The sequence below is a fragment of the Leisingera sp. CC-HEC093 genome, from assembly GCF_059429195.1.
This window is the reverse complement of sequence record NZ_JCAIJR010000001.1, coordinates 1130001-1576693: the sequence shown is the minus strand read 5'-3', so window position 1 is coordinate 1576693 and position 446693 is coordinate 1130001. Positions and strand designations below refer to the sequence as shown.

Sequence of the window (446693 nt, the reverse complement as noted above, 5' to 3'; positions counted from 1 at the left end):
TCCCGATCGCCAGGTTAAGAATGCAAGCACTGCAAGCGCAACTGCAACGACCAGTATATGAAGCCGCGGGAAGTCCCACATCCGGATCCACCATTGATGCGTGTTAAAGAGCGGCAGAACCGTGACTGCGAGGACAAGGAGACTCAGCAGCCAGATCACGGTCTTCATTAATACAAGAAGCACATCCACGCCCTCCATCATGTTGCTTTTCGTTGGCGGCTCTCCAGCGCGCGCCGAAAAATTGTGACGGTTCGGTTCTTGGACTTGAAGAACTTGTCAAAAACGTCCCCCACCACCGGAGCCGCGCCGGCATTAGCGTCCAGACCGATGCTCATGGCCATGCGGGCCATTGCCCGCTTGCCCGCGCTCAACCGATATCCTTTATAGAGCAGATAGCTTGCCGGCAACAAAGTCACCGCATCGCCAATTCTTGGGATCAGCCCCGCAACTGTGTCCCGACCAAACGGGAGCTGTGTGCCCGGCAGAGGGAACTTGCTGTCCAGAAGTGTGGAGGTCCGGTCAAGATGGTCGGGTTCATACAGCATATCCCGGCTGTTTCCCGGCGATGATGTACACGTCATGAACGGTGCCCGGGATGAAGCCGAGGAGGGTGAGAAGGATAATCAGCCAAAATGACCTCCCAGACCCACATTGAAGAACACACCGAGTGGCGGTTTAATCACCGTCAGGATGATGCGAGCAAGGTCCATTGGCCTCTATCTCACTCCTCTGGACTGGAAGAAGCCGCCGCGCGGCATGTGCACTGGTTAGGATTGACTTGCCTCGCCCAGCTTGTCCGCCTTAACGGCATCACGTTGCCCCATGGGCTGGTCTTCGCCGACAGTCGTGTCATGGCGGGTTTGCGCCTCGATCTCGGCATTCAACTCCGCCCCCATCAAAATGATGAAGGCCGAAATCCAGAACCACATCAGCAGCACGACAACACCCGCGAGCGCACCGAAGCTTTCGTTGTAGGAGCCGAAGTGGCCCACATAGAACGCAAACCCGGCAGAGCCGATGATCCAGAGCAGGCAGGCAGCAACCGCGCCTGGCGATACCCACTGGAACTCGGGCGCATCACGGGACGGCCCGTAGCGGTAGAGAACGGCCAGTCCAAACAGCGTGAACAACAGAAGTATTGCCCAGACGACAATTGTGCCAAGCATTTCGGCAATCACCCCGGCCTGGAGATAGGCGACCACGGAGGGGACAACCAGCGTTGCACCAAGACCGATCAGAAGGCCCGCGATGAGGAAGACGGTCAGCAGCAGCGTCGTCGCGGTCTTGGCAAAAAATCCACGGCTTTCCTTCTCGTCATAGGCCACATTCATTCCCTCAATCAGGCTCTTCATGCCTTTGGAGGCCGAATAGATCGCGATCAGGATACCCGCTGCTGCGGCCAGGCCCAGTCCGCCTTCGCGTGATCCGGCAACCTCAGTGGCTTGTTTGGTGACGATGGTCATGACCTCGTCGGGCACGATGCCGGCAAAGGCCGATAGCTGATCGATAATCTGGCTGGGCTCCACCAACAGCCCGCCGATTGCCAGAACCGCGGTGATCGCGGGGAACAGGGCGAGCAGTCCATAGAATGCCACACCAGCCGCGATCAGGCCGACATGATCCTCCGCGATCTCGTCTTTCAGGCGCAGGGCGATGTCTTTCCAGCCGGTCTTTGGAATTTCATGGGGTGCTGAAGCGTTGCGGCCGCGTGTCATGTCTGTCTCCGCTGGAATGGACAGTGCGAGAGGCCGGCATTAACGCCGCCCCCAGTTGGCTCAGGGCTTGGACTTACCCGGATCATTTTCATTGGCTTTCGCCGTACCGGCCCCAGCGTCACTGTTGCCGGTTGCCTTGTCTCCACCGGCAACGGTTCCGGCGGCTGTTTTTTGGCCGAAACGCCCCGGTTGGACCCGACGCGCTTTTCCTCCGGAATAACTTTACTTTGTCTTTGGCGGCTGCAGCGTCTGCCCTTATGCGCTCTTCCCGGAGCCCCCGCCCGGGCTGCCGCATCAGATCACCGCTTCTCGGCAGCCACCTGCTACCGTCGGCTTGGGCGTCTCCGCAGGTGCCCCAACACCGGATTTCTTTGCCTTTCGGAGCCATCAAGGTTCTCCTCCAACACAAATCAAAAAACTCTGAACGGCCGGGACTGCAATTCGAAACCTATCAGGTGGAAATGCTATGCATTGAGCACCCTTCGGATCGGCTGGCTCTTTCATGAGTACCTAACTCCCGGCTGCCTGTTTTGGTTCCTGAGAGTTTTCGCAGAGGCCGGCACAACCGCCGCTCCGCCTAATGAGATGAGCACGGAGCAGAGGTAAGCGTTGCATCTGACCCCCAATTTGAGGTCTGTCCTCTACTCTGCCTTCTCTCTATATTGGCGCGTAGCGCCAATATAGAGTTCAAAATCCACAACTTCACGGCGCGCACCAGTCCTTCCTGCTTATTGTAGTGAAAGTCCGGCTTGGTGGCGTCCGAGAAACCTGTACCGCAGCGGGCATTGCTTTTTGACACGTCAGGCGGTTTCCGGAAGGTCGCCGCTTGCGCGAATGATCAGCCCCACCTGAGTGGTCCAGTTTGATTGTTAGTGCATGACCGGCCTTTGGTCCATTGGGACGACAGTTTCCGGCGCAGGTGGGCGATAGCCCAGAGCACTATGCGGTCGTTTGGCGTTGTAGTGTTTCCTCCATTGTTGGATCAGGATTTGTGCCTCACGCAGGCTGTAGAAGACCTCTCCGTTTAGAAACTCATCCCGGAACCTTGCCTTGAAGCTTTCACAGTATCCGTTTTCCCAGGGGCTTCCTGGCTGGATGTAAGCCGTCTTGGCCCCGACAGCCGCGATCCAATCCCGAACAGCCTGAGCAATAAACTCCGGGCCATTGTCAGACCGGATGTATGCAGGCACGCCGCGTAGGATGTCCGCTTGGGGCTGCCTGGCGTCGTCTGGCAGAAGCGTCTTGGTGAAGTTTTGCTGCAACCCTGCCGCTGCATCGCCGCAAGTCGGCAGTGAGCCCATTCCGGAAATAGCAAACTCTTGCTGCACGCGCTCGCAGCATACCGATCCGCTGCACCGCCGAATGTCACCCGCTACATGGCAGAGTAGAATGCTGCCATTCCTGCGCGTCGCAGAAAATCTAAAACCCCGAGTTCAAACACCCGGGACACCGCTGTCCCCTCCACAGAGGACCCGGAGATGCTGGCCAGGCTTCCTCCGGTGCCGGAGGATCGATGATCGGCTTCCAAGCCGCGGGAGGCGCTCACAACCTGTGAACGCTATGCGCTTTTCAAGAAGCTGGTTTTGCGGGACTATGACGTGCGGTGCCTTGACTCAGCCAGAACCAAAAGCCCTCCGGCAATCGCCCAGTTCTTGACGAAAATGGAAATCTGCCAGTCGTTATCCGGCTGCAGGTGGAACACGCTTGTGACCATGCAATACACCGCAAGTGAGATGGCCACCCATCTGATCGCGAAACCGGCCAGCAGAGCCAGCCCGGCAAGCGCGTTGTACAGCATCGCCGGCCAGACCAGCCACTGCGGCCAACCAAGTTTTGCCAGCAGTCCCATTGCCGTCTCAGGGCTGATCCATTTCTGCCCCGCGCCTGCCAGAAACAGCAGTGCCAGCAAGACCCGCCCTGCAATCAGCAGCAAGGAACCGCCCGGTTTGCAGTCGAACCTATGCTGGCCGGAAGACAAGGCTGATCCCGTTCAGGCAGTGGCGCTTGCCGGTCGGCTGCGGCCCGTCGTCAAAGATATGGCCCAAATGACTGCCGCAGCGGTGGCAATGCACCTCGGTCCGGGTGACAAACAGTTTGCGGTCCGGCTTGGTGCCGATGGCGTCCGGCAGGCTTTCCCAGAAGCTTGGCCAGCCGGTACCGCTGTCGTATTTCGCTGCGGAGGCATAAAGCGGCAGGTCGCAGCCCTTGCAGTGGTACAGACCTTCGCGGGTTTCCTTGTCGAGCGGACTGGATCCGGCCCGTTCGGTCGCCTCTTCGCGCAGAACCTGAAACTCGGCATCGCTCAGCATCGCCCGCCATTCCGCCTCCGTGCGGGTGACTTCAAAGCCGCCGTCTCCGGCATGACCCCGTGCTGCCAGCAAAGTGGCCGCGGAACCCAGAATGAACGTCCTTCGCTGCATTGCCTTTCCTCCCGTATCACGACGCGCCCGCTCCCGGCCTGTTCCCATTGCAAGGGAATGCTGCCCCAGCCGTCAAGGGCCGGGGCAGCACCGCCCGTTTATGGCGCCGCGGTTACGACTTCGGCAGCATCACGGTGTCGATCACATGGATCACGCCGTTGGACTGTTTCACATCGGCGATGGTAACGGTGGCCACATTGCCGTTTTCATCCACCAGCATCATCTTGCCGTCCGTATAGGTCGCCTGCAGGGTGCAGCCGCCCAGGGTCGGCACCGGGTGTTCGCCGCCATCGTCCTCGATCATGCCTTTCAGCGCCTCGGCCATCACTTCCTTGCCAACGGCGTGGCAGGTCAGGACCTCGGTCAGCGCCTCCTTGTTTTCCGGCTTCAGGAGCGTGTCCACGGTGCCGTCCGGCAGCGCTTCAAACGCGCTGTTGGTGGGGGCAAAGATGGTGAACGGGCCTTCGCCCTGCAGGGTTTCATCCAGGCCCGCGGCCTTGACCGCGGCGACCAGCGTGGTGTGGTCTGCGGAATTGGCAGCATTTTCGACGATATTCTTGTCCGCAAACATTGCCGCGCCGCCCACCTCAGGGTTGCCGGCAAACGCCATGGTCGAGGCCGCAGCAAAGCTCAGGGCGGTCAGCGTGGTTTTGGTAAAGGTCATAGTTTTTAACTCCTGTCAGCAGGGCCGGCTGTTTTGCCCGGCGCTGACAGGAGTCACGTAATGGCGGCCCGGGAAGTTTCACCGCCTGCGGAATTTTTTCAGATTTTTTGCACCGCGCCTGCAGCCAGCACCGCGCCGGTCGGCAGCCCGGTTGGAGAGCCGCCTGCCGGTTCGTCGCTGATGGCAAAGGTGCTGCCGGCAATCTGCGCGGCCAGTTCCGGGGGCACCGCGATGCTGGCCGCGGGTTCCGCCGGCAGCACGCCCAGCGACACCGGCCCCGGCGCGCCTTCGGCTATCAGCCACAGCTCCAGCGCCCGGCCCGGCGCCGCGGCGCCCGCGTGGCGCTCGATCTGCAGCGTTGCGGTTTCCGGCACAAACTGCGCGACAACCACCAGCGAGCGGTCCTCGGCCGCCATTTCCGCCACATAGGACGGCTCGACCGCCGGCGGGGCGGTCACGCGCGGCAGGATGACAATGGCGGCAACCGCCACTGCGGCAGCCAGACCCGCACCCGCGAACCAGCGCCAGACGCCATGGCGGCGGCCGTTGCTGGACGGGAACAGCCGTTCCTCGATACGGGACTTCAGCAGCCGCGGCGGCACTACCGGCTCCACCTCCTCTGCCAAGAGTGCAAGATGTTCTTCCCACTCCCGCAGCAACTGGCGCAAATGCGGCTCCCGCTCCAGCCGCTGTTCGAAGGCCCGCTGCGCCTCTGCTTCCAGAAGATGCAGCGCGTATTCGCCGGCCAGGGCGGCATCTTCGCTATGATCTTCCGGTGCTGTCATCGGCTCAGGCACTCTTTCAGTTTCAGCAGGCTGCGCCGCAGCCAGGTCCGCATCGTGTTCAGCGGCACTGCGTGCTGCGCCGCCAGCTCCTTATAACTGTAGCCCTCCAGGTAGGCGCCCTTCACCGCCTCTGCCCGGCCACCGTCCAATTCATCCAGACAAGCGTTAAGCTGGCGCTGCTCCGAGGCGGCCACCGCCGCCGCTTCAGGGGTCGGGCGGCTGTCCGGGACGCTGCCTGGGTCATCTGTTTCCGCAGGCGCGGATTTCCTCGCTCGAAGCCTGTCAATCGCCAGGTTCCGCGTCAGGGTAATCAGCCATGTCATCGGACTGTAGCCGTTGGCGGCATAGCCGCCGGACTTCTGCCAGATCCTAACATAGACGTCCTGCAAGGCATCCTCCGCTTCGCTTCTGTTCTTCAAGACACGAAGGCAGATCCCGAAAAGTTTCGCGGAGGTTGCATCGTAGAGGCGGGAGAACGCCTCACGGTCACCGAGGCTGGTGCGGGCGATCAACTCCTCAATGTCGCTCCGAGTGGTCATGAAAGCGCGTGTCCCCGGCCAAAGCAATCCTGTCAGTGATCCGGCTCAGCGGCGCACCCACGGCACGGTAGATCGTGACACGCCGCGGCACAAGCCTACCGCGATGACTGCGGCCGGTGTAGCGGCGGCCCGCTCCGAGATCCGAGCCGTGATGTCCCTTTCTCATTCATAGCTTGATTTTTCCGGCGCTACGGAGCTTGGATAAGGACTATGGTCCAGCGGTACCTTGTCTTTATCGTCATTTGCCTGCACGCCGTTCACGCGGCGGCGGCGCACGAGTTCTGGATCGAGCCTCAAAACCACGTTCTCCCGGAAGACGCGCCGATCCGTGCCGACCTCAAGGTCGGCCAGAATTTCTCCGGAGCCGTTTTCCCCTACCTGCCAGACCGGTTCCAGAATTTCACACTGACCGGAGCGCGGAGCACCAGGCCGATTGACAGTGTGATCGGCGATATCCCAGCAGTTAACACGGAGCCTCTTGGGTCCGGGTTGCAGATCATTGCCTACCACTCGGCGGCAGACAGGCTGAAGTTCGATAACATGGACGAATTTTCCGATTACGTGGCTTACGAAGGCAACAGCTGGGCGGTTGCGAAGCATCGCGAGCTCGGATTGCCGGAGAGCGGTTTCACGGAGGCCTACACACGCTGCGCCAAGGCTTTGGTGCAGGCCGGCGCCGGTGCTGGTGGCAGCGACCGCGCAGTCGGAATGCCGCTGGAAATCGTGGCTTTGAACTCGCCCTACGGCGCCACGCCTGCTCAGGCCGTTACGGTAGTGCTGCTCCGGGAGGGAGCGCCAATGGCCGGGCAGCAGATCAACGTCTTTCTCAAAGACGGCCTCAAGAACACTGCAGGAAACCCGCAAAGTTATGTTACCGATGCCGAAGGCCGCGCGCTGATCGACGTGTCGCGGCCGGGGCGGTATCTGCTCAATGCGGTCTGGATGAGGCCGGCCGGTCCCGGCGTCGGCGTTGCATGGGAGAGCTACTGGGCCTCCCTGACTTTCGAGGTCCTCAGCAAGGACTGACTTGATGCCTGGGGCTCCCCGGGCTGCACCGGGGAGGCCCCGATCGCTCAGCGGCGGTCAGCGCCTTGGCCGGCGCTGCCGTTTCCGCCGCGGTTGCCCTGACCATCCGCAGACGCCTGGCCTCCGCGCTGGCCGCCCTGGACACCGCCGGAAACGGCGTTGCCGCCCTGACCTGCGGTCTGCCCGCCTACACTGGGATTTCCGCTGGGCGAACCGTCGCCAACTCCGTTATCGTGCGCCTTGGCCAGCGCCCCGGAACCAGCGCAAATCCCGGCAACGAGTCCGGCCGCAACGATTGTCTTGATTGAACAAGTCATGCTTCCCTCCTTTGTTGAGTCGCAAAGTAGACACGTACAGAAGCAGAAAAAGTTTCAAATGGAGCTGGGAAATAAATGAATGGCGCTCTTCCCATCGCGCTGCGCCTCATGGACTGGTCAACATGAAGAACTCAATCGGCTGGCCGGTTGGGTCGCTGATCTTGAGGAGGTGGATACCCGGCTCTTCGATGATCTCAGGGACTGCACCTCCTGCCTGGGCGATACGGGCTTGCAGCGTCACGAGGTTCCCGGATTGAAGGTAGGGGACCGCACCAGTTCCGGGGACGGCATCGGGAGCGTAGCGCTCTCGTGACACTATGGCGAACCATCCCTCTGCAATATCGAAAGCGATGAAGTCATCGAGCTGAATGACTGGTTTGCGATCGAATAGCGTCCGGTAGAATTTTTCCGATGACGGCATGTCGTCGGTTGGTGGGTGGCCTGATCTGACTGGTCCAGTTTGATTGTTGACCTGCCCCCCGCAAAATCCCTCACCATGAAGTAGAGTCTGCCCAACCTATGTAGGAGCAGACGAATGCGTAAGAGCCGTTTCACTGAGGCGCAAATCATCGGGATGATCAAAGAGCAGGAAGCCGGGATGCCGACAGCGGAGGTGTGCCGTCGGCACGGCCTGAGCCCGGCGACCTTTTACAAACTGAAGTCCAAATATGGCGGCATGGAGGTGTCGGAGGCCGCGCGGCTGAAGGCCCTGGAAGATGAGAACGCCAAGCTGAAGCGGCTGCTGGCGGACACGATGCTCGACAACGTGGTTTTGAAAGACCTGCTGGGAAAAAGCTGACGACACCGAAAGAGCGGCGAGAGGCAGCGCTCAATGCAATGCGGGATCATGACATCTCGCAGCGCAGGGCCTGTCGGCTTGTCGGTGTCGACCCCAAGACGGTCCGGCGCGAACGCCCGCTCGACCATCCCGAGATCCGCCAGGAGATGAAGGAGATCGCTGGCAAACGCCGCCGGTTCGGCTACCGGCGGATCGGCGTGCTGCTTGAGCGAAAAGGCATGATCATGAACCACAAAAAACTCTACCGCCTCTACCGGGAAGAAGGCCTTGCGGTGAAACGGCGGCGGGGCCGCAAGCGTGCCCGGGGCTCGCGAACGCCGATGCCCGAAGCCACACAGCCCAACCAGCGCTGGTCCCTGGATTTCCTGGCAGACAGCTTCGGCGCGTCGCGGAAGTTCCGCATCCTGGCCGTAAACGATGACTGCTGCCGGGAAAACCTGTGCCTGGCCGCGGACACCAGCATTTCGGGTGAGCGCGTTGCCCGGGAGCTGGACGCGCTCGTCCGGATCTACGGAAAACCTGTTTGCGTTGTCAGTGATAACGGCACGGAATTCACCAGCCGGGCAATCCTGAGATGGGCCGACAGGAACGGCGTGGATTGGCATTACATCGATCCCGGAAAACCGCAGCAGAATGCCTTCATCGAGTCATTCAACGGAAGCCTGCGGGACGAGCTTCTCAATGAAGAGCTGTTCGATACCCTGGACGATGCCCGCCGCAAGCTGGCGCTGTGGCGCTACGATTACAACAACGTCAGGCCGCACTCTTCGTTGGGGAACAGAACGCCAAAGCAAGCGCGGCAGGCGCTTGAGCAATTTGAGGGCTCCGCGCCTGCCGCGCTTGCCAAGCCCGAAACCGACGACTACCAAAATCAAACCCGCAGACTCTCGTCATGAGCGAGGGACCCGCGGGGGGCAGGTCATTGTTAGTGCATCATTGGCCTCGGTTCCATCGGGATGATGGCTTCTGGAGCCGGGGGCCTGTAGCCCAATGCACTGTGGGGTCTCTTTGTGTTGTAGTGTTTCCTCCAGCCTTCGATGATGATTTGAGCCTCCTTCACCGAATAGAATATCTCACGGTTGAGCAGTTCGTCCCGCATCCGGGCGTTGAAGCTCTCGACGTAGCCGTTCTCCCAGGGGCTTCCGGGTTCGATGAAAGCGGTCTTAGCCCCGACAGCCTCAATCCAGGCCCGCACGTCATTGGCAACAAACTCCGGCCCGTTGTCGCTTCGAACGTAAGCTGGCGGCCCCCGCAGGATGAACAAGTCCGTCAGGGCATCAATCACGTCGGTCGAGTTGAGTTTCCGCTTCACTCGGATCGCCAGGCATTCACGGCTGACCGAGCTAAGTTTCGCCAGGCGTCCAGAGTAGGCACATCGCCCACTCGGTCCTCTAGCTTCTTCTCTTTTCCAACAGTAGAGGTTGTAAGGTGACGCAGTATGACCTTCAAACTCGGGTTGCTTTCCTACAAATCGACAAAGCTATCAATGCTGGTAACAATATCATCCGAGTTTATCGTGACCCGACCAGAAGTTTCCTTAACTTGTACAGCTTGCAGCGCATTTTTGGCCGCAACAGCGTAGTCCTCAGCCACTTCCAGAAAAAGGAACTCATCCTCTTTCAATTCGGTCCAGGCAAGGGCCGATTGATACACTTGATACACATAACCTCGAAGGGAATCGATGGCTTCTCTAGCTGTATCCCCAACGGGAGTTGTTTCTGGAGGCACTATCTGCTCGACTCGATCATTTTTCTCCCTCAGATTGCGCAACCATTGACTTGGGCGCAAGCACTTGTCGGCGATTGAAGCCCTAGCGCAGTTGACAACGAAAGCCCGCCGGTTCATCGCCGCAAAGGACGTTCTACGGCAAAGCGAACTACAAGCTCTCGCCCGACCTGGAAGCAACCCCGTCGCGGCTATTCGTCAGGCAAGAGGTCCGCTTTGGGTTGACCACCGGTCAAATGCCCCTGCAGAATCCAAACTAGGCGGCGACGGCTGCTATGGGCTCCGCAGCAGACTTGCGGCACTGCAGAACAGAAATCTCATGAGACGTTGCCTGAAGGTCGGCTTCCGACGTCTCGCCATGTCCGGCCCGCGCCAGCAGCGAATGACCGGAGTCCGCTCTGCACGTCGAGGACCGGCCGCAGTGCTGCGCCCTGGGCGGAGGTCCGCACCGGGCTGGCTCCCATCATACCGGGGAGCACCCGAGATCCACTCTGTCATCCAAGGTGGTGGTCTGGTCACCGCGACGCCGCAAGGCGGCAGTGAGCCCAAAGTGCCGGATGCTGCGTGGCGCTACAACGTCTCCTGATGCGGCGGAACGCAGGCGAGCCGACATGGTGCCCTTTTCAATTTAAGTCTCCAGGCGCAACTCCACGTGTCTTCGAATACGTTTCGTTGCCATCCCGGTTTATCAACTCGTAATGATACACGTGTGATGAGATTCCCTTTTCCTTATCTTGGACCAAGTGGTGAGAGAATCTCCTCAAGAAGTAGAAAACTGTCTTCATTTAACTTCATTATGTCGCACTTATCAAAGCCCCCGCCAGCAACGATATCTGTAGGATGAATTTCAGAATCGCACTCGACTGTTTTTGGAACAACCACTTCGTCAATCGTTTGAGCCAATCTGTGGGTCAGTTTCCAGCCTAGAGGCAATTCCAATTGGCGAGGACTAATTAAGCTTTCCACCAGACGGTGATCCGGGTGTGGGATGCAAGAGCCCGGAAGATCGCATATGTGCCCATACACTCGCATCACTGACAGATCACCGCGTGATTCCCGTGTCTTCAGCATCGTTGTAACTGGGTCGGAGAAGAACGCTTGCGAAAAATTGGTGCCAGGCAAATCAACAGATCGTACGAAAATGTACGTTATAGAAAATGGGATTGAACAACCCCAGTCGGCATGACCCATAGGGTCTTCGAGGTACCTGTACTCATCGCATTCGCCAAGACCGCCAAGCGTCTCAAGCATCATTGCGATATCCAAACCCGTGGATGCGCTAATATTTTCGAAGTAACCCCCATCTGCCAGCACGACATTTCCAAACCTCACCGTTGGTGTGATCCAGGGAAAGCTTGCGCTTGCCACGGTCGCGTCGCCGATATCAAAGTCACGGAAATCACCCTCACCTTCTAGCTCAATTGAAAACAACGAAGCATCGGCTGTTGACTCGAAGTTAAACGGCGAGAACACGAGGCGATTGCCTGTTTCGATATTTGTCGCCACAGGCATCAAAGCGGGTCCTAGTGTGGGTGGGTTGGGGGCTTCCATAACGTCATTAGTTGGATCATCTTGCCACTGTGTTGTCTGCATTACTTCGCCGAAGTAGGCACCCATAAAGCTCTTTAAGAATCCCTCGCTTCCTTCAATTAAGGGATCATTTGAAAGCGAGAACTTTAGTGCAGTGCTTCGGTTGAAAGTCCAATAATTTGTCCAAGAGATCCGGCGAGTGATGTCCAAGAACAGGAACGCTCCAACAACTGGGGACAGGTGATCTTGAAGCATTTTTTCGGTTGCGCGGCTTGTTGACTCAGAACACCCACCGGTCAGCACTTCATCCTTTTTAGACATTTCTTCATTGTAGAACATGCCATTACCCACGGCTCCTCCAGAAACTCCAATAAGCGCGAAAATATGCTCCGAGAAAGCGCCGCACCTCTCCTGGGCTTTATGAAGAAAGGAATATGCGTGAGCGGCCGCATAGATGCCACCTCCTTCTGTTGCCACAATGAAAACCGGATAGGGCCTTTGCTTTTCACGGTAAAAGTCCAGATCACGCCTACTTAAAAGCCAATCTCTGAACGCCGCAGAAATGTGAAGAAGTGGGTATTCCCCATCATCCAGGACTTCTAGTTCTGCCTCATTTCGGATTTCGTTAAAAACAGCACCGCTCAAAAACAAGGCTGCTACGAGTGCAAACGGTAGTTTTCCGACCAGCCAAAGACCAGCTAGAAAGATCGTCGTCAAAAAGATAAATAAGTACAAAGTAAAAGAGTCCCCACCGTTCGGCTAAAGTCGACCGGATTTTCGAGCAGCTGAGCAATCACGAACGAATGCACGAGCACTGAGAAAGAAAGAAGAATCAGACCTGATTCCCGTCGGCGCAACTGAAAATACCGAACCACTTTGGCGACGGCTACCGAAATACACAAAAGGGCCCCAAACAACAGAAGCAACTGTGGATAGATTGGGTTGGCGGAAATAACCAGTAGAGCTGGCATCTGAAGCATGACCAGGGCTATCCATTGCCACCAATTCCTAAGCGAAGGCCCAAGCGCTATAAAGAAGAGGGTGCCAGACATTGAACCAATTGCCATGAGGCAACCCAACTCCAAGGAAGAGGATGAAAGAAAAAGAGCTTCAAGTTGCAGGTTTTTCTGTATTGGCAGCAGAGCTAAAAGAAACCAGCCCAGAACACCGATAAACAGTAACATCAGATCGCGCGACTTGACGCGTTCAATAAATTGAGCGGCCAAGGAAGACTGGTGAGTACGCTCCGTCATGCCTTCCATGCTAGGCTAGCTGCAAAACAGTGACAAACAATATTAGGCCAGCTGGCTACCTTGTCAGTTGACATTGGAGCGAACGCAGCGAAAGCTAACTAAGTCCCGTTCTGCAACCGTTAGGTAGACGGGCCCCGAACGCTCGTGTTGCTACTCTGATCCCCTGGTAGGCTTGCTAAGGTTTGCTTGGCGACCGACGACCACCGTCAGGTGCTCTGAGAAGGCACCAAACAGTCCTGGAGGGCGGGAAGCTCCATCTCAGCCATATAGGGCGCCCTGAGCGCCCTACCGGGCCTGCATTGCGCCTGAAACCTCTAACCCACCGACAGTCCACAGTTCGCCCCGCTCATGGCGAGTACAGCAGCCAGAACAGAAATTACGAATAGCCAGTAGAGCAAGAAACCCAACCATCAACTCAAGCGGGAGATTTTCGCAGCCTTCGGCTTCCACCTCTCTCCTAGCGTGTGCCAGAACCAAAACTATGGGCAATTTGCGCAAAAGTATGGGTCAAAAACACGCTTTTGGGCGATCCTACAATGAGCCTAGAAGTCCAGGTTCTCGACGCTGAGGGCGTTCTTCTGGATGAATTCGCGGCGCGGTTCTACAACGTCACCCATCAGTTTGGTGAACAGATCATCCGCCTCGACCATATCATCGATGCGCACCTGCAAGAGGGTGCGGGCGTCCGGGTCCAGAGTGGTTTCCCAAAGCTGATCGGGATTCATTTCGCCCAGGCCTTTGTAGCGCTGCAGGGAGAGGCCCTTTTCGCCTTCCTCCAAAATCGCTTTTAAGAGGCCCAGCGGGCCGTGAATTATCTGACTGCGGTCGCGGCGGACCAGCTGAGCCGTGGTGCCGTAGACTTCCTGCAGGCTCTGCGTGAAGCTGCCGGTCTTGCGGGCCTCGCCGGAGCGCAGCATCGGGCCGTCCAGGGTACGCACTTCCTCGACACCGCGCAGGATGCGGGCCAAGCGGATGCCGTGGTCCTGTGTGATCCGGCCTTGCCAGCCGCGCTCATACTCCAGCGCAATGGCGTCCAGCCGCGCGGCGACCTTGTCGGCAACGCCCTGCAGGTCGGAATCCACCGCACCGGGCACAAAGGCGCCGGCCACTGCGGCTTGCTCCAGGATGTGGCGCGGGTAATGTGTCGGGAAGGCATCCAGAACACGCTTGAGCTGGCGCGCCTCATCCACAACGCGGGTGAGGTCGGCGCCGGCCATTTCAGACCCGTCGCCCAGCTTCAGAACCGCCCCGTCGACGCCCTGACTGATCAGGTAGTCGTCCAGTGCCGCCTGGTCCTTGAGGTACACCTCGGACTTGCCGCGCGCGACCTTATAGAGCGGCGGCTGCGCGATATAGAGATAGCCGCCCTCAATCAGCTCCGGCATCTGCCGGTAGAAGAAGGTGAGCAGCAGGGTGCGGATGTGGGCACCATCGACGTCCGCGTCGGTCATAATGACGATTTTGTGGTATCGCAGCTTTTCGATGTTGAACTCATCGCGGCCGATTCCGGTACCCAGGGCCATCACCAGGTTGCCGATCTCCTGGCTCGACAGCATCCTGTCGAAGCGCGCGCGCTCCACGTTCAGGATCTTGCCGCGCAGGGGCAGGATCGCCTGGGTCATCCGGTCCCGCCCGGTTTGGGCGGAGCCGCCGGCCGAGTCACCCTCGACCAGGAAGACTTCGGTCTTGGAGGGATCTTTCTCGGAACAGTCCTTGAGCTTGCCTGCCAGATAGTTCACGTCCATCGCGGTCTTGCGGCGGGTCAGCTCGCGCGCCTTGCGGGCGGCTTCGCGCGCCAGCGCTGCCTCAACGATCTTTCCAACGATCTGCTTGGCCTGGTTGGGGTTTTCCTCAAACCATTCGGCCAGCTTTTCACCCATCAGGCTTTCGACTACCGGGCGCACCTCGGAGGAGACCAGCTTGTCCTTGGTCTGGCTGGAGAATTTCGGGTCCGGCACCTTGACTGACAGCACGCAGGTCAGGCCTTCGCGGGCGTCGTCGCCGGTGAAGGACACCTTCTCCTTCTTGGCGATGCCGGAAGACTGGGCGTAATTGTTGATGGTCCGGGTCAGCGCGCCACGGAAACCGGCCACATGGGTGCCGCCATCGCGCTGCGGGATGTTATTGGTGAAAGGCAGAACCGTCTCGTGATAACTGTCATTCCACCACATGGCGATCTCAACGCCGATCTCGTCCTTTTCACCGATAATGTAGACCGGAGCCTCCATTACCGGGGTCTTGTGGCGGTCGAGGTATTTGACGAATTCCTTGACGCCGCCCTCATAGAACAGCTCAGTTGTCAACTTCTCAGCCGGGCGTTCATCTTCCAGGATAATCCGCACACCAGAGTTCAGGAATGCTAGCTCGCGCAGGCGTTTTTCCAGCGTTTCAAAGGAGTATTCCAGGTTCGAGAAGGTATCCGTCGACGCCATAAAGCGGACTTCGGTACCGGTCTGATCTCCGCAATCGCCAACCACCTCCAGATGCTTGACCGTGTCACCGCGCTCAAACCGCGCAACGTGCTCCTTGCCATCACGCCAGATGCGCAATTCGAGCCAGTCAGACAATGCGTTCACCACGGAAACGCCCACGCCGTGCAGACCGCCCGACACCTTGTAGGAGTTCGAGTCGAATTTCCCGCCCGCGTGCAGCTGCGTCATGATGACCTCGGCCGCCGAGACGCCTTCTTCCTCGTGGATGCCCACCGGAATCCCGCGGCCGTTGTCGCTGACCGAGACGCTGGAATCGGCGTGGATCTTGACGGTTACGTGGTCGGCGTGGCCCGCCAGAGCCTCGTCAATGCCGTTGTCCACAACCTCATACACCATATGATGCAGGCCCGAGCCGTCATCCGTGTCCCCGATGTACATGCCGGGGCGTTTTCGCACCGCCTCCAAGCCTTTGAGAACCTTGATGGAATCCGCGCCATATTCTGCGGGGGCCTGCTCGTTTCCGGACATTCACATCTTCCTGTCTTAGCTTCGGGATTTTATACGAAACCTGACCGGGATTGTCACGCGCAAGCCCCCTTTTTTCTTGGCAGAATCAGGCCGCTTTGGCCCCCAGTCCGCCCGCTGCCGCCAGCCAGGTTTTGACCTTGGCCTCCGGCGCATCCGTGGCCGGCGCAAATGTGGTGAAGCGCGTGGGTTTGATGCCGACAAAACCAAGGATCTGGCGGCTGATGAACTTCTTTACCGCATTGCCGTAGAACAGCCGCAAGAGCAGCGCAGGAGTGTCCGACGTAAGCAGCACCCGGGCTGTCTTGCCGGACAGCATCGGGGCAGGCAACCCCGCGAAATTGACATTACGGGTATCAAAGGCCCGCCCTGGCAGCAACGCCCGGTCAAACACCGCCTTCAGCTTGGCTGGCACTGCGCCCCACCACAGCGGAGAGGCCATCACCACATGCTCGGCCCACTCCAAGTCCTCCAGGAACGTCGCCAGGTCCGGCTCCAAGGGTTTCGGGTTCTGATACCCGCCCTGCCCGTAATCCATATCGAATTGCATCTGCGAAATGTCATGGCAGCGCACTTGATGACCGTTTTCCACAGCCGCAGCCTGATAAGCAGCGCACAGGGATTTCGACAGGGAGGTTTGGCCGGGATGGCCGTTCAGAATCAAGATTTTCCGGGCAGACATTTCACGCTCCATTAGCTAAGTTGACCGCGGTCACTTTATTGAATTAAAAATGACCGCGGTCAATTATAAAAATGACCGCGGTCAATAACGAGATCGTGAGGCTGAGACATGACACGTGCACCGCAGAAACGGCGGCTGGAAACCCGGGCGAAACTGCTGGAAGTGGCAGCCGACATCGTACAGGAGCAGGGCTACAGCGGATTGCGGGTGGAGGATGTGGTCGCCCGCGCCGGTGTCGCCAAGGGCACTTTGTTTTCGCATTTCCAGGACAAGGACGGGCTGTTGGCCGTGCTGATCGGGGGGGAGGTTATGCGCCTGCTGGACGGGATGGAAGCGGGTGGCCCCCCCCAGGATGCGGCTGAACTGACCACCCGGCTGGCACCGCATCTGGACTACGTCGGCCAGGATCGGGTGATCTTCGATTTGCTGCTGCGCTACTCTGGCACCACGGCGGCAGAACCGGACGAAGTGGTTACCGCAGGCTTCCTCCGCCAGGTCGCCCTGCTGACCCGCTGGCTGCAGGTTCTGCAGGCAGCAGGCCGGATCCGCTGCGATCAGCCGCCTGAACTTCTGGCCGAAGGCATTCAGGCTTTCCTGAACCACGTCCTGGGCGTTTGGTTCTGCATGGAGCACGATGATGAAACGCCGCCTGCCAGGGGGCTTGAACCCTACCTGCAGGCCTGGCTGCAGCCCGCCCCTTAGGTGAACGGGATCACCAGACCGACGCAGATCAGCAGCCCGCCGGAGACCAGGTTGATCCGCCGGCGGATCCGGGTGGAAGTTACCGCGCGGCGCACGCGGTGCACCATCCCTGCCAGTGCGAGGTTGCCCAGAAGCGGCACCAGAAAGGAAAGGGTGACGATCGCCGCAACGTCGCTCCAGGAGATGCCTGACAGGTCAAAGAACCCGGGCAGCACGCCCATGTAGAACAGGATCGCCTTGGGGTTTCCGAGGATCACCGCGATACCGGCCATGAAACCCGCCCAGATGCCGGGACGGGTCAGGGCGCGGTTTTCCTCCACAGCGTCGCCGGCGTGGCGGATCAGCAGATACCCCATCCCTATGAACATCCCGCAGGCGACCCAGCGCAGCACGGTCATGATGCCCTCGATTTCCGAGACCACCCAAGACATACCCGCCACCGCAATCAGCGGCCAGAAGATGTCGCCGCAGGCGACGCCAACTGCCAGCGGCCAGGCCGCCGGAAACCCGCCAGAAACCGAGCGCGCCATCAATGCCAGCCACACCGGACCGGGAGTCAGGAACAGGATCAGCAAGGCACCGGCGTAAAGCGCCAGGTCCCACGGCGTGACGGTCATTTCTGGGAAACCTCCGATACACCTTCGTTTTCCGACACTTCCAGCACCTGCGCCCGGCCGCCCAATTCGGCAAACAGCTCCGGGCCGGTGCCCGTCATCCAGGCCTGGGTTCTTATGGCGCAGATCTCGTCATAAAGCGCGGCACGGCGGCCCGCATCCAGATGGGCCGCAACCTCATCCAGCAGCAGGATCGGCGGCGCGCCCTCGCGCTGCGCCAGTGCCCGGGCGTTGGCCAGGATCAGCGACACCAGCAGCGCCTTCTGCTCGCCGGTGGAACAATCCCTGGCCGGGATGCCCTTGGCCTGAAATGTACCGATCATGTCGGTGCGGTGCGGCCCCACTAGGGTGCGGCCTGCAGCCAGGTCGCGAAACCGGCTTTCCTCCAGCGCCTCCTTAAAATCGCCTTCGGTGGAAGGCATGCTGCCCTCCGACTGCATCAGTTCCAGTTCCGCAGCGGGGAAGGCGGTTTCCGCTTCCGTCTGCGCCAATTGCAGCAGCTCCACTGCTTGCGCCCGTGCAGTATGGATCCGGTGGCCAGCGGATGCCATCCGGTCTTCCAGAACCCGGTACCACGCGGCGTCACGGATCTGCTCCTTCAACAGCCGGTTGCGTTCGCGCATCGCCTTTTCATACGCCAGAGAGGCCTCAGCATGGGCCGGCTCGAAACTCAGTGCGATCCGGTCCAGAAACCGCCTCCGCCCCTCGGCAGCTTCGATCCACAGCCTGTCCATTGCGGGGACCAGCCAAACCACCCGGGCCACCTGCCCCAAAGCGATCTGACTCGCGGATTTATTGTCGATCTTCACCTGCCGGGCATTGCCGCCCTCGGACCAGGTTTCCACTTCATAGGTCTGAGAGGGCGCCTGCAACTCGCCTTTCAGCTTCCAGCCAAGGGCCTCCGGCTGGCGCGCCATCTCCGCAGCGCTGGCCCGGCGCAGGCCGCGGCCGGGGGACAACAAAGATACTGCTTCCAGGATGTTGGTCTTGCCCGCGCCGTTGTTACCGTAGATCGCCACCGGGCGCCCATCCAAACGCATTTCCGCCCGCAAATGCGAGCGGAAATGGGACAAGACGAGTGAAGTCAGAGCCAGCACGCGGGAGCTCCCCTGTTCTTCTGGCCAAAAATATTCCCGCCGGAGGCAGCGCCGTCAGGAGCTTCAGACCCGCATCGGCATTACGACAAAAACGGCGCTTTCGTCGTTGCCTTCGCGCATCAGCGTCGGATCGCCGGAGGAGTTGAACATAAATACGGCATTCTCGCGGTCCACCTGGTTGGCGATTTCCAGCAGGTACTTGGCGTTGAAGCCGATTTCCAGCCGCTCGTCATTGTAGGCGACCGCCAGCTCTTCCTCGGCGGCGCCGCTGTCAGGTGCGTTCACCGACAGGATCAGGCGGTCCTCCTCCAGCTGCAGCTTCACTGCGCGGGATCGTTCGGAGGAGACGGTGGCAACCCGGTCAACAGCCTGTGCGAACTCAGCCGCGTCCACTTCCAGGCGGCGGGTATTGCCGGCCGGGATCACACGGGTGTAGTCGGGGAAGGTGCCGTCGATCACCTTGGAGGTCAGAGTGATGTTCGGAGTAGCGAAACGCACCTTGGTTTCCGAGACAGAGACCGCGATGTCCATGTCATCATCATCAAGAAGCTTGCGCAGCTCACCCACGGTCTTACGCGGCACGATGACGCCGGGCATATCCTCTGCACCCAGCGGCAGTTCTGCGTCGATACGGGCCAGGCGGTGGCCATCGGTGGCAACGGCGCGCAGCGCCTTGCCGCCTCCAGCACCAGCGGAGACATGCAGGTAGACACCGTTCAGGTAATACCGGGTCTCCTCAGTAGAGATTGCAAATTTCGACTTGTCGAACAGGCGGCGCAGCACAGCGGCCTTGGCAGCAAAGTTGGAGTGATACTCCGACGACGCCATCACCGGGAAATCCTCGCGCGGCAGGGTCGCCAGCGAGAAGTTGGAGCGCCCGGCCTCGACCGCCAGGCGGCCGGTTGCGGCATCAGCGGTCAGGGTAACCAGCGCGCCGTCGGGCAGCTTGCGGACAATCTCGTGCAGGGTGGTGGCGGCCACGGTGGTGGCGCCGGCGCGCTCCACCTGGGCGGGGGCCTTGTCGACGACCTCAATATCCAGATCGGTGGCACGGAACTGGACGCTGTCGCCCTCGACTTCGATCAGCACATTCGCCAGGATCGGAATGGTATTGCGGCGCTCGACCACAGACTGCGCCTGGGCCACGGCCTTGAGAAGCGTGCCGCGTTCGATGCTGATCTTCATGTCCCAAATCCTCTTCGTCAGGCCCCTGTCAGTGGCCGGGACAAGCAACCTACCTGTTTGCCCCTGCCGTACAAGGCTTTTTATGGATTTCTCCAAGGGATTTCGGGCGGGGTCAAGAGGCCGCGGGCAGCTTGGCTGCCAAAGCAGAAGAAACGTTGCAGCATAACCCAAAGCTGTCCCCGCAGGGCCACAAGCAGAATACGCCCCGGCGGAGCCGCCGGGGCGTGGTACGGACAGTATACGCTTTGGAGAGGTGCTTAGGCCTTCACCCGCTCCGATTTCGGATCGTACATTGGCTTCAGGGAGGCTTCTGCCTTTACCTTCACGCCGCAGACGTCGATTTCATAGGTAGAGCCCAGCACATCCGCCGCGCTTTCGCCCTCGCACGGCACATAGCCCATGCCGATAGCGGCGCCCAGCGTGTGGCCGTAGTTGCCGGAGCTGAGGTAGCCCACATATTTGCCGTCGCGGATGATCGGCTCATTATGGAACAGCAGCGGCTCAGCATCGGTCAGCTTGAACTGAAGCATGCGGTTTTTGGGGCCGGTTTCCTTGCGCTCCAGCACCGCGGCCTTGCCGATAAAGTCACCCTTGCCGGTGGCAACCGCAAAGCCGAGGCCCGCATCGATCACGTTATCCTCGCAGGTGATGTCGTGGCCGAAGTGGCGGAAGCCCTTTTCGATCCGGCAGCTGTCCATCATGTGCATGCCGCAGAGCTTGAGCCCCATGTCCTGGCCAGCTTCCCAAAGGGTTTCGAACGCGTGGCCTGCCATGTCGGCGCCGACATAGATTTCCCAGCCAAGTTCGCCCACATAGGTTACGCGGTGCACACGGGCCAGCCCCATGCCCAGCTCGATCTCCTGCGCAGTACCGAAAGGATTCACCTCGTTCGAAAAGTCGTTCGGCGAGACCTTCTGAAGCAACTTGCGCGCATTCGGGCCCATCACCGCCAGCACACCCTCGCCTGCGGTCACATCGGTGATCACCACGCGGTGGTCGCCCACGTTGCGCATCATCCAGGTCTGGTCGGACAGTCGTGTCACTGCCGGGGTCACCACCAGATAGGCGGTCTCGCTCAGGCGGGTCACGGTCACATCCGCCTCGATCCCGCCGCGCGGGTTCAGGAACTGGGTGTAGACGATCTTGCCTGAGGGAACCGAGACATTGGCACCGCAGATGTAGTTCAGGAACTTCTCCGCATCCGGCCCTTCAACACGGATCTTACCAAAGGAAGACATGTCGTACATGCCGACATTTTCGCGGACGGCCTTGTGTTCTGCCGCGGAATTCTCAAACCAGTTCTGACGCTTCCAGCTGTACTGGTACTCGCGCTCCTGGCCGTCGTTGGCAAACCAGTTGGCTCGTTCCCAACCGCCGATCTCGCCCATCACCGCGCCCTGCTCCAGCAGGTGGTGATGGAACGGGGTGCGGCGCACGCCGCGGGCGGTTGCCTTCTGGCGGTAGGGGAAGTGGTCAGCATACAAGAGACCCAGGGTCTCTTTGGAGCGCTCAAACAGGTAGTGCTTGTTGCCCTGGAACGGGTGCATCCGGGAGATATCCACATCACCGAGGTCAAACGGTTTCTGGCCATCTTCCATCCACTGCGCCAGCGCCATGCCGGCGCCGCCTGCGGACTGGATGCCGATCGAATTAAAGCCCGCAGCCACCCAGAAGTTGTCCATCTCCGGCGCCAGGCCGAGGTGATAGGCATCATCAGGAGTGAAGGATTCGGGGCCGTTGAAGAACGTGTGGATACCGGCCTCAGCCAGCATCGGCATCCGGTTGCAGGCAGCTTCCAGGATCGGCTCGAAGTGATCGAAGTCTTCTGGCAGCTGGTCGAACTCGAAACTGTCGGGGATGCCGTTCATCGCCCAGGGTTTGGCGTTGGGTTCAAAGGCACCCAACAGGATCTTGCCAGCGTCTTCTTTGTAATAGGCACATTCGTCCGGGACACGCAGCACCGGCATCTGGGTTAGGCCGGAAATGCCCTCGGTCACGATGTAGAAATGCTCACAGGCGTGCAGCGGCACGTTGACCCCTGCCATCCGGCCAACCTCATGCCCCCACATGCCGGCGCAGTTCACTACCATATCGGCTTCAATATGGCCCTGAGCCTCGCCATCGTCGCTGGCCCAATCCACGCCGGTTACGCGGCAGCCCTGCTTTGCAATGCCGGTGACTTTGATCCGCTCCTTGACCAGCGCACCGCGCTGGCGGGCGCCCTTGGCCAGGGCGAGGGCGATGTTGGCAGGATCCGCCTGGCCATCAGTCGGCAGCCAGACGCCGCCGGTCACGCCGTCCAGGTTAATGTGCTCGTAGCGTTCCTTGACCTCCTTGGGCGACAGCTCCTCAACCGGCACACCAAAGGCACGGGCCATGGCGGCGTTGCGGTAGAGCTCCTCAAGCCGCTCATTGGTCAGCGCAGCAGACACCGAACCCACCTGGCGCATGCCGGTAGCAACCCCGGTTTCACCCTCAAGCCCCAAGTACAGCTCAGCCGAATAGCGTGCGAGCTTGGTCATGTTGGAGGAGGCGCGCAGCTGGCCGATCAAACCCGCGGCATGCCAAGTGGTGCCGGAGGTCAGCTGCTTGCGTTCCAGCAGCACCACATCCTTCCAGCCGAGCTTTGTCAGGTGATAGGCCACCGAGCAGCCGATCACACCTCCGCCGATAATCACCACACGTGCCTTGTTGGGAAGATCGCTCATGTCATCGCTCCTGAATGAGGGTTTGCGCCTGATTATCACAAGCAGGCGGCGCAAAATGCATCAAAAACGCCAGACTCCTGGGGCTATTCTCCGGCCTTGAGTTTTTTTTCCGAGCCGTCCTCACCCAGTCGGCGGCGTTTGCGCAGGGCGAAAGGCGTGATGCCGAAGAAGCTCTTGTAGAGGCTGGAAAATCCGTTTGGAAACCCGCAGGCGAGGCCGATTTCACGCACGCTCATCGTCGTATTGAGCAACAGGTTGTTAGCTTTGGAGAGCCGCATTTCCCGGTAGAAACCATTGGGAGTTGTGCCCAGAAAGGTCCGGAACTTGCGTTCCAGAGAGCGGGTGGAAATACCCAGTTCATCGACGATGTCACTGATCGGAACCGGATCCTCGATATTGTCCTGCATGATGCGGATGCAGTGGTCCAGGTCGCTGTCGCCGGTGATGGTCGGCTTGGCGCCGGCAAAGGGCTGCAGCGAGGAGAAATCGCGCACCTGTTCGTGCAGCATGATGTTGCCCACGGTCATCTGAGCCGCGGCAGAGGTGAGCCGTCCGACCAGTGACAGAATGATGTCAACGGTGGACCCCATGCCGGCACAGGTCACCACCAGCCCGTCCTCGCTGGCCAGCGCGTGACTGGAGTCGTTCAGTCCCATCCGCTCGCGCAGCAGGGCGGAGTTTTCCCAATGCGTCGTCAGCCGCCCGGCCGCGCCGCCCTGGTCGCGGATGTAGCGCGCCGCAGCCTCGGCCAGCAGGTAGACTTTGATATCTCGGCAGGTGTAACTGGAGATCACCCGACCCAGGCTGAGGCTCGGATGATCCGGGTCCGAGTTGCCAAGAAAGAAGGCGAAATCCGCATCCGGCTTGGGCGCGAAGGGTTCAGTATCCACGCTAAGACCCGCCCGGCAGCCAACCCTGCCGCCCTGCAGCGACCGGACGGTCCATTTGAACGGCGGCTGGGCCAGCACACGGTTGGCGATCCGCAGCACCTCCAGAATCGCCGACATCTCGATCAGGACAAAACCTTCGGTGACGATAATATCGATGTTCCAGACCCGGGCCGGGTCAGCCGCATTGAGTTTTTCCGGAGCTGTCACACTGATGCCCTCCCTGGTCAGACTATCCGATGCCCGGCCGCGCGCAGCTGGCGGGCCAGTTCGGTGATATGGTCCGGGCCGACTTCGCAGCAGCCACCAACGATAGTGGCGCCTTGGGCAACCCAGCCCATGGCAAATTCCGCGTAGGCCTTGGGCCCAAGGTCTTGGCGCTGCTCCAGTGCGTCCACCGTGGGCGCGTCTTTCAGGAAACCTTCAGATATCCGGGTGAAGCCGTTGGCAAAGGCACCGAAGGGCTTGCCGAAACTTTTGACGATTTCCAGGCCTGCGCCGATGACCTCGGGGCGCGAGCAGTTAAGCAGCACCGCCTCCGGCTGGAATTCGTCAACCAGCGGCGCGAGGTTCGCAAGCAGCTCGCCGGAGCGCAGCAGCGTCCCGTCCTCATCCGAGACGGAGGCCGCCAGCCACACTGGTTTGCCCGTGCCTATGCAGCCAAGCAATGCGCCCTTGGCGTGTTCAACGGAGGAGACGGTTTCGATCAGGAACAGATCTGTCTGCGGCTCCAGCAGTTGAACAAGCTCTGCGTAGACAGGTGCGGCCTCCTCGTGGGGCGGGCAGATGTCCGGGCGGTAAGATGCAATCAGCGGGCCAAGCGCTGCGGCAACGCGGCCCCAGCCATGCGCGTCCCGTGCCGCGGTTGCCTGTGCGGTGGCCTTGGCCAGCAATTCCTCGAAATGGTCTTCGATCCCGGCCCGGGCCAACCGATCGCGTAAAACGGCATAGGTGTTCATGGTGGCAATCGTGGCCCCTGCGGAATAGTAGTCGGCGTGAATGCGGCCGACAACATCCGGCTTTTCAATCATCACGGAGGTTGACCACAGCGGCGTTGCCCGGTCTCCGGAGCGTTTGACGACCTCCTGCCCGATCGAGCCGTCAAGAAGAACGATTTCTGTCATGGGGCCTCCTGAGGGGGGATCAGGACCAGTTTGCCCGGAAACGCCTTGCTCATGAAATCCGCCTGTGCCCGGGCAATGTCCTGCAGGGGATAGGTTGCCGAGACCAAGGGGCGGATAGCGCCGGAATTGATCAACTCCACCAGTTCGGCAAAGACAGCTCGCGGGCAGAAGGTACAGCCGTGAATGGTGATGTCGCGCAGGTAGATTTCGCGCAGGTCCGCGGTCACGACCGGACCGGCAATGGCACCGGAAACTGCGTAATGCCCGCCGGGCCGCAGCGCCTGTATCAGGGCGGGCCAGGCCGGGCCGCCGACCACGTCGATGACGGTGTCGAAATAGTTTTGTGCAGGAGTTTCTTCGCGGTCGATGATGCTGCCCGCCCCCATCGCGGTCACTGCATCTGCCTTGGCAGGCGATGTCTGGCCAGTGACATGCGCACCGAGATGGGTTGCCAGTTGCACCGCTGCCAGCCCGACCCCGCCGGATGCGCCGGTCACCAGCACCCGCTGGCCAGCATCGACACCGGCATTGTGCAGCAGGTTCCAGGCGGTTCCATAGGCACAGGGCATCGCCGCAATCTCGGTATCCGACAGGGGGGAGGCGCTGACGTCGAACAGCTCTGCCGCCTCGGTAAGGCAGTACTGCGCGAATGCGCCGTCAAGCTCGGACCCCAGGGCGACGAAAGCAACGGGGTTGTCCGGCTTGGGCCTCGGTATGTTGATTTGGCTGGTGACCCGCTGCCCCACGTGGAAGTCACCGGCATCTGGGCCGGTCTGAACCACCACGCCGCACAGGTCGCCGCCTTGGATGCGGGGAAAGCTCAGGGCGCCGCCCCAGCCGCCGGCCTCGACCTCTGCGTCATCGCCGACCGCATCCGTGGCCCCCGTCACATCCGGCGAATACCAGCCGGTCCGGGTGTTGATGTCCGTGTTGTTGACGCCGGCCGCCAAGACCTTGACCAGCACCTGACCCGGTCCAGGGACCGGAACAGGAATATCTTCACGCCATTCAAGCGCGTCCGGCCCGCCATGCCGGATTAAACAGACGCCTTTCATCATCCAGGCCATCGCTGAAGCCTCCTGAATTAAGCGTGACGGGCCGAACGTAACATATCAAGCGCGCAGGCGCTCGTTGGCCGGATCCCACAGCGGTTCGTCCTTCTGAACCACCGCACGGCACTTCTCACCGTAAATCTCGACCTCCAGCTCCGTACCCGGCACTGCCAGTTCGCTGCGCACCATGCCCAGCGCAATGGAGGCACCCACGCGGTAGCCCCAATCGCCCGAGGTGGTTTCACCCACGATCTCGCCATCCTTCCAGATGCAAGACATGTAGGGCGCATCCGCATCACCGGCCTCGACAATCAGGGTGACGAAAGATTTCTTCACGCCCTGCTGCTTTTCGCTCTGGATCGCGGCCTTGCCGGGGAAGTCCTGCGGCTTGTCCAGTTTGACGAACCGCTCCAGTCCGCCCTCAAGCAGCGAGTAATCGGTGCTGAGATCGCCCTTCCAGGTGCGGTAGCCTTTCTCGATACGCAGGGAGTTCAACGCATACATGCCGAACGGCTTGGCGCCGCCTGCCAGCAGGGCGTCGTAGATTGCCGGCTGATGCTCGTTGGCGCAGTGCACCTCCCAGCCCAGCTCACCAGCATAGGACACCCGCGCCAGGAAGGCGGGTTTGCCCGCGACCGAAGCTTCCTGATGGGTCAGCCAGCCCAGGGACAGATCCGCGTCGGAGATGCCCGCGAACAGCTCCCGCGATTTCGGACCGGTAACGATCATGGTCGCGAATTCGGTGGTGCGGTCGGTCAGGGTCAGGCCTGCGGGCAGCGCCTTCTTCAGGATCTCGAAGTCGTGCCACTGGGCCGAGCCTGCGGTGATCATGGTAAAGTGGTCTTCGCCATGACGGACACACGACATCTCTGTCAGGATGCGGCCGCGATCGTCCGAGAAGTAGACCAGGTTCATCCGGCCCACCTTGGGCAAACCGCCAGTGACCAGGCCGCGCAGGAATTCGGCGGCACCGTCGCCTTCCAGGTTGAAGCGGGAGAAGCCCGGCAGGTCCAGAACGCCGACGCCATCGCGGACCGCTTCGCATTCTTCCTTAATGCGCTGCTGCCAAGGGCCGGAGCGGCCCCAGGTGTGGGTGGCTTCCTCGGAGGTGTCGTCACCTTCCTTGGCAAACCAGTTGGCACGCTCCCAGCCATTGTAAGCGCCCATCACGCCGCCCAGTTCTTTGATCTTGGCATGGACCTGGCTGACCTTCTTGTCGCGGGCGGCAGGCCATTCATGGTGCGGGAAATGCATGGCGTATTCGTTGCCGTAGACTTCCATGCCTTTCTGGTCGCAGTAGTCCTGGTCGGTGTAGTCGGTGTAGCGGCGCGGATCGACCGCCCACATGTCCCACTCGGTCTGGCCGTCGACGATCCATTCTGCCAGCACCTTGCCGGCGCCGCCGCCCTGGGCGATGCCAAAGGTAAACACACAAGCCTCAAACGCGTTGTCGACACCCGGCATCGGTCCGATCAGCGGCAGGCCGTCGGGGGCGTAGGGGATCGGACCATTGATCACGCTGGAAACGCCGGAAGAGGACATCAGCGGCACGCGTTCCATGGCGTCGGTTACGATGTCCTCGATCCGGTCCAGATCGTCCGACCACAGCTGGAACGAAAAGTCGTCCGGCATCTGGTCGTCCTCGGTCATCCAGTGGCCTTTGCAGTTCGGCTCATAAGGGCCAAGGTTGTAGCCATTCTTTTCCTGGCGCAGGTAGTAAGACACATCCACGTCGCGGATCAGCGGCAGCTTCTTGCCATGGTCCTTGCTCCAGGCTTCCACCTCAGGGATCTGCTCAGTCAGCAGGTACTGGTGGCTCATCACCATCATCGGAACTGTGCGGCCGCCGTAGTCCTTGAACCACTCTCCCACACGCTGGGCATAGTAACCGGCGGCGTTCACAACGTAGTCGCATTCGATGTCGCCCTTTTCGGTGTGCACCACCCAGGTCTTGTCTTCCTTTTGGGTCACACCGGTTGCCGGGCAGAAACGGATGATCCTCGCGCCCATGTCGCGCGCGCCCTTGGCCAGTGCCTGCGTCACCTGTGCCGGGTCGATGTCGCCATCCGACGGATCCCACAGCACGCCTTCCAAATCGTGGGTCTCAAGGAACGGATAGTTTTCCTTGGCTTGCTCCGGGGTCCAGATTTCCATCCCGATGCCTTGGTAACGGCCCATGGAGCAGGCACGCTCGAACTCCTGCATCCGTTCCTTGCTGTGCGCCAGGCGGATCGAGCCGGTCTGATGGTAGTTCATCGGATAATCGACCTCCTCGCCAAGGCGGGAATACAGTTCGGTCGAATAGCGCTGCATGTTCATGATCGACCAGGAGGTCGAGAAGGTCGGGACGTTGCCCGCCGCGTGCCAGGTTGAGCCGGCCGTCAGCTCGTTCTTCTCCAATAGTACGCAATCGGTCCAGCCTTTTTTGGCCAGATGATACAGCGACGAGCAGCCGATGACGCCGCCGCCGATAATGACCACACGGGCCTTGGTTGGAAAATCAGACATGTTCGCTCCCTAGTCTCAGTCTTCTTGCGGCACGCCGTCCGCAATCCGGTAGTAGTCGCCCTTGGAGGCGGTAAAGATGTGCTTTTCGACGCTGAGACCGGTGTTCCCGTCGACAGCGCCCAAAGCGAAACTGGTGTTGTCTTCTCCCGCCCCCTTCCAGAACAGGAAAGATCCGCAGCGCGGGCAGCTGCCGCGTTTGGCCTTCGGTGTAGCCTCGAACCAACTCACCGGACCGGTGATCGTGAGGTCCTCGTTGCGCACCTGCGCAGAGGCCCAGGTGCCCCCCGACTGCTTGCGGCACTGATTGCAATGGCACATCGACGCGTTCCGCGGTTTGGCCGCGGTTTCAAACCGGATGTCGCCGCAGAGGCAGGATCCCTTCATCATCGTTGCCCCCCTAATAGACCGGCGGCGCGATCACCCAGACGGCCACTGCGGGTTCGTCGTAGGGGTTCGACCATTGATAGGGCTCATGCTTTATCCGGAAGCTGTCACCGGGACCGACGGTGAAACTGCGGCCACCAATCAGCAGATCCAGCTTGCCAGAGATCAAATAGCCGACCTCCTGTGTCGGCCGGTTGGCCGGCGTCTGCATCCGCGAATGGGGCTGGAAAGTGGAGTGCACCATCTCAAAATCGTCGGTAAGGTCGGGAGAGAGCAACTCTTCGATCAACCCCTCCTCGCCTGACCCCATCGGCCGGCGGGAGCCAGCTCGCACGATGTATCCGTGCTCCTCCGCCGGAGCGCCAGAATGCGCAAACAGCATCGACATCGGCACACCCAGCGCCTCGGCAATCTGCCGCAGGTCGGAGATCGAAGGCTCGGACATGTCGCGTTCAACCTGGCTCAGCCAGCCGACCGAGCGGTTCAGCATCGCGGCAATATCCGACAGGGTCAGCCCGCGCGCCTTGCGCAAGGCCCGGATATCCGCCCCCAGTGTCGCCGTTGCCACCGTCTGATCGTTCACCGGCTCTCTCCCCGCTCCGTGAAAAAATCGTCTCGTTTTTCACGATGGACCGAGTTCGTGAAATTTTCAAGCATTTTTTCACGAGCCGGAAGGATGCCATGAAAAAACCCAGCGCGTTCGGGCGCCGGGCGGCATTTTTTCTGGTCTATAGCCCCTTGGGGTAAGGCCGCGAGGCCGGGGGGCAAAGCCCCGGATATGCGAATCAGCCGCGGCTGAACACCTGCCGCAGGATTGCCTCCAGCTGGTCAGCATCTTCCTGGGTGAAGGCATCGGGCTGGTCGCTGTCGATGTCAAACACCCCGATCAGATCCCCGGCGCCGTTCCAGACCGGCAGCACCAGTTCCGAGCGGGTGGAGGAGGCACAGGCGATATGGCCCGGGAAGGCATCGACATCCGGCACCAGCTGCACCTCTCCGGTGCGCGCGGCGGCGCCGCAAACACCGCGAGAGAACGGGATCTGCAGGCAGCCATGGCCGCCCTGATAAGGCCCGATCTTCAGCAGCTCCGGCGCCACGGCGCGGTAGAAGCCGGTCCAGTTGAAGCGGCCGTCCGCGTGGTGCACCTCGCAGGCCACGGTGGCCATCAGCGCCACCTCATCCGTTTCGCCTTCGGTCAGCGCCGCGATGGTCTTGGCCAAGGTTTCGTATTCAACCTGCATGTGCAGCTCTCCTGAAACGTATTGAGGGGGCTGTCTGCCCCCTCTTGACCTTGCGGTCAATTCACCCCCGCGAGTATTTTGAAAAGGTGAAGATTACACCCGCTCAATCGCAATCGCCGTGCCCTCGCCGCCGCCGATGCAAATCGCAGCCACACCGCGTTTCAGGCCGCGCTTCTCCAGCGCGTTCAGCAGGGTGACAATGATCCGCGCGCCAGAGGCGCCGATCGGGTGGCCCAGCGCGCATGCACCGCCATTCACATTTACCTTGTCACGGGAGAGGCCCATTTCGTGCATGAAGGCCATCGGCACCACGGCAAAAGCCTCGTTCACTTCCCACAGGTCTACGTCTTCAACCGCCCACCCGATGGATTTGAGCAGTTTCCGAGCTGCCGGCACCGGTGCGGTGGTGAACCAGCCTGGCGCCTGGGCGTGGCTGGCGTGCCCAAGAATACGGGCGCGGATTTGCAGGCCCTTCGCCTCTGCAGCTTCGGACGAAGCAAGAACCAGAGCCGCCGCGCCATCCGAGATTGAAGAGGCATTGGCCGCGGTCACGGTGCCGTCCTGGCGGAACGCCGGTTTCAGCGTCGGGATCTTTTCCGGGCGCGCCGATTTGGGCTGCTCATCCGCGGCTGTTACCACGTCACCCTTGCGGGTCTTCACCGTAACGGGCGCGATTTCACCGTCAAAGGCTCCGCTTTCCTGCGCTTCTAGCGCATTGGAAAGGGATTTCAGCGCGTATTCATCCTGGGCTTCGCGGGTGAACTGGTACTTTTCGGCGCAGTCCTCGGCAAAAGTTCCCATCAGGCGGCCCTTGTCATAGGCGTCTTCCAGCCCGTCCAGGAACATGTGGTCGATCACCTGGCCGTGGCCGATGCGGGCACCGCCGCGCATCTTGGGCAGCATGTAGGGCGCGTTCGACATGCTTTCCATGCCGCCTGCAATCATCGTATCCGCGTGGCCCAGGGCAATCTGATCAAAGGCAATCATGGCGGCCTTCATACCGGAACCGCACATCTTGTTGAGCGTGGTGGCAGGCACCTCATCACCCAGACCGGCAGCGAACCCGGCCTGGCGCGCAGGGGCCTGGCCCTGGCCTGCAGGCAGGACGCACCCCATAAGGACTTCGTCTGCCGTAGCGGACCCGGCCTGCTCCAAAGCTGCCCGGATCGCCGCGCCGCCCAGATCTGCAGCCGTCACCCCGTTATACATGCCCTGGAATCCGCCCATCGGCGTCCGGGCTGCTCCGGCGATAACAACGTCTTTCATGCAATTTTCCTCCAATCGTCGAAATATTACCTACAGAATAGTAAGGTTTGCGGTCTAGAGTGCTGCGTAATGACGTTACATCCCGGGGGACCAAAATGAGCCTGACGACCACCATGACGGGCGATGCGCAAATCGTCAAAGTCAATGCCGAGCGCATTGATGCCGCCATGGCCATCCAATTCAAAGAGGACATGCGCACGGAAACGGAAAGCGGACCGGAGCGCGTGATTCTGGACCTGTCCGAGGTGCAGTTTATTGATTCCAGCGGGCTTGGCGCGATTGTCGCCGCAATGAAGCAACTGGGCGGAGGACGACGGCTCGACTTAGCCGGTTTGACCCCGATGGTAGAAAAGGTATTCCGGCTGACCCGGATGGATACGGTCTTTAATCTCTACAGTTCGCTGAGTGAAGCAACCGCGCCGGCTGGTGCCAGTTCCTGAGTACGACAGCGCTGGCGGCGCAATGCGAGAAATTTATGGTAAAAACCATTGCCTGCTCGTTCACGGCCACGAACCAGGATGCCCGTAACGGCATCGCGTCTGTCGTGGATCAATTGCGGTCCCTGGATCTCCCGGCGGCCCGCGTGGACGAGGTGCAAATTGCCTTGACTGAAGCAGTGAACAACGTGGTGGAGCATGCTTACGAAGGCATGCCGCCCGGAGAGGTGCGGATTCGTGCGGAGCTTTTTGCGGAACGCTTGTGGATCAGCATCCAGGACGCAGGCGCCCCGTTTCCGAACGACGAACTGCCGGTAGGCAAGCCTGCCGATGTCAACGTTCCGGCCGGCAGCCTCCCAGAGGGCGGATTTGGCTGGTTTCTGATCCGCGAGCTGGCAAGCCAGGTCCGGTATGAGCGCGCGGAAGGCAGCAACAATCTCTCTCTCTGCTTCGAGATCCAGGTCGCCAGCCCGCCTGCCGAAGTCTGACCCGGCCGCCAGCGCCGCGCCTGCTGTATTTGATTTTGCTGCATTTTAATCTTTGGTCACACTTGCGACGCATTCCCGGCCAACCGCAGCCCAACAGATATGCGAATTCTTACCCGTAGCTGAAACGAGCTTCCCCTGGTGCCGTGTATCTTAGCCCCCACCAGTGCACGGCACCGGGGACATCTGTTTCAGCCCCCCCTCGCATCTAGACATGACACCCGGTTCCAGCCCGGCTGCACGGGAATTGAATTGCCTTCCGCTGGCCCCTGCCTAGTCTAGGCGCGTCAACAAGGGGAGCAATGCGATGCGCGATTTCCATTTGCCCGGACGGTCGGCCGTCTTTGCCGCCACCGGCATGTGCGCCACGTCGCACCCGCTGGCAGCCGGCGTGGCGCTGGATATACTGAAACGCGGCGGCAACGCCATGGACGCAGCATTAGCCGGCGCGGTTCTGCTAGGCATATGCGAACCGCAGATGACCGGGATAGGCGGCGATTGCTTTGTGCTGCATTCACGACCCGGTCAAGATATTCAAGCCCTGAACGGATCGGGTTGCGCTCCTGCCGCAGCCAGCGCCGCGGCCCTCAGGGCGCAGGGCCTGGAAACAGTGCCGCTGTACAGCGCAGATGCAGTCACTGTTCCCTGCGCGATCGATGCCTTTTGCCGGCTGGCGGAAAGCGAAGGCCGGCTTGGGCTTGATGTTTTGCTGCAGCCCGCCATTCACTATGCCGAAGCCGGCGTTCCGGTGGCGCCGCGCACTGCCTTTGACTGGCGAAACAGTGCTGGCACCCTGCAAGGCGCAGCGAGGCGGCTTTACCTGCAAGACGGCCGCCCGCTCCGCCAGGGTGATCTGTTCTGTGCGCCCGGGCAGGCTGAAGTCCTGCGCCGCGTTGCCCGGCACGGGCGCGAGGCTTTCTACACCGGCGAAGTGGCTGAAGACATGATCGCAGCGCTGACAGCACAAGGCGGTGTTCATACGGTAGAGGACTTTGCTGCCGCCAGCAGCTTTGCAACGCAGCCGGTTGCGAGCGGGTACAAGGAGCTGAACCTTGCCGAGCATCCGCCAAACGGCCAGGGGGCTACTGCCTTATTGCTGCTGAACATTCTGCAGCATTTCGATGTCGCCGGGATGGATCCCTCCGGCGCCGAACGCGCGCACATCGAAGCAGAAGCAGCAAAACTGGCCTATGACGCACGCAACCGGTTTCTGGCAGACCCGGATCACACAACGCAGCTGGCACATATGCTGGCACCGGAAACCGCCGCTCGTCTTGCTGCGCTGATCGACCCCAAACGCGCCATGGCCGCCGCAGCACCACTGACCGAGGCGGTGCATAAGGACACGGTCTATATCACGGTGGTGGACAAGGACCGTATGGCAGTGTCGCTGATTTATTCAATCTTCCACGGCTTCGGCTCCGGCATAGCATCAGAGAAGTTCGGCATCCTGCTGCAGAACCGCGGCGCGGGCTTCACGCTGGAAGAAGGCCATCCCAATGAACTTGGCCCCGGCAAAAGACCGATGCACACAATTATTCCGGCAATGCTGCAGAAAGACGGCGAAGTGATCATGCCCTTTGGTGTGATGGGTGGCGGATATCAGCCCACCGGCCACGCACGCCTGGTGTCGAACCTCACGGATTTCGGCATGGACCTGCAATCGGCAATAGACGCGCCGCGCTGCTTTGCAGATGGCGGGGTTTTGAAAACCGAGCGCGGATATAGTATCGCGGTCCGCCAGCAGCTATCGGATCTGGGACACAAGGTGGAAGAGCCTGACACCCCGCTTGGCGGTGCACAGGCGATCCGCATCCATGCCTCAGGTGTGCTGGAAGGCGCCAGCGATCCGCGTAAGGACGGATGCGCGCTGGGGTACTGACACAAGTTCAGCCCGGAAATTCGCCTGCTCAAATTTCAGTTCAGCTGGTAGTGGAGAGAATAGGCGCCGCCATCGAAATTGCCGAACATCTCCGGCACATCCGGGTGGCCAATCGGCTCTCCGGAATAGTCCGCAACCAGGTTCTGTTCGGACACATATGCCACGTAATAGCTTTGGTCGTTCTCGGCCAGCAAATGGTAGAACGGCTGATCCTTGACCGGCCGGCTGTCTTCGGGGATTGCCTCGTACCATTCCTCGGTATTGGAGAACTCCGGATCCACATCGAAAACCACACCACGGAAGGGATGCTTGCGGTGGCGGACAACCTGCCCAAGATTATATTTTGCGCGTGTTCTCATCATAGTCATGCTGCCCCCGACCATTAACAAATAGCGCGGCGGCGAGGCAATTGTCCAACAGTTGACGCAAATTTTCGGGGAAACAGACTGTGAACTTCACTACGACAGTTGTTTGGGCAATCTTTTCAACGCCCCCTCGGCCAACCGCTTGGGGAAGGCGGGGCGAGCCGCAGCGGATGTGCCGAAACAGCGCCGCAAACTTCGGCCTAATCAAAGAATTCCTGCCGCTGCGTTGAGGCCGCTGTCTGGGCGAGCCAAGCGGTGCCAGGTTATTCTCCTTACCTGGCTGCAGCCCCGCCGGGGAAGGTATTTGCCAACCGGGCCCTGCTGCAGGTGCAACGCCCTGAAATTTGATTTCCTCGCGCGCTGCAATCCGTTAGACTTGCCGCAAAACAAACCCAAAACAAAATGGGCAGAGGCAATGAGCAGACTCATCAGCGCCCTCGTTCTCCTCATGGCGGTTGCGTCTTGCGGAGGCGGGCACAAAGCGCCGCCGCGCAACTTGGACAATGCGTGCAGCATCATCGAGCAGCGCCCCGAATACCTGAAAGCCTTCCGCGCAACCCAGCGCCGCTGGGGGGTTCCGGTGCATGTGCAGATGGCAACCATCTACCATGAAAGCCGCTTTCGCGGCGACGCCCGCACACCTCACCAGTACCTGCTGGGGGTAATTCCGGTCGGGCGGCAATCCAGCGCCTATGGCTACAGCCAGGCCCTGGACGGCACCTGGGACGATTACCGGCGGGACACCGGACGGCGCCGGGCCAAGCGCGACAAGATCAGCGATGCCGCGGACTTCATGGGCTGGTACATGCGCCGAAGCCTCGAGAAGAACGGCATTCCGCTCTACGATGCGCGTAACCAGTATCTGGCCTATCACGAAGGGCACTCCGGCTACGCCCGCGGCAGCTACAGGTCCAAGTCCTGGCTGATGCGGGTTGCCGGCCAGGTCGAATCCCGCGCCCTGACCTATCAGGCGCAACTGGCCACCTGCCGCAAATACCGCTAACTGCGGCCGCACTGTGAAGACCACAGGGGCAGTATGCTGGTCGAGGTTACTATCCGCCCATGGCGCTGTCCGTAGCGCCATGGAAGTCAAGGAAAAGATGCACTGACTAAGAGCGGACACCCAGGAGCAAAACCGTTGCCGCTACAGCGCCGGGGTCAATCCGCCTGCGGTGAGGCGAATCCCGGGTGCCTGCGTTGTAGAGCAGACCTGCATTAGCCACGGCTATGATTGGCGGGCACCTGGGATTAGAAGAGTTCTTCGACGAAGCGGTGCAGTTCTTTCGCCCCCCTCCCGAAGGAAGCGGCAGCGACCGGCTCAGCGGGACCGCCCGCTGGTCGTGAACAGGCTGGAGGACAATTTCTTTCCGGTTTCCATCGCCCCCAAAATAACGGTCGTCTGACCGCCGGCGCTGTCATGGATCACCCATTTGCGCAGTTCTACCGGGCTGCCGGTAAACATCATTTCGATACTGCCATAGTCCGGGTTTTTAGGATCTTGCGCCCGCACGATGGTTGAAGTGCCGTCAAAGCTGTGCCCGACCACCATGTTGGCCCGGCCTAAGTCCACCTTGCGGTCCAGTATGATTGACAACGGCGTCCGCTTCAGCGGGTAGGTCTCAGGCGGCTGGTTTGATTTGGGGTCGTGGATCAAAACTGCGCCGCCGCCGGCCACCACAGTACCGCCGCCTTTGCCGTCATACTCAAAACGCATGCGGCCCGGACGGTGCATATACAGCTTGCCCGTGGACAGGCTGCCGTCGTCATTGATCTGGGTGAATGGGGACGTGGCCGTCGTGATTCCGTTCAGGTAACGGGAGATTTCATTCAGGCTCAGCTTCTCTGCTGCCCAGGAAGCCGGGGCAGCAAATGTCAGCACAATGGCAAGTAAAAAGCGTTTCATAGGCACAACATAGGTGCGCTGCTGCAGATGTGAAGATGCCGGATCCGCAAGGATCCGGCATCGGCGGTTTTTTGTTTGCTCACTGTTCGGGAACCAGAATTTCCCTTTTACCGACGTGGTTCGCAGCTGAAACAACCCCTTCGTCCTCCATCTGCTCTACCAGCCGCGCGGCCTTGTTGTAGCCGATCGCCAGCTTGCGCTGAATGTAAGAGGTAGAGCACTTGCGGTCTTTGATGACGATGGCCACTGCCGTGTCATAAAGCGCGTCCTCGGTGTCGGTGTTGCCGCCTGCGTTCAGCCCAAGAACGGCGTCAATGTTGTCGGCCTTGTCTTCGTCCGGGCCATCCAGCACGCTTCCGACGTAATCCGGTGGGCCGAATTGCTTGAGATGGTTGACCACTTCCTCAACCTCTTCGTCCGAACAGAACGGACCGTGGCAGCGGGTGATTTTGGCACCGCCCGCCATATACAGCATGTCGCCCATGCCCAGGAGCTGCTCCGCGCCCATCTCGCCCAGAATAGTGCGGCTGTCGACTTTGGAGGTCACCTGGAAGGAAATCCGGGTCGGGAAGTTTGCCTTGATGGTGCCGGTGATCACGTCGACGGAGGGGCGCTGGGTTGCCATGATAAGGTGGATGCCCGAGGCACGCGCCATCTGCGCCAGGCGCTGGATACAAGCCTCGATCTCCTTGCCCGCGACCATCATCAGGTCGGCCATTTCATCGACAATCACAACGATGTAGGGCAGTGCTTTGGGTTCAAACTCTTCGGTCTCGAACACTGGTTCGCCTGTGTCGTCGTCGAACCCGGTCTGCACCGTCCGCGAGAACATTTCCCCCTTAGACAACGCGTCTTTCACGCGGCCGTTGTAGCCCGCGATGTTACGCACGCCCATCTTGGACATCTTGCGGTAGCGGTCCTCCATCTCACCCACCACCCATTTGAGAGCCACAACGGCCTTCTTCGGATCGGTCACAACAGGCGAGAGCAGATGCGGGATGCCGTCATAGACGGACAGTTCCAGCATTTTGGGGTCGATCATGATCAGCCGGCATTCGTCCGGCGTCAGCTTGTAAAGCAACGACAGGATCATGGTGTTGATCGCCACCGACTTACCGGAACCGGTGGTGCCGGCGATCAGCAGGTGGGGCATTTTGGCGAGGTTTGCGACCATGGCGTCGCCGCCGATGTCCTTGCCCAGTGCCAGAGGCAGCGCGTGGTTGCCGTCGCCGAAATCCCGGGAGGACAAGATTTCGCGCAGAACCACCTTCTCGCGGTTCTCATTCGGCAGTTCGATGCCGATCACGGTGCGGCCAGGCACGGTCGAAACACGCGCGGACAGCGCAGACATGGACCGCGCGATATCATCCGCCAGGCCAATCACCCGAGAGGCCTTGAGACCCGGAGCGGGCTCCAGCTCATACATGGTGACAACGGGGCCGGGGCGAACCGAGACGATCTCGCCTTTCACGCCATAATCGTCCAGGACGGTCTCCAGCATCCGGGCGTTTTCTTCCAGCGCCTCATCGCTCAGATGATGGCGTTCGATGCTGACGGGGTTGGTCAGCAGGTTCAGGGGCGGCAATTCAAAATCACTGTCACTGTCGTCAAACGCCAGGTTGGGCTGGGCTTCGGCCTTGGCCCGCACCGAGGGCTGCACCGGCTTGCGGGCAGGTTTCTCCACCACCGCCTTGCGCGGCTCTGCCACTGGCAGATCAACGGTCAGCTTCGGGCCCGGGGCTTTTGCAGTCTTGAGGGCGTCCGGCAGCACCACTGCCGTGTCCGGAAGCGCTTCGGCTGGCACATGGTCGGGCGTTAGCATCTGGGACGCGTCATCGAAATCACCGCCGCCGTCTTCATCCCGTGCATGGACATCTTGGGCCTGCGAACTAAAAACCTCTTCGACAGGAGCCTGCCAAGACAGCGGCGGCTCTTCCGGGACCAGCGGCACGGCCAGCCCCGCAGCCGTCAGCGGAGGCTCAGCAGGCAAGCCGTCCTGCGCGGCAGCATGATTGAATATCAGCGGCGCAGGGCGTTTGCCGCGCCCCTTGGTCAGTGGGAAATTCGGGTCCAGTTCCGGCGGTGTGTCGGCCGCCCGGCGGATCCGCACCGCGTTTGCGATCTTCTTTGAGATCCGGTCCTCGCCGCCCGCTTCATCGGCCAAAACGTCGTCTTCGCCCTCAGAGTATGTGTCCACCGCATAAACGTCTTCATGCGCCGGCGAAGCAGGTGCAGCCCGGCGGATCAGCCCGGGCACGCGCGACAGCAACCCGCCCTTGACGGGCGGGGCTGGCTCTTCCTGGTATTCGTCAGCCGCGTATGCATCTTCTGCGTAGTCTTCGAACATGTCCGGATCCGCATCCGCGCCAGCATAGGCTTCCTCCTCTGCAGCGCCGGTGCGTTCGGCCCGCTCCCTGCGGTATGTCATTGCGGCCTGCAGCCCGCTGGAGGCGCCACGGCCAAGCAAGGCCGCAACCGCGCCATACCCCAGGACGAGGCCAATCATCACCTTGTTCAGGCCCTTCTTCACCTCAGGCCAGGTAAAGCCCAGCACCACGCTGCCAAGCGCCAGCATGCCCGCGGCGCTGAGCAGAGACATGATCTTGACCATGAAGTGCAGGCCCACCGGCAAAAGCGCCAGCAGCGCACCCAGGAAGGTATAGCCAACCATGCCGCCAAGGCCGAAGTCGTAGTTTTGCTGCCAGCTGGTGCTGGCGTTCAGGGTCTCCATGTGCAGGGCCACCACCAGCAGCCACGGCACCGACATCAAAAGCGGCCAGACCACGCGATCCTCGCCCTTGTGCAGCACAAACCGCAGGCCCCAGACTGCCAGGAAAAGCGGCATCGCCCAGCTGGCCTTACCGAACAAAGTGATCAGGATGAAAGAAACAGAAGCGCCCGGGCGGCCCAGCCAGTTCTGCACTGGCGCGTCGGTTGATACTGTCCAGTTCGGATCCTCCGGCGTGTAAGAGCCGAGCATGGCCGCAACCATCAGCCCTACCAAAATCAGGGCAATCCCGATCAATTCCTTGCCGCGCTTTTCAATGGCTGCCTGCATATTGCTGTCGAGCAGCGGATCGCGGCTGCGGGTTTGAAATGCCATGCCTACCTCAGTTCCGTTTCCTTTGCCCCCGCCCTGCTGTTCACCGCAAAGGTCGAAGGCCAGTCCGTTTTTTGTCTTGGCGGCGCGCCCCTCAGCCAAGGGCCGCGCAGCAGAATTCAGTAAAGACAGCCACGCAGCGTGCGCAGCGCCTCGCGGGTTTCCTCAGCGGGCGCGACCAGTGCCACCCGGATGTAAGTTTCGCCCGGGTTCTGTCCTGGTGCGCCCTGTGCCAGATAGGCGCCGGGCAGTACCCGCACCCCGGTTTCCTTCCACAGCTTCAGCGCGGCCTGCTCGCCATTGTCCACTGGAAGCCAAAGGAAGAAGCCCGCTTCCGGTGCCATGTAGCCCTTGAGGCCATCAAAGACCTCATCGGCAATCTTGTATTTCTGCTGATAGAGCGCACGGTTCTCCGCCACATGCGCTTCGTCCGCCCAAACCCTGGCGGCGGCGGCCTGCAATGGACCCGGCAGCGGAGCACCAGAATAGGCACGCAGCTGCTTGACCCGCTTGATGGTTTCCGGCCCTCCGGCAATCAGTCCTGAACGCAGCCCCGGCAGGTTCGAACGCTTCGAAAGCGAGTTGAACAGCACCACCCGTTCGGGATCCGCGCCCACTTCCTGCGCAACGGTCAGCGCACCCGTAGGTGCCTCATCACGATAGATCTCGGAATAGCATTCATCCGCGAAGATGCGGAAATCGTGTTTTTCGGCCAATTGGATCAGTCTGGTCCAGTACGCGCGAGAGGCCACCGCGCCTTGCGGGTTCGCAGGCGAACATATGTAAACAACCGCCGTGCGGTTCAGCACGTCCTCGGGCAGGCTCTCATAGTCCGGCAAATGGCCGGTGGCCGCCGCCGCGGGAACGAAAACAGGCTCTGCCCCTACGGAAATCGCGGCTACCATATAAACTTGGTAGAAGGGGTTCGGGATCAGCACCACCGGCTTCTGCCCGTGTTTCTGCTCCGGGCACAGAGCCATGGCGGCATTGTACAACCCCTCGCGGGTGCCGTTCAGCGCCATGATCTGGGCCTCGGGGTCCGCGGTCACACCATAGCGTCGGCTGATCCAGTCCGATATCGCACCGCGCAGTTCCGGCGTGCCATCATTGTTCGGGTACTTGTTAAACCCGGCGGCATTTTCCGCAATGACATCGGTGACCCAGCCAGGAAATGCATGTTTTGGCTCGCCAATGGTCATATGCACCACGTCCCCGCCCGGGGTGTGATGGTCCAATAGCGCTCTCAGGCGCGGAAACGCATAGGCTGGCAGGTTCGAAAACCGCTCAGGAAAATCCATATCGTATGCCTCAGTCACAGGATCATTGGCGCCCCGTTTGCGCCTCAGGTTACAGGGGGCGGGCCGACGCGTCCACCCGGTGATACGGCCAGCGGGCCATATGTGGCTTTCAGGCCAAGGCAGCCTCAATCGCGGCGCCGGTGCGCAGCAGGGCCTCCTCGCAATCCGGCTGTCCCAGCACCTGCAGCCCGCAACTGGGTGTGCCAGTGGGCAGCGACAGCCCGCATACCCCCATCAAATTGCCAATCCGGGTGTTGCGCAGCGCCAGAAGATTGGACTGAATGTAATAGTCATGATCGCTCTGCAACCTGTCCAGATTGGGCGGCAGAATTGGCGAAACCGGGCTGAGCACCGCATCAAACCCAGCCACCGCCTGATCCCAGGCCATGCGGCACTGTTCCAGCTTGGTCCAGGCTGCGACATAATCCGCGCCACTGAACTGAGCTCCGGAGCGGAAGCGTTCCAGAATCTCCGCATACATCAACTGCGGCGACGCCTCGATCACGTCCTTCCACAGGCCATAGGCCTCAGTCGTGTAGAGAATCGGGCTGAGGTTCATCGCCTCGTCCAGCGCAGGCACTTCAAGCAGCACAACCTCTGCCCCGGCGCCTTGCAGCCTCTCCAGCGTTTCGCGGTGGGCTGCGGCAACCTTGGGGTCGAGATTTTCCTGCGCCACGTTCTGCAAATCCGCAAACCGGCAGCCTTTAAGGGATCCGGGGTTTCGCAGATCAGGTCCCGCGGTCCCTTCCAGCACACCCAGCAAAAGCCCGGCATCCTCCACCGAGCGGGCCAGCGGACCGACGGTGTCAAACTTCAGGCACAAAGGCACGACGCCCTCCAGTGTGATCCGGCCGGAGGTTGTCTTGAGCCCCACAAGATCGTTCCAGGCAGAGGGAATCCGGACAGAACCGCCCGTATCAGAGCCGATTCCACCCGCTGCCAGCCCATATGCCACCGAGGCAGCCGCCCCGGAGGACGACCCGCCAGGGGCTGCCTCCTGGTCGTTAACGCAGGGTGGTGTTTCCTTGACCGGGTTGAAGCCAAGGCCGGAGAACGCCAGCTCGCTCATGTGGGTTTTGCCGAGGCAGACTGTGCCCATGAGTGTTGCATTGGACAGCACGGCGGCATCCTGATCCGGTACCCGCCCCTTGAGCAAGTCCGAGCCGGATTCGGTTGCGGTGCCTGCGCTGTCGAACAAATCTTTCCAACTGATTGGCACCCCGTCCAGCAGCGAACGGCGCAGGCCCAGATCGGCGCGCTGCTGTGCCGCTTCCGCCTCCGCCAGGGCGCGGTCATGAGACACCTGCGTGTAGACCCGGTCTTTCAGGGGATGCGCATCGATGGCATCCAGATAGCAGCGCGTCAGGGCCACTGGGCTAATTTCACCAGCCGCAATCCCGCGTCCCAGATCGGCGGCAGTCATCGTCAGCCAGTCTTGCATCAGCATATCTCCCCTAGGCAGTTGCTGGTGACGGTAGCGGCAGCAGGACGCAGGCACAATCCTGCGCTTCCTGCATGGACAATCCCGCCAGCAGGCGCATATTGCGGGGCATGAAAAATGCGTCCGATATCCTGATCGTAGGCGGCGGGTTGAACGGTCCCGCGCTGGCCCTGGCCCTGGCACAGACCGGCCACAGCGTCACCGTGGTCGACTCTCTGACTCCTGACAAACTGGCGGATGAGGGGTTTGATGGCCGCGGTTATGCGCTGGCGCTTGCCTCCCAGCGGCTGCTGCAGCAGACCGGCGTCTGGCAGCATGTCGGGGACAATGCGCAACCCATGCTGGAGATCAAGGTGACGGACGGCCACGCGGGCCACGGGCCATCGCCGTTTTTCATCCACTTCGACCACGCGGAGCTGGAAGAAGGCCCGATGGGATACATGGTCGAAGACCGCTTCCTGCGCCGCGCTTTTCTGCAAGCGATGAAGAATGCCCCCGGCATTACCCTGGTGTCCGGGCGCACCGTGGTCGCACAAGCGCCGGATCAGAGCGGCGTGACGGTCACGCTGGATGACGGCGGAGAACTGCGCGGCCAGGTTTTGGTCGGCTCCGACGGGCGCCGCAGCGGTACCGCGCAGCGGGCCGGCATCAAGCGCACCGGCTGGGACTACGGCCAGACCGCGCTGGTTTGCGCTATCGACCATGAAAAGCCGCACCACGGCATCGCCCACCAATTCTTCATGCCGCCCGGGCCGCTGGCGATCCTGCCGCTGCCGGGGAACAGGTCGTCGATTGTGTGGAGCGAACGAACCGAGACTGCCCAGGCGATCCACGCGCTGGATGACACGGACTACATCCAGGCGCTGCGCCCGCGGTTCGGCGATTTCCTAGGGGGGATTTCCCTGGCCGGGAAACGTTTCACCTACCCGTTGAACCTGACCATTGCCAATAGTTTCATCGGCGACCGGATGGCGCTGATCGGCGATGCCGCGCATGGGATGCACCCGATTGCAGGCCAGGGCCTGAACGCCGGCCTGCGCGATGTTGGCGCGCTGGCAGAAGTGATCACCGAGGCCACCCGGCGGGGCGAGGACATCGGCTCATCCCTAGTGATGGAGCGCTACCAGCAATGGCGCCGTTTCGACACTGCTTCGCTGGCGGCGGCAACTGACATGTTCAATCGCTTGTTCTCCAACGACAACCCGCTGCTGCGGTTGGGCCGGGACATCGGCATGGGACTTGCGGGTGCCATGCCTGGGCTGCGCCGCGGCTTCGTGCGCGAGGCGGCCGGCCTGACCGGAGATCTGCCGCGGCTGTTGAAAGGGCAGGCAATTTAAGAAGGACTGGAGCCGCTGGCAGGATTAATCCAGCGCGCGCGCCTCATCCACCAGCATCACCGGAATGCCATTGCGGATCGGGAATGCAAGGTTGGCCGCGCGGGAAACCAATTCCTGCGCCTGGGCGTCGTATTCAAGCACTGCCTGGGTCAGCGGGCAGACCAGTGCTTCCAGCATCCGGCGGTCAAAGGCAGGCGCCTGAGTTTCGGTCATTGCAGGGTTTCCTCCTGAGAGCCGCCGCGCAAGGCAAACTCGATCAAAGTGACAAGCGTTTCCCGCCTTGTGGCAAGGCAAGGCGCCTCAAGCAAGGCCTGTTTGTCCTCGGGATCGAATTCCAGAAGCATCGCCAGAGAGTTGATCAACAGCTCATCATCCGCATCTTTCAGGGCTTCCCAATCCGTAGAAAGGTGGCGGGCGGAGAAGAAGCGTTCCAGCAAGTCCAGAAATGACGGGCGGTCAAGAGACTCATCCGCCTCACAGCGGCCAAGGTCGCGATCAAACCCCGTCCAGGTGACGTCGCAGCGCCGGTACGGCGTGAAGCCTCCCGCTTCGCGGGCGATGCGGAACCGGGACACGCCGGACAGCGTGACAAGGTAGCGCCCGTCCTCTGTTTCGGAAAATTGGGTAACCCGCCCGGCGCAGCCAATACTGTGGAGGTCCTCTCCATTGCCGTGCGGCGCGGGACAAGGCTGCACCATGCCGATCAACCGCTGCCGTGTTTTCAGAGTGTCTTCAAACATTTGCAGATACCGCGGCTCGAATATATGCAACGGCAGACGGGCCCGGGGCAGCAAAAGCGCCCCGGGCAATGGAAACACGGCAATCGTGTCCGGCAGATCGGCAGGCTGGATCATGGGACAGAGTGTAGCGCTGCCCCGGTGTTAGGCAAATATCAGCGAGCTGAGTTTGCGGCGCCCATTCAGGACAACCGGATCATTTGGCTTCAACGCGTCGAAGATGGTGAACAGCTGTGTCTTGGCGGCGCCGTCATTCCATTCCCGGTCGCGGCGGAACAGCTCCAGCAGTTCGGCTACCGCTGCCTCTGCATCACCCGCTGCGTGCAGCGCCTGCGCTAAGTCGAAACGCGCCTGCAAGTCGTCCGGGCTGGCGTCCACCGCCGCCCGCAGCTCTGTCACCGGACCGGCATTCTCCGCCTGCCGTGCCAGGGCAATCTGCGCGTGGGCCGCTTCGATCTCCGGCGCACTGGAAATTTCAGCAGGGGCGCCGTTCAGAACCGCTTCAGCTTGGTCCAGGTCACCCAGCGCTATGTGGGCGCGCGCCAGCCCGCCATATGCGGCAGCATTCTTGTCATCCTCGCCCAGGATTGCGGCGAAGGTCTGGGCTGCATCCGCAACCGCCCCTTCTGCCAGCATTTGCTCAGCTGCTTCCAGCGCTTCCCCCAGACCGCCATCGGCAGTGCCGCCCGCGGCCTCAATCGCTTTCTTCACGAATGCATCGATCTCGGACGCCGGCAGCGCACCCTGGAACATATCAACCGGCCGCCCCTGCACAAAGGCCACGACCGTCGGGATCGACTGCAGCGGCAGACCCTGCTGGGCCAGGGCCTGGGCCAGGCGCTGGTTTTCATCCACGTTGATCTTGGCCATGGTGGCCGCACCCTTGGCGTTAATGACAGCCGCCTCCAGCATCGGGCCCAGGGTCTTGCACGGGCCGCACCAGGGCGCCCAGAAATCCACGATCACCGGCGCCTGCATGGATGCATCCACTACATCCTGCATAAAGGTGGCCTCGGTCACGTCTTTGATCAGATCATCCGCCGGGGCGGCGCTGCCAAGAATTTCGCTCATCAGATTGTTCTCCGCTAGGAACTTGCCCCCTATATGGAATCCTGCGCGCCGGAAACCAAGAGAGGAGTTTGCCAATGTCCCGCCGCCGGTTTGATCTCTTCGCCGAGTCAGAGCGGCTGATGAGGATGGACGACGACGCCTGGGCGCGTCACGCCAACCCGTGGAGCGTTTTCAGCCGGATGTCGGTACTGCCGCTGATGACGCTGGCCATCTGGTCAAGGGTCTGGCTGGGTTGGGGCGCCTTGCTGCCGGTTCTGCTGGTGCTGGCGTGGACCTGGTGGAACCCACGTGCCTTTGCACGGCCTGCCAGCACGGACAACTGGGCCTCGCGCGGCACATTTGGCGAACGGGTGTTTCTGAACCGGGCGCAGATACCTGTCCCGCATCATAACGAGACGTGGGCGAAGGGGCTGGCCTGGATGTCAGGCATCGGCGTGATCCCTTGGGTTCACGGTCTTTGGGCGTTGAATCCGGGAGTTGCGCTGGCCGGGCTCATTCTAGTGATTGGCGGCAAGCTGTGGTTTCTGGACCGGATGGCCTGGCTTTACCAGGACATGCAAGACAAACACCCCGACTATGCCCGCTGGCTGCGCTGAGCCCTGTTGCTCCCGCCTCCGCTGAGGGTTCCGGCTTTGCCGGTTCCCCTGTGGTGTTGGGCCGGGCGCCGCGCTGGCGCGCGGCGCTCCCGCACTGCGCGGCAACGCAGTGCCGTGTCGAACTGAAAAAGTAGATCAGGCGGATATTCGTGATCAGGCGAGAGCGCCCCGCTTTCAGTTAAAGATCGAAGGTCGCGAACACCGGCGCGTGATCGCTGGGTTTCTCCCAGCCGCGGGCGCCGCGGAGGATACGGCTGGAGTGGGCCGCATGCCTGATATCCGGCGTCGCCCAGACATGATCCAGGCGGCGCCCCTTGTCGGCCGCATCCCAATCCTTGGCCCGATAGCTCCACCAGCTGTAGAGGCGGCCTTCCGGGATATCGTTGCGGGTCACATCGGACCAGCTGCCCGCTTCCATCACCTCAGCGAAATGCTCCACTTCAACCGGCGTATGACTGACGACCTTCAGCAGCTTCTTGTGGTCCCAGACGTCATCCTCGCGCGGGGCGATATTGAGATCGCCAACAAGAATCGATTGCTCCGGCTTTTCCGCATGGAACCAATCGCGCATGTCCGTCAGATAATCCAGTTTCTGGCCAAACTTCTCGTTCTGCTCCCGGTCTGGCACATCGCCGCCCGCAGGCACATAGAAGTTGTGGATAACCACCCCGTTCTCCAGCCGGCCCGCGACGTGACGGGCATGGCCGAGGCCGGCAAAATCCTTGTCGCCGATATCCTCGATCGGCAGCCGCGACAGGATCGCGACGCCATTGTAACCCTTCTGGCCGCGGGCAATCATGTGCGTGTAGCCGAGTGCCGCAAATCCTTCCATCGGGATCTTCTCCACCGGGCTCTTGCATTCCTGCAAGCAGAGCACGTCCGGTCCTTCCTCCTGCAACAGCTTCTGCACGATCGGCTCGCGCAGGCGGACTGAGTTGATGTTCCAGGTGGCAAGGGTAAATGGCATCGTGCGCCTCGTCATGTGATCCGGGTTTGGCGGCGATACTGCCTGTGCCCGCCCGGAAGTGCCAGAACCGTTTTTAAAGCCAAGCAGACCTTCAATGTAAAAAAGGCCGAGCGCACGGCCCGGCCAAGTCCAACAGGGAGGTGCACATCGTGACCCGGATGTGCGCGGGTATAGGGGACTTCTAAAGATGAATCCCGGTTTCTTCTTTGATCTGTCTCAACGCCATCTGCATCAGGCAACCAGGCGGTACCCACCCGATTCTGTCACCAACAGGCGCGCATTCGAGGGATCGGGTTCGATTTTCTGACGCAAACGGTAGATATGGGTTTCCAGCGTATGAGTGGTCACACCAGCGTTGTACCCCCAGACCTCATGCAGCAGAACATCGCGCGGCACCACGCCGTCACTGGAGCGGTACAGGAACTTGAGAATGTTGGTTTCTTTCTCGGTCAGCCTGATCTTGCGCTCATCCTCGGTAATCAACAGCTTCATCGATGGCTTGAATGTGTAGGGGCCAAGCGCAAAGACGGCATCCTCAGACTGCTCATGCTGGCGAAGCTGGGCGCGGATGCGGGCCAGCAGCACCGGGAATTTGAAGGGTTTTGAGACATAGTCATTGGCGCCTGCGTCCAGGCCAAGGATGGTGTCGGCATCGGTGTCGTGGCCAGTCAGCATCAGGATCGGCGCCTTCACCCCTTGCTTGCGCATCAGGCGGCACAGCTCGCGCCCGTCGGTGTCCGGCAGGCCGACATCCAGAATAATCAGATCATAAAGGGCCTCCTTGGCGCGCTCCATCGCGGTTTGACCATTCTCCGCTTCGAACACGTCGAAATCTTCGGTCATCACCAGCTGCTCGCTCAAGGCCTCGCGCAGGTCCTCATCGTCATCAACCAGCAGAATTTTCTTCAGTTGCGCCATCGGCTCGCCCTCCTGTTCTCAAGACCACACATGCGCATCCCTTGCGCCCGCGGCAAGATTTGCTGCAAAACTCTCACGCCGACGTGTCCATGGTATGGAAATTGTTTCACATCCGTTGCATTTCGGCGTAAAGACAGCAAGCTTTGTTACAAAATAACATCGGATGCACTGCATGAGCCTGATGCCCACCATGATCGAACTGCTGGCCCGTGCCCGGGTCGATCTGCGCATGGGGCTGCCGGTTGTGCTGACAGACGGTGGCGAGGCTGCGCTGGCAATTGCCGTGGAAGCACTGACTGAGGCGCGCCTGTCGAACATGCGGTCCTTGGGCCCGTTGTCTCTGGCGCTGACAGCCCGCCGGGCGGAAACGCTGAAGGCGCGGGTTTATGACGAGGATACCGCCCGTGTGTGCGTCCCGGTATCCGAGGGGCTGAATTGGATCCAAGCCCTGGCGGATCCGGCGGATGATCTGAACACACCGATGAAAGGCCCGCTGTCCAGCCAGCGCGGCGGCAGCGCGGAGCTGCACCGGCTGGCGATTGCCTTGGCAAAATCTGCGCGGCTGCTGCCCGCTGCCGTGCTTGTACCCGTCAGCGATCCGTCCGACTTTGCCGCATCCCATGGCCTGACAACCGTTTCGCGCAGTGCTGCAACCCCCTTGCTAAGCGAAAGCTCGCCGCTGCACCCGGTTGCAGCGGCCCGGTTGCCGATGACAGCTGCCGAAGCCGGCAGGCTTCACATTTTCCGCCCGGAAGACGGCGCGGAAGAGCACTATGCCGTGGAAGTCGGCCGCCCGGACCGCACCAAACCGGTGCTTGCACGGCTCCATTCGGCCTGTTTCACCGGCGACGTGCTGGGCTCGCTCAAATGCGACTGCGGCCCGCAGCTGCAGGGCGCACTGGCGCAGATGGGGACGGAAGGCGCGGGCGTTCTTCTGTACCTCAACCAGGAGGGCCGCGGCATCGGTCTGGCCAACAAGATGCGGGCATATTCACTGCAGGATCAGGGATTCGACACCGTGGAAGCCAACCATAGGCTAGGGTTTGAAGACGACGAGCGCGACTTCCGTCTGGGCGCGGCCATCCTGCAGAAAATGGGCTTTTCACAGGTGCGGCTTCTGACCAACAACCCCAACAAGATCGCAATGATGGAAAAAACCGGCATTCAGGTGGCTGAACGGGTGCCGCTGAAAGTGGGGGAAAACGCCCACAATCAGCATTACCTGGCCACCAAGGCCCGGAAATCCGGACACATGCTGTAATGATGACGCCCGCGGATCTGGTCCTGACCCCGGCCGGTGTTCGCTTTATGGGCCGGGTGCTGCCCTGCTCGATCGGCAAGGGCGGGCTGTCCGCGGACAAGCGCGAAGGCGATGGCACCACACCGGTCGGCATTCACCGGATCGCAGGCATGCTGTACCGTCCGGACAGGTTGCGCCGCCCTGCGCCCTGGGCTGAACCCATTGGCCCGCGGGACCTCTGGTCAGATGAAGCAAGCCACAGCAGCTACAACCACCGTGTACAGGCCCCCTATGCTTTCAGCCACGAACGGCTGCGCCGGGCAGACCCGTTATATGACCTGGTTCTGATTACAGACTGGAACTGGCCGGATGCCGTTCCCGGCAAAGGGTCCGCGATCTTCATTCACCAATGGCGCCGTCCAGGCTACTCAACTGAAGGCTGTATTGCCTTTTCCCGGGCCAGCCTCCACTGGCTGGCCGCCCGGATTCAGCCCGGCACCCGGGTCATTGTGCCTTCCTTAAGCCGCGCCTGACCCGCCCAGGACTTTTCAGAAAAGTCTTGGCAAAAGTTCTTAGAAAACTATTGCGCTTCAATAGGTCCGGGCACCGAAGATAGCGGAACCGACGCGGACATGGGTCGCGCCAAGCGCAATGGCTGATTCAAAATCACCGCTCATCCCCATCGATAACCCCTGCAGACCATTGCGTTCGGCGATCTTCGCCAACAGCGCAAAATGCAGGCTGGGTTCCTCATCAACCGGCGGGATACACATCACCCCTCTCACGGGCAGATCCAGCTTACGGCATTGTGCAATGAAGGCGTCCGCATCCGCCGGCATTACACCCGCCTTCTGCTCTTCTTCACCCGTATTCACCTGAATGAACAGATCCGGGCATTTACCCAGCTCTTGTGCCAGCCGGGCTATTGTATTTGCAAGTTTGGGCCGATCTACTGAATGGATGCTGTCGAACAACTCCATTGCCTGGCGCGCCTTGTTGGTTTGCAAGGGGCCGATCAGATGCAGGTCAATCCCGTCAAACTGTTCCGCGAAGTCCGGCCATTTTCCCGCAGCTTCCTGCACCTTGTTTTCGCCAAAGCAGCGGTGGCCATCACGCAAAACCGCCTCGACCCGTTCATTCGGCTGCACCTTGGACACCGCAATCAGCTGCACGCTGCCCGGTTCGCGGCCGGCCTTGCTCTCAGCCTTGGCAATTCTGGACTTTATTTCTTCAAGCGGCATGGGTTCGGCCTCATCACTGTTTGGCCGCAAAAAACACTGTTTGCCGGGAAATGTTAAGCCACAAAAGAAAAGGGCGGGCCCCAAAGGAACCCGCCCCGAAAGTCACGCTAGGCGTGCTTCAGCTTAGAAGCTGAAGTGCAGACCTGCCTGAACGGAGTTTTCGTCTTCGTCTGCGTGCGAGCTAACCGCACCAGCAACGAAGGTTACGCCGCCGCCCAGGTCGTACTCGTAGTTGATGCCGAAGGCAGTGCCGTCACGGCCGCCATCTTCCTGTGCATCAGCGGAGTTCACCCATGCAACGATGGTGGACGCGGAGCCCAGCTCAAAGTCGCCAGCCAGAGTAACGGAGTCGCTCGCCATGGTGGTACCATAGGACAGGGTCGCGCCGAACAGGCCAAAGTCACCGCCGACTGCCAGGAAGCCCAGCTCGTCGTTGGCTTCAACGTTCGAGTCCTGGTAAGCACCGGACACGAAGTAGTCGCCGAAGGAGTAACCCAGAGCCACTGCGATACGCTCTTCACCCTCGGTGACGCTGGCGTCAGTTGCTTCAACCAGGGTCACGGTGTCGCCGTCGGAGTCAACGGTGGTCTCCGCTTCAGTTGCGGCAGTCACAGTGTCGTTCTGGTTCGAGTAGGAGATGTGGCCGGTGAAGCCGCCTGCGGAGTAGATCGCTTCAACACCGTTGCGGCCGTTGCCTGCGGAGGTGAAGGTGTCCCAGTTGAAGCCGTTGCCGATGGCCAGGGAGTTGAAGCCCATGCCGTCGATGCCGGTGCCGACCGAGGTGGTGTTCAGGTACAGACCCTGCACGGAGTCGACTGCACCCCAGATGTTGCCGACGTTAACACGCAGGCCGCCGTATGCGACGTGGAACTGCGGAGCGGACCAGTTAGCAACACCGGCAACGCCGTCACGGCTTTCTGCCTGGGCGCGAATCCGGCCACCAACAGTCACGCCACCGTCGGTTTCGGTCGACGCGTCAAAGGTCAGACGGAAACGGCTGGTGATGTTGGTTTCGGAACGGCCGTTGACGTCACGGTCGTTGGCTTCGTTCCAGTCCAGACCAAAACGGCCATAGCCGGAGATCTTAACTTCTGCCGCGGCCATGCCTGCGGTGGCGATCAGCGCGGTAGTCGCGAAGAGAACCTTTTTCATGTTTTTCCCTCGGTTTTCTAATCCTATGCCCAAACCGGGGAATCCGGCGTGGGTATGCCAAGGGGTTTCGCTCTTTCACCCCCGTTTTGGCAAGGCTTGCGAAAGTTGGGCGAAACGATGCGGGTCTGGATGGTGCAGCTTTGCCACAGTCCGCCCGGCTGAGCCCCCGGAACATCCCCGATCAGCCCTGTTATCCTCTGCCAGACCAGGAAATGCCCCGCAGGAGCAGCGTCATACAAGCCAAAGCCCTTGCTCCGCCGTCGCGCCTTGCGTTAGGTGTTCGCGCAGAAAAAGGCTCCGGGAGCGGTTATGAAATACGGAAAGACCCTGCGGGTATCAGTGATCGGCGCGATCTGTTTTGGCCTCGCGGCCTGCGGCGGCGGCAACAGAAGCGGCGAGGCGCCGGCAAGCACGGCACGGACGATCAGCCAAAAGGAAGAGATCCAACGTAACGCGACCAAGTCGTCCATCTTCGATTTCCTGAACGCCAAGCCGGATCAGACCGTTCAGGTGAACCGCTATCTGTGGACCGCCAGCCTGGATGTGCTGAGCTTCCTGCCTGTGCAGTCGGTTGACCCTTTCACTGGCGTTATCGTGACCGGCTACGGCACCCCGCCCGGCGGCGGCCGCTCTTACCGTGCTACGATCCACATTAAAGATCCGGCGCTGGACGCACGCTCCTTGAACGTGGCGCTGCAGTCCAAAGGCGGTGCTGTCAGCGCCAGCACTACCCGCGCTGTCGAGGACGCGATTCTGTCGCGCGCGCGACAGCTGCGGATCGCGGACAAGAAACTCTGACCCTGCGCCCTCTGGAATCACCAGCCAAGCCCCATTATCAGAAGCGCCGGGCCACTTGCCCGGCGTTTTCATGCAAAGGACCGCTCTGATGCCGCGTTACATAGCTCCTGAAATCGAAGCACGATGGCAGAAGGCCTGGGATGAGGCCGGGATTTTCCAGGCCAAGCGTACCGGCGACAAGCCCAAGTACTATGTGCTGGAGATGTTCCCCTACCCGTCAGGTAAGCTGCACATGGGCCATGTGCGCAATTACACGATGGGTGACGTAATCGCGCGCTACAAGCTGTCGACCGGCCATAATGTGCTGCATCCGATGGGTTTTGACGCCTTCGGCATGCCGGCCGAAAACGCCGCGATGGCCTCGGGCGGGCATCCCAAGGACTGGACCTATTCGAACATCGACACCATGGTCGAGCAGATGAAGCCGCTGGGCCTGTCGCTGGACTGGTCCCGCATGTTCGCGACTTGCGACCCGGAATACTACGGCCAGCAGCAGGCTTTGTTCCTCGACTTCCTGGAGAAGGGGCTGGTCTACCGTAAGAACGCGGTGGTGAATTGGGACCCCATCGACATGACCGTGCTCGCCAACGAGCAGGTCGAGAACGGCCGCGGCTGGCGTTCCGGCGCGCTGGTGGAGCGGCGCGAGCTGACCCAGTGGTTCTTCAAGATCTCCGATTTCTCCGAAGAACTGCTGTCGGCGCTGGATGGCTTGGAGAACTGGCCCGCCAAGGTCCGCCTGATGCAGGAAAACTGGATCGGCAAGTCGCGCGGCCTGCAGTTCTCGTTTGAGCGCACCGATGGCGAAGAGCCAATTGAGGTCTACACCACACGTCCCGACACGCTGCTGGGCGCGTCCTTTGTCGGCATCTCGCCCGATCATCCCATTGCCAAGGCGTTGGAAGCCGAATCGGAAGAGGTTGCGGCATTTGTCGCCGAGTGCCGCAAAGGCGGCACCACCGAGGAAGCCATCGAGACGGCAGAAAAGCTGGGTTATGATACCGGCATCCGCGTCAAACACCCGCTGAATCCGGAGTGGGAGCTGCCGGTCTGGATCGCAAACTTCATCCTGATGGACTACGGTACCGGCGCGATTTTTGCCTGCCCGGCGCATGACCAGCGCGACCTGGACTTCTGCCGCAAGTATGATCTGCCGGTCATCGACACGTTCTTTGCGCTGGAAAATGACACTCCGGTAGCAGACGAAGCATTTGTTCCGCCGAAAACCGAAAAGGTCCGCTGGGTCAGCCATTTCGCCGGGCTGACCGAGGCCACCGGCGAGGAAGCCATCGACGCCACAGTGGATTTTGCCGAGAAGGCCGGCTGGGGCCAAGGCGTCACCAAATTCCGCCTGCGTGATTGGGGCCTCTCCCGCCAGCGCTATTGGGGCTGCCCGATTCCCGTGGTCCACTGCGATTACTGCGGCGTGGTGCCGGAGAAGAAAGAGAACCTGCCGATTGCGCTGCCCTATGATGAAGGCGGCAAGCCGATCGACTTCTCTGTCCCGGGCAACCCGCTGGACCGTCACCCGACCTGGCGCAACTGCGACTGCCCGTCCTGCGGCAAGCCGGCCCAGCGCGAAACCGACACCATGGACACCTTCGTCGATTCGTCCTGGTACTTCGCCCGTTTCACCGCCCCGCGCGCCGAAACCCCGACCGACATGGCCGAGGCCGAGTACTGGATGAACGTCGACCAGTACATCGGTGGCATCGAGCACGCGATTCTGCACCTCCTCTATTCGCGCTTCTTTGCCCGCGCTATGCAGATCTGCGGCCACCTGCCGGAAAAATCCATCGAACCGTTCGATGCGCTGTTCACCCAGGGCATGGTGACCCATGCGATCTACAAAACCACCGGCGGCAACCACCGCCCGGTTTACCATTACCCCGAGGAAGTGGAATTCCGCGACGGCAAGGGTTTCCTACAGGACGGCACCGAGGTTGAGATCATCCCTTCCGCCAAAATGTCCAAGTCCAAAAACAACGTGGTGGACCCGCTGCACATCATCTCGTCCTTCGGCGCAGACACTGCCCGCTGGTTCGTACTGTCCGATTCACCGCCCGAGCGTGACGTGGAATGGACCGCCGCCGGCGCCGAAGCCGCCCATAAGCACCTGAACCGGGTGTGGAACCTTTGCGACCGCATTGGCGAAATGGACCTAGACGCGGCTGGTGAAGGTGATGAGGACTTGCTGCGCGAGATGCACAAATGCATCCGCGACGTGACCCTTGGCGTTGATTCCTTCGGCTTCAACGCGGCAATTGCCAAGCTCTACGCCTTCACCAATACGCTTGCTAAATCCAAGGCCAGCGCAAAGGTGCAGAAACAGGCGATCATGACCCTGGCGCAGCTGATGTCCCCGATGACCCCGCACCTGGCGGAGGACATCTGGAACCATCAGGGCGGCGAAGGCTTGTGCGCCACCGCCCCTTGGCCGGTTGCCGACGACGCCATGCTGGTCGAGAACACCGTCACCCTGCCGATCCAGATCAACGGCAAGCGCCGCGGTGAAATCGAGGTCGCAAAGGATCTGGACAAGGCGGAGGTTGAAAAACTCGCCCTGGCACACGAAGCTGTGCAAAAGGCGCTGAATGGCGGCGCCCCGAAGAAGGTGATCGTGGTTCCAGGCCGAATTGTAAATGTCGTTGCTTAAGCACAGAACCCTGCTGATCGCGCTGCCCGTTGTGGCAGCGGCCTGCGGCTTTACCCCGGTCTACGCCCCTGGCGGGACCGGCACAGCGCTGCATGGCCAGATCGAAGTTCAGGCACCGGAAAAAATCAAAGGGGCCGACGGCTCTGACGCCTACTTCCTAGTGCAGAACCTGGAACAGCGCCTAGGCCGCGGCAACGGCACCGCTTATAAGCTGGACCTCACTCTCAGCACTGAGGAAGAACGACAGGCGATTACAGCGGATAATGAAATCACCCGCTATTCGGTGATCGGCACCGCGGGATTTTCGCTGACCCGGCAATCGGATGGCAAGGTGACGTCCAGCGGCACCGTGCGAAATTTCACCGGCTACTCTGCCACTGGGTCAACGGTGGAGACCCTGGCGGGCGAGCGGGACGCACACGAGCGTTTGATGGTGATTCTAGCCGATCAGATCACCACGCAGATTCTGGCAACTGCGGATCTCTCCGCCTCCGCTGAATGAAGCTTTCCCCGCGCGAAGCTGACGGCTACTTCGCCAAGCCCGATCCCAGCAAGACCGGGATCCTGATCTATGGCGCCGACGCAATGCGCGTGTCCCTGAAGCGGCAACAGGTGCTGGCCGCCCTGCTTGGCCCCGGCGCCGAGGAGGAAATGCGCCTAACCCGCTTGCCCGGCGGCGACCTGCGCAAGGACCCGGCACAGCTCTTGGATGCGGTCAAGGCGGTCGGGTTTTTTCCCGGTGTCCGCGCGGTATTTGTCGAAGGCGCGAATGACACCGCCGCCCCAGCCATAACCACTGCATTGGAGGAGTGGCAGCCTGGTGATGCGCAGATCGTTGTGACGGCTGGCCAGTTGAAAGCGTCCTCCAAGCTGCGCAAAGCGTTTGAGGGCCACAACAATGCTTATGCGGTGGGAATCTACGACGACCCGCCATCGCGCGCCGAGATCGAACGCATTCTGGGAGAGGCCGGCATCCGCGACGTGCCTGGCGACAGCATGTCGGCACTGACGGATATCGCCAATGACATCGGCCCCGGCGACTTTTCCCGCATGGTCGAGAAGCTGGCGCTTTACAAGCACGGCGACAGCAGCCCGCTTTCGCTGGGCGACATCGGCGCCGTTGCCCCGCAGTCGACCGAAGCCGCGCTGGATGACGTGCTGAACGTCGTGGCTGAGGGACGCAGCCCGGAAATCGGCCCTCTGATCCGCCGCCTGCAGGCGCAGGGCACCAACGCCGTAACCCTCTGCATCGGCGCCACCCGGCATTTCCGGACGCTTTATACCATTGCATCGGCACCCGGCGGCCCGGCCCAGGGCATCAGCCAGCTGCGTCCGCCGCTCTATGGCAAACGCCGCGACCGGATGCTGCGGCAGGCGCAGAACTGGGGCGCAAACCGGCTGGAGACGGCCCTGACGATCATCACCGACACTGATCTGGCGCTGCGTTCTGCCGGCCAGACAGCTCCGGCGCTGGCCTTGATGGAGCGGGCTTTGATCCGGCTAGCCATGCTCAGCCGCGCCCGCTGAACCCGGAACGTACCGTCCCGCTTGATCCGCCTTACAGCGCCGCCCATCATGGTCAGGTAAGAACAGGAGAAAGATGATGTATACGGTCACCGGGATTCCGCTTACCCGCACCTACCGGGTGCTGTGGGCGCTTGAAGAGCTTGGGCAGCCCTATGAGCTGAACCAGCATGGCCCCCGCAGCCCTGAAGTGCAGGCGCTGAATGTATCAGGTAAGGTGCCAGTGCTGCAGGCAGAAGGTGAGGTCATCACCGACTCGACAGCCATCCTTACTTATCTCGCTGACAAGCACGGCGCTTTGACGGCCCCCGCAGGAACGATTGCCCGCGCCAAGCAGGACGCAATCACCCATCTGCTTCTGGACGAGGTCGATGCCGTCCTGTGGGCCGCTGCCCGGCACAGCTTCATCCTGCCGGAAGAACAGCGGGTGCCAGAGGTGAAAGGCAGCCTGAAATGGGAGTTTTCCCATAACCTGTCACGGCTTGAAAGCAAGATGGCAGGCCCCTTCCTGATGGGAGAGGTATTCACCATTGCTGATATCATATGCACCCATTGCCTGAACTGGGCGCGCAGCGCCAAGTTCCCGGTTGAGGGTGAAAAGCTGCAGGACTACGGCAACCGGATGCGGGAACGGCCGGCGTTTCAGCGTGTGGCCGAACTCGCCAAATAATCCGCAGCCGCCAGACCCGCCCAGCGCCCGGTGGCCAGACAAGCGGTCAGCAAGTAACCGCCCGTCGGCGCTTCCCAGTCCAGCATTTCCCCGGCGCAGAAGGTTCCGGGGATCTGTTTAAGCATCAGGGTACCGTCCAGCGCATGCCGGCAAACACCACCGGCGGTCGAAATCGCCTCATCCATTGGGCGCAGGCCTGCGTGTTGCACCGGCAGCGCCTTGATCAGCTTTGCCAGAGCCTGCGCATCCTGCGGCAGCGGGCGCCCGAATTCCTGCAACAGCGCTACCGCTGCCGGTGACAGCTTCAAGGTCTTGCGCAGGTAATTGGAGAAACTCGCCTTGCCGCGCGGGCGCAACAGGCGGCGTTCAACTTCCGCCTCTTTCAGATCCGGCAGCAGATCCATATGCAGCACCGCGCCGTCGCGTACCTCGGCGCAGACGGAATAAATGCCGCCGCCCTCCAGCCCGCGCTGCGAAATCACCGCCTCGCCGCGCGAAGCCTGACCACCAGCATGCAGCGCAATCCCTTTGAGCGGCTGGCCGAATTGCGGCGCCATATGCTTGGACCACTGCACCAGAAGCCCGGCGTTGGCAGGCTTAAACTGGGCGACTTCTACCGCTCTATCCTGCAACAGCGGCCTCCACGCCCCATCCGAGCCCAGCCGGGCCCAGCTTGCACCGCCTAGTGCCAGAACGGTGGCGCCCGCCTCTATCCGCACCGGACCGCCCGGCGTTTCAAAGACCAGGGCCGCACCGTCCCATCCTGCCCAGCACCAACGGGTTCGGATCTGTGCGCCATACCCGTCCAAACGCCCCAACCAGGACCGCAAAAGCGGCGATGCTTTCATTACCCTTGGGAACACCCGGCCGGTGGAACCGGTAAACAGCTCACTTCCCAACCCCTGCGCCCAGTCCTGTACAGCCTGCGCATCAAAGTCCCGGACCATCGGCGCCAGCCAGTCCGCCGCCTCACCGTAACGCGTGATCAGTTCTTCGAAAGGTTCGTTTTTGGTCAAATTGAGGCCGGACTTGCCCGCCATCAGAAACTTGCGTGCCGCCGACGGTTTGGCCTCAGCCACCAGCACACGGTGTCCGGCGCGGCCCAGTTCCTCGGCAGCCATCAGCCCGGCTGGACCGGCACCCACCACCACTGCATCCCACGCCTCTGTCATACCATCCCCTTGCCAGCCCTCACCGCAGGCGTGTCTAATGCGCGCACAAAACCAGCCGAGGCCTGTGCATGTCCGATCCGGTTTGCCCGCTCTGCGGCCGCCCTATCCCAGAAGGCGCCCCGCAAAGCCTGCACCATCTGATCCCAAAACTGAAAGGAGGCAAGGGCGGACCAACCGTTCTGCTGCATGACATCTGCCACCGCGAAGTTCATGCTACGCTGACCGAAGCGGAACTGGCCCGCGACTTCAACACCCCGGCAGCTCTGCAGGCCCATCCGCGGCTGGCGAAATTCATCGCCTGGGTCCGGAAACGCCCGCCGGAATTCCGGTCACGGGTGCCAGGCAAGCGTCGCAAGCGCTAACTGATTTCAAGCCCCATGAAGGCCGGGCTGTCGCGCACCTGAGCTCCTGGAAGGTGCTGGAATTCCAGCGTCGTGTAGGGCCGTCGCCACAACCATTCCCGGTTCACCATAGACTGCAAGTCCGTATCTGGCGGCGTTTCTTCAGTAAAGGCGAGGAAATGCAGAGCGAACCCGAACTCCGCCACATCCTGCACCGACAGCAGTTTCATGTCAGCGCGCAGGGCAAGCTCAGCCGCGATGTCGCCGGTCCGCAAAGTGATCTGCCCGATATGCGCGCCGCCTCCCAGCGGCAGAGCAGCATCACCCGCGCCGTCCGGCCGTTTGCCAAGAAAATCATGCTGCAGCAGCTCAATGGCAAAGCCTTCGGGATCGTGCAGATGCGCCATATAGCCGATATCGCGGAACTGGTGCGGAGCCGAAACCTCCACCCCTTTCTGCCGCAGATGCTCACAGGCGATGTCCAGGTCGGGAAGGCAGATGCCGATCTTCCAGTAGCGTTCATCACGCGAGTGCGGAGCCCGGGCGCCGCCAGGCAGCAGGATCAAGTCCGCATCCACGCCTGAATAACCGGCGCGCCAAGCCTCACCTTCAGCCCGGGCCTCCATTCCGAACACATCCGCATAGAAATCTGCCAGCCGCTCTGGTTCCTCAACCTGCAACCGCAGCCCGGAAAGCCGCTTCACCGGCACATCCTCAGGATGCCCGCAGCAATTTCCGGTTTGGCCTCCAGCGAATGGGCCAGGAGCTCCCTTGCTGTTTCAAGCAATGCCTCAGGCTCCACAATCCGGTCCACGAGGCCATAGTCATAAGCGTCCCGAGCAGTGATCTTCTGCCCGGCTGCCAGGATCATCTTAGTTCGGGCAGGCCCGATCAGCGCCGTCATCCGGCCCGCGTCCGAAGGCTGCGGCAAGTAGCCAAGCTTCATTACGGGGTAGAAGAATTTGGCCGACGGCACCGCAATACGTATATCGCAGGCCAGAAACATGCCATTGGCACCACCCGCCAGGGTGCCGTTAAGCGCAGCCACCTTGAGGCAGGGAACAGCGGCCATTGCCGCCGACAGCCGCTCCCACACCGGCGAGGTCGCCAGTCCTGCCCGCGCCTCGTCCAGATCGGCACCTGCGCTGAACACCTTGCCGGTTCCGGTCAGGATCAGCCCGCGGGCCTCCTGCGCGCGTTCGGCAATTTCCGCCAGCTCTGTGAGCATTGCCTCTGTCAGCGAATTCGCCTTGTCCGGCCTGTTAATGGTGATGGTCCACAATCCGTTTTCCGCGATTTTCAGCCCGATCATACCAGCCCAACCCGTTTGCGGATGCTGTCCTCGCGCAGGGAAACCTCCCGGCCGGCATAATCATCTGCGTCGCCAGTGCACATCCACATCAGTGTGCGGGCCGGCCATTCGGCCGGAATGTGGTCTTCCCAGTCCAGTTCGCTCACGGGGTTGATGCCGCTGGCCTTGATCTCCCGCTGCATCTGGGTCGCGACGGTCCCCGGCGACAGACCCATGGCGCGGATGCCGTTGCCGCGTTCTTCCAGGTCAAGTGCAGAGGTCAGCATCGCAGCCCCCGCCTTCGACGCACAATATGCGCTCCACCCCTCCAGCGGCCGGTGGGCCGCGCCAGAACTGACGGTGATGATGGTACCGCCGCCTGCCGGTTTCATCAGCGGCAGCGCTGCCCGCATACCATTGAAGACACCTTTCAGGTTGATATCGATCAGCTTTCCCCAGCCATCCGGCGAAGCGGCCTCCAGCCGGGCAATCGGCTCGATCACCCCGGCGTTATTGATCAGGACATCCAGGCTGCCGAAATGCTGATGCGCCTTGGCCAGCGCCGCCTCAACCGAAGCATAGTCAGCCACATCGCAAGCAAAGGTCAGCACGTTTCCGCCGATCTCCTCAGCTAGGGCCTGCAAGGCGTCGCCGCTCCTTGCCAGCAAAGCCAGATTGGCACCTGCGGCGGCAAAGACCCGGGCTGCATCCGCACCAATCCCGCGGCTGGCCCCTGTAATTGCAATTGTTTTCCCGTTGAAATCCATCCGCCGTCCCTCCCAGTGACTGGTAACCCATGTGGTAAAGCCCTTAGGGGGAACGGTCCAGCCCAAGGCCCCCTTGACGGCGCTTCCTGCCGGGCCGACGATGATTTCAATTATCTTACAGAGAAAGGTTCTCTTATGTCCGTAATTTTCGCGCGCGGCGGCGCCGCAGCGGCAGTTTTGGTTGTTTCCGCTCAGGGTGCCCTGGCCGACCTGAGCGCTCAGGAAGTCTGGGCCGACTGGAAGGCGTATTTGACCGGCACCGGCTACACCGTATCCGGCACCGAAGCTGTTTCGGGCAGTACCCTGACTGTTTCCGATGTGTCGATGGCCATGCCGGTCCCCGAAGAGGACGGCACCGGCACCATCAGCTTCCCGGAAATCCAGTTCGTTGAAAACGGTGATGGCACGGTCAACGTTCTGCTGCCTGCAGAATTCCCGATGGGCTTCGAGTTCTCCGGCGACGGCGAGACCTTTGCAGGCAAGCTGATCTATTCCCACGACGGCTCGCCGATGAAGGTGGCCGGCGATGCAGAAAACATGAGCTATGACTACAGCTCCTCCAAGGTGGCCATGACACTGGCTGACCTGTCGGCGGACGGCGAAGCAGTACCCGCGGATGTGGCAAAAGTTCAGGTCGTGATGAACGACGTTGTCACAAAAAGCACTATGAAGGTTGCCGAGGGCCGCAGCTACGATCAGACCATGACCGCCTCCAGCCTCAACTATGACTTGGGTTTCAATGACCCCGAGGGTGAAGGCACTGCCGCCTTCAAGGGCGCGCTGCAAGGCCTGAGCTTCGCCGGTACCGGCACCGTTCCCGAAGGGCTGGAAAGCCCGGACATGGCGGCGCTGCTGGAAGCAGGTTTTGCCGCTGACGGCACATTCACATTCACCGGCGGCAACGGCTCGATCTCCGGTGTCGACGGCAGCGAATCCTTCGCCATGGAAAGCAGCTCCCAGGGCGGCACCTTCACCGTTTCAATGGACAAGCAGCACCTGACTTACGACGTTTCACAGGTTGCAACCAATGTGAACATCTCAGGCTCCGAGATTCCCTTCCCGCTGGCGCTCAGCATGGCGGAGACCGGATTCAAACTGATGATGCCGCTGGCAAAATCAGAGGAAGAGCAGGATTTTGCGCTTGGCGTTACCCTGCGAGATTTTGCGGTTCCGGAAATGCTGTGGGGCATGGTCGACCCGACCGGCCAGCTGCCGCATGACCCGGCGACCGTCATTCTGGATCTGGCCGGCAAGGGCAAGGTGCTGTTTGACCTGTTCGACCCGGAAGCCATGGAAGCCGTGGAAAAGGGTGAAGAGCAGCCGGGTGAGCTGAACGCCCTGACCGTTAAGCAGCTGCAGGTCTCTGCCGCAGGCGCAGAGCTGACCGGCACCGGCGATTTCACCTTCAACAACGAAGACCTGACCAGCTTTGACGGCATGCCCGCCCCCGCAGGCGAAGCCAACCTCAAACTGACCGGCGCAAACACTCTGATCGATAAACTGATCGGCATGGGCCTGATGTCCGACAGCGACGCCATGGGCGCGCGGATGATGATGGGCATGCTGGCGGTTCCGGGCGAAGGCGAGGACACGCTGACCTCGAAAATCGAGGTCACCGAGGATGGCCAGGTTCTCGCTAACGGCCAGCGCATCAAGTAACCGTCAAATCCCGGACAAGACCTGCAAAGGGGCTGCCAGGCGCGGCCCCTTTTTTGCGGCCCGCACTTGCGGCATGGCGCATCACTGGATAGCTCTTTTAAAGAGCAGAACAGAAGGTGCCCATGACCCAGTCTCCCGAAGCGCTTTGCCACGCCCTGATTGACGCCGCCCGTAAGGCCGGCGCGGATGCCGCCGACGCCATGGCAGCAGAGGGCAGCTCTCTCAGCATCGAAGTGCGCGAGGGCAAGCTGGAACATGCAGAGCGCTCGGAAGGCACCGACCTCGGCCTGCGGGTGTTTGTGGGCAAGCGCCAGGCGCTGGTCTCCTCCTCCGACATGCGGCCCGAAACCATCGCAGCGATGGCCGAACGCGCCGTGGCCATGGCAAAGGAAGCACCGGAAGATCCCTATACTGGCCTGGCCGACCCGTCCCAACTGGCCCGGGACTGGGATCTGGCCGTGCTGGAACTGGAAGACCCGAGCAGCGAACCTGAGCCGACAGCCCTGCAAACGGATGCCCTGGCGGCTGAGGCCGCCTGCCAGGAGATAGAGGGCATTACCCAGGTGCAATCCGCCGCGGCGGGCTATGGCCGCCATGCTGTGCATCTGGCCGCGAGCAACGGCTTTTCCGGCGGCTACCAGCGCACAGGCCGGTCGCTCTCCTGCACCGGGATCGCCGGCACGGGCACCGGAATGGAGCGTGACCACGACGGCGATTCCCGCACTTTTCAGGCTGACCTGCGCAGTGCTGAGGAAATTGGCCGCACCGCAGGTGAACGGGCCATAGCCCGGCTGGGCGCCCGCAAGCCCAAGACCGGCAGCTTCCCGGTCCTCTTCGACGAGCGGATTTCCTCTTCGCTGATCGGCCATCTGATGTCGGCCGCCAACGGCGCCGCAATCGCCCGCGGCTCCTCCTGGCTGAAGGATTCGCTGGGCCAGCAGGTGCTGCCTGAAACCCTCTCTGTCGTTGAGGACCCGCACCGCCCGCGCATTTCCGGCTCCCGCCCATTTGACGGCGAGGGGCTGGCGACCCGCCGGCGCACCGTGGTGGACAACGGCGTGCTGACCGGCTGGACGCTGGACCTCGCCTCCGCCCGCAAGCTGGGGCTGGAAAGCACCGGCAACGCCGCCCGCGGCATCGGCGGGGTGCCTTCCCCCTCGACCTGGAACATCGCGCTGGCTCAGGGCGATGCCAGCCGCGAGGATTTGATCGCGCAGATGGGCACCGGCCTCTTGGTCACGTCTATGATCGGCTCCACCATCAACCCGAACACCGGTGACTACTCCCGCGGCGCCTCTGGTTTCTGGGTGGAAAACGGCGAGATTGCCTATCCGGTCAACGAATGCACCATCGCGGGTAACCTGCACGGCATGTTGCGCCGGATCGTTCCGGCCAATGACGCGCGCAGGCACCTTTCCACCGTTGTGCCATCGCTGCTGGTCGAAGGAATGACCCTTGCCGGCAACTGACCTTTCCCTGCTTGTAAAAGCGGCGGAACAGGCCGGAGACATCGCGTGCCGCTACACTGGACCCGACGCCCGGCGCTGGGACAAACCCGGCGGCGCGGGTCCGGTGACTGAGGCTGACCTGGCCGTCAACGCCATGCTTGAGGATATGCTGCAGCAAGCGAGGCCCGGCTACGGCTGGTTGTCAGAGGAAACCGAGGACAGCGCCGCCCGCCTGTCGCGCGAGCGGGTTTTCATCATCGACCCGATCGACGGCACACGCAGCTTTGCCGAAGGCTCCCGCACCTGGGCGCATTCCATCGCCGTTGCAGAAAACGGCGAAGTGACGGCTGCAGTGATCTATCTGCCGCAGCGGGATCTTATGTACACCGCCGCCAAGGGACAGGGTGCGGCCTGCAACGGCAGCCCGATCAGGGCATCCTCCGCGACCGAGCTTGCCAGCACTGAAGTCCTGGCAGCCAAGCCCAATCTGCAGCCGCACCACTGGCTGGGCGGCACCGTGCCTGCGTTCATCCGCAGCTACCGGCCCTCGCTGGCCTACCGGCTGGCCAAGGTGGCCGATGGACGGTTCGGGGCCATGCTGACCCTGCGTCCCAGCTGGGAGTGGGACATTGCCGCAGGCGACTTGCTGCTGCGCGAGGCAGGCGGCGTTATCAGCGATCGCTCCGGCCACTCTTTGCGTTTCAACAACCCGCATCCGCGCCTGAACGGGGTGATCGCCGGCAGCCACTCCCTGCATCAGGCGCTGCTGGAGGCGCTCGATCCGTCCAGCCCCGGCATCGCTGGACATTGAACCAGGCAAGGCGTAAGCGGTCTCAGCAGCCCAGCCATCTCCAGAAGCAAGTTTTTCACAGACAAACCCGCATGTTGCAGATACCTTGGGCCGGAAAAATAAAATCGAACCAGATGCAACTGCGAACCACAGCTTCCAGGCGCTCCGCCGGTCTGCAGCCCCGCCCCAAGGGGGAGCTGCTATGGGTGCACGCGACAACGCAGGAACGCTATCTGGCGCTCTGTGATATCGGCCGCCGGCTCAAGACCCTGCGCCCGGATCTGCTGGTCCTTGCCAGCTGGGAGCCGGAACTGCGCCTGACGGGAACCGTCGGCTGCGACATTCCAGTTGGTCCGCTGGCGGAGGACACGATTGCCGAGGCGCGGGATTTCCTGGACCACTGGCAGCCGGATGCCTGCATCTGGACCGGCATTCCTTCACGACGGGTTATGCTGCGGCAAATGCGCGAGCGCGGCATCGGCGTTCTGCTGGCGGATCTGCTGGACAATGAAATGCCGCACCGCACCAGCCGCTGGCTGCCGGATCAGCGGCGGCGTCTGCTTGAGGGGCTGACCTGCGTCATGACCCCTTCCAAAGCGGTGAAAGACCGGCTGATCCGGGCAGGCGTCCTGGCGGAGCGGGTGGAACTGGCCGGCAAGCTGCGGGTGTCGGCAATTCCGCCCGGCTGCAACGATGACGAGCTGGCCGCCATGCAGGAGACCTTGGGCAGCCGCCCGGTCTGGCTGGCAGCACATGTCAAGCTGTCTGAGCTTGCCCGGGTGCTGGAAACCCACCGGACTGCCTTACGGCTGCTGCACCGGCTGCTGCTGGTGGTTGCGCTGGATGACATCGCCGACCTGGCCGCCGCCCGCCGCCTGCTGCAGGACAACGGGCTGTCCTTTGCCGACTGGGAGGACGGCGGCGAACCCGAAGATTTCAACCAGGTGCTGCTGACCGGCGGCGAGGATCTGGGCCTCTGGTACCGCCTGTCTCCAGTTGCCATGATCGCCAGCAGCCTCGATCCGGCGGCACAGGGCCAGTCGCCCTTGGATGCCGCGGCCTTAGGCTCTGCCCTGCTGCACGGACCCGGCATCCACGCACACCGTGACCTCTATGACCGGCTGGCCAAGTCCGGCGCCGCGCTGCAGGTTCAGACCCCGGCCGAAATGGCTGATGCCGTCGTCGCGGTTTCCGCACCGGACAAGGCCGCTGAAATGGCGCTGGCCGGCTGGCAGAGCGTGACCGAAAGCGCAGCCACAACAGACATGCTGATGAACAAGGTCCAGACCCTTCTGGACCGGCACGAGGATACCAATGCGGGCACCTGATTTCTGGCACAAGCCGCCGAAGGAATTTGATCTGCGGTCAACCTTGCTGGCACCGCTGGGCTGGGCCTATGCGCGTGCTACGGCATCCCGGCTGACCAAGAGCAGCCCAGAGGTTGCCGGGGTTCCGGTGATCTGCGTCGGCAACCTGAACGCCGGCGGCACTGGCAAAACGCCCACGGTGATCTGGCTGCTGGAGACCCTGCGCAGCCAGGGGCACGAGCCGCATGTGGTCACCCGCGGCTACGGCGGCACGTTAGACGGGCCTGTGCAGGTCATCCCCGGCCGCCACAAGGCCGCGCAAACCGGGGACGAGCCGCTGCTTCTGGCCGCCTTTGGAGAAGTCTGGGTTGCCAAGGACCGCGGCGCGGGCGCCCGCGCCGCGGCGGACGCCGGGGCGACGGTCATCGTGCTGGACGACGGCTTTCAGAACCCTGCCGTGGCCAAGGATTTGTCGCTGGTTGTGGTGGATGCGCAGCACGGGTTCGGCAATGGCCGCTGCCTGCCCGCAGGGCCTCTGCGCGAACCTGTTGCCGCCGGGCTGGCACGGGCGGATGCTGTCCTGTCGCTGGGACTGGAACCGGCCCAAGCAGCGTTTACAGCCGCCTGGGGAAGCCATTTGCAGGGGCTGCCGCATTTCACTGGCGCGCTGGAGCCTCTGCAGACCGGTATGCCCTGGAACGGCACCCGCGTGCTGGCCTTTGCCGGCATCGGCCACCCGCAGAAATTCTTCACAACTTTGCGCAGCCTTGGGGCCGAAATTGCCCGGTCCGAAGCCTTGGACGATCATCAGCCGCTGACACCGGCGCTGACGAACCGGTTGGAAAACGAGGCCAAACTGCTGAACGCGCAGCTAGTCACGACCGAGAAAGACGCCGTCCGCCTGCCGGACAGCTTCCGCTCCAAGGTGATCACCCTGCCGGTGCGGTTACAGATTGAGGGCGCAGACGGACTGAAAGCCTTGCTGCAAGACGCAGCACCAGCGCCTTGAAGGCCGCCTGGCTTCTTCTCGCAATAACCGCACCTCCAATAAAAAAGCCCGGGAAACAGCCCGGGCTTGTTCCATTTATTGGCTGATGTACTCAGCCTTCCAGCTCTGCGTCGATCAGCTTTTTAAAATCTTCGTAAGACTGGTTGGAAATTTTCTCACCATTCAGGATGAAGGACGGTGTCGACTCGATCTCGTGCTCCGTCGCGTTCTCCTGATACCAAGTCACCAGAGTTTGTGCTTTTTCGCCATCCTCCAGGCAGGCTTCCAGCTGCTCGTTTTCGATACCTGCCAAACGGCCGATCTTGCGCAGCTCGTCAATGATCTCAGGCGCGCCTCCGGCCCGCGCCCATTCGGACTGGCCCTTGTAGATCAGGTCGGAAATTCCAAAGAACTTATCCGGCCCATTGCAGCGTGCAATCATCGACGCCCACAGCCCGTAGCGGTCGAAATAGACCTCCCGGTAGGTGAACTTTACCTTGCCGGTGTCGATGTAGTCCGCCTTCAGCTGTTTGAAGGTGTTGTTGTGAAAGCTCGCGCAATGCGGGCAGGTGTAGGAGGCATATTCGATCAGCGTGACGGGCGCGTCTTCAGCGCCAAGGGTCATCTCGGTGATGGTTGAGGTGTCGACCTCGGTCTCCTGGGCAACAGCAGCACCGACCAGAGGATTCTGGGGCAGATTGCTCTGACTGTTGAACCCGGACAGGGCATAACCGCCCGCAACCACCGCAACCGCGGCAAAGACACCAGTCATCAAACGGGTCATTTGAACCCCTTTCCTTGCGTTTTCTGTTTTGTCAGCACGTTTTGCCCCAGGCGTTCCAGGGCAGCGCGCAAATCGTCGTTTTCCACCCCGGCGGCTGTCTTGCTGGCCTCAGCCGCATCCTGCGGGTCCGGCTGCAGCGGCGCTTGCACCTTGGGGGCGTATTTGAATTCCACGCGGCCGTCGGAAAATCCCGTCGGTGCCGTTTGCGTGATCCGCACCTTGGAGATGGCATTAAAGCCATAGACCGCATTCACCCGCTCGCGCAGGCGTTCCTTTTGCATTTCCAGCATCGGCGCATTGGCCCCGGTCGTCAGCACCGTCAGCGTGGCGCCAAAAGAGCCCCGCCCATAGCCGACGTTGACGGGGCGGGCCATTGCAGCAATATCCGGGCCGGCGATCTCCTCCCAATGGGTGAGCAGCCGGGACACCGCGAAGCCGCGGCTTTCGCCCGCTTTGCGGATCTGCTCGCTGAGGAGCTTGGAGGTCCGGGAAAACCCGCGTGTGGTGCTGCGCCTGAATGCCATGATCTAGGTTTTGCTCGACTGCCCGCCCTATTGTAAAGAGCGGTTATGCAGGCGCCAGCCAAACCGCCGCCCAAGGAATAACGAATGCGTGACTTAAACAGCGTTTCCGCCGCAATGAGCGAAGACCTGCTTGCGTGGTATGACGTTCATGCCCGCAAGATGCCCTGGCGTGTCAACCCGGCGGACCGCGCCGCAGGCATCCGGCCGGACCCCTACAAGGTCTGGCTCAGCGAGGTGATGCTGCAGCAGACAACCGTGGCCGCCGTCCGCGAGTACTTTCTGCGCTTCACCTCCCGCTGGCCATCGGTTCTGGATCTGGCTGCCGCGGAAGATGCCGACGTTATGAGCGAATGGGCCGGCCTCGGTTATTACGCCCGCGCCCGCAACCTGCTGAAATGCGCCCGCGCGGTGGCGCAGGATCACGGCGGCAGCTTCCCGGATAATTATCAGGGCTTGCTTCAACTCCCCGGAATCGGCCCCTATACCGCCGCGGCCATCGCCTCCATCGCATTTGACCGTTCCGAAGCCGTGCTCGATGGCAATGTGGAGCGTGTGATGGCGCGGCTGCACGACATCCACGACCCGCTCCCCGGTGTTAAGCCTGTGCTGAAAGACCGCGCGGCGGAGCTGACCCCGGCGCAGCGGCCCGGTGATTACGCCCAAGCGGTAATGGATCTTGGCGCCACCATCTGCACGCCCCGCAACCCGGCCTGCGGCATTTGCCCCTGGCGCGGCCCATGTGCAGCCCAGGCTGCGGGAACCGCCGCCGAGCTGCCCAAAAAGACTCCCAAGAAACCAAAGCCCACCCGGCACGGCATTGTCTACCTAGCGGAGTCTATAGAGGGGACCTGGCTGCTGGAACGGCGCCCTGACAAGGGGCTGCTGGGCGGCATGCTGGGCTGGCCCGGCTCAGACTGGAATGATACCCCTGCCGCGAACCCGCCCTTTGAAGCAGATTGGCGAGAACTGGCTGGAGACGTGCGGCACACCTTCACCCATTTTCACCTTATCCTACGTGTCATGACAGCAGAACTCCCCGCGGGGTTCAATCAAAGCCCGGATCAAGAGCTGATCGCACGCCGCGAATTCACCCCTTCCAGCCTGCCTACGGTGATGCGCAAAGCCTACGATCTGTATAAGGGCCGCTAGGTCACCCGGCAGGGCTCTTGGGTTTTTAAAGCATTGGGCCTAGGGTCAGCGCAGACGCGCGCTGACTGATTTGGGAGACCCAGGCATGATTGCCCCCGAAACCCTCGCCCGCTGGCAAAGCGCCCTGCCATTCTGGATGTCTTTTCTGCTGCTCCCGCTGGTCTGGATCGCGGCGTCGCAGGGCGGCTGGACGCTGCTGCTGCCACCGCTGGTGACTTGGCACCTGTTTGCGGTTCTGGACGGGATGTTCGGCCTCAATCTGGAAAACGCCGACCCCGAAACGCCCGACAACGATCTGACCTGGTACAAGGCGCTGACGGCGGCCTGGGTTCCGCTGCAGTTCCTCACCCTGTTCGGACTGATCTGGTACGTCAGCGGCGCGGAACACCTGAATGGCTTCGAAAAATTCGCCGCCTTTTTTGGTGTCGGCGTCGTGACCGGCGCCGTCGGCATCAACTACAGCCACGAGCTGATGCACCAATCCAGCCGTGTCGAGCGCTGGCTCGGGGACATCCTGCTGGCAATGGTGCTTTATTCGCATTTCCGGTCCGAGCATCTCTTGGTGCATCACCGCTATGTCGGCACCCCGCGCGATCCGGTCACGGCGCGTTACAACGAGGGCTTCCACCGCTTCTATCCGCGGGTGCTGCGGCAATGCTGGCACTCTGCCTTCCGTGCCGAGAAGGAAAAACTGGCCAAGAAAAACCGCCCCTGGGCCGACCGCTCCAACCCGTTCTTCCGCTACTGGGCGCTGCAGGCCGCAATGCTGCTGCTGGCCGTGATTCTCGGCGGGCTGACCGGCGCTGTGTTGTTTCTTGTGCAGGCCGGCACCGCAATATGGCAGCTGGAAGTGGTCAATTATGTCGAACACTACGGGCTGACCCGCAAACACCTGGGCGAAGGTAAATACGAACCGGTCCAGCCGCGCCATTCCTGGAATGCGGCGCACAAGGCGTCGAACTGGTTGCTGATCAACCTGCAGCGCCATTCGGATCACCACTACAAGCCGAACCGCCGCTTCCCTCTGTTGCAGAACTATACAGAGGCCGACGCCCCGCAGCTCCCCTACGGCTATCCGGTGATGACCATTGCTGCGATGATCCCGCCCCTGTGGCGGCGGGTTATGAACCCGCGGGTGCGGCGCTGGCGGCAAAGGTACTATCCGGAAATCACTAACTGGCATCCCTACAACAAGGCGCAAAACCCGATGCCGCGCTAGACGTTAACTCCAAGCCCGGACCATCATCGGCTGATCCAGCCCGCGCACTTCCTGATCCGGGTGGCGGGCTGCCCCTTCCAGCAAATCCAGGCCTGCCAGTTCAGCCTTCACCTGCTCTGCCATTGCTTCGCTGATCACCACTCCGGCACGAAGCTTGCGCGTCAGATTCTCCAGCCGCGCAGCGACGTTCACCGTCGTGCCGATAACTGCATATTCCAGCCGGTTTGCGCCGATATCGCCCAGCAGCGCCTCGCCGTAATGGATGCCAATCCCGGCGCGGATCTCAGGCTTGCCCTGTTTTGCACGCTCCCGGTTCCATTTCATCAGTGAGGCCCGCATTTCGTGGGCACAGGCCAGCGCATTGGTGGCGTCCTGCTTCCCGGCGGCCGGCGTGCCAAAGGTCGCCATCAGCCCGTCGCCCAGATACTTGTCCAGCGTGCCGTGGTGGCGGAACACTTCCCGCTCCATCCGGCCATGGAATTCACGCAAAAGATCAATCACTGCATGTGGATTCATACCTGCCGACAGCCGGGTAAAGCCAATAATGTCAATGAACAGAACCGCCACGTTTTCGCTGCGCACCTGCTTCAGCGGCTCATCGTTCTGGGAAAGCTGTTCCACCACGTTGGGTGAGAAGTAGCGCGACAGGTTCGCCCGCTCCCTTTCAAGACTGGCATTGCTGCGCAGCAACCCGTTGAACCGGCGCACCGAAAACCCAAGCGTGACTGCAACCAGGACAAAGACAAGCGCTTCCTGCACCCGCAACTTGACCACAAAGCTGTTCGGATCAAAGAACTCAGCTAGTTCCGGCGCGAACCCAATGGCGGCGTCGACGGCCTCCGACAGGCCGGGAACCGGACTGGTGAACCACCAGACAAGCGCCAGCGCACTGAGCCACATCGCGGCCGTCCAGGTGCCAATTGCGATCACCGTGCGCCAGGAATAGGCCATAGTGCCCGCTGCAAGGATGACAAAGAAATACTGGAAGTTGTCGAACCGGTAAAGCATGGCCGCCGGTATGTCCCGGTCGTCAAAGGGGTTGGGCACGACCAGACCAATAGTCATAATCACGAGGTCAGCAAAAATCAGCAACAGCTCCAGCCGTGACCTGCCCACTTTCCCGGCCCGGCTGATGAACCAGCCGTTGAGGCACAGGATCGCCAGGATGCCGTGGTAATACAGCACGCTCCAGACAGGATTCAGAAATACGATGAAAACCGCAATGACCGGCAGCGCAATCCAGCGTGCCCGCACCGCCAGCTGAAGCCCGCGCCGCTTGTGTGCATCCAAGGCGGCCTCAGCGAACCTGCCTTCGGCAGTGGAAAGCTGCGGGCTGTCTGTGTCCGCCGCTCTGACAGCTCCGCTTCCGGGTGCAAACGCGGTCTCGGTCATCGGCTCTTCCTCTCCCTGCTGGCTGCAGCGGCTTTCCCCTTCAAATAGGTGTCCTGCTGTAAACAGGGAATAGCGCATCAGCCCGTGCAAATACAAAAAACCCCGCCTGATGCAGGCGGGGCAAGGTGTGCGTCTGCGCAATATGCACAGGCGCCTGCAATAGACTGTTGTGTTCCGACGTGCCTCAGGGCCTCAGTTCTGCATTTCCGCCCGGATCTGCTGGCGCAGAACATCAATCGGCACTGTCTTTCCCTCACGCTTAAAGCACCAGTAAGTCCAGCCGTTGCACGAAGGGGCGTTTTCCAAATGCGCCCCCACCTGATGGATCGAGCCCTTGATATTATCGCCGATCAGGGTGCCGTCCGCCCGCACCTTGGCCTTGTGGCGGCGGTTCATGGAGTACAGCTCCTCGCCCGGGCGCAGCATTCCGCGCTCGACCAGCTGGCCGAACGGCACACGCGGTGCCGCGCGCTTGCTAGCGGAGACTTCCAGCGCCTCGCGGTCGAACTTGCGCACCGCCTTGATCCGCTTTTCCGCCACCTTGCGATAGGATTCCTCGCGCTCGATGCCGATGAACTCGCGCCCCAGCATCTTGGCCACCGCGCCGGTGGTGCCGGTGCCAAAGAACGGATCCAGCACAACGTCGCCCGGGTTGGTCGCGCCAACCAGGATCCGGTGCAGCAGCGATTCCGGCTTCTGGGTCGGATGCGCCTTGTCGCCGTTTTCGTCCTTCAGACGCTCATGGCCGGTGCAGATCGGCAATACCCAGTCGCTGCGCATCTGGATACCTTCGTTAAGCGCCTTCAGCGCCTCGTAGTTGAAGGTGTACTTCGCGCCCTCGGACTTCGACGCCCAGATCATCGTCTCATGCGCGTTGGTGAACCGCTTGCCGCGGAAATTCGGCATCGGGTTCGACTTGCGCCAGATGACGTCGTTCAGAACCCAGTAGCCTTCGTCCTGCAACACGGCGCCGACGCGGAAGATGTTGTGATAGGAGCCGATCACCCAGATCGACCCGTTCGGCTTCAGCACCCGGCGCGCCGCCTTCAGCCACTCTCGGGTGAACTGGTCATAGGCCTGGAAGCTGGAAAATTGGTCCCAGTGATCGTCCACAGCATCGACTTTTGAGTTGTCCGGGCGGTGCAGCTGGCCTTTCAGCTGCAGGTTATACGGCGGATCCGCAAAGATCAGATCGACCGAGTTGGCCGGCAGACTGTTCATCGCTTCGACGCAGTCCCCGCCAATAATCGTGTTTAAAGGGAGCGCTGCCGCGCCCTTTGTCATAGTTTTATTCATTGCTCTGCCTCATAACCGCGGCGCATTTTTGCGCTCATTAGGTTGTCCACAGGATGAGTCATCGCGGATTCGAGGTCAATTTGTTTATTACAACAACACCTTACGGTTCACCCTTGATACAAGATATTGTGTACCGGTTTAAAGGAGCGCCGATGATGTGGGGTCACCCCCAACTGAACTAGTGCGTCCCGATGCTGTTTCGAGGGGTAGCCTGCGTTTTTCTCCCAGCCATAACCGGGGAACTGTTGCGCCAAATCCACCATGGTCCGGTCACGCGCAATTTTCGCCAAGATTGAAGCCGCTGCGATGGACACCGACTTGGCATCGCCTTTGACCACCGCCTCCGCCGGCAAGGCCAGCCCCTTCGGGATCAGATTTCCATCAATCAGCAGATAATCCGGTGCCGGATCCAGCGCCGCAACAGCACGCTCCATCGCCAGATGGGACGCGCGCAAAATGTTCAGAAGATCAATCTCTTCCACCGTTGCATGGGCAATGGCCGCTTGGGAGGAAGACAGGATTTTTCCCTCCAGTGCCTCCCGTTTCTTCAGGCTGAGCTTTTTGGAATCATTGAGGCCCTCTGGGATTTTATTGATGTCCAAAATCACCGCGGCAGCCGTAACAGGACCGGCCAGCGGCCCGCGCCCGACCTCGTCCACACCGGCAATTCTGAGGAACCCGTTTTCTCGGGCGGCGGCTTCAAGACTGTAATCAGGCTGTGTCATGCCTCTGACAAAACCGTTTCCGGCAAGTGATGCAAGCCTGCAAAAAAGGGGGGCCGGAGCCCCCCAGTTTGCTGCTGCCCGAAACCGTTGCCCGGATTACCGGTTTACCATCCGGTAGCCATGTTTCTTCAGACATCCGGGTTTGTACCCGGTCCGATTATGTTTGCCATTCCAGAACGTCACTTTGCAGACCCGCGGGAGCTTATGCGTATAGCCATAGTTGCGGTTCAGGCAGCGTTTTGCAGCCAGCGGGTATTTCGTGCTGTAGCGCGGGAAGTAGCGGACGCAATGCCTGGGCAAGTCGTAACGACGCACTGACTGAGGAAGCGGTTTGACGTAACCGTCGTGACGATCACGGCCATAGTGCTTATGGCCGCCATGAGAATGGCCATGCGCCGGAGGTGTGTACTTGCGGCTCACATGCCGGTCGTCGTCATCCCTGGAGTGCTTGATCGCAGCGCCGATGATTCCCAGCAGCGCCAGGCCTCCCAGCACTTTGGCGATGTCCTCGTCTGCGCGTGCAGGCGCTGCGGAAAAGCCGGTAACAGCAATGGCGGCGGCAACAATCCAGGCAATGAATTTCCGGTGCGGCTGAGGGCGGTGAATGCGGGTCATATCAGGACCTTTCTATTGAATAAGCAAAACGCAAAGACAGCGCTTGATGCACACAACCTGTCCCCGCTCCATTCAGACAGGCAATATCGGCATTATGTTATTGAATATCAGCTGCCCCAACCTCCTGCGGTTATTGAATTTCACGCTGCCCGGCCGCAGGATGGCCGCATGAAACAGCACCTTCTGATCCCCGCCTTTACGGCTGCCCTTCTGGCGCTTTCCGCGCCGGCTCATGCGGCTGACTGCTATGCCGACTATAAAGCCAAACAGGACAATCCGCTGCGCCTGCATTATGGCGTGATCCAGCTTTCCGGCGCCTGCAAGAAAAAGGCGGCCCGCCGCGAAATCGAAGCCCGTATCGCCCCTGCGGGCTGGAAACTTTTGAACGTCCTTTCCGTTTTCGGCCCCAAGGGCCTGCAGCAGAGGAAGGCCGATGCCGGATCTTACTATCTCCGTTTCTGAGGCCCGGGCCGCAGGCAGCCGGGTGATCGCGCTTGGCATTGCCGCCATCGTTGCGATGCTGGCCGTGGCCGGCACCGTGCTGCTGCTGACACTGCCCGATGCCAATGCCTTCAACGCCCGCGTTGAGCGGCTGTTTATCGAAAACGACCTCACCACCCAGGCCGAAATCAAGCTGCTGGAAATCCTGGCCCAGTCCGGCACCGCCTTTGCCGATACGCTGACAAGCTACAGGATGGTGATCTTTGTGCTGCTGGTCTTCGCCACCGCGATGCTGGTGGCGGCGCTTGCGGTGCTCGGCATGCTGGTGATGCTGAACCGCCGCATGGCACAGATTGAACGCTCCGGCATCCAGGTGAACGAACTGCTGATCAGCCGCGATGAAAACACCGTCTACCTCAACAACATGGGGTTCAGGCTGACACCCGCAGCGATGGAAACTCTCTCGGTCCTGGCCGAGGCCCGGCTGGACGGCGACGTGCTGTCCGGAGCCGAGATCGAGGCGGTGATTTCCGGCCGCACCTCCACCGATTGCGAGGAAGCCGCCGGCGCCACCCGGATCAAACGCCTGCGGGACACCCTGGGCAATCAGATGGTCAGCGAACTGCTGGTAAAGAACATTGCCAAACGCGGCTATGTGCTGGCGATCAGCAAGGACGTGATCCGCATGGTGTGACCCTTCCGCTCCGTTCTGCTCAATATCCTGTGTCCGGCTCTGGAATTTTGCGGCACAGCCCCCAGATAGTTCAGAACCGGCCCGCGCCGGCCGGTCCTGTTTCCGCCGCCTGAACGGCACATAGGACAAGGATCACTGGGATGGACACGCAGGTGCAGACCCGCAACCGGGGCTACGGCATTGTTGTCGAACCGCTGCAAGGACTGGTCACTGCCCGGCGCGGCGGCACCCTTCTGGCACAAAGCACACGTGCCAAGGTGATGTACGAAACACGGCTCCTTCCAGCGGTCTATTTCCCAGCAGAAGACATTTCCGTGCCCCTGTCAGCCTATACCCCCCTGCAGACTTTCTGCCCCTTCAAGGGCACCGCCAGCTACCGCAATGTCCTGCTGCCCGGCGGCACTGTGCAAAACGGCGTCTGGACCTACGAGGACGCCATGCCGGAGGCCGCTGCCATTTCCGGCCATATCGGTTTTATGCCCGGCGCAGAGGTCGAATTCGATTTCGGCAGCAACACCGTGGATATGCCGGATTACGGCAATATCTCCGGCCCAGTGATCGACTGGCTGCTGCGCGATGCCTCGATGGTGCCAACCCCGGAAGAGCTGACCGCCGCCCTGGCAGAGAAGTTTGTGGAGCAAGGCATTTATCTGTCCCGCCTCTCGGTCATGGCCTGGTCGCTGCATCCGCTGATCGCAGGCAAGAACTATATCTGGCAGAAGAAAACCGGCGAGGTCACCACCTACGCTCCATCCTACGAAATCCACGACCATCCCGCTTACCAGGCCAGCCCGCTGCGCCATGTCTCCAACGGGCTGGGCGGGGTGCGGCACCGGCTGGACAGTTGCTGCACCGACGATGCCTTTCCGATCCTCGAAGATCTGCGCAAGGAAGGCGCCACCGACTATGTCGCGATGCCGCTGCGGTTCTCGGACGGGCGGATCAATGTGCTGACGCTCACCAGCGATCATCCGAGCGGCTTCTCCACCGCCAATCTTGGCCTGATCTTCGAATGCTCCGGGGTTATCGCGCGCTACTATGAAATCTTCATGCAACGCGAGAACGCCCAGTCTCTTCTGGAAACCTATGTCGGCAAGCGCACAGGAGCCCGGGTGCTCGGCGGGGAGATCCGCCGCGGCGACGGCGATGAGATCGACGCCGCCATCATGTTCTGCGACCTGCGCGGCTCCACCCGGCTGGAGGAGCAGCTGGGCCGCCAGGACTATATTGCGCTGCTGAACCAGTTTTTCGAGACGGCCTCGACCATCGTGCATGACCATGGCGGCGAGGTGCTGAAGTTCATCGGCGATGCTGTGCTGGCCGTTTTCCCGGCTGGCAGCGACCCGGACAAGGCGCGCGCCCAGGCCCTTGACAGCGCCCGCGATATCGTTGCCCGGCTGGAGGAGATCGCCCAAGAGGAAGACGGCCACCGCTGCGAGGCCGCCATCGGCATCGCCTATGGCCGCGTGACCTATGGCAACATCGGCTCGCGCGAACGGCTGGATTTCACTGTGATCGGCCAGGCCGCCAATATCGCCGCCAGGCTGGGCGACTACGGCAAGACCGCGAACCACGCGATTGTCGTCAGCCGCGACATCCTGAGCGACACCTCGCAAGGCGTTTCACTGGGCGCCGTCAGCCTGCACAATGTCTCCCGGCCGGTGGTCTGTTTTGCAGTCCAGACCTCTCAACAGCCTCAGGCGGCGGCTGAATAGCGGCTCCCCTGTTCAACCCCGGGCCAGGGGCGGCGCAGCCGCCGCGCGTCCCGCGCGGTTTACCCTTGAGGCGGGAGTGAACTCTCCACACCTCAGACACAGCCTTCTGGGCAGATCTCTTCCGCACTGCGCGCAGGGCAGTGCCGCGTCCAAGGCTGCTTTGCCGGCATCTGCGATGCAGGCAACAGACGCGGGAGCCGCCTCGGCCACTTGATCAGCCCGCTGCCAAAAACCGCTGCGCCGCATCGCCCATCGAAACCAGCAGCGGCGCTTCGGCCTGGCGTGCTTTGAAGGCGTCCTTTCCGGTCATTCCCTGCCAGCCCGCCTGCACCAGCAATTGCGCCACCGCGCCGCCCAGCGTGGTGCCCGGACCGGTCACGATGAACAGATCCGGCGCAAACTCATAGGCCGCATTCTGCACCGCGCGGGTGAAATCATAGGGCTCCACCACCTGATGCCCCAAGGTGTAGTCCCACAAAGCCTGTGTGTCCGTGGCACCCGGCCACCAGATCTGCCCGCGCCCGTCGATCAACGGCACCTCCGGCTGGGTGAACATATCCGCGCTAAGCCGCTTGCGCCCCTCCGCCGCCACCGGCGCCTGCAGGCGGGTGTGAAACGCCGCATGGTTGGCCAGCCGCATCGGGAAACGCTCCTCAATCACCGGCACAACACCCTCAAACGCCGCCAGCCCGGCCTCGTTCCCGGCCAGCACCAGCACGCCGCCCAGATCAATGGACAGCGCCAGGTCGTGGCCTTCGCGTGCATCGATCTCTGCAGCCAGCGCCAGCAGCTCCGCTTTGCGCGCGGGATTGTTTTGCCAATCCGGCCCGGCAAAGGGATAGACCAGCTGGCCGCCGATCAGCTGCTCCTGCATCAGCGTGCCCATAGTGTTCACCACCTCGAACCCGTGCGCCGCGCTCAGCGCCCCACCCGCTGCCAGCGCGATGTACCAGCCCATCGAGTTGCCGGTGACAGCAACCACCTCGATATCCCCTGCCAGCGACCGGGCATCCGCCAGTGCGGACGCATAGATCAGCGGCGAGGCAATGTCCCCGCGTGAATACTTCGACACGGAAAACCGCGTGGCACCGTCCAGCGCAGTGACCTCTTCCTGCCCGGCGCCCCGGCGCTGCGCGTCAAAATCCGCAAACAAAGCCGCCTTGTCCGCGTGATGGCGGTGCAAATAGCCCAGCTCCGACTTGTTATAGGTGCCCCGGCCCGGGCAGATCAAAACAGCAGTGCGGGTCATGTCTTGCCTCCTGCCAGCTTCATCGCGGCCTCAACTATGCTGCACTTCGACGGCAGCGTCGCGCCATAGGCCGGCCCGGTTGCGATGAAGCAATCGCTGGCGGCTATCCGGGCTGCGGGAAGATCACTCTGCTCAGCAAACAACGCCATCAATGCCTCCGACTGGCTGCCGGTAATGCGGCATTCATCGACAATCAGCACATTCTTGCATCCCTCGACAGCTTTCAGCAGCGCCTCAACGGGCAGGGGCGCCAGCCAGCGGAGATCGACAATGCGCGCATTCACACCGTTCTCCGCCAGCTCTGCCTGCGCCTGGGCCGAGAGGTAGCGTCCATTGCCATAGGTCACGATGGCGAGATCGGTGCCATCCCCATGCACGCCAACCTCGCCCAAGGCAATGCGCTGGTTCGGCGAGGGATAGATCCGCATCCAGCCGCCGTCCTTCACCTCATGCAGGTCCCGCATCGGATACAGCGCGATGGGTTCGACAAAGACCACCACCCGCTGCTCCTCGCGCGCCAGCCGCACCGCCTCGCGCATCATCATCGCAGCCTCCGCCCCGTCCGAAGGGCAGGCAATCACCAGCCCCGGAATATCGCGCAGCACCGCCAGCGAGTTATCATTGTGGAAATGCCCGCCAAACCCTTTCTGGTAGCCAAGCCCGGCAATCCGCAGCAGCATCGGGTTGGAAAACTGCCCGCTGGAGAAGAACGGCAGCGTCGCCGCCTCCCCGCGCAGCTGGTCCTCGGCATTGTGCAGATAGGCAAGGAACTGAATCTCCGGGATGGGCAGGAAGCCGTTGTGCCCCATGCCGATCGCCAGCCCCAGGATCGACTGCTCATCCAGCAGCGTGTCGATCACCCGGTCCGGCCCGAACCGCTGCTGCAGCTTTTGGCTGACGCCGTAGACCCCGCCCTTGCGGCCCACATCCTCGCCCATCATGACGATCTCGCCGTGTTCCAGCATCAGATCGGTCAGCGCCCAATTGATCAGGCGCGACATTGGCTGCAGCTCCTCCATCGCCCGCATGTCGCTGCCGAAAGCGCCGAGGCGTGCCTCAGCACTGGGACCGTTGGTGGGCGCGCACTCCCGCTTGGGCGGGATCAGGCTGGCCGCGACATCTTCTGCGGTTTTCAAATGCGGCCGCGTCACCGCTTCCGCCCGGATCCGCTCCACCCGCGCGCAGGTGTCCGTGTAGATTTTCAGCGCCTCGGCCGGCTTCAATGCCCCGGCCTCATCCAGCAGCCGCACCGAATGCAGCAGCGGATCGTTGGCCTCATCCGCCTCCACCTCTGCCTTGGCCATATAGGTGGTCGGCACATCCGCCCCGGCGTGGCCGTACAGGCGCACAGTGCGCAGATGCAGGAACGCGGGCTTCTTGTGCGTCCGCACATACTCCGCCGCCTCCTGCGCCACCGCAAAGGCGTTGTAGATATCCAGCCCGTCCGCCTTGAAATACCTGATGCCGGGCCGCCCCGCCATCGAAGCCTCAATCCACCCTTTCGGCGTCTTCGTCGAAATGCCGATGCCGTTGTCCTCGCAGACAAACAGCAAGGGCAAAGGCACCGACTGAACCGAAGTCCAGCCTGCCGTATTGATCGCACCCTGGGCCGTCGAGTGGTTGGCGGATGCATCGCCGAAGGAACACATGACGATGGCATCCTCCGGCAACAACTGATGCTCCGGCTTGTTGCGCTTGGCTGCACCGATGGAATAGGCGGTACCCACCGCCTTGGGCAAATGACTGGCAATGGTCGAAGTCTGCGGCGGGATCATCAGCGCCTTGGAGCCCAGCACCTTGTGCCGCCCGCCCGAGGTGGGGTCTTCGCTGGAGCAGGCAAAGGACAGCAGCATGTCCCAGGCAATCCGCTGCCCCGGCACCTGATCGGCGCGGGCGATCTGGAATGCGGCATCGCGGTAATGAAGGAACGCCATGTCGGCCGGGCGCAGGGCGCGGGCCACCGCCGCCATCCCCTCATGCCCTGAGGAGCCTATGGTGTAGAACCCCTGCCCCGCTTTCTGCATGTCCCGGCTGGTCAGATCCAGCGCCCGGCTCAGCACCTGCGCGCGGAATGTTGAAACGGCCTCAGCCGCAGCCAGCGGCCCGCTTGGTGCAGCCCCTGCGGGAAGTTGCCCGGCCTTGACCCGGTCCAGGAAATTCTGATGCACGATCTGGGCGCGGTCCATGCGGCCTCCTTGCGCTGAATGACCGTGCCTTTATCCGCGAAAGCGTTACCCAAAGCTAATGAGTTTGCGTTCTGGCATCATTCCAAAACGGAATGCCAACGCTGCAAATCAGTCCAGCTTGTCACAGGAGAGTTCACAGGGCCGCGTTTGCGGCGGCAACCCGTAAACTGGTGAACCCGCGGCCTGCAGCTCTGCCCGCCATTTCCGTTTGACGCTGCCTGCGACTCCGCTTATACGCCGGTTTCACGACACCTGCCCAGGTGGCGGAATTGGTAGACGCGCTAGCTTCAGGTGCTAGTGTCCGTATGGACGTGGAGGTTCGAGTCCTCTCCTGGGCACCATTCCCTTTCAGCAACATACTGTTTCCGTTTGCGAGCCCAAAGCGCAAGCATCTGTTTTCTTTTGCTTCCTGCGCTAATTGCAATCGGTTCACGCAACGTTTTTGCCGCATTTCCGACAGAATAAAAACGACCGCACTTTTCTCAACTCATTAAAAATGATTAAAGCGCACAGATTGCAGGCGGGGACAAGCCGCCACCAATAGTTGATTTAACGGTATTACGGTTTTCACCACGCGAAGAAGGCCAACAGGAATATATTTCATGTGTTTAGATTGCATTGAACGTGCCGCATCCGAAGATCAGGACAATGTTAGCTCCGCCAGGATTGTCGAAATCTCGGACGCAGGCCATGGGACCTGGACCTCATACAGCATGTCCCCCGGCGACACGTTCCAAGGCACACTGTCCAGAGTCGGCGACCGGGATTGGGTTGCAATCACACTGACAGAAGGTGAAACCTACGAAATTGAACTGAGCGGCTCAATCAGCGGCGGCGGCACGTTGAGCGACCCCTACCTGCGGCTGTACAATGGCCAGGGCAGCCTGATCCGCAGCGATGATGACAGCGGGCCAGGTTTTGATTCCGCTATTTCCTTTACTGCGACCGCCACCGGCACTTACTACATTAGCGCGGGCTCATATGCCGACCGTCATTCTGGCAGCTACACAATCTCAACTGATCTGGATGCACCGGCTCCGCATGGGTCTCTGAATGACTTGGCAGGCTATCTGACAGACGGTTACTGGGAGGACAGCACCCGAAGCCGTAGAAGCTTTGACACGTCAGAAAGCCATGTGATTACCGTAAATTTGACCGGGCTGACAGCGGAGGGCCAGCAACTCGCACGCTGGGCCTTGGAGGCCTGGGAGATGGTCGCCGGCATCGAGTTCTCCGAGACCACCAGCGACAGCGCGGATATCACATTCATAGACAGCGAGGCAGGTGCGTACTCGACTTCTGAGGTGACGAACGGCGTGATAACCTCATCGATTGTGAACGTCTCGCGTCCCTGGTTGACCGAATTTGGCACCAGCATCGACAGCTACTCCCTCCAGACCTACATTCACGAGGTTGGCCATGCGCTTGGGCTGGGACACCAGGGCGACTACAACGGCACCGCGACTTACGGGTCCAGCGAGGAATTCGCCAACGACAGCTGGCAGCTGTCAATCATGTCCTATTTCAGTCAGACAGATAACACGAGCGTGGACGCCAGCCATGCCTATCTGCTGACACCGATGATGGCAGACATCATTGCGATACAAGAGCTTTACGGCGCGCCCGGCAGCAGCAGCGCAACAGCAGGCGACACAGTATGGGGTCCGGATTCCAGCCTGCCTGGTGCTCTTGGCGATCTGTTCGGAAACCAAGCCAACTACGAAGGCGAACCTGTAGCCTTCACAATCAACGATCACAGCGGCACAGACACATTGGACCTCAGCGGTTTCGACACGGCAAGCCGTGCCGATTTGCGCCAGGAGCATTTTTCGGACGCTGGCGGCTTGGCTGGCAACATCGGGATTGCGCGCGGCACAGTTGTCGAAAACCTGATCACCGGCGCCGGAAATGACACAGTGACCGGCAACAGCGCCGCCAATGACATCCGCACGCAAGACGGTGACGATTCCGTCCGGGCGATGGGCGGCAGCGACCGTCTGTTTGGCGGAAATGGCAATGACCGGCTGTTTGGAAACACCGGCAACGACCATCTGGGCGGCGGCGGCAACGGCAGGCTGTTCGGCGGCACCCAGATCGACCGGCTGAACGGCGGCAACGCGAATGACCGGCTGTTCGGCGGCGCCGGACGTGACCGGCTGGACGGCGGCAGCGGCCGCGACTTGCTGAATGGCGGAGCAGGGGATGACATCCTGACCGGCGGCACAGGCCGCGATGTCTTTGTGTTTGCCGGCAGCCATGGCCATGACCGGATCCTGGATTTCACCGCCGGCCAAAGCATCGACCGCATCAACCTCTCCCGGCTGTCCGGGTTCGACGGTCTGGACGATGTTCTGGCAGACGCCGTGCAAACCGCTGACGGTGTCCGGATTACAACCGGCGCAAACAGCTCGGTCCTGCTTGAAGATGCGTTGCTGACTAGCCTTTCAGCGGACGACTTCATCTTCTGACCAGTGCCAAAAGCACCGCCCTGCAAAGGACTTGCCCGCAGGGCGGTGTTATTCAGCATTTCTTAGCAGCACTTCCCTTTTTATGGCGCAGTTGAGTTTGCGGAGCAAAGTGCCTATTTCGTCTGCAGCACAGCCCGGCGCGGTGAACATCAAAAGGGAATTTCAGTGGCCAATTACCTGTACAAGAACGACCTGCCCGACGGGCTGGACCTAGGTCCCGTTGTTGCCATCGACTGCGAGACCATGGGGCTGAACCCGCACCGCGACCGGCTCTGCGTGATCCAGATGTCCGGCGGCGACGGCAATGCCCATATCGTGCAGGTGGAAAAGGGACAGGCCGCAGCCCCCAACCTGTGCCGCATGCTGGAAGACGCCAATGTGCTGAAACTCTTTCATTTCGGCCGCTTCGACATTGCCGCGATGCACCACGCTTTCGGCGCCCTGGCAGCACCGGTCTATTGCACCAAGATCGCCAGCCGCCTGGTGCGCACCTATACCGACCGCCACGGCCTCAAGAATCTCACCCAGGAACTTTTGGGCATCGACATCTCCAAGCAGCAGCAGATGAGCGACTGGGGCGCCGAAGAACTGACCGAAGCGCAGCTCGACTATGCCGCTTCGGACGTGTTGCACCTGCATAAGCTGCGCGATGCCCTGGACAAACGCCTGGCCCGTGAGGGCCGCACCGAAATGGCCCAGGCCTGTTTCGACTTCCTTCCAACCCGCGCCAAGCTGGACCTGGCCGGCTGGCCCGAAACCGACATTTTTGCCCACTCATGACCGATACCGAGCAATTCCTTGTCACCGCGCGGCAGGTGATCACCGATGAGGCCAAAGCGCTGGACACCCTGGCCGACAGCCTGGATGAACGTTTTGCCGAAGCTGTTCAGCTGATCCTGCAGGCCAAGGGCCGCATCATCATCAGCGGCATAGGCAAGTCCGGCCATATCGGCCATAAGATCGCGGCGACGCTGGCTTCCACCGGCACGCCGGCCTATTTCGTGCACCCGGCTGAGGCCAGCCACGGCGACCTGGGCATGTTGTCCGAAGGCGACGTGGTGCTGGCGATTTCGAACTCAGGCGAGGCCCCGGAACTGGCCAACCTGCTGACCTTCACCCGCCGTTTCGCAATCCCGCTGATCGGCCTGTCCAGCAAAATGAACAGCACCCTGATGAAACAGGCTGACGTGCATCTGCAAATCCCCTCACTGGGCGAGGCCTGCGGCTTTGGCATGGTGCCCTCGATCTCCACCACGCTGACCCTGGCGATGGGCGACGCACTGGCGATTGCACTGATGAAGCACCGCGATTTCCGGCCGGAAAACTTCCGCGACTTCCACCCGGGCGGCAAGCTCGGCGCGCAGCTCAGCAAGGTGCGCGACCTGATGCACGCGGACGATGCCCTGCCGCTGGTCTCTGAAACCACCCCGATGGCCGATGCACTGATCGAAATCAGCCAGAAAGGGTTTGGCGTCGCAGGCGTTGCTGCCGCCGACGGCTCGCTGGCCGGCATCATCACCGATGGCGACCTGCGCCGCCACATGGACGGCCTGCTGGACAAGACCGCGGCAGAAGTGATGACCATTGCCCCCGCCACCATCGCCCCCGGCGCCATGGCGCAAGAGGCGGTTGCGGTGATGAACAAACGCAAGATCACCTGCCTGTTCGTCGTCGACCCGGATAACGGCCGGAAGGCCGAGGGCCTGCTGCACATCCATGACTGCCTGCGCGCGGGCCTGGGCTGACACGGAGGCCGGGAACAAGCATGGACAGCCATTCCAGAGCCGTCGCCTATCTCAAGGTGCTGCTGCCGCTGGCAGCCCTGGTGCTGCTGTCGACTCTGTTCCTGATCTCGCGCGGGGTGAACACCGATGCCGTGATCCCCTTCGCCGAGAAGGAGGTCGAGGAACGGATGAAGGGCCAGCAAGTCACCGCCCCGTTCTTTTCAGGCACCACCACGCGGGGCGACGAGATCATGGTCACCGCCGCGCTGGCCCTTCCCGGCCGCAGCGGGACAGCACCGGTCGCCAGCGACCTCTCTGCCGAATTCAAACTGGCGGGCGGAGGCCGTATCACCCTTGTTTCCGAAACCGGGGCCATTCAGCCGGACCAGGACCTCGCCCGGTTCACCGGCAATGTGATCATCACCTCGACCGATGGCCTGGTCGTCCAGACAGAGGTCTTGGACACGGCGCTGAGCGGGCTGGAGGCCAGTAGCCCCGGTCCGGTCCGGGCGACAGGAGCGATTGGCGATCTGACCGCTGGCAATATGCAGATCCGGACAAAAACCGCGGGCGGCCCGGTTCATATGGTGTTCAAAAACGGGGTGAAACTGCTATACGAACCCCAGAAACCGGAAAGATAGCCTGTGTCTCATTTGCGTGCATTTATTCTTTGTCTGCCGCTCGCCGTATTTCCCGGCCTCGCAGCGGCGCAAACCGCCTCTGTGGCTTTCGGCACGGCCGAAGCCGACCCCAGCCTGCCGGTTGAGGTGACCGCCGATAACCTGGCGGTCAATCAGGCCGACGGCTCCGCTGAATTCACCGGCAATGTGCTGATTGTGCAAGGTATTATGCGGCTGTCCGCCGACAATGTGCTGGTGATCTACAAAACGGCCAGCGAAAGCGGCGCCAAGGCCGGCATCGAACGGCTGGAGGCCACCGGCAATGTGGTGCTGGTCAGCGGCCCTGACGCCGCCGAGTCCCGCTATGCCGAATACACCATCGACCAGGGCGCGATCGTGATGACCGGCGACGTTCTGGTGACCCAGAAAACCGGCACACTGGCCTCAAACAGGCTGGAGGTGGACCTGACGTCCGGAACTGCCAAAATGGACGGTCGGGTCAAGACCATCCTCAACCCGAACGGCGGAAGCAACTGATGGCGAAACCCAAACTCACCGTCACCGAAGGCTCCTCCGGCCTGCGCATCGAACGGCTGCGAAAATCCTACCGTAAGAAAGTGGTGATCCGGGACGTGTCCATGTCCCTCAACCGCGGCGAGGTGGTGGCGCTGCTGGGCCCCAACGGCTCCGGCAAAACCACCAGCTTCTATGCCATCGCGGGCCTCGTCTTTCCCGAGGCCGGCACCGTCAGCATCGACGGCCAGAACGTCACCGGCCTGCCGATGTACCGCCGGGCACGCTTGGGCATCGGCTACCTGCCGCAGGAAATGTCGATCTTCCGCGGCCTGTCGGTTGAGGACAACATCTCCGCGGTGCTGGATATCTCGCAAAAGCACGAGCACAAACGGCGGGAGCGGCTGGAAGAACTGCTGTCCGATTTCTCGATCGAGCACCTGCGCCGCGCACCCGCGCTTGCGCTGTCAGGCGGTGAACGGCGCCGGGTGGAAATCGCCCGCTGCCTGGCCGCCGACCCCAAGTACCTGCTGCTTGATGAACCCTTTGCCGGGGTCGACCCGATCTCGGTCGGCGACATCCGCCACCTGGTCGCCGACCTCAAGAAACGCGGCATCGGGGTGCTGATCACCGATCACAATGTGCGCGAAACGCTAGAGATCGTCGACCGTGCGTATATCCTGCATGACGGCCAGGTTCTGATGTCCGGAAGCCCCGAAGAAGTGGTCGAGAACGAGAACGTCCGCAGGGTCTACTTAGGGGATAATTTCCGCATTTCCTGACCCTTTCTGCCGCCGCTTTCCGGGCGCGAAAACCCGCCGCAAACCGGGCCTCTTTTTTCGCGTTATCCATTGACTCTCCCGCTGTCTTGCCGTCGAATTGACCCATGGCATACGCGCAGTCCGATGCAGTCCGAACAACAGCCTTGGCGACAAGGCCCGGACGGATGCAACCGGACGGCTGGCCTGCCCCCCGGATCCGGACCTGATGTGACACTGCCAAGGATTGCCTTGGCAGCGGGCCCGGCCGCAATAAATTGTGAAGGAGATCACATGCGTTACAAAATCAGCGGCAAACAGATCGACATCGGCGAAGCTCTGCAGGTTCATGTGCAGAATGAGCTGGGTTCGGCCGTTCAAAAATACGCCGAACGGCCAACCGACGCGACTGTGGTCTTTTCCCGTTCGGCGCATGAGTATGTGTGTGAAGCCACCGTCCACCTGTCGACCGGTTTGAGCGCGCAGGCCAAGGCCCACGAAACCGAAATCTACTCCGCTTTCGACGCCTGCTGCGAAAAAATGGAAAAGCAGCTGCGCCGCTACAAGCGCCGTCTGAAGGATCACCACAAGGACCGCAGCGAACCGGTTGAACATCTGGGCGCCAATTCGTATATCCTCGCCTCTGAAGAAGCGGATTCAGAACCGGACTCGCTGCAGCCGATCATCGTCGCCGAAATGGAGACCCGCATCCCCTCCCTGTCTGTCGGGGAAGCGGTGATGCAGATGGAGCTGGCAGGCGCCCCGGTCCTGGTCTTCCGCAATGAAGGCAAAGACGGATTGAACGTGGTCTACCGCCGTGAAGACGGCAACATCGGCTGGATCGATCCGTAAACACACCCAAGGCATCGGCGCCCCGCAGGGGCGCCGGAACGGAGCAGACACATGCAGATTTCCAGCATCCTCAAGCCAGAGGCCGTCCGGGTTATCGGCGCGGTCTCCAGCAAGAAGCGCCTGTTCCAGGAAATCGCTGATGTTGCTCAAGGCGCGTACGGGCTCGACGCCCAAGGCACTGTCGAGGCTTTGCTGGACCGCGAAAGCCTCGGCCCCACCGGGGTCGGCCATGGCGTCGCCCTGCCGCATGCCCGGCTCGATACCATCAGCGAGGTCTGCGGCACCTTCCTGATCCTGGAAAAACCGCTGGATTTCGGCGCCGTGGACCGCCAACCGGTGGACATTGCCTTTGCCCTGTTTGCACCCGAGGACGCCGGTGTCGAGCATTTGAAAGCGTTGGCATTGGTATCCCGCACCCTGCGCGAGCAGAGCTTCTGCACCAAGCTGCGGGCCAACCACGACCCGGCCACGCTGTACACCATCCTGACCGAAGGCCAGTCTGTCCAGGCCGCCTGAGGCACCGGGCAGCGCCGGCCGGACAGCCTAAGCTCCCTCACAAGCACCTCAGCTCTGTCATTCCGGCAGCTCTCCCGCCCGTCATCGGCCGCCTTCCGGCAGCGCTCTTCCCGTTGGGCCAGGCACGAACCGCGGCCTCCGGCCCCGGTCCGTGCAGGGGGTCCCTATCAAAGGCATTTCTGAAACCCGGCACGCGCACGTCAGGCAGGGGCACGCCAGACCCGCGCCGCACCCCGTGCGGCGCCCGGCCCAAGGCCGATCCGGCTGGTCAGCCTGCTGAACATCCGGCGGGCGCGGGAGCGTCTCCTTTGCGGCGGAGGCAGAGGATTCAGCGCGGCAGCCAGGGCCCGAAGCCGAAGGCCAGGTAATCACGCTGGTAGACTGAGGCGATCAGCGCCTCCAGGTCCGCATCATAAATGTCCGCCAGCGCAAAAGGCTCATCAGGGGCCGCCTCCCGTACAACGCCCGGCTCCATCCGGCCCAGCTTGCGGGCCAGCGCAGGCAGGTCCTCGCCCATTTCGCCCTCGCGGATCAGCAGATCCGGCAAGCCCAATTCGGCAAACCCGGCCAGCGCCTGGCTCTGCGTCGCCCATTCCGCATCGAGCCGGACAGAGGTCTGCCCTGCCAGACTGGCCTTCACAAACTCCAAAAATCCCGCAAAGGCCTCGCGGTGCCTGCCGCATGAATAACCGGGGCCCGGGCCTTCCTCCGGAACGGGCAGCTTGAACTGCCTTCGCAGCGTGTTGCGGATCTGCCTGTAGCTGCCCGGGCCGGCATTCAGGATCCGCCGGCAGAACACGGCATGCGCCCGCGCGGCCGGATGGCGCAGCACGGTAAAGCTGCGAAATCCCTTGTTGCCGCGTTTCCACAGGCGCAATTGCTTCTGGTTCATGCCGTGGATCAGCCCCTCCGGCGCCACATGGTCCAGCCCCGCCATCCACTGAACCACCTCAGCCTCCGGCCCGCCCTTCAACGGCAGATACAGCAGCGGCGTCACAACGCCGGCCACATACCCCGGCACTGCCGGGCCGCGGCGCGGCTCAAAGTTCGGCGTCCGGGTCAGGTTGAACCAGTCCATGCCGGACAGCGCCGCCTGCATTTCATCAGGATTGGCCACCTTGGCCAGCACCGGTTCCGGGTTCTGCCGCTTCAGGCTTTCGTCCAGCGCCTCCAGCTGCTGCCCAACGCCCAGCCAGCGGGCCAGCCCGTTCATCACGTCAAGGCTTTGCAGATCCTCATAGGCCACGTAAAAGGCCGCCTGCCCCAGCGCCTGCAGCCGGTTCAGCAGGGTGACCTGGAAATCCTGCAGCGCCGCCGTATGGGCAGTGAATTCCGCTGCATCGAACTGCGCCTTGGCCTCTTTGCGGCGTTTTACATTGGTCAGTTTCCACTGGCCGGTTTCCTGGGCAATCTTCCAGGACACATAGCTGTCCAGCGGATTGCGCGTCAGGATGATCTTGCCGCAGCGCGGATCTTCAAGCATGAGATCCAGCACCCGCGGGTCGTGGTCATGGAAATACCGGAAGCCTCCCAGCTGACCGGGTTCCGCCTTGATCTGCTGGATCAGCCGCGCCGGGTCCGCTTCGCGCATCGCCTGGGTCACGCCCAGGATTTCGGTGCTGTTCGGGTAGCCGATGAAATGCGGGTTGAACGCCTCCCCATGGCAGGCCAGCCCGTCAAAGGCATTCAGGTTGGTCTCCAGAAAATTGGAGCCGGTACGCATTTCCGCAAGAACAACAAAGTAATCAAAGGAAGCTTCGGGCATCAGGGTTTATCGCACCAGATAGGGTTTTCGCTGCGGCTTGGACGGGTTGACCGGGCTATGCTCAACCGGGAAATCCCCCATCAGATAGGGATGCATGCCCTGGTTCTTGAGATTCTGCAGGAACTGACCGAAGCCTTCAAGACCGGTCATTCTGGGGGCTTCGCTCAGGTGCCGCACGGCCAGCGGGCCGATCTCGTCTATGATGGTCTGCAACGGCTCCATCGGCGCCTCGACAAACTCTGCCATGGTCCAGATCCGCACCCGCGCCTTGGTCCATTGCGACCGCAGGATCTGCAGCTGCTCAGCCTCCCGCTGCTGCAGCCTGGCGGCCTCCTGGCGCAACTCGGCGAAGCTGCCGTCAGACTTGAACAGCGGGATTGCCCAGGCGCCGCTGATGACGGAGATCTGCGCATTGGAATCCCGCGCCATCATCCAATTCACCGCCTGGTTGGCGCGCGGACCGAACTGAAAGCACTGGCGCTCGCCGCGGGTGTTCCAGATCAGACTGGTAAGGAAACTTTCCGGATTATAGTCGCGCACGGCGGCACTGGCGTTAAGACAGCCATTGATCAGGCTTTGCCCCTCGGAAAACCCCGCTCCCTCCGGCGCAAAAAGGTGGCCATGCACCCTGGCCCCTGTCGTCCGGGCCAGCCAGGTCTCAAAATCCTCGAACAGCTCTGCAAAGCCCTGAAACACTGAATAGGGGCTAGAGGTCACACCGTTCTCAGAGCCGCGGCCGGGAAACCGGCTCTGCATATACAGCCCCGCCCGGCCCCGGGTGCGCCGGTCCACCGCCTTGGCAAAGATCCGGTCGATCTTGCCGGGGTTCGGCTCGGTCCGTTTCATCGCCCCGGCGGGGTCGGTCAGGAACGCCTGATACAGCCGCTCCGCATGCGGCCAGATCTTCCGCGCGACAAAACAATCCGACCGGCGCAACAACTGCAGATGGTCGTCATAAAAGATATGCGGCTTGCCCTGGAAATCGAACTTGCTCAGCGTCAGCGAGCGGCTCTCGATATTGCTGGAATACCGCCGCGCCAGGGTCTGGAAATAGCTTTCGTCAGGGATCCAGACTTTGCGGAAATAGGCGTCATAGGCCGGACGCTCCGGGTCCTCCAGGATCGCCGACAGGGTCTTGCGGGTCAGGCACCACCACTGGCTGCCCATATGCGGCACCAGCCCGGGCGGGATCCGCCGCTTGAATCGCAGCTTGCGCTGCAATGCCACGTAGCGGTCAAACAGATACCGGTGCTTTTTCCACGAAAACGGGAACCGCAGCGTGAACCGCTCATGGCTGAGACCGCCGACAATCCAGGGCACATCCGCAGTGGTGGCGCTTTCGATGAAATCGGTCTCCGGACGCGCGGCCAGGTAACCGGCCAGCTCCTGCACCGGCCTGAGCGGCAGGCAGGATCCAGAGGCCAGATAGACATGGCGCACATCGGGGAACTCCGCCAGCATCACTTCAGACGCCGACTGCGAGGCCGCAACAATCCCCCAGGTGCCCCATTCACAGCGGTGCCGGGCGGAAAACCGCACCAGCGGGTTGCCGTCCAGCGACTGGCGGAAGCGGTCAAACGCGCCGTGCCGGACCTTGCGGTCCACATGCAGCACCACCGGGCAGCCGCTGGCGGTCCAGTGGCGCACCACCTGCGCGGCCCGCTCCAGCGCCGTGTGCACCAGCATGACAACCCCGACAGTGCTGCTCATGCCCAGTTCCCCTTGGACATCAGCCCCAGGATCTCCAGCTGGCGCCAGTTGATGTATTTTTCGCTCCACTTGCACCACAGCTCCGGCTGCTCTGCCAGCTTGCCGGCATAGGCCTTGTACTCCACCGAGCCGCGGTAGTGCTGGCCGCGCGCCAGTTCTTCCTCGGCTTTGACGGTAAAGGTATCCAGAAACTTGGTGTGCAACAGCGCGCCGCTCGCCTTTTCGCCGCCATTGGTCTCATAAACCTGGTTGAGCCCGCGCGGCAGCAGCGCATGGGTGGAGCTGGCATAGGCGTACCGCTTGTGCCATTTCACCAGCGGAATCTTGTTCAGCGCCGGCGCCTTCTTGGGTTCATCGGCAAAGAACACCCGCGCCCGCGGCCCGCCCTGAATCCACAGGTTGCCGTATTCCGGGTTGCGGGTGATGGTGTAGTTGCCGCTGTCGAACCAATGCGCGATTTCCAGCGGGTTCTGCCCGGGCTGGTAGGGCACCTCGCCGATCCGCCCCTTGGGGTAGACATCCAGCAGCATCGCCGAGAAGCTGCGGATTGCCGAATTATCCAGCCAATCGGTCAGCGCCCGGATCGGCCGCGTATCGCAGAACGGGTAGATAAAGAACTCATCCGGATCGACCACCAGCACCCAGTGCCCGTGCGCGTACTTGCGTTTCAGGTGGTTCATCCAGTCAATGCCGAAGCCCGCGCGCTTGTAGCTCGCGGTGGTGTGCCACAGCGAGACATCCTCCATCCCGCGCAGGTAGTCCGCGGTGCCATCGGAGGAGCCATTGTCCACGAACAGGAAATGATTGACGCCTAAACTGCGGTAGTACTGCAGGAAATAGGGCAGGCGGATCTGCTCATTGCGCATGGTGCAGACCAGCAGGATGTCATCCGGGCGGATCGATCGGGTATGGTCCTGAACGGGTGTCAGTTCACCGGATTTGCGCACTGCACGGACAAGCCGCCGTTTGCGCCGCAACCGCATCCGGTAAGAATCCCAAAGCCCCACGTCTACTCCAAACCATTTTTCCAAGGAGCGCGCCTGCCTGCCTTAATACCCCGGCCGGCGGCAAGTTTCCGCGCAATATGTCACGCACCCAGTGTATTAACAATGGATTTAGAAACAGTTACGCAGGCGCACGGCGCAGCTGCAACACTGCGCGGCACCTGCCGCACCGGTCACCAATCAAGCCGGGTCATCAGGCCCAGGTCTGCCAGCTGGTCCGGACCGCAGTAGCGGACAGACCCCTCCTGCCACAGTTCCGGCGCGTCTGCGATCCGGTCGTAATAGCTGTCAAACTGCTGCGGCGTATGGAAATGCTGCTGCCGCTGCTTTTCCGTTGCCGACTTGGAAACAATCTCCGGCAGGAACTTCGTATGCAGCAATACCCCGGAGGGCTCCGCACCGCCCGGCCCGCCGTAAAGCGCATTCATATGCGGCGGCAGCATGGAATGGGTGGAATTGATATAGGCGTAGCGCCGGTTCCAGCGCACCAGCGGCAGCTTGTTCAAGGTTGGCGAACGCGCTGGCTGATCCTGAAAGAACACTCTTTCGCGAACGCCGCCCTGAACCCACAGGTTGCCCTGCGGCGCCTGCCGCACCGCCCGGTAGGGGCCGGTATCAAACCATTTCAGCACCTCCGAGGGATCCTGTCCCGGTGCGCAGTCTTGTGCGCCCAGCGGCCCCTTGGGGTAAAGATCCAGCATCAGCGCGCCAAACCCGGCACGCCCCTGCCGCTCCAGCGTACGGGTCAGATCGTCCAGCCCGTGCACCTCCATGCCGGAATAGACCAGCAGTTCATCCGCATCCACCGTCAGGCACCAGCGCCCGTGGCCATGACGGATCAGCAGCCAGCCCAGCCAGTCCAGGCCAAAGCGCGCATCCCGGTAGCTGGCTTCTGTTTGCCACAAGGAGACATCCGGCTGCGCGGCAAGCAGTTCCGCGCTGCCGTCATCGCTGCCATTGTCGATTATCAGGAAGTGGACGGCCCCCAGCTTCCGGTAGTGCTCCAGGAAATAGGGCAGCCGGGTAATCTCGTTGCGAAGCACGCTGAAAACCAGAACGCCGCTGCCGGGGATCTGCCGGGTGCGGTCCGCTGCTGTCTGCATCTGACGGCGGGCGCGCAGGGCGCGCCACAGCATCCGCCGCCGCTTCCACCGCATCCTGTAGGCCCCGGTCAGGCCCGGCGGAGGCAGGTCAGGGGCGGCAGGTCTGGCCATTATCAGGTCTCGTAGTGGCCTGTCTTATGCCATTTCCAGGCATCGGCGATCATCACCTCAAGGGTGGACCGGCGCGGTTCCCAGCCCAGATCAGTGACCGCGCGGGTGGACCCGGACACCAGCTTGGTGCAGTCGCCCGCCCGGCGGGGACCGGTATTGCAGGGCACTTTCTGTCCGGTTACCGCTTCGGCCTTGTCCATCACCTCGCGCACTGAAAACCCGCTGCCGGTGCCCAGGTTGAACACCTGGCTGCCTTTGCCGTCTTCCAGCCACTTCAGGCCCAGAACATGCGCGTCCACCAGGTCGCAGACATGCACATAGTCGCGGATGCAGGTGCCGTCCGGGGTGTCATAGTCGGTGCCAAAGATGGTCAGCGCGTCGCGCTTGCCGTCAATCGCATCCAGCACCAGCGGCACCAGATGGGTTTCGGGCCGGTGGAACTCGCCCACCTCGGCCTCAGGATCAGCACCCGCCACGTTGAAATAGCGGAAAATCACTGACCGCAACCCGTGCGAGGCCCCGAAATCCTTCAGAATATCCTCCACCGCGCGCTTGGAGGCGCCATAGGCGTTCAGCGGCAGCTGCGGCGTGTTTTCATCCAGCACCACATTGTCATGCTCGCCATAGGTGGCACAGGTCGAGGAGAACACGAAGTTCAGGCAGCCCGCCGCCACCGCGGCCTCGATCAGGGTCAGCGACCCGCTGGTGTTATTGGCCCAGTAACGCCCCGGCGCGCTCATCGCTTCGCCGACCTGGCTGAGGGCCGCAAAATGCATCACCGCGGCCGGCTGGTACCGGGCAAACACCTCATCCAGCCGCGCCCGGTCGTTCAGGCCGCCCTTCTCGAACGGGCCAAACTTGACCGCATCCTGCCAGCCGGTCACCAGGTTGTCATAGGTCACCGGAGTATAGCCCGCCGCCTTCAGCGCCTTGCAGGCGTGCGAGCCGATGTATCCGGCACCGCCGGTCACGAGGATATTGGTCACTGTCTCTGCCCCATGCAAACAAAGCCGCCCCAAAGGGCGGCCAGTGCGGTTACTGCGCGGCCTTGCCGACCTGCGCGATCTCGGTGATGTAGTTCATCAGATCGTCCCGCAGCTCATCGCGCGCCAGCGCAAAGGCCACGGTTGCCTGCAGGAAGCCCGCCTTGGAGCCGCAATCGAACCGCTGGCCGCGGAAGCGGTAGCCGTAGACCGGCACGTCCTGGGCGATGTCTTCTGCGATCGCGTCGGTCAGTTGGATTTCGCCGCCTGCGCCCTGCTTCATCTGGTTGAGGTTCTTCAGAACCGACGGCGCCAGGATGTAGCGGCCGATCACCGCCAGGTTCGACGGCGCGTCCTCCATCTTGGGCTTCTCTACCATACCATTGGCAGCCACCACCTGGCCCATGTCCTCTTTCACATCGAGCACACCGTAGGACGACGTCTTCTCCCGCGGAACCTCCATCGCGGCAACCATGTTGCCGCCGGTTTCCTCATAGGCCTCGACCATCTGCTTGAGGCAGGGCGTTTCCGCCGCGATCACGTCATCCGGCAGGATCACCGCAAAGGGTTCATTGGCGATCAGGCGGCGGGCGCACCAAACCGCATGGCCCAGGCCCAGCGCCTTATGCTGGCGGATATAGGCAATCGCACCGGATTCCATATCCGTGCTCTTCAGGATGTCCAGAAGATCGTCCTTGCCCTTCTTGCGCAGCTCCTGTTCCAGAACCGGCGAGTGGTCAAAATAATCTTCCAGCGCGCCCTTCCCGCGGGAGGTGACAAAGATGAACTCCTTGATCCCGGCGGCACGTGCCTCGTCGATGGCATATTGCACCAGCGGCCGGTCGACCAGGGTCATGATTTCCTTGGGAACCGATTTGGTTGCCGGCAGGAACCGGGTCCCCAGACCTGCAACCGGAAAAATCGCTTTGGTTACTTTTTTACGCATGTCGTTCTCTCTGCACTCAATTTCCGGGGGCGGCGGCTGTTGCCCGACTGTGCCGCACGGCAGCACCCTCACGCAACCTAAGCATGCGCATATCTGACCTCATCACCATATTCCAGCTACGCGAGCCCCATTTTCTCCATCATGGCCTCCAGGCGCGGCACGTCTTCCGGGTTGTTCAGCTCCCAGAATTCGCGCCCGCGCGCTTCGACCTCAACACACAGCACCTTGCGCCCGTTCTCCAGAAACCGCAGCTGCTCCAGCCCTTCGAGCCGTTCCAGCGGCCCTGTATCCCAGTCAGAATACGCTGCCAAGGCATCAGGACGGTAGGCATAGACACCAACATGGTGAAAGACCGGCGTGTTTTCGCCATCCCCGTACACCTGGCCGCAATACGGCACCACCTCCTTGGAGAAATAGAGCGCACCATGGTCCGCGGCAAATACTGCAGTGGTGCCGCCGACCCGCCCCGCCTTGCGGTCCGCCAGCAGGCTGTTCAGCGTCTCGCCGTTGCAGCGCAGCACCGGCGTTGCCAGCCCCATGCCAGGGGCCGCCCGCAGCCCCGCCACCAGATCCTCGACAAACCAATGCGGCGTCAGCGGCGCATCGCCCTGCAGGTTCACCACAATCTCATAGCCGCCGCCCAGCGCCGCATGCGCCTCGGCGCAGCGCTCGGTGCCATTGGCGCAAGATTCAGAGGTCATCACCACCTCGGCGCCAAATGCCTCAGCAGCCTCCCTGATGCGATGGTCATCCGTCGCCACCACCACCCGCTCCGCGCCCTGCACCGAACAGGCCGCCCGCCAGGACCGCTCGACCAGCGAGCGTTTCTCGCCGCCGGCCCCGGTCAGCGGCACCAGCGGCTTGCCGGGATAGCGGGTGGAGGCATAGCGGGCGGGGATGACAATCAAAACGGACATCAGGCTTCCTTCAGGTCCACAGCCGGGGCATAGGCGATGAAGAACGGGTTCGCATAGCCCTCTTTACCGTATTTCAGCGGGGAATGATCGTCAAAACGCACCACTTTTCCGCCTGCACCCGCCAGAACCGCATGGCCCGCGGCGGTGTCCCACTCCATGGTGCGGCCGACGCGCGGATAGATATCCGCCTCGCCGGTGGCCACCAGGCAGAACTTCAGCGAAGAGCCCGCGCTCTTGCTGTCCTTCACATTATACTTGCCGATGTAATCGTCTGTCGCCTGATCGCGGTGCGATTTCGACGCCACCACCATCAGCGCAGAGTTGTCGCTGTCGGCCACCCGGATCGCACGGGTCTCGCCGATGGTCTCCGGATCAAAGGCACCGGTCTCCTCGACCGCGCTGCCGTCGGCCTGGGTAAAGAACATCCGCTGCCGCGCCGGCGCATACACGACGCCCCGGGTCGGCACCCCCTGTTCAACCAGCGCAATGTTGACGGTGAAATCGCCGCGGCGGTGGATGAATTCCTTGGTGCCGTCCAGCGGATCGACGATCAGGAACGTCTCACCGCGCTCCTTGTGCGAGGCCGCCTGCTCCTCGGTGACCAGCATCATATCCGGAAACGCCGCCCGCAGCCCTGCCGAAATCAGCGCATCCGCGGCTTCGTCCGCTTCGGTTACCGGGCTGTCGTCGGATTTCACCTTCACGTCGAAATCATCGGAATTGTAGATCTCCATGATCTTCGCACCGGCCTCAATGGCCAGGCGGCGGATCACGGGCACCAGGTCGTCATAGGTCACGCGGATCTCCCCAACACAGGTTTAATTGAAAATTTTCCTCTTGCCTCTTATGATGCCCGCACAGCAGAACGGCAAGCAGCCGCATCACATTCGGGCAGAGAACGCAGGTTCATGTTTCAGCAGCGCACCCAGCCTTCGCATATATCGGGTTTCTTCAACCTGGTTGAGGTGGTGTTTCATTCCGTTGTGCGCAGTGTCCGCTCCAAGCACAACAACGCCTTTATCGCGCTTGGCCTGAACCTGCTGCAGACGGTTTTGTTCGTCCTGGCCTTCTATGTGATGTTCGCGGTGCTGGGCCTGCGCGGATCCGCCATCCGCGGCGACTTCCTGCTTTATGTTATGTCCGGCGTCTTCCTGTTCATGGTGCACACCAAAACCGTCAGCGCGGTTTCCGGCGCCGAAGGCCCCAGCAGCCCGATGATGCAGCACGCGCCGATGAACACGATGGTCGCCATCCTGTCGGCCGCAATCGGCGCGCTGTATATCCAGGTGCTGTCGCTGTTCACCATTCTGTTTGTCTACCACGTCGCCTTTACGCCTCTGCATATCGAACAGCCGATACCCGCCTTCGGCATGGTTCTGCTGTCGTGGGTTTCAGGCGCCGGTGTGGGATTGGTGTTCCTGGTGCTGAAACCCTGGGCGCCCAGTTTGGTCGGCATCCTGACGATGATCTACCAGCGCGCCAATATGATTGCCTCAGGCAAGATGTTCCTGGCCAACACGCTGCCCAGCTACATGCTGGTCATGTTCGACTGGAACCCTCTGTTTCATTGCATCGATCAGTCGCGGGGGTTTGTGTTCATCAACTACAACCCGCATTTCAGTTCCTGGCAGTATGCCGCCTGGGTGGCACTGGTGCTGATCGTTGTCGGCCTGATGGGCGAATTCTACACCCGCCGCCAGGTCTCCCTCAGCTGGAGCGCAAAGCGGTGAGGCTGCGCCTTGCTGCCGTCCTCCTATGGCTGGCATCTGCGGCGCTGCCGGCAGCAGCGCAGGAGTTTCCCGCTCTTTACAGCGTCTCCGGCGTCGCCGCGGACGACGTGCTGAACGTCCGCAGCGCCCCGTCTGCCGGCGCCGGCATCATCGGCAGCCTGGCGCCGGATCAGGCCGGGGTCGAGGTGGTGCTGGCGGACAGCAGCGGCAAATGGGGACTGGTCAACATTGGCGAGCGCTCAGGCTGGGCCGCGCTGCGGTTTCTTGACCGCCGCCAACAGGGCGACTGGCATACGCAGCGGGACCAGGCCCTGGCGTGCTTTGGCACCGAACCCTTCTGGTCCCTGGCCCTGGGTGAAACAGCCCAGTTGGAGATGCCGGGCAATCCGGACCTCCTCTTTACCGTTCTGGCACGGGAACCCGGCTCAAACCACAGCGGCAAATCCGGTTTCCATGCTGCCGGCCGGAACCAAGGCGCAGGCTCTGATGCCGAACCGGCAAGCCTCTCCGGCACCCTCACCGCCCGGCAATGCTCTGACGGCATGTCAGACCGCGCCTACGGCATCGCGGCCGGCCTTCTGCATTACCGCGGCGCTGGCCGGCTGGACGTCCTGTCCGGCTGCTGCTCTCTGGTGCCCTAGCCGCCCGGCCCCACGGCTTTTCAGAAAAGTCTTGGCAAAAGTTTTCCCAAAAACTTTTGCGCCCGCGGCGTTACGTCACCACCCGCAGCGTCAGATTGATCCGCCCGCCCTTGGGCAGCAGCCGCGAGGACTTGAACCGGATCCGGTCCACCCCGTGATAAGTAAGCCGCGCCGCGCCGCCCATCACCACCGCATCGCCGGAACCCAGCCAGACAGACTCGGTTTTTCCGCCACGGCTCTGATTGCCGATCCGGAACAGCCCGTCATCGCCCAGGGACACCGAAACCACAGGATAGGAAAAATCCGCCTCATCCTTGTCCTGGTGCAGCCCCATCCGCGCGCCCTCGCCGTAGTAGTTGAGCAGGCAGCACTCCGGCTGCCGCTCCAGCCCGGTCAGCGCGTCCCAGATCTGCAGAACCTCTGGCGGAATCGCAGGCCACGCGCGCCCCGAAGGATGCGTCTCCGCATACCGGTATCCCTTGGCATCCGAATACCACCCGAACCGCCCGGCCGAGGTCATCCGCACCGACATCTGCCCGCCGCCCGGCACATTCGGAGAGAACAGCGGCGCCGCTTTCAGCACCGGACGCAGGCTGTCGATCAGCACCGCCTGCCTGCCCGGGTCCAGGTAGCCTTTGTGAACATCAAATCCGCGCACCCGCAAAAGGGTCATTGCCGTTCATCCATCCTTAACCGCGGCCCTTGCAAAAAACCGCATTGATTCACGCCCGCAGGCGTGTCTGAGCGCTTGCAGGGCCGTTTTCACGTCCCTATATACGCCGGGACGCGGCAAGGTGCAGACCAAACCGCAAATCAATCGGGGCCAGGATGCCGCAACGGGTTCAGGCCTCGGGTAATCGCCTTGAGTAGTAAAAAGGGATCGCAAATGAGCAAAGTTATCGGAATCGACCTGGGTACCACCAACTCCTGCGTGGCCATTATGGACGGCTCCCAGCCCCGCGTGATTGAAAACGCCGAGGGCGCGCGCACCACCCCGTCGATTGTTGCCTTCACCGACGACGAACGCCTGGTCGGCCAGCCGGCCAAACGCCAGGCCGTGACCAACCCCGACAACACCGTGTTCGGCGTCAAGCGCCTGATCGGCCGCCGGTTCGACGACCCGGCCGTCGCCAAGGACAAGAAAATGGTGCCGTTCGCCATCGTGAACGGCGGCAACGGCGACGCATGGGTCGAAGCCAAGGGTGAGAAATACTCCCCGTCGCAAATCTCCGCCTTCACCCTGGGCAAGATGAAGGAAACCGCGGAATCCTACCTGGGCGAGGAAGTCACCCAGGCGGTGATCACCGTGCCTGCCTACTTCAACGACGCCCAGCGTCAGGCCACCAAAGACGCCGGCAAGATCGCGGGCCTCGAAGTGCTGCGCATCATCAACGAGCCGACCGCGGCTGCGCTGGCCTACGGCCTCGACAAGGAAGACACCCAGACCATCGCCGTCTATGACCTCGGCGGCGGCACCTTCGACGTCACCATCCTGGAAATCGACGACGGCCTGTTCGAAGTGAAGTCGACCAACGGCGACACCTTCCTGGGCGGCGAAGACTTCGACATGCGTATCGTCAATTACCTGGCGGACCAGTTCAAAAAGGAAAACGGCGTCGATCTGTCCAAGGACAAGATGGCCCTGCAGCGCCTGAAAGAAGCCGCTGAAAAAGCCAAGATCGAGCTGTCCTCCACCTCGCAGACCGAGATCAACCAGCCGTTCATCTCGATGGACCCCTCTTCGGGCCAGCCGCTGCACATGGTGATGAAGCTGACCCGCGCCAAGCTGGAAAGCCTGGTCGGCGACCTGATCAAGCGCTCGATGGACCCGTGCAAGGCAGCCCTCAAGGACGCTGGCCTCTCCGCCTCCGACATCGACGAGGTGGTTCTGGTCGGCGGTATGACCCGGATGCCGAAAGTCATCGAAGAGGTGACCAAGTTCTTCGGCAAAGAGCCGCACAAGGGTGTGAACCCGGATGAAGTGGTTGCCATGGGTGCTGCCATCCAGGCCGGCGTTCTGCAGGGCGACGTCAAGGACGTGGTGCTGCTCGACGTGACCCCGCTGTCCCTGGGCATCGAAACCCTGGGCGGTGTCTTCACCCGCCTCATTGACCGCAACACCACCATCCCGACCAAGAAGAGCCAGGTGTTCTCGACCGCGGAAGACAACCAGAACGCCGTGACCATCCGGGTGTTCCAGGGTGAGCGTGAAATGGCTGCCGACAACAAGATGCTCGGCCAGTTCAACCTCGAGGAAATCCCGCCGGCACCGCGCGGCATGCCGCAGATCGAAGTGACCTTTGACATCGACGCCAACGGCATCGTGTCGGTCGGCGCCAAGGACAAGGCGACCGGCAAGGAACAGCAGATCACCATCCAGGCATCCGGCGGCCTGTCGGACGACGACATCGAAAAGATGGTCAAGGACGCCGAGGACAACGCCGAGGCGGACAAGGAACGCCGCGAGCTGATCGAAGCCAAGAACCAGGCCGAATCGCTGATCCACTCGACCGAGAAATCGGTGGAAGAGCATGGCGACAAGGTCGATCCCTCCACCGTAGAGGTGATCGAGCTGGCCGTGGCCGCGCTGAAGGACGATCTGGAAAACGAGAAATCGACCGCCGAGAAGATCAAATCCGGCATCCAGAACGTCACCGAAGCCGCCATGAAACTGGGCGAGGCGATCTACAAGGCGCAGGCCGAAGAAGGCGCGGACGAAGAACCGGCAGCCGCAGATGAGGCCGCAGGCCCGGCCGACGACGACATCGTCGACGCCGAGTTCGAAGACCTGGACAACGACAAGCGCTAACGCCTGAACACTCAGGCCACAGCGGGCCGGTCCGAACCCCGGACCGGCCCATTTTCGTTGAGGCAGATGGGGTAACCGATGTCAAAACGTGACTATTACGACGTTCTGGGCGTGGCCAAAGGCGCCAGCGCAGACGAAATCAAAAAAGGCTTCCGCAAGAAGGCCAAGGAACTGCACCCTGACCGGAACTCCGACAATCCGGACGCCGAGGCGCAGTTCAAGGAGGCCAACGAGGCTTATGACGTCCTCAAGGACGCCGAGAAAAAGGCGGCCTATGACCGCTTCGGGCATGCGGCCTTTGAAAACGGTATGGGCGGCGGCCAGCGCGGCGGCGGCCAGGGCTTTGGCGGCGGTGATTTCTCCTCCGCCTTCTCCGACGTGTTCGACGACCTGTTCGGCGACTTCATGGGCGGCCAGCGCGGCGGCGGCGGCGGACGGCAGCGGGCTTCCCGCGGCGCAGACCTGCGTTACAACTTGCGCGTTTCGCTGGAAGACGCCTTTGCCGGACTGCACAAGACCATCAAGGTTCCCGCCTCGGTCTCCTGCAATTCCTGCGAGGGCACCGGCGCTGAGGGCGGCGTGGAACCCACCACCTGCCCGACCTGCTCCGGCATGGGCAAGGTCCGCGCGCAGCAGGGCTTCTTCACCGTCGAACGCACCTGCCCGACCTGTTCGGGCCTGGGCCAGATCATCAAGAACCCGTGCAAATCCTGCCATGGCCACGGCCGGGTTGAAAAAGACCGCTCGCTGTCGGTGAACATCCCGGCAGGCGTCGAAACCGGCACCCGCATCCGCCTCGCTGGCGAAGGCGAAGCCGGCCTGCGCGGCGGCCCTCCGGGCGATCTCTACATCTTTGTCGAGGTCGGTCCGCACAAACTGTTCGAACGTGACGGCAACAACCTCTATTGCCGGGTGCCGGTCAGCATGGCCAAGGCTTCGCTTGGCGGCTCCATCGAGGTGCCGACCATCGACGGCGGCCGCGGCCGCGTGCAGATCCCCGAAGGCAGCCAGTCCGGCCGCCAGATGCGCCTGCGCGGCAAAGGCATGCCAGCGCTCCGCGGCGGTGCCACCGGCGACATGTTCATCGAACTGGCGGTGGAAACCCCGATGAACCTCACCACCCGCCAGAAGGAGCTTCTGCGCGAGTTCGAGGACATCTCAGAGGAAAACACCAACCCCGAATCCCGCAGCTTCTTCTCTTCGGTGAAAAGTTTCTGGGATGGTATGAAGGGGTGAGCGCCGTCTAGGAAACCGTCCGGGGGACGGTTTCAGGCGCGAACGGGCGGAGCCCCGGCACATTGCCTCAAGCGACTCGACAGAAAGCGCCCCCACCCGGGGCGCTTTTCTTTTGCCCTGTTCCTCTCTGCAGCCCTGCGCTGCACTGCGGCGGTGCACAGGGGGTGTACTAGGGGTGCACGCATGTCACCCCGTTGCTGCCGCGCTGCCGGGGCGCACATTAACACTTCCTCAACCATGATGGCCGCACCATGGCGCCATGGCACAGGACCCCGCATTCGAGGACGTCTCCCTGCCGCTGTTCCCCGGCAGCGCAGAAGCCCCTGCAGCCCCGATTCCCGGCGGCCGCCTGCCCTCCTACATCAAGGACCACCGCGCCCGCCTGCGGGAGCGTTTCATCGCCGGCGGGGCCGCTGCCATGCCGGATTACGAGCTGCTGGAGCTGGTCCTGTTCCGCTCCATTCCCCGCCGCGACGTGAAACCCTTGGCGCGGCAACTGCTTGATACCTTTGGCGATTTCAACCGTGTGGTGACCGCCCCGCCGGACCGGCTGGCGCAGGTCAAGGGCATTGGCGACGCGGTGATCACAGACCTCAAGGTGCTGGAGGCCGCCGCCCACCGCATGGCCCGCGCCCGGGTGATGCAGCGGCAAATAATCTCCAGCTGGGACGCGCTTTTGGATTATTGCCACACCACAATGGCGCATCGTGAGACGGAGCAGTTCCGCATCCTGTTCCTGGACCGCAAGAACGTCCTGATCGGCGACGAGGAACAGGCCCGCGGCACCGTCGACCACGTGCCCGTATACCCCCGAGAGGTCGCCAAACGCGCCCTGGAGCTAAACGCCAGCGCCTTGATTCTGGTACATAATCACCCCTCTGGCGACCCCACGCCATCGGACAGCGACATCGGTATGACAGACCAGATTCAGGCCGCGCTCAGCGCCTTGGGAATCACTCTGCACGACCACCTTATTATCGGAAAATCCGCAGAACTCAGCTTCCGCGCCCAGGGCTACCTGTAGCGGCTTTTTAAAATTCTCATCAGCGGTTTTGGGAGGAAGTGGTGAGCCGTGCAGGATTCGAACCTGCGACCCACTGATTAAAAGTCAGTTGCTCTACCAACTGAGCTAACGGCCCACTTCTTCGTCGCGGTCTAAGTGTTTTTCCCAGAGGGTTCAAGCACTTATTTCGCTTTGGTCCGGCGCGGCAGTGTGTGTCACGCTGTCCCGATAGGCGGCGTATCTAGGGCCAGTGCGGCGGGGGGTCAACCCCTTTTTTCAACTTTTCTCAGCGAAGGCTGGATTCATCTCCGCGCCGGGTCTATATGCCCGCCATGAGCACTTCGGCAGACAGCATAATCCCCTTCATGAAGATGCATGGGCTGGGCAACGACTTTGTCGTTGTCGACGCACGCGCGCAGAACATTGCCATCACCCCGGCAATGGCCAAGGGAATCGCGCACCGCCAGTTCGGCGTCGGCTTCGACCAGCTGACCGTGATCTCAGACGGCAAGGGCGACGCGCATCTGACCTTCTACAATGCCGATGGCTCCACCTCTGGCGCCTGCGGCAACGCCACCCGCTGCATTGCCCGCCACCTGATCCTGGAAACCGGCAAGCCGGAGCTGCACCTCACCACCAACCGCGGGGACCTCTATGCCCGCGACGCCGGCAACGGCCTCACCTCCGTCAACATGGGCAAGCCGCAGCTGGACTGGCGGGACATTCCCCTGGCCGAGGAAGCGGATACGCTGGAGCTGCCGATCGAGGGCGGCCCGACGGCCACCGGCATGGGCAACCCCCACTGTACCTTCTTTGTCGAAGACGCCGAGGTCATTCCGCTGGCGGAATTCGGCCCCCGCTACGAACACCACCCGCTCTACCCCCAGCGCACCAATGTGCAGGTCGCCCAGATCACCGGCCCCGACCGCATCCGCATGCGCGTCTGGGAGCGCGGTGTGGGGGTGACACTGGCCTCCGGCTCCTCCTCCTGCGCAACAGCCGTTGCAGCCGCACGGCGCGGGCTGACGGGCCGCAAGGTGCACATCGATCTGGATGGCGGCACCCTGTGGATCGACTGGGCAGAGGACGGCGTCTGGATGACAGGCCCCACCATGCATGTGTTCGACGGCACCTTCACCCGCGAATTCCTGGAGAGCCTGGCATGAGCGTGCCCAAGTTCACCACCCTTGGCTGCCGCCTGAACGCCTATGAAACCGAGGCGATGAAGGAGCTGAGCCAGCAGGCAGGCCTGAAGGACGCCGTGGTGGTGAACACCTGCGCCGTGACCGCAGAAGCCGTGCGCAAGGCGCGCCAGGAAATCCGCAAGCTGCGCCGCGAAAACCCTGATGCACCAATCATCGTCACCGGCTGCGCCGCCCAAACCGAGCCTGAGACCTTTGCCGCCATGGAAGAGGTCACCCGCGTCATCGGCAATACCGAAAAAATGCAGCCCGACACCTGGCAGCAAATCGCCAAGGGCCCGGATTTCATCGGCACCACCGAAAAGGTACAGGTCGACGACATCATGTCGGTGACAGAGACCGCGGGCCACCTGATCGACGGTTTCGGCACCCGCAGCAGGGCCTATGTGCAGGTCCAGAACGGCTGTGATCACCGCTGCACCTTCTGCATTATTCCCTATGGCCGCGGCAATTCCCGCTCGGTCCCTGCCGGTGTGGTGATCGACCAGATCAAGCGGCTGGTAGACAGGGGCTACAACGAGGTGGTTCTGACCGGGGTGGATCTCACCTCCTGGGGGGCCGATCTGCCCGCACAGCCGCGCCTGGGCGACCTGGTGATGCGGATCCTGAAGCTGGTGCCGGACCTGCCGCGGCTGCGCATCTCCTCCATCGATTCGATTGAGGCGGACGAGAACCTGATGCAGGCCATCGCCACCGAACCGCGGCTGATGCCGCACCTGCACCTGTCACTGCAGCACGGCGACGACCTGATCCTGAAACGCATGGCCCGCCGCCACCTGCGCGACGATGCTATCGCCTTCTGCGAGGAGGCCCGCCGCCTGCGGCCTGAGATGACATTCGGCGCCGACATCATTGCAGGCTTCCCGACTGAGACGGATGCCCATTTCGAGAACTCGCTGAAACTGGTCACCGACTGCGGCCTGACCTGGCTGCACGTCTTCCCCTATTCCAAGCGTGAGGGCACCCCGGCGGCGAAGATCCCAAACCAGGTGAACGGCAACGTGATCAAGGAGCGCGCCGCCCGCCTGCGTGCGGCCGGTGATGCCCAGGTTTCCCGCCATCTGGCGGCACAGATTGGCGAGACCCACCGCATCCTGATGGAAAACCCGCATATGGGCCGCACCGAGCAGTTCACTGAGGTCGCATTTGCGGTCCCTCAAGAAGAAGGCCGGATCGTCACCGCAGCCATCACCGGCATCGAAGGCAGCCAGCTGGTGGCCTGAAAAAACTGTCCTATTTACAAACCGCAGCAGCGAGCAAAGCTGAATCATAGAACTCCTGGCATTCACACACACGCTGCCCCCGGAACCTGCAGACAATCGCGACTGGTGTCTCAAAACGCTTTTGTGTGTCTTTGCAAACCCAAGCCGTGACCCCTAGGCCTACGACTCTGTCGCCTTCCGAAATTGTCTCAGTCATGGTCCAATGCTCCATTTCAAATGCGCTGGTCAGTTCGCTCAGATATGCATGAAGCTGTTCTTTGCCGCACCGGGCCGCGCTGAAGTCCAGACCGTGGCTGCCTTCGGCCATTGACCGCAACTCAATATCCTCGGTGACATAGTCGTCCCACATAGCCAGATCGCGGCCTTTGCAGGCGTTCCACTTTCCATAGGCTTCCCGCAGAATATCTGCCTGCGACTTTCCCATAACAATCTCCTCCGCACTCGTTACAACACAACCTCACAAGGCTGCGCCTTCCCCGCCCCTTTCGTCAAGCGTGTCTGGCTCCGAGCTTGCCCTTGACCGCCAGCCTGGCCGGCGTGGCGCTGGCGCAACCGGCCAGCTTTCCAATGTCCTGAGGATTTGCGCACCTGCCCGAATGGCGCTAAGTATGAATCACAGGTCCCGGATACCTGCCGCTCGCGGCCGCTGGCCATGGTGAAATCCGGACGAGGTTTATCCCGACGCCTGGGTGCACGCCCGGACAGCAACGCGAGCCCTGTCTGCAACGGCAATTGCACCCTTTCGCGAAAGGTACATCCATGCAGACATCCTCTGCCCTTCCACCGGTGCCGCAGCTCAAGGCCGAAGCCCGGCTCTTGCGCAAGCATTCCGAGGCCCAGGGCCAGCCCATCAGCCACAGCACCGCCCTGGAGCGGATCGCCCATTATTATGGCTTCCGCGACTGGAACACGCTCCACGCCCGCGCTTCCAACGCGCCGGAGCTGCAGGTGGGTATGCGGGTCGAGGGGCACTATCTGGGCCAGCCCTTCACCGGCTACGTCCACGGGCTTGCAACATGCGGCAGCAACGGCCACCGCCGGATTACCCTGCAGTTCGACACGCCGGTGGACGTGGTCCAGTTCGATAGCTTCTCGTCCTGGCGCCACCGCGTTTCCACAGTGATCGGCGCAGACGACCGCTCGCCGCAGAAAACCTCCAACGGGCGCCCGCATCTGACCGTCAGCCCGATGGCCTGATCGTTCGGTTTCATTCTGTTCCGAAACGAATGCGCGCCCCGCTCAGTGGGGCAGCGCCCCCGACCCTCTCAGCAAAGAAAAACCCCCGCAAGCATCACTTGCGGGGGTTCCCTGTTTTCAGCGACGTGTCAGCCGACAGGGATCAGTGCTTGCCCTTGTGCGGTGCCCACAGACGCTTGTTGGTCAGGTACAGCATCACCGACAGCAGGGTCAGGAACAGCACGCCGACAAAACCGGCCTGCTTGCGCGCCATCATCTTGGGCTCGGCAGTCCACATCAGGAAGGCCGCGACGTCCTGCGACATGGCTTCCACGTCGTTGGCGTGACCGTCGGCGAACTCCACCTGCTCATCCGACAGCGGCGGCGCCATCGAGATCCAGCCGCCGGGGAAGGCGGTGTTCTCATAAAAGATGGTGCCAGCCTCTTCCTTTTCCTCACCGGTGTATCCGGCCAGCAGCGAGGCGATGTACTCGGCACCGCCCATGCCCTTGAACAGCTGGTTGATGCCCAGGCCGTAGGGGCCGTGGAAGCCCGCACGCGCCTTGGCCATCATGCTGAGGTCCGGGGCGCCTGCGTTGTTGTTTTCCGGGAAGTGGTCGACCGGCTTGGCCGGGCGGTCCTCATCCAGTTCCGGATCGTAGACGCTGAAGTTGTCAGCTGCGTAGGCACGCACCTGGTCCTCCGGCAGCTGCGGGCCGCCTTCGTCTGCCAGGGTGCGCAGCGGCACCAGCTTCAGCCCGTGGCAGGCTGCGCAGACTTCGGTGTAGATCTGCAGGCCGCGCTGCAGCTGGTTGCGGTCGTAGGTGCCGAACGGGCCCTCAAACGAGAAGGCGTAGTCGGTGATATGCTGGTCGCCGCCGCCTGCTGCGTAAGACGCAGCAGGGATCAGGGCCAGAGCGAAGGCGGCACCGGTTGCCAGTTTCTTGAACATTGCTAGGTGTTCCTTCTTCTTACTCGGCAGGAGTGGCTTCAGCAGAAGACTTCTTGCCGTAGTGGGCGTCGAAATCCTCTTCGATAGTTGCGGGCTGCGCCAGCGGCTTCTCGATCACACCCAGCAGCGGCAGGATCACCAGGAAGTAGCCGAACCAGTAGGCCGATGCGATCAGCGAGAACGATGCATAGGGCTCTTCCGCCGGCATCGCGCCCAGCCACATCAGGGCAAAGAAGTCGACGACCAGCAGCGCGAACCACCATTTGAACATCGGGCGGTAACGGCCCGACCGCACGTTGGAGGTATCCAGCCAGGGCACCAGCGCCATTACGGCAATCGCACCGAACATCGCCAGAACACCAAAGAACTTCGCATCCACGATGCCGCCGGTCACAAAGGAGGCAAATTGCACCACCCAGACCTCAGAGGTGAAGGCACGCAGGATCGCGTAGAACGGCAGGAAGTACCATTCCGGAACGATGTGCGCCGGAGTCACCAGCGGGTTGGCTTCGATGTAGTTGTCCGGGTGGCCCAGGTAGTTCGGCATGAAGCCGACGATCGCCCAGAAGATCACCAGCACAACGGCCAGGCCCAGGAAGTCCTTGATCACGAAGTACGGCCAGAACGGCAGGGTGTCTTTTTCAGCTTCAGCTTTCGAACCCTTACGGACATCAACACCGGTGGGGTTGTTGTTGCCGGTGGTGTGGAAGGCCCAGATGTGCACGATCACCAGCGCTGCGATCACGAAGGGCAGCAGGTAGTGCAGCGAGAAGAAGCGGTTCAGGGTGGCGTTGTCCACTGCCGGCCCGCCCAGGAGCCAGGTCTGGATTGCTTCGCCGATGAACGGGATCGCGCCGAACAGGCCGGTGATCACGGTGGCCCCCCAGAAGGACATCTGGCCCCAGGGCAGCACGTAGCCCATGAAGGCGGTGCCCATCATCATCAGGTAGATCAGCATGCCCACAATCCAGGTGACTTCGCGGGGCGCCTTGTAAGAGCCGTAGTACAGGCCGCGGAAGATGTGGATGTAGACAGCAACAAAGAACAGCGAGGCGCCGTTCATGTGCAGATAGCGCAGCATATGGCCGCCGTTCACATCGCGCATGATGTGCTCGATCGAGGCAAAGGCCAGGTCGACATGCGGGGTGTAGTGCATCACCAGGACGATGCCGGTGACGATTTGCAGCGCCAGGCAGAAGGCCAGGACGATGCCCCAGATCCACCACCAGTTCAGGTTCTTGGGGGTGGGGATCATGATGGTGTCATAGATCAGGCCGACGATGGGCAGGCGGCTGTGCAGCCACTTTTCTGCGCCTGTCTTCGGCTCGTAATGGTCGTGCGGAATACCGGACATGAGCGCGTTTCCTTATCCCAGCTTGATGGTGTTGGCGTCGGTGAACTCAGCCACCGGCACGTGCAGATTTTCCGGCGCCGGACCTTTGCGGATGCGGCCTGCGGTGTCGTAGTGCGAGCCGTGGCAAGGGCAGAACCAGCCGTTGAATTCGCCGGCACCGTCGCCCAGCGGCACACAGCCCAGGTGGGTGCAGACACCCATCATCACCAGCCATTCGCCGGCGTCATCCATGGTCCGGTTCACGTCAGCCGCGTCGGTGCCCGGCTTGTTGGCGTTTTCCGACCGCGGGTCGATCAGCTCGGACAGTTCCACGGCACGGGCTGCCTCGATCTCTTCCGGGGTGCGGCGGCGGATGAACACCGGCTTGCCCAGGAACATGACCGAGATCTGCGTGCCAACTTCCACGCCGCTGACATCGACCAGGATCGAAGACAGCGCTTTGACGTCAGCCGAGGGGTTCATCTGGTTGACCAGGGGCCATACGGCGGCACCCGCGGTCACTGCCCCGGCGCCGGCAGTGGCGTAGTAGAGGAAATCTCTCCGGGTTCCTTCGTGGTCTTCTGCGTGGGACACGAGGTTTTCTCCAATTCCAGCGCCCGTTTAGGGCAAACATGCGCATGCACCGCGATTGCTCGCAGTGACTCAGGCGCGTGTCTAGCGGGGAGAAGCCGCTTCGTCCAGCGGTCATAGGCGCGCAGAAAGCCGCAGACGGCGATTCTGTCACGCCTGTGTGACAGTGCCGCACCCATATCGGCGCGGCACTGGTCCGTTTCAAGAGGCAGGGGTCAGGCTGCGGGCGGTTTTGTCGCCTGCATTGCAGGGCGCGATTCGAAATCCGCGAACCAATCCGCCAGAGCCTCGTTGCCCGGGCGCCAGTTTGTTTCCGGATGGCGGAAGTCCACATAGGCCAGCGCACAGGCCACCGCGATCTGGCCAATGTCCAGCGGACCATGCAGGTGGCTCATCCAGCGCGCATTGAGCGCCGCGCAGCCGTCCAGCACCTTGCTGCGCTGTGCATCCAGCCAGCTGTCCCACTGCTTGTCCTCAGGGCGCAGCCGTTTTTCATAGGACATCAGCACCGCCGCATCCATGATGCCGTCGGCGGTGGCCTCCAGCACCCTGCTGTCCCAGCCGCGGCTGTACAGCCTGCCGCCGGCGCGCTCATCCAGAAAGGCGCAGATCACCCGGCTGTCATACAGCGCCGGCCCGTCATTGCGCTCCAGCGCCGGTATCTTGGCCAGCGGGTTGCTGGCTTTCACATCCGGGCTCGGACTGAGCGGCGTGGTTGTGACGTCGTGGATCGCGACGTCCTCCAGCTGCCCGGTTTCATGCAGCAGCACCACAACCTTGCGGGCAAATGGAGATGCTTGGGAATAAGTGAGCCTCATGGGAAATCCTCCGCTGTTTGGCCGCAGCCTACTGCAAGCGGGACTGAGGGGAAGGGGCTAATGCAGCGCTGTGTTAAACTGGGTCTGTGTAACAAGTGACAGGAGCGCCACAATGATTATGCGGATATTCCAGGTTGTCATCCGCCCCGGCAAGGAAGCCGAGTTCAGCAAGTTCTTTCACGAAACTGCAATTCCGCTGATGAAGGGCACCGAAGGCATCGTCTCAGTGCTGCCCGGCGCACCGCGTTCCGAAACCCCGCGGGAATTCAGCTTTGTGATGGTGTGGAAGGATCTGGCGTCGCTCAAGGCTTTCGCGGGCGAGGATTACACCAGTCCTCATATCGACCCGGCGGAGGCCGAACTGGTCGAGTCGCGCAGCATCAAACACTATGACTTGGTCGAGACCTGACCCCAGACCGCAATTCCCGCTTGCGGGAATCTCCGCTGCTTGCCAAAGTCGCGCCGTTCTCAGGGCGGGGCGGAATTCCCCACCGGCGGTGAACGGGCCAGTCCCGTAAGCCCGCGAGCGGCTTCCAAGATTTTGGGAGTGTCAGCAGATCTGGTGCGACTCCAGAGCCGACGGTCACAGTCCGGATGGAAGAGAACGTGCGTCAGGACCGCCCTGGGCCTTTGCAGCCCTGCGCGTGCCTGCCGTTCGTGATCGCCTTGGGTGACGTGTCAAACCTATAGGAGATTACGAGATGACACACACCCGCTATGCCTTCATCAAGGCGCAATGGCACGCAGATATCGTGGACCGGGCGCTGGAGGGCTTTCTGCAGCTGATCCCGGCAGATCAAGTCGACGTGTTCGATGTGCCCGGTGCCTTTGAAATGCCCCTGCTGGCGCAGGAGCTGGCAAAGACCGGGAAATACGCCGCCGTGGCCTGCGCCGCCCTCGTGGTGGATGGCGGCATCTACCGGCATGATTTTGTCGCACAGGCGGTGGTCGACGGGCTGATGCGCGCCGGCATGGACACCGGAGTGCCGGTGCTGTCGGTCTCGCTGACCCCGCACCATTTCCAGGAAACCGATCATCACGTGGCCATCTACCGCGAGCATTTTGTTCAAAAAGGCCGCGAAGCCGCCAGTGCGGCACTGATGATTACAAAAACACGGGAAACGGCACCGGCGGCTTAACCCAAATACGCTTTCAAGGCCGGCGGCGGGTTGTCCAGCAGCTCCGCCGTCGCTTTGGGCGGGTGCGCCCTGCCGTCCGCCACCAGAACCACCTGATCCGCGATCCGGCGCGCATCATTCGGGTCATGACTGACCATCAGCACCGTCGCACCGCTTTCGCGGGCAAGCTCCGCCACCAGATCCAGCATTTCCGCCTTCAACGCCGGGCCAAGCGCGGCAAAGGGCTCATCCAGCAGCAGAATGTCCCGCCCCTGCACCAGCACCCGCGCCAGCGCCACCCGGCTTTGCTGCCCGCCAGACAGCGCCGCGGGCTTGCGCCCGCCCATGCCACCTAGGCCGACCCGCTCCAACGCCGCGCCGGCCCGTTTCCATTCCGCCTCGATCAGCCGCAGGTTTGCGTGCAGCCCCAAGCCTACATTCTGCGCTACGGTCAGATGCGGGAACAGGTTGCCATCCTGAAACAGCATGGCAACGGGCCGCTTGCCCGGCGCTTGACTGGCCAGGTCTGAATCATTCCACCAGATGTGCCCTCTGGTGACCGGCAGAAAGCCGGCAATCGCCTCCACCAGCGTGGATTTCCCGGCACCGGACGGGCCGATCACAGCCACGCAGGCACCGGATGCGATCTCCATATCCGCTTCCACCGCGTAACCGCCATTGATGATCCGGCAATTCTCAAGCCTCAGCATGCCAGCGCCCTCCACGGTCCAATATCCAGAATGCCCCCATCGACAGCAGCAAAAGCAGCAGCGCCGCACCCGCTGCCGCCTCCATCCGGTAAGCCCCCATCAGCCGGTAAATCTGCAGGGGAAGCGTTGCGAAATCCGGATCGGCAAACAGCGCCACCACGCCCAGATCGCCCATCGACAGGGCCGCGGCCAGTCCTGCGGCAAACCCCGTCTGCGCCCGCATCCGCGGCAGGTAGACCCGGCGGACAAAGGCCCAGCCCTGCATGTCCAGCGACAGCGAAAGGCGGCCATACCGCCCCAGAACCTCCCGCGCGCGCGGAACCAGAATGCGCATCGCAAAGGGCAGCGCCATCACCGCATTGACCAACGCCGTCACCGGCAGCGCCAAGGCAAACGGATCAGCCACCGGATAAATCAGGATGAACAGCCCGGTGCCGATCACCAGGGGGGAAGCTGCGAGGCCCAGAATGCCTGACAGCTCTGTCATGCCACTGCGCCCGGCCGCAACCGCAGCCGCCATCGGCAAGGCCAGCGCCAGCAGGATCGCGGTGCTGAGCACCGCTACCAGAATGGAATTTCCAGCGGCCTGCCAGACACTGCCATTCAAGGCTGCAAGCCCGGGCAGCCCCACCAGCACAATGGCCGCCAGCGGCAGCAGCAGAAATGCGGCGGACAGGACGATCCAGAAGCCATCCAACCCCAGTGCCACGGCACCCTGCCCGTCCCAGCGCCGCACCGCCCGGTCAAGGCCGGCACCAAAGCCCTCACCCGCCGACACCCGCAGCGCCACCAGCGCGGCCGCCCCGGTCAGCAGCAGCTGCAGGCCGGACAGCAGCGCCGCGCGGCCCAGGTCAAAGTCAAACCGGAACGCCTGATAGATAGCGAGTTCTATGGTGGTGGCCCGTGGTCCTCCGCCCAATGTCAGCGCCACCGCAAAGCTCGAAAGGCAAATGGCAAACACCACCGCCAACGCGCCGGGAACCACCCGCAGCAGCATCGGGCCTTCCAGCAGCCGCCACATCGCCAGCGGTCCGGCATCCAGCTGCGCCGCCAGACGGAAGCGTTCCGCAGGGATCTCCTGCCAGCCCTGCAGGATCAGCCGGGTCGCCAGAGGCAGGTTGAAGAAAACATGCGCCAGCACCACCCCGTGCAGCCCGTAGATCTGAACCGGCTCTAAACCGAAGGAAATCAGCCCCTGGCTCAGCCAGCCCGCGCGGCCAAAGACCGCCAGCAGGCCTAGAATGGCAACAATCACCGGCAGGATGAACGGCGCACCCAACAGGGCAATCAAAAGGCTGCGCCCCGGAAACCGCCGCCGCGCCAGCGCGCGGGCGACAGGGATAGAGAGCGCAACACTCAGCAAAGCCGACAGACCCGCTTGGGTCAGCGTGAACCGCAGCGCAGCCCAGTCGCTGGCACCAAACCCGCTGCCGGCCTCAGCCCTGAATGCAACAGCCCCAAGGGTTCCCAGGATCAGCGCCGCCACCAAAAGGGCCGCGCTGATACCGGGAGAGGCGCTTACTGGCTGAGCGCGTCGAGCCATTCGCCCAGCGCCGCATCGCGCACTTCCGCTGCCTCAGACTCGCTCAGCAGCAGCGATTTTTCCGGCGCAATCAGGGTTTCAAACCCTTCGGGCAGGCCTGCTGCCGGGGTCACTGCCGGATACATCCAGTTGGTGGTCGGGATGACCGACTGGAACGCATCCGACACCATGAAGGCCAGGAACTGGTCCGCCAGCTCCGGCTGGTCGCTGTTTGCCAGCTTGCCGGCAACTTCCACCTGCATGTAATGGCCCTCGTCAAAGGCCGCCGCCGCCTTGGAGCCGTCTTCCTCTGCAATCAGGTGGTAGGCGGGCGAGGTGGTGTAAGAGAGCACCATGTCGGCCTCGCCCTCCAGGAACATACCGTATGCCTCGGACCAGCCCTTGGTCACGGTCACGACGTTGTCAGAGAGCCCCCTCCAGATGTCCGGCGCCTCATCGCCATAGGCGGCCTTGACCCACAAAAGCAGGCCCAGACCGGGGGTGGAGGAACGCGGGTCCTGAATAACGATCTTCTTTTCACTGGCAGCCAGCGCCTTGAAATCCGCAGGCGCTGCCGCATCAGCGTTGTGGACAAAGGCAAAGTAACCCCAGTCATAAGGCACAAAGGTCGCGTCACTCCATGCGACCGGCAGCGCAAACTCGGCGCTGACCGAATGCTCGGCAAACAGGCCGGTTTCCTTGGCTGCCGCGGTCAGGTTGGTGTCGAGACCCAGCACCACATCCGCGTCGGACCGCTCACCCTCCAGCTTGACCCGCGCCAAGAGCGCCGCGCCATCACCCGCACCAACCAGTTTCAGGTCGCAGCCGCAGACCTCTTCAAACGCTTTTTCCACCGCCGGTCCGGGGCCCCAGTCGGAAACAAAGCTGTCATAGGTATAAACGGTGAGTTCGGGCGTTTCGGCAAAAGCGGCCGAGGCGCCAAGCAGTCCCGCTGCAAATGCAAGATGTTTCATGCCATCCTCCTTTGCGGCTTTGGGCAAGGGTGGAGGCTATCCAGTACCTTCCCTCCGCCGGTGTGATCCGGTTCAGGTTCAACGGGTGTCATCTCAGCGCCGCGGCGCACCCCGAGGTGGCGCGGACCATAGGGTTTGCGGTAGGGAAACACAAGCAACAGGCTTGGCTGGCCTTGCCGGAAGGAGAATCTGGACGGGTTCCCAGGTGCGCACTCAGGTCAGCAATTCTGACCAAATGTTTCGCGCGCGAAACATTTGGAGTGACTCGCTGTCCTTTCTGCTGCGTTAACCCTTTGCAGGATGCGCGGCCGTTTTTTCATAGCCCGCTCGCAGGACACCAAATGCCATACCGCGGTGCTGCGGCAACGGATGCCCCTTGAGGCGTTGCGCCGGGGCGGGTAAGCACGTCCCGCAAAGGAGACCGCGCCTCATGTCGATGAACAGCTTTGGACACCTCTTCCGCGTCACCACCTGGGGCGAAAGCCACGGGCCCGCGCTTGGCGCCACCGTCGACGGCTGTCCGCCGAATGTGCCGCTGGAGCCGGAAATGCTGCAGCAGTGGCTCGACAAGCGCCGCCCCGGCCAGAACAAGAACACCACCCAGCGCAATGAGCCGGATGCGGTGAAGATCCTGTCCGGCGTGTTCGACGGCATGTCCACCGGCACACCGATCCAGCTGATGATCGAAAACACCGACCAGCGGTCCAAGGATTACGGCGAGATTTCCCAGACCTTCCGCCCGGGCCATGCCGACATCACCTATTTCCAGAAATACGGTAACCGCGACTACCGCGGCGGCGGCCGGTCCTCGGCGCGCGAAACCGCGGCCCGGGTTGCGGCAGGCGGTGTTGCACGTGAAGCAATCAAGGCGCTGGCGCCGGGGCTGGAGATCAAGGGCTACATGACCCGGATGGGCGACCTGGAAATCGACCGCAGCCGCTTTGACTGGGACGCGATCGAACAGAATGATTTCTGGATCCCCGATGCAGGCGCGGTGCAGGAATGGGAAGACTATTTGCAAGGCCTGCGCAAGGCGCATGACTCGGTTGGTGCGGTGGTCGAGGTTGTCGCCCGCAATGTCCCGGCCGGCATCGGCGCGCCGGTTTACGGCAAGCTGGACACCGATCTGGCCGCCGCGATGATGTCGATCAACGCCGTGAAGGGCGTGGAAATCGGCGAGGGCATGAATGCCGCGCGGCTGAAGGGTTCGGAAAACGCCGATGAGATCTTCATGGGTGAAAACGGCCCGGAGTATTCCTCCAACCACGCCGGCGGCATTCTGGGCGGTATTTCCACCGGGCAGGATGTTGTGGTGCGTTTCGCGGTCAAGCCGACCTCCTCGATCCTCACCCCGCGCCAGTCGATCCGCAAGGACGGCTCGGCAGTGGAGGTGATCACCAAGGGCCGCCACGACCCCTGCGTCGGCATCCGCGCGGTGCCAGTGGCCGAGGCGATGATGGCCTGCGTGATCCTGGACCATCTGCTGCTGCACCGCGGCCAGATCGGTGAGAATCAAGGCCGGATCGGCTGAACCGCTGACCTCTGACCTCTGACAGGACCGGTTGCGAAGGACCGCAAAACCAAGCAGGTTTTGCACAGTGCTTTTCACATCCGGTCCTTTGAAATGCTGATTACCCTGGCCGTTTCCGGCTACCGCTCGATACGCGACGCAACCCTGCCGCTGGAGCAGCTCACCGTGGTGAGCGGCGCCAATGGTGCAGGCAAATCCTCGCTCTACCGCTCACTGCGGTTGCTGGCAGAGGTGGCGCAGGGACGCGCCATTGCTTCGCTGGCCGCCGAGGGCGGGCTGGAATCGACGCTGTGGGCCGGGCCGGAACACATCAGCGCCCGGATGCGGCGCGGCGAAGTCCCCATCGAAGGCACCCGGCGCAAGGGATCTGTGGCTCTGAAACTGGGGTTTTCGGCTGAGGACTACGGCTATGCAGTGGATCTGGGCCTGCCCGCACCGGTGCCGCGCACGATGTTCGGCAATGACCCTGAGATCAAATCCGAAGCGCTATGGGTCGGTGAGAGCCTGGGCCGCGCCAACAGCCTTGCCGAACGCCGCGGCGCAGTGGTGACAGGCCGGGACGCCAGCGGCCGCCGGGTGGAGCTGTCGCGCGACTTGCGCCCCTTTGACAGCATGATGACCCATGCCGCTGATCCTGTGCAGGCGCCCGAGATGCTATCCCTGCGGGAGCGGATGCGCGGCTGGCGATTCTATGACAGCCTGCGCACCGACCGGGACTCACCGGCCCGGCGCCCGGCCGTTGGCACCCGCACCCCTGCACTGGCGGGCGACGGGGCGGACCTGGCCGCTGCAATTGCCACCCTGCGGGAAATCGGTGACGGACCGGGTTTTGACGCGGCCATCGAGGATGCCTTCCCGGGCGCCAGCGTCGATGTCTCGCTGCAGGGCGGGCTTTTTACGGTGGAGATGCAGCAGCATGGTCTTTTGCGGCCGCTGTCGGCGGCAGAGCTGTCGGACGGCACTTTGCGGTATGTGCTGCTCGCCACTGCTCTGCTGACCCCGCGCCCGCCGGAGCTGATGGTGCTGAACGAACCCGAAACCAGCCTGCACCCCGATCTGATTGCCCCCTTGGCACGGCTGATCAAACGCGCGAGCCGCGACAGCCAGATCATCGTGGTCTCCCACAACAGCCATCTAGCCCGAGAACTGGAGGACGCGGGGGCATTGTCCGTAATCCTGCAGAAGGAATTTGGTGAAACCCGCATTGAAGACCTGGAGCCGCCGCGCTGGAGCTGGCCGAAACGCTGACGCTCAACCGTGGTCGCCCGCGCATTGGCTGTGATCGCCCAGCGCCGTCAGCACCTTGCAGCAGCCGCCGTTGCCGCCGTCGCACAGGGTGCTGATACGCTCCAGCTCGGACGCCAGCTGTTCCAGCTGGCGGATCCGGTCCCGGACATTGGACAGCTGGCTGCGGGCAATCCGGTCCGCCTCGGCGCAATCTTCGCCCAGCTGACCGTCCAGCCCCATCAGCGCCTTGATATCGTCGAGCGGGAACCCAAGGTCGCGCGCGTGTTTAATGAACCCCAAGGCCTCTATCCCGTTCTGCCCGTAGCGGCGCTGGTTGCCGGCGTTGCGGCCCGGCTGCGGCAGCAGGCCGATTTCCTCGTAGTATCGGATGGTGGGAACCTTCACCCCGGTCGCCTTGGACAGCTGGCCGATGGAAAACATTTGTAAAACCTCTTGAAGCTCTAGTGACTAGAGGCCCTACATTGATCTCGAATCAGGAATGAGGACAAGAGAAATGGCAGGCTGCTGCAATCACAACGCCCGGTTTGACGGGGTCTCGGCAGACTATAAACGCAGGCTTTGGCTGGTGATCGCCATCAATGCCGGCATGTTCGCGGTGGAAATGGGCGCAGGGCAAATGTCCGGCAGCCAGGCGCTGAAGGCGGACGCCCTGGATTTTCTGGGCGACGCACTGACCTATGGAATTTCGCTGGCAGTGATCGGCGCCAGCTTACGCACCCGGGCGCTGGCGGCCCTGGGCAAGGGCATCAGCCTGTTGCTGATGGGTCTGTGGGTGTTTGGCTCCACGGTCTATCAGGTGTTCTACGTCGGCGTGCCGCAGGCGCAGATCATGGGCGTGATCGGCTTCATGGCGCTGGCGGCCAACCTGATTTCGGTGATGCTGCTGGCCCGCTACAAGGACGGCGATGCCAATGTGCGCTCTGTCTGGCTGTGTTCGCGCAATGACGCGATTGGCAATGTCGCGGTGATGATTGCGGCGCTTGGCGTCTGGGGCACCGCAACCGGCTGGCCGGACCTGATCGTCGCCGGCATCATGGGCGGGCTGTTCCTGAGCTCTGCCTCCCAGATCCTGGTGCAAGCGATCCGGGAATGGCGCGAGGAAGAGGCGCACGCAGAAGCGCACCAGCACTAAGAACTGAGGGCTGCGACTGTCTGCGCAGACGCAGCCCGGCCTCCCGGCTAAACAAAACTATGAATTCAGGCGAACAGCCCTGCGTATTCCTCGCGCAGGGCTTTCTTCTGCACCTTGCCCATGGTGTTGCGCGGCAGGGCGTTCAGCAGAATGATCTCCTTGGGCTGCTTGAACCTGGCTAGCCGGCCGGACAGCGCCGCCTTGATAACCTCCGCACTTGTGCCGTCTGCCTGCGGGACCACCACAGCCACCACACCCTCGCCGAAATCAGGATGCGGCACGCCGATCACCGCGCTTTCCAGCACGCCGGGCAGGTCATCAATCAGGCTCTCAACCTCCTTGGGATAGACATTGAAGCCGCCGGTGATGATCAGATCCTTCTCACGCCCGACAATGGTCACATAGCCATCCGCGTCGAGCCGGGCCATGTCGCCGGTGATGAACCAGCCATCGGCCTGCAGCTCCTCCGCCGTCTTCTCCGGCATCTGCCAGTAGCCCTGGAACACGTTCGGCCCGCGCACCTCCAGCACACCGGTCTCTCCCGCGGGCACCTCCGCGCCGTCCTGCATCACCCGCGCCTCCACGCCCGGCAGCGGGAACCCGACAGTGCCCGCACGCCGTTCGCCCTCATAGGGGTTCGAGGTGCTCATGTTGGTTTCCGTCATCCCGTAACGTTCCAGGATGCGGTGTCCGGTGCGCGCCTCCCATTGCTCATGGGTATCCACCAGCAAAGGCGCAGAGCCGGAGATGAACAGGCGCATGTTTGCAGCACGCTCGCGCGTCAGCCGCACGTCCGCCAGCAGGCGGGTATAGAAGGTCGGCACCCCCATCAGCGCCGTCGCCGCGGGCATCGCCTCCAGAATGGCATCGGCATCAAAGCCCGGCAGAAACACCACCTGAGCACCTGCGAACAGCGCCACATTGGTCGCCACAAACAGCCCATGCGTGTGGAAGATCGGCAGCGCGTGGATCAGCACATCGTCCTTGGTGAACCGCCAGTACTCCCGCAGGGTCAAAGAGTTGGACGCAAGATTGTCATGGCTCAGCATCGCCCCCTTGGACCGGCCCGTGGTTCCGGAGGTGTAGAGGATCGCCGCCAGATCGCCGGCCTGCCGCGTAACCGCGTCAAACCCGGATTGGCCGTCCGCCAGTTCACGCAAGCTCCCCTGCCCGTTGGCGTCCAGCGTCAGCACCTGAGCTTCGCCTGCGATGGTGCCGATTTCCTCCAGCCGCGCCGGGTCGCAGACCACCACGCGCGGAGAGGCATCGCCAACAAAATAGGCCACCTCCGGCCCGGTGTAGGCGGTGTTCAAGGGCAGGAAGATGCCGCCAGCCATGACGGTGCCAAGGTAAAGCTCAATCGCCTGAATGGTTTTCCGGACCTGCACCGCCACCCGGTCGCCGGGCTGCACGCCTTGGGCGGCCAAAGCTGCTGCCATCCGCTCTGCCCCGGCAAACAGCGCACCGAATGTGACCGTGCCGCCGTCCGGCAGCCGGGCGAAAACCGCGTCCTCGCGCCCCAGCGAGGACGCGCGCAGCTGGCGGATCAGGTGGTTGGCGTCATACATCGGCGGCTCCTTCATCTGGCGGCGCCATTTGCGCGCTCCTGCCGGCTGAAATCAAGCCATTGATCTTTGCGGCGCTTGGGCGCAGGGTCGCGCCATGGCGAAATCCTTAACATCGCATCGGCCTGTACTGGCGATCCTGCTGAAGGTGACCGCCATAGCGCTGTTCACCGCGCTGTCCGGGATTATCAAGGCCACCTCGGAAACCATACCGGCAGGCGAGGCTGTGTTCTTCCGCTCCTTCTTTGCCATTCCAGTCATCGTGGCCTGGCTTGCCGCGCGCGGAGAGCTGCGGCACGGACTGATCACCAAAAAGCCGATGTTTCACGTGTGGCGCGGGCTGGTCGGCACCTCGGCGATGGGCATGACCTTCATGGGGCTGGCTCTGTTGCCGCTGCCGGAGGTCACCGCCATTGGCTATGCCACGCCGATCTTCACCCTGATCCTCGCGGCGCTGTTCCTGGGAGAGACCATCCGCATGGTGCGGATCAGCGCGGTGGCCATCGGCCTTTTGGGCGTTCTCATCATGATCTGGCCGCGCTTGGGCGGCGATCTGGAGGACGGCGCCATGCTGGGGGTGCTGCTGGTGGTGGGAGCCACAGTCGCCCGCGGCTTTGTGCAGATCCACATCCGCCGCATGGTGCAATCCGAGCACACCGCGGCAATCGTGTTCTACTTCTCGCTGACTGCTTCCGGCCTCGCGCTGCTGACCGCGCCCTTCGGCTGGGTGATGCCTGACGGGCAAACCGCCGCGCTGCTGGTCAGCGCCGGGCTGGTCGGCGGGGTGGCTCAGATCCTGGTCACGTCCTCCTACCGTTTTGCCCCGGCATCGATGCTGGCACCCTACGATTACGCCTCGATGCTCTTTGCCATCGTCATCGGCTATGTCTGGTTCGATGAGTGGCCGACGCTGGTGATGCTGGCCGGTGCGGCGCTGGTGATCGCCGGCAATGTACTGGTGATCTGGCGCGAGCACCGGCTGGGGCTGCAGCGCGGCAAGGCCCGTGCCGCAAGCAACCCAAAAGGCGTATGACAGACTCTAACAAAGCTGGCCGCAGGCAAGAGCCCGCAAGGGCGACGCGCCCGCCCGCATCTTCAGGGGCGGTCGCTGCCTCGTCTTTCGTTCAGGCGGGCCGGTTCAGATGGCGCGGGTCAGCCCCCCATCCACGCGGATGTTCTGACCGGTGGTATAGGCGGCATCATCCGAGGCGAGATAGGCAATCAGCGCTGACACTTCGCGCGCGGTGCCATAACGGCCCACCGGGATGCGGGCCTTGCGGTCTTCTGTCTCAGCCAGACTGTCGATGAACCCTGGCAGCACGTTGTTCATCCGCACGCCTTGGCTTGCGAATTTGTCGGCAAACAACTTGGTAAAGCTCGCCAGCCCGGCCCGGAACACGCCGGAAGTCGGGAACAGCGGATCCGGCTCAAACACCGCGAAGGTGGAGATATTGATGATCGACCCCTTGCCCTGGGCCGCCATGACCGGCGCCACCAGCCGGGCGGGGCGGATCACGTTCATCAGGTAATACTCCATTCCCAGATGCCAGTCGTCGTCGCTGATCTCCATGATATCGCCCTTGGGCCCGTGGCCTGCGGAATTGACCAGCACATCAACCCGGCCCCAGCGGTCCATCGCCTTGTCCACCAGCGCCTGCAAATCGCTTTGCGCCATGTTAGAGCCTGTGTGCCCCACCCCGCCCAGCTCCTGCGCCAGCGCCTCGCCCTTGCCGGAGGAGGAGAGGATCGCGACCTCATATCCCTGCGAATGAAGGTGGCGGGCGGCATCCGCGCCCATGCCGCTGCCCGCGGCGGTGAAGAGAGCAACTTTGGTCATTTCCATACTCCTTTGGTTGTCCTCAAGATGACGGTTCAGGGCGCGCTTGACCAATTATGTCTCATCGCGTCAGACTGTAGAAAACCTACTGTCTGAGACCTGATGCGCCTGCCCAACCTCAACACCTTGCGGATGTTCGACGCCGCTGCCCGCCATCTGAATTTCGGCCGCGCGGCAGAGGAGCTGCACCTGACCCAGGGCGCTGTGGCGCAGCAGGTGCGCCGGCTGGAGGCCGACCTGGGCCACAAGCTGTTCCACCGCCATGCCCGCGGGCTGTCGCTGACGGACACAGGGCGCAACTATCACGCGCCGGTGCGGCAGGCGCTGGCCCTGATCCGCGAGGCAACGGACACGCTGGCGCCGGCCGTGCAGCGGGTGACACTGTCAGTGCCGCCGTCCTTTGCCGCGAAGTGGCTGGTGCCGCGGCTGCCGGAGTTTGAGGCGGCGCATCCTGATATCGACCTGCGGGTTGTGGCCGAGGAAAGCCTGACGGATTTCAAGCGGGACGGTATCGACATCGCCATCCGCCAGGGCGGCAAACCGCAGGAAAGCAGTTTGAACTCCACGCTCCTTTCGCTGGTAGACCTGGTGGCAGTGGCACATCAGGACTCGGCTCTAACAAAGGTGGATTCCCCCGAACTGGCGGTTCTGGCGCAGCACACCCTGATCCAGGACGGGCACCGGCACTGGGACCTGCTGCTGCGGCAAGAGGGGATCACGGCCACAGGCCGGGTTCTGCAATTCAACCAGACCGCATTGGCGATGGATGCCGCAATGAACGGCCAAGGCATCGCCCTGGTGCCCCGCATTTTTCTGAGCAGCCAGCCCCTGTCAGTGTTATGGCAGGCACCGCGGCTGGGGGATCAGGGCTTTTACGTGCTCTGGCCCAGCACGCAGGGCCGGGCCAAAACAGTGGTGAACTGGCTGCTGCGCCAATAGCAGTCAGGCAGAGACCCTCTTGGCCTCCTCCGGCGCACTGAGCGATATCACCGCTACAACCGCGGCACCGTTCAGCCAGTAAAAGGCCGCATCCAGCCCGGCGAAACCAAAGGCAAAAGGCGCTGCCAGAAAAGTGAGGCCGGCAATCAGGTCAACCGTCAGATGCAGCTTGTACGGCAGAACCCGGATCAGGCCGAGATGGTGGTCGGTCAGCACTGTCAGCACAAAGGCGGCAATGCCGGTTGCCACCGACAGCCACAGCGCCAGCGGATTGCTTTCGCCGAGGCCCAGCAGGAACGGCAGCCCCATCAGGGCGATGGCCACCGGGTAGTCGAGATAGGCGTGGATGGTGCGGGTCACGAAACGGAGGGGCATGGGTCAGGTCCTTGTTGCTGAGGTGTCTTGGCCGCTGCTGCGGTTATGGCCCCAGCGTGCCCTATGGCACCCGGACGCTGAATTTCAGAACCGCCGGAAGGTTTAGCAGATCGTACAGAAAGCGGAGAGCGAGACGGGTCAGGCAGCCCTGTGCTGCTGCCGGTAGGCCGCCGGGGACATGCCGACCTGCTTGCGGAACACGCGGGAAAACGCCGCCTCAGAGGCATAGCCCGCAATCTCGGCCGCATCCGCAACATTCAGCCCCTGCTCCGTCAGCCCCTGGCAGGCAATTTGCATGCGCCAGCTGGTCAGGTACTGCATCGGCGTCACCGCCATCTTGGCAGTGAACTCCTGGGCAAAAGCGGTGCGCGACATGCCGGCCTCGCGCGCCAGGCCTTCAACACTCCACTCCTGCGCCGGGGCCTGGTGGAACGCGGTCAGCGCGCGGGAAAGACGCCGATCGGCAAACCCCGCCAGCGCCGAGCCGCCGGGGCTTTGATGCTCCAGATAAGCGCGGACCGCCTGGGCAAACAGCACCTCTGACAGCTTCAGCGCAATCAGGTCGCCGCCGATGCGGGCGCCATGCACCTCCGATCCGATCATCCGCAAGGTCGCCTCGATCCAGGCGCCTGCTTCCTCGCCATAATTCCCAATCACGATATAGGGCGGCAGCCGGTCGATCAGCATATGCCCGGTGCCGCGCCGCCCCGGGACCCCGGCAAAGGAGAAATGGCCACAGATCAGCTGGGTGTCCCGGTCCTCCTCCGCACCGCCATAGACCAGCACGCCGCCGCCGTCATAACCAGCCTTTTCCAGCACCTGGTCCAGCGGCAGGGCCTCCAGCGGCTGCACCTCGTTGCACAAGAGCATATGCGCCGCCCCATGCGGGATCAGCACCAGATCCCCCTGCCGCAGCCGCAGCGTTTCGCCGGTTGCAGGCACATGCACCTTCAATTCGCCGCGCTGCACGAAATGGAACCGGGCCACGTTCTCAAACGGCGGCACCTGCACCCCGAACGGCGGCGTGAAAGACGTGCGGAAATACAGCGTCCCCTTAAGGGACAGCCGGGTGAGAATATCGCTCAGCAGATCCAACATGCCCGGCATGTTAGCCGGCAGGCAACCCGCGTCCACCGGGCCGGACGATCTGCAAAGAAATGTGAACGCTCAAGCTGCCGGGCACAGCATCATAGACACGCGGCGGCGGCTCACCTCAATCGCTGATATCCGGCCGGTCCTCGCGGCCCCGGCTGCTCATCAGCCGGCTCATCGCCAGAATCCCCGCAGCCGCCGCGGCCAGCAGCACTGCGTGCACATAATACCCCAGGCCTGATGCCATGCCGACGCCCCCGGCCACCCACAGGCTGGCCGCCGTTGCCATGCCGCCGACCCGCTCGTCGCCCTGAATGATCGCGCCGGCGCCCAGAAAGCCAATTGCCCCGACAAGCCCCTGCATGATGCGGGTCGGGTCGGCCCCCATTTCAAGGCTCAGCGCCTCCATCGACATTTCCATGGTGATCAGGGTAAACCCCGCGGCCCCAAGCGAAACAATCATGTAGGTCCGCATGCCCACTTTGCGGTGCCGCAGTTCCCGATCCAGACCCAAAAGCGCCCCGGCAGCAGCGGCGCAGATCAGCCGCAGACCCAGTTCAAGATGGCTCACATAGGCAAGGCTCAGGTCCATCGGGTTCCGGCTCCTTCTTGGCGGACAGCAGCACGCGGCATGCCCTGGAATGAAATTCAGCAATAGGCCCGACTATGGCACAGAACTGGAAAAAGTGCAGAGATTTCAGACTTTCCGCTGCGCACTGGCGCAATCCCGGCCATCCATGCAGCCGCAAAGCAAAACCCCCGCTTTGCGGCGGGGGTTTCATCAGGCTGCTGAGGGCACTTATGCGCGGACCAGCTTCTCGTAGTCCTCGGCGATCTCACGGGTCAGATCACCCACTTCAAAGGTATAGTCGCCGATCTGACCAACCGGGGTCACCTCTGCGGCGGTGCCGGTCAGCCAGCATTGCTCAAAGCCTTCCATCTCTTCCGGCTTGATGCGGCGCTCATGCACGGTGATGCCCTTGTCCTTCAGCATCTGGATCACGGTCTGGCGGGTAATGCCGTTGAGAAAGCAATCGGCCAGCGGGGTGTGCACCTCGCCGTCCTTCACAAAAAACACATTGGCGCCGGTTGCCTCAGCCACATAGCCGCGCCAGTCCATGAACAGCGCGTCAGAGCAGCCCTTGGCCTCTGCCTTGTGCTTGGAGATAGTGCAGATCATGTACAGACCCGCGGCCTTGGCGTGAACCGGGATCGTTTCCGGGCTCGGGCGTTTCCATTCCGCGATGTCGAGCTTGGCGCCCTTCATCTTGGCGTCGCCGTAATAGGCGCCCCAGCCCCAGACCGCGATCGCCATGCGCACCGGGTTCTTGGCAGAAGCCACGCCCATGTCCTCACCCGAACCGCGCCAGACCAGCGCCCGCACATAGGCGTCCTGCAGGCCGGACGCCTTCAACGCTTCTTCCTTGGCCGCCTCGATCTGATCAACAGTATAGGGCATCGGCATATCCAGCGCCTCGGCGCTTGCGATCAGGCGCTCGGAATGCGCGCGGCTCTTGAAGATCTTGCCGTTGTAGGCGCGCTCCCCCTCGAACACAGAGGAGGCATAGTGCATCGCGTGGGTCAGGATATGCACCTTGGCATCCCGCCAGTCGATCAGCTCCCCATCCATCCAGATCACACCGTCGCGGTCGTCATAACCAGCCATGCCGCATCCTCCTGATTTCAGCGGTGATTTTCATTTATTGCGCAAGATCGGGCCGAAACGGACACAATCTTGCGCCAAAGCTGCGATTCGATACATCTTCACTCTTGGAATGTCAACAACACTGACATAAACTGGCCAGCAAGACAGACGAGGGGGCACCATATGCCTGAGGGCCGGACAGGGCAGGGATTCGGCAGCGAAAGCCTGCTGTTTCTAACAGACGAACAACTTCGCCAGGGGATCGAGGCAATGTTTTTTGCCTACCGCGGCTTTACCGCCGATCCGGACCGGATATTGGCTGAAATGTCCTATGGCCGGGCGCACCACCGCGCCATTCACTTCATCAACCGCTCGCCCGGCACCACGGTGAACAACCTCCTCAGCATCCTGGGCGTCACCAAACAGTCGCTGAACCGCGTCCTGCGCACCCTGATCGGCGACGGGCTGGTGATCAGCAAGGTGGGGGAGCTGGATAAGCGCGAACGCCACCTGTACTTGACCGAACAGGGCGCGGCGCTGGAGGCGACGCTATCGGACGCCCAGCGCGCCCGGATGCGCGCCGCCTACAAGGATGCCGGCCCCGAGGCTGTGCAGGGCTTCAAGACAGTGCTTGAAGCGATGATGGACGCGGACATGCGCCGCGCCTATGCCAAGCTGCGGGACTAAGCCAACATGACCATGCACGACGCCCATCTGCTGATCGTCGATGACGACGAGCGCATCCGCGGCCTCCTGAAGAAATTCCTGATGCGCTCCGGCTTTCTGGTCACCGCCGCCCGCGATGCCGCCCATGCGCGCCGCGTGCTGGCCGGGCTCGATTTCGACCTGATCGTAATGGATGTGATGATGCCGGGAGAGGATGGCGTGTCGCTGACCCGGTCGCTGCGCGAAACCATGGCCACCCCGATCCTGCTGCTGACCGCCAAAGGCGAAACCGAGGACCGGATTACGGGGCTGGAGGCCGGGGCGGACGACTATCTGCCCAAACCCTTCGAACCCAAGGAACTGCTGCTGCGCGTCAATGCGATCCTGCGGCGGATGCCGGACACGGTTGCGCAGGAGGCCGCCCCCAAGGTGCTGCATCTGGGCGCCATCCGCTATGACATCGAACGCGGCGAGATGTGGCAGGGTGACGAGCTGATCCGCCTGACCGGCACCGAAAGCCAGCTGATGAAGATCTTCTCCGCCCAGCCGGGTGAGCCGGTTTCCCGCACCAAGCTGGTGGAGGACCTTGGCCGCGACCGCGGCCAGGCGCAGGAACGTGCGGTGGACGTGCAGATCACCCGCCTGCGCCGCAAGATCGAACCGAACCCGAAACAGCCGCAGTACCTGCAAACGGTGCGCGGCGCGGGCTACATGCTGGCCCCCGACTGATCCCCGGGGCCTCTTCTTCTGGCTGAAAATATCCCGGGGGGGGTGAGGCCCGTCCCTGAAACCGTCCGGGGGACGGTTTCAGGGCCGAACGGGGCAGCGCCCCGCTCCGCCCGGGCCGGGGGCAGCGCCCCGCCCCTTCCGCCCGAACAGCACCGCGGCGGTGTACAGGGGGTGTACAGCTGGTGCACGCATGGCACCCCCCGTTTTTCCTTGCAGCCAAAGGCCGCCCGCTCCTAGTGTCGCGCCTAGCCCGGCCGCAGGAGGAACCCGCCCATGACCACCGCCCTGATAACCCACGCGGACTGCCTGAACCATGTGACCCCCGAGGGCCACCCGGAACGGGTTGCGCGGCTGGAACACATCCTGCACGCGCTGGAACCCTTGGCCCTGAAACGCGTCACAGCCCCGATGGCCGCCGAGGACGACATCCTGCGCATCCATCCTGCTTCCTACCTGTCGGACCTGCGCAAAGCCTCCCCGTCCGAGGGCTGGGCGCAAATCGACGGCGACACCTTCATGTCCCCCGGCTCGCTGGATGCGGCCTTCCGCGCAGCCGGCGCAGCGGTGCGCGGTGTCGATATGGTGCTGGGCAGTGAGGTGCAGAATGCCTTTGCTGCAGTCCGCCCGCCGGGACACCACGCCGAAACAGACACGGCTATGGGCTTTTGCCTGTTCGGCAATGCGGCGCTGGCAGCCAAGCACGCGCTGGACCATCACGGCCTCAACCGCGTGGCAGTGGTGGATTTCGACGTGCATCACGGCAACGGCACCCAGGACCTGCTGTGGGATGAGCCGCGCGCTTTGGTGATCACCAGCCAGCAAATGCCGCTCTGGCCCGGTTCCGGCCGCCCGGATGAGGACGGCGCCCATGGCCAGATCCAGAACATGCCGCTGCCGCCGGGATCAGGCCGGGCCGAGATGCAGGCGGCCTATGAAGGCCAGGCCTTCCCGCACCTGCGCGCGTTCAAGCCGGAGCTGATCATCATCTCAGCCGGCTTTGACGCCCATCAGGACGACCCGCTGGCCAGCCTCAACTGGGCCACCGCGGATTTCGCCTGGATCACCGCGGAACTGTGCAAACTTGCCAGTGAGCTGTGCGGGGGCCGTATCGTCTCGACTTTGGAAGGCGGATATGATCTGAACGCGCTGGCCGCGGCAACGCGCGCGCATGTGGAAGAATTGATAAAGGCACCGGCATGACTGAGACCCCCGTAGACCAGATGAGCTTTGAACAGGCGATGCGTGAGCTGGAAGGCGTGGTGGACCAGCTGGAGCGCGGCGACGTGGCGCTGGATGCCTCGATTGCGCTTTATGAGCGCGGTGCGGCGCTGAAGAAACGCTGCGAGGATGAGCTGAAGCGCGCCGAGGAAAAGGTCGCCGCGATCACGCTGGACGCCAACGGCACCCCCAAGGGCACCCAGCCGCTGGACGCCGGCTGAGCCATGAGCACCTCTGCAGACGCCGGGATCCGCCCCTTTGCGGAGGCGCGGAAAGACGCGCAAGACCTTATTACCGCGCATATGGAGCAGCGGCTGGCGGGCACTGACGCGATGCACGCCGCGATGCGGTACGCCATCACCGGCGGCAAGATGCTGCGCGGCCTCCTGGTGCTGGAAAGCGCCCGTCTGCACAGGGTCCCAGCCGAAGCCGCCATTGAGGCCGCACTGGCCATTGAGTGCATCCACGCCTACTCTCTGGTGCATGACGACCTGCCCTGCATGGACGACGACGACCTGCGCCGCGGCCAGCCCACCGTGCACCGCAAATGGGACGAGGCGATGGCGGTGCTGGCAGGCGACAGCCTGCAGACCTTTGCTTTCGAGCTGCTCGCGGACCCCAAAGTTGGCCCCCACGCGCTGCCCCTGATCCGCGGGCTAGCGCAGTCCTCCGGCAAGGACGGCATGGTCTCTGGCCAGATGCTGGACATTGCTGCAGAAACCGCCGGCGCGCCGCTGACGCTGGAGCAGATCACCAGATTGCAAAGCCGCAAGACCGGCTGCCTGATCGAATGGTCCGCCACCGCCGGCGCGGTGTTGGCCGGGGACGACCCTGCACCGCTGCGGCAATACGCACGCGCCCTTGGCCTTGCCTTCCAGATCGCTGACGACATTTTGGATGTGGAAGGCGATGCCGCCAAGGTCGGCAAGGCGGTGCGCAAGGATGCCGAAGCCGGCAAGGCCACCTTTGTTTCACTGCTGGGACTGGCAGAGGCAAAAGCCCGCGCACAGTCGCTTTGCGATGAAGCCTGCGCCGCGCTGTCACCCTATGGAGCAGACGCTGCAACCTTGAAGGAAGCCGCGCGTTTCGTTATTGCGCGCGACAGCTAACCCCGCGCCACGTCCGGACCTATCTGACCGGCGCAGCCCAAGGAGACACCATGTCCGACCGGCCCAAGACCCCGCTTCTGGACCAGATTACGCGCCCCGCGGATCTGAAGGGGCTGACGGATGCCCAACTGGTGCAGGTGGCGCAGGAACTGCGGCAGGAAACCATCTCCGCCGTCTCCGTCACCGGCGGCCATCTCGGCGCCGGCCTCGGCGTGGTAGAGCTGACGACCGCCCTGCACGCGGTGTTCGACACACCGCGGGACAAGGTGATCTGGGACGTCTCCCATCAGTGCTACCCGCATAAGATCCTGACCGGGCGCCGCGACCGCATCCGCACCCTGCGGATGAAGGACGGCCTCAGCGGTTTCACCAAACGCACAGAGTCGCCATACGACCCGTTCGGCGCCGCCCACAGTTCCACCTCGATCAGCGCAGCACTTGGGTTCGCCGTTGCACGCGACCTTGGTGGCGTGATCCCGGAGGGCAACGGCGACGCCATCGCCGTGATCGGCGACGGTTCGATGTCGGCGGGCATGGCGTTTGAGGCGATGAACAACGCAGGCCACCTGGGCAAGCGGCTGATCGTGATCCTCAATGACAACGAAATGTCGATCGCCCCGCCGGTGGGCGCGCTGTCCTCCTACCTCTCCCGCCTTTACGCGGGCGAGCCGTTCCAGGAGCTGAAGGCCGCCGCCAAAGGCGCGGTCTCGCTGCTGCCGGAACCCTTCCGCGAAGGCGCCAAACGCGCCAAGGACATGCTCAAAGGCATGGCTGTCGGCGGCACCATGTTCGAGGCGCTTGGCTTCTCCTATCTCGGCCCGATCGACGGCCACGACATGGACCAGCTGCTGCCGGTCCTGCGCACGGTCAAGGCCCGCGCCAGCGGCCCGATCCTGATCCATGTCCTCACCAAGAAGGGTAAGGGCTACGCCCCGGCAGAAGCCGCCCGCGACAAGGGCCACGCCACCGCCAAGTTCGACATGGTAACTGGCGAGCAGAAGAAAGCGCCGTCTAATGCGCCTTCTTATACCTCGGTCTTTGGCAATGAACTGGTGAAACACGCCGCCAAGGACGACAAGATCTGCGCCGTCACCGCGGCGATGCCCGACGGCACCGGGTTGAACCTGATGGCCGAACGCTACCCCTCGCGCTGCTTTGACGTCGGCATTGCCGAACAGCATGGCGTGACCTTTGCCGCCGCAATGGCCGCCGGCGGCATGAAACCGTTCTGCGCGATGTATTCCACCTTCCTGCAGCGCGGCTATGACCAGGTGGTGCATGACGTGGCGATCCAGCGCCTGCCCGTCCGCTTTGCCATCGACCGCGCCGGTCTGGTGGGCGCCGATGGTGCCACCCACGCCGGGTCCTTCGACATTGGCTTCATGGCCAACCTGCCGGGCATGGTGGTGATGGCCGCTGCTGATGAGGCGGAATTGGTACACATGGTCGCCACCGCCGCCGCCCATGACGACGGTCCCATCGCCTTCCGCTACCCGCGCGGCGAGGGGGAAGGCGTCGAGATGCCCGAGGCCCCGGAAGTGCTGGAAATCGGCAAGGGCCGGATGATCCAAGCCGGCAAACGCGTCGCGCTCCTCTCCTTCGGCACCCGCCTGGGCGAAGTCAAAAAGGCCGCTGAGGCTCTGGCTGCCAAAGGCATCACGCCCACCATCGCCGACGCCCGCTTTGCCAAGCCGCTGGATCGCGATCTGATCCTGCAGCTGGCCGCGGACCACGAGGCGCTGATCACCATCGAGGAAGGCGCAGTGGGTGGTTTCGGCTCCCACGTGGCGCAGCTTCTGGCTGAGGAGGGCGTGTTCGACAGCGGCCTCAAGTACCGCTCAATGGTGCTGCCCGATACGTTCATTGACCAGGCCAGCCCGGCAGATATGTATGAAGTTGCCGCCATGAACGCGCCGCAGATTGAGGCCAAAGTGCTGGAAGTGCTGGGTGTGGCGACGATTGGGGAAAAGCGGGCTTAAAGGGTTGCGCGACACACTCCAGGAATTAAAGCTTTCAGAGAAAATCTGATAGGTTAGATTATGTCGCTCCCTGATTATCAAACTATGATGCGCCCCCTTCTGAAATTGTTCGCTGAGGGCAAACGAAATGTGAGCGAAGCACTACCCGCTCTGCAACAGCAACTAGCAGTCTCAGACGAAGATGCGCAGGAGCTACTTCCTAGCGGAAAGCAAACAATCTTTAGTAACCGTGCTCATTGGGCGAGAAGCTACATGGGCAAGGCAGGCCTGTTGGAAACCGTAGGCCACAACCATCATGCCATTACCGAAAAAGGGCGCGACTATCTGAATCGTTTCCCTGAAAGAATTGATAATGCTGCGCTTTCACAGTCTGACGAATTCGAAATCTGGCGAACGTCCTACAAAAAAGAAACAGACGAAAAGCTACGTTTGCCGTCACTCGATACGACTCCGGATGACAGGATAGTTGAAGCCTTTTCCGAAATTGAAAGCGCTCTTTCGCGCGATGTCATTGAAGCCGTTTTGTCGTTAACTCCAGCACGCTTCGAAAAGCTTGTTGTCGATTTACTTTTGGCGATGGGCTATGGCGGCGGATTTCTCGAGCGCGGCAAGCAGACCCGCGTGTCAAACGACGGGGGCATTGATGGTATCATCAATGAAGACGAACTTGGGCTGGACGCTGTATTCATTCAGGCCAAAAGATACGACCCTGACAACAAGGTTGGCCGCCCTGCAATGAATGCCTTTGTTGGCTCACTAACTGGTGAGGGCGCCAACAAAGGCGTCTTTGTCACCACCAGCGATTTCTCTAAAGAGGCAATAGAATACCTCAACAGAGTGCAGCACCGGATCGTTACGATTAATGGCGATCAACTCGCTCGATTGATGATAAAGCATGAAGTTGGCGTACGTGCGCGGAAAACATACGTCCTGCGCTCAGTGGACGAAGATTATTTTACCATTTCCTAGCTAGACCCCCGGCGGCTCCGCCGGCGGCACAAAGCTCTCCATATCCTCGGCCTCCAGCACTGCCCGCAGCCCCTCACGGTAAGTAGGATACAGCAGCTTCACCCCCAGCTCGTCCTTGATCAGGCGGTTACGGACCCGCTTGTTCTCGCCATAGAAGCTGCGCGCCATCGGCGTCATGCCGGCTTCGTCAAAGGGCACCTCAGCAGGCACCGGCAGGCCCAGCAGCTCTGCCGCATAGCCCAGCACATCCTGCGGCGGCGCCGGGTCGTTGTCGCAGACGTTATAGATGGCCCCCGGACGCGGCTGCGCGATGGAGGCCGCCAGTACTTGGGCAATGTCATCCACATGGATGCGGGAAAACACCTGCCCCGGCTTGATGATCCGCCGCGCCTTGCCCGCCATCAGCTTGGCAAAGGGGCCGCGGCCGGGACCGTAGATGCCGGCCAGCCGGAAGATATGCAGCGGCAGGCCCGGGATGGCCTGCCATTGCGCCTCGGCCCTGGCGCGCCAGTCGCCGCGCTGGCTGGAGGGCGTCACCGGTGTGCCCTCATCCACCCAGGCACCGTCGTGATGCCCGTAGACAGCGGTTGTCGACAGGTAGCCCACCCACTCCAGGCCGGGGGCCGCGGCGATCCCGTCAGCTATCTCTGCCAGCACCGGGTCGCCATCCGCGTTGGGCCCGATCGAGTTCAAAATATGCGTCACGCCGTCCAGCGGCACTGGCTGTCCCGGCCAGGTGATCATCTCCACGCCTTCAGCTTCCACAGCGTCCCGCGAGGTGCCGATGACCCGCCATCCCTCCGCCAGCAGACGCGGCGCAAGCGCCCGGGCGGTATAGCCAAATCCAAGACAAAGCAGCGTTTTCCTCATGGTTCCTAGATGCGTCGGCAATGCCCGGGGTGCAAGGGTTGATTCGAATCCCCTTCGGCCTTTTCATGGCCGCCATGGACAAGCAGAAACCGGGACTTTCAAACGCCTACGCCCTGCAGACGCCTGCCGATTCCAAGCGTCTGTACGGGGACTGGGCCAGCTCATATGATCAGGATTTCGCCGCCGGGCAGGATTACCTGCTGCCCGGACTGACCGCCAAGGCTTTTGCCGCCGCCGGGGGAACAGGCCCGGTGCTGGACGCCGGCGCTGGTACCGGCCTTTGCGGCCAAGCGCTGCGAGCACTGGGGATCGAGCCTGTCGATGCCACCGACATCAGTGCTGCCATGCTGGCCGTAGCCCTGCGCAAGGATGTATACCGCGACGTGATCGAGGCCGACTTGCTGCAAGGCATCCCGGTGCCGCGCGGGTCGTACAGCGGTGTGGTTTCATCCGGCACCTTCACCCATGGCCACCTCGGCCCCGAAGTGCTGCCAGCCCTGCTGCGGGTGGCCGCGCCCGATGCTTGGTTTGCCCTGTCAGTGAATGCAAAGTTCTATCAAAAGGCAGGCTTTACGGATGCCTTCGACCGGTTGCTGCGCGGCCAGTGGATCAAGAGCCTGACCCTGCCGGAACTGCGCATCTACGGCCCGCGTGCCACCGGCGCGCATAAGAACGACACCGCCCTGATCGCCGTGTTCCAGAAGGCTTAAACACCTCTTTGATTTTTCCGGGTCAAGGACGGCCGAAGGCCGCCATGCGCCAGCATGGGCGCAGCTCCTTGAGGCGGAAAGATCAGATACAGACTGGAACCGGCTGCTTGAGGAGCAGATCTGCTCCTCAAGAGCTTCTCAGCAGCGGCAAACGCCGCGCAAAGCGCGGCGCCCGGCCCAACTGTGCAGGGACATCTTCAGATGCTCCCGAAGCAGGCGGGAGCTCCCGCGCCTTGGACCCGGCAGCCCGCCGGGCGGCGCGCTGCGTCAGCGCCCCTTCCAGACCGGATCGCGTTTTTCGGAAAAGGCACGGGCGCCTTCCAGGTTGTCCTCGGAACCATAAAGCACATCGACCGTCTTCAACTGGCGCTGCGTGATGCGGTTCATTGCATCCTGGAACTTGCTGTCCTCCGCATCGCGCACGATTTCCTTGATCGCCGCATAGACCAGCGGCGGGCCGGACGCGAGCAGGCGCGCGAGTTCCCAGGCGCGGTCCATCAGCTGATCCGCGGTCACAATCTCATTCACCAGACCCCAGCGATTGGCCTCTTCGGCATCAAACCATCGCCCGGTCAGCAGCAGCTCCATGGCAATGTGATAGGGGATGCGCTTGGGCAGCTTCACACTGGCTGCATCCGCCACGGTGCCGGAGCGGATTTCCGGCAGCGCAAAACTGGCGTGATCGGCAGCGATGATCATATCCGCCGACAGCGCCAGCTCCAGCCCGCCGCCGCAGGCGATGCCGTTCACCGCGGCAATCACCGGCTTGTTCATATCGCGCAGTTCCTGCAGCCCGCCGAAACCGCCGACGCCGTAGTCGCCATCCACCGCATCGCCATCAGCCGCCGCCTTCAGATCCCAGCCGGGGCAAAAGAACTTCTCCCCGCCCCCGGTCAGAATCGCCACCCGCAAGTCCGGATCATCGCGGAACTCGCGGAACACCTCGCCCAGCACCCGGCTGGTGGCCAGATCAATGGCATTCGCCTTGGGCCGGTCCAGCGTCACTTCCAGAATGGCGCCGTCACGGCGGGTTTTCACAGGGCTGTTCCCAGTGCTGTCGCTCATCTCATCTCCTCCTGGCATCTGCCATGCCGTTTTTTGTTTCCGGGCCGGAACCCTAGTATTTCCGGCGCATCAGCGCGTCCGCTGCCACCGCGTCCGTTGGGGTGCACAAAAGCGGGTTGATCTCGATCTCCTCCAGCCCTAGCGCGTTCTCCATCACATAGGTTTCAACCGCGCGGATGGCGCGCAGGATTGCCTCACGGTCGGCCGCCGGGGCGCCGCGGTAGCCGTCCAGCAGCTTCGCGATACGCAACGACTGAAGTGCCAGTTCAATTTCCGCATCCGAGGCCGGCAGCAGGAAAGAAGCGCTGTCCGCCAGCAGCTCAGTCAAAGTACCGCCTGCAGCCAGCGTCATGACAAAACCATGCGCCGGGTCCTTGACCACGCCGATCAGCAGCTCGGCAACTGCACCGGTGACCATCTCTTCCACCAGAAAGCGCGCAGCAGGCATGCTGAAAGCAGCATCGCTGACTTCCTGGCCCGAAGTCAGGTTCAGCGCCACGGCGCCTGCTTCGGTCTTATGCGCGACGCCCTCCCCCTTCAGCACGACAGGGAAGCCAACATCCACCGCGACCGCGCGGGCATTGGTGGCAGAAGCCGCCAGTTTTGAGCGCGGAACACGCAACCCGTAACTTGCAAGCTGCCACTTGGCCTCGGCTTCCGGAACCAAGTCTGGTTCGACAACCGGCGTCGGCAGCAACAGGGGCGCGGGCGCTTCCGGCAACGGCAGGCTGGCTGCCTCGCAAGCGGCGATGGCTTCGCTGAGGCCGCAGAAAGGTACCACACCGGCCTCCATCAGCCGGGCCGCCACATCCTCGGGCAGCAGTTCCGGCAGAGTGGCAACCAGGCCGGTATTTGCCCCGGTCCGCTCGCGCGCGCCGATGGCGGCCTGTATGGCGCATTCCCAATCCGAGGCATCGCAACGGTCACCGCGCGGGAAATCCGCAATCAGCATGGTCATCGCCAGCTGGGGATCCATCATCGAAGAGAACGCCTTGGTCATCGCCTCGGTATCGCGCCAGATATAGGTGTGGTAGTCGAGCGGGTTCGCCAATGCCACCATCGGTCCCAGCGCGTCGCGCAGGCCGGTTTTCTGCCGCTCGTTCAAAGGCGGGAACGCGACGTTGCGCGCGTGGCCGGTATCCGCGGCCAGGCTTGCCTCGCCCCCGGAGCAGCTGATAGTTGCGATGCGGTTCGAGGGCAGCCGCCCCGCCACATGCAGCAGTTTCAGCGTCTCCAGAAAAGACGGCAGGTCATCCAGACGCGGAATGCCAAGGCGTGAGAGCAAAGCCCCGGCCCCCGCGTCGCCGCCCGCAAGCGAGGCGGTATGAGAAACAGTTGCAGCTTGGGCTTCGGTCGATTTGCCGACCTTCAGGGCAATGACCGGCTTGCCTAATTCGCGCGCACGGGCCGCCAGCGCCTCAAACGCACGCAGATCGTCAAAGCCTTCGATATGCAGGCCCAGCGCCGTGACGCGGTCGTCTTCCAGCAGCGCCTCTCCTATTGCGGCAATGCCCGACTGCGCCTGATTGCCCGCAGTCACCACATAAGCCAGCGGCAGGCCGCGCTTCTGCATGGTCAGGTTGATCGCGATGTTCGAGCTTTGAGTGACCAGCGCAATGCCCTGTTCCGCCCGCTGCCCGCCATGCTGGTCCGGCCACAGCAGCGCACCATCCAGGTAGTTGATGAAGCCATAGCAATTCGGCCCAAGGAAAGGCATCTCTCCAGCCGCCTCCAAGAGCTGGGCCTGAAGATCAGCCCCTTCCGCGTCTTCAGCTGCAGCCTCCAGAAAGCCGGAGGCAAAGCACACCGCCCCGCCGGCGCCGCGCGCCGACAGTGCCCGCACCACTTCGATGGTGGCAAAGCGGTTGACCCCGATGAACACCGCATCCGGCGCCTCCGGCAGGCTGTCCGCGTCCTTGAACGCTGGCAGGCCCGCAACCTCTTCGGCCTTAGGATGGACGGGCCACAGAGCCCCTTCAAACCCCATTTTTTGACATTGCTCGATCACCAGGCGGCACCATGCGCCGCCGCCGATCACAGCAATGGTTTTCGGGCGGAAAAGCCTGTTTAGAGACTGCATCTGATCTTATTCACCGGTCTTGCCACGGTCCAGATGGCCGAGGTCTTGTTCAGGGTTGATCCGGTCGCGCACACGGGTCTTCAGTTCTTTCACATCAGGAAAGCCGCCGTTCCGTTTGCGTTCCCAGACCAGCTCCTTATCAACATGGATCTCAAAGATCCCGCCCAAATCTCCGGGAACCAGTGTCACCCCGCCCAATTGGTCCTGGAAGGTCTGCAGCAGCTCCTGCGCCATCCAGCCCGCCCGCAGCAGCCAGTTGCAGCCGGTGCAGTAGGTAATGGTAACCATGGGTTTCCCGGTCTGGGTCATGGATCAGCCTCCGACGGCGCGCAGCATCTCGCGGCTGATGATGTGCCGCTGGATTTCACTGGTGCCTTCCCAGATACGCTCCACCCGTGCGTCGCGCCAGATGCGTTCCAGCGGCAGTTCGTCCATCAGGCCCATGCCGCCGTGAATCTGGATCGCCTCATCGGCAACCATGGCCAGCATCTCGGTTGCCTTCAGCTTGGCCATCGACATGTCGCTTTCCGTGACGGTGCCTTGGTCGAATTTCCAGCCGGCTTCCCAGGTCAAGAGGTTTGCTGCCTTCAGCTCCAGCGCCATATCGGCCAGCTTGAAGGAAATGCCCTGAAACTTGCCGATCTGCTGGCCGAACTGTTTGCGCTCGGCGGCGTATTCGATCGAGTGCTGCAGCGCGCGGTCGGCCCGGCCGAGGCAGGTGGCCGCGACCTGCAGGCGGGTGGCGCCCAGCCAGGTGTTTGCCACCTCGAACCCCTTGTCGACCTCGCCCAGAATGGCCGAGGACGGAAGGCGGCAGTCGTCGAATTCCAGCACTGCATTGGTATAGCCGCGGTGGCTGACATTGCCGTAGCCGTCGCGCACTTCGAACCCCGGCGTGCCTTTGTCAACAAAGAAGGCGGTGATCTTCTTCTTCGGCCCGCGCGGCGTGTCCTCAACCCCGGTTGCAATGAAGCAGATGGCGAAATCAGCGATATCGGCGTGGCTGATAAAATGCTTGGTACCGTTCAGGATCCAGTCATCGCCGTCCTGGCGCGCAGTCGCTTTCATGCCGCGCAGGTCGGACCCCGCATCCGGCTCAGTCATCGCCAGGCAGTCCCATTTCTCGCCCTTCATGCAGGGGAACAGGTATTTCTCCTTCTGCTCCTCGGTGCCCGCCAGCAGAATGTTCGACGGCCGCGCCACGCCGGTCCAGTGCAGCGCATAGTTGGCGCGGCCCAGTTCCTTTTCGTACATCAGCCAAGTCAGCGTATCGAGGCCTGCTCCGCCGACTTCCTCTGGCATGTTGGCGGCATAAAGCCCTGCCTCCATCGCCTTCTTCTGCACATCGCGGATCACGTCCATGTCCAAGTGGCCAGTGCGCTCGATCTCCGCCTCATGCGGGTAGAGCTCCTTTTCCACAAAGGCGCGGGTGGTTTCGACGATCATCGACTGTTCTTCGGTCATCCCGAACTGCATGGCGGTCTTCCTTCGGCAAATCTGTTGCGGATCAGATTACGCCGCTTGCCCGCGCCTATCATGCAAGATTAGAAGATTTCATGCAAAGCTGGGTGAAACACGACGCTGCGGCGCAGCAACTGGATGTACTGCTGTTTGATGCGTTTTCAGCCCACTGCCTGGCGAACACGGTGGAGCCGCTGCGCGCTGCCAACACATTTGCCGGACGGCAGGTTTATGCTTGGCGCTTCCTGACGCTGGATGGCGGGGCTGCGGTGTCCTCCTCAGGCATGGAAGTGCGGGCGCATGGGAAGCTGGGTGATTGCAGCGGCGATCTGCTGATTGCAATGCCTTCTTACGACTTCTTGCGCCATGCAACTGTGGCAACCGCCCGCGCGCTGATATCAGCCGGCCGCCGCTACAAAGTGCTGGCCGGCTTTGACACCGGTGCCTGGCTGCTCGCCGCTGCCGGGCTGTTGGACGGCAAACATGCCACCATCCACTGGGAGGAGCTGAGCCGTTTCACCGAAGCTTTCCCCGATGTGCAGGCTGAACGTGCCCGGCAGGTCTGGGACGGCAACCGCGTCACCTGCACTGGCGCACTGGCGGCCTTTGACACCATGATGGAACTGATTGGGCAACAGCATGGTGCCGCGCTGCGGCTGGAGGTGGCCACGCTGTTCATGGCGCCCGAAGCGACCGAGACCCAGGACCCGATCCTGGTGCGCGGAAAATCGGTTGCCCGTGCGGTTGCGGTGATGCAGGCCAATCTGGAAACGCCCCTGCCGATCGCTGCCGTGGCAAGGAAAGCAGGCCGCAGCCAGAAAGATCTTGAGGCGCGGATGAAAGCAGAACTGGGGGCGACGCCGCAGGCGGTCTACCGGCGGCTGCGGCTGATCCAGGCCAGGAAGCTCGTGTTAGAGACTGTTCTGAGCGTTTCCGAGATCGCCCTGCGCTGCGGCTATGACGACCCGAGCGCGCTGACCCGGGCCTTCAAGGCAGAGTTCGGAACCACCCCGCGCAGCTTGCGCAGCAACGGCTAGCCCCGCTTGGCCGCCATCCACTGGTTCAGCCGCCACAGCCCCCAGGCCAGCGGGATCGCGGCCAACCCGCCGATCACGTAGGCCAGCGGCTCATCCGCAAAGGATTCGAACATCTGCGTATAGCCATGGATCACGGCAAAGGTCAGCGCCGCATTGAACAGTCCGCGCTGGTGCCGCTGCGCCGCCCAAAAGATCACCGCCGCCAGCACCATTGCCCACAGCACCGAATAGACATGCTCGGAGATGAACAGCGCGCTGTCGCGGAAGGCATCGCGGGCGGCAGCATAGGCCTCCCAGTCCTCGTAGCCATCGCTGTACCTGCCCGGCCCCCAGACGGTTTCGCCCACGACGTCCCCCCACAAGGACCCGACAAGCGCGCAGAGGTTCGCAACCACAAACCCCAGAATCCCCAGGATGCGCATATGCCGGGCGTCGCGCTCCGCCAGCCGGGCTGCGCCCCAGACACAGAGCACAATCAGCAGCACCATCTGCAGGATCGTCAGCGTCGATTCCGGCGAATAGAACACATAGGCCGCATGAAAATAGCTGGTGCCGGTTTCCAGCATTTGGGCAAAAGGCGCAATCGCCAGCGCAGTCACAAAGCGCACGTCCACTTGCCAGCCGGCCAGGGCCAGCGCCGCGGTATAATACAGCAGTGCCAGGTTCCGCAGCGGCGAGCCGATGCCGTATTGCTGCAGCAGCAGTTCGATGCCTGCCAGATGCATCGCCAGTCCCATCAGCAGGATCGCGCCCAGCACGAACCCCGTGGACCAGGCCCCGTGCCGCCAGCGCCAGGTGCAGATCAGCGCCACCAGCGCGCCGGCGGGCAGCATCACCCAGCCGGCGATGTCCTCGTACTTATCGACCAGCTCAATCCCGGCGCCGCCCATCAGCATGCCCGCACCGATCAGGGTGGCGGAGTTGCCGAACATCCGCAGCATCTCGCCGCCGCGCGCCAGCACCGCAAGCCCGCCGACCAGCATCAGGATGCCGGTCACTGCCACCGCTAGTGGGTCGGCCAGCCAGAAGATGAACCCGGCGGTGGCTGCAATGATGCCGAAACAAAGGATCGCATTCACCGCCAGCGACACCATCACTTCGCGCGAGCGCGCCTCAATGCTGCGGGCCTGATCCGGGGTCAGCACACCCTCCTCGACCAGGGCGGTTGTATCGGCAATGGCGTGCATCAGCGGTCCCTCGCGGCATCCAATAGGTTCAGTCCAGCATGGACCGGCCTGCCTAATAGCGAAAGGGGAGGAATTCCCGCCGCTTACCCCTTGGGGCGGCTTGGCACCCAAGCGTAGCCGTTATCGCACAGAATATAGGCCTCGCGCAGCCCATGCGGCTTATCCGCCGGCACCTGAAGAATGGTGCAGCCCGCCGCCTCCGCCCGAACCACAGCCTCATCCGGGTCGGTATCATACAGGCGGATCTCAATCCCTGCCCCGCGCGGCGGGTTTTCCGGCAGCAGCCCCAGCAGCGGGTTCTCCGCATAGGTGCCGTCGCTGTGCAGCTGAAACACTTGATTGCCATAGGTGACGATGGCAAAGTCCTGCGTCACCTGATGGCCTTTCATGCCAAAAACAGTCTCTAAAAAGGCTACTTCAGCCAAAACATCCCGCACCAGCAGATTGATCCCGATCCCGCGCAGCGAGCGGCCAAAACTGTCGGCATCTGTTGTGTCATACTCCATGGCTTGCAGTCTTCTCCGGAACCTGCCCTGCGGCAATGCCAAATGCGACAGGCTTCGGCACCTTTCCACCGCCCGCATGAAGGTTTGATGGCAAAGCAAGCAATCCGCTTGCCTTCCCGCCTGCAATCAGAACAATTGGATTATGTCAGATAACATTTTCCCAAGCTGGCCCGACACCGCCCCGCAATTGATCGAAGTAGCCGCAGGCCGCGCGCCAGCCGACACGGTGATCCGCAAGGGCATTTGGGTCAACGTCCACACCCGCGAACAGCTGCCGGACCATGATATTGCGATCAAGGCCGGCCGCATCGCCTATGTCGGGCCGGATGCCTCCTATTGCACCGGGCCGGACACTCAGATCATCGAAGCCAATGGGCGTTATATGATCCCCGGCCTCTGCGATGCCCATATGCATATCGAGAGCGGCATGCTGACCCCGGCGGAATTTGCCCGCGCGGTTATCCCGCATGGCACCACCTCGATGTTCACCGACCCGCATGAGATTGCCAATGTGCTGGGTCTGGACGGCGTGCGCTACATGCATGACGAGGCGCTGATGCAGCCGGTCAACATCTTCACCCAGATGCCCAGTTGCGCCCCCTCGGCACCGGGGCTGGAAACCACCGGCTATGAAATCTCTGCCGAGGATGTGGAAGAGGCGATGAACTGGCCCGGCATCATTGGCCTCGGCGAAATGATGAACTTCCCCGGCGTCGCCAACGCCGATCCCAAGATGCTGGCCGAAATCGCTGCCACCCAGCGCGCGGGCAAAACGGTAGGCGGACATTACGCCTCCCCCGACCTCGGCCCGGATTTTGCCGCCTATGTGGCCGGCGGCCCGGCGGATGACCACGAGGGCACCTGCGAAGCCGACGCTATCGCCCGGGTGCGCCAGGGGATGCGGTCGATGATGCGGCTGGGCTCTGCCTGGTACGACGTGGAAAGCCAGATCACTGCCGTTACTGAAAAGGGCCTAGATCCGCGCAATTTCATCCTCTGCACAGATGACTGCCATTCCGGCACGCTGGTCAATGACGGCCACATGAACCGGGTGGTGCGCCACGCCATTGCCTGCGGCTGCGATCCGTTGATTGCCCTGCAGATGGCCACCATCAATACCGCCACCCATTTCGGGCTGGAGCGGGAGATCGGCTCCATCACCCCGGGCCGCCGGGCTGACGTAATCCTGACCTCCGATTTGCGGGAACTGCCCATAGAAGTCGTAGTCGCCCGTGGCCAGATCGTTGCTGAATCAGGCTCTATCAAGGTCGATTGCCCGCATTTCGACTGGCCAGCCAGCGCCCGCGGCACCGTGCATCTGGGCCATGAGCTGACCGCGCGAGATTTCGAACTGGCGGCGCCCGAGGGTGCCAATGCGGTCACCGCAAACGTGATCGGCGTGGTTGAAAACCAGGCCCCGACCAAGGCGCTGCAGGCAGAGCTGCCGGTGGTGGACGGGCTAGTCGAAGGCAGCGGCGATGTCTGCCAGATCGCCCTGGTCGAGCGCCACCGCGCCACCGGCGGCGTCACCAACGCCTTTGTTTCCGGCTTCGGCTACACCGGCAAAATGGCGATGGCCTCCACCGTGGCGCATGACAGCCACCACATGATCGTTGTCGGCACTGACCGCGAGCAGATGGCGCTGGCGGCCAACCGGCTGGCGCAGGTGGGCGGCGGCATCACGATCTATAAGGACGGGCAGGAGCTTGCTCTGGTCGAACTGCCGATTGCCGGCCTGATGTCCGACCGCCCCGCCACCGAAGTCGCCGCCAAGGCGCAGGTGATGGTGGAGGCGATGCAGGCCTGCGGCTGCGCCCTCAATAACGCCTACATGCAGCATTCGCTCCTGGCGCTGGTGGTGATCCCGGAACTCAGGATCTCCGACCTTGGCCTTGTTGACGTGCGCACATTCCAGAAAATCCCGGTAATCGAGCCTGCCCAATGATAACAACAAAACACCCCGGCCATCCGCCGGACGAAAGCTTCACCGACGCCACAGAGGCCGTGGACCGGCTAGAGCTGCTGTACCGGCAGGCCACCGGGTTCCTGTGCGATGAATTCATCCGCGCCATGGCGGATGGCGCACCGGACAATCAGCGCATCCGCGCCTATTACCCGGAGATCCGCTTTTCGACCCTGACCTTTGCCCAAGTGGACAGCCGCCTAAGTTTCGGCCATGTCTCGGGTCCCGGCATCTACGCCACCACGGTGACCCGGCCGGACCTGTTTCGCAATTACCTGATCCAGCAAATCGGCTTGCTGATCCGCAATCACGGCCAGCCGGTGACCATCAGCGTCTCTGACACCCCGATTCCGGTGCATTTCGCAGTCGCCTCGCGCCCGGATCTGTCCGTGCCGCAGGACGGCGCGGCCGGCTTTACCCTGCGCGACGTGTTTGACGTGCCGGATCTGTCGACAACCAATGACGACATCGTTAACGGCACTTATCAGCCCGCCAACGGAACCGGCCCGCTGGCGCTGTTCACCGCCCAGCGCATCGACTATTCGCTGGCCCGGCTGAGCCACTACACCGCCACCAGCGCCGAGCATTTCCAGAACCACGTCCTGTTCACCAACTACCAGTTCTATGTGGCAGAGTTCGAAGCCTATGCCCGCGCCCAACTGGCCGATCCGGACAGCGGCTACACCAGCTTTGTCAGCACCGGTGATCACGAGATCACTGATCCATCGGCTGACATCCCGGCAATCGCCAAGCTGCCGCAGATGCCCACCTACCACCTCAAGCGCGAGGACGGGAACGGCATCACCCTGGTCAACATCGGTGTCGGGCCTTCCAACGCCAAAACCGCGACCGACCACATCGCGGTGCTGCGTCCGCATGCCTGGATGATGGTCGGCCATTGCGCAGGCCTGCGCAACACCCAGGCCCTGGGGGATTTTGTCCTCGCCCATGGCTACCTGCGCGAGGATCATGTGCTGGACGACGACCTGCCGATCTGGACCCCGATCCCGGCACTGGCGGAAATCCAGGTCGCACTGGAGGAGGCAGTGGCCGAGATCACCGAATACGAAGGCTTTGACCTCAAGCGGATCATGCGCACCGGTACCGTCGCCACCATCGACAACCGCAACTGGGAACTGCGCGACCAATCCGGCCCGGTGCAGCGGCTGTCCCAGTCCCGCGCCATTGCGCTGGACATGGAAAGCGCCACCATCGCCGCCAACGGCTACCGCTTCCGGGTTCCATACGGCACGCTGCTGTGTGTTTCGGACAAGCCGCTGCATGGTGAATTGAAGCTGCCGGGCATGGCGTCAGACTTCTACCGGACCCAGGTTGCGCGCCATCTTCAAATCGGCATAAGAGCTATGGAACGCCTGCGCGGCATGCCTTTGGAACGTCTGCACAGCCGGAAATTGCGCTCGTTCGATGAAACAGCCTTCCTGTAGGGCTGATTTTTGCAGATTTCCTAGAAAAAAAGCCCATTTTTGCCTGCGCCGCGCACACAAGAAGTTGTGTTGTCCAACAACATAACGATAATGTCACGCGATGAGGCCCCACAGTTCGGGCAGTTTAAGGAGACGAAGAATGTCCAAACCGATGACCAAAACCCAGCTTGTTGCCGCTCTGGCAGAGGAAATGGGCAGCGACAAGAAAGTCGCAGGCTCCGCCCTGGAAGCGGTCTGCTCGCTGATCACCCGCGAAGTGTCGGGCGGCGGTGCCGTGACTCTGCCGGGCGTCGGCAAGATCTACTGCCGCGAGCGCCCCGAGCGCGAAGTGCGCAACCCGGCCACCGGTGAGAAATTCACCAAGGAAGCCGACAAGGTCGTGAAAATGACCATCGCCAAAGCGCTGAAGGACAGCGTGAACGGCTGAGACCGGACCTGATCCGGACGGTTACAGGGCTGCCCCACGCGGGCGGCCCTTTTTGTTGCCTGAACGGCCTCTGCCTACAGTTCGCCCGCCGCCGCACCGTTCCCGCTTGCTAATGCCCCGCATCAGGCGCACCCTTTCTGCAAGCCGCGAGGGGGGGGGCCGCAACATGACCGATGTGAACCTGATGCTGATCCTGGGCGCTGCGCTGCTGGCCGGCGCCAGCCCCGGCCCCGCCACCCTGACCATTGCCGGCACCGCCATGCAGCGCGGCCGCGCCGCCGGGCTGGCCCTGGCCGCCGGCGTCAGCTGCGGCTCGCTGATCTGGTCGGTCTCTGCCGCCTTTGGCCTTGGCGCCGTGATGCTGGCCAACGTCTGGATGTTCGAGGTGGTCCGGTATTTCGGTGCGGCCTATCTGATGTGTCTGGCAATCCGCTCGGCCCGTTCCGCCCTGCGCTCCGGCGCCCCGGAACTGCGCCCCTCCGCCGCGCCTTCGCTGCGCGCCGCCTTTGCCAAGGGGCTGGCGCTGCATCTGACCAACCCCAAGGCAATTCTGTTTTTTGGCTCACTCTATGCCATCGGCATCCCGCCCGGCACCGAACCCTCGGCGCTGTTGGTGGTGATCGCCGCCATCGCGGTGCAAAGCACACTGATCTTCCACGGCTACGCAATCCTGTTCTCCAGCGCCGCTGCCAGCCGCATCTACATCCGCCTGCGCCGCGGGTTCGAGGCGGTGTTCGCCGCCGCCTTCGGCGCCGCCAGCTGGCAGATCTTAGCAGCCCGCCTCAGCTGACAGGACTTGATTGACGGGGCTTGATCCCGGCGCCCGCTTCCCCGAAGGTCCGCTTCAGCCAGGAGGATTTGGACGATGGACACACGCGCAATTGCCATGGGGCTGGCCTTTGCCCTGATGTGGTCCTCAGCCTTCACCTCTGCCCGCATCATCGTGCAGGACGCATCGCCGCTGTTTTCGCTTGCCGTGCGCTTCCTGATCTCTGGCCTGATCGGCGTCGCCATTGCCCGCGCCATGGGGCAAACGTGGCGGCTGACCCCGGGCCAATGGCGCGCCACGGTGATTTTCGGCATCTGCCAGAACGCGCTCTATCTCGGCCTCAACTTCGTCGCCATGCAATGGATTGAGGCCTCATTGGCCGCAATCATTGCCTCCACCATGCCATTGCTGGTGGCGCTTGCCGGCTGGATGCTGTTCGGCGAACGGCTGCGGCCCATGGGCTATGCCGGGCTGGCTGCGGGCATCATTGGTGTCGCCCTGATCATGGGCACCCGCCTCAGCGCCGGGGTGGACCTGCTCGGTGTGTTCCTCTGTGTCATAGGCGTGCTGGCGCTGACCGCTGCCACCCTCGCCCTGCGCGGTGCCACCTCGGGCGGAAATTTCATGATGGTGGTGGGGCTGCAAATGCTGATCGGTTCCGCCATCCTGTTTGTGGCTGCACCGCTGACCGAGGACATTTTTGTCAATCCCACCTGGCGGCTGGCGGCGGCCTTTACCTACACCACTATCGTGCCGGGGTTGATGGCCACCTTCATCTGGGTACTGCTCCTGAACCGCATCGGTGCGGTGCGCGCGGCCACCTTTCACTTCCTGAACCCGGTATTCGGCGTCGCCATCGCCAGCATGCTGCTGGCAGAGAAACTCGGCCCCCTCGACGTGCTCGGCGTTGCCATCGTCACCGGCGGTATCCTGACGGTGCAGCTCGCCCGCCAGCCCGCACATCCGCACCCCGGGCTCTCCCGCGCGGCAAAACCGGGCTGATGCCCGTCACTTCCCCTTGGGCCCGGCGCCGCTGTCGCGGCGCAGACCCGTTGCACGCCTTTGCGTTTCCGCCTTAACCTGACCCGAAAAGACACAAAACAGGAGGACGCGGCATGAGCGCGCAACTATCCCAGGTGCTGGACGCCATCGACGCCGCCAATGCCAAGGACCCCAACGTGGAGGACGGCCAGCCCGCCGCGCTGCTTTATGGCCAGCGGATGAGCGCGGAACAGGAACGCCTGTTCCCGGACGCGTCCGATCCGCTGCAAATCGCCGCCCGCGGTCAGCATGTCGAACGATGGAAGCTGGCGCGCAGCGCCTTCCCGGAAGGCCGCGCCGGTTACCTCGCCTGGCGCAAGGCAGAGGCGGAGCACCACGCCGAAGTTGTCACCGCCTTGATGCAGGACGCAGGCTATGGCGCGGAGGACGTGGATGCCGCGGCAAAGATGCTGCGCAAAGAGGGCATCAAACGCGACGAACAGGTGCAGGCGCTTGAAGACATCATCTGCTTCGTTTTCCTGAAGTGGTACTTTGAACCCTTTGCCGCCAAACACCCGGGCGACAAGGTGCAGCGCATCGTTGAAAAGACCGCCCGCAAGATGTCGGCTGAGGCCCGCACCCGGGTGCTGAGCGAATTCACCCTGCCCGCAGACCTGGCCGCAGCTTTCGCCGTCTGACCGGCACCGTCTACACGGCTTTGCGAGCAGCCTGAAACAGGGCTTTGCATTTCAGCATCCAGACCCCATCTTCTGCAGCAACGCGAACAGGCGGGAGGACACCATGACCAAATACACCAAGAACCCGGACGCCGTTGCCGCCCTCTCCGAGGAAGAGTTCTATGTGACCCAAAACGCGGGCACCGAACGCCCCGGCACCGGTAAGCTGCTCCACAACAAGGAGCCGGGCATCTATGTCGACATCGTCTCAGCCGAACCGCTGTTTGCCTCCTCCGACAAATATGAATCCGGCTGCGGCTGGCCCAGCTTCACCAAGCCGATCGAATCCGCGCATATCCAGGAGCTGGAGGACCGCACCCTCGGCATGATCCGCACGGAAGTCCGCTCCACCCATGGCGACAGCCACCTGGGCCACGTCTTTCCGGACGGGCCGATGGACCGGGGTGGCCTGCGCTACTGCATCAACTCCGCCTCCCTGCGGTTCGTCCACCTGGACGACATGGAGGCCGAAGGATATGGCGCCTATATCAACCAAGTGGAGGTCGTGAAATGAGCACCACCGAACGCGCAATCCTGGCAGGCGGCTGTTTCTGGGGCATGCAGGAACTGATCCGCAAACGCCCCGGCGTCATCAGCACCCGCGTGGGCTACACCGGCGGCGATGTGCCCAATGCCACCTACAGGAACCACGGCACCCACGCCGAAGGGATCGAGATCATCTTTGACCCCGCCGTCACCTCCTTCCGGGAGATGCTGGAGTTCTTCTTTCAGATCCACGACCCGACCACGCATAACCGCCAAGGCAACGATCTGGGGATGAGCTACCGCTCGGCAATCTACTACGCGGACGAGACGCAAAAAGCGGTGGCCGAGGACACCATCGCCGATGTCAACGCCTCCGGCCTCTGGCCAGGCAAAGTGGTGACTGAGGTGGAACCCGCGGGCGACTTCTGGGAGGCCGAACCGGAGCATCAGGACTACCTGCAACGGCTGCCTTCCGGCTATACTTGCCATTTTGCGCGGCCCGACTGGGTGCTGCCGAAACGAAACGCCGCTGCAGAATAGGCTCTAACACAGCGTTTTCAACCCCGCCACTCTTCGGCGGGGCTATTGTCATGCCGGATTACCAGCAAGCACCCCTGCTTCTTCTGGCTTAAAATATCCCCGCCGGAGGCAGCGGGTTTTCCTTGAAAACACGCTAACTAAGACCGGATCTAGGCATGCGCCACCCGCGGCCGCCCGCTGGCTTCCACGGTCAATGTTCCCTCGACAAACACCTCCCGCGCCTCCACCTGCGCGGTGCGGATGTCCCGTTCCACATGCACGTGGATGTCCTCAGCACCCGCCTCTTCCGCCGCGCCCCGGGCCTCGCCCGCCAGCGCCGCCTCCAATGCTGCCAGCGCCTCATCCGAGGCCGGAAAATCCACCGGCCCTCTCTCCAGGTGTACCCGGTACTTGCCCTCCGCAGGGGACGTCACGGTGCCGCTGCGCCGCATGGTGACCCGGCCCACCACTGCCCCGATAGCGTTGGCCACGCCGGCATGCTCCGGCAGGATCATGTTGCAATGCAGCCGCTCCCCCACTGCGGGGTAATAGCTGGGGGCAGACGCGCCCAGCCCCACCACGTCCACATTCAGCGATGCATCCAGCGCCAGCAGTCCGCGGTGCTTTGCCAGCCCGCGTCGCAGCAAGACATGCCGTGCCAGCTGATCCTCCGGCAGGCCGAAACCCTCTGTTTCTTCGGCAATAGCAGACTCTAACAAGGTCAAAGCGGTCTGTTCCGTAAGCTGATCGATGATCATCTGCGCCAGCATTTCCGCATTCTGGGCCACCATGTCGCCGCTGCCCACCCGGCGGCGGGCAAACAGCGTCAGCGCCTTCTCTGCCGCTTCCCGGTCCCAGACCTCCACCCGGCCCAGCACATGACTGGCATCCGAGGGCGTCACGCCGCTGACCTGCAGCAGCCCGCGGTCCACCAGCCGGCCGAGCGAGCCGTGCTCCATCCGGGTGCGAAGGATCTGGCCCAGGGGATGCACCTGCATCCCGATCCGCGCCAGCAGCCCGGCTTCCCGCTCGCTGAGGCCCGCCACCGGCACCCCCGGCACCGCACGCACAAACCGCCCGTCAAATTCGCCCACGGTGGAATTGCGCAGCTGTTCATCCAGTGCCGCATGCACCACCTCAGGCGCATCCGTGGCGATCAGCGACACCGGCACCACCCGCCGCGGTCCCAGGGTCAGCCCGCCGGACAGACCGCTGGTGACCAGATGCACTTGGCTGTCGCCGCCCAGTCCGGTGGTGCGCATCGCCACCGCCTCGACCATGGTGCGGAACGCCCCGACCCGGGCGCCTGCGGGGGCAATCGCGGGCTTGCCGTCCTTGATCAGCGCCACATCCGTCGTGGTGCCGCCGATGTCGCTGACCAGCGCATGGTCCGCCCCGGTCATCCAGCGGGCCCCGACGATGGAGGCCGCCGGGCCGGACAGGATGGTCTCGATGGGCCGCTCCCGTGCCTGCTCGCCGCTCATCAGCGCACCGTCGCCGCGCACCACCATCATCGGCGCCTCAATCCCCAGATCACGCAGAGTATCCTGCGCCCGCCCGATCAGCCGGTCGATCATGCCAATCAGCCGCGCGTTCAGCACCGCCGTCACCGCCCGCTTGGGCCCGTTCAGCTTTGCCGACAGCTGGTGCGAGCAGGTGGCCGGCGCGCCAGTGAGTTCGTGAATGATCCGCGCTGCCTCGACCTCATGCGCCGGGTTTCGGGTCGCAAACACACCGGCCACGGCAAAACCGGTCACCCCCTGCCCTTCGGTGCGCAAAAACAACTCCAGCGCCTCTGTGTCCAAGGGCGCTGCCTCGCTGCCGGCATGGGTGTGGCCGCCGGCAATCACCAGCGCCGGATCGCCCTTCAGCGCGTCCCGCAGCCCGTGCCGGTCCAGATCGGCCTCGTTAAACCCGATATAGATCAACGCCACCCGGCCGCCCTGGCCCTCAACCAGCGCATTGGTGGCCAAAGTGGTGGACAGCGCCGCCAGCGACACCTCTGACGGGCGCACCCCGGACTGCTCCAGCACCGCCCGGATCGCGCCGCCAACGCCAATCGCCAGGTCAGACCGCGTGGTCAGCGACTTGGCCGAGGCGATAACCTCCTTCTCGTCGCGGATCAGCACCGCATCGGTATAGGTTCCGCCCGTGTCCACTCCCAGCAGCAGTGCCATGCCCAGCCCTCTCAAACTCTGTTCGCCGGACCGGGTGTAACGCCTAATTGCGGCCCGTCCATCCTGTTTGCGTCACGAAAGCTGTTGAACCGCCCATCGCGCTGCATCCGCCACCGCAGGATCCGGATCCTCCGCCAGCCCGCGCGCCACATCCTGCAGCTCCGGCAGGCCCGAGTTGCCAATGGCATAAAGCACATTGCGTACAAAACGGTCGCGCCCGATGCGTTTGACCGGCGAGCCGGAGAACATCGCCCGGAACGCCGCGTCATCCAGCAGCGCAAGCTCCGCCAGCTTCGGCGCCTTCAGCTCGTCCCGCGCGGCATAGCGCATGTCGCTGGCCGCCACCGCAAACTTGTTCCAGGGACAGGCTGCCAGGCAGTCGTCGCAGCCATAAATCCTGTTTCCCATCTTCCTGCGCAGCTCCTCCACCACCGGCCCTTTGTGCTCAATGGTGAGGTAGGAAATGCAGCGCCGCGCATCGACCTGGTAGGGCGCCGGAAAGGCATCGGTCGGACAGCTGTCCAGACAGGCCCGGCAGGATCCGCATCGGTCGGGTTCCGGCTTATCGGCAGGCAGCTCCAGCGTGGTGAAAACAGACCCTAAAAAGGCCCAATTGCCCCAATCCCGGCTCACCAGATTGCTGTGCTTGCCCTGCCAGCCGAGCCCCGCCGCCTGACCCAGCGCCTTCTCAGGCACCGGCGCAGTATCGACAAAGACCTTAACCTCGCAGTCCTCCCCGGCCTCCGCAATCAGCCAGCGCGCCAGCCGCTTCAGCCGTTTCTTGACCAGGTAGTGATAGTCCTTGTTACGGGCATAGACAGACACCGCGCCGCGGTCAGCCTGCCCCACCACCGCCATCGGGTCTTCCTCCGGCGTATAGCTTTCGGCCAGCATGATCACCGACTGTGCCTCGGGCCACAACTGCGCCGGGTCGCCCCGCCAATGGCTGCGCTCCGCCATCCAGCCCATCTGCCCGTGATACCCGGCCTCAAGAAAGGCGTGCAGACGCCCCGGCACCTGCGGCACATCCCAAGGCCGGCAGATCCGGCAGGACACAAACCCTTCCGCCAGCGCTTGCGCAACCAATCTTTCCTTGATGCCGGATCCGTCTTTCATCTTTGCCTAAATACTCCGGGGGAGCGGCCCATCGGGCCGCGGGGGCAGCGCCCCTCTGCCCGGTTGATATCAGAAATCCAGGTCGGTGTAATGCGGCGGCGGCCGGAACCCCGGCACCTGATCGGCCAGGATCGACCGGAACGCAGGCCGCGACTTGATCTTCGCGTACCAGTCCTTGACCACTGCCGACCGGTTCCAGTCCACATCCGAAATGTAGTCCAGCGAGGACAGATGCGCCGCAGCGGCAAAATCCGCCAGCGTCATCATGTCCCCGGCCAGCCAGCGCCGGTGATCCAGCAGCCAGGCCATGTAATCCAGATGGTACTTGATCGCCTTTGCGCCGGCCTTGACGTTGCGACTGTCGGGATAGCCCTCGCCGGTGATCTTCTTGTTCACCCGCTCATAGAGCAGTTTCGACGTCACCTCATGGTGGAACTTGTCATCAAACCAGCTGATCAGCCTCCGCACCTCATAGCGTCTTTCGGCATCCTTGGGCATCAGCGCCGGTTCGGGGCGGGTTTCCTCCAAGTATTCGCAAATCGCGGCGCTTTCGGCCATCATCTGGCCGTCCAGCCGGATCACCGGCACCTTGGCGGCCGGGTTGCGGCGCAGAAAGTCCGGATCCTGCTCCCAATAGCGCTCCTCGACCAGTTCGACCTCGATCTTCTTTTCCGCCAGCGACAGCCGCACCTTGCGGCAAAAGGGGGACAGGGGAACGTGGTACAGGCGCGCCATGGCTACAGGGGATCTCCAGAAAACTTACAACGGTCAGTTCAGCAATGCCTTGGGCGGCAGAAAGATTCAATCCTCGAAACAATCGGCCCGCCCGTCTGCGCGAATCGTGGCCGCCCCGTCCTCAATCTGCCGCGCCCGGCGCTGCACAAAGTTCGACGGTTTGCGGGCCGAACGCTCTTTGGGGTTGGGCAGAACAGCGGCAATCAGCGCCGCCTGCCGGGCGCTCAATTCATCCGGACCGGCTCCGAAATACTTGCGCGCCGCGGCTTCGGCGCCAAACACGCCCTCGTCCATTTCGGCCACGTTCAAATAGACTTCCAGTATGCGCCGCTTGCTCCAGACGATTTCGACAGCGGGGGTCAGCAGCGTCTCCAGCACCTTGCGCGGCCAGCTGCGGCCCTGCCACAGGAACACATTTTTGACCACCTGCTGCGAAATAGTCGAGCCGCCTCGGCTGCCGCCGGCCTCGATTGCTGCCTGAATGGCACGGGCGTCGAACCCCCAATGGCGGCAGAACTGCGCGTCCTCGGCGGCCACCACCGACCGCGCCAGCACCGGCGCAACTTCCTCCAGCGGCACCCACATCCGGTCCACCTCGCCCAGACGGCGCTGCTCTGCCCAGATGGTATGGGTGATCGGCGGGTTCACCACCGAGTAAAGCAGGATGAGGGCAAGGAACACCGCAGCAACAGCCAATGCCCCCCGCAATACCCAGCGCCGCAACCAGCGCAACGGCTGAATCTTCAGCTGCGCCGTCTTCTTGCTGCTCTTGGTTTTCTTCTTTTTTGCAACTGCCTTCGCCATGCCCCTCTATAGGCCAGCATGCCCCCGGTAACCAACCGCCAAAAAGAAAACCCCGCAAGCAATTGCCTGCGGGGTTTCGTTTTCCGTCTTGAGCCCTGGTTATTCCGCCGGAACGGCCGCCTGCTCCTGCATCACTGGATGCGGCAGCTTGTCCAGCATCTCCTTCGGGCAGACCTGCAGGAAGTTCGCCTTCTCAAGGTCCCAATGCTGCAGGATCTCTGCGGCCTTGCGGCTGCCGGTTTCCTGCAGGTGGCGTTCGATCAGGGTCTTCAGCTCCGCTTCCCAATGCGCCACGGAGACCGGGCAGGTGACCAGTGATTCCATGTTCATCAGGGTCTCGGCCTTGCCGTCCGGATCATAGAGATAGGCCATGCCGCCGGTCATGCCCGCACCGAAGTTGGCACCGATTGAGCCAAGGATCACGGCAACGCCGCCGGTCATGTATTCGCAGCCGCAGGCGCCGCAGCCCTCCACCACCACCTTGGCACCGGAGTTGCGCACCGCAAAGCGCTCGCCCGCGCGCCCCGCGGCAAACAGGTGGCCGTCGGTGGCCCCGTACAGCACGGTGTTGCCGATGATGGTGTTCTCTGACGCGGTCAGCGGGCTCACCTGCGGCGGACGCACGACGATGGTGCCGCCCGACAGGCCCTTGCCGACATAATCGTTGGCATCGCCCGACACTTCCAGCTTCAGCCCCGGCGCCGCAAAGGCGCCCAGCGACTGGCCGGCAGACCCCTGCAGCTTCACCGTCAGGTGATCCGGCTGGAAGGAATTCCGCATGCCGAAGTTGCGCACGATGTGGCTGGAGGTGCGGGTGCCCACGGTGCGATGGGTGTTCTGCACCGCATAGGACAGCTGCATCTTCTCGCCATCCTGCAGGAACCGGGCCGCGTCGCGCACGATCTCCGCATCCAGCGTATCCGGCACCGCGTTGCGGTCCTTGTCGCGGTTGTAGGCGATATTGGCAGAGCCATCGACGGTGATCAGCAGCGGGTTCAGGTCCAGATCGTCCAGATGCGCAGAGCCGCGCGACACCTGCGCCAGAAGGTCGGCCCGGCCGATCACCTCGTCCAGCGAACGTGCGCCGATAGAGGCGAGGATTTCGCGCACTTCCTGGGCGTAGAAGGTGATCAGGTTCACCACCTTGTCCGCATTGCCGGTGAACTTGGCGCGCAAGGATTCGTCCTGGGTGCAGACGCCCACCGGGCAGGTGTTGGACTGGCACTGGCGCACCATGATGCAGCCCATGGCGATCAGTGCCGCCGTGCCGATGCCGTATTCCTCGGCCCCCAGCATCGCCGCCATCACGATATCGCGGCCTGTGCGCAGGCCCCCGTCGGTGCGCAGCGTCACCCGCTCGCGCAGGTTGTTCATCGCCAGCACCTGATGCGCCTCGGTCAGGCCCATCTCCCACGGCAGGCCGGCATATTTGATCGAGGTCGCAGGCGACGCGCCGGTGCCGCCGTTGTGGCCCGAAATCAGGATGATGTCGGCCTTGGCCTTGGCAACGCCCGCGGCGATGGTGCCAACCCCAGAGGACGCCACCAGCTTCACCGTCACCTTGCAGCGCGGGTTGATCTGCTTCAGGTCGTAGATCAGCTGCGCCAGATCCTCGATCGAGTAGATATCGTGGTGCGGCGGCGGCGAGATCAGGGTCACACCCTTGGTCGAGTGGCGCAGGCGGGCGATCAGGTCGGTGACCTTCATCCCCGGCAGTTGGCCGCCCTCGCCGGGCTTGGCACCCTGGGCCACCTTGATCTCCAGTTCCTCGCACTGGTTCAGGTATTCGGCGGTCACGCCAAAGCGGCCCGACGCCACCTGCTTGATCTTCGCAGACGGGTTGTCGCCGTTCGGCTCCGGCACAAAGTGCGCCGGATCTTCGCCGCCCTCGCCAGAGTCCGACTTGGCACCGATCCGGTTCATTGCAACGTTCAGCGTCTTGTGCGCCTCGGGCGACAGCGCGCCCAAGCTCATGCCCGGGGTGACGAACCGCTTGCGGATCGAGGTGATCGATTCCACTTCCTCAATCGGCACAGGTTTGCCCAGCGGCTTGACCTGCAACAGGTCGCGCAGATGGATCGGCGGGTTCGATTGCATCTTGGCCGAATACTGCTTCCACAGCTCATATGAGGCTCTGTTGCAGGCCATTTGCATCATATGCATGCTGGTGGCTTCCCAGGCGTGGGTCTCCCCCGACTTGCGTGCCTTGTAGAAACCGCCGATCGGCAGGATGCCTTCCGCCGCTTTCCAGGCCTTGGCGTGGATTTCCTCAGCCTTGGTCTGGATACCGGTCACACCGATGCCGGAAATGCGCGAGGTCATGCCCGGAAAATACTCGGCGCACATGGCGCGGCTAAGGCCCACCGCCTCAAAGTTCAGGCCGCCGCGATAGGACGACACCACCGAAATCCCCATCTTTGCCATGATCTTCAACAGGCCCTGGTCGATGGCTTCGCGGAACCGCGCAACGTTTTCGGTCAGGCTGCCGTCCAGCAGCCCGCGCTCAATCCGGTCGGCCAGCGAATCCTCCGCCAGATAGGCGTTCACCACGGTGGCGCCGCAACCGATCAGCACCGCAAAGTAATGCGGGTCGATGCATTCAGCAGACCGGACGTTCAGCGAGCAGAAGGTGCGCAGCCCCTTGCGGGTCAGATGCGAATGCACGGCAGAGGTCGCCAGGATCATCGGCATCGCCACCTTGTCCGCATCCGAATATTGGTCGGTCAGCACGATATGGCCGGCACCGGACCGCACCGCCTCTTCGGCCTCCGCCCGGATCCGCGCCAGCGCTGCGCTCAGCGAGCCGCGACCCGGCGCAAAGCTGCAGTCGATCTCCGCCAGCGGCGCGTTGAACTGCTCCACCAGCTTGTCCCACTGGGCATTACCCACAAACGGGCTTTCCAGCACAATGATCTCAGTCTGGGAGCTGTCCTCGTCCAGCACGTTCTTCAGGTTGCCGAACCGGGTCTTCAGCGACATCACCCGGAATTCGCGCAGGCTGTCGATCGGCGGGTTGGTCACTTGGGAGAAGTTCTGGCGGAAGAAGTGGCTCAGCGGGCGGTACATCTTGGACAGGACCGCAGACGGGGTGTCATCGCCCATAGAGGCCAGCGATTCCTTGCCGTCCTCGGCCATCGGCGCCAGGATCTGCTCCAGCTCCTCGATCGAATAGCCGGCCGCAACCTGACGGCGGCGCAGCTCCTCGCCGCTGAACAGCGGCTGTTCGGTCACCTTGGCCAGGGTTGCATCCAGATCGTTGATCCGCTTGACCCAGTCGCCGAACGGCAGCGCGCGCGACAGCTTGTCTTTGATCTCGGTATCGCGGAACAGTTTGCCCTTTTCCATGTCCACGGCCAGCATCTGTCCCGGACCCAGGGCGCCCTTTTCGACCACCGATGCCTCGTCAACCGGCACCATGCCCGCCTCGGAGCCTGCAATCACCAGACCGTCGCCGGTCACCACATAGCGCATCGGGCGCAAACCGTTGCGGTCCAGGCCCGCGCAGACCCAGCGGCCGTCGGTCATCGCCAGCGCGGCGGGACCGTCCCAGGGCTCCATCACCGAGTTGCAGTAGGAATACATGTCGCGCCAAGCCTGCGGCAGTTCCACCGCCTGCTTAGACCAGCTTTCCGGCACCAGCATGGTTTTCGCCATCGGCGCCGAACGGCCCGCGCGCACCAGAACCTCAAACACGCCATCCAGCGCGGCAGAGTCGGAGGCACCGCCCGGCACGATCGGCTTGATGTCCTCGGCAAAGTCGCCGAAGGTCGCCGACGCCATGCGGATCTCATGGCTTTTCATCCAGTTCAGGTTGCCCTTCAGCGTGTTGATCTCACCGTTGTGCGCCAGCATCCGGAACGGCTGCGCCAGCCACCACTGCGGGAATGTGTTGGTGGAATAGCGCTGGTGATAGATAGCAAAGGCGCTCTCGAAACGCTCGTCCATCAGGTCCGGGTAGAACACCGCTACCTGCTCCGCCAGCATCATGCCCTTGTAGATGATCGAGCGGCAGGACAGCGACGCAATGTACAGGCCCGCAATTGCCGCGGCATTGGCGGCTTTCTCGATCCGGCGGCGGATCACATACAACTCGCGCTCGAACGTTTCCTCATCCACGCCCTTGGCGTTGGAAATCAGGATCTGCTCAATCTCGGGGCGGGTCGCATTGGCCTTTTCGCCCAGGCAGGTCACATCCACCGGCACATGGCGCCAGCCGTAGATAGAATAGCCCATGCGCAAAACTTCGGTTTCCACGATGGTCCGGCAACGCTCCTGGGCGCCGAAATCGGTGCGCGGCAGGAACACCTGGCCTACTGCCATCAGCTCATCCTGGCGCGGCTCGTGGCCGGTGCGGCGGATCTGGTCATAGAAGAACGGAACCGGGATCTGCACATGGATGCCCGCGCCGTCGCCGGTCTTGCCGTCGGCATCCACCGCGCCGCGGTGCCAGATCGCCTTCAGCGCGTCGATGCCGGCCTCAACCACCTTACGGCTTTTCTTGCCGTCCACCGAGACCACCAGGCCAACCCCGCAGGAGGAATGCTCTTCCTCCTCGGAATACAGGCCGTTTTCAGCCATCCACTTGCGCTTGGCTTCCTCGGCGCGCACCCAATCGGCATCAAATTTGGTCATTGGCTGTTTCCTTCTACGGAGGGGGCGAACATCTCGATCACGTCAGCGCCGGTCAGTTTCCGGCTGCTGCTGTCAAAGGCGTAGCCCGCTGGCTTCTTGTCGATATAAAGTTCCAGGCGCAGTTCATTGCCGCCTGCGTTTTCAAACAGGCCAGCCGACATCTGCGTCTGGCCTTTGTGTTCTCCTGCAGTCATCCGGTACCACAGCGCCGATCCGCATTTGCCGCAGAACGCCCGCTCAGCCCAGCCGGAGGACTCATAGGTCTGCACCGGCCCCAGCGCCGCATAACCGCTGGCCGCCTCAAAGCTCAGGTACGGCCCGCTGGCCCAGCGCTGGCACATTTCGCAGTGGCAGGCGGAAACGGACGCGCGCGCAGGTGTGGCGGTGACGGTCACCGCGCCGCACATGCATTGTCCCTTCAGCTCGCTCATATCCAGTGTCCTTCTGCTGGCTGGGTCAGCATGTCTGACCTAGCTGCGGTTCCCTCGCTGCTCTGCCGGTGCACAGGGGTGCACAGACGGTGTACAGGGCGTGCCGGCTTATTCCGCCGCCACAGCGGCCTTGCTATTGAATTTCTCAAGGATCGCTTCAGCGCAATCGCGGCCGTCCTTGATTGCCCAGACCACCAGCGAGGCGCCGCGCACGATGTCACCCACCGCATAGACGCCGTCCAGCTCTGTCGCGCCGGATTTGAACGCTGCCTTGATGGTGCCCCAGCGGGTCACCGGCAGCTCCGGCTGGTTCCACAGGGCCGGCAGATCTTCCGGCTCAAACCCCAGCGCCTTGATGACCAGATCCGCCTCTTCCACGTAATCCGCGCCTTCGATCACCTCCGGCGCTTGACGGCCCGAGGCATCCGGCTGGCCCAGGCGCATCTTTTGCACCATCACGCCGGAAACCTTGCCATCTTCGCCGGTAAAGCCCTTGGGCGCCGACAGCCATTCAAAGATCACGCCTTCTTCTTCGGCGTTCTGGGTCTCGCGCTGCGAGCCCGGCATATTGGCCCGGTCGCGGCGGTACAGGCACTTGACCGAGGTCGCGCCCTGGCGGATCGAGGTCCTCACGCAGTCCATCGCGGTATCACCGCCGCCGATCACCACAATCTTCTTGCCTTCTGCGTTCAGGCTGCCGTCGTCGAACTCCGCAACTTCGTCACCAAAGCTCTTCTTGTTGGAGGCACACAAGAAGTCGATCGCTTTGACGATGCCTTCGGACCCGCTGCCCGGCATCGCCAGATCACGCGATTTATAGACGCCAGTGGCGATGATCACGGCGTCATGCTTGCCGCGGATTTCTTCGAACGAGATGTCCTCGCCCACGTTGCAGTTCAGGACAAAGGTCACGCCGCCGTCTGCCAGCAGGGTGTTGCGGCGCTCCACCACTTCTTTTTCCAGCTTGAAGCTGGGGATGCCGTACATCAGCAGGCCGCCGGCGCGGTCATAGCGGTCATAAACCGTGACCTGCACGCCGGCTTCGCGCAGCATGTCTGCCGCCGCCAAGCCGCCGGGGCCGGCGCCGATGATACCGACGCTTTCGCTGCGCTCAACCAGCGGTGATACCGGCTTCACCCAGCCGTTTTCCCAGGCGGTGTCGGTGATGTATTTCTCGACAGAGCCGATGGTCACGGTGCCGTGGCCCGACTGTTCGATCACGCAATTTCCTTCGCACAACCGGTCCTGCGGGCAGATACGGCCGCAGATTTCCGGGAAGGTATTGGTGGCCTGGCTGGCGGCATAGGCCTCTTCCAGACGCCCGGTTGCGGTCAGGCGCAACCAGTCGGGGATGTTGTTGTGCAGCGGGCAGTGGCTCTGGCAATAGGGCACGCCGCACTGGCTGCAGCGGCTGGCCTGCTCCTCGGCTTTGGCAGCGGCGTACTCCGCATAAATCTCTTTGAAGTCTTCCTTGCGTACACTTGCGTCACGCTTTTCCGGCATGTCGCGTTCGATCTGCACAAATTTCAGCATCGGTTGCTTGGCCACGGGCTGGACTCCATCGTTTGTCTGGCTGCGCAGGCACCGTCTCGGGTACGGGTACGCTTTTATGTCAACTATGCTGACCTATTTTGCCAGCGCTTTCCTTCTGATACCGTCTTCAGCAGAAATGTACAGAAATTTTAGGTCCGAACCGGCCTTTAATATGCACTTTCCAATCCGGGGCCGGGATTTATACAGAGTCACGACAGTTTACGGCCCATTCGCGGCCAGCGAGGGAAGATTTCAGGATGCCGCTTTTCCAACTGGTCCTGGTTGCTCTGATCCAGGGCATTACCGAATTCCTGCCCGTTTCCTCCTCCGGCCACCTGATTCTGCTGCCCGGACTGACTGGCCTCGAAGATCAAGGCCAGGTGATTGATGTCGCCGTGCACGTCGGCACCCTGGCGGCGGTGACACTCTATTTCTGGGGAGACGTGCGCGAAGGTCTGATCGGACTGCCCCGCGCCCTTACCGGGCGGATGGACACCCCCGGCGCACGGCTCGCCATGGGGCTGATCGTTGCCACCATTCCCACCGTCATATTCGGTGCCGCGCTGCATTTCACCGGTCTCAGCGATGCGCTGCGGTCGATCACCGTGATCGGCTGGACCATGCTGGGATTCGGGCTGGTGCTGTATTGGGCCGACCAGAAAGGTGCCGAGGTGAAACAGGCCGCAAGCTGGGGCCTGCGCGACGCCCTGATCATGGGCCTGTGGCAGATGCTGGCCCTGATCCCCGGCACCTCACGCTCTGGCATCACCATCACCGGCGCACGCCAGCTTGGCTACAACCGCGAGGACGGCGCCCGGATCGCCATGCTGATGTCGATTCCGACGATCATCGCCTCAGGTGTTCTTTTGGGGACAGAGGCCGCGCTGGAGGCCAATACAGCCCTGTTGCGTGATGCGGCGATCGCCGCGGCGCTGGCAATGCTGTCGGCGCTTGCCGCGCTCAGCCTGATGATGTGGCTGCTGCGGTCAGTCAGCTTCACGCCTTACGTGATCTACCGGGTGATCCTGGGACTCGTGCTGCTGGCCATCGCTTACGGAAGCTGAACCGGAAACGAAAAAGCGCGGGCTGCCCCGCGCTTCGAGAGCTTTGAACCGTTTCGCAATTCAGGCGCCGTTGCGCAGATTACTGGCAGAATTGGTCATCTCATCATACTGGCCGGAGGGGCGGAACTTCCACAGGTAGTCCGGCAGCACCGAAGCAGCGCTCACCGGGTCGATGCCCAGATCGGCAAAACCCTTGGCGCCTTCGGAAACCACATTGTCCGACTTCAGGCTTTTCAGCTGATCGCGGGTCAGTATCTTGTTTTCGATCAGCTGGAAGCTGGCGGCCTGCAGCATGTCAAAACCAAAGGCCACCAGTTTCGCCATGAAGCCAGGCAGCGATAGAATGACACGGCGGCGGTGAATGACGTCCAGCATCTGCTCCATCAGCGCGCGGAAGGTTTTCACCTCCGGTCCGCCCAGCTCATAAATCCCGCCTTCGGCCTGGCCCAGTGCGCCCTTGACCGCCGCCTTGGCCACATCATCCACAAACACCGGCTGGAATCTGGTGCCGCCCGCGGCAATCGGCAGGAACGGGGACAGGCGGGTCATCCCGGCAAACCGGTTGAAGAAGCCGTCCTCAGCGCCAAAGATCACTGACGGCCGCAGGATCACCGCTCCCGGGAAATGCTCTTGAATAGCGGTCTCGCCCGCGGCCTTGGTGCGGGAATATTCGCTGGCAGCATCCGCATCGGCGCCAATCGCCGAAACATGCACCAGGCTGGCAACGCCCTGCTGCGACGCGATGCGCGCGATGCGGCCCGCCCCCTCAGCGTGAATGGAGCCAAAGGTGTTTTTTCCCAGCTCGTTCAGCACGCCAACGCAGTTCACGACCGCATCTGCACCCTGCATCACCGAGGCAACCGAAACATCGTCGCGGATGTTGCAGAATACTGGTTCCACCTGGCCCGGAACACCGTAAGGCTTAACATGCATGGATTCATTTGGACGGCGAACGGCGACCCGAACCCGCCAGCCTTCCTTGGCCATGCGCCGCGCGATGTAGCGGCCCACAAATCCGGATCCGCCATAGATCGTGACCAGTTTGGACATCATTTGGCTCCTGAACTTAGCTCCCCATATGCTCTAGCGCTGCGAGAGGCGCCGAACAAGGCGCAAATGGCCGCTGCGGCGGCCCAAGCGGCCTGCCTGCATCAGTTTTTCACCCGGCGTGTGAGCCGCCAGGCTGCCCCGCCGGTGCAATCGTAAAAAAATCCGTTTGACGCCCCCCGGGAAGCTGCTTATACGCCGGTCTCACGACACCTGCCCAGGTGGCGGAATTGGTAGACGCGCTAGCTTCAGGTGCTAGTGTCCGTATGGACGTGGAGGTTCGAGTCCTCTCCTGGGCACCAAATCACATCCTTGATGGTTGAAACTGTCTGACACCTTGAAAGGCAAGGTGGTTTTTGGTGGTCAATAGCCTTGTTTCCGGCAGTATCGAGCAGGTTCGTCAAAGGCCAGCCTTTGCACCGTCTTTTTGATGATCGGTGAGCCATTTTATAAATTCCCCAAGGTTTTGAGAGGAGTTCGGGCGAGAGTACGATAAACTCCTCCAGCTGTCTCTTGGGCAGGATGATTTTCCCGGCCTTTTCTTCCAACAGAATTCGCTCGCGCCCCAGTTTGTCGAAACGTTGCTTGTAGCTTCAATCAGCGCGGGGTTCTCTGCGTTGACGTTTTTGTCGAGCAACGTGTCAATCGACAGCCTCTTGCCACGGCGTTATCCCGCCAAACCCCTGAAATATATGTACTTTCGACCGCATCGAAGACAAGCGAGCAGTGTTGAAACTGGTCTTTGCCGACCATCTTGCATACTGCCGAAAAAGGTGTTCAAACCGAGGAAACCACCTTATCTTTCAAGTGTTTAGGTGGTTTTTCGATGTCGGAAGGCGTTTTTGCAGAACTATCGTTGTGAGGGATTCACTTCGCGAATCCATGCCGTTAGACGCGCTGCGTGAGCAAGCCACTTCCCACCCGCTATCGCACGACGAACTGGCCCAGCTACAACGGATCGCTCAGGAAGCGGGGATCGCTGCTGATCTGGGTCGACAAGGAGATGACCTGGCTTGCGCCGCCTGACGGGCGGCCTGGACGGCCAGCGGTGTTTTCCGATGGAGCCATTCAGTTTTGTCTGTCGATCAAGGTTCTCTTCAAGCTTCCTATGCGCCAGACCGCCGGGATGGTGGAGAGCCTGTTGAAGCTGGCCGGGTTGGACTGGCCCGTGCCGGATTTCTCGACACTGTGCCGAAGGCAGAAGTCCCTGGCCGTGCAGGTTCCCTATCGCCGCGTAGATGGCCCGTTGAACCTGCTGGTCGACAGCACCGGGATCAAGTTCCTCGGCGACGGAGAATGACAGGCCCGCAAGCATGGGGTGCAAGGCCGACGCCAGTGGCGCAAGGTGCATCTGGCCATGGACCCGGCCACGTCCGACATCCGCGCTGTCGAATTCACCGCCAGCCGCGATGGCGGCAGACTTTTGGGCATCTGTCGTATCGTGTCGCAACCCGCCGCCAGTCCTTCAGCCTGCCGAACATAATCTCAATGCGGTTGCGCCGCTTATATCGGCGTTTGTCGTATCTGATGGCTTTCTTGCGCTGCTTTCGACCGGGGATGCAGGCGCGTATCCCTTTGTCTTTCAAAGCTTCTCTAAACCAATCGGCATCATACCCGCGATCTCCGAGAAGCCATTGGACGTCAGGCAGGCCACTCAGCAGCGCCTTTGCACCGGTGTAATCACTGACCTGTCCGGCAGTCACGAACAGGTTCAGTGGACGCCCCTGGCTGTCACAGATTGCGTGCAGCTTAGTGTTCATGCCGCCCTTAGTGCGCCCGATCAGGCGCCCACGCCCCCCTTTTTAACCCCAAGACTGGAGGCCGTACGGTGTGCTTTCAGGTAAGTTGCGTCGATCATCACAGTCTTTTCCTCACCGTGATCAGCAGCCAGACCGGCCATCATCTGGGCAAAGATGCCTTTGTCGCTCCACCGCTTCCAACGATTGTACAAGGTCTTGTGCGGGTCGTAATTTTTGGGCGCATCACGCCAGCGCAAACCATTGCGATTGATGAAGATAATTCCGCTCAGAACACGCCGGTCATCAACACGCGGCTTACCGTGGGACTTCGGAAAATAAGGCTCAAGACGGGCCATCTGCGCGTCCGTCAGCCAGAAAAGATCAGACATATCACCGCTCATTTTTCGAACTGTGAATCACGCCACCCACCGGAAATCAATGGGTCCTGACCCTAGGTCCCTTTCTCGCTACATCGACGACCCTGTTGCGCCAAGTTCGTGGATCATCTGCACGGTCGGCCCAAGCCTCCAGCGTCTCCCACAAATGACTATGGTCCGCGTAGGGGATTGGCGTGACACCACGATCTCGCCACTTGACCTCAATGTCTTCCAGTCTGCCTCGGTCAAAGGCATACAGGTTGGCCGAGTCACGCAGCCCGTCATGGTTCAACCCTTGCAGCAAGTATTTCACCGGTGGGTCCTCAGCCTGGTAGCCCACCAAGACGACTGTGTATTGGTCCAAGAGCGCCCTCACGAATTTGGTAGCCCATCCCTCGGCAAGATATGCACGCCCGAAGTCAGCGCTGCTTAGTATGTAGTCGTGGTGTGGGTAGTCTGGCGATTGGATCCGGCCATGTAGGTAAGTGACCCCATAGATCGGCATGCCAAGCTCGATATCGGGGAACGCCGGTGGCTCGAAGATTCTGCCCTCGGAAACACCGGGGCATCGATCGAAAAGTCTGTCGAAGTTGGTGGTTACAATCTGTGAGCGACCCTCGGGGTCAGACGAAATGTGGGCAATGAGACTGTGCTCCCGGCTGACTTTAGTGAAGTCTTCGGCTGTCAACCGTTCGGCAACCAGAGTGCTTACATCTTGCTTGCCATATTCCTGGTTCAGCAGATGAAATACCTGATCAAGCGGAGCCAGTGGGCCGTCCTCATCCCCCGGCCTGTAGTCATCTCGCATTCGAGGGCCAAATGCGCTAACGATAGATGAATCCGCTGGTGGGTCGAAGAATTTGATTACATGTCGGGTCAACCCTATGAAATCTGGCATGCCAGACGGGAATGAAACTCCGGCACCGCACAAGAAAACTACACGGCCTTGGTCGCAGCGATGCAAAAGCGCATCCGGGATGTTAGGGCCATTCGCATGAAACCGCATTTATTCAGGCCTTCATCTCAGCATGCCAAGCATCCGGATCAGTTTGAGTGACCAGAAAAAGAATCCTAAGAGCATAGATAATCTACCTCTACGTGCGCACTAAAGGTCAGTTGTCCGGAAGATTCAATGTCCACTCTTTATTGGTGTTGGAAAAAATATTGCAATCATAGAGAATTATCGCTTCTCGCCCATCCTGTCGATTGCCACCTACGCGAAGCCGGTGCCACCGACCGTCCGCTTCGGACTAGTTCCCGCAATACCGGGGAGCACCCGAGATCTACTCTGGTCTTCCGGGGCGGTGGTCTGGTCGCCGCGGCGCCGCACTGCGACTGCGAGTCCAATGAACCGAATGCTGCGTTGGGTACGGAGGTCCGCTGTAGAGAAATCAAAGTTGGATCAAGCAAAACAGTCGCCGTGCTGCAATGCTATCCAGCAACGCCCCCAAACAAGACTTCACATGTTAACACGCCGCATCGATTGAGCGCGAGTATAAGGAATTTTGTGGCTCCTCTTAAAAGATGGAGGTGCCGAGCATTTTGATGTTGACAGCCAGTGTGCATGAAAACCGGCATCTGTGCATTCTTATGCCTCATTGGCAAGGAAAGAAAGTGGCGACCCCGGCAGGATTCGAACCTGCAACCTGCCCCTTAGGAGGGGGCTGCTCTATCCAGTTGAGCCACGGGGCCGCGTGCCTTTCCGCGATAGCAAATCCATCCTGCGATCACAATGGGATGGACATTGGCGAAAGCCGTTTTGCCGCGCGCAGTTTCCATTGTGCAGCAAGTGATGTCTGCGCTAACGTCAGAGACAGACAAAACAAGAGGCTCAGGAACGTGACCACGGACAGCAAGCGCCCGCTCACCCTTCGCGATGTATCCGAAGCAACCGGTGTTTCCGAAATGACAGTGAGCCGGGTGCTGCGCAACCGCGGCGATGTGTCTGAGAAAACCCGCACCAAGGTGCTGAGTGCTGCTAAGGAACTGGGCTATGTGCCCAACAAGATTGCCGGCGCGCTGGCCTCGAACCGGGTGAACCTGGTGGCTGTGATCATTCCATCGCTGTCGAATATGGTGTTTCCTGAGGTGCTCACCGGTGTCAACAAGGTGCTGGAGAATACCGAACTTCAGCCCGTCGTCGGCGTGACCGACTATCAGCCTGAGAAAGAAGAGAAAGTCCTGTACGAAATGCTCTCGTGGCGCCCGTCAGGTGTGATCATCGCGGGCCTGGAGCACACTGACGCCGCCCGCGCCATGCTGAGCAACGCCGGCATCCCCGTAGTGGAGATCATGGATACCGACGGCAAACCGGTCGATGCGATGGTCGGTATTTCCCACCGCCGCGCAGGCCGTGAGATGGCAAAGGCGATCCTCAAGGCCGGTTACCGCCACATCGGCTTCATGGGCACTAAAATGCCGCTCGACCACCGCGCCCGGAAACGGTTCGAAGGCTTCACCGAGGTGCTGGCCAAGGAAGGCGTGGAGATCGAGGACCGGGAGTTCTATTCCGGCGGCTCAGCACTGGCCAAGGGCCGCGAGATGACTCAGGCGATGCTGGAACGCTCCCCGGAATTAGATTTTCTCTATTATTCTAACGATATGATCGGCGCTGGCGGCCTCTTGTACCTGCAGGATAAAGGTATCAGTGTTCCAGGCCAGATCGGCCTGGCTGGCTTCAACGGAGTGGAGCTGCTGCAGGGGCTGCCCCGCAAGCTCGCCACAATGGACGCCTGCCGCCTGGAAATCGGGCGCAAGGCGGCAGAGATCATCGCTGCCCAGCTGGAAGATCCGGACGCCGGGATCGAAAAACACGTCACACTGACCCCGACCATTTCTTACGGCGACACGCTGAAACGGCGCTGATGGCGCTTCAGCGGCTGACCAATCGGGACGCGCGGCGGCTGTACCTGGACCGCCACGCGCTGCTGGAACAGCCCGCAGGCCCGGCCAAGGGTGCCGACCTGCTGGCACTGATCCAGCGGCTAGGATTTGTTCAGCTCGACAGCATCAACACCGTTGCACGGGCGCATGATGTAATCCTCTATTCCCGACGCCCAGGATACCGTGCGAAGCACCTCAAACAGTTGTATGAGCACGACCGCAGCCTATTTGAGCACTGGACCCATGACGCCGCAATGATCCCGATGGCGTTTTACCCCCACTGGCATCTGCGGTTTCAGCGCGACACCGAACTGCTGCGAAAGCGCTGGCGCAACTGGCGCCGCGACGGGTTTGAGGCGCGGTTCGAAACCGTTCTGAACCATGTCCGGGACCATGGGCCGGTCAGTTCCTCTGATGTGGGCAAGGACGAGAAGAAAGGATCAGGCGGCTGGTGGGACTGGCATCCGTCCAAGACCGCTCTGGAATACCTGTGGCGTTCCGGCGCGCTGACCGTGGTAGGGCGCGAAGGCTTTCAGAAGCGCTATGACCTGACGGAGCGGGTTATCGAAGAACATCTGCGCCCCAGTGCTTTCTGCGACGAAACCGCCACCATCAACTGGCTGTGTTCTGCCGCGCTGGACCGGCTGGGCTTTGCCACGCCCGGCGAAATCGCCGCTTTCTGGGACACGGCCTCACCAGCGGAAGCCAAGGCCTGGTGTGCCGAGCAGCTGCGGCTAGGCGAGCTGGAAGAGATCGAAATAGAACAGGCGAACAGCAAGCTGCGAAAGGTGCTCGCCCGTCCTGGCACGGTGGAGGCCGCTGCAGAACTTGGCCCGGCTTCGGGCAGGATGCGGGTGCTCAGCCCCTTTGATCCTGCACTGCGCGACCGCAGGCGGGCTGAAAGGCTGTTTGGGTTTCACTACCGGATCGAGGTCTTCACCCCCGCCGCCAAGCGGCAATACGGTTACTACGTCTTTCCGCTGATGGAAGGTGCGCGCCTTGCGGGCCGCATCGACATGAAGGCGGAGCGCGAAGCAGATCTCTTGCGTGTCACTGCCGTCTGGCCGGAACGGGATATCAAATGGTCCGCTGCCCGCACCAAACGGCTGGAGGCCGAGCTGGATCGGGTTGCCCGTTTTGCGGGCGTTGGCAGCGTGCGTTTTGCAGACGGCTGGCTGCGCTGAGGCGCCTTATCCCGGCCGCAGCTGCGCCTCGATCACCTGTTTGTAGTCCTCCGGTGCGGGCCTTGCAGTGAAGGTTTCCGGGGCAATGAAGACGCAGACGAAGTTCCCCTCGAAACACAGCTTGCCACCCTGCCGCGCGTTCACTCTGAAAGTGACCGATTTGCTGCCCAGCGCCGAGGGCCAGACCTCGCACAGTAACTGGTGCCGCGGTGTGACTGGCGAGCGGAAATCGATACTCATGTGCACAAACGGCGTGCCGGTGCCGCGGTCCAGCTCCATCTGGTACCAACCGTCTCCACCCAGATGATGCTCCCACCAGGCGTCAATGGCCTCCAGCGCAAAGGCCGGCAACCGCCCGGTATAGGCGATCCGTGCCGGGTCGCAATCGCCCCAGCCCACACGGATTTCATGAACGAAAGTGTTCTGCCCTGCCATTTTTGCCGCCCCGCATACTTCTGCAGGAGCACCCTAGCGGCGCGTGTCCGAGGTATCAAACCGCTATGACAGGCAAGTCCGCCGCGTCACGAACTACCGCGTTTACGGGACAGAACAAGATCCGGCAGCACCAGCGCATCTATCAGCGCATCGCAGAGCCCGGCGCAATTGGTGTGCTACCGACACAGGGTCCTTGCAGCCCTGACACTTCCGTTGCCAGCGCCTTGACCTTCGGTGCGTCGGCTTTGTTTCTGCTGATATGCATGGCGGGTCTCCCCAAATGGTGCAGCATGTTCAGGAGGGCGGAACCCGGGTAGCTGATTCAGGCCAATCCAAGCCTAAATCACAAAATATTTCCATTTCCTGCACAAGCCTTGGCACGCCCCTCCCCGGCGAACCGGAAAGGAGCTGTTTTACTTACTGCATCAGCATCAGTGGCAGCAGCGTAATCACCGGGAAAGCCACAAGGATAATCACCCGGACAATGTCGGAGGCGACAAAGAACATCACCGCCTTGTAGGTGTCGATCATCCGGGTCTTGCGGTCCATCGCGTTGATGATGAACAGGTTCATGCCCACCGGCGGGGTGATCAGGCCAACCTCCACCACGATCAGCACCAACACGCCGAACCAGATGGCGACATATTCCGCCTCGATCCGGTTCACCCGGCCTTCGGTCACGCGGATGCCCAGCTCTTTCATCTGCTCGCGGGTGAGTTCTGCGCCGGTCGCAATAGCATCCTTTATCGAGGCGAGCATCTCCGCCCCCATCCCTTCAGGAACGCCGGACTTTAGAACCTCCATCGCGGCATCCGCTTGCATCGCGGGCAGCGACAGCAAGCCGAAGTCCATGGCAGAGATCACCGGGAAGAAGATCGGAATAGTCAGCAGGATCATCGACAGCGAATCCATCAGGCAGCCGAACACCAGATAGAAGGCGAGGATCAGCGCCAGGACCATCCAGGGACTCAGGCCCTGGTTCACGACGAAGTCGGCCAGTTCCTGCGGCACCTTGGTCAGCGCCAGGAAGCCGTTGTAGAAGCCGGCGCCCAGCACGATGAAGAAAATCATCGCGGTGGAGCGTGCTGTCACCAGAAAACTGTCAGCCAGGGTGCCGCGGTTGAGGCCGCCATTGAGCCAGGCGATCAGGCCTGTGCCAAAGGCCCCTACAGCCGCACCCTCGGTCGGGGTGAACCAGCCCAGGTAAATGCCGCCCACCACCAGGCCAAAGACCAGCAGGACTGGCCAGACATGGAACAAGGCGGCAAAGCGTTCGCCCCAGGGCACAGGCGGGCGGGTGCCCGCGCTTTCCGGGAACAAACGGACATAGATGGAAATCGCAATCACATAGCCAAGCGCCGCCAGCAGGCCGGGAATGAAGGCCGACAGGAACAGCTTGGCGATATTCTGCTCGGTCAGAATGGCATAGATCACCAGCACCACCGAGGGCGGGATCAGGATGCCCAGGGTGCCGCCTGCCGCCAGTGTTGCGGTCGAGAACCCGCCGGCATAGCCGTATTGCTTCAGCTCCGGCAGCGCGACTCGGCCCATGGTGGCCGCAGTGGCCAGCGACGAGCCGCAGATTGCACCAAACCCGGCACAGGCACCAATCGCTGCCATGGCAACCCCGCCCTTGCGATGCCCCAGGAATCCCTCGGCTGCCTTGAACAGCGCGGTGGACATGCCGCCCAGCGTCGCGAAATGCCCCATCAGCAGGAACATCGGCACAATGGTGAGAGAATAGGAAGAGAAAGTGGTATAGGTCTCGCTTTTCAAGCGGCCAAAGGCAACCTGCGTGCCATCCGTCACCCAGATCAGCCCGCCAAGGCCGACCAGAAACATCGAAAGCCCGATCGGTACCCGAAGAAAGATCAGCAGCATCAGAACCGGGAAGGAGGCGATGCCAATTTCAAGAGCCGTCACTGTTCACCCTCCACGCCGTCCCAGATCAGGATCCGGCCGGTAAAAAATTCGATGGTGCGGATTGCCCCCATGTAGCTACCGACGATGGCCGCAACGACCGCCGCCACCATGCTGATGGCGTAGGCCCACCAAATAGGAAACTCGAGCAGAAAGGAGGTCTCACCGTTAGAATACTTGCCCGCGAGCCCTGCCCCCAGCCGCCATGCGATCAGAACCAGCACCGCGGCAAAGATAACTTCGGTCACCATCCGCAAGAACCGCTTCACACTACGCGGAAATGCATTGGCCACCACATCGACAGAGGCATGACCTGCAGTGATCTGGCAAAGCGGCAGAAAGGCGAAGATAGCAAAGGCCACCCCAGCCTCGACCAGTTCAAAGTCGCCGTTTACAGGCCCGACCCAGCCCGTCATCCATTTCGAAAACCCGGGCGCAATCCGCTCCATCAAATCTCCATGGAAGAAACCGTTAAGCAAACGCCCAGCGATTGAAACACATGTCAGAATGATCAGAAGAGTGAGGACCGCACCGCCCAGGTAGGCCATTGACTTGGCCAGCCGCATCATGAGCTTGTGCATGGTTCAGTTGCCTTGTTCCGGTATGCAAAGGGCCGCAGTGCCAATGCCGCGCGGCCCCTCACCTTTATCAATCAAAAACGCCTTACTGGTACTGCGGCGTGTACTTCTCGATCAGCCCGCTGGCTTCCTCGATCAACGCGGCACCGTCGATGCCCTTTTCCTTCATGTCAGCGATCCACTGGTCATAAATCGGCTGCGAGTGTTCACGCCAGATGGCGGTCTGCTCTTGGTCGAGAGTGATCACGTTGTTGCCCAGATCCAGCGCCATTTCACGTGAAGGGCCGTCAGAGTCCGCCTGAGTGCCGCCGGCGAAGACCGAGAATTCCAAGCCGGAGTTGTCGTCAATCGCCTTCTTCAGATCATCCGGAAGGCTCTCATACTTCTCCTTATTCATCGCCAGAACAAAGGTCAGAGTATACAGCGCCTTGCCGGTGAACTCAGTGTGGTTTTCCACCAATTCCGGAACTTTCAGCGCCGCGGTCACTTCCCATGGAATGGTGGTTCCGTCGATCACACCCTTGGACAAGCCCTCCGGAATCGCCGGAACCGGCATACCCACCGGCGTTGCGCCCAGTTCGGTCAGCAGAGCGTTGACCGAGCGGCCACCACCGCGGATTTTCATACCCTCCAGATCCTCGGGCGTTTCCACCGGATCAGAGGTGTGGATCATGCCCGGTCCGTGCACCCAAGTGCCCAGGATATGCACATCCTTGAACTCGGTGTCTTTCATATGTTTGTCGAACATCTCCCAATAGGCGTGCGACACCGCGCGCGCATTGGTCATCATGAACGGCAGCTCAAAAACCTCGGTCGAGGGGTACCGGCCCGGGGTATAACCCACCACGGTCCAGACGATATCGGCGACACCGTCAATGGCTTGGTCCATCAGTTCCGGCGGCTTGCCGCCCAGCTGCATCGACGGGAAACGGTCGATCTTAATCCGCCCGCCGGATGACTCCTCAACGTTGTCCGCCCAGACATCCAGGATCAGTTTCGGCACGTTTGCCTGTGCCGGCAGGAACTGGTGAAGTTTCAGGGTTACCTCCTGGGCAAATGCCGGCATCGTGCCGAACATCGCCAGGGCCGCTGCGCCCGCTGCCCCCAAAAGCTTTCTGCGAGTGGTCATTATGTGTCCTCCCTTTGACCAAATCATCTCCCGGGTCTGGAGCGGTTGCAACTTTGCTGCGCCATCCCGCGAGTTTCTTTCCGATTCTGCCGCTAAAGCCCCCTATCGGGTTCGTTTAACGAACCAGCTGCCTCTCTGCTATTAGGTGCGTTTGTAACCATCAACAGAAGATTATGCATTTTCTACTCATGAAATCTGTCAACGGGCCGTGCCTGAAGGCGGGTTCACCGCTCAAATGTTACCAAACAGACAGAAATCATACTCAAATTGATACATATGGAAACGCCGCCCTGGCAACAACTATCGCGCTCAGGGCCAACGTGCGTCATTCCGCAGCAGCCAGTTCCAGGCTGACGCTGGATAGCCCCTCGATCCCGCCGCATATTTTGTCGCCGCTTTGCACAGCGCCCACTCCGGCCGGAGTGCCGGTTAGAATCAGATCTCCCGGCCGCAAGTGATAGAACCCGGAAAGGTGGCAAATGATGTCCGCGGCGGACCAGATCATCTCTGCAAGCGTTGCGTCCTGCCGGATCTCGCCGTTGACCTCCAGCCAGATCCGCTGTCCTGCCGGATCGCCCCACTCCGCCGCCCGGGTCAGCTCCGCCAGCACGGTGCCGTTCTCCAGATCCTTTCCCAGATCCCATGGGCGCTGCTTGTTTCGTTCCCGGATCTGCAGATCCCGCCGGGTCATGTCCAGCGCACAGCCATAGCCGAAAACGGAAGCTACAGCCTGTTCCGGCCCGGCCCGGAACACCGGCGCTCCGATTGCAACAGCCAATTCCATTTCGTAGTGGAAATTTTCCGTTCCCGGCGGAAAAGGCACAACTGCATCGGTCAGAATTGCATTGGCAGCGGCCTTGGTGAAATAGAACGGCGCCTCCCGGTCAACTTCATTGCCCATCTCCGCAGCATGGGCTGCATAATTGCGCCCGACACAGAAGATCCGCCCAACCGGGAAACCGGCCTCCTCCCCGGCCACCGGGATGAGAGGAACTTCTGGCAAAGCAAACAGAGACTGTCCCATAGGCGTTCCTTATTGCTGCGTAGCTTGCGTTCACTGTTTCAAGTCAGAACTGTTTCACCGTCATCTGTAAACCCTAGCGAACTCTGCGGCCTGCCTGCGTGGCGAGTCTAGAAGCTTAAATGTCCTCTGAGGAGTAACACAGTTGCCCCGGGGTTCCACAACGGATCACCGGGGCAACCCGAACAGCAATTCCTCAAGGATGAGGCGGCGGTTTTAAAGTAAGCCGTCTTACCTGACGCGGGGGATTAGCGGATCAGCGGCCGCTGGCGCCGAGAACCGCAAGACCGGTTCTGGCGATGATACTGAGGTCTTTTCCAAAGCTGCAGCGTGTCAGATAAACCACATCCAGTGCCACGCGCGCCTCATAGCTGACGCGGTTGCGGCCAGAAACCTGCCACAGCCCGGTGATGCCGGGCGTCTGGGCCAGGTAGGCGAAAACACTGCTTCCGTATTTTTCAAGCTCCTTGGCGACGATCGGGCGCGGGCCAACAAAGCTCATCTCGCCCTTCAGCACGTTCCAAATCTGCGGCAGCTCATCCAGGCTGGTCCGGCGAAGAATTTGACCTAGTTGGCTGACACGCGGATCGCGTGCTAGTTTCCGGTCACGGGCCCATTCCTCAGCCGCAGCCTGATCGGCCTGCAGATGCGCCTGCAACTGTGCTTCGGCATCCGCAGCCATACTGCGCAACTTCCAGCAGATAAATCTTCTGCCGCCCCGCCCCACACGAGTATGACCAAAAAAACCCGGACCGCCATCCAGGCGCACCAGTGCCCAAAGGCCCAGGATGACCGGCGCAAGGAGGGGCAGCAGCAGCAGCGCCAACCCTACGTCGAACATGCGTTTGCCTGCCCGGGCATAAAACCCGCCGTGCGCCTCGCTGGGGCTGCCTGTGGTTGCGCCAGTGGTCTTAGCGGTAGCAGCGAAGGCCAGATCATTCATCATCAAACACCTTGGACTGCGTTGCACTTCAAGAAAGCCACACTCTTTTTGAGTGTAATTGTAGGTAGAGATACATTTAAAAGTAAAGTTGCGCGGAACGCTTTCCCGAAACCTTTGCGATCAAGAGGCAGCGCTTTGCCTGCGCAAACACCTGGATCAGGGCGTCGGCATCCATACAGCGCAAGGGAAGCATGTTCTACCCGCACCTGGTGTCAGGCCCGCCGGTGCCGGTTCAACTCCCAGGCATCAACCATCGCTGCGCCGGTTGCGGTTATCGCCAGCGCGCCAGAGCCAGCATGGATTTCTGGCATCTCACGCGGGTTGCTCTCGCCATTGTCCTTGCCGTTACCATTGCCCCACCCACTATGGCCGTTGCCGAAACCCAGGCCGACGGCACAGGTAGCGGACAAGGTTACGCAGTTCACAACGGCTACCGGCGCGGCAGCAGTAAAAAGGGATTTCATCGGCCCGGTCTCAAAGCGGAGTTGTTTGTCTTTTTCGCTAAAAATTTAACACTTTCATTTCCAGCGCTCAATTTGCGAGTGACACTTGGCCACGCCCAGCCCCCGGATGTAACCGACCTGCACCACTCTGCCCGTGGACAGGCTGATCCTACAGGACGCGGATCGCCCCGATGCCAGGCCTCCCGGCGGCCCCTTGAGCAGAAAATTCCCGGCGCGGGGCCGCGCGCCGGGGCAAAACCGTCAGATGGTGATAGCCGCCCGCCCGCCGCGGGGCAAGCGCCCGCTCAGGCGCGGCGGCAGGCCGGCACCCCCATGCGGATGATCTCGCTGCCCTTGATCTTGTGCACCCCGGAAATCCGGTTGCGCCCCTCCGCCATGAACCAGGCCTTCAGGGGCGCCGGGTAATGCTGCGCCATCACCCGGCTGAAATAGTCGAACTTCTCCTGTGTCAGGCGCCGCCCCCCGCGCGAGGGGCCGTGGAAGCCGAAGGTGGTGCCGGGATCGACGCAGGCGCCGGGCAGGCCGAGGAACATGGTGCAGGTGGAATAGCAGACCTTGCCGCGGATCTCGACCCGCACGCCGCGCTTCTGCAGGTTGCTCAGCTCGATCAGCCGGTCATGCAGATAGCCGCCGCGGTCGCTGCCCACCACATAGGTCTGCTGCGCGGCGGCGCCCGCGGGCGGCAGCAGCATCAGCGCCAGGCCGCAGGCGGCAGCGGCCCGGGCGGTCGGCTTCAGGGCGGCCGGCTTCAGGGCGGAATAGGCGCGGGAGAGGAAAGCGGGAACAAGGGCCGGCATGGTCAGATCTCCATTGCGTAAAACAGGTGCTGGAGACTGAGTAGAAAACCGCAGCGGGCGGAGCGCGGTCAGGATGTGGCAAAAATTAGCACATTATCAACACTTTAGGTCGCATGTTAGGAAAACTTTAAGAACCCGCCGCACAGCCCGCACCGCTCAGATCAGCGCGAAATCCCCTATGGCGATGGCCGCTGATGCAAATGACAAGGTTGGCAACAACGATCGCCGTCGCTGAAACCCGTCCAGCTAGCGGACCCAAACTTCTACCCGGCGGTTGATCTGGCGGCCCCATTCACTGTCATCACAGGCCATGGGCAAGGCCTCGCCAAACCCCTCTGTGCGGATGTCGACCCGGCTAGCATCTGCCGTTTCTGCTGCCTGTATAACAGCCTCCCGCACGGATTCGGCTCGTTTCGATGCAATCTGACGGTTACCATCTGCCGGCCCGACGCCGTCTGAAAATCCTGCAAAGACAAGTTCCTTTGCGTCAAACTCACCCGCCTCCAGAACCCGCGCCAGCTGCTCAATGTTACTGCGCGACTGGGCATCCGGTCGAGAGGATCCTGGTTCGAAACGGAAAGAGACCGTTAACCGCCGCATTCCGCCCAACTGGGTCACTAGGCGTTGCAATTCGCTGAGCTCTTCTATTCCTTCTGCAGCAAGTATCGCATTGGCCAGCCGGTTGCCCTGACGGCTGACCGGAATCAGCTCCGGCGCTTGGTCGACGAACCCGGCCCGGCGGATCACCGCCTGCGCAGCTGGCCCGCGCACGTAAGCGAGAAAGTCCCGCGCAACCTTGGGAAGGCGGCGGGCTGGAAGATACAGGAACATCGGGACCGTCAGTGGATAGTCCTCTGTCTTGACTGCGCGGCGGCTGGCCTGCAGCGAAAACCCGCAAGGCCCGGTTAGCATCAAAACCCGTGCTGCCCCCTTCTCGGCGTAGCTGGCGATGCCAATGGCAAAAGGATCAATCAACACCCGCTGAACCAGCGCACTGCTGCGGTCGTGGCGGCGAATACCGGGTGTGAAGCCTGCGCCGAAGGGCACCAACAGCTTGTCTTCAACTGCCTGTGAAAGACCGGAAGCAGATACAGGCATGTGAATCGATACAGGTGCATCAGGGCCGCCCAGCTCCTGCCAGTTTGTAATCCGTCCGGACAGGACCCCTGCAAGCTGCGGCAACGAGATTTCCCGCACTGGATTGCCAGGTGCCACCACCGGCACAAACGCATCCAGCGCCAGCACACGGCTGCGGCCGGCGCCCGTCAAATCCCCTAACCCGGCCGCCCGGGCCGCTTTTCGCTCCAGTGGACGAATTTCCCGCAATGACATTACGATATCTGCCTCATCGGCGATAAGAGCCGCAAATCCGGCATCTGTATTGCTGGCCCTAAAAGTGAAGCGCGCCACAGGTGCCTGACCGCGCATCAGCACGTGGCTAAAATTGCCCTCCGGCAGCGGTTCGCGGCGGCTCTGAAGTCCATTGCGCCGGGCAAAACCTTCGATGAGCGCCGGCAGCAGCACTTCTGACATAGTGGAGGAACCCGCAAAGGTGGTCTCTGCTACGAAACCGGACAGGCTGGGGCATCCAGGCCCTTCGCAGTCGACCCCGGAGCCGTCCACGGTGAGTTCCCCAAATTGGGTTTCCACTCTGTAGAATTCGCCATCAAAGCCCAGCAGCGTGCCGCTAATTTCAACCGCACCGTCCGGAGAAGACAGGGTGACATCCTGGGCCGCGAGGCCGCGTGCCAGCATTATCAGAAAAAGTGCAGCGCAAAAGGCCGCACGGAAGAAGGTCATGAGGATACCTGAAGTTACTGCAAATCAGTTGGCGGCGATTTTCAGGTCTTCGACCAGATTATTCAACACCAGAAAACTGCCCTGCGCGTCACAGTCAGGCATTGCCATCACCAGATCCCTGCTGCTGAGCTTGCCGCCGCGCAACTGCAGTGACTGTGCAAAGATGTCCCGCCCGCAATTTTTGGTGGTCACTTCGGCCTCTGCGGTCAAGGATACGCTGCCTGCTCGGTCAAGCAGTCTGGTTGGCAGGCTGTAAACTTCAGCTACACGCGCTGCAATTTGGCTTTCATTGCCAAGCCGGTCGAGTCGTCCGGCTCCTGCCCCACCTGCGGCGCCGTGCCAAACGTGGCCTTCGCTGCCGTAGGCTGCACCAAATTCCCGAGCGTGTAATTCGAACCCGCTGTTGCCGGTCCACTGCACAACAACGCGCTCCACAGTTTCAATATCCTTCACCTCGGTTACCGCAACGGCTCCGGCTCCGCTTGCAGTTTCCGCAATAAAAACCGCCTTCCGCGTCAGAGCTGGTACCAGAGATGTAAAGTGCCCGTTGCCGTCCAACGACGCCGTAAAGCTCATGCCGCTGTGATGCACTGTCAGGCGCTCATGCGGGCGGCAAGGCGCGTCAATGTTAAACACCACCATTGCCTGTGGCGCTGACTCTGCTGTGACCGTCATCTGACAAGAGGTTGACGGCACTGAGTTAGCGGCAAAAGTGGTTGGCGATTCGATTTCCTTCCCGGACGGCACAGAAGTCAGAGCGATCCGTTCGATCTGAAGCGTGGCTTCTTCTGTCTCAGCAGACAAAAGCGGCGTTCCCCCAGCCAGTTCCTGAGCACCCTCCACTCTTCGGTCAGAACCAGAATGTTGCATGTAAAGCCCGACACCTAACACGCAAGCCAACACCATCGCCCCCGTCAGAGCTGCCTGTTTGTTAAGCATTGGACCCTCCTGAACCTGCACAGTGGAGGAATTTTGGCCGGAAATGCTGGCCAGTTTATGACTTCTGGCAAAGGAGAATCCGGAAAATTTTCTATTTTAGTTGCAGGTTGGGAAACAGATCCAGCGAGAGCGCTTATCAAGATTGACTGTTCCTGGCCCCATGAAGGACTTACACAGCATTATTCAAGAACAAATATGGCCATTTCAGCGTTTCACGTTACGCTTTGTCCTGCGCCGGGCTACTGCCTGGCGCAGAACTTCGGGACCGGGTTGTTCCTAACTGCAAACCTGAATTCAGGCCAGACTGCCGTGACAGTGTTTGAACTTCTTACCTGACCCGCAGGGGCACTTATCATTGCGCGAGGGGTTACCCCAAGTCGCCGAGTCATCTTCTACGAAGCCCGGAGCGGGTTCTTCTGCCGGTGCTTCGGCGGCGTGAGCCTGAGTCGCCGTCTGCTGCATGGCGGCCTGGCGGGCTGCCATTTCCATCAACATCTGCTGCTGCTCTTCTTCGGTCATCGGGCGCACGCGGCTGAGCTGCTGAGAAACTTCTTCGCGTAAACTGTCCAGCATGCTCTCAAAAAGCTGGAAGCTCTCGTTCTTGTACTCATTCAGCGGATCGCGCTGTGCATAGCCCCGGAACCCGACAACAGAGCGTAGATGCTCCAATGTCAACAGATGCTCCCGCCACTTCTTGTCGATGGTTTGCAGCAGCACCTGCTTTTCGATATTGCGCATGTTTTCCGGGCCAAAGGCCTCAGCCTTTTCCGCCATCAGCTTGTCGGAGGCTTCAACCAGACGCTCTCTGATCTGCTCATCGTCGACACCTTCTTCAGCCGCCCATTCGGCAACCGGCGCGTTGATCGACAGCATCTCCCGCACCTGCTCCTGCAGGCCGGCAGTATCCCACTGATCGGCATATGTCTTAGGCGGCATGTAAGTGTCGAGCAGGTCGTCAATCACTTCGTGGCGCATGTCATCAGTGATTTCGGACAGATCTTCTGCCGCCATAATCTCACGGCGCTGGTTGAAGATCACCTTGCGCTGATCGTTCATCACATCGTCAAACTTCAGAACATTTTTGCGCATGTCGAAGTTGCGGCCTTCAACCTTAGCCTGGGCACGCTCCAGCGATTTGTTGACCCATGGGTGAACAATCGCCTCGCCTTCCTTCATGCCCAGCGAAGAAAGCAGCTTATCCAGACGCTCGGACCCGAAGATCCGCATAAGATCATCTTCCAGGCTGAGATAGAAACGTGTGCGCCCTGGGTCGCCCTGGCGGCCGGACCGGCCGCGTAGCTGATTGTCGATGCGGCGGCTTTCGTGGCGCTCGGATGCCATCACAAAGAGTCCCCCGGCCTCCAGAACTTTTTGCTTTTCCTCGGCGTGCTTGGCTTCTTCAGCAGCCCGCAGCTCTGCCGGGTCAGTCTCGGGGCTTGCAGCCAGAGCTTCCAAAACCTTCATTTCGACATTGCCGCCAAGCTGAATGTCGGTACCGCGGCCGGCCATGTTGGTGGCAATGGTAACGGCTCCCAAGCGGCCTGCATCCGCCACGATCTGCGCTTCCTGCTCGTGATGACGGGCGTTCAGCACGTTGTGCGGGATGCCTTCGTTTTCCAACATCTGGCTGAGCAGTTCGGATTTTTCGATCGAAGTGGTGCCCAAAAGCACAGGCTGCCCCTTGCCGTGAGCTTCTTTTGCCTCTTCAATCATGGCTTCATATTTTTCACGAGCCGTGCGGTAAACCTGATCATCCTCGTCCAGACGCGCAATCGGGCGGTTGGTTGGAACTTCCACCACTCCAAGGCCATAGATCTCGGCAAACTCCTCAGCCTCAGTCATCGCTGTGCCGGTCATGCCCGACAGCTTGTCATACAGGCGGAAGTAATTTTGGAAGGTGACAGAGGCCAGGGTGGTGTTCTCCGGCTGGATGTCCACCTCCTCTTTGGCTTCAATAGCCTGGTGCAGACCTTCGGACAGACGGCGGCCGGCCATCATGCGGCCGGTGAACTCGTCAATCAAAACCACCTGTCTGTCGCGGACAATGTAGTCCTTGTCGCGCTGGAACAGCTTGTGTGCCCGCAGGGCCTGATTAACGTGGTGTACCACCGTGGTGCTTTCCGGGTCATAGAGTGACGCCTCTGCTTCCAGCAGCCCATGTTCACGCAGAACCTGTTCCAGGTACTCGTTGCCATCCTCGGTAAAGGTCACACCGCGGGTCTTTTCGTCAATCTCATAGTGGTCTTCCGCCAGCAGCGGGATCACCTTGTCGATGGTCGCGTAAAGCTCCGAGCGATCCTCTGCCGGGCCGGAAATGATCAGCGGGGTGCGCGCCTCGTCGATCAGGATCGAGTCCACTTCATCCACGATGGCGAAATTGTGCTGCTTCTGGAACACTTGGTCCAAAGATGGCTTCATGTTGTCGCGCAAGTAGTCAAAGCCCAACTCATTGTTCGTCGCATAAGTGACGTCGCTTTGATAGGCTGCCATCTTCTCCGTGTCGGGTTGACCAGACCAAATTACGCCGGTGGTCATGCCGAGCTGGGCAAACACTTTGCCCATCCATTCGCTGTCACGCTTGGCGAGATATTCGTTCACCGTGACCACATGCACGCCTTTGCCTGTCAGGGCGTTCAGGTAGGCGGGGAAAGTCGCCACCAGGGTTTTGCCCTCGCCAGTTTTCATCTCGGAGATGTTTCCCTGATGCAGGAAGACGCCGCCCATCAGCTGGGTGTCAAAGGCACGCAGGCCCAAGGCCCGCTTGGCGGCCTCACGCACGGTGGCAAATGCTTCGGGCAGCAGCGCATCCAGGCTCTCGCCATCCAGCGCTCGCTTGCGCAGCTCTTCGGTCTTTGCCACCAGCCCGTCATCGCTGAGCTTCGCGAACTCATCTTCCAGCCCGTTGATTTGCGCAATCAGTGGCCGTGTCGCCTTCACTTTACGGTCGTTCGGCGTGCCGAAAACCTTTTTGGCGAGTGTTCCGAAACCCAGCATATCTTCTCCAGCGATCCTATGTCCGGCCTTTGCATCGGGCAGGCTTGCCCGCCGTGTCCGCAACCCATAAACAATGGTGGAAAGACGGTCCTGCCAATGGCCTCAAAGCGATGTAAGCGGCAGGGTATAGAGTGTCAACGCCAGGCCCCTTCGCGGCCAAGGAATAGGATGGTTTCAATGCCTAAAGGTCTCACATTTCTGCGCGGTATGGCGATAGCCGTCTGTGCTGCGCTGCCGCTGACCGCATCAGCGGCCCCGCATGCCAACACGGTAGTCGCATCGGTCAATGGCGAAGAAATCACGATCGGCCATATGGTCATGGCCCGCGAAAATTTGCCGGCCCAGTACAAACAGCTGCCCGACGAAGTTTTGTACAGTGCAATCCTTGACCAGCTGATCCAACAGACCGCGCTGAAACAGCAGTTGCACGGCGAAGTTCCGCGCTACGTCGCGCTTTCGGTCGAAAACGAGGAACGCGCCATGCTGGCGGCAGACGTGATCGAAATGGTCATGGACAAAGCAAGTGGAGAAGAGGAGCTGCGTACCGCCTACGACGACAAGTATTCCACAGGCGAGGGCGGTGATGAATTTCACGCCGCCCATATCCTGGTTGAAAGCGAAGAAGACGCGCTGGACGTTAAGGCTGAACTGGACGCGGGCGCCGACTTTGCGACCCTGGCCAAGGAACGCTCCACCGGTCCAACCGGTCCCAATGGCGGTGATCTTGGCTGGTTCACGGCTGGCCGCATGGTGCCGGAATTCGAGCAGGCGGTTCTAAAACTGCGTGCAGGTGATGTCTCCGGCCCGGTCCAGACCCAGTTCGGCTGGCACATCATCCTGTTGAACGACCGCCGCAAAACGGAAGCGCCTGAATTTGAAGAAGTTCGCGCTGAACTCGCAGAAGAACTGCGCCAGAAAGCAGTTGAGGAGCGGGTGAACGAGTTGACCGCCGCCGCCAAGATCGAACGGCCTGATATCGAAGACCTGGACCCGTCCATTCTCAAAGACGTTAGCCTGGTAAGGAACTGATCATGGCCAAATCCATGCCGGTCTCGCCGTTGGCACCCGCCAGATTCCCTGATCTTCCCGTCATTAAGGGCGTGCGCTTTGCATCCGCTGCTGCCGGTGTCAAATACCAGGGCCGCACGGACGTAATGCTGGCTGTCTTGGATCCTGGCACCGCGATAGCCGGTGTCTATACCCGGTCGAAAACCCGGTCCGCCCCGGTTCTTGACTGCCAGGCCAAGCTGGGCGCGGCGACAGATTCCGGCGCAGCTATTCTGGTAAATTCCGGAAATTCCAACGCATTTACCGGACACTACGGCCAAACCTCGGTAGCGGAGATTACCTCGGCAGTGGCCGCAGAAACCAGCATCCCAGCGGAGCGCGTGTTCACTGCTTCCACCGGCGTTATAGGCGAGCCGCTGCCACACGGCCGGATCATTGCCAAGATCGGGGAGTTGAACAGCGTATTGGATGAGGGCGGTCTAAAAGGTGCTGCCAAGGCGATCATGACAACCGACACCTTTGCCAAAGGTGCCAGCGCCACGGTCGGGATCGAAGGCAAGACGGTCAAGATCGCCGGCATTGCCAAAGGGTCAGGTATGATCGCACCGGACATGGCCACAATGCTGGTCTACATCTTCACCGATGCCAAGGTGGAGCAAGCGGCGCTGCAGGCCCAGCTTGCGGAGATTTGCAATCGCAGCTTCAACTGCATCACAGTGGATAGCGACACTTCTACTTCTGACAGCCTCATGCTTTGCGCCACCGGAGCCTCTGGCGTGGATGCCACTGGCAACGCAGATTTTGGTGCCGGCCTAGAGCGGGTTATGCTGGACCTGTCGCACCAGGTGGTGCGCGACGGTGAAGGCGCGACCAAATTCGTTGAAATTCAGGTTTCGGGTGCGGCTTCGGACGCGGATGCCAAGGTTCACGGCATGGCAATCGCAAACTCGCCGTTGGTGAAAACCGCCATAGCCGGAGAAGACCCGAATTGGGGTCGCGTTGTGATGGCCATTGGAAAATCCGGCGCGGCGGCTGACCGTGATCTCTTGGCAATCTCCTTTGGCGATGTGCTTGTGGCCGAAAAGGGCTGGGTGTCGCCTGACTACAAGGAAGAGCTGGGCGCATCGGAGATGAAGAAGCAGGAGATTACCATCAAGGTCGATTTGGGCCTTGGCAACGGCACGGCCACTATCTGGACATGCGATCTGACACATCAATATATCTCGATCAACGCGGATTACCGGTCATGAAGACACTTCTGGTATCCGCAGTCGCGCTTATCGATGTGGACGGGCGCGTGCTGCTGGCGCAGAGGCCTGAAGGCAAGTCCATGGCCGGCCTGTGGGAATTTCCGGGAGGCAAGATCGAACCGGGCGAAACTCCAGAAGCCGCTCTGGTCCGGGAGCTGCACGAAGAACTGGGTATCGGCACCTGGGCTTCCTGCCTGGCACCGCTGACATTTGCCAGCCACTCCTATGCGGATTTCCATCTGCTGATGCCTCTGTTTGCCTGCCGCAAGTGGGAGGGCATCCCGCAAGCCAAAGAAGGCCAAACCCTGAAATGGATCCGCCCGCAGGATCTGCGCCATTACCCGATGCCGCCGGCCGATATCCCCCTGATCCCTATCCTGCGCGACTGGCTTTAAACTGCGAAGGGGGCAGCCGGCCGAGCAGAAACCGGAATGCTGAGCAGGTTTCCTAACCAATTTTCCGGGCATTTAATTGCCTAATGCTTGCCCGCGTGAACACGTCGGCGACTTATCCGCTCAAATATTTAGGAAAAACGGGCTCATACGCCTCACTTCAGAAGATCAGGAACCTCCTTCTCCACGTGAGGGGTACCGTTCCTGCTCATAGGTATATCATACGGGCATTCCCTTACGGAGAAACCGCGGTGCAGTTCCCCCCGGCCGTACGCGCGGCCTAGGCTGCCACTCACGCAAACCAAGTAACGAAGGGCAGCTGCCTTGGCTGCCCTTTTTCCTGTCTCGCCTAGGCGCCGTCAGTGAAAAAGCAAACGTTAAAAAGAAAAGGCCCCGGCAGAAACCAGGGCCAATTTCTCTTTGCTTCCCGACCTGATTAGTCGAGGGTGCGGGTGACTTCTTCGCGCTCGAAGATTTCGATCACGTCGTTCGGACGAACATCGTCGTAGTTTTCAAACGCCATACCGCATTCCTGGCCAGACTGGACCTCAGAGACCTCATCTTTGAAGCGCTTCAGAGTCTTCAGCGTACCTTCGTGAATCACCACGTTGTCGCGCAGCAGGCGCACGCCAGCCGAACGGCGGGCAACACCTTCGGTGACCAGACAACCAGCAACCTTGCCAACGCCAGTGACCTTGAAGACTTCCTTGATCTGCGCATAGCCGATGAAGTTCTCGCGAATCTCCGCCGACAGCAGGCCGGAGGCCGCCGCTTTCACGTCATCCACCAGATCATAGATCACCGAGTAGTAGCGGATCTCCACACTCTTCTGGTTGGCGGTGTTACGGGCCGAGGCATTGGCACGGACGTTGAAGCCCATGATCGGCGCACCGGAGGCTTCCGCCAGACCGACGTCGGTCTCCGTGATCGCGCCAACACCGGAGTGCAAAACGCGCACGCGCACTTCATCGTTGCCGATCTTCTCCATCGCCTGAACAATGGCTTCTGCAGAACCCTGCACGTCGGCTTTGACCAGGATAGGCAGCTCAGAGACGTTTTCGTCTTCCTTGGCCTTGGCCATCAGCTGCTCCAGCGTGGTCGCAGCACCAGCAGCGGCGCGCTTATCCTTAGCAGCCTGCTCGCGGTAGGCAGCGATTTCGCGCGCCTGCGCTTCGGTTTCAGTCACGTTCAGAACATCGCCCGCTTCCGGAGTGCCGTTGAGACCCAGAACCTCAACCGGAACCGACGGGCCTGCTTCCTGAACGCGCTCGCCCTTGTCGTTGATCAGCGCGCGGACCTTGCCGTACTGCTCACCCACAACAAAGATGTCGCCTTGGCGCAGGGTGCCGTTCTGAACCAGAACGGTTGCCACAGGGCCGCGGCCCACATCCAGCTGTGCCTCAATCACGGCACCTTGAGCAACGCGGTCGGGGTTGGCTTTCAGCTCCAGGATTTCCGCTTGAAGAGCAATGGCTTCCAGCAGTTCATCCAAGCCCTGGCCAGTGACGGCGGAAACTTCTACATCCTGTACGTCACCGGACATGGCTTCCACAACAACCTCGTGTTGCAGCAAGTCCGTGCGGACCTTTGTCGGGTCTGCAGCCGGCTTATCGATCTTGTTGATCGCCACAATCATAGGAACCTGCGCCGCCTTGGCGTGATTTATCGCCTCGATCGTCTGCGGCATAACGGCGTCATCCGCAGCAACAACCAGCACCACGATATCCGTCACCTGCGCTCCGCGGGAACGCATCGAGGTGAAGGCCGCGTGGCCGGGGGTGTCGAGGAAGCTCAGCACCGCGCCGCTGTCGGTCGTGACCTGGTAGGCACCGATATGCTGGGTGATACCGCCGGCTTCGCCAGCCACAACGCGGGCGTCACGGATCGCATCCAGCAGCGAGGTCTTGCCGTGGTCCACGTGACCCATGATGGTGATAACCGGCGGACGCGACTTCAGATCTTCGTCTTTGTCCTCGACTTCCTTGATTACGTCTTCGACGTCGGAGTCGGATACACGGACCACCTTGTGGCCGAATTCTTCGATGATGAGTTCGGCGGTGTCGGCATCAATGGTCTGGTTCTGCGTGACCATCATACCCATGTTCATCAGCGATTTCACAACTTCGCCAACCCGCTCAGCCATCCGGTTCGCCAGTTCCGAAACCACAATGGCTTCGGGCAGCTGAACATCGCGGATTACCTTTTCACGCTCGACCTGACCGCCCATGGCCTTCTGGCGGGCACGTTCCTGCTTGCGCTTCATCGACGCCATCGACCGTTGGCGGTTTCCACCGCCTCCGGTTGCCTGACCCAGAGTCAGCTTGCCCGAGCGGCGGCCATCGTCCTGGCCTTTGCCGCGGCGTTGGTCGCGTTCGCGGTCCGCCTTGCGGGGCGCTGCAGCAGGTGCAGGTTTGTTCGGGGCAGGGCGAGCCGTTCTGGGGGCTTCCGCAGCAGGAGCAGCCGCGGCGGCAGCAGCACGTTCCTTGGCCACTTCGGCTTCGCGCTTCTTGCGCTCTTCTTCTTCCTGCTTTGCCTTGGCCCGCTCTTCAGCTTCGCGCTGCTCGCGTTCCTTGGCTTCCTGTTCAGCCCGGCGGCGCTCACGCTCTTCGGCGCGGGCCTTTTCCTCGGCTTCGCGCTGCGCGGCTTCCTCGACCTCACGTGCCTTGGCGGCCTGCAGCGCTTTCAGGCGGCGCTCCATTTCTGCGTCACTGATGCCGGCAGGCCGGCGCGATCCGGATGTGGAAGGCGCAGCGCCGCTGCCACCCTTGGCCGCACCCGGCTTGGGAACCACAACGCGCTTGCGCTTAGTTTCCACCACGACATTCTTGGTTCGTCCATGGCTGAAACTCTGTTTCACGTTCCCCGGACGGGAACCCCCACGAAGACCCAGTGTCTTTTTGCCGTCACTATCGCTCATAAAGCTACTTATCCTTCCGTGCGGCCGTTGCCGCCCACCATTTCGCGCAAACCTTGCAGTCGTTGCGCCTCATCTACAACACGTTTGCTGAGTCCGCCAGAGGCGAGGGCGGCATGGATCGCAGTTTGGCGCCCAAATGCCATTCCCAGCTCGTCCGCCGTGAGGCAGCCGATGAATTTGCCCTTGTAGGGCGTGCTCAGCTTCGACTTTCCGCGACCCGACCCGTCGGAAGCCTGAATCAGCACCCGGGCATCCTCTTTGTACAGCCAGTCCTTCACCCGCTCGAAGCCGGACACTGCATCGCCCGACTTACGTGCCAGGCTGATCAATTCGATCAGTCGGCGGACGACCTGACGTTCAACTTCCTGAGCCAGCTCATCCGGCACTTGGACCTGCGCCTTGAACCCGCGAGCGAACAGTTTTTTCTTGACCGCAGCCCCCAGGGCTTCCCTGCTGGAGGTGACATAGACACCGCGGCCGGGCAGCTTACCCATCACATCAGGCACAACCCGCCCCTCAGGACCCATCACGAAACGGATGAGGCCCTGTTTGGGCTGAGATTCGCCGGTGGCGATGCATTTGCGTTCGCTTTCGCCAGTCCGGTCTTTTGTGACGCCGCCGCGTGTCATGCAGTTCTCCTGTGCGAAGCCCGGGTTCAGGCTTCGTCTTCCTCTTCGCCAGCTTCTTCGCCGTCAGCCGCCTCGGCTTCCAGCTCCGCCGGATCCACCCAGCCCAGCATGATGCGGGCAGTCATAACCAGATCCTGCGCCTCTTCCAACGACACGCCAAAGGGCTCCAGGATGCCGTCATCCTTGATCCGCTCGCCGCCATCGGTGGTCCAGCCGCCGGCCAATTCCCAATCTGCGCAGGTAGCGAAGTCTTCCAGCGACTTCACGTCATCCTTTGCCAGAGCTTCGACCATCTGCGGGGTCAGACCCTCGAACTGGATCAGGCTGTCCTCGGCGCCCAGTGCGCGGGCCGCGTCCAGCGCCGCCTTTGCCTGGGCTTCGAGGAAGTCACGCGCGCGGGCCTGAAGTTCCTCGGCAGTACCTTCGTCAACACCGTCGATCACCAGCAGCTCGTCCAGCTCAACATAGGCAACCTCTTCCAGGTTGGTGAAGCCTTCGGACACCAGCAACTGGGCAAAGAACTCGTCCAGGTCCAGGGTTTCCATGAACAGTTTGGTGCGCGCCTCGAATTCCTTTTGACGGCGGGCTGATTCCTCTTCCTCTGTCATGATGTCGATGTCGAGGTTGGTCAGCTGGCTGGCCAGACGCACGTTCTGACCGCGGCGACCAATGGCAAGGCTCAGCTGCTCCTCGGGAACCACAACTTCGATCTTGCCGGCTTCTTCGTCCAGAACCACCTTGGAAACCTCGGCAGGCTGCAGCGCGTTCACCAGGAAGGTCGGCTGATCTTCATTCCACGGAATGATGTCGATTTTCTCACCCTGCAGCTCGTTCACCACGGCTTGCACGCGGGAACCTCGCATACCGACACAGGCGCCGACCGGATCGATCGAACCATCATAGGAGATTACAGCGATTTTGGCGCGCGAACCGGGATCGCGGGCAACTGCCTTGATCTCGATGACGCCATCATAGATCTCCGGCACTTCCATTTTGAACAGCTCCGCCATAAATTCCGGCGCGGTGCGCGACAGGAAGATTTGCGGGCCGCGCTGCTCGCGGCGCACATCCTTGATGTAGCAGCGCACACGGTCGTTCGGGCGGTAGCTTTCGCGGCCGATCTTCTCGTTGCGGCGCAGGATCGCTTCGCCGGCGCCAACGTCGACGATGACGTTGCCGTATTCCTCGCGCTTGACCAGGCCGTTGATGATGGTGCCGGCGCGGTCCTTGAATTCTTCGTACTGGCGGTCACGCTCTGCTTCGCGGACCTTCTGCAGGATCACCTGCTTGGCTGACTGGGCGGCGATCCGCCCCATCTCGACCGGCGGGACTTCCTCGACATAGGTCTGCCCCACTTCGGGCTGCGCCATGTACTGGCGCGCCTGCTCGACGGTCATCTCTGCCTGGTAGTTTTCCAGCTCATCATCGGCCACAACGGTGCGCACGCGGGTAAATGTGGCGCGGCCGGTCTTGCGGTCGATCGAAACGCGGATGTCCATCTCCGCGCCGTAGCGGCTTTTGGCCGCGCGGGCGAGGCTCTCTTCCATCGCCTCGATCACCAGACCGGGATCGATCATCTTTTCGCGCGCCACGGCCTCGGCGGTTTGCAACAGCTCCAGCTGGTTTGCAGAGGTGATAGCCATTACTTGTTCTCCTCTTCGGACTCTTCGGTCTCGATTTCGTCGAATGCGTCTTCGTTCAGCGTGCCGGCCTCTTTGCGCTGCCGCAGCATTTCTTTGATCAGATCATCGGTCAGAACCAGCTTGGCGTCGCTCAGCCAGTCGAATTTCAAACCTATGGTCACGGTCTCGCTCTGATCGTTGATGTTGATCAGAACTTCATCTTCTTCAGTGCCCGCCAGCTCGCCTTTGAAGCGGCGGCGGCCGCCGACCATCTCGGCGGTTTCCAGCTTGGCCTCGTAGCCCTCGAACATCGCGAAGTCCTTCAGCCGGGTCAGCGGGCGGTCGATGCCGGGGCTGGACACCTCTAGCGCATAGGCATCGATGATCGGGTCCTCGACGTCCAGCACCGCGCTCACGGCGTTCGAGATCTCGGCGCAGTCATCCACTTCGATGCCGCCATCCGGCTTGTCCGCCATGATCTGCAGCGTGGACGCCTTACCAGACATCAGGCGGATTCGCACCAGCTCATAACCCAGATCCTCGATCACCGGGGTGACGATCTCGGCCAGGCGCCGGTCGATGGCAGCTTTGGCAATCAGGTCGTTGGTCATCAGACCTCCACTTGGGGCGCGCAGACAAAAGCCTGCAAACACAAAAAAACGGGCGCGCGGCCCGTCGAAATTCCCGGTGGTGCCTTGAGCCAGAGGTTCAACGCGCCGCTGTTGTCAAAGGCATATAGGGGGAAATGTGGAAAACTGCAAGGCTTGTGTTTTTGCGGACGCAAAGACGGTGTTACACCCGCCACCAGCGTTCAGCGATACGGCCATCGTCCAGCGGCGTGCGCCGCCCGACCTTGCGCGGAATGCCAACATCATGGCGGGCCGCCAATGCCATCTCTCTTGAGGAAGGATAATAAAGAAACTCCCCGCGTTTCAGCAATCCGCGCGGTTCTGGCAAGGCAGCCACATCGACGTAACCGTCGCGCAACGCCTCAGCCCGGACCAAAGCGTCCGGGATCACGATGAGTTCAAACGTATCCACCCAGCCCGCGGTACCAGCCTTGTAGTGGCCGTCCACTTTGGCAGCACGAAAATGGCGGTCCTCTTGAGCACGTTCAACCCGGTAGCATCCAGTCCCCACCACCTCAGACAGCGGCACAGAAAGCTTACCTCCCGGGGCAATCAGTTGATCTGCGCTGGCCAGCAGATAAGGCAGATGCGGGTTGGGCTGCGCCAGCTCCAGAAGCAGCTGATCACCGCCCAGCGCAGTGGCACTCCGCACTTCTGCCCCGGATACGCCCAGAGAATTTAGGGAGGCAGCAGCATCCGCCGCCGTGAGCGGCAAGCCGTCGTGAAAAACAACACCTTCGCGCAGATCAAAAACCCAGGCTCTTGCGTCCGGCGCAGATTGCCAGCTGATCGCCAGATCCCCGCGCAGCAGGCCGTCAGGCGCGATTTCCGTCAGCGTATCATAGACTGCGCCACGCGCGGCCTGCTCCAGCATTCCGCCCTCACGCGGGACTGCAAGGCGCAGCACGCCACCGGCCTTGGGCGACGCATGGACTGACCCGCCAGCCGCCGCCAGCAAAGCTGCAGCAGCACCTGAGGTGAACAGCGCGCGGCGGTCGATACGCGTCATGGCACAAGCTCTCCTGCAATCCGGTCCATCGCCCGGACCAGCTCAGCGCTGATTCCCGGCTCCGACAGAGCATGGCCTGCATTGCGCACCATCTTCAACTCCGCATTTGGCCACAGTTCGTTCAAGCGCCAGGCGGAGGACGGGGGGCAAATCATGTCATAACGGCCCTGTACGATTACACCGGAAATATGGGAAATGCGCCCCATATTGGCCAGGATCTGACCATCGTAATCAAGGAACCCACCGTTGCTGAAATAATGGTTTTCCAGCCGGGCAAAAGCACGGGCGTAATCGCCTGGACTTTCACCGCTGTGGCCATTGGAATGCACCGAAGCCAGTGCATTTTCCCAGGCTGACCAGGCCCGGCCATAGCGAACTTCCTCGTCCAGATTGCCGGAGAACAGCCGCTTCTTGTAGGCGCCGATCATATCGCCGCGCTCAGCGTCAGGTATAAGCGACACGAACTTGGCCCAGGTCTCTGGCCAGAACTTGCCCGCGCCGCCGCCATAGAACCAGTCCAGCTCTGCCTTGGTCATCAGGAAAACCCCGCGCAGGATAATCTGCTGCACCCGGTCCGGGTGGGTCTGGGCATAGATAAGCGCCAGTGTCGCTCCCCAGCTGCCGCCAAACAAAATCCACGAGTCGATCCCCAACTGCGAGCGAATAAGCTCCATGTCGGACACGAGGTGCCAGGTGGTATTGCTCTCGCATGATGCATAAGGGCGCGACCGGCCGCAGCCGCGCTGGTCAAACAGGATGATTCGATAAACCTGCGGATCGAAATAACGCCGCATTGCCGGGCTGCTACCGCCCCCCGGGCCGCCGTGGCACACGATAACCGGAATGCCGTTTGGGTTGCCGCTTTGCTCCGCATAGATGCGGTGGCCCTGGCCTGCGTCGATCATACGCTGGTCAAAGGGCTCCAACGGCGGATAAAGATAGTGCACAGCGCGCTTTTGGTCCGGGTATCTATCCATTACTGACCTTAGTGAAACGTCAGACTACAAAAGAACACACGGAGACAGGAATGCAAGCGCCTCAATCTACCGTCGACCCTGCGGAAATTGCCAAATTCGAAGCGATGGCGGCGGAGTGGTGGGATCCGAACGGGAAATTCAAGCCCCTGCATATGCTGAACCCGTGCCGTCTTGACTACATCACCAGCCAGATCGCCGGCGAGTTCGGCCGCGACGTCAGCTCACAGCGCCCGTTTGAAGGACTGCGGATCCTGGACATCGGCTGCGGCGGAGGACTGCTAAGCGAGCCCATGGCACGGCTGGGAGCCAGCATCACAGGTGCAGATGCAGCCGAAAAAAACCTGCCAGTAGCACGCATTCATGCCGAGCAATCCGGACTGGAAATTGATTACCGCCACACCACCGCGGAGGCGCTGGCTGAAGCAGGCGAGCAATTCGACGTCGTGCTGAACATGGAAGTAGTGGAGCACGTTGCCAATCCGCTGAGCTACCTAACAGCCACGCAGCAACTTCTGAAACCCGGAGGCCTGGAGATTTGTTCGACCATAAACCGCAACCCCAAGAGTTTTGCCATGGCAATTGTAGGCGCCGAAGTAATCATGCGCTGGCTGCCGCGCGGCACCCATGAATGGTCTAAGTTTATCACTCCTGACGAGTTGTTCGAGCTGCTGCGAAAGGCCGGGCTGAAACCTGTGGACCGAAAGGGGCTCGTCTTCAATCCGATCACCTGGAACTGGTCGATCTCGGATCGGGACTTGTCGGTAAACTACGTGACCGCCAGCGTAAAACCCGACTAAGAAACTGAACTCACTTCCTCGAACGTGCCGGCAGACTATCCGAAAGGATAGCTGCTAGTCCCAATGCACACTTTGTCAGCTGCGGCCTGCTTGTTATTTTCAAATAGCGGGGTCGGAATATTTCCCGCTTCGCGAACGGGGCGCAAGCCTAAGACCAAGTAAAAACTTGCCACTGTTTAACTGGTGGGTCCGCCCAATGGTTTTCGGGACCGCCGCTCACGGACCTATGGGGAAGAAAGACGCCTGCATGCAGGTGTCTTTCTTATTTCGGAGGTCATTCCGCACCTGGCCAATTCCAGTGGCTCCAGCCGATTAGGTTAGCCGCTCTCTTCCAGCTTGCCGCGGAGCTCCCGCAGAATCGGCAAGGCGGCACGGACCCTGTCACTGCCCAACTCACCGACCACTTCGGAGATGACCGGGATTATCCCGGCCAGCGCCGAATCACGGGCCTGTTTTCCTGCCGGGCTGATCGCCACCATCTTGCGACGCGCATCGTCCCAGTCAGGACGCACATGGATGTAACCTGCCACTTCCAGCTTGCTCAGGGTGTTGGTCATGGCGCCGCGCGTGACATGAAACGCCTTGGCCAATTGCGCAGGCGACTTCTCCAGCCCAGCGCGGGCCAAATGGTTCAGAACGGAGAAATGCGACAGCTCCATCCCCTTGGGCAGCACTTTGCTGAGGCGTGACCGGGCTAGCTGGTCAGCCATCAATATCTCGCTGAAAAGCGATACTGCCAGGGAATGGGTCTCGTCCATTAGGGTCCGTCGAACTCCCGGTCATGGGTCAAAGAAGGCACACGTTTGCGTGCTTCTGACACCATTTCGAGGTCGAGATCAACGAAGGTCACTCCCGGCCGGTCTCCAGCATCCGCCAGCACTTCCCCCCAAGGGGCCACGGCAAGAGAGCGGCCAAAAGTCCTGCGGCTGGGACCCCGGGATGCCGGGTGCTTTCCAGTTTGCGCCGGAGCCAGTACGAAACAGCCGGTCTCGATCGCCCGGGAGCGCAGCAGCGAATGCCAATGCGCAGCACCAGTCACATAGGAAAAAGCGGCGGGCACGGTGATGATCTGTGCACCACCCTTGGCCAGCGCCCGGTGAAGATGCGGAAAACGCACATCATAACAAATGGTCATACCGATTTTCGCAAACGGCGTATCCGCCACAACCGCCTTAGTGCCCGGACGGTATCCGTCGGATTCGCGGTAGGTCTCTTCGGGTGTAACCTCCACATCAAACATGTGGATCTTGTCATATCGCGCTTTGATCTCTCCCTGCGGGGATATCAGGAACTGCCGGTTGGCAAAGCGGCCGTCATCATCGTGGGTCTTGATGCCTAACGACCCAAGCAGCAGCCAAACGCTGTGCTTGGCCGCTTCTTCCTGCAAGGCCGCCAGTGTTGGATCGTCTTCCTCATGACGCAGTACGCTGGTCTGATGGGTACGGCTGCCGGAAAGACAGTTGGTAACCTCTGGCGTCAGCACAAAACCGGCCCCGCCACGCACTGCTTCCACCATCATCGCCTTCACTGTCTCCAGATTTTCCGCCGGAAGATCAGTTGATGTCATCTGGAGCAAAGCTGTGCGCATGTCAGTTCTCCGTGCTCAGGCGGCCAGTAAGGGGTCCAGCTTACCCGCCTGCTCCAGCGCATACAGATCGTCACAGCCGCCGACGTGCGTATCGCCAATAAAGATCTGCGGCACGGTACGGCCACCGTTGGCGCGCTGAATCATCTCTGCCTTGCGCTCCGGATGCGCCAGCACGTTGATTTCAGAAAACGTGACACCCTTTTGGTCCAGCAACCGCTTGGCGGCGTGACAGAAGCCGCACAGCGGCGAGGTGTAGATTTCAACCGGTTTCATTCAGGACCCCATGATCTGGTTTCGAAGCTTGTGGAGGAATTGGGCATTCATTGCAACAATTGCCAGAGAACGGCCAGCTGCCTCACGCTTGCGTTACCCGGGCCAGCACAGCCACCCTCACCTCTGCCGCACCCGCCTGCAGGCACGCGTCGGTACAAGCGCTGAGCGTAGCGCCTGACGTCATCACATCATCCACGATCACCACAGCCCGCCCTTTGATCCTCTCCTTACGGCCTCGCGGGACGGTGATGGAAGAACCGAGAACCTGGAAACGCTGATCCCGCGTTTTCCCCTCCAGCGCAGGTGTCCGCCGGACGCGTCTAAGCAGGTCCGGGCAAAACTCACCCCTGATACGCCTGACCAGCGCTTCTGCAAGCAAGGCTGATTGATTGTACTTACGCTTCAGCAGACGGGTCCAATGCAAAGGCACTGGGCAAATCAGCGGATCATCCTCCAGCATCGGTTCTGCAGCTCTGTGCAGCCATCCCCCCGCCGTAGCAGCAATATCCGTGCGGTCTCCATGTTTCAGGGCCAGCACCAGCTTCCGGCCCTGCCCCTCATAGATCAGTGCAGACCGGCCCTGGCTCCACGGCCGCGGGTGGCGCAAGCAACTGTCGCATTCCGCCCGAAACCCGTCCGCTTCTCCAGGCAGCGGGACGCCGCAGCCTTCGCAAACCGTGCCGCTAATGAAATGCATGTCCGCCCAACAAGCCGCGCAGAGACCGAAGTCGCTGCTAACCAGCCCGCCGCAGCCTAGGCACTGGGCCGGATAGATCAGTGAAACAGCGGTTTGAATCCGGGCCGTCAGCATCTAAATACCCCACATGACACAAGCACCCATGCAGCTTTTCGACCGCCGCACCCTGGAAGCCCGCCGTGTACGCCGGCAGCCAGATGCCTTGTTCCTGCACCAAATGGCACGGGACGAAGCTGAGGATCGCCTGAGCCTGGTTAACAGAACCTTTATGGCTCCAGCGGTGGTCTGCCCGTTCCCGGAGGTCTGGGAGGGGCTTATGCCTGAGGCGAAAATCGTTGCGGACGGGGAGGTGCTGGATCTGGAGAACGGCGCACATGATGTGGTGATCCATGCCATGTGCCTGCACTGGGCCAACGATCCGGTCGGACAGCTGATCCAATGCCGCCGCGCCTTGAAGGAGGACGGGCTTCTGCTGGTGATCCTGCTGGGCGGTCAGACCCTGCACGAGCTGCGTGCGGCCATGGCCGAAGCCGAGACCGTTGTGCTGGGCGGCCTTTCGCCGCGGATTGCGCCGATGGGGGAGATCCGCGATCTGGGCGGCCTGCTGCAGCGCGCTGGCTTTGCTCTGCCAGTCGCTGACCTTGTACCTCTCACAGCCGAATACCGCGACCTGATCCACCTTATCCACGACCTTCGCGGCATGGGAGAGACCAATGCTCTCGCTCAGCGCCTGAAACGCCCGGCACCACGCGGCCTGTTCCATCTGGCCGATCACATCTACCGGGAGCATTTCGCCAACGCCGATGGCCGCCTGCCCGCGACCTTCGAGCTTGTCTGCCTGACAGGCTGGACCCCATCGGACAACCAGCAGAAACCCCTGCGCCCCGGTTCAGCCCGGATGCGCCTGGCTGATGCGCTTAAAGTACCTGAATCAAAACTTGAGCCTTGATTGGACTTAACTTTTGCTGCGCCAAGGTGATCCAATTGGCCTTCGGCGCGTAAACACAGTAATTAGCAATTAGCCGCAAACCCTAAAACTCAATACCGCACAGGACCTGCCCATGCTGGACGCCGCCCGGACTTCCAAATGCCCTGCCCACGCCCCGGCCGATCACCCCAAGATCCCGGCAAAGAAGGTTGGCATCCTGCTAGCCAACCTTGGCACCCCGGATGATTACTCCTACTGGCCGATGCGCCGGTATCTTAGCGAGTTCCTGTCCGACAAGCGGGTTATCGACTATCCGTCCTGGAAGTGGCAGCCGCTGCTGCAGCTGATCATCTTAAGCAAACGGCCGTTTTCCTCGGGCGAGGCCTACAAGTCGATCTGGAACCATGACAAGGGCGAAAGCCCTCTGATGACCATCACCAAGGACCAGACCGCCAAGATCACTGGGGTAATGAATGCGCGCTACGGTGATCAGGTGATGGTCGATTTCTGCATGCGCTACGGCAACCCTTCAACCAAGTCCAAGGTGCGGCAGATGGTTGAGGCAGGTTGCCAGAAAATCCTGTTTGTCCCGCTCTATCCCCAATACGCCGGCGCCACGTCGGGCACCGCCAACGACCAGTTCTTCCGCGCATTGATGGAAGAGCCTTGGCAGCCAGCCGCCCGCACCATCGCACCGTATTTCGACCAGCCCGCCTATATCGACGCCTTGGCGCGGTCGGTGGAAGAGGCCTATGCCAAGGTGGAGAAGCGCCCGGATGTACTGGTGGTTTCCTATCACGGGATGCCAAAGCGGTATCTGATGCAGGGTGATCCGTATCACTGCCAGTGCCAGAAAACGACGCGGTTGCTGAAGGAGCGGCTTGGCTGGAACGACACTCAGATAACTAGCACTTTCCAGTCGGTTTTCGGGCCCGAGGAATGGCTAAAACCCTACACAGTGGATCACGTCGCCGCGCTTGCCAAGGAAGGCAAAAAGAACATCGCGGTGATTGCGCCGGCCTTCTCGGCGGACTGCATCGAGACCCTCGAAGAGATCAACGAAGAAATCCGCGAGAGCTTTGAGCACGCAGGCGGGGAGGACTTCCATTATATTCCGTGCCTCAATGATGATGACGATCACATCGCGGCGTTGGCAGGCGTGATTGAGGAAAACCTGAAAGGCTGGCTGGACTAACCGGCCGCCCCGGTCCAGAAAGTATCCAATATTCAATTTCCGGCCCAGCCGGGAAACGAGGAGATATTGGATGACGCTTGCGCATTGGGCCAAAGCCCTCCGGGAGCATTGGAGCATTGAGGCGGACTTGACCCGCCTGAATGGGGAATACGACCTGAACTTCCTGGCCAAAGGACAAGACGGCAAAGGTTATGTCCTCAAGGCCATGCGCCCCGGCTGCGAGGAATGGCTGGTCGATATGCAGGTAAAGGCGTTTGAGCATATTGCGCAGCGGCAGCCGGACCTGCCCTGTCCGCGGGTCATTGCTTCCGCCTCAGGCAAGTCTTTTCTGACCCTTCCTGATGAAGACGGCCAGGATCGCTTGGTCTGGCTGCTGACCCAACTGCCGGGGCGTTGCTATGCCAAGACAGAGCCCAAAAGCGATGCGCTGATTCATGAGATCGGTGAAGTCCTGGGCGGCTCAGCCAAAACGTTGAGGGACTTCCGGCACGACGGGATAAAGCGCGATTTCAAATGGAACCTGATACGCGCGGGCTGGATCAGGGATCAGCTTCCCTGCATTACGAATCCCGCACGCCAGGCCATACTGAAGCAAATCTCAGCGGAATTTGCCTCTGTAGAGCCTGCTCTGGCAGCGATGCCTACGCAGGCCGTTCACAATGACGCCAACGATTACAACATCATGGTGACAGGAAAACTGAACAAGCCGCACCGGGTGTCCGGATTGATCGATCTGGGCGACATGTGTGCCGCGCCGCGAGTTTGCGACCTGGCAATTGCCGCGGCTTACATTGTGCTGGACCATCCGGCTCCGGAAGCTGCACTTGCCTCGCTGGTTGCGGGGTACCACAAATCTTACCCGCTCACCGCAGCAGAGGTGGACATGGTTTGGCCGCTGATGCGGATGCGGCTGGCGGTAAGCGTGGTGAACTCCACCTTAATGGCCGCGGAAAACCCGGATGACCCCTATGTCACCATCTCCCAAGCGCCAGCGTGGCGATTCTTAGAGGAAAACAAGCTGCATGGCGGCCTAGTGACTGCCCGGCTGCGGGCCGCCTGCAGCCTGCCAGTGGTCGAGGGCGCAGACCGCGTACTAGCCTGGCTGGACCGGAAACGCGGCAGCTTTGCCCCGCTGATAGGTCAAGACCTGAAGAATGCCCCGATGGGCTCGCTGTCAGTCGAAGAATCCACGTGGCCGCAAAATCCCTTCCACATGCCATTGGACGAAGCCGCCCGGGTTGGAGAGGAATTCGAGGACAACGGACATGTCTGGCTTGGCTACTACCATGAACCACGGCTGATCTATACCGACTGCGCCTTCCGCAAGGGACCATTCAAGGCCAGCAACCGCCGCACCGTGCACCTGGCCGTGGACGCGTTTGCCCCGGCGGGCACACCATTGTTTGCGCCATTGCGTGGTGAAGTCTTTGCCACCGAGTACCGCGGCAAGCAACTGGACTACGGCGGGGTGATCATTCTGCGTCATGAAACACCCGAGGGTGATTCGTTTTATACACTTTACGGCCATCTGGACCCCGAATTCCTAGACCGGCTGAAGCTGGGTGATACGGTCGAAAAAGGCGAAGAATTCTGCCGACTAGGTGAACCTAGTGTGAACGGCGGCTGGGCACCGCATGTGCATTTCCAGGTCGCACTTAGCACCCAGGGAATCGAAACCGATTGGCCTGGCGTCGCAGACCCGGACGAGATGTACCTGTGGCGAGCGCTCTGCCCGAACCCCGCCGCACTGCTGAACCTGCCAGATGGGAAGGTCTGCTATCACCCCACCAGCAAAGAGGAAGTTCTTGCCGGGCGCCGCGCCCATTTCGGCGGCAACCTTAGCCTTACCTACAAGGATCCGGTGATGATGGTACGCGGCTGGAAACATCATTTGTTTGACGAGTGGGGACGGCCGTATTTGGACGCGTATAACAATGTGCCGCATGTGGGTCATGCACATCCGCGCATTCAGGCTGTCGCGACAGATCAGTTGAAGCGGATGAACTCAAACACCCGCTACCTGCACCCGGCACAGACCGCCTTTGCGGATAAAGTGCTCTCCAAGCTGCCTGATCAATTCGAAGTCTGCTTCTTTGTGAATTCAGGGACTGAGGCCAATGAACTCGCCCTTCGCCTGGCCCGCGCCCATACTGGTGCCAAAGGCATGGTGACACCCGATCACGGCTATCATGGCAACACCACCGGCACGATCAGCATCTCTGCCTACAAGTTCAACAAACCTGGCGGAGTTGGACAGGCAGACTGGGTTGAGCTGGTCGAGGTAGCGGATGAATACCGAGGCACCTTCCGTCGCGATGACCCGGACCGGGCACAGAAATTTGCCGATCTTGTGGGCCCGGCAATTAAACGCCTGCAGGAAAAGCGCCATGGCATTGCCGGTTTCATTGCAGAAACTTTCCCGTCAGTCGGCGGTCAGATAATTCCGCCCAAAGGTTATCTGCCCGCAGTTTACAAGAAAATCCGTACCGCAGGCGGGGTATGCATAGCGGACGAGGTGCAGACCGGCCTTGGCCGACTTGGCGACCACTATTTCGGATTTGAACATCAGGGAGCGGTTCCAGACATCGTGATTTTAGGTAAACCGATCGGCAACGGTCACCCCTTGGGTGTGTTGGTCACAACTAGGGAAATTGCCGAAAGCTTCGACAACGGGATCGAGTTCTTTTCCACCTTCGGCGGCTCAACCCTGTCCTGCCGGATCGGCAAGGAGGTATTGGATATTGTCGATGACGAATTGCTGCAGAAAAATGCCCGCGTGCAAGGTGCCAGGCTAATGGCAGGCCTGAAAGCGCTGGAACAGAAGTACGCCTGCATCGGAGATGTCCGCGGCATGGGGTTGTTCCTCGGGCTGGAACTGGTCACCCCCGGCGGCTCTGAAGCCACGGAGATTTGTTCCTATGTCAAGAACAGGATGCGCGATCACCGGATCCTGATCGGCAGCGAGGGGCCCAAGGACAACATCCTGAAAATCCGGCCGCCGTTGACCATCGACTCAGATGACACCGACATGATCGTCAAAACCCTGGATAGAATTCTACGGGAGGTGGAGGCCGCCTGACGGCCCCTCCCGCAACAGCTTCAAGCAACAAAAAAGGCGGTGGAAAACCACCGCCTTTTCTGTAACCGTGTATCGAAATTAGTTCGATGCAACAGCTGCGCCAACCAGAACCAGCAGCAGCAGCGGCAGCAGGATGCCGCTGGAAGAACCCTGAGCTTCTTCAACGATGACCGGCGGTTCAACAACCGGCTCGGACAGGTTGCCAGCAGTGGCGGTCGAAGCAGCAGCGGTCAGCGCAGCAGCGATAACGAGTTTTTTCATGTTAACCTCCAGAATTTGCGCGGATCAAACATCTGAACCGCGCACCCAAGACTTACCTCGTATTTTTTTCTAACCAGCAAAATCGCGGGATTGCAATTGCTTGTTATAGTTAACAGCTTAGCGCCCGCTTGCGTGTCGTCAAATTAGCAACACCTGTGTGCCGACTTTTGCCAAACTGAACAGCTCCGCGATATGCTCATTGTAAAGCCCGATGCACCCATTGGAGGACTTACGGCCGATCTTACGCGTATCGTGGGTTCCATGGATGCGGTAATACTTCCAACCAAGGTACAGCGCATGGGTGCCCAGCGGGTTGTCCGGGCCGGGCGGAATAAACGCAGGCCATTCCGGGTTGCGCTTGCGCATGTTCGGAGTAGGCGCCCAACCAGGTCCCTCGACTTTGCGCACAACTTGGGTACGGCCTCGGCGGGTCAGGTCATCGGACAACGGCACCGAAGACGGGAACAGCTTGTATGTGTTCTGGTCCTGCGACCAGTAATGCAGAGCCCGGCTGTCAATATCGACCAGAATCGCCCCATTGCGCAGACTGTCAAAATACGGCCTCCAGGACTTGGCGCGGAAAGCGGAAATATTGCGCTGAACCGGCGGTTCCGGTTCGGGCGGCGGGCGCAACGGGTCGTAGGCCTGTTGCGACAAGCCACTGTCATCCTGCGCCAATGCGGGAGTGGATATCAGAGCGGCACTGCCGGCAAGAAACTGCCGCCGGCTGAAGGTTTCAAAGGGGTTTCTGGGCATCACTCTTTCCAACTTGCGCTTTAAGGATACTGGATTGCAGCATTTTATGGCCGGAAAGCCGCAGTCGCAAACCAATCCGGCTCGCAAGCCTGCATATTTCTGCCGGCCCGTTTGCACCTCTGCCACAGGAAGGATAAATGCATCAGCAACTGATGGAGCGAAAGAACATTATGAATCGCGTTTTTCTGCTGTTGGCTGCTGCACTTCTTACCTTAGCGGCTGCGTGTACGCCTTCTACCGATTCCGGCGGCTCTTACCGTATCAGGAATGCAGACAAAGTTCAGATCCGAATGCTCGACTCGGTCAATGCGCTACGCCAGGCCTCCGGCGCGCAGGCTGTTCAGCTCAACGCGGAACTGAATGCGGCTGCAGCAACACATTCCCGAGATATGTCGGTACAGAACCGGCCCTGGCATTTTGGCTCCGACGGCTCCTCGCCGCTGGACCGGATCGCCCGTACAGGATATTCCGGCACACTGCTGGGCGAAAACATCTCAGAAACCTACGAGAACGAACAGCAAACGCTGGCTGCCTGGCTTGAAAGGCCCGCTACCCGCGCAGTGATCCTTGACCCCAAGGCCGTGAATATGGGGTTTTCCTGGTTTCAGGAACCGAACGGCAAGATCTGGTGGACTCTGGTGATGGCCAACTGAGCTGCCGCGCTGCGAGGCTTAATGCTCTGCCTCGCAGCCGTTTCTTCTGATCAGGGCCGCAACGCGATGGCGGTGCCGTCCTGCACCATGGCATAGATCTCTTCGATCTCTTCATTGGTCACGGCGATACAGCCGGCGGTCCAATCGTCGACCCTTGCTGCACGCTTGCGCTCCTTGGGATTGTTCGGCTGCCCGTGAATAAAAATCTCTCCGCCCGGCCGTTTTCCACTGGCCTCTGCATGGGCGCGGTCCTGATTGCTCGGATAAGAGATGCCAACAGACAGATGGTAACGGCTCTTGGGGTTACGCCGGTCGACCACGTAAGTACCCTCCGGAGTCTTACCATCGCCTTCGAACCTCTTGGGTCCAAGCGGTGCAAAACCGAGGTCGACCTTATACTCCCTCAGGATCTCGTCTTCGTGCATAAGGTATAGCTTACGCGCACTCTTGTTGATCACAATCGACGTGACTTGCGGGCCATCGTATGCCCGAAACCTGCTCACCGATCCGCCTCTGGTGCTGCAACCAGCCAGCGCAAGGCTAGCGGCAGCACTGATGCCAAATGCCCTTCTGTTCATTGTCCCAGCCTGTATTTTGTTTTTGCCTCTAATCAGGCTTTAGCGCGAATTGGCTGTTAAGGAAATTCACAATTTTCTGTCTTGGGCTGCCTGATTGGACAGCTTCTGCTCAATGGCCTCCAGCCTGTTCAGAACCTCGTCCCGGTAAGCGTCCGTGCGTTCAACTTCTTCCTCGCCATGTGCATCTTGCATGGAATTCACGATCAGGCCGACCAGCAGGTTCACCACCGCAAAGGTCGTGACCATGATGAAGGGTACAAAGAAGGCCCAGGCGAGCGGATGAACCTCCATCACGGGCCGCACGATCCCCATAGACCAGCTCTCAAGCGTCATGATCTGAAACAGCGAATAGGCGCTAAGCCCAAGGTCGCCAAACCACTCAGGAAAATCCTGGCCGAACAATTTGGTCGCAATGACCGACCCGATGTAGAAGATGATCGCCATCAGCAGGAACACGGATCCCATGCCAGGCAGCGCGGTAATGAAGCCTTCGACCACCCGGCGCAGGCGCGGCGCAACAGAAATCACCCGCAACACCCTCAGGATGCGCAACGAGCGCAGCACTGACAACCCTTGGGAGCCAGGCACCAGCGCGATACCGACGATCACGAAATCGAACACATTCCAGCCGCTTTTGAAGAACCGCAGCCGCCGGACAAAGAGCTTGGTCAGAATTTCGACAACAAAGATCGAAAGGCAAAGCTTGTCGATCAGAAGAATGAGCCCCCCCACCTTCGACATCACAGACGGCGCCGTTTCCAGCCCGAGGGTAACCGCATTGACCATAATAACAGCGGTGATGAAGCGGCCAAAACGGCTGCTGTCCAGAATGGCTTCCAGGCGGCGGGTCGGTGTCATCACGTAGGTATCCGTCATCTCAGTCTTTCAGGGCAAATCTTGCCGCCAGTTCGGTATGAGCCGACCATCGAAACTGGTCAACAACCTGAACCCAGTCAAGGCTGTAGCCCGCTTCGACAAGCACTCTGGCGTCACGGGCAAAGCTGACAGGATTGCAGGACACGTATGCAATCACAGGCGTGCGCGCCTTGGCCAGCTGTGCGACTTGCGCCTCTGCCCCGGCCCGGGGCGGGTCGATTACCGCGGCATCAAAGGCGGCGCCAAAGGGATTGAGCTCTTCTGGCAAAAGCGGATTGCGAAACAGATCGCGGGTTTCGGTGGTGACCTTTTTCAGACCGCTTGCCTTGCGCCAGCCGGCATCCAAAGCCTTCACCATATCCCGCTCGCCTTCCACCGCATGCACTTCCGACGCTTGCGCTAGGGGGAGTGAAAAGGTGCCGCAACCGGCAAAAAGATCCACGATCCGCTTGGCGCCTTTGGTGGTCTCCAGAACTGCAGCCAGCAAAGCCGCCTCGCCTTCACGGGTTGCCTGAAGAAATGCACCCGGCGGCGGGCAGACATGTGCTGATCCAAAGGGCTGCATGGGCGGCTGTTCCATCGCGACTGGCTCATCCTCCCAGGTAAGCCGGGCAATCCTGTGTTTCTCGGCCAGCTGAGCCAGTTCGATACGCAAGGGGCCATCCAACGGTTTGCCATTGCGGACCAGCATATCCAGGCCGGCATCCGAAGTAGTCACTGTGACTGCCAGCGGCGTTTTCCGGCTGGCTCCCGCCAGGGCCAATGCCTCAGCCACCGGTATGGCTGCCAGCAGTTCTGGTTCCAACAGCTGGCAATCCGGAATTTCGGTGATCACATCAGACGCCTGGCCATGAAACCCGGCCATCGCCCCCTTCTTGGTGCGCCGCACTGACAGCACCGCGCGGCGGCGAGACCGGGGCGGCGATGTCAGGATCGGACGGAACTCCGTCTCCAGGCCTTGCGCAGTCAGCGCATTGCGCACCACATCTGTCTTCCACCCTGCCACATAGGCATCACTGGCATGCTGCAACTGACAGCCGCCGCAAGACTTGTAATGACGGCAGGGCGGCTGCACCCGGTGCTCCGACGGCGTCTCGATACGGATCTGGGTCAAGCGGTTGCCCTCGGCGATACCGCTGACAAGCTCTCCCGGCAGGGTCCGCGGGGCGAACAAGGGACCATCGGCCACGCCATCCCCCTGATGGCCCAGCCGGCTGATCGCTGCTGTGGTTCTGGCTGCGTCAGTCATGGCCGCTCATTACCCCGGTAAAACGTTCAGCAAAAGCAAAATGCGCCGGGACGACTATTCAGCTGCTGCCGCCCGCTCAGTATCGGTGCGTATGAAACCACCGGACTGGCGCGCCCAGAATGAGGCATACAGGCCGTCCTGTGCCAGCAGCTCAGCGTGGCTACCGCTTTCGGCGATCCTGCCTTTTTCCATCACAATAATCCGGTTCATTTCACTGAGCGTCGACAGGCGGTGGGCAATGGCCAGAACCGTCTTCCCCTCCATCACACGGTGAAGCGCGGCCTGGATCGACGCTTCAACCTCTGAATCCAAGGCTGACGTCGCCTCATCCAGGACAAGGATCGGTGCGTCCTTAAGAATGGCGCGGGCCAAGGCAATCCGCTGCCGCTGCCCGCCGGACAGCTTCACGCCGCGCTCGCCAAGATGGGCGTCATAGCCCGTGCGGCCCTGGCCGTCCTCCAACTCAGAAATAAACTCATGCGCTTCAGCTTTCCTAGCCGCGGCAATCAATTCTTCCTCAGATGCATCCGGCCGACCGTACAAGATATTCTCCCGGGCGGAGCGGTTGAACATGGCGGTTTCTTGCGTGACCATCCCAATCTGGCCGCGCAGGGAGTTCTGAGTAACTCGCGAGATATCTTGACCATCAATCAGAATACGTCCGTTTTCTTGATCATAGAGCCTGAGCAAGAGCGAAACGAGTGTCGATTTGCCGGCTCCTGACGCACCGACAATGCCCAGTTTCTCGCCTGGTTTGATCCGCAGGCTGATCCCTTGCACCCCGCCCACGTCGCGGCCATAGGCAAACTCCACATGGTCAAACTCAATTTGACCTCCAGTGACACTCAGAGCCTTGGCATCCGGCGCATCTTCGACCCTGTCGCGGACCGACAAGGTTTTCATGCCGTTTTCGATCTCACCCACATTGGAGTAGATCGCCATCAGCGTGAAACTGACCCAGCCAGTCATCTGTGCAATTCGGATCGACACGGCACCCGCCGCGACGATGTCGCCTTCTGTTGCCGTCCCTGACCGCCACAGTAAAAGCGTCGCACCAATCAGCAGTACTGGGAGAACACCAGCTAGGCACATAAGGCAAAACCGGAAGCTGGCAGAGAGATAGCCGAAATCCAGCGACTTCTCCCGAAACGCCACCATTGCATCCTGGGCGGTTCGTTCCTCGTGATCGGCATGGGCGAACAGCTTCACCGTCTTGATGTTGGTGATCGAGTCCACTACATGCCCGGTCACCGTCGCCCGCGCTCCGGCCCGTTTGCCGGACCTTTTGCGGATGCGCGGCAGAAACCAGCGGATCAGCAAAAAATACGCCACCAGCCAGGCCATGAACACGCCGGTGACCCGCCAATCAATGGACCCTAACAAGGCCAAAGACCCAGCCAGAGAAGCCAGCGCAAAGGCCACCACGTTGATCATCTCAGTCGTTACTGATGTGACGGCCGTCGCCGTCTGCATCTGTTTCTGAGCAATACGCCCCGCAAAATCATCATCAAAAAACTGTACCGATTGCCCCAACGTCCAGCGATTCAGCCGCGACAGCACCAGCGGGTTCACGTTGGGCTGCACAATGATTGCATTGGACGCCGCTGACAGGCCAAACAACACCGGGCGCACTATAAGAAAGAAGCCCAGCGCCAGAGCAATGACCGCAGTATTGCCTACAGAAAAGGACTGTTCCGGCCCGTCGGCAATTGCCGTGTCGATCACCATGCCAAGGATGAAGGCCGTACCTGCCTCCATCCCGCCAGCCAGCGCAGAAAACACCGCCGCCAGCAGCAGCATCGGCCAGGCGCCAGCCAGACACCACCGCAGAAAGGCCCCCAGCTTTTGCGGCGGAGGGCCATTCGCCGGACGGAAGGCATCAATCAGGTTGCCTATGTTCATTCAGCTGCCTCGATGTTCAAGAACCCCCCGGACTGGCGGGCCCAAAGCTGTGCATAGAGCCCTTGCGCCCGCAACAGCGCCTCATGCGAGCCTTCTTCAACTATACGCCCCTGATCCATTACCAGGATACGGTCCATCTGCGCGATGGTGGACAGCCGGTGCGCAATGGCGATCACCGTCTTACCCTGCATCATGCCGTAAAGGGTCTCCTGTATGGTCGCTTCCACCTCGGAATCCAGCGCCGATGTCGCCTCGTCAAGTACCAGGATCGGCGCATCCTTTAGAATCACCCGCGCCAGTGTTACCCGCTGACGCTGCCCGCCGGACAGTTTCACACCCCGCTCGCCCACATGGGCGTCATAGCCCTTGCGGCCCTGCGGGTCCTGCAGGTTCAGAATGAATTCATGCGCCTGGGCCTGTTTTGCGGCGGCGATCATCTGCTCCTCGGTCGCATCCGGACGGCCATAAAGCAGGTTGTCCCGCACCGAACGGTGCATCAGCGCACTGTCCTGTTGAACCATGCCGATGCGGCAGCGCAAAGAATCTTGCGTTACCGCCCGGATGTCCTGGCCGTCGATCAGGATCTGGCCGCTTTCGGCGTCATAAAACCGCAAGAGCAGCTTCACCAGGGTCGACTTCCCGGCACCCGAGCGTCCGATCAGGCCGATTTTCTCGCCGGGCTGAATGGTAAGGCTGATCTTTTCCAGCCCGCCGGCCTCGCGCCCGTAATGGTGCGAGAGGTTGCGAAGTTCAATCTCTCCCTTGTGCAGTTTGAGCGCATCAGCATTGGCAGCATCCACCAGATCGATGGCTTGGGCGATGGTCTCCATTCCTTCCGCGACAACGCCCAATTGACGGAAGAATGACGTCAGCGCCCACATGATCCAACCGGTCATCGCGTTCAGCCGCAGGGTCAGTGCCGTAGCCGCGGCTACAAGACCCACCGAAGCGGTGCCCTGCATCCAAAGCATCACGGCCCAACCCACCACGCCGACAATCAACAGCCCGTTCAGCGTAACCAGCGTTGCATCCATGATGCTGAAGATCCTCATCTCCGTCTGAAACGTTTTGCGGGTGTTTTCGATCGCATCCCGGGCATAGGTCAGTTCCCGGTCGTGATGGGCAAACATTTTGACCGAATGAATGTTGGAATAGCTGTCGACCACCCGCCCTGTAACGGTGGAACGCGCATCGGAGGATGCCTGGCTGGCAGGCCCGACCCGCTTCACGGTCCACATCACCAGCATTGCATAAAGCGCAAACCATACCGCCAAGGGCAGCATCAGCCGTACGTCAGCGACCCACAACAGAACCGCGGCGCCAACCAGATAGGCCAGCGAAAAGGTGATCGCATCAAAGACCTGAAAGATCACCTCTCCCGCTGCGGGCGGGGTCTGCATGATCCGGTTGGCGATCCGGCCGGCAAAATCGTTTTCAAACCAGCCCACCGACTGGCGCAGCACGTGCTTATGCGCCCGCCAGCGGATCAATGTGCCATAGTTCGGCAGGATCGCGTTGTTCAGAAGCACTACGTCCAGGAACTGAATAACCGGCCGCAAAAACAGAATAAACAAGGCGACCAGGATCAGTTCGGTACCGTAATCCTCCCAGACCTGTTCAGGCGTGCCGGACATGATGTCCACTACCCGGCCCATGTAGTAGATCAGCCCGACCTCGATCGCGGCGACAATCACCGACATCAGCGCCGTCAGCACGAAGATTTTTTTGAATGGCTCGGAATAGTCGCGCAGGAATGGCCACAGCCGTGTCGGCGGCGTGTTGGTTTCCGGGTAGGCGCAATAAGGATCAATTAGATTTTCGAAGAAGCGAAACATGCGGGTGCTCCAGGAGTTCGAGCAATTTGGAATACAGATGGAGACAGCAGGACGCCCAAGGCTCCCACGTCAATCGGGGCAAGGTCTCAGGCGTTAGAGAAACCAGATCCCGTAATACATCAGCATTCCTCCGTCATGTGGTGGCTGCCATATGCGTACGCAAGATTTTCTGTTTTGTCACCCCCCATGGTTGTGACGCTGCTGACATACCATGTCAGCGGAGAGCGCCCAGCATTTCCTCACGGCTGAGGGTAAACCCCGACGCAATCCAGTCGGCTTCCATTTTCTTCAACGCCGCCCCCAGTTGCGGCCCCTTAAAGTCCGGCGGAAGATCGCGCGCTTTCACCGGAAACTTCGCATTGGCGCCCAGCGCAACATCAGTCTCTAAATTAAGAGAAAGCGGCTGTTCCAGAAGTGCAGCGCGCAATAGCAGCGTATCTAAAGCTTTCTCCGCGCCGAGCCGGTACCCCAGTTCCCCAGCACCCGCGGTGCCAACGGCAGCTTCGCGGATTGTTGTCAGATGAGAGGCCTGGGCCTTGCTCAGGCGCAGTTCGTTCTGCAGCTCTTCCCCGCCCAGCGCGGCCAGTCGGCGTATTCCGGAAGCCTCCCGTCCGGCCTCCAGGTGAATCAACAGCGCAAAAGCACGGTCATCGGCACCGGGCAAAACTTGCGCCAGGACGCCGGACTGCCGCATTGCTGCGATAGAGGGGGCAGGATCAGGCGCCGTTAGCAGCTTTAACAGCTCCCCCCCTACACGTTCTTTGGACAGCGAGGCCAGCCCGTCCAAATTGGCCGCAATCGCTGCCAGCGCATCCGGATCAAAACCCTCTGCATGATCACCGTACCAGGCGTGAAAGCGAAAATAGCGCAGACTGCGCAAGTAGTCCTCGCGAATCCGGTTTTCCGCGGTTCCAATAAAGCGCACCCGGCGTTTGGTTAGATCCGCCAGCCCGCCCAGCGGGTCGACGACTTCGCCATCCGGACGTGCATAAATCGCATTCATGGTGAAGTCGCGGCGGCGGGAATCCTCAGCAATATCGGTGGAAAACGCCACCACGGCCCGGCGTCCATCGGTTGCCACATCTTTGCGGAAGGTGGTGATCTCATGCGGGATACCGTTCTTGACCAGTGTCACGGTGCCATGGTCGATCCCGGTCGGCACCGCCTTGATCCCGGCACGGGCAGCCAGCTCCATCACCTGTTCCGGCTTCGCATCGGTAGCGATGTCCATGTCAGAGACCGGTTCTCCCAACAGAGAATTGCGCACGCAGCCGCCGACAAACAGCACCTGCGCCCCATCCGCGGAGACCGCCTCGCATACCGCCTGAGTTGCCCGGTCTTTCAGCCAGGGCTGATCTATCCGCATTTTTGATCCATCCGTGCCGCAAGCCCGCGCAACATGCGCGCGGTGGCCCCCCAGATATAGTAGGGGCCATAAGGCACGGTATAATACCGGCGGCGGGTGCCGCGCCAGCGGCGGGACTCAATGATGTAGTTCTCAAAGCCCAGAACATGGCTCAGCGGCACGGAAAACACTTCCGCAACCTCACCGGCTTCCGGCCGCACAGCAAAGTTTTCCTGGATCAGTGCAACAACCGGAGTCACTGCAAACCCGGTAACCGTTTCATGCTCCGGCAGGCAGCCGATGATCTTGGGCAAGCCAGGCGGCAAGCCGATCTCTTCCCAGGCTTCCCGCAGCGCCGCAGCACAAAGGTCCTTGTCGCCTGGATCTACCTTACCGCCTGGAAAGGCGATTTGCCCGGGATGATGCTTTAGCGCAGAGGACCGTTTGGTCAGGATCAGCCGCGGCGCTCCGGAGGCGATGGTAATCGGAACCAGCACGCCAGCCGGGCGCAGCTTGCGCCCCTCCGGCAGAACCGTGCCTGGGTTCAGGTCAAAATCGGACGAGCCGCCGCCCTGACGTTTCAGCGCGGCGGCAATCCGATCCGTCAGCTTCTGGGCGGCGTCACTCACTGGGCGGGTTTTCCGCGTCGAACCCTACGCTCGACGGGTCCAGATCGTAATGCGCGCCGCAGAACTGGCAGTCGGCAGTCACTCTGCCGTCGTCGGTGGTCATTTTTTCAATGTCCTTGGCCGAATAGATCGACAGGCTTTGCCGCACCCGGTCCTCCGAACAGGTGCAGCCAAAGCGCACGGATTGTGTATCGTAGACCCGAGGTTGTTCCTCGTGAAACAACCTGATCAGCAGATCCGTGGGTGTAACCGAAGGTCCGATCAGCTCCAGCTCTTCTACCGTGTTCAGAAGCATTGTGGCGCGGTTCCAGTTCTCTTCCTCGTCCCCGGTTACCAGGTCACTGGCTTGCAGAACATCACCGGACCCTTCGCCCTGAGCGGCAAATGGCGAGGCCTTCGGCATGCTTTGCAGCATGACACCTCCCGCGCGCCAATGTTCTGCCACGCCCGGTTCCGCCGACTTGCCGAAGCTCAGCTTGAACATTGTCGGCAGCTGTTCGGATTGTGCGAAGTAGGCCTCTGCACAAGCGCTCAGCGATCCGCCGGACAGCGGCGTAATGCCTTGATAAGGCTGGGTGCCATTTCCCTGGTCGATCAAAATGGCAAAGTATCCTTCGCCCACCTGGTCATACGGACTACCATCTGCCAGCCGGTCGCGGTCAAAGCTCGCATAGGCGCGGATCCGGCCAATCTCACCTTCCTTTTGCGGTGCGTAGTAGTCTGTTGCGATCATCCGCACAGCCCCTTTGGACTGCACCTGCAGCGATAGCTTCCAGCGCAGTGAAATTGTCTGGCCAATCAGCGCTGTCAATAGAGCCATCTCTGCAACCAGCGCCTCGACCACGGGCGGGTAGTCATGCTGTTTCAGGATACCATCCAGAACGCCGTCCAGCCGCGCAACGCGGCCGCGCATATCCGATGCATCGAGCTGGAAGGGCAGGACGGTGTCGTCCCACGCGATTTTCGAACCAAGAGTCATGGGGTTTCCTTACGCGCCGGGTATTGGCATATCGGGGCTATATAGGAAAAGAGACAGCAGAGTGAAGGGGCCGGCCCGTGATCAGACGATTTGGAGACACGCCGCAAAAGGGCCGGAGGTACCGGATTCGTCCAGGTGTCTATGCGCTTTTGCCTCGCAACGGAAAGCTACTGATCACCTGCCAGTACGATCCCCATCCCGATCTGCAGTTGCCCGGCGGCGGCATTGATCCAGGCGAATCACCAATCCCTGCGCTGCACCGCGAAGTATACGAGGAAACCGGCTGGAAAATTTCCGCCCCTCGCAAATTGGGAGCATTCCGGCGGTTTGCCTATATGCCGGAATACGACCTGTGGGCGGAAAAACTCTGTCACATCTATGCCGCCCGCCCGCTGCGCCGGATCGGCCCGCCCGCTGAAGCAGGACACGAAGCGCTGTGGATTGACCCGAAGGATGCTGCCCATCAGCTGGGCAATGCAGGAGACCGCCACTTCGCAGCCCAGCTCGCAGCACGCATGCAGACCTGCCTGTCATAAGCCGCAGCGAACGCAAAAAACCTGGCTGAAACCAGGAAAAAGTCAGCGCAGTAAGAAGCAGATCTACGACCCTTGATACTCAAACAGCGTAGCAGAGACGTCATCCTCCAGGCCGTGCTCTTTGCTCATCACCTGAGTGAGATGCCAGTACAGGTCATCCAGGAATTCCTTGCCGCTTTGCTCCGGGCCGCACTTCGCCACCAGCTCCAAAAGGCCTTCGGGTTCCAGCATCGAACCGTCTTCCAGCCTCGCCTCGGTGAACCCGTCTGAAAACAGCAGCAAACGGTCGCCGCGTTCCATCAAAAACTCTTCTTGGCTGTATCCGATGTCGGGAACCAACCCAACAGGCACGCCGCCCTTGCCGATGAACTCCACTGCACCGTTTTTGCGCAGCAGCAGCGGATGCGGGTGGCCTGCCTGCACCATCTTGACGACACCGCTGCGCAGGTCGGCAATGCAATAGGCCATGGTAAAATACTCTTCGATCCCGGTATCCGCGATCAGTCGCGCATTCAGCAGGCTAGCGACCTCTTCAGGCTGGCGGAGGGCATAGAATCGATTGAACCGCTTTTCCATACCGACGTTCTGATCGAAATAGTTAGACGACAAATACCCGCCCAGCCGCGCCGTCATCATCGCAGAGGTAATGCCATGGCCAGACACGTCGATTGAATAAAACCCGATTCGGTTTACCCCCGGAGAAAACATCCCCACCAGATCGCCGCCAATATGGCCACAGGGTTTCAGGAGCAGGCTGACCGTGGACGAGCCGAAGCTTTTAGACAGTTCCGGAACCAGCGATTCCTGGATCTTGCGTGCTTGGATCAGGTCCTTGTCGATCGCATCGTAAACCCTTTGAAGCTCCCCAAGGGTTTCAGATACAATACGGTTTTTCTCGGACAGTTCCCGCTGCATACGCAAGATCCGCTCGCCGGCAGAAATCCTTGCCCGCAATTCGTCAGAACTTACCGGTTTCGTTAAAAAATCGTCAGCGCCAGCGTCAAGCCCCTCAGCAATTTCGTTTTTCTCGCTCTTGGAGGTTAGCAGAATGAAGTAAGCGTAGTCGTCACTTGGCCGGGCCCGGAAGGCGCGGCAAAACTCCAGCCCGTTCATGCCGGGCATCATCCAATCGCTGAGAATCAGGTCAGGCGGATCCTGCTGGCATATTTCCATGGCTGCCTCGCCGCTTTCAGCCTCGACGACCTCAAAACCCCATTTTTTGAGAGATGCGACCAAGATGCGTCTTTGGAGACGGCTGTCGTCCACAACAAGCACACGGCGTATTGATCCAGCCACTGCGTGGTCCTCGTTGTCCATCGAACTTTCTGGCAGCACCGAAGGCACCTCACAAATGGCAAAATCAGAAGATCTTGTGATACTATCGGTCCAGAGATTTAACAGGCGGTGAAGTCTAAAATTTGAGCTTCCTTCTTTATTTCACCATATTTTTACTGCAATCAACTTAAGAAAAGCGCACAGCGAAAGATCGTAAGGACGTATCACATGATTGACTGGCCACGCGTGACAGAGCTGCGCGAAGAAGTGGGTGCCGAGGACTTTGGGGAAGTAGTTGAAATCTTTCTGGAAGAAGTCGAGGAAGTCATTGGCAAGCTGGAAGGCGGCGATCGCGGGCAACTGGAACTGGACCTGCACTTCCTGAAAGGCAGCGCTCTCAACCTCGGGTTTGAGGAGTTCTCCTCGTTGTGCCTGGAGGGAGAACAGCAGTCTGCAAAAGGAGAGGCGGGCAGTGTCGACCTTTCTGCTATTATTGGCAACTTTCAAGCGTCAAAGTCGGCGTTTCTGACCGGCCTTACCGAGAAGTTTTGACGCCAGAAAAGAGCGTCAAATCACGAACTGCGCCAGTGTCTCATCGCGGGTGATGTCGGTATAAGTCATGCCTGCTGCATCCAGGCGCGCGAACAACTGTTCAAAGTTTTCCGGCCGCTTGGTCTCAATTCCAATAAGCACTGAGCCGAAGTTCCGGGCGGACTTCTTCATATACTCAAAACGGGCGATGTCATCCTCCGGCCCCAAGATGCCCAGGAATTCCTTCAGCGCGCCCGGACGCTGCGGCAGACGCAGAATGAAGTACTTCTTCACCCCGGAATAGCGCTGCGCCCGTTCCTTTACCTCAGGCAGCCGCTCAAAATCAAAGTTACCGCCAGAAGTGACACAAACCACTGTCTTGCCGCGAATCCAGGAACGCACATCCTGCAGCGCCTCAACGGACAGCGCACCAGCCGGCTCCAAAACAATGCCCTCGACGTTCAGCATCTCAATGATCGTGGCGCAGATGCGGTCTTCGGAGATTGCCAGCACATCCGGCAGCGGCACGGCCTTTAGAATATCAAATGGCAGTTCGCCGATCCGCCCCACGGCCGCGCCATCGACGAAGGTATCCACCGTGTCCAGCGGCACCGGTTTGCCCGCCGTCAGCGCCGCCCTTAGGCAGGCGCCGCCATCCGGCTCTACAAACAGGCTGTGGACCTCTTCGCCAAACCAGGAGGAAACACCTGCTGACATGCCGCCGCCGCCGACCGGCAACAGCACATGGTCAGGCGCCTTGCCCAGTTGTTCCTCAATCTCCACCGCAATGGAGGCCTGGCCTTCGATCACATCAGCATCATCGAACGGCGACAGGAAATGCCCGCCTTCCTGAGCACACCATTCCTGCGCCGCAGCCAGGCAAACGTCGAAATAGTCGCCGATCAGATGGATTTCGATGTTTTCACCGCCGAACATCCGGGTTTTTTGGATCTTCTGCTGCGGCGTGGTGACCGGCATGAAAATCACCCCGCGCTTGCCCATGTGGCGGCACATGAAGGCGACGCCCTGAGCATGGTTTCCGGCCGAGGCGCAGACAAACAGCTCCTGATCCGGCTGCTTGCGCATCGCGTTCAGCGCGCCGCGAATCTTGTAAGAGCGGACCGGACTCAGATCTTCGCGCTTGAGATAGATGTCAGCGCCGAAACGCTCCGACAGATGCACGTTGCGCTGCAAGGGCGTTGCGGGGAACACATCGCGCATCGCCTGTTCAGCGGCGCGGGCCTGGGTCTTGTAATCGCTCATGTACCCTTCAGTGGCGCAAGCCCGCCCCCAAGGCAAGAGGCGGGCTTGAAGGCATACATAAGAATACCGGCAATCAGACCGGGCGGCCCTCGACGTAGTGACCGTAGAGTGTGGTCAGCAGGCTGATGTTCAGCAGCGCCAAGGCAGCAGACACAAGGATTGAAACACCAGCGGCCAGAGACGGGGATGCAGCCAAGGATTCGGCAATGAATTGCGCTGCGTATTGTGCCGCAACCAAAATGGCGGCCAGACCCAGAAGGTCACCAAAAGCGTTTCCAGTGAAATTCCAAGCTTCGCGCAGGCCCATATCCACACCCAGGGCTGCCGCGGGCAATATCACCGAAAGCCTGAGAACCAGATAGGTGACGAAGATTGCAATCGGCAGGTTGATCAATTGCAGAGCAGCCGGCCCTGCCCCACTGAACATGGTGGTAACCAGAAGAACCACCAACGTCACGGGGATCATCATGCAGATAAGAACAAGCGCAATCTGCACAGAGCGGCCGAAATATGCCACCACCCGGCTGCCTTGCATGCGCGGTATCCAACCCTGCGGCATTTCCTCAAGCAGGACAAAACGATGCCAGGCAACGACACTCCACATGCCGATCAAGAGAGAAAAACTGCGACCAGCATCAACGATCCGCTAATGCCTGAGTTTTCCGGCAACGGTGTCACAACGCCCCATTGCAAGATTCCCCACAAGCCCGTTGTTTTCAGAAACGTTGCAAACAATGCCACGATCAGCAGCATGGGGATCAAAAACACTCTCAGCAGATCGCCGAAGTTCCGTGTCAGCATTCCAACAGAATGGCTGAACAGCGCCCAAGGTTTCATGAAATCCCGCTCCAGTTTGCATATCTCTATCAGCGCGGACCTTAGTTTCCGCACACGCTGCGCGAAACCCCGGAAAACCTTGCCCTTGCGACCAAAACCCGATACGCCGCAGGCGTTCTGACCTGAGAGGGAATTCCATGTCCGCGCCCAAGAAAGTTGTGCTCGCCTATTCCGGCGGCCTCGACACCTCGATCATCCTGAAATGGCTGCAGACCGAATACGGCTGCGAAGTTGTCACCTTCACCGCCGATCTCGGCCAGGGCGAAGAGCTGGAGCCCGCCCGCAAGAAAGCGGAAATGCTGGGCATCAAGCCGGAAAACATCTTCATCGAAGATGTGCGCGAGGAATTCGTCCGCGACTTCGTCTTCCCGATGTTCCGCGCCAATGCGGTTTACGAGGGCCTGTATCTGCTGGGCACCTCGATTGCCCGCCCGCTGATTTCCAAGCGGCTGGTTGAGATTGCAGAGGCCAGTGGCGCCGACGCGGTTGCACATGGCGCCACTGGCAAGGGTAACGACCAGGTCCGTTTTGAACTGGCGGCCTATGCGCTGAACCCCGATATCAAGGTGATCGCACCCTGGCGGGAATGGGACCTGTCTTCGCGCACCAAACTGCTGGAATTCGCTGAGGCGCACCAGATCCCGATCGCCAAGGACAAGCGCGGAGAGGCCCCCTTCTCGGTCGACGCAAACCTGCTGCACACCTCTTCTGAGGGCAAAGTGCTGGAAGATCCGGCGGAAATGGCGCCCGACTATGTCTACCAGCGCACCGTCCACCCGGAAGAAGCGCCGGACACCCCGGAATTCATCGAGATCACTTTTGAAAAGGGTGATCCGGTTGCCATCAACGGCGAAGCGATGAGCCCGGCAACCATTCTGACCACGCTGAACGAATATGGCCGCAAGCACGGCATCGGCCGCCTTGACCTGGTCGAAGGCCGCTTCGTTGGTATGAAGTCGCGCGGCATCTACGAGACCCCGGGCGGCACAATCATGCTGGAAGCCCACCGCGGTATCGAATCCATCACCATGGACCGGGGCGCGATGCACCTGAAGGACCAGCTGATGCCGCAGTATGCGGAGCTGATCTATAACGGCTTCTGGTACAGTCCCGAGCGCGAAATGCTGCAAGCCGCCATCGACGCCAGCCAGACCCGTGTTTCCGGCACCGTACGCGTGAAACTCTACAAAGGCTCGGTGAACACTGTTGGCCGCTGGTCGGACAACTCGCTCTATTCCGAAGCACATGTGACCTTCGAGGAAGATGCCGGCGCCTACGACCAGAAGGACGCCGCAGGCTTTATCCAGCTGAACGCCCTGCGCCTCAAGCTGCTGGCCGCCCGCGAGCGCCGGATCAAGAAGTGAGTGATCACGACGGTATAGACGGCGAATTCGAGGACGATTTCGCGGAAGAGCTGGACATGTTCGTCGAAGCTCAGGACACCGTCTGGGCGGCAGTTCTGAGCGAACTCTCTGCAGGAAGGAAGACGAGCCACTGGATGTGGTTCGTCTTTCCCCAGCTGGCAGAGCTTGGCCGATCCCACATGGCGCAGCTTTATGGGATTGAGGACCTGGCCGAAGCCACAGCCTTTCTGGATCACGGGACCTTGCGCGCGCGCCTGGTCAAAGTCAGCCGGTTGATGTTGTCTCATCAGGATAAGGAAGCCGCGCAAATCCTCGGCGGCATTGACGCCAAGAAACTGCGCTCCTCAATGACGCTGTTTGCCACCGTCCCCGGCGCACCGGCGGAATTCCAGCAGGTTCTGGATGCTTTCTACGGCGGCCAGCCTTGCCCGCTAACGAAGGCTGCGCTTGCCGCCGCGTAACCACTTCGGCTTTCCTACGGTCAATCTTGCCCGGTTGTTTTTCTCTGCCTAACCCTCTCGTAAAACGAGGGAGGACGATATGGCATTGGACGAAATGGCGGCTGGAATCCAAAACGGCCTGGCCGGGAAGAGTTTCGATGGGTCGCTCAAGTTCGATTGCGGACCGGACGGAGTGATTGTCCTGTCGGATGGAAGCGCCAGCACAGACGACCGGGAAACGGATTGCACGCTGCGATTGTCGGCTGAAAATCTCAAAAAGCTGCTGACCGGAAACCTCAATCCGATGACAGCAGTCATGATGGGCAAGATCAAGATAACCGGCGATATGGGCGTCGCCATGAAACTTAGCAAGCTGATCGGCTGACCCGCTTCTTGTGGTTGCAAGTATCCTGGCATGAGCGCGGTCGGCGCGAGGGGCAGCGCTCCTCACCCAGTCAAATCTTGGCGGCCTTCATCTGCTCATAATAAGGCATTGCCGCCTGCAAGACGGGCTGCAGTTCCTCCGGCACTCCCGGCAAGGGGCCTTCGGGACCCGCAAATCCAGTGGAGGTCCAGACAGCCCCGTACCAGTGCGCGGCCCAAATACCGTCGTCTTTGTGGCCGCCCTTGGGCCAGTTCAGCATCTTCGGTGAAAAGGGCATCCCAATCATTTCGCACAGCTGCTCCAGCTTGGCAGCCGGATCCTGACGGATGTCATGGCTGTCCACCACAACCGGCACCTGTCCCCAGTTGCGAACCATATCAAACAACTCCGCCTGCTGGCGGAAGCCGATGTCTTCCAGCACCGGGTTCTCCCGTTTCGCTGCATAGGAGGCGATCACGCGCGCCGGATGGCGGATCAAAAAGACGTTGGTTACGTCCCGCATCCAATCCCGCGGAACGCCCGGAATCATGTGCTGGGTCATGTGCTTCTGGTAATAAAACGGTTTGGCCGCCGGTACCGGCCCCAGCAGCGCCTGCGTCACGGTCTCGGGATCCTGTGGCTGGCTTTCCAGTATTTCCGCGCGCATCGGATGATCAAGGCCCGTCAACGCCAGATAGGCTGCATAAAACGGCTCATCCACCACCGCGCAATCGCCGCGGTTGCCAAAGGCATACATCATTGCCGTCGACAGGTTTCGCGGCCCGGACCACATGGCAATCCGCATCAGGCGCACTCCTTCTCGATCAGCGCCTTGTAGAGTCTCCGGATACGTTCTGTCATTGGTCCCATCTGCCCATCACCGATCTGCCGGCCATCGATGCTGCCCACTGGGGTTTGCGCACCAAAGGTTCCGGTAAGAAAGGCCTCATCCGCGCCGTAGGTATCCACCAGAGAATAATTACGCTCGCGAACCGGAATGCCGTTTTCGCGGCAAAGATCGATCACCTTTTGCCGGGTAATGCCGTTCATACAGTAGTCCCCGGTGGAGGTCCAAACCTCCCCCTTGCGCACGATGAAGAAATTGCAGGCGTTGGTAGTGTTCACAAAGCCATTCACATCCAGCATCAGCGCCTCGTCCGCGCCGGCCTTTTCTGCTGCGATGCAGGCGAGGATGCAATTCAATTTGGAATGGGAATTCAGCTTGGGATCCTGTGTCATCGGCAGCCCGCGGATATGCGGCACCGTCGCCAGCTTGATAGGCCGCGGAAGGTTGGGGCGGGAATGCTCCATGATGATGGTCATCGTCGGCCCTTGCCGCGACAGCGAAGGATGCTGGAACGGCCGGGTTTTCACGCCGCGGGTCACCATCAGCCGCGCATGTGCATCCGAAGTCATCCCATTGGCTTTTTGTGTGTCTAACAGGGCATTTTGGACTCCACTACGGTTCAGGCCTATGTCCAGATCAATGGCCTTGGCGGCCTCGAACAGCCGATCGAGATGCTCATCCATGAATGCCCAAGTTCCATTGTACAGACGCAGCCCTTCCCACACGCCGTCACCCAGCATGAAACCGCTGTCATAAACGCTGACCTTGGCCTCGGCTTTGGGAACAATTTCACCGTTCAGATAAATCAGGATTTCTTCGTTGCGCTGATCTTCTTCGGCTTGGTGGGTGCTCATCTTGTCTGTCATGGAATCCTCCTTGGCCGGCACGTTATTGATACTGGATCCGGAATCCAAACGATAACGTGCTGTCACCAGTCCGTGAAATCCTGACTTGCCGGGTTGAGAGAAGCCCCTGCAGCCAGCAGGCTGACAACAAGACAGTATGGAGTCGGAAATGCGAGTTCTTGAGAAACTGAAACCACTGGTATTGACCAGCCTGATTGCCGTCGGCTTTGCCGCACATGGAAATCCGGCGCACGCTCAGGCGACCGAAGTTCTGACCGTTGCCGGCGGGTGTTTCTGGTGCGTCGAGAGCGATTTCGAAAGTGTGCCCGGTGTCATCGGAGCCGTGTCAGGCTACACCGGGGGTGAGAAGGAAAACCCAACCTACAAGGACGTCACACGTGGCGGAACCGGTCACTACGAAGCTGTTCAGATTACTTTCGACCCCGCCAAGGTTTCTCGCAAACAATTGCTGCAGATGTTCTTCCGCTCAGTTGACCCGACCGATGCAGGCGGCCAGTTCTGTGATCGGGGCGACAGTTACCGCACCGCAATTTTTGTCTCTAGTCCCGCAGAAAAATCCCAGGCCAAACAAGCTAAAGCCCAGGCGCAGCAGGCCTTGGGACAGAAAATTGTAACTCCTGTTTTGCCAGCCAAGACCTTCTACCGGGCCGAGGAATATCATCAGGACTATTACAAGGGTGACAGTCTGGTGTTTACCCGATTTGGGCCCAAACGGCAGGCGGAAGCTTATAAACGCTACCGCCAAGCCTGCGGGCGGGACGCAAGAGTGGTGCAGCTTTGGGGTGATGCCGCGCCTTTTGCCAAAGGGCATTGAGGCGGTGCCGTCCGGTTTCAGAACCGGGCGGCTTGCACTTCTTTCAAGGTAGGAATGACGTCAGCAGTACCCCTGCGCGTCACCATAAGCGCCCCTGCCCGGCTGGCCTGTTCCAATGCGTCTGCAACTGAAAGGCCAAGATCCAGGCCTGAGAGAACGAAGCCGGTGAAGGTGTCGCCTGCACCGGTCGTATCGACCGGCGTGACCGGCAAGGCTGGTACCTCTCTGACAGTGCCCGTGCCCCCGTCGATATGCCGCGCGCCCTTGGCACCCAGGGTGATAATCAAATCCTTGATGCCCAACCCGCCCGGCTCTTTTCCTGTGGCCTGCTGAAGTTGCTGGGCTTCGATTTCGTTCAGGATCAGAAAATCCAAATACGGGATAACCGCCTGCACCGCATCTGCGTCAAACGGGGCGGCAGCGTAGCAGACGCGCAGCCCCTTCTGCCGGCCCAGCTGCGCTGCCTCAGCCTGCATGCTGGTTTCGTTCTGCATAACCAGAATATCGTCGGCACCCGCGTGGGACATAGCATGTTCCACCTGCTCCCGGCTCAGCGTCCTGTTGGCGCCAGGGAACAGTATGATCTGGTTTTCACCTCCAGGATCTACCGCGATGATGGCATGTCCGGTTGGGGTATCTGCTTGAGAAATATGTCTGGTACCAACCCCATACGTCTTCAGCCGTTCCACCGCCCATTCGCCGTCCGGCCCCACAGCGCCGATATGATGCACGGCACTGCCTGCACGGGTGGCGGCGACGGACATGTTGGCACCCTTGCCGCCCAGAAAACGGTCAAGGCTGCGGGCGGCAAGAGTTTCCCCCGCCGCCGGCAGATGCGGCATGGCATAAACCATATCCGCGTTGATCGAGCCTAGATTCCAGATCGCCATGTCAGATCACCCGATATTACAGGCTGCCAGCACCGCCATGTTCAGAATGTCATTGGTGGTGGAGGTGGTCGAGCAAATCTGGATCGGCTTGTCGATACCTGACAGGATCGGGCCGATAACGGTGGCTCCGCCCATTTCCTGCATCAGTTTGACCGAGATCGAGGCCGAGTGGCGGGCCGGCACGATCAGGATGTTGGCCGGGCCGGTCAAGCGCTGGAACGGGTAGTACCGCTGCGCGCGCTCGTTCAGAGCCACGTCGACGGTCATCTCGCCTTCGTACTCAAAGTTGACACCGCGCTGGTCCAGTACCGTTGGCGCGACGTGCATCTTTTCTGCCCGTTCAGACACCGGATAACCAAAAGTGGAAAAGCTAACAAAGGCCACCCGTGGTTCAAGTCCCATATGGCGCGCCACCACGGCAGCACGTTCCGCGATATTGGCAAGGTGGTTCTCATCCGGCCATTCGTGCACCAGCGTGTCACCAATCAGCACGATCCGGCCTTTGTGCAGCAGCGCAGTCACGCCAGCCACACCGTGATCGGCGTCGGCATCAAACACATGGTTGATCCTGTCCAGCACATGCGCCGACTTGCGTGTTGCGCCAGTGACCAGGCCGTCGCCATGCCCATGCGCCAGCATCAGACTTGAAAACACATGCCTGTCCCGGCCCACCAGGCGATGGATGTCCTTGCGGTCAAATCCTTTTCGCTGCAGGCGGTTGTACAAGAAATCCTTATACATATCGAAATGCGGCGTGTTGGCGGCGTTCACAATCTCCAGCTCGCGCACTGCGTCGCCCAGGCCGGCTTTCTCCAGCTTGACGCGAACATCTTCCTGACGGCCGACAACCAACGACTTGCCAAACCCGGAGCGCTGATACATCACCGCAGCGCGCAACGCCCGCGGATCGTCGCCCTCTGCGAAGATCATCCGCGACTGCGCCGACCGGGCACGGGCGTTCAGGCCGCGCAGGATCGAAGCTGTCGGATCCATGCGTGATTTAAGGCCTACTTCATAGGCGTCCATATCCACGATCGGGCGCCGCGCCGCTCCAGTGTCCATGCCCGCTTTGGCCACGGCCGACGGAATCCGGTGGATCAGCCGCGGATCAAATGGTGTTGGGATGATATAGTCGCGGCCAAAGGTCAGCGATTTGCCATAGGCCAGCGCCACCTCGTCCGGCACATCCTCGCGCGCCAGCGCCGCCAGCGCATGGGCGCAGGCAATCTTCATCTCGTCATTGATGGCACGGGCATGAATGTCCAGCGCGCCGCGGAACAGGTAAGGGAAGCCCAGAACGTTGTTAACCTGGTTCGGATAGTCCGACCGGCCAGTGGCAACAATGGCATCCACCCGCACTTCATGCGCCTCCTCCGGAGTGATTTCCGGATCCGGGTTGGCCATGGCAAAGATCACCGGGTTGTCGGCCATGGAGGCGACCATCTCCTGGGTCACTGCGCCTTTGACCGAAACGCCAAGGAACACATCCGCGCCGCGCATCGCCTCTTCCAAGGTGCGCAAGTCGGTGCCCACGGCATGCGCCGATTTCCACTGGTTCATACCCTCGGTGCGCCCCTGGTAGATCACGCCCTTGGTGTCGCAGACGATGCAGTTTTCGTGGCGTGCGCCCATCGCCTTAAGCAGTTCGATACAGGCGATGCCAGCCGCACCGGCGCCGTTCAGAACGATCTTTACATCTTCGATCTTTTTACCCGACAGATGCAGAGCGTTAATCAGGCCCGCCGCACAAATAACCGCGGTGCCGTGCTGATCATCGTGGAAAACCGGAATGTCCATCTCTTCCTTGAGCTTTTGCTCGATGATGAAGCATTCAGGCGCCTTGATGTCTTCCAGGTTGATGCCGCCGAAGGTCGGCCCCATCAGCTTGACCGCCTTGATGAACTCGTCCGGATCTTCGGTGTCGAGTTCGATGTCGATCGAATTCACATCAGCGAAGCGTTTGAACAGAACGGATTTGCCTTCCATCACCGGCTTGGAGCCTAACGCACCGAGATTGCCCAGACCCAAAACAGCGGTACCGTTGGAAATCACCGCCACAAGATTGCCCTTGTTGGTATAGTCATAGACAGTTTCGGGATTTTCCGCGATCGCCTCGCAAGGCACCGCAACGCCCGGAGAATATGCCAGCGAAAGATCCCGCTGCGTGGTCATCGGGACGGTGGCATTGATCTCCCATTTACCCGGAGACGGCTCCAGGTGGAACGCCAAGGCTTCTTCATCGGTGATCTTGTTCTTGGGCATTTAATCTCGTGTCCTCTCCTCGTCGCCAACCGTCTTAGCCCAGCCCACGGCGCCCCTCAATCCGCGGTTTCAAGAATCTGTATCGCCAGATTTTAGAAAAAAGCGGCTAAAAGACGATAAATTCCGTCAGGTTTTTGCCTCAAAGCAGACTGCGGAATGCTGTATTTTCTTAATAGGTATTAACGCGCACCTGCCCTGCAGGTGGCGCTGAGGTCAGGAAATCAGAGGCCTGCAAGCAACGGTCAGAACGGCGTTTGTTCGCCCGTACAAGGGCATGGGATCAAAGGAAAAGTGAGGAATGATAAGCTTCCACAACAATTCCGGTGCAATGGTGGCCTTGCAAACATTGGGCGGTGTCACTGACCGCCTCAATGACGTTCATGGCAGCATATCCACCGGCCAGAACATCAATACGGCACAAGACAATGCAGCCCTCTGGGCAATCTCCGAACAGATGTACTCGGAGATTTCCGGCTTACGCTCCGTATCAGACTCTTTGTCTCTGGGCGAGGCTACCGTGGCGGTTGCCTCAGCCGGGGCTGAACAGATCACTGAGACACTGACAGAAATGCGGTCGCTGGCAGTGATGGCCGCTAGCGGAATGGGCGACTTCAGCAAATTCGAAACAGCCCTGGCGAAAAAGACAGAAAAGATCAATTCGATTGTCTCTGCCTCCAGCTTCAACGGGGTGAACCTCCTGAAAACCGATGTCGACGGTGCAGGCGGTACTTCCCTCAGCGTCCCGTCCGGGCCATCCGCAAGCGGCAGTCTTTCCACGCTGAGCGTTGACGGAGTGGATTTTGAAGGAAGCCCGCAGTTTGATCTTAGTAGCCGCACCGCGATCACCGACCAAACAAGTGCCTTGGCCGCATTGGGAGAGATTGAGGGATTCCTGTCCTATGCTATCGACAGTTCGGCCTCTTTGGGGGCCGGCGCCAGTCAACTTGCCGGCCAGGGTCAATACGTCAGCAAACTGTCGGACTCCATCACCCAAGGGGTAAGTTCCATGATCGACACCAACATAGAACAGGCCGCAACCAAACTGCTGGCATTGCAGACACAACAGCAGCTAAGCACCCTGTCGCTGTCCATCGTCAACACGATGCCCGACACACTGCGCAATCTCTACTGACAGCAGGCTGCCGCCGTCCCCCGTGGCGGCAGCCATATCCGGGTTTTCCTCGCTCCGCCCCCATTGTAGATGTCTTGCAAAGACGACCCCGGGGGACCTCCAATGACCGTAACGCCCATGATGGCGCAATATCTCGAAATCAAGGAAGCGCACGCGGATGCTCTGCTTTTCTATCGCATGGGCGACTTTTACGAGATGTTTTTTGAAGATGCGGTCAACGCTGCAGAAGCGCTGGATATTGCGCTAACAAAGCGCGGCAAGCACAACGGCGAAGACATCCCCATGTGCGGTGTGCCCGTCCATGCCGCCGAAGGCTACTTGCTGACCCTTATCCGCAAGGGGTTTCGCGTAGCCGTCGGCGAACAACTGGAAAGCCCGGCAGAGGCCAAAAAGCGCGGGTCCAAGTCTGTCGTGAAACGTGATGTGGTGCGCCTGGTGACGCCGGGGACCCTGACCGAAGATTCCCTGCTGGAGGCACGGCGCCACAATTTTCTGGTTTCCTATTCGGAACTGCGCGACGACGCTGCCTTGGCCTGGGCAGATATCTCCACCGGCGCGTTTCATGTTATGCCGATTGCGCGGGTGCGCCTATCCCCGGAACTGGCGCGTCTGGCACCCTCTGAGCTGATCATTGCCGATGGCCCGGCCTATGATGCAACCCGTCCGCTGGCCGATGAATACAAAATCCCGCTGACCCCGCTAGGCAAGGCAAGTTTTGATAGCACCGCCGCCGAAAAACGCATCTGCACCCTTTTTAATGTCAGCGCACTAGACGGCTTCGGCACATTCTCCCGCGCCGAAATCTCCGCTATGGGTGCGCTGATCGACTACCTGGAAATTACCCAGAAAGGCAAACTGCCGCTGTTGCAGCCGCCGCAGCAGGAAGCACAGGACCGGGTGGTGCAGATAGACGCTGCCACCCGCCGCAATCTGGAGCTGACACGGTCCCTGTCCGGCGGCCGTGCCGGTTCCTTGCTGTCCATCGTGGATCGGTCCGTCACTCCAAGCGGCGCCCGGCTGCTGGAACAGCGGCTGTCCAGCCCATCGCGTAACCTGGAGACCATCCACCGGCGTTTGGCCGCCCTGGATTTTGCCGTTGAAAACACACAAACCGCCGCGGATCTGCGCTCCGCACTGCGCAAGACACCGGATCTCGACCGCGCTCTCTCGCGCCTGGCACTGGAGCGCGGCGGCCCGCGCGATCTGGCTGCCATCCGCAACGGGCTGTCACAGGCAGAAGTTATCGCCGGCCTCTGCTCGGGCATGGACTTGCCTGATCTAATGGGCAGCGCCGTGGCCGATCTGCGGGGCTTTGACGATCTGTTGTCGCTGCTGGACGCAGCCCTTGTGGCAGAACCACCCCTGCTGGCCCGCGACGGCGGGTTCATTGCAACAGGTTATGATCCGGATCTTGATGAGGCTCGCACCCTGCGCGACGAAGGCCGTTCGGTCATAGCTTCAATGCAGAAGAAATATGCAGAGCACACTGGCGTCACCTCGCTGAAGATCAAACACAACAATGTTCTGGGCTATTTCATCGAAACCACTGCCACCCACGCAGACAAGATGATGTCGCCACCGCTGAACCAAACGTACATCCACCGCCAGACCACCGCCAACCAGGTGCGCTTTACCACGGTGGAGCTGAGCGAGATCGAAACTCGTATCCTAAACGCAGGCAACTTGGCGCTGGAGATCGAGAAGCGGCTCTACGCAGGGCTTTCTGATGCGGTTTTGGATTGTTCTGCGCGTCTCAACACTGCAGCACGGGGTCTGGCGGAACTTGATCTGATGACGGGGCTGGCAGATTTGGCCCGCGGTGAAAACTGGACCCGCCCAAAGGTCGATAACAGCCGTGCGTTTCACGTGGCGGGCGGGCGCCACCCGGTTGTGGAACAGGCCTTGCGCCAGCAAGGCGGCGAGACTTTCGTCGCCAACGATTGCGCTTTGACAGCGCAGGACGGCGCTGCTGTCTGGCTGCTTACCGGTCCCAACATGGCCGGTAAGTCAACCTTTTTGCGCCAGAACGCATTAATAGCCCTGCTCGCACAGATGGGCAGCTATGTCCCAGCTGAATCCGCCCATATCGGCCTTGTCAGCCAGTTGTTCAGCCGCGTCGGCGCCTCCGATGATCTGGCCCGCGGCCGTTCCACATTTATGGTGGAAATGGTCGAAACCGCTGCGATCCTGAATCAAGCAGACGACCGGGCGCTGGTGATCCTTGACGAAATCGGCCGCGGTACTGCCACCTATGACGGTCTGTCTATTGCCTGGGCGACGCTCGAACACCTGCACGAGGTGAACCGGTCCCGCGCGCTTTTTGCTACCCACTACCATGAGCTGACCCAGCTTGCTTCCAAGCTGGACGGCGTCGACAATGCCACTGTGGCTGTCAAGGAATGGGAAGGCGAAGTCATCTTCCTGCACGAAGTGCGCAAAGGGGCTGCCGACCGCTCCTATGGTGTCCAAGTCGCCCAGCTTGCCGGGCTGCCATCCTCTGTTGTTGCACGTGCGCGTGACGTTTTGGACATGCTGGAACAGGGCAGCCGCGAAGGCGGATCCAAGATCCAGATCGATGACCTTCCCCTTTTCGCAGCAGCCCCGCCGCCACAACCCAAGGCAACGGCGGGACCTTCGCCTGCAGAAGAACTTCTCGCCGGCATACACCCAGACGAGCTCTCTCCGCGGGAAGCGCTGGAAATGCTGTACAAACTCAAAGAAGCAGCAAGCTAAAGCAAAGGCGGATCCAAACGGACCCGCCCTTTCATTTTCCCAAAAACTTACACTGGAGGCCAGGCTCGTCGAAGCCTGTCAGCATCAGCTGGCCGGTGTTGAGGAAACACCAACCTGCGCGGCCCGCAGCAGGCGGTCATGCAGCATGAAACCTTCCGCGGACACCTGGATAATATCGCCCGCTTTGGTGCCCGGCACCGGTGCTTCGAACATCGCCTCATGCACTTGCGGGTCGAATTTGTCGCCCACTTCCGGTGACACTATGCGGATACCGTGTCTCTCAAACACGCCCAGCAGCGAGCGCATGGTCAGTTCCACGCCTTCAATCAAGGCAGCGGAAACTTCGCGCTGCTCGTCGGTTGCTGCTTCGATCGCACGTTTCATGTTGTCATAAACCGGCAGCATGTCTCGGGCCAATTTCGAACCGCCGTACTGCTCTGCCTCGCGGCGAGCTTTGTCACCGCGCTTACGGGCATTTTCCGCATCCGCCAGTGCCCGCATAAAGCGGTCTTTCAGCTCATCGCGTTCCGCCCGGAGCGCATCGATTTCCAACGAGGCATCATCAAATTCCTCGGTCTGCGCAGCCAGCTCTTCAGCTTCGGCTGCGGCGATGTCATCCAGAAAGTCTTCGTCCTTGAGCTCTGCCATGTTCCACCTCTAACTCCGGTCCGACAACAGCTTGCCGACCAGTTGTGCCGTATAGTCCACAATCGGCACGATCCGTCCGTAATTCAGGCGCGTCGGGCCAATCACTCCTACCGCACCGATGATCTTTCGATCCGCGTTCATATAGGGAGACACCACCAAAGAGGAACCCGAAAGTGAGAAAAGTTTATTCTCCGACCCGATAAAAATGCGCACACCCTCGCCTTCCTCGGTCAGTTCCAGGAATTCAGCGATGTCACGCTTGCGTTCCAGATCGTCGAACAGCGTCCGGATCCGCTCCAGTTCCTCCGCCGCGCCAGTCTCCGCAAGGAGATTCGCCCGCCCGCGCACAATCAGCCTGGCCTGCTCGCTGCCCTCCTCCTCCCAAACCGCCATTCCGCTTTCAATCATTGCATGTGCAAGACTGTCAATTTCCTGACGCCGGGCTGAAATCTCTTTCTGGATCTGCCGCTGCACTTGGCTCAGCGTTTTTCCTTCGATCAGCGCGTTCAAGAAATTCGCAGCCTCCCGCATGGAACTTGGCGTCTGCCCTGGCGGCGGTGAGAACAGCCGGTTCTCAACATGTCCATCAGAGAACACCAAAACCACCAGCGCCCGGTCATGCGCCAGGGAGACAAACTCAATATGTCTGATCTCCGCCTCATGCTTGGGTGTCAGTACCAACGAGGCGCCTTGCGTCACACCCGACAGCGCCGAGCCAACACGGTCCAGCATTCCGCCAACATCGCCCGCATTCCGGCCAAGCGTCGCGTCAATCTTTTCACGGTCATTCGCGTTGAGGTCTCCAACCTCCAGCAACCCGTCAACGAACATCCTGAGCCCAATCTGCGTGGGCACTCTACCCGCACTAACATGCGGGCTGTCCAGAAGGCCTAGATATTCCAGGTCCTGCATCACATTGCGCACAGTGGCAGCACTGACCTTTTCACTCAGCGAGCGGGTTAGGGTACGGCTGCCAACCGGATCACCGCTCTCCAGATATGTCTCCACTACTGCCCGGAACACGTCCCGGGAGCGGTCATTCAAGTCCTTCAGAATGTTGTTCGGATCGCTCATCAGCCTACCAGCATTTCTTCCGGTCTAAACATAAGAAGCCGGCGCCTATATGTCATTAAGGAGCAGACTGGGAAAAGGTCAATCGGGCTTGCATAGCCCCGCGTCCGGGGGATATCCCCAAGCCAACAGAAAAAGGATGTGCCATGCGACCCTCAGGACGAGAACTGAATGAAATGCGCCCTGTCTCGATCGAGACCGGCTTCACAAAACACGCCGAGGGCTCCTGCCTGATCAAGGCCGGCGACACCCACGTCCTGTGCACTGCTACCATCGAAGACCGCGTGCCGCCCTTCATTAAAGGCACCGGTCTGGGCTGGGTTACAGCCGAATACGGCATGCTGCCCCGTGCCACCAATACCCGTATGCGCCGCGAGGCGGCTTCTGGCAAGCAGGGCGGCCGCACTGTGGAAATCCAGCGCCTGATCGGCCGTGCTTTGCGGGCCGGAGTCGACCGCGTTGCCTTGGGTGAACGCCAGATCACCGTCGATTGCGACGTGCTGCAGGCCGACGGGGGCACCCGCTGCGCCTCGATCACCGGCGGCTGGGTGGCACTGCGTCTTGCGGTGAACAAGCTGATGAAGGCCGGCGATGTTCAGATTGACCCGCTAATGGATCCGGTTTCTGCCGTGTCCTGCGGCATCTATGCCGGCCAGCCGGTGCTGGACCTGGACTATCCGGAAGATTCCGAAGCTGGCGTCGACGGCAACTTCATCATGACCGGTTCTGGCAAGCTGATCGAAGTGCAAATGTCTGCAGAAGGCTCCGTCTTTTCCCGCGATCAGATGAACCAACTGATGGACTTGGCCTCCAAGGGTACTTCTGAACTGGCCGAAATGCAGAAGGCCGCCTGCAAATGACCCGCAAACTGGAAGGCGGCAAGCTGCTTGTCGCCACCCACAACAAAGGTAAGCTGAAAGAGATCGCAGAGATCCTCACCCCATTCGGTGTGCAGGTTGTTGGCGCCGGCGAGATGAATTTACCCGAGCCAGAGGAAACCGAAGACACTTTCGTCGGCAATGCCCGCATCAAAGCTCACGCCGCCGCCAAGGCAACCAACCTGCCGGCCCTGTCCGATGATTCCGGCATAACCATCGACGCGCTGGACGGCGCGCCTGGCGTCTATACTGCCGATTGGGCGCAAACACCAAATGGGCGTGATTTCAAACTTGCCATGACTCGCGCTAATGACGAACTGACTGCGGCCGGCGCAGAGCCCCCCCGCACCGCCCAATTCCGCTGCACACTGGTGATAGCCTGGCCCGACGGTCATGACGAAGTTTTCGAGGGCGTGATGCCGGGGCAACTGGTCTGGCCGATCCGCGGCGAGCATGGCTTCGGCTACGATCCAATGTTCCAACCGGACGGACACGACCTCACCTGCGCCGAGATGGACCCAGTGGAGAAGAACAAAATCAGCCACCGCGGCAAGGCGGTTGCCCAGTTCGTACAGGGCTGTTTCGGTGGATGACTGGCGCAATGGGGGCTTTGGCCTCTACGTGCATTGGCCCTTTTGCCAGGCTAAATGCCCCTATTGCGATTTTAACAGCCATGTTTCGGCAAAAATTGACCAAGAGCTGTGGGTTAGTGCCTACCTGCAAGAACTCGATAGGCTCTCCGAACAGCTTCAGGGCCGTGTTTTGAACTCTATATTCTTTGGCGGCGGCACCCCTTCCCTGATGCAGCCAGATTCAGTGGCCGCAGTCATTGATAGGGCACGTGAAATCTGGCCTTTTGCCAATGACATAGAGATATCTCTTGAAGCCAATCCTGGGTCAGTCGAAGCTGGGCGCTTTGCCGGCTACCGGGATGCAGGTGTAAACAGGGTCTCTATGGGCATACAGGCCCTGAATGACGAGGATCTGCGCCGGCTTGGCCGCATTCATACGGTCTCCGAAGCGAAGGCCGCTTTCGACATCGCACGCAATTGCTTCGACCGCGTGAGCTTTGATCTGATTTATGCCCGCCAAGGCCAGACACTGGAAGCATGGACAACCGAGCTGCGGGAAGCCTTGTCGATGGCGATTGACCACCTCTCCCTGTACCAGCTCACCATCGAAGACGGCACGGCCTTCGGCGATCGCTATGCCCGCGGCAAGTTGCGCGGCCTGCCTGAAGATGACACAGCTGCGGACATGTACCTTGCAACCCAGGATATCTGCGCTGGCTTTGGTATGGCAGGTTACGAAATCTCAAATCACGCCGAGCCAGGCGCGGAATCACGCCACAATCTGATATACTGGCGCTATGGTGACTATGCTGGAATTGGGCCCGGTGCACATGGGCGACTGACATTGAATGGCCAACGTTACGCCACTGAAACCCATCTTGCGCCCGGAGCCTGGCTGAATGCTGTGAGCCAGGGTAACGGAGAATCCCTGCGTGTTTCCCTAGATAGGGAAGATGCTGCGGTTGAATACCTCATGATGGGTATGCGGTTGTCAGAAGGTCTGGATATAGGTCGATATGAGCAGATTGCAAACCACCGCATGCCACAAGACCGCATAGACAACCTTGCACAAATGGGGATGGTGACTATCTCTGACCAGAGGCTTCGCGCAACTGACCAGGGTCGCGCGGTATTGAATGCGGTACTCCGCGAAATTTTGATGGATTGAATCAATGCGTTTCCTCTACGCCGGCCTAGGTTTGTTTTGTGTCGCCCTGGCCGTCATTGGCATTGTTCTCCCCCTTCTCCCCACCGTTCCGTTCCTGCTTCTTGCCGCATTCTTATTCGCTAATTCCTCGGAACGTCTGCATAACTGGATCATCGCCCACAACGTGTTTGGCCCGATGATCATGGATTGGCGTGACCATGGCGCCATCCGGCCAGGTGCAAAAAAGGCGGCAACCCTGTCGATTGCCGCCGTCTTTGGATTGTCTTTTCTGCTTGGCGCGCCCAATCACGTTCTAGGAATTCAAGCAGTGGTTCTTTCCGCTGTGCTTCTTTTTCTCTGGACACGGCCTAACGGCTGAGAAGATTACAAAGCTCATCCAGCTGATCCAGGTTCTCATAGTTGATCGTCACTGCGCCGGCCTCTCCACCAGGTTTGTGATCAATCGAAACCTTCATTTTCAACACCGCAGACAGGTCGCCCTCCAGCGCCCGGGTGTCAGCGTCCTTTTCCGGTGCCTTTCGTGCTTTCTTTGAAGCGGTTGACTGGGGTCCAGCGGCATCTTTTTTGACCAACGCTTCTGTCGCGCGGACAGAAAGGCCGCCTTTGACAATCTTGCTTGCCAGCTCTGATGCATTGTCTGACGTAATCAAAGCTCGTGCATGACCGGCAGATAGTTTTCGCTCCTGCACAAGGATTTGTACATCATCCGGCAGATGCAACAGGCGAACCAGGTTGGCGATGTGGCTACGGCTTTTACCAAGTGCCTCCGCCATCTTCTCCTGAGTGCGTCCGAACTTTTCCATCAGTTGCTTGTAGCTCTGCGCCTCTTCCATCGCATTCAGATCGGAACGCTGAATATTTTCAATGATGGCGACTTCCATCATTTCAAGATCAGAGTAGTCCCGGATCAGAACTGGAACTTCATGCAACTTTGCCGCCTGAGACGCCCTCCAACGGCGTTCGCCGGCCACAATCTCGTAGTTTCCGCCGGGGATCGGCCGCACGATCAAAGGCTGCAGGACACCCTTTTCCTTAATGGAGGCTGTCAGATCATCCAGGTCTTCCTTCAGGAACTGCCGCCGAGGCTGGTTCGGGTTCGCGATTACATTTTCAATGGGCACCAAAATTTCAGCATTCCGGGGTGCCTCAGCCTGCGTGCTTACAGGCGCAGGGTTCACATCTGCCATCAACGCCGACAACCCTCTGCCCAGACCGCGCGGTTTTGTTTTTTTATCTGCCATGGTTGCCTCCGGTTCGTGTTCTTCATTTATGCCGCTATTTTGTGATGTTTATTCAGGAGTTCTTCTGCCAGAGCCCGGTAAGCCTGAGCACCCAGAGAATTTGTGTCATAGTTTAGAACCGGCTGCGCATAGGAAGGGGCTTCGCTGACGCGAACATTGCGCGGAATTTTTGTCTGAAACACAAGATCGCCAAGGTTATCCCGGGCATCCTGCTCGACCTGTAGAGACAGGTTATTCCTTCGGTCGAACATGGTCAGAACTATTCCCTCAATACGAAGGTTTGGGTTGGCGGACTGCCGTACTTCGCGAATTGTGAGCATAAGCTGCGTCACCCCTTCCAGAGCAAAAAACTCGCTTTGCAAGGGAACCAGAACAGAATGCGCCGCCACCATCGCATTGACGGTCAGAAGGTTCAGAGACGGCGGGCAATCAATCAGCACATAGTCCCAATCATATTCATCCATTGCCGTCTGCCTCAGCGCGTCATGCAGCAAAAAACTCCGCTTTTCATTGGTGAATAGCTCGATGTCAGCAGAGCTCAGATCTACCGTTGCCGGAATTATACAGAGGTCTTCGATCTCTGTTTGGCGAATGACGTCTTGAAGAGACGCATCTTCCACCAGTAGATCATAAGAGGTCAGTTCACGTTCAGACGGCTCAATTCCCAATCCGGTCGAAGCGTTCCCTTGCGGATCGAGATCCACTACCAGAACCCGCAGTCCGCATTCTACCAACGCTGCGGCAAGATTGATTGCTGTTGTTGTCTTCCCCACCCCGCCTTTCTGATTTGCGACCGCGATGATACGAGGCCCCTCCGGGCGGGAAAAATCAGACACGTTCAACTCCCCAGATTTTCAGAATGACTGCTTCAGGCTCTGTCAGACTTTTAACGGGTTCCACTTCGAACCGCCATCGCTGCCTCGCCTTATCCACTTCTTTTTTCCAAGTCTGCCCTTTAGGAAACAGTGCAAAACCACTTTCTGAAAGGTGGCGCTGTGAGAACTCCAATAGGTCAGAAAGTTCTGCCAAGGCCCGCGCAGACAATACTCCAGCCTTCTGCGGTTCCACCAGCTCGATCCGGTCAGAAAGCACCTTGACTGATGCACCACATTCCCGTGCCGCACTGCGAAGGAACGCCGCCTTTCTCTGATCACTTTCAATCAGAGTTACTTTCATTTCAGGTGCTTCCTCTGCAGCTATCAAGGCGACGATCAGGCCCGGAAACCCACCTCCGCTGCCGATATCCACCCAGTGGGCCGGCGCCGAAGCACAGCGAAAGATTTGGACGGAATCTGCAATATGCCGGGTCCAGAGATGATCAAGGCTGGCTCTGGACACAAGGTTGATCTTGGGATTCCATTTACGTATTACGATCTCAAAGACTTCTAAGCGACTCATTGTTTCACGTGAAACATTGAGATTACCCCACAAGTCACCGTAGGTCATGCAGTCTTCTCCCGTCCGACCTGGTCCCTACGCAGTCTAGCAAGGATAAGCGCAAGTGCGGCCGGCGTCATACCATCAACACGCGCCGCTTGCGCGAGGGTTTCCGGCCTAACCTTTTTCAATTTCTGCTGGAGTTCATTCGACAATCCCTCAACCCCTTCGTAAGTGAAGTCATTGGGAATGCGATGCCCTTCATCCCGCTTCAAAGCAGTCACCTCCCGTTCTTGACGCGAGATGTAGTTTGCATACAGCGCGTCCCGCTCCAACTGCCTACGGATAGCCGGCTCAACCGAACTGAGATCAGGTAGTAGCTGAAGCAGATCCTCGAACAACACATCAGGAAATGCTAAAACGTCAAGACCGGTTCTCCGGTTACCATCCTGATTGATTCGAATACCCACCCCGGCGACCTGTTTCGGTGTAAACGTCTGGGTTTCCAGGACCTCCCGCGTGGCCGATAAGCGCTCGCTTTTATCAAGGAACACCCGCCGGCGTTCTTCTCCCACACAGCCAGTTTCAATCGCCAAGGGTGTCAGCCTCTGATCTGCATTGTCAGCTCTCAGTGACAATCGAAACTCCGCCCGCGACGTGAACATCCGGTACGGTTCAGCAACACCGTTGGTGGTTAAATCGTCGATCATCACCCCAATGTAGCTATTGGCCCGGCTGAAATTCACAGCTTCCTGTCCTTTTGCGTGCCGCGCCGCATTCAAGCCGGCAACAAGCCCCTGGGCCGCGGCTTCCTCGTAACCAGTGGTGCCGTTGATCTGGCCGGCAAGATACAGCCCCGGAACGTCTTTCAACGACAAATCCGATCGCAGCGCTCGTGGGTCAACGTAGTCGTATTCGATTGCGTATCCCGGCTGAAGAATGTGCGCATTCTCAAGCCCTTTGATCGAGCGCACATAAGCTTCTTGAACCTCTTGTGGCAAGCTGGTCGAAATCCCATTCGGATATACTGTATGGTCAGACACGCCCTCCGGCTCAAGAAAGATCTGATGTGACTCCTTATCCGCAAACCGAACGATTTTGTCTTCTATCGAGGGACAGTATCTAGGCCCTATGCCTTCGATATGGCCACCATACATGGCTGAGCGGCCGAGGTTTTTGCGAATGATCTCGTGGGTTTCCGAGTTTGTATGCGTTATCCCGCATGACACCTGCTGTGTTTGGAGCGCCTTCGTCATGAATGAGAAAAAGACTGGGTCTTCATCACCCGGTTGCGCGTCCAAAACATCCCAATCAATCGTGCGCCCGTCCAGGCGTGGTGGTGTACCCGTTTTCAGCCGACCCAGCGGTAATTCAAAGCTGTCCAGCCTCTCCGCAAGCCTCACAGACGGCTTATCTCCCATTCGCCCGCCAGGCCTTGAAACATCACCAATGTGAATAACGCCTCGGAGAAAAGTGCCCGAGGTCAGAATTACTGTCTTTGCAGAGATTTCGCTCCCGTCCGCCAGGACCACGCCCGCGACCTGATTGCCCAACATCAGGAAGTCCGTGACTTCCCCTTCGACGACATCCAAACACCTCTGCTTCTCTGTCAGCCGAAGCATTTCCTGACGGTAGATTTTTCTATCCGACTGAGCACGCGGCCCCTGAACCGCCGGCCCCTTTCTACGGTTCAGCAAGCGGAACTGAATGCCGGCACGATCGGCTACGCGCCCCATCACTCCGTCCATGGCGTCAATTTCCCGGACGAGGTGTCCCTTGCCTAGGCCCCCGATTGCCGGATTACAGGACATGACCCCGATACCGCTCCGATTAAGCGTTACAAGAGCGGTGGAAGCCCCCATCCGCGCAGCTGCATGCGCAGCTTCGGTGCCGGCGTGGCCGCCGCCAACAACAATGACGTCGTACGATGAATGTTTCACGTGAAACACTCCTTCACTTTCCCAGACAGAAACTAGAGAAAATCTCATCCAATAGGTTTTCAACGCCTATACGGCCAACCAGCATTTCCAAGGCCCGTATGGCTGACCGCATTTCTTCAGCCGCTATATCATAAAACTCAGGACCACGCAGCAGGATAACCTGCGCGTCAGTCAGGCAAACAAGTGCTGACAGCATGGCATCTCGGTGCCGAGCGCGAGTGGCAACGCCCGCTTGGGCCGAACGGTTCTGGAGGACTGAGGAAATATGATCCACCAATTGGTCAATACCCTGCCCCGATTGGCCCGAGATTGCGTTCTCCTTATCGGCACGCAAATCTGCCTTAGGCCGTAACCGAATGTCGCCGGATCGCATTTCGACATCCAGGACCTCATCATTTTCCGCAAGAAAAACACGCAAGTCAGCGTCTTCAGCCCGTTTTCGCGCCAAGGCGATTCCGATTCCTTCAACATGGTCTTCAGTATCCCGCAGACCGGCTGTATCCAGCAAAGTGACAGGCAAGCCGGCGAGATCCATGCGTACTTCGATAATATCTCGAGTGGTCCCAGCGTATTCGGATGTGATAGCGGCCTGCCTGCCGGCCAGCGCATTTAGAAGAGTGGACTTCCCAACATTCGGCGCTCCGACAATGGCAACCTCGAAACCACTGCGTATGCGTTCCGCGATCTTCACGCCGGCTGTTTCGCTTTCAAGGCCGGTTTGAACATCGGCCAGAAGATTCGAAACTTCAGCGGTTACGTCAACTGGCACTTCCTCGTCAGCGAAATCAATGGTCACTTCGATCAAGGACGCAGCGCGAATCAGTTTGGTCCGCCAGGTCTCGGCCAGCTGCCCCAGCCCGCCGGCGAGAATAACTTGCGCCTGTTTGCGCTGAGCTTCAGTTTCCGCGTCAATCAGATCGGCAAGACCCTCGACCTGGGCGAGGTCTAGGTTTCCGTTTTCCAAAGCTCGGCGGGTGAACTCACCGGGTTCAGCCATCCGAAGCCCGTCAATTCTTCGAAGCGAATCAAGCACCGCGGAAACAACTGCTGTGCTTCCATGTGTTTGAAATTCAACGGTATTTTCACCAGTAAAGCTCTTCGGCGCGGAGAAGCTTAGCACCAGCGCTTCGTCCAGATGCTCTCCAGTTTCAGTCTTGAGGACCCTCAGGCTGGTTCCTCGCGCCGGCAGCGAACTGCCACAGAGCCGCGCGCCGGCGTCGAGCGCCAGCGGACCTGAAACGCGGATCACCGCGACCCCGGCCTTTCCTTGGGCGGAGGCCAGGGCAAAGATCGTCTCCATGGGGTGGCCCTTCTCTCTTGCCGGCCCGGGTCAGGTATTCATCGAGTCGAAGAACTCGGAGTTTGACTTGGTCTGCTTCAGCTTCGACAGCAGGAATTCGATAGCGTCGGTGGTACCCATTGGGTTCAGGATGCGGCGCAGTACAAAGGTCTTAGCCAGATCCCCCTTATCGACCAGAAGATCCTCTTTCCGGGTGCCTGACTTGAGGATGTCGATCGCCGGGAACACGCGTTTGTCGGCAATCTTGCGGTCCAGCACGATCTCCGAGTTACCAGTGCCTTTGAATTCTTCGAAGATCACCTCGTCCATGCGTGAACCGGTGTCGATCAGCGCAGTAGCAATGATGGTGAGCGAGCCGCCTTCTTCGATGTTCCGGGCAGCACCAAAGAAGCGTTTGGGACGCTGCAAGGCGTTTGCATCAACACCACCGGTCAGAACTTTACCGGAAGACGGTACGACGGTGTTAAATGCCCTACCAAGTCTTGTGATCGAGTCAAGCAGGATAACAACATCTCGCTTATGTTCAACGAGACGCTTGGCTTTTTCGATAACCATTTCCGACACTGCAACGTGGCGGGTCGCCGGCTCGTCGAAGGTGGAGGAGACAACTTCGCCCTTCACGGAGCGCTGCATGTCAGTCACCTCTTCCGGGCGTTCGTCGATCAGCAGAACGATCAGGTAGCACTCCGGATGGTTCTTCTCGATCGAATGCGCGATGTTCTGCAGGATCACCGTCTTACCAGTGCGCGGCGGTGCCACGATCAGCGAACGCTGGCCCTTGCCGATCGGCGCAACCAGGTCGATCACCCGGGCAGAACGGTCCTTGATGGTGGGATCCTCGATCTCCATCTTCAGACGCTCATCCGGGTAAAGCGGCGTCAGGTTGTCAAAGGCGATCTTGTGCCGGGCCTTCTCAGGCTCCTCGAAGTTGATCTTGGTGACATTGGTCAGGGCAAAGTAGCGCTCTGTCTCCAGCGGTGCCTTGATCTGGCCTTCGACCGTGTCCCCGGTGCGCAGAGAATACTGGCGGATCATGTCAGGGGAAACATAAATATCGTCCGGGCCCGGAAGGTAGTTCGCCTCAGGAGAACGCAGGAAACCGAAACCGTCCTGCAGTACTTCCAGCACGCCGTCACCGCCAATGTCCCAGCCTTCATCTGCGCGCTCCCGCAGAATCTGGAACATCATCTCGCCCTTGCGCATGGTCGAGGCGTTTTCGATCTCCAACTCCTCGGCCATGGACAGAAGCGCCTTGGGGCTTTGGGCCTTAAGGTCGGACAGATTCAGGGATTGCACGGTCATATAGATACGGCCTCTACTCCCCGCTTACCCGGGGGTCGGTCACACGACAGGTTAGGAAAACACGGATACCCGGACGGGTCCGTTGGAGGCCATACATAGGGACTCGCCCCGGGTGAGTCAAATGCCGGCTGCAAACGTTCTTCCCCTGTAGCCCCGCCTACAGCGCCTCTGTGTCAGAATTTGAAGATCACCGAGATCACGATCACCGCCATAAGTACCGTCGGCACCTCATTCATCAGCCTGAACTGCCCGCCGGTCAGAGAATTCCGGCCTTCCTTGAAATCACGGAAGCGGAACAGCAACCAATGATGAAACCAGGTCATGGCGAACACCGACACTCCCTTGGTCCAGGGCCAGAAATAGCTCCAGTCAACGATACCTGGTGTCAGCACGATGAACAGCCCTGCCGCCCAGGACACATACATTGCAGGGCGCATGATGATCCTGAGGAGCTTCTCCTCCATCATCAGGAAGATCGGTACCGCTTCCTGAAGCTTCTCAGCCTGCTCCACGTGATACACGAACAGTCGGGGGAGGTAGAAAAGACCTGCCATCCAGCTAAGCACTGCCATGATGTGCAGTGACTTTGCATATGGGTAGAGCGTGAACATCAGATCGCTCAGGTCCATGGGCTGTTCTCCCCGGTCAGATCGGACCACCCTAATAAATAAAGAAATATTAGAAGGATGATGTTTTTGTAGTGTGCATGGATTCCAGTGGATAAGTGAATCTTCCTCCGCTTATCCCCAGTAGGAATAAGATTCCAGCACGCATGGAACAAGAGTCGTGAGAATTTCCTTAACACCCTAAAAATAAGGCCTGTTAAGGATAGGTTTACCAGTTTGAGTTTGGGGATAACACCGGGACGATCCGGGGAGAGCCGGCATATCCACGAAATCGAAGTTATCCTGACTCACAAAGGACGACTCAGCGGGCTGAATCCTGAGATTTGCGTCAACCCCTGGAGTCTTTACTTAACCGCGGAAAACCATACAAAACGTCCTGAAACGATCTGCGTCTTTCCCACGGGGTTTTCCACATGACTGCCCACATTGTGCTGGCTTCCGGTTCCGAAATCCGGGCACACCTGCTGCGTCAGGCAGGCATAGAGTTTGCCATTGACGTGCCGCGTCTGGATGAGGATGCCATCAAGATGGCTCTTTTGGCCGAACAGGCGCCACCGCGGGACATTGCCGATGCGCTGGCAGAGGCCAAGGCGCGCAAGATCAGTGCAAAGCACCCAGGAAAACTGGTTCTGGGCTGTGATCAGGTGCTTGATTTCGAAGGAAACCTTCTGTCCAAACCTGCCAGCGCAGGGGAGGCTTTGCACCAGCTCAAGGAAATGTGCGGAAAGCGCCATATGCTTCTGTCAGCGGCGGTGATTTACCGCGGCGGAGAACCCATCTGGCGCCATGTCGGGCAAGTGCGGCTGGTGATGCGGAAATGCTCTGACAGCTACCTGGATGACTATGTCACCCGGAACTGGGACAGCATCCGCCATGCCGTCGGCGCTTACAAGCTGGAGGAGGAAGGCGTCCGGCTGTTCGCCAGCATAGACGGCAGCTACTTTAATGTCTTGGGATTGCCGCTGATGGAGCTTATCAGTTACCTGGGTCTGCAAGGGGTGATCGAGCAATGACAGAAGCAAAAATCCCGCTCGCTGGTGTTATTGGCTGTCCTGTTGCGCATTCCAAATCCCCGCAGCTGCATGGCCATTGGCTGAAGACGCATGGCATCGCCGGCCACTATGTTCCGATGCATGTGGAGCCGGATGACCTGGCCGAAACCATCCGGGCGATGCCAAAGATGGGCTTCGTTGGCGCCAATGTCACCATTCCCCACAAAGAAGCGGTGATGGAGATCGCCGACAAGGTGACGGACCGGGCCAAGCTGATCGGTGCCGCCAATACGCTGATTTTCCGCGAGGATGGAACGGTCACGGCCGATAATACCGATGGCTACGGGTTCATCACCAATTTGCATCAAGGCGCACCGGATTGGGATCCGCAGTCTGGTCCCGCAGTCGTGCTGGGCGCCGGCGGGGCCTGCCGGGCTGTGGTGGCCTCGCTGCTGGAGGCCGGGGTGCCGGAAATCCTGCTTTCAAACCGGACCCGCGGCCGCGCGGATCAGCTGCACAAGGATTTTGGCGACCGCGTCAGAGTGGTGGAATGGGTTCAGGCCGGGAATGTGATTGAAGAAGGCGCGCTGATCGTCAACACCACCTCGCTTGGCATGCTGGGCAAACCGCGCCTGCGGGTTCCGCTCGATGGCTTGCAGTCAAGTGCTGTAGTGACCGATCTTATTTATGCGCCTTTGAAAACCGATCTTTTGCAAACGGCGGAAGACGCCGGCTGCACCGCAGTCGACGGGCTGGGCATGCTTCTGCACCAAGCAGTACCGGGGTTTGAGCGCTGGTTTGGCCACCGCCCTGAAGTGGACGCTGCCACGCGGGCGGCGGTGAACGGATGAGTTTCAGCCTCGGCCTCACCGGATCCATCGGCATGGGCAAAAGCACCACGGCCCAGCTATTCGCAGCGCAGGGCTGCGCGGTCTGGGACGCTGATGCGGCGGTGCACCGGCTTTATGGCAAGGGCGGCGCTGCGGTTCGGCCAATGCAGGCGGCCTTTTCAGAAGCCGTGGTGGACGAAGAAGTTAACCGTGAAGCGCTGAAACAGATAATTGGCAGGGAGCCAAAGGCGCTGAAACGCATTGAAGCTATCGTGCATCCCCTGGTCGTGCAGGACCGGGCGGCGTTCAGGGCAGCGGCAAAAAGCGGAATTCTGGTTTTCGACATTCCGCTGCTGTTTGAAACCGGCGGCGATGCGGAAATGGACGCGGTGGCCTGTGTGAGCGTGGATGCGCAGACCCAGCAAGAGCGGGTTCTTGCCCGCGGTACAATGACGGTTGAGCAGTTCCGGCATATCCTGCAAAAACAGATGCCGATTGAACAGAAACTCGCCCGTGCCGACTATGTGATCGAGACAGATACACTCGACCATGCCGCGGCTCAGGTGGCAGAGATCCTCGCAGATATCAGGAGCAAACCGGGCCATGCGTGAAATCGTTCTTGATACCGAAACCACAGGGTTTGACCCGTTTTCCGGAGACCGGATCGTTGAGATCGGTGCGGTGGAACTCTATAACCACATGCCGACCGGGGAGACGTTTCATGTCTACATCAACCCTGAACGGTCAATGCCTGCTGAGGCGTTCTCCGTCCATGGGATCGGCCCTGACCTGCTGGAACCGCCGCAGAAACCTGAACCCGGTGCGGTAACCCTGCGGGACAAGCCGCTCTTTGCCAAGGTCGGCCAGAAATTCCTGGACTTTGTTCAGGATTCCAAGCTGGTCATTCACAATGCCAGTTTTGACATGAAGTTCCTGAACGCGGAACTCGACTGGATGGGGCTGCCCAAACTGCCGATGGATCAGGCCATCGACACGCTGGCGATGGCGCGCCAGCGGTTTCCGGGCTCCCCGGCGACACTGGATGCGCTCTGCCGCCGGTTCAATATCGACAATTCCAACAGGACCCTGCACGGGGCGCTTCTCGACTCCGAAATCCTTGCGGATGTCTATCTTGAGCTGATCGGCGGGCGGCAGCCGGATTTCGGCCTGGCAGCGCAGACCTCCTCCGCTGGTAATACGCAGGTGGAGGACGACTGGCGCCCTGCCCCGCGGCAGTCTGCGTTACCGCAGCGGATCACTGCGGAAGAACAGGCAGCACATGAGGCGTTCGTCAAAGAAATGGGGGATGGCGCTTTGTGGAAAGCGTCGTGAGCTGTTAGAAAAAAAAAAAAGCGCCGCTGAAGTCCAGCGGCGCTTCCTGTTTCGAAGGATTGCAACCTTATTGAGCCGTCGCGGGGGCCGCTGACTCTTGCTGGCGGCGGGCCAGCTCGTTGCGGTAGATCCCCACAAAATCGATGTTGTCCAGGTTCAGCGGCGGGAAGCCGCCGTCGCGGGTCACGTCGGACACAATGCGGCGCAGGAACGGGAAAGTCATGCGCGGGCATTCAATCAGGAGGAACGGGTGCAGCTGGTCTTCGGGCACACCGGCGATGTTGAAGACGCCGACATACTCAAGCTCCAGCACGAACAGAACGTTGCCGTTTTCCTTGTTCTTGGATTCGACAGTCAGCTTGGTGACAACCTCATACTGGTTCTCGGCCGAGCGCTTTTTTGCATCCAGATTCACCTGCACGCTGACGTCGGGCTGAACCTCGCCACCGGTGCCTTTCTGCGCCATCACGTTTTCGAACGACATGTCGCGGATGAACTGGGCCAGAATGTTCATCTGGACTTGCGGCTGCTGCTGGGCTTCGCCGTTTTCGGCCATCGGGATACTCCTAAAATATGCTTTGATCCGTGCTTAACAGCTTGGTTCGGACAGCTCAACGGGGGCCGTCGACCCAGCCCGACGGACTACTGGGACGCGGCCCTGGTGTCACATCTTCGTAGTCGCCGTCGATGACATCATCCGGCCTGCCCGTAGTGCCAGGATAATGACGGCTCTGCATGCTGCCCGGGCCCATCTGGAATTGCGCCACGGTGACACGGGCGCGCAGATAGCGGTAAACTGCCAGCCGCACAGGCGGCGCCAGCAGAGCGAACCCGACGGCATCGGTGAAGAAGCCGGGTGTCAGCAGCAGCGCGCCCGCAAACAGGATCATGGCCCCGTGGGCCAAAGGCTCGGCAGGATCCGACAATTGCTGGAACGACGATCGCAGATGACTCATAGCCATGCGCCCTTGGGTTCTCACAAGCCAGGTGCCCAGAAAAGCAGTCAGTACCACGATGGCCAGTGTCGGCCACAGGCCGATTGCGCCGCCAACTTGAATAAACAAAGCAATTTCAATGATGGGAACCATCAGAAAGGCCAGGAAGAGATACATGTGGGTTTCCTTGCGATCATACGTCCGGGCGGTAGACTTGCCCCCGCCCGTCACCTACATAAGGTCTGACCGCTTTGGTTTCAAACAAAGCACGAACGCCTAGCATGAGGTATCCATGGAGTCGCCTGTGATTCAGCTTTTGGTTCTGGCCGGTATTGCTGTGTTTCTGATCCTGCGCTTGAAAAGCGTTCTGGGAACACGCGAAGGCTTTGAAAAGCCGCCGCTGCCGAAATCCGAAGCCAAGAGCCGCCGCCCGGATCTGGAAGTGATCGAAGGCGGACCGGACCGAGACATCACCGATTATGTCGAAGAAGGCAGCGCGCAGGCTCAAGCCCTGGCCGCGATGAAGCGAGCGGAACCCTCGTTCCTGGTACAGGATTTCGTGCAGGGTTCCCGAGGGGCCTATGAAATGATCCTCATGGGGTTCGAGCATGGCAATCTGGATGATATCCAGCCATTCCTGGCAGAGGATGTGTTCGAAAGTTTTGTTGACGCCGTCGCTCAGCGAGAGGACCAGGGGTACAAGATTGAGGCCGAATTCATCGGTGTGCGTGAAACCACTCTGGCTGACGCCCGGTTTAACGCGCAGTCCGGGCTTGCCGAAATTACCATGCGTTTCGTGGGAGAGCTTACCTCCGTGGTGCGCGACCGCGGCGGCGACATCGTCGAGGGCGATCCCAAAGCTGTGAAGCGCCAGAAGGACACATGGGTTTTTGCCCGCACAATGGGCAGCGACGATCCCAACTGGCAGCTTGTCGCGACGGACGCATGATTGCGGCGCTTCGGGGGGCACTTGGGGCGGCTGCAGTTGCAGGTGCCGCGATGACCGCCTCCGGGGCGCATTCTGAAACCGTGTCCAGACTGATGGACTTTGCCCAGCTGGACGGCTGGGCAGAAGACGATCATGCCGCGGCGCTGAAGGTGTTTCTGGAAACCTGCAAGGACCTGAAAGACCCTGACTGGGCGGCTTTGTGCAACGCGGCGCGGTCCCAGCCCGCCGAAGGCGCGCGCGCTTTCTTTGAGCTGTTTTTTCGCCCTGTGCTGATTGAGGACGGCAGCCCTGCCCTGTTCACTGGCTACTTTGAGCCGGAATTGGACGGGTCCCGATACCCTACAGGCCGCTATCGCTACCCGGTTTACAAAATGCCGCCTGAGGCGCGGCACACTGATCTTTGGCTGCAGCGGCGGGACATTCTCACCGGTGAAGTGATGCAGGGGCGCGGGCTGGAAATTGCCTGGGTGGATGATCCGGTGGAACTGTTCTTCCTTCAGATCCAAGGGTCAGGGCGTATCCGGTTGCCCGATGGATCCATGATCCGCGTCGGCTATGGCGGGGCCAACGGCCATCCCTACAAGTCCATCGGCAAAGAGCTGGTGCGCCGCGGTGTCTACAATGCCCATCAGGTGAGCGCGCAGGTGATCAAATCCTGGGTGCGGCGCAACCCGGCGGACGGCAAGGAACTGCTGTTTCACAACCCGTCTTATGTGTTTTTCCGCGAGGTGCGCAAAGTGGCGGCTTCTAAGGGGCCGCTCGGGGCGATGAACCGCTCTGTCACTCCGATGCGCACAATTGCCGCTGATCCAGCCTACACCCCGCTGGGGGCACCGGTATGGGTGGAAAAGGACGGGCACATGCCGCTGCGCCGGCTGATGGTGGCGCAGGACACCGGCTCTGCGATCAAGGGCGCGCAACGGGCGGATATCTTCGTTGGCACTGGTGACGCGGCGGGTGAAACCGCCGGAACCATGAAAGACCCGGGCCGGATGGTGGTGCTGCTGCCAATCCAGCGGGCCTATGCGATGCTGCCGGAAAATCTTTGAATGACACGGCGCAAACTGTCAGGAGATGAAATCGACCTCTGGCACAAGGTCGTGAAGCACACTGAACGCCTGCATCCAGGTGCGCATTCCTCTCCGCCTGCCCCGCCGATGCCGAAACCCAAGCCGGTCAAGCAGCCCGAGCCGCGCCTGGCCCCGTTCAAGGTTGGCAGCCGCGCCCAGTCCAAACCGCTAAAACATGACCTTAAGCCGGCGATAGCCCGTAGCCTGGCCAGTGACCCGCTGCAGATGGATGATAAGGCCTTCCGCCGGATGAAGCGCGGCAAGATCAAACCGGAAGGAAAGCTTGACCTGCATGGGATGCGGATCGACACTGCGCATCCTGCCCTGACGCGCTTCATCCTGTCGGCGCAAGCATCTGGCAAGCGGTTGGTGCTGGTGGTGACTGGCAAGGGAAAGGACCGGGACGAGCCGGGTCCGATGCCGGTGCCGCGCGGGGTGCTGCGCCACAATGTGCCACAATGGTTGGCCTTGCCGCCGTTGTCACAGGCTGTTTTGCAAGTGTCACCTGCTCATATCAGCCATGGCGGCGACGGTGCCTATTATGTCTACCTTCGGCGCAGCCGTTGAGGACAGTCATCTATTGTCTGACAGAGGGATGTCCAGAGCCACTTCGATCGCGTTGTTCCGGACGATGATCTGGCCGGGCAGAACCGATCGCAGACGGGCCTGATCGCGGCCAAAGGCTTCTGCTGTTTCCCTAGCTCCGTTCAGAAGCGCAAGCAACGCCGGCGACGTGGCGGCAACAAAATGCTGCGATCCTGCTTCATCGGAAAACGCGGTGGTATCAATGACCTCTACCGGCAGGTCGCTGATTTCATCGATATTGTTCAGATTGCCCAGTCTGGCTCTCCCGTCCAATCCGCGCAGCCGCTGCGAGAGCGACAAAATATTATCCTTTTGAGACACAAAGATTGCAAAGGGTTGCGGCACCTCAGCAAAGCGCTGCATCTGCGATTTGAACACGTCGACATCCAGATCTGGTGACATCAGAATGACGCCGCCTAGATTGCGGGCTGTCCATCCTGGTGTCTTGATTTCAATCTGTCGCAGCGCCTCCATGGTCAGCAGCCCGCCCATGGAATGCGCCACCACAACAACCCGGCCAGAACCGGACATGCGCAGCTTGCGCAGAAGCGTCTCCAGACCGTCACGGGCAAACAGAACGCTGTCGCCGTCATAGGCATAGCCAAGCGCCTTTCCCTTGCTGGGCCAGGAATAGATGACAGTCGCACCGGGAACATCGAGATCATGTGTCAGCTGTGCAGCCCGGAACGCGGTTTCCGCCTGTGTGGAATTAAAACCGTGCACAAATACTGTTACGTCTCTCTCGTTGACAGGAAACTTGGCCAGCTCTTGCCGCAGCCTGGATGAAAAGGCCTCCTCAGTTTGGAACTTCCTGCGTCCCGCCATTGTAAATTCGTTCGATGGATCCGGATTTCCATAGCCGAAATTAAGCGAGCCGGGTTTGTGTTCCGGCGGAATTGAAACTGTGAGTTCCAAGAGGCTGAACCCGTCGGTTCGCTCCGAGCCGTATGTGCCATCCGGTAGCGGTTCGCGGTTTGTGGCAGCAAAGACGGTTTTTGGCGTGCCGATGTTCAAAGCTTCAGGGACTGTCGGCGAGTAGGATCTGTCCGCACAGCCTGTCAGCCCGATCAGTAGAAAAACGCAAACCGCGCGCAGTACTGGCATGATTTTAACCCCGAATTCAAATAGCGGCAGGCTATCTGACCTGCCGCTATTGTCCAGTGGCTGCGACTGGTATTGGCGGTTTACAGCACGTAACGGCTGACATCTGCAGAGCGGCCAAGCTCACCAAGGTTCTTTTTCACAAAGGCCGCGTCAACCGTGACGGCCTCACCAGAGCGGTCAGGCGCCGTGAAGGAGAGCTCTTCGAAGACCCGTTCCATCACTGTGTAGAGCCGCCGTGCGCCGATGTTCTCGACAGTCTGGTTTACCTCGGCTGCAATCTTGGCCAGTGCAGCGATACCGTCCTCCGTGAATGTCACTTCCACTTCCTCGGTGCCCATCAGCGCGGTGTACTGCCGGGTCAGAGCATTGTCGGTTTCGGTCAAGATACGAACAAAATCCTTCTCGGTCAGCGCCCGCAGGTTCACGCGGATCGGCAAACGGCCCTGCAGTTCCGGCAGCAGATCCGACGGTTTGGCGATATGAAAAGCGCCGGAGGCAATGAACAGGATATGGTCGGTTTTGACCGGCCCGTGCTTGGTGCTGACGGTGGTGCCTTCGATCAGCGGCAGCAGGTCACGCTGCACGCCTTCCCGGCTGACGTCCCCGCCGCGGGTTTCCTGGCGGGCGCAAACCTTGTCAATCTCGTCCAGGAACACGATGCCGTTCTGCTCCACTGACTCCAGTGCGGTGCGGGTGACGGCTTCGTCGTCCAGCAATTTATCCGCCTCCTCACTGATAAGCACTTCATAGCTTTCGGAAACGCTCATCTTTTTGCGGGTGGTACGCCCGCCCATCGCCTTGCCGAACAGGTCGCCCAGGTTCAGCATGCCCATGTTTCCGCCACCGGGCTGACCGGGGACTTCGAACATGCCCATTGGGTTGGAATTATCGGCCACATCCAGCTCGATGATAGTATCATCCAGCTCTCCTGCCTTCAGCTTTTTGCGGAACATTTCGCGGGTGGCCTCACGGGCATCGCTACCAGCAATGGCTTCCACAACCCGGTCCTCTGCCGCCTTGTGGGCATTGGCCTTCACGTCGTCGCGCATGAATTCGCGGGTCTGGGCAATGGCGCTATCCACCAGGTCGCGAACAATCTGCTCAACGTCCCGGCCGACATAGCCGACTTCAGTGAACTTAGTGGCTTCCACCTTGATAAAGGGCGCACGGGCCAGCTTGGCCAGGCGCCGGGAAATCTCGGTCTTGCCGACGCCGGTGGGCCCGATCATCAGGATGTTTTTGGGGTACACCTCGTCACGCAGATCATCAGTCAGCTGCTTGCGCCGCCAACGGCTCCGCAGCGCCACGGCCACGGCGCGCTTGGCTTCCTTCTGGCCAATAATGAAGCGGTCCAATTCCGAGACGATTTCGCGGGGGGTGAGATCGGTCATGTCAGTCCTTTCCGGGGCAGAACTTTTGAGAAAAGTTTTGCTAAGAATTTTGCTGAAAGCTATTAGCCGCCGATTGTTTCGACGGTCAGGTTTCCGTTGGTGTAGACGCAGATATCCGCGGCGATGGCCATGGCATCCCGGGCCACGGTTTCGGCGGATCTATCGCTGTCCATCATGCCGCGGGCGGCAGCCAGGGCAAAATTGCCGCCGGAACCGATGGCAGCTACATCATGCTCAGGCTCCAGCACATCGCCGGCGCCGGTAATCACGAACATGTCGGTGCCGTCGGTGACAATCAGCATTGCTTCCAGCTTTTGCAGGTATTTGTCGGTGCGCCAGTCCTTGGCCAGCTCCACACTGGCGCGGGCCAGCTGGCCAGGGGTCGCTTCGAGCTTGGCTTCCAGCCGTTCCAAAAGGGTGAATGCATCCGCGGTCGAACCGGCAAAACCAGCCACCACATCAAATCCGCCAGGCGACAAGCGGCGCACCTTGCGGGCGGTGCCCTTGATCACTGTTTGCCCCAGCGAAACCTGGCCGTCGCCGGCAATGACCACTTGGCCATCTTTCTTGACGCCGATGATGGTGGTGCCGTGCCAGCCGGGGAATTGATCGTCTGCCATAAATGCCTCCGTTAAGTTGCCCCTTATATGGAACCATCCCCACGCCGGCACAAGGGAGCGGGCCGGATCCCGTGTTCTGCACCGTCTGCAGGGCTTTTGCTGCTATGCAGAAAGTGCAAGGCGGGGCTGCCGAACCGGCAATTGCGGGACTCAGCTGCGCATCCTACATGGGGCTCACAACCGGCACAGGGTCGGCTGTTTCTTAGAAGGATATGCGCAAATGACGACCGCAAACATTCATGCGCCGCTCGGAGCAGTCACCGTTCTCCGCGCGGTCGACGCTATGACCAGCGTGAAAACCTCCATCGTGGAGTGGTATGAAGCCCGCGAGACCCGCAAGGCACTGGCACAGCTGACCGATGCGCAGCTCGATGACATCGGCCTGAGCCGCTCTGACATCGCCAAAATCTGAGACTGCAATGGTCGAAGACTTTGAATGAGCCGCCCTGACATGGGCGGCTTTGTTCATTTAAGAGCAGAGATTTTGTATTTGCCAGCTTGATCAGGCAGCCAGGCTTCGATCGCGGCGGTTGCCACCACATGCCGACTGCCGGCGTCAGCATCCTCCACATCCAACCCGCCCTTGACGGCACGCACGTTGGCCCTGCCCCGCGGCAAGTCCTGCGCCACCAGATCGCAATCCACTACCTCCGGCCGCTGCACTCCGATTGTCACGTCAACGCGCATTTCGCTGTGATCGATCCCAAGCCTGGCGAACAGCGTGATCGACGAATGATGCAGCGCGTCCTGCACCGCACGGCGTGCAGCCTTGGTGTAATCCTGACCGTAAAGGTCGTTGCCGGTGCCCATTTCCAGTATGATGCGTTTTTCGTTCATTCCGCCGCCTCCATATCAAAGGAAACAACCACAGCCGCATTGGCAATCACCGTGCGTCCGCCATGTGGTTTTTCAATGTTGAGCCCGCCTTCCACAACCCGGATGCTGGGTTTGCCGTAGGGGAAGATGTCCAGCAGCGCGTCCCTGTCCACGGCGTCTGGTTTCTGAACACCGATCTCCGCTTCGATGATCATGTCTTTCTTCTGGAAATCGAACAGTTCCGCCATGTTGACGGAATTGTGCCAAAGCGCGTCCTTGATCGCCCGGCCGGCGGCTTCGGTATAGTCCTCGCGCCTCAGCGAGGTGCCCATGCCGAATTCCACCAGTACCCGTGTCTTGGCCATATTGCCTCCATTACCTGTTTCAAGGCGAACCGTTGCAGGGCATCAGCGTAAAGAAAAGGGCCAGTTTGCCGCCAGCCGGTACGCCAGCGATCAGAATGAAAAAAGGGCCGCCCCGGCAGGGACAGCCCTTGGAAATCCATCTTGGATTCGGCTCAGATCGACTCTTCGATCCAGCTCTGCAGCGCGGCCTTGGGGGCTGCGCCGGCACGGTTGGAAATCACCTGGCCGTCCTTGAAGATGAACAGCGCCGGGATGCCGCGCACGCCCATGGCGGCGGCAGAGTTCGGGTTGCTGTCGACGTCGACCTTGGCGATTTTCACCTTGCCGCCGAATTCCGCGGCCAGCTCTTCCAGAGCCGGGCCAATCTGTTTGCAGGGACCGCACCACTCAGCCCAAAAATCCACAACAACGGGGATATCGGAGTTTTTGACTTCGGCGTCAAAGGTGGCGTCGGTGACGGCTACGGTGGACATATGCATGTCTCCATGAGTGTGTGGCAACTGGAGTTGGAACCTATGTACGGCTTAACGGATCGTCAAGGTTCCAGACGTCGCATCAGTGCGGCTGTCACAAGTTCGTGCGGCAGCGGCATCAGGGTAGCATCGCGGGTCCAGAGAAGCGCAGTTTCGATGGTGCGGCCGGGATAGATCTGCGCCAGAGCATGGGCATAGGCTCCCATCTGGCGCAGCAGTCCTTCGGGGCATTGCTCAGGTGTTCCGGGTACCGTGGCATTGGATTTGAAGTCGACCGCAAGAACCCTGTCCGAGGTGACAATCAGGCGGTCAATAATGCCATGCAGGCGGGTTCCGTGCAGGTCCGCGGTTATGGGCACTTCAGCCAGCGTTTCCGGGGAGAATATATAGGACAAGCTGGTGTTTTTCAGAACATCAGAGGCCTCGGCGAGCAGCTCTGCAGTATCTTCTGCGCCCTGCAGCAAGTTGCCGCCTAGCTGCGGCCAGAGATCTTCAGGCCGGCCCGGCAGATACTCCAACAGCAGATGCAGCCTGCTGCCCCGCGCCTTTGCCCCTTCCTCATCCAGACCCGGATCACCCGGCAAAGCCTTGGCCCCGCCCAGGTCTGACGGGCTGAGCGCTGGCGCTGGCGCCTCATAAGCTCTGGCTACGCGGGAAAACACCTCAGGAAAATCGTGTTTCACAACTTCCGGAACCGGCTTTTCAATCGAGGGCAGGACATCCCAGTCACCATGCTGCATGCGCAACCCGGTTCCGCCAGAACAGTCAAATTCCACCGCACCGCCGTCGCGCATGGCGTGTTCTGTCATGCGGTACCAGCTGTCAGCCTGTTCGCCCACGTCGCCGGCGGCGGCAACTATCAGCCACTTTTCTGCTCGGGTTAGGGCCACATAGAGCAACCGCAAGCGTTCATTCTGGAGCTTTTCCTGCGCGGTTTCTCTGGCGGCCAGCATGGCAGGAGGCATCTGGTCCTTGGGCAGTTTCCAGACCGGAGTGCCTTCAGCCAGCATGATTTCCGCGTCTCGAGGCGCTTGGCGTTTGGCGGTATCAGGCAGGATGACTATCGGCGCCTCCAACCCCTTTGAGCCATGCACCGACATCACCCGGATCATATCACCGGCCGCGCCCATCTGGCGCTTGATTTCCAGATCATCTGTCTGCATCCAAACCAGAAACCCGGTGAGGCTGGGCACATCGGTGCGTTCATAGGCCAGCGCCTGGGACAGCAGCGCGTTGATGCCGTCCTCTGCCTCTGGGCCAAGCCGGCCCAGCAGTTTCCGACGACCGCTGTGGCGAGTCAGGATACGTTCGATCAGGTCAAAAGGGCGCAGAAAATCCGCATTGGCGCGCAGGTCATCCAGCATCGCCATTGTTTCCGGGAACTCCCTTGCCCGTTCGCGCAGTGCCGGCCACAGGTACTTTGCCTTCCGCCGGTGCGCGAGATCGAACAGCGCCTGCTCCGTCCAGCCAAAGAGCGGCGATTTCAGTGCTTCCGCCAGCGATAGTGAATCCTCCGGCAGCGCCAGAAAGCGCAGCAGTGCTGCGATGTCCTTGACCGCCAGTTCCGCACCCACCTTCAGCCGGTCGGCGCCGGCGATAGGCAGTTCAGCCTTTTTGCAAGCGCGGATGATTTCCGAGAACAGGTCAGAACGGCGCTGCACCAGGATCAGGAAGTCGCCGGCCCGCACCGGACGGCGCTGGAAGGTGCCGGGCTCCGGGCCGTCCTCGGGGATGGTGACACCGGTGTCGATCATCTGCTTGATTGACTTGGCAATCCTTTCGGCCAGGATCACCGTGTGGTGGCGGCTGCTGGGGCGGTCGACGGGGCTGGTCCAGTCGGGATCCTCGTCATCATCCACCTTTTCGACCACCGGCCACAAATCCACCCGGCCCGGCAGGTCGGATTTGAAGGCACGGTGCAGCGCGTCCTTCCGGAAGCCGGCGCGCGGGCTGTCCTTGAACACCAGATCGACCAGCTTCAGGATCGCGGCAGAAGAACGGAAGGAGAAATCAAGCGAAGCATCCTGCAATCCTGCCCCGGTTTCCGCCAGCCGATTGCTGAATTCCTGTTGCATCCGGTCAAACGCGTCGGGGTCGGCCCCTTGGAACGAATAGATCGACTGCTTCTTGTCACCGACCACAAAGATGGTGCGCTCCACGTCAGAGCGCGCGCCCTCGCCGGCGGTGAATTCCTGCGCCAGTTTTTCGATCACGTCCCATTGCACCGGACTGGTGTCCTGCGCCTCGTCCACCAGAATGTGGTCGATGCCGCCATCAAGCCGGTACAGAACCCAGGCCGCAACGCCGGGATCGTTAAGCAGTTGGCGCGCCTTCAGGATCAGGTCGTCAAAGTCGAGCCAGCCGCGCAGCTGCTTGCGGCGCTCATATTCCGGCAGAAAGGCGGCGGCAAAACGGTGCAGATCGTGGGTCTTGCGCGCGGCGGTCAACGCCAGGCGCTTGGCACGCGCATCTTCGACCCGCAGCATCAGCGGTTCCAGCTGATCCATCAGGGACAGATGGGATTCGCGCAGTTTCTTGGTCGGGAACTTACCCACCTTGGCGGCAAACGGTTCCTTGGCGCTGGCCCCAGTCAGGAAAACGCTTTCGAGCGCGCCAAGATCGGCGATTGCTGGTTTGGTGATGCCTGCCAGTTTGTTCGCGGCCCTTTGGTCGGTCGAACCGCCCTGCTCCAGCATCTCACGCGTGCGCTGCAGCAGTTCTTCCTCGCCGCCCAGAAACACCAGCGACTCAAGGGCCGTTTCGTCGAAGCCCGCAGGCAGTTCGAACAAATCCAGCAGCCCGGCCCAGTCCAGCGGCTCTCCGAAATCGGCCCGGCGCTGGCAAATGGCAGAGGTCAACGTCTCAAAGTCGCTGTCGCTCACATGTCGCGCCAAGGCATCGACCAGCAGGGCCTCATCGCCTTGGGCAAAATCCTCCATAATCTCTGCCCGCAGCAGCTGGCCTGCGCGGTCGTCCATCTCGGAAAACTGCGGGCTGACGCCGGCTTCCAGCGGGAAGCGGCGCAATAGAGAGGAACAGAACGAATGAATGGTCTGGATCTTCAAGCCACCCGGCGTCTCAATCGCGCGGGCAAACAGAGTGCGGGCTTGCGCCAAATCCTCTGCTGCGGTGTTGACCTCCCCCAGTTCGGTCAGTGCCGCGATAAGAGCTGCATCATTCAGCATCGCCCATTCGCCTAGACGCTTGAACAGCCGGTTTTGCATCTCGCTGGCCGCCGCCTTGGTGTAGGTGAGGCACAGGATGTGCTGCGGCTGCACGCCTTTCAGCAGCAGCCGTGCCACCCGGTCAGTCAGCACCTTGGTCTTGCCAGAGCCGGCATTTGCCGCCAGCCAGGTGGAGGCATCGGGGCGGGCAGCGCGGAATTGCGCCTCAGAGGCGGCGTCGCGGGTGGTCATGCCAGGTCCTCCGGCTGCGGTTCGGCGCTGCGGTCCCATTCGCCGTAGCGCGCCAGGTGGTCGTAGTCGCCGGCGAGGTCGTCCCGATACACCATGCGGCGGCTCGAATAACCCTGTTCAGGCTCGAAATAGGCTCCAATTAGGGTCCTCAGCTCATCCCAGACCTTGGCCGGCGGTTCCGACTCCAATGGCGCGCGCACCTCCTTCATGCTGGACCCAAGGCCGATGAACAGGGCGCGTGCCACTTCCGCTGGGCCGAGATCTTCAAAGGCGCCTTCCTCAGCCATAGCGGCCTCAATCAGCAGCTGCTTTTCGAACTTCTTTTGCTGGGCCTCGCTCGGCGGCGTGCCGGTCTTGTAATCGTAGAGATGCAGGAAGCCGCGTTCGTCCATGTCGATCCGGTCGGCGCGGCAGGCGATGGTGAAATCCAGCGGATCCAGCCGGGCGCTGCCTTTGGCCTCAAAGGCAACCGGCTTGGCGCGGGACTGCCGCTCCTGTTCTGCCAGGACGAATTCGCCGGCGATCTTGCGGATGCGGCTGTGCCACAGGATACGGGCGACGGGCCAGGGCACGTGAGCTTCTAGCAGGTCTCGGGTTTTTTCGATCAGCTGGCTGGCGGTCAGCAGGCTCGGATCCGCCTGAGCCTCCCTGATGAAATGCTCGAACACTTCATGAACCACGATTCCGCGCAGCAGGGCATCGGGTTCCTGCACCAGCGGGTTCAGAGGTTTCAGCCGCAGCACATGTTTGGCGTAGATTGCATAAGGGTCACGGATAAGCCGCGGGATTTCCGTGATCGTCAGGCGGCGCGGGCGGGCCGCAACCGGCGGGCGCGGAGAGGGGCGTGGCATCTGCGGGATAGGCGCAGGCTCCTCCAGCGCTTCTGCCCAGCCGAGCCATTGCCGGCCCCTTGCAAGCATTGCCTCCAGGGCATCCCGGCCGCCCTGATCAGGCAGCCCGGACAGCAGGTTGGTCAGCCGGTTCAGCCAGCGCGACGGCACGGTGTCAGCCTCTTCCGAACGTTCAGCTCGGCTCAGCCAGACCTCTGGCGCGGCAATGGCTTGCTGGAAGTCATGCGCAGACAGCCCGATGCGGCGTTCGGGCAGAAGTAGTCCCGCTTGGTTACGCAGTTGGCGGTTCAGCCAGGGATCAGGACTGGCGGCTTCCGGCCAGCTGCCTTCGTTCAGGCCCCCCAGAATGACCAGATCGGCACCCTGAACCCGGGCTTCCAGCGTGCCCCAGATCATGATTGAGCCATAAGGCGCATCGCGGTCGCGCACTTCGCCCTGGCTCAGCAGGGCGCCCAGCAGGTCAGCGAAATCGCGGGCCGGCATCTCGCCGCCATAGGGGGCTTCTTCCTCCAGGTTTTCAATGCAGGCGAGTGCGGCCTGGCCGGCCTTCTTGTCCCACAGCGTGCCCGCGCCGTCTGCCTGACTGCCGGCCGCGATGCGTTCGGCCAGATCACGCAGACGGGCGACCCAGCCGGTCAGGGGCAGGGTGCCGGATGTCTCCTGATCCGCAAAACAGGTGCTCAGCCAATCGGTCCAGCCTGGTGTCAGCTCACGTCCGTTCCCAAAAGCCGCAAAGGCCGCAGCATCGGGGAAGGGCGGGCCGTTGCGGCGCAGCGACAATTCAAGTTCGCGGGTTTGCCGCAGATGGTTGCCGCGGCCGGCGCCGTCTTGGGTCAGCGGGTGCTTCAGGAGTGTCAGCAGGCTGTCGCAGGTCAGCGGCTTGCAGAACAGTCCTGCCACGTGGCGCAGAAACCGTCCCGGGGGAGACAATTGCAGCGGCTGGCCGGCGGAATCATCCGGCAGGATGTCCCAGCGATCCAGCGCCGCGGAGACCTGACGCGTCAGCATTCGGTCGGGCGTGATCAGTGCAGCGGTCTGGCCGTATTCTGCCGCCTGGCGCAGGCGCAGCGCAATGGCGAGCGCCTCGGCGCGGGGGCTGGAGGCCTCGACCAGCGTGACGTTTGCCGTAGCGTTGTCCAGGCCGGTCAGCCTAGGGCCTTCGCTCATCCAGGCATCCGTCACCGGGGCCGGGCGGAGTGCCAGCGAGACCAATCGGTTGCGCTCGGGAGAAACAGGCGAGGTTTTGGTCCAGGGCCGCACGTCGCGCGGTGCAAGCTCCAAGTCTTTCATCAGCTTGTGGAACCGGTACTGCGGATGATCTTCCGAGATCATCGGATCATCCAGCCCGCTCCAGACGTGATCAGGCTGGTCGAAATCGAACCCGGGCAGTACAACAGCACCCTGCGGCAGACGGGCGATGGCCTGCATCAGCATCAAGGTTGTTCCGCGAGACCCGGTTGAGCCGGCGAGGATGATGGGATGTTCTGGCGGTTTTTTCTGCCAATCTTCAATCAGGTTCAGCACCACTTGCCGTTGCAGTGCCTGGGCATCCATCGCGCCCTCATGCAGGCCGGTGAATTCATCGGCGATACCGATAAAGGCCTGCGCCCGCGCCCAGTGTCCGGACATGTCCGAGACGTCCAGATTGCGGATGGCATCTGTGCTGACGCCTTCGCCTTGCATCTCGTCAATCAGAGCCGCGAGGCTGTCAGAGAGGTCATAGAGAGACGCGCGGGAGGAGAGGTCGGGCTGCGCATCCAGCAGCTTGGCAATAAGCTGCGACAGCTCCAGCCGGCGCCGCAGCGGGGGCAGGGCGGGCGGCAGGCCGTCCAATGCTGCCCGCTTCGCCAGATCGGTCAGCATCAGCATCCGCGGCATCAGTATCGCGGGGCCATCGTCAAACAGGCTGCGAATACGCCGCGCCATACGGGAGGTGTTGACGATCAGTTCGGCCCGCGCCAGTGCCTCCGGCGGCAGGTTCCGGGCACGCTCGCGCAGCCCCTCAACCAGCGCGCGCGGAAAGTCCACGCCGCAAGGCACGGCAAAGACGCGCGGTTTGGCGGATGGTTCAAACATCATCTGCAGCTATCAGGTCCTCGGCCAATGTGATCCCCTCGGGGTAACCCACATCGCACCAGCTGCCTGGATATTCCAGTGCAAACAACCGGCCGTCTGCAGCCATCCGGTTCCACAGGAGATTGAGCGAAAATGCCTGTTCCTTCACCTCATGCAGCTCCTCCGTTTTCAGGATCTGCACTCCGCCATAGACCAGATTGCCGCCGCGGCTGATGCGGCCTTCGGAATCGGCCGAGAAATCGCCGTTGCCGGCCCGTCCGATTGCCCGATCCAGTGGCACGCAAACTAATAGCGCATCCATGCGGTCAGGGTCCCAAGCCTCCTTCGCCAGTTGCAGCGGGTTTGGGCCTTTCCAGATGGCATCCGTGTTCATCGTGAAAACCGGCCCGCCGCCCAGCAACGGCAGAGCCTTGCGCAATCCGCCGCCGGTATCGAGAATCTGGGGCATTTCATAGCTGATCAGCACATCTTCAGGCTCTAAGAAGGCCTTCAGCGGCTCTGGTTTGTAGTGCACGTTGGCCGCTATCCGGGCCGGCTCAACCGCCTTGGCCAATTCCAGCGCATGGGCTATCAGCGGCTTGCCTGCAACTTCGACCATCGGCTTCGGCCTGTCGCGGGTCAGCTCCCGCATCCGGGTGCCAAAGCCCGCGGCAAACAGCATGACAGCTTCGGGGGAGCACTGCATCAGGGCCTCAGCTTGTCCAGGTTTTCCGGGGTCGGGGCAGGCAGGCTGTCCCGCAGAAGGCCTGCCACCGGGGCCAGTGCCGAATGGTCCAGTCCGCGGATGAAATGGTCCCAAACCCGCGGGATCAGGTCCACATAGTGCGGTTTGCCGTAGTCGAGGCTGAGCCGGGCAAAGACACCCAGAATGCGCAGGTTTCGCTGTACTCCCAGGACGGTATAGGCAGTGCGGAAGCCGGATTCATCGGCACCAGTATTTGCAACGTAACGGTTGAACATCTGCATTTCGATGCTGGCCGGGACGTCGCGGCGGGCATCCTGCAAGAGGGAAACAAGATCATAGGCAGGGTGTCCGCCGCGCGCGTCCTGGAAATCCAACAGGCCAACCCGGGCAACACCGTCCCGGTCCGGCAGCCACAACAGGTTTTCGGCGTGGTAGTCCCGCTGGACCAGAACCGGATCGCCTTTTACCGTTTCGCGCAGGATGTCCTCAAACTGGTTTTCGAACCGTGACTGCAGCTCCGGGTCGTGGCCGCCATAGATCCCATCGCGGTATTTTGACAGCGCCAGACCCGCCATTTCCGCCATCAACCGCGGGCCATAGGGTTCCAGTTCCGGCATCGGCGCTTGATGGAGGGCAACCAGAGCGTCAGTTGCGGCTGTGTACAGTTCCTTTTCCAGCGCTGGTTCCCGTTCGATAACGCGCGCATATAGATCGTCGCCCAAATCCTCCAACAGCAGAAAGCCATTCTCTGCATCTTTTGCCAGAATCTCCGGTGCGCTGAGGCTCTGCGCGCGCAGATATTCGGCAATGCGGATGAAGGGGCGGACGTCCTCGCCCTTTTCCGGGGGGGCGTCCATCAGCACGACAGTTTCACCGCCGGACGCAGTCAGCCGTTCATAACGCCGGTTGGAGGCATCGCCTGCCAGCGGGGCGCGCTGCCAGCTGGCATAGGCCGTTTGCGAAAGAAAGTTGTCGCGCAGGGAGTTGCGGTCAGTCATGCGCAGATGCGCTCCATCAGGGGCTGCCATTTGGCATCGCTCCAGCGGAGCGTCAGACGGCGGCGGTCTTCGTGTTCGGGGTCCAAGGCCAGCGCAAGATGCAAGGCGTGCGGCGGTGTCAGTTCCTGCAGCCGGTCAGGCCATTCGACTAGGCAGATCGCACTGTCAAAGGCTTCGGTCAGGCCCAGTTCCTCGAGTTCATCCAGGGAGGATAGCCGGTAGAGGTCGGTGTGCCACAGCTCGCCGGCGGGAACGTCATATGTCTGCACCAAGGTGAAGGTGGGCGAGGGCACATCCTCAGGCTCGGCCATCAGAGACTGGATCAGGTGGCGCGCAAAATGGGTTTTGCCCGCGCCGATCACCCCGTCCAGCAATAAGCAATCGCCGGGGCGCAGGGCACCGGCGACTAGTGTGGCCAGATGGGCCGTTTCTTCGGGTGAATTCAGCGTGCAGGCTGCGGTTTGCGTGGTCATTGCGGTACAATGGCGCTGCCGCCTGCCCGCTGCAAGCCGGTTTCCCGGCTCAGCTCTTGCTCGCGATGGCGAAGCGCTCCTGACCGGATGGAAGGGCCGCGGCTTCCGGCGCTCGGAAACTAACCATGGTAGCGCCGTTCTGAACCGCAGTGACCCTGCAGATCATGGGGGTGCCGTCGCGCAGCTGAATGCGGGACCACCAGGTCTCGCGGCCATCGCATCCCGCAACAAAATCGCGGATTTCGCCCCAGACGGGTGTCGGTGCGCAGGTGTCCTGCCAGACCCGGCTTGCGTCCATGATCGACACTTTGGCAAAGCTCGCGTTCGGGTCCATCTGCCAGAGGCTGTCATAGGCGCTGTTGGAGAAAGTCATGCCGCCGTCGTTGGCAAAAACCGCGATGCCTTCATCCATCTGGTCCAGGATCGACTGGCCCATTTCCAGTTCAGAGCGGAACTGGCGGGTGAGCGTGACTTCGGCTGTAATATCCTCAAACAGAAAGGCAATCGCACCATCAGGGTGGGGCCGGCCCGAAACCTTGTAAACGGAACCCGACGGCAGCGACCAGGTTTCCTGATAGCGGCCCTCGGCTGCGGCCTCCAGCAGGTCCGCCATCTGATGCCGCCAGCTGGAGTAGCTTTTCGGCTCCGGCATCATCCGCTGATCGCGCAGGCGGTCGAAGAAAGTGAGCAAGTTCGGGCGCGAGCTGAGGAAGTTCGCAGGCAAAGCGGTAAGATCAATCAGAACCGGGTTGAACAGAACCAGCTGACGGTTGCGGTCGAAAATTGCCAGGCCGATTGACAGCTGGGCAAAGGTCTTGGCCAGTGTCTGCACGAAATTGCGCTGGGCGACCTCGGCATCGACAACGGCGTTCACATCAACCGCATGGCACAGCCATCCCGCCTCAGTTTCTGTGGTCGACACATTGTACCACAGCTTTTTGTTGCTGTCCGGGAGCGGAATATTAATCCGCTCCGGCTTGCCGCTGGTCATCGGGTCGTGGAGGTCTGTGAAAAGGGTGTCCGCAATATCGGCGCTGCGGCCGCGGATCTTGTGGTTGAGGTTGTCATAGGCGAGGTTGGACCAGGTGACACTGCCCTCCTCCGATTGCAGCCAGACCGGGTAGGGGGCCTGATGCACCGCGGCGCGCAGGGTGGTTAGCTCCTGATCCAAAGACTTGTTTTGCTCGTCCAAAGTGCTGCGGCGCAGTTGGACGCGGGTCACCCCGTCGATCCATTCGCAATGCGCTTCGCGGCTTTCAGCTGCGGCGGTGCCGGAAAGCACCAGCGGCCCGACGTCCTTCAGATAGCCCGGCGACTGGGGCAGGCCGGGGTAGCTGCGGGACAGCTGGTCGCGCAGCATGCTCCAATCGAAATTCTCTGCGTGGTCTCCGATGAACTTTCGGGCCCCTGAGGACCAGCCGATCAGGCTGCTGTCATCGAACAGGAACACCGCATCGGTGCGGCCATCGCCGGCCAGAAGGTCGCGCTCGAGCCCGTGCCGTCCGGGAGAAGGCGACAGCCACCAGACAGCTGCGGCAGCCGTTGCCGCGCATAGGGCCGCCAGTACAAACCATTCGATCGAAGCGAAATCCTGCATGTCATCCTGCCTAGTTCTGCTCTTTTTTCACCCGCATGGTTCCCTAAAAATGGTTAAATGATGTTTAATTGGTTGCCTAAAAGTGAATAGCTAAATTTCTAAAGGTAAATTTTTGCCGGTAACAGGGGTTCCTGCTTCCATGGCGTCAATTTTCTTTCGCGGCCACGCGACTTCGACAATTGCGCCGCGCCGGTCGCCGCCGATGCTGAGCGTCTGATAGGGATCTGAACCGTTTGCGAACCGCAGCTGTGCACCGGTGCGTTGCAGCAGGGTCTTTGCGATGAACAGCCCCAGTCCCATGCCCTCGTATTCCGGGCGCTGTTTCCGCTCGCTTTCGCCCCGGCGGCGGCGCACAAAGGGATCGCCTATGCGGCCCAGCAAATGCGGCGGAAATCCCCGGCCGTCGTCGCTGATTGTCAAAATAATCCGGTCGTTGTCCCAGGCCGCATCAATCCAGACGGTGGATTGCGAGAAATCGACGGCATTCTGAACCAGGTTGCGCAGCCCGTGGATAATCTCCGGCTTGCGCAGCACTGTGGGCTGCTGAAAATCACCACCTTCCAGCGGCTCCTCGTGATAGAGAACGGCCTTGCCGCGGTGCATATGCGGTTCTGCCGCCTCTGTCACCAGCGTTGAAAACGGGGCTTGGCGCAGATGAAGGTCGTCTTTGCCGGCCCGGCCCATGCCGCGCAGGATATCCCGGCAGCGGTCTGCCTGTTCTCGGATGAGGGCAGCGTCCTCGCGCAGCTCCGGACGGTCGTCCAGTTCCTCTATCAGCTCCGCGCTGGCCAGCTTGATGGTGGCAAGCGGCGTGCCCAGCTCATGTGCTGCAGCGGCCACCACGCCGCCCAGATCAGTCAGCTTCTGTTCGCGCGACAAGGCCAGTTGGGTGGCGCTCAGCGCATCTGACATCAGCCTCATCTCGTTGCTGACACGAAAGGAGTAGGCACCGATGAACAGGATGGCGATGACGATGGCAATCCAGTTGCCGAAGATGAACACATCCGGGATGCGCAGAATAAAACCCTGCTCCGTGCGCAGCGGCAGGTGGAACTCCGCCATCAGGGTGACCAGAATGATGGCGGTTGCCCCGATTATAAGTGTGGAACGCAGCCCCATTACCGCCGCAGAAATTGTCACAGGGCCCAGAACAAGCAGTGCGAACGGATTGTTCAAGCCACCAGTCAGATACAGCAGAAAGGCCAGCTGCAACAGGTCGAACAGTACCATCAGAAAGTTCTCGAACTCGCTCAGGCGCTTGTTTTCCGGGAAGACAAAGATCGCAATCAGGTTGCCGGCGGCTGAAATGCCGATCGCCAAATAGCACAGACCCAATTCGAGCTGCAGATTGAACCGGTGCTGAGCCACGGCAAGCGCTGTGATCTGGCCGGCAATCGCCACCCAGCGCAGCAGAATCAGCGTCCGCAGCCGGATCCAATGACTGTGATCGTGGCTGCTCGGCAGCATAAAGAGGCGATCGCTCATTCGATACCGGTACTCCCTCGGATGTGACGCCGTGCGCCAGTTGCATCGGCCGTATTTCTTGATAGGTCTGGCGATGCAAACGATCAACAACCCTTCCCATTCGAAAAGTGTGATCTCATGACCCGCGTTTATGCTCTTCTCGCCGTCGCTTTTGTCGCTGCCCTCGTGGGCGGTGCCTGGTTTTTGACCAGCGGAGGCAACGGGGGTGACAAATTTGCGCAGTGCCGCAGCAGCCAGATCGCCGGCGGCACCGAAACCATCGGCGGGCCGTTCGAGCTGATCAACGCCAACGGGGAAACGGTCACCGATAAGGATGTGATAACCGAGCCTTCTATCGTCTATTTCGGCTACACCTTCTGCCCCGATGTCTGCCCAATGGACGCAGCCCGCAACGCGGATGCCATCGATGTTCTGGCAGAGCGCGGCATCAGCGTGACGCCAGTGTTCATTTCTATCGACCCGGACCGGGATACCCCTGAAGCTGTTGGTGATTTTGCCGCCAACCTTCATGAAAAAATGATCGGACTCACCGGCTCTCTGGAACAGGTGAAGGCGGCCAGCAAGTCCTACAAGACCTATTTCAAGAAGAACGAGGGGGATGAGGATTACTACCTCGTTGACCATTCCACCTTCTCCTACCTGGTGCTGCCCGAGGAAGGCTTCGTTGAGTTCTTCCGCCGCGATGAAACGGCAGAGCAGATGGCCGACAAAACCGCCTGCTTCATCGAAAAAACCTGAGGCAGGATAGCTGTTTGACCTTTTCCCCTGCCCGGACATATTCTTGCGCCAATAGATAAAACTGCGCGGAGGACCGGGCATGGCCGAAACTGCTCTGCAGGACATTGGACCCGACAAGACACTGCTGCTCGTTGATGATGACGAGCCGTTTCTGCGGCGTTTGGCCAAGGCAATGGAAAAACGCGGCTTTGAGGTGGAGACCGCGGGATCCGTCGCCGCAGGCAGCGCCATCGCAACGGCCCGCCCGCCGGCCTATGCCGTGGTCGACCTGCGTTTGGAAGATGGCAACGGCCTGGATGTGGTCGAAATACTGCGCGAAAAGCGCCCTGACAGCCGGGTGGTGGTGCTGACCGGATATGGCGCTATTGCCACGGCAGTTGCTGCGGTCAAGATCGGCGCAACGGATTACCTTTCTAAGCCGGCCGATGCCACAGACATCATGAATGCGCTCCTGTCGAGCGGTGATGAACTGCCGCCGCCTCCCGAAAACCCGATGAGCGCCGACCGGGTGCGCTGGGAGCACATCCAGCGGATCTATGAACTGTGCGACCGCAATGTTTCGGAAACCGCCCGGCGGCTGAACATGCACCGGCGAACGCTGCAGCGGATCCTGGCCAAGCGCAGCCCGCGCTGATCCTCAGAGCTGCGAAATCAGTTCCGCATGGCGGCGCAGAAACGCCATGCGGGTTTCCACGGGCGGCCGCAGCACGATATCCAATCCGTCGACAAGCTCAGGCTTCGGCGTGCCGAAGAACCGGCTGGCTTCCTTCTGCGAAAAGCCGGCGATTTGCACGGCCTCCATCCAGGCGCTGACCTTGTCCGCCCGCTTGATCTGCGCCTTCACCGTCTTTGGCAGCGCGGCCGGCAGTCCGAACCGCATATGGATGGCAGAGGTCAGCCGCTGGTCCAAATCGCCATAACCCGGTCCGACCGCCGCCTTGACCGGCGAGATCATGTCGCCAATCACATACTCCGGCGCATCGTGGAGCAGGGCAGCCAGCCGCCATTTGACCGGCGCTTTGGGCTGCATCCGGGAGAAGATATCCTCGACCAGCAGCGAATGCTCTGCCACCGAATAGGCAAAGTCCCCCATTGTCTGGCCGTTCCAGCGCGCCACAAAGGCCAGCCCGTGGGCGATGTCCTCAATCTCGATATCCACCGGCGTCGGATCCAGCAGATCCAGGCGGCGGCCGGACAGCATGCGCTGCCAGGCACGGGCGGGTTTGGCGGGCATAGGGCTGTCCTGTCGCTGCACTTAGCTTCTTGCTACCTGCTGAGGCCAGGCCAGGCAATGCTTGCGGTGTTTGGAGTGTTTGCGCGAACACAGATGAGAACGCGCAGTTTATACTCTGTGAGTTTGAAATAGGTGCATTTCGCCCCAATATTTAATGTATCGAAGGGGCATTGCCCCCAATACGGCAAACCCCCTTTTCGTGACGTGGCACGCAATGGAAAGGAGTTTGTCATGTTCAAGCGTTTACTGGGTCTTTCACTGTTGTTCGGCATGGCAGCGACCGCGCCGCCAGCCCTGGCAGGCAGTTGCGGCAACCGGGAAGTTCTGACGCAGAAGCTGGAAAGCGGATACTCTGAACGTCTGACTGCCGGCGGGTTGCAAAAATCCAGGCCTGAGGCCACAGTTATTGAGGTCTGGTCGTCGGATGAAACCGGTACCTTCACGGTTCTGGTCACACATGCAAATGGTATCAGCTGTGTTGTCGCAACCGGTTCGTCTTTCTTCCATATTGCGGAAAAACAGCCAGAACCGGGCACACCGAGCTAACACAGGCAGCCTGGCAGGCTTCCCCCAACAGCCTGGCAAATGACGAAAAGCCTGAGCCATAGGCTCCGGCTGCGGGTATCTTCGTTGAATATCAACAATTGCAGTGCTAGGCCGTGCTGCAAGTGTACTCGTAACCGGAATGGAGCAGACTATGGCCGGGGACTATATCGTCAAGGACATCGCGCTTGCAGGTTTTGGCCGCAAGGAACTGGATATCGCCGAAACTGAAATGCCGGGTCTGATGGCTCTGCGCGAAGAATATGGCGAAAGCAAACCGTTGAAGGGCGCGCGCATCGTCGGCTCCTTGCACATGACCATTCAGACTGCGGTTCTGATCGAAACGCTGGTTGCACTGGGCGCGGATGTGCGCTGGGCGTCCTGCAACATCTTCTCAACCCAGGACCACGCCGCCGCAGCAATTGCCGAGGCAGGCATTCCGGTCTTTGCGATCAAGGGCCAGACTCTGGAAGAGCATTGGGACTACCTCGACAAATCCTTCATGTTCCCCGAAGGCGCGAACCTGATCCTGGATGATGGCGGCGATGCCACTCTCTATGTGCTGCTGGGGGCGCGCGCCGAGGCAGGCGAAGAGATCATCCCGGTGCCGCAATCCGAGGAAGAAACGGTCATCAAGGCGCAGATCATGAAGCGCATGGAGGCATCCCCGGGCTGGTTCACCAAGACCCGCGATGCAATTCTGGGTGTCTCCGAGGAAACCACCACCGGCGTCCACCGCCTGTATGAGCTGCAGAAGAGCGGCCAACTGCCGTTCCCGGCGATTAACGTGAACGACTCGGTCACCAAGTCGAAGTTCGACAACAAATACGGCTGCAAGGAATCGCTGGTCGACGGTATCCGCCGTGCCACCGACACCATGATGGCAGGCAAGGTTGCCGTGGTCTGTGGTTACGGCGACGTGGGCAAGGGCTCTGCAGCGTCGCTGCGTGGTGCCGGCGCCCGGGTGAAAGTCACCGAGGCTGACCCGATCTGTGCCCTGCAGGCCGCGATGGACGGTTTCGAAGTAGTCCTGCTGGAAGAAGAAGTCGGCTCCGCCGATATTTTCATCACCACCACCGGCAACAAGGACGTCATCCGCATCGAGCATATGCGCGAGATGAAGGACATGGCGATCGTCGGCAACATCGGGCATTTCGACAACGAAATTCAGGTCGCGGCGCTGAAGAACCACAAGTGGACCAACATCAAGGAGCAGGTGGACATGATCGAGATGCCCTCGGGCAACCGCATGATCCTGCTGTCCGAAGGCCGCCTGCTGAACCTCGGCAACGCCACCGGCCACCCGTCGTTCGTAATGTCGGCGTCCTTCACCAACCAGGTTCTGGCCCAGATCGAACTGTGGACCCGCGGCGATCACTACAACAACGACGTCTACATCCTGCCCAAGCATCTGGACGAGAAAGTCGCCCGCCTGCACCTGGGCCGTATCGGCGTTAAACTGACCGAACTGAGCGCTGATCAGGCCGCCTATATCGGCGTCAAGCCCGAAGGCCCGTTCAAGCCGGAGCACTACCGCTACTAAGCCGGTTTGTTTCCAAGCATCAGCCAGCCCCGCCAAACGGCGGGGCTTCTCTATTAGGGCCGGTTAGGTCAAGCGGAATGACCTGCTATGCCTGCTTCGCGGGACTTTGCCGCCATTCGTGGTTACCCAATGATGGGCTGCTTATCCGTGAAAGTTGATTTCACTGACCGTGACACTGCTTATCAATCCACCAGTGTTTACAGCACGATATATGGTTCTTGGCGGGCGGGCGGCCTCGTCAACGTGGCGGTGTACCCAACTTCTGACTTCCATCGTTTTCAATGACTGCGACAAGGCGCGATCCGTAATCGTTCGCAAGTTTCGTTTGATATCATTGAAGTGGCTCGGCTTATGGATTGCAGTCAGAACCGGCAAGGTCCATGAGCGCCGGAGCAAACCCTGATCTTCTTCAGCAGTGACACTTTGAATTTTGTTGGCAATAGCGGCAGCAGAAACACCAAGCTCTGTAAGTCGAAACTCTGGCCGCAGCGGATGGCCATAGCCGGGGTTTCGTTCCAACAATCCTATTGAGATAAGGTGATCCATGCTTTGAGCAAAAGCAGTCCTGCTCGCACCAGTGGCAGCCAACAGAGGCGCTTGTCGCCCGGCGATGCCTGCGTGCAGGTTCGCCAAAATAGGGATGGCCCAAGCCCTTGAGGTGGTGTTGACAAACATTTCAATGTCCATAAAGTATAGCTAGTATATTTCTAAACATAAAGGAAGACCATGCCGCTCATTTCATTGGAAAAAACCATCACCATCGCGCTTTCCGTCAAAGATCGTCATGCAAGTGCTGAGTGGTACAGAAGCATGCTTGGGTTTGACACAATTTACCACGCAGACGAGGCAGGGTGGTCAGAGCTTCAGACCAATACAAACGGCGTGACACTCGGCCTTGGCGAGCATAGCCAACCTGCACCCGGAAATTGCGTTCCCGTCTTTGGGATAGCTGACTTGGACGCTGCCAGGCAGAAACTGGAGCATGCCAAAGTTAAATTCGATGGCGCAACTGATGTTGTGGAAGGTATGGTTAAAACAGCAACATTTTACGATCCCGATGGAAATGCGCTCATGCTTGCAGAGGATTTGACAGGCGGATCTTGAGAAGTCCTAATAGCGGTTGTTCATCCAAAGCGCAGCATCCGTGAAAATGGGTTCAGACCGGCCGATAGCCCAGGGGCTGCTTGTAAAGCATCTTCGCCGCATTTGATGATCCATCCTGGCAAGGGACTTGCTTCTCTTCGAAGTTGGCACGGGGCCGCTCCATGATGGGGTCGGAAGGAAAGACATCCCATCTTTTCTGCGGACTGCGGCTGAAGCTGCGTTCAACCCCGCCCCTGGTTTACCTGCCGTCCCGTCCCTGCACGGGACGGCAATCCGCGCGTTCAGCGCGAATTCTGGCTTGCTGTATCAGGCGGTTTGTGGCTGCCAGCGGAATTCGGTTTTGTCAGTCCACATCCGGTGCAGAATAATGGCCAGGCGCCGGGAAACGGCAACAAGAGCCCTGAGCTGCCCTCTGCGCTTTGCAATCGACCGCCCCTAAGCTTCAGCGGGGAGCTTCTGATGTTCCGCCGCATGATCGCGCCAGCAGCCTCCACCAGTGCCCACCGGACATTGGCATCACCACACTTTGAAATGCCGCGCCCGTGATCAATTTCGCCGGATTGATAGCGTGCTGGCGTTAAGCCAAAGTGAGCGGGAACGGCCCGGGAGCGCCGGAAACGGGCCGCCTCGTCTACGCCAGTGCGGAATGTAAGGGCAACCAGCGGGCCGACGCCGGGAGCGGTCATGAGCAGCCGGCACACGGGATCATCAGTGGCCATCCGCTGCATCGCTTTGTGCAAATGCTGGAATTGCGCGCGTAACACACGCCGGACTTCCAGGAGTGGCGTGACGGCCAAGGCAAGGTGCGGGCGTTCTTCAAGCAGATCCTTGACCCTGCTTTCGAACTGTGCGCGAGTGACGGCCCCGACCTTCATGCCGAAATTCCGCAACAGGCCGCGCAGGTTGTTCTCTGCATCAACGATCTTTGACTGCAGGAACTGCCGCGCCGGCAGCAGCATCCGGATCTCTTGGCTGCGGTCGGTCTTTACGTGCACGGGGCGAAAGAGGCCGACACGCATCATTTGGGCAATGCCTCGGGCGTCGTTCTTGTCTGTTTTGTTAATCCGGGCCGAAAGCGCGGCCCGCATGTGCCGTGCCTCGACGCATATCACAGGATAGCCTGCCGCAGCCAAGCCGCTGTAAAACCATTGGGACAGCGGGCCAGCTTCGAGGTCAACACGCCGGTATCGGCCAGCAACTTTCTCAAGCAGTGCTATGATTGAAGCAGGTTCACCTTCCACATTCACTTCATTGACCAGCTCCCCCTGCGCTATCCAGGATGCAAACGCTGGTCGAGCGAAGCGATACGTACAAGTCAATAAGCAGACCCATAGCTATACCTCCTTGATGTGATCACCAGGAGACTGCCCGGACAGCTGCCGGCATGTCACCCTTCTTGGCGCAGCGGGGCAGCCGGGCTGCCCTAATCATCCCATCTTTTTTCCAAATGCCATTTTCGTGATGGAACGGACAGAGAGCTCGACGCGTTCTCCCAACACAAACAATTTAAGACTGAGGAGAACTTCCATGATCAGCAATACGAAAACCCCCGTCCGCCTGCTTGTCACCGCTGCTGCCGCCGCGCTTCTTGCCGGCACCGGTTACGCCGCGAGCAATGACATCTCTGCCGGCGCAGATGCTGAATTGATCCTTGCCGCGAGTGATGACGATTCCGTTGGCGCATCTGCTGGTGCCGAAACGTCGCGTTCCCGCGGGAATGAAGGCGACGGCACTGTTCTGGAGGAAGTTGGCGACGCTGACACCGTCACCGAAACCAGCGATACCGACCCCGCCGGCGCCTCCGCAGGCGTGGACGAGTCCCGGTCGCGCGACGGGTCTGAGGGGACCGAACCGGTTGCAGGCGGTGACATCAGCGAAACTGCAGAATCGACCAATTCCCCTTCGCTTCCCAACACCGACGATGCGATGAGCCTGCAGGCGATGACCGTGGGCGACCTTGTGGGCAAGAACGTTCTTAGCGCCTCTAACGCTGACGTTGGCGAAATCGATTACGTGATCGTTCACGACAACAAACTCTCAGGCGTTGTTGGCGTCGGCGGTTTCCTGGGCATGGGGGAGCATTCGGTGGCAATTCCTCTGACCGATTTTGAAGTGACCAAGAACGGCCAGCTGCGCCTGACCGCGCAGTCCGAAGCACAGCTGAAAGCGATGCCGGAAATCGACGAAAACGCGATTGAACCGGTGAAGAGCGAAGTCGTCCTCGGTGACTACATGTAAATCAGTCCAGAGGGGTGCCTTGCGAGGTGCCCCTCCTGCTTTGCCACAGGCAGAACGTTTGAACACCCATTTCCCGGCAGGGCCGGCTCCCCGCTATTGAAACCGCAGCAACCGTTCGCAGATGCCCCTCATTTGTCTCGCATTTTCCGGGTTATTGATTTGCGGAATCGTCGCGGGACAGCCTATATCTAAGAAACCGGCCAGGACGGCCAGGAACCAGATTTTCATACGCGTGTGGTGGATAGTGGAGCACGCGGGGTGGAAGGGAAGGTCCTGATTGTCCTCAGGTCCTTCCCTTTTTCAGTTCAGTGCCTCTTCAAATCAGAAGAATGTCAGCACCAGACCGGCAGCGGCGCAAGCCAGTGTTGCGTAGCCGCCGTCAATCAGCGTCAGCTTGACAGGTCGCATTCCGTACATATTGTTCAGCGCAATCCAGGGGCTGATGAAGAATAGGCCAATGCCGGCGCCGCCGATCAGCCCGGCCCCCAGGGCTTCAATGCCTGACAGGCTGAACACATGGCGCATCATCCCGGCCACGATCAGCTGCAGGACAAAGGCCATGGCAAATATCATCGGGCTTTGCCCGCCCTTCGGTTTGCCGGTCTCGTCACACTCCACGCCGGAGACTTCGACCCAAGGCTTGGCCAATGCGCCGTAGTACACGGCGCCCAGCACAAAGGCTGCCGCTGCCGCAACAATCACACTCAAGAATTCCATGATGCTCCCTTCAATGGTTTCAGCCACTTGAGAGCAGAGTGGCAGATCAGCTGGGATCTGTCTCCCCCAGGGAGCAGATGGCTGTCCATTCGGCATCGCTCACCGGCTGCACCGACAGGCGGGAGTTCTTGACCAGCACCATTTCTTCCAGCCGCGGGTCGGCTTTGATCTGGTCCAGGCTGACCGGCTTGGCAAAGGCGCGCACCGCCTTGATATCCACGCATTCCCAGCGGTCGTCTTCGGTGGTGCTGTCCGGATGCGCCTCAGCGCAGACCTCAACGATGCCGACCACGGATTTTTCTTTCTGCGAGTGATAGAAAAAGCCGCGGTCGCCTATCTCCATTTCACGCATAAAGTTGCGCGCCTGGTAATTGCGCACGCCGTCCCATTCCTCGCCCGCGTCACCTTTGGCAACCTGGTCTTCCCAGCTCCAGGTGGAGGGTTCGGATTTGAACAGCCAGTACCGCATCAGCCGATGACCTTTTTCCAGGTGATCAATTCGACAGCTTCAAAGAGGCCGGCCTTGTTATAGGGATCGTTCGCCGCCCATGCTTCGCCCGCTGCCATGTCTTCGACGTCCAGAATAACCAGGGAACCGGCCATATTGCCATCCTGATCTAAGAGCGGGCCTGCCTGCGCCACGGCGCCAGTGTCGTTGATATAGGCCAGATGGGCGTCACGGTTGTCCAGCCGGGTCTGCAAATGGCCGGGTTTATCGCGGGCGATCAATGCGATGAGCATTTTATTCCTCTTTTAGTGGTCTTTTAAGCAAATGTGCTGCTGCCTCGCTGATCGTCAAGCGCTGATCTACCAAATTGGTTACCGTGAGCGTGACCGGCATATCCAGTCTCATTCGCTGGGCCTGCTCCGCAACGGCCTGTGCCGTGGCGGCGCCCTCTACGGTGATGCTGGGGTCGAACTCATCACCCCGGCCGATGGACAGGCCCAGCCGGTAGTTACGGGAGAGATCCGATGTGCAGGTCAGCGCCAAGTCGCCGAACCCGGAAAGCCCGGCCAGGGTTTCCGCCTTGGCGCCACTGGCCAGCGCCATCCGCTGCATCTCCGCATAGCCGCGGGTCATCAGCGCCGCACGGGCGCTGTCCCCCAGCCCGGCGCCAACCACGGCCCCGCAGGCAATTGCCATTACGTTTTTCAGGGCCCCGCCAATTTCCGCGCCGATAGTGTCTGTGGTCCGGTAAAGGCGCAGATTGGCTGTGGTTAGCTGTTCCTGCAGTTTCTTGCCCAGTTCCGCGTCACCGCAAGCCAGCGTTAGCGCGGTTGGCAGCCCGCGGGCAATGTCAGCGGCAAAGCTTGGCCCGGTCAGCAGTGCAGCCTGCGCATCCGGCAGAACCTCCCGGATGACGGCAACCGGACCAAGCCCGGTTGCCAGCTCAATTCCCTTGCAGCACGCAACAAGCGTTTTTCCCGCTAGGTGTACGGTGTGCTCCTCCAGCACGCCGCGGAGTGTCTGCATCGGTACTGCCAGAAGCAGGACGTCGGAGCGGCAGGCCTCGGCAATATCAGCGGAGATGGTCAGGTTCTCCGGCAGCGCCACACCGGGCAGGCGGGTCCCGTTGCGGCGGCTGTCCTGCATCGCCTGGGCCTTTATTGGGTTGCGCGCCCACAGAGACACGGGCCCGTTGCCGGCGAGAGATATCGCCAAAGCAGTGCCGAAGGCGCCGGATCCCAGTACCGAAATACTCATGCTTTTGCTCCCTTCCGGCCCGACCCGATCAATGCCGGGCTGCTCTGATCCAACGGCCAGCGCGGGCGGGCGGTCAGGTCCAGCCCATCGTGCGCACCGGATTTAAACCGCTCCAGTCCGGCATAGGCGATCATCGCAGCATTATCAGTGCACAGCCGCAGCGGCGGCGCGGTAAAACCGGTACCGGCTTCTGTGCAAACAGTCTCTAACGCTGTACGAATAGCGGTATTTGCTGCAACACCGCCGGCAACAGCGACAGTGGGCTCTGCCGGTTGCTCCTGCAGGTACAGGCGGACAGCGCGGCGGGTTTTCTCCGCCAAGGTATCCACCACCGCAGCCTGAAACCCTGCACACAGGTCAGCACGGTCCTGGCGGGTCAGGCCGCCTTTTTCCGCCACGATCTGATCCCGCATCCGCATCAGCGCGGTCTTCAGGCCGGAAAACGACAGGTTGCAATCGGGCCGGTCCAGCAAGGGCCGGGGAAAGCGGAACCGCTTGGGATCGCCCTGTTCCGCTTCAGCCTGCACCGACGGCCCGCCGGGCTGCGGCAGCCCCAGCAGCCGCGCGGTCTTGTCAAAGGCCTCGCCCGGCGCATCGTCGATGGTGCCGCCCAAACGGGTGAAATCCTCCGGACCGCGCACCAGCAGGTACTGGCAGTGGCCGCCGGAAACCAGCAGCATCAGATATGGATAGGCGATCCCATCCGTCAGCCGCGGTGTCAGCGCGTGGCCTGCCAGATGGTTCACCCCGACGAGCGGCAGGCCGGTTGCGGCAGCAATCCCCTTGGCGCACATCACGCCGGACATCACCCCGCCGATCAGCCCCGGGCCGGCAGTCACTGCGACAGCATCCATATCCTTCAGGCTCAGCCCGGCCGCGGCCAGCGCATCGCGCACGCAGATGTCCAGCTTTTCGGCATGGGCGCGGGCGGCGATTTCCGGCACAACGCCGCCAAAGGCGCTGTGCAGCTCGGTCTGGCCGAACACGACCGAGGACAAAACCTCGGGTTGCGCACCCTCTGCCTGCCGCACCACTGCGGCGGCAGTGTCGTCGCAGCTGCTCTCCAGCCCCAGAATTGTCAGGGTCTTAGTCATGGCCTTACCGTTGCATCAATCTGCCGCCGGGGCTACCACCGAAGCGGGGTGCAAACAATCCCGGGAGCCGCGCGATGGTGCCTTTGCTGATGACACGCCCGCTGGCAGGGGCACAGCGCTTTGTGAAAAGCCTGCCCGCGGATTCGCGCGCAGGGCTGCAGGTCATCTATGCGCCGCTGATGGAGATCCGCCCGGTGCAGGCGCAGGTCGGACTAAAGGGCGTGAAAGGTGTGATTTTCACCTCAGCCAGCGGCGTTGAGACCGCTTCACGTGAAACCACCGCGCGGCTGCCCGCCTATTGCGTCGGGGAACGCACGGCACAGGCTGCGGCAGACCTGGGCTGGCGGGCGGAGGTTTCGGGGCAATGTGCCGATGAGTTGACAGCAGCCCTGCTGCAACGGCGCCCGCCCGCGCCGCTTCTGCATCTGCGCGGCGCCCACGCCCGCGGCAGCATCGCCCGCCGGCTGACTGACGCGGGCCTCCCCTGCAGTGAGCAAATTGTGTATGATCAGGTGCTTCTGCCGCTGCCAGAGGAGGCGCAGGCCGCGCTTTCTGCGCAAACTGATGTGATCGTGCCGCTTTTTTCACCCAGGACTGCGCACCATTTTGCCAATCTGTGTGGGGATGCCTCGCATTTGCATCTGATTGCGCTTAGCCAGGCGGTTGCTGAACCGCTGAAAGGCTTGAATTGCAAGGCGTTGCGCGTAAGTAAGACGCCTGATGCCCCCGCCATGGCAGCGGCGGTCGTTGATGCCGCAGCGCAGCTGTCCCGGCTTGAGGGAGAGGGGCGCGCAGAGTAGGGTCCATCGTGTTCGCAGGAATGTATTTTAGGAATCGAGGGGGAGGCCGGCGTGGCTGACAAGAAAAATCCGGAAGACGTCATTGAGCCTGGCCCTGGTGAAACCAAACCGGCTGAGGATGCTGCAGAGGCTGCTGGGCAGGACACGGCGGACGGTTCCGGTACCACGCCGGTTGACACCTCTGATGACGTAGAGTCCGCGCTTCCCGAGACCGAGACCGAGACCGAGACCGAGACCGAGACCGAGACCGAGACCGAGACCGAGACCGGGATTTCCTCCTATGGCCAGGACGCCGCTGCAGAGCAGGAAGAGGCGTCGGTTGACCCTGTCGCCGCGGCAGAGGCTCCCCGCGAAGTTGAGCGCGTGGTGGAAAAGCGCGGCGGCTTCGGCTCTGCTGTGCTGGGCGGAGCTGTAGCGGCAGTTATCGGTTTTGCGGCCGGCCAGGGCGGCTGGCTCGACAACGTCCTGCCGCCGTCGATGCAGGAAAACAGCGAAGAACTGGCGGCCTTGGAGAGCGGCCAATCGGATCTGGAGGCGGCCCTCGCAGCTTTGCAACAGCAGATTGACGCCAATCAGGGCCCCGATCTGGCACCGCTGGCGTCCCGCATTGATGCCTTGGCGGCTGAGATTGACCCCCTCAAGGCTGCCCAATCCCCCGATGCAGCCCTGCGCGCGGATCTGGATGCCCTGGCTGAACGGGTCTCGGGTCTGGAAACCCGGCCGCTGGAGGGCGCTTCGCCCGAGGCCGTAGCAGCCTTTGAAAGCGAACTGGCCAAATTGCAGGACAGCCTTGCTGCGCAGCGGTCAGAAGTCGAAGAGATGCTGGCCGAAGCCCAGGCGATGGATGCCGCCAGTGCAGAGGCTGCCCGGATCGCCAGCGCCCAGACCCAGCTGGCGCAGCTGCGGTCCGCCCTCGACAGCGGCAACAGCTATGCAGCCAATGTTCAGGAACTCTCTGCCCTTGGCGTGGATGTGCCCGCGGCCCTGTCCGGACCGGCAGACAGCGGGGTCGCGACCATTTCCGCCCTGCGCGACAGCTTTGCCCCGGCGGCGCGCGACGCACTGGCTGCAGCCCGGGAAGAAGCCAAAGGCGGCGGCGGTCTGCTGGACTATATGAACCGCCACTTGGGCGCACGTTCAGTGACACCGCAGGAGGGCGACAGCCCGGATGCGGTGCTGTCGCGCGCCGAGGCGGCAGTGGCTGCAGGCAAGCTGCAGGATGCGCTGAACGAATTGTCCGCACTGCCCGGAACGGCGCGCAGTGCCTTGTCCAGCTGGGAAGCTGCAGCAAATGCACGGGTGGCGGCTGTGACCGCCGCCGCCGAACTGGCCCAAAGCCTGCAAGCCAAATAAGGAAGCCGCCATGCTCTGGTCGTTGTTGAAGATCCTCGTATTTGTCGCAATTGTCGCGCTTCTGGCCTTCGGGGGCCGCTTGCTGATGGAAACCTCCGGCGGGATGCAGATCACCGTGGCGGGCACCGAATACACGCTGAGCGCGCTGCAATCCGTGATCGCGCTGGGCGTGCTGGTTCTGGGCGTTTGGCTGTTCCTGAAGCTGCTGTCGCTGCTGGTTGCGACGCTGCATTTCCTCAATGGTGATGAAACTGCCTTGTCGCGCTATTGGAACAAGGGCCGCGAGCGCAAAGGGTACAGGGCGCTGGCCGACGGGCTGATGGCGCTGGCCTCGGGCGAGGGGCGCCTGGCACTGGCCAAGGCGGCGCGGGCAGAGAAATACCTGCAAAAGCCTGAGCTGACCGATCTGCTGGTGGCCCAGGCGGCTGAGATGAGCGGTGACACCCGCAAGGCTGCAGAAGCCTACAAGCGTCTTTTGTCAAACCAGCCGACCCGCTTTGTCGGGGTGCGCGGCATCATGAAGCAAAAGCTCTCGGAAGGCGACACGGACACCGCCCGCCAGCTGGCCGAAAAAGCGCTTGCTCTGCGTCCCAAGCATGAGGAAGTGCAGGACACGCTGCTGCGCCTCCAGGCCCAAGCGGAAGATTGGGCCGGCGCGCGCAAAACGCTGTCGACCAAGCTCAAGACGGGCACCCTGCCGCGCGATGTGTTCAAACGCCGCGATGCTGTGCTGGCGCTTTCAGCCTCCAAAGGCGTTTTGGACGAGGGCGCGACGGTTGAACAGCAGGAGCAGGCTATCGAGGCCAATCGCCTGTCGCCGGATCTTGTCCCTGCCGCCGCCATGGCGGCCCGCGCCTATATAGCCAAGGGCAAAAAGCGCCCGGCTGTCCGGCTGTTGAAAAAGGCCTGGGAAAGCCAGCCGCACCCGGATCTGGCCCATGCCTTTGCTAAGATCGAACCCGGCGAAACCGCCGCCGAACGTGTGCAGCGGTTTGATCAGCTGGCCCGTATAAAGCCGCTCAATGACGAAACCCGTCTGGTAATGGCGGAGCTGAACATCGTGGCCGAAGACTTCCCCGAAGCCCGCCGCTGGCTGCATGACCTGGCAAAACGGGCACCGGATGCCCGTGCGCTGACGCTGATGGCCGCAATCGAACGCGGCGAAGGCGCCAGCGACAAAGTGGTGCAGGGCTGGCTGGCCAAGGCGCTGACCGCCCCGCGCGGGCCGCAGTGGGTTTGCGAGAACTGCAACCACATCCATGCGGAATGGGCGCCAGTTTGCGAGCATTGCTCCAGTTTTGACACTCTGTCCTGGAAACGCCCCGAAACGCCGGAGATTGCCAGCATGGCGGCTGCCCATATGCTGCCGCTCATCACCGGTGCGCTGGAGGACAAATCCGCGGAGCAGCCCGGAGATGCGGAGATTGCAGAGGTTGCCGGGGATGCAGACAGCGATATTCAGGATGCGGTTAAAGAAGTGAACTGACAGCATTCTTCAGTCAAATAACGGATTTTGATGAATGGCAGGCGGGTCCTGCCGTTTTTCAATTTCGAGCGGATCACGCCGCACACCGCAGACAGCACCGCGAAAATCCGTGCTTTCAGTATTTCTGATGTTTGGGGAATGGTGCCGCTGAAGGGACTCGAACCCCCGACCCCATCATTACGAATGACGTGCTCTACCAGCTGAGCTACAGCGGCACCGGTCTCCGCCCTTGGCGGCAGACAGATGAGGACCGTTTAAACATAGCGGATTTCCCGCGCAAGTAGGTATCATGCGCAATAGCCCAGATAGCCCAGAGTGGCGCTGGGCAGTTCTCCAAAGCGGGCACGGTAGAGCTGAGAAAACCGTCCGAGATGCGAGAAGCCGCAGTCGTAGGCAACGCTGCTCACAGGTGTTTCCGGGTTCCGCGACAGCATCAGATAGCGGGCCTGATCCAGTCTCAGGTCGCGCAGGTACTCCATCGGCGTCAGGCCAAATTGCTTGCGAAAGCCTGTCTGCAGCGAACGGATGCTGCAGCCGGCCGCGGCTGCAATGGCTGGGGCAGACAGCGGTTCGCCGATGTTGGCATGAATAAAGTCTTGCGCGTGACGAATCTGGCGGCTGCTGCCGGATGTGCGGGATGCCAGCAGGTGGCGGATATTGCTTTGCTGATGGGTTAGCAGGCCAAGGATCAACTGCTCTTCAATCACTTGCTGCTGCATTGCGCTCCAGCTGCCGAAACCGGTCTGGTTTTCGGTGGCGCTGATACAGGCTGCGAACTGGCGGGCCCAGCCGCGCAAGGCGCCTCCGGAGACCGGGAGTGCGGTGTCAAAGACAACAGCGTTGGGCAGGGACAGGCCGACGGCTTGCTCTGCAATCGCGTGCAGGGCGTTCCGCCTGATCTGCAGCAACAGCATCCGGCAGTCAGAGTGCCAGGTCATCCGGGTTTCCCGTGTTGGGTTCAGCACCGTGGCAGTGCGGCAGCCGGATTCCACCGCGGCGGCACCATTGGCCACCAGAGCCCGGCCGTTGAGCGGCATTTGCACCAGGTAGAAATTCTGCAACTCGCCCGGCTCGATATGCATGGCAGATCCATAGCTGAGGTAATTGAGCGAAAGAGTCTGGCCACGCACGTGGTTGTAACGGGTGCCGGTTTTCTTAGATGGCCCAGCTGGCTGCAGACGGTGGTCGCAAAAATTCTGCGCCACCAGCGCACGGACTTCGTCGATGTCGTGGCTGTGTAACTGCCGCCATGCGCGCAGCGGCTCGCGTGCTTCTGAAGACTGCGGTGCTGTCATTTTCGCAGCCTAGCACGGTTTACAGGTCAGGCAATCACACCGGGCTGCGCTTATCTGCGCATTTTGGATAACCCTTTTCCTGGGCTGCCCCTAGGCTTTGGAAGCGAGCTGATATGGGAGGAATAAATGGCTCTGGATCAGGGAATCACCAAGGCCACCGACGGGTTGAGCGGCACGTCCTGGAATGTGGTCGGGCATACCTATACGCCTAAGTTGCACAGCGAGAACGCCTTTATCTGGCACGCTGTCATTCCAGACGGCACCTTTGTTCCACCGCATGTGCATCCAACCCAGGACGAATGGATCACCATGCTGGAGGGCGCCCTGGACGTCGAGTTCGGCGGCGATGTTTACCAAGCAGGGCCGGGCGACACCGTGCGGATGCCGATGGGCGTGGCGCATGGCATCTTCAACCGCTCAGGGAGCACTGCGTCCTGTGTGTTCGGGGTGGCGCCTTCACGCAAACTTTATGATCTGTTCAGCGCGCTGGACGGTGTGTCCGACCCGGAAGAACTGGTGCGGCTGTCGGCGCTGCATGAGGTCGATTTTTTGCCGCCGCCGGCGGAATAAGGGAGGCGGACATGGTGAAACGTAAGACGGTCGCCGTGATCGGCGGCGGGGTGAGCGGGCTGGCCGCGGCTAAGGCCTTTGCCGAAAAGGGGCATCAGGTCCTGGGGTTCGAACGCAGCCATGATCTGGGGGGAGTTTGGGAGCCGTCGCGTTCCTATCCCGGTGTGCAGACGCAGTCGCCCAAGGATCTATACTGTTATACTGATCACCCGATGCCTGATGGGTACCCGGAATGGCCCAAGGGGCCACAGGTGCACGCCTATCTGCATTCCTACGCGGCCAAGCATGACCTGCACCGGTTGTTCCGCCTGAATACGGTTGTGCTGGAGATGGACCGGCGCCCGGACGGGCAGCCAGGCTGGCAGCTGGTGATCGAGGAGGGCGGAGAAACCCGGGTGCAGGATGTGGACTTCGCGGTTGTTTGTACCGGGCAGTTCTCGGAAAAGAATATCCTGACCCACCCCGGACAAGAGGACTTCGCGGCGCAGGGCGGTGAGGTGATGCACTCCTCGGAGTATTTGGACCCGGAGCACGCACGCGGCAAGCGGGTAGTGGTGCTGGGCGGATCCAAATCCGCGACCGATGTGGCGGTGAACGCGGCGCAGAACGGGGCGAAACAGGTGCATCTGGTTTACCGGCAGAATGTCTGGCGGGTTCCGTATTTCGTCGGCGGCATCAACTTTAAGAAGCTGCTCTATATGCGGTCGCAGGAAGTACAGTTCAATGGCTGGGGGCGGAGCTGGCTGCACAAAGCCTTCTATGGGCTCGCCAAACCGCTGATCTGGGCAAATTTTCGCGGATTAGAGGCGCTTTTAAAGCTGCAACTGGGCTTGAAGAAGTGGGATATGGTCCCGGATATTCCGATCGAAAAAGATGTCTCCTGCTCGGTGCCAATCGTAACGCCCGGCCTGTTTGAGGGTTTCAACGAGGGGGCGATTCTCCCGCACCGCACCACATTTTCACATTATGATGGTGACGAAATCGTGCTGGAGAATGGTGAGAGGCTCGGTGCTGATCTGGTAATATCGGCGGTAGGCTGGAAGCTGGGGATTCCCTATCTGGCGCAGAAGCATTTGGACAAGCTGATCGAGCCGGATGGCCAGTACCGAACCTACCGTCTGGCGGTGAATCCGGATCTGCCGGAAATGGGATTTGTAGGATTTAATTCCAGCTTTTGCACCATCCTCTCGGCAGAGATGGTCGCTAACTGGCTGGTACGCCATTCTGACGGTAAGCTGGCGCGTCAGCCCTCACGGGCAGAGATGGAGGAAAACATCCAGATGATGCTCAATTGGCGCCGCAAGGAGCGTCCTGCAGCGCAGATCTATGGCGGGCTATGTTCGGCGCCGTTCCACTTCAAGCATTTCGACGAACTCCTGAAGGATATGGGTGCCACGCAATGGAAGCGATCAAATCCGCTAGCGGAGCAATTCGCGCCGCCCGATGCCAGCGCCTATGGCTGCTTTTTGGCGACAGCTCCGCAATATCAAGCGACCTGACACCTTCTGGTGCGCTTGCCGGAAACGGCGGGCGCACATGCTGCCAGAAGCGTGCAATTGGCTGCTGCAGCGGGGGTGATCGGATGAGGGGATGGTGCCCAGGAGAGGACTCGAACCTCCACGTCCATACGGACACTAGCACCTGAAGCTAGCGCGTCTACCAATTCCGCCACCTGGGCAGGTGTCGTGAAACCGGCGTATAAGCGGAGTCGCAGGCAGCGTCAAACGGAAAATGCCCTTCATTGCCGAATTTCCAGATTTTTATCTGGCAATCGTTTTCTCAAATGAATCCAGTGCGTTGGTGTGAAACTCGGGTTTCCGTCAAGGCGGAATTTCGGGTGGCGGTTTGATCCTGCGCAAAGTGGAGGATTAGCAAAAGGGGCATAGGAAAGTCATGAAACAGATTGACCGCCTCCAAGCCCTTGGGCTGTTTGACAGCCGGGTGCCCCGCTACACCTCCTATCCGACCGCGCCGGTGTTTTCTGCAGCTGTTGGCGCCGCGGAACAGGCCCGCGAACTGCAGGCGCTGGATCCGGCTGTGCCGGTCTCTGTGTATCTGCATATTCCGTTCTGCGAGCGGCTCTGCTGGTTCTGTGCCTGCCGGACGCAAGGTACCCAGACACTGAGCCCGGTGGAGAGCTATATCGGAACGCTGGAGCAGGAGCTGAAGCTGGTGGCGCCGCTTTTGCCCAAGGGGTTGCGGATGGGGCGGATGCATTGGGGCGGCGGCACTCCGACGATCCTGCCACCCGCTTTGATTCACCGGTTGGCGCAAGCGGTGAAGGCAGTGTTTCCGCACACTGAAGACTGGGAGTTCTCGGTGGAGATCGACCCGACGATGGTGGACCGGGACAAGATCGCGGCGTTGGCAGCGGAAGGCATGAACCGCGCCAGCATCGGTATCCAGGACTTCGATCCGCTGGTGCAGCAGGCAATCGGCCGGGCGCAGCCGTTTGAGGTGACAAAGGCGTGTGTCGAGGATCTGCGCGCCGCTGGGATCAGCTCTCTCAATGCCGATCTGGTCTACGGCCTGCCGCATCAGACACAGGCGCGGATGGCGGATACGGTGGAGAAGGTGCTGAGCCTGAACCCTGACCGGCTGGCGCTGTTTGGTTATGCGCATGTGCCCTGGGTGGCCAAGCGGCAGAAGCTGATCAAGGAAGAGACGCTGCCGGACGACCTCGCCCGCTACCATCTGGCTGGGCTGGCGGCGGAGAAATTTTCCGATGCAGGGTTTGCGGCAATCGGTATCGACCATTTTGCCAAAACCGGCGACGGGCTGGAGGTGGCGGCTCGGACCGGCCACCTGCGTCGGAATTTCCAGGGCTACACCGATGACACATGCCCGACGCTGATCGGTTTCGGTGCATCGTCGATCTCTCGCTTTGCTGGTGGTTACATCCAAAATGCAGCGGCCACACCTGCGTATGTGCAGCGGGTTGAGGCCGGGCAGCTGACCGGAGCACGGGGCCATGTGATGAGCCGGGAAGATCTGCTGCGCGGCCGTGCCATCGAAATGCTGATGTGCGAATTCCGCCTGGACCGGACAGAGCTACAGCAGCGCTTCGGCGGTCTGGCGGCAACACTGGATGCAGACCTAGAGCAAACCGGAACCCGCTTTGGCGAATTTGTGCGCTGGGATTCGGAAGTTCTGGAAATCCTTCCGGAGGGACGGCCGTTGACTCGGATCATTGCCAGCTGCTTTGATGGCCACGTGCCTGAAGGCGTGCGTTACAGCCGCGCGTCCTAACGCAATCTCCTTTTTCTCCCACATGCATGGGGCCTCTGGTAGAAGATCCCATGAAGCTGGGCGTGGGGCTGCTTGCGCGCATCGCGACCGTCCATATTAGGGCATATCGCCCGCTGGTGCTGGAAAAATAGAAAGCCTTGCTTAGCCGTTAGCTGTCTTTCACTAGGCGGAACCCCAGGTAATCCGGCGGCAGCCCGACGGCGCAGCCGCCGACGCTGGCGTCGCGGATGAAGTCGATCACCACTGCCCGGTGCCGCCCGCCAGTAATGCGGGCGCTGCAGTACGGATCGCCAAGTGCGAGGTTGCCGTCCTTGTTGACCTCACCGTTCTGCATGCAGCCGCCGGTCCATTCCCAGATATTTCCCCCAAGGCCGGTTAGCCCGTTGCTGTTGGCGCCGGGCTCGCTTTTGGGGTCCTGTGCCGGTCCCGGCAGGCCGCGCAGCGTGACGCCGCGGGCGTATTGGCGCAGCCAGCGCTGGGCGGGGTCGCCACTATCCGTTTCAACGGCCTCGTCGCCGAATATTTCAGCTGCAGCCAGTTGCCATTCTGCCTCATCCGGCAGCCGCCAGCGCTGGCCTGTCTCCTTGGAATACCATTGGGCATAGGCCGTTGCGTCATGCCAGCTGACATGGGTCTGCGGCTGGTTGCCATCTGCTGGGGCGCTGTCAGCCTCCTTGCAAGCGCCCGCCGCCACACAGGTTGCGTATTCCGCGCCGGAAACCTGATGCTTCATGATCTCAAAGGCGGCGACATGGCGTTGCTGTTCCGGCGGCACCACACTTTTGCCATTGCGGTGAAAATTTCCGATGGGGCGGTATGTAATAGTGTCCGCTGCTATGACTACGGTCTCGGCCAGCGGTGCCGGATCATTGGCAGCAGAAAACCAAAGACCCGGAAGCCCAATGGCGGCGGCAAGCCCGGCGGCAATCAATTCCACTTTCATCTCAGCGTCCCTTCACGGCAAAAATATGGGCAGCCGCGTAGTGCAGCCGCCCAGTACAGTTTTTCATCCGGCCGAAGGTCAGGATCCGGAGTACTCGGTCGGGGCGACCACTTGTTCCATCAGGTCGTTGTTCCACTCGCCGTCGACCACCACGTGAGCGGTTGCGCCGAGGTTTACTGCCTCGATCAGGTTATGGTTCACATAGGCGTAGACGCCCGGCTGCAGAAACTCGTAGAGCGCCGCCCCGGCAGAGCCGCCGCGGATGAACCAGGTTTCCAGATCGCGGTCCGGCACGTTATTGAACTTGCCGGCCTCCCAGACCAGATCGCCGTGGCCGCCGATCAGGTGCGGTCGGCTGTCGCGGTTGGCCTGGCTGTGCACGAACAGCACCTTCTCGCCCTGTTTTGCCTTCATGGCATTTTCGCCAGTGAGAGCACCCACCGCGCCATTGAACACAACATGGCTGGGGATCAGCCCGTTCATCACCTCAAGGGTGTCGGGATAGCTTTCGCCGACGTCCTCATAGCGGATGTAGTCCCCGTTCTCGTTTTTCGGAATGTAGAACTCGTTTTCACCGATATAGTAGACGCGATCGTATTTCACCGGATTGCCATTGTGGTCCGACAGCCCTTCGCGCGGCAGCACCATGATAGTGCCGGCCATGCCTGACGCGACGTGCCATGGGATCATGGGGCCGCCCGGAGCGCAGTGATAGACAAAGGTGCCGGGGCGGGTGGCCTTGAAGCGCAGCACAGTCTTTTCGCCCGGGTTCACCAGGGTCAGCGCGCCGCCGCCCAATGCACCGGTTGCAGCATGGAAGTCGATATTGTGCTGCAGCATGTTTTCCGGGGGGTTTATCAGAGTCAGTTCGACGTAATCACCCTCATGCACCACCATCATCGGACCCGGGATGGAGCCGTCAAAGGTCATGCCCTGCAGATAGGCACCTTGGTCAACCTCGATTTCTTTCTCGACGATTTTCATTTCGAATTCGACGATCCGGGGTTCGCCCGGTGCCACCTGTTCGTGCTCATGCACGAAGGGCGGGGCGACCAGCTCGCGCTTGATGCGCTGCAGGCTGGACAAGTCTACCGGTGCTGCTGTCTCGTGTACTGCGGTGCTTTCAGCCTTGGCGGCTTTGGCAAGTACTGGCAGCGCAGCTACGCCGGCTGCACCCATTAGTGCGGCTCTGCGGGTCAGCATGATGTTCTCCTTTCAGTGTCCCATTTGCCGTGTCGGGCAGAATTTAGCCCGGGCACCGCCGCTCCATATTGCTCTTGATCAACCTTCGATAAGTTTTCTCGAAGTCGAGATAAGAGGTTTTTAAGATGCAGGATTTGGTGCGGAGCCACCGCGGGCGGCTGGTCACAGCAGATATGCTCCCTTCTGAGGATGAACTGCCGGCAAATTTAACTGTTAAGCCCTGTTTAACGGGCCGGCTGTTATTCCGGGGGTGGGTGAAAAAATGTGGTGGTGGATATGAGCGCACAGAGCAATGTGGCGCCCATTATCATCAAAAGGAAAAAAGTCAGTGGTGGCGATGGCCATCACGGCGGTGCATGGAAGGTGGCCTATGCCGACTTCGTGACCGCGATGATGGCTTTCTTTATGCTGATGTGGCTGCTGAACGCGACAACTGAAAAACAACGCAAGGGTCTGGCGGATTATTTTTCGCCATCTATACCGCTGAGCCGAATATCCGGTGGTGGCAATGGTGCGTTCCAGGGGGACAGCATGTTCACCGAGGATATCCAGCCAAAGTCTGGAACCGGCGCAACAGATGTAAACCCGGCAGATGCCCAGAAAGCACAGGGCGACACGGGGGTTGAGTCCGACAATAAGCGGGACCAGGACGACGACAAGTTCCGCGCCATTGAGGAACACCTGTCAGGCCGCGGCGGTGAGAGCATGGTGTCCGCCGCGATGGCGCGCCACATCGTGACCCGAGTTACCGACGAGGGGCTTATCATTGAGCTGTTTGCAACGGAAGGCATACGGCTTTTTGAAGACGGGCAGTCTATTCCGACAGCATTGTACAGGGATCTGGTCCGGATGGTTGCGCGCGTGTCTAAGGGTGTGACCAATAACATAGCTGTTGGTGGCCATATTCGGTCGCATCCGGTTGTGCTGGCGAAGAACCCGGTTTGGGAGCTATCCCATGACCGGGCGGACGAAACCCGAAAGTTGCTCGAATCGGGCGGCTTGGCTGAGGCACGGATTCACCGCGTTACCGGCCATGCAGACCGCAAGCTCGCTGTCAAAAATCCGATGGCGGCCCGCAATGACAGGATCGAAATCATCCTTCTCCGCGAATAACACGCTGAAAACGCACAACGTGCGGCTGGCAGATGAGTCATTTCTTATCTGTTAGCCGCGCGTTAATGGCTGCTGCGCTAGCTATTGCATCAGAGTGATTAGATGCAGCAGAAAGGCGTGCTATGACCATTTCTTCGTCGCTGAACGCGGGCGTTTCAGGATTGAGCGCCAACGCCAGCCGGTTGGCTTCCATCTCCGATAACATCGCCAACTCCTCAACCCGCGGTTACAAACGGGTGCAAACAGATTTCCATTCCATGGTTTTGTCCGGCTCCGGCGGCACCTATTCGGCGGGCGGTGTCCGTGCTACTAATGTGCGGCTGATTGACGAACGCGGACCTCTGGTTTCAACCAATAATGCTACCGACCTGGCAGTACGGGGCCGCGGTATGCTGCCTGTGGCTTCCATCACAGAGGTGGAGGCCGGCGGAAACCCGTCAATGCTGCTGACCTCGACCGGGTCTTTCCGTACCGATTCAAATGGCTACCTTTCGACTGAATCCGGTCTGGTTCTGATGGGCTTTCCGGCACTGGCGGATGGTACTGTGCCAGATGTTGCACGGGACACCAGCAACTCCTTGGAACCGGTCCGCATTGACCTGAACCGGCTGTCGGCAGAACCGACAACCGAGATCAGCCTGACAGCGAATCTGCCGGCCTCCGAAACTGATCCCGGCGCTAGCGGTGCGCCCGTGGAGCATGTTGTCCAATACTATGACAATATGGGCCGTTCAGAGGAGCTGTCGATTACATACACTCCGACGGTTGCGGTGGGACCCGCAACGACTGGCACGAATGAATGGACAATGCAGATCGTTGATTCGGCTACAGGTGCTACGGTTATCGGTGAATATACCCTGACTTTCGATGACAGTGCTTCTACCGCCGGCACGCTGCAAAGCGTAGCTACTGTGGCCGGCGGAGCCTACGATGCCACAGCCGGTTCAGTCACCATAAACGTGGCCGGCGGCCCGATCGAAATCAATATCGGCGTCATCGGAGAGCAGAACGGGATGAGCCAGCTGGGCAATGAATTCGTTCCAGGCACCACCGTGAAAGACGGCACTGCAGTGGGCTCCTTTGTGTCGGTGGAAATCAACGAGACCGGTGAAGTCATCGCCAAGTATGACTCCGGCGACACCAAAGTCATCTACAAGGTTCCGCTGGCGGATGTGTCGAACTTGAACGGCATGCAGGCCCTGGACTCCCAAACCTATAAGCCGACGGATGCCTCAGGGGCGTTTTACCTGTGGGACGCCGGGGATGGCCCCACCGGTGAAGTTCTTGGCTATGCGCAAGAGGAATCGGCTGTCGACGTGGCGACGGAGCTGACTGACATGATCCAGACCCAGCGGGCCTATTCGTCCAACGCTAAGGTCATTCAGACCGTTGACGAAATGCTGCAGGAAACCACCAACATCAAGCGCTGACGCGCTTGATGGTCCCCTGACACTGGCATCATGAAAGCAGGCTGAACATGTCTATTTACTCCGCCCTAAACAGTGCGATGAGCGGCCTGTCTGCGGCCAGCCGATCCTCGCAAATTGTCTCTGAGAACCTGGCCAATGCCCTTACACCTGGGTACACGCGCCGGGTTCTTGACCTGAACAGCCCGGGCGCAGGTGTTCCCGGCGTCCAGGTCGGGCATGTTCAGCGGCTGAACGACCCGGTGGTGATTTCCAACCGCAGGGTCGCCGAGGCGGACTATGGCGCCGCCAGGGTTCAGGCCGACTTTTTCGACCGGATGTCCGACCTGGTCGGCACCGTGGATGATGAGACGTCCCTGGCCTCCCAGCTGTCGGAATTTGAATCTTCATTGATCGAAGTCGTGTCGCGCCCTGATTCCCAGCCGCGGCTTAATGACTTGTCTGTAAAAGCAGACACACTTGCGGAATCGATCTCCCGCACGGCCGAAGGGCTGCGCGACCTGAGAATCAACGCAGACAGCGCAATCAGCAGCCAGGTTGATACGGTGAACCAGGCGTTGAAGGAGATTGAGAAGCTGAACGCACGCATCATGGTCGTGGAAGCAGGCGGAATGGATGCCGCCTCAATGCACGATCAGCGGGGTCAGTTGATTGATCAGGTAAACGAAATCATTCCCGTCAACGTCGTCCGGCGTGATAACGGTCAAGTGACACTTTATGCGACGGGCGGTGTGATGCTGCTGGATGGCAAGGCTTCCGAACTGAGCTTCTCGCCGTCGCGGGATATCATGCCGCATATGACACTCGGCAACGGAATGATATCCGGGCTGGAAGTCAACGGCAGGGTGATCGACACTGGTCCGGATGGCCCGTTACGCGGGGGTACGCTGACCGCACAGTTTGAGATCCGGGACGTAACCGCGGTAGAGGCCCAGGAGGATCTGGACGCGATGGCCCGGGACCTGATTGAGCGGTTCCAGGATCCGGCACTGGATGGCACGATAGGGGTCACCGATGCTGGTATTTTTACCGACGAAGGCGGTTTCTTTGATGTTGCAAACACCGTCGGGATTTCCAACCGGATTGAATTGAATGATGTGGTGTCTCTGACCGGCAGCGCAGAAACGTGGCGATTCAGGGACGGGCTTTATGCCGCGGCTCCAGGTGACCCCGGCGATTCCAGCCTGCTGCAGGCCTATTCAGACGCGCTGAATACCACCCGCACCGTGTCGTCGGTCGGCTTGGGCACATCTGATTTGACCGCAAACACCCTGAGCGCAAACCTTTTGTCCCGGTTCGCACAGGACAACGAAACCGCATCCCGCGCATCGACCTTCGCCGCCACCAGCTTCAACGAGCTGAGCCAGGCGGAACTGGCGATGGGTGTCGACACCGACGCCGAGCTGCAGAACCTGATTCTGGTAGAAAAATACTACTCTGCCAACGCCAAGGTGATCAGTGTTGTTGATGAGCTTATGGAAACGCTATTGAGGATCTGACGCATGATTATTAACTCTTATGGCGATATGGCGCAGCACCTCTTTCTCCGCAGCCGCAATGCGGATCTTAAAGAGAACGTCACTACGCTTTCGGAAGAATTTGCCACTGGCAAAACCTCTAACCTCACTGAGCGGCTGGGTGGTGATTTCACTTACCTGGCAGACCTCGAAAGCACTCTGAACCGTCTTGACAGCTACATGGTCACAAATGGTGAAGTACAGCTGTTTGCAACCACGGTCCAGGGCAGCCTTGATAAGGTTCAAAGCCAGGTGCAGGCAATGCGGAATGATATCCTGAGGCTGTCGCCGGCAATGGACGTGTTCAACGCCGAGCAATTCGGCGGCCAAGCCAAGCAAAAAATGGCGAGCGCCATCAATTTGATGAACACGTCTGTTGGCGGGCGGACAATTTTCGCCGGTACTGCCACGGACACAAAGCCGCTCAACGACTCAAGTACCCTGATGAACGCTGTTCTGACTGAAGTGTCGGGACTGACGGCCAGCGATGACATTATTCAGGCGGTGAAGGACTGGTTTGACGACCCGGTAGGCTTTGATGCGGTCATGTACCAAGGTTCCGCCACTGCGCTGCAGCCAGTGACCGTGGGAGAGGGGGAGCAAGTGTCGGTGGGCCTGCAAGCAAATGACCCTAATCTCAAACATGCACTGCAAAGCTATGTCATCACGGCATTGGCTGACGAACCCGGTTTGGGATTGAGCGATGATGTAAAAATTGATCTGGTTATCGAGGCGAGCAATGAGCTGACCGAAAGCGAAGACCGGCTGATCAAGGTTCAGGCTGATGTCGGATTTGTCGAGGGGCGGCTGGATGCGATCAACACGCGCAACGAAGCTTCCAAAACCAGCCTGAGCATCGTCAAGAATAACCTCGTCTCTGCGGACCCGTATGAAACCTACACACGTCTGGAGGAAGCTCAAACGCAGCTTGAGGGGCTTTACACAGTCACCGCGCGCAGTTCACAGCTTTCCTTGCTGAATTACATCTCATGATTGGAATTCTTCGTCTCTTCATCGCTTGTCTGTTCCTGCTGCCTGCACTGGCGCAGGCAAATACAATCCGCCTCAAAGATCTTGTGGAATTCGACGGTGTGCGCGGCAACGACCTGGTTGGTTACGGCCTGGTCGTAGGCCTGGACGGCACTGGCGACGGATTACGGAACTCGCCGTTTACCGAGGAAATCATGTCGAACATCCTGGAGCGGCTTGGGGTCAACGTGACTGGCGAGCAGTTCCGGCCGAAGAACGTGGCTGCAGTCTTTGTGACCGCAACGCTGCCGCCGTTTGCAAGGGTTGGCAGCACTATTGATGTGACTGTGTCGGCCATCGGAGATTCCAAGAGCCTGATGGGCGGTACCCTCATCATGACCCCGCTCAACGCGGCTGACGGACAGATTTACGCGGTTGCTCAGGGCACGATCCTGGCTGGCGGCGCTGTGGCTGAGGGAAATGCTGCTGTTGTGACACAAGGGGTGCCCACTGCCGGAGTGATCCCGTCCGGTGGCCGCGTTGAGCGTGAAATTGATTTTGATCTGGCTTCGCTCAACTCCATGCGGCTGGCACTGCGGGAGCCGGATTTCACCACCGCTGGACGGATTGAACGGGCCATTAACGCCGAATTCGGCAGCAATGTCGCCCTGATGCGGGATTCCGGAACGGTGGAGGTTGATATCCGCCGGACCAAAACACGTTCAACGGCTCATGCCGTGGGCCGGATCGAGAACATTCTGGTTGAGCCTCAGCGTAAGGCGCGCGTGGTGGTCGATCAGCGTTCAGGCACAATTGTGATGGGCAGCGACGTGCGGATTTCACGCGTGGCCGTGGCCCAGGGCAATCTAACTTTGCGGATCGAAGAAACACCGCTTGTTGTGCAGCCTAATCCCTTTTCAGATGGTGAATCGGTTGTCGTTCCGCGCACCGGTGCTGCTATCGAGGAAGAGGAAGGCATACAGCTGGCGGAGGTTCCGGAGACGACATCGTTATCCGAAGTTGTGGCAGGTCTAAACGCCCTCGGCGTGTCGCCGCGGGACATGATTGACATCCTCAAGAGCCTTAAGGCGGCGGGTGCCCTGCACGCAGAGTTCGTGGTCCGCTGATTTAACCCGCAGATCTAAGGAATGCCCCGGCCTTGCATGCATTGGCTGGGGCATTGCGTGTGACAGCATAATGCTCTGCAATGGCTGAACTGAAAGCTAAGTTATATGCTAGAGCACTTGAGTTGTTTGCGGACCATGGCGTTGCGCTGACTGTTTGCTGGGGCATTATGCCGGCGGTGTGGCGGGCGGTCTTGGTCAATTCCGCTTCTAGGCACCACGGCAAGGTGTAACCAGTCAGTTCCGAAGTAAACCGGTAACGGAGCATAAGGTATGCGGCTGATGCCCCAGTCTGAAAGTACGACACAGCATGCCGACTTCAAGCTATCGTTCGGGAACAGTTTTCAGGAGTCCGCAGAGCGTGAAGAAGCCGGGCACTGCGAGGCACCCGGTATTTTCAATTCGTGAAGCCAGCCTCAGGGGTAGTAACTGCGAACCAAAGCCGTGGCGATTAAGCTCCAGCCGTCTGCAACGACAAAGAACGCCAGTTTGAAAGGCAATGACACGATTGCGGGGGGCACCATCATCATCCCCATCGACATGAGGATCGCAGCCACAACCAGGTCGATCACCAGAAATGGCAGAAAAACGAGGAAGCCGATCTGGAACGCGCGGGCGATTTCTGACAGCAGAAAGCTGGGAATCAGTGCTGACAGCGGTGCTTCAGGAACCGGGTCCAGGCCCTGAGTTTCCGGTCTGAGGTCAGCAATTGCATAAAATGTATCCGGATCCAGCCGGTTGGCCATGAAGGCACGAAACGGGTCTAGACTGCGAATTATGGCCTCGCCCGGTTCCATCTGCTCTTCCAGCAGTGGGCTTATCCCGGTTGTCCAGGCTTCTGTGAAAACCGGCTCCATCACGAAATACGTCAAAAATAGCGCCAGGCTGATCATTAGCATGTTTGGTGGTGCCTGCTGCAGGCCGATGCCCTGACGCAGGATCGACAGAACCGTCACAAGAAACGGAAAACAGGTGATCATGATCAGCAGGCCGGGAGCTAGGCTGAGCACGGTAATCAGCAGGATTATCTGGATAGAGCGGGCCGAAATCGACTGCCCGTCTGCCAGCGAAAGACTCAATTCTTGAGCCAGGGCAGTGTGCGGCAAGGCCAGCAGAAGCACTGAGACCAGAGCCGCCCGCACAATAGTAGTATGTGTCATCCCAACCCGCTTTGCAGATCGGCAATTTCCGTCAGGCGCACTGCAAGCTGACCAGCCTGGTCGCCTTCCAGTTCTTCGAGCTGGCCACGCGCAACCAGCCGGTCGCCGACATAAAGATCCACAGGGTCCTCGACCCGCTTGTCCAAAGTCAGGACAGCGTTCTCCCCGAGGTTGACGAGGTCGCGGATCAGCGGCCGGGCTTTGCCGACTGAGACTGTCACTTCGACGGGAACCGAAACGAAGGGATTGCCTGCATCGGCGGATTTCAGGTTCAGATCGGCGGCATCATCCATTCTGGCTGTCCTCATTCACGTGGTAGGTAAAGGCTTCAATCGAGTCCTGAATCGATTCAAGCAGTGTGTCGCAATTGATCTCGCATTCGGAACTGCCAACGCTCAGGTAGGCTTGTCCTGAAGTCAGCACATCGTCTTCCCGCACCGTTACTGGAACGGAGAAACTTTCCGGCAGGAGGCTGCGAACTGCTGCGGCCTCGCCAGGGGAAACCACGATCTGCATCGGTTGGTTGGTTTGGCCTTTGGCCATCTCCGCCAGTTGATCGACAATGTGGTGACCGAATGATGCAGCCATCGCATCCGGCAGTACGGCACTGGTCAGGACCTTGAACATCGGGTCCAGCGAATCGAGCAGCTGGCTCTGTGCTTCGTGGAAAGTAAAACTGAGGTCTTCGAGTGAACTGGTAAGCTCTGCGGAAACCCGGGTGTTTTCTTGATCCTTGGCAGCAACCGCGTCGTCCCAGCCGGCGCTGTAACCGTTTTCAAAGGAAGCAAGGCGCTGTTCTTCCAGAAGCTCCTCGGATACCGCAGGCGGGGCGGGTTCCACCAAGGTTTTCAGACCGAAGTCTTCAAGTAGATGTGCAATTGTCATCAGGCCTGCTCCTTATTCTCTTCAAGCCAGCCGCGCAGGATTTGAACGGTTTCTTCCTGGCGCTCGCCAATGAGGCTGCGCAGACGGTCAACAGGATCATCCATCCCACCGCCCAGGGCGGGCAAGCCGGCTGCGCCCATCATGTCGCCGGTCCCCATTGCCGGCAGGCCGCCCAACGGTTCAAACTGACCCGTTTCATTGTTTTGGATCTCACCATCCAGCGCCATACCCGCACCGAGGTCAGGTGCTGTCATGAAGCCGTCGCCGCCCATGCCCGGCAGGCTAGGCAGCCCGTTTTGATCCGGGGCAGGCAAAGCCGCCGCCGGAGCAGCTTGGTTCGACAAAATCGGCCGGACCACAAAAAGTCCCAGGATCAGGCTGACAACGGCGAGCGCCGCGATCTGAACCAGCGACATGGCGTCGAAGTTCAAGTTGTCCATGAACGAAGCGGTGGCCACCGATCCCTGCGGCTCAACCGCGGGCAGTTCCATTGACTTGAGGGTAATGACATCCCCGCGGTCCGCGTCATAGCCGACCGCAGCGGAAATCAGTTCCCGCATGGCAGCCAGTTCCTCTTCCGGCCGCGGCTGGAAAACGGCTTCGCCTGCGTCAGTGGTCACTTCGGTGCCGTTTATCAGGACCGCTACGGTCAGACGTTTGATGGCACCAGGACCGCGCAGGATTTCCTTTTCGGTTTCCGAGATCTCATAGTTGATGCGCTCCCGCGTCGCGCTGGTATTGGCCTTGCTGCCCTGGCCGGAAGCGGCGTCGCCATCAGGAATATTTGAGGCAACGGTCACTTCGCCGGACTGGTTGGTTGAGGAATCGGCGCGCTCTTCCACATCAGTGCTAACGGCGACACGGCTTTTGGGATCCACCCGTTTTTCGCGGATCGATTCGGTGTCGGTGACGGTTTCAACGCTCACTTCGACAACTGCATTGCCTTGGCCGACTCGGGCTTCGACTAAGCGCAGTACGCGCTCGCGAAGCGTCTGAGACCGGTCGTCTGTCCCGGCCCCGGCTGCCGCAGCGGCGTCCGTGGAGCCGATCAAGGCGCCATTTGCGTCGATCACGGCCACGTTGTCCACCGCCAGGCCGGTCACCGCGGATGAAACAAGAAAGCGGATGGCGTTGGCTTGCGGTGGTGTGATGGGTGACCCCATCGGGACAATGGAAACAGATGCTGTTGGTTCAACCGACCGCTGAAAGGGATTAGAGCCGGTATTGGCTATATGCACCCGTGCCTGGCTTACATGCGGGCTGGCAACAATAGTGCGGGCCAGTTCGCCTTCTTTTGCACGCCAATAGGCCGCGTCGAACATCTGCGAAGTTGTTCCGAAACCGCTGAGCGCGTCGAGCAGCTCATAACCTTTACCGCCATTCGCAGGCAGGCCTTCGCTGGCCAAGGTCATACGCAATTCGTCCCGCTGCGTGGACGGCACGTAGATTGAGCCGCCGCGCACTTCAAATTGAGTGCCGCGCTGTTCCAGCGCACGCACCACATCTCCGGCCGAACCGCTTTCCAGCCCGGCATAAAGCAGTGTCATTGTTGGCTTGCTTGCCACGTGGGACATTGCGATCACGCTGAGAAACATGATCACCGTGGCTCCCACGGCAATCAGGCGCTTCCGCATGTCCATTTCTGCCCAGACATTCTTGATCTGCTGCACATTAACCTCCGTCGCACCGGCGTTCTATCCGGTCTGCAACCGTTTTGACGGAACGGCCTTAACATTCGGTTAGTTCCTGGCGGGTTATGAAGAAGCTGCACGACGTTTTAGGGATAGCCATGACAGACGCTGCAGTAGATATCGAAGCACAAGCCCCGGCCAAGAAAAGCAAACTGCCCCTGATTATCGGGGCCGTGCTGGCACTGGCGGGCGCGGGCGGCGGATTCTTTGCCGTTCAGTCAGGCCTTCTTCCCTTTGGTCAAAAAGCAGCGCCAGAAACGGTGCCTGCGGCCGAAGTGGCGCCAGAAGGCGTGGACAGTGGTGAGACGGCGGAGGATATCGCCAATCTTGCCTTTATCGAAATGGACCCGATTGTGATTACCCTGCGCAAAGCCGGGGGGGTGAAGCACTTACGGTTCCGCGCGCAACTTGAGGTCGGCCTGGCGCATCAGGCCGAGGTTGAGAAAGTTCTTCCGCGGGTTGTCGATGTCCTGAACAGCTACCTGAGAGCATTGGAGCTTGAGGATCTTTCCGATCCGATGGCGTTGCCGAAACTGAGAGCGCAGATGCTGCGGCGGATCAACATAGCCACCGGCCAGGGCCGGGTTCGTGATCTGCTGATTATGGATTTCGTACTGAACTAGGAGGACAGGATGGACCTTATTGCTGATATCCTGCTTGCAGCCGGAGCTTTGGGCGCCGGGTTTTACTGTCTGGTGCTGTCGCGCCGGTTGAAGCGGTTCAATGACCTGGAGAAAGGTGTGGGCGGTGCGGTTGCCGTCTTATCTGCGCAGGTGGATGATCTGAACAAGTCGCTGCAATCTGCGCAGCAGATTTCTGACGGATCAAGCAAAGCTTTGCAGCAACTGACCGGGCGCGCCGAATCGGTGGCTCAGCGTCTGGAGCTGATGATGGCCTCCATGCATGATCTTCCGGAGGCCGGCACCGCGGCAACACCTGCTCCGGCGGCTTCGGAAGATGAGGCAATGGCGGCCGCTTATGAGACGGGTTCGCAGCCTGCTGACGAGCCGCATGAAGAGCCTAAATCTTCCGGTCTAATGTTCGTTCGCCACAACCGCAGTCAGAATCGGGTGGCGTAATGGCTAAGGCGGCGAAAAAATCCAGGCGCTTCCGGCGCAGTGGGACCCTGACGATGCTTGCAGTTTTGCTGATGGGATCCGCAATCGTGCGGCTTGGGCTTGAGGCAGGGCCGGCAATAGCCCGCGAGGTCGCCAGTCTGAAAGAGACAGGTGATGAAACGCCTCCACACAACGGCGAGCCGCAGCGGGACGCCATGCCATCGTCTGCTGAGCTGCAAACAATGCTGGCTGCATTTCAGCAGCGGGAACAGGAACTGGCTGCCCGCGAAGCCGAAATCCAGGACCGCATGAAGGCGCTGGAAATTGCAGATGAGGCAATTGACAAGAAGCTGGCCGCGCTGGAACAGGCAGAGAAAGACCTAAGCGCGACGCTGGCCCTGGCAGATGGTGCGACAGAGGCGGATGTGACCCGGCTGACAACGGTCTATGAGCAGATGAAGCCAAAAGACGCATCGGCGTTGTTTGAGGAAATGGACCCGGCTTTTGCTGCAGGTTTCCTGGCACGGATGCAGCCTGAGGCCGCTGCGGGAATCATGGCAGGGCTCAGCCCAGAAGCCGCCTATACCATCAGCGTGGTTCTGGCCGGGCGCAACGGATCCGTGCCCAAAGAGTAACTTGGGCACGGCGGCTTAGTCATTCTTTAGGAAGACTCGCCTAGTCTTATAAAAACCAACGGAATTCGGAGTGGACCTATGATCGGGATTGTAGGCATTGTGGTGATCTTTGCCATGGTGTTCGGCGGATACCTTCTGGCCGGCGGCAAGATGGCGATCATCCTCAAGTCGCTGCCGTTTGAGATGATGATGATTGGCGGCGCAGCAGTCGGCGCCTTTTTGATTGCCAACGACATGGGCGGCGTAAAGCACACGCTCAAAGATATCGGAAAGGTGTTCAAGGGCCCAAAGTGGAAACCTGATGACTACCGCGACCTTTTGTGTCTGCTGTTTGCTCTGATTCGCATTGCGAGGGCCAACCCTGTTGAGGTGGAACAGCATATCGAAGACCCGGAAAACTCCTCGGTATTCAATAAGTATCCCAAGATCCTGGCTGACAAGGAGGCGGTGAACCTGATCTGCGACACCATGCGCTCGGCGTCCATGAATTATGATGATCCCCACCAGGTCGAAGAAGTTCTCGAAAAACGGATGGAAGCCAACCTGCATCACGCGTTGCATTCCAGCCATGCACTGCAGACGATGGCAGATGGCCTGCCTGCGCTGGGGATCGTTGCTGCGGTTCTGGGTGTGATCAAAACGATGGGGTCAATTGATCAACCGCCCGAGGTGCTTGGTAAACTGATTGGCGGCGCGCTGGTGGGTACTTTTCTTGGTGTGTTCCTGTCTTACGGCTTGGTGGCGCCCTTTGCTGGCAAAGTAAAGGCTGTGGTCGAAGAAGATGCGCATTTCTACCAGCTGATTCGCGAGGTTCTGGTGGCCAACCTGCACAACCACGCGGCAGCCATCTGCATCGAGGTTGGTCGCCAAAACACCCCCTCTCACTTCCGGCCCGGCTTCTCGGAACTTGAAGAAGCCCTCAAATCGGTCAAACAGGACGCGGCATGATTTGGCGAGCTTTTGCCACTGCGGCCGTGCTTCTGACGGCAGGCGCTGCTCAGGCGCAGACGATTGTGACCCGCTCCGGCGAGCACAAGGGCTTCACACGCCTGGTGATGCGGCTGCCGCAGGGCGCAGACTGGTCACTGACACAAAGCGGTATGACGGCAACGGTGAATATCGGTGCGCCAGAGGCGGTTTTTGACACTTCGCGCGTCTTCAATCTGATTCCCCGGACACGGCTTCAATCATTGGCGCAAAACGGCCCTGGCCAGCCTCTGCGGCTGCAGTTGGGATGCGATTGCGCCGTCACTTCTTATGTGCAGAAAGACGGTTACCTGGTGGTTGATATCCGTGACGGCGGCAAACCGGTGGCAAACCGGCAACGGACATTTGCAGGAAGCGTTCTGCCGCTGACAACTCCGGTGCCGCAAACCGGATACCGGTTCAATTTTCCGCAAGCGGCTGCCGCAGATGCAAGGCTGGCGCTTGAGCTGGCGGCCGCATTAGACGGGCGATCAGGGCGGCCCAAATCTGTTCAGCCGCAGATAGGTAGAGAACCCGCAGAAAGGGACTACCAAGCGAATGTTGCAGGAGAAACAGCGCCAGAGTCTGATGGTCGAGACCTTGAGACCGACGGCAGCCAGGCTGCACTGCAAACGGATCTCCAGCCTGAGAAACCAGTCCTAGGCATTCCCGATGCTGATTTTCTTCTTGATATGGAAGAAACCGAACGCGCCACTACGGTCAGCGAATCCGAGCAGCGGCTGTTGCAGCAGATTGGAAGGGCAGCGGGCCAAGGTCTTCTGAATATTACCGAAGAAGGGCTTGCGGGTGCCGAAAGGTCAGCTGGACTTGCTCTGCTTGGCAGAGCAGACAGGCCGCTGGATCCGCTTGCGCATATATCCGTTACGTCCGCGATCGATCGCGAAACCGGGCTGATTGCGGCCGCATCCGGCAGCGACGGCGAAGCATCCCACTGTCTTCCAGATAGCGGTGTTGCGATTCAGTCCTGGGGCAATGACAGCACGTTTGCGGATCAGCTGGCGCCTCTGCGCAGTGCCTTGGTGCATGAATTCGATGAGGTAAATCCGGCCAGTGTCTATGCTCTTTCCCGGCTGTACCTGTATTTCAGCTTTGGGGCGGAAGCGCGTTCAATCCTGACGATTTTGCCGCCTGAACAGCGGGATGAGCCGAATGTTGCCTTGCTGGATGCTATGGCATTGCTCCTGGATGGTGCTGCATTGCCGGTCAAACATGTTTTTTCGGGACAGCAAGGCTGTGAAGGCGATAGCGCATTGTGGGGTGCGCTGGCCGATGGTGAGATCAAGAGAAGCGCCAACACTGACGCCATCCAGCAAGCCTTTTCAAAACTGCCGCCGCATCTACGGGTGCATTTGGGGCCAAAGGTCAGCACCATGTTTGCAGACGCCGGTGAACACCATATTGCCCAAGCCGTGCTGCGCTCGGTGGACCGGACCGGGGTGGAAGACGTTCCGGAGATCAACCTTGCTGAAGCGGCAATCGCCGAATTGGAAGGCGACACCGAAAAGGTGGCAGAAGAACTGACTAGTGAAGTCGCTGAAAGGACAGGAAATGCGCCCGCTGCGCTGATTGCTCTGGTGGGGCTCAGCGTCAAGGAGCGAAAGGCGCTTTCGCCTGATGTGCCCGACCTGATTGCTTCATACGAATTGGAGAACCGCGATACCGAGCTTGGCGCAGAACTTCGCCGCGCCAATGTTGCTTCGCTGGCACTAAAGGGTGATTTTCATGGCGCCTTCCGGGAACTACAAAGCGTCACCGAAAGGGACGGGCCCAAAGCGCGGGCAGCGGCCCTGGAACCCCTGATGCTGCTGCTGGTTGAGCGCGCGGATGACGTGACTTTCCTGCAGTACGCATTGGTGTTTTCGAACCAGGCGACCCCGGCTGAGGCGGCACCTGTGGCTGCGCAAGTGGCACGCAGGCTGCTGAACTTGGGCTTTGCAAGGCAGGCGCAGGACTTGCTTACCAAACTTGCACTTGAGCCGGAAAACGACACACGCCGCCTGCTGATGGCAGAGGCAGCCTTGGACCAGGACAAGCCGCACCGGGCGCTGGTTGAGCTTATGGGGCTGGAAGGCTCAGGCGCTAACCTTATGCGTGCTCAAGCGTTGTGGCGCAACGGCGAGTTCGGCCGTGCTGGTGAATATCTGCTGGCCGAAGATGACGCTGATGCGGCTGCCCGGGGCTTTTGGCATTCCGAGAACTTGGGTGCGATTGAGGCCATCGGAGCTGATTCTGGTGCGCCGTTCGGCACAGTTGCTTCTGTCACAACCCAAATCGGTGAAACCGCAAAAGACCCTGAAGGACTGACGCCACTGGCTCACGCCCGGGCATTGGTCGAAAGCAGTGCAGGAACGCGTGGCGGCATTGCCCAACTGCTCAATCAGGTTGGCACAGGACTGGGGAACTCCGAGGCAAACCAGTGATCTGAGCAGCTTTCACGGCTTGCCGGCCGCCTTGTGCCAAGATGAGCGCGGTTTCTGGTGATAACACTTTGTCAACCGGCTGCCGGTAACGTGAGATCGGGTGAATCCTGATTTGGAACGGGCAGAATGCCGGAAAACTACTCGAACAAGTGCCCGCAAGGGCTGATTCTGCGCGCGGCAAGCGCAGAACACAGATCGGCAGTTCAGCCGAAATCTAGACCCTTGGAAATTTCGGTCCACTGCCAGACGGTTGCAGCGGGTGTTGTTGATGCAGATCCGTTGCAGATGGCATTCAGGCCGCCACGGGAAGGACCTGTGGCGACGCCGACCGTACGTCTTCTGATCAAGTGGCGTCCCAGGCTGCTTCCATCTGGACATAGTCAGACATCCAGCCAGTTGAAATCGCTTCAGAAACGGGGTTTGAGCATTGCCTAAACTGACGATAGAACAACTTTTTAGCCCGACTGTACTGCTGGCGCTGGCTTTGATGGCGATCATTGTAATGATGATTCTGCCAATGCCGGCATGGGTGCTGGACGTCGGCCTGGCCGCCTCTTTTGCACTGGCCATCCTGATTTTCACGATCACGCTGTTCATCGAACGCCCCTTGGACTTTTCGTCATTCCCAACGATCCTTTTGGCGTCGCTGATGCTGCGCTTGTCGCTGAACGTATCCTCAACCAAGCTGATCATCGGACAGGGACATAGCGGCACAGATGCAGCAGGCAATGTGATCGAAGGCTTCGCCCAGTTCGTTATGGGAGGCAGCGTTTTCCTCGGGCTGGTTGTGTTTGGTGTTTTGCTGATCGTCAACTTTATGGTGATCACAAAGGGCGCTGCGCGGATGGCCGAAGTTGGCGCCCGATTTGCACTGGATGGTATGCCAGGCAAGCAGCTTGCAATTGACGCAGATATGTCGGCCGGTGCCATTGACCATCAGACCGCCAAAGAACGCCGTGAGCGCGATCAGCAGGAAACCACGTTCTTTGGTTCACTCGACGGTGCATCGAAGTTTGTGAAGGGCGACGCTATTGCCGGTCTTCTGATCACCCTTTTGAACCTGGTTATGGGGCTGATCATGGGCGTCCTGGTCCATGGGATGCCAGTTGGAAGTGCGTTCGAAACCTATGCTATTCTGACGGTTGGCGACGGTCTGGTGTCGCAGATCCCGTCCGTGATTATTTCCATTGCCGCAGCGCTGTTGCTCGCGCGTGGCGGCACTACCGGTGCCACGGACATCGCCCTGTTCGAACAATTCGGCAGGCACCCCGCCGCGCTGACAACAGTTGCGGTTCTCATGGTGCTTTTCGCCCTTGTTCCGGGCCTCCCCTTCTTGCCTTTTGTGATCGGCGGCGGGGCGCTCGGCTATGCTGCTTTTCGGATGTCGAAGAAGAAAAGGGATGATGCGGAAGCTGAAATCGAAGAAAAGATTGAAGAGGCCTCTGACCCTGCTGCGTCGCGGCCGCTGGGTGACATCCTCGACCTTGACGACCTGCACTTGGAATTTGCACCGGACCTGGTGAGCATGGTACTGGATGCCGGCACCGGCCTGGACGCACGGATCGCTAATATGCGGTCTCATATTGCCACTACATTCGGCCTGATACTTCCGGAAATCCGTCTGACAGACCAGAATGAACTGGATAGGGGAACCTATTTGATCAAGGTGCAGGGCGTTGAACAGGCCCGCGGGACACTGCACCCTGACATGGTTCTGGCGCTGATGCCGGACAATCATGAGGCGCTGCCGGCCGGTACCGATGTAACAGAGCCGGTATACGGCGCACCCGCCCGCTGGATTTCCGCCAAGGCGCAGGAGCAGGCCGCCCTCGCCGGCGCCACTGTCGTGACCCCTCCGGAAATTCTTGCGACCCATCTTTTGGAAACCATCAAGCAGAATTTCCCGCGCCTGCTGACGCTTAAATCGCTGCGCCGCCTGCTGGACGAGATGACCCAACTGTCCGATGGATTCCGTTCCGAGTCGAACCGTAAATTGCTGGATGCTCTGGTACCGGACAAGGTTCCGATGGACACGCTGCACACGGTGCTGCGGCTGTTGCTGGAGGAACGGGTGTCCATCCGCAACATGCCGCTGATTCTTGAAGCGATTGCCGAGGCGCGGATGCATACCACCCAGCCTGAGATGATCTGCGAGCATGTGCGCCAGCGGCTGGGCTTCCAGCTGGTAGCAGAGATGAAGCGCGATGATGGCACCATTCCGCTGATCCAACTGGCGCCGGAATGGGAAGATAAGTTCTCCACTTATCAAGTGGACACACAGGGAGCGGGTCTCGACATTGCTCTGCCGCCTGACTTGTTTAACCGGCTTGCTGACGGGCTGAGCGACAAGTTGGGCCTCACGACCGACCAGGGGGTATTCGCTGCTGTGGTGACGTCGACCCGCCGCCGCCGGTACTTGAAAACCATCCTGAAATCGCGCGGTATCATTAACCCGGTGCTTTCGTTTGAGGAAATCGGCCTCGAGGCACGGCCGGCTCTTGTCGGGATGGTTCAGGTATGAACACAAACTTCCTGCCGCCAGAGCTGGTTCTGCTGCTGGGGGCAGGTTTTTGGCATGCGGCCATTGTGTTTCTGAGGGTGACCGCCATGGTGTCGGTACTGCCCGCAATAGGGGAGCTGTATGTGCCTGCTAGGGTCAAGCTGGCAGTTGCTCTTGCCTTCACATTTGTAGTGGCGCCCGCGCTACCTGCGTTTCCGGAACCAGACGGGCTTTTCGATTACGCCCGCTTTGCAGTGACAGAAGCGATTATCGGCCTGGCGCTGGGGATCGGTGTGCGGATCTTTGTTCTGGCACTGCAAACAGCCGGTGCCATGGCTGCGCAAAGCACCTCCCTATCGCAGGCGCTGGGTGGCATCGGGGCGGAACCTATGCCGGCGCTAGGGGCAGTGCTCATGATTTCGGGTGTAACACTGGCGGTAATGCTGGGATTGCATGTCCGCGTGGCGGAGTTGCTGATCGGATCATACCAAATGTTTCCCGCCGGCCAGTTCCCTGCCCCTGCCGGTCTGGCGGAATGGGGCGTTTTCAGGGTGTCGGAAAGCTTCTCTCTGGCCTTTACGCTGGCGGCCCCATTCGTAATCACCGCGGTGATCTACAACCTGGCACTTGGTGTGATCAACCGGGCCATGCCACAGCTTATGGTCGCTATGGTTGGCGCGCCTGTCATCACGTTCTTCGGCCTGTTCATTCTGATGGTAGGCAGCCCGATGATACTGGATGTCTGGTCCCGCGCCTTGATGACCTTCCTTGTTAACCCGGGAGGCGGCATGCCATGAGTGATCAGGACGACGATTCTGATAAGTCATTTGAGCCAACAGAACAAAAGCTTCGCAAGGCTCGCGAGAAGGGTGAAGTCGCAAAGTCCACAGATCTGTCGGTGGCGGCGGCCTATCTGGGTTTGATTGTTGCCTTCTACGCGGCTGGCAGCAGCAGCGTCGAGGGAACCGGCACCGCGCTGATGGCGTTTCTGGATCAACCCGACCGGCTGGCGCAGCTTTTCTTCGAAGGCTCCGCCGCTGCCCCGTCCGCGGCCTTTGCGGGCAGCTTGATACGGCCCATTCTGCCGTGGTTCCTGGTACCGTTTGCCCTCGTTCTTCTGTCAATTGTCGGCCAGCGAGCAATGGTCTTTGCGCCTAGCAAGCTGGAGCCGAAACTGTCGCGTATATCCATTATTTCCAATGCTAAAAATAAGTTGGGCCGGGCGGGGCTGTTCGAATTTCTGAAGAGCTTTGTAAAGCTGCTGCTCTACTCAGTATGCTTAAGCGTTTATCTGAGTTCCCGGCTGCCGGATATGATTGCCTCCTCTGGAACCGGCCCCCAGTCTGTAGTGATGATGCTGTCGCAGCTGGCGCTGGAGTTTCTTTTCTTGGCGCTGGTCATTGCATTGGCGATTGGCGTTGTGGATGCAGCCTTTCAGCATGCTGAACACCGCCGCAAGAACATGATGTCGCGCAAAGAGATTCAGGACGAAATGAAGGATGCCGAGGGCGACCCGCATATGAAAGGCAAGCGGCGCCAGCGAGGTCAGGAAATTGCGATGGGGCAGATGATGGCGGATGTCCCGCAAGCGGACGTGGTGATCGTTAACCCAACCCACTACGCCGTTGCCCTCAAATGGAGCCGTGAAAAGGGGGCCGCGCCGGTTTGCGTCGCAAAAGGGGTTGATGAAGTGGCCGCGGCAATCCGGCGCGTGGCGAACGAAAACGCTGTTCCGATCCACAGCGACCCTCCGACCGCCCGGGCTTTGCATGCAACCGTTGAGATCGGCGATGAAATTCAGGAAGAGCACTATGCGCCGGTTGCTGCCGCAATCCGCTTTGCCGAGGAAATGCGCAAGCGCGCCAAGGGGAAAGTCACATGAAGCAAAAAATGCTAGATCAGATGGCAGCGGTGACCGCGGCGCAATACATGCAGGAGCATGCCAAGATCCAGCCCGCCCTGGCCCGCGAAGCGGAACTGCGCGGCCAGCTGGCCAAGCTGAACACGCAAGTCCAGGCAGCACGTCAGCAGGCAGATGGCGATCATGCCATGAAGGCCTTGGGCGCAGATCTTCTGTGGCAAGGCTGGCATACCCGCACACGGCGCCAGCTCAACATGGAACTGGCGCAGGCCACGGCGCAGAAGTTGCGAATGATGGATCAGCTGCGTACGGCCTTCGGCCGTAAGCAAGCCGTCGAAACAATGGCGGCAGCTGAGCGAAAACGGCTCAAAGATTCCCAGGCAAAGGCGATGATGGACAGGTTACTCGACGGTTGAGCGAGGGAGGGCAGCTCCCACGTTTAAGGAAAAAAAGGCCGATCCAGCAGGACCGGCCTTTTTTGCGGCAGCATCTGCAACCCGCTGGCGGATTAGACATCCTGGCGTGAGATTTCCATGATCAGAACGTCGTGGACTGCCTTGCCGACATGTTTTTGCGCCGCTTCCCGCAAGGCGGTTCGCAGCGGCTCGAGAACGTCAGAACGTGTAAAGGCGCCACGGAAGCCCCCCATGTTGGCGTGGTCGAACAGCACTTGCAGGAACACGTCGCGCAATTTGGGCTCATAGGTTCGTATTCTTTCACTAACGCCCTTTGATGTTTCGAGGCTGAGCGAAATGACGACCAAAGAGGTCAGTTGATCGCGATCGACTACCGGAACCACAAATTGGTTGGTGATCTTGACGTATTCGCGCAGGTCTTCCTCGCCTTCTTCAGCAGGGTTCGCGGTATATTCAACCGGGGCAGGTGCAGCACTGCTGTCTTCAGTGGCTTGCGGCTTTTCAGGTGGGGGCGCCAACATGATACCCGCGCCGATGCCGCCTCCGGTTCCGAGGACAAGCAGGATGACTGGCAAGAGCTTCGAGAGCATGGCGATCCTCAGAAAGGCAGGACAACGTCGAGCAGCTGCTGGCCGTAGCGTGGCTGCTGCACATCGGTGATCTGACCGCGGCCGCCATAGGACACTCGGGCAGAAGCGATCTTGTCATATGTGATTTCGTTTTGGCGGCTGATATCCTGGGGCCGGACATAACCGGTGACCAAAAGCTCGCGCAGCTCGAAGTTCACCCGGAGTTCCTGGGTGCCGCTGATTGCCAAAACTCCGTTCGGCAGAACGTCGACGACTGTTGCGGCAACCCGCAACTCCAGTTTTTCGCTGCGTTTGACGGATCCTTTGCCACCAGAGGCGCTGGAGCTTCCGATTTCTACGGCGTCAGCAGAAGAGGCGCCCTCGGGCAGTTTCCGGTCCAGCCGCTGCGGTAAGCCGAGAAGCTGCGGCATGTTCATGCTTTCGGACCCTGACCGAGACCTCTGGGTGTCATTGGAAATTTCCGCCTCCTCATCGATCTCGATCACCACGGTCAGGATGTCACCACGCTTGATGGCACGGCGGTCGCCCAGAAGAGACTGTTGCGAGCCGCTCCAAAGAGAGGAGCCGTCGACTGTGCGGCGGGTCTGCGTCTGCATTGGCAGTCCCTGATACAGCATTGCAACATGTTCGGACGATTCATTCGCCGGGGTAAACGTGGGCGGCTTGCCCAGATGATCCATCCGGCCGCAGGCACCCAGCAGGGCCAGTCCGAAAAGCAGCGGTTTGACAGGGGAAAATTGTATAGTCATCAGTTTACCTCTACGGAGCCGTTGCCGTTGATCCGGCCGGTGACAGTGGTGCGGGAAGAAAGATTCATGACCCGGACGGCCTCGCCTTCAGCTCCGCGGCCCAGAGCACGGCCCTCCGCGGCTATGCTCAGCCCGCCCTGGCGGAAGATCAGGGTAACAAGGTCATTGCGTTCGATGATGGCCGGCGGGCCGACATCGCCCGGGCGCACGGGCCTGCCTGCATAGAGCGCGACGCGCGCCTCCATGCCGATCACCTCTGAGGGTTTGGTCAGCGCGCCTAGAATTTCGCCCTTTTTCAGAGCCAAGTCTTCGGCATTCACAACTTCCTTTGCGCGGATCGTGCGCAATGGCGTCAGATAGTCGGCCCAGGCAGGGGGAGCGCAAAGCGCTGCGGCGGTCAGGCAGGCAAGAATTCGTTTCATCAGCGCACCTGTGTGGTTGCACTCATCATCTGGTCGACAGCCGAGATGACCTTGGCGTTCATTTCATAGCCGCGCTGCGCTTCGATCAGCTCGGTGACTTCGCGCACCGCGTCAACGGAACTGGCTTCCAGATAGCCCTGGCGCAATGTGCCGAGCCCGTCTTCGCCAGCTGTCGAAACGGCGGCAGCACCGGAAGCCTCAGTTTCCGTAAACAGGTTGCTGCCAATTGCCTCCAGCCCCTTGGGATTGGTGAAACTTGCCAGCGTGAATTGGCCCAGCAGCTGGCCTTCGGTCGTTTCGTTGAAGTACCCGTATACTTCACCTTCAGCATTGATCGAGATGCTGGTGGCGTCGTCGGGGATTGTAACTTCGGGCGAAACGGCGAAGCCGTCAGAGGTGACAATCAGCCCTTCCGCCGAGCGCTTCAGCGCGCCGTCGCGGGTATAGGCGGTCTGGCCGGAGGGCAGCGTCACTTCCAGATAACCGTTGCCATCAATGGCGACGTCCAGGTCGTTGTTGGTCTGCTGCAAAGCGCCCTGCGACAGGTGCACGGATACAGCGGCAGGACGCACACCCAGACCGACCTGCACACCGGTTGGAAGCACAGTTCCGTCAGATGCGTTCACGGTGCCGGCGCGCGAAATCTGCTGGTAATGCAGGTCGGCGAACTCGGCGCGGCGCGCATTGTAGGCGGTGGTGTTCATGTTTGCGAGGTTGTTGGAGATTGTCTCCACCCGCAGTTGCTGGGCGTTCATGCCGGTTGCGGCGATCTTCAGGGCACGCATCTGGATTCTCCTAGGTCTTGATCAGGTTCTTGATGGCATTGCGAATGCGCTCGTCTTCCGACTGCAGAAAGCTCTGGCCCATTTCATAGGCGCGCTGCACTTCGATCATGCGGGTTACTTCGGAAATCGCATTCACGTTGGAACCTTCCAGGAAACCCTGCAGAACTTTGGAATCGAAGGATTGTTCGATCTCTCCTTCGACGCGGAACATGACACCGTCTTCCCGGACCATCGTGTTTTGGTCCATCGGCTTGAAGAGGCCCAACTGGCCCAGCAGGCGCCCGTTCGCACTGATTGAGCCGTCGGCTCCGACTTCGATCTTGCCGGCATCAGGTGGCACAAAGACCGGCGCGCGGCCTGCGTCCAGCACCCGGAAGCCATCCATTGTCACCAGGTCGCCAGCTGCATTGGGGGAAAACGCGCCGGAGCGGGTCAGCCGTTCGCCCTGAGGCGTTTCGACCATGAAAAACCCGTCGCCTTCGATTGCAAAATCAAACGCACCAGCCGTCTGTGTGAGCTGGCCTTGCTCCATGGATGTGTTGAAGATGTTCGCACGCGACATCGACAGCGATTGCTGTCCCGGAGACGACTGCACGAATTCCGAGAAAATCAGCCCTTCCTGACGGTAGCCGGTTGTTGCGGAGTTAGCGATATTGTTTGCAACGACGCGCATCTCGCGGATCAGGCCGGATTGGCGCGAAAGGGTAGCGTATCCTGCAGTTTCCATTACGAACCTCCGGCAATCATCGGGACGATGTGGCCGTCAAAGAAAGCCACGAGCGTTTGGGTCATGAAGCCCATGGTCATCCAGAATACGACCAGAATGGCAGCCAGCTTGGGCACGAATGTCAGGGTCATTTCCTGTACTGACGTCAGGGCTTGAAACAGGCCGACGGCCAGACCGACGACCAGCGCGACGATCAGGATCGGTGTGGCCATGGTCACGGCCGCCCAAAGTGCCTGGCGCAGCGTGTCATAAAAGTGGCTTTCGCTCATCATGGCTTAGACCGGCATTCTCAGGATTTCCTGGTACGCCTCGACCACCTTGTTGCGCACGGTGACAGCGGTTTCGACCGCCAGTTCAGTCTGCGCCAGCGCCTGCACCAGTGCATGCGGATCTGCCTGCGACGTCATTGCCTGCACCGAGACCTGCTCGCTGTTTTGCAGGGTTGCCGCGAAGTGCTCAAAGCTCTCCTTGAGCCGGGCACCGGTCCCGGAACCAGCGGCTTCATGGTTGGGGTCAGCCTTGGTGGCTGGCCGGGCAGCGGCATAGCCGCCTGCGGCGGAAAGACTGCGAATATCCATTCTGGATCTCCAAATGTTTCAGTTAGCGTCTCAAAAGGTCCATCAGCGAGGCTGACATCGAGCGGGTCTGTTCAAACATCTTCAGATTGGCCTCATAACTCCGCTGGGCTTCCCGGGCGTCGGCAATCTCGATCATTAAGTCGACATTGGAGCCTTCGTAGTGGCCGCTCTGATCAGCAAGCGGGTGCGAGGGGTCATAGACTTTCTCCAGGTCGCTGCGGTCCAGATTGACCCTGCCGGTGCGCACGTGCTCCACATCTGTCTGCAGTTCGCGCACAGATTCGAATGGAACGGTCTTGCGGCGGTAGCCGGGAGTATCCGCATTGGAGATGTTTTCGGACACATGGCGAAGCCGTGCGGCCTGCGCCTTGAGACCGCTGGAAGTGACGGATAGGGCTCTGGAAAATTCACTCATTGCTCATCCCCCTCAATTCTTGCCGAGGCTGGTGCGCAGTATGTTCATCGAGGACTTGTAGATCGTCATGGCGCGTTTGTGCTGACGTGCGACTTCAACTCCCTTCAACAGCTCGGTTTCGATGGAGACGGAGTTGTCGTTTGGGTCGCTGCCTGCCTCGGTAGAAGTAACGGCCCAGTCCAGATTGCTGTCCGAGTTGCCATGCAAATGGCTGCCGCGGGAGGCGATCATGCCGGTCGGGCGGGCGCCTGCTGCAAAGACTTCCTTGAATGGCTTGATGTCTTTGGCGTGGTAACCCGGCGTATCGGCATTGGCGATATTCTGGGAAACCAATGCCTGGCGTGTGCCGGCATGGGCCGCCATTGAATAGGCGATTTTGAATACGTTCAATTCTGTGAACACCAGGGCTTCTCCCTTGATCGATTTCAATCAAGGCTTAACCCCGATTCCTTTAGAAATTGTTTTCAGGACATAAGGGAGGCCGCTGCGATGAAAGCAGAGCTGCAAGCACTGACCCGTCAAATCGCCGGAAAACGCCTAGCAACGAAGGTGGGCAGGGTGACTGGAATCTCGGGCGGGGAAATCGAAATCGGCGGGCTGGCTTCCTCTGCACGGATCGGTGACAGGCTGATTTTGCGACGCGGTTCCCAAGATACACTTCATGGAGAAGTGCTAAAGATAAATGGAAGCAATATTAGCATGTTACCTGACAGGGCACCCGATGGGGCGGCGATTGGAGATCCGGTCTTGTTGCACCCGTCTCCGGAGTTCGCCCCCAGCGATCATTGGATCGGCCGCGTCATCGACCCCCTTGGAGAGCCGCTGGACGGCCGCCCAATGCTGCCTGGCAGTACACCGCGCGACCTGATGGCCCCGCCGCCCAAGGCTGCTGGCAGGCGGCCGATGGGGGAACGCCTGGCCACCGGTCAGGCAGTTTTGAATACGATTCTTCCGATTGTGCAAGGGCAGCGAGTCGGTCTCTTTGCGGGGTCCGGTGTCGGGAAGTCCTCATTGCTGGCCAAACTTGCCAAGGCAATGCAAGCCGATGTGGTTGTGATGGCACTGATTGGTGAGCGGGGCCGGGAAGTAAACCACTTCGTCAACCAAGTCCTGGGGCCGGACGGAATGCGCCGGGCAATTGTGGTTGCCGCCACGTCGGATCAATCCGCTCTGGTCAGGCGCCGCTGCGCGTGGGCTGCCATGACCGTAGCAGAGCATTTCCGCGACCAGGGGAAGAACGTATTGTTCCTGGCTGACTCGGTCACACGTTTTGCCGAAGCGCACCGGGAGATAGCCGCCGCCGGCGGCGAGGCGCCGGCGCTGCGCGGCTACCCGCCTTCGGTGACGCCGCTGATTACCGGTTTGTGCGAGCGCGCGGGTCCGGGGGCTGAAGGGCAGGGTGATATCACAGCTGTCTTCAGTGTTCTGGTTGCTGGATCAGACATGGACGAGCCGATCGCAGATATTCTGCGAGGTGTTCTGGACGGGCATATCGTACTGAACCGGGAAATCGCCGAACGAGGCCGGTTCCCGGCAATCGATGTGTCCCGATCGGTTTCACGCAGTCTGCCGGCCGCAGCGGCAGACGAAGAAAATGCTGCGATTCAGGATGTGCGCAAGTACCTGGGGGCCTATGAGCAGTCGGAAGTCATGATCCGTGCAGGTTTGTACGCCGAAGGCAATGATGCGGTTTTGGACCAGGCTGTGAAACTGTGGCCGGATCTGGATGCATTTTTTGGGCGCGAAGATTCAGAAGGTATCACCAGCAGTTTCAACCGCCTTCTTCTCTTGCTGCGCCGGGCCAAGGCCGGGCGCTGAAATTGCGAGGGTTCTCGGGTTCTAATGTGAAAAGGGTGCTGCCAGCTTGAGCCGGGAGCACCCTTTTGCCGACGTCTGTTTGGTCCAGTCCGTCAGTTAGCTGGTCAGCAGCATTAACGCGGTTGAACCGGACGAAACGCTCTCCTGAAAGTCCGCAATCTCGGACCGGACCAGGTAAGTGTTGATCAGCTTTTCCATTTTGTCCGGGTCGGAGAAAACCGCGAGATCTTCTGAGCCGAACATTCTTTGGGCTTTGTCTTTGAACACATCCAACTGCTGATCAAGGTCGATCTGGGCTAGGCTGGATGGTAATCCCAATGCGGTTTCAAACAACTCTCGCAATGCTGGCTGGCCCATGACATTGAACCACTTGGTGTTCACAGAACTCCCATCCTCCGCGAGATTCAGGACTTCGCGCTCGCCGAACATCGCAACGCGCATGGCGTCATCCTGTTCCCCCACAGCGGCCTCAAAGGACTGCACCTGATTTGTAAAGACAAGGTCATACATCGCCTTTGAATCGCTGGTTTTGAGAGATTGCCCTGGACCAAAGCCGAAAGATTCGCTCAACTTGACATAGCGGTCATCCCCCATCCGGTTGGCCAGCGCGTCATCGGCTTCGGTGCCTTCCTGAAATATTCTCTCCAGGAAGGCTTTCTTGTAGCTGTCCTCTTCCAGTCCGAAGGCGCCAAGCGCAACATTCAGCAGTCGAGAGTCGCCGATCAGGTCCTCAGCTGTTTTCACGTTGCCGATGTTTTCCATGAAGTAATCGGTTTCGCGTTTCAGTACCGCGTCATTCTTGAAGGTGTCGAACTGCTTGTCATAGGTCGCCTGGAGGAAGTTCCACCCGGCAATACCTGTGGCTGGCAAGAGGGGCTGAAAGTTCATGAGGGCCTGACCGCGAACAGGCGGTCTTCTCTCGGAAGCAAGGCACGCAAGGCTTTCAGGCAGCGGTAATGGTTGTTGCTGATCAAGGCATCTGTGGCCTCGGCTATTGACGCCCGGCTGTCAGGGTCGGTGAAGACCTGGCTCAGCTCTTCGATCCGGCGCAGCATCGGCAGGCGTTCCTCTTCCGGATCTGCATCGCCGGACAGGATCAGCTGGGCGGCGTAGCACACCCGGCGCACCGGAGTATTTGCTTCTTCCGGGTGGATTGCATCGCGCAAGCGCAGAATATTGGCATCCGGGGTGACGATCGACAGGCGGCTGCGGCGATCGCCGTTTTCAATCACCGCGCCATTCACAAGGACACGCTCCTTGGGGGCAAGTTTCAGGACAAGTCCGCTCATTTTCAGGAAGCTCCGCTGCGGAGGCCACGCAGAATGGCCGTATTGATTTCCACCAGCGGCCGGACATCGGCCTTGCGCTGAAGCACTTTGCTGGTGTGCTGTCTCGTGAATTCCGCCAGTTCGAAGAGATTCTGTTTGAGATCATCCGGCAGGGGGTTGCTCCCCATTGAGAGATCTGCGGTGAAAATGGACCAAAGTTTGCGGTTGTCATTCAATGCCTGGGCAAGGTCACTGAAGCCATCGCCGCCTTTTTGCGCAGCTGTGATCAGCCGGCGGGTAACGCGGGCGACCACTTCATACTCAAAATTCTTTGCTGTCCGGGTCGGGGACTTTGCCGCCGAGTAGGCACTCTTCGCCTTCAGAAGGGCATTCACGTGTTTTCCTAACGTTCTATTCTTCAGGTTCTCTGAGAAGGGAAGACCGGGGCGCGGTCAGCGCCCCGGTAATGGCTGTTAACGGAACAGCTGCTGCAGGGTAGACGGTGCCTGGTTGGCGATGGTCAGCGACTGCACGGCCAGCTGCTGCTGTGTCTGCAGGGCCTTCAGACGGGCCGATGCTTCTTCCATATTGGTGTCGGTCATCGCGCTGACACCGGTCTTAAGCGAGTCAGTCAGCTTGGACACAAACTCGTTCTGGTCGGTGATGCGCTTGGAATCCGCGCCAAGAGCCGCTGCATCGTCAATTGCACCTGCAATAAGGCCATCGATTTCACCCAGCGCAGAAGCTGCAGAGTCTGCATCGGTGATTGCAGTGAGTACAGTCGAGGCCCAGTCAAGATCGTTCACCATGTCCACGGCGGCGACAGTGATTTTGGTCGAGCCATCGACAGAGCCAAGAACTGTCAGCGACGTTGCCGTGCCATCAACCGTGTCTTTCAGCAGGTTAGCGCCATTGAACTCTGCGGATTCGATGATGGCGGTAATCTGCTCTTGTTTTTTGACGATGTCGTTCTGGATCTTGGCGTGGTCAACGTTTTCCGAGTTCGCAGAAACAATCAGCTCTTTCATATCTTTCAGAGCTTCAACGATTTGCTCTGCACCGGACGATGCCACCGCCACGGTCGCTTCGCCAAAGTTCAGGGCATCACCCACGGCTTCATAAGCCTGAATGTCGGATTCCATGGTCTTAGAGATGGCCCAGACAGCGGAGTTGTCCTTGGCCATGCCGACTTCCTTACCAGTCGAAATCTGGTTCTGAGTGTCGCTCAGGTCGTTGTTCACCGAACGCAGAGTCTGCAGGGCAACCATTGCGCCGTTGTTGGTCAGAATGCTGGTCATAGCTTTTTCCTTTAGCTGCGGGGCTCTTTGTCCCCATGTTCTTTGCCCCTCAGGGCGCTGTGTGACGTCTTTCTGACTGTGCGTTCCGCCGTCCGGCTTCCGCGCCACCTTTCCTCAGGTGCAAGGCGACATTGGCGCAGGAGTTGCTAAGGGAGTGCTAATGCCGGGATTTGGTTTTTTAGAATTTTCTCCAAATTGCACTCAGGCTCTTTTTTCAAGTTTGGTTGCCCCTCGGGTGCCAAAGCGGTTCCGGCGTCCGGACTTGTCATACACGTCCAGACCCTTGCGGATGCGGCGCAACTCGGCCATCCGCGCAGCGACTGAACGGATCCCTTCCATCGCACTGTCAAGGAGCTGCTGGTTGCGCGACAATTTGGTCTGCACGAGTTCCAACGCCTCGCGCTCCAGCTCTGTTACCGAGTTCAGCTTGCTGATGACTTTTTCTTTTTTTGCCAGAAGCTCTTCAAGTTTGCTCAGGTCGCCTGCCATCAAGGCAACGCGTTCGCGGTCGAGTATCTGGTCAAGCTCATCAATGAGCTTCTGCGGTTCAGGGTTGCTCACCTTGGGTCTCCTTCAGTGCGTGATAAAGTGATTCGGCTAGGCCGATGCCGCCAGAGCGGGCGATCTGCGTGGCTTGTTCGCGGATAAGAAAGCTGGAGAATTGCTCTTCACCGGCGCCTCCGCCAAAGCTCTCACTGGCATTGCCGAGGCCGGCAGACTTGAGCATTTCTGCAAGAAAGGAGGCTTCCAGTTCTATTGCGGCTTCGCGCAGCGGATCGCTCTTGGCGGTCCGCACGGGCATGGTCGCAGCAGGGGCCTGAAGCCGAATAGGCAATGTTTCAGTCATTTCCGGTTCTCCGGGTAAAACTCGAATTCCATCGATTTTCTGAAGATGTCCTGAAACCGGTTAAAATTACCGTAACCGCTTTGCGTTAAGTGTGTCCGGGTCGAGATAGAATGTCCGGAACAAATATCATGATGATGAATTCGATCCTTGGAATTGTGTCTGCCAGTGGCGGCAAACCGTCGGCGGATAATGCGATGGCAGACGGAAAATCAAATAGTTTCATTGACTTTGCGGCTATTGTGGCGGCCGAAGGCGAGCGGAGCGGGGCGTCTGGAGAGGTTCCTGAAGCAGTTGGCGAAACTGCTGCGTCCGAAGCTGAATCCGCTCAGGGAACGGCCTCTTCCGAACCTAAAGGCATGGGCGCGGGTGATGGCGCTGGAAGTGAAATTGCATCGGTTGATGATCAGCTTGAAGCTCTGCCAGAGGTCGAGTCTAAACAGCTGCAGTTAACGCCAGAACACCCGGACGCGGTTGAATTTGCCGATATTGAAACCGGTGAAGAAGCCGAATTGCAAGTCGAAGTCGAAACTGAGGTCGAAACCGAGGTCGAGGTTGAAGCCGAGGTCGAAGTCGAAGCTGGATTGGACATAGAAGTCGGCATTGAAGCCGAAGCCGAAGTCGAAGCTGCTCCTGCAGCAGCGGGCGATGCTGCGGAAACTGAAGGCATGCCCGAAGTTGTGAAAACGAATTCTGAAACCGGCCGCAGTCCAGAGAGTAAAGAGACACAGCGTCTTGCCGTGGAGGCCGGAGGCAGAGGCCAGGGAGCCGCTGGTATCATGGGGGCGGATCGTGGAGAGCCAGCGGCCGCCAGAATCCAGAAGACACTCGGTGAAGTAACCGCAGAGGTTCAGCAAGGTGCTGCGTCAGGAATGACTGGCGGCACAGCGGCGAAAGCTGCCGTGAGCGGAAGGCAAACCAGGCCGGATCAGTCAGTGAAAGCCGCTGATGGCAAGGCTGATCCTGGTACAGCGGTTCGCCAGCAAACGGCTGAGATTCTGGCACCGGATGCGGGTCGCAGCCGCGGCCGCTCTGTTCAACCAGATTCCTCTTTGAAACCTGCCCAACCAAATAATGCCGACGCAGTAGCGGGGCAGGTCTCCGCGGGGGGCACTCACGCCCGGCCACTTTCAGGTTTCTTGAATGCACAGCCCGTTGAGCAGAAAGCTGAAGCGCAGCCCCAAGGCATTGCCCGGGCCGTGGCAGCAGGTGCACAAGGTGCAGTGCAGGTGCTTGCTGCTGGACAGCCGGTACCCCTGGCGGCAAATCAGAAGGCAGTGCCGGACCCGTCTGGCGTGACGTTCTTTGACGAGATTCCAGAAACAGCCGCAGAAGCAGCAAGGGCGAGCACCGCCGATGTTAGGACCGCTGCATCGCAATTTGTTTCTGTACCGCAAACGGCGGCGCCAGCTGCGTCGGTCATCCAGACTTTGCAGGCAGGCGGGGCGAATGACGCATTAGCAGAGCCTGATCTCTTGCTTCATTCGCTTGGCATGGCGGCTGATTCACCGGGGCTGAATCAGCTCCTGGCTGAGGCGTCTTTTGGTACACAGGCCGGTCACAGACCGGAACTGCCCCGGATGATCGCGGCCCAGATTGCTGAGGCATTTGCGGCCAAGGGCGAGCAAAAAGTCGAGGTCAGCCTGAACCCGCAGGAGCTGGGGCAAGTGAAAATGCGCGTTCTGACCAGCGAAACCGGTATCACGATGATCATCCAGACGGAACGCCCGGAAACCGGCGACTTGATGCGGCGCCATATCAGCGAGCTGGCCGAAGAATTCCGCCGTATGGGATATGAAGACATCTCCTTTGAATTCAGCGGCGGCCAAACTGGCGGCGGTCAGTCCGGAGAACATGAACAAGGCGATTCGGCGCAGGCCGGCGGCATGGGCAAAACGCAATCGTCCAGTGTAATGGCCGCCGAAGCGCCGGCAACACAAAATCTCCGGCTTGGAACTGCCGGCGTAGACATGAGGGTCTGAACACATGACAACAGCAGTCACTTCCGCAAGCAACTCTGCGGTTCAAACCAATTCTCAGCCGGCACCCGCGCAGAAAACCTCCGGGCTGACGTCCGATTTCGAAACCTTCGTCAAGATGCTGACTGCGCAAGCCACAAATCAGGATCCGTTGGAACCAATGGACTCGACGGAGTATGCGGCGCAGCTGGCGCAATTCTCCATGGTGGAACAGCAGACCAAAAGCAACACCCTTCTGGAAGGCCTGCAGTCGCAGCTTGGACTTGCAAACATGGCGGCGCTGTCGGGCTGGGTCGGAATGGAGGCACGGGGCGTGGCTCCGGGTTATTTCGACGGCACCAACACAGTGACAATCGCACCTAACCCGGCTGCGGCTGCGGATTCGGTAACACTGGTTGTGAAGAACACAAACGGCACCGAAGTGCAGCGCCTTGCCTTGCCGGTTTCTGCCGAGCCCTACGAGTGGAACGGGCTGGATGCTGACGGAAATCCGCTGGCAGAAGGTGAGTACGCCTTTGTTATAGAGAGCCGGAAAGGTGATGACCTGTTGCTGCAGGAATACGCGGAGATCTATTTCAAGGTGAACGAAACCCGGATGCAGGGCGGTGACGTGGGGCTGATTACAGAGGGTGGTTCGGTGGTTCTGGCCTCCTCTGTCAGCGCGTTGCGCGATCCTGCGGGGTAATCCAGCAGTAGGCGGAGGCGAAAAAACTGTCTAAGAACGGGGCGGCCAACACCGGAGACCGCCCTGCAACCTCTGCCCGATCAGTTCCAAAACCGTTTCTTTGCGCATTTGTCCGCAACCGGGCTGCATGTGCCTGCCCCCCGGCGTCTGACCGGCGGGCGGTCGAACCACGTCTGGCGGGCGGGCGGGCTGGTGGTAAAGCTATACGCTGAAGATGGAAAAAACCCGCTTTTTGCGAATGATCCAGCACGCGAAGGGGCGATCCTGGCGGCGCTGTCCGGCACCGGAATGGTGCCGCCTCTGGTGCAGACCGGGGCGTTCGAGGGCCGCAGATGGCTGAGCTACGCCCATGTCAACGGAAGCCCATGGCAAGAGGATACCGGCCACGCAGCACGGCTCTTGGGGCGATTGCATGATGTGGCGCCGCCGCCTGGGCTGCCGGCGGGTATGAACGGCAGCACAGCTCTGGAAGCGCAGACCCTGAAGATACTCACCCGGTGCAAGGACGGGGCGTTATTGGCGGCTTTGCGTCCGCTGGGCCGTGTGCCACCGCTGATGCAGCCAGTGCTCATCCATGGTGATCCGGTGCCGGGGAACCTTTTGGCGCATGATGGCACCTTGACGCTGATCGACTGGCAATGCCCGCAAATCGGGGATCCAGCTGAAGATCTGTCACTGTTCCTGTCTCCGGCGATGCAAATGATGTACCGGGGGGCGCCGCTGACAAGGGCGGAGGAAGACAGCTTTCTGACGGCCTATCCCGACCCGCGTATTGCCGGCCGGATGCTTGCGCTGAAGCCCTGGTACCACTGGCGCATGGCTGCCTATTGCCTTTGGCGGGCTGAGAGGGGCGGAGAAAAGGACCGCCAGGCCTATGAACTGGAACGCGCAGCGCTTCAATCCATTAGGCCCAGAACCGCATAGGCCGGCGGCATCAACACCCTGCGGGAACGGCCAAAGGGAAAACGCGGCATCTTTTGCACAACTGTCGAATAGGGCAGCTCTGTCGTGCCGCCCTGCATCAGGTCGCTGAGAACCCGCCCGGCATAGCTGCCCATCGCGACCCCGTTGCCGTGATAGCAAAGCCCGGCAAACATACCCGGGCTTTCAGGCACCGGTCCGATGAAGGGCACCAGATTGCGCGACAGGCAGACCATGCCGGACCAGCAGTGGGTGGTCTCCACGTCGCGCCAGTTCGGGAACATGGCTTCGAAATCCTGACGTAGCTTGTGCCGAATTCCAGCCTCTGCCCGCGGCGACGCCAGCAGCCCGCCGCGCATGCCAAACAGGAAGCGCCTGTCCGGCATCAGCCGGAAGTAATGCAGCAGGTGGCGGGTGTCATAGGCCATCTGATGCGAAAACCAGCCTTGCGCCTGAAGTTCTGCCTCAGTCAGCGGCCGCGTTACCATGACGGTGGATTGAGCGGGCATGTAGCGTCCCGCCAGCCATCCGGGCAGGTCTTCCGAGGAATAGCCATTGGTGGCAATGACAACGTTGGAAGCCCTCAAAATCCCTTTATTAGTCTCTATTTCATAGCCGTCGGCCGCTTGCCTTACAGAAAGCGCCGGGCTGTTCTGAAACAGCCTGGCGCCTGCTTTCACTGCAGCGGCGGCCAAGCCGAACAGGTATTTACGCGGGTTCAGGGCAAACCCCGCCGGCGTCGTCAGCGCGGCATGAAAATTGCCGTTCAACCCGTGGTCTGCCAACTGGCCACGAGTGAGGAATTCTGCATCTTCGCCAGCCTTTTGGCTTTCCACCGCCTGAGCCTGTAAGCGCCGCGCGGCCTTTGCGCTGTGTGCCAGCTGCGTCTCGCCGCGGGAGTGGATGTCAGCCTCTATGCCGTAGGTGGTGAGCAGCTCTTGCACAAGGTGCACAGCAGCCTCTTCGCTGGCCTCATAGGCATCTGCAGCGGCGCTGCCGAACAGCCTGCGCATTGCGTTGCCGGACAGTTTCGAGCCGCCAAGGCAGCAGAACCCGCCGTTGCGGCCCGACGCCCCCCAGCCCGGAGTTTCCGCTTCCAGCAGGGCAACGGAAACCCTGCTTCCGGCCAGATGCAGGGCCGCTGATACGCCGGTGAAACCGCCGCCGATGATGGCAACATCGGCGGTGGTGTCCCCGTGCAGAACCGGCCAATCCGGTGCCGGGATGGTCTCGTCCCACCAGCAATTACTGCATGGGCCGGCACCATAGGCATAGCCGGAAAAGATCCGGCGCATCAGGTGCGCACCGCGGCCTGCTCCTCGCGCTTCTGGCGGGCCACCTGGTGCTTGGTCACCAGAGAGGCGGTAATGACGCCCACAGTGACAATCGAGATCATGATCGTCGACAGCGCGTTGATTTCAGGGCTGACGCCCAGGCGCACGGCTGAGAAAATTTTGATCGGCAGGGTGGTGGCGGAAGGGCCGGAAGTGAAGGAGGCAATCACCAGGTCATCGAGCGACAGGGTAAAGGCCAGGAGCCAGCCGGAAATGACCGCTGGCGCAATGATCGGCAGGGTTACGAGCCGGAACGCCTCAGACGCAGAACAACCCAGATCCAGTGCGGCTTCCTCCAGTGAACGGTCGAATGTCACCAGCCGGGATGAAACTACCACAGAGACATAACACATTGAGAAGGTGGTATGCGCCAGCACGATGGTCAGCACCCCGCGGTCCAGGCCGATGCCGATGAACAATAGGAGCAGCGACAGGCCGGTGATCACCTCGGGCATCACCAGCGGTGCATAGATCATGCCGGAAAACAGCGTCCGCCCCATGAACCGCCCGCCGCGCACCAGCACATAGGCGGCAATGGTGCCCAGCACGGTCGCCGCGGTAGAGGAGAACACTGCCACCTTGATGGTCACCCAGGCAGCATTCAGGAACGCCTCGTTCTGCAATAGCTCGCCATACCATTTGGTTGAAAACCCGGCCCAGACGGTGACCAGCTTGCTTTCGTTGAAGCTGAAGATCACAAGGATTACCATCGGGATATAGAGAAAGGCAAAGCCGAGGGTCAGCGATACGGCGTTAAACCAGCTCATACGGTTCATTGCTCTGCCTCCTGCTGTTTTTGCTGGTTACGCTGGAACAGCACGATCGGGATCACCAAGAGCAGCAGCAGAACTACCGCCACCGCAGACGCCACTGGCCAGTCGCGGTTGGAGAAGAACTCTTCCCACAACACCTTGCCGATCATCAGCGTGTCGGATCCGCCCAGCAGCGACGGGATCACAAATTCACCCAGCACCGGGATGAAGACCAAGAAGCTGCCGGCAATAATACCGGTTTTTGACAACGGGATGGTTACCAGCCAAAAGGCCGTCAGGCGCGAACAGCCAAGGTCCTCAGCAGCTTCGATCAGTGAACTGTCCAACCGTTCCAGCGCCGAATAAACCGGCAGTATCATGAACGGCAGATAGGTGTAGACGACGCCGATATAGACTGCAGAATTGGTGTTGAGGATGGTCAGCGGCTCAGAAATCACCCCAGTCCACAACAGGAACTGGTTCAGGAAGCCCTCGTTCGACAGGATTCCCATCCACGCGTAAACGCGGATCAGGAAAGAAGTCCAGAAAGGCAGGATCACCAGCATCATCAAGGTCGGGCGCCATTCCTCTGGCGCGCGCGCCATGCCGTAAGCAATCGGATACCCGGCCAGCAGCGTGAAGAAGGTCGACACCACCGCGATCTTCAGGGAGCTGAGGTAGGCCTTCCAGTACAGATCGTCTTCTGTCAGCCAGATGAAGTTTTCAAAGTCCAGCTCCGCAATGAAGGCCGCGATGCCTTCTGCCCAGTCGAACTGCGGAAAATAGGGGGGGCGTGCCACCGCTGCATCCGACAGAGAGATTTTCAGAACGATGGCAAACGGCACCAGGAACAGTGCCAGAAGCCAAACATAGGGGATGGCAATCAGGACAAAGCGGCGCATCATTCAGCCAGCAGTACGCCTGCCGTGGCGGTCCAGGACAGCCAGACAGTGTCTTCCCAAGTATAGGCGCGGCGGGCAATGCGGCGGGTGTTGGCAGACTGTGCTTTGATCACCGCGCCGGTTGGCAATTCCACATGATAGGTGGAGATGTTGCCAAGGTAAGCGATATCCAAAATGCGGCCCTGAACGGCATTGTCCGCCTCTGCCGGCTTTTCGGCACTGATCACCACTTTTTCAGGCCGGATCGCCAGATGGCATTTCTGACCCTCGGAGAATACATTCGGTGATTTGACGCTCAGCGGCGCGTGGCCCTCGTGCCAGGACATGGCGTAAGCCTCGCTGCCATTGAGCTTAGCCGTCCCTTCGATCAGGTTCACGTCCCCAATAAAATCAGCGACATAAACAGAATTTGGTGTTTCATAGATCCGGTCGGGCGTCGCCACCTGGATGATCTTGCCGTGATCCATCACTGCGACACGGGACGCCACAGTCATCGCCTCTTCCTGATCGTGGGTCACGATCACAAAAGTGGTGCCAGTCTTCTCCTGAATATCCATCAGTTCGAACTGCGTGTCCTGGCGCAGTTTCTTGTCCAGCGCGCCCAGAGGTTCGTCGAGCAGCAGCAGCTTCGGGTGTTTCGCAAGCGACCGGGCAAGGGCAACGCGCTGGCGCTGGCCGCCGGATATCTGATGCGGCTTGCGGCGGGCGAATTTTTCCAGCCGGGTCAACCGCAGCATTTCGTCAACGCGGTCGTTGATGTCATGCTTGGGCATCTTTTCGCGCTTGAGACCAAAGGCGATGTTTTCCCAGATCGAAAGATGCGGGAACAGTGCGTAGGACTGGAACATCATATTCACCGCCCGCTTGTTTGGCGGCACCGGGGCAATATCCTGCCCGGCCAGGAAAATCTTGCCCTCGGTCGGGGTTTCGAACCCTGCCAGCATCCGCATAAGCGTGGTCTTGCCGCAGCCGGACGGGCCCAGCAGCGCATAGAATTCCCGCTCGTAGATGTCGATGGTCAGGTTGTCGATGGCGGTGAACTCACCGTACCGTTTGGTGACGTTCTGGAAGTGGATCAGGGGCTTAGCCTCAGGATCGTTCCAAGGTTCGAATACGGAAGCAGTCAAGCCGGGCCTCTTCTGCGAATTGTCGCGCGGATGTGTTGGTGGCTGTGCGCAAGGTTTTCCCCGGCGCGTCAGAATTTGCGGGGCGGCAAATGCGCCCCGCAGGTCAGGCAACGGTTGTTCAGGTGCCGGATTTAACCTTGGTCCACATGCGGGTGGCCTTGCGCTGTACCTTCGGCGGGTAGCCCTCTTTGATGTACAGGTTCTTGACGGTCTCTTCGTTGGGATAGATCGCGGGATCGCCTATCACATCCTCTTCCAGGAACTCCTGGCTCGCCTTGTTGCCATTAGCATAATAGACGTAGTTGGACGCAGCCGCCATATTCTGCGCGTCCATGATGAAGTTCAGGAACTTGTGGGCGGCTTCCGGATTCGGGGCATCGACCGGAATGGTCATCTGGTCGAACCACATCAGCGCACCCTCTTTGGGTGCGTTGTATTCGATCTCGACACCGTTTTCTGCTTCGGCTGCACGGTCGCGCGCCTGCAGAATGTCGCCGGACCAGCCGAAGGCCACGCAGATATCCCCATTGGCCAGGGCGTTGATGTATTCTGAGCTGTGGAACTTGGTGATATAGGGGCGAACGGCCAGCAGAACAGGCTCAGCCTTGGCGACCACATCGGCATCCATGCTGTTGGGGTCTTCGCCGATGTATTTCAGCGCCGCCGGGATCATTTCATCCGGGGCATCCAGGAAATGCACGCCGCAGCTTGCAAGCTTTTCCATATTTTCCGGGTTGAACACCAGCTCCAGCGAGTCGATCGGGGCGTCTTCACCCAACACTTCCTTCACTTTTCCGACGTTCACACCGATGCCGGTGGTGCCCCACATGTAGTTGATGGAGTATTCATTGCCGGGGTCGTACTTCCCGGTGCGCTCCTCGATCGCGTTCCACATGTTTTCTTTGTTCGGCAGCTTCGACGGATCCAGCTTCTGGAAGGCGCCTGCCTGGATCTGGCGCGCCATGAAGGAGCCGGTCGGCACAACAACATCATAGCCAGAGCCGCCTGCCAGCATCTTGGTTTCCAGAACCTCGTTGCTGTCAAAGACGTCATAGATCAGATCGATGCCGGTTTCCTTCTCGAACTTTTCCAGAAGGCCTTCGTCAATATAGTCCGACCAGTTGTAGACGCGAACCTCCTCCGCGGCGGCTGCGGCTGCCGTGCCAAGGGCAACAACGGCGGTCATGGTCATCGTTTTAAGTGTCATGAAATTCTCCCTGTGCGTGCCGGCTTCCAAGTCCGGCTGTGAAGGGATTTGATCAAGTTTTGCCGTGTTCGGCAATACTCTTTATGTTTTCACTTGGCTTAGGATGGTGCAAGCTGGCCAAAATCGAGGAGGAAATTCCCAGGTGACAAAGACCACTTCGCCCCCCGCAGCGGCGCAGGAAAACCCGGTGAAACAGCCCGCGCATGAGATCGTCTACCAAAAGCTCAGGGCGCAGATTTTGTTCGGCGAACTAGTGCCCGGCCAGGCCGTGACAATCCAGGGTTTGGTCGAGACGCTGGAAGCCGGTATGACACCGGTGCGCGAGGCGATCCGCAGACTGATTTCTGACGGGGCATTGATGTTCCAGGGCAACCGGCGTGTATCCGTTCCTCTGTTGGGTCCTCAGGACTTGGAGGAGTTGATTTTTGCAAGAAAAACAATTGAATGTGAGCTTGCGAGCCGGGCCGCGATTCAGATCACTGCCGTGGATATCCAGGAGCTGGTGATCATCGATAACGCGTTGGATAAAGCAATATCGACCGGCGATGTCGCGGGTTACCTGGTGCAGAACTATAGCTTCCACACAGCGCTTTACTCCCATGCCAAGGCACCCATTCTCAGCGACATCGCCGACCGTCTGTGGCTGCGCTTTGGCCCTTCGCTGCGGGTGGTCAGCGGCCGCCTTGGCACCCAGAGCTTTCCGGACCGGCACAAGGACATCCTCGACGCTCTGCGGCGGCAGGACCCGGAAATGGCTGCTTTGGCGATGAAACAGGACGTCATTGAGGGCATGGAGCATGTGGTTCAGGGCTTGCAGGCCGTAAACTGATTCGATTGACACTTGGAAATTTGATCATATTCTGGTGCCAATCAGTTATTCTCAGGAGCGAGTCTCATGACCGTTATCACCAACCACATGCCGACGGCTGAACTGCAGGCACTGGACGCAGCCCACCACATGCACCCGTTCACCGCCAATGGCGAGCTGTCTCAGAAGGGCGCGCGCATCATCACCCGCGCAGACGGCGTGCATCTGACCGACAGCGAAGGGCATCAGATACTTGATGCGATGGCGGGCCTGTGGTGCGTCAACATTGGCTATGGCCGCGAAGAACTGGCCGAGGTGGCTGCCCGCCAGATGCGCGAGCTGCCGTATTACAACACCTTCTTCCAGACCACCCATGTGCCGGCTATCGCGCTGGCAGCCAAGATCGCTGAGCTGGCACCGGGCGACCTGAATAATGTGTTCTTTGCCGGCTCCGGCTCTGAGGCCAACGACACCAACATCCGCATGGTGCGTCATTATTGGGCGCTGAAGGGCAAACCGTCGAAGTCCGTCATAATCAGCCGCAAGAATGCCTATCACGGTTCCTCGGTCGGCAGCGGCTCTCTCGGCGGGATGAGCGGTATGCATGCCCAGGGCGGTATGCCAATCCCGGATATCCACCATATCAATCAGCCGAACTGGTGGGCCGAGGGTGGCGACATGCCGCCGGAAGAATTCGGCCTGCAGCGCGCGCGCGAGCTGGAAGAGGCGATTCTGGAGCTGGGCGAAGACCGTGTCGCTGCCTTTATCGCAGAGCCGGTGCAGGGGGCCGGTGGCGTGATCGTGGCGCCGGACAGCTACTGGCCGGAAATCCAGCGGATCTGCGACAAATATGAAATCCTGCTGATCGCGGATGAGGTGATTTGCGGTTTCGGGCGCACCGGCAACTGGTTCGGCAGCGAAACCCTGAACATCCGCCCTGACATCATGACCATCGCCAAGGGCCTTAGCTCCGGTTACGCACCGATCGGCGGCTCGATTGTCAGCGATGGGGTTGCTTCGGTGATCGCCTCGGATGAATTCAACCACGGCTACACCTACTCCGGCCACCCGGTGGCCGCAGCGGTGGCGTTGGAAAACCTGCGTATCCTGGAGGAGGAGAACATCCTTGGGCATGTGCGCGACGTGGCGGCCCCGTATCTGAAGCGGAAATGGGAAGCCCTGGCCGATCACCCGCTGGTAGGCGAGGCTAAGATCGTCGGCATGATGGGCTCGATTGCGCTGACCCCGAACAAGGAAACCCGCGCCGCTTTTGCATCTGATGCTGGCACTGTCGGCTACATTTGCCGCGAGCGCTGCTTTGCCAACGATCTGGTCATGCGCCATGTTGGCGACCGGATGATCATCTCTCCGCCGCTGGTGATCACACCGGAGCAGATTGATATGCTGATAGAGCGCGCGGTCAAATCCCTGGATGAATGCTACGCGGAACTGAAGGCGCAGGACCTGCTGCACAGCGCTTGATTCTGTTTTTTTGTCTCAGTCCAGACAGCGGTCCAGCAAGGCCCGGCAACAATATTGCCGGGCCTTTCCTATTCGGTTCCGGGGGTGAAAGGGTCGGTTTTCAGCTGCTGCCTCACAAGACATGGCGCAATTTCTCATAAGGGCGTCGCAAAACGTCCGGTCTGGGGCACCGGACTAGGACTAGGCTTCCGGTAGGGTATTCTTTTTCGTCAGCAGGCGGTCGAAGTATGAATTTCGTACGCTCGCCAGTGAAAGAATATTTTTTTCATATCTAGCGCTTGGTAGCTTTGGTGTGATTAACTTCGAATAAGTGCAGAGCAAATCTGCCGGAATGACAAACTACGGGGAGCCTGCTTTGGCTGATGCGTCAAACGTTGATGCGTTCGTTGAATTCGAACGTGTCCAAAAGAGCTATGATGGCGAAAATCTCGTTGTCAAAGACCTAAACCTCACCATGCCCAAGGGCGAGTTTCTGACCATGCTTGGCCCGTCCGGGTCCGGAAAAACCACCTGTTTGATGATGCTGGCTGGTTTTGAAACTGCGACCCATGGCGATATCCGCCTGGACGGGACCTCAATCAACAACATCCCGCCGCACAAGCGCGGTATCGGCATGGTGTTCCAGAACTATGCACTGTTTCCGCATATGACGATTGCGGAAAACCTCTCCTTCCCGCTGGAAGTCCGCAAGATGGGCAAATCCGTACGCGAGGAAAAGGTGAAGCGGGCGCTCGATATGGTGGAAATGGGCGCTTTTGGCGGCCGCCGCCCGGCGCAGCTTTCGGGCGGCCAGCAGCAGCGGATCGCACTGGCCCGCGCGCTGGTTTTCGAACCTGAGCTGGTTCTGATGGACGAACCGCTGGGGGCGCTCGACAAGCAGCTGCGTGAAAAGATGCAGTTCGAGATCACTCACCTGGCACACCGTCTGGGGATCACCGTGGTCTATGTGACACACGACCAGACCGAGGCGCTGACCATGTCGGATCGCGTTGCAGTATTCGACGATGGCCGCATCCAGCAGATCGCGCCGCCGGACCAGCTCTATGAAAGCCCGGACAACAGCTTCGTGGCCCAGTTCATTGGCGAAAACAACACGCTGGAGGGCACCGTCAAGGAAATCAACAACGGTATCGCGCTGGTGCAGCTGGACGATGGCGAGCTGATCGACTGCAAACCGGTCAATGTCTCGCAGCCTGGCGAGCGTACCCGTGTCTCGATCCGCCCCGAACGGGTGGAATACAACAAGGACCGCCTGCAGGCAGGCGTCCATACGCTCAAGGCGGAAGTGCTGGAGTTCATCTACATGGGCGACATCTTCCGCACCCGTCTGCGGGTGGCCGGCAATGATGAGTTCATCATCAAGACCCGGAACGCCCCGGACCAAGTCCGTCTTCAGCCCGGTCAGCAGATCGAAATCGGCTGGCTGCCGGAAGACTGCCGCGCGCTGGACGCCTGATCCGCGTGCGCCGAACCCCCGGCAGAAGAATGACCGGGGGGAATCTCACATCTGTGAATTTCAACAAGGAGAGACTCTCTATGAAACTCAGCAAACTGTCTGCACTGGCGATGACCACCGCCCTTTGCGCCCCTTCGGCCTTTGCCGAAGAAATGGCCAATGAGCTGACTCTGGTGTCCTGGGGCGGTGCCTACCAGGCCAGCCAGCAAAAAGCCTATGTGGAACCCTATCTGGCCGCAAACCCCGACGTTAAGGTGATCTGGGACGAAAGCTCCGCCGAAGCCGTGGCCAAGATCCGTGCCATGAACGAAGCCGGCAACGTGACCTGGGATCTGGTTGACGCAGTGGCCTCCGACTCCATGCGCCTGTGCGACGAAGGCCTGGCAGAAGAAATCAACCATGACGAAGATCTGGCTTCCGCACCCGATGGCACCTCGGCGTCCGAAGACTTCGGCGACCTGATCGTCAGCGACTGCTTTGTGCCGCAGATCGTTTATTCGACCACTTTTGGTTACCGCACCGATCTGATCGATAAGCCGGAAACCGTCTGCGCGATCTTCGACACCGAAAAATATCCGGGCAAGCGCTCGCTGCAGAAACGCCCGATCGACAACATGGAATGGGCGCTTTACTGCGATGGCGTGGCCAAGGACGACATCTATGACGTGCTGAGCACCGACGAAGGTGTCCAACAGGCGCTGGACAAGCTCGGAACCATCAAGGATCAGGTGGTCTGGTGGACCGCCGGCGCGGAAACCCCGCAGCTGCTGGCCGACGGCGAAGTGGTAATGGGCTCGACCTTCAACGGCCGCCTGTTCTCTGCGATTGCTGAGCAGGACCAGCCGATCGGCATGCTTTGGGACATGCAGTCGTTTGATCTCGACGGCTGGGTTGTTCCGGCGGGCCTGCCTGCCGACCGCAAGGCGCGCGTTATGGACTTCCTGAAGTTCGCCACCGACACCCAGCGTCTGGCTGACCAGGCCGCCTACATCTCCTACGGCCCGGCCCGTGCCTCCTCGGCACCCCTGGTCGGCAAACACGCCGAGCTGGGAATCGACATGGCGCCGCACATGCCTACCGACCCGGCAAACGCCTCCAATGTTCACGTCTATGACTACGAATGGTGGGCAGACAACCGTGATGACCTGAACGCCAAGTTCCAGGCATGGCTGGCCAAGTAATCTGACCTGATCCAAGATTGCAGGGGGCCTGCTGCGTCCAGGCCTCCTGCCCAAAAAAATAAAGACCCGACGGGGAACCCTATGACTGACATTAGCCAATCCGGCCCGGTACTGGCCGCGGACGGCACGCCGCTGAAGCGCAGCCTGGCGCGGGCGCTTCGGATGCAAAAGCTGCGCGCGCTGATGCTGATCGCACCGCTTTTGCTGTTCATCCTTGTGACCTTCATCCTGCCGGTGGCCGACATGCTGTTCCGCTCGGTGGAGAACCGGATCGTCCAGGACACACTGCCCTATACGGTCGAAGCGCTGGCAGACTGGGATCCCGCGTCAGGGCAACTGCCCGAAGAGGCCGTGTTTGCTGCAATGGCTGCCGACCTGAAGGTCGCTGCCGAACAGAAAACCCATACCAAAGTCGCCAAGCGCCTGAACTATGAAAATCCCGGCCTGTCGTCGGTGTTCCGTAAGTCCGGACGCAAGGTCAAGAAATGGGATCTCGCCACTGACGGCCCGTTCCGGGAAAAGCTGATCGACATTGACGACGGCTGGGGCGACATTGAGCTGTGGCGCACCATCAAGACCTATTCCGGCACCTTCACTTCCGGCTACTTCCTGAATGCTGTCGATATGCAGCTGGGTGCGGAAGGCCCGGAAATCCGCCCCGAGAATGAGCGGATTTACAACACCATGCTGGTCCGCACCATGCGGATGTCCCTGATCATCACCTTCAGCTGTATCATGCTGGGTTACCCGGTGGCCTGGATCCTGGCCAACCTGCCTGCACGCAAGGCAAACCTGCTGCTGATCCTGGTGCTGCTGCCGTTCTGGACATCGCTTCTGGTGCGAACCTCGGCCTGGAAAATTCTGCTGCAGCAGCAGGGCGTCATCAATGACACTCTGGTCTGGATCGGACTGGTGGACGACGCCAACCGGCTGGTTCTGATCAACAATGAACTGGGCACCATCATTGCGATGACGCACATCCTGCTGCCGTTCATGATCCTGCCAATGTATTCGGTGATGCAGACCATCAACCCGTCCTACTTGCGCGCCGCCAAATCTCTGGGCGCCACCGACTGGACTGCCTTCTGGCGGGTCTATTTCCCGCAAACCGTGCCGGGCATCGGCGCGGGGTCGATCCTCGTCTTCATCCTGGCCGTGGGCTACTACATCACCCCGGCGCTGGTTGGCGGCACCAAAGGCACCTTCATCTCCAACCTGATTGCCTACCACATCTCGACGTCGGGCAACTGGGGCCTGGGTGCGGCGCTGGGCGCGATCCTTCTGGCGGTCGTCCTGCTCCTGTACTGGGTCTACGACAAGGTCGTCGGCATCGACAACGTTAAGCTGGGATAACCGATATGAGCGCACTTCCTCCTTATGCGACCGTTGGCCAGCGCACCTGGCACTACACTTTCCGGGTGATCTGCGGTCTGGTCTTCTTCTTCCTGATCGCACCGATCGTGGTGATTATTCCGCTCAGCTTCAACGCGCAGGACTTTTTCACCTTCACGCCGGAAATGCTGCGGCTGGACCCGGAAGGCTATTCGCTGAAACACTACCGGGACTTCTTCAACAATGACTCCTGGCAGTCTGCGATGTGGAACTCCCTGAAGATCGCACCGATGGCGACCATCGTTTCGGTCACCTTCGGCACCCTGGCCGCCATCGGCCTCAGCCAGCCGCACGTGCCGTTCCGCCGGGCAATCATGGCGATCCTGATTTCGCCGATGATCGTGCCGTTGATCATCTCCGCGGCCGGCATGTACTTCTTCTACAGCCGCATCGGCCTGCAGGGGACATATGTTGGCGTGGTTCTGGCCCATGCCGCGCTGGGTATTCCCTTCGTGATCATCACGGTGACGGCAACTCTGGTTGGTTTTGATCGCTCGCTGACCCGGGCTGCAGCCAACATGGGAGCCGATCCGGTTACTACATTCTTCCGGGTGCAGATGCCGCTGATCCTGCCGGGGGTGATCTCGGGCGGCCTGTTCGCCTTCATCACCTCCTTTGATGAGGTGGTCGTGGTGCTGTTCGTCGGCTCGGCCGGGCAAAAAACCCTTCCGTGGCAGATGTTCATCGGCCTGCGGGAGCAAATCTCTCCTACCATCCTGGCGGTGGCGACGATCCTGGTGGCGATATCCATCATGCTTCTGGCCACGGTGGAAATGCTGCGCCGCCGCTCCGAGCGCCTGCGCGGAATGTCTCCCGGTTAAACCGGGCATTCCTGCTGCCGTAAACATAATAGGCCCCGCGATGCGGGGCCTTATCCCTTGTTCATCTGGCTAGAAATATCCCGGGGGTGAATGGGCCCTTGAGGTCAAGAGGGGGCTGGCCCCCTCCTGCAAATGCTACTGCAGGCGCTGCAGCAGCTGCAGCGAAGCATAGCCATCCGGCGTCAGCCCGTTTGCCGCCTGATAGGCGCGCACGGCCGCAATTGTCTTGGGACCGATCTTTCCATCGATACCGCCGGTGTCGAATCCGGCACTGGTCAGCCGCTCTTGCATCGCTTCGCGCTCCGCCAGGGTCAGGGCCCGATCGCCGCGCGGCCAGCTGGACTGTATCGGCGAACCGCCTTTTATCCTGTCGGCCAGATGCCCGACGCCGATCACATAGGCGTCTGCCGTGTTGTAGCGCTCCAGCACTGCAAAGTTCCGGAAGATCATGAAAGCTGCGCCTTTGCTGCCCGCAGGCAGCAGTATCGCGGCGGGCCCGTGATCCGTGACCGCGTGCCCATCCAGCCCCTTGATGCCCATCGCCGCCCATTCCGCGGGGGATTTTTCGATGTCCCGATCCGCCAGCGTATAGTCAAACCCCTTTGGCAGTTTTACCTCAACACCCCAGGGCTGGCCTTTCACCCAGCCGAATTGCTTGAGGTAGGCCGCAGTAGAGGCCAGCGCATCAGCCGGGTTGTCCGACCAGATATCGCGTTTGCCATCGCCCGTGAAATCCACAGCGTAGTCCAGGTAAGACGTTGGAATAAACTGGGTGTGCCCCATCGCCCCGGCCCAGCTGCCAGTCATCTTGCGGGCGGCGACATCGCCGGCCTGCAGGATCTGCAGCGCGGCCACCAGCTGCCCTTCAAAAAACACCCCGCGCCGCCCGTCAAAGGCCAGCGTCGCCAGAGAGCGGATCACATCCATCTTGCCGCGAAAGGTGCCAAAGCTGCTTTCGAGCCCCCAGACGGCCGCCACGATCTCCTTTTCGACGCCGTACTTGGCCTCGATCTGCTCCAACCTCGCTTGCTGTTTTTGCAGCGCCGCCTTGCCGTTCTTTACCCGCAGGTCTGAGGCGGCGCTGTCGAGATACTCCCAGATCGTCTTGGTGAACTCAGATTGATTGCGGTCGCGGCGGATCACCTCGGGATCATAGCTCACTCCGTCAAAGGCACTGTCCAGCACAGATGCGCTGATCCCCTGCGCCATGGCACGGTCCTTGAACCCAGATATCCAGCCTTGAAAATTCAGCTCTGCTGCCGCCAGTTCCACAGCTGCACCCTGCAGTGACACAGGCCTTGCAACGGGCCGCAAGGAAGTGGCTGAAGCTAGCTGATAACTTTCACTCTGTCCCTCCTGAGTGGTGGTCCCGGTCGGGCGGTCAGGCGCCGGAGAGTTGTCCGGCGCGGCCTCTGCCGCAATTGCACTGCCTGCCACCAGCGATACCGCAACCCATTTGCGCATGTTGCACCTCGTTTTTTACTGCTCAGCCCCAGTCTAGCGGCGGTACAGTCTTGGTAAAGAGGCCTGTTATTGCATGTGCGGGGTACCGCTTGCCCGCCCTCAAGCCCGTCCTGCTACCTGTGCTCCTGGCGCATCTGTTCCAAGGCATCTCTCAGCATGGGCACCCGGTGCGGCCGGAAACTCTGCTCCGTCACCTCCAGTTCGCGCATCCGGTCCAGCCGGAACACCCGCACTGCCTGACGCAGGCAGCACCAGGCGATCAGCACGGTCGAGCGGTCGAAGTACACCACGCTCAGCGGCTTCACCTGCCGTTCGGTCTCCGCGCCGTGCCCGTCAGTGTAGCCAAAACGCACCTCGACCTCGTCCCACGCAGCTTGGCGCAGATCCTGTGCGGAGATTGCAGGCGGAACAGGGCGTTCGAACCTGTAGGGCGCCAGCACCGCGTGACGCAGCCTGTTCGCTTGTCTCGGCGGCAGCCGTGCCTGCAGCTTGCGAAGGGCCTCAGAGGCCGCGGTGGCCAGCTCCGGATCGCCGATCAGCTCCACTTCGCGCAGGCCCAGCACCAGCGCCTCCAGTTCGGTGTCGCGAAAGCCCATCGGTGGCAGCGCATTGTCCTCAACCAGGGTAAAGCCATACCCTGCTTCGCCGTCGATCACGGCCCCAATCTCGCGCAGTGTGGCGATATCGCGGTGGATGCTGCGGGCTGACACACCCAGCTCCTCTCCCAGCCGCGCCGCGGTATGCGGGCCGGGCCCCAGGCGCAGGGCCTGCATCAGCTGAAAGAGGCGGTGGGTTCGGGACATGATCTATTCTCTCTACGCTTGATGACAGTTTTTGTCACCATGCGGATCTAGGGTGCGGGCAACCCGAAACGACAGGATTTTCCCATGCTCACCCTTTTGACCTACCCCAACAACGGCCCCGTCTTCAGCCTCAGCCCGTTTTGCGTTAAGGCGGCTCTGTTACTGGGATTTTCCGGCCAAAGCTGGATCCGCGAAGATCTGAATGACCCCCGCAAGATGCCCCACCGCAAGCTGCCGGTGCTGCGCACGCCGGGCGGGCTGGTGCCGGACAGTAACGCCATCCGGGCCTGGCTGGAACAGCGGGGCGCAGAATTCGACCCCGGTCTCGGCAGCCGGGACCGGGCGCAGGCGCAGATGCTGGTCCGCATGGCCGAGGATACGCTCTATTTTCACGTGGTGTGCGACCGCTGGGACAATGATGCGGTCTGGCCGGCGATCCGCGACAGCTACTTTCACGAGATTCCGGCCCTGATCCGCGGTCCTGTTACCCGGTCAATTCGCAAATCCGTAAAGAGCGGTTTGATGTTCCAAGGCACCACCCGCTTCAGTGCGGCCGAGCGCAATGAACGCTTGGACCAGGATTTGCGCGCCATTTCCGATCTTCTGAACGGGCAGGACTTCCTGTTCGGGTCCCAGATTTCCAGCGCTGATTTCAGCGTTGCCCCGATGCTGCAGGCGATGGCGACAACCCCTGTCCGCACCGCGCTGGTGAGCCGCATCCTCGACGACGCGCCTCTTCGGGCATACGTTGACCGTGTGTTTGAGACGGTGCCCCTGCCATGACCCCGGCCTTTGCCAGTGAACAGATCGAAGCGGTGTTTAATGCTGCCGACCCGCAGGCCCGCGAGGGGCTGCTGACGCTGCGCCGCCTGATCTTTGCAACCGCTGCGCAGACGCCTGAGGCCGGCCGGATTGAGGAGGCCTTGCGCTGGGGCCAGCCCGCTTACCTCACGCCTGAGCGGAAAACAGGCTCTTCGCTGCGGCTTGGTGTGCCGAAGGGCGCGCGCTTTGCGCTATTTGTGCATTGCCAAAGCCGGCTGATCCCGGAGTTTGCCACCGCCTTCCCAGCCTGGGACCGGTTCGAGGGCACCCGGGCGGTGCTGTTCAACTCCCCAGCGGAGGTCGAGCCGATCCGCCATGGCTGGCTGATCAAACGGGCGCTGACCTACAAGATCCGCGCACCGCTGGATACTCCGGCGTAGGAAAACACCAGCCTGTCCCCGTTGGGGCAGACGTCTATTTCCGCCGCTTGCGCTCGACTTTGCGCTTCACCTTGGCCGCCTTGTGCTTGGACTTGGCGGCCTTTCGCTTCACGGTTCGTCCTGCCGGGCTGCGGCGGCCGCGTGAGGAGCCCCCGCCCGCGGGCATAGGGACCTCTTCCAGCGCCAGCAGCTCCAGCTCCAGCCCGCCGGTGACGGCCGCTGCCTGTGTCAGCCGCACTGTGACCCGCTGGCCGATGGCCAGGGTCATGCCGGTGTCCGCCCCTGTCAGCGTTCCGGCCTGTGCATCGAAGTGGAAAAACTCCCGCCCGATGGAGCGCACCGGCACCAGCCCGTCGGCACCGGTCTCATTCAGCTTCACAAAGGCTCCAAACCGGGCAATACCGCTGATCCGGCCTTCGAACTCATTGCCAACCCGCTCGCTGAGATAGGATGCCAAATAGCGGTCCGTGGTGTCGCGCTCCGCAATCATCGACCGCCGCTCGGTGTCAGAGATATGGGTGGCCGTCTCCTCCAGCCGCTCGATTTGCGCGGCATCCAGCCCGTCATCCCCCCAGCCATGCGAGGAGATCAGCGAGCGGTGCACGATCAGGTCGGCATAGCGGCGGATCGGGGAGGTGAAATGCGCATAGTTCCGCAGTGCCAGGCCGAAATGCCCGAAATTCTCCGGGTTGTAGTAGGCCTGTTGCATCGAGCGCAGCGTGGAAATGTTGATCAGCTCCGCATCATCTGTCCCCGCGGCCTGGTTCAGCAGTGCGTTCAGATGCCGGGTCTGCAGCACCTGCCCCTTGGCCATGCTGAGGCCTGCCGCCTGCGCGGTCTCGCGCAGTGCCTCCAGCTTTTCCTGGGCTGGCTCCTCGTGCACACGAAACAGCAGCGGCGACCGTTTCTTGATCAGCGTTTCAGCCGCGGCGACATTGGCGAGGATCATAAACTCCTCGATCAGTTTGTGCGCGTCCAACCGGTCGCGGAAGGCAACCGAGGTAACGTTACCGTCCTCATCGAGAACGATCTTGCGCTCTGGAAGGTCCAGATCCAGCGGCTCACGCGCGGATCTTGCCTGTGTTAGAGCCTTGTAAGCGGCAAACAGCGGCTTGATCACATCGTCCAGCAGCGGCGCGGTCTTGGCGTTCAGACTGCCGTCCTGCGCCTCTTGCACTTCAGCGTAGTTGAGCGAGGCCACAGAGCGCATCAGCCCGCGCACGAATTTGTGGGCAATCTTGTTGCCCTCGGCATCCACCTGCATCCGCACCGCGATACAGGCCCGCGGCACGCCTTCGTGCAAGGAGCACAGGTCACCCGACAGCCGGTCCGGCAGCATCGGCACCACACGGTCGGGGAAGTAGCTGGAATTGCCGCGCTTCCTTGCTTCGCGGTCCAGCGCCGAGCCGGGGCGCACATAGGCAGCGACATCGGCAATGGCCACCCAGATCACATGGCCGCCGGGGTTCTTGGGGTCGTCGTCGGCGTGGGCATAGCAGGCATCATCATGATCGCGCGCATCGGCGGGGTCGATGGTGACCAGCGGCAGTTCGCGCAAATCCTCTCGCCCCTTCAGGCCTGCGGGCTTGGCAGCATCGGCCTCTGCCATCACCGGATCGGGGAAATGGTCGGGAATACCGTGCTGGTGAATGGCGATCAGCGACACCGCCTTGGGCGCCGTAGGGTCGCCCAGCCGTTCCACGATGCGGGCGCGGGGCAGGCCCATGCGGCCCTTGGGGCCTGCCTGCTCGGCCTCAACCAGCTCGCCGTCCCGGGCACCATTTGCCGCATCTTGCGCGACACTCCATTCAGTCGAAGCGGCCTTATCAACTGGCACGATCCGCCCGCCCTCTGATCCTTTGCGGAAGATGCCCAGAACCCGCTTGGGGTTGGTTCCGATACGGCGGATCAGGCGGGCTTCGTAATTGTGATCCTGATCCGGGACCATCTGCAGCTTCACAAGGATCTTGTCGCCCTCTCCCAACGCCGGGTCCGAAGCCTTGGTCAGGATGAGGATGATGGGTTCCACGCCCTCACCGTGCCATTCCAGGGGCCGCCCGTACAGGTCGCCGTCGTCGTTCGGCGCCTTTACCTGCAGCACCGTCACCGGCGGCAGCTGGTCCGGATCGCGGTAGGTCTTTTTGCGCTTCTGCAAATGCCCTTCGGCCTCCAGCTCCTTCAGGATGCGCTTGAGATCGATGCGGTCCGCGCCCTTGATGCCAAAGGCCTTGGCAATGTCGCGCTTGGAGGTATGGGTCGGGTTGGCGGAGATCCAGTCGAGGATTTCGGCCTTGGAGGGAATACGGCTCATACTTCCCGCGTAACATGGCGCGGGGGCGGCGTCATGATGAAAAGCGCGCTATCAGTGCCGCGGCAGATCTGCGGCCGTGTCGACGTCCTGCAGAGTCCCGGTCAGCGCGATGCGCCATCCCGGCAGGGTTTTCAGGGTATCGGACAGCGCATATTCAGTGGACCAGCGGACACTATCGAACAGGCCATACGGCAGGCGGGCAGGGTGCTTGGCGCCCACCAGCCAGTAACCGCCGTCCGCCGCCGGCCCAAAGACCGCGTCATGATCCCCAAGGACGGAAAAGGCGCGGGCGATATGAGCGCGGGTGATGCTGGGAATGTCGGCGCCGATCAGGCAGGCAGGGCCCGGCGCGGCCCGAAGCATCCGTCTCATCCGGTCCCCTAAATCTCCATTGCCCTGGGGCAGACGTGTCAGACCAGCAGGCCAGACCTTGGAACGCACCGCCCTGTCCGGTGCCACTGCCAGCACAATCTGCCAGCGCGGATCCTGCAAGATGCGGATCAGACGGGCGGATTGATGGCGGAACCACCAGGTGGCCGGGATCACGCCAATGCCACGTCCGAGCCGGGTCTTGACCCGGCCGGGGCGCGGCTCCTTGACCATGATGATCAGGGTACGTTTCACGTGAAATCACGCCCCGGCAAAGTAGCCTTGCAGAATGCGGGTGTAGGTGGCTTTCAGCTGGTGGATCTGGGCAACCTCGACCCGTTCGTCCACCTGGTGCATGGTTTTGCCGACCAGGCCGAACTCTACTACAGGGCAGTGATTTTTCACGAACCGAGCGTCCGAAGTGCCGCCGGTGGTCGACAGTTCCGGCTTGCGTCCGGTCTCCGCCTCGACCGCCCTGGAAACCAGGTCAGACAGCGGGCCCGGCGGAGTGATGAAACTCTCTCCGGAAATCTTAACCCTCATACCGATTTCCACCCCGAATTCCGCGGCCACCTTGTCCGCCTCACCCCGCAGCCATTCTGTCAGGCCGGCGCCGGAATGCGCGTCGTTGAAACGGATGTTGACGGCGGACGCGGCTTGCGCCGGGATCACATTGGTTGCCGTGTTGCCGGTGTCGATGGTGACAACGGCAAGCGTGGAGGCATCGAAATGCTCGGTTCCTTGGTCCAGTTCATGGCTGGCCAGCCGGTCCATCAGCCGCGCCATTGCATTGAGCGGGTTGTTGGCGCGGTGCGGGTAGGCCGAATGCCCCTGCACGCCCGTCACCGTGAACCACGCCGTCATTGAGCCGCGGCGGCCGATCTTGATCATCTCGCCCATCTCATTGGGGCAAGTGGGCTCTCCCACCAGGCAGACCGACATCTGCTCGCCCGCACGCTCCATATAATCCAACAAAGCCGTGGTCCCGTCGGTTGCGTCGCCTTCCTCGTCTCCGGTGATGGTCAGGATGATGGCGCCATCCGGCGGGGTGTCCTGCACAAAATCCACGGCAGCGGCGGCAAAGGCCGCAACGCCAGACTTCATGTCAGTGGCGCCGCGCCCGTACATGAATCCCTCTTTCTCCTCGGCGCCAAAGGGGGGCATGGTCCAAGCATCCACATCCCCTAGCGGGACCACATCGGTGTGCCCGTTAAAGCCGAATGTTCTGGCGTGCCCCTTGGTGCCCCAGCGGGCAAACAGGTTGCTGACCCCGCCGCGATCGGTGCGGGTGCACTCAAAACCTGCACTGCTTAGCTGGTCTTCGAGCAGCACCAGCGCGCCGCCTTCCTCAGGCGTGACCGACGGGCAGCGGATCAGGTCAGCAGTCAGGCGGGCGGGATCGGTTTGCGGCATTTGCGGGCTCCTCGGGTTCCGGTTGGCACAGCCGTAGCGCGGATCGGCACGCGGTGCAATTCACAGCCAGAAAGGCGTAACCGGCGCAATAACTGCTTGCCGCACGGCCGCAGGCGGTAAAGACATTGGAACCCGAAACCGTACCCGCTTGCCTTGCGATGCAAACTGGCAAGCGTCAGTGTTGCTTTCGCGCTGATACCGGGGCGCATGCGCTTCAGGGCCGGCCGCTGCAGACAAGGGGGGGCAGCCGAACGTTCAGCGGATCGACTGACACAGTTCCGGCTGCAATTCTGCCGCCGCGGCCAAAGCGCTTGCGTGAAAATTGTGATCCGCCTAAGGACGTTGAAACCCTGTCAGAGGCCAATCCGAGCGTTTCCGTGCTGCATCTTCGTCTGATCACCGCCGCCCTGTTCATGCTTTGGGGGCAACTGCTCCATGCGCAGGTGCTCACGGTCAACACAGTCACCCGGCCGCCGTTTTCCATGGTGGAAGAGGGCCGCGACACCGGGTTCTCGCTGGAACTGTTCAAAATTCTGGCCGGGCGGCTGGACTTGGAATACCGCATCAACCGCACTGCCAGCTTTGCAGAGATGCTGGAAGGCGTTGGCAATGGCGAGGCGGATCTGGCTGCGGCAAACATTTCCATCACGGCCTCCCGCGAGATCCGGATGGACTTCAGTCATCCGATCTTCGAGAGCGGGCTGCAGATCATGGTGCAGGCAGATGACATCCGCGAACCGTCGCTGTTGCGGGCGCTTCTGTCCTGGGATCTGGCAGCCGCCATCGGCATCGCCTTTTTGCTGCTGTTCGGCGGCGGCATGATGATGTGGGTCTTTGAACGCCGCGCCCAGCCTTATTTCGACCGCCCCTTGAAAGAAGCCTGGTTCCCTTCCTTCTGGTGGGCGCTGAATCTGGTGGTGAACGGCGGCTTCGAGGAACGCGTGCCACGCACGCCGGTCGGCCGCATGTTCGGTGTTGTGCTGGTGGTCTCGTCGCTGTTTATCGTGTCGGTCTTCGTCGCCAAGATCACCGCGGTGATGACCGTCGAAGCGATCAGCGGCTCCGTGAACTCGGTGAATGATCTCTACGGCAGGTCCGTGGGCACCATAGGCGGCTCGACCGCCGCAGGTTTCCTGGACCGGCGCGAGATCGACTACGCCGCTTACTCCGGTCTGCAGGACATGCTGGCTGCCTTTGAAGCGGGTGAGATCAAGGCTGTTGTCTTTGACGCACCGGTGCTGAACTTTTACGAAAAACAAGGCGGTCACAAATTCGGGCAAACCGTCGGCCAGCCTTTCCTGCGCGAAAACTACGGGCTGGTTTTTCCGGCGGGCTCGCCGCTGGTGGAGGAAATCAACCAGACGCTTTTGGCAATGCAGGAGGACGGCAGCTATGACGCTCTCTACCGCAAATGGTTCGGCAGCAAGAACTGAAGCCGGAAGTCAGTGAAACACTGGCTCCTCGCCGTCGAAGAACGGTGTCATCTGCGCGACGATCACTGCGTTTTCCTCCAGCGCCCGCTGCATCAGGCCACGCTCTTCTTCACCGATCTCATGGCCTTCGGCCTCACGCTCTTCCAGCGTGCCATAGCCGGTGACGTCCAGCGGCGCAGTGTCGGCCTGCTTAAGGATCGCTACGGTTTCCCGCACCGCTTCGGCCTCGTCAATGCCGGAGGCATAGACCATCAGCGCAGCACCTGTGGCGCCGTCGGGCAGGCCGTCCCCGTCCTTGCGGCCGATTTGGACAAGAAGGGTATAGACTTGCTGGCGGGAGGGTTTCTTCTTTTCCATGCCGCCGCCATAGCGCCGGGGCGGGGGGTGGTCAATCAAATTACTGTGCCGCCGCAAGCGGGATGAGCGGGAAACGGTACGCTTGCAGTCCCGGTCATCCGGGATTTATGACTGTGCGGCAAGTTTGGCTGCAAGGACTCTGTAATGCGCTTCTCCGCCCTGACTGCCCATCCAGTGCCGTGGAAGAACGGCGGCGGTGTGACCCGGGAACTGGCGTCGCGCACTGAAGACGGAACGACGGTTTGGCGCCTGAGCTTGGCGGATATCACCCGCGACGGCCCGTTCTCCGCGTTCCCTGGCCTCGCCCGTATCCATTGCATCGTCGAAGGGGCCGGGCACATCCTGTCGCATGAAACCACAAGGCTGCAGGCCAGGCCGCTGGAACCGCTGTGCTTTGATGGCGGGTTGCCGCTGGACTGCCGGTTGCGTGATGGTCCCTGCAGGGCTTTCAATGTGATTTATGATCCGGCACGGGTGTCGGCAGTATCCGCAATCCTTGCAGACGGCCCGGTGCCGGAGGTTGAAGGGCAGTACGCGCTGTTTGCTGTCTCCGGCAGCCTGGAAACTGCGGGCGGAGACCGCCTTGGTCCCGGGGAAGGCATCCTGACCGGGGCCTCCGCCGACGCAGTGGTCACCGGCGGCGGGACTGTGATCCAAGTGCGGTTTTTCCCTGTTTAGAGACTGTTCAGAAGCTCTTTGATAGCCGTCTTGTAACCTGCAACAACACTGCCCCGCGCAACGTGGCAGCCATTATGCACCACATGGCGCCCGGCGCTCCAAACGTCCGTGACCGTGTCGTCACCTGCAGCAAAGCACAGGCCGTCCAGCAGCTGCTCCGGTTTCAGCGCGCACAGAGCAGGCACACTGCTGTCTATCGCCGTCAGGTCTGCCAGTGCGCCCTCTTCGATTCGCCCCGCATCCCGGCCCAGGGCCTGCGCCCCGCCTTTCGCTGCGCCCAGATACAGGGTTTCGCCAACCGAACCTTCGCCCGGCACCAGCACATTTCGCGCCAAATCGCGCAGGCGCTGCGAGTACTCCAGCGTGCGGAGCTCCTCCGGAAGCGAAATCCGCACGTTAGAGTCTGATCCGACACCAAAGGCTCCGTCTTCGCCCAGGTATTCCACACCGTTGAACGGACCGTCGCCCAAATTGGCCTCGGTAATCGGGCACAAGCCCGCCACTGCGCCGGACCGCGCCATGCCCCTGGTTTCGGAGCCGGTCATGTGGGTTGCGTGGATCAGGCACCACTTGCCGTCAACTGCAGCATTGTCCAGCAACCATTCCACCGGCCGCGCGCCCAGCCATGCGCTGATGTCGGCCACTTCTTTGGGCTGCTCGGCAATATGGATATGCACCGGCAGCCCATCCTGGATCTGCAGCACTTCGGCCAGATCCTCGGGGCAGGTGGCGCGCAGCGAGTGCGGCGCGATGCCGACAAGGGCATCCTGCGGCAGGTCCCGGTCTGCGACTTCACGCGCGCGGGCAACGAGCTCAGCAAATTCGGCAACCGAGTTGCCAAACCGCAGTTGCCCCCCATTCAGAGCCTGCTTTCCTGCGCCGCCATAGGTGTAAAGCACCGGCAGGTGGGTCAGGCCAATACCGGTCTGGCCAGCGGCGGCAAACACCCGCTCGCTGAGTTCCGTGACAGAGCCGAAATGCGCGCCGCCCGGCTGGTGATGGACATAGTGGAATTCACCTACAGAGGCATACCCGGCTTCCAGCATCTCCATGAACACCAGTGCGGCAATGGCCTCGTACTGCTCAGGCGTGATGCGGTCCATGAACCGGTACATCAGCTCACGCCAGGTCCAAAAGCTGTCCTTGCCTGCGGCGCGGTACTCAGTCATGCCCGCCATAGCGCGCTGGAAACTGTGGGAGTGCAGGTTGCCCAGCGATGGCAGCAGCACATCCACCCGGGCATCGCCTGCTTGCGGTTCGGTCCCGGTTTCCAGGGAAGAGATCCGGCCCTCAGCAATCGTCAGCCGAAGATTCTCTGCCCAACCTTGGGGCAGGCGGGCGCGCTGGGCAAATATGGTCTGCATCTGACCCTCTTATGTGTAGATGTAATGTTGTTAGCAGCAGGCTTATTGCGCGGCAAGGGTTTTGCACAGGTGGGGCTCTGCCCCTCGGCCTAGCGGCCTCACCCCGGGATATTTAAGGGTCAGGCAAATAGAGGATCCAGTCTTCTTCTGGCTGAAAATATCCTGGGGTTCGGGGCAAAGCCCCGGCCGCCGTACGCAAAGAAAAACGCGCCCGGCAAGGGGCGCGTTGCTGGCATTCTGGATGGCAGCGCGGGTCAGTCGCGCAGCAGTTCGTTGATGCCGGTCTTGGAGCGGGTCTTCTCATCAACGCGCTTCACAATCACCGCGCAGTAAAGGCTGATGTTGTTCTTTGACGGCATCGAACCAGCCACCACAACGGAATAAGGCGGCACTTCGCCGTACATCACTTCGCCGGTCTCGCGGTCGACGATCTTGGTCGACTTGCCGATGAATACGCCCATGCCCAGAACCGAGCCCTCGCGCACGATGCAGCCCTCGACCACTTCCGAACGGGCGCCGATGAAGCAGTTGTCCTCGATGATGGTAGGGCCGGCCTGCATCGGCTCCAGCACGCCGCCGATGCCAACGCCGCCAGACAGGTGCACGTTCTTGCCGATCTGCGCGCAGGAGCCGACGGTGGCCCAGGTGTCAACCATGGTGCCTTCATCGACATAGGCGCCGAGGTTCACGAAAGAGGGCATCAGCACTGCGCCGGGCGCGATATAGGCGGATTTGCGGACCACGCAGTTGGGCACCGCGCGGAAGCCTGCGGTTTTCCAGTCTGCCTCGCCCCAGCCGGCAAACTTGCTGTCGACCTTGTCCCACCAGCCGCCGGCCTGCGGGCCGCCTTCGTGGATTTCCATGTCCTTGATGCGAAAGCCCAGCAGCACCGCCTTTTTGGCCCACTGGTTCACGTGCCAGTCACCGTTCTCCAGCTTTTCGGCCACCCGCAGCTTGCCCGAATCGAGCGCATTCAGGGTGTCTTCAATAGCTTCACGCTGTTCGCCGGTGGTGGCGGGGGTGATGGTGTCGCGCGCCTCCCAGGCGGCTTCGATCGCTGCTTCCAGCTGGGCGTTGGACATGGATGTTCCTCCGGCATCGGTTTGAGTCGCAGCTTCATAGCGGCAATCTGCCCACAGGTCATGTCCGGATTGCGTCCAAATTGCCGCCCCTGACGGCGTTTTGCCGGATTGCAGCCGGTCAGCGTACCCTTCGCAGGTGGCGGCGCAGAATTTCACAGGCTCCGGCGGCATCGCGCCGGGCCATCGCCTGCACGAGGGCGGCATGGTCTGCGTCCACCCTGCGGCTCCATTGGTGCTGCCAGTTGGCAAACAGATGCCGGGCGGCAGCGATGTGCAGATCGTCGATCGAGGCCAGCAGCCGGGGCATTGCGCAGGGGGCCAGGATCACTTTGTGAAACCCACGGTTAAGCCGCTCCCAGCTGGCCATGTCCTCTGCCGCGTCGCAGGCCAGGCGGGCGGCCTCCGCGGCGTCGATGTCCTCTTCGGTCAGGCGGGCAAACGCATGGGTCAGGGCCAGCACCTCCAGCGCCACCCGCATTTCGATCACTTCACGGATCTCGGCAGGGTTCAGGGCGCTGACACGGGTGCCGCGGCGGGGTTCGGACACCGCCAGCCCGTGCGCCTCCAGCCGCAACAGCGCCTCGCGTACGGGCACATGGCTGGCCTCGAACTCCCGCGCGATATGGTCCTGGCGCAGCTTCTCCCCCGCAGGCAGGCTGCCGGTGATGATGCGCTCACTCAAAGCGTGATAGATCGTATCGGCGATGGTTGCTGACATATACTGGCGATACCCGTGCGGATTCCGGCCCGCAAGGGCTATCCCAGCGGGTCCGGGGCAATGTTGCCGCCGCAGATCAATGCCGCCACACGTTCGCCCGGCGCCGGCCTGTAGGCGCCGCAGATCAGCGCCGCCAGTGCGGTGGCGCCCGCGGGTTCCACCAGTATCCGGCGTTCGCGCCACAGGGCGGTCTGGGCCTGCGTGATGGCACTGTCCGGAACGGTGAGTGAGGTGGTGGCCTGTGCCCTGGCCAGCTCAAAGCAGATATTGCCAATCCGTTTGGCACCCAGCGCGTTGGCGGCCACGCCGGAGACTTCCACATCCACAGGCTGACACGCCGCCAGAGCGGCATTCAGTGCACAGGAGGTTTCCGGCTCCACCGCGACGATCTTCTTTGCGCCCTGGAACCATGCCAGCGCGCCGGCAATCAGCCCGCCGCCGCCCACTGCAATCAGCAGGGTATCGGCCTGCAGCCCCTGGGACTGCCATTCGGCAAAGCAGGTGCCTTGTCCCGCGACAGTGGCGGGTGCGTCATAGGCGTGGACCTGCATCGCCCCTGTCTCCCGCTCATAGGTCTGGGCCTGTTCCAGCGCGTTGGCATAGGCACCGGGGACCACCTGCAGATCGGCGCCGGTGCGTTCGATCAGGGATATCTTGGCGGGACCAGCCATTTCCGGCACATAGATCCGCGCCCTGTGGCCCAGCTGATGCGCAGCAAAGGCAACTGCCGCACCGTGGTTGCCGCCAGAGGCTGCCACCAGCCCGGCTGCAGGCACGGGTTGGCTCAGCAGCGTATTGAAGGCGCCGCGGGCCTTGAAGCTGCCTGTGTGCTGCATGTGCTCCAGCTTCAACTCCAGCGGATACTCCAACCCGAATCCCCGGGCCTGCATCACCGGTGTCTGTTGCACATGCGGACGGATGCGCTCGTCTGCTGCCTTGATTTCACTCCGCCAGTCCATGCGCCGCCCTCCTGCCTGCTGCGCCGGAACCTTAGCTGCACCATGCCTGAGGGCAAGCGGAACAGCGCGTTCTGATGCATTCTTGATTGGCGCTAACGGCCAAGGACGGTTACAAAGGAGGTCCTGCTGTTTTACTTGGATTGCTTATGACCGAAGACCGCCACAGCCGCCTCCGCGACGCACACTCCGACCGGGACCGGGCCGAACATGTGCCTGCCACCCCGCAGACCCAGGCCCCCGCCTACCGGCTGGCCTTCGCTGATGAGGAGTTTCTGTGCCGGGACGAACTGCGCCCGGTACGCCTTCAGCTGGAGCTTTTGAAGCCAGAGCTGATGCTGGACGAGCACGGTATCGAAAGCACGATCGTGATGTTCGGCGGCGCCCGCATTCCGGATCCTGCGCACAAGGACACGGCGCGCACCCAGACGCTGGCGGACCTGTCGCATTTCTATGACGAGGCACGCGAATTTGCCCGGCTGATGACTGAAAAATCAAAGGCAAGCGGCGGCCGTCAGAATGTCGTGGTGACCGGCGGCGGCCCCGGTGTGATGGAGGCGGGCAACCGCGGCGCATTGGATGCAGGCGGCCATTCCATCGGCCTGTCGATCGTGCTGCCGCATGAGCAGGCGCCCAACAGCTATGTGACGCCGGACCTCAGCTTCAACTTCCACTATTTTGCGATCCGTAAGATGCATTTCCTGATGCGGGCGCGGGCGATCACCGTGTTTCCGGGCGGTTTCGGCACACTGGATGAGCTGTTCGAAAGCCTGACCTTGATCCAGACCGGCCGCATGGAACGGGTGCCGTTCCTGCTCTTCGGCAAGGCCTTCTGGGAGAAGATCATCAACTGGGATGCGCTGGCAGACGCCGGCACCATCTCGGATCAGGACCTTGATTTGTTCCGCTTTGTCGACACCGCCAAAGAAGCGGTGGAGATCATCGACAACTGGGAACCCGCTCCGCCGCGCGAGAACCTGCCCGGCCGCGAGCGCTGAGCACCAGAAAAACGTGCTGCCGGGATCAGGCGAATTCCGGCGGCAGCTTACCGACCTCGTCGCCGGTGGTCAGCCGGGTAAGGATCTGGGCGCCTTCCACAGTCTTTACGGCATAGCCAAAACCGCGCAGGCGGAATTTCCATTCCCGCGGGCTCAGGGCTTTCTGCCGTTCGCTGCGGATCAGATCCAGCACGCTGGGGTCAATCGGGGCGGCCTTGTGTCCTGTCGGAGCCATCTGCGTTTCCTTCTGAAATTTGATTGTCCGTAATCTGGAAACTGTTTGCCGCAAGCGGCGGAAATGGAACCGGATTGGGGAAAGAATGGGGCGGTGGCGGAACCCTCAGCCGCTGTGCCCGCTTTGCAACAGCTGCGCGGGCAGCTGAAGTACCTGCTACCGGACCCAGTGGACCGGCCAAAATCCGCGCCCGGCTAGTGCGCTGATACGCAAGTATCCGCCATTTTCAGAAAACCTTAACGTGTTTATGCCGGGTGCGCCTGAAAACCGGCCAATCTTGGCCGCAATTGCGATCAATATCTTGCCGGTGGTGGAGCAGTGGAGAGCAAGGATGTCCGAAGTCTCAAACTACACGTCACTTTTGGCCTATACGTCGAACGAAAACTACCGCTGGAACAGTCAGGCGGGCCTCGGCACCCAGGCTGTGGTGACCTACAGTTTCGTCGGCAGCGGTGAACTGGGCGACGCCGCGAGCGATCCCTATGGCGCAACCAGCTACTGGTCCTTCAACGAGACGCAGCGCGGCTATTTCCGCCTGGCCATGGCCGAATACGAGGAGGCCGCGGGGCTGGTCTTTGTTGAAACCGGCGGCCCGGCAATGATCAATGTCTTTGGCTACGAAGGCGGCGGCGCTGCAGGCTGGGCGCATTACGCCTGGTCCAGCGGCTACTCCACCGGGCAGGGGCAGCTGGCAATCCAGGGCAGCAGCATGGCACCGGGCTCCTACGGCTATGAAACGATTCTTCACGAGATCGGCCATGCTGTCGGGCTGGAGCACCCGCATGACGGTGAAAACACGCTGGCCGCGCACCTTGATGACCAGGCCCATTCGGTCATGACCTACAATTACGGCGGCTACAACGCCACCGAACTCGGCACGTTCGATCTTCAGGCTCTTCAGCATCTGTATGGCGGAACCGCCGGCACCGAAGGCTGGACCGCACTTCTCAACCGGGCCGGGCGCGTTGTGATTGAGGCCAGCGCACGTTCAGAGACGGTTCTTGCGACCGGCCAGGATACGGTGATCCGGGCCAAGGGCGGCAGCGATACAGTTCTGGGGCGCGAAGCGGACGACAAGCTGTTCGGCGGCGGCGGTTCGGACACTGTCAGCGGCGGCCAGGGCAGTGACCGGATTTGGGGCGGCAAGGGGCACGACGTGCTTCATGGCGGTTCAGACAGCGGGGACTATTCGGGCGGAAGCAATGACAGCGATATCCTGCGCGGCAATGGCGGAAATGACACGCTGTTCGGCGGCCGCGGCGATGATACCCTGAACGGCGGCGGCGGCCGTGACAGAATTGTTGGCGGCGACGGTTCAGATGTGCTGACCGGCGGCGGCCGCGCAGACGTTTTTGTCTTCGTAAGGGCGGACTATTGGGAAGATGAAACCATCACCGATTTCGGCAGGGGCAACGACAAGATCGAGTTTTCGGATACAGCGATCACCGGCTTTGCCGATCTGACCATCACCGAGCAGGGCGGCAATACGCTGATCAGCTATTACGGCAGCCACGATATTGAGCTCACCGGCTATACCGGCGGGCTGGCCGCAGACGACTTCATCTTCAGTTAAGGCAGCCGGGGACCCTGCCGCAGCGGGGCCGGAGCCGGGTCACTTCATCCCGGCTTCGGCCCCGCTGCGGCTCTTGCGGGCGCGCTCAGTGGCCGACTTCAACTGGCCGCAGGCCGCCATGATGTCGTCGCCGCGGGTCTTGCGGATCGGCGAGGCGTAGCCGGCCTGATAGACAATATTGGCAAAGGCCCGGATGCGGTTGTTGGAGGACCGCTTGTACGGGCTGCCCGGCCATTCATTGAACGGGATCAGGTTGATCTTGGCTGGGATGTTGTAACGCTTGATGTGCTCGATCAGCCGGTGCGCGTCCTCGTCCGAGTCATTCACCCCGTCCAGCATCACATACTCAAAGGTGATCCGCTCAGAGTTCGACGCCTTCGGGTAATCGGCCAGCGCCTGCAACAGCGCGTCGATGTTCCAGCGTTTGTTGATCGGCACCAGCACGTCGCGGGTCTCGTTCGTGGTGGCATGGAAGGAAATCGCCAGCAGGCAGCCGATTTCCTGCGCCGTGCGGGCGATCTCAGGCACCACGCCAGAGGTCGACAGCGTGATCCGGCGGCGGCTGAGGGAGATGCCCTCCGGGTCCATCGCGATCTTCATCGCGTCACGCACGTTGTCAAAGTTATAAAGCGGCTCACCCATGCCCATCAGCACGATGTTCGACAGCAGGCGCGTCTCTTCCTTAGGCGCGCCAGGCACCGGCCACTCCTCCAGATCGTCGCGCGCCATCATCACCTGGCCGACAATTTCGGCCGGGGTCAGGTTACGCACCAGCTTCTGGGTGCCGGTATGGCAGAAGGAGCAGGTCAGGGTGCATCCCACCTGGGAGGAAATGCACAGGGTGCCGCGGTCATCCTCAGGGATATAGACCACCTCGACCTCGTGGCCGCCATTGATCCGCACCAGGTATTTGCGGGTGCCGTCGGTCGAGACCTGCTTGCTCACCACTTCTGGGATGCGGATCTCAAAGGTCTCCGCAAGCTGCGCGCGGTAAGCCTTAGCCAAGTTGGTCATATCGGCAAAGTCGCGCTTGCCCCACTGATAGATCCACTGCCAGATCTGACCGACCCGCATCTTGGCCTGCTTTTCCGGGGTGCCGTGCTCGATCAGCACGTCGCGCATCCGATCGCGGGTCAGACCTACAAGATTGATCTTGCCGCCCTCAGGCTCCTTGCGGGGCAGGGTCATAACATCCTGGGTGATCGGCGCGCTGGCAGTCATGGCAAAAGCCTCGGGTGATGGTGTGCGGATGCGGCTCTATATAGGATTCCCGTCAGAGATCAAAAGGAATCCTGTGAAAAAGCCGTCGGAGCACGTCACCGGGCGTATTGCATCAGTTCATCAACTCTGGCGCGCCCAAGTGTTATCCTGCACGAACGGATCGCAATGCCAGTGCCGGACCCGCCGCCGTATGTCGCCCCGGCATAGGCGCAATGCGCCTCACGGTAGGCGTCCCACGCCGTCTGCCCGGCCTCCAGCGCAGGAACCGCAGCGCTTCGTTCTGTGATCTTGTCGAGATCTTCCGCGCCATCCCGGGCAAAGCGCAATGCCATGGCCAATGCGGTCTCAACACGCGCTTCGTCGTTGGCGACGCATTCGCCGATTTCCATCTGAGAGCCGGCATCGCTGCACTCAAGCGCGGGATCGGCAAAACCGGGTTGAGCCATCAATAGCAAGAACCCGAAAACGCAAAGCAGCACGGCAGGCAGCTCCTGCCTCATGCTGCGCGCCCAGTGGATCTCTGGCAAGAAAAACCGGCGCGGGGGGCAGGGGCTGGCGTCTTTCATGCGGCGAAGGAGGTCACTTGCTGCACCGCTTTTCAGCGTCTTCCACCGCGGCGGTGAAGCCCAGCAAAGAGAAGGTGTCTTTGGTCTGGGTGCCGCGGGCTGATCGCGCGGTCAGCACTGCATCGGTGCCGCGCTTCATGGCGGTGACGATCTTGGCATCATCCGCGGGCGTTGCCGGCCAGGCCCATTCACCCTCGGTGAACAGCTCGAACTCGGATTCGCCAATGGCCAGATTCACGGTCGACCCCGGCGCAAACGGATAGCCTCCGGTGAAGCTCACCTCGCCCTTGGGCGCGTCGCTGCTGCGGAAGGTGACAAACAGCTGGATCTCGCTGCGGCGCACGGCCACGACGCGGCCGTCGCGGGTGTTCACGGTTTCCTTCGGTGCGGAAACCCCCCAGCATTCATTCGGATCATTGCCTTCGAAAACGCTCCAATCCACCTTGGCCGCAACCCGGTTGTTCGACGTTTCTTGCGCAATTGCGGCGGTTGCCAATGCTGCCAGACACAGGCCCGCAGCCACGCGGGCGAGTTTCAATGCCATTTGTCCCGACTCCAAGACTGTTCTTTCATACCTCAAAACCAAGCAAAGGGCCCGCAGCGTTCATCCGCTGTCTGGTCCCGATCCCCTCGCTTGCGCTACACAAGCACACTAACGTAACTAGCACCACGGGCGAAAGTGCGTTTTGGCAGGATTTCGCCCAGAAATCCGCATGCAAACACGAGGGGAGACATCATGCCGAATCCAGTGCCCATGGCCGAAGTCTGGCGCGGCCCGCTGCTGGAAAGCCTGCACCTGGGCCATGCCGTCATTTGCGACGACAGCGGCCAGGTGGTGCGCAGCTGGGGCGACCCGGATGCTGTGATCTATCCGCGCAGCTCCGCCAAGATGATCCAGGCGCTGCCGCTGATCACCTCCGGCGCTGCCGCGCGCTACGGGCTCACGTCTGAACAGTTGGCGCTGGCCTGCGCCTCCCACAACGGCGCGCATATCCACACGGACCGGGTCAACGCCTGGCTGGATCAGCTGGGCATGGATGATGACGACTTCCGCTGCGGCCCGCAGCTGCCGGACGACATTCCCGCCCGCAACGAGCTGATCAAGACCGACAACAGCCCCTGCCAGGTGCACAACAATTGCTCCGGCAAACATGCGGGCTTCCTGACCCTGAACCAGTATCTGGGCGGCGGTTCGGAATATATCGAGGTGGACCACCCGGTGCAGCAGGCCTGCCTGGCCGCGTTTGAGGAAACCACCGGCCAGGACAGCCCGGGCTACGGTATCGACGGCTGCTCGGCCCCGAATTTTGCCACCACCGTCACCGGGCTGGCGCGGTCGATGGCCTGGTTCGCCAGCGCCGCAGACCGTTCCGACCGCGCCTCGGATGCTGCGCAGCAGCTGGTTGCAGCCATGACCGCGCATCCCGAACTGGTGGCCGGCGAGACCCGCTGCTGCACCAACCTGATGCGAGCGATGGGCGGCAAGGCCGCGATCAAGACCGGGGCCGAGGCGGTGTTCATCGCCATCCTGCCGGAGCAGAAACTGGGCGTCGCGCTGAAGATTGCCGACGGCAGCACCCGCGCCAGCGAATGCGCGATTGCGGCGCTGATGGTCAGCCTTGGTGTGCTGGACGCAGAGCACCCGGAGACCCGCAAGTATATGAACAAAATGCTCTACAGCCGCCGCGGGCTGGAATGCGGGTCAATCCGACCTGCTGCTGAGCTGCTGTTCTGAAATCAAATGCCCCGGACGCAGATCCGGGGCATTTGTCTTACATCTCCATCTCGATGATTTCAGCGACTTCGACCGAACCGTTGCCATCCGCCACCATCGGGCAGCCCTTGGCCATTTCGCAGGCGGCATCCTGATCAGCCGCTTCCACCACTGAGTAGCCGGACAGCGGATTGGCACCGCCATTATCCGCAACCCCGCCTGCGCTGACGGTCTTGGACATCCCAACCGGTGCGCCCGGCACCTTCAGGGCGTCGCCCATCGATGCCATCCAGTCTTTCCAGGCCTGCATGACCTTGGCGCCCTCTTCCTCGCTCTCCGGGGTCTTGCCGCCATGATAGGCGAAAATGAACTGTGGCATTGGTCTACTCCCTTAGTTTTGTTGACGGTTCAGGATTCTGCGCTCAGCTGTGCCTCCAGTTTGCGCAAGGTGGAGGTCCAGCCCTCTTTGTGCCGCGCGGCAATTTCATCATCGCCAAGATCACGGTGATCGACCACCAGCATGGCGCCGTCCCCGGCGGCGGCAACGGTAAAGGTCACATGGCTCTCGGCGCCGCGGCTGCCGTCCTCCTCATGCCAGGCCCAGGTGAAGCCAACGGATCTCGGCACATCCACATGGGTCACCTGGCCAGAGACATGAAACCGCTGCCCGTCGCTGTTTTGCATCACCGAATACCAGGCGCCGGTGCGGCTCAGATCCAGGTCATGTTCCGGGATGGAAACCCCTTCCGGTCCCCACCATTTCAACAGTTTCTCAGGGGTGGTTACCCAGGCAAACAGCTTCTCCGGGCTGACCGGAAAGGTCCGTTTCAGCTGCAGGTCGCTCATGCGCCTTCCTCCATCAGGGCCGCTTCCAGCCTGTCCAGGCTTCCTTCCCAGAAGGCGCGGCGCGACTGGGTCCATTCGGCAATCATCCGCAGTCCTTCGGGACGTGCGGAATACAGCCGCCGTGTGCCGTCGGCGCGCTGCGTCACCAGCCCGGCCTCGCGCAAGACTTTCAAATGGCGGGAAATAGCAGGGGCTGAAATGCCGGCGCCAGGGGCCAGATCCCCGGCGGGCAACTCGCCTTGCGAAATCAGCTGATCCACAATCGACAGGCGGGTTTCGTCCGACAGGGCGGCAAAGGACTTCAGAATCGGTGTCATGCCTATTTTTAGCATTAATGTTAATTAAGTAAAGGGTTAAATATAGGAGCGGCCGAACCCGGCCGTCACATCATATCCCACAGCAGCTTGGCTGCCAGCGTTACCGACGTCACCACCAGCAGCGGCTTGATCACCTTCGCCCCCTGTTTCCTGGCCAGCCCGGCACCCGCGCGCGCCCCGGCGATCTGCGCACAGCCCATCAGTAGGCCGGTGACCCACCAGGGCGTCGCAAAAAACGAAAACGCCACCAACCCGCCGGCGTTGGAAGCGAAGTTCAGCAGCTTGGTGTGGGCGGTTGCACGCAGGATGCCGTATCCCGCCAGCGACACAAAGGCGAGCATATAGAAACTGCCCGCGCCCGGTCCCAGCAGCCCGTCATATGCGCCGCACAAGGGGATCATGGTTGCAGAGAACAGGGCTGGCGACAGGCGGCGGTGCCGGTCCTGATCGTCCAGCCCCTTCTTAAGGGCAAAGAAGATCGCAATCCCGATAAGAACCACCGGCAGGATCATCCGGATCCATTCGGTAGGAAGGTAGGCGACCAGAAACGCGCCCGCAACCGCCGCGGCAAAGGCAATCAGCGCCGGCCGGATCTGGGCCTTCAGGTCGACATGCCCGGCCCGGGCGTATGTGGCCGCGGCGGTCGCCGCGCCGAACATACCCTGGATCTTGTTGGTGGACAGCGCGGTGACCGGGTTAGCCCCGGCCAGCAGCAGAACCGGAACGGTGATCAGCCCGCCGCCGCCTGCAATCGCGTCGATGAATCCGGCGGCGAACCCCGCTGCCAGCAACAGCAGCAGGGTCTCAAAACCCACTTCCAGCATGTAAATTGTCAGCCTTTGAAATCGTCCTGGGCGTAGCCCTGGATGTACAGCAGCGCCGTCAGGTCGCCGTGGTTGATGCGGATATCGCACTCCGCCGCGACCGAAGGCTTGGCATGCAGCGCCACGCCCGCGCCGGCGCGCTTCAGCATGCCCAGGTCATTGGCGCCGTCACCCACCGCAATCACATCCGCCTCGCTGATCCCCAGCCGCGCAGTGATTTGCTCCAGCGCCTCCACCTTGGCTTCCCGCCCCAGAATCGGGCGGCTGGCCTCTCCGGTCAGCTTGCCGTCCTCGGCCAGCAGCGTATTGGCGCGGTTCTCGTCAAATCCAAGCTCTGCCGCCACCCGTGCGGTAAACGCCGTGAACCCGCCTGACACCAGCGCCGCATAGGCGCCATCCGCCTTCATCGTTGCCAGCAGCTGCTTGCCGCCGGGCATCAGGGTGATGCGCTCTTCCAGCACCTTGGTGATCACCGATTCCGCCAGCCCCTTCAGCAGCCCGACCCGCTCGGTCAGCGCCCCCTCGAAATCCAGTTCGCCATTCATCGCCCGGGCGGTAATGTCTTTCACGCGCGCGCCGACGCCTGCCTCCTCGGCCAGCTCATCAATGCATTCCTGCTGAATCATGGTGGAGTCCATGTCGGCCAGCAGCATCTTCTTCCTGCGCCCGGCGCTGGGCTGAATGACCAGATCCACACCCATCCCCTGCAGGTCGGCCCAGACGTCCCAGCGGTTGTCCGGCATCTGTTTCAACGGAAACTCCGCCGCTACCCCCAGCGCCAGCCAAACAGCCTCATCGCCGCCCCAGGCATTGCGCAGCGATTCGATCAGCGCGGGCTCCAGCACCGGTTGGGCAGGGTTGCAAAGCAGGGTGGCGGTGTACATTGGCGGGCTCCAAATCTGTTCTTTGATGGCCTTAGGCTAAAACGCGACCTGTTTTAAGACCTAAGCGACTCTTTTTGCTTGCTTTATTGTGTGCGACTCATTGATGGTGGGGGAGAGGCCCGCTGGCACACTAGATCTGGTAGCGACTGCTCCAGGAAGGAGGTGATGTTAAGTGGCCAAATCGTGTAAGAAGGTGCCCCGCACCGTACGGACGACCAATAAGCCGGGACCCAAGACTGTTCCGGTGAAGCCGCACCGACGCTCGAAGCCCAAAAAGGGCTGCTAATCCGCCAAGATTATGCATGAAACGCCGGTGGGCCTCTCAATAGAATCACATGAAGATTCCTAGGGCAACAACTTTCCTTGGCGTTTGTTGTGTTTCCGATGGTGGAAATTCATGTCGCAAAAAACAGATGAACAGCCGCATTTTTCTGAAATTTCTGTTGCGTGCCGCGCTGCAGCACACTAGCTCTGATGGCGGGACACCCCTCCCCAACGAGGGGCGCTTATCTGGAAGGGTAGCATTTATGGCTATTGAACAACCTGCCGCGCGGCCGGCCAATCCGCGTTTTTCGTCTGGCCCTTGCGCCAAACCTCCCGTCTTTGACCTGACAAAACTTGCAGGCGCGCCGCTGGGCCGCTCGCACCGCGCTGCGGTGGGCAAGGAAAAGCTGAAGGCGGCGATCGAAGGCACCCGTGAAATTCTGAACATCCCCGCCGGTTACAAGATCGGCATTGTGCCCGCCTCCGACACTGGCGCGGTGGAAATGGCGATGTGGAACCTGCTGGGGGCCCGCGGTGTGGAAATGCTGGCCTGGGAAAGCTTCGGCTCCGGCTGGGTGACCGACGTTGTGAAACAGCTCAAGCTGGACGCGACTGTCAAAACCGCCGATTACGGCCAGATCGTGGATCTTGCCTCTGTCGATTTCACCAATGACGTCGTGTTCACCTGGAACGGCACCACCTCCGGCGTGCGGGTCCCGAACGGCGACTGGATCCCGGCGGACCGCGAAGGGCTGACCATCTGCGACGCCACTTCTGCCGCCTTCGCCCAGAACTTGCCCTGGGACAAGCTGGATGTGACCACCTTCTCCTGGCAGAAGGTGCTGGGCGGCGAAGCGGCGCACGGCATGATCATCCTCAGCCCCCGCGCCGTCGAACGGCTGGAAAGCTACACACCCGCTTGGCCGCTGCCCAAGATCTTCCGCCTGACCAAGGGCGGCAAGCTGATCGACGGTATCTTCCAGGGTGCCACCATCAACACGCCCTCGATGCTGGCGGTGGAGGACTACCTGCTGGCACTGGACTGGGCCCGCACCGTCGGCGGCATGGAAGGCCTGCGCGAACGCGCCTATGCCAACCTCGCTGCAGTGCAAAGCTTTGTGCAGGACAACCCCTGGATTGCCTTCCTGGCGGAACAGCCGGAATATCGCTCCAACACCTCAGTCTGCCTCAAGTTCGCTGACGAACGCATCAAGGACGGCGCTGCCTTTGCCAAGGCCGTGGCCAAGCGTCTGGAAAGTGAAGGCGTGGCTTATGACATCGGTGCCTACCGCGACGCGCCCCCGGGCCTGCGCATCTGGTGCGGCGGCACGGTTGAGGCCACCGACGTGGCGGCTCTGATGCCCTGGATCAAATGGGCCTTTGAGGCCGAGATCGCAGCCCAGACCGAAGCCGCCTGAGCAACCTCTTGGGCGGGCGGCAACGCCCGCCGTCCTAGCACAGACATTCCAAGGACCACAGACATGGCTCCCAAAGTACTCATCTCCGACAAGCTGTCTGAGGCCGCCGTCCAGATCTTCCGCGACCGCGGCATCGACGTCGACTTCCTGCCCGACGTGGGCAAGGACAAGGACAAGCTGGCCGAAATCATCGGCCAGTACGACGGCCTTGCGATCCGCTCCGCCACCAAGGTGACGGAAAAAATCCTGGAAAACGCCGAAAACCTCAAGGTGATCGGCCGGGCCGGCATCGGCACCGACAACATCGACAAGGAAGCTGCCTCCAAGCGCGGCGTTATTGTGATGAACACGCCCTTTGGCAACATGATCACCACTGCCGAACATGCCATCGCAATGATGTTTGCCGTCGCCCGCCAGCTGCCGGAGGCCTCTGCCTCCACCCATGCTGGCAAGTGGGAAAAGTCCAAGTTCATGGGCACCGAGCTGACCAGCAAGACCCTCGGCGTCATCGGCGCCGGCAACATCGGCGGCATCGTCTGCGACCGTGCGCGCGGGCTGAAGATGAAAGTGGTCGCCTACGACCCCTTCCTCAGCAACGACAAGGCCGACAAGATGGGCGTCGAAAAGGTTGAGCTGGACGAGCTGCTGGCGCGCGCCGACTTCATCACCCTGCATGTGCCGCTGACCGACCAGACCCGCAATATCCTGTCCAAGGAAAACCTGGAAAAGACCAAGAAGGGCGTGCGCATCATTAACTGCGCCCGCGGCGGCCTGGTGGACGAAGCCGCACTGGCAGAGCTTTTGACCTCTGGCCATGTGGCAGGCGCCGCCTTTGATGTGTTCTCGGTGGAACCGGCCAAGGAAAACGCCCTGTTCGGCCTGCCCAATGTGGTCTGCACCCCGCACCTGGGCGCCGCCACAACCGAAGCCCAGGAAAACGTGGCCCTGCAAGTGGCTGAGCAAATGTCCAATTACCTGCTGACCGGCGCGGTTGAGAATGCGCTCAACATGCCCAGCGTCACCGCTGAGGAAGCCAAGGTCATGGGCCCGTGGATCAAGCTGGGGGACCACCTGGGTTCCTTCGTGGGCCAGATGACCGACGAGCCCTTGAGGGCAATCAACATCCTCTACGACGGGGTGGCCGCAGGCATGAACCTGGACGCGCTGAACTGCGCGGTGATCGCGGGTATCATGAAACGCTCCAACCCGGAGGTGAACCTGGTCTCTGCGCCGGTTGTAGCCAAGGAGCGCGGCGTCCAGATCTCCACCACCAACCAGGATAAATCCGGCTCCTTTGACGGCTACATCAAGGTGACCGCGGTGACGTCCAAGCGCGAACGCTCTGTGGCCGGCACGGTGTTCTCCGACGGCAAGCCGCGGTTCATCCAGATCAAGGGGATCAACATCGAGGCGGACGTGGGCGCGCATATGCTCTACACCACCAACGAGGACGTGCCCGGCATCATCGGCGCACTGGGCCACACCCTGGGCGGTCACGGCGTCAATATTGCCAACTTCACCCTCGGCCGGTCCGAGGCGGGCGGCGAAGCCATCGCGCTTCTCTATGTGGATGACGAGGTGCCGGCAGAGGCCCGCGCCAAGCTCGCCGAAACCGGGCTGTTCAACCAGATCAAGCCGCTGGAGTTTGACGTGGTTTGAGTGCGGAACGTGTAAACGGTTCAATCGGAAACGCCGCCCGGCTATAAGGGCGGCGTTTTCATGTTTCCCGGCAGCGCCGCGGCAAAGGATCCTGATATGACCAGCCCCATCTATGCGATCGGAGATATCCACGGCCAGCTCGGCATGCTGGAGCAGGCGCTGTCCCTGATTGAGGCGGATGGCGGCCCGGATGCCCGCATCGTCTTTCTGGGCGATTACACCGACCGCGGGCCGGACAGCCGCGGCGTGATTGAACGGCTGGCGCAAGGGCAGGCCGCGGGCCGCAACTGGATCTGCCTCAAGGGCAACCATGACCGGATGTTCGAATGGTTCATGGAGGACACGCCCCGCCACGACCCGCATCTTCTGATCGGCTACCACTGGCTGCACGAGCGGATCGGCGGGGTCGAAACCTTGGCTAGCTACGGGGTGGCCTTCGAAGACCGCACCCGGCTCGATGCGCTGCACGCCCGGGCCAAGGAGAGGATTCCAGCGCAGCACGCTGAATTCCTGCGCAGCCTTCCCGCGCTCTACGAAACGCCGGATCTTGCGTTCGTGCACGCCGGGATCCGGCCTGGCGTGCCGCTGTCCCAGCAGAATGAGAACGATCTGATGTGGATCCGGCAGCCCTTTCACCAGCACACCGGCGCACACCCGAAGCTGATCGTGCATGGCCATACGCCCGTGGACAAGCCCAGCCACTTTGGCAACCGCATCAACCTCGACACCGGCGCCGGCTACGGCCGCCCGCTGGCCGCTGCGGTGTTCGAAGGCCGCGATTGCTGGAGACTGACAGAAGCAGGCCGCCAGCCGCTCCTTCCCTGATCCCTTTCTTCTGGCTGAAAATATCCTGGGGGTGAGCGTCGCTGGCGCGAGGGGGCAAAGCCCCCTCAACCAGTCCTCAGTCCCAGTCCAGCACCACCTTGCCGCTGGACCCGGATTTCATCGACGCAAAACCCTCGGCAAAGTCATCGGCGCCAAAGCGGTGGGTGATGACCCGGCTCACATCCAGCCCGTTCTGCAGCATCGCGATCATCTTGTACCAGGTCTCGAACATCTCCCGCCCATAGACGCCCTTGATGGTGATCGCCTTGAACACGATGCGCGACCAGTCGACCGGCGATTTGCCCGGCGGAATGCCCAGCAGGGCGATCTTGCCGCCCATCACCAGCGCCTCCACCATCTGATCCAGCGCCGCCTGACTGCCGGACATCTCCAGGCCGACGTCAAACCCCTGTTTCAGGCCCAGTTCCCGCACCACATCCTGCAGGTCTTCCTCGGCCACGTTCACCGCCCGCACCGCCGGCACCACATGCCGGGCCAGCTTCAGGCGGTCCGGGTTGATGTCAGTGATCACCACATGCCGCGCACCTGCGTGCTTCGCCACCGCCGCCGCCATGATGCCGATGGGTCCGGCGCCGGTGATCAGCACGTCCTCGCCCAACAAATCAAAGCTCAGCGCGGTATGCACCGCGTTGCCCAGCGGGTCCAATATGGCGCCGATCTCATCCGGGATGTCATCCGGCAGCGGCACCACGTTAAAGGCCGGCAGCTTCAGATACTGGGCAAATGCCCCTTGCTCGTTCACCCCGATGCCGCGGGTGCCGGGGTCCAGGTGGAATTTGCCGGCCCGGCTCTGGCGCGAATCCGTCTTGATCAGATGCCCCTCGCCGGAGCAGCGCTGCCCGACCGTCAGATCGGTGACATTACGGCCGATCTCGACGATTTCGCCCGCGAACTCATGGCCCGTGATCATCGGCACCGGCACGGTGTGCGCCGCCCATTCATCCCAGTTCCAGATATGGATGTCGGTGCCGCAGATGCCGGTTTTCTTCACCTTGATCAGCACCTCGTCAGGGCCGATCTCCGGCACCGGCGCCTGCACCATCCACAGGCCCTCCTGCGGATGGCTCTTTTCCAGCGCCTTCATCGTGTTCGGACGGCTCATGACACAATCCCCAGTTCCTTGCCCGCCTTGCCAAAGGCCGCCAGCGCCCGGTCCAGCTCGTCCCGCGTCAGCGCGGCGTTCATCTGCGTGCGGATGCGGGCCTGGCCGCGCGGCACCACCGGAAAGAAGAAGCCGGAGACATAAACGCCCTCGTCAAACAGCCGCGCCGCCATGTCCTGCGCCAGCTGCGCCTCGCCCAGCATCACCGGGATGATCGGATGCTCGCCGGGCAGCAGGTCAAAGCCCAAGCCTTCCAGCCCCGCGCGCCAGTATCTGGCATTTTCGAACAGCTGCGCCCGCAAGCCCTCCCCTTCCTCGACCAGCCGGATCGCCTCCAGCCCGGCAGCAACAATTGATGGCGGCAGCGAATTGGAGAACAAATAGGGCCGCGCCCGCTGCCGCAGCAGGTCGATCACTGGCTGCGGCCCGGCGATATAACCGCCGATGGCCCCCCCAAGTGCTTTGCCCAATGTCCCGGTGACGATATCCACGTCCACCCCGAAATGCTCCGGCGTGCCGGCGCCCGTGGCGCCCATGAACCCGGTGGCGTGGCAGTCATCCACCATCACGATGGCATCGTATTTTTCCGCCAGTGCCCGGATTTCCGGCAGCTTGGCCAGATAACCGTCCATCGAGAACACGCCGTCTGTCGCGATCATGATATGCCGCGCGCCGTCCTCGCGGGCCTGCTTCAGCCAGGCTTCCAGATCGTTCATGTCGCTGTTGAGGTAACGGTACCGCTTGGCCTTGCACAGCCGGATGCCGTCGATGATTGAGGCATGGTTCAGCGAATCCGAGATAATCGCATCCTCCGGCCCCAGCAGCGGCTCGAACAGCCCGCCGTTGGCGTCGAAACAGGCAGCGAACAGGATGGCGTCATCCTTGCCCAGGAACTTGGCCAGCCTTTGCTCCAGCTCCCGGTGAATGTCCTGGGTGCCGCAAATGAACCGGACTGAGGCCATGCCGAACCCCTTGGGATCCATCGCGTCCCGGGCCGCCTTGATCAGGTCGGGGTGATCGGCCAGCCCCAGATAGTTGTTGGCGCAAAGGTTGATCACCTGCCGGTCCCCGACAGTGATTTCCCCGCCTTGCGGGGAGGTGATCATTCGCTCGCGCTTGTACAGCCCTTCGGCCTCAATCTGGGCCAGCGTGTTGGAGATGTCGGTCAGAAAATCGGTGGACATGCGCAAACTCCCTTGGTGTCTCGAGTCGCGTGTCTATCATAGCGGATACACTTCCGGAATACAGGATTTCAGCATTGCGGAAAAAAATCCGTGAAACTGGACGCGGCGGGTGGAAATCTGCCAGTTCGGGCTATCTGCCCCTGCAACAGGGAGGCGCAGACCCATGGCAAAGGTCACAGGAATCGGCGGGGTGTTCATCAAGGCGCGCGGCGACGCAAAGGCGCTGGCGCAATGGTACAGCGACCATCTGGGGCTGGATCTCACGGATTTCGGTGGTGCGATCCTGAACTGGCAGAATGACCAGGCAGAGGACGGCGGCCTCACCGTCTGGGGCACGGCCGATGCGGACGGCACCTGGTTTGACCCCAGCACTGCCGGTTTCATGATCAACTATCGGATCGACAGCATGGACGGGATGATAGCGCAGCTCACGGACGCAGGCATCCCGATCCTGCAAGGACCGAAAACCCATGAAAACGGGCGCTTTGCCTGGATCATGGATCCCGAAGGCAACAAGGTGGAGCTGTGGGAGCCGAAACTCTGGGATGAGAAAAACAAGGGCTGACACCCCAAAAGAAAACGCGGCCCCCTTTCGGGGACCGCGCTTCCAATCAGCAAAGCTGTCTGGCTTATGCCAGTTCCAGGTTCACCGCCGACTCGCGGCCGTCACGGCCGGGCTCGATGTCGAAGGTGACTTTCTGGTTGTCTGCGAGGCCGGTCAGGCCCGAACGCTCAACAGCGGAAATGTGCACGAACACATCTTTGCTGCCGCCCTCGGGCGCGATGAAGCCGTAGCCTTTGGTGGTGTTGAACCATTTTACGGTGCCGGTGGCCATATCCGTAGTCTCCTGTGTGTTTGCTGCCCGCGGAAGTGCGGCAGCCTGGCGTAGTCGGTCTGGATCGAGAGACTGATAACGCCGCAGAAACGGGAGACAGTGGATCGACAAGAATAACGTTAGCGCACCACATATGGGCCGGTCCCCCGAGTCGTTCAAGGGGAATGTGCATAAAAGCTCTCGCAAGAGGGTTTTCTGGCCGATGCGCGGGGTCCGGCACCCGCCTGTGGGGGCGGGCGGGTATGTCTTACGCGTTCTTTACAATCAAAAATACCCGCGCAGGCCCATCGGGCGCAGTGATCGAATGGGCCGCATCGGCGGCATAGCGCGCGGTGTCGCCGGCCTGCAGCTGGTCTTTGGCGTTGCCGGAACTGACCGTGATCTCACCCTCCAGAACTGTCAGCTGCTCCACCGTGCCGCGGGTGTGGGGCTGGCTGATCAGCGCGCCGCCCTGGTCGAACCGGATGTCATAGACTTCGTGGCCCCCGGCCTCTTCCGGGGGCGACAGAATGCGGATGCGGCAGCCCTGGCCCATGTTCTCGATCTTGGGCACATCCGTTGCGCGCAGCACCTCGATCCGGTCCTGCATGTCGCCCGCTTCCAGCAGCCCGGCAAAATCCACCTGCAAGGCGCGGGTCAGGTTCCAAAGCGTCGCAATGGTGGGGGAGCTTTCGCCGCGCTCGATCTGGCTCACCATCGACCGGCTGACGCCCGACAGGTTGGCGACCGCCTCCAGGCTCAGCCCTTGGGCGCGGCGCGCTTCTTTCAGGCGGGCGGGCAGCAGGGTCAGGATATCGTCTGTGTTTTCCGTCATGACGGATTCTCTGCGCTTGCGGGCGGCATTTGTCAATTGATCCGGCAAATTGCGGATGCTGCGCCGCGGCGGTGCACAGGGGGTGTACAAGGGGTGCACGGGGGGTGACGCCGCGTTGCTATGACGGCACGTCCCGGCAGACAGGTTTATGCTGCGGGCGCATACTGGCGCCAACGCAGGAGTTGAGGAGAAAGACCAATGACAGATATCGTGATCCTGGACGGTGCCCGCACCGCCATCGGAACCTTTGGCGGCGCGCTGGCCAGCACGGCGCCGATCGACCTGGCAGCCACCGTGTCAAAGGCCGCGCTGGAACGCTCCGGGGTGGAGGGCGGCCAGATTGGCCATGTGGTGTTCGGCCACATCATCAACACCGAACCCCGCGACATGTACCTGAGCCGCGTTGCCGCGATGCAGGCGGGTGTCCCGGACGTGGTGCCGGCAATGAACGTGAACCGCCTCTGCGGCTCCGGCGTTCAGGCAATTGTGTCAGCTTATCAATCGCTTGCCCTTGGTGACGCAGAGTTCGCCCTGGCCGGCGGCGCCGAGAATATGTCGCGCAGCCCCTACATCCTCCAGCAAAGCCGCTGGGGTGCCAAGATGGGCGATGTGAAATCGCTCGACATGATGCTGGGCGCGCTGAACTGCCCGTTCGGCACCGGCCACATGGGGGTAACGGCCGAGAACGTCGCCGATGAACACGGGATCACCCGCGCGCAGATGGATGACTTCGCCTTCACCAGCCAAACCCGCGCCGCTGCAGCGATCGAGGCCGGGCATTTCAAATCCCAAATCACCCCGGTTGAGGTGAAGGTCAAACGCGAAATGGTGCCCTTTGAAGTGGACGAGCACCCCAAGGCAACCACGCTGGAAGCCCTGGCGGGCCTCAAGGCGGTTTTCCAGAAGGACGGCCGGGTAACTGCAGGAAATGCCAGCGGAATCAATGACGGAGCCGCGGCCCTGGTGCTGGCCACGGCCGACGCGGCAGAGAAGGCCGGGCTGAAACCGAAGGCCCGGATTCTGGGGTATGCCCATGCCGGCGTGCGCCCTGAAGTGATGGGCATCGGCCCGGTTCCCGCTGTTTGCAACCTTTTGGAGAAAATCGGTCTTTCGGCCGGCGATTTTGACGTAATTGAATCCAACGAGGCCTTTGCATCGCAAGCGCTGGCAGTGAACAAGGAACTGGGTCTGGATCCGGCCAAGGTGAACCCAAACGGCGGCGCAATCGCGCTGGGCCACCCGGTCGGGGCCACTGGTGCCATCATTACCCTTAAGACACTTTATGAGCTGGAGCGGGTCAACGGTTCCAAGGGGTTGATCACGATGTGTATCGGTGGCGGTCAGGGCATTGCCCTGGCGATCGAGCGTCTTTGATCGCAGCAGGCCGGGGCAGGCAAGCGGCCTGTCCCCGGCTGTGCACTATAATGCAGCAGCACCAGAAGCCTGAATCTGGAATACGCCAATAATTTTACGCTACCATGTTCACCTCATGCAATTTAAGGTAGTAATAAGAACGCCAAGGATCACCGGAGGACTCACTGGGAAAGTCCAGTCAGTCCGGCACGCGGCTGCATCTCCTTGGCGGTGTGAGGGCTGGCAGGACAGATAGCATTTTGCATGATCCCCGGTCAGTCTGCATGTGCGATAAGAGGATTGCTGTGACGGCCAAGGTTTTGCTTCTGGAAGATGACGAGGGGGTGCGGTTCACCTTCAGCATGGCTTTGCAAGACGCCGGGTATGAAGTGAAAGCCGTCTCAAGCTGCGCAGAAGCGATTGCCGCGCTATCCGATTTTGAGCCTGGCATCCTGATCCTGGATCTGAAAATCGGCGAAGAAATGTCGCTGCCAGTGGCCGATTACGCTGCCCTTGTGCGCCCGGAGATTCCTGTGGTCTACATCACCGGCAGCCGTCTGTTCACCGGCGGTGAGCTGTTCGGGCTGAGCACTAATATCCGCTGGGTGCTGCACAAACCGGTCAATCTGCCCGACCTGATCAGCATGGTTGACTACGTGACAGGCACGGCGGTTCCCGCAGAAGCGAGCTAGGGTCAGCCAAAGGAAATCGTAAAGACAGCCCCTTTTCCGGGTACGGCATCCGCAACGAATGACCAGTTGTGCCTGCGGCAGATTTCGGCGCAGGTAGACAGTCCGATGCCGCTGCCCTCAACGTCGCGGTTGGCGCGATGGAATGGCTGGAGAATCAGATACTTGTCTTCTGGGGCGAAGCCGGTTCCATTGTCGGAGACAGAAATCTCCCATTGGTCCCGGCCTGCGCCATCCATCCGGATTGAAACTTCCAGGCCGCGCTCCGGGTGCCGGTACTTGATGGCATTGGACAGGAGATTGGTCAGGACAAGATGCAGAAGAGTGGGGTCTGCGTGCAGCCGGAAGCCGGTGCCGCTGACCCGGATCTTGCCGCCGCAGGATTCCAGCTCGCGCGCCAGGCTTTCACAGGCTTCTGAAACCGCGTCCTGTACGGCGATATCTTGTATGTTTATCCCTGCGGATGTTGAAACAGAATGCTCCAGCAGTTCAGTTGTCAGCCGGTCAATCTGACCGGTGGCCCGGGTCATGTGCCGCAGAAATTCCCGGGCGGATTCCGGCAGTTCTGCGGCATAGTGATCGGAAAAGAACTGCAACGAGCCTGCCAGTGTGTTGATCGGGGTGCGCAGATCATGAGAGGCGGCATGGGCAAAAGCCTCCATCGACAATAGCGTTTCCTGCAGTTTCAGGTTGGCTTCCTTGGCGCTGCGCAGTTGGCTGCGCAAATTGCTGCGCAGTTCGTTCATGTGCCGCAGAGAGTCTGCGGTGGTCCGCAGCTGATCGTGTGTCAGCAGCATAAGCCGTTCGCCCTGGGTATCAGATTTCAGCAAGGAAACACGGAATTCCGTTTCCTGTGAAGCGCTTGCCCGGAGGCTGCTTGCCATGGGCAGGGTCGCAACGCCATGGGCAGTGCCGTGCCGGAGCCTGGCGATCACACGGTTTGGTTTCAGAAGTGTCAGGCTGCTGATGCAGGTGCCATTCAGGGCGCCGCTGTCCGGCGGCACATCGGGGGCAAAGCTTCGTTCAGCCCGCCGGTTGCAGACCAGAATGCGGCCGTTCCAGTCGAGTATGAATGAGGCGTAAGGGGACGCCAGGTAGGCGCTCCCAAGAAGGCGGGGGGCCGGGCTGTTCTCTGGCGCAGTCAACAGTGTGCACCTGCCGGATACAGGCCATAAGGCTGAGAGCCGCGGCAAGCAGAGTTCAGCAGGCTCATCAGGGGCGATGGTGCCTGGCACTGGCGCTGATCGGGCAAACACTTAGCGTAGCCAATCACCCGCGGCTTACTCCGCTCCGACGCGGGTGAGCTGTATTCCGCCAAAAACATGTGTGGTGCGGCCGGATTTGTCCTGCCGTGCCTGGGCAAACAGCTCTCCGCCAGCATAGCTGCCTTCACCGTTGCGCAGCCGCAGCGGGTAGTTGAAAGCTTGCCCCATTGTCAGAACATCCTGCAGCCCGTCTTTGATGAATTCCCGGTCCTCCGGGTGAACGCGGTCCAGGAGCATCTCCACGGACGGCACGTCTGAGCCTTGGTCATACCCCAGCAGGTTGTACATCGGCGGGTTCCAGACCGGCACGTTGTTCATCACGTCAAAGGAGAAAACGCCGACAGACAAATGGTTCTGTACTGCAACGCTGCACCCGAGCATCATTTCGCGCTCATCAAATTTGGCCTTGTCCCAGCACACGCCGATCAGCTGGATGTTTTCGCCATGCGAATCCTGGAACACCATCAGGCTACCCGCGATGTTCAATGTGGTGCCGGTGTCGTCAAAGAACCGCGCCTCGAATTCGAGGGCGCCGCCGTTCTCCAACAGCGCGTCCAGCCTTGATTTCAGGTTGGCACGGTCTTTTGGATGGACCCTGGAAAGAAGGCCATCAAGGCTCAGGCCTTCTGTGTCATCCTTAATGCCGAGGATGGCATGGGTTTCAGGGGCGAGATACGTTTCGCCGGTTTGCAGGTTCTGGGTCCAGAAGCCGACCCGCGTGACCTTGCTGACCAGCCGCAGAACGTCATTGAAAGGCTCATTATCGAAGCGTGTCACAGTGATCGAGAGCCCGATTTGTTTTTGATGCAGGTCCAGGACCGGGGACAGGATCAGGGTATAGTACTGGCTTCCGGACAGAACTGGAATGCGCCGGGTTTCCTGAAGCCGCAGCACGGTATTTGCGATCGGAGCCAAGGCCGGGAAACCGCTGGGCAAATGGCATTGGCTGAGGTGCAGGCCGGTTGGAGGAAGCTCGCCGATGCCAAACACGTCCTGGGCCACGCGCGACAGCCGACGGATAATCAGCGCCTGGTCCGCCAGCGCGACGGCATAGGGCGAAGAGGCCAGCATCGCTTCCAGTTCCGAGGCGAGCGCCTGGCGCTCTGCCGAGCTGATCTGCAATTCCTCGTTGACGGTCAGCAGCTCCTCATTGGTGGATTGCAATTCCTCGTTGGAGGTTTCCAGTTCTTCATTGGTGGCCTGGAACTCCTCGTTGGTGGATTGCAGTTCCTCGTTGGAAGACTGCAGCTCTTCGTTGGCTGTTTGAAGCTCCTCGATGGTTTGCTGCAGCGCCTCCTGAGTGGAGCGGATTTCCAGCTCCATCCGCTCAACATAGTCCCGCTGTTCCCGGTCGGAAATTTCGCTGAAGTTCAGCTCATTTTCCTCCTCGAACTTGGAATGGATTGCCAGCAGGCAATGCAGCTCGCCGTCCTTGTGGTTGAAGAAGGGGAAGGCTTGCAGCTGAACGCGGTTGCCGCAGGGCAAAGAGACTTTATGCCAGCGCCCGTCGCGGCGCTCCTCAGTGCGGGTGGCCACCGCAATCAGGCTGGCAGCCTCGCTGCGCAGCGGGTCGATCAGCATCTTTACGTTTAGCGACGTCGACATTCCGGCGCGGATTTCGGTGTAGACACTGATGTCCCCCAGAACTTCGATGATGTCGCCGTTGCGGGTGCAAATTATGCCATTCGGTGCAATCGCCCGTGCCAGCGAAAGTTCCGCCTGCGCAGCCTGTTCAGCCACCGCTTGCGCCGCTGACCGCCGCATGCTCTGCGTCCGCAGGTAGGCGCTGCCTGGCGTGCTGGGAGAAACTGTCAGTTCTCTGGATATGCCGCGGCGCTTGCCAAAGATCTTGTCCGCCCCCTGGCGGGCCTCGAAATAGATGCCCATTTCCCCGACAGTTTCCGAAGTGCCAAGGAACAACAGCCCGCCTGAGGCAAGGGAATAGTGCAACCGGGTCAGGACACGTTCCTGCAGCGCCAGATTGAAGTAGATCAGCACATTGCGGATGGTGACCAGGTTAAGATTGATGAAGGGCGGATCCTGGAACACATTGTGCTGTGAAAACAGTGTCACATTGCGCAGCTCCTGGCGGACCGAGATGTCGCTTTCGCCGAGAGTGAAGTATTCCTTCAAGTACTGTGGGGGAATGTCCTGCGCCGCAGAGATCGGGTAAATCCCCTTGCGCGCAACCTCAATGGCGTTCTGGTCGATATCCGTAGCGAAGATCTGCACATTGTTCTTGGTCAGCGCGTGCAGCCCACCGAGCAATTCAGCAATCAGGATCGCGATGGAATAGGCTTCTTCGCCGGTGGCGCATCCCGCCACCCACACCCGGATAGGGCCCGGTCCGCGGTTGGCCAGCTGTTTTTCCAGCTGTTCGCTCAGTTTCCGGAACTGCTCAGGGTCGCGGAAAAAGCGGGTGACCGAGATCAGCAGATCGCGGTGAAGTGCGTCGACCTCATCCAGGTTTGACCGGCAGTAATCAACATAGCTGTCGTAGTCTTCGATACCCAGCGCTGTCATTCGCCGGGCAATCCGCCGGTTCAGTGTGTTTTCCTTGTAGTTGGCAAAATCCACCTGGGTGCGGGCCAGAAGGATGGCAAACAGCTCGCTCAGCTTGCTGGGTTCATCCGCTGCGGGGCGCAACAGGGCCAGATCGCGCGGGCGGGTTAGAATCTTCTCGAAATGCTCGCCGATTTGCTCCGGTGTCAGGGTCAGATCAATACATCCGGTTTCAATCGCAGAGGCGGGCATGCCGTCGTATTTTGCGGAACCGGGATCCTGAGCAATGGTAATGCCGCCGCATTCCCGGATTGCCTGCACACCATAGCTGCCGTCGCTGCCTGTGCCCGACAGCACGATCCCGGCGCTGTTTTCACCACATTCTTCGGCAATGCTTTTGAACAGCCGGTCGGCGGAGGGTTTCGGGGATGCCGGGTGCCCTGCGGGGTTGCGCAGCAGCAGCTTGCCGTCATTCAGCACCACATCGGTGTCCGGCGGTGTGATGTAAATGGTTCCCGGCACAGGGTCGGTTTCGCGCCCCAGCTCTTTTACGGGCAGCGAAGTTTCGCGTGCAAGCAACGATGTCAGCACGCTTTTGTGGGTCGGAGACATATGCTGTGCAATCACATAGATTGCATTGGCGGCAACCGGAAGGTGCTGCACGAGATGCGACAGCGCTTCCAGACCTCCGGCCGAAGCGGCCACACCAACTACATGAAGGCTGGTGCTGCTGTCCGCAGAAGCGTCCGGGCCGTTATCTTCGGGCGAGACCGCTGGATCTTCTGTGGTCGTGCGCTGTTCCATGTCTTCCATTTATCTTCAACCGTGGTGCAAAGTTGCTGTGCAGAGAAACCTTCCGACCTCCAATGGGGCGGGCGGCGACAGCGGCCTAGGCGGCAACGCAATATTTGTCGATCAGCTTCAGAAGCTGGCCAGGCGTCACTGGTTTCGGGGCGAAACCGTCCATGCCTAATTTCTTGACAGTGGCATCGTCGTGGTAGGCTGCATCAGCCGTCACAGCGATGATCGGCACATTGCTGGGGGGATTCATTGGGGCCTCTCGGATCTGCCGTGTCGCCTCAAGCCCGGAAACCCGCGGCATGTGCAGGTCCATCAGCACCAGCCCGTATTCGTTCGGCGCGCTGCACAGCATATCGATGCTGGCTTGCCCGTCTTCAGCAATCTCGACGTCGACGCCAAGCGCCACAATGATTTCCCGCATCATGTAGCGGGTGAATTCATCGTTTTCGACGAGCAGGACTTTCCGCGGGTTGTTCATCAGCTGGTTCCGTCTTTGCTGAGGCTGCGATCAGAAACGGGAATCCGGTCACGGCATTGTCTCAAGGATGACTCAGCCGACCTCCCGAAGATTCTACAAAGTCAAGTATTTCAGCGGGATGACCGGCCTGGGGTCCCAGTGGCATCATGGGGCCGATTGCACTTGCGGTCAACGTGTCCCGGGCGGCAGTAAATCCTCTTTTGCGTGCTTTTCATCCGCGGAACAAGCGTGGAGGCCTACGTTGGCGGGCCCGGCTGTCTTCGGCCGTGGTCAGATCAGCAAGGACAGGACTGCGAAAAGGCCGGCACCGCCCGCCGCCCCCAAAATGGCGGGAGCAATCCAGCTTTTGCTGCTGCGCGGTCTTGCACCGTTCTGCGCGGCCTGGGCGATCAGCGCTTGTTCCACCAGCGCCGGCAGGCGCGGTCCGAACCGCGCCATCACCTTGGCGGTGTCCAGAAGGTCGGTGACCACGGCGCGGGGGCCGATCGACTTCTTGATGTAATCCTCGACCACCGGGCGGGCTGCTTCCCAGATATTGATATGCGGGTCGAGCGAGCGGGCGACGCCCTCAACCACCACCATGGTGCGCTGCAACAGGATCAGCTCGGTGCGGGTTTCCATACCGAACCGCTCTGTCACCTCGAACAGGTAATTCAGCAGGCGGCCCATTGAAATCTGCGAAGCATCCATGCCGAAGATCGGCTCGCCCACGGCACGCAGGGCGCGGGCGAATTCATCGACGTCATGGCTGGCGGGCACATAGCCTGCCTCAAAATGCACTTCGGCCACGCGTTTGTAGTCGCGCTTGATGAAACCATAGAGGATCTCGGCATAGACCCGGCGGGTGTATTCGTCGATGTGACCCATGATGCCGAAGTCATAGGCGATGATATCGCCATTTGCTGCAACCTTGAGGTTGCCCTGGTGCATGTCGGCATGGAAGAAACCGTCGCGCAGCGCATGGCGCAGGAACAACGACAGCACCCGGTCAGCCAGGATCTTGCGGTCGTGGCCGGCCGCATCCAGGGCGTCATTGTCGCCGAGCGCAATACCATCGGCCCAGCCCATGGTCATCACCCGGCGGGCGGAATAGGCCCAGCGGATTTCCGGCAGCTGGAAGCCTTCGTCTTTTGCCGTATTGGCTGCAAACTCCGAGGCGGCGGCGCTTTCCAGCCGCAGGTCCAGTTCGCCCTGCACAACACCGTCGAAATGCTCGATCACATCCATCGGCTTAAGGCGGCGGGCGCCGGGGGCAAACAGGTCGACGATGCGGGCCGCGAAATAGAAGGCGTCCACATCCTTGTTAAAGGCGCGCTCAATGCCGGGGCGCAGCACCTTGACGGCCACTTCCTCGCCGGTATCCGCCAGGGTTGCCCGGTGGACCTGGGCGATAGAGGCGGCGGCAATCGGGTCGCTGAAGTCCGAGAAGATTTCGGAAACCGGGCGGCCCAGTTCTTTTTCCACTTCGGCCAGCGCAGCGGCGCGGGAGAACGGCGGCAGTTTGTCCTGCAGGACACGCAGCTGGTTAGCGAGGTCTTTGCCCACCACGTCCGGCCGGGTCGAAAGCACCTGCCCGAATTTGATATAGGCAGGCCCCAGCGCGTTCAGCGCGCGTGTTTCGGGCGGCATTGCCGGGTCGCCCTTGTAGCCCATCCATTTGAACGGCCAGCCCAGGGTGCGGGCCAGGATGCGCAGGGGTTTTGGCGCCTCAAACGCTTCCAGCACAGAATGCATGGCGCCGGTGCGCTCGAAAGTGGCGCCTGTGCGGATCAGGCGCAGTATGTTGTGGGGGCCGCGCATAGATCAGATCTTCCAGCCGGAGTGCAGACAGGCGATGCCCAGCGACAGGTTGCGGTACTTGGCGTTCCCGAACCCCGCCTGTTTCACCATGCTCAGGAAGGTCTCCTGATCCGGGAAGTTGCGGATTGATTCCACCAGGTACTGATAGCTGTCGTAATCATTGGCGATCAGCTGGCCCATCCGCGGGATCACATTGAAGGAGTAGAGGTCGTAAAGTTTCTGCAGCCCGTCGTTGGGCAGCTGCGAGAACTCCAGCACCATCAGCCTGCCGCCGGGGCGCAGCACCCGGTAGGCCTCGTTCAACGCTTCCTGCGGACGGGTGACGTTCCGGATGCCGAAGGAGATCGTGTAGACGTCAAAGGTGTTATCCTTGAACGGCAGCTTCATCGCGTCGCCGGTGACCCAGTCGAGGCTGTCGGCCATCTGCTCCGCCTCGGCGCGTTTGCGGCCTTCTTCCAGCATCGGGCGCGTGAGATCCAGCACGGTGGAATGGCCGTGGCCTGCGCGTTTCAGAAAGCGGAAGGAAATGTCGCCGGTGCCGCCCGCCACATCCAGCAGCCGCTGGCCGGGACGCGGCGCCAGCCAGTCCATCATTGCGTCTTTCCAGACCCGGTGGATGCCAACGCTCATCACATCGTTCATGATGTCGTACTTCGAGGCGACAGAGTTGAAGACCCCCTGAACGCGGCCTGCCTTCTCCTCCTCGCGGACGGTTTCGAACCCGAAATGGGTGGTGTTTTCGCTCGTATCGCTCATGAGGCTTGCCGTTTGCTGAATTTCGCCCTTGTTATAAGGCGCTGTGGGGCAGGCACAATGCGGCCCATTGGTTCAGGAGGGGTGTAATGCCAGAATTGCCCGAGGTCGAGACGGTGAAACGCGGTTTGGCGCCTGCGATGGAGGGCGCGGTGATTGCAAAGGCCGCCGTGAACCGCCCGGATCTGCGCTGGCCGTTTCCGCCAGCGATGGCGGAGCGGCTGACCGGCGCGCGGGTCAACGCCCTTAGACGGCGCTCGAAATACATTCTGGCGGATCTGGATACGGATGAGACTCTGCTCATCCATTTGGGCATGTCCGGACGGATGACCGTTTCGGGGGATCCGCTGGGGCGGTTCGCGCATGAGCACCCGCAGGCAGAGAAGCACGACCATGTTGTGCTGGACATGGACAATGGCGCCCGCATCACCTTCAACGACCCGCGCCGGTTCGGGGCGATGGATTTGCTGGAGACGGCAACTGCGGATTCTCACAAGCTGCTGGCGGTGCTGGGGCCTGAGCCTTTGGGCAATGATTTCCACGAGGACCATCTGATTGCCGCTTTCAAGGGACGCAACACACCCGTGAAAACGGCATTACTGGATCAGGGAATCATCGCCGGGCTTGGTAACATTTACGTCTGCGAAGCGCTGTTCCGTGCGGGAATTTCGCCGCGCCGCAGGGCCGGGCAGATTGCCGCGCATAGGGTCGCGGCGCTGGTGCCGATCATCCGGCAGGTGCTGCTGGATGCTATTCGCGCAGGCGGCTCTTCGCTCAAGGATTTCAGGCAAGCCTCTGGCGAGCTTGGATATTTTCAGCATAGTTTCGATGCCTACGGCCGCGAAGGAGAACCCTGCCGGCGCGAGGGTTGCGCTGGGTCTATAGCCAGAATCACTCAGTCGGGGCGCTCCAGCTTCTACTGTGTAAAGTGCCAAAGATAGCTTGATCAAAGGGACCCTTTTGGTAAGGACTCGGATCTGAACGGAACAACCGAAAGAGAAATCATGGCCTACGAGACGATCAACGTCGATGTGCAGGACCACGTTTGCCTTATTAAACTGAACCGCCCGGAGGCGATGAACGCGCTCAACCAGGAACTTCTCGGCGAGCTGTGCGATGCGTTGGAAGAAGCTGACGCCAGCGACAAAGTGCGCTGCATCGTGCTGACCGGCTCTGAGAAGGCCTTTGCCGCGGGTGCCGACATCAAGGAGATGTCGGAGATGACGTTCACCGAGGTGTTTTCCATCAACCTGTTTGCCGATGCAAATGACCGTATCTCGGCAATCCGCAAGCCCATCATCGCCGCTGTGGCTGGCTATGCGCTGGGCGGCGGCTGTGAGCTTGCGATGCTGTGCGATTTCATCATCGCGGCGGAAACCGCCAAATTCGGCCAGCCTGAAATCAACCTGGGTGTTGTTGCGGGCATCGGCGGCACGCAGCGCCTGACCCGTTATGTCGGCAAGTCCAAATCGATGGACATGAATCTAACCGGCCGCTTTATGAACGCCGAGGAAGCCGAGCGTGCGGGGCTGGTGTCCCGGGTGGTGCCGGCCAAGAAGCTGATCGAGGAAGCAACTGCGTCGGCCCAGAAGATCGCGGAAAAATCCCTGCTGACCGCGATGGCAGTCAAGGAAGCGGTGAACCGCTCCTATGAGCTGCCGCTGAACGAGGGCATTCTGTTTGAGCGCCGGGTTTTCCACTCGATGTTCGCCACCGAAGATCAGAAAGAAGGCATGGCGGCCTTCCTGGAAAAACGCGAGGCGCAGTTCCGGGACAAGTGATCCCGGTAGTTGGCGCAGACGATCAAGCGGCGGGCCAAGAAGCCCGCCGTTATTGCATTCCGGGCCAGCACGCTTGCATTTGCGTGCAGAGTTGGATAAACGCCGCCCTCATACATGCGCGTGCAGCCCGCTCAGGCTAGAATCACACCGGTGGTCCGACCCGGGTTTGGCTGGCATTGCGTCCGATTGAAACAGAACCCGAGATAAGGTCAGACACCATGGCAAATTCGCCCCAGGCCAAGAAGCGCGCACGTCAGAACGAAAAGCGCTTTGCCGTCAACAAAGCCCGTCGTTCGCGCATCCGCACCTACCTGCGTAAAGTTGAAGAAGCTATCGCTTCCGGCGACAAAGAAGCTGCAACCGCTGCTCTGCGTGCGGCTCAGCCCGAACTGATGCGCGGCGTCACCAAGGGTGTGTATCACAAAAACACCGCTTCCCGGAAAATCTCGCGCCTGTCCGCACGCGTGAAGGCCCTGGGCTGAGATTCGCTCCGCTGAGCAGGCTCACGAGCCGTTGAAAAGTTGTCAGGGCGCTGCAAATTGCAGCGCCTTGTTTTTTGGGAAAAGCCTTGGCTGGCTGCTCCGGGTGCAGGAGATTCTTTGCCGCCAAAGACAGAGTCAACATCATAGTTTCGTTGCCGCTCCCCCCCTCAAATTGCTACCACTGTTTCAGCGATTCACTCGCTGGGGGGACAGGCTGCTAGCGGCAATCTTGACGGGCATCAAGGTTGCCAGGTTGCTCGGCACAGGGCGCATTTCTTGCGCGGTACTGGCCGGGATCCACTGCTGTATCGGTTATGGTCAGCAGCCTTGTCTCAATTGTGTGCGATATTGTTCGTAACGGCAGAACCGCCGCACGCTGCGGCTGTTTTTGCTGTTTCAAGCGAACGTCTAGCCTTCGGGCAATGCGGCCACTGCTGGTCCGCACACGGTAACCCTGTGCGTGAATGCCCCCCGGGTGGTTGGGGGTAAGAATAGAATTGGCCCGGCAAAGGGGCCGCTGCTTTTTTGGGGATGCGTGAGGCGCAGCATGACAGAAGAAAAATGGGGACAGCTTAGAAACCGGCTGTTGAAGACGGTTGGTCAGAACAACTTCAAGACCTGGATTGAACCCCTTGAATTTGACGCCGTGGACGGCGGGGTTGCCGTCTTTAAGGTGCCGACAAATTTCATGGGAAACTACGTCAGCCAGAACTTTGCGGATCTGATTCTGCATGAGCTGAGCATGGCCGGCGAGCATGTGCAGCGCCTGGCGTTCCGGGTTTCTGCGAACAGCCCGGCCCGAACTGCTGGGCCTGCGGCCTCTGCTGAGGTTTATGACGGAACGGAGAGCGATGTGGCGGTCATGACCGCGCCTGCGGCATCGGCAGCTTCCTCTGCCGGAAAGGACACGCTGGAAGCGCTTCAGGCTGCACCGCTGGATCCGCGCTTCACCTTCGACAGCTTCGTCGTCGGCAAGCCGAACGAGCTGGCGCATGCTGCCGCGCGCCGCGTCGGCGAGGGCGGTCCGGTCACATTCAACCCGCTGGTTCTGTATGGCGGCGTGGGCTTGGGCAAGACCCACCTGATGCACGCCATCGCCTGGGAGCTGAAGGAAAAAAACCCGTCGCTGAACGTGCTGTACCTGTCCGCTGAACAGTTCATGTACCGGTTTGTGCAGGCGTTGCGCGAGCGCAAGATGATGGATTTTAAGCATCTTTTCCGCTCAGTCGATGTGCTGATGGTGGATGACGTTCAGTTCATCGCCGGCAAGGATTCGACCCAGGAAGAATTCTTCCACACTTTCAACGCTCTGGTGGACCAGAACAAGCAGATCATCATCTCTGCCGATCGCGCCCCGGGTGAGATCAAGGATCTGGAAGACCGGGTGAAGTCCCGCCTTCAGTGCGGCTTGGTGGTAGACCTGCACCCGACCGACTATGAACTGCGTCTGGGCATCCTGCAGACCAAGGTGGAGCAGCAGCGCCAAACCTACCCGGATCTGCGCATTGCAGATGGTGTGCTGGAATTCCTGGCCCATCGCATCTCGACCAACGTCCGCGTGCTCGAAGGGGCGCTGACCCGGCTGTTTGCATTTGCATCCCTGGTGGGCCGCGAGATCGACATGGATCTGACCCAGGACTGCCTGGCAGACGTGCTGCGCGCCTCCGAGCGCAAGATCACCGTCGAGGAAATCCAGCGCAAGGTCTCCGAGTATTACAACATCCGTATGTCCGACATCATCGGCCCCAAGCGCCTGCGCTCCTATGCGCGCCCGCGTCAGGTGGCAATGTATCTGTGCAAACAGCTGACCAGCCGCTCTCTGCCCGAGATCGGCCGCCGGTTCGGCGGGCGCGACCACACCACCGTGATGCACGGCGTGAAGCGCATCGAAGAGCTGAAGCTGACCGATGGCCAGATCGCCGAGGACGTCGAAATGCTGCGCCGGTCGCTGGAGGCGTAACACCCGCGCAAAGCGGAAACTGCAAACCCCAAATTGCACTGCGGCCCCGGTTTCCGGGGCCGTTTTTTGTTGCTGCGCGGCCGGCAGGGTGACCCATAATGGCGGTAAATGCCCGGTATCACAGAAAACGAAGTTTCAAGGTGCGCAAAACCGGTCATAACGGCGTTCTGGACAGGAGTGCGGCATGACAGATCAGAGCCCCGAGAACTTGGATTCCCCGCGCGGGCTGGCCTTTGCTGTCACCGCCTACTTGCTGTGGGGCTTTCTGCCGCTTTACATGAAGGCGCTCTCGCACATTCCGGCGGCGGAGGTTGTCGCACACCGGGTGATCTGGTCGGTGCCGGTTGCTGGCGCGCTGCTGATTGTCCTGCGCCGTACACGGGATCTGCGTGCGGCGCTGAAAAATCCCCGGATGCTAGGGATGGCCTGCATCACCGCGGCGCTGATCTCCGTTAACTGGGGGATCTACGTCTGGTCGATCGCAGCCGGGCGGGCGCTGGATGCCGCGCTTGGCTACTACATCAACCCGCTGTTCAGCATTGCGCTCGGTGCGATCCTGCTGCGTGAGCCGCTCAGCAAAGCGCAAATGGCCGCCGTGGCGCTGGCCGCGGCTGCGGTGCTGGTGCTGACGCTGGAGGCGGGCAGGATACCCTGGGTGGCGGTTGGCCTCACCTTGTCCTGGGGCTTTTATGCCTTCTTCAAAAAGTCCCTGCCGATCGGCCCCAATCAGGGCTTCCTGCTGGAAGTGCTGATTCTCCTGGCGCCTGCCTTGGGGTATTTCGCCTACCTTACTGCCACCGGCAGCGGCAGCTTCGGCACCTCGCCCGCCGACACTTGGCTGCTTTTGGGCTGCGGCGTGGTCACAGCGGTGCCGCTGATTGTCTATGCCAACGGCGCCAAGCTGGTACGGCTCTCGACCATGGGCATCCTGCAATACATCGCCCCGACGATGATCATGCTGGCGGCGGTGCTTCTGTTCGGCGAAGATTTCGGCCGTGCCCGGATGATCGCATTTCCAATGATTTGGGCCGCATTGGTGATCTATTCGGTGCCGATGATCCGGCAGATGCGCAAGCGTCCCGGCTGAGGCGCTCAGTCAGATGGCTGGGTGTCTTCAACCACGCCCACAATCGGGCCCATCATGAAACCGGCGTCGCTGCGGCCTAGCTGCGGTGCGTGCAGGCGCGAGATATTACCGTCAAAGTAAAGCGCATCGGGCAGCTTCAGATAGTCGCGGAACAGGCTGCCGAACTGGTGAAACGTCACCGCATTCCGCGAAATTGCAAAGACCGCGCGTGTACCGTCTGCCGAGGTGCCGACACCATTGCGGATGTAATAGCTGTCCGAATCGGGCAGGAAGCGAGGATGCAGCCCGCCGTCGATTACCAGCATCGGACCGGATTGGGTGGCATAGGTGCAGGCGGGGGCGGCCTTCTCAAACGCGAGGGTTTCAAACACATCGGCCCTGCCATCACGGATGCACAGCACGCCGTTGGGCAGCAGGCCAAAGTTGCCGGGCCCGGCATTGGTCACCAGCCGCATTTCCTCGCCGTCCTCATCGAGGTACAGGCCAACGGGGGAGCGGTCACTGTGGTACATACCGGCATTGGTAGCAAAGGCCAGTGCCTTGCCGTCTGCTGCCAGCGCCTCCTCCAGGGCGGAAAAATGCCCGTAAACCTGCCCTTCGCCGTCCTTCAGGAACAGCCGCAGCTGCTCCTGCGCAGCGTTCACTTCGCAGATTGAGTACCGGCTGCCCTCATAGGCCACATCGCTGCACTCGACTGCGCCAGCCGCAGGAGCGGTCCAAAGCGCTGCCAGCAGCAAGGCGGCCTTGCGGATCACTCTTCCACGTCGCGGCGCACCGCGTCCTGGCTCAGCATCCGGCGGGTTTCATCCATCTGGTCGAAGGTCTCGTCCAGCCGGAAGCGCAGATCCGGAGTGAACTTCAGACCCAGCTTCTTGCCGACCATCCGGCGCAGCTCGCTCTTGTTGCGGGCCAGCAGCTTCAGCACATCCTCCTGCCCCTTGCCGCCCAAGGGCAGCACAAAGGCGGTGGCGATTTTCAAATCGGGGGAGGTGCGCACCTCTCCCACGGTGATCGACATGCGGTTCAGGTCCGGGTCATGCACATCGCCGCGCGCCAGCACTTCAGAAAGCGAGCGGCGGATCAGTTCGCCGACGCGAAGCTGGCGCTGGGACGGGCCGGGGCCATCGTGGAATTTGTTCTTTGCCATAGTTCCGATCTATGCCGGATCGCAGGCTTTGCCAAGCGCTGCCGGGCGATGTAGGACAAAACCAGCTTGAACAAGGGAATGGGCCAATGACTCACAAACCAGGGATTGTGATTACCGGCGCATCGGGCCGTATGGGGCGGATGCTGATCAAGACGGTGCTGGAGAGCGGCAAGGCCACGCTGGCGGGGGCCGTGGAACGCGAAGGCCACGCGTGGGTCGGCCGCGATGTGGGTGAAGCAATGGGTGGAGCTCCGGTAGGCGTCACTGTGACCGCCGACGCGCTGGAGGCGTTTTCCAAGGCGCAGGCGGTCATCGATTTCACTGCGCCCGAGGCGACGCTGGCCTTTTCCAAACTGGCGGCGCAGGCCCGTGCGGTGCATGTGATTGGCACCACCGGCATGACGGACGCGCAGATTGCCCAGCTGGAACCGGCGTCGCGCCACGCGGTGATCATCCGCGCAGGCAACATGAGCCTTGGTGTGAACTTGCTGGTGCAGCTGACCAAGAAGGTTGCTGCCGCGCTGGATGAAGACTTCGACATCGAAGTGATCGAGGCGCATCACCACCACAAGGTGGACGCGCCTTCCGGCACCGCGCTGATGCTGGGCGAGGCGGCTGCCGAAGGCCGCGGTGTGAAGCTGGCGGATGTGCGCGATTCCGGCCGTGACGGCATCACCGGCGCCCGCAAACGCGGCGATATCGGTTTCACGGCCATCCGCGGCGGCGACATCGTGGGCGAGCATGACGTTCTGTTTGCCGCCGCAGGGGAGCGGATCGTGCTGCGGCATCTGGCCACCGACCGCGCGATCTTTGCCCGCGGCGCATTGAAAGCCGCGCTTTGGGGGCAGGATAAAGGCCCAGGCCAGTACGATATGGTGGATGTTCTCGGGCTTTAAAGTCAGAAAGGCGGCCCTTGCGGACCGCTGCCTCCCCTCCCGGCGGCATAGCCGCCTGCCGGGCAGCGGGACATGAGTATTTGGAGAAAGATGAAAGAACGGGGCTTCATTTCACCTTTCCGGAAATACTCCGGGGGTGCGGGGGCTGGCCCCCGCGCTGATCTCAGAAATCGACAGCGATGCCCTTTTTCTCCCAGTCGCCATAGCGCGCCGGATCCGGGCCATCGCGGCCGCCCAGCTCTGTAGGGCGCGGTGTCTGCGCCTCGGCCGCCTTGCGGCGTTCCTCCGCTTCGGCCAGGGCGCGCCGGGCGGCGGGCGGCAGGTCTTTCTGTTCAGGTGCAGTCTCGTCGCTCATCGCGGGTTCCTTTATGCTCTGCCCATGATATACGCCCCTGTCCCGCGCAAACAAGCCGCGCCCCAAGGAGTAGCCCCATGTCCGATGCCAATCACGCCCGCCGCACCGCGGTATACCTGCTGGATCAGGTGCTGGGAGAAGGGCGGCTATTGGCGGAATGCTATGCTGCGGGGGCTTTGGAGAAGCTGGTGCCGGAAGACCGCGCACGCGCGCAACGGCTGGCAGCGGAAACCCTGCGGAGCCTGGAGCGCGCTGACAGGGTCCTGAAAAAGCACCTGAAGAAATCCCCCCCGCTGATGGTCATGAACACCTTGCGGCTGGGAACAGTTGAACTCTGCTCCGGCGGTGCAGCGCATGGGGTCGTGAATGCCATGGTGGCGATAGTCTCCGGGCACCGCCGCCACGGGCAGCTGAAGGGGCTGGTCAACGCAGTGCTGCGCAAAGTGGCGGAAGACGGCCCGGCGGAATGGGCCAAACTGCGCACGCCGCGCTTGCCGAACTGGCTGAGGAAACCCTTGGTGCAGGCCTGGGGTGCTGAGGCGATGCTGGCTATGGAGGCCGCGCATTATGCGGGTGCTCCGCTGGATGTTACTGGCAAGCCGGGTGCGGACCTGCGCGCCCTTGGCGGAGAGATTGCGCCCACCGGGTCAGTGCGGATTGTAACTGCCGGGCAAGTGTCTTCGCTGCCAGGTTTCAATTCCGGCAGCTGGTGGGTGCAGGATGCCGCCGCCGCGCTGCCTGCCCGTATTCTGAACGTCCAGCCTGGCGAGCAAGTGCTGGAACTGTGCGCTGCTCCGGGCGGTAAAACCATGCAGATGGCTGCTGCGGGTGCCCGGGTAACGGCGGTCGATGTTTCGGAACACCGCGTGGCGCGGCTGAGGGAAAACCTGGAACGCACCGGGCTGCAGGCGGAGCTGGTCGTGGGCGATGCGCTGGAGCAGGCCGGTCAATACGATGCGGTGCTGCTGGACGCACCCTGTTCCGCCACCGGCACCATCCGCCGCCACCCGGATCTTCCGCACGCCAAGGATGGCAGTGAATTCGGTGCGCTGATTGAACTGCAGGCGCAGATGCTGGCCCATGCCTGGACGCTGGTAAAGCCTGGCGGACGGCTGATGTTCTGCACCTGCTCGTTGCTGCCGGACGAAGGTGAATGCCACGCCGAGGAGGCGCTGGACATGTTCCCGGAGATGTCGGCAGACCGCGAGGCGCTGCAAATCGCGGGCGTGGAACCTGACTGGATTACCGAAGAAGGCGGCCTGCGTCTGCGTCCGGATTACTGGCCGGACCGCGGCGGAATGGACGGCTTCTACATGGTCCTGCTGCGTAAATCCGCGTGACACCGGCAGGTCTCCGGCATTCGCCGGTGACTCGCCGCGGCCCCCGCGTTATGCTCCTCTCCAAAACGCCCTGGCAAACTCCGGCGTGAGGCAGAAGAGCATGTCCACATATGACAGAATGGCAGGCCGCGGCACCCGGCTGCTGAACCGCTATTACGCCTGGCGCGCGCGCAGCCAGCCGGCTGCAACCGGGTTTGTCTCACAGCCCGAACCGCGCACCATCGGCAGTTTTGCCCGCGGCCGTCAGCTGGTCGCGGGCAACCTGCTGTTTGCGGGCTATCTGGTCGAATCGCCCGAGACAGGGTTGTGGGAGGTTACAGCACCTGATGCCGCCTTTGATGCGGAACGGCATGGGTTTGCCTGGCTTGACGACCTGGCGGCAGTGGGGGACTTCAAGGCACGGCTGAAGGCGCAGAAATGGGTCTGGGGCTGGATTGAGCAGCATGGGCGCGGCGGCGGCTTGGCTTGGCTGCCGGATCTGACGGGGCGGCGGGTGATCCGCTGGATCAATCACGCACTGTTCCTGCTGAGCGGCAAGGAAAAGGATGACACGGAGGCGTTCTACGGCTCTTTGGCGCAGCAGACATGGTACCTGGCGCAGCGCTGGCAGGGCGCGCCGCCTGGGCTGCCGCGGTTCGAGGCGCTGTGCGGGCTGATCTACGCAGGCCTTGCCTTGCAAGGCCGCGAGGAGCTGGCCGACCCGGCGGTCAAGGCGCTGGCGGCGGAATGCGATGCGCAGATTGATGCCCAGGGGGGGCTGCCGACCCGCAACCCGGAAGAATTGCTGGAAGTGTTCACCCTTCTGACCTGGGCGGCGGCGGCCCTGCATGAGGCGGGCCGGATGGTTCCGCCTGCCCACACCGCCGCCATCGAGCGGATAGCCCCCACCCTGCGCACCCTGCGCCATAGCGACGGCGGTCTGGCACGATTCCACGGCGGCGGCCGCGGGCTGGAAGGGCGGTTGGATCATGCGCTGGCCGCCAGCCACGTGGCAGAGCGTCATGCAGATGGGCTGGCGATGGGGTTCGCCCGGTTATCGGCGCGGCGCACGTCGGTGATCGTTGATGCATCGGCGCCGCCCAAGGGCAAAGCGTCCTGCAACGGCCATGCTTCGACCCTGGCGTTTGAACTGGCCTCGGGGCGGCGGCCGCTGATCGTGAACTGCGGATCGGGCGAATCCTTTGGTGTGGAGTGGCGCCGCGCCGGGCGGGCAACGCCGTCGCACAGCACTTTGTGCATCGAAGGTCATTCCAGCGCCAGGCTGGCTGCACCGCACAAGACCACTGGCCAAGAAGAGCTGATCGAGGCACCCGATGACGTGCCGTTGGACATTTCTGATCTGCCTGACGGTTTCCGGTTCCAGGGCGGCCACAACGGTTATGCCGCGCATTTCGGCCTGACCCATGCCCGCACGCTGGATCTTTCCTTTGACGGCCGCGCCTTGGCGGGGGAGGACATGCTGCTGGCGCTGGAAGGCCCGGCCAAGGCGCGCTTTGATAAGGCCGGCAGCAGCACCCCTGACGGCGGTGTCAGCTTTGATATCCGCCTGCATCTGCACCCGGAGGTGGATGCAACACTTGACTTGGGCGGCGCAGCAGTATCCATGGCGCTCAAGAGCGGGGAAATCTGGGTGTTTCGTCATGACGGCGCGTGCCGTCTGCGGCTGGAGCCAAGCGTTTTCCTGGAAAAGACCCGCTTGAAGCCGCGTGCGGCAAAGCAGATCGTTTTATCCGGGCGGGCGATGGGATATGCCACCCGCGTCCGGTGGACGCTCAGCAAGGCGCAGGAAACTGCCATTGCCGTGCGCGACCTGAACCGGGACGAGCCCGAGACGTTTGACTGAGCCTTTAAAAGGACCTGCCCTGCCATGACCGACCTTCACCCCGTACGCCGTGCGCTGCTTTCCGTATCCGACAAGACCGGCCTGATTGAGCTGGGCCAGGCGCTGGCCGCGCGCGGTGTCGAGCTGCTGTCCACCGGCGGTTCCGCCAAGGCGCTGCGCGACGCAGGGCTCACCGTGAAGGATGTCTCTGAGGTCACCGGCTTTCCGGAAATGATGGACGGCCGGGTCAAGACCCTGCACCCGATGGTGCATGGCGGCCTGCTGGCGTTGCGCGACAACGACACCCACGTCGCCGCGATGAATGAGCACGGCATCGGCGCCATCGACCTGCTGGTCGTAAACCTGTACCCGTTTGAGGCAGCGCTTGCTCGCGGTGCTGACTACGATGAGATGATCGAGAACATCGATATCGGCGGCCCGGCGATGATCCGCGCGGCGGCCAAGAACCACGCCTTCGTCAACGTTGTTGTGGATGTCGAGGACTATGACAAACTGCTGGGAGACATGGACCAGCACAACGGCGCAACCTGCCCGCGCTTCCGCCGCAAGCTGGCGCAAAAGGCATATGCCCGCACTGCGGCCTATGATGCTGTGGTTTCCAACTGGCTGGCGGGTGAGCTGGAATTGCAAGCGCCCAAGCGCCGTGCCTTTGCCGGTGAACTGAAGCAGACTCTGCGCTATGGCGAGAACAGCCACCAGACCGCGGCCTTCTACACCGATGGCTCGAACCGTCCGGGCGTTGCTACTGCAGTCCAGCTGCAGGGCAAGGAACTGAGCTACAACAACATCAATGACACTGATGCAGCCTATGAACTGGTGGCGGAGTTCGACCCGGCTGAAAGCCCCGCAGTTGCGATCATCAAGCACGCCAACCCCTGCGGCGTCGCCAAGGGGGCGACCCTGGCAGAGGCCTACCAGAAAGCCTTCGACTGCGACCGCACATCGGCCTTCGGCGGTATCGTGGCCCTGAACCATCCGCTGGACGCGGAGACTGCGGCCAAGATCACCGAGATTTTCACTGAGGTGGTGATTGCACCGGGCGCGTCGGAAGAGGCCAAGGAGATCTTTGCTGCAAAGAAGAACCTGCGTCTTTTGCTGACCGACAGCCTGCCGGATCCGCGCAAGCCCATCGTGGCCTATAAGCAAGTGGCCGGCGGTATGCTGGTGCAGGACAAGGACGTCGGCTACGTCGGCATGGATGACTTGAAGGTGGTGACCGAGAAGGCGCCCTCTAACGCCCAAATGCAGGACCTTCTGTTTGCCTGGAAGGTCGCCAAGCACGTCAAGTCGAATGCCATTGTCTATGTGAAGGATAATGCAACCGTCGGCGTCGGCGCGGGCCAGATGAGCCGTCTGGACAGCGCCAATGTGGCAGCGGCTAAGGCCGGCCGCATGGCTGCGGAATTGGGCCTGGAAGAAAACCTTGCCAAGGGCTGTGCTGTGGCATCGGATGCCTTTTTCCCCTTTGCAGACGGTCTGCTGGAAGCCGCCGCGGCCGGCGGTGCCTGCGTGATCCAGCCGGGCGGCTCTATGCGCGATGACGAGGTGATCAAAGCGGCCAACGAGAAAGGCCTCGCCATGGTCTTCACCGGCATGCGCCACTTCCGTCACTAAGCAGGGCGAATAAGACATGGCAGCACGTTGGATGATCTGGGGCGCGGTCCTCTCCTTTCTGGCGGATCAGGCCAGCAAATACCTGGTGGTCCACTGGATGGGGCTGGACCAGCGCCACCGGATCGACGTGCTGCCGCCGTTTCTCAACTTCCGCTACGGCGAGAACACCGGAATTAACTTCGGCCTGTTCGGCGGTGGTGACGAAGCGTCGCGCTGGATCCTGATCGGGCTGTCGGTGGCCATCTGTATTGCCGTGGCTGTGTGGATTCTGCGGACGCAAAAAACGTCACGGGGCATGCAACTGTCCGCCGGGCTGGTGATCGGCGGTGCGCTCGGCAATGTCGCGGACCGGCTGTTGTACGGCTACGTGCTGGACTTCCTCAACACGTCGTGTTGCGGCATTCAGAATCCGTTTGTGTTCAACGTCGCGGACATCTTCATTTTCGGCGGTGCTGCAGGACTGATTTTCTTTGACGGACGGCATAAAAAGCCTGCGTAGACCTCGCCGGGCAATTGCGTTACAAGCGCTGGGAAACAGGCAGGAGTTTGGGGCAATGCGGATCCCTTTCGGAGTGATCATTCTGGCTGGCGCGCTGGCAGTTTCCGGCTGCGCGCAAAAAGGGCTGCGCGTGCTCCAAAAGCCGGGGACCGGCCCGGATGAGTTTCTGGTCCTTCCAGGCAAACCGCTGAGCTCGCCGGAAAGCTATGCCTCGCTGCCCGTGCCGACGCCCGGCGGCGGCAACCTGACCGATCCCAACCCGCGGGGTGATGCGGTCGCTGCGCTGGGCGGCAAGCCTGGCGCCCTGGTGCCGGCAGCCGGCGTGCCGTCAGGCGACGCGGCGCTGGTCACGGCCTCCAGCCGCTACGGTGTGGAGCCGGGCGTGCGCGAGACGCTGGCCACGGAGGACGCGAAGTTCCGTCACCGCAACCGTCATCTGGGGCGGATTAAGATCGTGCCTGTAGACCGCTACGAGCAGCTGTACCGGAAGCAAAGCATTGACCCCTTTGCCGTCAGCGACCAGTACCGCAGGTCTGGTGCGGCCACGCCCTCGTCACCGCCTGAAGAAGAGTCCTGATCCCTCACTTTTCTGCCAGCCGGCCTTGTATGGCGGCTGCAGCAGCGTAGGTTGACAGCAGTCTTTCTGCTGGCAAAGGACGGTGAATTGTGGCTGCATCGATCGAAATGAACATAAGAGCAGTAAACGCACCGTGCCGGGCAACGGCAGAGGTGCAGAAATTGGAGGATGCCAGATGATCCAGAGGATCACATTGGCCGCCGCAGCGTTGAGCGCTGCCTTGTCCGTCCCCGCACGGGCACAGGAAGAGGCGGTGACCGCGTTCACCCTGGACAATGGCATGGATGTGGTGGTGATTGAGGATCACCGCGCCCCGGTCGTGCAGCAAATGGTCTGGTACCGGGCCGGATCCGCGGATGAGCCGCCGGGTCAGTCCGGGGTCGCCCATTTCCTGGAGCATCTCCTGTTCAAGGGCACTGACAAGCTGGCCCCGGGTGAGCTGTCTGCCACGGTGCGGGCCAATGGCGGCCAGGACAATGCCTTTACCAGTTACGACTACACTGCCTATTTTCAGCGCGTCGCCGCCGACCGGCTGGAACTGATGATGCAGATGGAAAGCGACCGGATGACCAACCTCCGCCTCAGCGAAGAGGACATCGCCACCGAGCGCGAGGTCATTCTGGAGGAGCGCAACCAGCGCACTGACAACGACCCGGTGGCACTGTTCCGGGAGCAGCTGCAGGCCGTGCAATACCTTAATCACCGTTACGGCCAGCCGGTGATCGGCTGGCGCCACGAGATGGAAAGCCTGGACATGGAGGACGCGCTGTCCTTCTACCACACCTACTATGCGCCCAATAACGCCATACTGGTTGTGTCCGGCGATGTGGCGCCGGATGAGGTGAAGGCGCTGGCGGACAAGTATTATGGCGTGATTCCGGCCAATCCAGATTTGCCAGAGCGTTTCCGCAGCCAGGAACCGCCGCAGACTGCCGCCCGCCGCTTGACGTTCAAGGATTCGCGTGTGGCGCAGCCCTATGTGCAGCGCTCATACCTGGCGCCGGAGCGAGACAGCGGTGACCAGCAAAAGGCCGCGGCGCTTTACCTGCTGGCGGAGCTTTTGGGTGGCGGCAACACCTCCTATCTGGCGAACGCGCTGCAATTCGACCAGCAGGTCGCGGTTTACACTGGCGCGTTTTACTCCGGCAGCACGCTGGATGATACGTCGTTCACCCTACTGATCGTGCCCGCAGAAGGCACCAGCATGGAGCAGGCAGAGGCAGCCTTGGACGCAACCATTGCCCGGTTCCTGGAGGAAGGCGTGGACGAGAACCAGCTGGATCGGATCAAGCTGCAATTGCGCGCCGCCGAAATCTACGACCGCGACAACGTGAACGGTATCGCCAACCGGTACGGGCAGGCGCTTAGCATCGGGTTGAAGGTGAAGGATGTGCAGGATTGGCCAAAGATCCTGCAATCGGTGACAGCTGATGAAATTATCGCTGCCGCAAATGAAGTCTTGCGGCCGGAAACATCTGTCACGGGCTGGATGACGCGCAGCCAGGAGGTGACCCAATGACCGTGCTGAAATTTTTCACCGCCGCGCTGACAGCCTGTTTCCTGGCGTTGCCAGCGTGGGCCGGGATCAAGATTCAGGAAGTCACATCGCCTGGCGGCATCACGGCTTGGCTGGTAGAGGATCACGCGATCCCCTTCTCCGCGCTTGAGCTGCGCTTTCGCGGCGGCACGTCGCTGGATGCGCCCGGAAAGCGGGGCGGGGTCTACTTGATGACAGGTTTGCTGGAAGAGGGCTCCGGCGATCTGCGTGCGCAGGACTATGCACGGGCATTGCAGTCTCTGGCGGCGGAATTCAGCTATGACGCCGACAAGGATTCGGTGTCCATTTCCGCCCGTTTCTTGACTGAAAACCGCGATGAGGCTGTGGCGCTGCTGCGCCAGACCCTGTTTGAGCCGCGGTTCGATCAGGATGCGCTGGACCGGGTGCGGGCGCAGGTTCTGGCCGGGTTGCGCTCCGATGCCAAGAACCCGAACAATATCGCTGGCCTGGCCTTTGCCAAAATGGCCTATGGCGATCACCCCTATGGCAGTGACGGCAAGGGCACCTTGGAAACAGTGGCCGCGCTCAGCCGTCAGGACGTTTTTGATGCCTATGAGGCGGTATTTGCCCGCGACAGGCTCTATGTCAGTGCCGTCGGCGACATCACCGCAGACGAGCTTGGCACGCTTCTGGATGATCTTCTGGGCGAGTTACCCGCCAAGGGCGCGCCGATTCCCGGCCCGGCAAAGGTGAACATCGAGGGCGGGGTGACCGTGGTCGATTTCGACACCCCGCAGTCGGTGGCGCTGTTCGGTCAGAAGGGCATCAAGCGCGACGATCCGGAATTCTTCACCGCTTATGTGATGAACCAGATCCTGGGTGGCGGCTCCTTTGAAACCCGGCTGATGACAGAGGTTCGGGAAAAGCGCGGGCTGACCTACGGGGTTTATTCCTACTTGGTGCCGCGGGATCTGGCGGCGGTCTACATGGGCTCGGTGGCCTCTGCCAACGGCAAGATGGCAGAGGCGGTTGATGTGATCCGGGGCGAATGGCGCCGCATGGCGGAGGAAGGCGTGACGGAGAAAGAGCTGAAGGACGCCCAGACCTATCTGACTGGCGCCTATCCGCTGCGTTTCGATGGTAACAGCCGCATCGCTTCGATCCTTGCGGGTATGCAGATGGACGATCTGCCTGTCAGCTATGTGGAAACCCGCAATGACCAGATCAACGCGGTCACGCTGGAGGATGTGAAGCGTTTTGCGGCCAAGTTTATGGACCCGGACGGGTTGCATTTCACCATTGCAGGCCGCCCGGAAGGCTTGGAAACCACCAATTGATTCAGGACAGGCGGGGTACGCGGCGCGCCTGATGTCCAACCTCAGCACGCAGCCGTCTACTGCGGCGGCGTGCTGCCGCTTTCCCTTTCATTTTGCCTGAAACTCCTGTATGGGCGGGCCTGTCTGAGACGATGTGCCAAGGCCCCGGCACGCGAAAGAAAGATAGATGGGGCCGGCGGCAATGGGGCCGCCACGCAAACGGGAGACCCGGAGGGCCGGGAGTGCTCCCAATTAGGATACGCTAGATGTTTAACGTCACTAAAAAATCGATGCAGTGGGGCGAAGAGACGCTCACACTGGAAACCGGCAAGGTTGCCCGCCAGGCTGATGGCTCTGTGATTGCCACGCTGGGCGAAACCTCTGTCATGGCCAACGTGACCTTTGCCCGTCAGCAGAAGCCCGGCCAGGACTTCTTCCCGCTGACCGTGCACTACCAGGAAAAATACTACGCTGCGGGCAAGGTGCCCGGCGGCTTCTTCAAGCGCGAAGCGCGCCCGACCGAAAAAGAAACCCTGACCGCGCGCCTGATCGACCGTCCGATCCGCCCGCTGTTCGTTCCCGGCTTCAAGAACGAAGTTCTGGTGATGTGCACCGTGCTGTCGCACGATCTGGTCAACGACCCGGACATGGTTGCAATGATCGCGGCGTCGGCAGCACTGACCCTGTCTGGCGCGCCGTTCATGGGTCCGATCGCAGGCTGCCGCGTTGGTTTCGAGGATGGCGAATACGTCCTGAACCCGACCGTGGATGACATGCAGGACCTGCGCCTGAACCCGGAACAGCGTCTGGATCTGGTTGTTGCCGGCACCAAAGACGCTGTGATGATGGTGGAATCGGAAGCTTACGAACTGTCCGAAGCAGAAATGCTGGGCGCGGTGAAGTTTGCGCATGAGCAGATCCAGCCGGTTATCGACCTGATCATCGCGCTGGCCGAAGAAGCCGCAAACGAGCCGTTCGACTTCACCCCGCCGGATTACTCCGAGCTGTATGAAGCCGTTAAGGCCGCCGGCGAAACAGAGATGCGCGCCGCATTTGCGATCAGCGACAAGCAGGAGCGCACCGCCGCTGTTGCCGCTGCCCGCGAGACCATCAAGGCTGCCCTGTCCGAAGAACAGCTGGAAGATGCCAACCTGGGTTCCGCGCTGAAAAAGCTGGAAGCCGGCATTCTGCGCGGTGACGTTGTCAAAACCGGCAAGCGTATCGACGGCCGCAAAACCGACGAAATCCGTGACATCGTGTCTGAAACCGGCCTGCTGCCGCGGACCCACGGTTCTGCCCTGTTCACCCGTGGTGAAACTCAGGGTCTGGTTGTGACCACTCTGGGCACCGGCGACGACGAGCAGTTCATCGACGCGCTGCACGGCAACTTCAAATCCAACTTCCTGCTGCATTACAACTTCCCGCCGTACTCGGTTGGTGAAGTTGGCCGCGTGGGCCCTCCGGGCCGCCGCGAAATCGGCCACGGCAAGCTGGCATGGCGCGCGCTGCAGGCGGTTCTGCCCGCGGCAACCGACTTCCCCTACACCATCCGCGTTGTCTCCGAGATCACCGAATCGAACGGTTCGTCCTCAATGGCATCGGTCTGCGGCGGTTCGCTGTCGATGATGGATGCGGGTGTTCCGCTGAAAGCACCGGTTGCCGGCGTCGCCATGGGTCTGATCCTGGAAGACGACGGTTCCTATGCGATCCTGTCCGATATTCTGGGTGACGAAGACCACCTTGGCGACATGGACTTCAAAGTGGCGGGTACCGAAAACGGCATCACCTCGCTGCAGATGGACATCAAGGTCGCCGGCATCACGCCTGAGATCATGGAGAAAGCCCTGGCACAAGCCAAGGACGGCCGTATCCACATCCTGGGCGAAATGGCGAAAGCTCTGACCGAAGCCTCTGAGTTCTCGGTCCACGCTCCGCGCATCGAGACCATGCAGATCCCGACCGACAAGATCCGCGAAGTGATCGGTTCCGGCGGCAAGGTGATCCGCGAGATCGTCGAAGTGTCCGGCGCCAAGGTCGACATCAATGATGATGGCGTGATCAAGATCGCAAGCCCCAACGGCGAAGCCATCAAGAAGGCCTATGACATGATCTACTCGATCGTGGCAGAGCCGGAAGAGGGCGCCATCTACACCGGTAAGGTTGTGAAGATCGTCGACTTCGGCGCCTTCGTGAACTTCTTCGGCAAGCGCGACGGCCTGGTGCACGTGTCCCAGATCGAAAACCGCCGCCTGAACCATCCTTCTGACGTTCTGAAGGAAGGCCAGGAAGTGAAAGTGAAGCTCCTGGGCTTTGACGACCGCGGCAAGGTCCGCCTGTCGATGAAGATCGTTGATCAGGAAACCGGCGAGGAAATTCAGCCGGAGAAGAAAGAAAAGGCCCAAGCCGAGGAGTAACCTCCGGCGGCAGGTACAAGAAAGCCCCGGCATTTTGCCGGGGCTTTTTCTTTGAGCCAAAGGTGTTTTGAAATCAGCGGCGTTCGTGCGCGCCGCGCAGCCAGGTCAGCCGCATCTGTTCGGCGATCATGGCCAGACGCAACCGGTAGGCACAGCCCCAGACCTGCAGAACCTGCCGGGAACTCAGCTCAGGATCCTTGATGGCGCGCCGAAGGAGTTTGGTCGGAGGAATGATCTTCTTGATTGGCGGAATGTAGTAGCGGAACCGGAAATTTCCGGCGCTGCGGATTTTGGCGCCCAGGATACGCCGGGCTTTGGTCGCCAGAGCGTCAAAACTCTCACGGGCCGGGTGCCCGACAATCACGTCAGGGGTATAAACCAGCTCAAGCCCGTTGGCTTTCGCGCGCCTGCTCCATTCCATGTCTCCGCCGGACAGCGCTTGTCCGTCGAACAATCCGACTTGTTCAAATGCTGCCCGCCGCACAAAGACGTTGGCAGTGGCGGCCCTGCCTTGGCTTGCATACCGCTCCTGCTGCAAGCAGGTCAGGCGGTCATAGATCTCGGGCACTGTCCAGTCCGAACCGGCGGGCTCCAGCTCTACCGCGCCTGAAAACCGCTGGACGCCGGGATGCTCCTTGAACGTGCGCAGGCCGTTTTCGATGTAGCTGCGCCTGGGCGTGCAGTCCGCATCGGTAAAGAACAGCAGGTCAGTCTTTGCTTCTGCAATGCCTGCGTTCCGTGCCGCGTAGGATCCTGGTTTCGGCTCCCAGATGACACGTGCGTTCCGGGGAAGGACCAGGTCATCCGGAACGTCGTCATTTTCCGCGTTGTTGACAACAATTATCTCAAAAACCGACAGCTCCACCGTTTGATCACCGAGATGATCAAGGCAGCGCTGCAGCAGGGGCCAGCAATGGTAGGTCGGAATGATTACGGATGCGGTGAGATTCAACAGACTGCCCTATCTCCAGGTGTCCCGGCGGTGCCGGTTGCGCGGCGAACGTCTTGCCATTATTCCTGCCGCATGTCCATATCGCCCCCTTTCAGAATCACGGTTGCTGCGCTGACGCGGCAACGCCCTGCCATGCTTGCTGCACTTGTCCGCAGCTGGGGCAGAATGGACATCCCAGAGGGCTGCGAAGTCCGCTGTCTTGTCGTTGAAAACGATACTGTCGCCTGCAGCGAGTCCGTGGTCGAAGAAGCCGGGTCTATGCCAAATGGTGTTGCGCTTGATTATGTGCTGGAAACAGAACTGGGTATTCCGTTTGGACGGAACCGCGCGGCCAAGGAAGCAATCGCCAACGGTTCGGACGTCTTGGCGTTTGTCGACGACGATGAGACTGTTGCGCAGGACTGGCTGGTACGGCTGACCGAGGGTTTCCGTGCCAGCGGCGCCATGCTTGTCGGCGCACCACTGCGTGCCGCTCCGGTTCATGAGGGCGCCGGTCTCGTGCAGCGCCTGATGCACGCAAATATTGCCAACCGGTATTTGCGGAAAGAGAATCGGGCCGCCCGAAAAGCCAGCCTGCAGGACTCCGGCCCTGTAACCACCGTAACGAACAACTGGATGGCTGATCTTAGGCTGTTCACCGAGCACGGCCTGTGGTTCGACGAGGCTATGCGGATGACCGGCGGTACTGATGCGAAGTTTCACGCTGAAACACGGGCCAAGGGCCTGCCGGTCGGCTGGGTCAAGGATGCCTTTGTTTATGAAGAAGTCCCGCAGCAGCGCTTGTCGTTCTGGTACCAGACCCTGCGCGCGCGCGATCAGGTGAATACCAATTTGCGGCGGAAGTTCGATGAAAGTTTCGGCTCTGGTCTGGCGCGGATGATGGCGCTGCCGTTCAAGATGCTTCTTCTGGTTTGCTTGCTGCTTGTCCTGCCGTTTCAGCCGCAGCAGCGTCTGATGGATGTGGCGCGGACACTCGGCTGGGTGCTGGGCGCATTGGGCATCCTGGTCGGATACCGGTCCGAATTGTATCACAAGGTGACGGGCACCTGATCAGCTATCACAGGCATTGGCTAAGCTTCGGATTGCCTGCCTGACCGCTTGTCATCTGCACGGCTGATTTCGCAAATTTGTCCCTGTACCGGCTCTCAATACGCTGTGCGGAATGCATCGGGTCTGCCTGCGAAAGATGCGGGCGCAGAGAATTGCGCCCGCATAGTATTTGCAAGAACAGCCTTATTCCGGCGCCTTCACCTTGCGCAGGTATGGGAAGATGGTCTCGAACTCACCGAATTTCGCCTTGGCGTCTTCATTTGAAACAGTCGGCGGAATGATCACGTCTTCGCCCGGCACCCAGTTGGCCGGGGTTGCGACGCCCTTGCCGATCGACATCTGCAAGCCGTCCAGCGCCCGCAGGATTTCTGCAAAGTTGCGGCCTACTGTCATCGGGTAAGTCATCGACAGCTTCAGCTGTTTGTCCGGGCCGATGATGAACACCGACCGCACAGTGGCGCTGTCGGCAGGCGTGCGGCCGTCAGGCAGGTAGGCTTCGGCAGGCAGCATGTCGAACTCCTTGGAGACCGCCAGGCCATCGTCGGCGATGATCGGGAAACCCGGCGCAGCCTTGCCGTACTCCTCGATGTCCTTTTTCCACTTCTTGTGGTCCTCGACACCATCGACTGAAACGCCGATTACTTTGGTGTTGCGCTTGGCCCACTCGTCGCTCAGCTGTGCGACGGCCGAGAATTCGGTGGTGCAGACCGGGGTGAAATCCTTGGGGTGGGAAAACAGAATCGCCCAGCTGTCGCCGATCCAGTCATGGAAGGTGATGGTGCCCTGGTCCGTTTCTGCAGTAAAATCCGGGACCGTGTCGTTAATGCGCAAACCCATGGCGGTATCTCCTTGTCAGTTAAGTATCGAGTCGTCTTGACTGCTACTTAAGTACCTTAACGCAACCATAAAGCCGCCGTACAAGGAAACCGCAAAATATCAACGCCCCGGAGGGGCATTGACAGCGCCTGCAATAATTTGATCAAATTACGCAGCAAATACCCTTGCCCCCTTTGCAGTGCAGTGACAGAGTGGCCGCAAAACCGGCATGCCAGTGCCAGGAATACATCAGAATTGGGAGTTCCCAGATGATCGAGAAACGCGATTTTTATATCAACGGGCAGTGGGTCGCCCCCTCTGCAGCCAATGATTTTGAGGTGATCAATCCCTCGACCGAAGAGCCTTGCGCTGTGATCTCGCTGGGATCGGAAGCTGACACCAACGCTGCTGTGGCTGCGGCCAAGGCGGCGCTGCCGGGCTGGATGGCCACCCCGGTAGAAGAGCGTATCGCGCTGGTTGAAAAGCTGGTCGATGTTTATGAGGCCCGGGCCGAAGACCTTGCCCAGGCGATGTCGCTGGAAATGGGAGCGCCGATCGACATGTCGCGCAGCTCCCAGGTTGGGGCAGGCAGCTGGCATCTTCGCAACTTCATCGCCGCGGCCAAGGAGTTCCCCTTTGACGCGCCGCTGAACGACCGCAGCCCGAACGACCGCATCATTCATGAGGCGGTCGGTGTCTGTGCTCTGATCACGCCCTGGAACTGGCCGATGAACCAGGTGACGCTCAAGGTCGGTGCCGCGGCTGTGGCCGGCTGCACCATGGTGCTGAAGCCGTCAGAGCAGAGCCCGCTCAACGCGATGCTCTTTGCTGAGCTGATGGATGAGGCCGGTTTCCCGAAGGGCGTGTTCAACCTGGTGAACGGTGACGGCCCGGGCGTTGGCTCGCAGCTGACCACTCATCCGGATGTGGACATGATCTCCTTCACCGGCTCTACCCGCGCAGGCATTGCAATCACCCAGGCCGCGGCACCAACGCTAAAAAAAGTGGATCTGGAACTGGGCGGCAAGGGTGCCAACGTGATCTTTGAGGATGCCGACGAGAAGGCCGTGAAGCGCGGTGTGCTGCACATGATGCAAAACACCGGTCAGAGCTGCAACGCGCCCAGCCGCATGCTGGTCCAGAACAGCATCTATGACCGGGTGGTGTCCGAGGCGGCGGAAGTCGCTGCCAAGGTTGAGGTCGGCCCGGCTGATCAGCAAGGCCGCCATATTGGTCCGGTTGTGAACGAGATGCAGTGGAACAAGATCCAGGACCTGATCCAAAAGGGCATCGACGAAGGTGCCCGGCTGGTGGCTGGCGGGACCGGCCGCCCGGATGGCCTGAACAAAGGTTACTATGTCAAACCCACTGTTTTTGCCGATGTGAACAACCAGATGACCATCGCGCGCGAGGAAATCTTTGGACCGGTTCTGTCGATCATCCCATTCGAGACCGAAGAGGAAGCAATCGAGATATCCAACGACACGCCTTATGGCCTCACCAACTATGTGCAGACCCAGGACGGCGCCCGTGCCAACCGCATGGCCCGCGCCCTGCGCTCCGGCATGGTGGAGATGAACGGCAAGTCCCGCTCGGCAGGCTCGCCCTTTGGCGGCATGAAACAGTCCGGCAAAGGCCGCGAAGGCGGTAAATGGGGGATCGAAGACTTCCTCGAAGTGAAGGCTGTCGGCGGCTGGGCTGCCGAATAAGCCCGCTGCTTTTGAGGAACGGAGAGCCGCCCTATGGGCGGCTTTCTTTTTGGCTGTTGCTGCCAGGGTGGCACTCCCGCTTCCTCAAGATCCCCGGCGTGCCGGGCGGTCTTCAGCCTTGGGCCTGGCCCGTGCTGCGCACGGGCAGGCTGGTGCAATACGCAAGGTGGCTCAGAAATAGGCTCTAAGCAAACAGATCGCGGCGATACCGGCGCTCATTGTCAGCGGCAGGCTGCGGGTGATCAGCGCCACAATCAAGGCGGCTGCGCCTGCAGCCCATTCCTGCGGCCCGCCCTGCATCAGCAGATAGGTGACCAGCGACAGGATCAGGCAGCCCGGCAGCGCCTGCAGCCCGCGCGCCCAAGGGCCGTGGTCCGGCAGCCGCCGGCCCAGCATATAGCCCGATAGCCGCACGGCAAACGTGGCGGCGGCTAGGCTAAGGATCAGGGTCCAGGTCTCAGTCATCACCCAGCACTCCTGCGATTGCGGCACCACCCAGCCCGCCCAGAATCAATGTCCAGGTGGGATCCAGCGGGGTAAACAGCCCGGCCAGCAGCACGATGGCACCGGAACCGGCCCACGGCAGAAGCATGGCGTTGCCGCTCCACAATGATCGCAGGATGGCGATGAAGGCGGCAGTGAAGGCAAAATCCATGCCCAGGGCGCGGGGTTCCGGCACTGCCGCGGCGAAACCTGCCCCCGCCACCGTGGCCAGCACCCAGACCGCGACCAGCCCCAATCCGCCGCCTACCAGATACCAGTAACCGGCGCACATGCCGCGGGCGCGCATGGCGTGCATCAGCGCCCAGTTCTCATCCGTGGCCAGATGCACCCCCAAGAGGATTTGCCACCAGGGACGCCCGGCCAGTTCATCCCGCAGCGACGCAGTGATCAGCAACAGCCGAAGATTCAGTGCGAGGCCCGCCAGCAGGGCGGCGCCGGCACCGGCGCCTGCCAGCAGCCGCTCAACCGCGATGATTTGAGAAGAGCCGGCAAAGACGATGGTCCCCATCACCCCTGTCTGCAGCCCGTTCATCTGCGCCTGGGCGGCGAGCAGGCCAAAGGCCACCCCATAGACAGCAACGCCCACTGCCAGCGGCAGGATGTCCCGCAACCCGGCCAACAGCTGGCCGCGGGCGGCAGGAAGGGCAGTAATGTCCTGAACGGTCATTGCATGGCTCCTCTGGAATCGGGTGAGATGTTCATTTAAACCGAACGCGAGGTTTCTATACCGAACGAACGAAGTGTTCGTCAAGTCGAACGATGGGATGAAATATTGAACACATCAGCACCCCAAAAGATGATAGCCGCGGCCATCCAGCGAGAGCGCAGCCGCGCGGGAAAGTCGCTTTCGGCCCTGGCAGCGGATGCGGGCATCGCCAAGTCGACGGTGTCCCAGCTGGAGGCAGGTAACGGAAACCCCAGCGTAGAGACGCTTTGGGCACTGGCGGCAGCGCTGGACATCCCGCTGAGCCTGCTGTTTGAAACCGAGGCGCCTGCAACCCGGCTGATCCGCGCGGATGAGGGCGAGGTGCTGGCATCGGAGCAGTCGGATTTTGCCGCCGTGCTGCTGTCCCGTAGCCCGCCCAATGTGCGGCGGGACGTCTACCGGGTGGTCATGCAGCCCGGAGAGATCCGCCGCGCCCAGCCGCATCCGCGCGGCACGGTGGAGCATATGCTGGTTTGTTCCGGTCAGATGCGGGCCGGGCCGGATGGGCAGGAGGAGCTTTTGCAGCCGGGGGACTATTTCACCTACCCAGGAGACCACCCCCATACCTACGAGGCGCGGCAGAACGGGACGATGTTCCTGATGGTGATGGAGGCGCCTTGACCGGCGTGTTCAGAATTCAGGCTTCACCCGGAATTTCAGCGATTCACCGCTGTCCGGATGTTTGATCCGCAATTCCTCTGAATGCAGCATCAGGCGCGGATGCTCCAATGCGGCACCAGCGGCATAGAGCGGATCGCCCAGGATCGGGTGGCCCAGCGACAGCATATGCACCCGCAGCTGATGCGAACGGCCTGTCTTGGGGGTCAGCCGCACCCGTGTTGCATTGTCCTCATACTTCATCACCCGCCAGTCGGTGACGGCAGGCTTGCCGGTTTCATGGCAGACCATCTGTTTCGGCCGGTTCGGCCAGTCGACGATCAGCGGCAGGTCCACGGTGCCGCTGCGCGGCTCCAGCTTGCCCGCCACACGTGCCACATAAGCCTTCTTTGCTGTGCGCTTTTCAAACTGCATCGACAAGTGCCGCTGCGCATGCGGGGTGAGGCCGAAGACCATGACGCCGGAGGTGTCGCGATCAAGCCGGTGCACCAGCAATGTCTCGGGGAAGGCTGCCTGGACACGGCTGATCAGGCAGTCGGCCAAGTGCTCGCCCCGGCCCGGGACCGACAGCAGCCCGGCAGGCTTGTTCACCGCCAGCAGCTCGGCGTCATGGTGCAGAATCTCCAACGGGTCCTGCGGCGGGGTGTAATCGCTTGAAACGGCCATGGGGGTGCCTACTTCGTGATCGGAACAAGGGCAAGCGGCGCCGCGCGGCTTTCCCGCCTGCCTTGCCTTTGCTAAATTGACACTGTCCCGGCGATCCGGTAACCGGCGCGCCTCACGTATACATGGGGACGATGCATGGCACGCAAACGCAAAGGGCGCGATATTTCCGGCTGGCTGGTGGTGGACAAGCCCGCGGGGCTGACCTCTACGGCGGTTGTGAACAAGGTGCGCTGGGCGCTGGAGGCCAAAAAGGCCGGCCATGCGGGCACTTTGGACCCGGAGGCAACCGGCGTTCTGGCGGTGGCGCTGGGCGAGGCGACCAAGACCGTTCCCTATATCACCGATGCGCTGAAGGCTTACACTTTCACCGTGCGGCTGGGGCAGGCGACCAACACCGACGATGCCGAGGGCGAGGTAATTGCCGAAAGCGCTGAGCGCCCCTCCGACGAACAGATCAAGGAGGCGCTGCAGCCCTTCCTGGGCGAGATCATGCAGGTGCCGCCGAAGTTCTCTGCGGTGAAGATCGACGGCCAGCGCGCCTACAAGCTGGCCCGCGACGGAGAGGATGTTGAAATCGAGGCCCGCCCGCTGTGGGTCGAAGAGCTCATCATGCTGGACCGCCCCGACGAAGACCACGTGGTGCTGGAAATGACCTGCGGTAAGGGCGGCTATGTGCGCTCGATCGCCCGCGATCTGGGCGCGGCGCTGGGCTGCCACGGCCACGTCAAAGAGCTGCACCGGATCTGGTCAGGCCCGTTTGACGCTGCAGAGGATGGTATCCCGCTGGAAGAGATCGACCGCTTGGCCCGTACTCCGGAACTGGACGCATTCCTGCGCCCGTTGGAGGAAGGCCTTGCAGAACTGCCCGAAGTCAAATGCACGCCCGAGGGCGCTGTCCGGCTGCGTAACGGCAATCCAGGCATGGTGATGCCCAATGACGAGGTCGAATACGGAGATGAGGCCTGGGCCTCTCTGGATGGCCACGCGGTGGCCGTTGGCGTCTACAAGTCCGGGACCCTGCATCCCAGCCGGGTCTTCAATCAGGACCAAGCGCCGGTTAACAAGGCGTAACTTTTTGGGTCAGCAAGTTTGACCGGATGTTTCGCGCGCGAAACATTCGGGCAGCAGCGCTGACCTAAATATCCCTGGCGTGCTGAACGGCCTTGCTCAGGCTGGGGTGGCAGTCCCGTTAATCCCGAGCACTGAGTAGTATTCCTGTGCGGTCAGAATGACACTAGCCCGCGCACCGTCTTCTGCGCTGATCTGATTGCCTGCCGCATCGCGCCAGCGGTCTTCCTCCGTTGAAAAATCGTCATGGAATGCAATGCTGATGCCTGACTGGTCGCCGGGCAGCGTTGCGATACCGGCACCGTCCATGGCGATCAGGGTGTTGCCCTGGCCCGCGTCATATTCGATGGTCAGCCCGGCTATTGCGTCTTCCAGGTGAAAATCCGGAAGTGTGCCGTGGCTGGAAACAACAGGAAAATCAATCAGCAACTGATCTTCCACTGGGTCGAAATCGGTGACGTCTGCCGCTGGGGTGCCGGGGTCAAACACATTGGTGAACGCGTGGAAGCTGTCCGCCCCCGCGCCGCCGGTTGCGGTGGTGCCTGGTCCGATCCACAGGTGGTCGTCCCCGGTGCCGCCGTTGAGCACATCGCCATCGTTCCCGATCCTGGTCAAATCGCCAGGATAATGATTGTAGGAGCTGCTGAAAAAAACCGAGCCGCTGCCGCTGAATAGCCAGTCGTTGCCTGAGCCGCCAGACAGGGTATCCGCGCCGCTCTCGCCAAAGATCACATCATCACCTGCTGTGCCCGTCAGTACGTCGCCCCCGGGGGTGCCCCTGATCGCATCCAAGGCAAAGGGAGGACTTGTTTCAGGATCCTCGAACCGCACCGTGCTGGCGGCCGCGCCATGGCCGTCCAGAAAATCCACCTCAATCGCTTCTCCGTCCCCCAGAGTGATACCTGGCAATGTCAGGAGTGTTCTTTGGTTGAGCGTGTCAACGAACCGCAGGCCGGTGCCATCCTCCGTCTCGAACAACTCAGTGTATCCGTTGTCCATGGCGAACGCGAGTTGATCGGCTGCCAGTTCAAAATCCTCGATCACCGTTTCCCGGCTGCCTTCATCGGCAATGATAAACCGGTCACGGCCTTCACCGCCCTGCGCAGAATTGCCCGCGTTCAGGTGCAGTTCGTCGTCACCGCCGCCGCCTGCCAGCAGATCCCGGTCGCCCGCGTTACCCGACAACGTGTCATTTCCAGTGCCGCCTTCAAGAACGTCGTCAATACCGTCTGCGCCAGTCCTTGCTACAGTTTGAGCCGGCTGGTCTGGCTCATCCGGCTCCTCCGTTTCGGGTGATCTTTCGGGCTCGGCATCTGTATCGTCATAGCCAACCGCTATGGCTGAACCTGCAAGTGCAAGAAAAATGAGAAGTTCCATATCGCTCCGGCTAGTATAACTGACAATGCTTCGGGCGGGGGAATTGCGCCTGATCTTCCCGTTCAGATTGTGCGATGACCGCTTGGAACGCAACCTCTGCCGCAGTAGAAGCGTCCGCATGATTGTCCGCAGCCACATCAAGGGGGATGCGCCCTCAACCGCCGTCTATTCAGATTGCGAGACGTACCGCTACAGCCTGACCCGGGTCTGGGATCCGGCCGGGCGCAAGGTGATGTTCGTGATGCTGAACCCTTCCACTGCTACCGAAGTGCAAAACGACCCGACCATCGAACGCTGCGAGCGCCGCGCCCGGGCCCTGGGCTTTGGCGGATTTCGAGCCACCAACATCTTTGCCTGCCGTGTGACCGATCCGCGCGAGATGCGCCGTCTGGATGCACCGGAAGGGCCGGACAACATGATGGCGATACTGGAGGGTATGGATTGGGCGGATATGGTGATCTGCGCTTGGGGCACCCATGGCGAACATCGCGCCCAGGGCGCGCGGGTTGCAGCTGCGCTGCAAGCCACCGGGCAGCCGCTCCATCATCTTGGTCTTAGCAAGAAAGGCCACCCCAAACATCCCTTGTATATCGCCTATAGCCAGCAGCCGCTGTTATGGGAGCTGGAGGGGCGCTGTCCTTAACCGGCATTAACTGATGTTCTTGTTTTGTTTTGCCTAGCGCTGAGCTTTGGATGATTGTTGTGTGAGTATTTTCATTCCTCTTGAGTTGAGTCGGCGATGTTGTGGTTGGCAAGTTTACTGGGTCTGGTTGCGGTCGGGGGGGCGGTTATGGTGGAAACCGAGCCTGAGGAAGAAGAGGACACCGGCGCGCAGGCTGATGCTGAAATCGCGGGGAGCGGTCTGGACGGCGGTTACATCGAGCCGCACGGGGAGGATTCAGCTGCAGCTGAAGGCGAGGCGGCGAACGCTGGCAGCGGGGAGCCCGTGTCCGGCACCGAAGATGGCGATGTGCTGGCGGGCAGCGCGCTGGAGGACTGCATCAGCGGCGGCGGCGGTGATGACCAGATCGGCGGCTATGGCGGTGATGACTGGCTTGAGGGCGGTCCCGGCAGCGATGTATTGCATGGCGGCGGCGGTGATGACAGCCTGTTTGGCGGCGCCGATGCGGATTTGCTGCACGGTGAAGACGGTGACGACGTCCTGCAGGGCGGCGGCGGCGAAGACAGTCTGTACGGGCATTTTGGCAATGACAGCCTGCTGGGCGGCAGCGGCGCGGATGTGCTGCATGGCGGCGGGGATAACGACTGGCTGGAGGGCGGCAGCGGCGCGGACACGCTGCATGGCAATGACGGCGGCGACAGCCTGTCTGGCGGTGCAGGCGAAGATGCGCTGTTCGGTGGTACTGGCAATGACGTTGTGTCCGGCGCCGGGGATGATACGGAGCAGGACTTTGTAAATGGCGGCGACGGCGACGACACCCTGATTGCCGGGGCCGGGGATGTGCTGACTGGCGGTGCGGGCGCAGACCAGTTCACGGCCGGCAGCTGGACCGGCACAGCGGAGAATGTGCAACTGGTGGACTATGACGGGGCAGAGGATCAGCTGGTGCTGGTCTGGGATTATAACGGCGGTGCAGAGCCCTCCGTCGAGGTGCAGCAGAACCCGGATGACGATGATGAGCATCTTGTCCTTGTTGACGGGGAACCAGCCCTGCGGGTCGCTGGCGCCGAGGGGCTGACAGCTGAGGATCTCGTGCTGATCGACACCGCCTCTGCCGCCGCCGCCGGGATGCTGCCGCTGCCGGGCAGCTGACCCTGTACCGCCAACAGTTATCCTTTGCCTTTGCGGCATAAACATCATATACGCCCGCATCTGCTGCGATTCTGCGGCAGGTTTCTCCACGGGCCTGTGCTGGACGACATCCCGGCCTGTGCCATCCACTCTAACCTATGAAGGAGACCCCGATGTCGATCACTGCAGAAGAAAAAACACGCCTGATGAAAGAATTCGCAACCAAAGACGGCGACACCGGTTCCCCGGAAGTCCAGGTTGCAATCCTGACCTCGCGCATCAACACCCTGACTGAGCACTTCAAAACCCACAAGAAGGACAACCACGGCCGCCGTGGCCTTCTGAAAATGGTTGCTCAGCGCCGCAAGCTGCTGGACTACACCAAAGGCAAGGATGAGGCCCGTTACCAGGACCTGATCAAGCGCCTGGGTATCCGCCGCTAATCCGCGCTTATCCGGATTTTCAGCGCCCGTTCCGAAAGGAGCGGGCGTTTTCTTTTGTGCCCTTGTCTTTGTGCGGCGAAGCACTCCCGCGCCCCAAGGCACCCCGGCTGCGCCGGACAGCCTTGGGGCGCGGGCACGGCCCGTGCTGCGCACGGGCGGTTTTTGCCAGCTGTTTGGGCCGGCTGCCGCTGCCTGCTGGCCAGTCAAAAGAAAACGCCGCCCCGGTTGGGGCGGCGTCTTGGCATTGCAGGTGGAGCTGAGCGTTACTCGCCGTAGGGCACCCAGATGTTCTTCACTTCGGTGGCTTCCTGCAGGAAGCGCTTGGTCTGGTCCTGTGTCCAGTCGGTTGCGGTACCGTTGTTTACCCAGGTGCGCTTCAGGTTGCCCAACGAATCCGCCTCAATCTGCGCGGACAGGTCGCTGGAGGAGAAACTCCAGACCGCGTCCACATTCAGATGCGAGGCCAGCGGCTTCGCCATTTCCGCATGGCTGCCGGTCAGGATGTTCACCACGCCGCCAGGCACGTCCGACGTGTCCAGCACCTGGTAGAAATCGGTGGCCGCCAGCGGGAAGGGTTCTGAGGCTGCCAGCACCACCCGGTTGCCCATGGCAATCGCGGGTGCCATCACGGAAACCAGGCCCAGAAGCGGTGCCTCATCAGCGCAAAGCGCGCCGATCACACCTACCGGCTCCTTCATCGCCAGCGCCACGCCGCGGATCGGCACACCATGGACCTGGCCGTCGTATTTGTCGGCCCAGGCGGCCGCGGAGAACAAGCGCTGGATCGAGGCTTCGACCTCTGCCGCACCGCCCTTCCTGCCGGTCAAGGCGTCGATACGGGCCGCGAACTCATCAGCACGGGCGGAGAGGTTTTCGCCGATGTAGTAGAGGATCTGCGCCCGCAGGTGGCCGGTGGTCTTGGACCATTTGCTTGCACCCGCCGCAGCCTCAACCGCGTTGCGGACGTCCTTGCGGTTGGCAAGGCCAACGTGGCCCAGAAGCGCGCCGGATTTGCTGTGTATGGCCTGGGAATAGCCGCCGTCGGGCCGTGCCTGCTTGCCGCCGACATAAAGTTTAGCGGTGCGGTCCAGCGCGTTTGCCGGGACGCCATTGCCCTCAAATGCCTCTACTTTGGCCAGTGCCTTCGTCTTGGTCTTGGGGCGGGTATAGGCCGACAAGCCTTCCCAGCCGCCTTCACGCCCGAAGCCGCTTTCGCGCACGCCGCCAAAGCCTGCGGCGGCGTCGAACATGTTGGTGCCATTCACCCAGACCACGCCGGCCGCCAGCTTCGGCGCCATGTCGAGCGCCAGGTTGACATTTTCGGTCCAGACAGTTGCTGCAAGTCCATAGCGGGTGTTGTTGGCCAGTTCCACCGCTTCCGCCGGGGTGCGGAAGGTGCAGGAAACCAGCACCGGGCCAAAGATCTCCTCCTGCATCAGCGCATCGGCGGGCGACAGCCCCTCAATCAGGGTTGGCGGGTAGAAACAGCCGCCCTCGGGCATCTGCACCTGCGCCTGATGCATGGTGCCAGCGGTGTTGGCCGCGACCATGCTGCTGATGGTGTCCAGCTGCACCGGATCGACCACAGCGCCCACGTCGATGCATTTGTCCAGCGGGTTGCCAACGCGCAAGCCATCCATGCGGGTCTTGAGCTTGGCGTGGAACCGTTCGGCGATGCCCTCCTGAACCAGCAGGCGCGAGCCGGCGCAGCAGACCTGGCCCTGGTTGAACCAGATCGCATCGACCAAACCTTCGATGGCTGAATCGATATCTGCGTCGTCAAAGACGATGTAGGGGGATTTGCCGCCCAGCTCCAGCGTCAGCGCCTTGGCGCTGCCTGCGGTGGCTTCGCGGATCCTGCGGCCGACAGAGGTGGAGCCGGTGAAGGCAATCTTGTCCACGTTTGCGGTGGTGATCATCTCTCCCACGGCGCCGTCGCCGGTGACGATATTGACAACGCCCTTGGGCAGGCCCGCCTGGCGGCAGATATCAGCGAACAGCAGCGCGGTCAGCGAGGTGTATTCCGCCGGCTTCAGCACCACAGTATTGCCCATGGCAATGGCTGGCGCGATTTTCCACGCCAGCATCAACAGCGGGAAGTTCCAGGGGATGATCTGGCCGCAGACGCCCAGGGCCTCTGCGTCGGGCAGCTCAGTTTCCATCAGCTGGGCCATGCCAGCGTGGTAGTAGAAATGCCGCTGTGCCAGGGGGATGTCGATGTCGCGGCTCTCGCGGATCGGCTTGCCGTTGTCCAGCGTCTCCAGCACGGCAAACAGGCGGGCGTGTTTCTGCAGCAGCCGGGCGATGGCATAGAGGTGCTTGGCGCGGCCAGCCCCGCCAAGACCGGCCCAGCTGTCCTGTGCCTTGCGGGCGGCCTCAACTGCGGCGTCGACGTCCCCTTGCGTGGCTTGGGTCAGGGTGGCCAGCACCTCGCCGGAGGCCGGGTTCTTGCTGTCGAATCCGTCGCCGGGGGCGGTGAATTCACCGTTGATGAAATGGCCGAAGCGGCTGCCCTGATCAACCAGCCAGGCCAGGGCCTCGGCAGCGCTTTCGGGGGCGGGACCGTATTCCATGGTGTCGAAGATCTCTTTGATAGTCATGTGTTCAGCCCTCAGCCCATGGAATGGCGGTAGCCGGCGGAGTATGCCCCGGTGACATGGTGTTCCAGCTGGCGTTCAATGTCGCCCAACAGGGAAGATGCGCCAAAGCGGAACAGGTCGGGCTGAAGCCAGCGATCGCCCAGTTCGTCCTTCATCAGCGCAAGGTACACCAGCGCGTCCTTGGCCTTGGAAATTCCGCCCGCGGGCTTATAGCCGACGCGGTAGCCGGTGCGGTCATAATAGTCGCGGATCGCCCGGATCATCACCAGCGACACCGGCAGAGTGGCGTTGACGCTTTCCTTGCCGGTGGAGGTCTTGATGAAATCGGCGCCGGCCATCATGCAGACCAGCGAGGCGCGCGCCACATTGCGCAACGAACCCAGCTCGCCAGTGGCCAGGATCGCCTTCACATGGGCGTCGCCACAGGCCTGGCGGAAGGCCTTCATCTCATCATACAACGCCTGCCAGTTGCCCTGCAGAACATGGCGGCGGGTGATCACGATATCGATCTCCTCAGCACCGTCCTTGACGCTTTCCTCGATCTCCGCCACCCGCAGGTGAAACGGCGACAGGCCGGCCGGGAAGCCGGTGGACACGGCAGCAACGGGGATGCCGGTGCCTTCCAGCGCCTTGACGGCTGTTGGGACCATGTCGTGATAGACGCAGACCGCACCGGTGGTCAGGCCCTCCATGCCCAGCGTGCGCAGGAGGCCGGCGCTGACCGGCTGGCGCGCCTTGGCGCACAGGCGGCGTACCCGGCCTTCGGTGTCATCACCGGACAGGGTGGTCAGGTCGATCAGGCTGACCGCCTTCAACAGCCAGGCGGCCTGGTGATCCTTCTTGACGCTGCGGCGGCCCGGCAGGGTGGCGCAGCGTCGTTCGATGGCCGATGTGTTGGCCTGCACGGCAGCGACCCAGTCCAGGTCCAGCTCTATGCCCGGATTGCGCGGCTCTGCCAGCTGCGGCAGCTGCGCGCTTCGTTCAGCGGTTTGGCTATCCATTGGAATTCCTCGGAAGAGTTCCGTGCGAAAATCGCACGGGTGCGGCATATTGGCAAGCGAGCGCCCCCGCAGGCGGGCATATTTTTTGACTAAATGGACAAAAATGCAAGAGGCGGAACCAGTGATCGCGCGGAATACCGCTGGAAGAAAGCTGTGAACAGGTTTTCTTGCTGAAAACCGCAGCGCTGGGGCGGCTGCGCATTCCGGTGGCAGAATCGCCCATACATGCTAAATTTAGCGGTATGAGCAGTGCAGAACCCCATATCCGCGAAAACTCCGCATCTAGCGGCCGCCCGGTTATCCGTCAGCTGGACGACAGCGCCATCAACCGGATCGCCGCGGGCGAGGTGGTGGAGCGTCCCGCCTCTGCCGTGAAGGAACTGGTGGAAAACGCCATTGACGCAGGCGCCACCCGGATCACTGTGGAGATCGCGGATGGCGGCAAGACGCTGATCAGGGTCACCGACGATGGCTGCGGCATGACGCCGGAGGACCTGCCGCTGGCGCTCAGCCGCCACGCAACGTCCAAGATCGACGGCTCAGACCTGCTGAACATCCACACTTTCGGCTTCCGGGGCGAGGCGCTGCCCTCGCTTGGCGCTGTCGGGCGGCTGACCATCACCAGCCGGGCGGCCGGGCATGAGGCGGCGCAGATCCGGGTTTCGGGCGGCAAGCTGGAGCCTGTGAAGCCCGCCGCCCTGCGGTCAGGCACGATTGTTGAGCTGCGCGATCTGTTCTTTGCAACACCTGCCCGGCTGAAATTCATGCGCACTGACAGGGCCGAGGCGCAGGCGATTGCCGACACAGTCAAGCGCCTGGCAATGGCGGAGCCGTCGGTGGGCTTTACCCTCCGCGATGTCTCTGGCGGCGGCGAGGGGCGGGTCACCTTCCGCGCCGACCCTTTGTCAGGCGATTTGTTCGATGCGCTGCACGGGCGGCTGGCTTCGGTGCTGGGGCGGGAGTTTGCCGAAAACGCGCTGAAGATCGACGCCACCCGCGAAGGCATCCGGCTTTATGGCTATGCGGCGCTGCCGACCTATTCCCGCGGCGCGGCAGTGACACAGTTCCTGTTTGTGAACACCCGGCCCGTGAAAGACAAAATGCTGACCGGGGCGCTGCGCGCAGCCTACTTCGATTTCCTGAGCCGCGACCGGCACCCGGCGGCGGCGCTGTTTATTGATTGCGATCCGCAGCTGGTGGACGTGAACGTGCATCCGGCGAAATCCGAGGTGCGGTTCCGCGATCCGGGTCTGGCGCGCGGGCTGATCGTCTCTTCCTTGCGCCATGCGCTGGCTGAGGCCGGGCACCGCGCCTCAACCACTGTGGCGGGGGCCACGCTGGGTGCAATGAAGGCGGAACAGCCCACCGCCAGCGGCGCGCCGCGGGTCTATCAGATGGACCGGCCCTCATACGGTGCGCGGTCCGCGTCCTTCGCAGCGCAGCAGCCGGACGGCTTTGCGCCCGCGCCCGCCTATCAGCCGCCGGTGTCCCCCGGCTTTGCCGAACTGGCCGGCGCTTACAGCGGCCAGGTGACAGAAACCCCGGAGGCCCCGATGGCCCCGGGTCAGCCCTCGGTTTCGCCTGAAGGAGCCGCGCCCGGGGCCGAAGCCCTGCCGCTGGGTGCGGCACGCGGCCAGGTGCATGAAAACTACATCATCGCGCAGACTGCCGACGGCATGGTGATTGTTGACCAGCACGCCGCACACGAGCGGCTGGTCTATGAGAAGCTGAAACACCAGATGGCCGAGAACGGCGTCGCCGCTCAGGCGCTGCTGATCCCGGAGATCGTTGAGCTCAGCGACAACGACTGCGCCTGCCTGCTGGGTGTGGCGGATGAGCTGGCTAAATTCGGTCTGGGCATCGAGGCGTTTGGGGGAAATGCCATTGCAGTGCGGGAAACCCCGGCGATTCTGGGCGAGGTAAACGCCGAGGCGATGATCAAGGACATCCTGGATGAGCTGTCGGACCAAGGTGAAAGCCAGCTGGTGCAGGCCCGCGTTGAGGCGATTTTGAGCCGGGTGGCCTGCCACGGCTCGATCCGTTCCGGCCGCCGGATGCGGGGAGAGGAGATGAACGCGCTGCTGCGGGAAATGGAGGCGACGCCCCATTCCGGCCAGTGCAATCATGGCCGCCCCACCTATGTGGAACTGAAACTGGCAGATATCGAGCGCCTGTTCGGGCGCAGCTGAACAACAACCCCCGTTTAAGGGAGGACGAGCAGTGACATTGGAACAAGCCCACTGGGCAATCTACGCGCTGGCAGGACTGGCCGCGCTGTTGGCGCTGGCCGGGTTGCGGCTGCGCGGCGCGGCGCGGCAGCTGGAAAACGTAAACGCGGATCAGCGCAGCCATATTGCCGGGATGCGGGCGGAATTGGCCCGGTTGCCGGAACTGACCGATGAGTTGGCCACCCTGCGCCGCGTGCATGAGAATGAGCGCACAGCGCGGTATCAGGCGGAGGCACAGGTGCAGGCGCTGAAGGCAGAGCATGCGGCACGGCTGGAAGAGCTTAGCCATATGAACCAGCAAATGGAGCACAAATTCGCGTCGCTGGCCACGGGCGTGCTGAAGCAGAATTCCGAAAGCTTCCTGAGCCTGGTCAGCGAACGCTTCCAGGCCCACAGCAAGACAGCGGATGAGGATCTGGCCAAGCGCCACGCCGCGATCGAAGGCCTGGTGAAACCGCTGGACCAGAAGCTGGGTCAATTCGGCGAGAGAATCAAGGAAATCGAACAAGCCCGTAACGAGGCCTATGGTGCGATCCAGACGCAGGTGAAACACTTGGCAGAAGGGCAGGCGGCACTGGGCGGCGAGACCCGCAAGCTGGTACAGGCCCTGCGCGCGCCCAAGACCCGCGGCCGCTGGGGCGAGATGCAATTGCGGCAGGTGTTTGAGATGGCCGGCATGGCCGAACATGTGGATTATGAGCTGGAAAAAAGCGTCGGCACTGACGAGGGCCTGCGCAGGCCCGACGCGGTGGTGCGCATTCCCGGCGGCAAGAGCATCGTGGTGGATGCCAAGACTCCGCTGGAGGCCTATCTGGATGCGTTGGAGGCGGAAACACCAGATCAGCAGCAGGCCGCATTGGCCCGGCATGCAGGCCATGTGAAAACCCATGTGCGGCAGCTGGCCTCAAAATCCTATCAAAGCGCGCTGGGCGAGACACCGGATTTTGTGGTGATGTTCATCCCCGGCGAGACCTTCGTGTCGGCAGCGGCGGAAGCGGACCCAGGGCTGATCGAATACGCCTTTGAGAACAAGGTTCTGATAGCGACGCCGACCACGCTGATGGCTCTGGTTAAGTCGATTGCCTATGGCTGGCAGCAGGAAAAGATGGCGGAAAACGCGGTCGAAGTGCAGAAAACCGCCAAGGAGCTATACGACCGGCTGGCGACGTTCTCCAAGAACCTGGCCTCTGTCGGGCGGTCGCTGTCATCTTCGGTGAATAACTACAATAAGGCGGTGGGCTCGCTGGAAGCCCGGGTGCTGCCATCCGCCCGCCGGTTCGAGGCGATGGGCGTGGTGGCCAGCGGAGCAGAGCTGGAAGACCCGGGCCAGGTGGAGGTCGAGCCGCGCCAGGTGGCGCTTCTGGCGGAGGAGTAGATGCGGGTGCCGCTGGCTCTGAGGACGCTGAGGCCGGAGGAGCCGGCCCTGTTGCGCGCAGCGGAGGTTGAAGCTGAACGCATCGTCGCGCTTTTGCGGATTGCGGTGTCGCTGGGGCTGATGCTGGCGATGATGCTGGCCATTGATTCCGTGCGCGCAATTGACGAGCCGCATTTGCGGCGTCAGGTCGGATTGGCAGCGGCCACTATGCTCTCCTATTTGGCGGCCGGCGTGCTGATTTATTGGGCAATTGGCCGAGGGGTGTTCAAGCCTTGGATGATCTGGCTGGCTGTCCTGGCGGACTGCTCGTTTCTCCTTTTGAACACTTACCTGTCGCTGGTGAATACCGGTGTGCCCGGAGCCGCGGTCTTTGCCATGCCAGCCGTGTGGATGGCCCCGGTTGTGCTGGCGTTCGGGGTGCTGAGGCTGAGCCCCTTGCGGCTTGCCGTGATGCTGGTGCTGGTTGCTGCAGGACTCGGCTGGATGATCCAATGGCAGCCGCCTGACACCACGCCGGATTTGATTGGAAGGGTCAGGCTGACCCTGGATGCACCGCCGAATTTCATGCGGCTGGTGATGATTTGCCTGGCAGGCGCGGTTCTGGTTGTGGCTGCGGTGCGGATGCGTGCCCTTCTGCACCGGTCCATCGAAGAGGCCCGCCAAAAGGCAAATCTGACCCGCTACCTGCCAGCGCAGCTGGCCGGCCGCCTGGCGGGCGGCGGGCTGGAGGCGATGCAGGAGGGCCGGCAGCAGAAAATGGCGATCCTGTTTATCGACATCCGCGGCTTCACCAGCTGGTGCGAGGGACGCGAGCCGCAGGAGGTGAGCCGCCTGATTACCGAATTCAGGGGCCGGGTCGAGGAGGTGGCGGCCCGGACCGGCGGGCTGATCGACAAGTATATCGGCGATGCGGCGATGATCCTGTTTGACGGCGAGCGGGCCGCAGCGCGGGCGCTGGGCTGCGCGGAAGGATTGCTGCTGCAGATGAAGGATTGGCGCCAGGCGCGGGAGCGGGCCGGGGAAGCCGGCCTGGGTGTTGGCATAGGTGTGCATTGGGGTGAGGTTTTTTCAGGCGTGACCGGCACACCGGAGCGGCTTGAGTATTCCGTTTTTGGCGACACAGTGAATACCGCGGCCAGGCTGGAGCAGCTGACCAAGGTGCAGGGTATGGCGCTGATCGTCTCGGACGAACTGCTGCAAGAGGCCGGTGCGGAGCCCGCGCGCGACGGCTGGTCCGCGCTGCCGGCGGAGGTCTTGCGCGGGCGCAGCAAAGGGCTTGCCCTCTTCGGAAAGGCGCAGGGGTAGCCGCAGCTCCATTTGCCACAGATCAAAGACTTAGGTGTTTCCTTGACTGTTTGATATGCTGAGGCTGCGAACAGAAGGAATGGAGCAATGGTGGAAATCTCAGTCCGCAAGGTGGCACAGGTGGCGATGATGGCCCGGGAGCTGGGCCGGGCTGAGGGTGAGCTGCGTGCCTTTATCGACCGGATGAGCGAGGACCAGCAGTCCGAGCTGGTCGGCATCATGTGGGTCGGCCGCGGCAGTTTCGAGCCGGAGGAGCTGGGCGAGGCAATTTATACCGCCCGTCAGGAGGCCACCACGCCGACCGTCGATTACCTGCTTGGCACCCCGCATCTGGCGGATAATCTTGAGGCCGGGCTGGAGGCGCTCGGCATTGATGTGAATGATGTCGAAGATGATGTAATCGGCCGCTGATTGCGCCGCAAAGGTTTTCAGATCAGAAGGGCGCCGCAAATGGGCGCCCTTGATCTTTGCAATGCATTTCCGGGGTTCTGCCCCGGCCCCCGGGATGTTTTTAGACAGAAGAATACGGGCTTCTTCGGTTTCCCGCCGGAGCGTCCTGTCCGTCAGGCATTGCCATCGGCGATTTCCAGGTGTTGTGCCAGTTTTCCAATCTCACCCATCCATTTTTCGACCAGGCCCAGGTCGCTGGGTGCGGCGTGGACACCGGCGGCGATCTTGCCGTTCATTGCGGCCTCAATGGCAAAGGATACCGGGTAGGAGACCAGACGCGCCATGGCAGTGCCGCGCTCGTCGCCCCAGGCGTCCATCACATAGGTTTTGTGCCAGACCTCAGCGCCGTCTTTCTCAGCTTTCAGACCGACACACAGCACCACCCTGTCCGGCTCGCCCTCGTCATAGGCGTTTTCGGCCCAGAACTGATCGGACATTTCCTTAAGCCGGGCGTCGCCTTCGGGGCCGCTGAGGGTTTCGACCTCCTTGAAGACATCTGCCCAGGCATCGGCCCAGCCGTTGAGCCGCAGGGTTCCGCGGACGAATTCCTTTACCTTCCAGTCCCCGCCGAATTCGTACTGGGACATGAAGGGGATCGAGTCGCGGTTCGGGTAGACCTCGAAGCTCTCGGGCGCGGGCAGCGGCGCCTCATAGGAGGAAATTGCATCCCACGGGCGGGCGACATCCAGTTCCTCGAAATCGCGGATCGACTTTGACGGCGAACGCAACGCCTTCAGCACGCCCAGCGGCGACCAGCTGAACTTGTAGCGGAACGGGTTCGGGTTTTTGGGGACGCCGCCGCAGTAGGAGATGAAGCTGATCTCATTGTCTGCGTCAAAGGCATCGGAAGCCTTGTAGTCCGCAACCAGCGCATGCGCCATCAGGTGGTCGATGCCAGGATCCAGCCCAACCTCATTGATCAGGCAGACGCCGACGTCCTTGGCCTTTTGGTCCAATGCGCGCATTTCCGGCGCGATGTAGGAGGAGGAGACAAAATGCGCGCCATGCTCGATCGCCAGTTCCGCCAGTGGCACATGCCAGTCGCCGGGCAGCATCGACACGATGACGTCCTTGGGGCTGAGCATCTGGCCCAGATTGGCGATGCTGAAGGCGTGGATATTTGTGGTCAGATCGCCCACAGCTTCGCGCGCCTTGTCCGTTGTACGGTTCCAGACCGCAACGTCGTGGCCCGCTTCCAGCAGTCGGCGCAGGCCGGGGATTGCCGACAGGCCGGTGCCGCACCAGTGAATTGTCATGTGTCAGTCTCTTTCTTGTATTTCAGGATTGCCCCGATGATCGCCAGAACGATGACGATGGAGCAGGCATTGGCAAGGATGATGGGCGCATCGCCCACCAGCAGCCCATAGATCAGCCACAGGCTGACAGTTCCGAGAAACATCAGGTTGGCAGGCAACGACAGCCCGGCGGTGTCGCGCGTTGCCCAGGCCTTCCAGGCCTGCGGCAGCCAGCAGATGGTGCCCAGCAGCGCCGCAAGAAATCCGATGTAGGTTGCGGTCATTCGGGGAGGTGCTCCAGGAAGGTGGCCTTGGCCCGGCCCCAGACGCCGCCGTCAAGATCGGTGAGTGTCAGCAGCGAAGGCAGCAGCTGGGCTGCATAGTCATCGGAGCTTTCCACCGGCAGCATCGATGGCAGATTGTCGATCGCCATCACATCCAGAACCGGATTTTCAGCCACGCGCAGGGCGGGCGCCTCCCAGGTTGTCGCACGGTCATAAACCGGTACCGGGTTGTAATCGCTGTCCGGGTCGCAGGCGACATCACCGATGGCGGTCAGCTTGCGGTCCGTATTCAGCGCTTCGCGCGGAACAAAGACCGGGGTCCCGGGGCGGGCGAAGATACAGTTCAAAAACAGGTCATGGGCCAGGATCTTCGGAAAGGGGCCGCCGTGGGCAGTCTCAGCCATGTCCCATTTGGTGACCCTGACGCCCATCGCTTCGCAAAGGTCGGCAGCGCCGGTGCCAACCCGGCCAAGCGCACCGATCACGATGGCGGTGGGGAGGTCAGATTTCAGCGCATCAAGCTCTGCACCCAAGTCAGCCAGCAGAGCATCCTTGCTGCCATAGACACCAACCGGCCCGCACAGCGCGCCGCGCTGCTGCGCTGCCCAGGCTTTCAGAGTGACTGCGGCGCCAGCATAGCCTGCCCAGTACCCGAATGCAGCAACCCGGCGGCCAGCTTCATCGACCAGATACTCCAGATCATAAAGCGTGCCGCCGCCGGCCCTGAACCGCTCCAAGAGCGCCTTGCCGGAATGCTGGCCCTTGAAGGCATGGCCGAACATGATGTGGCGGTGCGGCAGCGGGGTGCCGTCCTCAGGCAGTTCCTTCAGGCCGAAGATAATCGCGTCCGCAGGCGCCCCGGGCCAGGAGTTCTCAGCCGCGATCTCGCAGCCTGCATCAATGTACCCCTGCAGCGGAATTGCCCGCACAGAGCTTTCCTCGACCGTGACCTTGATGCCCGCGGCGCACAGCGCTTTGGCGCCTTCGGGTGTCAGGCCAACCCGGTCTTCGTTGAGGCGCTGTTCGGCCCGTACCCACAGATGCGTCATTGTCATGTCCTTCAAAGCATTCCCTTGGCATAGACAGCGCACACCGACTCGCGCTGTTCCATTGCCGTCATGAAGTTCTGGATTTTGGGAAAGTCCGCGATGTTGACCCCATCGCCTTCCAGCCAGGTGCAGACCACGTAAAGGTAGCAGTCGGCGAGGCTGATCTCGTCCCCCAGCACAAATGGGCCGCGCAGTCCAGACTGGCTGATGTATTCGCAGGAGGCCGCCATAGTCTGGGGCACCATCTTCTGCATGTCTTTCCAGCTGGTCCGCTCCTTGGCCCAGCGGGCGCCCCGCAGCCTGTGAGCGTGGTTCACATGCATGGTGGAGGCAAGATAAAACATCACCTCGCGCATGCGGGCCAGCAGCACCGGGTCTTGCGGGCGCAAAGACGCCGCGGGTGCCATGTCTGCGATAAATTCCAGCAGCGCGCCGGTCTCAGTCAGGATGCCGCCCTCAACCGCCAGCGCGGGCACGCGGCCCTTGGGATTGATCTGGGCATAGGCCGCGCCGGTCTGTTCCTTGGCAGCAAAGTCGATCTTCACCGCCTCATAGTGGATCCCGGCTTCCTCGAGCGCGATGGCGACAGCCACCGAAATGGTATTGGGGGCATAGTAGAGCTGCATGACTTTCCTCCCGTTCGTGTCTCAAAGGTGTGTCTGGGCAAAATGCCGGTCCGGCGCTTCCAGATGCGGCACCGCGTTGAACAAAACCGGGCTCCAGTGGCCGCCGATGGGAAACAGCCGGTGCATGGAGGTGTTCATGACCGCCAGCGCAATCCGCGCCATCCCGGCAGTGTCCAGCCCCATGGCCTGCCGCAGCGCCATCGAGATCAGCCCGCCTGAGGTTACCACCAAGGCCGGGCCGTCGCCGGCGGCAATCTCTTCCAGCGCTTGCCGGGTGCGGGTTTCGAAGTGTTCCCAGGTTTCGTAGGGCTGGGAAATCTCTTTACCCGCCCAGGCGGCAAAGACCTTGGGAAGATGGTCGACAAATCCCTCTCGCTCCTTCGGGATCGGCAGCCCGTGCTGGTCGCGCATTGCCTCGGCGAGGGTGAAATACTCCATCTCGTTCAGCCGTGCATCCTGTACCGGATCTGCAAAGCCCATCGAGGCCGCGGTCTCGACATGCCGCCTGAGCGTGCCGCAGTAGATGCGGGGATGATGGTTGCCGCTGGCGCGCAGGTGGTCGCCCAGCCAGGCCGCCTGCTGGTGGCCCAGATCGCTGAGCCGGTCATAGCTGGCCTCGTCGCGGGCCTGGGTGTTGGCCTGGCCGTGGCGGATCAGCGTGATGTGGGACATGGGCGGGCGGCTCCGTTGTTACCGGAGAAGTCTTAGGGGAGCTTGCAGGCAGAGGGAAGGGCGGGCTTGGCGCTGCTCTGATCAATTTCGTTGAGGGCTGCGGGAAAATGGCGCAATGTGCCTCTGTCAGTTTGGAGACTTGCCATGCCCCTCGACCCGCAGCGCTTTCTTGACGACCTGCATGAATTGCGCAGCTTTGGTGCCTCCGGTGCGGGCAGGGGGGTGGTGCGGCAAGCCTACTCAGATGCCGACATCGCAGCACGCCAGTGGCTTGCGGAGCGAATGAAAGAGGCAGCATTAGAGCCGCATTTTGATCCGCTTGGCAACGTGTTCGGACTAGCGGGCGAGAAGAGCCTGCTGCTGGGCTCGCACAGTGACAGCCAGCCCGAAGGCGGCTGGCTGGACGGGGCGTTGGGCGTGATTGCCGGACTGGAAGTTGCCCGCGCTGCCAAGGCGGACGGCGGGCCGCCCATTTCCTGCGTCAGTTTCCAGGATGAGGAGGGACGGTTCGGGGTGCTGACCGGCTCGGACGTCTGGACCGGAAAACTGGCGCTGGCGGAGGCCGACGGGTTGTCCGACAATCAGGGCAATACGCTTGCGGATATGCGGGCGCGGATGGCGGGCAACGCCAGGGACTTTCTGCCGCATGAGCGGTTCAGCGGATTTCTGGAAATGCATATCGAGCAAGGCCCCTATCTGGAGGAAACAGGCCTGAGGCTTGGGGTGGTGACGGATATCGTTGGCATCCGCGATATGCGGATCACCTTTGAGGGCCGCCAGAACCACGCAGGTACGACGCCGATGCATCTGCGCCGGGATGCGTTTCAGGCGCTTTCTGCCTTCAACACGGCGTTGAACCGCCGGATTGCCGATGTGGCCACATCTTCAACAGTTTGGACCATCGGCCACGTGGCGCTGCATCCCAACGCGTCTTCTGTGGTGCCGGGGAAAGTTGATTTTTCCATGCAGTGGCGGGATGCAAACCAAGAGCGGCTGGCGCAGATTGAGGCCATCGTTAACGACACCGCGCGGGAGGTTGCTGCGGGTCACGGTGTGACTGCGAACCTTGGTCCGGTGATGGGCATAGAGCCGGCGAGGATGGATGCGGGTTTTCAGGCAGAGCTGGCCGCCGCGGCAGAGGGGCTTGCGCCCCGCAAGTGGCAAAAGATGTCCTCTGGCGCACTGCATGATGCAGCCAACCTGGCAGCGGTGATGCCTGCGGGCATGCTGTTTGTGCCGTCAATCGGGGGTGTCAGCCATGCCTTCGACGAAGATACGGAAGAGGCGGATCTGGTGCTCGGGCTGCAAGTGCTGGATCGCGCTGCCCGCGCCTTGGCCGGGTGATCTCCCGCCTGTTTCCAGACATTCGGAGAATGCCCGGAACAGTTGGGCCGGGCGCCGCTGGCGCGGCGCAGGTCAGGCCCGGCCGTAGCCGCGTTTGAGCATCCGGTTGCGATGCTTGTCGGCGGCCAGCGATGCCTCGCGCAGATTGCCGTAGATATTGATCACGCTTTGCCCATTGCCGCCGGCCACGCCCCATTCCCGCAGCACAGAGACTTCGGAGAACAGGTTCATCGCCAGCTCAATGCGGTAGAACCGCGACGGGCGCGAGGGGGCTTGGCGGTAGAGCAGACAGGTGGCCATAGGCCGATTCTATGCCAAGTGATTCGCCTGGGCAAGAATCTCTACGCTGCGCCCAGCAGTGTAAGGCCCAGAAGCGCTGTCGACAGCGCGGCCACGGCAAAGGCCAGTGTGCGCAGAACCGGAATACCGATGGTGTAGATGACGTAATGCGCCGCCATGCCGAGGAAGAAGGTGAGGCCCAGGGTGCCGGGCTGATCCTCTGGCGGCAGCACCAGCATCGCCAGGATAGCGAGCGGCGCAAAGGCGGCAAGCAACTCCACGCCCACGATATGGGCCCGGTGCGCGCGCTGCGCCCACAAGGACTGCGGCAGGTCGCTGGGGCCGGGGTTTGCCATCGCCCCCATCAGCCCGCGGACCATCACCCGGTCCAGGATGTAAGGCAGCCAGGCCAGCGCCACCCAAAGCCCGGACAGGGCGGTAAAATACTGCAGCTGCGTCATCTTTCGCTCCTCCTGATAGATAAGATTGAGCGTAGTGCGCAGCGGGGGCTTTTCTATCTGCAGGGGTCAGGACCAGTTTACGTCGCCCAGAAAGATGTAGCCCGCGCCATAGATGGTCTTGATCAGCCGCGGGTTCTTGGGGTCCTCGCGCAGCTTGGTGCGCAGGCGCGAAATACGCACATCCATCGCCCGGTCAAAGCTGTCACCGGCTGCACCGCCAAGCATCTCCTGCATCTGGGCGCGGGAGATCAGCCGCTTCGGGCTGTCTAGGAACAGCCGCAGCACTTCGCCCTCGGCATGGGAGAACGGGGTCTCGGCGCCTTGATCGTCCTCCAGCACATAGCGGTCGAAATGGGCGGTCCAGCCGGCAAAGCGCGCGGTATTGCTGGCAGGTGCAGCGGTGCGGGGACCGCTGCGCAGGCGGGCACGGACGCGGGCCACGACCTCTGCCGGATCAAAGGGTTTGGTGATGTAGTCATCAGCGCCAAGCTCCAGCCCGGTCACCCGGTCCTGGACCTGTGCCCGGCCCGAAATGATGATGACCGCCGCGCCCTGTTCCAGCGCCAGCCGGTGCACCAGCGCCAGACCGTCGGTATCGGGCAGTGACAGGTCGACCAAGCAGACATCCGGGGTTACCCGGTTCAACGCCGCCTCGAATTCGCGCGCGCGGGCAAAACTCTGGGTGCGGAAGCCTGCCTCCTCCAGCGTCTCGGTCAGGATCTGCCGGATTTCAGGCTCATCATCCAGAATGGTGACCAGGGGCGGTGTCATGCGGCAAGCTCCGGATTGATCAGTTCGGACAGCTGGTGAATGGTGAAAGGTTTGCGCAAAACTGGCCCGCATTTCAATGCCTTGCGGAACATCGGGTCACTGACCGGCAATGAAGTCATCAGGATGCAGGGCAGGCCGGAGCCATCCAGCCGGGTGGCAAGGTCGATGCCGGTGGCGGTTCCCTCCAGCTTGATGTCCGACAGCACCAGCGCGATGTCCGGCAGGTTGGCTGCCAGCGCGCTGGCCTCATCCACACTGGCGGCTTCGATCACCGAATAGCCGAGGTCGATCAGCATGTCGCGGAACGCGGCGCGCAGCTCCTCGCTGTCTTCGACCAGCAGCGCCAATCCGCCGCCCGCATCCGGGGCCGGGCGGTAGGGCAGCCGCAGGGTAATGGATGCGCCGGACATGCCGTTGCCGAGCCGCATGTCGCCGCCGGCCAGCTTGGCCATGTCATAAACCATCGGCAGGCCAAGGCCGGAGCCCTCGCTGCCCTTGGTGGTGAAAAACGGGTTCAGCGCCTTCTCCAATGCCTCGGGAGAAAAGCCCGGGCCGGTGTCAGTGACGGTGATTTCGACCCATGTCCGGCCGACCGCATGGGCGCTGACGGTTATCTGGCCGGAGGTGCCGCAGGCGTCGCGGGCGTTCAGGATCAGGTTCAGCAGCGCATCCTGCAGCTTGCCCGCGTCCAGCAGCAGCACCTGATCAGGCAGGTTGTCAAGAATGCTGAGACCCACCCCCTGCGGCAGAGAGGGTGAGGCAAGCACCTTCAGCTCCTCCAGCAATGCGTGCATGTCAGTGGCCTGCGGGCGCAGGGTGCGCTGGCTGGTCATTTCGGCGATCCGGTTCAGCAACCGCCCGCCGCGCCGGGCCGCCGACAGGGTGCCCTGGACCAAATCTCCGGCTTCGCCGCCCAGCCCCATCTTTTCCAGCTTGCTCTGCATGCCCAGAATGATGGTCAGCAGGTTGGAGAAATCATGCGCCAGGCCGCTGGTCATCTGTGCCGCCATCTCGCGGCGGCGGGCCTGCTGCAGGGCGACACGGGCCTGGGTTTCCTCGGTCACATCCATCGACAGGATATAGACGCCGCCCTGCTGATCCGGGGTGAAGGCGACCCGGATCCGGCGGCTGCCGTGGCTTTCGGTGAACTCAAACACCGGGCTGCTGCCCTTGTAGGCAGACAGAAGATGCGGCTCGATCCGTTCAAAGGCGGCCTCTCCCAGCGCGTCGGAAATATGCATCCCCAGTATCTCTGACGGCCTGCCCGGAAACACCGCACTCAGGCGGCGGTTTGTGTAGGTGTAATGCCCGTCTGCGTCCACATGGGCGATATGGGCGGGCATCATCTCTGTCGTCAGGCGGGTCCGGCCCTCAATTTCCGTCAGCTGGCGCTTGGCCTCTTCCAACGCGGTGTTGGTGGCCTCCAGCTGCCGGTTGGCGGCAGACAGCTCCTCTGTGTGGGCGATAAGTTTCCCGGACAGCTCCTCTGAGCGCGCGCGCAACAGCTGCTCGGCCCGTTTGGCGCGGGAGATGTCGGTATAAACAGTGACCCAGCCGCCTTGGGGCAGCGGCGAGCCCTCGATTGAGATTGTCTGCCCGTTGGGGCGTTCCCGCTCCAGGTAGTGGGGCACAAAGTCCAGCGCTTGCTCGACCCGGCTGCGCACGATGTCCTCGATATCTGTTTCCGGAGCGTATTCGCCGGCTTCGGCCAGGAAGCGGATGGTTTCGGCAAAGGAGGCCCCGGGCTGCACCAGATGATCGGGCAAGGTGAACATCTCCTGAAAGCGCCGGTTGCAGACCGCCAGCCGAAGATCGTTGTCATAGATTGATATCGCCTGAGCGATAAGGTTCAGCCCGGCGGTTGTCATCGCGGCGTGTTGTTTGCTGGTCCGGTTCATCGGTTCTCCCCCGGTTCTCTGGCTAGCATTGCGGCGGGTGCGGGGCAAATTGCCATTCGGCCGCGGGGCGCAGATGCGCTGCGGTGCCATATCGGTGATCGCCTCCTGATTGCCGGGCGGCGGCTGGTGCTGCAGCTAATACAGAAACTGGCGGATTTGAAGTTTCCGAATTTCCGGCGGCAGTCCGATTCGAAATAGCAGCTTGTCGTGCGTTTCCCGCGCAAATGCGCCAGAGTCTTGGCCTGGGATGAAAGGGTTTCTTGCACCGGATCGTCAGCGGCAGACGTAACGGCCTGTAAAACAAGGGGGATCAGGCTGTTACAATTGGTAAGATTTGGGAAAACATCAGGAAAAAGTTGACGGGCTACTCTGCCGCTGTCCCTAATCGGGGCCAGAGCCGCGGGTAGCGGCCAGTCCGGCAGCAACGCCGGAAAGGGAGGAGAGAAAGTTGGCTCAGATGCAGACGGGCGCCGAAGGGAAGCAATCCCTGCCGGCGCTGCTTCAACGCAATGCGGCGCAATTCGCGGACGCGCCGGCCTACCGGGAAAAGGAATTCGGCATCTGGCAATGCTGGACCTGGGCCGAGACGGCAAAGGAAATCGAGGCGCTGGCGCTAGGTCTCATCAACCTTGGCGTGAATGAGGGCGATTTCGTCGCCATCATCGGCCGCAACCGCCCCTACCTTTACTGGTCGATGGTTGCCGCGCAGGCGGTGGGCGCGGTGCCGGTGCCGCTCTATCAGGACGCGGTGGCTGAGGAGATGGCCTATGTGCTGGGCCATTGCGGCGCGCGCTTTGTGATCGTGGGCGATCAGGAGCAGGCTGACAAGGTGATCGAGATCCAGGATCAGCTGCACCAGTTTGAGCATATGATCTATCTCGATCCGCGGGGCATGCGGAAATACGATCACACCCAGCTGCACCAGTTCAGCCATATCCAGGATCAGGGCCGGGCTGCCCATGACGAGCTGATTGGCGAGCTGCAGTCCCGCCAGGCCAAGCTGGATTACGACAGCACCTGCGTGATGCTTTACACCTCTGGCACCACCGGCAAGCCCAAAGGCGTGGTGCTGTCAAACCGCAACGTGATCCAAAGCGCCAAGAACTCCGCGGAATTCGATCATCTGACCCAGGGTGAAAACATCCTGTCCTACCTGCCGATGGCTTGGGTGGGCGACTTCATCTTCTCGATCGGCCAGGCCTACTGGTGCGGCTTCTGCGTGAACTGCCCGGAAAGCCAGGACACCATGATGACCGACCTGCGTGAGATCGGCCCGACTTACTTCTTTGCGCCGCCGCGGGTGTTCGAAGGCCAGCTGACCAACGTGATGATCCGGATGGAGGACGCAGGCGCCCTGAAGCGCAAAATGTTCCACCACTTCCTGGCGCACGCGAAAAAGGTCGGCGGGGACATTCTGGACGGCCGCCCCGTGGGCCTGATGGACCGGCTGAAATATGCGCTGGGCAATGCGCTGGTTTATGGCCCGCTGAAGGACACGCTGGGCTATGGCCGCATCCGTGTCGGCTATACAGCAGGGGAGGCAATCGGGCCGGAGATTTTCGACTTCTACCGTTCGCTGGGCATTAACCTCAAACAGCTCTACGGCCAGACCGAGGCCACCGTTTTCATCACCGTTCAGCCCGATGGCGAAGTGCGTGCCGACACCGTTGGCGTGCCGGCGCCAGAGGTGGAAATCAAGATCGACGCCAATGGCGAGATCCACTACCGCTCGCCCGGCACCTTTGTGGAATACTTCAACAACCCGGATTCCACCGCCTCGACCAAGGATCCGGAGGGCTGGGTTGCCACAGGCGATGCGGGTTTCTTTGAAGAGGGGTCCGGCCATCTGCGGATCATTGACCGTGCCAAGGACGTGGGCAAAATGGCCGACGGCAGCATGTTTGCGCCCAAGTACGTGGAAAACAAGCTGAAATTCTACCCGGATATCTTGGAGGCAGTGCTGTTCGGCAATGGCCGCGACCGCTGTGTCGCCTTTATCAACATCGACCTGACGGCGGTGGGCAACTGGGCGGAACGCAACAACATCGCTTATGCCTCCTATCAGGAACTGGCGGGCCATCCGCAAGTTCTGGAGTCCATCCGTTCGCATGTGACTGAAGTCAACAAATCCGTGGCCGAGGACCCGATGCTGTCGGGCTGCCAGGTGCACCGCTTTGTCGTGCTGCACAAGGAATTGGATGCCGATGACGGTGAAATGACCCGTACCCGCAAGGTGCGCCGCCGCATCGTTGAGGAAAAATTCGACGATATCATCGCCGCGCTTTACGACGGCTCCGAAAAGGTCTCGACCGTGACGGAAGTGACCTATGAGGACGGCCGCAAAGGGTCAATCAAGGCGACGCTGACCATTGTCGACGCGGACGTGAAACCGGGAGCGGTTCACAAGGTGGCCGCGGAATGATGCACGTTTCACCGGACAACGTCCCGCCCCGTGCAGGGCAGGCCGGATCACCCTCAGATCAGGTCGGGGTTGAGGCCGGGATTATAGGCCGTGTTGACCACCTGCTGGATCTTGAAAGGGGAGCTGAACCCGTGTGTCTGCTCCATGATAGAGGCCAGGCTTTCGGATTGGCTGAGGCCCATCTGCTTACATTCGAGTGCCATCTTCAGAAGGCAGGAATGCTCAAGTTCGCCGAACATAACGTCGATCTCCTTGCTGCTCGTTTTGAACAAGTATCGCATGGAAATCTTAAAATTTCTATGCGGCAGAAATATGGAGGCCGTTGTTATGCTTGACAAATCCTTAAGCTATGTAACTGAGGACGGCCGCACCATCGGCGGCGTTGTGATGGAGATGAAGAACATCACACTGCGGTTCGGGGGTGTGGTGGCGATCCAGGACATCTCCTTTGACATCCGCGAGGGCGAGATCCGCGCGATCATCGGCCCCAACGGTGCCGGCAAGTCTTCCATGCTGAACGTGATCTCCGGGTTCTACGTGCCGCAGGAAGGCGAAGTGCTGTTCCACGGCAAAAAGCGCCCGCCGATGCGCCCCTATGAGGTGGCGCGCCAGGGCATCGCCCGCACCTTCCAGAATATCGCGCTGTTTGAAGGCATGAGCGTTCTGGACAACGTCATGACCGGGCGGCTCAACTATATGAAAACAGGACTTTTTTCGCAGGCGCTGTGGAAGGGCAAGGCGGAAAAGGAAGAGACCGAAAACCGCGAGGTTGTGGAGCGGATCATCGACTTTCTGGAGATCCAGCACATCCGCAAGACCCCGGTGTCACGGCTGCCTTATGGTCTGAAGAAACGGGTCGAACTTGCCCGCGCGCTGGCTGCCGAACCAAAGCTATTGCTGCTGGATGAACCGATGGCCGGCATGAACGTCGAGGAGAAGGAGGACATGTCCCGCTTCATCCTGGATGTGAACGACGAGTTCGGCACCACCATTGCCCTGATCGAGCACGACATGGGCGTGGTGATGGACCTCAGCGACCGCGTCGTGGTGATGGATTACGGCAAGAAAATCGGCGACGGCACCCCGGATGAGGTGCGCAATAACCAGGATGTGATCGACGCCTACCTGGGGGTCAGCCATGACTGAGTTGCAATGCAGCAACACCCGCCGCCGGCGGGGTGACATCCGTACACCCCCTGTGCACCCCCTGTGCACCGCCGCAGCGCAGAATTCCGAGGAGAGCCTCTAATGCCCGAACAACTCGTCTTTGCGATGGAAGTGACGCTGAACGGCCTGATGGCGGGCGTGCTTTATGCGCTGGTCGCCCTGGGGTTCGTCCTGATCTACAAGGCCTCCGGCATCTTTAACTATGCTCAGGGCGTGATGGCGCTGTTTGCGGCAATGACGCTGGTGGGGATCATGCAAGGCCAGGTGCCGTTTTCGCATCTGATCAATGCAGTCTTTGGCGGCCATATCACCCATTTCGGCTGGAATATTCCCGGCGTCGTGGCAATTGCCCTGACCGTCGCCGTGATGGTGCTGCTGGCCTGGCTGGTGCAGGTCCTGGTGATGAAACATCTGGTGGGGCAGGAGCCGATCATCCTGTTCATGGCCACCATTGGCCTGGCGTATTTCCTGGAAGGTGTCGCCGACCTGATGTGGGGATCCGAGATCAAGACGCTGGACGTCGGTCTGCCGCAGGGCATCAACCTGTGGATCGACGAGACCACTTTCAACATCTTCGGCTACGGCTTCTTTATCGACAATCTGGATATCGTGGCGACGGTGATTGCGGCGCTGCTGGTGGCGGGGCTGGTCTGTTTTGCCCAGTACACCAAGCAGGGCCGGGCGATGCGCGCAGTGGCGGATGACCACCAGGCGGCGCTGTCGGTCGGCATCTCGCTGAACTTCATCTGGGTGCTGGTCTGGTCGGTTGCCGGGTTCGTGGCGCTGGTTGCGGGCATCGTCTGGGGCACCAAGTCCGGCGTGCAGTTCTCACTGTCGCTGATCGCGCTGAAGGCGCTGCCGGTTCTGATGCTGGGCGGCTTCACCTCGATCCCCGGCGCCATCGTGGGCGGGCTGATCATCGGTGTCGGCGAAAAGCTGTTCGAATTCGCCGTTGGCCCGCTGGTGGGCGGTGCGACCGAGAACTGGTTTGCCTATGTGCTGGCGCTCTTGTTCCTGGTGTTCCGGCCGCAAGGTCTGTTCGGGGAGAAGATCATTGAACGGGTCTGACGCTCATATGATCTGCTCCCGGAGGCTTCAGCCTTCCAGCCGGCGGAATGCGGCGACGACGATGGCGGCGCAAACCGTGGCGACCAGGGTGAAGGCGATGGTGATGTTGCCGATCAGCTGCCCGGCCACGAAGGTCAGCAGCGCGGCCATCAAAAGCCCGATCAGCACCGTTCCCCAGGGGCCGGGCCCGGTATTGGCGGCCCGCCGCCGCGGCGGATCAAACTCAAACGGCGGCAGCACGGTTGCCTCTTCCACCGTTTCCAGAAGCCGGCCCTTGGCCTTGGCAAATTCGGCTTCGGATATGTCGCCCTTCTTCCGCGCGGCCTCCAGCCGCCGGATTTCCTCGAAAATCACGGTCATTGGTTCCACTCACTCTACCCAAGCGCAGGGTGGCACAAAGAAGTGGGCAAAATGTGTCCAAACACGCGAATCTGACAAACTGGTTAACGGCGGGGCTGCGGTATGACCAAGGTCATCGCCATCATCAATGTGATCGCCTGGGCCGGGTTCTGGGCCTTTGGCTACCTGGCGCTGTCGGCGGAAAGCTACAGCGAGACCCAGGTGGTGACTGCGGCGCTGCTGGCCTCAGCCGGGCTGATCACCGGCATTATCGCCTATTTGCGGCTGGTGCGCGGAAGCGAGCGCAGCGGCTATGCGAAACCCTCGAACCGGATGACGCGCGAGCAGCGCGACGCGGCGCAGGCCCAGTGGGGGCAGATCGAATGAGCGCCGCCGAAACCAACAACAGTATCCGCGCAGGCAGCACCGCCATTGCGCAAGAGAAAGGGAGCATCTGAGACATGTTCTACCGTGAAGCCGGGGACTTCAAAGTCTCCTACGCCGATGACAGCCAGACGTTTCCGATCAAGTTCGACCGCTACCGCTATTACGTGGTTCTGGCGGTTGCATTCGGCCTTATCCCCTTCCTGATCAATGACTACTGGGCGAATGCGATCCTGCTGCCGTTCCTGATTTATTCGATCGCGGCAATCGGGCTGAACATTCTGGTGGGCTATTGCGGCCAGGTGTCCCTGGGCACCGGCGGGTTCATGGCGGTGGGGGCTTATGCCTGCTACAAGCTGATGACCGCCTTCCCGGAAGTCAGCATGTTCATTCATGTGCTGCTGGCTGGCGGCATCACCGCGGGCGTCTGTGTGCTGTTCGGCCTGCCGTCCCTGCGGATCAAGGGCTTCTACCTGGCGGTGGCGACGCTGGCGGCGCAGTTCTTTCTGGTCTGGCTATTCAACCGGGTGCCGTGGTTCTACAACTATTCCGCCTCGGGCCAGATCAACGCGCCGGAGCGCGACACCTTCGGCATCATCATCACCGGTCCCAACGCGCCGGCCTGGGCCACCTATCTGTTCTGCCTGATCTTCCTGACCTTCTGTGCGCTGGTTGCCCGCAACCTCACCCGCGGCACCGTGGGCCGGGCCTGGATGGCGATCCGCGACATGGACATCGCTGCTGAAATCATCGGGGTGAACCCGCTGAAGGCCAAGCTGACGGCCTTTGCAGTGTCTGGCTTCTTTATCGGGGTTTCCGGCGCGCTGTTCTTTGCCGTCTATCTGGGGGCGGTCGAGGTCGGCGAGGCGTTCGGCATCCAGAAGTCGTTCCTGGTGCTGTTCATGGTGATCCTCGGCGGTCTGGGCTCGATCTTCGGCTCCTTTGCCGGGGCGGCCTTCCTTGTGCTGCTGCCGGTGATCCTCAAGGTGGTTGGCGTCGATCTGCTGAACTGGCCCACCGATATCGTGGCGCATTTGCAGCTGGTGATCGTGGGGGCGCTGATCATCGTCTTCCTGATCGCCGAACCGCACGGCATGGCGCAGCTGTGGCGCGTCGCCAAGGAAAAACTGAGACTGTGGCCCTTCCCGCACTGATGCGGGCGCGGCCTAAGAGCTGGCGGGGAGAAAACCAAGATCACCCCCGTTTTTGCAAACCATCGGATAAGACCAAAGGGAGGATTTAAGCCGATGAAAAAGACACTGACCACACTGGCGCTGGGCGCCGCGATGGCAGCCGGTCCGGCAATGGCGGATCTGGTGTTCCCGGACCTCAGCTACCGGACCGGGCCTTATGCGGCAGGCGGCATTCCGTTTTCGGACGGCTACAATGACTATTTCACCCTGCTGAATGAGCGCGACGGCGGCATCGGCGGCGTTCCTGCCCGGGTGATCGAATGCGAGACCGGTTATAACACCGAAAAAGGCGTGGAATGCTATGAGGCGACCAAGGGCGAAGGCGCGCTGGTGTATCAGCCGCTGTCCACCGGCATCACCTATCAGCTGATCCCCAAAGTGACCGCGGATGGCATTCCGCTGCATACCATGGGCTATGGCCGCACCTCGGCGGCGAACGGCGAAGTGTTCAGCAACGTGTTCAACTATCCGGCCAACTACTGGAACGGGGCGTCCGGCGCGGTGAACCACCTGCTGGAGATCAACGGCGGTGACATCAACGGCAAGAAGGTGGCGCTTGTTTACCACAACTCTGCCTATGGCAAGGAGCCGATCCGCACGCTGGAGGAACTGTCGGCCAAGCACGGCTTTGAGCTGACCCTGCTGCCGGTGGACCATCCGGGTCAGGAACAGAAGTCGCAGTGGCTGCAGATCCGCCGTGAAAAGCCCGACTATGTGGTGATGTGGGGCTGGGGCGTGATGAACCAGGTTGCGGTTCAGGAAGCTGCCAACATCCGGTTCCCGATGGAGAACTTCATCGGTGTCTGGTGGTCCGGTGCCGAATTCGACGTGGAGCCTGCAGGCGACAAGGCCACCGGCTACAAGGCGCTGACCTTCACCGGCCTGGGGATGGACTATGCGGTTTATGACGACCTGAAGAAATATGTGGTCGATTCCGGCAAGGCGTCCGGTGCCGGCGATCAGCTGGGGTCTGTGCAGTACAACCGCGGCCTCTATGCGGCGATGCTGGCAGCCGAGGCGGCCAAAACCGCGCAGGAAATTCATGGCACCGGTGACATTACCGCTGCGATGATGCGTGACGGCATGGAAGCGCTGGATATGACCAACGCCAAGATGGAAGCGCTGGGCATGGCGGGCTTCGGGCCGGAGTTCAAGGTCAGCTGCGACAATCACGGCGGCCCGGGCCTGGTCGGCGTTGTGCAGTGGGATGCGGGTACCAAGACCTGGAACGCGATCTCTGACTTTCAGCCGACCGACGCTGAGGTGATCGGCAAGCTGATCGAGGAAGACTCGGCTGCCTATGCGGCTGAGAACAACATCGAGCCCGGCTGCAAATAAGGCTCCTTCCGGCCCTGCTTTGGCGGGGCCGGACACAACCGGCGCGGCAGAGAGCTGCCGCGCCAGGCAAACAGCGTCCCGGGGCAAAAACCGGGACAGGTATGAGGACACGCTTTGATGCTGGATGCAGCGAACACCGCCGCCGACTCTGCAGATGTGCAGGCCGAGACCCTGCTGGAGGTCAACAATATCGAGGTGATCTATAATCACGTGATCCTCGTCCTGAAGGGTGTGAGCCTGAATGTGCCGAAGGGCGGCATTACCGCGCTCTTGGGCGGCAACGGTGCCGGCAAGACCACGACGCTGAAGGCGATTTCCAACCTGCTGCATTCGGAACGCGGCGAGGTCACCAAGGGGTCGATCAAATACCGCGGCAATCATGTGCATGAGCAGGACCCGGCGGAACTGGTGAAGAAGGGCGTCATTCAGGTGATGGAAGGCCGCCATTGCTTTGAGCACCTGACGGTTGAGGAAAACCTGCTGACCGGGGCCTATACCCGCCGCGACAGCGGTGCGGATATCCAGAAAGACCTGGACATGGTCTACCACTATTTTCCGCGCCTGAAGGAGCGCCGGAAGAGCCAGGCGGGCTATACCTCCGGTGGTGAGCAGCAGATGGTGGCGATGGGCCGTGCGCTGATGTCGCGGCCTGAAACAATCCTGCTGGACGAGCCGTCGATGGGTCTGGCGCCGCAGCTGGTGGAGCAGATTTTCGAGATCGTGAAGTCGATCAACGAACAGGAGGGCGTGACCTTCCTGCTGGCGGAGCAGAACACCAACGTCGCGCTGCGCTATGCGCACTACGGCTATATCCTTGAATCCGGCCGGGTGGTGATGGACGGACCTGCAGCAGAGCTGCGGGAGAACCCGGATGTGAAGGAATTTTACCTCGGCATGTCGGATGAGGGGCGCAAGAGCTTCCGCGATGTGCGGTCCTACCGCCGCCGCAAGAGGTGGCTGAGCTGATGCGGGGAGATGACGTGATGAGCTATTTTGATACGCTTGAAACCCGCAGCGCAGATGAGCGTGCCGCCGATCTGGCCACGGCGCTGCCGGAGCAGATTGCCCGCGCCAAGTCCGCCCCCGGCTACGCGGGAATGCTGGACGGGGTGGACCCCGGGGCCATTACATCGGTTGAGGCGCTGGCGGCGCTGCCGGTGCTGCGCAAATCCGAATTGAGCCGCGCCCAGGCCGCGCATCCGCCCTTTGGCGGGTTCACCGTCAAGCCTGCAACCGGCTTTGCCCATATCTTCCAGAGCCCCGGCCCCATCTACGAACCGGGCGGAGTGGATGGCGACTGGTGGCGGATGGGGCGGTTTCTGAACGCTGCCGGGATCAGCCAGGGCGACGTGGTGCAGAACTGCTTCGGCTACCATCTGACGCCTGCCGGAATGATCTTTGAAAACGGCGCCCGGGCGGTTGGTGCGGCGGTGCTGCCGGCCGGCACCGGCCAGACAGAGCTGCAGGTGACCGCGGCGCGGGATGTCGGCGCCACCGCCTATGCTGGGACGCCGGATTACCTGAAGGTGATCTTGGACAAGGCGGATGCGATGGGCGTGGAGTTGATGTTCTCGAAGGCCGCAGTGGGTGGCGGCGCGCTGTTCCCGTCCTTGCGCCAGGAGTATCTCGACCGCGGCATTTCCTGCCTGCAGTGCTATGCCACCGCCGATCTGGGCAACATCGCCTATGAAAGCCCGGCGATGGAGGGGATGATTGCCGACGAGCATGTGATCGTGGAAATCGTCACCCCCGGGACCGGCAACCCGGTGGCACCGGGCGAGGTGGGCGAGGTCGTGGTGACCACACTCAATCCCGATTATCCGCTGATCCGCTTTGCCACCGGCGATCTGTCGGCAGTGATGCCCGGTGTCTCGCCCTGCGGCCGCACCAACATGCGGATCAAGGGGTGGATGGGCCGGGCCGATCAGACCACCAAGATCAAGGGCATGTTTGTGCGCCCGGAGCAAGTGGCGGCGCTGGTTGAAAAGCACGACGAAATCGTCAAGGCCCGGGTCATCGCCAGCCGCGATGGCGAGATGGACGCGATGACCGTGCAGATCGAGGCTGAGGGCGGCGACGAGACAGCCTTTGCCCGCTCGGTGGCTGAGGTGCTGAAGCTTAAAGGCAAGGTCGAGGTGGTGGCGCCGGATGCGCTGCCTAAGGACGGGCTGGTTATAGAAGACCAGCGGACCTACGACTGAACCCGCTGTCTTGCGGCGCGGAACGGGTGCCGGATGCAGGCACCCGTTTGCTGTTCAGGTACCGTATGGGACGTGCGGTGCTTTCCGGCTGGAATTTCTGACTGGAATAGTCGAAATAGGGCGGTGTGAAACTTCTGCCGGACCTGTGACCGCCGCAAATGTCTGCTGCCAATGATCCCATAGAATACGCCCAGCACGGGCGCCGCCGCGGCGGCAAGAGCGGAGGCAGTGTCTTTGCTGTGCTGGCTTGGCTGGTGGCGCTGTCCTGCCTCTTGCCGATGCTGGCTGTGGCACTGGCGGCGGCCTTTGGCGGCACGGAGACCATCAGCCATCTGGCCGGCACGGTTCTGCCGGGGTACTCGCTGACCACCCTGGCGCTGGTGGCAATGGTGGCGCTGGGAACCTTTGCCATCGGCACCGGGGCGGCCTGGCTGGTGACGATGACGCGGTTTCCCGGCGCCCGTCTGCTGGAGGTGGCGCTGGTGCTGCCGCTGGCCTTTCCGGCCTATGTGCTGGCCTATGCCTATACCCATATCCTGGATCACCCCGGCATCGTGCAATCCACCCTGCGCGAGGTGACGGGCTGGGGGCCGCGGGACTACTGGTTCCCGGAAATCCGCTCCACCGGCGGGGCGGCGGCGATGCTGGTACTGGTGCTTTACCCTTATGTCTATTTGCTGGCGCGGGCGGCGTTCATGCAGCAGAGCGCCGGCGCCTTTCTGGCGGCGCGCGCGCTTGGCAAAAACTCCTGGCAGGCGTTCTGGCTGGTCAGCCTTCCAATGGCGCGGCCGGCCATCGCCTCTGGTGTGCTTCTGGCGGTGATGGAGACCATCGCCGACTTCGGCACCGTGTCCTACTTTGGAGTGCAGACCTTTGCCACCGGCATTTACACCAGCTGGTTCTCGCTGGGCGACCGCGGCGGTGCGGCGCAGCTGGCGCTGTGCCTGCTGGGGTTCGCGCTGACGCTGGCGGTGGTGGAACGGGCGACGCGCGGGCGGGCGAAATACCACCACGCGGGCAAGCACCACAACCAGATGCCGCCGGCAGAGCTGGGCGGGATCAAGGCGGCGGCGGCTGTCTTCTTTTGCGCGGTTCCGGTGGTGCTGGGCTTCCTGCTGCCGGTGGCGGTGCTGTTTTCGATGAGCTTTGACTCCGAGCAGAACCTGTTCAGCCGCCGTTATATTGATTTCACCAGCAATTCGATCACCCTGGCGGCAGCGGCGGCGGTGCTGACTGTGGCAGCGGCGGTGTGCCTGGGATTTTACCAGCGTTTGCGGCCCGGGCGGATCTCTGCGGCGGCCGCCTATTTCGCGCGGCTGGGCTATGCGGTGCCGGGCGGGGTGATCGCGGTGGGGCTGATCGTGCCTTTTGCGGCCTTCGACAACACGCTGGATGCCTGGATGCGCGAGAATTTCGGGATCCGCACGGGGCTGCTGGTCACCGGTTCGATCTGGCTGCTGGTGGCGGCTTATGGCGTGCGGTTCATGGCGGCAGCGCTTGGCGCCTATGAGGGCGGCCAGGCGACGATGCATTCAAATATGGATGCCGCGGCGCGGTCGCTGGGGCAGGGGCCGATGGGGATGCTGCGGCGGGTGCATCTGCCGATCCTGACACCCAGCCTGCTGACGGCGCTGCTGATTGTCTTTGTGGATGTGATGAAGGAGCTGCCCGCGACGCTGATTATGCGGCCCTTCAATTTCGACACGCTGGCGGTGCAGGCGCACAGGCTGGCCGCGGACGAGCGGCTGGAAGGCGCAGCCGTGCCCTCGCTGGTGATCATGGCGGTGGGGCTGCTGCCGGTGATATTGATTTGCCGCCAGGTGGGACGGCGGCGCTAGAGAAGTGTGGGCTGGGGCGGCTTATGCCGTCCACCAGTCCTCAATCTCTGCGCGGGAAATGCGGTCTGCGGGGCCAAGACCGACCAGCAGGGTTTCATCCGCTTCACAGCGTTTGGCTTCCACATGGCGGCCGACCACATGCAGCTCATAGGCGCCGCCGGTGGTGAGCACAAAGCCCTTCATGCGGTAAAGCCCGGCAGGCCGCGCCGCCAGCTTGTCCCCCAGCGCGCGGCGGTCCAGCACGGCGGTGCTTCGGTGCCGCCAGGTGGTGTAGGCGGGATGTGCCGCCGCCGCGCGGCCCTTGGGCAGCGGCACCACGTCAAACAGCAACTCTGCCACCGGGGAGCCGCTCAGCACCGTGGGCGTGCGTGCGCCGGCCTTGTCCAGAAGCGCAGCAAGCGCTGCGTCCAGCTCATGGCATTTGGTGGCAATCACCAAGTCGGCGGCGCGGATTTGCTGCTCTGCCTGCGGTGCCACCAGCGGGTCGTTCAGCAGGGGGGCGGCATTTTCCGCGTCCACCAGGGTGACGATGCCGCCGTAGCTGAGACCGCTTTCGTTCAGAACGGAATTGGCGATGGCAACCGGGTCGGAAATGCCGCTGGCTTCGATCACCAGATGATCGGGGCGCTCTGCCCGGGTCAGAACTGCGCGCAGGGCCAGGGATAGGTCATCGCCCATGGTGCAGCATACGCAGCCGTTGGTGAGGGCAATCTTGCCGCCATCGGTATCCTGGATCAGGGCGTCATCAATGTTGACGGCGCCAAAGTCATTGACGATCACGGCCAGTTTCAGCCCGTGATCCTCTGCCAGGAGGCGGTTGATCAATGTGGTTTTGCCCGCGCCCAGATAGCCGCTGATGATTGTGACCGGCAGCCTGTTCATGTTGAGTCTGCCCTTTGGGCGCCGTGTGTCCGCAGCTGCATGGTCCCCCCGTATTCAGCTGCGGAAACCTATAGGCCGCTGCCGGCAACGGGTCTAGTAAAAGCGGTAATGCCGGTGGTTACGGGCTGCGGTGCCGCGTGTTCTGGCAATCGGGGATGGGCAGGCCAGCAAAAAAGGCGCAGCATGCGCCGCGCCTTTTCAGGGAGTTTGCAGCTGGCGTTTACTTCCAGCCCGCGTCGTTGAAGATCTTCTGCGCTTCGGGCAGGTTCTTGGCGACCTCCGACAGATTCACGTCATCGGGTTTGAAGTGGCCAAGCGCCGCAATCGACGGGGCCAGGCCGACGCCGGACACGGCCGGGTATTCGTCATTGCCGGCAGAGAAATAAGCCTGGGCGGAATCGCTGGAGAGATATTCCAGGAACTTGATGGCGTTCTCCTTGTTCGGGGCATGCACGGCCACGCCGCCGCCCGACAGGTTCATATGCGCGCCTTCCTCGTTCTGGGAGGGGAACAGCCAGGCGATCTGGCCGCGGTGTTCGGACAGGCCCTTGACCTCCTTGCGGATGGAGCGGGCGAAGTAATAGCTGTTGCCGACCGCAATTTCGCATTCACCGGAGATGATGCCGCGCATCTGGTCAATGTCGCCGCCCTGCGGGTCCCGGGCCATGTTGGCAACCACGCCGTCGGCCCATTCGCGTGCCTTTTCAGCACCGTGATGGGTGACGATGGAGGCCAGCAGGGTCTGGTTGTAGGTGTTCTTGGAGGAGCGGATGCAAACCTGGCCCTTGTAGGCCGGATCGGCGAGATCCAGATAGGTCTGCGGCGGATTTGCCACCCCATCCTTGTCATAGAAGATGATGCGCGCGCGCTGGCTGAAGCCGAACCACTGGTTGTCCTCATCCTGCAAATAGGCGGGGACGCGGGTCTCCAGCACCTCGCTGTCGATGCTTTGCAGCACGCCTGCCTCCTTGGCGCGGGTCAGGCGCGAGGTATCGACGGTGATCAGGATGTCGGCAGGGGAGTTTTCGCCCTCGGCGTTCATCCGGGCGATCAGCTCATCGGCGTTGCCTTCGATGCGGTTGATGGTGATGCCGGTGGCCTCTTCGAAGTCCGAATACAGCTGCTCGTCAGTGTCGTAATGGCGCGAGGAGTAGATGTTCAGCTCGCCCTCGGCTGCAGCGGAGGTGGCGACGGCTGCGCTCAGCGCGCCGGCCAGTACGGTTGTGGCTTTCAGCATTGGATGTCCCGTTCTTGGTTAGATCAGTTTTCCGACTGAAAGAGTCGATTAAAGCATCTGGCAGCAGATGCAATAAATTTCCGAGTGAAACAGTCGGAAAGTTCTCTTTGGCTGCGCTCGGGACAGAACCGGCAGGGATCTCCCGCCCGTCGCGCGGCCTTTGGCAAGGCAGCCAGGTACCGCCCAAGCGAAGCCCGGAGATACCGCGGGCGCGGGAGGGTCCCGCCTTCGCATTGCCAGGCCAAACAGACCCCCAAACGCAAAAAAACCGCATCGGATGATGCGGTTTTCTGCGTGTCGCTGTAGCGGATCTTAGCCCTGGCGCGCTTTGAACTTGCGCTGGGTCTTGTTGATCACGTAAACGCGGCCTTTACGGCGCACAACCCGGCAATCGCGGTGCCGGTTCTTCAGCGAACGGAGCGAGTTCTTGACCTTCATGGTCTCTCTCCTTGTCTGCGGCGCGAACCAGCGCCTGGGTTAGCGGGTGCCTTGGCCGTGGCCAGGGCAGTGAATGGGATGGTGGGCGATACAAGGATCGAACTTGTGACCCCTTCGATGTCAACGAAGTGCTCTACCGCTGAGCTAATCGCCCACTCTGGCCTGCCCAGCCTCCTGCCCCTTACAAGTGAAAGGGGCGCGGGGTGCCGCGCCGGTGAGGGGGTCTATAAATAGAGTCGCCGGCGGGTGCAAGAGCTTTTGACCGCAGAAATTTCCGCGATATGCTGTTTCTTGCACAAGAAGCACCGGAGCAAGGATGCCTGATACAGCGTTTTCCGTGATTTCCCCGCAGAAACTGGCTTCGGCCGTGGTTTTTGCCTCTCCGCACAGCGGCACGGACTATACCGATTCCTTTCTGGCACAGTCGATTCTGGGGCGGCAGGAGATCCGCAGCTCGGAAGATGCCTTTGTCGATCAGTTGTTTCAGGCCGCACCGGAGTTCGGCGCACCGCTGTTGAAGGCCTTGAAGCCGCGCGCCTATCTGGATCTGAACCGCTCGCCCGATGAACTGGACCCGGCGGTAGTTGAGGGCGTGCAGCGGCGCGGCCAGAACCCGCGGGTGGCGTCCGGTCTTGGCGTGATTCCGAGGGTGGTCGCCAACGGCAGGGCGATTTACAGCGGCAAGCTGCCGCTGGCGGAGGCAGAGCGGCGGATCAAGGCCTGCTGGCACCCTTACCACAAGGCCTTGAGGGGGTTGCTGGAGCAGGCGCACCGGCACTTTGGACAGGCGATTCTGGTGGATTGCCATTCGATGCCGCATGAGGCGGTCGATGCGATGGTCAGCCAGGGGGGCGGCAAGCCGGAAATCGTTCTGGGCGACAGATTCGGGGCGGCGGCGGATGGCGGCGTGGTGGACCGGATCGAGGCGGCCTTTGCCGCGGCCGGGCTGAAGGTTGCGCGCAATACACCGTTTGCGGGCGCTTACATCGCGCAGACCTATGGCCGCCCGTCGCGGCGCCAGCACGCGGTGCAGATCGAAATTGACCGGGCGCTGTATATGGACGAGGCGAACGTCCGGCCCAATGCGAATTTCGATGCGCTGCAGCGGTTGCTGCGCCAGGTGGTGGCGGAAATCGCCCTGATCGGTCAGGAGGAGCTGCCGCTGGCGGCAGAATAGCCTGCTGCCCGCGCGTCAGCGCAAAGCGCGGCCCTTGAGGATCGCGCTGTCCCCGAATCTCTTGCGGATGGCGTCGGTGGCGCGCTCGGCCTCTGCCCGCTTGCCGGCATTCGGATCCAGCAGGTCGCCGCTTTCATCGGCTTGCGATTCGGGCACCAGATCGGAGATCCCGCACCCCAGGAGCCGGTACGGACCCTGATTCCCAACGTTATCCAGCAGACCGCGGGCGGTGCGGTAGATGCGGTCGGCAATCTGGGTCGGGCTGTGCAGGGTGACGCGCCGGGTCAGCGCCGAGTGGTTGGCGCGTTTCAGCTTGAGCGTCACTACCTTCCCGGCCAGCTCCCGCGCCTTGGCCCGGTCGGCGACCTTCCCGGCCAGCCGCCAAAGGTGGCCGTCAAGCACCTCCAGGCAGGCGGTGTCCTCGAAGAAGGTGGTTTCATTGGAAATCGACTTGACCGGTTCATGAGCCGAGACCCGGCGCCGGTCCTGGCCGCGGGCCAGGTGCCACAGCCGGTCGCCCATGGAGCCGAAGCGGCTGTGCAGCGCCTCGCGGTCCCAGCGCAGCAGGTCAGAGAAGGTGCGGATGCCTGCCTTGTCGAGGCTCGCCTGCGCCGCCGGGCCGATGCCCCAGATCAGCCGCACCGGTTTTTCGCGCAGGAAATCGTCTGTCTCCGCCTTGCCGATCACCGAAAACCCGCGCGGCTTGTCGAGGTCGGAGGCGACTTTGGCCAGGAATTTGTTGTGGGAAAGGCCGATGGAGCCGGTGACGCCCAGTTCGTCCTTCATCCGCTTGACCAGCCGGGCCAGCATCACCGCAGGCGGCGCGCCATGCAGCTTTTGGGTGCCGGAGAGATCCATGAACGCCTCATCCAGCGACAGCGGCTCCACATCCGGTGTCAGTTCATTCATCATCTTGCGGATTTCGCGGCTGACCTCGACGTAGGCGTTCATCCGCGGTTTGATCACCACCGCGTCGGGGCAGAGCTTCAGCGCCTGAAACATCGGCATGGCAGAGCGCACGCCGCGGATGCGCGCGACATAACAGGCGGTGGAGACGACACCGCGCTTGCCGCCGCCGATGATCACCGGCTTGGTGGCCAGCTCAGGATTGTCTCGTTTTTCGACGCTGGCATAGAAGGCGTCGCAATCCATATGGGCAATGCTGAGCGAAAACAGTTCTTCATGCGCCTTGATCCGCGGGCTGCCGCAATCAGGGCAGCGCCGGGCGGGGGCTATCTGGCTCAGGCAGTCTCGGCAAAGGGCATGCATTGGATGGCAGCGGGCTGTGGCGGTGAGGGGGCAAGTCTAGCTTGCGGCGGAAGCCTTGTCTTTAGCCTGCCGGATTGCCAAGTGACAGATCATGACAACAGCAGCCGAAGATTTTGCCGGCGCGGCCTGTATGACTGAGGGCTGGCCTGTGTGATTGAGGGCTGAAAAGAAAGATCCCCCGCAGGTATGCGGGGGGAAGGTGACGGGTCTCAGGAAGAAAAGCCCGTCTGGGGAGTGTCTCAAGTACAGACTCGCGCAGTGGCTGCCGTTTCGCAAAGAATGCAGTCCCGCGGAGCGGCCGGCAGGCTTTGGGGTGTGTTTTTTGCGGCACAGGACGATTTGGCGCAGAAATCGCTGCTGCAGCAGGTTTCGTCAGCGAAAAGAGCACCTTGACGTAGCGTCACCGGCGGGCAGCGGTGCGGCGGGCCGGGAAATGGTGCACCTGCCGCACATTTTTCTTTCTGCCTAAATTTTAGGCATTTCCGGGCGTGCCGGCCGCCGGGCCTGCAGTTTTGCTGCAAGCCCCCCCCCGTGGTCGAAATGACCGGGCTTTATGCGTTTCCGCCGGCTAGCTCTGCCAGGATGGCCTCCGCCGCGGCGCGGGGGCTGTCCGCCTTCCAGATCGGGCGGCCCACCACGATGTGGTCGGCGCCGTCTGCAATGGCGCTGGCCGGGGTGGCGACGCGTTTCTGATCGCCGAGGTCGGCACCTGCGGGGCGCACGCCGGGGGTGACGATCAGTTGGCCCTCAGCCTCGGGCAGGGCGCGGATCAGTGCGGCCTCCTGAGGGCTGGCGATGACCCCGTCGGCGCCTGCGGCAAAGGCGTTGCCTGCGCGTTCCAGCACCAGATCCTGCACCGCGCCGTCCTTGATCAGCGCGCCGTCCAGGTCCTGGCGGTCGAGCGAGGTCAGGATGGTGACGGCGAGGATTTTGAGGTCCTTGCCGGCCGCACCTTCCTTGGCCGCGCGCACCACGTAGGGATCGCCGTGCACGGTGAGGAAGTCGAGGTCGAACTGCGCCAGCCCCCGTACCGCATTTTCCACGGTGGCGCCGATGTCAAATAGCTTCATGTCGAGGAAGATGCGCTTGCCGTGCTCCTGCTTCAGCTCATTGGCCAGCGCCAGGCCGCCGCCGGTGAGCATGCCGAGGCCGATCTTGTAGAAGGAGACCGCATCGCCCAGCTGCTCTGCCAGCTTGAGCCCCGCCAGCGCGTTGGGGACATCCATGGCAACAATCAGACGGTCGTCGGCACGCTGGGCTTGGGTCATGGCAGGGTCCTTTGTGGCGGGTTAGGCATGAAACTGGCGTTTCATACGAAAGAGACTGCGGGTGGGCAAGGCGCAGCAAGACACTCCCGCAACCGAAGATGCTCCTTGGCGGGGCAAATAGCGATTTTTGGGCCGGGCGCCGCGCTGGCGCGCGGCGCGGTTTCGGCTGGGGCGGCCGGGGCGGGAAAAGTTGACGCAGGTCAGGGATTTGCTCACCTTTTCCGGCGAGACTGGGTTGAAGCGGCGGGATCGCTTCCCAAATTGAACCCTGAGGCCCGGACCGGGGCGTGCCGCCTAGCGGGCGCTGCCAAGAACAGGGCGCTTGAAAAAGGAGAGCAAGATGGACTTGAACAAGTTCACGGAGCGTGCACGGGGATTCGTGCAGGCAGCGCAGACCATTGCGATGCGCGAGGGGCACCAGCGGCTGGTGCCGGAGCATATTCTGAAAGCGTTGATGGATGACGATCAGGGGCTGGCAAGCAACCTGATCTCCCGTGCGGGCGGCGCGCCTGCACGCGTTGTTGAAGCCGTCGAGGCCGCGGTCGCCAAGCTGCCCAAGGTGAGCGGCGATGCGGCGCAGATCTATCTGGACGGGCAGACCGCCAAACTGCTGGATGAGGCCGCAAAGATTGCCGAGAAGGCAGGCGACAGCTTTGTCCCAGTGGAGCGTCTTCTGATGGCGCTGTGCATGGTGAAGTCCAAGGCCAAGGATGCTTTGGAAGCTGGCGCAGTTTCGGCGCAAAAGCTGAACGAAGCGATCAATGACATCCGCAAGGGGCGGACGGCGGACACGGCAACGGCTGAGGAAGGCTATGACGCGCTGAAGAAATACGCCCGCGACCTGACCGAGGCGGCGCGCGAGGGCAAGATCGACCCGATCATCGGCCGGGACGAGGAAATCCGCCGTTCGATGCAGGTGCTGTCGCGCCGGACCAAAAACAATCCCGTCCTGATCGGTGAGCCGGGCGTGGGTAAGACCGCAATTGCCGAGGGCATGGCGTTGCGCATCGTTAACGGCGATGTGCCCGAATCCCTGCGTGACAAGAAGCTGCTGTCGCTGGACATGGGCGCGCTGATCGCCGGTGCGAAGTACCGCGGTGAATTCGAGGAGCGCCTGAAGGCGGTGCTGACCGAAGTCACTGAGGCTGCGGGCGAGATCATCCTGTTCATTGACGAAATGCACACGCTGGTCGGTGCAGGTAAATCCGACGGCGCGATGGATGCGGCCAACCTCATCAAACCGGCACTGGCGCGCGGTGAGCTGCACTGCGTCGGTGCCACCACGCTGGATGAATACCGCAAGTATGTGGAAAAGGACGCGGCCCTTGCCCGCCGGTTCCAGCCGGTGATGGTGACGGAGCCGACGGTGGAGGACACCATCTCGATCCTGCGCGGTATCAAGGAGAAGTACGAGCTGCACCACGGGGTGCGCATCGCCGATGCGGCGCTGGTTTCGGCGGCGACGCTGTCGAACCGTTACATCACTGACCGGTTCCTGCCGGATAAGGCGATCGACCTGGTGGATGAGGCGGCCAGCCGCCTGCGGATGCAGGTGGACTCGAAACCGGAAGCTCTGGATGCGCTCGACCGGCAGATCCTGCAGATGCAGATCGAGGAAGAGGCGCTGAAGCTGGAGGAGGACGCCGCCTCCAGGGACCGGCTGGAGAAGCTTCAGAAGGAACTGGCTGAGCTGCAGGAGCAGTCCGCCGAGATGACCGCCCAATGGCAGTCGGAACGGGACAAGCTGGCCTCCGCCCGCGACCTGAAGGAACAGCTGGACCGCGCCCGTGCGGAGCTGGATATCGCCAAGCGGGAGGGCAACCTAGCCAAGGCGGGGGAGCTGTCCTATGGCGTCATTCCGGGGCTGGAGAAGCAGCTGGCGGATGCTGAAAGGCAGGAAGAGCAGGGGCTGATGGTCGAGGAGGCCGTGCGCCCGGAACAGATCGCCGCTGTTGTTGAACGCTGGACCGGCATTCCGACCTCCAAGATGCTGGAAGGCGAGCGCGAGAAGCTGTTGCGCATGGAAGACGAACTGCACCGCCGGGTGATCGGCCAGAATGCGGCTGTGACTGCGGTCGCCAATGCGGTGCGCCGGGCGCGCGCCGGTCTGAACGATGAGAACCGGCCGCTGGGCTCCTTCCTGTTCCTCGGCCCGACAGGCGTCGGCAAGACCGAGCTGACCAAGGCGGTTGCGGGCTTCCTGTTTGACGACGAGCACGCAATGGTGCGCATCGACATGTCGGAGTTCATGGAGAAGCACTCGGTTGCCCGGCTGATCGGCGCGCCGCCGGGCTATGTCGGCTATGACGAAGGTGGGGTGCTGACCGAGGCCGTGCGCCGCCGCCCCTATCAGGTGGTGCTGTTCGATGAGGTCGAAAAGGCGCATCCGGATGTGTTCAACGTGCTGTTGCAGGTGCTGGACGACGGCGTGCTGACCGACGGCCAGGGCCGCACTGTCGACTTCAAGCAGACGCTGATCGTGCTGACCTCCAACCTCGGCGCGCAGGCCCTGAGCCAGCTGCCGGAGGGGGCTGATGCCTCTGACGCGCGGCGCGACGTGATGGACGCGGTGCGCGCTCATTTCCGCCCTGAATTCCTGAACCGTCTGGATGAAACCATCATCTTTGACCGTCTGGCGCGGGGTGACATGGATGGCATCGTCGAGATCCAGCTGGCGCGTCTGCTGAAACGGCTGGCTGGCCGCAAGATCGGGCTGGAGCTGGACGAGGCCGCCAAGACCTGGCTTGCGGATGAGGGTTACGACCCGGTGTTCGGCGCCCGGCCATTGAAGCGGGTGATCCAGCGTGCGCTGCAGAACCCGCTGGCAGAGGCATTGCTGGCGGGCGAGATCAAAGACGGCGATGCTGTTCCGGTCTCTGCGGGCAGCGACGGGCTGATCATCGGTGACAGGCTGGGGGCGCCGGGCCGGCCCCGGCCCGATGATGCCCCGGTGCATTGAAGTATAGAGTATGGGAAAGGCCCGCCGGTGACGGCGGGCCTTGTTAGTCTTTCACGTTAGGCGCTACAGCTCTAGGCGGCGTGCCCCGGTATTCGAACGCTCTCCGGCCAGGATCAGGCAGCAGTCCTCCCCCGCCAGAACCAGTTGGCTGACCGAAGACCGGCTTTGGCGCAGGTCCTGTAGCTGCCCGGCGACGCAGGCCGTGCCGGTTTTCACCAAACGGAAACGCAACTCCGCCGTGGCAGCCGCTGCTGCGAAAGATGGGAGCATGCCGATGGCGGCAGTGGTCGCTGCGGTACGGGCCATGAAATCCCGGCGCGTCAGGCCGGCAAAGCTGTCCGGCATCAGATTACCAGCCTCTTGAAATATTGCACCTTCGGCGGCGCAGTCATGAAGGAGGCCAATTGCGCCAGGACGCCATTATCGGAGATCGCCTGGATATAGGCGGCATGGTGTGCCTTGGAGAGCCATTCTTCGACGATCAGCAGTCTGCGTGTTTCCTCCTCATAGTAGACTGTGACAGACAGGGCGCCATCAAAGCCGCGCACCGCTGGCAACCGTTCAGCCAGAAAGGGCTCCAGTTTGCCAAACTTCCCTTCAGCCACTTCCATCTCAAGCGTTACCCAAATGCTCATCGGGGTCTCCTTTTCGTCTTATGGTGACCCGTTTTTGCCTGCAGCATCCGGCTGCCGCTAACGCAACCCGATCAAAGATATTGCAATCGGATCAGAAACCCTGATTAGTTTGCCGCATGTGCAAAAAAGCAATTGCCCGCGGCCTGGACAGATCAACCTGCGGAACAGCCGCGTGACCCGGGCACAGAAGAAGCTGATTGTGATTCCTGAGGCTTTGGCGGCCTTTTCCTTTACCCGGGAAATCCTGTCGAGCAGGCACGGGCGGCTGATGCACAAGGTCTTGCACGCAGATCTGCGCGAGTTGGAATTTGTCTGCAGCGAAGTTTGCGTCTGCTATTTGCTGAAAGGGCGCGAGCGGTTTTTTGAGGCCGGGGGAGGCTGCACCGAAATCCAGGCGGGCGAACTGGTTATCATTCCGCCGAATGTGCGGTTGCAGTCGGATTTCCGCTGCCAGGACGGCCCGCTTGAGGCGATGATGATCTTTTTGTCCCCGGTGCTGGTCAGCGATGTGCTGACACGATTGGGAGGCGGGCAAGAGGAGGCGCCCGCTGGTCTGGAAACCATTCCGGCAAGCCAAAACCTGGCAGCCTTCATGAGCGGGCTGGTGGCGGTTTACGACAGCTTGCAGGTGGATGCGGATCTGGCGCGCCTGAAACTGGTGGAACTGATCATGCTGCTTGCGCTGCTGCATGGCCGCAGCAGGCTGGCCAACACGCTTGCAGGCAGCCTGAGCACGCAACACCGCCGGTCGGTTGCCCATGTCGCCAGGGCTTTTCAGGATCACGATTTGCGCACTGCAGATCTTGCGGCGCTTTCGGGGCGCTCTGTGCCCACATTCAACCGGGAATTCCGGCGGGTATTCGGAGTGTCACCTGCCAAGTGGCGCAAGCAGCGCCGGCTGGATCAGGCCAAGAAGATGCTGGAGAACACCAACGATGCGGTCACGAGCATCAGCCTGGCGGCAGGCTACGAAAGCACATCCAATTTTATCAGCGCTTTTAAGAAGGAATTCGGGCTGACGCCCGGTCAGTTCCGGGCGGCAGCCTCGGCTGCGGAGCTTTAGCGGCGCGGAAGGCGGCTTAGCCCGCCGCCGCTTCCTTGGCCATCCGGCGCTCATACTTCCTGCGCAGGACCTTCAGGCGGGGCTCCCAGTCATACCGGGGGTCTTCGGTGGCAGCTGACCAGTAAAGCGTACCGCCATAGCGCCAGGGATCAAGAACGATGCCCTTATTAATGCCGTCGCCCTTGGCGGCGATCACCGCGGTCGAGTGATCGATGCGGAAATCGCTTTTCGGCTCGGCAATGGCGCGCAGCATGGACAGCGTTTGGAAGTTCTCCTGATTGAGGCGCGCCTCCATGTCCTCAGCATAGTGCACGCAGACGCCGCGGTCCTTGACCCCGCTGTTCACCAGCGTGTTGTGGATGATCGGGGAGGTGGTGACATCATACTGTTCGGCCAGCTGGGCTGAGTAGCTGTAGGCAATCTCTGCCGCGCGGCGGGCCTCTCCCGGATCCACCGCGGGGCCCATGGATTGGAGCGCGAGCGACAACGCTTCGACATCGGTCCTGGTGGCGGTGGGGGCGGCGCTGCAGCCTGCCAGCGCGGCGGCGGCCAGCATCATCAGGGAAGCAAAAAAGGATTTCATCATGGTCTGCCCGAAACGGTTTTGATTTCCCGCCAGCATACTGACTTTGCATGAGGGGTGCAGCGGGGAATTTTCCAATGCAGCGGTTTCCCTGGCCGCATCGTCCCGGATGCCTTCACGTTTGCGTCATGAGGGGCGCGCGCCGCAGGGATTTTGCGGATACTGGAGGGGCTTGCAATGTTACGCCCCTCTCGCGCAGTCGTGACAGGATATGTTTTGGGTTTTGCGCGCGGGGCCATTACCTGAACGGGATCCGCAATATCAGGAGACGCAGATGGCGCGCCGCTGGACAAATGATCTAACCCTTGCCGACAGCACCGCCGAGGGTGCCTTCTGGAACCGCCGCCGGATCATGGCGGGGCTGGCAGGCAGCGGGCTGGCGGCGGCGCTGGGCAGCCCGGCGCGGGCAGAGCAGGCGCTGGAGCCCAACACGTGGGAAGAGGTGACCAGCTATTGCAACTTCTACGAATTCGGCACCGGCAAAGGCGATCCTGCGGCCTATGCCGGCCGGATGACCACAAAGCCCTGGAGCGTCACGATCGACGGTCTGGTCGATAAGCCCGGTGACTACTCCTTTGAGCAGATCCTGGGGGAGATGACCCTGGAAGAGCGCATCTACCGGTTCCGCTGTGTCGAAGCCTGGTCGATGGTGGTGCCCTGGCAGGGGTTCGAGCTGGCCGACCTGCTGAACCTCGCGGGGGTGCAGGACGGTGCCAGGTATGCTGCCTTCGAAACCCTCTACCGCCCGTCCGAGATGCCCGGCACGGCCTATAAGGTGCTCGACTGGCCCTACCGCGAAGGCTTGCGCCTGGATGAGGCGATGCACCCGCTGACGATCATGGCCACTGGTATCTTCGGCAAGCCGCTGCCCAATCAGAACGGTGCGCCTCTGCGGCTTGTGGTGCCGTGGAAATACGGCTTCAAGTCGATCAAGTCGGTGGTGCGGATCACCCTGACAGACCAGGAGCCGCCCACCAGCTGGAACATGGCCAACGGGCGCGAATACGGTTTTTACAGCAATGTGAACCCCAATGTCTCGCACCCGCGCTGGAGCCAGGCCAGCGAGCGCCGCATCGGCGGCGGATTGTTTGCCCGGCGCCAGCCGACGCTGATGTTCAACGGATACGGCCAGGAGGTCGCGCCAATGTACGACGGCATGGACCTGGGAAAATACTTCTGAGGAGGCCCGTGGCATGGGACCGGTGAACCAGCTGCTGCGCCGCCTGCCTGTCTGGGCGGTCTACCTGGCCGGGATGCTGCCTGCGCCCTGGCTGTTCTACCTGGGCGCAACCGGCGGTCTGGGGGTGGAGCCGATCAAGGCGCTGGAGCATGAATACGGCGAGCTGGCGCTGCAGCTGCTGATCCTGACGCTGGCCATCTCCCCGCTGCGCCGGCTCCTGGGGCTGAACCTGATGAAGTTCCGCCGGTCCATCGGCCTCTTGTGCTTCTTCTATGTGCTTTGCCATTTGCTGGTCTGGCTGGTTCTGGATGTGCAGATCCCGGAACAGATCTGGGCGGATATTGCCAAGCGCCCCTATATCACCGTCGGCATGGCGGCTTTTGCCCTGCTGCTGCCGCTGGCCCTGACCTCCAACAACCTTTCGGTCCGGCGCCTGGGGCGGCATTGGCCGCGGCTGCACCGTCTGACCTATGCGGCTGCTGTGCTGGGCGCTGTGCATTTCGTGATGCTGGTGAAAGGGTTTCAGATCGAGCCGCTGATCTATCTGGGGCTGGTGCTGGGGCTGCTGTCGCTGCGTTTGACTGGCTTTGGGCGGCGCGCGGGGCAGCAATCGGCAAAGCTGCCCGGCCGGACGTAAGTGCCGGCTGGCCGCTTCTGGCTTTTTGCTGCGTGTTCATACTTTCCTTTGCCCCCCTTTTGGTCACCGGCGCGGTTTTTTGGGCTGCATTGAGCGGGAAGGCGCGGTTCGGGAGGGGAATCTTGGGGTCTGATTTTGCGATTCCCGGTTTTGAGTCTGTGGATATGCGGGCTGAGTCTGTGGGTAAGTGGCAGCCGGGGCGGTTTCGGGCTGTTTTGGGGGCTGGGGTGCTGGGGGCGGGGCTGGGAAGCGGGTCAGGGGTGCTGACTTTGTTTTGGTCTAACGTATTGATTTTGTTCGTTTTGTGTTTTTTCTTTTCGGAATTCTTCGATTTTGCTGATTTTGGGGTTGCGGGTTCTGGGGGGTAACCGTAAAAGCCCCCTCACCGGCGGCGCTGAGGCGCACCGGGGACACACTGGACGGGGCGGCGGCGACGCAGGATCGGACGGGAAACACACTGGAGAGACGGTGGGACACGCTGGAGAGACGGCGGCATCTGAGGATTAAGCGAGGCGGGCGCGCCGGGAGATTGGCGCATCGGTCTGGTTTTTGGCCTTCGGGTGGCAGTTTTGCTCTTTGACATTGATGGATAACTGAAGAGATATGCGGGCGGTTTGGGTTCATTTCGATGGATCAGCCTACTGTATATCGCGCTCATAGGGGTTCGCTCCGATGATTGAGTGTCAGCTTCACTGTTTGTTCGGTTCTTTGGTTTCTTTTGAAACTGAAGCACAGACAGACAGAGACTTTCACGGGGATTAGCCTCCCTGTGAAGATGTGCAGAGGTTCGAACGTCAAGGATACGCTTTAGCGAGCGTTTCAACTTGAGAGTTTGATCCTGGCTCAGAACGAACGCTGGCGGCAGGCCTAACACATGCAAGTCGAGCGCGCCCTTCGGGGTGAGCGGCGGACGGGTTAGTAACGCGTGGGAACGTGCCCTTCTCTAAGGAATAGCCACTGGAAACGGTGAGTAATACCTTATACGCCC

At 61.1% G+C, this 446693-nt stretch carries 433 protein-coding genes, 7 tRNA genes, 1 rRNA gene, 6 pseudogenes and 2 riboswitches (2 of these 449 cut by a window edge); of the genes and pseudogenes, 191 read left to right on the top strand and 256 right to left on the bottom strand.

Annotated elements, in window-relative coordinates; translation table 11 throughout:
* The 10 genes and pseudogenes from AC5STB_RS07630 to AC5STB_RS07585 form a co-directional block, all read right to left on the bottom strand.
* On the bottom strand, window positions 1-201 hold the start of the coding sequence (locus AC5STB_RS07630) for an endonuclease/exonuclease/phosphatase family protein (protein WP_495442353.1). 795 nt of this gene lie to the left of the window's left edge; the window shows 201 of its 996 coding nt (coding positions 1-201); the start codon lies at window positions 199-201; the stop codon falls past the left edge of the window.
* Window positions 198-545 carry a DUF4112 domain-containing protein gene (locus AC5STB_RS07625; protein ID WP_495442352.1) on the bottom strand — a complete coding sequence of 116 codons (348 nt, stop codon included), beginning with the start codon at window positions 543-545 and terminating at the stop codon, window positions 198-200. Before AC5STB_RS07625 ends, AC5STB_RS07630 begins: the two co-directional genes overlap by 4 nt.
* Before the next feature lie 31 nt (window positions 546-576).
* Window positions 577-710: pseudogene (locus AC5STB_RS07620) on the bottom strand (YqaE/Pmp3 family membrane protein); the annotation flags it as partial.
* Between the two features lie 57 nt (window positions 711-767).
* The gene (locus tag AC5STB_RS07615; RefSeq protein WP_495442351.1) at window positions 768-1715 is read right to left on the bottom strand and encodes a YihY/virulence factor BrkB family protein; all 948 of its coding nucleotides are present in this window, start codon (window positions 1713-1715) and stop codon (window positions 768-770) included.
* A gap of 869 nt (window positions 1716-2584) precedes the next feature.
* A pseudogene (locus tag AC5STB_RS07610) lies at window positions 2585-2917 on the bottom strand (integrase core domain-containing protein); the annotation flags it as partial.
* A 389-nt stretch (window positions 2918-3306) separates the two neighbouring features.
* Complete coding sequence (locus AC5STB_RS07605; protein ID WP_495442350.1) at window positions 3307-3648, bottom strand: DoxX family membrane protein; 342 nt, start codon at window positions 3646-3648, stop codon at window positions 3307-3309.
* Between the two features lie 25 nt (window positions 3649-3673).
* The gene (gene msrB / locus AC5STB_RS07600; RefSeq protein WP_495442349.1) at window positions 3674-4135 is read right to left on the bottom strand and encodes a peptide-methionine (R)-S-oxide reductase MsrB; all 462 of its coding nucleotides are present in this window, start codon (window positions 4133-4135) and stop codon (window positions 3674-3676) included.
* A 112-nt stretch (window positions 4136-4247) separates the two neighbouring features.
* Window positions 4248-4799, bottom strand: coding sequence for a fasciclin domain-containing protein (locus AC5STB_RS07595; protein WP_495442348.1), 552 nt, complete (start codon window positions 4797-4799; stop codon window positions 4248-4250).
* Window positions 4800-4897: 98 nt separating this feature from the next.
* Window positions 4898-5584 carry an anti-sigma factor gene (locus AC5STB_RS07590; RefSeq protein ID WP_495442347.1) on the bottom strand — a complete coding sequence of 229 codons (687 nt, stop codon included), beginning with the start codon at window positions 5582-5584 and terminating at the stop codon, window positions 4898-4900.
* A complete protein-coding gene (locus AC5STB_RS07585) occupies window positions 5581-6123 on the bottom strand; it encodes a sigma-70 family RNA polymerase sigma factor (protein WP_495442346.1) in 543 nt (180 codons plus the stop codon). The genes AC5STB_RS07590 and AC5STB_RS07585 overlap by 4 nt, the downstream gene beginning before the upstream one ends.
* A gap of 210 nt (window positions 6124-6333) precedes the next feature.
* On the opposite strand from AC5STB_RS07585, the gene AC5STB_RS07580 reads away from it, so the two are divergent.
* Window positions 6334-7149: a DUF4198 domain-containing protein gene (locus AC5STB_RS07580; protein WP_495442345.1), complete on the top strand. Its 816-nt coding sequence runs from the start codon at window positions 6334-6336 to the stop codon at window positions 7147-7149.
* Between the two features lie 47 nt (window positions 7150-7196).
* Here the strand turns inward: AC5STB_RS07580 and AC5STB_RS07575 are convergent, their stop codons facing one another.
* Window positions 7197-7466 (bottom strand): hypothetical protein, encoded by a 270-nt coding sequence (locus tag AC5STB_RS07575; RefSeq protein ID WP_495442344.1) that lies wholly within the window; start codon window positions 7464-7466, stop codon window positions 7197-7199.
* Between the two features lie 106 nt (window positions 7467-7572).
* Window positions 7573-7887 carry a VOC family protein gene (locus AC5STB_RS07570; protein WP_495442343.1) on the bottom strand — a complete coding sequence of 105 codons (315 nt, stop codon included), beginning with the start codon at window positions 7885-7887 and terminating at the stop codon, window positions 7573-7575.
* Window positions 7888-8001: 114 nt separating this feature from the next.
* Between AC5STB_RS07570 and AC5STB_RS07565 the strand changes: the two genes are divergently transcribed.
* A protein-coding gene (locus tag AC5STB_RS07565) for an IS3 family transposase (RefSeq protein WP_495441156.1) occupies window positions 8002-9161 on the top strand; the annotation gives its coding sequence in 2 pieces (ribosomal slippage) (window positions 8002-8260 and window positions 8260-9161; 1161 coding nt in all).
* A 29-nt stretch (window positions 9162-9190) separates the two neighbouring features.
* Here the strand turns inward: AC5STB_RS07565 and AC5STB_RS07560 are convergent.
* The 6 genes and pseudogenes from AC5STB_RS07560 to AC5STB_RS07535 all read right to left on the bottom strand — a co-directional run.
* A pseudogene (locus tag AC5STB_RS07560) lies at window positions 9191-9601 on the bottom strand (integrase core domain-containing protein); the annotation flags it as partial.
* Window positions 9602-9729: 128 nt separating this feature from the next.
* On the bottom strand, window positions 9730-10110 hold the full coding sequence (locus AC5STB_RS07555) for a hypothetical protein (RefSeq protein WP_495442342.1): 381 nt from the start codon (window positions 10108-10110) through the stop codon (window positions 9730-9732).
* Between the two features lie 609 nt (window positions 10111-10719).
* Complete coding sequence (locus AC5STB_RS07550) at window positions 10720-12237, bottom strand: patatin-like phospholipase family protein (RefSeq protein ID WP_495442341.1); 1518 nt, start codon at window positions 12235-12237, stop codon at window positions 10720-10722.
* Window positions 12234-12782, bottom strand: coding sequence for a hypothetical protein (locus AC5STB_RS07545; RefSeq protein WP_495442340.1), 549 nt, complete (start codon window positions 12780-12782; stop codon window positions 12234-12236). Before AC5STB_RS07545 ends, AC5STB_RS07550 begins: the two co-directional genes overlap by 4 nt.
* 533 nt (window positions 12783-13315) lie before the next feature.
* Window positions 13316-15733 (bottom strand): DNA topoisomerase (ATP-hydrolyzing) subunit B, encoded by a 2418-nt coding sequence (gene gyrB / locus AC5STB_RS07540; protein WP_495442339.1) that lies wholly within the window; start codon window positions 15731-15733, stop codon window positions 13316-13318.
* 85 nt (window positions 15734-15818) lie between these two features.
* Entirely contained in the window at window positions 15819-16412 is a 594-nt protein-coding gene (locus AC5STB_RS07535; protein ID WP_495442338.1) for an NAD(P)H-dependent oxidoreductase, read from the bottom strand.
* Window positions 16413-16520: 108 nt separating this feature from the next.
* Between AC5STB_RS07535 and AC5STB_RS07530 the strand changes: the two genes are divergently transcribed.
* Window positions 16521-17114, top strand: a complete 594-nt coding sequence (locus tag AC5STB_RS07530; protein WP_495442337.1) for a TetR/AcrR family transcriptional regulator — start codon at window positions 16521-16523, stop codon at window positions 17112-17114.
* Here AC5STB_RS07530 and AC5STB_RS07525 read toward each other — a convergent pair.
* From AC5STB_RS07525 to AC5STB_RS07470, 12 genes are all read right to left on the bottom strand, one after another.
* The gene (locus AC5STB_RS07525; protein ID WP_495442336.1) at window positions 17111-17731 is read right to left on the bottom strand and encodes a LysE family translocator; all 621 of its coding nucleotides are present in this window, start codon (window positions 17729-17731) and stop codon (window positions 17111-17113) included. The two genes, AC5STB_RS07530 and AC5STB_RS07525, sit on opposite strands and share 4 nt — an antisense overlap.
* Window positions 17728-18825, bottom strand: a complete 1098-nt coding sequence (gene recF / locus AC5STB_RS07520; RefSeq protein WP_495442335.1) for a DNA replication/repair protein RecF — start codon at window positions 18823-18825, stop codon at window positions 17728-17730. Before recF ends, AC5STB_RS07525 begins: the two co-directional genes overlap by 4 nt.
* Window positions 18826-18888: 63 nt before the next feature.
* A complete protein-coding gene (gene dnaN / locus AC5STB_RS07515; RefSeq protein ID WP_495442334.1) occupies window positions 18889-20010 on the bottom strand; it encodes a DNA polymerase III subunit beta in 1122 nt (373 codons plus the stop codon).
* A 257-nt stretch (window positions 20011-20267) separates the two neighbouring features.
* Window positions 20268-22718, bottom strand: a complete 2451-nt coding sequence (locus AC5STB_RS07510; protein ID WP_495442333.1) for a GcvT family protein — start codon at window positions 22716-22718, stop codon at window positions 20268-20270.
* An 83-nt stretch (window positions 22719-22801) separates the two neighbouring features.
* Entirely contained in the window at window positions 22802-23821 is a 1020-nt protein-coding gene (locus tag AC5STB_RS07505; RefSeq protein WP_495444576.1) for a GlxA family transcriptional regulator, read from the bottom strand.
* A gap of 11 nt (window positions 23822-23832) precedes the next feature.
* Window positions 23833-24729 (bottom strand): homocysteine S-methyltransferase family protein, encoded by an 897-nt coding sequence (locus AC5STB_RS07500; protein ID WP_495442332.1) that lies wholly within the window; start codon window positions 24727-24729, stop codon window positions 23833-23835.
* Entirely contained in the window at window positions 24726-25796 is a 1071-nt protein-coding gene (locus tag AC5STB_RS07495; protein ID WP_495442331.1) for an alcohol dehydrogenase family protein, read from the bottom strand. The genes AC5STB_RS07500 and AC5STB_RS07495 overlap by 4 nt, the downstream gene beginning before the upstream one ends.
* Window positions 25797-25841: 45 nt before the next feature.
* Window positions 25842-28289: a GcvT family protein gene (locus AC5STB_RS07490; protein WP_495442330.1), complete on the bottom strand. Its 2448-nt coding sequence runs from the start codon at window positions 28287-28289 to the stop codon at window positions 25842-25844.
* A 15-nt stretch (window positions 28290-28304) separates the two neighbouring features.
* On the bottom strand, window positions 28305-28676 hold the full coding sequence (locus AC5STB_RS07485) for a GFA family protein (protein ID WP_495442329.1): 372 nt from the start codon (window positions 28674-28676) through the stop codon (window positions 28305-28307).
* 10 nt (window positions 28677-28686) lie between these two features.
* Window positions 28687-29256: a helix-turn-helix domain-containing protein gene (locus tag AC5STB_RS07480; protein ID WP_495442328.1), complete on the bottom strand. Its 570-nt coding sequence runs from the start codon at window positions 29254-29256 to the stop codon at window positions 28687-28689.
* A 202-nt stretch (window positions 29257-29458) separates the two neighbouring features.
* A complete protein-coding gene (locus tag AC5STB_RS07475) occupies window positions 29459-29914 on the bottom strand; it encodes a GAF domain-containing protein (protein WP_495442327.1) in 456 nt (151 codons plus the stop codon).
* 93 nt (window positions 29915-30007) lie between these two features.
* The gene (locus AC5STB_RS07470; RefSeq protein WP_495442326.1) at window positions 30008-31180 is read right to left on the bottom strand and encodes a thiolase family protein; all 1173 of its coding nucleotides are present in this window, start codon (window positions 31178-31180) and stop codon (window positions 30008-30010) included.
* Between the two features lie 95 nt (window positions 31181-31275).
* Between AC5STB_RS07470 and AC5STB_RS07465 the strand changes: the two genes are divergently transcribed.
* The 3 genes from AC5STB_RS07465 (at window position 31276) to AC5STB_RS07455 (ending at window position 33984) form a co-directional block, all read left to right on the top strand.
* Entirely contained in the window at window positions 31276-31620 is a 345-nt protein-coding gene (locus AC5STB_RS07465) for an STAS domain-containing protein (protein WP_495442325.1), read from the top strand.
* Window positions 31621-31655: 35 nt separating this feature from the next.
* Window positions 31656-32105: an ATP-binding protein gene (locus AC5STB_RS07460; protein ID WP_495442324.1), complete on the top strand. Its 450-nt coding sequence runs from the start codon at window positions 31656-31658 to the stop codon at window positions 32103-32105.
* A gap of 304 nt (window positions 32106-32409) precedes the next feature.
* Complete coding sequence (locus AC5STB_RS07455) at window positions 32410-33984, top strand: gamma-glutamyltransferase family protein (RefSeq protein ID WP_495442323.1); 1575 nt, start codon at window positions 32410-32412, stop codon at window positions 33982-33984.
* Window positions 33985-34019: 35 nt separating this feature from the next.
* Here the strand turns inward: AC5STB_RS07455 and hspQ are convergent, their stop codons facing one another.
* Window positions 34020-34346, bottom strand: a complete 327-nt coding sequence (hspQ, locus tag AC5STB_RS07450; protein WP_495444575.1) for a heat shock protein HspQ — start codon at window positions 34344-34346, stop codon at window positions 34020-34022.
* A gap of 418 nt (window positions 34347-34764) precedes the next feature.
* Between hspQ and AC5STB_RS07445 the strand changes: the two genes are divergently transcribed.
* The gene (locus AC5STB_RS07445; protein WP_495442322.1) at window positions 34765-35352 is read left to right on the top strand and encodes a transglycosylase SLT domain-containing protein; all 588 of its coding nucleotides are present in this window, start codon (window positions 34765-34767) and stop codon (window positions 35350-35352) included.
* A 315-nt stretch (window positions 35353-35667) separates the two neighbouring features.
* Here AC5STB_RS07445 and AC5STB_RS07440 read toward each other — a convergent pair whose 3' ends face one another.
* From AC5STB_RS07440 to AC5STB_RS07425, 4 genes are all read right to left on the bottom strand, one after another.
* Window positions 35668-36252 carry a LolA family protein gene (locus AC5STB_RS07440; RefSeq protein ID WP_495444574.1) on the bottom strand — a complete coding sequence of 195 codons (585 nt, stop codon included), beginning with the start codon at window positions 36250-36252 and terminating at the stop codon, window positions 35668-35670.
* A 79-nt stretch (window positions 36253-36331) separates the two neighbouring features.
* Window positions 36332-39355 (bottom strand): DNA translocase FtsK, encoded by a 3024-nt coding sequence (locus AC5STB_RS07435; protein ID WP_495442321.1) that lies wholly within the window; start codon window positions 39353-39355, stop codon window positions 36332-36334.
* A 116-nt stretch (window positions 39356-39471) separates the two neighbouring features.
* On the bottom strand, window positions 39472-40650 hold the full coding sequence (locus AC5STB_RS07430) for an aminotransferase class I/II-fold pyridoxal phosphate-dependent enzyme (protein ID WP_495442320.1): 1179 nt from the start codon (window positions 40648-40650) through the stop codon (window positions 39472-39474).
* A 109-nt stretch (window positions 40651-40759) separates the two neighbouring features.
* Window positions 40760-42091, bottom strand: coding sequence for an amidase (locus AC5STB_RS07425; protein WP_495442319.1), 1332 nt, complete (start codon window positions 42089-42091; stop codon window positions 40760-40762).
* Between the two features lie 110 nt (window positions 42092-42201).
* Here AC5STB_RS07425 and AC5STB_RS07420 point away from each other — a divergent pair, with 110 nt between their 5' ends.
* A complete protein-coding gene (locus AC5STB_RS07420; RefSeq protein ID WP_495442318.1) occupies window positions 42202-43428 on the top strand; it encodes an FAD-dependent monooxygenase in 1227 nt (408 codons plus the stop codon).
* Window positions 43429-43452: 24 nt separating this feature from the next.
* Here AC5STB_RS07420 and AC5STB_RS07415 read toward each other — a convergent pair whose 3' ends face one another.
* Genes AC5STB_RS07415 through AC5STB_RS07405 form a run of 3 tightly spaced genes read right to left on the bottom strand, consistent with a single transcriptional unit; the run spans window position 43453 to window position 45236 of the window.
* A complete protein-coding gene (locus AC5STB_RS07415; protein ID WP_495442317.1) occupies window positions 43453-43641 on the bottom strand; it encodes a Trm112 family protein in 189 nt (62 codons plus the stop codon).
* Entirely contained in the window at window positions 43638-44282 is a 645-nt protein-coding gene (locus AC5STB_RS07410; protein WP_495442316.1) for an LON peptidase substrate-binding domain-containing protein, read from the bottom strand. Before AC5STB_RS07410 ends, AC5STB_RS07415 begins: the two co-directional genes overlap by 4 nt.
* A 27-nt stretch (window positions 44283-44309) precedes the next feature.
* Window positions 44310-45236 (bottom strand): tetratricopeptide repeat protein, encoded by a 927-nt coding sequence (locus tag AC5STB_RS07405; RefSeq protein ID WP_495442315.1) that lies wholly within the window; start codon window positions 45234-45236, stop codon window positions 44310-44312.
* Between the two features lie 74 nt (window positions 45237-45310).
* On the opposite strand from AC5STB_RS07405, the gene AC5STB_RS07400 reads away from it, so the two are divergent.
* Entirely contained in the window at window positions 45311-45832 is a 522-nt protein-coding gene (locus AC5STB_RS07400; protein ID WP_495442314.1) for a DUF6653 family protein, read from the top strand.
* Between the two features lie 178 nt (window positions 45833-46010).
* Here AC5STB_RS07400 and AC5STB_RS07395 read toward each other — a convergent pair whose 3' ends face one another.
* The gene (locus AC5STB_RS07395; protein WP_495442313.1) at window positions 46011-46799 is read right to left on the bottom strand and encodes an exodeoxyribonuclease III; all 789 of its coding nucleotides are present in this window, start codon (window positions 46797-46799) and stop codon (window positions 46011-46013) included.
* Between the two features lie 231 nt (window positions 46800-47030).
* Window positions 47031-47717: a response regulator transcription factor gene (locus AC5STB_RS07390; RefSeq protein WP_222476556.1), complete on the bottom strand. Its 687-nt coding sequence runs from the start codon at window positions 47715-47717 to the stop codon at window positions 47031-47033.
* A 172-nt stretch (window positions 47718-47889) separates the two neighbouring features.
* Between AC5STB_RS07390 and ribA the strand changes: the two genes are divergently transcribed.
* Together ribA and AC5STB_RS07380 are read left to right on the top strand one after the other, a co-directional pair.
* Window positions 47890-48978, top strand: a complete 1089-nt coding sequence (gene ribA, locus AC5STB_RS07385; RefSeq protein WP_495442312.1) for a GTP cyclohydrolase II — start codon at window positions 47890-47892, stop codon at window positions 48976-48978.
* Window positions 48979-48980: 2 nt separating this feature from the next.
* Entirely contained in the window at window positions 48981-49490 is a 510-nt protein-coding gene (locus AC5STB_RS07380; protein ID WP_495444573.1) for a L,D-transpeptidase family protein, read from the top strand.
* Window positions 49491-49547: 57 nt separating this feature from the next.
* Here AC5STB_RS07380 and AC5STB_RS07375 read toward each other — a convergent pair whose 3' ends face one another.
* Together AC5STB_RS07375 and AC5STB_RS07370 are read right to left on the bottom strand one after the other, a co-directional pair.
* Complete coding sequence (locus tag AC5STB_RS07375) at window positions 49548-50198, bottom strand: YggS family pyridoxal phosphate-dependent enzyme (RefSeq protein ID WP_495444572.1); 651 nt, start codon at window positions 50196-50198, stop codon at window positions 49548-49550.
* Between the two features lie 123 nt (window positions 50199-50321).
* Window positions 50322-51350, bottom strand: a complete 1029-nt coding sequence (locus tag AC5STB_RS07370; RefSeq protein ID WP_495442311.1) for a porin — start codon at window positions 51348-51350, stop codon at window positions 50322-50324.
* Between the two features lie 309 nt (window positions 51351-51659).
* On the opposite strand from AC5STB_RS07370, the gene AC5STB_RS07365 reads away from it, so the two are divergent.
* The 5 genes from AC5STB_RS07365 to AC5STB_RS07345 all read left to right on the top strand — a co-directional run bounded on the left by AC5STB_RS07365 (window position 51660) and on the right by AC5STB_RS07345 (window position 56995).
* Window positions 51660-52148, top strand: coding sequence for a DUF3576 domain-containing protein (locus AC5STB_RS07365; RefSeq protein WP_495442310.1), 489 nt, complete (start codon window positions 51660-51662; stop codon window positions 52146-52148).
* Between the two features lie 88 nt (window positions 52149-52236).
* Window positions 52237-54801, top strand: a complete 2565-nt coding sequence (gene leuS / locus AC5STB_RS07360; RefSeq protein WP_495442309.1) for a leucine--tRNA ligase — start codon at window positions 52237-52239, stop codon at window positions 54799-54801.
* Window positions 54788-55303 (top strand): LPS assembly lipoprotein LptE, encoded by a 516-nt coding sequence (lptE, locus tag AC5STB_RS07355; RefSeq protein ID WP_495442308.1) that lies wholly within the window; start codon window positions 54788-54790, stop codon window positions 55301-55303. The genes leuS and lptE overlap by 14 nt, the downstream gene beginning before the upstream one ends.
* Window positions 55300-56328 carry a DNA polymerase III subunit delta gene (gene holA / locus AC5STB_RS07350; RefSeq protein ID WP_495442307.1) on the top strand — a complete coding sequence of 343 codons (1029 nt, stop codon included), beginning with the start codon at window positions 55300-55302 and terminating at the stop codon, window positions 56326-56328. The genes lptE and holA overlap by 4 nt, the downstream gene beginning before the upstream one ends.
* A gap of 76 nt (window positions 56329-56404) precedes the next feature.
* On the top strand, window positions 56405-56995 hold the full coding sequence (locus AC5STB_RS07345; RefSeq protein ID WP_495442306.1) for a glutathione S-transferase family protein: 591 nt from the start codon (window positions 56405-56407) through the stop codon (window positions 56993-56995).
* Here the strand turns inward: AC5STB_RS07345 and AC5STB_RS07340 are convergent.
* On the bottom strand, window positions 56968-58167 hold the full coding sequence (locus AC5STB_RS07340; protein ID WP_495442305.1) for a TIGR03862 family flavoprotein: 1200 nt from the start codon (window positions 58165-58167) through the stop codon (window positions 56968-56970). The genes AC5STB_RS07345 and AC5STB_RS07340 overlap by 28 nt on opposite strands.
* Before the next feature lie 68 nt (window positions 58168-58235).
* Here AC5STB_RS07340 and AC5STB_RS07335 point away from each other — a divergent pair, with 68 nt between their 5' ends.
* Window positions 58236-58529: an HNH endonuclease family protein gene (locus AC5STB_RS07335; RefSeq protein WP_495442304.1), complete on the top strand. Its 294-nt coding sequence runs from the start codon at window positions 58236-58238 to the stop codon at window positions 58527-58529.
* On the opposite strand, the gene AC5STB_RS07330 is transcribed toward AC5STB_RS07335, so the two are convergent.
* From AC5STB_RS07330 to AC5STB_RS07320, 3 genes are read right to left on the bottom strand one after another with little or no spacing between them, the layout of a single operon-like run.
* Entirely contained in the window at window positions 58526-59212 is a 687-nt protein-coding gene (locus AC5STB_RS07330; protein WP_495442303.1) for a VOC family protein, read from the bottom strand. The genes AC5STB_RS07335 and AC5STB_RS07330 overlap by 4 nt on opposite strands.
* Window positions 59209-59820: an enoyl-CoA hydratase/isomerase family protein gene (locus AC5STB_RS07325; RefSeq protein WP_495442302.1), complete on the bottom strand. Its 612-nt coding sequence runs from the start codon at window positions 59818-59820 to the stop codon at window positions 59209-59211. The genes AC5STB_RS07330 and AC5STB_RS07325 overlap by 4 nt, the downstream gene beginning before the upstream one ends.
* Entirely contained in the window at window positions 59817-60566 is a 750-nt protein-coding gene (locus AC5STB_RS07320) for an SDR family oxidoreductase (protein ID WP_495442301.1), read from the bottom strand. Before AC5STB_RS07320 ends, AC5STB_RS07325 begins: the two co-directional genes overlap by 4 nt.
* A 135-nt stretch (window positions 60567-60701) precedes the next feature.
* Between AC5STB_RS07320 and AC5STB_RS07315 the strand changes: the two genes are divergently transcribed.
* From AC5STB_RS07315 to lpxK, 5 genes are all read left to right on the top strand, one after another.
* Window positions 60702-62225, top strand: coding sequence for a DUF2125 domain-containing protein (locus AC5STB_RS07315; RefSeq protein WP_495442300.1), 1524 nt, complete (start codon window positions 60702-60704; stop codon window positions 62223-62225).
* Window positions 62226-62347: 122 nt separating this feature from the next.
* Window positions 62348-63694, top strand: a complete 1347-nt coding sequence (locus tag AC5STB_RS07310; RefSeq protein ID WP_495442299.1) for a TldD/PmbA family protein — start codon at window positions 62348-62350, stop codon at window positions 63692-63694.
* The gene (locus AC5STB_RS07305; protein WP_495442298.1) at window positions 63681-64484 is read left to right on the top strand and encodes an inositol monophosphatase family protein; all 804 of its coding nucleotides are present in this window, start codon (window positions 63681-63683) and stop codon (window positions 64482-64484) included. Before AC5STB_RS07310 ends, AC5STB_RS07305 begins: the two co-directional genes overlap by 14 nt.
* Before the next feature lie 113 nt (window positions 64485-64597).
* On the top strand, window positions 64598-65791 hold the full coding sequence (locus AC5STB_RS07300) for a 3-deoxy-D-manno-octulosonic acid transferase (protein WP_495442297.1): 1194 nt from the start codon (window positions 64598-64600) through the stop codon (window positions 65789-65791).
* Window positions 65778-66779, top strand: coding sequence for a tetraacyldisaccharide 4'-kinase (gene lpxK / locus AC5STB_RS07295; RefSeq protein WP_495442296.1), 1002 nt, complete (start codon window positions 65778-65780; stop codon window positions 66777-66779). Before AC5STB_RS07300 ends, lpxK begins: the two co-directional genes overlap by 14 nt.
* A 91-nt stretch (window positions 66780-66870) precedes the next feature.
* Here lpxK and AC5STB_RS07290 read toward each other — a convergent pair whose 3' ends face one another.
* Together AC5STB_RS07290 and AC5STB_RS07285 are read right to left on the bottom strand one after the other, a co-directional pair.
* Entirely contained in the window at window positions 66871-67542 is a 672-nt protein-coding gene (locus tag AC5STB_RS07290) for a DsbA family protein (RefSeq protein ID WP_495442295.1), read from the bottom strand.
* Complete coding sequence (locus AC5STB_RS07285; RefSeq protein WP_495442294.1) at window positions 67539-68066, bottom strand: DUF721 domain-containing protein; 528 nt, start codon at window positions 68064-68066, stop codon at window positions 67539-67541. The genes AC5STB_RS07290 and AC5STB_RS07285 overlap by 4 nt, the downstream gene beginning before the upstream one ends.
* Window positions 68067-68150: 84 nt before the next feature.
* On the opposite strand from AC5STB_RS07285, the gene mutY reads away from it, so the two are divergent.
* Window positions 68151-69215, top strand: coding sequence for an A/G-specific adenine glycosylase (gene mutY / locus AC5STB_RS07280; protein ID WP_495442293.1), 1065 nt, complete (start codon window positions 68151-68153; stop codon window positions 69213-69215).
* Between the two features lie 85 nt (window positions 69216-69300).
* Window positions 69301-70434 carry an alkane 1-monooxygenase gene (locus tag AC5STB_RS07275; protein WP_495442292.1) on the top strand — a complete coding sequence of 378 codons (1134 nt, stop codon included), beginning with the start codon at window positions 69301-69303 and terminating at the stop codon, window positions 70432-70434.
* A 3-nt stretch (window positions 70435-70437) separates the two neighbouring features.
* On the opposite strand, the gene AC5STB_RS07270 is transcribed toward AC5STB_RS07275, so the two are convergent.
* The 4 genes from AC5STB_RS07270 to AC5STB_RS07255 form a co-directional block, all read right to left on the bottom strand.
* Complete coding sequence (locus tag AC5STB_RS07270; RefSeq protein ID WP_495442291.1) at window positions 70438-71826, bottom strand: adenylate/guanylate cyclase domain-containing protein; 1389 nt, start codon at window positions 71824-71826, stop codon at window positions 70438-70440.
* Window positions 71827-72018: 192 nt separating this feature from the next.
* Complete coding sequence (locus AC5STB_RS07265) at window positions 72019-73122, bottom strand: site-specific DNA-methyltransferase (protein ID WP_495442290.1); 1104 nt, start codon at window positions 73120-73122, stop codon at window positions 72019-72021.
* A gap of 107 nt (window positions 73123-73229) precedes the next feature.
* Window positions 73230-73847 carry a ribonuclease HII gene (gene rnhB / locus AC5STB_RS07260; RefSeq protein WP_495442289.1) on the bottom strand — a complete coding sequence of 206 codons (618 nt, stop codon included), beginning with the start codon at window positions 73845-73847 and terminating at the stop codon, window positions 73230-73232.
* A gap of 96 nt (window positions 73848-73943) precedes the next feature.
* The gene (locus AC5STB_RS07255; protein WP_495442288.1) at window positions 73944-74462 is read right to left on the bottom strand and encodes a hypothetical protein; all 519 of its coding nucleotides are present in this window, start codon (window positions 74460-74462) and stop codon (window positions 73944-73946) included.
* A gap of 168 nt (window positions 74463-74630) precedes the next feature.
* On the opposite strand from AC5STB_RS07255, the gene AC5STB_RS07250 reads away from it, so the two are divergent.
* The 3 genes from AC5STB_RS07250 (at window position 74631) to AC5STB_RS07240 (ending at window position 77312) form a co-directional block, all read left to right on the top strand.
* On the top strand, window positions 74631-74924 hold the full coding sequence (locus tag AC5STB_RS07250; protein ID WP_495444571.1) for a hypothetical protein: 294 nt from the start codon (window positions 74631-74633) through the stop codon (window positions 74922-74924).
* Window positions 74896-75597: a winged helix-turn-helix domain-containing protein gene (locus tag AC5STB_RS07245; RefSeq protein WP_495442287.1), complete on the top strand. Its 702-nt coding sequence runs from the start codon at window positions 74896-74898 to the stop codon at window positions 75595-75597. The genes AC5STB_RS07250 and AC5STB_RS07245 overlap by 29 nt, the downstream gene beginning before the upstream one ends.
* Window positions 75598-75737: 140 nt before the next feature.
* Window positions 75738-77312, top strand: a complete 1575-nt coding sequence (locus tag AC5STB_RS07240; RefSeq protein ID WP_495442286.1) for a DUF427 domain-containing protein — start codon at window positions 75738-75740, stop codon at window positions 77310-77312.
* Between the two features lie 214 nt (window positions 77313-77526).
* Here the strand turns inward: AC5STB_RS07240 and AC5STB_RS07235 are convergent, their stop codons facing one another.
* Complete coding sequence (locus AC5STB_RS07235; RefSeq protein ID WP_495442285.1) at window positions 77527-78561, bottom strand: ACP S-malonyltransferase; 1035 nt, start codon at window positions 78559-78561, stop codon at window positions 77527-77529.
* A complete protein-coding gene (locus AC5STB_RS07230; protein ID WP_495442284.1) occupies window positions 78558-80747 on the bottom strand; it encodes a dehydrogenase E1 component subunit alpha/beta in 2190 nt (729 codons plus the stop codon). The genes AC5STB_RS07235 and AC5STB_RS07230 overlap by 4 nt, the downstream gene beginning before the upstream one ends.
* Before the next feature lie 254 nt (window positions 80748-81001).
* On the opposite strand from AC5STB_RS07230, the gene AC5STB_RS07225 reads away from it, so the two are divergent.
* The 9 genes from AC5STB_RS07225 to AC5STB_RS07185 all read left to right on the top strand — a co-directional run bounded on the left by AC5STB_RS07225 (window position 81002) and on the right by AC5STB_RS07185 (window position 88198).
* A tRNA-Leu gene (locus tag AC5STB_RS07225) sits at window positions 81002-81088 on the top strand.
* Between the two features lie 261 nt (window positions 81089-81349).
* The gene (locus tag AC5STB_RS07220; protein ID WP_495442283.1) at window positions 81350-83215 is read left to right on the top strand and encodes a M10 family metallopeptidase C-terminal domain-containing protein; all 1866 of its coding nucleotides are present in this window, start codon (window positions 81350-81352) and stop codon (window positions 83213-83215) included.
* 165 nt (window positions 83216-83380) lie between these two features.
* Entirely contained in the window at window positions 83381-83995 is a 615-nt protein-coding gene (locus AC5STB_RS07215; RefSeq protein ID WP_222476619.1) for a ribonuclease D, read from the top strand.
* Window positions 83992-84960 carry a KpsF/GutQ family sugar-phosphate isomerase gene (locus tag AC5STB_RS07210; protein WP_495442282.1) on the top strand — a complete coding sequence of 323 codons (969 nt, stop codon included), beginning with the start codon at window positions 83992-83994 and terminating at the stop codon, window positions 84958-84960. Before AC5STB_RS07215 ends, AC5STB_RS07210 begins: the two co-directional genes overlap by 4 nt.
* Before the next feature lie 20 nt (window positions 84961-84980).
* The gene (locus AC5STB_RS07205) at window positions 84981-85580 is read left to right on the top strand and encodes a hypothetical protein (RefSeq protein ID WP_495442281.1); all 600 of its coding nucleotides are present in this window, start codon (window positions 84981-84983) and stop codon (window positions 85578-85580) included.
* Between the two features lie 3 nt (window positions 85581-85583).
* On the top strand, window positions 85584-86096 hold the full coding sequence (locus tag AC5STB_RS07200) for an LptA/OstA family protein (protein WP_495442280.1): 513 nt from the start codon (window positions 85584-85586) through the stop codon (window positions 86094-86096).
* The gene (gene lptB, locus AC5STB_RS07195) at window positions 86096-86854 is read left to right on the top strand and encodes an LPS export ABC transporter ATP-binding protein (RefSeq protein WP_495442279.1); all 759 of its coding nucleotides are present in this window, start codon (window positions 86096-86098) and stop codon (window positions 86852-86854) included. Before AC5STB_RS07200 ends, lptB begins: the two co-directional genes overlap by 1 nt.
* Window positions 86855-87124: 270 nt before the next feature.
* Window positions 87125-87682 carry a ribosome hibernation-promoting factor, HPF/YfiA family gene (hpf, locus tag AC5STB_RS07190; protein ID WP_495442278.1) on the top strand — a complete coding sequence of 186 codons (558 nt, stop codon included), beginning with the start codon at window positions 87125-87127 and terminating at the stop codon, window positions 87680-87682.
* 51 nt (window positions 87683-87733) lie between these two features.
* Window positions 87734-88198: a PTS sugar transporter subunit IIA gene (locus AC5STB_RS07185; protein WP_495442277.1), complete on the top strand. Its 465-nt coding sequence runs from the start codon at window positions 87734-87736 to the stop codon at window positions 88196-88198.
* A 328-nt stretch (window positions 88199-88526) separates the two neighbouring features.
* Here AC5STB_RS07185 and AC5STB_RS07180 read toward each other — a convergent pair whose 3' ends face one another.
* The 8 genes from AC5STB_RS07180 to cysQ form a co-directional block, all read right to left on the bottom strand.
* Entirely contained in the window at window positions 88527-89963 is a 1437-nt protein-coding gene (locus tag AC5STB_RS07180; RefSeq protein WP_495442276.1) for a nodulation protein NodH, read from the bottom strand.
* A gap of 6 nt (window positions 89964-89969) precedes the next feature.
* Window positions 89970-91673: a DUF5927 domain-containing protein gene (locus tag AC5STB_RS07175; RefSeq protein WP_495442275.1), complete on the bottom strand. Its 1704-nt coding sequence runs from the start codon at window positions 91671-91673 to the stop codon at window positions 89970-89972.
* A complete protein-coding gene (locus AC5STB_RS07170; RefSeq protein ID WP_495444570.1) occupies window positions 91670-92656 on the bottom strand; it encodes a glycosyltransferase family 2 protein in 987 nt (328 codons plus the stop codon). The genes AC5STB_RS07175 and AC5STB_RS07170 overlap by 4 nt, the downstream gene beginning before the upstream one ends.
* Window positions 92657-92850: 194 nt before the next feature.
* Entirely contained in the window at window positions 92851-93891 is a 1041-nt protein-coding gene (locus AC5STB_RS07165) for a glycosyltransferase family 2 protein (RefSeq protein ID WP_495442274.1), read from the bottom strand.
* Window positions 93892-93893: 2 nt separating this feature from the next.
* Entirely contained in the window at window positions 93894-94877 is a 984-nt protein-coding gene (gene galE, locus AC5STB_RS07160; RefSeq protein ID WP_495442273.1) for a UDP-glucose 4-epimerase GalE, read from the bottom strand.
* Window positions 94878-94926: 49 nt separating this feature from the next.
* Window positions 94927-95820, bottom strand: a complete 894-nt coding sequence (gene galU, locus AC5STB_RS07155; protein ID WP_495442272.1) for a UTP--glucose-1-phosphate uridylyltransferase GalU — start codon at window positions 95818-95820, stop codon at window positions 94927-94929.
* A 116-nt stretch (window positions 95821-95936) separates the two neighbouring features.
* Window positions 95937-96737 carry a 3-deoxy-manno-octulosonate cytidylyltransferase gene (locus tag AC5STB_RS07150; RefSeq protein ID WP_495442271.1) on the bottom strand — a complete coding sequence of 267 codons (801 nt, stop codon included), beginning with the start codon at window positions 96735-96737 and terminating at the stop codon, window positions 95937-95939.
* Window positions 96737-97534 carry a 3'(2'),5'-bisphosphate nucleotidase CysQ gene (gene cysQ / locus AC5STB_RS07145; protein ID WP_495442270.1) on the bottom strand — a complete coding sequence of 266 codons (798 nt, stop codon included), beginning with the start codon at window positions 97532-97534 and terminating at the stop codon, window positions 96737-96739. The genes AC5STB_RS07150 and cysQ overlap by 1 nt, the downstream gene beginning before the upstream one ends.
* Window positions 97535-97645: 111 nt before the next feature.
* Here cysQ and AC5STB_RS07140 point away from each other — a divergent pair, with 111 nt between their 5' ends.
* Both AC5STB_RS07140 and AC5STB_RS07135 read left to right on the top strand, forming a co-directional pair.
* Window positions 97646-98467, top strand: a complete 822-nt coding sequence (locus AC5STB_RS07140) for an ABC transporter permease (protein WP_495442269.1) — start codon at window positions 97646-97648, stop codon at window positions 98465-98467.
* Window positions 98464-99108: an SH3 domain-containing protein gene (locus AC5STB_RS07135; protein WP_495442268.1), complete on the top strand. Its 645-nt coding sequence runs from the start codon at window positions 98464-98466 to the stop codon at window positions 99106-99108. Before AC5STB_RS07140 ends, AC5STB_RS07135 begins: the two co-directional genes overlap by 4 nt.
* A gap of 70 nt (window positions 99109-99178) precedes the next feature.
* On the opposite strand, the gene AC5STB_RS07130 is transcribed toward AC5STB_RS07135, so the two are convergent.
* Window positions 99179-99781, bottom strand: coding sequence for an alpha-ketoglutarate-dependent dioxygenase AlkB family protein (locus tag AC5STB_RS07130; RefSeq protein ID WP_495442267.1), 603 nt, complete (start codon window positions 99779-99781; stop codon window positions 99179-99181).
* Between the two features lie 189 nt (window positions 99782-99970).
* Here AC5STB_RS07130 and dnaK point away from each other — a divergent pair, with 189 nt between their 5' ends.
* From dnaK to radC, 3 genes are all read left to right on the top strand, one after another.
* Complete coding sequence (gene dnaK, locus AC5STB_RS07125; RefSeq protein WP_495442266.1) at window positions 99971-101917, top strand: molecular chaperone DnaK; 1947 nt, start codon at window positions 99971-99973, stop codon at window positions 101915-101917.
* A 78-nt stretch (window positions 101918-101995) separates the two neighbouring features.
* Complete coding sequence (gene dnaJ / locus AC5STB_RS07120) at window positions 101996-103153, top strand: molecular chaperone DnaJ (RefSeq protein ID WP_495442265.1); 1158 nt, start codon at window positions 101996-101998, stop codon at window positions 103151-103153.
* A gap of 259 nt (window positions 103154-103412) precedes the next feature.
* Window positions 103413-104177 carry a RadC family protein gene (gene radC, locus AC5STB_RS07115; protein ID WP_495442264.1) on the top strand — a complete coding sequence of 255 codons (765 nt, stop codon included), beginning with the start codon at window positions 103413-103415 and terminating at the stop codon, window positions 104175-104177.
* Window positions 104178-104216: 39 nt separating this feature from the next.
* On the opposite strand, the gene AC5STB_RS07110 is transcribed toward radC, so the two are convergent.
* Window positions 104217-104292: transfer RNA gene (locus tag AC5STB_RS07110), tRNA-Lys, on the bottom strand.
* Between the two features lie 187 nt (window positions 104293-104479).
* Between AC5STB_RS07110 and dapF the strand changes: the two genes are divergently transcribed.
* Both dapF and mtaB read left to right on the top strand, forming a co-directional pair.
* The gene (gene dapF / locus AC5STB_RS07105; RefSeq protein WP_495442263.1) at window positions 104480-105322 is read left to right on the top strand and encodes a diaminopimelate epimerase; all 843 of its coding nucleotides are present in this window, start codon (window positions 104480-104482) and stop codon (window positions 105320-105322) included.
* Entirely contained in the window at window positions 105319-106581 is a 1263-nt protein-coding gene (mtaB, locus tag AC5STB_RS07100; RefSeq protein WP_495442262.1) for a tRNA (N(6)-L-threonylcarbamoyladenosine(37)-C(2))-methylthiotransferase MtaB, read from the top strand. Before dapF ends, mtaB begins: the two co-directional genes overlap by 4 nt.
* A gap of 10 nt (window positions 106582-106591) precedes the next feature.
* On the opposite strand, the gene AC5STB_RS07095 is transcribed toward mtaB, so the two are convergent.
* On the bottom strand, window positions 106592-107005 hold the full coding sequence (locus tag AC5STB_RS07095; protein WP_495442261.1) for a nuclear transport factor 2 family protein: 414 nt from the start codon (window positions 107003-107005) through the stop codon (window positions 106592-106594).
* Window positions 107006-107340: 335 nt separating this feature from the next.
* Between AC5STB_RS07095 and AC5STB_RS07090 the strand changes: the two genes are divergently transcribed.
* Window positions 107341-107778, top strand: a complete 438-nt coding sequence (locus tag AC5STB_RS07090) for a glyoxalase superfamily protein (protein WP_495442260.1) — start codon at window positions 107341-107343, stop codon at window positions 107776-107778.
* A 142-nt stretch (window positions 107779-107920) separates the two neighbouring features.
* Here AC5STB_RS07090 and AC5STB_RS07085 read toward each other — a convergent pair whose 3' ends face one another.
* The 4 genes from AC5STB_RS07085 to AC5STB_RS07070 form a co-directional block, all read right to left on the bottom strand.
* Complete coding sequence (locus AC5STB_RS07085; protein WP_495442259.1) at window positions 107921-108709, bottom strand: cytochrome c1; 789 nt, start codon at window positions 108707-108709, stop codon at window positions 107921-107923.
* 19 nt (window positions 108710-108728) lie between these two features.
* A complete protein-coding gene (gene petB, locus AC5STB_RS07080) occupies window positions 108729-110063 on the bottom strand; it encodes a cytochrome b (protein ID WP_495442258.1) in 1335 nt (444 codons plus the stop codon).
* A gap of 12 nt (window positions 110064-110075) precedes the next feature.
* Window positions 110076-110636: a ubiquinol-cytochrome c reductase iron-sulfur subunit gene (gene petA, locus AC5STB_RS07075; protein WP_495442257.1), complete on the bottom strand. Its 561-nt coding sequence runs from the start codon at window positions 110634-110636 to the stop codon at window positions 110076-110078.
* Between the two features lie 212 nt (window positions 110637-110848).
* On the bottom strand, window positions 110849-111451 hold the full coding sequence (locus tag AC5STB_RS07070; RefSeq protein WP_495442256.1) for a glutathione S-transferase: 603 nt from the start codon (window positions 111449-111451) through the stop codon (window positions 110849-110851).
* Between the two features lie 112 nt (window positions 111452-111563).
* Between AC5STB_RS07070 and AC5STB_RS07065 the strand changes: the two genes are divergently transcribed.
* Together AC5STB_RS07065 and AC5STB_RS07060 are read left to right on the top strand one after the other, a co-directional pair.
* Window positions 111564-111860: an antibiotic biosynthesis monooxygenase family protein gene (locus AC5STB_RS07065; protein ID WP_495442255.1), complete on the top strand. Its 297-nt coding sequence runs from the start codon at window positions 111564-111566 to the stop codon at window positions 111858-111860.
* A 51-nt stretch (window positions 111861-111911) separates the two neighbouring features.
* A riboswitch (FMN riboswitch) is annotated at window positions 111912-112061 on the top strand.
* Between the two features lie 91 nt (window positions 112062-112152).
* Window positions 112153-112590: a 6,7-dimethyl-8-ribityllumazine synthase gene (locus tag AC5STB_RS07060; RefSeq protein WP_495442254.1), complete on the top strand. Its 438-nt coding sequence runs from the start codon at window positions 112153-112155 to the stop codon at window positions 112588-112590.
* Here AC5STB_RS07060 and AC5STB_RS07055 read toward each other — a convergent pair.
* Genes AC5STB_RS07055 through thiB form a run of 3 tightly spaced genes read right to left on the bottom strand, consistent with a single transcriptional unit; the run spans window position 112587 to window position 115775 of the window.
* Window positions 112587-113279: a thiamine ABC transporter ATP-binding protein gene (locus AC5STB_RS07055; protein WP_495442253.1), complete on the bottom strand. Its 693-nt coding sequence runs from the start codon at window positions 113277-113279 to the stop codon at window positions 112587-112589. The genes AC5STB_RS07060 and AC5STB_RS07055 overlap by 4 nt on opposite strands.
* Window positions 113266-114822 carry a thiamine/thiamine pyrophosphate ABC transporter permease ThiP gene (locus AC5STB_RS07050; protein ID WP_495442252.1) on the bottom strand — a complete coding sequence of 519 codons (1557 nt, stop codon included), beginning with the start codon at window positions 114820-114822 and terminating at the stop codon, window positions 113266-113268. Before AC5STB_RS07050 ends, AC5STB_RS07055 begins: the two co-directional genes overlap by 14 nt.
* The gene (thiB, locus tag AC5STB_RS07045) at window positions 114798-115775 is read right to left on the bottom strand and encodes a thiamine ABC transporter substrate binding subunit (protein WP_495442251.1); all 978 of its coding nucleotides are present in this window, start codon (window positions 115773-115775) and stop codon (window positions 114798-114800) included. Before thiB ends, AC5STB_RS07050 begins: the two co-directional genes overlap by 25 nt.
* Before the next feature lie 32 nt (window positions 115776-115807).
* Window positions 115808-115899: riboswitch (TPP riboswitch) on the bottom strand.
* 306 nt (window positions 115900-116205) lie between these two features.
* Between thiB and aroC the strand changes: the two genes are divergently transcribed.
* Window positions 116206-117306, top strand: coding sequence for a chorismate synthase (gene aroC, locus AC5STB_RS07040; RefSeq protein WP_495442250.1), 1101 nt, complete (start codon window positions 116206-116208; stop codon window positions 117304-117306).
* 93 nt (window positions 117307-117399) lie between these two features.
* Window positions 117400-118554 (top strand): AAA family ATPase, encoded by a 1155-nt coding sequence (locus AC5STB_RS07035; RefSeq protein ID WP_495442249.1) that lies wholly within the window; start codon window positions 117400-117402, stop codon window positions 118552-118554.
* Window positions 118555-118557: 3 nt separating this feature from the next.
* On the opposite strand, the gene AC5STB_RS07030 is transcribed toward AC5STB_RS07035, so the two are convergent.
* Window positions 118558-118974 (bottom strand): MerR family transcriptional regulator, encoded by a 417-nt coding sequence (locus tag AC5STB_RS07030; RefSeq protein WP_495442248.1) that lies wholly within the window; start codon window positions 118972-118974, stop codon window positions 118558-118560.
* A gap of 73 nt (window positions 118975-119047) precedes the next feature.
* Between AC5STB_RS07030 and AC5STB_RS07025 the strand changes: the two genes are divergently transcribed.
* Window positions 119048-119686 (top strand): cation efflux transmembrane domain-containing protein, encoded by a 639-nt coding sequence (locus AC5STB_RS07025; protein WP_495442247.1) that lies wholly within the window; start codon window positions 119048-119050, stop codon window positions 119684-119686.
* Between the two features lie 65 nt (window positions 119687-119751).
* Here the strand turns inward: AC5STB_RS07025 and AC5STB_RS07020 are convergent, their stop codons facing one another.
* Window positions 119752-121254, bottom strand: coding sequence for a malonate--CoA ligase (locus tag AC5STB_RS07020; protein WP_495442246.1), 1503 nt, complete (start codon window positions 121252-121254; stop codon window positions 119752-119754).
* Between the two features lie 94 nt (window positions 121255-121348).
* On the opposite strand from AC5STB_RS07020, the gene AC5STB_RS07015 reads away from it, so the two are divergent.
* Window positions 121349-122284 (top strand): DMT family transporter, encoded by a 936-nt coding sequence (locus tag AC5STB_RS07015; protein WP_495442245.1) that lies wholly within the window; start codon window positions 121349-121351, stop codon window positions 122282-122284.
* Between the two features lie 105 nt (window positions 122285-122389).
* Here AC5STB_RS07015 and AC5STB_RS07010 read toward each other — a convergent pair whose 3' ends face one another.
* A complete protein-coding gene (locus AC5STB_RS07010; RefSeq protein ID WP_495442244.1) occupies window positions 122390-123094 on the bottom strand; it encodes an SDR family oxidoreductase in 705 nt (234 codons plus the stop codon).
* A 96-nt stretch (window positions 123095-123190) separates the two neighbouring features.
* Between AC5STB_RS07010 and AC5STB_RS07005 the strand changes: the two genes are divergently transcribed.
* Entirely contained in the window at window positions 123191-124027 is an 837-nt protein-coding gene (locus AC5STB_RS07005; RefSeq protein WP_495442243.1) for a LysR substrate-binding domain-containing protein, read from the top strand.
* A gap of 3 nt (window positions 124028-124030) precedes the next feature.
* On the opposite strand, the gene AC5STB_RS07000 is transcribed toward AC5STB_RS07005, so the two are convergent.
* From AC5STB_RS07000 to AC5STB_RS06985, 4 genes are all read right to left on the bottom strand, one after another.
* A complete protein-coding gene (locus AC5STB_RS07000; protein WP_495442242.1) occupies window positions 124031-124402 on the bottom strand; it encodes a hypothetical protein in 372 nt (123 codons plus the stop codon).
* A gap of 138 nt (window positions 124403-124540) precedes the next feature.
* Window positions 124541-125500 (bottom strand): AraC family transcriptional regulator, encoded by a 960-nt coding sequence (locus AC5STB_RS06995; RefSeq protein ID WP_495442241.1) that lies wholly within the window; start codon window positions 125498-125500, stop codon window positions 124541-124543.
* Between the two features lie 115 nt (window positions 125501-125615).
* Entirely contained in the window at window positions 125616-126086 is a 471-nt protein-coding gene (locus AC5STB_RS06990) for an MgtC/SapB family protein (protein ID WP_495442240.1), read from the bottom strand.
* A 207-nt stretch (window positions 126087-126293) separates the two neighbouring features.
* Complete coding sequence (locus AC5STB_RS06985; protein WP_495442239.1) at window positions 126294-127160, bottom strand: branched-chain amino acid aminotransferase; 867 nt, start codon at window positions 127158-127160, stop codon at window positions 126294-126296.
* Window positions 127161-127322: 162 nt separating this feature from the next.
* Here AC5STB_RS06985 and AC5STB_RS06980 point away from each other — a divergent pair, with 162 nt between their 5' ends.
* The 7 genes from AC5STB_RS06980 to AC5STB_RS06950 all read left to right on the top strand — a co-directional run bounded on the left by AC5STB_RS06980 (window position 127323) and on the right by AC5STB_RS06950 (window position 133809).
* Window positions 127323-127826, top strand: a complete 504-nt coding sequence (locus AC5STB_RS06980) for a MarR family winged helix-turn-helix transcriptional regulator (RefSeq protein ID WP_495442238.1) — start codon at window positions 127323-127325, stop codon at window positions 127824-127826.
* 6 nt (window positions 127827-127832) lie between these two features.
* Window positions 127833-128534: a response regulator gene (locus AC5STB_RS06975; protein WP_495442237.1), complete on the top strand. Its 702-nt coding sequence runs from the start codon at window positions 127833-127835 to the stop codon at window positions 128532-128534.
* Between the two features lie 273 nt (window positions 128535-128807).
* Window positions 128808-129734 carry a histone deacetylase family protein gene (locus AC5STB_RS06970; protein WP_495442236.1) on the top strand — a complete coding sequence of 309 codons (927 nt, stop codon included), beginning with the start codon at window positions 128808-128810 and terminating at the stop codon, window positions 129732-129734.
* On the top strand, window positions 129731-129973 hold the full coding sequence (locus tag AC5STB_RS06965) for an exodeoxyribonuclease VII small subunit (RefSeq protein ID WP_019297546.1): 243 nt from the start codon (window positions 129731-129733) through the stop codon (window positions 129971-129973). Before AC5STB_RS06970 ends, AC5STB_RS06965 begins: the two co-directional genes overlap by 4 nt.
* Before the next feature lie 3 nt (window positions 129974-129976).
* Window positions 129977-130861 (top strand): polyprenyl synthetase family protein, encoded by an 885-nt coding sequence (locus tag AC5STB_RS06960; protein WP_495442235.1) that lies wholly within the window; start codon window positions 129977-129979, stop codon window positions 130859-130861.
* Window positions 130862-130911: 50 nt separating this feature from the next.
* Window positions 130912-132840: a 1-deoxy-D-xylulose-5-phosphate synthase gene (gene dxs, locus AC5STB_RS06955; RefSeq protein ID WP_495442234.1), complete on the top strand. Its 1929-nt coding sequence runs from the start codon at window positions 130912-130914 to the stop codon at window positions 132838-132840.
* A gap of 60 nt (window positions 132841-132900) precedes the next feature.
* Window positions 132901-133809, top strand: a complete 909-nt coding sequence (locus tag AC5STB_RS06950) for a restriction endonuclease (RefSeq protein WP_495442233.1) — start codon at window positions 132901-132903, stop codon at window positions 133807-133809.
* Here AC5STB_RS06950 and AC5STB_RS06945 read toward each other — a convergent pair whose 3' ends face one another.
* On the bottom strand, window positions 133810-134679 hold the full coding sequence (locus AC5STB_RS06945) for an SDR family oxidoreductase (protein ID WP_495442232.1): 870 nt from the start codon (window positions 134677-134679) through the stop codon (window positions 133810-133812). It lies immediately after the preceding gene.
* Window positions 134680-134753: 74 nt separating this feature from the next.
* Here AC5STB_RS06945 and AC5STB_RS06940 point away from each other — a divergent pair, with 74 nt between their 5' ends.
* Window positions 134754-135389: a class I SAM-dependent DNA methyltransferase gene (locus tag AC5STB_RS06940; protein WP_495444569.1), complete on the top strand. Its 636-nt coding sequence runs from the start codon at window positions 134754-134756 to the stop codon at window positions 135387-135389.
* 267 nt (window positions 135390-135656) lie between these two features.
* On the opposite strand, the gene AC5STB_RS06935 is transcribed toward AC5STB_RS06940, so the two are convergent.
* Genes AC5STB_RS06935 through AC5STB_RS06920 form a run of 4 tightly spaced genes read right to left on the bottom strand, consistent with a single transcriptional unit; the run spans window position 135657 to window position 140010 of the window.
* Window positions 135657-136454 (bottom strand): carnitinyl-CoA dehydratase, encoded by a 798-nt coding sequence (locus AC5STB_RS06935; RefSeq protein WP_495442231.1) that lies wholly within the window; start codon window positions 136452-136454, stop codon window positions 135657-135659.
* Window positions 136455-136506: 52 nt separating this feature from the next.
* Complete coding sequence (locus AC5STB_RS06930) at window positions 136507-138534, bottom strand: acetate--CoA ligase family protein (protein ID WP_495442230.1); 2028 nt, start codon at window positions 138532-138534, stop codon at window positions 136507-136509.
* 6 nt (window positions 138535-138540) lie between these two features.
* The gene (locus AC5STB_RS06925; protein ID WP_495442229.1) at window positions 138541-138843 is read right to left on the bottom strand and encodes an Rdx family protein; all 303 of its coding nucleotides are present in this window, start codon (window positions 138841-138843) and stop codon (window positions 138541-138543) included.
* A gap of 3 nt (window positions 138844-138846) precedes the next feature.
* Complete coding sequence (locus AC5STB_RS06920) at window positions 138847-140010, bottom strand: acyl-CoA dehydrogenase family protein (protein WP_495442228.1); 1164 nt, start codon at window positions 140008-140010, stop codon at window positions 138847-138849.
* Window positions 140011-140090: 80 nt separating this feature from the next.
* Between AC5STB_RS06920 and AC5STB_RS06915 the strand changes: the two genes are divergently transcribed.
* Entirely contained in the window at window positions 140091-141032 is a 942-nt protein-coding gene (locus AC5STB_RS06915) for a GlxA family transcriptional regulator (RefSeq protein WP_495442227.1), read from the top strand.
* On the opposite strand, the gene AC5STB_RS06910 is transcribed toward AC5STB_RS06915, so the two are convergent.
* Complete coding sequence (locus tag AC5STB_RS06910; RefSeq protein WP_495442226.1) at window positions 141029-142219, bottom strand: hypothetical protein; 1191 nt, start codon at window positions 142217-142219, stop codon at window positions 141029-141031. The genes AC5STB_RS06915 and AC5STB_RS06910 overlap by 4 nt on opposite strands.
* A gap of 83 nt (window positions 142220-142302) precedes the next feature.
* Window positions 142303-142725: a VOC family protein gene (locus tag AC5STB_RS06905; RefSeq protein WP_495442225.1), complete on the bottom strand. Its 423-nt coding sequence runs from the start codon at window positions 142723-142725 to the stop codon at window positions 142303-142305.
* A gap of 142 nt (window positions 142726-142867) precedes the next feature.
* On the opposite strand from AC5STB_RS06905, the gene ade reads away from it, so the two are divergent.
* The 8 genes from ade to msrA (AC5STB_RS06865) all read left to right on the top strand — a co-directional run bounded on the left by ade (window position 142868) and on the right by msrA (AC5STB_RS06865) (window position 150073).
* Complete coding sequence (gene ade / locus AC5STB_RS06900) at window positions 142868-144670, top strand: adenine deaminase (protein WP_495442224.1); 1803 nt, start codon at window positions 142868-142870, stop codon at window positions 144668-144670.
* Window positions 144667-146133 carry an AMP nucleosidase gene (locus AC5STB_RS06895; RefSeq protein WP_495442223.1) on the top strand — a complete coding sequence of 489 codons (1467 nt, stop codon included), beginning with the start codon at window positions 144667-144669 and terminating at the stop codon, window positions 146131-146133. Before ade ends, AC5STB_RS06895 begins: the two co-directional genes overlap by 4 nt.
* 139 nt (window positions 146134-146272) lie before the next feature.
* Window positions 146273-146560, top strand: a complete 288-nt coding sequence (locus AC5STB_RS06890) for an HU family DNA-binding protein (RefSeq protein WP_019297532.1) — start codon at window positions 146273-146275, stop codon at window positions 146558-146560.
* A gap of 166 nt (window positions 146561-146726) precedes the next feature.
* Window positions 146727-147350, top strand: a complete 624-nt coding sequence (locus tag AC5STB_RS06885; RefSeq protein WP_495442222.1) for a LysE family translocator — start codon at window positions 146727-146729, stop codon at window positions 147348-147350.
* 75 nt (window positions 147351-147425) lie between these two features.
* A complete protein-coding gene (locus tag AC5STB_RS06880; protein ID WP_495442221.1) occupies window positions 147426-148331 on the top strand; it encodes a DMT family transporter in 906 nt (301 codons plus the stop codon).
* Window positions 148332-148444: 113 nt separating this feature from the next.
* Complete coding sequence (locus tag AC5STB_RS06875; protein ID WP_495442220.1) at window positions 148445-149008, top strand: DUF4202 domain-containing protein; 564 nt, start codon at window positions 148445-148447, stop codon at window positions 149006-149008.
* 103 nt (window positions 149009-149111) lie between these two features.
* Window positions 149112-149561 (top strand): peptide-methionine (R)-S-oxide reductase MsrB, encoded by a 450-nt coding sequence (gene msrB, locus AC5STB_RS06870; RefSeq protein WP_495442219.1) that lies wholly within the window; start codon window positions 149112-149114, stop codon window positions 149559-149561.
* The gene (gene msrA / locus AC5STB_RS06865; RefSeq protein ID WP_495442218.1) at window positions 149558-150073 is read left to right on the top strand and encodes a peptide-methionine (S)-S-oxide reductase MsrA; all 516 of its coding nucleotides are present in this window, start codon (window positions 149558-149560) and stop codon (window positions 150071-150073) included. Before msrB (AC5STB_RS06870) ends, msrA (AC5STB_RS06865) begins: the two co-directional genes overlap by 4 nt.
* A gap of 149 nt (window positions 150074-150222) precedes the next feature.
* Here the strand turns inward: msrA (AC5STB_RS06865) and AC5STB_RS06860 are convergent, their stop codons facing one another.
* The 7 genes from AC5STB_RS06860 to AC5STB_RS06830 all read right to left on the bottom strand — a co-directional run bounded on the left by AC5STB_RS06860 (window position 150223) and on the right by AC5STB_RS06830 (window position 161495).
* A complete protein-coding gene (locus tag AC5STB_RS06860; RefSeq protein WP_495442217.1) occupies window positions 150223-152229 on the bottom strand; it encodes a hydantoinase/oxoprolinase N-terminal domain-containing protein in 2007 nt (668 codons plus the stop codon).
* Between the two features lie 72 nt (window positions 152230-152301).
* Window positions 152302-153345 (bottom strand): tRNA epoxyqueuosine(34) reductase QueG, encoded by a 1044-nt coding sequence (gene queG / locus AC5STB_RS06855; RefSeq protein ID WP_495442216.1) that lies wholly within the window; start codon window positions 153343-153345, stop codon window positions 152302-152304.
* Window positions 153346-153414: 69 nt separating this feature from the next.
* On the bottom strand, window positions 153415-154080 hold the full coding sequence (fzlA, locus tag AC5STB_RS06850; RefSeq protein ID WP_495442215.1) for an FtsZ-binding protein FzlA: 666 nt from the start codon (window positions 154078-154080) through the stop codon (window positions 153415-153417).
* Between the two features lie 66 nt (window positions 154081-154146).
* Window positions 154147-154884, bottom strand: coding sequence for a monofunctional biosynthetic peptidoglycan transglycosylase (mtgA, locus tag AC5STB_RS06845; RefSeq protein ID WP_495442214.1), 738 nt, complete (start codon window positions 154882-154884; stop codon window positions 154147-154149).
* A 99-nt stretch (window positions 154885-154983) separates the two neighbouring features.
* Window positions 154984-159516: a glutamate synthase large subunit gene (gene gltB / locus AC5STB_RS06840; protein ID WP_495442213.1), complete on the bottom strand. Its 4533-nt coding sequence runs from the start codon at window positions 159514-159516 to the stop codon at window positions 154984-154986.
* Window positions 159513-159947 (bottom strand): GFA family protein, encoded by a 435-nt coding sequence (locus AC5STB_RS06835; RefSeq protein ID WP_495442212.1) that lies wholly within the window; start codon window positions 159945-159947, stop codon window positions 159513-159515. The genes gltB and AC5STB_RS06835 overlap by 4 nt, the downstream gene beginning before the upstream one ends.
* Before the next feature lie 108 nt (window positions 159948-160055).
* Entirely contained in the window at window positions 160056-161495 is a 1440-nt protein-coding gene (locus AC5STB_RS06830) for an NAD(P)-dependent oxidoreductase (protein ID WP_495442211.1), read from the bottom strand.
* A gap of 242 nt (window positions 161496-161737) precedes the next feature.
* On the opposite strand from AC5STB_RS06830, the gene AC5STB_RS06825 reads away from it, so the two are divergent.
* A complete protein-coding gene (locus tag AC5STB_RS06825; protein ID WP_495442210.1) occupies window positions 161738-162544 on the top strand; it encodes an undecaprenyl-diphosphate phosphatase in 807 nt (268 codons plus the stop codon).
* A gap of 60 nt (window positions 162545-162604) precedes the next feature.
* On the opposite strand, the gene AC5STB_RS06820 is transcribed toward AC5STB_RS06825, so the two are convergent.
* Window positions 162605-163594, bottom strand: coding sequence for a complex I NDUFA9 subunit family protein (locus AC5STB_RS06820; protein ID WP_495442209.1), 990 nt, complete (start codon window positions 163592-163594; stop codon window positions 162605-162607).
* Between the two features lie 212 nt (window positions 163595-163806).
* Between AC5STB_RS06820 and AC5STB_RS06815 the strand changes: the two genes are divergently transcribed.
* Together AC5STB_RS06815 and AC5STB_RS06810 are read left to right on the top strand one after the other, a co-directional pair.
* Window positions 163807-163893, top strand: a tRNA-Leu gene (locus AC5STB_RS06815).
* Between the two features lie 599 nt (window positions 163894-164492).
* A pseudogene (locus tag AC5STB_RS06810) lies at window positions 164493-165005 on the top strand (IS5 family transposase); the annotation flags it as partial.
* Here the strand turns inward: AC5STB_RS06810 and AC5STB_RS06805 are convergent.
* The 3 genes from AC5STB_RS06805 to AC5STB_RS06795 form a co-directional block, all read right to left on the bottom strand.
* Window positions 164986-165719 (bottom strand): IS5 family transposase gene (locus AC5STB_RS06805; RefSeq protein ID WP_495442208.1). Its coding sequence is split into 2 segments (ribosomal slippage): window positions 164986-165395 and window positions 165395-165719, totalling 735 coding nucleotides; the frame shifts between segments, so codons are not numbered across the junction. The pseudogene AC5STB_RS06810 and the gene AC5STB_RS06805 overlap by 20 nt on opposite strands.
* 46 nt (window positions 165720-165765) lie before the next feature.
* A complete protein-coding gene (locus AC5STB_RS06800) occupies window positions 165766-166515 on the bottom strand; it encodes an SIR2 family protein (protein WP_495442207.1) in 750 nt (249 codons plus the stop codon).
* Window positions 166516-167322: 807 nt separating this feature from the next.
* Window positions 167323-167399, bottom strand: a tRNA-Arg gene (locus tag AC5STB_RS06795).
* A gap of 147 nt (window positions 167400-167546) precedes the next feature.
* On the opposite strand from AC5STB_RS06795, the gene AC5STB_RS06790 reads away from it, so the two are divergent.
* Window positions 167547-168572, top strand: a complete 1026-nt coding sequence (locus AC5STB_RS06790) for a LacI family DNA-binding transcriptional regulator (RefSeq protein ID WP_495442206.1) — start codon at window positions 167547-167549, stop codon at window positions 168570-168572.
* Window positions 168572-169774, top strand: a complete 1203-nt coding sequence (locus AC5STB_RS06785; protein ID WP_495442205.1) for a winged helix-turn-helix domain-containing protein — start codon at window positions 168572-168574, stop codon at window positions 169772-169774. The genes AC5STB_RS06790 and AC5STB_RS06785 overlap by 1 nt, the downstream gene beginning before the upstream one ends.
* 6 nt (window positions 169775-169780) lie before the next feature.
* Here the strand turns inward: AC5STB_RS06785 and AC5STB_RS06780 are convergent, their stop codons facing one another.
* The 11 genes from AC5STB_RS06780 to secA all read right to left on the bottom strand — a co-directional run bounded on the left by AC5STB_RS06780 (window position 169781) and on the right by secA (window position 182794).
* Complete coding sequence (locus tag AC5STB_RS06780) at window positions 169781-170209, bottom strand: acyl-CoA thioesterase (RefSeq protein WP_495442204.1); 429 nt, start codon at window positions 170207-170209, stop codon at window positions 169781-169783.
* Window positions 170210-170626: 417 nt separating this feature from the next.
* Complete coding sequence (locus tag AC5STB_RS06775) at window positions 170627-172132, bottom strand: TRAP transporter large permease (protein ID WP_495442203.1); 1506 nt, start codon at window positions 172130-172132, stop codon at window positions 170627-170629.
* Window positions 172129-172710 carry a TRAP transporter small permease gene (locus AC5STB_RS06770; protein ID WP_495442202.1) on the bottom strand — a complete coding sequence of 194 codons (582 nt, stop codon included), beginning with the start codon at window positions 172708-172710 and terminating at the stop codon, window positions 172129-172131. The genes AC5STB_RS06775 and AC5STB_RS06770 overlap by 4 nt, the downstream gene beginning before the upstream one ends.
* Window positions 172711-172792: 82 nt before the next feature.
* Window positions 172793-173836, bottom strand: coding sequence for a TRAP transporter substrate-binding protein (locus AC5STB_RS06765; protein ID WP_495442201.1), 1044 nt, complete (start codon window positions 173834-173836; stop codon window positions 172793-172795).
* A gap of 325 nt (window positions 173837-174161) precedes the next feature.
* Window positions 174162-174860 carry a fumarylacetoacetate hydrolase family protein gene (locus tag AC5STB_RS06760; protein WP_495442200.1) on the bottom strand — a complete coding sequence of 233 codons (699 nt, stop codon included), beginning with the start codon at window positions 174858-174860 and terminating at the stop codon, window positions 174162-174164.
* A 253-nt stretch (window positions 174861-175113) separates the two neighbouring features.
* A complete protein-coding gene (locus AC5STB_RS06755; RefSeq protein WP_495442199.1) occupies window positions 175114-175683 on the bottom strand; it encodes a sugar transferase in 570 nt (189 codons plus the stop codon).
* Window positions 175684-176012: 329 nt separating this feature from the next.
* Window positions 176013-176264 (bottom strand): VPEID-CTERM sorting domain-containing protein, encoded by a 252-nt coding sequence (locus AC5STB_RS06750; protein WP_495442198.1) that lies wholly within the window; start codon window positions 176262-176264, stop codon window positions 176013-176015.
* Between the two features lie 284 nt (window positions 176265-176548).
* Window positions 176549-177061 carry a hypothetical protein gene (locus AC5STB_RS06745; RefSeq protein ID WP_495442197.1) on the bottom strand — a complete coding sequence of 171 codons (513 nt, stop codon included), beginning with the start codon at window positions 177059-177061 and terminating at the stop codon, window positions 176549-176551.
* Between the two features lie 246 nt (window positions 177062-177307).
* Window positions 177308-178861, bottom strand: a complete 1554-nt coding sequence (locus tag AC5STB_RS06740; RefSeq protein WP_495442196.1) for a phosphate ABC transporter substrate-binding/OmpA family protein — start codon at window positions 178859-178861, stop codon at window positions 177308-177310.
* Window positions 178862-178885: 24 nt separating this feature from the next.
* Entirely contained in the window at window positions 178886-179800 is a 915-nt protein-coding gene (locus AC5STB_RS06735) for a hypothetical protein (RefSeq protein WP_495442195.1), read from the bottom strand.
* 294 nt (window positions 179801-180094) lie between these two features.
* Window positions 180095-182794 carry a preprotein translocase subunit SecA gene (gene secA, locus AC5STB_RS06730; protein WP_495442194.1) on the bottom strand — a complete coding sequence of 900 codons (2700 nt, stop codon included), beginning with the start codon at window positions 182792-182794 and terminating at the stop codon, window positions 180095-180097.
* Between the two features lie 177 nt (window positions 182795-182971).
* On the opposite strand from secA, the gene AC5STB_RS06725 reads away from it, so the two are divergent.
* From AC5STB_RS06725 to mutT, 3 genes are read left to right on the top strand one after another with little or no spacing between them, the layout of a single operon-like run.
* Window positions 182972-183823 (top strand): peptidylprolyl isomerase, encoded by an 852-nt coding sequence (locus AC5STB_RS06725; protein ID WP_495442193.1) that lies wholly within the window; start codon window positions 182972-182974, stop codon window positions 183821-183823.
* A gap of 2 nt (window positions 183824-183825) precedes the next feature.
* A complete protein-coding gene (argJ, locus tag AC5STB_RS06720) occupies window positions 183826-185052 on the top strand; it encodes a bifunctional glutamate N-acetyltransferase/amino-acid acetyltransferase ArgJ (protein WP_495442192.1) in 1227 nt (408 codons plus the stop codon).
* Complete coding sequence (mutT, locus tag AC5STB_RS06715) at window positions 185049-185447, top strand: 8-oxo-dGTP diphosphatase MutT (RefSeq protein ID WP_495442191.1); 399 nt, start codon at window positions 185049-185051, stop codon at window positions 185445-185447. The genes argJ and mutT overlap by 4 nt, the downstream gene beginning before the upstream one ends.
* A 433-nt stretch (window positions 185448-185880) precedes the next feature.
* Here the strand turns inward: mutT and infB are convergent, their stop codons facing one another.
* The 6 genes from infB to pip all read right to left on the bottom strand — a co-directional run bounded on the left by infB (window position 185881) and on the right by pip (window position 193227).
* A complete protein-coding gene (gene infB, locus AC5STB_RS06710) occupies window positions 185881-188361 on the bottom strand; it encodes a translation initiation factor IF-2 (RefSeq protein ID WP_495442190.1) in 2481 nt (826 codons plus the stop codon).
* 8 nt (window positions 188362-188369) lie between these two features.
* Window positions 188370-188990, bottom strand: a complete 621-nt coding sequence (locus AC5STB_RS06705; RefSeq protein ID WP_495442189.1) for an RNA-binding protein — start codon at window positions 188988-188990, stop codon at window positions 188370-188372.
* A gap of 26 nt (window positions 188991-189016) precedes the next feature.
* Window positions 189017-190633 (bottom strand): transcription termination factor NusA, encoded by a 1617-nt coding sequence (gene nusA / locus AC5STB_RS06700; RefSeq protein WP_495442188.1) that lies wholly within the window; start codon window positions 190631-190633, stop codon window positions 189017-189019.
* The gene (gene rimP / locus AC5STB_RS06695; protein ID WP_495442187.1) at window positions 190633-191223 is read right to left on the bottom strand and encodes a ribosome maturation factor RimP; all 591 of its coding nucleotides are present in this window, start codon (window positions 191221-191223) and stop codon (window positions 190633-190635) included. The genes nusA and rimP overlap by 1 nt, the downstream gene beginning before the upstream one ends.
* A 181-nt stretch (window positions 191224-191404) precedes the next feature.
* On the bottom strand, window positions 191405-192250 hold the full coding sequence (locus AC5STB_RS06690) for an ABC transporter substrate-binding protein (protein ID WP_495442186.1): 846 nt from the start codon (window positions 192248-192250) through the stop codon (window positions 191405-191407).
* Window positions 192247-193227 (bottom strand): prolyl aminopeptidase, encoded by a 981-nt coding sequence (pip, locus tag AC5STB_RS06685; RefSeq protein ID WP_495442185.1) that lies wholly within the window; start codon window positions 193225-193227, stop codon window positions 192247-192249. Before pip ends, AC5STB_RS06690 begins: the two co-directional genes overlap by 4 nt.
* A 50-nt stretch (window positions 193228-193277) precedes the next feature.
* On the opposite strand from pip, the gene ubiG reads away from it, so the two are divergent.
* Window positions 193278-194024, top strand: a complete 747-nt coding sequence (gene ubiG / locus AC5STB_RS06680) for a bifunctional 2-polyprenyl-6-hydroxyphenol methylase/3-demethylubiquinol 3-O-methyltransferase UbiG (RefSeq protein WP_495442184.1) — start codon at window positions 193278-193280, stop codon at window positions 194022-194024.
* Window positions 194025-194341: 317 nt separating this feature from the next.
* On the opposite strand, the gene AC5STB_RS06675 is transcribed toward ubiG, so the two are convergent.
* The 4 genes from AC5STB_RS06675 to AC5STB_RS06660 form a co-directional block, all read right to left on the bottom strand.
* Window positions 194342-194782 (bottom strand): MarR family winged helix-turn-helix transcriptional regulator, encoded by a 441-nt coding sequence (locus tag AC5STB_RS06675; RefSeq protein WP_495442183.1) that lies wholly within the window; start codon window positions 194780-194782, stop codon window positions 194342-194344.
* Entirely contained in the window at window positions 194782-195612 is an 831-nt protein-coding gene (locus AC5STB_RS06670; protein ID WP_495442182.1) for a carbon-nitrogen hydrolase family protein, read from the bottom strand. Before AC5STB_RS06670 ends, AC5STB_RS06675 begins: the two co-directional genes overlap by 1 nt.
* A 15-nt stretch (window positions 195613-195627) precedes the next feature.
* Window positions 195628-195885 carry a glutaredoxin 3 gene (gene grxC / locus AC5STB_RS06665; protein WP_495442181.1) on the bottom strand — a complete coding sequence of 86 codons (258 nt, stop codon included), beginning with the start codon at window positions 195883-195885 and terminating at the stop codon, window positions 195628-195630.
* A gap of 82 nt (window positions 195886-195967) precedes the next feature.
* Complete coding sequence (locus AC5STB_RS06660) at window positions 195968-196696, bottom strand: double zinc ribbon domain-containing protein (protein ID WP_495442180.1); 729 nt, start codon at window positions 196694-196696, stop codon at window positions 195968-195970.
* 13 nt (window positions 196697-196709) lie between these two features.
* Here AC5STB_RS06660 and AC5STB_RS06655 point away from each other — a divergent pair, with 13 nt between their 5' ends.
* The 3 genes from AC5STB_RS06655 (at window position 196710) to AC5STB_RS06645 (ending at window position 201784) form a co-directional block, all read left to right on the top strand.
* Window positions 196710-197531 carry a methyltransferase domain-containing protein gene (locus tag AC5STB_RS06655; RefSeq protein WP_495442179.1) on the top strand — a complete coding sequence of 274 codons (822 nt, stop codon included), beginning with the start codon at window positions 196710-196712 and terminating at the stop codon, window positions 197529-197531.
* A gap of 112 nt (window positions 197532-197643) precedes the next feature.
* Window positions 197644-198705, top strand: coding sequence for a ferrochelatase (gene hemH, locus AC5STB_RS06650; protein ID WP_495442178.1), 1062 nt, complete (start codon window positions 197644-197646; stop codon window positions 198703-198705).
* A gap of 70 nt (window positions 198706-198775) precedes the next feature.
* Window positions 198776-201784, top strand: a complete 3009-nt coding sequence (locus tag AC5STB_RS06645) for an aminotransferase class III-fold pyridoxal phosphate-dependent enzyme (protein WP_495442177.1) — start codon at window positions 198776-198778, stop codon at window positions 201782-201784.
* A 78-nt stretch (window positions 201785-201862) separates the two neighbouring features.
* Here AC5STB_RS06645 and AC5STB_RS06640 read toward each other — a convergent pair whose 3' ends face one another.
* Window positions 201863-202045, bottom strand: coding sequence for a hypothetical protein (locus tag AC5STB_RS06640; protein ID WP_024092111.1), 183 nt, complete (start codon window positions 202043-202045; stop codon window positions 201863-201865).
* Between the two features lie 138 nt (window positions 202046-202183).
* Entirely contained in the window at window positions 202184-202801 is a 618-nt protein-coding gene (locus AC5STB_RS06635; protein ID WP_495444568.1) for a L,D-transpeptidase, read from the bottom strand.
* Window positions 202802-202971: 170 nt separating this feature from the next.
* On the opposite strand from AC5STB_RS06635, the gene dalA reads away from it, so the two are divergent.
* Window positions 202972-203454: a divisome-associated lipoprotein DalA gene (gene dalA, locus AC5STB_RS06630; RefSeq protein WP_495444567.1), complete on the top strand. Its 483-nt coding sequence runs from the start codon at window positions 202972-202974 to the stop codon at window positions 203452-203454.
* 50 nt (window positions 203455-203504) lie between these two features.
* Here dalA and AC5STB_RS06625 read toward each other — a convergent pair whose 3' ends face one another.
* The 8 genes from AC5STB_RS06625 to hslO form a co-directional block, all read right to left on the bottom strand.
* Window positions 203505-204032: a L,D-transpeptidase family protein gene (locus AC5STB_RS06625; RefSeq protein WP_495442176.1), complete on the bottom strand. Its 528-nt coding sequence runs from the start codon at window positions 204030-204032 to the stop codon at window positions 203505-203507.
* 66 nt (window positions 204033-204098) lie between these two features.
* On the bottom strand, window positions 204099-204908 hold the full coding sequence (locus AC5STB_RS06620) for an ion transporter (RefSeq protein ID WP_495442175.1): 810 nt from the start codon (window positions 204906-204908) through the stop codon (window positions 204099-204101).
* Between the two features lies 1 nt (window position 204909).
* A complete protein-coding gene (locus AC5STB_RS06615; protein ID WP_495442174.1) occupies window positions 204910-206157 on the bottom strand; it encodes a class I SAM-dependent RNA methyltransferase in 1248 nt (415 codons plus the stop codon).
* A gap of 54 nt (window positions 206158-206211) precedes the next feature.
* The gene (locus AC5STB_RS06610) at window positions 206212-208059 is read right to left on the bottom strand and encodes an ABC transporter ATP-binding protein (RefSeq protein ID WP_495442173.1); all 1848 of its coding nucleotides are present in this window, start codon (window positions 208057-208059) and stop codon (window positions 206212-206214) included.
* Window positions 208056-209894: an ABC transporter ATP-binding protein gene (locus tag AC5STB_RS06605; RefSeq protein ID WP_495442172.1), complete on the bottom strand. Its 1839-nt coding sequence runs from the start codon at window positions 209892-209894 to the stop codon at window positions 208056-208058. Before AC5STB_RS06605 ends, AC5STB_RS06610 begins: the two co-directional genes overlap by 4 nt.
* A 214-nt stretch (window positions 209895-210108) precedes the next feature.
* Window positions 210109-211260: a CCA tRNA nucleotidyltransferase gene (locus AC5STB_RS06600; RefSeq protein ID WP_495442171.1), complete on the bottom strand. Its 1152-nt coding sequence runs from the start codon at window positions 211258-211260 to the stop codon at window positions 210109-210111.
* Window positions 211251-211868 carry a CoA pyrophosphatase gene (locus tag AC5STB_RS06595; RefSeq protein ID WP_495442170.1) on the bottom strand — a complete coding sequence of 206 codons (618 nt, stop codon included), beginning with the start codon at window positions 211866-211868 and terminating at the stop codon, window positions 211251-211253. The genes AC5STB_RS06600 and AC5STB_RS06595 overlap by 10 nt, the downstream gene beginning before the upstream one ends.
* Window positions 211861-212847 carry an Hsp33 family molecular chaperone HslO gene (gene hslO, locus AC5STB_RS06590; protein ID WP_495442169.1) on the bottom strand — a complete coding sequence of 329 codons (987 nt, stop codon included), beginning with the start codon at window positions 212845-212847 and terminating at the stop codon, window positions 211861-211863. Before hslO ends, AC5STB_RS06595 begins: the two co-directional genes overlap by 8 nt.
* A 77-nt stretch (window positions 212848-212924) precedes the next feature.
* Here hslO and AC5STB_RS06585 point away from each other — a divergent pair, with 77 nt between their 5' ends.
* Window positions 212925-213383 (top strand): NUDIX hydrolase, encoded by a 459-nt coding sequence (locus AC5STB_RS06585; RefSeq protein WP_495442168.1) that lies wholly within the window; start codon window positions 212925-212927, stop codon window positions 213381-213383.
* Between the two features lie 63 nt (window positions 213384-213446).
* On the opposite strand, the gene AC5STB_RS06580 is transcribed toward AC5STB_RS06585, so the two are convergent.
* Window positions 213447-214700 (bottom strand): PP2C family protein-serine/threonine phosphatase, encoded by a 1254-nt coding sequence (locus AC5STB_RS06580; RefSeq protein ID WP_495442167.1) that lies wholly within the window; start codon window positions 214698-214700, stop codon window positions 213447-213449.
* 186 nt (window positions 214701-214886) lie between these two features.
* On the opposite strand from AC5STB_RS06580, the gene AC5STB_RS06575 reads away from it, so the two are divergent.
* The gene (locus AC5STB_RS06575) at window positions 214887-215210 is read left to right on the top strand and encodes an Hpt domain-containing protein (protein ID WP_495442166.1); all 324 of its coding nucleotides are present in this window, start codon (window positions 214887-214889) and stop codon (window positions 215208-215210) included.
* A gap of 15 nt (window positions 215211-215225) precedes the next feature.
* Here the strand turns inward: AC5STB_RS06575 and ilvA are convergent, their stop codons facing one another.
* From ilvA to AC5STB_RS06560, 3 genes are all read right to left on the bottom strand, one after another.
* On the bottom strand, window positions 215226-216452 hold the full coding sequence (gene ilvA, locus AC5STB_RS06570; RefSeq protein WP_495442165.1) for a threonine ammonia-lyase IlvA: 1227 nt from the start codon (window positions 216450-216452) through the stop codon (window positions 215226-215228).
* A 73-nt stretch (window positions 216453-216525) separates the two neighbouring features.
* Window positions 216526-217065, bottom strand: a complete 540-nt coding sequence (locus AC5STB_RS06565; protein ID WP_495442164.1) for a hypothetical protein — start codon at window positions 217063-217065, stop codon at window positions 216526-216528.
* Window positions 217062-217289: a hypothetical protein gene (locus tag AC5STB_RS06560; RefSeq protein WP_495442163.1), complete on the bottom strand. Its 228-nt coding sequence runs from the start codon at window positions 217287-217289 to the stop codon at window positions 217062-217064. The genes AC5STB_RS06565 and AC5STB_RS06560 overlap by 4 nt, the downstream gene beginning before the upstream one ends.
* Before the next feature lie 137 nt (window positions 217290-217426).
* Here AC5STB_RS06560 and AC5STB_RS06555 point away from each other — a divergent pair, with 137 nt between their 5' ends.
* The 3 genes from AC5STB_RS06555 to AC5STB_RS06545 all read left to right on the top strand — a co-directional run bounded on the left by AC5STB_RS06555 (window position 217427) and on the right by AC5STB_RS06545 (window position 219478).
* Entirely contained in the window at window positions 217427-218653 is a 1227-nt protein-coding gene (locus AC5STB_RS06555) for an argininosuccinate synthase (RefSeq protein WP_495442162.1), read from the top strand.
* Complete coding sequence (locus tag AC5STB_RS06550) at window positions 218650-219114, top strand: DUF1810 domain-containing protein (RefSeq protein ID WP_495442161.1); 465 nt, start codon at window positions 218650-218652, stop codon at window positions 219112-219114. Before AC5STB_RS06555 ends, AC5STB_RS06550 begins: the two co-directional genes overlap by 4 nt.
* Window positions 219115-219193: 79 nt before the next feature.
* Window positions 219194-219478: an SCP2 sterol-binding domain-containing protein gene (locus AC5STB_RS06545; RefSeq protein ID WP_495442160.1), complete on the top strand. Its 285-nt coding sequence runs from the start codon at window positions 219194-219196 to the stop codon at window positions 219476-219478.
* A gap of 70 nt (window positions 219479-219548) precedes the next feature.
* On the opposite strand, the gene AC5STB_RS06540 is transcribed toward AC5STB_RS06545, so the two are convergent.
* Window positions 219549-220262 carry a sulfotransferase-like domain-containing protein gene (locus AC5STB_RS06540; protein ID WP_495442159.1) on the bottom strand — a complete coding sequence of 238 codons (714 nt, stop codon included), beginning with the start codon at window positions 220260-220262 and terminating at the stop codon, window positions 219549-219551.
* Entirely contained in the window at window positions 220262-221170 is a 909-nt protein-coding gene (locus AC5STB_RS06535; RefSeq protein ID WP_495442158.1) for a D-amino acid aminotransferase, read from the bottom strand. Before AC5STB_RS06535 ends, AC5STB_RS06540 begins: the two co-directional genes overlap by 1 nt.
* Window positions 221171-221318: 148 nt before the next feature.
* On the opposite strand from AC5STB_RS06535, the gene msrA (AC5STB_RS06530) reads away from it, so the two are divergent.
* Window positions 221319-221984: a peptide-methionine (S)-S-oxide reductase MsrA gene (gene msrA, locus AC5STB_RS06530; protein ID WP_495442157.1), complete on the top strand. Its 666-nt coding sequence runs from the start codon at window positions 221319-221321 to the stop codon at window positions 221982-221984.
* Window positions 221985-222001: 17 nt separating this feature from the next.
* On the opposite strand, the gene AC5STB_RS06525 is transcribed toward msrA (AC5STB_RS06530), so the two are convergent.
* Together AC5STB_RS06525 and AC5STB_RS06520 are read right to left on the bottom strand one after the other, a co-directional pair.
* Window positions 222002-222874: a ribokinase gene (locus AC5STB_RS06525; protein WP_495442156.1), complete on the bottom strand. Its 873-nt coding sequence runs from the start codon at window positions 222872-222874 to the stop codon at window positions 222002-222004.
* A 6-nt stretch (window positions 222875-222880) separates the two neighbouring features.
* Window positions 222881-225136, bottom strand: coding sequence for an NADP-dependent malic enzyme (locus AC5STB_RS06520; protein WP_495442155.1), 2256 nt, complete (start codon window positions 225134-225136; stop codon window positions 222881-222883).
* Window positions 225137-225434: 298 nt separating this feature from the next.
* On the opposite strand from AC5STB_RS06520, the gene AC5STB_RS06515 reads away from it, so the two are divergent.
* Together AC5STB_RS06515 and mutS are read left to right on the top strand one after the other, a co-directional pair.
* The gene (locus AC5STB_RS06515) at window positions 225435-226268 is read left to right on the top strand and encodes a flagellin (protein ID WP_495442154.1); all 834 of its coding nucleotides are present in this window, start codon (window positions 225435-225437) and stop codon (window positions 226266-226268) included.
* Window positions 226269-226370: 102 nt separating this feature from the next.
* Window positions 226371-229001, top strand: coding sequence for a DNA mismatch repair protein MutS (gene mutS, locus AC5STB_RS06510; protein WP_495442153.1), 2631 nt, complete (start codon window positions 226371-226373; stop codon window positions 228999-229001).
* 84 nt (window positions 229002-229085) lie between these two features.
* Here mutS and AC5STB_RS06505 read toward each other — a convergent pair whose 3' ends face one another.
* Together AC5STB_RS06505 and hrcA are read right to left on the bottom strand one after the other, a co-directional pair.
* Window positions 229086-229649: a nucleotide exchange factor GrpE gene (locus tag AC5STB_RS06505; protein WP_495442152.1), complete on the bottom strand. Its 564-nt coding sequence runs from the start codon at window positions 229647-229649 to the stop codon at window positions 229086-229088.
* Window positions 229650-229658: 9 nt separating this feature from the next.
* Entirely contained in the window at window positions 229659-230723 is a 1065-nt protein-coding gene (gene hrcA / locus AC5STB_RS06500; RefSeq protein WP_495442151.1) for a heat-inducible transcriptional repressor HrcA, read from the bottom strand.
* A 143-nt stretch (window positions 230724-230866) separates the two neighbouring features.
* Here hrcA and rph point away from each other — a divergent pair, with 143 nt between their 5' ends.
* The 4 genes from rph to AC5STB_RS06480 are packed head-to-tail and all read left to right on the top strand — an operon-like array spanning window position 230867 to window position 233696.
* Window positions 230867-231580, top strand: a complete 714-nt coding sequence (gene rph, locus AC5STB_RS06495; protein ID WP_495442150.1) for a ribonuclease PH — start codon at window positions 230867-230869, stop codon at window positions 231578-231580.
* Window positions 231577-232191: an RdgB/HAM1 family non-canonical purine NTP pyrophosphatase gene (rdgB, locus tag AC5STB_RS06490; protein WP_495442149.1), complete on the top strand. Its 615-nt coding sequence runs from the start codon at window positions 231577-231579 to the stop codon at window positions 232189-232191. The genes rph and rdgB overlap by 4 nt, the downstream gene beginning before the upstream one ends.
* Window positions 232184-233338 (top strand): radical SAM family heme chaperone HemW, encoded by a 1155-nt coding sequence (gene hemW / locus AC5STB_RS06485; protein ID WP_495442148.1) that lies wholly within the window; start codon window positions 232184-232186, stop codon window positions 233336-233338. Before rdgB ends, hemW begins: the two co-directional genes overlap by 8 nt.
* Before the next feature lie 4 nt (window positions 233339-233342).
* A complete protein-coding gene (locus tag AC5STB_RS06480) occupies window positions 233343-233696 on the top strand; it encodes a YbaN family protein (protein WP_495442147.1) in 354 nt (117 codons plus the stop codon).
* Here AC5STB_RS06480 and AC5STB_RS06475 read toward each other — a convergent pair.
* The 7 genes from AC5STB_RS06475 to AC5STB_RS06445 form a co-directional block, all read right to left on the bottom strand.
* Window positions 233686-234579 (bottom strand): ParB/RepB/Spo0J family partition protein, encoded by an 894-nt coding sequence (locus AC5STB_RS06475; RefSeq protein ID WP_495442146.1) that lies wholly within the window; start codon window positions 234577-234579, stop codon window positions 233686-233688. The two genes, AC5STB_RS06480 and AC5STB_RS06475, sit on opposite strands and share 11 nt — an antisense overlap.
* A gap of 26 nt (window positions 234580-234605) precedes the next feature.
* Window positions 234606-235415, bottom strand: coding sequence for a ParA family protein (locus tag AC5STB_RS06470; RefSeq protein ID WP_495442145.1), 810 nt, complete (start codon window positions 235413-235415; stop codon window positions 234606-234608).
* Window positions 235408-236025 (bottom strand): 16S rRNA (guanine(527)-N(7))-methyltransferase RsmG, encoded by a 618-nt coding sequence (gene rsmG / locus AC5STB_RS06465; RefSeq protein WP_495442144.1) that lies wholly within the window; start codon window positions 236023-236025, stop codon window positions 235408-235410. Before rsmG ends, AC5STB_RS06470 begins: the two co-directional genes overlap by 8 nt.
* Window positions 236022-237896, bottom strand: a complete 1875-nt coding sequence (mnmG, locus tag AC5STB_RS06460; protein WP_495442143.1) for a tRNA uridine-5-carboxymethylaminomethyl(34) synthesis enzyme MnmG — start codon at window positions 237894-237896, stop codon at window positions 236022-236024. Before mnmG ends, rsmG begins: the two co-directional genes overlap by 4 nt.
* Before the next feature lie 13 nt (window positions 237897-237909).
* A complete protein-coding gene (gene mnmE / locus AC5STB_RS06455; protein ID WP_495442142.1) occupies window positions 237910-239196 on the bottom strand; it encodes a tRNA uridine-5-carboxymethylaminomethyl(34) synthesis GTPase MnmE in 1287 nt (428 codons plus the stop codon).
* 30 nt (window positions 239197-239226) lie between these two features.
* Window positions 239227-240498: a transcription termination factor Rho gene (gene rho / locus AC5STB_RS06450; RefSeq protein ID WP_495442141.1), complete on the bottom strand. Its 1272-nt coding sequence runs from the start codon at window positions 240496-240498 to the stop codon at window positions 239227-239229.
* Window positions 240499-240671: 173 nt separating this feature from the next.
* Window positions 240672-241127, bottom strand: a complete 456-nt coding sequence (locus AC5STB_RS06445) for a CopD family protein (protein ID WP_495442140.1) — start codon at window positions 241125-241127, stop codon at window positions 240672-240674.
* A gap of 410 nt (window positions 241128-241537) precedes the next feature.
* Between AC5STB_RS06445 and AC5STB_RS06440 the strand changes: the two genes are divergently transcribed.
* Genes AC5STB_RS06440 through dnaQ form a run of 4 tightly spaced genes read left to right on the top strand, consistent with a single transcriptional unit; the run spans window position 241538 to window position 244278 of the window.
* On the top strand, window positions 241538-242137 hold the full coding sequence (locus AC5STB_RS06440) for a Maf family protein (protein ID WP_495442139.1): 600 nt from the start codon (window positions 241538-241540) through the stop codon (window positions 242135-242137).
* A complete protein-coding gene (locus AC5STB_RS06435) occupies window positions 242134-242967 on the top strand; it encodes a shikimate dehydrogenase (RefSeq protein ID WP_495442138.1) in 834 nt (277 codons plus the stop codon). Before AC5STB_RS06440 ends, AC5STB_RS06435 begins: the two co-directional genes overlap by 4 nt.
* Complete coding sequence (coaE, locus tag AC5STB_RS06430) at window positions 242964-243557, top strand: dephospho-CoA kinase (RefSeq protein WP_495442137.1); 594 nt, start codon at window positions 242964-242966, stop codon at window positions 243555-243557. The genes AC5STB_RS06435 and coaE overlap by 4 nt, the downstream gene beginning before the upstream one ends.
* Window positions 243550-244278 carry a DNA polymerase III subunit epsilon gene (gene dnaQ, locus AC5STB_RS06425; protein WP_495442136.1) on the top strand — a complete coding sequence of 243 codons (729 nt, stop codon included), beginning with the start codon at window positions 243550-243552 and terminating at the stop codon, window positions 244276-244278. The genes coaE and dnaQ overlap by 8 nt, the downstream gene beginning before the upstream one ends.
* A gap of 67 nt (window positions 244279-244345) precedes the next feature.
* On the opposite strand, the gene secB is transcribed toward dnaQ, so the two are convergent.
* Both secB and AC5STB_RS06415 read right to left on the bottom strand, forming a co-directional pair.
* Window positions 244346-244834 (bottom strand): protein-export chaperone SecB, encoded by a 489-nt coding sequence (gene secB, locus AC5STB_RS06420; RefSeq protein ID WP_495442135.1) that lies wholly within the window; start codon window positions 244832-244834, stop codon window positions 244346-244348.
* A gap of 55 nt (window positions 244835-244889) precedes the next feature.
* Window positions 244890-245390: an FxsA family protein gene (locus AC5STB_RS06415; RefSeq protein WP_495442134.1), complete on the bottom strand. Its 501-nt coding sequence runs from the start codon at window positions 245388-245390 to the stop codon at window positions 244890-244892.
* 115 nt (window positions 245391-245505) lie between these two features.
* On the opposite strand from AC5STB_RS06415, the gene AC5STB_RS06410 reads away from it, so the two are divergent.
* From AC5STB_RS06410 to AC5STB_RS06400, 3 genes are read left to right on the top strand one after another with little or no spacing between them, the layout of a single operon-like run.
* Window positions 245506-246162, top strand: a complete 657-nt coding sequence (locus AC5STB_RS06410) for a Tim44/TimA family putative adaptor protein (RefSeq protein WP_495442133.1) — start codon at window positions 245506-245508, stop codon at window positions 246160-246162.
* Window positions 246159-247211, top strand: a complete 1053-nt coding sequence (gene mltA, locus AC5STB_RS06405) for a murein transglycosylase A (RefSeq protein WP_495442132.1) — start codon at window positions 246159-246161, stop codon at window positions 247209-247211. Before AC5STB_RS06410 ends, mltA begins: the two co-directional genes overlap by 4 nt.
* Window positions 247212-247799 (top strand): Smr/MutS family protein, encoded by a 588-nt coding sequence (locus AC5STB_RS06400; RefSeq protein ID WP_495442131.1) that lies wholly within the window; start codon window positions 247212-247214, stop codon window positions 247797-247799.
* Between the two features lie 6 nt (window positions 247800-247805).
* Here the strand turns inward: AC5STB_RS06400 and AC5STB_RS06395 are convergent, their stop codons facing one another.
* The 3 genes from AC5STB_RS06395 to hslV form a co-directional block, all read right to left on the bottom strand.
* On the bottom strand, window positions 247806-248921 hold the full coding sequence (locus AC5STB_RS06395) for an alpha/beta hydrolase (protein ID WP_495442130.1): 1116 nt from the start codon (window positions 248919-248921) through the stop codon (window positions 247806-247808).
* 80 nt (window positions 248922-249001) lie between these two features.
* Complete coding sequence (gene hslU / locus AC5STB_RS06390) at window positions 249002-250312, bottom strand: ATP-dependent protease ATPase subunit HslU (protein WP_495442129.1); 1311 nt, start codon at window positions 250310-250312, stop codon at window positions 249002-249004.
* 62 nt (window positions 250313-250374) lie between these two features.
* Window positions 250375-250932 carry an ATP-dependent protease subunit HslV gene (gene hslV / locus AC5STB_RS06385; protein WP_222476830.1) on the bottom strand — a complete coding sequence of 186 codons (558 nt, stop codon included), beginning with the start codon at window positions 250930-250932 and terminating at the stop codon, window positions 250375-250377.
* A gap of 220 nt (window positions 250933-251152) precedes the next feature.
* Here hslV and AC5STB_RS06380 point away from each other — a divergent pair, with 220 nt between their 5' ends.
* Window positions 251153-251344, top strand: coding sequence for a DUF1127 domain-containing protein (locus AC5STB_RS06380; RefSeq protein WP_495442128.1), 192 nt, complete (start codon window positions 251153-251155; stop codon window positions 251342-251344).
* A 53-nt stretch (window positions 251345-251397) separates the two neighbouring features.
* Here the strand turns inward: AC5STB_RS06380 and AC5STB_RS06375 are convergent, their stop codons facing one another.
* The 10 genes from AC5STB_RS06375 to regB all read right to left on the bottom strand — a co-directional run bounded on the left by AC5STB_RS06375 (window position 251398) and on the right by regB (window position 264167).
* Window positions 251398-251769, bottom strand: coding sequence for a Lin0512 family protein (locus tag AC5STB_RS06375; RefSeq protein WP_495442127.1), 372 nt, complete (start codon window positions 251767-251769; stop codon window positions 251398-251400).
* Window positions 251766-252113, bottom strand: coding sequence for a Lin0512 family protein (locus AC5STB_RS06370; protein WP_495442126.1), 348 nt, complete (start codon window positions 252111-252113; stop codon window positions 251766-251768). Before AC5STB_RS06370 ends, AC5STB_RS06375 begins: the two co-directional genes overlap by 4 nt.
* A 152-nt stretch (window positions 252114-252265) precedes the next feature.
* Window positions 252266-252586 (bottom strand): thioredoxin, encoded by a 321-nt coding sequence (gene trxA, locus AC5STB_RS06365; RefSeq protein WP_019295334.1) that lies wholly within the window; start codon window positions 252584-252586, stop codon window positions 252266-252268.
* A gap of 62 nt (window positions 252587-252648) precedes the next feature.
* Window positions 252649-256002 carry a double-strand break repair helicase AddA gene (gene addA, locus AC5STB_RS06360; protein ID WP_495442125.1) on the bottom strand — a complete coding sequence of 1118 codons (3354 nt, stop codon included), beginning with the start codon at window positions 256000-256002 and terminating at the stop codon, window positions 252649-252651.
* Window positions 255999-258932 (bottom strand): double-strand break repair protein AddB, encoded by a 2934-nt coding sequence (gene addB / locus AC5STB_RS06355; protein ID WP_495442124.1) that lies wholly within the window; start codon window positions 258930-258932, stop codon window positions 255999-256001. The genes addA and addB overlap by 4 nt, the downstream gene beginning before the upstream one ends.
* Window positions 258922-259614: a nucleotidyltransferase family protein gene (locus AC5STB_RS06350; RefSeq protein ID WP_495442123.1), complete on the bottom strand. Its 693-nt coding sequence runs from the start codon at window positions 259612-259614 to the stop codon at window positions 258922-258924. Before AC5STB_RS06350 ends, addB begins: the two co-directional genes overlap by 11 nt.
* Entirely contained in the window at window positions 259614-260612 is a 999-nt protein-coding gene (locus AC5STB_RS06345) for an aminoglycoside phosphotransferase family protein (protein ID WP_495442122.1), read from the bottom strand. The genes AC5STB_RS06350 and AC5STB_RS06345 overlap by 1 nt, the downstream gene beginning before the upstream one ends.
* The gene (tsaE, locus tag AC5STB_RS06340; RefSeq protein ID WP_495442121.1) at window positions 260609-261085 is read right to left on the bottom strand and encodes a tRNA (adenosine(37)-N6)-threonylcarbamoyltransferase complex ATPase subunit type 1 TsaE; all 477 of its coding nucleotides are present in this window, start codon (window positions 261083-261085) and stop codon (window positions 260609-260611) included. The genes AC5STB_RS06345 and tsaE overlap by 4 nt, the downstream gene beginning before the upstream one ends.
* Before the next feature lie 49 nt (window positions 261086-261134).
* A complete protein-coding gene (locus AC5STB_RS06335) occupies window positions 261135-262682 on the bottom strand; it encodes a PAS-domain containing protein (RefSeq protein ID WP_495442120.1) in 1548 nt (515 codons plus the stop codon).
* A 90-nt stretch (window positions 262683-262772) separates the two neighbouring features.
* Entirely contained in the window at window positions 262773-264167 is a 1395-nt protein-coding gene (gene regB / locus AC5STB_RS06330) for a sensor histidine kinase RegB (RefSeq protein ID WP_495442119.1), read from the bottom strand.
* Between the two features lie 117 nt (window positions 264168-264284).
* Here regB and AC5STB_RS06325 point away from each other — a divergent pair, with 117 nt between their 5' ends.
* Window positions 264285-264905: an SCO family protein gene (locus AC5STB_RS06325; RefSeq protein WP_495442118.1), complete on the top strand. Its 621-nt coding sequence runs from the start codon at window positions 264285-264287 to the stop codon at window positions 264903-264905.
* 79 nt (window positions 264906-264984) lie between these two features.
* Window positions 264985-265539 (top strand): ActR/PrrA/RegA family redox response regulator transcription factor, encoded by a 555-nt coding sequence (locus AC5STB_RS06320; protein WP_495442117.1) that lies wholly within the window; start codon window positions 264985-264987, stop codon window positions 265537-265539.
* A gap of 3 nt (window positions 265540-265542) precedes the next feature.
* On the opposite strand, the gene AC5STB_RS06315 is transcribed toward AC5STB_RS06320, so the two are convergent.
* On the bottom strand, window positions 265543-266139 hold the full coding sequence (locus AC5STB_RS06315) for an HD domain-containing protein (protein ID WP_495442116.1): 597 nt from the start codon (window positions 266137-266139) through the stop codon (window positions 265543-265545).
* 231 nt (window positions 266140-266370) lie between these two features.
* On the opposite strand from AC5STB_RS06315, the gene AC5STB_RS06310 reads away from it, so the two are divergent.
* Together AC5STB_RS06310 and ahcY are read left to right on the top strand one after the other, a co-directional pair.
* Window positions 266371-266685, top strand: a complete 315-nt coding sequence (locus AC5STB_RS06310; protein WP_495442115.1) for a hypothetical protein — start codon at window positions 266371-266373, stop codon at window positions 266683-266685.
* A gap of 151 nt (window positions 266686-266836) precedes the next feature.
* Window positions 266837-268225, top strand: coding sequence for an adenosylhomocysteinase (gene ahcY / locus AC5STB_RS06305; RefSeq protein WP_495442114.1), 1389 nt, complete (start codon window positions 266837-266839; stop codon window positions 268223-268225).
* Window positions 268226-268366: 141 nt separating this feature from the next.
* Here the strand turns inward: ahcY and AC5STB_RS06300 are convergent, their stop codons facing one another.
* A complete protein-coding gene (locus AC5STB_RS06300) occupies window positions 268367-268912 on the bottom strand; it encodes a winged helix-turn-helix transcriptional regulator (protein ID WP_495442113.1) in 546 nt (181 codons plus the stop codon).
* A 39-nt stretch (window positions 268913-268951) separates the two neighbouring features.
* Between AC5STB_RS06300 and AC5STB_RS06295 the strand changes: the two genes are divergently transcribed.
* Window positions 268952-269329 carry a VOC family protein gene (locus AC5STB_RS06295; protein ID WP_495442112.1) on the top strand — a complete coding sequence of 126 codons (378 nt, stop codon included), beginning with the start codon at window positions 268952-268954 and terminating at the stop codon, window positions 269327-269329.
* Between the two features lie 306 nt (window positions 269330-269635).
* On the opposite strand, the pseudogene AC5STB_RS06290 reads toward AC5STB_RS06295, so the two are convergent.
* Window positions 269636-270661: pseudogene (locus AC5STB_RS06290) on the bottom strand (IS110 family RNA-guided transposase).
* 195 nt (window positions 270662-270856) lie between these two features.
* Here AC5STB_RS06290 and AC5STB_RS06285 point away from each other — a divergent pair.
* Window positions 270857-271567, top strand: coding sequence for a PRC-barrel domain-containing protein (locus AC5STB_RS06285; protein WP_495442111.1), 711 nt, complete (start codon window positions 270857-270859; stop codon window positions 271565-271567).
* A gap of 321 nt (window positions 271568-271888) precedes the next feature.
* On the opposite strand, the gene AC5STB_RS06280 is transcribed toward AC5STB_RS06285, so the two are convergent.
* Genes AC5STB_RS06280 through tsaD form a run of 5 tightly spaced genes read right to left on the bottom strand, consistent with a single transcriptional unit; the run spans window position 271889 to window position 275083 of the window.
* Window positions 271889-272284, bottom strand: a complete 396-nt coding sequence (locus AC5STB_RS06280; RefSeq protein ID WP_495442110.1) for a DUF1761 domain-containing protein — start codon at window positions 272282-272284, stop codon at window positions 271889-271891.
* A gap of 46 nt (window positions 272285-272330) precedes the next feature.
* Window positions 272331-272753, bottom strand: coding sequence for an EVE domain-containing protein (locus AC5STB_RS06275; RefSeq protein ID WP_495442109.1), 423 nt, complete (start codon window positions 272751-272753; stop codon window positions 272331-272333).
* Window positions 272753-273025: a YciI family protein gene (locus tag AC5STB_RS06270; protein ID WP_019295350.1), complete on the bottom strand. Its 273-nt coding sequence runs from the start codon at window positions 273023-273025 to the stop codon at window positions 272753-272755. Before AC5STB_RS06270 ends, AC5STB_RS06275 begins: the two co-directional genes overlap by 1 nt.
* A gap of 1 nt (window position 273026) precedes the next feature.
* Entirely contained in the window at window positions 273027-273989 is a 963-nt protein-coding gene (locus tag AC5STB_RS06265) for an NAD(P)H-dependent glycerol-3-phosphate dehydrogenase (RefSeq protein WP_495442108.1), read from the bottom strand.
* Window positions 273986-275083, bottom strand: coding sequence for a tRNA (adenosine(37)-N6)-threonylcarbamoyltransferase complex transferase subunit TsaD (gene tsaD / locus AC5STB_RS06260; RefSeq protein ID WP_495442107.1), 1098 nt, complete (start codon window positions 275081-275083; stop codon window positions 273986-273988). Before tsaD ends, AC5STB_RS06265 begins: the two co-directional genes overlap by 4 nt.
* Window positions 275084-275157: 74 nt before the next feature.
* On the opposite strand from tsaD, the gene AC5STB_RS06255 reads away from it, so the two are divergent.
* Genes AC5STB_RS06255 through AC5STB_RS06245 form a run of 3 tightly spaced genes read left to right on the top strand, consistent with a single transcriptional unit; the run spans window position 275158 to window position 278722 of the window.
* Complete coding sequence (locus tag AC5STB_RS06255; RefSeq protein ID WP_495442106.1) at window positions 275158-275883, top strand: uroporphyrinogen-III synthase; 726 nt, start codon at window positions 275158-275160, stop codon at window positions 275881-275883.
* Between the two features lie 51 nt (window positions 275884-275934).
* Entirely contained in the window at window positions 275935-277236 is a 1302-nt protein-coding gene (locus AC5STB_RS06250) for a COG4223 family protein (RefSeq protein ID WP_495442105.1), read from the top strand.
* A 10-nt stretch (window positions 277237-277246) separates the two neighbouring features.
* Complete coding sequence (locus AC5STB_RS06245) at window positions 277247-278722, top strand: heme biosynthesis protein HemY (RefSeq protein WP_495442104.1); 1476 nt, start codon at window positions 277247-277249, stop codon at window positions 278720-278722.
* Window positions 278723-278861: 139 nt separating this feature from the next.
* On the opposite strand, the gene AC5STB_RS06240 is transcribed toward AC5STB_RS06245, so the two are convergent.
* Together AC5STB_RS06240 and AC5STB_RS06235 are read right to left on the bottom strand one after the other, a co-directional pair.
* Window positions 278862-278937 (bottom strand) — tRNA-Thr (locus tag AC5STB_RS06240).
* A 72-nt stretch (window positions 278938-279009) separates the two neighbouring features.
* On the bottom strand, window positions 279010-280017 hold the full coding sequence (locus AC5STB_RS06235) for an AraC family transcriptional regulator (protein ID WP_495442103.1): 1008 nt from the start codon (window positions 280015-280017) through the stop codon (window positions 279010-279012).
* A gap of 126 nt (window positions 280018-280143) precedes the next feature.
* Between AC5STB_RS06235 and AC5STB_RS06230 the strand changes: the two genes are divergently transcribed.
* Window positions 280144-280587: a cupin domain-containing protein gene (locus AC5STB_RS06230; RefSeq protein ID WP_495442102.1), complete on the top strand. Its 444-nt coding sequence runs from the start codon at window positions 280144-280146 to the stop codon at window positions 280585-280587.
* An 11-nt stretch (window positions 280588-280598) separates the two neighbouring features.
* Window positions 280599-282086 carry a flavin-containing monooxygenase gene (locus AC5STB_RS06225; protein WP_495442101.1) on the top strand — a complete coding sequence of 496 codons (1488 nt, stop codon included), beginning with the start codon at window positions 280599-280601 and terminating at the stop codon, window positions 282084-282086.
* Window positions 282087-282178: 92 nt separating this feature from the next.
* On the opposite strand, the gene AC5STB_RS06220 is transcribed toward AC5STB_RS06225, so the two are convergent.
* Window positions 282179-282265: transfer RNA gene (locus AC5STB_RS06220), tRNA-Leu, on the bottom strand.
* Between the two features lie 215 nt (window positions 282266-282480).
* Between AC5STB_RS06220 and hemN the strand changes: the two genes are divergently transcribed.
* Window positions 282481-283836: an oxygen-independent coproporphyrinogen III oxidase gene (hemN, locus tag AC5STB_RS06215; protein WP_495442100.1), complete on the top strand. Its 1356-nt coding sequence runs from the start codon at window positions 282481-282483 to the stop codon at window positions 283834-283836.
* Between the two features lie 148 nt (window positions 283837-283984).
* Here the strand turns inward: hemN and AC5STB_RS06210 are convergent, their stop codons facing one another.
* Complete coding sequence (locus AC5STB_RS06210) at window positions 283985-284779, bottom strand: formylglycine-generating enzyme family protein (protein WP_495442099.1); 795 nt, start codon at window positions 284777-284779, stop codon at window positions 283985-283987.
* A 78-nt stretch (window positions 284780-284857) separates the two neighbouring features.
* Window positions 284858-285982 (bottom strand): copper-containing nitrite reductase, encoded by a 1125-nt coding sequence (gene nirK / locus AC5STB_RS06205; protein ID WP_495442098.1) that lies wholly within the window; start codon window positions 285980-285982, stop codon window positions 284858-284860.
* 276 nt (window positions 285983-286258) lie between these two features.
* Between nirK and AC5STB_RS06200 the strand changes: the two genes are divergently transcribed.
* The 5 genes from AC5STB_RS06200 to AC5STB_RS06180 all read left to right on the top strand — a co-directional run bounded on the left by AC5STB_RS06200 (window position 286259) and on the right by AC5STB_RS06180 (window position 292135).
* Window positions 286259-287095 (top strand): flagellar motor protein MotB, encoded by an 837-nt coding sequence (locus AC5STB_RS06200; protein ID WP_495442097.1) that lies wholly within the window; start codon window positions 286259-286261, stop codon window positions 287093-287095.
* 122 nt (window positions 287096-287217) lie between these two features.
* The gene (locus AC5STB_RS06195) at window positions 287218-288525 is read left to right on the top strand and encodes a flagellar hook protein FlgE (protein WP_495442096.1); all 1308 of its coding nucleotides are present in this window, start codon (window positions 287218-287220) and stop codon (window positions 288523-288525) included.
* 47 nt (window positions 288526-288572) lie between these two features.
* The gene (flgK, locus tag AC5STB_RS06190; protein WP_495442095.1) at window positions 288573-290021 is read left to right on the top strand and encodes a flagellar hook-associated protein FlgK; all 1449 of its coding nucleotides are present in this window, start codon (window positions 288573-288575) and stop codon (window positions 290019-290021) included.
* Between the two features lie 3 nt (window positions 290022-290024).
* On the top strand, window positions 290025-291032 hold the full coding sequence (locus AC5STB_RS06185) for a flagellin (RefSeq protein WP_495442094.1): 1008 nt from the start codon (window positions 290025-290027) through the stop codon (window positions 291030-291032).
* Window positions 291029-292135 (top strand): flagellar basal body P-ring protein FlgI, encoded by a 1107-nt coding sequence (locus AC5STB_RS06180; RefSeq protein ID WP_495442093.1) that lies wholly within the window; start codon window positions 291029-291031, stop codon window positions 292133-292135. The genes AC5STB_RS06185 and AC5STB_RS06180 overlap by 4 nt, the downstream gene beginning before the upstream one ends.
* Window positions 292136-292548: 413 nt before the next feature.
* On the opposite strand, the gene fliP is transcribed toward AC5STB_RS06180, so the two are convergent.
* From fliP to fliF, 4 genes are read right to left on the bottom strand one after another with little or no spacing between them, the layout of a single operon-like run.
* The gene (fliP, locus tag AC5STB_RS06175) at window positions 292549-293292 is read right to left on the bottom strand and encodes a flagellar type III secretion system pore protein FliP (RefSeq protein ID WP_495442092.1); all 744 of its coding nucleotides are present in this window, start codon (window positions 293290-293292) and stop codon (window positions 292549-292551) included.
* Window positions 293289-293585, bottom strand: a complete 297-nt coding sequence (locus tag AC5STB_RS06170; protein WP_495442091.1) for a FliM/FliN family flagellar motor switch protein — start codon at window positions 293583-293585, stop codon at window positions 293289-293291. The genes fliP and AC5STB_RS06170 overlap by 4 nt, the downstream gene beginning before the upstream one ends.
* Complete coding sequence (locus tag AC5STB_RS06165; RefSeq protein ID WP_495442090.1) at window positions 293578-294177, bottom strand: FliH/SctL family protein; 600 nt, start codon at window positions 294175-294177, stop codon at window positions 293578-293580. The genes AC5STB_RS06170 and AC5STB_RS06165 overlap by 8 nt, the downstream gene beginning before the upstream one ends.
* Window positions 294177-295847, bottom strand: coding sequence for a flagellar basal-body MS-ring/collar protein FliF (fliF, locus tag AC5STB_RS06160; protein ID WP_495442089.1), 1671 nt, complete (start codon window positions 295845-295847; stop codon window positions 294177-294179). The genes AC5STB_RS06165 and fliF overlap by 1 nt, the downstream gene beginning before the upstream one ends.
* A 119-nt stretch (window positions 295848-295966) precedes the next feature.
* Here fliF and AC5STB_RS06155 point away from each other — a divergent pair, with 119 nt between their 5' ends.
* From AC5STB_RS06155 to AC5STB_RS06115, 9 genes are all read left to right on the top strand, one after another.
* A complete protein-coding gene (locus AC5STB_RS06155; protein WP_495442088.1) occupies window positions 295967-296491 on the top strand; it encodes a flagellar basal body-associated FliL family protein in 525 nt (174 codons plus the stop codon).
* Between the two features lie 9 nt (window positions 296492-296500).
* Window positions 296501-296947: a hypothetical protein gene (locus tag AC5STB_RS06150; RefSeq protein WP_495442087.1), complete on the top strand. Its 447-nt coding sequence runs from the start codon at window positions 296501-296503 to the stop codon at window positions 296945-296947.
* Window positions 296947-297561, top strand: coding sequence for a MotE family protein (locus tag AC5STB_RS06145; protein ID WP_495442086.1), 615 nt, complete (start codon window positions 296947-296949; stop codon window positions 297559-297561). Before AC5STB_RS06150 ends, AC5STB_RS06145 begins: the two co-directional genes overlap by 1 nt.
* A 78-nt stretch (window positions 297562-297639) precedes the next feature.
* Window positions 297640-298509, top strand: a complete 870-nt coding sequence (gene motA / locus AC5STB_RS06140) for a flagellar motor stator protein MotA (RefSeq protein ID WP_222477046.1) — start codon at window positions 297640-297642, stop codon at window positions 298507-298509.
* Window positions 298506-300968: a hypothetical protein gene (locus AC5STB_RS06135; RefSeq protein ID WP_495442085.1), complete on the top strand. Its 2463-nt coding sequence runs from the start codon at window positions 298506-298508 to the stop codon at window positions 300966-300968. Before motA ends, AC5STB_RS06135 begins: the two co-directional genes overlap by 4 nt.
* Before the next feature lie 487 nt (window positions 300969-301455).
* Complete coding sequence (flhA, locus tag AC5STB_RS06130) at window positions 301456-303489, top strand: flagellar biosynthesis protein FlhA (protein ID WP_495444566.1); 2034 nt, start codon at window positions 301456-301458, stop codon at window positions 303487-303489.
* Window positions 303486-304265, top strand: a complete 780-nt coding sequence (locus AC5STB_RS06125) for a flagellar biosynthetic protein FliR (RefSeq protein WP_495442084.1) — start codon at window positions 303486-303488, stop codon at window positions 304263-304265. Before flhA ends, AC5STB_RS06125 begins: the two co-directional genes overlap by 4 nt.
* On the top strand, window positions 304262-305350 hold the full coding sequence (gene flhB, locus AC5STB_RS06120; protein WP_495442083.1) for a flagellar type III secretion system protein FlhB: 1089 nt from the start codon (window positions 304262-304264) through the stop codon (window positions 305348-305350). Before AC5STB_RS06125 ends, flhB begins: the two co-directional genes overlap by 4 nt.
* The gene (locus AC5STB_RS06115) at window positions 305347-305745 is read left to right on the top strand and encodes a hypothetical protein (protein WP_495442082.1); all 399 of its coding nucleotides are present in this window, start codon (window positions 305347-305349) and stop codon (window positions 305743-305745) included. The genes flhB and AC5STB_RS06115 overlap by 4 nt, the downstream gene beginning before the upstream one ends.
* Before the next feature lie 92 nt (window positions 305746-305837).
* Here AC5STB_RS06115 and AC5STB_RS06110 read toward each other — a convergent pair whose 3' ends face one another.
* Genes AC5STB_RS06110 through AC5STB_RS06070 form a run of 9 tightly spaced genes read right to left on the bottom strand, consistent with a single transcriptional unit; the run spans window position 305838 to window position 310413 of the window.
* Entirely contained in the window at window positions 305838-306335 is a 498-nt protein-coding gene (locus tag AC5STB_RS06110) for a flagellar basal body-associated FliL family protein (RefSeq protein WP_495442081.1), read from the bottom strand.
* A gap of 8 nt (window positions 306336-306343) precedes the next feature.
* Window positions 306344-307084 carry a flagellar basal body L-ring protein FlgH gene (flgH, locus tag AC5STB_RS06105; protein WP_495442080.1) on the bottom strand — a complete coding sequence of 247 codons (741 nt, stop codon included), beginning with the start codon at window positions 307082-307084 and terminating at the stop codon, window positions 306344-306346.
* Window positions 307084-307506 carry a flagellar basal body P-ring formation chaperone FlgA gene (gene flgA / locus AC5STB_RS06100; protein WP_495442079.1) on the bottom strand — a complete coding sequence of 141 codons (423 nt, stop codon included), beginning with the start codon at window positions 307504-307506 and terminating at the stop codon, window positions 307084-307086. Before flgA ends, flgH begins: the two co-directional genes overlap by 1 nt.
* The gene (gene flgG / locus AC5STB_RS06095; protein WP_495442078.1) at window positions 307506-308291 is read right to left on the bottom strand and encodes a flagellar basal-body rod protein FlgG; all 786 of its coding nucleotides are present in this window, start codon (window positions 308289-308291) and stop codon (window positions 307506-307508) included. Before flgG ends, flgA begins: the two co-directional genes overlap by 1 nt.
* Window positions 308292-308301: 10 nt before the next feature.
* A complete protein-coding gene (locus tag AC5STB_RS06090) occupies window positions 308302-309018 on the bottom strand; it encodes a flagellar hook-basal body complex protein (RefSeq protein ID WP_495442077.1) in 717 nt (238 codons plus the stop codon).
* Entirely contained in the window at window positions 309018-309290 is a 273-nt protein-coding gene (gene fliQ / locus AC5STB_RS06085) for a flagellar biosynthesis protein FliQ (RefSeq protein WP_495442076.1), read from the bottom strand. The genes AC5STB_RS06090 and fliQ overlap by 1 nt, the downstream gene beginning before the upstream one ends.
* 3 nt (window positions 309291-309293) lie before the next feature.
* Complete coding sequence (gene fliE, locus AC5STB_RS06080) at window positions 309294-309596, bottom strand: flagellar hook-basal body complex protein FliE (RefSeq protein ID WP_495442075.1); 303 nt, start codon at window positions 309594-309596, stop codon at window positions 309294-309296.
* Window positions 309597-309618: 22 nt separating this feature from the next.
* Window positions 309619-310011, bottom strand: a complete 393-nt coding sequence (gene flgC, locus AC5STB_RS06075) for a flagellar basal body rod protein FlgC (protein ID WP_495442074.1) — start codon at window positions 310009-310011, stop codon at window positions 309619-309621.
* Window positions 310012-310023: 12 nt separating this feature from the next.
* Window positions 310024-310413, bottom strand: a complete 390-nt coding sequence (locus AC5STB_RS06070) for a FlgB family protein (RefSeq protein ID WP_495442073.1) — start codon at window positions 310411-310413, stop codon at window positions 310024-310026.
* Between the two features lie 87 nt (window positions 310414-310500).
* On the opposite strand from AC5STB_RS06070, the gene AC5STB_RS06065 reads away from it, so the two are divergent.
* Window positions 310501-311829 (top strand): FliI/YscN family ATPase, encoded by a 1329-nt coding sequence (locus tag AC5STB_RS06065; protein ID WP_495442072.1) that lies wholly within the window; start codon window positions 310501-310503, stop codon window positions 311827-311829.
* A 96-nt stretch (window positions 311830-311925) separates the two neighbouring features.
* Here the strand turns inward: AC5STB_RS06065 and AC5STB_RS06060 are convergent, their stop codons facing one another.
* The 6 genes from AC5STB_RS06060 to AC5STB_RS06035 all read right to left on the bottom strand — a co-directional run bounded on the left by AC5STB_RS06060 (window position 311926) and on the right by AC5STB_RS06035 (window position 315242).
* Window positions 311926-312717, bottom strand: a complete 792-nt coding sequence (locus tag AC5STB_RS06060) for a DUF1217 domain-containing protein (protein ID WP_495442071.1) — start codon at window positions 312715-312717, stop codon at window positions 311926-311928.
* Complete coding sequence (gene flbT, locus AC5STB_RS06055; protein ID WP_495442070.1) at window positions 312714-313118, bottom strand: flagellar biosynthesis repressor FlbT; 405 nt, start codon at window positions 313116-313118, stop codon at window positions 312714-312716. Before flbT ends, AC5STB_RS06060 begins: the two co-directional genes overlap by 4 nt.
* Before the next feature lie 2 nt (window positions 313119-313120).
* Entirely contained in the window at window positions 313121-313492 is a 372-nt protein-coding gene (gene flaF, locus AC5STB_RS06050) for a flagellar biosynthesis regulator FlaF (protein WP_495442069.1), read from the bottom strand.
* 78 nt (window positions 313493-313570) lie between these two features.
* Complete coding sequence (locus AC5STB_RS06045; protein ID WP_495442068.1) at window positions 313571-314395, bottom strand: flagellin N-terminal helical domain-containing protein; 825 nt, start codon at window positions 314393-314395, stop codon at window positions 313571-313573.
* A 201-nt stretch (window positions 314396-314596) separates the two neighbouring features.
* Complete coding sequence (locus AC5STB_RS06040) at window positions 314597-314956, bottom strand: flagellar biosynthesis protein FlgN (RefSeq protein ID WP_495442067.1); 360 nt, start codon at window positions 314954-314956, stop codon at window positions 314597-314599.
* The gene (locus tag AC5STB_RS06035) at window positions 314943-315242 is read right to left on the bottom strand and encodes a rod-binding protein (protein ID WP_495442066.1); all 300 of its coding nucleotides are present in this window, start codon (window positions 315240-315242) and stop codon (window positions 314943-314945) included. The genes AC5STB_RS06040 and AC5STB_RS06035 overlap by 14 nt, the downstream gene beginning before the upstream one ends.
* A gap of 128 nt (window positions 315243-315370) precedes the next feature.
* On the opposite strand from AC5STB_RS06035, the gene fliK reads away from it, so the two are divergent.
* The 3 genes from fliK (at window position 315371) to AC5STB_RS06020 (ending at window position 318827) form a co-directional block, all read left to right on the top strand.
* The gene (gene fliK, locus AC5STB_RS06030; RefSeq protein ID WP_495442065.1) at window positions 315371-317221 is read left to right on the top strand and encodes a flagellar hook-length control protein FliK; all 1851 of its coding nucleotides are present in this window, start codon (window positions 315371-315373) and stop codon (window positions 317219-317221) included.
* 4 nt (window positions 317222-317225) lie between these two features.
* A complete protein-coding gene (locus AC5STB_RS06025; protein ID WP_495442064.1) occupies window positions 317226-317903 on the top strand; it encodes a flagellar hook capping FlgD N-terminal domain-containing protein in 678 nt (225 codons plus the stop codon).
* A gap of 108 nt (window positions 317904-318011) precedes the next feature.
* Entirely contained in the window at window positions 318012-318827 is an 816-nt protein-coding gene (locus tag AC5STB_RS06020; RefSeq protein WP_495442063.1) for a phosphotransferase, read from the top strand.
* Here AC5STB_RS06020 and AC5STB_RS06015 read toward each other — a convergent pair.
* The 5 genes from AC5STB_RS06015 to AC5STB_RS05995 form a co-directional block, all read right to left on the bottom strand.
* Complete coding sequence (locus AC5STB_RS06015) at window positions 318800-320119, bottom strand: NAD(P)/FAD-dependent oxidoreductase (RefSeq protein ID WP_495442062.1); 1320 nt, start codon at window positions 320117-320119, stop codon at window positions 318800-318802. The two genes, AC5STB_RS06020 and AC5STB_RS06015, sit on opposite strands and share 28 nt — an antisense overlap.
* Window positions 320119-320934, bottom strand: coding sequence for an ABC transporter permease (locus tag AC5STB_RS06010; RefSeq protein ID WP_495442061.1), 816 nt, complete (start codon window positions 320932-320934; stop codon window positions 320119-320121). The genes AC5STB_RS06015 and AC5STB_RS06010 overlap by 1 nt, the downstream gene beginning before the upstream one ends.
* Complete coding sequence (locus AC5STB_RS06005) at window positions 320931-321812, bottom strand: ABC transporter permease subunit (RefSeq protein WP_495442060.1); 882 nt, start codon at window positions 321810-321812, stop codon at window positions 320931-320933. The genes AC5STB_RS06010 and AC5STB_RS06005 overlap by 4 nt, the downstream gene beginning before the upstream one ends.
* Window positions 321812-322939, bottom strand: coding sequence for an ABC transporter ATP-binding protein (locus AC5STB_RS06000; protein ID WP_495442059.1), 1128 nt, complete (start codon window positions 322937-322939; stop codon window positions 321812-321814). The genes AC5STB_RS06005 and AC5STB_RS06000 overlap by 1 nt, the downstream gene beginning before the upstream one ends.
* A 118-nt stretch (window positions 322940-323057) precedes the next feature.
* Window positions 323058-324146, bottom strand: coding sequence for a polyamine ABC transporter substrate-binding protein (locus AC5STB_RS05995; RefSeq protein WP_495442058.1), 1089 nt, complete (start codon window positions 324144-324146; stop codon window positions 323058-323060).
* Window positions 324147-324288: 142 nt separating this feature from the next.
* On the opposite strand from AC5STB_RS05995, the gene AC5STB_RS05990 reads away from it, so the two are divergent.
* From AC5STB_RS05990 to AC5STB_RS05965, 6 genes and pseudogenes are all read left to right on the top strand, one after another.
* A complete protein-coding gene (locus AC5STB_RS05990) occupies window positions 324289-324975 on the top strand; it encodes a GntR family transcriptional regulator (protein WP_495444565.1) in 687 nt (228 codons plus the stop codon).
* A 66-nt stretch (window positions 324976-325041) separates the two neighbouring features.
* Entirely contained in the window at window positions 325042-326436 is a 1395-nt protein-coding gene (locus AC5STB_RS05985; RefSeq protein ID WP_495442057.1) for an aspartate aminotransferase family protein, read from the top strand.
* A gap of 355 nt (window positions 326437-326791) precedes the next feature.
* A complete protein-coding gene (locus tag AC5STB_RS05980; RefSeq protein ID WP_495444564.1) occupies window positions 326792-327892 on the top strand; it encodes an ABC transporter ATP-binding protein in 1101 nt (366 codons plus the stop codon).
* An 80-nt stretch (window positions 327893-327972) separates the two neighbouring features.
* Window positions 327973-329073, top strand: a complete 1101-nt coding sequence (locus AC5STB_RS05975; RefSeq protein WP_495442056.1) for an extracellular solute-binding protein — start codon at window positions 327973-327975, stop codon at window positions 329071-329073.
* An 81-nt stretch (window positions 329074-329154) separates the two neighbouring features.
* Window positions 329155-330426 carry an ABC transporter permease gene (locus tag AC5STB_RS05970; protein WP_495442055.1) on the top strand — a complete coding sequence of 424 codons (1272 nt, stop codon included), beginning with the start codon at window positions 329155-329157 and terminating at the stop codon, window positions 330424-330426.
* Window positions 330427-330440: 14 nt separating this feature from the next.
* Window positions 330441-331286: pseudogene (locus AC5STB_RS05965) on the top strand (ABC transporter permease); the annotation flags it as partial.
* A 135-nt stretch (window positions 331287-331421) separates the two neighbouring features.
* Here AC5STB_RS05965 and AC5STB_RS05960 read toward each other — a convergent pair.
* Together AC5STB_RS05960 and AC5STB_RS05955 are read right to left on the bottom strand one after the other, a co-directional pair.
* On the bottom strand, window positions 331422-332750 hold the full coding sequence (locus AC5STB_RS05960) for a lytic murein transglycosylase (RefSeq protein WP_495442054.1): 1329 nt from the start codon (window positions 332748-332750) through the stop codon (window positions 331422-331424).
* Between the two features lie 113 nt (window positions 332751-332863).
* On the bottom strand, window positions 332864-333553 hold the full coding sequence (locus AC5STB_RS05955) for a helix-turn-helix transcriptional regulator (protein ID WP_495442053.1): 690 nt from the start codon (window positions 333551-333553) through the stop codon (window positions 332864-332866).
* Between the two features lie 84 nt (window positions 333554-333637).
* Here AC5STB_RS05955 and AC5STB_RS05950 point away from each other — a divergent pair, with 84 nt between their 5' ends.
* Together AC5STB_RS05950 and AC5STB_RS05945 are read left to right on the top strand one after the other, a co-directional pair.
* On the top strand, window positions 333638-334336 hold the full coding sequence (locus tag AC5STB_RS05950; protein WP_495442052.1) for a glutathione S-transferase family protein: 699 nt from the start codon (window positions 333638-333640) through the stop codon (window positions 334334-334336).
* A complete protein-coding gene (locus tag AC5STB_RS05945) occupies window positions 334333-334755 on the top strand; it encodes a DUF1801 domain-containing protein (protein WP_495442051.1) in 423 nt (140 codons plus the stop codon). Before AC5STB_RS05950 ends, AC5STB_RS05945 begins: the two co-directional genes overlap by 4 nt.
* 34 nt (window positions 334756-334789) lie before the next feature.
* Here AC5STB_RS05945 and rnr read toward each other — a convergent pair whose 3' ends face one another.
* From rnr to dapE, 3 genes are read right to left on the bottom strand one after another with little or no spacing between them, the layout of a single operon-like run.
* Window positions 334790-337066, bottom strand: coding sequence for a ribonuclease R (rnr, locus tag AC5STB_RS05940; RefSeq protein WP_495442050.1), 2277 nt, complete (start codon window positions 337064-337066; stop codon window positions 334790-334792).
* Window positions 337067-337117: 51 nt separating this feature from the next.
* Window positions 337118-337690: a TIGR04282 family arsenosugar biosynthesis glycosyltransferase gene (locus tag AC5STB_RS05935; RefSeq protein WP_495442049.1), complete on the bottom strand. Its 573-nt coding sequence runs from the start codon at window positions 337688-337690 to the stop codon at window positions 337118-337120.
* A gap of 6 nt (window positions 337691-337696) precedes the next feature.
* Window positions 337697-338848, bottom strand: coding sequence for a succinyl-diaminopimelate desuccinylase (dapE, locus tag AC5STB_RS05930; protein WP_495442048.1), 1152 nt, complete (start codon window positions 338846-338848; stop codon window positions 337697-337699).
* A 413-nt stretch (window positions 338849-339261) separates the two neighbouring features.
* Here dapE and AC5STB_RS05925 point away from each other — a divergent pair, with 413 nt between their 5' ends.
* A complete protein-coding gene (locus tag AC5STB_RS05925) occupies window positions 339262-340281 on the top strand; it encodes a transporter substrate-binding domain-containing protein (protein WP_495444563.1) in 1020 nt (339 codons plus the stop codon).
* Window positions 340282-340290: 9 nt separating this feature from the next.
* Here AC5STB_RS05925 and AC5STB_RS05920 read toward each other — a convergent pair whose 3' ends face one another.
* Complete coding sequence (locus tag AC5STB_RS05920) at window positions 340291-340638, bottom strand: DUF8846 family protein (RefSeq protein WP_495442047.1); 348 nt, start codon at window positions 340636-340638, stop codon at window positions 340291-340293.
* A 144-nt stretch (window positions 340639-340782) separates the two neighbouring features.
* Here AC5STB_RS05920 and AC5STB_RS05915 point away from each other — a divergent pair, with 144 nt between their 5' ends.
* Window positions 340783-341316, top strand: coding sequence for a HutD/Ves family protein (locus AC5STB_RS05915; RefSeq protein WP_495442046.1), 534 nt, complete (start codon window positions 340783-340785; stop codon window positions 341314-341316).
* On the opposite strand, the gene AC5STB_RS05910 is transcribed toward AC5STB_RS05915, so the two are convergent.
* The 4 genes from AC5STB_RS05910 to AC5STB_RS05895 all read right to left on the bottom strand — a co-directional run bounded on the left by AC5STB_RS05910 (window position 341313) and on the right by AC5STB_RS05895 (window position 345439).
* Complete coding sequence (locus AC5STB_RS05910) at window positions 341313-342680, bottom strand: formimidoylglutamate deiminase (RefSeq protein WP_495442045.1); 1368 nt, start codon at window positions 342678-342680, stop codon at window positions 341313-341315. The genes AC5STB_RS05915 and AC5STB_RS05910 overlap by 4 nt on opposite strands.
* A gap of 254 nt (window positions 342681-342934) precedes the next feature.
* Window positions 342935-343762, bottom strand: coding sequence for a 2,3,4,5-tetrahydropyridine-2,6-dicarboxylate N-succinyltransferase (gene dapD / locus AC5STB_RS05905; RefSeq protein WP_495442044.1), 828 nt, complete (start codon window positions 343760-343762; stop codon window positions 342935-342937).
* A gap of 118 nt (window positions 343763-343880) precedes the next feature.
* Window positions 343881-344480 (bottom strand): GntR family transcriptional regulator, encoded by a 600-nt coding sequence (locus AC5STB_RS05900; RefSeq protein ID WP_495442043.1) that lies wholly within the window; start codon window positions 344478-344480, stop codon window positions 343881-343883.
* Between the two features lie 38 nt (window positions 344481-344518).
* Complete coding sequence (locus tag AC5STB_RS05895; RefSeq protein ID WP_495442042.1) at window positions 344519-345439, bottom strand: threonine/serine dehydratase; 921 nt, start codon at window positions 345437-345439, stop codon at window positions 344519-344521.
* Window positions 345440-345585: 146 nt separating this feature from the next.
* Here AC5STB_RS05895 and AC5STB_RS05890 point away from each other — a divergent pair, with 146 nt between their 5' ends.
* Window positions 345586-346434 carry an LOG family protein gene (locus AC5STB_RS05890; protein ID WP_495442041.1) on the top strand — a complete coding sequence of 283 codons (849 nt, stop codon included), beginning with the start codon at window positions 345586-345588 and terminating at the stop codon, window positions 346432-346434.
* A 25-nt stretch (window positions 346435-346459) separates the two neighbouring features.
* Here the strand turns inward: AC5STB_RS05890 and AC5STB_RS05885 are convergent, their stop codons facing one another.
* Entirely contained in the window at window positions 346460-346669 is a 210-nt protein-coding gene (locus tag AC5STB_RS05885) for a hypothetical protein (protein ID WP_495442040.1), read from the bottom strand.
* 331 nt (window positions 346670-347000) lie between these two features.
* On the opposite strand from AC5STB_RS05885, the gene AC5STB_RS05880 reads away from it, so the two are divergent.
* Complete coding sequence (locus AC5STB_RS05880) at window positions 347001-348242, top strand: type I secretion protein (RefSeq protein ID WP_495442039.1); 1242 nt, start codon at window positions 347001-347003, stop codon at window positions 348240-348242.
* Window positions 348243-348281: 39 nt separating this feature from the next.
* Here the strand turns inward: AC5STB_RS05880 and rlmN are convergent, their stop codons facing one another.
* The 3 genes from rlmN to AC5STB_RS05865 all read right to left on the bottom strand — a co-directional run bounded on the left by rlmN (window position 348282) and on the right by AC5STB_RS05865 (window position 350573).
* The gene (rlmN, locus tag AC5STB_RS05875; RefSeq protein ID WP_495442038.1) at window positions 348282-349463 is read right to left on the bottom strand and encodes a dual-specificity RNA methyltransferase RlmN; all 1182 of its coding nucleotides are present in this window, start codon (window positions 349461-349463) and stop codon (window positions 348282-348284) included.
* 95 nt (window positions 349464-349558) lie between these two features.
* Entirely contained in the window at window positions 349559-349909 is a 351-nt protein-coding gene (locus AC5STB_RS05870) for a lysozyme inhibitor LprI family protein (protein ID WP_495442037.1), read from the bottom strand.
* A 133-nt stretch (window positions 349910-350042) separates the two neighbouring features.
* Complete coding sequence (locus AC5STB_RS05865) at window positions 350043-350573, bottom strand: invasion associated locus B family protein (RefSeq protein WP_495442036.1); 531 nt, start codon at window positions 350571-350573, stop codon at window positions 350043-350045.
* 192 nt (window positions 350574-350765) lie between these two features.
* On the opposite strand from AC5STB_RS05865, the gene AC5STB_RS05860 reads away from it, so the two are divergent.
* Window positions 350766-351764 (top strand): asparaginase, encoded by a 999-nt coding sequence (locus AC5STB_RS05860; RefSeq protein WP_495442035.1) that lies wholly within the window; start codon window positions 350766-350768, stop codon window positions 351762-351764.
* Window positions 351765-351801: 37 nt separating this feature from the next.
* Here AC5STB_RS05860 and AC5STB_RS05855 read toward each other — a convergent pair whose 3' ends face one another.
* The 5 genes from AC5STB_RS05855 to serB all read right to left on the bottom strand — a co-directional run bounded on the left by AC5STB_RS05855 (window position 351802) and on the right by serB (window position 354614).
* Window positions 351802-352122, bottom strand: a complete 321-nt coding sequence (locus tag AC5STB_RS05855; RefSeq protein ID WP_495442034.1) for a YciI family protein — start codon at window positions 352120-352122, stop codon at window positions 351802-351804.
* A 29-nt stretch (window positions 352123-352151) separates the two neighbouring features.
* Window positions 352152-352589 carry an SRPBCC family protein gene (locus AC5STB_RS05850; RefSeq protein WP_495442033.1) on the bottom strand — a complete coding sequence of 146 codons (438 nt, stop codon included), beginning with the start codon at window positions 352587-352589 and terminating at the stop codon, window positions 352152-352154.
* Window positions 352586-352906, bottom strand: a complete 321-nt coding sequence (locus AC5STB_RS05845; protein ID WP_495442032.1) for an ArsR/SmtB family transcription factor — start codon at window positions 352904-352906, stop codon at window positions 352586-352588. The genes AC5STB_RS05850 and AC5STB_RS05845 overlap by 4 nt, the downstream gene beginning before the upstream one ends.
* Window positions 352907-352971: 65 nt before the next feature.
* Complete coding sequence (locus AC5STB_RS05840) at window positions 352972-353730, bottom strand: TSUP family transporter (RefSeq protein WP_495442031.1); 759 nt, start codon at window positions 353728-353730, stop codon at window positions 352972-352974.
* Window positions 353731-353738: 8 nt separating this feature from the next.
* Window positions 353739-354614, bottom strand: a complete 876-nt coding sequence (gene serB / locus AC5STB_RS05835) for a phosphoserine phosphatase SerB (protein ID WP_495442030.1) — start codon at window positions 354612-354614, stop codon at window positions 353739-353741.
* Window positions 354615-355141: 527 nt separating this feature from the next.
* On the opposite strand from serB, the gene AC5STB_RS05830 reads away from it, so the two are divergent.
* The 3 genes from AC5STB_RS05830 (at window position 355142) to AC5STB_RS05820 (ending at window position 358780) form a co-directional block, all read left to right on the top strand.
* Window positions 355142-356296, top strand: coding sequence for a phosphoserine transaminase (locus AC5STB_RS05830; protein WP_495442029.1), 1155 nt, complete (start codon window positions 355142-355144; stop codon window positions 356294-356296).
* Window positions 356297-356359: 63 nt separating this feature from the next.
* Window positions 356360-357955 carry a phosphoglycerate dehydrogenase gene (serA, locus tag AC5STB_RS05825; protein ID WP_495442028.1) on the top strand — a complete coding sequence of 532 codons (1596 nt, stop codon included), beginning with the start codon at window positions 356360-356362 and terminating at the stop codon, window positions 357953-357955.
* Between the two features lie 96 nt (window positions 357956-358051).
* Entirely contained in the window at window positions 358052-358780 is a 729-nt protein-coding gene (locus AC5STB_RS05820) for a metallophosphoesterase family protein (RefSeq protein ID WP_495442027.1), read from the top strand.
* Between the two features lie 76 nt (window positions 358781-358856).
* Here the strand turns inward: AC5STB_RS05820 and tdh are convergent, their stop codons facing one another.
* Complete coding sequence (tdh, locus tag AC5STB_RS05815; RefSeq protein ID WP_495444562.1) at window positions 358857-359885, bottom strand: L-threonine 3-dehydrogenase; 1029 nt, start codon at window positions 359883-359885, stop codon at window positions 358857-358859.
* Between the two features lie 14 nt (window positions 359886-359899).
* The gene (locus AC5STB_RS05810) at window positions 359900-361087 is read right to left on the bottom strand and encodes a glycine C-acetyltransferase (protein ID WP_495442026.1); all 1188 of its coding nucleotides are present in this window, start codon (window positions 361085-361087) and stop codon (window positions 359900-359902) included.
* A gap of 163 nt (window positions 361088-361250) precedes the next feature.
* Between AC5STB_RS05810 and AC5STB_RS05805 the strand changes: the two genes are divergently transcribed.
* Complete coding sequence (locus AC5STB_RS05805) at window positions 361251-361652, top strand: VOC family protein (protein ID WP_495442025.1); 402 nt, start codon at window positions 361251-361253, stop codon at window positions 361650-361652.
* Between the two features lie 64 nt (window positions 361653-361716).
* Here the strand turns inward: AC5STB_RS05805 and AC5STB_RS05800 are convergent, their stop codons facing one another.
* Together AC5STB_RS05800 and AC5STB_RS05795 are read right to left on the bottom strand one after the other, a co-directional pair.
* Complete coding sequence (locus AC5STB_RS05800; protein ID WP_039184356.1) at window positions 361717-361923, bottom strand: cold-shock protein; 207 nt, start codon at window positions 361921-361923, stop codon at window positions 361717-361719.
* A 247-nt stretch (window positions 361924-362170) separates the two neighbouring features.
* Window positions 362171-362737 carry a helix-turn-helix domain-containing protein gene (locus AC5STB_RS05795; protein ID WP_495442024.1) on the bottom strand — a complete coding sequence of 189 codons (567 nt, stop codon included), beginning with the start codon at window positions 362735-362737 and terminating at the stop codon, window positions 362171-362173.
* Window positions 362738-362935: 198 nt separating this feature from the next.
* Between AC5STB_RS05795 and AC5STB_RS05790 the strand changes: the two genes are divergently transcribed.
* On the top strand, window positions 362936-364111 hold the full coding sequence (locus AC5STB_RS05790; RefSeq protein WP_495442023.1) for an acetyl-CoA C-acyltransferase family protein: 1176 nt from the start codon (window positions 362936-362938) through the stop codon (window positions 364109-364111).
* Window positions 364112-364374: 263 nt separating this feature from the next.
* The gene (locus AC5STB_RS05785; protein ID WP_495442022.1) at window positions 364375-364782 is read left to right on the top strand and encodes a response regulator; all 408 of its coding nucleotides are present in this window, start codon (window positions 364375-364377) and stop codon (window positions 364780-364782) included.
* 2 nt (window positions 364783-364784) lie between these two features.
* Here the strand turns inward: AC5STB_RS05785 and AC5STB_RS05780 are convergent, their stop codons facing one another.
* The 5 genes from AC5STB_RS05780 to ubiE form a co-directional block, all read right to left on the bottom strand.
* Window positions 364785-365924, bottom strand: a complete 1140-nt coding sequence (locus AC5STB_RS05780) for a sensor histidine kinase (RefSeq protein ID WP_495442021.1) — start codon at window positions 365922-365924, stop codon at window positions 364785-364787.
* 135 nt (window positions 365925-366059) lie between these two features.
* The gene (locus tag AC5STB_RS05775) at window positions 366060-369350 is read right to left on the bottom strand and encodes a chemotaxis protein CheB (RefSeq protein ID WP_495442020.1); all 3291 of its coding nucleotides are present in this window, start codon (window positions 369348-369350) and stop codon (window positions 366060-366062) included.
* 85 nt (window positions 369351-369435) lie between these two features.
* On the bottom strand, window positions 369436-369825 hold the full coding sequence (locus AC5STB_RS05770; protein ID WP_495442019.1) for a response regulator: 390 nt from the start codon (window positions 369823-369825) through the stop codon (window positions 369436-369438).
* A 270-nt stretch (window positions 369826-370095) separates the two neighbouring features.
* Window positions 370096-371625, bottom strand: a complete 1530-nt coding sequence (ubiB, locus tag AC5STB_RS05765; RefSeq protein WP_495442018.1) for a 2-polyprenylphenol 6-hydroxylase — start codon at window positions 371623-371625, stop codon at window positions 370096-370098.
* A gap of 3 nt (window positions 371626-371628) precedes the next feature.
* A complete protein-coding gene (gene ubiE, locus AC5STB_RS05760; protein ID WP_495442017.1) occupies window positions 371629-372381 on the bottom strand; it encodes a bifunctional demethylmenaquinone methyltransferase/2-methoxy-6-polyprenyl-1,4-benzoquinol methylase UbiE in 753 nt (250 codons plus the stop codon).
* An 86-nt stretch (window positions 372382-372467) separates the two neighbouring features.
* Here ubiE and mutM point away from each other — a divergent pair, with 86 nt between their 5' ends.
* From mutM to rarD, 5 genes are all read left to right on the top strand, one after another.
* Window positions 372468-373319, top strand: a complete 852-nt coding sequence (gene mutM / locus AC5STB_RS05755; protein ID WP_495442016.1) for a bifunctional DNA-formamidopyrimidine glycosylase/DNA-(apurinic or apyrimidinic site) lyase — start codon at window positions 372468-372470, stop codon at window positions 373317-373319.
* A gap of 63 nt (window positions 373320-373382) precedes the next feature.
* A complete protein-coding gene (acuK, locus tag AC5STB_RS05750) occupies window positions 373383-374159 on the top strand; it encodes an acryloyl-CoA hydratase (protein ID WP_495442015.1) in 777 nt (258 codons plus the stop codon).
* 218 nt (window positions 374160-374377) lie between these two features.
* Entirely contained in the window at window positions 374378-374641 is a 264-nt protein-coding gene (rpsT, locus tag AC5STB_RS05745) for a 30S ribosomal protein S20 (RefSeq protein ID WP_475034080.1), read from the top strand.
* Window positions 374642-375188: 547 nt separating this feature from the next.
* Window positions 375189-376601, top strand: coding sequence for a chromosomal replication initiator protein DnaA (gene dnaA / locus AC5STB_RS05740; protein ID WP_495442014.1), 1413 nt, complete (start codon window positions 375189-375191; stop codon window positions 376599-376601).
* Window positions 376602-376785: 184 nt separating this feature from the next.
* Window positions 376786-377688 (top strand): EamA family transporter RarD, encoded by a 903-nt coding sequence (gene rarD, locus AC5STB_RS05735; RefSeq protein WP_495442013.1) that lies wholly within the window; start codon window positions 376786-376788, stop codon window positions 377686-377688.
* Window positions 377689-377693: 5 nt separating this feature from the next.
* Here the strand turns inward: rarD and AC5STB_RS05730 are convergent, their stop codons facing one another.
* Together AC5STB_RS05730 and rbfA are read right to left on the bottom strand one after the other, a co-directional pair.
* Window positions 377694-378443, bottom strand: a complete 750-nt coding sequence (locus AC5STB_RS05730) for a phosphodiester glycosidase family protein (protein ID WP_495442012.1) — start codon at window positions 378441-378443, stop codon at window positions 377694-377696.
* Window positions 378440-378835 carry a 30S ribosome-binding factor RbfA gene (gene rbfA / locus AC5STB_RS05725; RefSeq protein WP_019295139.1) on the bottom strand — a complete coding sequence of 132 codons (396 nt, stop codon included), beginning with the start codon at window positions 378833-378835 and terminating at the stop codon, window positions 378440-378442. The genes AC5STB_RS05730 and rbfA overlap by 4 nt, the downstream gene beginning before the upstream one ends.
* An 86-nt stretch (window positions 378836-378921) precedes the next feature.
* Between rbfA and dapB the strand changes: the two genes are divergently transcribed.
* Window positions 378922-379731: a 4-hydroxy-tetrahydrodipicolinate reductase gene (gene dapB / locus AC5STB_RS05720; RefSeq protein WP_495442011.1), complete on the top strand. Its 810-nt coding sequence runs from the start codon at window positions 378922-378924 to the stop codon at window positions 379729-379731.
* Between the two features lie 163 nt (window positions 379732-379894).
* On the opposite strand, the gene AC5STB_RS05715 is transcribed toward dapB, so the two are convergent.
* Window positions 379895-380086 (bottom strand): DUF1674 domain-containing protein, encoded by a 192-nt coding sequence (locus AC5STB_RS05715; protein WP_495442010.1) that lies wholly within the window; start codon window positions 380084-380086, stop codon window positions 379895-379897.
* A gap of 77 nt (window positions 380087-380163) precedes the next feature.
* Here AC5STB_RS05715 and AC5STB_RS05710 point away from each other — a divergent pair, with 77 nt between their 5' ends.
* The 8 genes from AC5STB_RS05710 (at window position 380164) to pnp (ending at window position 391187) form a co-directional block, all read left to right on the top strand.
* Complete coding sequence (locus AC5STB_RS05710) at window positions 380164-381426, top strand: RsmB/NOP family class I SAM-dependent RNA methyltransferase (RefSeq protein WP_495442009.1); 1263 nt, start codon at window positions 380164-380166, stop codon at window positions 381424-381426.
* A 100-nt stretch (window positions 381427-381526) separates the two neighbouring features.
* Window positions 381527-383269: a heparinase II/III family protein gene (locus tag AC5STB_RS05705; protein WP_495442008.1), complete on the top strand. Its 1743-nt coding sequence runs from the start codon at window positions 381527-381529 to the stop codon at window positions 383267-383269.
* 24 nt (window positions 383270-383293) lie between these two features.
* Window positions 383294-384883 carry a bifunctional phosphoribosylaminoimidazolecarboxamide formyltransferase/IMP cyclohydrolase gene (gene purH / locus AC5STB_RS05700; protein WP_495442007.1) on the top strand — a complete coding sequence of 530 codons (1590 nt, stop codon included), beginning with the start codon at window positions 383294-383296 and terminating at the stop codon, window positions 384881-384883.
* A 16-nt stretch (window positions 384884-384899) separates the two neighbouring features.
* Window positions 384900-385382: a signal peptidase II gene (lspA, locus tag AC5STB_RS05695; RefSeq protein ID WP_495442005.1), complete on the top strand. Its 483-nt coding sequence runs from the start codon at window positions 384900-384902 to the stop codon at window positions 385380-385382.
* Between the two features lie 55 nt (window positions 385383-385437).
* The gene (locus tag AC5STB_RS05690) at window positions 385438-385959 is read left to right on the top strand and encodes a DUF3035 domain-containing protein (RefSeq protein WP_495442004.1); all 522 of its coding nucleotides are present in this window, start codon (window positions 385438-385440) and stop codon (window positions 385957-385959) included.
* Between the two features lie 175 nt (window positions 385960-386134).
* Complete coding sequence (locus AC5STB_RS05685; protein ID WP_495442003.1) at window positions 386135-387478, top strand: M16 family metallopeptidase; 1344 nt, start codon at window positions 386135-386137, stop codon at window positions 387476-387478.
* Entirely contained in the window at window positions 387475-388794 is a 1320-nt protein-coding gene (locus AC5STB_RS05680) for a M16 family metallopeptidase (protein WP_495442002.1), read from the top strand. Before AC5STB_RS05685 ends, AC5STB_RS05680 begins: the two co-directional genes overlap by 4 nt.
* A gap of 245 nt (window positions 388795-389039) precedes the next feature.
* On the top strand, window positions 389040-391187 hold the full coding sequence (pnp, locus tag AC5STB_RS05675; protein ID WP_495442001.1) for a polyribonucleotide nucleotidyltransferase: 2148 nt from the start codon (window positions 389040-389042) through the stop codon (window positions 391185-391187).
* A 73-nt stretch (window positions 391188-391260) separates the two neighbouring features.
* On the opposite strand, the gene AC5STB_RS05670 is transcribed toward pnp, so the two are convergent.
* On the bottom strand, window positions 391261-392139 hold the full coding sequence (locus AC5STB_RS05670; RefSeq protein ID WP_495442000.1) for a glycosyltransferase family 2 protein: 879 nt from the start codon (window positions 392137-392139) through the stop codon (window positions 391261-391263).
* Between AC5STB_RS05670 and AC5STB_RS05665 the strand changes: the two genes are divergently transcribed.
* Window positions 392056-393189 carry a glycosyltransferase gene (locus AC5STB_RS05665; RefSeq protein ID WP_495441999.1) on the top strand — a complete coding sequence of 378 codons (1134 nt, stop codon included), beginning with the start codon at window positions 392056-392058 and terminating at the stop codon, window positions 393187-393189. The genes AC5STB_RS05670 and AC5STB_RS05665 overlap by 84 nt on opposite strands.
* 183 nt (window positions 393190-393372) lie before the next feature.
* Here AC5STB_RS05665 and AC5STB_RS05660 read toward each other — a convergent pair whose 3' ends face one another.
* On the bottom strand, window positions 393373-394026 hold the full coding sequence (locus tag AC5STB_RS05660) for a peroxiredoxin (protein ID WP_495441998.1): 654 nt from the start codon (window positions 394024-394026) through the stop codon (window positions 393373-393375).
* Between the two features lie 248 nt (window positions 394027-394274).
* On the opposite strand from AC5STB_RS05660, the gene AC5STB_RS05655 reads away from it, so the two are divergent.
* Entirely contained in the window at window positions 394275-395714 is a 1440-nt protein-coding gene (locus AC5STB_RS05655) for an aldehyde dehydrogenase family protein (protein WP_495441997.1), read from the top strand.
* A gap of 171 nt (window positions 395715-395885) precedes the next feature.
* On the opposite strand, the gene AC5STB_RS05650 is transcribed toward AC5STB_RS05655, so the two are convergent.
* Window positions 395886-396179, bottom strand: a complete 294-nt coding sequence (locus tag AC5STB_RS05650; RefSeq protein WP_495441996.1) for an AzlD family protein — start codon at window positions 396177-396179, stop codon at window positions 395886-395888.
* Window positions 396172-396885 (bottom strand): AzlC family ABC transporter permease, encoded by a 714-nt coding sequence (locus AC5STB_RS05645; RefSeq protein WP_495441995.1) that lies wholly within the window; start codon window positions 396883-396885, stop codon window positions 396172-396174. The genes AC5STB_RS05650 and AC5STB_RS05645 overlap by 8 nt, the downstream gene beginning before the upstream one ends.
* A 129-nt stretch (window positions 396886-397014) precedes the next feature.
* Between AC5STB_RS05645 and AC5STB_RS05640 the strand changes: the two genes are divergently transcribed.
* On the top strand, window positions 397015-397545 hold the full coding sequence (locus tag AC5STB_RS05640) for a helix-turn-helix domain-containing protein (RefSeq protein WP_495441994.1): 531 nt from the start codon (window positions 397015-397017) through the stop codon (window positions 397543-397545).
* Between the two features lie 9 nt (window positions 397546-397554).
* Here the strand turns inward: AC5STB_RS05640 and AC5STB_RS05635 are convergent, their stop codons facing one another.
* On the bottom strand, window positions 397555-398208 hold the full coding sequence (locus AC5STB_RS05635) for an RluA family pseudouridine synthase (protein ID WP_495441993.1): 654 nt from the start codon (window positions 398206-398208) through the stop codon (window positions 397555-397557).
* 135 nt (window positions 398209-398343) lie between these two features.
* Between AC5STB_RS05635 and truB the strand changes: the two genes are divergently transcribed.
* The gene (truB, locus tag AC5STB_RS05630; protein ID WP_495441992.1) at window positions 398344-399279 is read left to right on the top strand and encodes a tRNA pseudouridine(55) synthase TruB; all 936 of its coding nucleotides are present in this window, start codon (window positions 398344-398346) and stop codon (window positions 399277-399279) included.
* A gap of 96 nt (window positions 399280-399375) precedes the next feature.
* Here the strand turns inward: truB and AC5STB_RS05625 are convergent, their stop codons facing one another.
* Window positions 399376-400653, bottom strand: coding sequence for a hypothetical protein (locus AC5STB_RS05625; protein ID WP_495441991.1), 1278 nt, complete (start codon window positions 400651-400653; stop codon window positions 399376-399378).
* Between the two features lie 118 nt (window positions 400654-400771).
* On the opposite strand from AC5STB_RS05625, the gene AC5STB_RS05620 reads away from it, so the two are divergent.
* The 3 genes from AC5STB_RS05620 to rpsO all read left to right on the top strand — a co-directional run bounded on the left by AC5STB_RS05620 (window position 400772) and on the right by rpsO (window position 402849).
* Window positions 400772-401296 carry a DUF1643 domain-containing protein gene (locus AC5STB_RS05620; RefSeq protein WP_495441990.1) on the top strand — a complete coding sequence of 175 codons (525 nt, stop codon included), beginning with the start codon at window positions 400772-400774 and terminating at the stop codon, window positions 401294-401296.
* A 147-nt stretch (window positions 401297-401443) separates the two neighbouring features.
* Window positions 401444-402427: a calcium-binding protein gene (locus tag AC5STB_RS05615; RefSeq protein ID WP_495441989.1), complete on the top strand. Its 984-nt coding sequence runs from the start codon at window positions 401444-401446 to the stop codon at window positions 402425-402427.
* Window positions 402428-402579: 152 nt separating this feature from the next.
* Entirely contained in the window at window positions 402580-402849 is a 270-nt protein-coding gene (rpsO, locus tag AC5STB_RS05610; RefSeq protein WP_024088374.1) for a 30S ribosomal protein S15, read from the top strand.
* 263 nt (window positions 402850-403112) lie between these two features.
* Here rpsO and AC5STB_RS05605 read toward each other — a convergent pair whose 3' ends face one another.
* A complete protein-coding gene (locus tag AC5STB_RS05605) occupies window positions 403113-405449 on the bottom strand; it encodes an aldehyde dehydrogenase family protein (RefSeq protein ID WP_495441988.1) in 2337 nt (778 codons plus the stop codon).
* A gap of 11 nt (window positions 405450-405460) precedes the next feature.
* The gene (gene deoC / locus AC5STB_RS05600) at window positions 405461-406450 is read right to left on the bottom strand and encodes a deoxyribose-phosphate aldolase (RefSeq protein ID WP_495441987.1); all 990 of its coding nucleotides are present in this window, start codon (window positions 406448-406450) and stop codon (window positions 405461-405463) included.
* 242 nt (window positions 406451-406692) lie between these two features.
* Here deoC and mutL point away from each other — a divergent pair, with 242 nt between their 5' ends.
* From mutL to AC5STB_RS05580, 4 genes are all read left to right on the top strand, one after another.
* Window positions 406693-408639, top strand: a complete 1947-nt coding sequence (gene mutL / locus AC5STB_RS05595) for a DNA mismatch repair endonuclease MutL (RefSeq protein WP_495441985.1) — start codon at window positions 406693-406695, stop codon at window positions 408637-408639.
* Window positions 408640-408670: 31 nt separating this feature from the next.
* A complete protein-coding gene (locus tag AC5STB_RS05590; RefSeq protein WP_495441984.1) occupies window positions 408671-410053 on the top strand; it encodes a DNA recombination protein RmuC in 1383 nt (460 codons plus the stop codon).
* Entirely contained in the window at window positions 410054-411358 is a 1305-nt protein-coding gene (locus tag AC5STB_RS05585) for an adenylate/guanylate cyclase domain-containing protein (protein WP_495441983.1), read from the top strand. It abuts the gene before it with no gap.
* A gap of 87 nt (window positions 411359-411445) precedes the next feature.
* Window positions 411446-411769 (top strand): DUF3775 domain-containing protein, encoded by a 324-nt coding sequence (locus AC5STB_RS05580; protein WP_495441982.1) that lies wholly within the window; start codon window positions 411446-411448, stop codon window positions 411767-411769.
* Between the two features lie 152 nt (window positions 411770-411921).
* Here AC5STB_RS05580 and AC5STB_RS05575 read toward each other — a convergent pair whose 3' ends face one another.
* From AC5STB_RS05575 to AC5STB_RS05555, 5 genes are read right to left on the bottom strand one after another with little or no spacing between them, the layout of a single operon-like run.
* On the bottom strand, window positions 411922-413064 hold the full coding sequence (locus AC5STB_RS05575) for a saccharopine dehydrogenase family protein (RefSeq protein WP_495441981.1): 1143 nt from the start codon (window positions 413062-413064) through the stop codon (window positions 411922-411924).
* Window positions 413061-413327 carry a SemiSWEET family sugar transporter gene (locus AC5STB_RS05570; RefSeq protein ID WP_495441980.1) on the bottom strand — a complete coding sequence of 89 codons (267 nt, stop codon included), beginning with the start codon at window positions 413325-413327 and terminating at the stop codon, window positions 413061-413063. Before AC5STB_RS05570 ends, AC5STB_RS05575 begins: the two co-directional genes overlap by 4 nt.
* On the bottom strand, window positions 413324-414376 hold the full coding sequence (locus AC5STB_RS05565; protein WP_495441979.1) for a saccharopine dehydrogenase: 1053 nt from the start codon (window positions 414374-414376) through the stop codon (window positions 413324-413326). The genes AC5STB_RS05570 and AC5STB_RS05565 overlap by 4 nt, the downstream gene beginning before the upstream one ends.
* Window positions 414377-414387: 11 nt before the next feature.
* Window positions 414388-415002: a glutathione S-transferase family protein gene (locus AC5STB_RS05560; protein WP_495441978.1), complete on the bottom strand. Its 615-nt coding sequence runs from the start codon at window positions 415000-415002 to the stop codon at window positions 414388-414390.
* Window positions 415003-415023: 21 nt separating this feature from the next.
* Window positions 415024-415674, bottom strand: a complete 651-nt coding sequence (locus tag AC5STB_RS05555; RefSeq protein WP_495441977.1) for a histidine phosphatase family protein — start codon at window positions 415672-415674, stop codon at window positions 415024-415026.
* Window positions 415675-415818: 144 nt separating this feature from the next.
* Between AC5STB_RS05555 and AC5STB_RS05550 the strand changes: the two genes are divergently transcribed.
* A complete protein-coding gene (locus AC5STB_RS05550; RefSeq protein WP_495441976.1) occupies window positions 415819-417018 on the top strand; it encodes a hydantoinase/carbamoylase family amidase in 1200 nt (399 codons plus the stop codon).
* A 72-nt stretch (window positions 417019-417090) separates the two neighbouring features.
* On the opposite strand, the gene AC5STB_RS05545 is transcribed toward AC5STB_RS05550, so the two are convergent.
* The 4 genes from AC5STB_RS05545 to AC5STB_RS05530 form a co-directional block, all read right to left on the bottom strand.
* On the bottom strand, window positions 417091-417318 hold the full coding sequence (locus tag AC5STB_RS05545) for a WGR domain-containing protein (RefSeq protein ID WP_495441975.1): 228 nt from the start codon (window positions 417316-417318) through the stop codon (window positions 417091-417093).
* Between the two features lie 41 nt (window positions 417319-417359).
* Window positions 417360-417758: an MAPEG family protein gene (locus AC5STB_RS05540; protein ID WP_495441974.1), complete on the bottom strand. Its 399-nt coding sequence runs from the start codon at window positions 417756-417758 to the stop codon at window positions 417360-417362.
* 66 nt (window positions 417759-417824) lie between these two features.
* Window positions 417825-418529 (bottom strand): response regulator transcription factor, encoded by a 705-nt coding sequence (locus AC5STB_RS05535; RefSeq protein WP_495441973.1) that lies wholly within the window; start codon window positions 418527-418529, stop codon window positions 417825-417827.
* The gene (locus tag AC5STB_RS05530) at window positions 418526-420427 is read right to left on the bottom strand and encodes a hybrid sensor histidine kinase/response regulator (RefSeq protein WP_495441972.1); all 1902 of its coding nucleotides are present in this window, start codon (window positions 420425-420427) and stop codon (window positions 418526-418528) included. Before AC5STB_RS05530 ends, AC5STB_RS05535 begins: the two co-directional genes overlap by 4 nt.
* Before the next feature lie 457 nt (window positions 420428-420884).
* Here AC5STB_RS05530 and AC5STB_RS05525 point away from each other — a divergent pair, with 457 nt between their 5' ends.
* Window positions 420885-422849, top strand: coding sequence for an AMP-binding protein (locus AC5STB_RS05525; protein ID WP_495444561.1), 1965 nt, complete (start codon window positions 420885-420887; stop codon window positions 422847-422849).
* Between the two features lie 53 nt (window positions 422850-422902).
* Here the strand turns inward: AC5STB_RS05525 and AC5STB_RS05520 are convergent, their stop codons facing one another.
* Window positions 422903-423088, bottom strand: coding sequence for a hypothetical protein (locus tag AC5STB_RS05520; protein WP_019295098.1), 186 nt, complete (start codon window positions 423086-423088; stop codon window positions 422903-422905).
* Window positions 423089-423176: 88 nt separating this feature from the next.
* Here AC5STB_RS05520 and AC5STB_RS05515 point away from each other — a divergent pair, with 88 nt between their 5' ends.
* Both AC5STB_RS05515 and AC5STB_RS05510 read left to right on the top strand, forming a co-directional pair.
* Window positions 423177-423995 carry an ABC transporter ATP-binding protein gene (locus AC5STB_RS05515; protein WP_495441971.1) on the top strand — a complete coding sequence of 273 codons (819 nt, stop codon included), beginning with the start codon at window positions 423177-423179 and terminating at the stop codon, window positions 423993-423995.
* A gap of 102 nt (window positions 423996-424097) precedes the next feature.
* Window positions 424098-425084: a branched-chain amino acid ABC transporter permease gene (locus tag AC5STB_RS05510; protein WP_495441970.1), complete on the top strand. Its 987-nt coding sequence runs from the start codon at window positions 424098-424100 to the stop codon at window positions 425082-425084.
* A 27-nt stretch (window positions 425085-425111) separates the two neighbouring features.
* On the opposite strand, the gene AC5STB_RS05505 is transcribed toward AC5STB_RS05510, so the two are convergent.
* Entirely contained in the window at window positions 425112-425444 is a 333-nt protein-coding gene (locus tag AC5STB_RS05505) for an SHOCT domain-containing protein (RefSeq protein WP_495441969.1), read from the bottom strand.
* 102 nt (window positions 425445-425546) lie between these two features.
* Between AC5STB_RS05505 and AC5STB_RS05500 the strand changes: the two genes are divergently transcribed.
* From AC5STB_RS05500 to AC5STB_RS05475, 6 genes are all read left to right on the top strand, one after another.
* Window positions 425547-425810, top strand: coding sequence for a hypothetical protein (locus AC5STB_RS05500; protein ID WP_495441968.1), 264 nt, complete (start codon window positions 425547-425549; stop codon window positions 425808-425810).
* 74 nt (window positions 425811-425884) lie between these two features.
* Complete coding sequence (locus tag AC5STB_RS05495) at window positions 425885-426961, top strand: branched-chain amino acid ABC transporter permease (RefSeq protein WP_495441967.1); 1077 nt, start codon at window positions 425885-425887, stop codon at window positions 426959-426961.
* A gap of 93 nt (window positions 426962-427054) precedes the next feature.
* Entirely contained in the window at window positions 427055-428338 is a 1284-nt protein-coding gene (locus tag AC5STB_RS05490) for an ABC transporter substrate-binding protein (RefSeq protein WP_495441966.1), read from the top strand.
* A gap of 117 nt (window positions 428339-428455) precedes the next feature.
* Window positions 428456-429304 carry an ABC transporter ATP-binding protein gene (locus AC5STB_RS05485; RefSeq protein ID WP_495441965.1) on the top strand — a complete coding sequence of 283 codons (849 nt, stop codon included), beginning with the start codon at window positions 428456-428458 and terminating at the stop codon, window positions 429302-429304.
* Window positions 429305-429321: 17 nt separating this feature from the next.
* The gene (locus AC5STB_RS05480) at window positions 429322-430539 is read left to right on the top strand and encodes a phenylacetate--CoA ligase family protein (protein ID WP_495441964.1); all 1218 of its coding nucleotides are present in this window, start codon (window positions 429322-429324) and stop codon (window positions 430537-430539) included.
* A 158-nt stretch (window positions 430540-430697) separates the two neighbouring features.
* A complete protein-coding gene (locus tag AC5STB_RS05475) occupies window positions 430698-432377 on the top strand; it encodes an ABC transporter permease (protein ID WP_495441962.1) in 1680 nt (559 codons plus the stop codon).
* Between the two features lie 21 nt (window positions 432378-432398).
* Here AC5STB_RS05475 and AC5STB_RS05470 read toward each other — a convergent pair whose 3' ends face one another.
* The 4 genes from AC5STB_RS05470 to AC5STB_RS05455 form a co-directional block, all read right to left on the bottom strand.
* Window positions 432399-433259, bottom strand: a complete 861-nt coding sequence (locus tag AC5STB_RS05470; protein WP_495441960.1) for a CobW family GTP-binding protein — start codon at window positions 433257-433259, stop codon at window positions 432399-432401.
* A gap of 220 nt (window positions 433260-433479) precedes the next feature.
* The gene (locus AC5STB_RS05465; protein WP_495441959.1) at window positions 433480-434496 is read right to left on the bottom strand and encodes a Fe(3+) ABC transporter substrate-binding protein; all 1017 of its coding nucleotides are present in this window, start codon (window positions 434494-434496) and stop codon (window positions 433480-433482) included.
* A gap of 312 nt (window positions 434497-434808) precedes the next feature.
* Window positions 434809-434934 (bottom strand): type B 50S ribosomal protein L36, encoded by a 126-nt coding sequence (gene ykgO / locus AC5STB_RS05460; RefSeq protein ID WP_005648635.1) that lies wholly within the window; start codon window positions 434932-434934, stop codon window positions 434809-434811.
* A 79-nt stretch (window positions 434935-435013) separates the two neighbouring features.
* Window positions 435014-435088: transfer RNA gene (locus AC5STB_RS05455), tRNA-Val, on the bottom strand.
* Window positions 435089-435250: 162 nt separating this feature from the next.
* Between AC5STB_RS05455 and AC5STB_RS05450 the strand changes: the two genes are divergently transcribed.
* Entirely contained in the window at window positions 435251-436111 is an 861-nt protein-coding gene (locus tag AC5STB_RS05450) for an N-formylglutamate amidohydrolase (RefSeq protein ID WP_495441958.1), read from the top strand.
* Window positions 436112-436126: 15 nt separating this feature from the next.
* On the opposite strand, the gene AC5STB_RS05445 is transcribed toward AC5STB_RS05450, so the two are convergent.
* Complete coding sequence (locus AC5STB_RS05445; protein ID WP_495441956.1) at window positions 436127-437380, bottom strand: DNA polymerase IV; 1254 nt, start codon at window positions 437378-437380, stop codon at window positions 436127-436129.
* A 551-nt stretch (window positions 437381-437931) separates the two neighbouring features.
* Window positions 437932-438648, bottom strand: coding sequence for an orotidine-5'-phosphate decarboxylase (gene pyrF, locus AC5STB_RS05440; RefSeq protein ID WP_495441955.1), 717 nt, complete (start codon window positions 438646-438648; stop codon window positions 437932-437934).
* A gap of 340 nt (window positions 438649-438988) precedes the next feature.
* Here pyrF and clpB point away from each other — a divergent pair, with 340 nt between their 5' ends.
* Window positions 438989-441607, top strand: coding sequence for an ATP-dependent chaperone ClpB (gene clpB, locus AC5STB_RS05435; protein WP_495441954.1), 2619 nt, complete (start codon window positions 438989-438991; stop codon window positions 441605-441607).
* Window positions 441608-441670: 63 nt separating this feature from the next.
* On the opposite strand, the gene AC5STB_RS05430 is transcribed toward clpB, so the two are convergent.
* Both AC5STB_RS05430 and AC5STB_RS05425 read right to left on the bottom strand, forming a co-directional pair.
* Window positions 441671-441913: a hypothetical protein gene (locus AC5STB_RS05430; protein ID WP_495441953.1), complete on the bottom strand. Its 243-nt coding sequence runs from the start codon at window positions 441911-441913 to the stop codon at window positions 441671-441673.
* Window positions 441914-441951: 38 nt separating this feature from the next.
* Window positions 441952-442242 (bottom strand): putative quinol monooxygenase, encoded by a 291-nt coding sequence (locus tag AC5STB_RS05425; RefSeq protein ID WP_495441952.1) that lies wholly within the window; start codon window positions 442240-442242, stop codon window positions 441952-441954.
* 172 nt (window positions 442243-442414) lie between these two features.
* On the opposite strand from AC5STB_RS05425, the gene AC5STB_RS05420 reads away from it, so the two are divergent.
* Entirely contained in the window at window positions 442415-443305 is an 891-nt protein-coding gene (locus AC5STB_RS05420) for an AraC family transcriptional regulator (protein ID WP_495441951.1), read from the top strand.
* A gap of 16 nt (window positions 443306-443321) precedes the next feature.
* Here AC5STB_RS05420 and AC5STB_RS05415 read toward each other — a convergent pair whose 3' ends face one another.
* On the bottom strand, window positions 443322-443888 hold the full coding sequence (locus AC5STB_RS05415) for a hypothetical protein (RefSeq protein ID WP_495441950.1): 567 nt from the start codon (window positions 443886-443888) through the stop codon (window positions 443322-443324).
* A gap of 274 nt (window positions 443889-444162) precedes the next feature.
* On the opposite strand from AC5STB_RS05415, the gene msrP reads away from it, so the two are divergent.
* The 3 genes from msrP to AC5STB_RS05400 form a co-directional block, all read left to right on the top strand.
* On the top strand, window positions 444163-445068 hold the full coding sequence (msrP, locus tag AC5STB_RS05410) for a protein-methionine-sulfoxide reductase catalytic subunit MsrP (RefSeq protein ID WP_495441949.1): 906 nt from the start codon (window positions 444163-444165) through the stop codon (window positions 445066-445068).
* 13 nt (window positions 445069-445081) lie between these two features.
* Window positions 445082-445705: a protein-methionine-sulfoxide reductase heme-binding subunit MsrQ gene (gene msrQ / locus AC5STB_RS05405; protein WP_495441948.1), complete on the top strand. Its 624-nt coding sequence runs from the start codon at window positions 445082-445084 to the stop codon at window positions 445703-445705.
* Between the two features lie 820 nt (window positions 445706-446525).
* A 16S ribosomal RNA gene (locus tag AC5STB_RS05400) occupies window positions 446526-446693 on the top strand; it runs 1298 nt beyond the window's last position.

Bases quoted from the DNA above. Each gene is read 5' to 3' on its own strand.
- AC5STB_RS05570 (WP_495441980.1), bottom strand. From the start codon at position 413,327: ATGACCGCAACCTACATCGGATTTCTTGCGGCGCTGCTGGGCACCATC.
- AC5STB_RS06275 (WP_495442109.1), bottom strand. From the start codon at position 272,753: ATGCGGTACTGGCTGTTCAAATCCGAACCCTCCACCTGGAGCTGGGAA.
- AC5STB_RS06375 (WP_495442127.1), bottom strand. From the start codon at position 251,769: ATGAACGAAAAACGCATCATACTGGAAATGGGCACCGGCAACGACCTT.
- AC5STB_RS06025 (WP_495442064.1), top strand. From the start codon at position 317,226: ATGACAACAGCAGTCACTTCCGCAAGCAACTCTGCGGTTCAAACCAAT.
- AC5STB_RS05480 (WP_495441964.1), top strand. From the start codon at position 429,322: ATGAGCTATTTTGATACGCTTGAAACCCGCAGCGCAGATGAGCGTGCC.
- AC5STB_RS06885 (WP_495442222.1), top strand. From the start codon at position 146,727: ATGACCGATGTGAACCTGATGCTGATCCTGGGCGCTGCGCTGCTGGCC.
- AC5STB_RS07465 (WP_495442325.1), top strand. From the start codon at position 31,276: ATGAGCCTGACGACCACCATGACGGGCGATGCGCAAATCGTCAAAGTC.
- dapF (WP_495442263.1), top strand. From the start codon at position 104,480: ATGCCCGCCATGAGCACTTCGGCAGACAGCATAATCCCCTTCATGAAG.
- AC5STB_RS05510 (WP_495441970.1), top strand. From the start codon at position 424,098: ATGCCCGAACAACTCGTCTTTGCGATGGAAGTGACGCTGAACGGCCTG.
- AC5STB_RS07535 (WP_495442338.1), bottom strand. From the start codon at position 16,412: ATGTCTGCCCGGAAAATCTTGATTCTGAACGGCCATCCCGGCCAAACC.
- AC5STB_RS05605 (WP_495441988.1), bottom strand. From the start codon at position 405,449: ATGACTATCAAAGAGATCTTCGACACCATGGAATACGGTCCCGCCCCC.
- AC5STB_RS06770 (WP_495442202.1), bottom strand. From the start codon at position 172,710: ATGCACAAGCTCATGATGCGGCTGGCCAAGTCAATGGCCTACCTGGGC.
- AC5STB_RS06635 (WP_495444568.1), bottom strand. From the start codon at position 202,801: ATGCCCAGAAACCCCTTTGAAACCTTCAGCCGGCGGCAGTTTCTTGCC.
- msrB (WP_495442349.1), bottom strand. From the start codon at position 4,135: ATGCAGCGAAGGACGTTCATTCTGGGTTCCGCGGCCACTTTGCTGGCA.
- AC5STB_RS07415 (WP_495442317.1), bottom strand. From the start codon at position 43,641: ATGACCGAAACTCAGGCGCCTGCCTTTGACCGCCGGATGCTGGAAGCA.
- msrQ (WP_495441948.1), top strand. From the start codon at position 445,082: ATGGGACCGGTGAACCAGCTGCTGCGCCGCCTGCCTGTCTGGGCGGTC.
- AC5STB_RS07015 (WP_495442245.1), top strand. From the start codon at position 121,349: ATGGCGAAATCCTTAACATCGCATCGGCCTGTACTGGCGATCCTGCTG.
- AC5STB_RS06905 (WP_495442225.1), bottom strand. From the start codon at position 142,725: ATGGAGTATGACACAACAGATGCCGACAGTTTTGGCCGCTCGCTGCGC.
- AC5STB_RS06245 (WP_495442104.1), top strand. From the start codon at position 277,247: ATGCTCTGGTCGTTGTTGAAGATCCTCGTATTTGTCGCAATTGTCGCG.
- AC5STB_RS07140 (WP_495442269.1), top strand. From the start codon at position 97,646: ATGTTTCAGCAGCGCACCCAGCCTTCGCATATATCGGGTTTCTTCAAC.
- AC5STB_RS07460 (WP_495442324.1), top strand. From the start codon at position 31,656: ATGGTAAAAACCATTGCCTGCTCGTTCACGGCCACGAACCAGGATGCC.
- flhB (WP_495442083.1), top strand. From the start codon at position 304,262: ATGAGTGATCAGGACGACGATTCTGATAAGTCATTTGAGCCAACAGAA.
- AC5STB_RS05850 (WP_495442033.1), bottom strand. From the start codon at position 352,589: ATGAGCGACCTGCAGCTGAAACGGACCTTTCCGGTCAGCCCGGAGAAG.
- AC5STB_RS06765 (WP_495442201.1), bottom strand. From the start codon at position 173,836: ATGACCACTCGCAGAAAGCTTTTGGGGGCAGCGGGCGCAGCGGCCCTG.
- AC5STB_RS07405 (WP_495442315.1), bottom strand. From the start codon at position 45,236: ATGAGCGAAATTCTTGGCAGCGCCGCCCCGGCGGATGATCTGATCAAA.
- AC5STB_RS07470 (WP_495442326.1), bottom strand. From the start codon at position 31,180: ATGAAAGACGTTGTTATCGCCGGAGCAGCCCGGACGCCGATGGGCGGA.
- AC5STB_RS07275 (WP_495442292.1), top strand. From the start codon at position 69,301: ATGATTGCCCCCGAAACCCTCGCCCGCTGGCAAAGCGCCCTGCCATTC.
- AC5STB_RS06300 (WP_495442113.1), bottom strand. From the start codon at position 268,912: ATGGACATTGAAATGTTTGTCAACACCACCTCAAGGGCTTGGGCCATC.
- AC5STB_RS07580 (WP_495442345.1), top strand. From the start codon at position 6,334: ATGGTCCAGCGGTACCTTGTCTTTATCGTCATTTGCCTGCACGCCGTT.
- AC5STB_RS06415 (WP_495442134.1), bottom strand. From the start codon at position 245,390: ATGTATCTCTTCCTGGCCTTTCTGATGGTTCCCATCATTGAAATTGCT.
- ilvA (WP_495442165.1), bottom strand. From the start codon at position 216,452: ATGAGCGATTACAAGACCCAGGCCCGCGCCGCTGAACAGGCGATGCGC.
- AC5STB_RS06640 (WP_024092111.1), bottom strand. From the start codon at position 202,045: ATGAAAAAACTCGTTATCGCTGCTGCGCTGACCGCTGCTGCTTCGACC.
- AC5STB_RS05800 (WP_039184356.1), bottom strand. From the start codon at position 361,923: ATGGCCACCGGCACCGTAAAATGGTTCAACACCACCAAAGGCTACGGC.
- AC5STB_RS05560 (WP_495441978.1), bottom strand. From the start codon at position 415,002: ATGCAGCTCTACTATGCCCCCAATACCATTTCGGTGGCTGTCGCCATC.
- AC5STB_RS06925 (WP_495442229.1), bottom strand. From the start codon at position 138,843: ATGACCCAGACCGGGAAACCCATGGTTACCATTACCTACTGCACCGGC.
- mtgA (WP_495442214.1), bottom strand. From the start codon at position 154,884: ATGGCGAAGGCAGTTGCAAAAAAGAAGAAAACCAAGAGCAGCAAGAAG.
- AC5STB_RS06690 (WP_495442186.1), bottom strand. From the start codon at position 192,250: ATGACGCGTATCGACCGCCGCGCGCTGTTCACCTCAGGTGCTGCTGCA.
- AC5STB_RS06285 (WP_495442111.1), top strand. From the start codon at position 270,857: ATGATCAGCAATACGAAAACCCCCGTCCGCCTGCTTGTCACCGCTGCT.
- AC5STB_RS07445 (WP_495442322.1), top strand. From the start codon at position 34,765: ATGAGCAGACTCATCAGCGCCCTCGTTCTCCTCATGGCGGTTGCGTCT.
- AC5STB_RS05915 (WP_495442046.1), top strand. From the start codon at position 340,783: ATGCGCTTCTCCGCCCTGACTGCCCATCCAGTGCCGTGGAAGAACGGC.
- dapE (WP_495442048.1), bottom strand. From the start codon at position 338,848: ATGCCGCAAACCGATCCCGCCCGCCTGACTGCTGACCTGATCCGCTGC.
- AC5STB_RS05490 (WP_495441966.1), top strand. From the start codon at position 427,055: ATGAAAAAGACACTGACCACACTGGCGCTGGGCGCCGCGATGGCAGCC.
- AC5STB_RS07150 (WP_495442271.1), bottom strand. From the start codon at position 96,737: ATGTCCGTTTTGATTGTCATCCCCGCCCGCTATGCCTCCACCCGCTAT.
- AC5STB_RS05620 (WP_495441990.1), top strand. From the start codon at position 400,772: ATGATTGTCCGCAGCCACATCAAGGGGGATGCGCCCTCAACCGCCGTC.
- AC5STB_RS07205 (WP_495442281.1), top strand. From the start codon at position 84,981: ATGGACAGCCATTCCAGAGCCGTCGCCTATCTCAAGGTGCTGCTGCCG.
- AC5STB_RS05925 (WP_495444563.1), top strand. From the start codon at position 339,262: ATGCTTTGGGGGCAACTGCTCCATGCGCAGGTGCTCACGGTCAACACA.
- AC5STB_RS06265 (WP_495442108.1), bottom strand. From the start codon at position 273,989: ATGAGTATTTCGGTACTGGGATCCGGCGCCTTCGGCACTGCTTTGGCG.
- AC5STB_RS05970 (WP_495442055.1), top strand. From the start codon at position 329,155: ATGACTGACATTAGCCAATCCGGCCCGGTACTGGCCGCGGACGGCACG.
- AC5STB_RS06780 (WP_495442204.1), bottom strand. From the start codon at position 170,209: ATGGCAGGGCAGAACACTTTCGTTCATGAAATCCGTGTGGGCTGGGGC.
- AC5STB_RS06115 (WP_495442082.1), top strand. From the start codon at position 305,347: ATGAAGCAAAAAATGCTAGATCAGATGGCAGCGGTGACCGCGGCGCAA.
- clpB (WP_495441954.1), top strand. From the start codon at position 438,989: ATGGACTTGAACAAGTTCACGGAGCGTGCACGGGGATTCGTGCAGGCA.
- AC5STB_RS07245 (WP_495442287.1), top strand. From the start codon at position 74,896: ATGCCGGATCTTACTATCTCCGTTTCTGAGGCCCGGGCCGCAGGCAGC.
- AC5STB_RS06675 (WP_495442183.1), bottom strand. From the start codon at position 194,782: ATGGACGAGACCCATTCCCTGGCAGTATCGCTTTTCAGCGAGATATTG.
- AC5STB_RS06515 (WP_495442154.1), top strand. From the start codon at position 225,435: ATGATAAGCTTCCACAACAATTCCGGTGCAATGGTGGCCTTGCAAACA.
- AC5STB_RS07370 (WP_495442311.1), bottom strand. From the start codon at position 51,350: ATGAAAAAGGTTCTCTTCGCGACTACCGCGCTGATCGCCACCGCAGGC.
- AC5STB_RS07230 (WP_495442284.1), bottom strand. From the start codon at position 80,747: ATGGACCGCGCCCAGATCGTGCATCAGAATTTCCTGGACCGGGTCAAG.
- fliK (WP_495442065.1), top strand. From the start codon at position 315,371: ATGATGATGAATTCGATCCTTGGAATTGTGTCTGCCAGTGGCGGCAAA.
- msrA (WP_495442218.1), top strand. From the start codon at position 149,558: ATGAGCACCACCGAACGCGCAATCCTGGCAGGCGGCTGTTTCTGGGGC.
- AC5STB_RS06735 (WP_495442195.1), bottom strand. From the start codon at position 179,800: ATGCTTAACAAACAGGCAGCTCTGACGGGGGCGATGGTGTTGGCTTGC.
- AC5STB_RS06180 (WP_495442093.1), top strand. From the start codon at position 291,029: ATGATTGGAATTCTTCGTCTCTTCATCGCTTGTCTGTTCCTGCTGCCT.
- AC5STB_RS06605 (WP_495442172.1), bottom strand. From the start codon at position 209,894: ATGTTTCGCTTCTTCGAAAATCTAATTGATCCTTATTGCGCCTACCCG.
- AC5STB_RS06980 (WP_495442238.1), top strand. From the start codon at position 127,323: ATGCCTGAGGGCCGGACAGGGCAGGGATTCGGCAGCGAAAGCCTGCTG.
- AC5STB_RS07035 (WP_495442249.1), top strand. From the start codon at position 117,400: ATGCTGATTACCCTGGCCGTTTCCGGCTACCGCTCGATACGCGACGCA.
- AC5STB_RS07335 (WP_495442304.1), top strand. From the start codon at position 58,236: ATGTCCGATCCGGTTTGCCCGCTCTGCGGCCGCCCTATCCCAGAAGGC.
- AC5STB_RS07390 (WP_222476556.1), bottom strand. From the start codon at position 47,717: ATGGCGCAACTGAAGAAAATTCTGCTGGTTGATGACGATGAGGACCTG.
- AC5STB_RS06555 (WP_495442162.1), top strand. From the start codon at position 217,427: ATGTCCGCGCCCAAGAAAGTTGTGCTCGCCTATTCCGGCGGCCTCGAC.
- msrP (WP_495441949.1), top strand. From the start codon at position 444,163: ATGGCGCGCCGCTGGACAAATGATCTAACCCTTGCCGACAGCACCGCC.
- dnaJ (WP_495442265.1), top strand. From the start codon at position 101,996: ATGTCAAAACGTGACTATTACGACGTTCTGGGCGTGGCCAAAGGCGCC.
- flgG (WP_495442078.1), bottom strand. From the start codon at position 308,291: ATGCGTGCCCTGAAGATCGCCGCAACCGGCATGAACGCCCAGCAACTG.
- queG (WP_495442216.1), bottom strand. From the start codon at position 153,345: ATGAAAGACGGATCCGGCATCAAGGAAAGATTGGTTGCGCAAGCGCTG.
- AC5STB_RS05540 (WP_495441974.1), bottom strand. From the start codon at position 417,758: ATGACGCAGCTGCAGTATTTTACCGCCCTGTCCGGGCTTTGGGTGGCG.
- AC5STB_RS07395 (WP_495442313.1), bottom strand. From the start codon at position 46,799: ATGCCATTTACCCTTGCCACCTGGAACATCAACTCAGTCCGCCTGCGC.
- AC5STB_RS06670 (WP_495442182.1), bottom strand. From the start codon at position 195,612: ATGCGCACAGCTTTGCTCCAGATGACATCAACTGATCTTCCGGCGGAA.
- AC5STB_RS07300 (WP_495442297.1), top strand. From the start codon at position 64,598: ATGCAACTGCGAACCACAGCTTCCAGGCGCTCCGCCGGTCTGCAGCCC.
- addA (WP_495442125.1), bottom strand. From the start codon at position 256,002: ATGACCACCCGCGACGCCGCCTCTGAGGCGCAATTCCGCGCTGCCCGC.
- AC5STB_RS05690 (WP_495442004.1), top strand. From the start codon at position 385,438: ATGCGGATCCCTTTCGGAGTGATCATTCTGGCTGGCGCGCTGGCAGTT.
- AC5STB_RS06270 (WP_019295350.1), bottom strand. From the start codon at position 273,025: ATGCTCATCGCATTGATCGCCCGCGATAAACCCGGCCATTTGCAGACC.
- lpxK (WP_495442296.1), top strand. From the start codon at position 65,778: ATGCGGGCACCTGATTTCTGGCACAAGCCGCCGAAGGAATTTGATCTG.
- secA (WP_495442194.1), bottom strand. From the start codon at position 182,794: ATGCTGGGTTTCGGAACACTCGCCAAAAAGGTTTTCGGCACGCCGAAC.
- rdgB (WP_495442149.1), top strand. From the start codon at position 231,577: ATGACCCGCAAACTGGAAGGCGGCAAGCTGCTTGTCGCCACCCACAAC.
- AC5STB_RS07325 (WP_495442302.1), bottom strand. From the start codon at position 59,820: ATGATCGGGCTGAAAATCGCGGAAAACGGATTGTGGACCATCACCATT.
- AC5STB_RS05640 (WP_495441994.1), top strand. From the start codon at position 397,015: ATGATAGCCGCGGCCATCCAGCGAGAGCGCAGCCGCGCGGGAAAGTCG.
- gyrB (WP_495442339.1), bottom strand. From the start codon at position 15,733: ATGTCCGGAAACGAGCAGGCCCCCGCAGAATATGGCGCGGATTCCATC.
- AC5STB_RS06540 (WP_495442159.1), bottom strand. From the start codon at position 220,262: ATGCGGATTGCCATGTGGTCCGGGCCGCGAAACCTGTCGACGGCAATG.
- AC5STB_RS06985 (WP_495442239.1), bottom strand. From the start codon at position 127,160: ATGGCTGGTTATGACGACCGCGACGGTGTGATCTGGATGGATGGGGAG.
- AC5STB_RS07070 (WP_495442256.1), bottom strand. From the start codon at position 111,451: ATGAGGCTCACTTATTCCCAAGCATCTCCATTTGCCCGCAAGGTTGTG.
- AC5STB_RS06395 (WP_495442130.1), bottom strand. From the start codon at position 248,921: ATGCCAGTACTGCGCGCGGTTTGCGTTTTTCTACTGATCGGGCTGACA.
- AC5STB_RS07235 (WP_495442285.1), bottom strand. From the start codon at position 78,561: ATGACCCGCACTGCTGTTTTGATCTGCCCGGGCCGGGGCACCTATAAC.
- ubiG (WP_495442184.1), top strand. From the start codon at position 193,278: ATGCAAGCGCCTCAATCTACCGTCGACCCTGCGGAAATTGCCAAATTC.
- AC5STB_RS05845 (WP_495442032.1), bottom strand. From the start codon at position 352,906: ATGACACCGATTCTGAAGTCCTTTGCCGCCCTGTCGGACGAAACCCGC.
- hemN (WP_495442100.1), top strand. From the start codon at position 282,481: ATGAAACAGATTGACCGCCTCCAAGCCCTTGGGCTGTTTGACAGCCGG.
- AC5STB_RS05515 (WP_495441971.1), top strand. From the start codon at position 423,177: ATGCTTGACAAATCCTTAAGCTATGTAACTGAGGACGGCCGCACCATC.
- AC5STB_RS06525 (WP_495442156.1), bottom strand. From the start codon at position 222,874: ATGGCGATCTGGAATCTAGGCTCGATCAACGCGGATATGGTTTATGCC.
- AC5STB_RS06600 (WP_495442171.1), bottom strand. From the start codon at position 211,260: ATGCGGATAGATCAGCCCTGGCTGAAAGACCGGGCAACTCAGGCGGTA.
- dapB (WP_495442011.1), top strand. From the start codon at position 378,922: ATGACTCACAAACCAGGGATTGTGATTACCGGCGCATCGGGCCGTATG.
- AC5STB_RS07595 (WP_495442348.1), bottom strand. From the start codon at position 4,799: ATGACCTTTACCAAAACCACGCTGACCGCCCTGAGCTTTGCTGCGGCC.
- AC5STB_RS06610 (WP_495442173.1), bottom strand. From the start codon at position 208,059: ATGAACATAGGCAACCTGATTGATGCCTTCCGTCCGGCGAATGGCCCT.
- AC5STB_RS05500 (WP_495441968.1), top strand. From the start codon at position 425,547: ATGACCAAGGTCATCGCCATCATCAATGTGATCGCCTGGGCCGGGTTC.
- AC5STB_RS07175 (WP_495442275.1), bottom strand. From the start codon at position 91,673: ATGAGCAGCACTGTCGGGGTTGTCATGCTGGTGCACACGGCGCTGGAG.
- ribA (WP_495442312.1), top strand. From the start codon at position 47,890: ATGAGCCTGATGCCCACCATGATCGAACTGCTGGCCCGTGCCCGGGTC.
- AC5STB_RS06545 (WP_495442160.1), top strand. From the start codon at position 219,194: ATGGCATTGGACGAAATGGCGGCTGGAATCCAAAACGGCCTGGCCGGG.
- AC5STB_RS07085 (WP_495442259.1), bottom strand. From the start codon at position 108,709: ATGTTCAAGAAACTGGCAACCGGTGCCGCCTTCGCTCTGGCCCTGATC.
- AC5STB_RS07320 (WP_495442301.1), bottom strand. From the start codon at position 60,566: ATGGATTTCAACGGGAAAACAATTGCAATTACAGGGGCCAGCCGCGGG.
- mutS (WP_495442153.1), top strand. From the start codon at position 226,371: ATGACCGTAACGCCCATGATGGCGCAATATCTCGAAATCAAGGAAGCG.
- hslU (WP_495442129.1), bottom strand. From the start codon at position 250,312: ATGACCGATCTCACCCCCCGCGAAATCGTCTCGGAATTGGACCGCTTC.
- holA (WP_495442307.1), top strand. From the start codon at position 55,300: ATGAAGCTTTCCCCGCGCGAAGCTGACGGCTACTTCGCCAAGCCCGAT.
- AC5STB_RS07290 (WP_495442295.1), bottom strand. From the start codon at position 67,542: ATGACCCGTTTGATGACTGGTGTCTTTGCCGCGGTTGCGGTGGTTGCG.
- AC5STB_RS06035 (WP_495442066.1), bottom strand. From the start codon at position 315,242: ATGACTGAAACATTGCCTATTCGGCTTCAGGCCCCTGCTGCGACCATG.
- AC5STB_RS05555 (WP_495441977.1), bottom strand. From the start codon at position 415,674: ATGTCCCACATCACGCTGATCCGCCACGGCCAGGCCAACACCCAGGCC.
- AC5STB_RS07050 (WP_495442252.1), bottom strand. From the start codon at position 114,822: ATGGCTCGACGCGCTCAGCCAGTAAGCGCCTCTCCCGGTATCAGCGCG.
- msrB (WP_495442219.1), top strand. From the start codon at position 149,112: ATGACCAAATACACCAAGAACCCGGACGCCGTTGCCGCCCTCTCCGAG.
- AC5STB_RS05955 (WP_495442053.1), bottom strand. From the start codon at position 333,553: ATGTCCCGAACCCACCGCCTCTTTCAGCTGATGCAGGCCCTGCGCCTG.
- AC5STB_RS05895 (WP_495442042.1), bottom strand. From the start codon at position 345,439: ATGGACTGGCGGAGTGAAATCAAGGCAGCAGACGAGCGCATCCGTCCG.
- tsaD (WP_495442107.1), bottom strand. From the start codon at position 275,083: ATGACTAAGACCCTGACAATTCTGGGGCTGGAGAGCAGCTGCGACGAC.
- AC5STB_RS06520 (WP_495442155.1), bottom strand. From the start codon at position 225,136: ATGCCCAAGAACAAGATCACCGATGAAGAAGCCTTGGCGTTCCACCTG.
- AC5STB_RS07510 (WP_495442333.1), bottom strand. From the start codon at position 22,718: ATGAGCGATCTTCCCAACAAGGCACGTGTGGTGATTATCGGCGGAGGT.
- AC5STB_RS06200 (WP_495442097.1), top strand. From the start codon at position 286,259: ATGAGCGCACAGAGCAATGTGGCGCCCATTATCATCAAAAGGAAAAAA.
- AC5STB_RS06890 (WP_019297532.1), top strand. From the start codon at position 146,273: ATGTCCAAACCGATGACCAAAACCCAGCTTGTTGCCGCTCTGGCAGAG.
- AC5STB_RS06645 (WP_495442177.1), top strand. From the start codon at position 198,776: ATGACGCTTGCGCATTGGGCCAAAGCCCTCCGGGAGCATTGGAGCATT.
- AC5STB_RS07435 (WP_495442321.1), bottom strand. From the start codon at position 39,355: ATGGCATTTCAAACCCGCAGCCGCGATCCGCTGCTCGACAGCAATATG.
- fzlA (WP_495442215.1), bottom strand. From the start codon at position 154,080: ATGGCGCGCCTGTACCACGTTCCCCTGTCCCCCTTTTGCCGCAAGGTG.
- grxC (WP_495442181.1), bottom strand. From the start codon at position 195,885: ATGAAACCGGTTGAAATCTACACCTCGCCGCTGTGCGGCTTCTGTCAC.
- pyrF (WP_495441955.1), bottom strand. From the start codon at position 438,648: ATGACCCAAGCCCAGCGTGCCGACGACCGTCTGATTGTTGCCATGGAT.
- lptE (WP_495442308.1), top strand. From the start codon at position 54,788: ATGTCGTTGCTTAAGCACAGAACCCTGCTGATCGCGCTGCCCGTTGTG.
- AC5STB_RS07210 (WP_495442282.1), top strand. From the start codon at position 83,992: ATGACCGATACCGAGCAATTCCTTGTCACCGCGCGGCAGGTGATCACC.
- ykgO (WP_005648635.1), bottom strand. From the start codon at position 434,934: ATGAAGGTCAAGAACTCGCTCCGTTCGCTGAAGAACCGGCACCGCGAT.
- AC5STB_RS05430 (WP_495441953.1), bottom strand. From the start codon at position 441,913: ATGGCCCGTACCGCAGCGACCACTGCCGCCATCGGCATGCTCCCATCT.
- AC5STB_RS06010 (WP_495442061.1), bottom strand. From the start codon at position 320,934: ATGAACCGTATGAGCTGGTTTAACGCCGTATCGCTGACCCTCGGCTTT.
- AC5STB_RS06950 (WP_495442233.1), top strand. From the start codon at position 132,901: ATGTCGCTCCCTGATTATCAAACTATGATGCGCCCCCTTCTGAAATTG.
- addB (WP_495442124.1), bottom strand. From the start codon at position 258,932: ATGATGTTTGAACCATCCGCCAAACCGCGCGTCTTTGCCGTGCCTTGC.
- deoC (WP_495441987.1), bottom strand. From the start codon at position 406,450: ATGGATAGCCAAACCGCTGAACGAAGCGCGCAGCTGCCGCAGCTGGCA.
- AC5STB_RS05870 (WP_495442037.1), bottom strand. From the start codon at position 349,909: ATGGCTCAACCCGGTTTTGCCGATCCCGCGCTTGAGTGCAGCGATGCC.
- AC5STB_RS07185 (WP_495442277.1), top strand. From the start codon at position 87,734: ATGCAGATTTCCAGCATCCTCAAGCCAGAGGCCGTCCGGGTTATCGGC.
- AC5STB_RS06315 (WP_495442116.1), bottom strand. From the start codon at position 266,139: ATGCCCGCCAAACCCGCCCGTGCCTGGCAGCGCATGCTGTCCGGCCGC.
- AC5STB_RS05975 (WP_495442056.1), top strand. From the start codon at position 327,973: ATGAAACTCAGCAAACTGTCTGCACTGGCGATGACCACCGCCCTTTGC.
- AC5STB_RS06185 (WP_495442094.1), top strand. From the start codon at position 290,025: ATGATTATTAACTCTTATGGCGATATGGCGCAGCACCTCTTTCTCCGC.
- AC5STB_RS06825 (WP_495442210.1), top strand. From the start codon at position 161,738: ATGCCGCTTTTCCAACTGGTCCTGGTTGCTCTGATCCAGGGCATTACC.
- AC5STB_RS07365 (WP_495442310.1), top strand. From the start codon at position 51,660: ATGAAATACGGAAAGACCCTGCGGGTATCAGTGATCGGCGCGATCTGT.
- AC5STB_RS06150 (WP_495442087.1), top strand. From the start codon at position 296,501: ATGGACCTTATTGCTGATATCCTGCTTGCAGCCGGAGCTTTGGGCGCC.
- AC5STB_RS05445 (WP_495441956.1), bottom strand. From the start codon at position 437,380: ATGCATGCCCTTTGCCGAGACTGCCTGAGCCAGATAGCCCCCGCCCGG.
- AC5STB_RS05530 (WP_495441972.1), bottom strand. From the start codon at position 420,427: ATGAACCGGACCAGCAAACAACACGCCGCGATGACAACCGCCGGGCTG.
- rpsO (WP_024088374.1), top strand. From the start codon at position 402,580: ATGTCGATCACTGCAGAAGAAAAAACACGCCTGATGAAAGAATTCGCA.
- AC5STB_RS05450 (WP_495441958.1), top strand. From the start codon at position 435,251: ATGCCTGATACAGCGTTTTCCGTGATTTCCCCGCAGAAACTGGCTTCG.
- AC5STB_RS06145 (WP_495442086.1), top strand. From the start codon at position 296,947: ATGGCTAAGGCGGCGAAAAAATCCAGGCGCTTCCGGCGCAGTGGGACC.
- AC5STB_RS06965 (WP_019297546.1), top strand. From the start codon at position 129,731: ATGACTGAGACCCCCGTAGACCAGATGAGCTTTGAACAGGCGATGCGT.
- AC5STB_RS06350 (WP_495442123.1), bottom strand. From the start codon at position 259,614: ATGCAGTGCTCCCCCGAAGCTGTCATGCTGTTTGCCGCGGGCTTTGGC.
- flgK (WP_495442095.1), top strand. From the start codon at position 288,573: ATGTCTATTTACTCCGCCCTAAACAGTGCGATGAGCGGCCTGTCTGCG.
- AC5STB_RS06110 (WP_495442081.1), bottom strand. From the start codon at position 306,335: ATGCTCTCGAAGCTCTTGCCAGTCATCCTGCTTGTCCTCGGAACCGGA.
- rnr (WP_495442050.1), bottom strand. From the start codon at position 337,066: ATGAGCCGTATTCCCTCCAAGGCCGAAATCCTCGACTGGATCTCCGCC.
- AC5STB_RS06440 (WP_495442139.1), top strand. From the start codon at position 241,538: ATGACTGCCCACATTGTGCTGGCTTCCGGTTCCGAAATCCGGGCACAC.
- AC5STB_RS06740 (WP_495442196.1), bottom strand. From the start codon at position 178,861: ATGACCTTCTTCCGTGCGGCCTTTTGCGCTGCACTTTTTCTGATAATG.
- AC5STB_RS06760 (WP_495442200.1), bottom strand. From the start codon at position 174,860: ATGGGACAGTCTCTGTTTGCTTTGCCAGAAGTTCCTCTCATCCCGGTG.
- AC5STB_RS06800 (WP_495442207.1), bottom strand. From the start codon at position 166,515: ATGCGAGATGACTACAGGCCGGGGGATGAGGACGGCCCACTGGCTCCG.
- AC5STB_RS06880 (WP_495442221.1), top strand. From the start codon at position 147,426: ATGGACACACGCGCAATTGCCATGGGGCTGGCCTTTGCCCTGATGTGG.
- AC5STB_RS06165 (WP_495442090.1), bottom strand. From the start codon at position 294,177: ATGACAATTGCACATCTACTTGAAGACTTCGGTCTGAAAACCTTGGTG.
- AC5STB_RS05705 (WP_495442008.1), top strand. From the start codon at position 381,527: ATGTCCACATATGACAGAATGGCAGGCCGCGGCACCCGGCTGCTGAAC.
- purH (WP_495442007.1), top strand. From the start codon at position 383,294: ATGACCGACCTTCACCCCGTACGCCGTGCGCTGCTTTCCGTATCCGAC.
- AC5STB_RS07165 (WP_495442274.1), bottom strand. From the start codon at position 93,891: ATGGCCAGACCTGCCGCCCCTGACCTGCCTCCGCCGGGCCTGACCGGG.
- pip (WP_495442185.1), bottom strand. From the start codon at position 193,227: ATGGATAGATACCCGGACCAAAAGCGCGCTGTGCACTATCTTTATCCG.
- AC5STB_RS05495 (WP_495441967.1), top strand. From the start codon at position 425,885: ATGTTCTACCGTGAAGCCGGGGACTTCAAAGTCTCCTACGCCGATGAC.
- AC5STB_RS06945 (WP_495442232.1), bottom strand. From the start codon at position 134,679: ATGAGGAAAACGCTGCTTTGTCTTGGATTTGGCTATACCGCCCGGGCG.
- AC5STB_RS07065 (WP_495442255.1), top strand. From the start codon at position 111,564: ATGATTATGCGGATATTCCAGGTTGTCATCCGCCCCGGCAAGGAAGCC.
- dalA (WP_495444567.1), top strand. From the start codon at position 202,972: ATGAATCGCGTTTTTCTGCTGTTGGCTGCTGCACTTCTTACCTTAGCG.
- rnhB (WP_495442289.1), bottom strand. From the start codon at position 73,847: ATGACACAGCCTGATTACAGTCTTGAAGCCGCCGCCCGAGAAAACGGG.
- AC5STB_RS05585 (WP_495441983.1), top strand. From the start codon at position 410,054: ATGCGGGTGCCGCTGGCTCTGAGGACGCTGAGGCCGGAGGAGCCGGCC.
- AC5STB_RS07530 (WP_495442337.1), top strand. From the start codon at position 16,521: ATGACACGTGCACCGCAGAAACGGCGGCTGGAAACCCGGGCGAAACTG.
- AC5STB_RS05575 (WP_495441981.1), bottom strand. From the start codon at position 413,064: ATGACAATTCACTGGTGCGGCACCGGCCTGTCGGCAATCCCCGGCCTG.
- mutT (WP_495442191.1), top strand. From the start codon at position 185,049: ATGAAGACACTTCTGGTATCCGCAGTCGCGCTTATCGATGTGGACGGG.
- rpsT (WP_475034080.1), top strand. From the start codon at position 374,378: ATGGCAAATTCGCCCCAGGCCAAGAAGCGCGCACGTCAGAACGAAAAG.
- AC5STB_RS07030 (WP_495442248.1), bottom strand. From the start codon at position 118,974: ATGTTTTCCATCGGCCAGCTGTCCAAGGCGACCGGGGTGAAGGTTCCC.
- AC5STB_RS06875 (WP_495442220.1), top strand. From the start codon at position 148,445: ATGAGCGCGCAACTATCCCAGGTGCTGGACGCCATCGACGCCGCCAAT.
- hrcA (WP_495442151.1), bottom strand. From the start codon at position 230,723: ATGAGCGATCCGAACAACATTCTGAAGGACTTGAATGACCGCTCCCGG.
- AC5STB_RS05475 (WP_495441962.1), top strand. From the start codon at position 430,698: ATGTCTGCTGCCAATGATCCCATAGAATACGCCCAGCACGGGCGCCGC.
- AC5STB_RS07490 (WP_495442330.1), bottom strand. From the start codon at position 28,289: ATGTCTGATTTTCCAACCAAGGCCCGTGTGGTCATTATCGGCGGCGGC.
- AC5STB_RS07000 (WP_495442242.1), bottom strand. From the start codon at position 124,402: ATGCCCCTCCGTTTCGTGACCCGCACCATCCACGCCTATCTCGACTAC.
- AC5STB_RS05830 (WP_495442029.1), top strand. From the start codon at position 355,142: ATGGCTATTGAACAACCTGCCGCGCGGCCGGCCAATCCGCGTTTTTCG.
- mutM (WP_495442016.1), top strand. From the start codon at position 372,468: ATGCCAGAATTGCCCGAGGTCGAGACGGTGAAACGCGGTTTGGCGCCT.
- AC5STB_RS06745 (WP_495442197.1), bottom strand. From the start codon at position 177,061: ATGCCGGCCCTTGTTCCCGCTTTCCTCTCCCGCGCCTATTCCGCCCTG.
- AC5STB_RS05465 (WP_495441959.1), bottom strand. From the start codon at position 434,496: ATGCTGAAAGCCACAACCGTACTGGCCGGCGCGCTGAGCGCAGCCGTC.
- AC5STB_RS06970 (WP_495442236.1), top strand. From the start codon at position 128,808: ATGACCACCGCCCTGATAACCCACGCGGACTGCCTGAACCATGTGACC.
- AC5STB_RS05635 (WP_495441993.1), bottom strand. From the start codon at position 398,208: ATGGCCGTTTCAAGCGATTACACCCCGCCGCAGGACCCGTTGGAGATT.
- AC5STB_RS06860 (WP_495442217.1), bottom strand. From the start codon at position 152,229: ATGGCACTGCTGCTGGGAGTGGACACGGGCGGAACCTATACCGATGCG.
- AC5STB_RS05880 (WP_495442039.1), top strand. From the start codon at position 347,001: ATGTCCGAAGTCTCAAACTACACGTCACTTTTGGCCTATACGTCGAAC.
- galU (WP_495442272.1), bottom strand. From the start codon at position 95,820: ATGCGTAAAAAAGTAACCAAAGCGATTTTTCCGGTTGCAGGTCTGGGG.
- rimP (WP_495442187.1), bottom strand. From the start codon at position 191,223: ATGACCAACGACCTGATTGCCAAAGCTGCCATCGACCGGCGCCTGGCC.
- nirK (WP_495442098.1), bottom strand. From the start codon at position 285,982: ATGCTGACCCGCAGAGCCGCACTAATGGGTGCAGCCGGCGTAGCTGCG.
- tsaE (WP_495442121.1), bottom strand. From the start codon at position 261,085: ATGACCACGCAAACCGCAGCCTGCACGCTGAATTCACCCGAAGAAACG.
- AC5STB_RS06295 (WP_495442112.1), top strand. From the start codon at position 268,952: ATGCCGCTCATTTCATTGGAAAAAACCATCACCATCGCGCTTTCCGTC.
- AC5STB_RS05425 (WP_495441952.1), bottom strand. From the start codon at position 442,242: ATGAGCATTTGGGTAACGCTTGAGATGGAAGTGGCTGAAGGGAAGTTT.
- AC5STB_RS05985 (WP_495442057.1), top strand. From the start codon at position 325,042: ATGACCGTTATCACCAACCACATGCCGACGGCTGAACTGCAGGCACTG.
- AC5STB_RS05505 (WP_495441969.1), bottom strand. From the start codon at position 425,444: ATGACCGTGATTTTCGAGGAAATCCGGCGGCTGGAGGCCGCGCGGAAG.
- AC5STB_RS05960 (WP_495442054.1), bottom strand. From the start codon at position 332,750: ATGCGCAAATGGGTTGCGGTATCGCTGGTGGCAGGCAGTGCAATTGCG.
- regB (WP_495442119.1), bottom strand. From the start codon at position 264,167: ATGAGCGATCGCCTCTTTATGCTGCCGAGCAGCCACGATCACAGTCAT.
- AC5STB_RS05655 (WP_495441997.1), top strand. From the start codon at position 394,275: ATGATCGAGAAACGCGATTTTTATATCAACGGGCAGTGGGTCGCCCCC.
- fliE (WP_495442075.1), bottom strand. From the start codon at position 309,596: ATGGATATTCGCAGTCTTTCCGCCGCAGGCGGCTATGCCGCTGCCCGG.
- AC5STB_RS06400 (WP_495442131.1), top strand. From the start codon at position 247,212: ATGACACGGCGCAAACTGTCAGGAGATGAAATCGACCTCTGGCACAAG.
- AC5STB_RS05865 (WP_495442036.1), bottom strand. From the start codon at position 350,573: ATGGCATTGAAACTCGCCCGCGTGGCTGCGGGCCTGTGTCTGGCAGCA.
- AC5STB_RS07255 (WP_495442288.1), bottom strand. From the start codon at position 74,462: ATGACCCGCATTCACCGCCCTCAGCCGCACCGGAAATTCATTGCCTGG.
- AC5STB_RS07440 (WP_495444574.1), bottom strand. From the start codon at position 36,252: ATGAAACGCTTTTTACTTGCCATTGTGCTGACATTTGCTGCCCCGGCT.
- AC5STB_RS06990 (WP_495442240.1), bottom strand. From the start codon at position 126,086: ATGGACCTGAGCCTTGCCTATGTGAGCCATCTTGAACTGGGTCTGCGG.
- AC5STB_RS05415 (WP_495441950.1), bottom strand. From the start codon at position 443,888: ATGAAATCCTTTTTTGCTTCCCTGATGATGCTGGCCGCCGCCGCGCTG.
- AC5STB_RS06235 (WP_495442103.1), bottom strand. From the start codon at position 280,017: ATGACAGCACCGCAGTCTTCAGAAGCACGCGAGCCGCTGCGCGCATGG.
- AC5STB_RS05945 (WP_495442051.1), top strand. From the start codon at position 334,333: ATGACCCCGGCCTTTGCCAGTGAACAGATCGAAGCGGTGTTTAATGCT.
- ubiB (WP_495442018.1), bottom strand. From the start codon at position 371,625: ATGCGCGGCCCCCACAACATACTGCGCCTGATCCGCACAGGCGCCACT.
- AC5STB_RS06975 (WP_495442237.1), top strand. From the start codon at position 127,833: ATGACCATGCACGACGCCCATCTGCTGATCGTCGATGACGACGAGCGC.
- AC5STB_RS07555 (WP_495442342.1), bottom strand. From the start codon at position 10,110: ATGAACCGGCGGGCTTTCGTTGTCAACTGCGCTAGGGCTTCAATCGCC.
- hpf (WP_495442278.1), top strand. From the start codon at position 87,125: ATGCGTTACAAAATCAGCGGCAAACAGATCGACATCGGCGAAGCTCTG.
- AC5STB_RS06475 (WP_495442146.1), bottom strand. From the start codon at position 234,579: ATGGCAGATAAAAAAACAAAACCGCGCGGTCTGGGCAGAGGGTTGTCG.
- AC5STB_RS07130 (WP_495442267.1), bottom strand. From the start codon at position 99,781: ATGACCCTTTTGCGGGTGCGCGGATTTGATGTTCACAAAGGCTACCTG.
- AC5STB_RS06310 (WP_495442115.1), top strand. From the start codon at position 266,371: ATGTTCAAGCGTTTACTGGGTCTTTCACTGTTGTTCGGCATGGCAGCG.
- AC5STB_RS07090 (WP_495442260.1), top strand. From the start codon at position 107,341: ATGCAGACATCCTCTGCCCTTCCACCGGTGCCGCAGCTCAAGGCCGAA.
- AC5STB_RS07020 (WP_495442246.1), bottom strand. From the start codon at position 121,254: ATGTATGACGCCAACCACCTGATCCGCCAGCTGCGCGCGTCCTCGCTG.
- AC5STB_RS07170 (WP_495444570.1), bottom strand. From the start codon at position 92,656: ATGCGGTTGCGGCGCAAACGGCGGCTTGTCCGTGCAGTGCGCAAATCC.
- ahcY (WP_495442114.1), top strand. From the start codon at position 266,837: ATGGCCGGGGACTATATCGTCAAGGACATCGCGCTTGCAGGTTTTGGC.
- ubiE (WP_495442017.1), bottom strand. From the start codon at position 372,381: ATGAGCGATACGAGCGAAAACACCACCCATTTCGGGTTCGAAACCGTC.
- AC5STB_RS05710 (WP_495442009.1), top strand. From the start codon at position 380,164: ATGTCCGATGCCAATCACGCCCGCCGCACCGCGGTATACCTGCTGGAT.
- AC5STB_RS06410 (WP_495442133.1), top strand. From the start codon at position 245,506: ATGGAGTCGCCTGTGATTCAGCTTTTGGTTCTGGCCGGTATTGCTGTG.
- AC5STB_RS06155 (WP_495442088.1), top strand. From the start codon at position 295,967: ATGACAGACGCTGCAGTAGATATCGAAGCACAAGCCCCGGCCAAGAAA.
- AC5STB_RS05485 (WP_495441965.1), top strand. From the start codon at position 428,456: ATGCTGGATGCAGCGAACACCGCCGCCGACTCTGCAGATGTGCAGGCC.
- AC5STB_RS06995 (WP_495442241.1), bottom strand. From the start codon at position 125,500: ATGTTGGATCTGCTGAGCGATATTCTCACCCGGCTGTCCCTTAAGGGG.
- AC5STB_RS05615 (WP_495441989.1), top strand. From the start codon at position 401,444: ATGGTGGAAACCGAGCCTGAGGAAGAAGAGGACACCGGCGCGCAGGCT.
- AC5STB_RS07430 (WP_495442320.1), bottom strand. From the start codon at position 40,650: ATGGATTTTCCTGAGCGGTTTTCGAACCTGCCAGCCTATGCGTTTCCG.
- AC5STB_RS07485 (WP_495442329.1), bottom strand. From the start codon at position 28,676: ATGATGAAGGGATCCTGCCTCTGCGGCGACATCCGGTTTGAAACCGCG.
- hspQ (WP_495444575.1), bottom strand. From the start codon at position 34,346: ATGATGAGAACACGCGCAAAATATAATCTTGGGCAGGTTGTCCGCCAC.
- AC5STB_RS05680 (WP_495442002.1), top strand. From the start codon at position 387,475: ATGACCGTGCTGAAATTTTTCACCGCCGCGCTGACAGCCTGTTTCCTG.
- petB (WP_495442258.1), bottom strand. From the start codon at position 110,063: ATGTCCGGTATTCCGCACGACCATTACGAGCCGAAGACAGGCGCAGAA.
- AC5STB_RS05885 (WP_495442040.1), bottom strand. From the start codon at position 346,669: ATGGCTCCGACAGGACACAAGGCCGCCCCGATTGACCCCAGCGTGCTG.
- AC5STB_RS05920 (WP_495442047.1), bottom strand. From the start codon at position 340,638: ATGGAAAAGAAGAAACCCTCCCGCCAGCAAGTCTATACCCTTCTTGTC.
- AC5STB_RS06580 (WP_495442167.1), bottom strand. From the start codon at position 214,700: ATGGACAACGAGGACCACGCAGTGGCTGGATCAATACGCCGTGTGCTT.
- coaE (WP_495442137.1), top strand. From the start codon at position 242,964: ATGAGTTTCAGCCTCGGCCTCACCGGATCCATCGGCATGGGCAAAAGC.
- AC5STB_RS06015 (WP_495442062.1), bottom strand. From the start codon at position 320,119: ATGCGCCGGATCTTTTCCGGCTATGCCTATGGTGCCGGCCCATGCAGT.
- AC5STB_RS06930 (WP_495442230.1), bottom strand. From the start codon at position 138,534: ATGCAGTCTCTAAACAGGCTTTTCCGCCCGAAAACCATTGCTGTGATC.
- secB (WP_495442135.1), bottom strand. From the start codon at position 244,834: ATGGCCGAAAACGGCGAAGCCCAGCAGCAGCCGCAAGTCCAGATGAAC.
- AC5STB_RS05650 (WP_495441996.1), bottom strand. From the start codon at position 396,179: ATGACTGAGACCTGGACCCTGATCCTTAGCCTAGCCGCCGCCACGTTT.
- AC5STB_RS05775 (WP_495442020.1), bottom strand. From the start codon at position 369,350: ATGGAACAGCGCACGACCACAGAAGATCCAGCGGTCTCGCCCGAAGAT.
- AC5STB_RS06505 (WP_495442152.1), bottom strand. From the start codon at position 229,649: ATGGCAGAGCTCAAGGACGAAGACTTTCTGGATGACATCGCCGCAGCC.
- AC5STB_RS05660 (WP_495441998.1), bottom strand. From the start codon at position 394,026: ATGGGTTTGCGCATTAACGACACGGTCCCGGATTTTACTGCAGAAACG.
- AC5STB_RS05900 (WP_495442043.1), bottom strand. From the start codon at position 344,480: ATGTCAGCAACCATCGCCGATACGATCTATCACGCTTTGAGTGAGCGC.
- rho (WP_495442141.1), bottom strand. From the start codon at position 240,498: ATGACCGTGCAATCCCTGAATCTGTCCGACCTTAAGGCCCAAAGCCCC.
- hemH (WP_495442178.1), top strand. From the start codon at position 197,644: ATGCTGGACGCCGCCCGGACTTCCAAATGCCCTGCCCACGCCCCGGCC.
- pnp (WP_495442001.1), top strand. From the start codon at position 389,040: ATGTTTAACGTCACTAAAAAATCGATGCAGTGGGGCGAAGAGACGCTC.
- AC5STB_RS05860 (WP_495442035.1), top strand. From the start codon at position 350,766: ATGCCGAATCCAGTGCCCATGGCCGAAGTCTGGCGCGGCCCGCTGCTG.
- AC5STB_RS06705 (WP_495442189.1), bottom strand. From the start codon at position 188,990: ATGACACGCGGCGGCGTCACAAAAGACCGGACTGGCGAAAGCGAACGC.
- AC5STB_RS06325 (WP_495442118.1), top strand. From the start codon at position 264,285: ATGACCCGCGTTTATGCTCTTCTCGCCGTCGCTTTTGTCGCTGCCCTC.
- AC5STB_RS05535 (WP_495441973.1), bottom strand. From the start codon at position 418,529: ATGACACCGCCCCTGGTCACCATTCTGGATGATGAGCCTGAAATCCGG.
- AC5STB_RS06785 (WP_495442205.1), top strand. From the start codon at position 168,572: ATGGCGCTTCAGCGGCTGACCAATCGGGACGCGCGGCGGCTGTACCTG.
- serB (WP_495442030.1), bottom strand. From the start codon at position 354,614: ATGTACACCGCCACCCTGCTTTGCAACCCTGCCCAACCGGTGCTGGAG.
- AC5STB_RS05520 (WP_019295098.1), bottom strand. From the start codon at position 423,088: ATGTTCGGCGAACTTGAGCATTCCTGCCTTCTGAAGATGGCACTCGAA.
- lspA (WP_495442005.1), top strand. From the start codon at position 384,900: ATGGCAGCACGTTGGATGATCTGGGGCGCGGTCCTCTCCTTTCTGGCG.
- truB (WP_495441992.1), top strand. From the start codon at position 398,344: ATGGCACGCAAACGCAAAGGGCGCGATATTTCCGGCTGGCTGGTGGTG.
- AC5STB_RS06655 (WP_495442179.1), top strand. From the start codon at position 196,710: ATGACACAAGCACCCATGCAGCTTTTCGACCGCCGCACCCTGGAAGCC.
- thiB (WP_495442251.1), bottom strand. From the start codon at position 115,775: ATGAAACATCTTGCATTTGCAGCGGGACTGCTTGGCGCCTCGGCCGCT.
- AC5STB_RS07025 (WP_495442247.1), top strand. From the start codon at position 119,048: ATGGCAGGCTGCTGCAATCACAACGCCCGGTTTGACGGGGTCTCGGCA.
- AC5STB_RS07375 (WP_495444572.1), bottom strand. From the start codon at position 50,198: ATGCCGCTTGAAGAAATAAAGTCCAGAATTGCCAAGGCTGAGAGCAAG.
- AC5STB_RS06320 (WP_495442117.1), top strand. From the start codon at position 264,985: ATGGCCGAAACTGCTCTGCAGGACATTGGACCCGACAAGACACTGCTG.
- mutL (WP_495441985.1), top strand. From the start codon at position 406,693: ATGAGCAGTGCAGAACCCCATATCCGCGAAAACTCCGCATCTAGCGGC.
- dnaN (WP_495442334.1), bottom strand. From the start codon at position 20,010: ATGAAGATCAGCATCGAACGCGGCACGCTTCTCAAGGCCGTGGCCCAG.
- AC5STB_RS06370 (WP_495442126.1), bottom strand. From the start codon at position 252,113: ATGGCCAAGACACGGGTACTGGTGGAATTCGGCATGGGCACCTCGCTG.
- AC5STB_RS07340 (WP_495442305.1), bottom strand. From the start codon at position 58,167: ATGACAGAGGCGTGGGATGCAGTGGTGGTGGGTGCCGGTCCAGCCGGG.
- AC5STB_RS07455 (WP_495442323.1), top strand. From the start codon at position 32,410: ATGCGCGATTTCCATTTGCCCGGACGGTCGGCCGTCTTTGCCGCCACC.
- AC5STB_RS07500 (WP_495442332.1), bottom strand. From the start codon at position 24,729: ATGACAGAAATCGTTCTTCTTGACGGCTCGATCGGGCAGGAGGTCGTC.
- AC5STB_RS07345 (WP_495442306.1), top strand. From the start codon at position 56,405: ATGTATACGGTCACCGGGATTCCGCTTACCCGCACCTACCGGGTGCTG.
- AC5STB_RS06960 (WP_495442235.1), top strand. From the start codon at position 129,977: ATGAGCACCTCTGCAGACGCCGGGATCCGCCCCTTTGCGGAGGCGCGG.
- AC5STB_RS07010 (WP_495442244.1), bottom strand. From the start codon at position 123,094: ATGGAAATGACCAAAGTTGCTCTCTTCACCGCCGCGGGCAGCGGCATG.
- AC5STB_RS06915 (WP_495442227.1), top strand. From the start codon at position 140,091: ATGCAAAGCTGGGTGAAACACGACGCTGCGGCGCAGCAACTGGATGTA.
- AC5STB_RS07315 (WP_495442300.1), top strand. From the start codon at position 60,702: ATGTCCGTAATTTTCGCGCGCGGCGGCGCCGCAGCGGCAGTTTTGGTT.
- AC5STB_RS05525 (WP_495444561.1), top strand. From the start codon at position 420,885: ATGCAGACGGGCGCCGAAGGGAAGCAATCCCTGCCGGCGCTGCTTCAA.
- AC5STB_RS06620 (WP_495442175.1), bottom strand. From the start codon at position 204,908: ATGACGGATACCTACGTGATGACACCGACCCGCCGCCTGGAAGCCATT.
- rarD (WP_495442013.1), top strand. From the start codon at position 376,786: ATGACAGATCAGAGCCCCGAGAACTTGGATTCCCCGCGCGGGCTGGCC.
- AC5STB_RS06135 (WP_495442085.1), top strand. From the start codon at position 298,506: ATGATTTGGCGAGCTTTTGCCACTGCGGCCGTGCTTCTGACGGCAGGC.
- AC5STB_RS07285 (WP_495442294.1), bottom strand. From the start codon at position 68,066: ATGGCATTCAGGCGCAGCACCACACGCGGGTTTTCCCGGACCTCCAAG.
- AC5STB_RS06445 (WP_495442140.1), bottom strand. From the start codon at position 241,127: ATGGACCTGAGCGATCTGATGTTCACGCTCTACCCATATGCAAAGTCA.
- AC5STB_RS07250 (WP_495444571.1), top strand. From the start codon at position 74,631: ATGAAACAGCACCTTCTGATCCCCGCCTTTACGGCTGCCCTTCTGGCG.
- AC5STB_RS06210 (WP_495442099.1), bottom strand. From the start codon at position 284,779: ATGAAAGTGGAATTGATTGCCGCCGGGCTTGCCGCCGCCATTGGGCTT.
- AC5STB_RS06560 (WP_495442163.1), bottom strand. From the start codon at position 217,289: ATGAAACCTTGGGCGCTGTTCAGCCATTCTGTTGGAATGCTGACACGG.
- mutY (WP_495442293.1), top strand. From the start codon at position 68,151: ATGCGTGACTTAAACAGCGTTTCCGCCGCAATGAGCGAAGACCTGCTT.
- rlmN (WP_495442038.1), bottom strand. From the start codon at position 349,463: ATGACTGCCAGCGCGCCGATCACCCAGGATGTTATGACCCTGCCCCGC.
- AC5STB_RS07410 (WP_495442316.1), bottom strand. From the start codon at position 44,282: ATGATCCAGCCTGCCGATCTGCCGGACACGATTGCCGTGTTTCCATTG.
- AC5STB_RS06335 (WP_495442120.1), bottom strand. From the start codon at position 262,682: ATGCAGGATTTCGCTTCGATCGAATGGTTTGTACTGGCGGCCCTATGC.
- msrA (WP_495442157.1), top strand. From the start codon at position 221,319: ATGCGAGTTCTTGAGAAACTGAAACCACTGGTATTGACCAGCCTGATT.
- AC5STB_RS07005 (WP_495442243.1), top strand. From the start codon at position 123,191: ATGCGCCTGCCCAACCTCAACACCTTGCGGATGTTCGACGCCGCTGCC.
- AC5STB_RS05470 (WP_495441960.1), bottom strand. From the start codon at position 433,259: ATGAACAGGCTGCCGGTCACAATCATCAGCGGCTATCTGGGCGCGGGC.
- AC5STB_RS07060 (WP_495442254.1), top strand. From the start codon at position 112,153: ATGACACACACCCGCTATGCCTTCATCAAGGCGCAATGGCACGCAGAT.
- AC5STB_RS05685 (WP_495442003.1), top strand. From the start codon at position 386,135: ATGATCCAGAGGATCACATTGGCCGCCGCAGCGTTGAGCGCTGCCTTG.
- AC5STB_RS05550 (WP_495441976.1), top strand. From the start codon at position 415,819: ATGCCCCTCGACCCGCAGCGCTTTCTTGACGACCTGCATGAATTGCGC.
- acuK (WP_495442015.1), top strand. From the start codon at position 373,383: ATGGCCTACGAGACGATCAACGTCGATGTGCAGGACCACGTTTGCCTT.
- AC5STB_RS06255 (WP_495442106.1), top strand. From the start codon at position 275,158: ATGGTGCCTTTGCTGATGACACGCCCGCTGGCAGGGGCACAGCGCTTT.
- AC5STB_RS06195 (WP_495442096.1), top strand. From the start codon at position 287,218: ATGACCATTTCTTCGTCGCTGAACGCGGGCGTTTCAGGATTGAGCGCC.
- AC5STB_RS06045 (WP_495442068.1), bottom strand. From the start codon at position 314,395: ATGACCAGCATTCTGACCAACAACGGCGCAATGGTTGCCCTGCAGACT.
- AC5STB_RS07475 (WP_495442327.1), bottom strand. From the start codon at position 29,914: ATGCAGGTTGAATACGAAACCTTGGCCAAGACCATCGCGGCGCTGACC.
- AC5STB_RS05795 (WP_495442024.1), bottom strand. From the start codon at position 362,737: ATGACGGAAAACACAGACGATATCCTGACCCTGCTGCCCGCCCGCCTG.
- AC5STB_RS06615 (WP_495442174.1), bottom strand. From the start codon at position 206,157: ATGACTGACGCAGCCAGAACCACAGCAGCGATCAGCCGGCTGGGCCAT.
- argJ (WP_495442192.1), top strand. From the start codon at position 183,826: ATGGCCAAATCCATGCCGGTCTCGCCGTTGGCACCCGCCAGATTCCCT.
- AC5STB_RS06835 (WP_495442212.1), bottom strand. From the start codon at position 159,947: ATGAGCGAGCTGAAGGGACAATGCATGTGCGGCGCGGTGACCGTCACC.
- AC5STB_RS06090 (WP_495442077.1), bottom strand. From the start codon at position 309,018: ATGGAAACTGCAGGATACGCTACCCTTTCGCGCCAATCCGGCCTGATC.
- flbT (WP_495442070.1), bottom strand. From the start codon at position 313,118: ATGAGCGGACTTGTCCTGAAACTTGCCCCCAAGGAGCGTGTCCTTGTG.
- fliQ (WP_495442076.1), bottom strand. From the start codon at position 309,290: ATGATGAGCGAAAGCCACTTTTATGACACGCTGCGCCAGGCACTTTGG.
- AC5STB_RS07055 (WP_495442253.1), bottom strand. From the start codon at position 113,279: ATGCTGAGGCTTGAGAATTGCCGGATCATCAATGGCGGTTACGCGGTG.
- AC5STB_RS06910 (WP_495442226.1), bottom strand. From the start codon at position 142,219: ATGCACGCCATTGCCGATACAACCGCCCTGGTCGAGGAGGGTGTGCTG.
- AC5STB_RS05950 (WP_495442052.1), top strand. From the start codon at position 333,638: ATGCTCACCCTTTTGACCTACCCCAACAACGGCCCCGTCTTCAGCCTC.
- rph (WP_495442150.1), top strand. From the start codon at position 230,867: ATGCGACCCTCAGGACGAGAACTGAATGAAATGCGCCCTGTCTCGATC.
- AC5STB_RS07095 (WP_495442261.1), bottom strand. From the start codon at position 107,005: ATGGGAAAGTCGCAGGCAGATATTCTGCGGGAAGCCTATGGAAAGTGG.
- hslO (WP_495442169.1), bottom strand. From the start codon at position 212,847: ATGACTCTTGGTTCGAAAATCGCGTGGGACGACACCGTCCTGCCCTTC.
- AC5STB_RS06280 (WP_495442110.1), bottom strand. From the start codon at position 272,284: ATGGAATTCTTGAGTGTGATTGTTGCGGCAGCGGCAGCCTTTGTGCTG.
- AC5STB_RS06125 (WP_495442084.1), top strand. From the start codon at position 303,486: ATGAACACAAACTTCCTGCCGCCAGAGCTGGTTCTGCTGCTGGGGGCA.
- AC5STB_RS07570 (WP_495442343.1), bottom strand. From the start codon at position 7,887: ATGCCGTCATCGGAAAAATTCTACCGGACGCTATTCGATCGCAAACCA.
- AC5STB_RS06065 (WP_495442072.1), top strand. From the start codon at position 310,501: ATGAAAGCAGAGCTGCAAGCACTGACCCGTCAAATCGCCGGAAAACGC.
- AC5STB_RS06750 (WP_495442198.1), bottom strand. From the start codon at position 176,264: ATGAAATCCCTTTTTACTGCTGCCGCGCCGGTAGCCGTTGTGAACTGC.
- hslV (WP_222476830.1), bottom strand. From the start codon at position 250,932: ATGGCAGACGATCAATTCCCCGGCTGGCACGGCACCACCATCATCGGC.
- AC5STB_RS07585 (WP_495442346.1), bottom strand. From the start codon at position 6,123: ATGACCACTCGGAGCGACATTGAGGAGTTGATCGCCCGCACCAGCCTC.
- AC5STB_RS07495 (WP_495442331.1), bottom strand. From the start codon at position 25,796: ATGGCCTGGATGATGAAAGGCGTCTGTTTAATCCGGCATGGCGGGCCG.
- tdh (WP_495444562.1), bottom strand. From the start codon at position 359,885: ATGAAGGCGCTGGAAAAGAGCCATCCGCAGGAGGGCCTGTGGATGGTG.
- AC5STB_RS06625 (WP_495442176.1), bottom strand. From the start codon at position 204,032: ATGAACAGAAGGGCATTTGGCATCAGTGCTGCCGCTAGCCTTGCGCTG.
- dxs (WP_495442234.1), top strand. From the start codon at position 130,912: ATGTCCGACCGGCCCAAGACCCCGCTTCTGGACCAGATTACGCGCCCC.
- dnaQ (WP_495442136.1), top strand. From the start codon at position 243,550: ATGCGTGAAATCGTTCTTGATACCGAAACCACAGGGTTTGACCCGTTT.
- AC5STB_RS05770 (WP_495442019.1), bottom strand. From the start codon at position 369,825: ATGAACAACCCGCGGAAAGTCCTGCTCGTCGAAAACGATGAATTCACC.
- AC5STB_RS07310 (WP_495442299.1), top strand. From the start codon at position 62,348: ATGACCCAGTCTCCCGAAGCGCTTTGCCACGCCCTGATTGACGCCGCC.
- trxA (WP_019295334.1), bottom strand. From the start codon at position 252,586: ATGTCCACCGTAGCCGTCACCGACGCCACCTTTGACGCCGAAGTCAAA.
- AC5STB_RS06920 (WP_495442228.1), bottom strand. From the start codon at position 140,010: ATGCAGTTCGGGATGACCGAAGAACAGTCGATGATCGTCGAAACCACC.
- mtaB (WP_495442262.1), top strand. From the start codon at position 105,319: ATGAGCGTGCCCAAGTTCACCACCCTTGGCTGCCGCCTGAACGCCTAT.
- fliP (WP_495442092.1), bottom strand. From the start codon at position 293,292: ATGACACATACTACTATTGTGCGGGCGGCTCTGGTCTCAGTGCTTCTG.
- AC5STB_RS05995 (WP_495442058.1), bottom strand. From the start codon at position 324,146: ATGACACTTAAAACGATGACCATGACCGCCGTTGTTGCCCTTGGCACG.
- AC5STB_RS06345 (WP_495442122.1), bottom strand. From the start codon at position 260,612: ATGACTGACCGCAACTCCCTGCGCGACAACTTTCTTTCGCAAACGGCC.
- AC5STB_RS05645 (WP_495441995.1), bottom strand. From the start codon at position 396,885: ATGACCGTTCAGGACATTACTGCCCTTCCTGCCGCCCGCGGCCAGCTG.
- nusA (WP_495442188.1), bottom strand. From the start codon at position 190,633: ATGGCTATCACCTCTGCAAACCAGCTGGAGCTGTTGCAAACCGCCGAG.
- AC5STB_RS06005 (WP_495442060.1), bottom strand. From the start codon at position 321,812: ATGCGCCGCTTTGTCCTGATTGCCATCCCCTATGTTTGGCTTCTGGCA.
- AC5STB_RS07180 (WP_495442276.1), bottom strand. From the start codon at position 89,963: ATGCCCGAAGCTTCCTTTGATTACTTTGTTGTTCTTGCGGAAATGCGT.
- AC5STB_RS05840 (WP_495442031.1), bottom strand. From the start codon at position 353,730: ATGCTGGAAGTGGGTTTTGAGACCCTGCTGCTGTTGCTGGCAGCGGGG.
- radC (WP_495442264.1), top strand. From the start codon at position 103,413: ATGGCACAGGACCCCGCATTCGAGGACGTCTCCCTGCCGCTGTTCCCC.
- AC5STB_RS06895 (WP_495442223.1), top strand. From the start codon at position 144,667: ATGATAACAACAAAACACCCCGGCCATCCGCCGGACGAAAGCTTCACC.
- AC5STB_RS05580 (WP_495441982.1), top strand. From the start codon at position 411,446: ATGGTGGAAATCTCAGTCCGCAAGGTGGCACAGGTGGCGATGATGGCC.
- AC5STB_RS06060 (WP_495442071.1), bottom strand. From the start codon at position 312,717: ATGAACTTTCAGCCCCTCTTGCCAGCCACAGGTATTGCCGGGTGGAAC.
- AC5STB_RS07400 (WP_495442314.1), top strand. From the start codon at position 45,311: ATGTCCCGCCGCCGGTTTGATCTCTTCGCCGAGTCAGAGCGGCTGATG.
- lptB (WP_495442279.1), top strand. From the start codon at position 86,096: ATGGCGAAACCCAAACTCACCGTCACCGAAGGCTCCTCCGGCCTGCGC.
- flgC (WP_495442074.1), bottom strand. From the start codon at position 310,011: ATGAGTGAATTTTCCAGAGCCCTATCCGTCACTTCCAGCGGTCTCAAG.
- AC5STB_RS07220 (WP_495442283.1), top strand. From the start codon at position 81,350: ATGTGTTTAGATTGCATTGAACGTGCCGCATCCGAAGATCAGGACAAT.
- AC5STB_RS07575 (WP_495442344.1), bottom strand. From the start codon at position 7,466: ATGACTTGTTCAATCAAGACAATCGTTGCGGCCGGACTCGTTGCCGGG.
- rbfA (WP_019295139.1), bottom strand. From the start codon at position 378,835: ATGGCAAAGAACAAATTCCACGATGGCCCCGGCCCGTCCCAGCGCCAG.
- AC5STB_RS06225 (WP_495442101.1), top strand. From the start codon at position 280,599: ATGGTGAAACGTAAGACGGTCGCCGTGATCGGCGGCGGGGTGAGCGGG.
- flgH (WP_495442080.1), bottom strand. From the start codon at position 307,084: ATGACTATACAATTTTCCCCTGTCAAACCGCTGCTTTTCGGACTGGCC.
- AC5STB_RS05545 (WP_495441975.1), bottom strand. From the start codon at position 417,318: ATGGCCACCTGTCTGCTCTACCGCCAAGCCCCCTCGCGCCCGTCGCGG.
- AC5STB_RS06435 (WP_495442138.1), top strand. From the start codon at position 242,134: ATGACAGAAGCAAAAATCCCGCTCGCTGGTGTTATTGGCTGTCCTGTT.
- AC5STB_RS05625 (WP_495441991.1), bottom strand. From the start codon at position 400,653: ATGGAACTTCTCATTTTTCTTGCACTTGCAGGTTCAGCCATAGCGGTT.
- ade (WP_495442224.1), top strand. From the start codon at position 142,868: ATGTCAGATAACATTTTCCCAAGCTGGCCCGACACCGCCCCGCAATTG.
- aroC (WP_495442250.1), top strand. From the start codon at position 116,206: ATGTCGATGAACAGCTTTGGACACCTCTTCCGCGTCACCACCTGGGGC.
- motA (WP_222477046.1), top strand. From the start codon at position 297,640: ATGATCGGGATTGTAGGCATTGTGGTGATCTTTGCCATGGTGTTCGGC.
- mltA (WP_495442132.1), top strand. From the start codon at position 246,159: ATGATTGCGGCGCTTCGGGGGGCACTTGGGGCGGCTGCAGTTGCAGGT.
- AC5STB_RS05910 (WP_495442045.1), bottom strand. From the start codon at position 342,680: ATGCAGACCATATTTGCCCAGCGCGCCCGCCTGCCCCAAGGTTGGGCA.
- AC5STB_RS05785 (WP_495442022.1), top strand. From the start codon at position 364,375: ATGTGCGATAAGAGGATTGCTGTGACGGCCAAGGTTTTGCTTCTGGAA.
- AC5STB_RS07625 (WP_495442352.1), bottom strand. From the start codon at position 545: ATGCTGTATGAACCCGACCATCTTGACCGGACCTCCACACTTCTGGAC.
- AC5STB_RS07545 (WP_495442340.1), bottom strand. From the start codon at position 12,782: ATGGAAGGCATGACGGAGCGTACTCACCAGTCTTCCTTGGCCGCTCAA.
- serA (WP_495442028.1), top strand. From the start codon at position 356,360: ATGGCTCCCAAAGTACTCATCTCCGACAAGCTGTCTGAGGCCGCCGTC.
- AC5STB_RS06380 (WP_495442128.1), top strand. From the start codon at position 251,153: ATGACGACCGCAAACATTCATGCGCCGCTCGGAGCAGTCACCGTTCTC.
- AC5STB_RS07380 (WP_495444573.1), top strand. From the start codon at position 48,981: ATGACGCCCGCGGATCTGGTCCTGACCCCGGCCGGTGTTCGCTTTATG.
- AC5STB_RS05890 (WP_495442041.1), top strand. From the start codon at position 345,586: ATGACCGAAGACCGCCACAGCCGCCTCCGCGACGCACACTCCGACCGG.
- AC5STB_RS06820 (WP_495442209.1), bottom strand. From the start codon at position 163,594: ATGTCCAAACTGGTCACGATCTATGGCGGATCCGGATTTGTGGGCCGC.
- dapD (WP_495442044.1), bottom strand. From the start codon at position 343,762: ATGTCCAACGCCCAGCTGGAAGCAGCGATCGAAGCCGCCTGGGAGGCG.
- AC5STB_RS06230 (WP_495442102.1), top strand. From the start codon at position 280,144: ATGGCTCTGGATCAGGGAATCACCAAGGCCACCGACGGGTTGAGCGGC.
- AC5STB_RS05810 (WP_495442026.1), bottom strand. From the start codon at position 361,087: ATGTCCACCGATTTTCTGACCGACATCTCCAACACGCTGGCCCAGATT.
- infB (WP_495442190.1), bottom strand. From the start codon at position 188,361: ATGAGCGATAGTGACGGCAAAAAGACACTGGGTCTTCGTGGGGGTTCC.
- AC5STB_RS07265 (WP_495442290.1), bottom strand. From the start codon at position 73,122: ATGAATAAAACTATGACAAAGGGCGCGGCAGCGCTCCCTTTAAACACG.
- AC5STB_RS06725 (WP_495442193.1), top strand. From the start codon at position 182,972: ATGCCTAAAGGTCTCACATTTCTGCGCGGTATGGCGATAGCCGTCTGT.
- AC5STB_RS06480 (WP_495442147.1), top strand. From the start codon at position 233,343: ATGCGTTTCCTCTACGCCGGCCTAGGTTTGTTTTGTGTCGCCCTGGCC.
- gltB (WP_495442213.1), bottom strand. From the start codon at position 159,516: ATGACCAAATTTGATGCCGATTGGGTGCGCGCCGAGGAAGCCAAGCGC.
- flhA (WP_495444566.1), top strand. From the start codon at position 301,456: ATGGCGATCATTGTAATGATGATTCTGCCAATGCCGGCATGGGTGCTG.
- AC5STB_RS06935 (WP_495442231.1), bottom strand. From the start codon at position 136,454: ATGAGCGACAGCACTGGGAACAGCCCTGTGAAAACCCGCCGTGACGGC.
- AC5STB_RS05790 (WP_495442023.1), top strand. From the start codon at position 362,936: ATGACAGATATCGTGATCCTGGACGGTGCCCGCACCGCCATCGGAACC.
- AC5STB_RS05805 (WP_495442025.1), top strand. From the start codon at position 361,251: ATGGCAAAGGTCACAGGAATCGGCGGGGTGTTCATCAAGGCGCGCGGC.
- AC5STB_RS07525 (WP_495442336.1), bottom strand. From the start codon at position 17,731: ATGACCGTCACGCCGTGGGACCTGGCGCTTTACGCCGGTGCCTTGCTG.
- AC5STB_RS05715 (WP_495442010.1), bottom strand. From the start codon at position 380,086: ATGAGCGACGAGACTGCACCTGAACAGAAAGACCTGCCGCCCGCCGCC.
- AC5STB_RS05855 (WP_495442034.1), bottom strand. From the start codon at position 352,122: ATGCCACAGTTCATTTTCGCCTATCATGGCGGCAAGACCCCGGAGAGC.
- dnaA (WP_495442014.1), top strand. From the start codon at position 375,189: ATGACAGAAGAAAAATGGGGACAGCTTAGAAACCGGCTGTTGAAGACG.
- AC5STB_RS07240 (WP_495442286.1), top strand. From the start codon at position 75,738: ATGGACACGCAGGTGCAGACCCGCAACCGGGGCTACGGCATTGTTGTC.
- rsmG (WP_495442144.1), bottom strand. From the start codon at position 236,025: ATGACCTACGGTGACTTGTGGGGTAATCTCAATGTTTCACGTGAAACA.
- AC5STB_RS07615 (WP_495442351.1), bottom strand. From the start codon at position 1,715: ATGACACGCGGCCGCAACGCTTCAGCACCCCATGAAATTCCAAAGACC.
- AC5STB_RS05820 (WP_495442027.1), top strand. From the start codon at position 358,052: ATGACCAGCCCCATCTATGCGATCGGAGATATCCACGGCCAGCTCGGC.
- AC5STB_RS05565 (WP_495441979.1), bottom strand. From the start codon at position 414,376: ATGACGCATCTGTGGGTACGGGCCGAACAGCGCCTCAACGAAGACCGG.
- AC5STB_RS07590 (WP_495442347.1), bottom strand. From the start codon at position 5,584: ATGACAGCACCGGAAGATCATAGCGAAGATGCCGCCCTGGCCGGCGAA.
- AC5STB_RS07425 (WP_495442319.1), bottom strand. From the start codon at position 42,091: ATGCAAGACTGGCTGACGATGACTGCCGCCGATCTGGGACGCGGGATT.
- AC5STB_RS06170 (WP_495442091.1), bottom strand. From the start codon at position 293,585: ATGGATGATGCCGCCGATCTGAACCTGAAATCCGCCGATGCAGGCAAT.
- AC5STB_RS06660 (WP_495442180.1), bottom strand. From the start codon at position 196,696: ATGCTGACGGCCCGGATTCAAACCGCTGTTTCACTGATCTATCCGGCC.
- AC5STB_RS07420 (WP_495442318.1), top strand. From the start codon at position 42,202: ATGAAAAATGCGTCCGATATCCTGATCGTAGGCGGCGGGTTGAACGGT.
- AC5STB_RS07270 (WP_495442291.1), bottom strand. From the start codon at position 71,826: ATGACCGAGACCGCGTTTGCACCCGGAAGCGGAGCTGTCAGAGCGGCG.
- mnmE (WP_495442142.1), bottom strand. From the start codon at position 239,196: ATGGAGACGATCTTTGCCCTGGCCTCCGCCCAAGGAAAGGCCGGGGTC.
- AC5STB_RS06575 (WP_495442166.1), top strand. From the start codon at position 214,887: ATGATTGACTGGCCACGCGTGACAGAGCTGCGCGAAGAAGTGGGTGCC.
- AC5STB_RS06535 (WP_495442158.1), bottom strand. From the start codon at position 221,170: ATGACAGACAAGATGAGCACCCACCAAGCCGAAGAAGATCAGCGCAAC.
- leuS (WP_495442309.1), top strand. From the start codon at position 52,237: ATGCCGCGTTACATAGCTCCTGAAATCGAAGCACGATGGCAGAAGGCC.
- AC5STB_RS06940 (WP_495444569.1), top strand. From the start codon at position 134,754: ATGGACAAGCAGAAACCGGGACTTTCAAACGCCTACGCCCTGCAGACG.
- flgA (WP_495442079.1), bottom strand. From the start codon at position 307,506: ATGAAACGAATTCTTGCCTGCCTGACCGCCGCAGCGCTTTGCGCTCCC.